This window comes from Microbacterium sp. 22195, assembly GCF_052056515.1.
In the GTDB taxonomy this organism is placed as follows: domain Bacteria; phylum Actinomycetota; class Actinomycetes; order Actinomycetales; family Microbacteriaceae; genus Microbacterium.
Window position 1 is genome coordinate 1 of the sequence record NZ_JBQEPE010000003.1, and the last position, 424,881, is coordinate 424,881.

Sequence of the window (424,881 nt, forward strand, 5' to 3'; positions counted from 1 at the left end):
CCTGCTAGAACTTGCCTAGTTCGTTTCGGTGTTGCGACGACCCCTTGAAACCGCCTCATCTGTACGTAGGGGTCTCGGCGCGAACTGGGGGTCTCGGCGACGGGGTGGGAGGTGCGTGGCGGACTCAGGATGCGAGGGCAGGCGCGATGTTCTCGTTCCAGACGTCCACGCCCAGCTTGCCGATCAGCAGCACGACGACGGCCAGGAACACGACGCGGATGAATGTAGAGCCGCGCGCGATCGCCATCCGCGAGCCGAGGTAGCTTCCGCCGACGTTCGCCGCCGCGAGGATCGCGCCGAACAGCCACAGCACGGCGCCGTGCGGGATGAACAGCAGCAGCGCACCGAGGTTGGTGGCGAAGTTCACGATCTTCGCCTTGGCACTGGACTGCAGGAAGTCGTAGCCCATCAGCGCCACGAGCGTGATCACCAGGAACGTGCCGGTGCCCGGCCCGATCAGCCCGTCGTAGAACCCGATCAGGAGTCCCGTTGCGCCGGCGGCGATGTGATGCCGATGCCCCGGGAAGCGCAGACTCGTCGCCGCGCCCATCTCGGGCCGGAATGCCGTGAAGATCGCCACCGCCAGCAGGGCGACGACGATGATCGGCTTGAAGGCGGATGCCGGGAGCACGATCGCCACGGCTGCTCCGCCGAACGATCCGGCGAGCGCGATCAGCGCCATCGGCACCGCCGTGCGCAGGTCGGGTTTCGCCCGGCGGTAGTAGGTGACAGCGCTGGTGGTGGTGCCCGCGAGGCTCGCGAGCTTGTTGGTCGCCAGCGCCTGCACCGGCAGGATGCCCGGGATCAGCAGCAGTGCCGGCAGCTGCAGCAGACCGCCGCCGCCGACCACCGCGTCGATCCATCCGGCACCGAACGCCGCGATGACGACGAGCACGAGCATGCCCCAGGTCAGCTGTTCGAGTCCGAGGAGCGCTCCGATGTCCATCAGGATTCAGGATGCCAGATGCCGCACGCGTCCGAGGCGCGGCACGACCGCGCTGCGGGGTGAGCGGCTTCGACCTCACCCCACAGCGCTGTTCCTCAGGCGCAGTCGCAGACCATCGCGAGCGACTGCATGTGGTTCGCGCCGGTGGGCGTCGTGCAGGTGGCACTCGCCGACGACAGCACCTTCAGGCAGTTGCTGGGCGCGGTCGCCGTGTCGTTCCAGGAACCCGCCGCCAGGTAGTTGAAGAGCGCCTTGGCCGCGAGGTACCTGGGGCTCGGCGGCATCCCGACGGCCACCGTGTCGTAGTAGTCCGCGAAGGGCCAGTTGTCCGCGATGTAGGTGAGGTCGGTGTAGCTCCAGATGGCGTACTGCGTGGCCTCGATGACGTCGTTCAACGTCAGCCCCTGGCCGGTCTGGCCAGCCGCTGCCACGACCGCTTCCATCGAGATGCTCGGGTAGCTGTGCCGCATGACCCATTCCACCTTGGCTTGCACCTGTGCGGCGGTGAGAGTGGCGCTGGTGCCGTTGTACGACGTCGTGACCCCGTTGCTGAAGTTGTTGCTTCCGAGGAAGGATCCCACCGCGCCGATGTACCCGACCTTGCCGTTGGGTCCCTTGACGTTGTGCTCGATGCAGTACGCGAAGCAGGTGGCGGTCCCGAGGTTTCCAGTGTCGGTCGGGTTCGTGTAGACGGCATGCAGCGGAGCGCCGGTGGTGCCGGGGCCCGTCACGATCCAGGTGCCCTGCACGAACACCGGAATGGTGGTGCTCACCAGCGTCGCTCCGGACCCGACGGACGCCACGACCACGTAGGTCCCGGGCTTGGACGGACCGACCACGCCGGTGATGGTCGCCGCGCCGCTGGCGTCGGTGATGAAGGTCTTCGGGTTGCTCGCCCCGCCTGCCCACGAGAGCCCGCTCGGCAGCGTCACCGACACGAGTGCTCCTGCTGTGGCGGATCCGTTGGTCGTCACGGAGACCGTGAAGTCGCCGACCGCCGAGCACACGCCCGACGGGACCGGCGACGTTCCGGAGATCCCCTCTCCGGATGCGGATGCCATCGGCACCGCCATCGCCGCCGCGATGACCGGCACCGACCAAGCAGCACCCTTGACGATGGTGCGCCGCGGCACGCCGCCCTTCGCCCCAACCCCAGTGTTCAACTGTTCCATCTTCGAAATCTCCCCAGTGATCGAGCAGAGCGCATTCGCGGCCCTCCCCAGATGAGTGTCGTCACCATGCGAGAAGTGACGCGACAGCGCAAAAGTCCCCAGCGCTGACAAAGCTACGCACGGCTGCAACTTCGCCCCAAGGGGCCCGCCCCCATCGTGGGTCACGCGTTCCGCCGCATGATTCAGCGGATTCGCCGACGAACCCGCTGAGACGCAGCCGCCTCTCGCGCTGCTGCCGCTGACCCCCGTCGCAGGTCGGATTCGCTCACCCGCATAACCATCGGCGCTGTCGACGATCGCGACGGACTCCGCGACGGGAAGGCCCCGATGACAGACTGATCCCATGCTCGACGCCCTCGCCCTGCCGCATCCACTGTCCTTCCGCACCGGCGACGCCGTGCTGCGCCGTGCGACCGAGGCGGATGCCGACGCGATCATCGCCCTGCTCGCGGATGATCCGGTCAGCGCGGCACGAGGCGATCAGGCCAAGCCGGAGGATCGCGGGCTCTACACCGACGGGCTGCGCGCGATCCTGGCCAGCCCCGAGAACGACCTCCTGGTCGCGGAGATCGACGGCAGCATCGTCGGCACGTTCCAGCTCACCCTCATCCCCGGCATGGCACGACGGGGTGCGCTGCGTCTGCTGGTGGAGGCGGTGCGGGTGCGCAGCGATCTGCGCTCTGCGGGACTGGGCTCGGCCCTGATGCGCTGGGTGACGGATGCTGCGGCGCCGGCGCTTGATGCGGCCCTCGTGCAGCTGACCTCGGATGCCGCCCGAGTCAACGCGCATCGCTTCTACGAGCGCCTCGGCTTCGTCGGCTCGCACCGGGGCTTCAAATACGCAGTCGCGTCACCGTCGACACCGGGTGCCACCTCCCGATAACCTCCCGTTAACCGGCGTCCCCCTGCGGGGTAACCGGGGACGCGTAGCGTCCAGCCGTCCCGAACCGGCTTCGCCGGAACTCCGAGAGGAAAACATGGCAATCATCACCCGCCGCACGCGCCTGGGCGCCGGCATCGCACTGGCCGCCACCGCGGCACTGCTGCTCACCTCCTGCTCCGGCGGCAGCACGCCGGGCGGCTCCGACGGCGGCGACGCCCCCAAGTCCGCGACCGCGACGTCCGTGAAGGACTTCGGCTCGTTCGCAGACCTCGAGGCCGCCGCCAAGAAGGAGGGTCAGCTGAACGTCATCGCGCTCCCGCACGACTGGGCGAACTACGGCGCGATCCTGGACGCCTTCAAGAAGAAGTACCCTGAGATCACCATCAACGAGCAGTCGCCCGATGTGTCCAGCGCCGACGAGATCACCGCGGCGAAGACCAACAAGGGCCTCGACACCGCGCCCGACGTCTTCGACCTGGGCCTCGCGGTCGCACTGTCCAGCACCGACGTGTTCGCGCCCTACAAGGTGCAGACCTGGGACGACATCCCCGCAGAGCTGAAGGAGCCCACTGGTCTGTTCGTCGGCGACTACGGCGGGTACATGTCGATCGGCTACGACTCCTCGAAGTTCCCCGAGCCCAAGAGCCTCGATGATCTGAAGGGCGCCGACTTCAAGGGCTCCGTCGCGATCAACGGAGACCCGACCCAGGCCGGTGCCGCCTTCGCGGCGATCGGCCTCGCCACGGTGCAGTCCGACGGCACGCTGGACGACTTCCAGCCCGGCATCGACTACTTCGCCGAGCTGCAGAAGGCCGGCAACTTCCTCAAGGTCGACCCGACGCCCGCGACGGTCGCCAGCGGGGAGACCCCGGTCGTGTTCGACTGGGACTACCTGAACACCGCCTACTCCAAGGACGTCAAGGGCTGGAAGGTGACGGTGCTTCCCGGCACCGGCTACGCCGGCTACTACAACCAGGCCATCAACAAGGACGCCACGCACCCGGCTGCCGCACGCCTGTGGCAGGAGTTCCTGTACAGCGACGAGGGCCAGAACCTGTACCTCGCCGGTGGTGCCCGTCCCGCACGCATGGAGGCCATGACCAAGGCCGGCACCATCGACGAGAAGCTCGCCTCCGCGCTGCCGAAGGCACCCGAGAAGACCGTCGTCCCGACCGAGAAGCAGAGCACCGACGCGGGCACGCTGCTCGGCGAGAAGTGGGCGGCGGCGATCCAGTGACGACCGCCGTCACCCCGGGGGGGGATGCCACGGCATCCGCCCCCGTCCCCGTCGGGACCGCGCGCGGTGCGGGGTCCCGACGCTCCACGTCATGGGCATGGCTCGGCCTGACCCCGTTCGCGGCCTATGTGCTGCTGTTCCTGGCCCTGCCGACCGTGCTCGCGCTCGCCTCGGGGCTGTTCACGAAGACCGGCGCCTTCACCTGGAACAACCTCTCCGCGCTCGGCGACCCGGCCGTGCTCAGCACCTTCGCGAGCTCGACCTGGGTGTCGCTGCTCACCGCGATCGTGGGCGCGGTCGTGGGGGCACTGGTCTGCTACGCGCTGCTGGGCATGAACCCCGAGGGCGCGGTGCGCCAGTCGGTGGATGCCGCCGCGGGCGTTCTCGCGCAGTTCGGAGGCGTCATGCTCGCCTTCGCGTTCATCGCGACCATCGGCGTGCAGGGGATCATCACCACGCTGCTGAAGGACTCCTTCGGGGTGAACATCTTCGCCGGCGGAACCTGGATCTACGAGGTGCCCGGCCTGCTGCTGCCCTACATCTACTTCCAGGTCCCGCTGATGGTGATCACGTTCATGCCCGCCCTCGCCGCGCTGAAGCCGCAGTGGGCCGAGGCCAACGCCACCCTCGGCGGCACGCGCGGCAGCTTCTGGCTGCACATCGGCTTCCCGGTGCTCGCGCCGTCCTTCTTGGCCAGCCTGCTGCTGCTGTTCGCCAACGCCTTCTCGTCGTACGCCACGGCGGCCGCGCTGATCAGCCAGGGCTCGCAGATCGTGCCACTGCAGATCCGCGCGGCACTGACCAGCGAGACCGTGCTCGGCCGCGAGAACCTGGCCGGCGCCCTTGCGCTCGGCATGATCATCGTCGTCGGAGTCGTGATGGCCCTGTACTCCCTCATCCAGCGCCGGGCTGCGAGGTGGCAGGCATGAACTCGCTCGCCCCGTCCCGTCTGACCCGCTGGATCATCGGCATCCTGGTCGGCGCCTTCTTCGCCATCCCGCTGATCTCGACGTTCCTCTACACCCTGCACGATCCCAAGGGCGGGATGTCACTGGTCAACTGGCACAAGCTGATCGACCCCGCGTTCGCGAGCGCCCTGCAGCCGATCTGGACGGGCCTGGGGAACTCGCTCGTGCTGGCCGTCGTCACGGTGCTCATCGTGCTGGTGCTGGTGGCTCCGACCATGATCCTGGTGCACCTGCGGTTCCCGAGGCTGCGCCCGGTGTTCGAGTTCCTCGCCCTGCTGCCCATCTCGATCCCGGCGATCGTGCTGGTCGTCGGCCTGTCGCCGATCTACCTGCAGATCGCCCGGACGCTGGGCACCGGCACCTGGACGCTGGCCTTCGCGTACGGCATCACGGTGCTGCCCTTCGCATACCGCGCGATCCAGGCGTCCATCGACGCGGCCGATCTGCGCACGCTCTCCGAGGCCGCCCGCACGCTCGGCGCCGGCTGGCCCACGGTCGTGATCAAGGTGCTCGCCCCCAACCTGCGTCAGGGTCTGCTCGCCGCATCACTGATCTCAGTGGCCGTTGTGCTGGGCGAGTTCACCATCGCCTCGCTGCTGAACCGTCAGGTCTTCCAGACCGCGATGGTCGTCGTCCGCAACCAGGACCCCTACCTGCCCGCCATCTTCACGCTGCTGGCGCTGCTGCTCGTCTTCGTCCTGCTGCTCATCATCGGCCGCGCCGCGCGCGGCCACCGAAAGGCCCGCTCATGACCGCTCCGCTCCCCCGCACCCAGGACAACGCGCTGCTCGCCGACGCCGGCGAGGGCACCGCCGTGCAGCTGCAGGGCATCGTCAAGAGTTACAGCGGCAACACGGTGCTGCACGGCGTGGACCTCGACATCGCCCCCGGCGAGTTCGTCTCGCTGCTCGGTCCCTCCGGCTGCGGCAAGACCACGCTGCTGCGGGTGCTCGCCGGTCTCGAGGGCTCGGACTCCGGCGCCGTGATGCTGGGCGGCAAGGACGTCTCGCGGATTCCCACCAACAAGCGCGACATCGGCATGGTGTTCCAGTCGTACTCCCTGTTCCCGCACCTGCGGGTCGTCGAGAACACCGCCTTCGGGCTGCGTCGTCGCGGGGTCGGCAAGGCGGATGCCGCCAAGCGCGCCCTCGACGCGCTGGCGCTGGTCGGGCTCGAGGAGCACGCCGACAAGTTCCCGCACCAGCTCTCCGGCGGCCAGCAGCAGCGCGTGGCGCTCGCCCGCGCCCTGGTCACCGAGCCGAAGGTGCTGCTGCTGGACGAGCCGCTGTCGGCGCTGGACGCCAAGGTGCGCGTGCAGCTGCGCGACGAGATCCGCCGCATCCAGCTGCGCCTCGGCATCACCACGGTCTTCGTCACGCACGATCAGGAGGAGGCACTTGCCGTCTCCGACCGCATCGCGGTGATGAGCGCCGGACGGATCGAGCAGATCGGCTCGCCCGAGGAGCTCTACGGCGCTCCCGCCACGGCATCCGTCGCCGCCTTCGTGGGGCTCTCCAGCGTGGTCGGCGGCACCGCCGACGGGGCGAACGTCGAGGTCTGGGGACAGACGCTCCCGTTGCAGACCCCGGCCACGGGGCCGGTCGACGTGTACCTCCGTCCGGAGAACGTCGTGTTCGCCGAGGGAGCGGATGCCTCGGTGCGCGGCACCGTGGAGGAGTCGACGTTCCTGGGCAGCATGCGCCGCACGGTGGTGCGCACCGAGGCCGGCGAGCGGGTCACCGTGCAGCACTCCCCCGGGATCCGTCCGTCCTTCGGCGACGCGGTGGGCATCGCGCTGCTGGCCGAGCCGGTCGCCGCGCGTCCACGGGCCTGACCCGCACCGCGAGCCACCACGCTGATCGCAGTGCTCCCCGTGGTGGCTCGGCGCTTGCGTGGTGGCTCGCTCAGCCGACCTGCGCCTACGCGCGCAGCGTTCTGGCGAGGGCGACGTACTCCGCCGTGGTGACGTGCGGCAGGTACGCCCGGCCCAGCGCCATCCCGATCGCGGGCAGCTGAGCAGGATCCGGATAGGCCATGTGCAGCGCATGGCGATCGGGGTGGAACTTGGCCTTGAAGCTCAGCAGCGACCGGAACCCGTACGCGGGCTCCAGCACGCCACCCAGCCAGGTCAGCAGCCCGAGCATGGCCTGCGACTCCCCCTCTGCGGCATCCGGGTCCGCCGTCTGCGCGAGCGGCGCACCGGACAGGCTCATGAACGCCAGCCCGTCTGCCTTCATCCGCAGGGCGGCGGAGGCCAGCAGGAACTCCATGACGCCGGGCATGGAGCCGTCGGCACGTCTCATGAAGTCCAGCGTCCAGCCGATCAGCTCGCCGCCGTCGTGGACCGGAAGCCAGCTCGTCACGGCCTGCAGCTCGCCCTGCGGGCCGATGGCGATCATGAGCGAGGTCTCGGGGTCCTTCAGCTCGTCGATCCCGCCGAGCGTGAAACCCATCTCGGGCAGCGCCTTCTCCGCGATCCACTGCTCGCTCAGGGCATCCAGCTGCGCCGACATCCCCGGTGTCAGGTCGACCCATCGGGTCCATTCCGCATGCAGGCCGTCGCGGTCCGCCCGCCGGTACGGCTGGCGCACCTTCGCCCAGGCCTTGCCGTCGAGCGAGAAGCGGTCCAGCGGGACGACGGTCTCCTCCGCGACGGGCATATGCCGCCAGCCCAGCGACCGTGCGGTCTGCAGGGTGCGGTCGTGCACGCTGTACAGCACGGGCGACCAGCCCTGCCTGTCGCAGAAGTCCGCGAAGCCGCGCACCACGGCATCCGGATCCGCCCCGACCGGGTCGCCGACGCTGATGGCGAACCCCGACACCAGCCGGTACGCGATCCCGCCGCGTCCGTCCGGAGTGATCCAGTGCCCGTTGCCGTCCCAGGTGCCGAGGAACCCCAGGGTGCCGCTGTGCACACGCAGCAGCGCCCGGTAGTTCTCGTCGTCGACGTTCCCCGCACCGGCGGCCGGCGCACGCAGCAGGCGCAGCATCGCCGCCGTGAACACGCCCCAGAACAACGGGCCGATCACCTGCCGAGCGACGTTGCCGACCCCGCCGATCCGCTCCGCGATGTGCGCGTGGGTGAAGCCTGCCGGCAGGAACCGGCGCAGTGCGTCGAGGGCGGCGACGCCCAGATCGACATCGGACGAGACGAGCAGCACGATGTCGGCGATGCCGAGCACACCGGCGGCCAGCAGCGCGACCACGGCGAGCCGGATGCCGGCCCCGTGCTCTGCGCGCACGGCGAAGCGCCGGCGCGTGACGATCAGCAGCGCGCAGACGGCCAGGGGGACGAGGATCGCGACGACGGCGAAGCCGGGGAACGCGCGGTCGATCGCTGTGAGCTCGGCGGGATGCCGCAGATCGTCGCTGCCGATGCTGACCGCGGTCAGCGCTGCGAGCACGAGGTTCACCGCCAAGGCGAGCAGCAGCGCGGCTCGGCGCCCGGCGCGCAGTCCGACCGCGGCCACGACGGTCAGGACCAGGGGGATCAGGCTCATCAGCAGCGGGCCGAAGCCCCCGACCAGTCCCACCGTGCAGCGGTCGGTGAGATCGTCGCCGCAGCGAGCCAGCAGCGCGTCGACTCCGGCGCCGCGCAGGCCCTGCACGAGCGGGGACAGCGGACCGATCCCGCGCCCGGTGAGCAGCACGACGAGCGGTCCTATGCCGGTGACCGCGACGATCGCCGCGACCAGGGTGCGCACCTCGCCGTACGAGCTGCGGTGCCACGGCGTGCGCGTCCGCCCGCGCGCGAGTGCGGCGCCGAGCACGAGTCCGACGGTCGCCGCGCACAGTCGGTACACGCTGTCCACATCGCCGCTGTACAGCGTGAACATGATCAGCGCCGAGAAGCCGAGAAGCCGGATGCGGCGCCGCCACAACACCGGAGCGAGTGCACTCGCCACCATGGTCGCGCCCACGACGCCGACCGCGGGGTCGAGCACCGGCCCGGATATGCGAGCCCAGGCCGCGCCCTCCGCGGTGGAGAGCGCCTGCACGCCGGCACCCGCCAGCATCCCGAGCACGCCGGTCACGACGAACGCGACTGCGCTGCGCAGCGAGCCCAGAAGCCGCTCCGCATATCCCAGGCCGATGATCGCGAGCGCCAGCGTCAGCACCAGCTCGATCACCGAGTCCGGCACGAGCAGGGCGGTCAGGGGCGTCCACCATCGTCCTTCCGCGAGTCCCGCAGGGCTCACCGAGAGACGGAACGGGTGAGCGCCCCGCAGCGTGCCGAATGCCAGCCCCGTCAGCACGATGAGCACGGAGAATCCAGCCGTCACGGGATGAGCGCGCAGCGCGTTGAACGCTCTGCCCCTCATGTGCGTCGCGCTGGGTGCATCACCCTGAGCGCTCCATCGCCCGCTCACGGTGCGAGTCCCCAGACCGGCGCCAGCACCCGCAGCGTCTCGTCCAGGCCGACCGACAGCGCCGGCCCCACGTGACCTGCACCCGCGATGGAGGAGAACGTCGTGGTGAAGCCGGCGGCCCGGGCCAGGTCGGCGGCATGCCGCGCGGGCGGGCCGTAGATATGGTCGACCGCGCCGGCCGTGAACACCGCCACCCGCCCCTGATACGCGCCGGGATGCGCCGCCAGCACGTTCTCGGGCTTGTTGGCGTCGAAGGCGGCCCTGCTGCCGCCGAAGACCTTGCTCAGCACCGGCGCGGGTCGCTCCCAGCCGGGCCACTCCTCGCCGGACTGGCTCGCGAGCGATCCCCAGATCTCCGGATGCTGCGCGCCGTACAGGAACGAGCACGCGCCGCCGTTGGAGTACCCGCTGATCGTCCAGTCAGCCGGGGCTGCGGGGACGCGCAGGTGGGTGCGGATCCACTCCGGGATGTCGACGTTGAAGTACGTGTTCACACCGCCGAAGGCCTTCGAGTCCGCGCATCCGGGGTTCTGCCGGGACGAGCCGAGCTGATCGGCGACGATCACGATCGGGCCGAGGCCGTCGTGCTTCGCGGCGAACGCATCGACCGCGGTCTGGATCGCGGTCGGGGTGGGGCTGCCCGGCAGGCCCATCATCTGCACCATGACCGGAAGAACAGGAGGGTCGGAGACCAGCGCCGCCGGCGGAAGGTAGATCGCGGCGTCGCGCGGCACGAAACCGGCGGTCGACGGGATGCGCGAGGCACCGGAGAGCTGCCGCACCTCGCCGTGCGCGGGCATGCCTGCCGGTGCGTGCCAGGTGGTGTACAGCGGCGCGTCAGCGGCGGTGTGCACGGGCTTCGGGAGCTCGCCCACGGGCTGGAGCGTGGAGATCTCCAGCAGGTCGCCCAGGTTGCGGTCCAGCCCGAATGCGGCGTTGATGCCGATCGTGCCCGAGAGCAGCGAGGCGACGATTGTCAGGACCGCGACGATCTTGCGCGGCGCCCTGGAGTCCCAGAGGCTGACGATGCCGAGGCCGACGGACGCGAAGCATCCGGCGGCCCACCACTTGACCGGGTCCGGCAGCGGAGTGCCGAAGGCGTCGATCGCATCGAGCGTCCAGCTGAGCGCGAGTCCGAGAAGACCGCCGATGACCGCGGCCAGCAGCGCCCGCAGCGCCCGTCGTCCTGTGTAACGGCGCACGAGCAGCACGACGATGAGCGCCGCGGTGATCCCCCACAGCACCCACGGGGCGGGGCCGGCGATGATGTCCAGACCGAGCAGCCAGGCGAGCATCCGCCTCCCCCGTTCCGCACGGTCGGATGCCGTGCTCGCCAATGCTAGATCCGAGCGGCTTCGCGTCGCCCTTGAGACGTCTATGCGCGAGCCGTGGATCCGATCGCGCGGCGGATTCCCTCTTCCCGGCCGTGTCCAGATCGGGCTAGCTTTGTGCCGGGGCGACGACGCCCTTACCCGTAGGGAGAGGAAATCTCATGGCAGGCAAGTTCGAGCTCTACCAGGACAAGGGCGGCGACTGGCGGTTCCGCCTGAAGGCCGGCAACGGCGAGGTCATCGCGACCGGGCAGGGCTACGCGTCGAAGTCCGGCGCCCTCAACGGCATCGACTCGGTGCGCCGCAACGCCGACTCCGAGGTCGTCGAAGTCGAGAACTGACGCCCACAGACGCGAAGAGGCCCCCGACCGCGACCGGTCGGGGGCCTCTTCCGTTCAGCCGATGAGACCGTCCTCGGACGCGAGGCGCGCCAGGTCGAGTTTCGTGCTCGCAGGCCGCCCGAGGGACGCATACTTCTGCTTGATCCGTGCCAGGTACTTCCTCGCCGTGTCTGGACGGACCCCGATCTGCTCGGCGACCGCCGCGATGGGGCTGCCGTCGGCGTACAGCGCCAGGACCTTCGCCTCCTGCGGGGACAGCACGGGAGCATCCTCGGATCGGGAGATCGCCGCTCTCGCGGTGGCGCTCACGGCCGGTTCGCCGACGAGCGCCGCCGCGACGCACTCCAGGAATGCCTGCTCGGTGTCGGTCTTGGAGACGATGCCGTCCACTCCGGCATCCGCCACTCGCTGAGCCGCTCGGCGCGGCGACAGGCCCGATAAGAGCAGCACACGCATGCCGGCTTCCCGAAGCGCCCCGACAGCCGCGACGTCGCGGTCACCAGGCTGCACGGGAAGCAGGTCCACCACGAGCAGATGGGGCCAGTTCGACCTGTCCTGCCCGCGCATCCAAGTCATCAGGGCTGTGATCGAGTCGCTCGCGTGGACGACCTCAAGCCCACCCTGCCGTTCCAGCACCTCGACGGTGCGAGTTCTCTGCATCACGTGCGGTTCGACCACAGCGGCGCGCCGCAGCTTCCGAGAATGCGGTCTCGCATGCATCCCAGATCCCCTTCTTCTCTGATCCATCGGATCGATGTCCCCTCGCAGTCATCGATCCCCGGAGATGAGTGTCGAGATGCGCGGCTAAGTGACGCGGACGAGCGGAGATTCGTCATTACCTCGCCACTGACCCCTGAGAGAGGTCACCTGCCCACGCGGACGTCACTTCGCCGGAAACAGCCGCGCTGAGTTCGTATATCCTGCTCAGTGCGGCAGGCGATCTCCCCCGACGCCCCGTCATTCTCACCGACGGTGCTGCCGTCCGTGCATGGAAAGAGCCATCGTGGATGCTTCTTCTCACGACGATGCGCGCTTGATCGCGCCCATCCCGCAGGCCGACCTGACCGACGGCCAGTTGCTCGATCGGCTCCGCGCCGGTGACTCGAACGCCTACGAGGAGCTCTGGTTGCGCCACGTCGGCGCGGCGCGGCGCGCGGCCTCGCGGATCGCGCCGGCCGAACAGGACGACCTCGTCTCGGAGGCCTTTCTCGCCGTTTATCGACAGGTTCTCGTCGACGGGAAAGGTCCGCAAACGTCGTTCCGCGCCTACCTGTTCACCGTCATGCGCAATATCGCAGCACGCTGGTACCGCGAAGGACGACCGTTCCTGTCCGATCCCGAGGTCGACGCCACTGTCGAAGAGAACGGCTACGACCGGGTCGAGCGCGAGCACGACGACGCCCAGCTGCTCGACGCGTTCCGGGCGCTTCCGGCGCGCTGGCAGCGCGTGCTCTGGCTGTCCGAGGTCGAGGAGGCTGCCCGTCCCACGATCGCCGCCGAGTTCGGCATCGGCGCGAACGCGGTTTCGGCCCTTCAGCGACGAGCGCGCGGCGGGTTGCGCGAGCAGTGGCTGGCGCAGCAGCTTCCGAAGGCGCTGCGCGAGGATGCGCAGCATGTCGCGGCAGCGCTGCCGGCCAGGGTGGTGACGGGAAAGAGCCGCGATCCGCTGGTCGACAAGCATCTCGCCGTATGCGATCAGTGCCGCCGCGCGGAGACCGACCTCAGACTTGCCTACGGCAACGGACGCGGTGCAGCCGCATCGATCAGCGGTCTCGCGGCCCTGGGCGTGATCCTTCCGAGCGCGACAGCAGTCTGGGCCGCGCCGGCCAGCGTCAGCGTGGCGGCCGGAGTCGGTCTGACCGTGCTCGGCTCGGCCGCAGCCGCCGTCGGCGCGCTGATGATCGGCCTCGGCACGGGATTCATCCCGCTCCCCTTTTCGTTCCCGGGTGGCGCGCAGGCCATCGAGGCAGTGCTCCCCTCGCCGGTGGCGGCGGCACCGATCCAGATCCCGGTCCTCCCCTCGGCAGTGCCTGCACCGGGCCCCGTGCAGCCGACCCTGCCCGGGGTCTCCTTACCTGAAGAACCCGCTCCGATCGACTTCTGGGTGCCGAGCGGCCCCATCACCGGCCTGCCGACCCGGCCAGCCCCGACCCCCGCCGCACCCGGCAGCGTCCTCCCGCCCGCGGGAGGCGGAACCACCCCCGGAACCGGCACACCCCCGTCGGCTCCCGTAGTCACCACTTCAGCGCCGGCGTCGACGTACATGGCGCCGATCATGTCCGGCACCGCCCCGGCGGACTCGACCGTGGCCGTCCGCGTCGACGACGCGGTGTACACCGTGGCACCCGCGCCGGACGGGTCGTGGGCCTTCGACGCGCGGGCGCTATCCCTCCCGGCTGGCGACTACACGGCCGAGGTGTGGACGGTGCGGGCTGGCACATCCTCCCCTGCGGCGAGCCTGCCGTTCACCATCACGAGCGTCACCGTGTCCGGCTTCGAAGGCGATGTCCTGATGGATCTCGACTCGGCCAGCACCACCGGGCTGGTGTTCACGCTCACCGGTCCCGCTTCGGGCACTGCCTGCGTCTCATCCGATGTCGGGCAGACGGCCACACTGCCGTTGAGCGCCGACGGAACGGTCACGCGACGTATCCGATTCCTGACCACCGGTTTCTATGCCCTGAGCTTCTCAACCTGCGACGACGGATACACCGGACCCAGCACGGACGAGAGCAAGTGGGTCTCCACCGGGATCTTTGATCCCTGGGACGATGTCCCCTACTTCGAGCTCGACGAAGTCACCGACCCGGCGACAGGCTCCGAGCCGGCGCCGGTGACGGGAACGACGTCGGGGTCGACCCCGTCACCGGAGCCGACCCCGACGCCGTAGCATCGCGGATCTTCAGAGCACGCGCGACAGGAAGTCCTGCGTGCGAGGATGCTGCGGGTTGGCCAGCACCTCACGCGGGTCTCCCTGCTCGAGAATGTGCCCGCCGTCCATGAAGATCAGCCGGGAGCCGACCTCACGGGCGAAGCCCATCTCGTGCGTGACGACCATCATCGTCATGCCCTCGTCGGCGAGGCTGCGCATCACCTGGAGCACCTCGCCCACGAGCTCGGGGTCGAGCGCCGAGGTGGGCTCGTCGAAGAGCATCATGTCGGGGTTCATGCAGAGCGCACGGGCGATCGCCACGCGCTGCTGCTGACCGCCGGAGAGGTGGCTCGGGTAGGCATCCGCCTTCTCGGCGAGACCGACCCGCCCCAGCATCTCCCGCGCGATGCGCTCGGCCTCGGCCTTGCCGCGCTTCTTCACGCGTCGCTGGGCGATCGTGAGGTTGCCCAGCACCGTCATGTGCGGGAAGAGGTTGAAGCTCTGGAACACCATGCCGATGCGCTGACGCACCCGGTCGAGGTCGGTGTCCTCGTCGGTGACGTCGATCCCCTCGATGAGGATGTGGCCGCCGGTGGGCTGCTCGAGCAGGTTCACCGAGCGCAGCAGCGTCGACTTGCCCGATCCCGAGGGGCCGATGATGCAGACGACCTCGCCGGCGAGAACCGTCAGGTCGATGCCCTTGAGCACCTCGTTGTCGCCGTAGCTCTTGACCAGTCCCTGGATGTCGATCGCCGGGGCGTGGACATCGATCAGATCCGTGCTCATCTCTCCCTCGCCATCCGCCGCTCCAGCCACGCGGTGAAGCGCGTGAGCGGAATCGTCACGATCAGGTACAGCAGTGCCGCCATGATCAGGGGCGTGCCGTTCGCGTTCTGCGTGCTGGCGTCGCGTGCGAACGTCGTCAGCTCCTTCGACCAGATGAACGTGCCCGCCACGAACAGCAGCGAAGTGTCCTTCAGCAGCAGCACGAACTCGTTGGTCAGCGGCGGGATGATGATCCGGAAGCCCTGCGGGATCACGATCCAGAACGTCGTCGCCATGGGCGACATGCCCAGCGAGCGCGCCGCCTCGGTCTGCCCCTTCGGCACCGCCTGCAGGCCGGCGCGGATGGTCTCGGCCATGTAGGCCGCGGCGACCAGGATCAGACCGATCAGACCGAGCACCACGGGACCGCCCAGGTCCTTGCCCGGCACTCCGGCCGCGATCGGCAGGATGAACGCGATCGTGAAGATCGTGAGGATGGCCGGCAGTCCGCGGAACAGCTCCACGTACACCGTCGCGATCCACCGGAACGGGCCGATCACCGACATCTTCATCAGCGCCAGGATGACGCCGAGGATGAGGCCGGCGATGAACGCCACGGCGGTGAACCACAGGGTGTTCACCAGGCCGACCGTGATGATGCTGGGGAGCATCTTCAGCGCGACCTCGGGGTTGAGGAAGAGCGGCACCAGCCGCGCCCAGTTCGCGGTGAGGGCGACCCAGACCACGAGTGCGATCAGCACGGCGTAGACGATGTAGCGGTACAGCTTCTGCTTCTGCGAGCGCCTCAGCGCCATAGTCGGATTCCTTCCGATTCGGTCGGTCCGAGGGTCACTTCGCCGTGAAGTACTCGTCGTAGATCTTCTGGTAGTCGCCGCTGTCCTTCAGCTCCTTCAGAGCCTTGTTGACGGCCTCGAGGAGCGCGGTCTTCTTGCCCTTCTCGAAGGCGAAGCCGTACTGCTCGTCCGTGTTGTACGTCTCGACGATCTTGTAGCTCTTGTCGGCCTTCTCGTGCTCGAGGTTCACCGGCTGGTCCTGCAGGATGGCGTCCAGCTGTCCGGCCTGCATGGCCGGCCACAGGTCGCCGTCCGAGCCCATCTGCAGCAGCTCGGCGCCCTTCGCGTGCTCCTTGGCGTAGTTCTCGCCGGTGGTGCCCTGCTGCACGCCGACCGTCTTGCCCTTCAGGTCGTCGATGCTCTTGATGCCGGAGTCGGTCTTGACCAGCAGCGACTGCAGCGAGTCGTAGTACGGGTCGGAGAAGTCGAGGTTCTTCTTGCGGGCGTCGGTGATCGTCATCGCCGAGGCGCCGACGTCGCAGGTGCCGGCGGCCAGCGTGGTGCCGGACTGCAGGGCGTCGAAGCCGACGTCCTGGACGTTGAGCTTGAGGTCCAGCTTCTTGGCGACCGCGCCGAGCAGGTCGATGTCGAACCCGGTGTACCCGGTGCCGTTGTCACCGCCCTCGAACTCGAACGGCGGGTAGGGGATGTCCGAGCAGACCGACAGCGTGCCGGCCGTGACCAGTCCGTAGTCGGGGCCCGACGGCGCCTTGTCGCCTGCACCGCCACCGCCGGATCCCGGGTTGCTGGCGCAGCCGCTCAGCGCGATGACGGCGGCAGCCGCGATCGCGATGCCGGTGATGAGGGGACGACGGTTCATGGTCACTCCTGTGTGACGGGGCTTGCGCCCGAGGACGGGTATGGCATTCATCTTGACACGACCCCTACCGCATCGTGGAATGTTCGAACGCCACGGGGATCACGGTTGGGTTGCGACCGTGCGCATTTCTGCAAGGCAGTATGGTCAGATGTCGTCAACTCTGATGAGTTCTGCTGATCAGAACTCGAAGTCGACGGCGACCCGAGACGCGACGACGGACTTGATGTACGCACCGGCCTCCTTGTGCGCCGGATGCACCTGGTAGGCCTCCAGCGCGTCGAGCGATTCGACGTCGGCGACCAGGGTCACGTCCCAGTTGACATCCGGATGCGCGACGTTCGCGCCCGCGCTCACCGCGCGCAGCTCGGGGACGACTCCCATCAGCGCGTTCAGCCGCCGGGCGACCTCGGCCGCCTGCTCGCCGCGCAGCGCGGCATCCGGCTCGGCCAGCTTCCAGCTCACCACGTGACGGATCATCCGATCGCCTCCTCGAGTGCGTCCTTGAGGCGCTCCGGCGAGACGCGCCAGTGCGCGTGCAGCTCACCGTCGATCAGCACCACCGGGATCTTCTCCCACCAGCGCTCGTACAGCGCCGGGTCGTCGTTGATGGACCGCTCCACGATCTCGATCTGCTCGGCCGCAGCATCCGGAAGCTCCGCGACGACCGCGTCGACGACTTCGCTCGCGACCTCGCAGAGATGGCAGTCCGGCTTGCCGATCAGCGTGAGGGTCGTCACTGCTCGACCGGTCGCCCTTCGGCGATCCACGCCCCCGTGCCGCCTTCCACGTTGGTGGCGTCGTAGCCGCGGGCCTCGAGGGCCTGCACGGCCCGGGCCGAGCGGCCGCCGGCCTGGCAGATCACGTCGAACGCCTCGCCGGGAAGCTCCTCGAGGCGCTCTCCGAGCTCGGACAGAGGCAGGTTGACGGCGCCGGGCACGTGGCCGGCCGCGTACTCGTCGCGCTCCCGCACATCGATGAGGGGCACTCCCTCACGGGCGGCGAGCTGTGCGATGTCGATCGACTTCATGGCATCCATTATCGCCCGGAAAACACGAAGCGCCCGTCCGGAGACAGGCGCTCGGTGTCGTGCCGCTTACTTCTTGTTGCGGCGCTGGTGGCGAGTCTTGCGAAGCAGCTTGCGGTGCTTCTTCTTCGCCATGCGCTTGCGGCGCTTCTTGATGACTGAACCCACGGAAACCTCACTAAGTCAGGGGCTGGATGCCACGAAGGCGGGCACCCGGGTACGGGCACGGAAAATGCCTCGGACGATTCTAGCAAACGGTCGGCGTCAGCCCGAATCGCGCTCTGATCATCCTACGTCGGCGATGGGCCCGTCGTCGGCGATCGGCCGCTGCAGGGCCTCGGCGACAGCGGACTCCGGCACCCGGTAGCTGCGGCCGAAGCGGATCGCGGGCAGTTCGCCCGAGTGGACGAGCCGGTACACGGTCATCTTGGACACGCGCATGAGCCCGGCGACCTCGGCCACCGTCAGGAATCGAACGTCTTGGACATCGGGCATCCCCCGTACCCCTTTCTGCTGAAGCACAGCATATGGGGTACGTGCGACGGCTGTAAACAGCTGTGGCGGGTGTGATCAGTGGGACGACGACGGCGCGCCGTCACCGTTCCGTGCGCGCCGCGATCCTGGCAGCCGCATCGCGCCGGATCTGGCGCTCTTCCTTCCGTGCGACGCGCAGCGCCTTCTCCGCCTCCCGGACGCTCTTGGCCGCCGCACGGACGCGCTTGTCCGCGAGCAGTTCCGCACTGTCATCACGCAGCCACGGAGCGGCATCCGCATGCCGATCGCCGCGGTCGAGGCCGGCGATGTACCCCTCCACTCCCTCGAGGTAGCGTTCGAACGAGAACCGGAACGGATCGCCGTCCTCCAGGAACACTCCGGATTCGATGGCCACACGGAGGGCGGGGAACTCGGCTTCGGTGATCACGCGGTCGAAGAGCGCGGCCTCGCGAGCCGTGATCTCATCGGCCGACAGCCCGCTCGTGCGAGCCTGCTCGGTGTAGCCGGCGAGCACCGTGCCGTACCAGCGCGCCTGCCCTGTGCATGCGAGCGCGACGGCCAGACGCTCCGACGGACTCAGCGGCGTCTCACCGAGGGCGTCCAGCGCGGAGTCCAGCCACGCCGAGCTGTTGGGAGTGATCGGCGATCCCGTGATCGGCAGCGACAGCACCCACGGATGCCGCAGATAGATATGCACCTGGGCCTCGAAGTACGCGCGCAGCCGCGCCCGCCAGCCGTCCTGCTCGCGGACCTCCTCGGGCGGGAGGCCGATCGCCTGCTCCTCCATGAGCAGCAGCAGGTCGTCCTTCGCGCTGACGTAGCGGTACAGCGACATCGGCGTGAACCCGAGCTTCGCCGCCACCGCCGCCATCGACACCGCGCCGATGCCGTCCGCGTCGGCGAGCTCGACCGCGGCATCGACGATGCGCTCCACGCTCATCTCGCGCTTGGGTCCCCGCTGCGGATTCGCGGCGACCCCCCAGGCGAGGGCGATGCCGCGCGGCAGCTCTTCAGGTTCGAGGTCGGCCATACCCGCAATCCTATGGTTGTGTACGTCGTAAACGGTATGTTACGGTCATACACAGTTTCAGCCATACACAGAAAGGAAGCCGAGATGAACCCCGCCATCGACGTCCGCGGCCTGCGCGTCTCGTACGGCACGCACACCGTGCTCGACGGCCTCGATCTCGAGGTCGCCCCGGGCGAGGTGTTCGCCCTGCTCGGCCCCAATGGGGCCGGCAAGACCACGGCGATCTCCGTGCTCACCACGCTGCTCGCCGCGACGGCGGGCACCGTCCGCGTGGCCGGCCAAGACGTGGCATCCGCTGCCGTCGAGGTGCGCCGGCGCATCGCGCTCACCGGTCAGAGCGCGGCTGTCGACGACATGCTCACCGCGCAGGAGAACCTCGTCATGCTCGGACGGCTCTCCGGCCTGTCACCGCGCTCCGCGCGGATCAGGGCCGACGAGCTTCTCGCGCGCTTCTCACTGACTGACGCCGCGTCGAAGCGGGTGAAGACCTTCTCCGGCGGCATGCGCCGCCGCCTCGACCTGGCACTGAGCTTCGTCGTCGTCCCCCAGGTGCTCTTCCTGGACGAGCCCACCACCGGCGTCGATCCGCGCAGCCGGCTCGACCTCTGGGAGGTGATCCGCACCCTCGCGGACGCCGGCACCACCGTGTTCCTCACCACGCAATACCTCGAGGAGGCCGATCTGCTCGCCGACCGCATCGCCATCCTCGACGGCGGCCGGATCGTCGAGACCGGCACCCCGGCGGAGTTGAAGGCGCTCGTCGGCACCGACACCGTCGTGCTCCACGACCGCGACGGTGCGCAGCTCGGCGAGTTCCCGACCGACGGCAGTGTCGACGGACTCCGGAGAGTCCTCGATCAGCTCGGCGGCCCGGATGCCGCGGCCTCCGTCACGCTGCGCCGGCCGACTCTGGACGACGTGTTCCTCAGCCTCACCGGCGCGTCCCGCGACGACGCCCGCATCACCCAGGAGATCGCATGACCACCATGACCCCCTCCCCCGCCCTCTCCGCTCCGCGCCCCCGCATCCGCGGGTTCGCAGCCGAACGGGTCTTCGTGCGCCGCAGCCTGACGCAGTCCTTGCGCGACGGCGAGACGCTGAGCATGTCGATCATGCTGCCGGTCACCCTCATGCTGCTCTTCACCTTCGTGTTCGGCGGCGCGATGCAGACCGAAGGCGACTACGTCGACTACGTCGTCCCCGGCATCATCCTGCTCTGCGCCGGATTCGGAGCCGGGACGACGGCGACCTACGTCTCGCGCGACATGACGACCGGCATCATCGATCGCTTCCGTACCATGCCGCTGCGAGCCGGAGCCGTGCTGACCGGCCACGTGATCGCGAGTCTGGTGCGCAACCTCGTCGCCACCGCCGTCGTGATCGGCGTCGCACTGCTGCTGGGCTTCCACCCCACCGCGAATCTCGCGGAGTGGGCAGCGGCCGGGGCCGTGATCGCGCTGTACATCCTCGCGATCACCTATCTCTACGCGGCGATCGGCCTCGCCGCCGGCAGCCCGGAGGCGGCGAGCGGCTACGGCTTCATCCTCATGTTCCTGCCGTACCTCTCCAGTGCCTTCGTCCCGATCGACACGATGCCGTCCTGGCTGCAGTGGATCGCCACGTACCAGCCCGTCACGCCCGTCATCGAGACGATCCGCGGCCTGCTGATGGGCACCGACCTCGGCGCGCAGCCCCTGTGGGCGACCGGGTGGTGCGCGCTCATCATCGCGGCCGCGGCGCTCTGGGGCGCGTGGCTCTTCGGGCGGCGGCGGGCGCGCTAGCCGATCAGCTGCCGAGTCGCTTGAACGCGGACGCCACGACGTGCTTCGCCGACGCCGCGGCGCGACCCACCACCTCGGCTGCGTGCGCCGCGCCGTCCGGCAGTGGCGCGATCGGGAAGTCGATGTCGGGCGCCTGATCGCCGTAGGCGTCGACGAGGAACGGCACCAGCCAGTCGTCGACGGCCTCGAGAGGGGCGACGGACAGGCTGTAGAAGCGGCGCTGTCCATCCTCCCGGACCGTGACCAGGTCGGACTCGCGCAGCACCTTGAGGTGCTTGCTGACGGTGGGCTGGCTGACGCCGAGCTCGCTGACGATCTCGGTGACGCTCGTGCCGGCATCGCTGTCCGTGGAGCGGCTCAGCAGGAGCTGGAGGATGTCACGCCTCGTGCCGTCCGCGATCACGTCGAAGATGTCCGTCATGCCATCAGGGTAGTCGGCGCGGGCACGGAGTACCATGCGAGCCCACGGAGTACCATGTCGGAAGCCCGGCGAACGGCGTCGTGCGCGCAGCAGGAGGGGGCTCGATGTCGGGCATGATGACGGCATCCTCTCCGCGACGGTCCGTGGGGGATGCCGCGCGGATGGTGAAGCACCTCATCACCTCGTCGCCCTCGCGCTTCGCCATCGTGATCTTCGCGGCGCTGATCCTGCTGTTCACCGGTCTCCTCTCCCTGCCGATCTCCTCCGCCGACGGGCACGTCACTCCGCTCAGCGACGCGCTGTTCACCGCGGTCTCGACGATCTGCGTGACCGGCCTGACCACGGTCGACATGAGCACCTACTGGTCTCCCTTCGGCCAGGTCGTCATCTTCATCGGCGTGAACATCGGCGGCCTGGGCGTGCTGACCCTGGCGTCGCTGATGGGCATGGTGATCTCCAAGAGGCTGGGCCTGAGCGCCAAGCTCATGGCCGCCGGTGACACCAACCCGCTGCGAGCGCACGGAGGCCCGGTCAACGAGAGCCAGACCGTGCGCCTCGGCGAGGTCGGCCAACTGCTGACCACCGTCGCGCTCTCCGCCCTGATCATCGAAGTGGGCTTGGCGGTCCTGCTCTACCCGGCGATCGTGATGGCGGGCGTCGACCCCGTCTCCGCGCTGTGGGAGGCTCCCTACTTCGCCGCCATGTCGTTCACCAACACCGGCTTCGCACCGAACGCCGGCGGCGTGCTGGCGTTCAACGACGACTACCTGGTGCTGGTGCTGCTGATGGCGGGCGTGTTCCTGGGCAGCATCGGGTTCCCGGTCATCTACACGCTCGCCAAGCACACCTGGCACTTCAAGCGCTGGTCGCTGCACTCCAAGCTCACGCTCGTCACCACCGTGCTGCTGTTCTTCGCGGGGGCGGCGGTCTTCCTGCTTCTGGAGTACGACAACCCGCGCACCTTCGGATCGATGGATGCGGCCGACACCACCGTGCATGCGTTCTTCCTGTCCGCCATGACCCGCTCGGGCGGCTTCAACGCGATCGACATGTCGGATCTGAACGGCTCGTCGATGCTCGTGGCCTGCATGCTGATGTTCGTCGGCGGCGGATCGGCGTCGACGGCCGGCGGCATCAAGGTGACCACGCTCGCGGTGCTCGCGATCGCCGTGTGGTCGGAGGCGAAGGGCCGGCAGTCCGTCGAGGCCTTCGGACGGCGCATCCCCTCCGACGTGCAGCGGGTCGGTCTGTCGGTCGTGGCCTGGGGGGCGACGATCGTGGCGATCTCGACCGTCGCGATCACGCAGCTCACCAAGCTGCCGGTGATCGACGTGCTCTTCGACGTGATCTCCGCGTTCGGCACGGTCGGCCTCTCCTCCGGCGTCACCGAGGCTCTTCCGGACGCCGGCTCCTACATCCTCGCGGCGACCATCTTCATGGGGCGTGTTGGTACAGTGACTCTCGCCGCGGCGGTCGCCGCGACGTCCCGTTCGCAGCTCTACTCGCTGCCCGTGGAAAGGCCGATCGTTGGTTGAGATGGTTCGCGGCGACGCGCCGGTGCTCGTGATCGGACTCGGGCGCTTCGGCGCCGCCTGCGCCGGGGAGCTCGATCGCCTCGACCGCGAGGTGATGGCGATCGACGAGGACCTCGGCCTGGTGCAGAAGTGGTCCGAGCGCGTCACCCACACGGTGCAGGCGGATGCCCGCAACATCGACGCGCTCCGGCAGATCGGCGCGCAGGACTTCCAGGTCGCGGTCGTGGCCGTCGGCTCGCTGATCGAGGCATCCGTGCTGATCACCGCCAACCTCGTCGACCTGAAGGTGCCGCAGATCTGGGCGAAGGCCGTCTCCCAGTCGCACGGCAAGATCCTCGCGCGCGTCGGCGCCAACCACGTCATCTACCCCGAGCGCGAGGCCGGCGAGCGCGTCGCGCACCTGGTGAGCGGCCGGATGCTGGACTTCATCCGCTTCGACGACGACTTCGTGCTGGCCAAGATGTACCCGCCCAAGTTCATCCGCGGCGTCGGCCTGAACGAGTCCGGCGTGCGCACGAAGTACAAGGTGACCGTGGTCGGCGTGAAGAGCCCGGGCAAGCCGTTCCGGTACGCCGAGGCGAACACCGTGGTGACCAACCACGACCTCATCATCGTCTCGGGCACGAACAGCGACATCGAGCGGTTCGCCAGCCTCGACCGCTGAAACCTGAAAGGCTGTTCACATTCTGATCCGCACGGGTTAGAGTCATGCCAGCACGCGGCGCAGATGCCGCGTCACGGCACGAAGGAGCGGCGATGAGCGCCTCCGACAGCACCCTCTTCGACGGCATCGCCGCCCGCGTCGTCAGCACGCCGCGCCTCGCCACCCAGATCCTCGAGCGCGTCGGCGACGATGACTCCGCTCCCCCGCGTCGCACCGTGGTGCTCGTGCACGGCAACGTGTCCTCGGCTCTCTTCTGGCAGGAGATCATGCTGATGCTCCCCGCCGATCTGCGCGTGATCGCGGTCGACCTGCGCGGATTCGGCGGCAGCGGTTCGCAGCCCGTGGACGCCACCCGCGGCCTGCGCGACTACAGCGACGACATCGCCGAGCTGCTGTCCGAGCTCGGCATCGTCTCGGCGCACCTGGTGGGCTGGTCGATGGGCGGCGGCGTCGTCATGCAGTACGCGCTCGACCACCGCGTGGAGAGCCTCACGCTGCAGGCGCCGGTTTCGCCCTACGGCTTCGGCGGCACCCGCCGCGACGGCTCACGGCTGACCGACGACGACGCCGGATGCGGTGGCGGGGGCGCCAACCCCGACTTCGTGCAGCGCCTGCAGGACGACGACACCACCGCCGACGCGCAGACGTCGCCGCGCAGTGTGTTCCGTTCCAGCTACGTGTCGGCAGGGTACTCGTCACCGCATGAGGACATCTGGGTGGCATCCATGCTCAGTACCTCGACGGCGACGGGCAACTACCCCGGCGACGCGGTCGCGAGCGAGAACTGGCCCGGCTTCGCGGCGGGCGCGCATGGCGTGCTGAACACGATGGCTCCCCAGTACTTCAACACCTCCGGAATCGTCGACCTCGATGAGAAGCCGCCGGTGCTGTGGGTGCACGGCACGGCGGATGCCATCGTCTCCGACGCCTCGTTCTTCGACCTGAACCATCTCGGCGCGCTGGGGATCATCCCCGGGTGGCCCGGCGCCGACATCGCGCCGGCGCAGGAGATGGTCTCGCAGACCCGCGACGTGCTCGACGCATACGCGGCGGACGGCGGGCGGGTCACAGAGCTGAACTGGGAGGGCGTCGGCCACTCCCCCCACCTGGAGCGCCCGCAGGAGTTCTGCGCCGCTCTGGTGGCGCACATCGAGAGCGTCTGAGCGCAGCATCCGCTCGGCCTCGCCGTCGCGCAACTCCGCAGATCTGCACAACTCCGCACGCGGGGCGCTGATCTCTGCGGAGTTGCGCAGAACTGCGCGGCTGCGGCCGGATGCTCAGGCCCCGGCGGCGAGCTCCTTGGCGCGGGCGAGCGCGGCGGCGGTCGCCCGAGCGAACATGTCGTCGAGGTGCGCGTCCTGCATGACCGCGACGGCGCGCTCGGTGGTCCCCTTGGGGCTGGTCACGCGACGGCGCAGCTCGGCGGGGTCCTCTCCGGACGCCTCCAGCAGGGCCGCCGCGCCGATGAAGGTCTGCTCGGCCATGAGGCGGGCATCCGCCTCCGAGAACCCCATCCCGGATGCCGCCTTCGTCAGCTCCTCGATCAGGAGGAACACGTAGGCGGGCCCGGATCCCGAGACCGTCGAGAGCGGGTCGATCTGCGACTCGGGCACCTCGATCACCGCGCCGACCGTCTCGAACAGCGCCCGCACGAGGGCCATGTCCTCCGCGGTCGCGGAGGCTCCGGCGGCGATGCCGGTCACGGCACGACCGACCGTCGCCGGCGTGTTCGGCATCGAGCGGATGCTGTGCGCTCCTGCACCCAGGGCATCCGCGAACGTGTCCAGCGTCACGCCGGCCGCCAGGCTCACGACGATCGCGTCCTCGCGCAGCACCGGGGCGATCTCGCGCAGCAGGTCGGGCACCATCACCGGCTTCACGCCGATCAGCACGATGCGCGCGGCTGCAGCGGCCTCCCGGTTGCCGGCGGGGTTCTCAGCCAGCGAGATGCTCCTCACCCCGGAGAGTCCGGCCAGGGCATCCGCCTTCTCGCGGGTGCGGTTCGTCGCGACGATGCCGCCGTCGACCGGGACTCCCGAGGCCACGACCCCCTGCAGGATCGCACCTCCCATCGAGCCGGCACCGAGGAACGCGAGGGAGGGGAGCGAATCGACCATGCCGCCATCCTACGAGCCGGCGTCCTGCCGCCGGGCGTGTGCCCGGAACCGTCCTGCGCTCACGTCTTAGACTCGTGGCATGAGCGCATCCGGTGGCAGCAAGGCGATCATCGCGGCATTCCTGGCGAACATGGGCATCGCCCTCGCCAAGTTCATCGCCTGGGCGCTCTCCGGCTCGGCCTCGATGCTCGCCGAGGCGATCCACTCCGTCGCCGACTCCGGCAACCAGCTGCTGCTGATGCTCGGCGGACGCAAGGCGAAGAAGGACGCGGATCGCGATCACCCCTTCGGGTACGGCCGCGAGCGCTACGTCTCGGCGTTCGTCGTGTCGATCGTGCTCTTCTCGCTCGGCGGTCTGTTCGCCGTGTACGAGGGCGTGCAGAAGATCGTCCACCCGCACGAGCTCGACAAGGCCTGGTGGTGGCTGCCTCTCGCCGTGCTCGTGATCTCGATCGCGCTGGAGTCGTACTCGCTGCGCACCGCGATCAAGGAGAGCAACCAGGTGCGTGAGAAGGGCCAGTCCTGGATCTCCTTCGTGCGCCGCTCCAAGGCTCCGGAGCTGCCCGTCGTGCTGCTCGAGGACACCGGCGCGCTCACGGGTCTCACCTTCGCCCTGCTGGGCGTGGGGCTGACGCTGATCACCGGAAATCCCCTCTTCGACGCGCTCGGCACGCTGATGATCGGTCTGCTGCTGGTCGCAATCGCGCTGATCCTGGGCGTGGAGACCAAGAGCCTGCTGGTCGGCGAGGGTGCGAACCGTGCGGACTACGACCGCATCGTGGATGCCATCTCGCGCGGTCCTGAGGTGGAGAAGCTCATCCACATCAAGACGCTCTACCTGGGGCCCGACGAGCTGATGGTCGCGGCCAAGATCGCGCTGACCGCGGACAAGTCGGTCCGCGACGCGGCATCCGACATCGATGAGATCGAGCGGCGGATCCGTTCCGCAGTTCCTGCGGCGCGGGTGATCTACCTGGAGCCGGACGTCTACCGTCCCGCCCTCGACCCGGAGCCGCCGACGGACACGTTCGTGCTGAAGTCCTCCGACTGACGCGCGCGTGACGGGCGCCGCTGTGATCGACGAACTCCGCGCCGAGCTGGCGCGCACCGACCTGCCCCCGGTGACGGAGCAGAAGCTGCGCAAACTGCTGGCCGTGCTGGAGAAGGACTCGCAGGCGCGGCTGGAATCCCTCGCGATGGTCGACCCCGGCCCGCACGCGGTCGTCTCGTTCGGCGACATTGAGGCGGCCGATCTGGTGATCTTCGTGCTGCACGGAATCGACACCGATCTGGCCCATTTCCCGGAGTGGGCGGACGCCGCGCAGCGGCTGTGCGTCGATGTCATCCGCTCCTGCGTGGCGCGCGGCGAGCCGAGGAACGTGGCCGTCATCGCCTGGTTCGCCTGGGATTCCGGCACGCACGTCTCGGCGCTGGCGACCAAGCACGCCACGGTGGGCGCGGCGCGACTGGCGGTGGACATCGACCGCCTGGAGCACAGGAATCCCCACGCCCGGATCGCGCTGGCGACCTACTCGTACTCGTCGACGCTGCTGGGCGAGCTGTTCGCCATGAACATCGGCGAGGACGTGCACACCGCGTTCTCCATCGCCTCGGCCGGCGTGACGCACGCCGCCGGCGTCGCACTCGCGGAGGCCATCGCGCGAGGGGATCTGGTGCTCTACGCCACCGAGGGAGCGAACGACAGCATCGCCCCGCTGGGGCGTCTCGGACAGCATCCGGTCGATCCTCGCGACATCCCGGGGGCGATCGTCTACGAATGCGACGGAGGCGAGGCGCCGGCGATCGGCGGAGGCTTCACCGTCGGGACCGCCGTCGAGGGCCACGCGTCGCAGACCACGACCGACGAGCACGGCCGCCACATCGGGTACTACGACGAGCACGCGCAGGGGTATCTCACGATGGTCGCGCGGCTCGCGGATGCTGCGATCGGGGTCGGTGTCCGCTGACGACGTGAGCTTCGCGCGGGGCCCCGGCGTACGCTTCGCGCGGAGATGTGCGCCTCGCGCGGATGGATTCCCCGCATCCGTCCGCGGGAAGCGCACATTCCCGCTGGAACTGCCCGGAGGTCAGCGCCGGGACTCGAAGAAGTCGCGCAACTGGGCGGTCGCCTCCTCGGCGCGGATGCCGCCGATCACCTCGGCCCGATAGGGCAGGCGCCGATCGCGCAGCAGGTCGTACATGGAGCCCGCGGCACCGGCCTTGTCGTCCCAGGCTCCGAAGACCACCCGGCCGATGCGGGCCTGCAGGATCGCGCCCGCGCACATCACGCAGGGCTCGAGGGTGACGACGAGGGTGTGATCCTCGAGGTTCCATCCGCCATGCGCTTCGGCGGCGGCCCGTAGCGCGACGACCTCGGCATGCCCGGTGGGGTCGTGCGTGATCTCGCGGATGTTGCGGCCCTCGCCGATGATCGCCCCCGCGGGGTCGAGCACGACCGCACCCACCGGCACATCGCCGCCGACGCCGGCCTCGGCGGCCAGCGCGAGCGCGCGCGCCATCGGCTCGTCGTAGGCAGCGGTCATGGGGTCGAGCCTAGTGGGGATCCCGAAGCCCGTTCCGCGCCGAAGGCGGCGGCCCAGTAACCTGTAACCATGCGCGTTCATGTGGCCGATCACCCGCTCATCACCCACAAGCTCACGGTGCTGCGGGATGAGAGCACCCCCTCGCCGGTGTTCCGTCAGCTCACCGAGGAGCTGGTGACCCTGCTGGCGTACGAGGCCACCCGCGACGTGAAGGTCGCGCCGGTCGAGGTGAAGACCCCGGTGACGACCACCATGGGCGTCAAGATCGCCGAGCCGCGCCCGATCGTCGTGCCGATCCTGCGCGCGGGCCTCGGGATGCTCGAGGGCCTCGTCAAGCTCATCCCCACGGCCGAGGTCGGATTCCTCGGCATGGTGCGCGATGAGACCACCTTCGAGCCCACGACCTACGCCGAGCGGCTGCCCGCCGACCTCAGCGACCGGCAGTGCTTCGCCATCGACCCGATGCTCGCCACCGGCGGCTCCCTGGGCGCGGCGATCCAGTTCCTGTTCGACCGCGGGGCGAAGGACGTCACCGCGATCTGCCTGCTCGGCACCCCGGAGGGTGTCGCCGCGATCGAGAAGCTCGTGGGCGACCGCGACGTGACCCTCGTGCTGGGTGCCCTGGACGAGCGCCTCAACGAGAAGGGCTACATCGTGCCCGGCCTCGGCGACGCGGGCGACCGCCTGTACGGCACCGTCTGAGCCCGTCGCGCGCACTCGCCGATGACGCGGGTCAGACGTTCAGCACATAGGCGCGTTCGTCGCCGTAGTGCGTGAAGCCGGCCCGGGCCAGGATCGGCGCCGACGTCGATACGCGGCCCTTCACGATCGCCGTGGTCGCACCGAGTTCGGCACCGACCCGCAGTCGCTCCGCCAGCACAGCCCGGTAGGCGCCTCGTCCGCGCGCCTCCTGGAGCGTCGCAGCGCCCCACAGCCGCAGGAAGCCGTCGACGACGGTGCAGCCGCCGGTGCTGACCGCGGCTCCGCCCAGGCGGGCCAGCACCCGCACGCCCGTTCCGGACTCCAATCCCGCGGTGACCTCGGCGAGCTCGTCCTGCAGACCCGTCTCGTCGAGCGGATGCTGATCCCACACCGGCACGTTCACGGCATCCACCTCGCGCACCTGCTCGAGCGTCCGCACGACCTCCGCGGTGACGTCCGCCGGCACCTCGACTGTGAGACCGTCGATGGGCCTCGCGAACACCGCGACCGTGTCGACGTGCTCGGCTTCCCTGCGCTGCAGCTCCGCCTCGAGGTCCGGGCTGTCGGAGGCGTTGGTCCAGAACGTCAGCCTCGGCTCTCCCCAGGCCCGGGTGCGCTCGACGGCGTGCTCGAGCACACCAGCAGCATCCAGTTCCGACTGCACCATCGAGGCCTTCACGCCTCCGCCGAACCGCGCCGGGTAGCGGACCAGTTGCAGTTCGGACCTCTCGTGAGCGCCGTCGCGGGGGATCCAGACCCAGGCGGCCGAGGCCCGCATGATGTCGTCGAGGCTGTGCATGCTAGCAATCTAACATCTGGCGTCCGAGCGCTCAGTCGCGGTCGGCCCCGACCAGATGCGCGAAGGCGCTGAGTCGCGCGACGCCCTCGGGGGTCCAGGGCAGGTCGTCGAGCAGAGCCGGCGAGTGCACCAGGTAGGCGACGCTCTTGGCGCGGGAGATCGCGACGTTCAGGCGGTTCTGCAGCAGCAGGAACTCCGGCCCGCGCGGCGCGTCCCTGCCGCTGGACGCCGCCAGTGAGGTGATCGAGACGACCGCCTCCTTGCCCTGGAAGTTGTCCACCGTGCCGACGGCCACTCCCCCGAAGCCTGCGGCGGCGAGCTCGTCGTGGATGAGTTGCTTCTGCGCGTTGTAGGGCGCCACCACGATGATGTCCGACTGGTCGAGGGGCCGCTGCGCGGCATCCTCCATCCCGTCCACGTATCCGCGGCCGATGAGGTCGCGCACGATGCGGACCACCTCGGCCGCCTCCTCGGGCGACTGCGTCGCATTGCCGCGGTGCCGCACGGGGACGACGTGCAGTCCCGGCTCGACGCCCTCGACGATGCGCCCCTCGGCACCGGGAGCCGAAGCGAGGCGTCCCGCGTAGGACAGCGTCGAGACGGGGGCTGCGACCTCCGGATGCATGCGCCAGGACTCGGCGAGGAAGTACCCGTATGCCGGATCGATGACCGAATCGCCGTCCATCACCCAGCCCAGTGCCGACGTGTTCACCGGCTCGGGGTGCGTGCCCTGGCTCACCTGCGGCAGCTGCTGCGGATCTCCGAGCAGCAGCAGGCGCTTCGCGCCTGCGGCGACCGCGATCGTGGAGGCCAGCGAGAACTGTCCGGCCTCGTCGATCACCAGCAGGTCGAGCCCCTTGCGGTCGACGCGCCGCGTGTTGCTGAAGTCCCAGGCGGTGCCGCCGACCACGGCCCCGCCCTGGGCGTGCTCGGCGAGGAACGCGGCCATGCCGTCCTTGCGGATGACGGTGTAGGCCGCCGGGGCCTCCTCGTCCTTGGGCTTCTTCGCGACCTTCGACGCCGGAACCCCGTCCGCCACGACCCGCTCCAGCAGGTTCTCGACGATCGAGTGCGACTGCGCGACGACGCCGACGCGGTAGCCGTGCTCGTTCACCAGCCGGGCGATGACCTGAGAGCCGGTGTAGGTCTTGCCGGTGCCCGGCGGGCCCTGCACGGCGAGGTAGCTGTCATCCAGGTCGAGGACACCGCGCACGATCGCGTCGATGCGGTCGTCGCCGGCATCCGGCAGTCCCGCGCCCGACACGGTGCGCGGCGCGATCCTGCGCAGGATGTCGGTGGCCGCATCGGCGGGGAAGCCGGGTGCCGCGTGATGCACGCTCGCCGCCCAGTCCTCGATCGCACCCTGCTGGGTCGCCGCGTTCGGCGGAGCGGCAGGCGCGAGCGCGAGCGGCAGCTCGTCCCAGACTTGTCCGCCGACCGTGCGCTCGCGAACGACATAGCCGTCGTCGAGTACCTCGACGACCTCGACCTCGTGCGGCACGTGGATCACGCGCGACGGCGCCTGCGCCGAGAACGGCGTCGGCACGGCGTACAGCGCGAACGGACGCCCGCCGACGCCGATCGTGCTGCCGGGTGCTACCTCGCCGCGCAGTCTCAGCAGGCGCGTCTGCACACGCTGCCCCTCGGCGACGCCCCAGTCCTCGTCGACGCCGCTGGAGGATGCGTCGATGCGCAGCACGTCGCGGGTGGACTCCCAGATCGAGACGGGCTCGCGCAGCCGCTGGAAGTGCCCCTGCCAGAAGCTCTTGGCCTCGCGGGGGTGGTAGTCGATCGCCGCGGCGGCGACACGGAGCTCCGCCCCGCTGCGCCCCTCCCGCTCGGCGCGCATCGCCTCGGCCTGCAGAGCCAGGGACAGCGGCGCAGGCTCGTAGGCGCGGGTCTCCGGGTCGTCGGGCGGCGCGGGCAGCACGCCCTCCTGACGTGCGAGGCCGATCAGCCAGTCCCGCAGCCTTCTGGTCGACACGCAGTCGTAGCGGTTGTAGTCGGCGAGGTCGTCGAGGATGCCCTGCGCCTCGGCATCCTGTCCCGCCGCCGCCAGTGCCCGCGCCTGCACGTACTGGACGATCGAGTCGTCGCCCTTCTGCACGTCGCTGGTGCGCACCTCGGCGCCCATGTACAGCGGCTCGAGCTTCTTGATCGAGTAGGAGCGCGAGCCGATGCGCACCGAGCGGAGCACGATCGGGTACAGATCGACGAACACGCCTTCGCGCAGCAGCCGATCCACGTCCGCCTCGCCCACGCCGTGGCGCGCCGCCATGGCCGCGAGATGCGAGGTCTCGTAGGGCGCGTAGTGGTAGATGTGCAGGTCGGGGTGGGTCTGGCGACGCAGCTTCACGAACTCCAGGAAGTCGAGCAGCGCCTGCTTCTCGTCTGCGAAGGTGTGCGCCCACAGGGCCGAGTACTGCTCGTCGTTGTCGGTCCAGCCGAACAGGTAGTCGATGCCCCAGTGCGGCTTGTCGGCCGGCGAGGCGACCGGCTCGGTGTACAGCGGGTCGCCCTCGAAGTCGAAGAACAGGTCGCCGCGGCTCGGGCGCGGCATCATGCCGATCGCATTCGCCGAGACGAGCTCGAACGGCGGTGCCTCGCCGGGCTCGAGGGCGAGGCCGGCCTGCAGCCGGGCCTGGGCCCGCAGTGCGGTGAACGTGTCGGTGTTCATCCCGTCGGGAGCAGCGGATGCCGCGGCCAGGTCGTCGATGGTGAGGATGCTCGCCGCGCGGAAGCGCTGACGCTGCACGGGACGCATGCGGGCGACCATGAGCAGGTCGCGGTGCGCGATCACCTGCTCCTCGCAGGTCGCGCAGCGCCCGCAGGCGGTGAGCTGCAGGTCGCCGCGGTCGTCGCCCCAGGCGAGCGGAGCGCCGGTCGCCCCCGTGTCGATCGCGCGGTCGGCGATGATCGCCCTCAGCCGCGCGCGGCGCACGTGGAACAGGGGCAGCACGTCCTGGACGCGGTGGGTGCTCGTGGTCCCGTCGCCGAGGATCAGATCGACCTCATCGGAGCGCGGGATGCCGAGACGATCGAGCTGGTCGACATATGCCGCCAGCTGCATGAGCGCGGTGGCGCGAGCCGTGCGCGCGAGCTTGGAGTCCTGCACGCGCCAGCGCCCGTCGATCTCGTCGCGCTTGATGAAGTCGGCGAAGCCGACGAACTCGGGTGTCGAGAACGCGGCCTGGTAGACCACGGAAGCCTCGGAGCGCAGCGCGCGGACGGTGTCGGAGATCACGGCATCCATCGCCTCGACATCCGTCGATGACACCTTCGGCAGGGTGACCACTCCGGGACCGCCGTCGACCGACTCGCCGAGTCGATCGATGTACCGGCCGAGCACCTGCTCCTCGTGACGGTCGCCGAGCCTCGCGGCACGCTCGAGAGTGGCGTCCTCGGGCTCCCCCACCGCGGGAACGCGGCCGAGCTTGGCGTCGACGGCGCGCGCCCAGGCGAACTCGCATTCCGCCGCGAGCTTCAGGTCGCTCGCACTCCAGACGACGCGATTCTCCGCCGTGATGACCCGCACGATGTCCCTCTCCGTTGCCCCTCTTCGAGGTTATCGGCAGGGTCGGACATCGACCGACGGCCGGCCGCGCGGGCCTCTCGGGTTCGCCGGATCAGATGGTCACGCGGTCGACGTCACCGCCACCAGTCATCGCCCGGCGTCACCGGCAGGTGCCGCTTGTGCCGGGTGGCGAGGTACTTCGCCTCGATGAGCGACGACACCTCGGCGGGCACCTCTCGCCCCTCGAGGTAGTCGTCGATCTGCTCGTAGGTGAGGCCGAGCTCGTCCTCGTCCGGACGCCCGGGGACGCCGTCGAGCAGGTCGGCGGTGGGCACCTTCAGGTACAGCCGCTCCGGCGCCCCGAGGTGCTGCAGGATCGAGCGCCCCTGCCGCTTGCTCAGCCCCGAGAGCGGCAGGATGTCGGCCGCCCCGTCGCCGAACTTCGTGTAGAAGCCGGTCACCGCCTCGGCCGCGTGATCGGTGCCGATCACCAGCAGCCCGTCATGTCCGCCGAGCGCGTACTGCGTGACCATGCGCAGGCGGGCCTTGATGTTGCCGCGGTTGAAGTCGCTGATGCTCTCGCCGACGCCCTCCTCGAGGTCGCGCTCCAGTCCGTCCACGCCGTGCTCGATGTTGATCGTCAGCGAACGGTCGGCGGCGATGAAGTCGATCGCGGCCTCGGCATCCGCAGCATCCGCCTGCACCCGGTACGGAAGCCGCACGGCGACGAACGTCGCCTCGCCGCCGCCCGCCCGCACCCGTTCGACGGCGAGCTGCGCGAGCCGCCCGGCGAGCGTGGAGTCCTGGCCACCGGAGATGCCGAGCACGAAGCCCTTGGCTCTGGAGGCATGGAGGTAGTCCACGAGGAATGCGATCCTCGTCTCCGCCTCGGCGGCGGGGTCGATCTCGGGCTTCACGCCCAGGTCTTCGGCGATCTGCTGCTGCAGGGTCACGGGGCCTCCTTCGTCGGATTCCAGTCTCCCCCACTGCGAGAATGTATGCGTGAAACTTCTCGTCGCCGCCCTCGCCTCCGAACTGCAGGCCTTCCCTGCCGAGCTTCCCGGCTTCGACCGGCTCGTGACCGGGCCGGGCAAGCTGATGGCCGCCGTCGGACTGACCAGGGCGCTGGATGCGCACCTCACGGACCAGTACGAGGAGATCGTCGTGGTCGGCACGGCGGGCGCCGTGAGCGATGACGTCGAGTCCGGCATCTACGACGTCGCGGCCGCCATCCAGCACGACGTCCAGGACCTGGACGGCGTGCTCGGCCAGCACGTCTCCCTGCCGACGAGGGTGGAGACGGGGCGCGTGGGCGTGACCATCGCGACCGGCGACATCTTCGTCGACGACGCGGATGCCACAGCGCGCATCCGCTCGCTCGGCGGCGTGCTCGTCGACATGGAGACCTTCGCCCTCGTGTGGGTGGCGCAGCAGTTCGGCGTGCCCATCCGCGTGCTGCGGGTGGTCTCGGACCGCGCGCAGGACGGCGCGACGCAGGTGTGGGACGAGGTCGTGGCGGCCTGCAGCGCGCAGCTGTGGGCGCACGTGCAGCGCGAGTACGACGTCTGACGCCGGAGCGTCAGGCCCGAGGAGCGTCGATCACGCTCGGACCGTCGGGAAGCGCCCGGACGGTCAGCTGGGCGGGGATCTGCTCCTGCATGGCCTCGACATGACTGATCACGCCGACGGTGCGTCCGCCCTGACGCAGTTCGTCGAGGGTGCGCATCGCGGTCTCGAGGGTGTCGGAGTCGAGTGACCCGAAGCCCTCGTCGATGAACAGCGTGTCCAGGCGGATGCCGCCGGCGCGAGCCGTGACGACCTCGGCGAGTCCCAGCGCGAGGGCGAGCGAGGACAGGAACGTCTCACCGCCGGAGAGCGACTTGGCCGGCCGTGTCTGGCCGGTGAACGCGTCGAAGACGACGATGCCCAGACCGGATGCCGCGCCGCGCGCAGCCACGGCGTCGGAGTGCCGCAGCTCGTAACGACCGTCGGACATGTCCAGCAGCCGCAGATTGGCCGCGGCGACGATCTCCTCGAGCTCGGCCGCGAGCACGAACGTCTCGAGGTTCATCCTGCGCGTGTTGCCGGAGCGGCCGGCGAGTGTGTCGGCGAGGCCGCGGAGGATCTCGAAGTCGCGGGCATCCGCCGCACTGGCCGCATGCTCGGATGCCGCGGCGTCGACCGTCGCGGTGAGGCCGGCCTGCACACCGCGGGCACGGCTGTCCGCGTCGACCGCGCTCGTCCAGGACGTGCGCGCGGCGGCGGCCGCGTCCTGCGCGGGCTCGAGGTCGATGAGTTCCTCGGGCAGCATCCGCATCTCGAGATCGAGCAGCAGGGCGCGCTCCTTCTTCACCGCGACGGCGTGCTCGGTGACCCGGTCGTCGAGGGCGGCGATCTCCGCCGCGCCGAGCAGGGCCTGCTCCGCCTCGGTCGCATCGGCGAACATCGACGCCTCGAGTGCCTGATCTCTCTCGTGCCGGGCGAGATCCGCTCGCTCCGCGGCGTCGACATGCGCGTCGATCGCATCGGCCGCCGCGGTCGCTGCGGCGATCTGCCGTCGTGCCTCACCGATGCGCTCGGCGACGGTGGAGTGGTCACCGCGCGCGTCCGCGACGATGCGGTCGGCGTCTTCGATGCGCTGCTCGATCAGAGAGATCGCGGTCCGCGCGGTGTTGAGGTGCTCGGATGCCGCGGCGCGGCGCTCCTCGACGTCGGCGGCGTCCTGCTGCAGGGCGTCGAGCTGTGCGGTCAGCGTCTCTGCGAGCTCCGCCGCCGCGACCGCCGCCTGGTGCGCCGTGCGGGCGTGCTCGAGTTCTGCGGCCGCCTGCTCGGCGGTGCGTCCGCCCGCCCTCTCGGCGGCCGCGGCTCGCGCCGCCGTGACCTCCGAGAGCGCACGGGATGCCTCGCGCTCCGCCCCTGCCGCGACGTCGCGGAGGCGCTCGGCCGCCGCGACGTCCTCGGCCGTCACCGGGTCGGCGTGCTGTGCCGGCGCGGGATGCTCGACGGAACCGCACACGGCGCACGGTTCGCCCGGGACCAGCGCCTCGGCGAGCTCGCCGGCGTAGCCGTCCAGCCGTCGCCTGCGCAGCGCGGAGAGCTCCTGCTGGGCTCGGGCGTGCGCGTCGCTCGCCTCCGACTCCGCCCGAGCGGCCTCGGCGACATCGGCTGTGAGCCGCTCGAGCTCCAGGACGCCCATCGCCCGGGCCTCCGCTGCCGCAACCGTCTGCGCGGCGGATTCGACGAGGGCGCCCTGCGTGCGCGCCGCGTCCCGCTCGGTGGTCACCTTCGCGATGCGGTCGGGGAGGTTCTCGCGCTCGGCATCGATCGAGGTCAGGCCGGCGGAGAGCGCGCTCTCGGTCTCACGCGCCGCGCCGAGCTCCTTCGAGCGCGTGGGAGCCGATTGCTCGAGTTCAGCGGCATGCTGCCAGCCGCCGCTCTCGCGCGTGCGATCGGAGGCCCAGGAGCGGTAGTGGGCGGCGCGTCCCGCCTCTCCCTGCGGACGCTCGGCGAGTGCAGGCTCGTCCACCCACAAGTCAGTGGGCACGCCGGCGGCGGTGGCTGCGTCGACCGCATCCGTCTCGGCCCGCGCTGCCAGCTCGACCGCCGCCAGGGCGCGTGTCGCGGCGGTGATCAGCGCCCGCAGCCCGTCCGCAGCGCGGCCGCGGTCTCGCCGCTCGGCGGCATCCGCGATCTCCTCCGACTGCGCCTCGAGCGAGGCGAGCGCCGACCGGGCTCGATCGCGGTCGACCTGCCCCTGCCGCTGTTCCTTGAGGTCGGCGAGCGCGGCATCCGCAGCCGTCAGCGCCTTCTCGGCGGCGGCGCGCTCGGTGCCGAAGCGCTCCACCTGGTAGTCCGCTCGGGCGATCGCCCGGCGCAGCAGGTCGATGCGGGCATCCGTACCGTCGGGGTCGGCATCCGCGTCATCGCCCCACAGCTCGGCTTCGCTCACGAGCCGCTCGGCCTCGTCCAGACGCGCGTCGACCGTCGCCCGTCGACCCGCCAGCCCCTGCTCGGCCGCACGGCGCCGCTCGTCGAACCGCGTCTGGTAGTCGGAGAAGCGCTCGGTGCCGAACAGCCGCCGCAGCAGCGCCTGGCGCTCCTTGCTGTCGGCGAGCAGGAAGTCGGCGAACCGGTTCTGCGCGAGCAGGATCACCTGCAGGAACTGCTCCTGACTCAGCTGCAGGATCTCGTCGAGCTCGTGCGCCACGTCGACCACGCGCGCCGCCCTGCCGATCCACTCCCCGCCGACCAGCTGCTCCAGCAGTGCGGACGGCTGCTGGGTGGTCATGCCGCCGCCGCGCTTGGCCGGCCGCTCGTACGCCGGGGACCGGGTGACCCGGAAGCGCCCGGCGACCGTGCTGAACTCCACCACCACCTCGGTGGGATCGTCGGGCTCGGAGTGGTCGCTGCGCAGCCTCTTCTCCCCGCCGTCGTAGCGCGGAACGCCGCCGTAGAGGCCGAAGCACACGGCATCGAGGATCGACGACTTGCCCGCGCCCGTGCGCCCCGCGATCAGGAAGATCCCGTCATCTGCGAAGGCGTCGAACTCGACCACCTGGCGCGCACGGAACGGCCCGAAGCCCTCCACCTCCAGACGGTGCAGCTGCATCAGACGAGCGCCTCGGCGCGCACCCGATCGTCGAGCACCTCACGGATCAGCTCCGCCTCGCGCTCGGACGGGCCCTGCCCGGCCCGCACGTGCTCGAGGAACGCCTCGATCCGCTCCTCGTCGGTCACCGCGGTGCGCAGACGCTGCGAGTAGGAGCGGTCGTCGGCGGCGTCCGCCCCCTCGGGCTGGTGCTGCACCAGCGCGCAGAACGGGAGCCGCCCGCGCAGCCGGCGCATCGGCTCGTGCTGCGGCAGCGCGTCGGTGTAGATCGCGCAGACCCAGTCGTCGGCGTGCGCCGCGACGTTCTCGTCGGACAGGATCTCGTCGAGAGCGCCCGTGAGCGTCACGAGCGCACGCGGCACGGGCAGCGCCAGCCACTGCGTGCTCGCCAGCCCGTCGGCATCCAGCTCGACCAGCCAGGATCCGCGCTCCTTGTGCTGCTCGCCGAAGCTGTAGTGCAGCGGGGCTCCCGAGTAGCGCACCCGCTCGCTGAGCTGCTGTCGCCCGTGGATGTGACCGAGCGCCACGTAGTCGGGGCCGTCGAAGGACGCCAGCGGCACGACGTCGAGCCCTCCCTGGCGCACCTCGCGCTCCAGGCCCGCCGTCGGATCTACGCCGGCGGCGAAGCAGTGCGCGACCGCGACCGAGCGCCCGTCACCGGCCACGATGCCCTCGCGCACCAGCCCCATGGCGTGGTCCATCACCTGCGCCTGCGTGCGCAGCGCGGCATCCGGCCACAGCCCGCGCACGATCGCGGGCTCCAGGTACGGGATGCCGAAGAAGCGCACCGGCCCGTGCTCGTCGTGCACGGTGACGGGCGTCGCGATCGCCCGCGGGTCGGTGAGCACGTGGATGCCGTCGCGCAGCAGGCGGGAGTGGAAACCGAGACGCGCGGCCGAGTCGTGATTGCCGCTGGTCATGATCACGGTCGCGCCGGTCTCGTGCAGCGCCATCAGCGCGTCGTCGAGCAGCGTGTAGGCGGATGCCGCGGGCGTGGCCGAGTCGAATACATCGCCGGCGACGATCACCACGTCGACGTCGTTCTCGCGCACCTGCACGACCAGCGCGTCGAGCACGTCGGCCAGCGCCGCGAGCGTGGAGTGCCCGTGGAACGTGCGACCGATGTGCCAGTCGGAGGTGTGCAGGATTCGCATGCCTCCAACGTACGGACGGCCACCGACATCGCCCTTGAGGCGTGCCGTCGTTCGTCCCTTCGACCGGCTCAGGGGACCCGAGCAGGATCGCTCAGGAACCGGGAAGCGCGACCAGGTGCCCCTCGCCGACGTCGACGAGCGGGGGACGCACGGCATCCGGGTCGTCCCACTCCCGCGTCACGACGCGCCCTCGCCGCCGACCGCGCTGATGCGGGTCGGCGATCGGCACGGCCGCCAGCAGCTCCTGCGTGTACGGATGGCGGGCGTCCGCGAAGATCTGGTCGCGCGTGCCCTGCTCGACGATGCGGCCGCGGTACATGATCGCCACGCTCGTGCACATGTGCTCCACCACGCTCAGGTCGTGCGAGATGAACAGGAACGACGTGCGCTGCTGGTCGCGCAGGTCGGTCAGCAGGTTCACGATCTGCCCCTGCACAGACACGTCCAGCGCCGAGACCGGCTCATCCGCGACCACGAACTCGGGCCGCAGCGCCATGGCGCGGGCGATCACGATCCGCTGACGCTGCCCGCCGGAGAACTCGTGGGGGTAGCGGTCCATGGCATCCGCCTCCATGCCGCACTGCTCCAGCACCTCCGCGACCCGATCGCGCTCGTCGTTCCTGGACGCGAGACCGTGCGCGCGCATCGGCTCGCCGATCGCCGCCGCCACCGAGAGACGCGGGTTCAGCGCGCCGAACGGATCCTGGAAGATGTACTGCATCTTCGGGCGCAGGCGCCGCAGCTCGCGGGTGCGCAGGCCGAGGATCTCCTCGCCGCGGAATCGGACGGAGCCGCTGGTCGGCTCGTGCATCCGCAGCACCGACTGCCCGAAGGTGGTCTTGCCGCTGCCGGACTCCCCGACCAGGCCGAACATCTCGCCCTCGCGGATCCGCAGCGTCACGCCGTCGACGGCCTTCACGGTCTGCTTCGCGGCACCGTGGCCCTCGCCACGCGAGGTGAAGTGCTTCACGACGTCGGTGGCCTCGAGCACCACGGTCTGCTGCGCCACGGACTCCCCCACTGCAGCCGCCCCGCTCATGCCGTCACCCCCGCCGCCGCGATCCGGCGCACCTCGTCGGAGATGGTCGGCAGCCTGTCGAGCCGCTGGCCCGGCATCGGCCGCGCCTTCAGCAGCGCGTCGGTGTAGGGATGCTGAGGATCGTCGAAGAGCGAGAACACATCGCCGCGCTCCACCACGTGCCCGCCGTACATCACCAGCACGGAGTCGGCGACCTCGGCGATCACACCGAGGTCGTGGGTGATGAACAGCATGGCCATCCCGGTCTCGTCGCGCAGGTCGAGCAGCAGATCGATGATCTGCGCCTGGATCGTGACGTCGAGCGCCGTGGTGGGCTCGTCGGCGATCAGCAGGCGAGGGCGGCAGCACAGGGCCACCGCGATCATGGCGCGCTGCAGCATCCCGCCCGACATCTCGTGGGGGTAGGAGCGCATCACCCGCTCGGGGTTCGGCAGGCCGACGCGCCGCAGCCAGTCCACCGAGCGGTCGTAGGCGTCGGCCGGCTTCACGTCCTCGTGCGCGCGGATCGTCTCGATCAGCTGCTTGCCGATCGTGAACACCGGGTTCAGCGAGCGCATCGGCTCCTGGAAGATCATCCCGATCTCCGCACCGCGGACCCGCTGCAGCGCGGTGCCGCGCATCGTCAGCACGTCCTCGCCGTCCAGCAGCACGCGCCCCGAGACGATCTCGCCCGGGTCGTCGACGAGGTTCAGCAGCGACAGCGACGTGATGCTCTTGCCCGAGCCGGACTCGCCGACGATGCCGAGCACCTCCCCGGCGTGCACCTCGAACGACACGTCGTCGACCACCGTGCGATGCCCGCCCTCGACGGGGAAGCGCACGGTCAGCTCCTCCACGCGGACCAGTGCCTCTTCGCGGCCCAGGGCCTCTTCCGCGGTCACGGCGCTCACTTCCTCATCCTCGGGTCGAACACGTCCCTCAAGCGGTCGCCGAACACGTTGATCGCGGCGATCGTGATCAGCAGCGCGACGCCCGGCGGCACCCACAGCCACCAGTGCTGCTGGAAGTCGATGAGGTTGTTGGCGGCGCTGATCATGTTGCCCCACGAGGCGTTCGGGGGCACCACGCCGAGGCCGAGGAAGCTCAGTGCCGACTCCGACAGGATGCCGGATGCCGTGCTCAGCGTCGCGACCACGATCAGCAGCGGCATGACGTTCGGCAGCAGGTGGCGGAACTGGCGCGACGCCGCGCTGAGCCCCAGCACCTCGGCAGCCTTCATGTACGGCGCCTCGCGCAGCGACAGCACCTGCCCGCGGATCAGGCGGGCCAGCGACGGCCAGCCGATGGCGCTGAGCAGCAGCATCACGATGTAGATGCGCGAGGACGGGTCGACCTTCAGCTCGGACAGCACCGCGGCCATCACGATCAGCAGGGGCAGGCCGGGGATGGACATCAGCAGGTCGGCGACGCGCATGATGATGCTGTCGACGAGGCCGCCGTAGTAGCCGGCGATGATGCCGAGCACGGCCCCCAGCAGCAGCGAGAGCAGCATGGACGCGATGCCGATGGTCAGCGAGATGCGGCCCGCGAGCATGAGCCGGGTCAGCACGTCCCGCCCGTACTCGTCGGTGCCCAGCGGATGGTCCATGGTCGGGACGTGGTTCGCGATCGGCAGGTTCAGCTCGTCGCCGGTGTACCCGGTGAGAAGCGGGCCGACGAAGCTGAACAGCAGCATGAAGACCAGGGCCGCGAGGCTGATGCTCGCCGCGGGCATGCGGAGCAGACGCGCGAACGACTCGCCCCACAGCGAACGGCGTCTGCCGCCGCGGGCCGATCGGGCCCCGGCATCCGGATGCGGCTGTCCCGGCCCGATCTCCGGATCGACGGCCTGGCTGACGATGAGTTCTCCGCCGCCGCTCATGCTCTGCTCCCCGCTCGGACGAGCCGCACCCTGGGGTCGGCGACGGCGTACAGGATGTCTGCCAGGAAGCTCCCGAGCACGGTGAGCGCCGCGAGGAGCATGGTGATGGTCATCAGCACCGCGTAGTCGCGGGTCTGCACGGACTCCAGCTGGATGCGGCCGACACCCGGCCAGTTGAAGATCTGCTCGGTGATGATGGCGCCTGCGAACAGGCCCGGCAGTTCGAAGGCGAGCAGCGTGATCGCCGGCAGCAGGGCGTTGCGCAGCGCATGGGAGAACACCACCGAGCGCTCCTTGAGGCCCTTCGCCCTGGCGGTGCGGATGAAGTCGGCGCGCAGCACCTCCAGCATCCCGGTTCGGAAGTAGCGGGTCAGCGACCCTGCGCCCAGGAAGGTGAGGATCGCGACCGGCAGCACCATGTGCCGCATGACCTCCAGCACGCGAGCGGCACCCGTCGAGCTGCTCGCGGTGTCGAGCATCCCGCCCGTGGGGAGCCACTGCAGATCGAGAGCGAAGATCTTGATCATCAGCAGGCCGATGAAGAACGAGGGCACCGACAGGGACGCGAACAGGCCGACCGTGACGAGCTTGTCGAACCACGAGTACTGCCGCACGGAGGCGAGCACGCCCGAGACGATGGCGATCAGCCAGGTGAGCACGAACGCCGCGAAGGCCACGAGGAACGAGTTCCAGATCAGCGGGGCCAGCACGTCTGTGACGTCGCGGTTGTACACCAGCGAGTACCCGAACTGCCCGCGCAGCATGTTGCCCAGCCAGATGAAGTACTGCACGATCACCGGCTGGTCCAGCCCTGCGAGGGCGCGCAGCTCGGCCTTGCGCTCCGGCGTGAGGGTGCGGTTCGAGCTGTAGTAGTCGCCCGGCATGAGGGCGAACAGGAAGAAGACGAGCACGGAGACGCCGACGAGCAGCAGCACCATGACGGCGAGTCTCTTGAGGATGTAACGAGTCATAAAGGCGGGGCGATCAGATCATTCTTCCGGCGGGCATGCGACGACGGATGCTTCCGGGACGGGTCCACGGCCCGTCCCGGAAGCATCCTAGAGGCGTCCGCCTCAGTTCTTGATCTTCAGCTTCGCCAGCGCGAGCGCCGCTTCGCCGCTGCCGGTGACGTACTTGTCGCCGCCCTCGATGCGCGCGTTCCAGGCGGAGAGGGACTTGCGGTAGTCGATCAGGATGATCGGCGGATCCTGGCTGAGCTTCTGGTACAGCTCGGTGTAGGTCTTCTGCCGCTCCTTCTCGTCGAAGGACGAGATGCCCTTCTTGATGAGCTTGGTGACCTCGGCGTTCTGGTATCCGGACACGTTGATGTCCGGGTCGTCGGTGCCGAACTCGCTGACGGCGTCGTCGGGGTCGGACAGTCCGTCGGTGCGGAAGCCGGCCAGGTCGTAGTCGCCGTTGTACAGCCGGTCGAACGCCGTGTTGGAGTCGAGCACCTCCGGCACGAAGTCGATGCCGATCTTGGTGTACGTGCTCTCCGCGATCGGGATGATCGGGTCGTCGTCCTTGGTGGTGATGTAGCTCAGCTTGAGCTTCTGGCCGTCCTTCTCGCGGACGCCGTCGGAGCCCTTCTTCCAGCCCGCGTCGTCCAGAAGCTTCTCGGCCTTCTTCGGGTCGTACGCGTACTTGGTGACGCCCTCAGTGGTGAACGACCACTGGGTGGGGGCCGCGAACACGTCGGCGACCTGGCCGAGGCCCTTGTACTTGGCATCCACGATCTGCTGACGGTCGAGACCGTAGTACAGCGCCTGACGCACCTCGGTGGCGGCGAGCGCGGGCTTCTTGTTGTTCACCCAGATCGCGCCGATGTCGGGCACGACGCGGGCGCGGATGTTCGCGAACCCGAGGCCCTTCAGCTGCGTGAGCACGGCCGGGTCGCTGCCGAAGCCGCCGTGGTCGATGTCGCCGTTCTGGAAGTTCTGCAGCGCACTGTCGCTGGAGACGACCTTGAAGATCACGCGCGGGACCTCGGGCTTGCCGCCGTAGTAGTGCTCGTTCGCCTTGTAGCGGATCTCCTGGCCCTCGACGTACTCGTCGAGGGCGTAGGGGCCCGCGCCGAGGGGCTTGCCGTACAGCGCCTTGAGGTAGTCGAGCTGCCCCTTCTTGTAGTCCTTGCCGTAGTACGCCTTGGAGATCACCTGGCCGCCCAGGGTCTGCAGCGCCAGCGGGTTGGGCTTCTCGGTGGTGATCCGGATGGTCTGCGGGTCCTCCACCTCGATGCCCGAGAGCGACGTGGCGGAGCCGTTCTTGTACTCGTCCGTGCCCTTGATCACGATGTCGCTGAAGTCGGTGCCACCGGCGTACTGCGGGTCGTTCAGCAGCGTGAGGGTGAATGCGACGTCGTCGGCGGTGAGCGGCGAGCCGTCGCTGAAGGTCAGTCCCTTCCGCAGGTGGAAGGTGTAGGTGAGGTCGTCGTCGGAGACCTCCCACTTGTCGGCCAGGTCGGCGACGGGCTTGCCCGCGTCATCGACGACGACGAGCGAGGCGAAGATCGGCTGCACGGCGTTGCCGTCCCAGCCGTTGTCGTAGAAGCCGGGGAGGAACACGCCGCCGGGCTTGCTGATCGTGGTGACGAAGGCGTCGGTGCGGGCGTTGGCCGCGGCGGGGCTCTTGCTCGGATCGGTCGCCTTGTAGAACTCGTCCTTCATGGTGGCCAGGTCGACCTTCGCGTTCCCGGTGGTCGGCTCGGCTGTGGCGGCGCAGCCGCCCAGTGCGAGGATCCCCGCCACCAGCACCGCTGTGGCGGTGAGCGATCTCTTCGTCAGCGTCATGTGCTCTTCCTTTTCAAGCATCTTGTGAATGCGTTCCCCAGCGTCACGATTGCGTGCTCAGCGAGACTAACCCCGGCGGAGACCGACCGGGGCCGTCCCGTGACGGGGTGTTACGAGTCCGAGTCCAGAAATCGCGTGGCGGACGGATGCCGGGGAGCAAGCGCGACGGATGCCGCGGATCAGCGTCCGCGCAGCAGGAACGCCTTGTCCGGGTGCGCCTCGAACCAGTCGGACACGTACCAGCAGACGGGGTCGATCCTCCGGTCGCCGCGGGACTCGATGTCGGCCACGGCTCCCGCGACGATGTCGGCCGCGTAGCCGTTCCCGCGGAACGTCGGGATCGTGAACGCACGGGTCAGCGCGATCGTGCGGCCGTCGTCCCGGTAGTCGAGCACGCTCACGAGGGCGCCGTCGCGGGTGAGCGTGTAGCGCGCGGCATCCTGCTCGTTCTTCAGGTCGAATCGGGGGGCATGCGCGGGGTGGGTCACGCCCTCACGTTACGCCGTATGACGACGCCCGGAATGACCCGTTTTGACATAGAGGGACACGATGAGAAATAATCGGCCCCATGACCACCAACGCAAGCCCTTTGTCCGCCCAGGAGGCGAACAGGACTGCCGGGATGATGATGCCCGGTCGCGTTGGCATGTGTTGCCGAATGTGTTGCTAAGGCGCAACAAGACAGATTGACCTGTTTTCGTCCCTCCATCTGAGGGGCAGGTCTCTGAGCGCCCACCCGACGCGCTCATTCCCACCGGCTCATCCCGGTCATTCATGCAACGCATCCGGAGCCCGACAGCTCCCGCATCCCTCCAAGGACCATCATCATGTCGAACACCGCCCTCCTCGAGCGTCCCGTCACCGCCCCCGTCCGCGTGATCTCCGCTGCCGACGCCGCTGCAGACCTCCCCTCGATCCGCTCCCCGCGCGGCTTCGCCCTCTACGTCGGCATCGACGAGATCAAGGCGGCCGCCTCCGGTGTGAGCCTGCCCGTCCTCGTCGACGCGCTGCGCCGCACGCTGGCCGAGCTCGCCCCGAACGCCGAGACCCACGCCACGGTCGCCCTCGCTCCGCAGTCCGCCGGCGGTCGTGACCTCGACGTCGTGCGCCTCGCCCTGCACGAGCCCGGCGCCATCGCCCGCGCCAACGCCGCCGTCGAGGAGGAGAAGGACGAGGAGGCCGGCGTCGTCGTCGACATCTCCCGCAAGCGCGTGCTGCTCGACGGCGAGTCCGCTGCCTTCACCTACAAGGAGTTCGAGCTGCTGCAGTACCTGGTGCTGCGCGAGGGCCGCACGATCGAGCGCTCCGAGCTCGTCTCCGCCCTGTGGCAGGCGTCGACCGACGAGGACGCCCCCGGTGAGCGCACGATCGACGTGCACGTCCGCCGCCTGCGCGCCAAGCTCGGCCGTCACGAGGACATCGTCCGCACCGTCCGGGGCGTCGGCTACCGCTTCGACCGGCACGCCGACGTGAGCATCCGCTACGGCCACGGCACCCCCTCGCCCGACCGCTTCTGATCGGGTCGTTCCGCCGAGACCCCGGCTTTCCGCCGAGACCCCGGGATACCGGCGTCGGCACCACGGGGTCTGGACGACAATACGGGGTTTCGGCGATGTCAGGCGCCGCGCGTAGGGTTTCGGTATGACCCTGACGGATACCGCGCCGACCGCGCACGCGGTCCCGCGCGAATCCGTCCATCGGCCTCGCCATCCGCTGGATCTGATGGCGACGGTGGGGATGCTGCAGCGCGGCCGCAACGATCCGACCATGGTCGTCGAGGGCGGACGCATCTGGATGGCGTTCCGCACGGATGCCGGCGTCGCCACGCTCTGCCTCCGCGCCACGTCCGGTGGCGTGCACGCCACCGCCTGGGGCCCGGGCGCGGGCGAGGCGCTCGATCGAGTGCCCGCGCTGTGCGGTGCTGACGACGATCAGAGCGGATTCGACGTCTCCGGGCATCCGAGGCTCGCGGAGGTCGCGAGGCGCAATCCCGGCATCCGCCTGACCCGCACCGGCCGGGTCTTCGACGCGCTCACCTGCGCGATCATCGAGCAGAAGGTGACCGGCATGCAGGCGTTCGGCGCCTGGCGGCATCTGGTCAGCCGCAACGGCGAGCGCGCGCCCGGGCCCACGCCGCGACCCATGTTCGCGGCACCGCACTCCGAGGTGTGGCGGGCGATCCCCTCGTGGGAGTTCCATCGCGCAGGGCTCGAGCCGCCTCAGGCGCGCACGATCGCCCACGCGGCGATGCGCGGTCCGAGCATCGAGCGCGCCGTGCTCGCGGCATCCGACGGCGACGGGCGGGAGAGGGTGCTCACCAGCCTGCCCGGCATCGGACCGTGGACCTCCGCCGAGACCCGCATCCGCGCACTCGGCGACCCCGACGCCGTGAGCGTCGGGGACTTCCATCTCGCGCACGAGGTCGGGTTCGCGCTGACCGGCAGCCGGACCGATGACGACGGGATGCTGGAGCTGCTGGCCCCGTGGACGGGGCACCGGCAGCGCATCATCCGGCTGATCTTCGCCTCCGGCGTCCGCGAGCCGCGGCGTGGTGCGCGCCTCGCCCCCGAGGATCACCGGGACCGGTGACCCGGGGCCGTCACCGGTGGTACACGGCGAACTTCCCCCCAGGTCCGTCGACCACGGTCACGGGGGTGTGGAACACCGCGGTCAGCACCTCGTCGCGGATGATCTCCTCGGGAGTGCCGTGCACGGCGATCCGCCCGCTCTCCATGGCGACGATGTAGTCGCTGTACGCGGCCGCGAAGTTGATGTCGTGCAGCACGACCACGATCGTGCGTCCGAGCCGATCCGCGGCCCGGCGCAGCTGGCGCATCATCTGCACGGAGTGCTGCGCATCGAGGTTGTTCAGCGGCTCGTCCAGCAGGAGATACTCGGTGTCCTGCGCGAGCACCATCGCGACGTAGGCGCGCTGTCGCTGACCTCCCGAGAGCTGGTCGAGGAAGCGCTGCTCCAGGTCGGTGAGGTTCAGGAAGTCGATCGCCTCGGAGATCTTGTCCTCGTCGTGCTGGGTGAGCCGGCCGCCGCTGTACGGGTAGCGCCCGAATCCGACCAGCTGCCGCACCGTGAGCCGGGTGACGAAGTGGTTCTCCTGTCGCAGGATCGACACCGTCCTGGCGACTTGCTTCGACGGCATCCGGTGCACGTCCAGGCCGCCGATCTCCACCGTGCCCGAGTCCGGCGCCATCAGTCGGCCAATCATGGTGAGCACCGTCGACTTGCCCGCGCCGTTGGGTCCCACCAGGGCGATGATCCCGCCTGCGGGCAGATCGATCGAGATCGGGCCGATCTCGACGTCGCCGCTGTAGCGCTTGATGACGTTAGACAGACGGATCACAGGCGTCCCCTTCTCAGAACGACGATGAGGAAGACGAGCCCGCCGATGAGCTCGACGATGATGGTGACCGTGTCGACCATCGGCAGCACTTGCCTCATCAGGAAATAGGCGCCGCCGAGGATGACGAAGCCGAGCAACCAGGCCACCGGCAGGACATGGCGGTGGCTGTGGGTGTCGGTCACGGCGTAGGCGAGGGTCGCGACGAGGAAGCCGAGAAAGGTCATGGGCCCGACCAGCGACGTGCTCATCGCCATGAGCACGGTCACCAGGGTCAGGGTGAGCATGACCTGCCTCTTGTGGTTCACGCCCAGGTTGGTGCTGATGTCGCGGCCGAGCGCCACGGCGTCGAGGCGTCTCGACAGCAGCCAGATCCCACCCGCGGCTCCCACGCAGACCGGGATCACGAACCACAGGTACTCGGTGTTCGCGTTGCCGACGTTGCCGAACATGCGGGCGCGCAGCACATCGAACTCGTTCGGATCCAGCATCCGCTGCATGAACGCCGACAGCGCTCCGAGGCCGGTACCGATGATGATCCCCACCAGCAGCATGACGTGAAGGTTGCCAAGCCGCCCGGAGAACAGCCAGGAGTAGAGCAGCACCGCGAAGACCACCATCCCCGCGGCCTGGATCACGAACTGCGCGAACCCGTCGATCTCGGCCAGGCCGCTGATGCCGAAGAAGAACACGACCGCCGTCTGGATGAGGATGTACAGCGACTCGAACCCCATGATCGACGGGGAGAGGATGCGATTGCCGGTGACGGTCTGGAAGGACACGGTCGCGAAGGATTGGCACAGCGTCACGAGCGCGATCACGATGAGGGATTCGGATCGCATCCGCGAGACCCGCCACCACCGCTCCGTGAACGGGATCTGGCTGTTGCCCCAGGTCAGCACCAGCACGACCAGCGCGAGCGAGGCGACGATGAGGCCCGCGAGGATCAGCAGATAGCGGCGGCGATGCGCACGCCCGGAGAACGACCCGACACGACGGTCGGCCGAGGGAGCGGATGCTTCGAGAGGCGCCGCCGACGTGGCGGCGGGCGTGAACGAGACATCAGAGCGCAACGGTCCTCCTTGTGCGCAGCAGCAGCAGGATGAACACCACCGAGCCCACGGCCCCGAGGACCAGCGAGACCGGCACCTCGAAGGGCATGATCACCACGCGGCCGATCAGGTCGCAGATCGTGACGATCCAGATCCCGGTCAGGAACACCCAGGGGACGTTGGTGCGGAGATCGTCCCCGCGGATCATCGAGACGATGTTCGGCACGATCAGCCCCAGAAACGGAAGCGAACCGATCACGACCGTGACCACGCCCGTGACGATCGAGACGAGCCCGACGCCCAGCAGCACGACGCGTTCGTAGTTCAGTCCGGCGTTGGTGGCGACATCCTTGCCGAGCCCCGCGACCGTGAAGCGATCGGCGGCCAGCACGACGATGACCGCGACGACCGCCACGATCCACAACGGCTCGTAGCGGCCGGCTTCGATGCCGGTGAACCGGCCCGCGAACCACGCCCCGAGGGTCTGCAGCAGATCGAACTCCAGGGCGATGAAGGTGGAGACCGCGCTCACGACCGCACCGAACATGATGCCGACGATGGGCACGATGAGGGACGAGCGCAGCGTGACCCGGCGCAGGAAGAGGAAGAAGATCAGGGTTCCGGCGAAGGCGAACACGATCGCGACGATCATGCGCACCATGACCGAGGGCATCGGCAGCGCGATGTAGGTGAGCAGCAGCCCGAGACCCGCCCACTCGGTCGTGCCGACGGTGGTGGGCTCGACGAACCGGTTCTGAGTCAGGAGCTGCATGATCAGGCCCGCCAGCGCCATGCTCGCTCCCGCGAGCAGCAGTGAGACCGTGCGCGGGATGCGGGTGATCCAGGCGAACTCGTGGCCGCGTCCCGCGGTGTCGGTGATGTCGGCGACGCCGGTGAACACGGAGAGGGTCAGCATGCCCGCCGTCAGCACGATCGCGATCGTGAGCGGCATGCTCCTGATCACCCACGACCGACGTCGGTCATCGCGGGTGGTTCTTCGGGAGGCGAGCGCGTCCACGTGCGTCACGCGCGGTGTCGTCGCGCCGGGCGAAGCCATGAGGGGGTCCTTTGTCATAGGGCACGTGCATGGCCGCGATCCGGTGGAACGCGGCCATGCATGGCCGTGGAGCGTTATGCGGAGAACGCCTTCGTCAGGCTGTCGAGCACGGTGGTGTACGCCACGATGTCCTCGGTGAGGTAGAAGTCGTCGGGCATCACGTAGATGGCCTTGTTCTGCACCGCAGGGACGTTCGCGAGGGCGCTGGAGCTGTTGATGAGCTCGAGGGCCGGCGAGGACTCGCTGTCCGCGAAGGCGGCCTCGCGGTCGAGCACGAGGAAGAAGTCGGCGTCGGACTGGGCGATGGCCTCGATCGAGATGTCATCGCCCTTGTCGTTCGTCGACCCCTCACTCTGCAGTGCGGGAGTCAGGCCCACCAGGTCGAAGAAGATGCTCGACCCCCGTCCGTCCTTCGGGCTCGAGTAGCGGATCTCGTTGCCGCTGGTCACCAGGCCCATGACAGTCGTGTCGGGGTCGTACGCGTCCTTCGCTGCCGCGACGGCCGCGTGGAAGTCGTCGATCACCGCCTTCGCCTCGTCCTGCTTGCCGAACACCTCGCCCAGCAGCTCGACGCTGTCGACGAGGTACTCGTCGGTGCTGAGCTCGTCGTTGGTCATGTCGATGAAGGCGGCGTCGGGTGCTGCCTTCTTCATGTCCTCGGCGTGCCCGCCGTATCGGTAGCCGTTCACGATCAGGTCGGGGTCGGCCTCGACGACCTTCTCGAAGTCGGGCTCCGCGTGGGTGCCGAGATCGAGGATCGACTCATCCGCCTTGAGCGGGTTCTCCGGGCTCATCAGAGCGCGAGGCGCTGCGGACAGGTCGATGCCCCAATCCGCCACGAGCCGGAAGAGACGGTTGTCTGTGACGACGACACTGTCCGCGCTCTCGATCGTGACCTCGTTCCCCGCCATGTCCGTCACAGTCACCGGATACTGGGCCTTGGCCGCCGCGGCAGGCTTCTCCTTGGCTTCCTGTCCCGCCGGCGCGCTGCTGCAGCCGGCGAGTGCGAGGAGTGCGGCGGCGCCGAGGGCGACGACCGAGGTGATTCTGGGCACGGACATGGAGAGTCTCCTGTTCTGCTTCTGAGAGGTGCGCGACGGATGCGCGGATGCCGGAATTTAGGTAACCCTTACCCGGCTTCGAATTAGGTTAGCCTTACTTTATGACCGAAGTGAAATCCGCCTTCACGATCGAGCGCCGCGGCCTCGATCTGCGCTTCCGCGCCGTCGCCCTGACCGCCCGCGAGTGGCTCGCGCCGCACTACGTGCGGGTGCGCCTGAGCGGCCCGGAGCTGGAGGGGTTCGACTCCCCTGGCGCCGACGACCACATGCGTCTCTTCTTCTCCGACGGCCCCGTCCCGACCGAGCAGCTGCGTGCATCGCCCAGCCGCGAGTACACGCCGCTGGCCTGGGGCGATGACTGGCTCGACGTGGAGTTCGCCGTGCACGGCGACGAGGGCGTCGGCGCGCCGTGGGCGGCATCCGCTCCCCTCGGTTCGTTCGTCGGCGTCGGCGGTCCGCGCGGATCCGCCGTGATCACCGGCACGCCGGACTCGTGGCTGCTCGCCGGGGACGAGACGGCCATCCCCGCGATCCGCCGCTTCGCCGCAGCCATCCCCGACGGGACTCCGGCGCGCATCGTGATCGAGGTCGTGTCGGAGGCCGATCGGGTGGCCGTGGACGCTCCCGTCGAGGTGGAGTGGCTGCACCGCGGCGACGCTCCCGCCGGCTCCGCGCTGATCGCGTTCCTGGACGGGCTCGGGTCTGCGGATGCCGTGGGCGACGACCCGTTCTGCTTCATCGCTGCCGAGCAGTCGGTCGTGAAGCCCGGTCGCGCGCTGCTGGCGCGCTGGGACGTGGACCCGGCGCAGGCCGTGGTGAAGGGCTACTGGAAGCGCGGCGAGGCCGAGTACCACGCACCGCACTGACCGACGCGTCGGCCAGGATGGACGCATGGCTCTTCTGGATCACCTCGGCGTCTCCGTGCTCGACATCGAACAGGGCAGGCGGCAGTTCCACCCGGTGCTGACGGCGCTCGGCTACACGCTCGGCATCGAGGCGCCGAACGGCATCTCGTGGGACAACGGCGACGAGACCGAGATCATCATCTTCCCCATCCGGGACGAAGCGGATGCCGCGCCGCACCGCCACGGCGAGGCCGGCTGGCAGCACCTCGCGTTCTCCGTCGCGTCCCGCGAGGAGGTCGATCGTCTGCACGCGATCGCGATGGAGGCGGGGTGGACCGCGGTGCGCGAGCCGAAGCTCTATCCGCGGTTCAACGAGCGGTACTACGCCTCCTTCGTGGAGGACGCGAGCGGCATCCGCCTGGAGTTCGTGCACAACCCGCCGCGGGACGCCGCGGCGGGGTGAGAACCCCTTGCCGATGTCGGTGGCCGGTCGCAGACTGATCTGCGTCGGGCGGACGTGTCCGGCGTCCCCTCCGGAAGGCGAATCATGGCCACTCTGAACCCCTACCTCTCATTCCGCGACAACGCGCGCGAGGCGCTCGAGCACTATCACGGCGTGCTCGGCGGCGATCTCCAGATCTCCACGTTCGGATCGATGCCCGAGATGGGCTACGAGCCGAGCGAGAGCGAACTCGTCATGCACGGGGCGCTCACCACCGACGACGGCATGGTGCTGATGGCGTCCGACACCCCCTCGAGCATGGAGTACCAGCAGCCGCAGGGCGTCTCCGTGTCGGTGAGCGGGCAGGACGCTGATCGGCTCCGCGGTGTCTGGGACGGCCTGCTCGACGGCGGAACCGCCACCATCCCCCTGGCACCTGCGCCCTGGGGCGGGGAATTCGGCATGCTCGTCGACCGCTTCGGCATCGCCTGGATGGTCTCGATCGACGCGGCGCAGTAGCACTCAGTCCACGACGGCGGCGACGGCCTCGATCTCGACGAGCTGGTCGTCGTAGCCGAGCACCGTCACGCCCAGGAGCGTGCTCGGGACGTCGTGCGCCGCGAACGCGTCGCGCACGACATCCCATGCCGTGACCAGATCGCGCTGCCGGTTCGAGGCGACAAGCACCCGAGTGCTGATCACGTCGTTCAGCTCTGCGCCGGCGGCGGCGAGCGCTCCCTTCAGTGTCTCGATGCACTTCGCGGCCTGCCCCGAGTAGTCGCCGACGGCCGCCGTCGACCCGTCGTCGTTCAACGGACATGCACCGGCGAGGAAGATCAGACGCGCCTCCTTCGGAGCGGTGGCTGCGTAGGCGTACTGTGCGGCGTCGGACAGGGCGGATGCCCGGATGAGGGTCACGGCGGTCATGGCAACAGTCTGCCGTCCCCGCTCCCACGCGCGCGGATGTCGGAGGCATCCGGCACACTGTCGGGATGGCGACTTTCGATCACCTCGGCATCAGCGTCGACGACGTGCCCGCGGCATCCGCGCAGTTCAACCCGGTCTTCGAGGCTCTCGGATACACCCGCTCGTACGACGCGGACGAGCACGCGTACTGGCGACGCACCGACGAGCCCGAGATCCTGCTCTACAAGTCGCGCGAGCCTGGCCAGCACGTGCACGGCCGGGTCGGCTGGCAGCACCTCGCGTTCGCCGTCGAGTCCCGTGAGGAGGTCGAGCGCGTCCACACGATCGCCCTGGCCGCGGGTTGGACGGAGGTGCGGGCACCCAAGGAGTACCCGCGGTTCACCGATCGCTACTATGCGGGCTTCATCGAGGACGACAACGGCATCCGGCTCGAGATCATGCACAACCCTCCGCGCGACGCGGGCTGATCATCCCGCAAGGCTCCGCGCGAGGTCGAGGATGCCGTCGGGATACATCGGCAGCGTCTCGTCGCCGAGCTCGCCGAGCGGCCACCATCCGGCCGTCGAAGAGCCGTCGATGATGCGGCGCCGCTCGTCCAGTGGCATCCGCTCGAGCTCGTCGCTGCGGATCGAGAACACGTGCACCACCTCGTGACCAGGGCGACCCGCGAGCGTGAAGAGGTTCTCGGTCACCGCGAGCAGCTCGGCCGCCTGGATCTCGACGGCCAGCTCCTCCCGGAACTCCCGTCGAAGGGCCTCCTCGGCGCGTTCGCCGAAGTCGATGCCGCCTCCGATCGCACGCAGGAATCGCCCGTACCGGTCGGTCTCGGAGTACTCCTCGGCGAGCACGTGCCCGTCGCGCACGATCAGGCCGACGGCGATGTTGCGGATGCGCTCGGTCATCGGCTCAGCGTAGCGGCCGCTCCCGGCAGGTGCGCCGATCCGTTGACTTACGCACACCGCAGCTGCCCACCTCGCCGCGGATTCGCCCTTGACCTGCCGCGCGATCCTCCCCTATGGTTGCAAGGCTGCGCCGACCGGTGCAGCAGCCAGCCGAGGAGACGACGGAATGACCGCACTGCGCGCCCTTCCCACGGTCCTTGCCTTCGACCAGAAGCGCAACGACCGCGACGAGTCGTACCCTCCGGCGCGCGCCGTGTGACAGCATCCGCTGCTCGCATGCCCCGCACCGTCAGGTCCGGGGCATTTTTCATGAATCCTCCGTGACCTGTGACCGGCACATCACAGAAGGAAAGGAATCATGGAGAGGCTCTCCGCACGGCTGCTGTCGTGGGCGTCCCTGATCGACGAGAAGACGCTCGATCAGGCGCACACCACGGCACGCATGCCGTTCATCCACCCGCACCTGGCGCTCATGCCGGATGCGCACCTCGGCAAGGGGGCGACGGTCGGCTCGGTCATCCCGACGCTCGGCGCGATCATCCCCGCCGCCGTCGGTGTCGACATCGGCTGCGGCATGATCGCCGTCCGCACGCAGTTCACGGCATCCCAGTTCGCCCAGCGCGACCTCGGCCCGCTGCGGGAGGCGATCGAGCGCGCTATCCCTCTCTCGGCAGGCCGGTACAACCGCAAGGTCGTCGCCACCGCAGAGCCGAGGATCGCGGAGCTGGAGGGCCTCGCCGAGAAGAACGGCTTCGACCCGGCGTCGTACGCCGGCAGCTGGATGCTGCAGCTGGGCACCCTCGGGTCGGGCAACCACTTCATCGAGGTGTCGCTCGACGAGCTCGACAGGGTCTGGCTGTTCCTGCACTCCGGCTCGCGGGGCGTGGGCAACAGGATCGCGACGCACCACATCGCGATCGCGCAGCGGCTGGCGAAGCAGTGGTGGATCGACCTTCCCGACCCCGACCTGGCCTACCTGGTCGAGGGCACTCCCGAGTTCACCCGGTACATCCGGGAGCTGCGGTGGGCCCAGCACTTCGCCCTGCTGAACCGGGAGGAGATGATGGATCGGGTGATCCGGCAGGTGTCGGAGTTCGCCGGCACTGCGGTGGATGAGCAGGAGCGGATCAACTGCCATCACAACTTCACCGAGTCGGAGAAGCACTTCGGCAAGCAGGTGTGGGTGTCGCGGAAGGGCGCCATCCAGGCGGACGCAGGTCGGCCCGGGCTCATCCCCGGCTCGATGGGCACCGCCTCGTACGTGGTGGAGGGGCTGGGCAACCCGCTGTCGCTGAACTCCTCACCGCACGGCGCAGGCCGGGAGTACTCCCGGTCGGCGGCGCGGCGCACCTTCACGCACGACCAGCTGCGGACGGCGATGGCGGGCATCGAGTTCCGTGACACCGACGCCTTCATCGACGAGATCCCGCAGGCGTACAAGCCGATCGACACCGTGATGGCGGATGCATCCGACCTGGTGACGATCCGGCACACGCTGCGCCAGATCGTCAACGTGAAGGGCGACTGACCGGCATCAGCTCGGCACACCTCGCCGAGAGCACCACATCCCGTCGAGTGCACCACTTGTCCGCGTGGGCAGGTGGTGCACTCGGCGGCAACCGGTGCTCTCGGCGACGGGGGCGGGCGGGGGTCAGCGCGGACGCGGGTCAGATGGCGGGAACGTCCTCGACCGCGCGATCGGTGAACGCCTGCTTGGGGACGAAGGCCAGCAGCACGGCGGCGGCGAGCGCGGTCGCACCGCACACGATCCACACCGTCATGTAACCCGAGAACGATCCCGCCGTGCCCTCGGCGCCGCCGGCGACCACGCCGTTCAGCAGCGCGATGCCGAACACGCACGACGCGATCGCACCGCCCACGGTCTTCACCGAGTTGGTCAGGCCGGTCGCGACGCCCGTCTGGGTGGAGGGGGCAGCGGATGCCGCGGCGGCGGGCAGCGCCGCCACCAGCGCACCCGATCCGAGGCCGACGATCACCATGTTCGTGATCACCTGCAGATACGTGCCGTGGAACGGCAGGAAGAGCAGGAACCCGACGCCGACGAGCACCGAGGCGCCCATCAGCGTGAGCCGCGGCGCGGTCAGCCGCGCGATCAGCGGGAACAGCAGCGCCCCGGTGATCATCGCGATCAGGTAGATGCCGATGATCAGCGAGGTCGCGAATCCTGTCGTGCCGAGGCCGTAGCCGTTCACCTCCGGGTCGGTGCGGGCGAAGGTCGACAGCGGTGCCTGCGCGCCGAGCACGCTCACCCCGAACAGCCCGGCGGTGAGGAACACCGGACCGAGCGCGGGCGAGCGGAACATCCGCACATCGATCACCGGGTCGTCGTGGCGCAGCTCCCAGCGCACGAACGGGATCACCAGCAGGATGCCGATCACCACCACGCCCCACGACCAGAAGCTCGTGACGCCGCCCGGCAGACGCAGCAGGCTGAGCCCGCCGGTGAAAGCGATGAGCGCCAGCGAGATGAGGATGATGCCGACCGTGTCCAGCCGTCCGCCGGTGAGCTCAAGCGATTCCTTCACCCCGAACAGGATGACGAAGAAGCAGACGATGATCAGCAGCGCGGGGATGAGCAGCACCACCCACAGCGGCAGGATGTCGATCAGCGCGCCGCCGGCGAGCGCGCCGAGGATCGCGCCGGTCTCCAGGGCCGCGACGAGCATGCCCGCCGCCCGTGCCGTGATCACCGAGCGGCCCTCCATGGAGCGCGACCGCGACCAGATCAGCGCGATCTCCAGCGGCAGCCACACCACGTAGAACCCCATCAGCGCCCAGCCGATCAGGAAGACGACGAACGAGTCGGTGAACGGCAGCACCAGGGCCGCCGCCGCGGTGAGCGCGGTCGAGACCAGCAGCATCCGCTTGTGCCCGATCATGTCGCCGAGCTTCGCGAACGCCGGCACGACGAGCGCCGAGAGCATCAGCTGGGCGCCCTCGAGCCAGTTCACGTCCGCGTCGTGGATGCCGAGGTGCCGGGCGATGTCCGTGAGCATGGGCGTGTAGTAGCCCTGCAGCACGCCGCTGGTGAACTCGACGAAGGCGAGGAAGCCGACCACGGCGGCGAGTGCGCCGAGCGTCGCGCGGGCGGATGCGGTGCGCGTCATCGCGCCTCCTGTTCGGGCGGTCCAGCAGGATGCTCGTCATCCCGGTTCCTGAGCGGGGGCGGAGCGACGAGACGAAGGGCGGGTGAGATCACCCTAGCCGTTCGAGGAGCGCGCGATGGAACCGCTCACCGCGCTCCAGCGCCTCGATCTCGACGTACTCGTCGACCCCGTGGATGGCGGCGCGCTGCACGGATGACATCTCAAGCGGTGCGAACCGGTAGACCGCGGGAGCGAAGCGATGGAAGTGCCGGGAGTCGGTCGCCGCCATCATCACGTACGGCGTGGCCGGGATGCCGGGATGCGACACCGCCAGCGCATCGGCGAGCAGGTCCCACGGGGCGCCGTCGGTGGCGGACTCCGGAGAGGGATCGCTGCCGTCGAGCACCTCGATCGCCACCTGCGGATCGCGGATGCGGTCGCGCACCCGCAGCACGGTGCCGTCGACGGTCTCGCCGAGGGCGAGGCGCAGGTTGATCGTGGCGGATGCCTGCGAGGGGATGACGTTGGCCGCGGTCCCGCCGGACTGCATGGTCGCGGCGACCGTGGTGCGCACGAGCGCCGCGGGTTCGCCGCCCAGGCGCGCGAACAGCTGCGCCGTGATCATCGGCATCCGGCTGAGCGCCCTCAGCCCGAAGCCGGCCGCGCCCGGCGTGCGGGTGGCGAACTGCGCGAGCATCCGGCTGATCGCCTTCGGCGTGCGCGCCGGGAACATCGACGGGTCCAGGCGGTCGACGGCGCGGGCGATGCGCCGCACGGCCGTGAGGGTCGGCGGAGTGGAGGCGTGGCCGCCGTCGCCGCGGGTGGAGAGCCGCAGCGTGACGATGCCCTTCTCCCCCACGCCGATCATGGCCGCGCCGCCGGGCACGAACGGGAGCGGCGAGTCGACCACCGCACCGCCCTCGTCGACGACGAGCCACGGGGTGATCCCGCGCTCGCGGAACGCGTCCGAGATGGCGAGCGCGGCGGTGCCGAAGCTCTCCTCGTTGCCACCGAACGACAGATACACGTCCCGCGCCGGAGTGAAGCCGTCGGCCAGCAGGTTCTCGACCGCCTCGATCACGACGATCAGCGGGCCCTTGTCGTCCAGCGCCCCGCGACCGTACACGCGGCCGTCGGCGATGCTTCCCTCGAAGGGCGGATGCGTCCACGGGTCGGACTCGTCCACGGGCACGACGTCGTAGTGGGCCATCAGCACCACCGGATCGGATGCCGCGTCCCGGCCCTTCCAATGGAACAGCAGCCCGAGGTCGGTGTGCTTCTCGAGTGCGAGGTGCTCGTGCACGAGCGGGTACTGCTCGGCGATCAGCCGCTCGAAGGCCTGGAAGGGCTCGAGCCCGCGCTGCTCGAGCTCGGCCGAGACCGTGGGCAGCTGGATCATCCGGGACAGACGCTCGGCGATGCCGGGGCGGACGGTGCTCATCGGGCCAGCCTATTCGGACGTGCACGGACCCGAGAACGGTGCAGAATCATGCTCATGAAAATGCCCAAGGCGACGGATGCCGACAAACAGCGGTTCCGCGATGCTCTGCACGCGCTCACGGAGAGCGGGGTCGCCGACGTGAAGCCGATGTTCGGCCAGCTCGGCGCGTTCGTGAACGGGAACATGTTCGCGGGGCTGTTCGGCGCTGACATCGGCGTGAAGCTCGCCGCTGCGGATGCTGAGCAGCTCGCGGCCGCGGGGGCCGGGCCCTTCGGCCCGGCCGAGCGCCCGATGGGCGGCTATCTCAGCATCCCGGCCGGCGAGGACGCCGCCGGCTGGGTCGCGGGTGTGCACGCGCACGTCTCCGCCCTGCCGCCGAAGGCGCCGAAGAAGCGCTGAGCTCACCCTTTCTCCACGTCGAGAGCACGGCACCTCACCGAGTGCACGGGAACCTCACGCGAACAAGCCGTGCGTTCGGCGAAGTCCCGTTCTCTCGGCGGCAGCGGCCCTTCGATGCAGGGGCGCGACTCAGCCGGGCGCGGGGTCGTCTCCGACGGGCATGAGCACGTTCATCCGGAATCCCTCACCGGTGCGCTCGGCGTACACGTCTCCGCCGTGCGCGCGGGCCAGACCACGGGCGATCGCGAGTCCCAGCCCCGCCCCGGACGCGACGGGGTCGTTCGCGGTCGTGGGGCGGGCAGCGTCCTCACGCCAGCCGACCTCGAACATGCGATCCAGATCCGACGTCGCGACGCCCGAGCCGTGGTCAAGGATGCCGAGCACGAGGCGCTGCTCGTCCAGCTCCGTCGCCGTGACGAGGATCTCACTGTCGCGTGGTGCATGCCGGACCGCATTGGTGAGCAGGTTCACCACCACCCTGCCCAGCTGATGCGGGTCGGCCCACAGCACGTGACCGCCCACGCCCCGCTCCACGATCGTGACACCGCGCTGCTCCGCTGCCAGCCGCACATCCGCGACCGCGTCCGAGACGACGTCGAGCAGCTCCACCTGCTGCGTGCGCAGCCGGACCGCCCCCGAGGTGAGCTTCGAGAGCTCGAACAGGTCGTCGACCATACGGCTCATCGTGTCGATCTGCGCACGCACCTCGCCCGCGTAGCGCTCCGGCTGGGCGGAGGCGCCGTCCTCGATGGCCTCGGACAGCGCGCGCACGGCGGTGAGAGGTGTGCGCAGATCGTGCGAGATCCACGCGAAGAAGCGGCGGCGGGCGGAGTCCAGCTGCTCCAGCTCCTGCCGCGCGGCGTGCAGCCGCTCCGAGACATCGGCGAGCTCCGCGGAGAGATCGTCGAACTCGCGTAGCCCGTGCGGCTCCGCCGCGACCACGTCGCCCTCCCCCACCCGGCGCACGGCATCGCTGATCCGGACGAGTCGGGCGCGCGTCAGCCGCGCGACGAGCCAGGCCGCGAGCAGGCTGAACAGCAGCGACGTGCCGATCACCCACACCAGCACGCTGAGGTCGTGCGGTGAGATGTACATCTCAACCGAGATGAGCAGCACCGCGGCCGCCATCGACACCGCGGCGACGGAGGCGAGCACGAGCATCTGCACGAGCATCGAGCCGCCGCGGGCCCACCGCAGCAGGAGCAGGGCGACAGCGGCGACGACGACCGTGCATGCCAGGCCGGTGCCGGCGATCAGCAGCACGTCGACGACTCCGAGCGGGATCATCTCGGGCATCAGAGGTCCGTCGCCTTCGCCGAGAACCGGTAGCCCGCGCCCCACACGGTGTGCAGGTACCGGGGTTCACGCGGATCCTGCTCGATCTTCTCGCGCAGCCGCCGCACGTGCACGGTGACGGTGGAGGGCTCGCCGAAGCTCCAGCCCCAGACCTCGCGCAGGATCTCGTCCCGTGAGATCGTGCGATCCGGGTTGCGGACGAGGTGGACCAGCAGTTCGTACTCGCGCCCCGTCAGAGCGATCTCGGCGCCGCGCACGCGGGCCTTCCGCTTCGCCGCGTCGATCTCGAAGTCGCCCGCGGTGAACGCCGGCGGCGCGGGCGCGCGCATCGACCTGCGCAGCAGCGCATCCACGCGCAGCTCGAGCTCCCGCAGCGCGAAGGGCTTCGCGAGGTAGTCGTCGGCGCCCGCCTCGAACCCCTCGATCCGCTGCTCCACCTCTCCGAGGGCGGTCAGCATGATGATCGGGACATCGCTGCGCTCGCGGATCGCGCGGCACAGCTCATCTCCGCTGATGCCGGGCAGCATCCGGTCGACGATCACGAGGTCGGGCATCTCAGCGCCGATCGCCTCGCGCGCCGCGACCCCGTCGGCGAACGCGTCGAGGGTGTAGCCGCGAGCACGCAGGTAGTCGCCGACCGCGCCGCGGACGACCGGATCGTCCTCGACGACCACGACTCGGCTGCTGTCCATGCGCTCGACACTAACCGCGCGAAGGCCGGTCGGAGGCAGGTTCTTACGATTCTGAAAGCTCCCGCCGCCGGCATCCGCGCTCTCCCTACCGTCGAAGGCAGGCCGACGCGACCTCATCGGCAGAACCAGGAGACATCATGCGCAAGAACACCCTCACCGCCGCGATCCCCGTCGCCGTGATCGCCCTCGGGCTGACGCTCGCCGGCTGCAGCTCGACGCCGGGCGCCGAGACGCCGAGCAAGGCGCCGATGAGTCAGGACAGCGACTCCGGCTCGACGCCCATGGCCGCCCCCATGACGGGCTCTTTCGAGGGGCTGAACGGCAAGACCGTCGCGGGCATGGCGAGCGTCGAGGACGGCGAGCTCAAGCTCTCGGGCTTCTCATCGGATGAGGGCCCCGACCTGCACGTCTACCTCACGAGCGGCACCGACGAGGCCGCCGTCGGAGCGGGCAAGGAGATCGACGCGGTCGCGTTCGACAAGGAATCGCAGACGTTCATGCTCGCGGGGATCGACACCTCGATGTACTCGTACGTCGTGATCCACTGCGACAAGGCCAAGGCGGTGTTCGGCGCCGCGAAGCTCTCATGAACGCCCTGCCCGCCCTGACTGCGCCGCTGCTCGGCGGCGCGGTCAGGGTGGCTGTCGGCGTGCTGTGGGTTCTCGAGGGCGCGGAGAAGTACCGGGCGGGCTTCGGCGCGGCGGACATCCTGCTGGTGGCGGACGGCACCGCGTCGAATCCGCGCGCACCGTGGTGGTTCGCCCCCGTGCGCGCCACGATGCAGGCGCTCCCGGATGCCTTCGGCCTCGCCATCCCGGCACTCGAGGTGCTGCTCGGACTGGCCCTGATCGCCGGTGTGCTCACCCGGCTGGTCGCCCTCGGCTCCATCGCCACGCTGGCGCTCTACTGGGGGTCGGACCAGCTCATCGCCCAGTATCCGGTGATGGTGCTGCTCAGCGCGGTCGTGCTCGCCGTCCCGGACTCGGGCCGGTTCGGCGCAGCGTGGATCGTCGCGCGACTCAGCTCGGATCGGAACGGAGCGCCCCGGGACGGAGCGGACCGGCTCAGCGCAGGGCGTTCGCCGCGACGAAGGCGCGCAGCGCCTGCTCGTCGTCAGCCATCTCGGTGACGTGCTGCGGGGCGGCCAGCATCCGCTGCAGCTCCGGCGAGAACTCCAGCTCGACGCCGATCGCCTCGGTGATGGTCTCGGCGAACTTCTGCGGCTTGGCCGTCTCGAGCACCAGCATCGGCACGTCCGTCTCGACGTACTCCCGGGCGACCTTGACGCCGTCGGCGGTGTGCGGGTCGATGATCTCACCGGATGCCTCGTGCACCGAGCGGATCGTGGTGAGCCGATCGGCGTGGGTGGAGGTGCCGCTGACGATGCCGAACTCAGCCTCGAAGCGCGGCTGCTCGGCGGAGAGGTCGACGAATCCCTGCTCGTCGATCGCGCGGAAGAACTCGACGACGCGCTCCGGCTCCCGTCCGAGAAGCTCGAAGATGAAGCGCTCCAGGTTGGACGCCTTGGAGATGTCCATCGAGGGGCTGGAGGTGGCGTGGGTGTCGGCGGCCGACCGCGGCCGGTACACGCCGGTGCGGAAGAACTCGTCGAGCACGTTGTTCTCGTTGGCGGCCAGCACGAGCCTGCGGATCGGCACGCCCATGCCCTTGGCGAAGAACCCTGAGAGGATGTTGCCGAAGTTGCCGGACGGCACCGTGAAGGAGACCTCGAAGCCGGACCGGAACTCCGGCTCCACGGCATCCGTGACCCGCAGCCAGGCCCAGAAGTAGTAGACGACCTGCGCAGCGATGCGGCCCAGGTTGATCGAGTTGACCGCGCCGAGGTGCTGCGCGCGCTTGAACTCGAGGTCGCCCGCGAGCTTCTTGACCAGGTTCTGGCAGTCGTCGAACACGCCCTCGACGGCGATGTTGTGCACGTTCGCGTCGTCGAGGGAGTACATCTGCGCACGCTGGAACGAGCTCATCCGGCCCTGCGGCGAGAGCATGAACACGGAGACCCGGTGTTTGCCGCGCAGCGCGTGCTCGGCGGCCGAGCCAGTGTCGCCCGAGGTGGCGCCGACGATGTTCAGCACCCGGTCCTTGCGCTCCAGCACGTAGTCCAGCGCCTGGCCGAGGAACTGCATGGCCATGTCCTTGAACGCCAGCGTCGGCCCCTCGGACAGCCCGACCAGGGTGATGCCGTCGCCGATGGAGCGCAGCGGCACGACCGCGTCGGGGAAGTCGGCGTAGGCGGCGGCCGTCATCCGCGCGAGGTCCTCGCGCGGGATGTCGGTGGCGAACAGGCCGAGCACCTCCGCAGCCAGCTGCGGGTAGGTGAGGGCGCGCCAGCGCTCCAGAGTCTCGGCGTCGACCTGCGGCAGCCGCTCGGGAACGGCCAGGCCGCCGTCGGGAGCGAGTCCCTCGAGCAGCGTCTCGCTGAACGGCTGCGGCGTCATGCCGCCGCGGGTGGAGATGTACCGCAAGAGGACTCCTCGGGTCGATCGCTCGGTCCTCCATTGTCGCAGGGTGAGCGATGAGCAGGAGACGGATGACGGATGTCACACTTCCGCGCCGCCATCCGACATAGAGGGTGAAGGCGAACGAACGCCACGGAAGGAACATCATGACCAGGATCGACATGGCACGCACGAACAAGCTCGGCTACGCCGCGGTGCTCGGGATGGAGGCATACGCCAGCAAGTCGGTGGAGAGGCGGCTGTACGAGCTGATCAAGCTGCGGGCATCGATCCTGAACGGCTGCGGGTTCTGCGTCGACATGCACGCGACCGACGGCGCCAAGCGCGGCATCCCGCAGCGCACTCTGCACGCGGTCGGTGCCTGGCAGCACGCGAAGAACCTGTTCGAGCCGAAGGAGCTCGCCGCCCTCGCGCTGACCGACGCGATCACCAAGCTCGGGCCGGACACCGTGACCGACGAGATCTGGAACGCCGCCGCCGAGCACTTCGATGAGGGCGAACTCGGCGCCATCGTGATGGCGATCGCGACGATCAACGTGTGGAACCGCATCGCGATCGCGACTGAGATGCGGCCGCCGGTCGACGACAAGCATCCGATCGTCTGACGGGGTCGTAGCCTGATTCCATGACCACCGTCGCGACACCTGCCGCGCGCGCCTGGGAGGCGGAGCGCGGCAGGCTGATCGGCATCGCCTACCGGATGCTGGGCGACTTCGGCCACGCCGAGGACGTCGTCTCGGAGGTCGCGATCGAAGCGCTGCGGACGGAGCGCACGGATGCCGGCGGCGTGCGCTCCTGGCCGGCCTGGCTCACGACGACCTGCGTGCGCCGCTCCATCGACCGGGTGAGATCGCTGGCCGCCGTGCGCGAGGACTACACCGGCCACTGGCTGCCGGAACCCGTGGAGACCTCGCGCCTGCCGGAGGATGCCGTCGCCGATCGCGAGATGCTCTCGCTCGCCCTGCTCCATCTGGCCGAGCAGCTCGCGCCCGATGCGCGCGCCGCCGTCGTGCTGCACCGCGCCTACGGGATGCCGGCCACGGAGATCGCCGAGATCCTGGAGAAGTCCCCGGCGGCGGTGCGGCAGCTGATCTCGCGCGGCGAGCGCCGGCTGCGGCTCGACGAGGATGCGACACCGCCGCGTGCCGCCGACCCCCAGGCGCTGTCCGCCCTGGTCGATGCGGTGCAGGGCGGTGATCTCAGTGCTCTGCTCGGCCTGCTCACCGATGAGACGATCCTCTGGACCGATGGCGGGGGCGTCGTCTCCGCGACCCGCAACCCGATCTTCGGCGCCGAGAAGATCGCGCGCTTCTACCTCGGCGTGCAGGCGAAGGCCGCGGTGTTCGATCCGATCCGTCCGTTCGCCCTCGAGCCGATCGACGTCAACGGCGAGCCGGCGTTCGCGCTCAGGCACTCCGGCCGCACCGACGTGCTCTCGCTCGAATTCGATGAGCAGGGCCGCATCCGCGGCATCCGTCAGGTCTGCAATCCGCACAAGCTGACGCGGGCCCTGGCGCACACCGCCTGACGCACGTCAGTCCAGCAGATGCCGCAGGTACCGCTCGGGACCGCCGAGGAACGAGCGCCAGTGCCGGACGAGCTCCAGGTCCTCCCAGGCGGCCGGTCGCAGACCCCACTCACCGACCTCCAGGATCTGCGCACCCGGCAGTGCGGCGAGAACCGGTGAATGCGTCGCGCACAGGACCTGCCCGCCGTCGTCGGCGATGCGCTGCAGCACCGAGATCAGGGTGAGCGTCGACCCGAACGACAGAGCCGCCTCGGGCTCGTCGAGGCAGTAGAAGCCGGGCTCGTCGAACCGGGTGCCGAGGATCTCGAGAAACGACTCGCCGTGGCTCATCTCGTGGAACTGCGAGTCGTACGGCGAGGGGTTCTGCTCCAGGTACGTGTAGAAGGAGTGCATCGTCTCGGCGCGCAGGAAGAAGCCCCATCGGCTGGCGCCGACGCCACGCTGGATGCGCAGCCAGTCCGAGAGCGGCGACTCCGTCGGCCGGGTGCTGTGCCTGGCACCGCGCGATCCGCCCTCCGGCGACAGCCCGTAGGCCACCGCGACGCCTTCGACGATGGTCGACTTGCCGCTGCCGTTCTCACCGACGAGGAACGTGACGCCGGGTGCGAGCCGGATTCCCTCGCGCAGCAGCTGCGCGACCGCGGGGATGCTGGTCGGCCACTGCGCGGACGGCTGCGGCGCATCGTCGTTCGGCTCCACGGCGACGATCGGATGCTGCCGTCTGCGGGAGCTGCCCCGCCCGTACGCCCCGTTCTCCCAGTACCCCGTCATCCTGGACCTCAGAACAGCGCTGTCGGCAGCGCACCCTCGTGCTCGAGGAGCCAGCGCTTGGTGAGCAGACCCTCGCCGTCCCGTCCGCCTGAGTATCCGCCCAGGCCGTCGCTGGCGACCACCCGATGGCAGGGCACGATGAGCGGGATCGGGTTGGCCCCCATGATTGCGCCGATGCCGCGCGCCGGCACGTCGGTGCCGCTGCGGGCGGCGAGCTCGCCGTACGTGACCGTCTCGCCGTGCCCGACCGTCTCGTACAGCGCCATCAGCACCGCACGGGTCGCGTCGGTCTGCCTGCCGAGGTCGACGGGCAGGTCGAACTCCTGCAGCTCGCCCGCGAAGTACGCCGCCAGCTGCGCGAGCGCGCGGTGCACGAGTGCATCCGGCTCACCGGCATCCGCTCCGGTCCGACCGCGCGGCCAGGTCACCCGGGTGATCGCCGCACCGTCGCTCTCGACGGCCACGACGCCCACCGACGTCTCGATCGCGCCACGGAAGGTCATGCACCGAACCTACCCGCAGGCACGGACAGCCGCGGGGCGTTCAGCGCACGACGGCGTACAGCACTCCGACTCCCGCGATGATCAGCAGGATGAGCATGAGCAGCCACATCGGAGCGCCGCCCACCTCCCGCACGAACCACGGGGTCGAGTAGGCCTCCGCACGTCCCTCGCGATGTCGATTCCGTCGCCGGGCCGGACCCCTCTGCCGGCTCGATGTGCGCCCCCTGTAGTTCCCCATGCTGAGCAGTATCGCCCCCGCTCCGACCGCCCACAGGCGATCTGAGACGATGCGGCGCATTCTGAGACGGACATGGCGCATTCTGACACCGGGGAGCTGCGCCGCATGCGCTACAGCAGGTAGTGCAGCAGCAGCTCCTCCCCGGATCGCAGGACGGACGCCAGGCGGGCACCACGCGGTGCGACGGGGCCCCGTGCGATCCGTCCCGCATCGCCGGAGTCGACCGTCGGCGCGAGCGTGAGGTGCAGCGCGTCCACGGCTCCGGCCGCCAGCAGCTCGCCGAACAGGTGCGGACCGCCCTCGGAGTGGATGCGATGCAGCCCCCGTGCGGCGAGGTCCTCGCGCACGCGGATGAGGTCGGCGTCCGTCTCCCCCACGGTCACCACATCGGCGACGCCCGCCAGCGCGTCACGTCGATCGACGGGGGCGGATGCCACGGTGTAGACGATCGGGCGCACCGGAGCATCCGCGAACAGCGGGGACGCCGGGTCCAGGGACAGGCTGCGGCTGATCATGGCGAGCACCGGATGCGGCGGCATCCCGGCATCCGTGCGCCACGCGACCGACGCCTCGTCGACCCGCAGACCGCCGTATCCCTCGTCGCGCAGCGTACCCGCCCCGACCAGCACCACGTCGGCGCCCCGGCGCAGCAGATCGAACAGCCGGTGATCCGCGTCGTCGCCGAGCCCGCCGGAGAGTCCGTGCCTGGTCGCCGCACCGTCGATGCTGGAGATGAAGTTGACCCGCAACCAGGTGCGGTCAGCCGGGAACGCGGTGAGCGCGAGCAGCGCCGCATCGTCGAGATCGGTGGCGGGTGCGGGCCAGACAGCGTCGATCTCAGACATTGTGCGTCGGATGCGTGTTGTGCTCGAGCCGGACCGGCTGACGCCAGCCCAGGATGGCCTCGGTCATGCGCACGGCATCGACGGTCTGCGGGATGTCGTGCATGCGCACGATCCGCGCGCCCTTCAGGATGCAGGCGGTCATGGCGGCCAGTGATCCGGGCAGCCGCTCGCCCTGCGGCCGGTCGATCGACTCGCCGATGAAGTCCTTGTTCGACACGGCGACCAGCAGCGGCGCCTCGATCGAGGCGATCTCGTCCAGCCGGCGCGTGATCTCCAGGGTGTGCAGCGTGTTCTTGTCGAGATCGTGGCCCGGGTCGATGATCAGTCGCTCGCGAGGCACTCCCGCGGCCTCGGCCCGCGCCATCCGCTCGACCAGGAAGGAGCGCACCTCGCCGACCACGTCGTCGTAGTGGGCCGCGGGCTTCTCGGCGCGAGGCGGGCCGACGCTGTGCGTGATCACGACATGGGCCCGGCTGCGCGCGACGACGTCGGCCATGCGCGGATCCCCCAGGCCGCTGGTGTCGTTGATCACGGCCGCGCCGGCATCGACCGCCGCGGCAGCCACCTCGGCGTTGTTGGTGTCCACCGAGATCACCAGCTCCGGCCGGGCGGCCGTGATCGCGGCGACCACGGGCGCCACCCTGTCGATCTCCTCCGCCGTCGTCACCACCGGCCCGCGTCCGAACGGCACGCCGCCGATGTCGACCCAGTCCGCGCCCTGATCGCCGGCGCGCAGCGCGCTCTCCACGGCCCGGTCCAGCGCGAAGGTCGCGCCCTTGTCGTAGAAGGAGTCGGGAGTCCGGTTGATGACGGCCATCACCGCCACCTGACGCGAGAAGTCGAAGTCGCGGATGCCGATGCGGCGCAGCATCCGATCGCCGGCCGTGCCTGCTTCCGCTCCGGCGGCGGACGCCGCGCTGGCCGCCGTCATCGTGCCGTGCCGATGCTGTCCCGGACCGCGTCGGAGGCATCCCAGTCGTTGGCGTGCATGGCCGCGCGGACCGTGCCGTCCTTGACCCAGTAGGCGCGGAACGCGCCGCCGTTCGCGACGTCGGTGTCGCCCTCGATGTCGACGCGGTCGTACCCCTCGGGGCCGACGCTGCCGAAGTACTCCATGCCCAGATCGTACTGATCGGTGAAGAAGTACGGCAGGTGCGTGTACTGCTCCGAGGCCCCGGCCAGGTTGTGCGCGGCGATCTTGCCCTGCTCGATCGCCGTGTCCCAGTGCTCCACGCGGATGCGCCGACCGAGCACCGGATGCTGCTGCGAGGCGATGTCGCCGATGGCGTAGATGTCCGGGTCGGAGGTGCGCAGCGTCTCGTCGACCAGCACGCCGTGATCGACGTCGAGGCCCGCCTGTTCGGCGAGCTCGGTGTTGGGGATGGCTCCGATGCCGACCACGACCAGGTCGGCCGCCGCCAAGGCGGCCTCATCCACCGGCGTGCCCAGACGCAGATCCACGCCGTGAGCGCGGTGCAGGTCGGCGAAGAGCTGCGCGACCTCGGGGCCGAGGACGGCGACCAGCGGCAGGTCGGCGACCTCGTAGATCGTCACGTCGGCGCCCTTCTGGCGTGCGGCGGATGCCACCTCCAGGCCGATCCAGCCGGCACCGACGATGAGCACCTTCGCACCGGGCTTGAGAGCCTCGAGCAGGCGGGCGTTGTCCTCGACGGTGCGCAGGTAGACCGGATCGGACACCTTGTCCGCGACGGGGAAGTGCCGGGGCGAGGCGCCGGTGGCGAGCAGCAGCTTGTCGTAGGAGTGCTCGCTGCTCTCCCCGCCCGCGACCGGCTCGGCGCGCAGCGTGTGCGCCGCCGGGTCGATCGACACCACCTTCACACCGCGCTCGAGCTGAACGTGGTTGTCGGCGTACCAGGCGCTGTCGTGCACCTGCGCCTCCTCGACCTGCTTGCTGCCCAGCAGCACCTCCTTCGACAGCGGCGGACGCTCGTAGGGCAGGTGATCCTCGGCGGAGTAGATCACGACGTCGCCGTCGTAGCCCTTCTCGCGCAGTTCTGTTGCTGCGGTGGCGGCCGCGAGGCCTCCGCCGACGATCGCGATGGTCATCTTTCTTTCCTTCCCGATGGTGCTGTGTCTGCGTCGCGGATGCTGGCGATCAGCGCGCGCGGTCCGCGGCGAGGGCGAGGAACTCCGAGCGAGAGCGCGGGTCGTCGCGCAGCAGCCCCCGCAGAGCCGAGGTCGACGTCTTCGATCCGGTGGCGCGCGCGCCGCGCAGGGTCATGCAGGTGTGCGTCGCCTCGACGACCACGCCGATGCCGCGGGGCTGGAGCCGTGCGGCCAGGGCGTCGGCGATCTGCACGGTCAGCCGCTCCTGCGTCTGCGGCCGACGCGCGTAGTGATCGACCATCCGCGGGATCTTCGAGAGCCCGACCACGCGGTCGGCGGGCAGGTAGGCGACGTGCGCGACGCCGGTGAACGGCAGCAGATGGTGCTCGCAGATCGATCGCACCGGGATGTCGCGGATCAGCACGAGCTCGTCGTAGCCCTCGGAGTTCGCGAAGGTGGTGAAGTCGAAGGGCTCCGGTTGCAGCAGCTCCGCGTAGGCCTCGGCGAAGCGGCGCGGCGTGCGCGCCAGATCCAGGGCATCCGCGGCATCCGGATCGATGCCGAGCGCCTTCAGGAACAGCCGGCCCGCCTCCTCTGCGGCATCCAGGTCCACGGGCCGCGGCGCGGCCTCGATCCGGACCCGCTGCGGTGCATCCGTCCGCAGCTCCAGCGCATCATCGTCCTGCATCGCCGTCATCGTCATGGCCGACCTCCCGTGCCTCTCCTCCTCCATCAGACACCCGATCGACTTCTAAATGCAAGTCTTATCTTTTTTAGAATCGGGAGGGTCAGTGTTCCTCGACCAGTTCGATCCGCCTCTCCATCTCGGCGAGCTCCGAGCGCATCCGCGCGATCGAGGCCGGGGTGAACCGACGCACCTGCAGCGAGAGCACCACCTCGGCGTCGATCGGGTTGATGTCGAATTCCTCGCACAGTGCACGGTTGAGCGCTGCGTCATCGCCCTCGACCGACGCGCACACCTCGAGGACCCTGGACGCCTGCTCGGCGGCCATCAGCGTGATGCCGAGCAGCCACCGGCGGCCCTGCAGGTTCTGCTTCTCCGTCATGACGCCGACCCTAGCCGGAGAGGCGCGCGGCATCCAGGGCTGCGGCGCACGGTGTCCATGTACGGATGCCACCTGGCGGCGCGAGCACCGGCGGCATCGATCTGGTGCGCCGCGACGGCTGCGGCTTAGGGTGGTCCCTATGACGGCGAGGCGGGCGGCGGCATCCATTGCACTCACGATCGCGGCGGTGGCCGCTCTGACGGGATGCTCGGACCCGCAGCCCACCGCGGACGACTATCTCGCCACCCACGTCGAGTTCTGGACCATCGCCGCCCAGGTCGCCCAGGAGGACACGGGCCAGGCTCCCCGCGACGACATGGAGAGCGCTCTGAAGGCCCAGTGGGACGATCCCGACACCCGCGCCCGCTTGACGGCCATCTACGACGGCGTCTGCGAAGACCTGAAGGACGGCGGCGAGCCCGACTTCATCCTCGACCTCGTCGGCGAGTTGCAGAAGAACGTCAGCGCGGATGCCGCGAGGGCCGGCACCATGCAGCAGGTGGACGCGGTCGTGAAGCACCTCTGCCCCGGCCAGGCCGGTGCAGCCGATGCGATCCGCGACACAGTGCTGAAGGGCTGAGGGGCGCCGCGCGCACCGTTCCGCGCCCCTGGCGGCTGTCGCCGCCCCGCACCGGGCGCGCGATACGCTGACAGTCGCCCTCCGCCCGCGGCGCTGTCCCGCGCGGATGCCGATACCGAGGGCGAAGGACGGATGCCAGGATGACCGCGGAAGCCAGCCCCCGAATCGAGGCGACCCGACGGGCGGGCCGGGCGCGCGTGATCACGCTCGCCCGCATCAAGCTGCCGACCTGGAGCGGAGCCCTCTCTGAGCTCACCGCCGAGCTGCGCGAGGACGCCGGGCTCGGCGAGGGGGCGTTCCGCACCCTGTTCCCCACCGACCGCGACCTGCTGCGAGCCGTGGACGACGAGCTGCTCGAGGAGATCGCTCAGCGGGTCCGCGCGGCTGCGGAGAGCTTCGACCCCGCCCCGCACGCGGACGAGGAGCTTCCCCGCGCCCTCGCGGTGGCCCTGGCGGACGCCCGTCCTCTGGACTGGAGCTCGCTGAACATCCGCCTGCGGGTGCGGCTGCTCGCGGCGTCGACCGGCGCGCACAGCGAGGAGGTGCTCGCATCGGAGCGCGCGTTCCTCCCGACCATGCTCGAGGCGTTCGAACTGCTGCTCTCGCGCATCCACCACCGGTTCACGTGGTCACCGGCGCTCGGCGTGCGCGTCGTGATCCTCACCTATGAGCGCTCGTTCGAGTCGTGGATCATGTCGGGCCGCAACGAGCAGTCGTTCGCGGAGTCGTCGTACATCAAGCACACGCTGCCCGAGCTGCTCCTGGGCATGAGCGCGCCTACGCAGCAGGGCTGAACGCCGCGGTCAGAGCGCGGGTCGGAAGATCCTCATCGGCCGGATGCTGATGTCCTGCCACACCCCACCGAGGATGTACGGCTCGGCGTCGTACCAGGCGCGGAATGCCGCCTCGTCGGCGAAGGCGACGTGCATGGACGAGCCGATCATCCGCCCGCCGTCGTCCAGGATGGCACCACCGCTGAGCAGCTCACCCCGCTCGGCGAGCTTCTGCGCGCCGGCCAGGTGCTCGTCGCGCACGGCGAGACGACGATCGGGCGCGGCAGCGTCGGTGCCGTCCAGCGCGGTGATGAGGTATTCGACTGCTTCGCTCATGGGATCAGCGTAGGGCCGCGGCGAAGGTCAGGGCGCGACGCACACACGCACCAGGAAGTCGTCCACGTTGGGCAGATGCTCGCGCACGCTGCGCTCCGCAGCATCCGCGGCATCCGGATGCCCGGACTCGACCCGCACCACGGCGTCTCCCTGCAGTCGGTGGCCCACCCAGCGCAGGCGGAGGCGCTCGACGTCGATCAGGCCGTCGACGTGCTCCAGCGCGTGCTGCGCGCGGTCGACGAGCTCGGGCTCGACGCCGTCGAGCAGACGCCGGCCGACGCTGCGGACGGTGCCGATGAGCAGCACGAAGATCGCCGCCGAGATGATCAGGCCGATGATCGGGTCGGCCAGCGGGAAGCCGAGCAGCACGCCGATCCCGCCGATCACGACGGCCAGCGAGGTGAAGCCGTCCGTGCGGGCATGCACGCCGTCGGCGACGAGCGCCGCGGATCCGATGCGACGGCCGACGCGGATGCGGTAGATCGCGACCGCCTCGTTGCCGAGGAATCCGATGACCCCGGCAGCGATCACCCAGCCCAGGTTCGCCAGCGGCTGCGGGTGGATGATGCGCTCGATCGACTGCCAGGCCGCGACGATCGCAGACAGCGCCACCACGAACACGATGAACAGGCCGGCGAGGTCCTCGGCGCGCCCGAACCCGAAGGTGTAGCGGCGGGACGCCGCGCGGCGACCCAGCACGAAGGCGATCCAGAGCGGCACCGCCGTGAGCGCGTCGGAGAAGTTGTGGATCGTGTCGGCCAGCAGCGCGACCGAGCCGCTGAACGCGACGACGGCGCCCTGCAGCACCGTGGTGATCAGCAGCAGGATGAGGCTGACCTTCAGTGCACGGATGCCCGCGGCGTTCGCCTCCATGGCGTCGTCGATCGAGTCGGCCGCATCGTGGGTGTGCGGGACGAACAGCCCGTACAGGAAGCCCTTGAACCCGGTCGGATGCTCGTGGTGGTGCTCGCCGTGCGAGTGGGCGTGGGCGTGAGGTTCGTGGGCGTGGGCGTGAGGTTCGTGGGCGTGGGCGTGGTCGTGCTCGTGGTGCACGTGCTGCGCCGTCATTCGCCCGCTCGATCCTGGTGGTGGTGACGCGGGGTGCCGCCGAGCGTGTGCTCGGCCTGGAAGATCGCGGATGCCACGAGCTCCGACGCGTGCTCGTTCTCGAGCCGGTAGAACACGCGCTGCCCGTCCTGCCGGGTGGCGACGATGCGCGCCAGGCGCAGCTTGGCGAGGTGCTGTGACACCGCAGCCGGCGACTTGTCCACGATGTCGGCGAGGTGGTTGACCGAGAGCTCCTCGGCATCCTGCAGGGCGAGGATGATCCGCACGCGCGTGGCGTCGGCCAGCATCCCGAACACCTCGACGGCGAGCTCGACGAACGAGCTGTCCGGCGTGTATCCGCATTTCCGCTTATCTGCACTCATACGCAGATACTAATGCATTCGCTTCGTATCCCGACCGTTCACCGAGCGTCTCTTGCCTCGGACGGCGCGCAGTGCTTGCATCGAGGTTCATGACAGATGAAATGCATCGCCACCCCCACTCCGGCTCCGCCGAACCCCGCTGGTGCTCGTGCGCCGTCCCCTCGGACGTCGAGGAGCAGCGCCGTTCCGGGCTGAGTCGTCGTGGATTCCTCACCGGCGTCACTGCGGCCAGCGCGCTCGCGGCGGCCGGATGGGTGGCCCGTCCGGAACAGGCATCCGCCGCGCAGGGCGGAGTCGGCAAGTCCCTCACGATCACGATCATGGGCACCTCCGACATCCACTCGCACGCGGTCAACTGGGACTACTACAAGGACGCCGCGTACGCGGACAGCAAGGGGAACGCGGTCGGACTCGCCCGCGTCTCAAGCGTGGTGAAGCAGATCCGCGCCGACCGCGGCAGCGACCGCACGCTGCTGTTCGACGCCGGCGACACGATCCAGGGCACCCCGCTGGGCTTCTACTACGCGTCGGTCGAACCCATCACGAAGACCGGCGCCGTGCATCCGATGGCAGCGCAGATGAACGCGCTCGGCTACGACGCCGTCGCCCTCGGCAACCACGAGTTCAACTACGGTCTCGAGTTCCTGGACGCGTGGATCAAGCAGATGGACGCCCCCGTGCTGGGCGCCAACGCGGTGCGCGCCGGCACGAACATCCCCGCCTTCACGCCGTACACGATCAAGACGCTCCACCCGAAGGGCGCGAAGCCCGTGCGCGTCGGCGTGCTCGGCCTCACCAATCCCGGCATCGTGATCTGGGACAAGGCGAATGTCAGCGGCAAGGTCGAGGTGCTCGACATCGTCGCCACCGCAGCCCGCTGGGTTCCGATCATCCGCGCGCAGGGCGTGGACGTCGTCGTCGTCAGCGTGCACTCCGGCGACAGCGGCACCTCGTCGTACGGGGATGCGCTGCCCAACGAGAACGCCGCCGCCCTCGTGGCCGCGCAGGTGCCGGGGATCGACGCCATCCTGTTCGGGCATGCGCACAAGGACATCCCGCAGCGGTTCGTGACCGGCCCGGACGGCAGGCAGGTCGTGCTCAGCGAGCCGATGTGCTGGGGCCAGCGCCTGAGCGTGTTCGACCTGGAGCTGCAGCAGGTGAAGGGCCAGTGGCAGGTGGTCTCGAGCAAGGCGACCAACCTGAACACGAACACCGTCGAGGACGACCCGGCGATGGTCGCGCTGATCAAGGCGCAGCACGACGCCGTGGTCGCGTACGTCAACAAGCCCGTCGCCACGTCGACCGAGGAGCTGTCGGCGGCGGAGTCGTGCTGGAAGGACACCGCGATCCTCGACTACGTCAACAAGGTGCAGGTCGAGACCGTGACGAAGGCGATCCAGGGCACGCCCGAAGCCGCGCTTCCGGTGATCTCGATCGCGGCGCCGTTCAACCGCGAGGCGACGTTCCCCGCAGGCGAGGTGACGATCCGCGACGTCGCAGGCCTGTACATCTACGACAACACGCTGATGGCCTCGGTGCTCACCGGCGCGCAGATCAAGGACTACCTGGAGTACTCGGCGAAGTACTTCGCAACGGTCTCCCCGGATGCCCCGGTCGAGCCGGCGAGCTGGACGAACGCACTGAACACGCCGGACTACAACTACGACCAGTTCTCCGGTGTGACCTACGACGTAGACATCTCCCAGCCGCAGGGATCGCGGATCGTCAACCTGTCCTGGGAGGGCGCACCGATAGCGGCGGATGCGAAGTTCGTCGTGGCGATCAACAACTACCGTCAGTCCGGTGGCGGCGGGTTCCCGCACGTCACCACCGCGCCGGTGGTCTACAACGCGCAGGTCGCGATCCGCGAGGCGATCGTGCAGTACGCCTCGGATGCCGGAGTCATCGACCCGAAGGACTTCCACGTCGTGAACTGGAAGCTCGTCCGGGGCGGAGTGCCGGTCTTCAGCTGATCGGTCGCCCGCCGCAATTCCGGAGATCCGGTGAAGGAACGCCCTCCGTCTGGCCCTCGGCGGGGCGTGGCGGAAGCGTTTCTCCGGAGTTGTGGCGGGCGTGATGTCGGGGCCCTCCCCGTCTCCGATCAGTCTGCGGCAGGTGGTGCGTAAGCGGCCGACGCATCCAGTCCTCGGCGCACCAGTTCAGCCTTCGCCCGGTCGAGGCCGCCGTGCTCGAGGCCCGCCAGCTCGGAGCGACCGGCCCACACGACGCGCCCTCGACGGCGCACAGTCACCTCGAGCGTGCCGGCGAGATGCTCGAGTGCGCCCGCCGTGTTGCGCTCCTGGGAGGGCAGCGGCACGGGAAGGATGTGGGATGCTGCGCGCGGCGCCGCGCCGGCGACGTCGATCGTCCACCCGAAGCCCCGGCCGTGCAGCATCCATCGTTCATCGTCGACGACCGCATGCACCGGGCTGATCCCCGGATTTCCGAGGCGGATGACGCGACCTCCGGGCAGCCGGACGACCAGGCCGTCACCTCGGTGCGGATGGGCCCGGAGTGCACCTGCCCGCCGGCGAACGCCACGCACGCATCGCGCTCTTCGAAGCCCTGGGCCTGTCCCCACCACCAGGAATCGGGGAACCCCTCCCGGCCCCAGTTCTTCTCGGCGTAGATCTGGGCGTCGTGCAGCTCCCAGGTCTCGTCGCCCACCGTCGCGGTGCCGTTTACGCGCCCGCCGAGCAGCCAGGGGTGCCAGTACTGATTCAGCGCGGGCACCGACTGGAACAGGCTTGACCCACCGAACGCGCGATGCGGCCAGGGCAGCGGATCGTCGATCGTCACATCCAGCCGCGCATCAGGGCCGAGGTCCACGCGCAACCGCCGATCGTCACCGTGGAAGGCGTCGCCGGCATGCGCGCCGATGCCGACGTGATCAGCGGATGCCGTGGGATGCGCGTCGACACACAGGAATCCGCCCGGGTGCGCGGCGAAGCCGAGGGCCGCCCAGGGCCCGTACGGACCGCGGTTGACGCCGTTCAGGGCGATGATCACCCGGCCGGTCGCCGGCTCGGTGATACGCCAGAAGTAGCCCTCCATCGCGACACCGGGATGTGCGGGCAGCGGGCTCTGGAACGGCAGATCCGCTCCGGTCGATCGGTACCACGTGCGCAGGCCCATGAAAAGGTAGACGGCTCCTACCGATGTGAAGCAGGACACGACCCGCTGCCGAACTGGACGGTTCGGCCGAGAATTCAAGGACGTCCACCGCACCACCATGCGACATTGCATGCACGTACGATGAACATCCTGCCGAACAGGAACCCGGCCCTGCGTCCCCAACCCCAGAAAGGTCGAGCTCCTGTCCGGAGTGTACGCGTTCTTCGAGCGATTACCTAAGGCCGAAGCCCCAATGATCCCGTGCGTGCCTGTGTTTCTCATCGTGACATACGGCGCGCCTCTGCGGTGGGGGTGCGACGAACTGCCACAGGGCTCGTGGCCATGATGATCGACCTGAATCGGCATCGTGACCACCAGCTCGCTCCGACACGCGGAGTGAGTCTGAGTCTGTGAGCTCACACATGTTGGAGGCGTACCGTCCGGTTATGAACGCACAATTGAAGAACGCGGGGCAGAGCTCCGAACTGCTGGGTCTGAGATCGGTCCTGATCGGCTCGCTGCCCGCGACGCTGATGACGGATGATGCTCCGGACCGCTACACCGTGGAAGCGGTGTTCACGCGCAAGACCGATCGCGACGAGGTCGCCGCGATCCAGGGCAACGAGACCCGCGCGCATCTGTCCGCGCGGGGGTACCCGACCGTCGAACTGCATGTCGCGGATCGTCGCCTGGAGATCGCGAACACCAATCTGGAGGAACTCCGTGACGGACTGGCAACCGTCATCGCTGACCTCCTTGCCGAGGTCAGCGCCTCTCTGCAGGCCGAGCGTGGGGCCGCCGCAGATCGTTTTCAAGACGCTTCCGATCGCGAGCAGGCTCGCGCGGCGGCCGTCGCGACTCTCGCTGATTCGGTGGCCTTCACTCGCCGGTCGAATGTCGACGTCTCAGACGACGACGCTCGCATCGAAGACTGGGTAGAAGAAGGCGGCGCCGTCCGCGCGTGATCGCCGGGATGCCCGCCATGCGTCGCTCGACGGCTGTTCCTCGACGATCAGACGTCGGGCGACGGCACGCGGCGGTGGTCCTGAACCCTGTGAGTGCATCCACTGACCAGCTTCGCGACGTCGTCGCCGCACACGAGAACGACCTTGGCTGGGGCGCGACCCGTTGGTACGAGACCAGGAGAGAAGACGCTGGACGGTCGGCGGCAGAGCGCGCCCTCGCGAATGATCCGGATGTCGTCATCGTCGCCGGCGGCGACGGCACGGTTCGCGCCGTCGCAGAGGTGATGCAGGGAACAGGAATCGCGGTCGCAATCGTGCCTTCGGGCACCGGGAACCTCCTGGCTCGGGAGGTGGGTCTACCACTCGATGACCTGCCGACGTGTGTGTCGAGGGCGTTCTCCGGCACTGTACGTGAGGTCGACGTGGGTGTCGTCGACATCGATGATGAGTCCGGCGGTAGGCGCAGGCGCACATTCATGGTGATGGCGGGCATCGGTCTGGATGCGGAGATGGCCGAGAACACGAGCGCGGCGACGAAGGCGCGCCTCGGCTGGTTCGCCTACGTCAGCCCCATCGCGCGGTCCGTCATCGCGAACAGACTCTTCCACCTCGACTACCGGGTCGACCAAGGACCTCTGAGGTCGACCCGTGCGCACACGGTCATCGTCGGAAACTGCGGCACCCTCACCGGGAACATGCTCCTCATTCCGGGTGCGGTCATCGATGACGGGCAGCTGGATGTCGTGATGATGCGTCCGGAGAGGCGCTTCGGGTGGGCACGGATCGGAACGAGACTCGCATTCCAGGGCATCGCACGACGTTGGAGGTTCAGCAGGGTGCTGCTGAAACAGGCTCCGGACCTTCACTCGCTGGTGTACGTTCAGGGGCGTCGATTCGACGCCCGATTCGACTGCCCGCATATCGTCGAACTCGATGGTGACAGCTTCGGCCATGCCGTCCGGGTACGAGTCGGAGTCCACCCCCGCGCGCTCTTGCTGCGGTGTGCAACAGCCTGAGCGCGCCCACCGCGCCGTCCATGCGCGGGAGGGTCGTGTCGGCCCCGGATGCTAGGTCCTGGACAGGTGGAGCTCGCTCTCGCGAGGACGCGATGCGCACAAGCAACGGCCCATCTCCCCCTTGGCGAGATGGATGTCTCCTGACGAATTCGCCGAGTTCGCCAGCCCCGCGAGGTACTGCCGGCTCAGCTCTGGCACTTCGAAGTCTTCGAACACAAACCTCAGCGGGACAGCCGGGTGCAGCCAGATCGAGCTGCGCCCGGGCGGCTCATCGTCGTGATGCGACCAAGACACGGTGAAGCTCTCCCCGCGGCGCAGCTTGGTCGTGACCACGACTTGCAAGTGGGCGAGGGCACGGTCCTTGATGTGAACGGGGAACCCGGACGCGCCGTAGTACATCGTCCCCATGATCGTGATCACCTCGTCCGCGGAACAGGGTGAAGGGCACGGTAGCCCGGCACGCTGAACGCGAAGCCGGAGCAGACAGTCATATCAGCGCGAGCTTCTCACCCGCCGCACTCTGTCCGTCGCCCGGTGCGAGCAGGTGGCTGAGGTCTATCTGCTGCGTCGCGGGGAGCTGCAGATCTGCGGGGCTGATGGTCACAGGGCGGAACACACCGGATTGAAGAGGTTGCAGGGCGTCCATCGGGTCCTCCTGGATCAGCGCTGGTGAACGCTGCCGGGGACTGGAGCAACACCGCCAATGTACGCTCGCGCTGAGCGGCGCGTCAAGACTTGCTCACGACGGGCGAACGGGCCGGGTAGTGTGAGTGGACGCGTGATGGACGCTGCGCGTGCAGTCGGCACGCGGCCTGCGTACCGGCTCCCCTCGAGAGCAATGGCGAGCGGTTTGATGACAGACGCGTTCCATGCGGGGAGCGGCTCTCCTCTGACAGGTACCCCCGAGTGGGAGTGGGGCGACGACCTCTGTGCGCCCTTCGTCGATCTGCTGCCGGTGTCCGGCGCGTCGATCTCCGTGCTCCGCCGCGACGGAGACGCCACGACGGTGTGTGCGAGCGATCCTCTTGCGCGACGTCTCGACGCGATGCAGTTCGCACTCGGAGAAGGCCCGCGGTGGGTCGTGGCTCGCACCGGAAGGCCGTCCATCAGCGCGGACGTCGAGCAGGAGAGCCACCCTGACTGGCCTGTCTTCGGTGCCGGCCTCGCGACGCTCAGTGTCGGAGCACTGTTCGCCTTCCCGATCCTGGTCGGGCCGGTGCTGCTGGGAGTGATCGACCTGTACCGGCGGACGCCGGGGTCGCTCGATCGCGACGCGACCGCTCAGGTGCTCTCCCTAGCGAGAAAGGTCGCGGCCCCGGCGGTACGAGAGGCGATGCACGCTGCCGCCGAAGGAGAGAGACCGGAAGGGAAGCGGCACAGCCTCCGCCGCGAAGTGCACCAGGCCGTGGGGATGGTCTTCGTCCAACTCGACGTGACCACGACCGAGGCGCTCGCGCTCCTGCGCGCGTACGCGTTCTCGACGGGTCGTCCGCTCGAGGACGTCGCGATCGACGTCGTCGGACGGAAGCTCGACTTTCGTGATCTCCCCGGTTGATCCCGGCATAGCATGTCAGACAAGGAAGGGCCGCACATGACCAGCGCATCCAGAGAGGACCGCCTCAACGCCGCCTTCGTGATGGTCGCCGACACGCTCACCGATGACTATGACGTCGTGGAGCTGCTCCACACGCTCGTCAGCGAATGCACGGAGATCGTGAATGTGCAGGCGGGCGGGCTCATGCTCCTCGATGCCGACGGGGATCTGCAGGTCGTGGCCTCGACGGCCGAGAGCGCCGAACTCGTCGAGGTTCTGCAACTCGCTGCAGGGGTGGGCCCGTGTCTCGACTGCTTCGCCATGGGCGAGCAGGTCTCGGTGCCGGACGTCGCCGCTGCCGATCGGTGGCCCGCGTTCCGCGAAGAGTCGCTGCGGCGCGGCTTCCTCTCCGTGCACGCGATCCCCCTCCGGTTGCGCGGAGACACGATCGGGACGATGAATCTCTTCGGCACCTCGATCGGCGCCTTGAGCGACCGTGATGCGAGCGCGGCCCAGGCGCTCGCGGATGTCGCCACCATCAGCATCCTGCAGCAACGCATATCCGCGCACGCGCAACTCATCGCAGAACAGCTGCAGAGAGCTCTCGACAGCCGGGTCCTCATCGAGCAGGCCAAGGGGGCGGTCGCCCAGGTCAGCGGCACGTCCATGGACGAGTCCTTCACGCTGCTGCGACGCTACGCCCGTGACCGAAATCTCACGCTCCACGCCCTCGCTGAGGCGATCACCGACCGTTCCCTCCCGATCTCAGCCCTGACGACGTCTCACAGCGACGCGCACATTCGCTCTGCCCTGCCTTCCACGCGCAGAAAGGAGTAGCCTGAGATCAGATCCGCTCAAGACCCCGGCGCGACGCCGAGAGGAGCGGGATCATGACGGTCCAGACGACCAGTAGCAGGGCAGCGAGTCTCAGCCCTGTGCGGCAGTCAGGCAGCAGCGACTACACCGAACTGGCGCGGATGGTGAAATCCGCGGGGCTGATGCGCCGCAGGTACGGCTACTACTGGACGAAGCTGGTGTGCGTGCCCCTCGTGGTCGCCGCCTCGATCGTCCTGTTCGTCGTGATCGGGGACACTTGGTGGCAGATGTTCACGGGAGCGCTCTTCGCCGTCGTCTTCACGCAGATCGCGTTCCTCGGGCATGATGCCGCGCATCGCCAGATCTTCCGGTCGGGACGCTGGAACGACTGGGTCAGCCTGATCCTCGGCGATCTCTTCGTCGGGATGAGCTACGGATGGTGGCAGCACAAGCACACCCGGCACCACGCCAATCCCAACATGATCGGGGCCGACCCCGACATCGACCTGCCCGTCATCGCCTTCACCCCGGAGCAGGCTGCGAGGAACCGCTCGCCACTCGCGCGCTGGGTCATCTCCCACCAGGGCGTGTTCTTCTACCCCATCCTGCTGCTTGAAGGAATCTCGCTGCATGCATCGAGCCTGCACCGCGTGTTCCGCCGCGAACCGCTCGCACGCCGCCCCATCGAGATCGGCTTCCTGCTGATCCGCATGCTCGGATATCTCACGCTCGTCTTCCTCGTGCTCTCGCCGGACAAGGGCGCAGTGTTCCTCGCCGTGCAGCTTGGCGTGTTCGGGTTCTACATGGGCGTGTCCTTCGCCCCGAACCACAAGGGCATGCCGTTGGTCCCTCATGACCTCCGACTCGACTTCCTACGCCGTCAGGTGATGATGAGCCGGAACATCCGCGGCAACTGGTTCGTCGACGTCGCGATGGGCGGGCTGAACTATCAGATCGAGCATCATCTGTTCCCCTCGATGGCTCGACCGTACCTGAAGCGTGCCGCACCGATGATCGCCGCGTACTGCCGCGACCACAACGTCCCGTACGTCCAGACAGGCCTCTGGGTCTCGTACGGGATCGTCCTGCATTACATCAATCGGGTGGGCCTCGGCGAACACGATCCCTTCGCCTGCCCTCTCCTGGAAATGAGGCAGAGCATATGACCGTCATCATCCTTCTTGTGGTGATCTGGGCGATCGTCGCAGTCATCGGATTCGCATTCAAGGGGCTTCTGTGGCTCGCTGTCGTCGGCATCGTCCTCTTCGTCGGCACCCTCGCCTTCGGCATCACCCGTCGAGTGATCAACCGCAACCAGGGACCGTGACCGACGTTCCACGACAGGCACCTGGCACGGGACAAGAGCGTCGTTCTTATCCCGTCGCCAGGTCGGCCACGTCGCTCAGCACGGCATCGCGAGAGCGCCCGTACTTGGCGAGCACCTCTTCGGGGGAACTGATGAGGGCCTTCCAGAGCGCCCAGGCGGCTCCTCGCAACCATGCATCCTCGGGCAACTCCAGCCGGTCGTGCAGTCGATCACGTTCCTGGGAGCTGCAGCTCAGCCATGCGAAGGCCAGGTCGCAGGCGGGATCGCCGACGCACGTCTGCCCGAAGTCGATCAGAGCCGCCAACCGGCCACTGCCGTCGAACAGCATGTTGCCCGGCGCGACATCGCCGTGGACCCACACCGGCGGTCCGGTCCACACGGTCGTCACGGCCGCATCCCAGAGTGCCCGACATCTGTCGGCGAGGGTTCTGTCCAGGAGGGAGAGCCGGCCCGGTATCTCCTCGCCGACCGCGCTGATGTGACAGCCCCGATAAGCGGAGGCGCTCCCCGCCCATGGGCCTCTGGCCGTGTCGCAGGCCTGCAGCTGCCTCAGGGCGTCGCCCACGCCACCGATGGCGCCCCCTCGCTGGCGTGTGTCGACCTCGGTCAGCGTGTGTCCCTCGATCCACTCGCGGACGGACCAGGGTCGGTTGAATGCCGCCGAGGGTGCACCGGTCGCCACAACCCGGGGGATCGCGACGGGAAGATCAGCGCCGAGGGTGGACAGGGTCTGCTCCTCCCGGACCAGGCCGGCGATGTAGCCGTCAGCACTCGGGAGGCGGACAGCCATCCGGTCGCCCAGCCGGAAGGTGCGGTTGTCCCACCCCTGCGCTTCCACCGGGCGGATCGCCAGCTCTGACCACTGAGGGAACTGATCCGAGACGAGCGAGCGGACCAACGAAGAAGTGATCTCCTCGGGAACGGCAGCCATCGCGCCAGCCTAGTCGGCGACCGGCGAGCGCTCGGAGACCACCGCATCGATTTCCGTGACCAAACCGTTGCATTCGTTACCTCGCCGTTATACACTCATCGCACGGTGAATGTTTGCTGTGGCATGAACCGCATGTGATTGCAGGACACTCTTGGTGCAAGGGACAAGGGCCGGCCGGAAGCCTCTCCGACCGGCCCTTACTTGTGCGGCGAGCACGACGTCGGCGCGTGACACTACGCTGATCACATGACTGACCGCCAGCTCGCCCTGCAGGCCTGGGAGAGCCTGTTCCGGGCACAGCACGAGCTCTTCGGCGAGATGACCGAGGACTTCGACGGCGCACCGATCACCCAGGCCGAATACGACGTCCTGCTCACCGTGGTGCGCTCCTGCGAGATGACCGCACGCCTGCGCGACATCACCGCGAACTCGCTGATCAGCCAGCCCAGCGTCTCGCGGCTGATCGACCGGATGGTCTCACGCGAGCTGGTCACCAAGGCATCCGATCCGGAAGACGGCCGCGGCGCCGTCGTGACGGCGACGGATGCCGGCGCACGCGCCTTCCGCGCCCTCGCAGCCTCGCACGGCCGATCCATCGCGGAGCGGATGGCAAAGCTCGACGATGATGAGCTGAGCACCCTGCTCGCCCTGACCGAGAAGCTGCGCGGGCGGTAGCCCTTCGACAGGCTCAGGGACCCAGCCGGTACACCGCTCCCCGTCTTCTGGCAGGGTGGAGGCTGAATCACACCTTCTGAGGGGAAAGGGCACTTGTATGGAGATCGCCGGAATCATCGGCATCCTGGTCATCGTCGGCGCAGCCGTCGTGGCCGCGATCGTCATCGGACTCATCCTGCTGCTGTTCGCACGCAGCTGGATCAAGGTCGCGCGCGCCGACGAGGCGCTGGTGATCTCGGGCCGCAAGCAGAAGGTGCAGCGCGCTGTTCTCAACGCCGACGGCAGCACGAGCTCCGAGATGGCGGAGTCGCCCGTCACGGTCATCGTCAACGGCAAGTCGCTGGTCAACCCGATCACGCAGCGCCACGAGATCATCTCGCTGCGCTCCCGCCAGGTGCTGCTGAACGCCGAGGCTCAGTCGCTGGACAGCGTGACCCTCAACGTCGACGGCGTCGCGATCGTGAAGATCGGATCCGACCCCCTCTACGTGCGTCGTGCGGCCGAGCGCTTCGCCTCGCAGGACAAGGCCATCGAGCAGTTCACCACCGAGCAGCTCGAAGGCGCCCTGCGTGGCATCGTCGCCACCCTGTCCGTCGTGGAGCTGATGCGCGAGCGGAAGAAGTTCTCCGACCAGATCGCCGCTGACGTCTCCAGCGAGCTGGCCGACCAGGGACTGATCCTCGATTCCTTCCAGATCAAGGGCATCACCGACAAGGTCGGCTACATCCAGTCGCTGGGTGCGCCCGAGATCCAGGCGAAGCGCCAGGCTGCGGAGATCTCGCAGACCAACGCCGACCGTGCGATCAACCAGAAGAACATCGCCAACCAGGAAGCGAACCTGATCGAGCAGACCGCGCTCGACACCAACACCGCCAACGCCAACGCCGGCATCGGCCGCGCCCGCGCCGAGGCCGAGCAGGCCGAGCAGCTCGCCCGCGCCCAGGCCGAGCAGGCCGTTCTGCAGCAGCAGGCCGAGAACAAGCAGGCCCAGCTGGATGCCGATGTGAAGCGCGTCGCCGACGCCCAGCGGTACGAGGCGGAGACCCGGGCTCAGGCCGACCTGTTCACCCGCGAGAAGTCGGCCGAGGCGGCCGCCATCGAGCAGGTCAAGCAGGCCGAGGCCCGCACCCGGATCGCCGAGCAGCAGGCCCAGGCCGACAAGGCGCGCGCCGCAGGTGAGGCCGCCGCCGCCGAGGCGAAGGCGACCGGTGAGGCCAACGCGCTGCGCGCCCAGGCCGAGGCTGAGGCCGAGGCCCGCCGCCTGCGCGCCAACGCCGAGGCCGAGGCCATCCGCGCCGAGGGTGAGGCTCGCGCGGCCGCCGTCGAGGCCGAGGCCAAGGCCATCGCCTCGAACCAGGAGGCGTTCCTGTCGCAGCGCGTGCTCGAGGTGCTGCCGTCGATCATGGCGGAGTTCGCCAAGGGCTACGCCGCCATCGGCAACGTGTCCATCATCGGCGGCTCCGGCGAGGACGGCGCGTCCAGCGTCATCGGCGGCGACAACGCCAAGGCGATGCGCGCCGTGTTCGACAGCGTCAGCGCCGCCACCGGCCTCGACCTCGCGGCGATCATCCAAGGTCAGGCCGTCGGTCGCGGCATCGGCGCGGGCGTCGCCCAGGCCGCGGATGCCGCACCCGCAGCATCCGCGACGAAGACCGCCGCAGCGCCGAAGACCGCCGCGCCCAAGGCCGCCCCCGCGGCCGAGACCGCCGCGGAGTGATCCACATCTGAGATGGGGCCGTCCTCCGGGGCGGCCCCATCTTCGTGCGCGCACGTGTCCGGCATCCGCGACACACATCGGGGGCCGACACGCCAGATTTCGGACGTTTCCCGCGAGAACGTCCGAAATGTGGCGTGTCGGCCCCCAGAATGTACCGGGCACGACCGGGCCATCCGGATGCCTGCGAGGGCCGCTCCGTACACTCGAAGCATGACGATGCCGAGCCAGTTCCCGTACGCCGTCTTCTCGGGAGCTCTCGTCGATCGCGCGACCGGAGGCTGGAGTCCTGCGCAGGCGGTCGTCGGGCAGGGCATGGTGACACTGTGGGTCGCCACCCCCGCCGGCTGGGTGCAGCATTTCAGCGTGCCTGCGAGCGAGGTGGTCGTGAAGTCGGCCGCCCAGCGCATCACCCTGGTCGTGCGCGGCCAGAGCTACCCGATCCTCGCGGACCCGGCGGCGGTCGACCGCGCCGTCAGGCTCAACATCACCGGCCTCACGGGCAACATCACCGGCTCCCCCATCCTCGAGACGGCGAGCACCGCGGGACGACTTGCGAACCAGGCGGGCGCCGCGCAGGCGTTCAGCGCCGGCGGCGGCACGCAGTTCCTCGCGGCCTCCCGCGCGTCCGGCGCCCGCGTCTCACGCCTGGGCTACCCCGCGATCATGGCCATCGGCTGCGGCACCGCCCTGGTCATCGCTGTCGTCACGCTCGTCGTCGCCGCGATGGTCATCAACATGTAGCGCGGAGGCCGCGGCGCGGCAGGAGGCCCGCCCGCACGGCAGACTGGATGCATGCCCGCCTTCGATCTCGCCGCGATCGGTGCAGGGCTGTCATTCGCGGACGCGCTGCCGGCACTGTCCGAAGCACTCGACGCGAGCACTGCGGTCGTCGTGAGCGCCCCTCCCGGCACAGGCAAGACCACGCTGGTGCCGCCGCTGCTGGCCACCCGCACCACCGACCGCGTGATCGTCACCCAGCCCCGCCGGGTCGCGGCACGTGCCGCCGCCCGCCGGCTCGCGCAGCTGGACGGCTCCGACCTCGGCGACCGCATCGGCTTCACCGTGCGCGGCGAGCGCGCGGTGAGCCGCGACACGCGCGTCGAGTTCGTCACGGCGGGAGTGCTGCTGCGGCGGATGCTGGATCATCCGGGGCTCGACGGCGTGGACGCCGTGATCATCGACGAGGTGCACGAGCGGGCGCTGGAGACCGACCTGCTGATCGGTCTGCTCGGTGAGGCCCGCGAGCTGCGCGAGGACCTCGTGCTGATCGCCATGTCGGCCACGCTCGACGCGGCGCGGATCGCCTCCGTCCTCGGCACGGACGCCGCGCCCGCGCCGGTCGTCGACCATGAGGTGCCCGCGTTCCCGCTCACCGAGCGCTGGGCGCCGAGCCCGGCGCCGCGTCTGGACGAGCGCGGCGTGACGTGGGCGTTCCTGGATCATGTCGCCCGGACCGCGGCATCCGCTGCCCGCGACCTGACCCGCGAGGACCCCGCCGCCGACGTGCTCGTGTTCGCTCCGGGGGCCCGCGAGGTGTCCGAGATCGCCCGCCGCCTCCGCGATGCGGGCGGCGGCTTCGACGTGCGGGAGCTGCACGGGCAGATACCCGCAGCCGAGCAGGATGCCGTGATCCGCGGCCGTCGGCCCCAGGATCCGCCTCGCGTGATCGTGACGACCTCCCTCGCGGAGTCTTCGCTCACCGTGCCGGGTGTGCGCCGGGTCGTCGACAGCTGCCTGGCCCGGCATCCGGTGCGCGACAGTGCACGCGGCATGAGCGGACTGGTCACCTCGGCGGCATCGCGCTCGTCCTGCGTGCAGCGCGCCGGCCGCGCCACCCGCCAGGGTCCGGGAACCGTGATCCGCTGCGTGGACGAGCGCAGCTACGCCGCCGCGCCCGCGCGCCCGGTGCCCGAGATCGCCACCGCCGACCTCGCCGACGCCGCCCTGCTGCTGGCCTGCTGGGGCGCGCCGGGCGGCACCGGCCTGCGGCTGATCGACCCGCTCCCCGCGGACAGCCTCGCCGATGCGGTTCGCGTGCTGCACGGTCTCGGCGCGATCGACGACGACGGCCGGGCCACCGATGAGGGTCGGGCGCTGGCACGCATTCCGACCGATCCGCGTCTCGCCCGCGCCCTGCGCGACGGCGGACCGCTGGTCGGCGCGCGGCTCGCCGCCGAGGTCGTCGCGCTGCTGGGCGGGGACCTGCGACTGGCGGATGCCGATGTCGCGCACGCACTCGCGTCTCTGCGCGGCGGACGTGCGCCGGATGCTCGGCGCTGGAGTCGCGACGCCGAACGCCTCGAGCGTATGATCCCGGCGACGCCGGGCATCCGCTCCGGCCTGGACGGCGTGGGCCTGGTCATCGCGCTGGCGTTCCCGGAGCGGATCGCCCGCCGCATGGAGCGCTCGGCCGAGGGGGCGACGTTCCTGCTGGCATCCGGAACCCGGGCCGGTGTGCGCGGCCCGCTCGCGGATGCCGAGTGGCTGGCCGTCTCCGACGTCGCCCGCGCCTCCGGGCGCGCGGCTGCCGGCTCCGGTGCGGTCGTGCGCGCGGCCGCCGCGCTCTCGGAGGAGCAGATGGAGCACGCCGCGAGCCATCTGATGACCGACCGGGTCGAGGCCGAGTTCGCGGGCTCCCGGGTGCAGGCACGGCGCGAGCGCCGGGTCGGCGCGATCGTGCGCTCCTCGGTGCCGGTGCGCGCGTCGGCCGACGAGGGCAGGGATGCCGTGCGGCGCGCACTCCGCCGCGACGGGCTGGGGCTGTTCACCTGGCGGGATGCCGCGGACGAGCTGCGGCGACGCCTGGCGCTGCTGCACCGGGAGCTGGGTGCGCCGTGGCCCGACGTGTCGGATGCCGGTCTGCTCACGGCGATCGACACCTGGCTGGCACCCGAGCTCGATGCACTCGCGAGCGGGACTCCGGTGGACCGTCTGGACCTGGCATCCGCTCTGCGGCGTCTGCTTCCGTGGCCGGAGGCGGTGCGGTTCGACGAACTGGCGCCGGAGCGCCTCGAGGTGCCGAGCGGCTCACGCATCCGCGTCGCCTACCCGCCGCTGGACGACCCGACGGCGCGGCCGGTGGTCGCCGTGAAACTGCAGGAGTGCTTCGGCTGGGCTGAGACGCCGCGACTGGCCGACGGCCGCGTGCCGGTGCTGTTCCACCTGCTCTCCCCGGCAGGGCGTCCGCTCGCCGTCACCGACGATCTCGCCTCGTTCTGGTCGGGACCGTACGCGCAGGTGCGCGCTGAGATGCGCGGACGGTACCCCAAGCATCCGTGGCCCGAGGACCCCTGGGCGGCCGCTCCCACCCGGCACACGAAGAATCGCGCCGCGCGCGACTGAGCCCCGCTCCCGCCCGATCAGCGGACGCCGTCACGATCAGCGGATCGATCGGCCGCATCCGTCCGGGAATCGGGACTTCGTCCGCAGATCGGGCGACGGATGCTCCGCACGGGGCGCCTAAGGTGTGCGGCGGCGCAGCGTGAGCGGCGCCAGCACCAGGCATCCGACCGCGAACGCCGAGACGATCAGCAGGGGCGCGCCGACGTCCCACCCGGTGTCGCCCTTCGTGACGGCCTGGATGGCGTCGATCGCATGGCTGAGCGGCAGCCAGTCGGAGATCGCGTAGAGCACGTCGGGCATCTGGTCGCGCGGCATGAACAGCCCGCCGAGGATGATCTGCGGGAACACCAGCACCGGCATGAACTGCACGGCCTGGAACTCCGTCTGCGCGAACGCGCTGGCCAGCAGGCCGAGGGCGGTGCCCAGCACGGCATCCACCACCGCCACCGCACCCAGCTGCCAGAGCGGCCCGTCGACGGTCAGCCCGCACACGTACACGGCGAACGCGACCGTGATGACGGCCTGCAGGATCGCCATGAGCCCGAACGCGAGCGCATAGCCGAGGATGAAGTCGGCCTTGCCGAGCGGCGTGGTCATGAGCCGCTCGAGCGTGCCCGAGCGGCGCTCGCGCAGGGTGGTGATCGAGGTGATCAGGAACATCACGATGAACGGGAACAGTGCCAGGATCGCGCCGCCGAACTTGTCGAACACCCCCTCCTGATCGGCGAACAGCCAGGCGAACAGGCCGACCAGCAGGCTGGGCGCCACGAGCATGAGCGCGATCGAGCGCGGGTCGTGGCGCAGTTGCTGCAGCACCCGGCCGGCCGTGGCGAAGGTGCGCTTCATCGCTCCGCCTCCTGGCCGTGGTCCTTCTCGCGCTCCCTCTCGCGCTCACGCAGCGAGCGGCGGGTCTCGTGGCCGGTGTCGCGGCGGATCAGCGTGAGGAACGCCGCCTCGGCATCCATCTGCCCGGTGTCGGCGAGCAGCTGCTGCGGGGTGGTGTCGGCGATGATCCTGCCGTCTCGCATGAGCAGCAGCCGGTCGCAGCGCAGCGCCTCGTCCATCACGTGACTGGAGACGAGCATGGTGGTGCCGGCGTCGGCGATCTCGCGGAACAGCGTCCACAGCTCGGCACGCAGCACGGGATCCAGGCCCACCGTCGGCTCGTCGAGCACGACGAGCTCGGGTGTGCCGAGCAACGCCGCCCCGAGCGACACCCGGTTCAGCTGACCGCCGCTGAGCGCATCGACCGCCTGGTTCGCCTGGGAGGCGAGCCCCACCTGGGTCAGCACCCGGTCGACATCGTCCCGCGGCGCGCCGAGGACGGATGCGAAGTAGCGCAGGTTCTCGCGGACGGTGAGGTCGGTGTACACCGCGGAGCCCTGCGTGCCGTAGGAGACGCGCCGCCGCAGGCCGCGGGCTCCCGCGGCCTCGCCGAGCACGGTGACACTGCCGCCATGGGTGCGCTGCACGCCGACGATCGAGCGCATGAGCGTGGTCTTGCCGCATCCGGACGGCCCGAGCAGACCGATCACCTGCCCTCGCGGGATGCGCAGCGACAGCCCGTCGAACACGTCGTGGCGCCCGCGCCGCACCCGCAGCCCGTCGATCACCACCGCATCATCGCTCATGCGATGAATTATTCACCTCGCGTGCCCCGCGGGACAGGGCAGAACCTCGCAGATCTGCACGACTCCGCAGACCTGGGTCGGTTTCGTCCGCGTGCGTGCAGATCTGCGGTGTTGTGCGGACTGCCGCGTCAGCACTCGATGACGTTCACCGCGAGGCCGCCCTCGCTGGTCTCCTTGTACTTCGTCGACATGTCCAGGCCGGTCTGGCGCATGGTCTCGACCACGGCATCCAGCGACACGTAGTGCTCGCCGTCGCCGCGCAGGGCGAGGCGGGCGGCGGTGACGGCGGTGGATGCCGCGATCGCGTTGCGCTCGATGCACGGGATCTGCACGAGCCCGCCGATCGGGTCGCAGGTGAGGCCCAGGTGGTGCTCCATCGCGATCTCGGCCGCGTTCTCGATCTGCCGGTTCGTGCCGCCCATCACGGCGGTCAGGCCGCCTGCGGCCATGGCGCACGCCGATCCGACCTCGGCCTGGCAGCCGCCCTCGGCACCCGAGATCGAGGCGTTCGCCTTGAACAGGGAGCCCAGCGCGGTGGCGGTCAGCAGGAAGCGGCGGATGCCCCGGCGGCGGTTCGCCTCGGCGATGACGTCGGGGTCATCGATAGCGCCGACGGCGATCAGCGACGCCTCCGCGCCGAACCCGAGAAGCGCACTGCCGACGAGCTCGCCGTAGGGCGTGACCGCGTTGCCCACGCCGAGGCCCGAGTCGGCGAGGAAGCGCCACCAGTACATCGCGACGGCGGGGAGGATGCCCGCCGCCCCGTTGGTCGGCGCGGTCACGACGCGGCCTCCGGCGGCGTTCTCCTCGTTCACGGCGAGCGCGAAAGCACCGAGCCACTCCCCCGGCACCTGTGCGTGACCGTCGGATTCGACGGCCTCCAGCTGCTCGCGGATGTCGTTGGCACGGCGCTTGACCTTCAGGATGCCCGGAAGCGTGCCGCCGGTGTGCAGGCCGGCTTCGACGCAGGCGCGCATCGCGTCCCAGATCGCGTCGAGCCCGGCTGCGACCTCCTCCTCGCTGCGGACGGCGGTCTCGTTCAGTCGCGCGAGCTCGGCGATCGACAGCCCGTTCTCGTCGCACAGCGCGAGCAGCGACGCCGCGTCGTCATAGGGGAACGGCTGCACGGCGGCCGTGACGCGCGCCTCCTCGCCGTCACGGCGGATGAACCCGCCGCCGATCGAGTAGTAGATCTGCTCGGCGACGGTGCCGCCCTCGGCATCCAGCGCCCGCAGGGTCATCGCGTTCGGATGCCCGGGCAGTCGGGTGCGCGGAGTGAAGGCGACGTCGTCCTTCGAGAAGTCGATCGGATGCCGTCCGGCGAGGTTCAGCCGCTGTCCGTCCGGCCATCCCTGCCACGCGGCCCGCACGTCATCGGGGTCGCACGTCTCGGGGTGCAGACCCTGCAGCCCCGCGACCACGGCATCCGGGGTGCCGTGGCCGAGCCCGGTGGCGCCCAGCGAGCCGAACAGCTCGCAGGTGACGCGCGCCACGCGGTCGAGCGCGCAGTCCGCCTCCAGGCGCGCGGCGAAGTCCACTCCGGCGCGCATCGGGCCGACGGTATGGGAGCTCGAAGGCCCCACTCCGATGGAGAAGAGGTCGAAGGCCGAGACGTACGCAGTCACCCCTCCAGCCTAGGCCTGCGCGGGCCTGTCGAGGCCGCGCTTCCGGCAGGCGAGAGGGCGGCGCGATGACCGCCGACGAGAAGATTCCGGCGGATCGGTCACATCTTCGCCGCGCCGTTCGTCCCCTCTGTATGAACGAGAACACGAACAGCACCACGACCGTCGTCGAGCACAAGGCGCGCATGCCGCACCCCGCGTTCCTGCTGGAGGGAGGGATCGACGCGCTCACCGGAGTGAACCGCATCGCTCAGTCCTCGGGCCTGCCCGAGGATCTGCTGCAGCTGGTCTCGCTGCGCGCCAGCCAGCTCAACGGCTGCAGCTGGTGCGTGGTCGATCACACCACGCAGCTGCTGGACGGCGGCGCGGGCCCGCAGCGCGTGGCAGCCGTCGCCGCCTGGCGCGACGCACCGTACTTCACTGCGCGCGAGCGCGCCGCCCTCGCCTTCACCGAGGCACTGACCCGCCTGGCCGACCACCACGACCCGGTCTCGGACGAGCTGTGGGCCGAGATGCTCGACTGCTTCGACCGCCGGGAGATCTCCGGCCTGCTGTTCGAGATCGGCGCCATCAACGTCTGGAATCGCATCAATGCGGCGATCCGCCAGCCGGCCGGCGCGCGCTGACGATAGCTTGCCATGCGGAACGGAGCGCACATGCCGATGACCGAGCCCCACGAGATCTTCGAGACGCACCGCAGGTATCTGACCGCGGTCGCCTACCGGATGCTCGGCTCGCACGCCGACGCGGAGGATGCGGTGCAGGAGGCCTGGATCAGGGCCTCCGGCACCGCCGCCGAGGCGGATGACCCGAGGGCGTGGCTGACGAAGGCGGTGAGCCGCATCTGCCTGGATCAGCTGCGTGCGCGCGGTCGGCGTCAGGAGAACCCCCTCGATCTGCTTCCCGACGTCGAGCGCGCACCGGCCGACGCCGATCCGACGGTGCGCGCCGAGAGCGCCGACCGGGTCGGCTACGCGCTGATGCTGGTGCTCGATCAGCTGAGCCCCGACGAGCGTCTCGCCTATGTGCTGCACGACGTGTTCGGGCTCTCGTTCGACGAGGTCGCGCCCATCGTGGAGCGCACGCCGCCCGCCGCGCGCAAGCTGGCGAGCCGCGCTCGCGATCGGGTGCGCGGCGCCGCACCGCGGGATGCCGATCAGGCGACGACCCGCGCTCAGCGCCGCGCCGTGGTCGACGCCTTCCTCGCGGCCGCACGGGACGGTGACTTCGCGGGGCTGCTGGCCGTGCTGCACCCCGACGTCGAGTTCCACCTCGATCAGGGCGCCGACGGCATCCGGATCGTCCGCGGTGCGGAGAAGGTGGCGGCGTCCGCCGCCGCGTTCCACCGGTACGCCACGGACTACGACTTCGAGATCGTCGAGCTGGCCGACGGATTCGCCGTCGTCGCGATCGACGACGGCGTCCCGGTCTCGCTGCTGTCCTTCAGCTCGGAGGGCGACCGCATCACGGTGATGGAGACCCGCGAACTGCGCTGAGGGCTACTCCACGAGCTTGCCCGTGCTGTCGACCTCGCGCATGAGCTCGGCGATCTCGCCGGGAACGGGGGCGATCGGCTCCCGCGTCACACCGGTCGTCGGCGACCACACGAGGTTCACCTGAAGCGCCGGATCGGTCTCGGGGAAGTCGCTGCGGTTGTGGCATCCGCGGGTCTCCCGGCGCTCCAGCGCCGCCTCCAGGGTCGCGCGCGCGGCGATCGCGGATGCCTTCAGGTCGAAGGCGTGCGCGAGGTCCTGGAAGCCGGCGATGTCCGGGTGGATGCCGACATCCGCCATCCGCGCCTCGATCGCGTCGAGCTCCTCCAGCCCCTCACGCAGACCCTGCTCGTCGCGCACCACCCCGGCGTGCTCGGTCATGGTGTTGCGGATGGCGCGCTGCAGCGCTCGCACGTTCTCGGTGCCGTCGGAGGCGAGCAGGTCATCGATCTCGGCGCGCGCCCGAGCGACGGCATCCGTCGAGCGTCGCTGCGCGTCCAGTCCCAGCGCGTGTGCCATCGCAGCCTGCGCGACGATCCGCCCGTAGACGAGCAGCTCGATCAGCGAGTTGCCGCCGAGCCGGTTCGCGCCGTGCAGACCGCTCGCCGCTTCACCCACGGCGTACAGGCCGTCGACGTCGGTGCCGTGATCCTCGGGCCGCACCCACACGCCGCCCATCGAGTAGTGCGCGGTCGGCGCGATCTCGATCGGGTCGGCGGTGATGTCGAGCATCTGCAGCTCGAGCAGCGTCTGGTACACGCGCGGCAGCCGGGTCATGATCGTCTCGCGCGGCAGGTGCGAGACGTCGAGCCAGACGCCGCCGTTCTCGGTGCCGCGCCCCTGCTTGATCTCCGTGTACGCCGCGAGGGCGACGCGGTCGCGGGTGGACAGCTCCATCCGCTCCGGGTCGTACTTCGACATGAAGCGCTCGCCCACGCCGTTGCGCAGGATGCCCCCTTCACCGCGGGCCGCCTCGGAGACCAGCGTGCCGGCGGCGTTCTCGGGCTCGATGATCCCGGAGGGGTGGAACTGCACGAGCTCGGGGTCGCGGATCCGGGCGCCCGCGTCGACGGCGAGCCGGAACGAGTCGCCGGTGTTCTCGTCACGACGCGAGGACGTGCGCCGCCAGATGCGGGTGTGGCCTCCGGCGGCGAGGATCACGGCGTCGGCGTGGATGAGATACCGCGTGCCGTCGGCCTGGTCGAAGCCGTAGGCGCCGAACACGACGTTGTCGCGCACCAGGATGCGGGTGATGTACACGCCGTCGAGGATCGGCACGTCCAGCTCCTCGGCGCGGCGCACCAGCGTGCGCTGGATCTCGAGTCCGGTGTAGTCGCCGGCGAAGGCGGTGCGGCGGAACGTGTGCGCTCCGAAGAACCGCTGCGAGATGCGGCCGTCGTCCTCACGGGCGAAGCCCATGCCCCAGCGCTCGAGGTCGCGGATGCCGCGCTCGGCACCCCGCGTGACGATCTCGACGGTCTGCGGGTCTGCGAGCAGGTAGCTCTCCTTGATGGTGTCTGCGGCGTGCTGCTGCCAGCTGTCCTCGGCGTCCATGGTGCCGAGGGCTGCGTTGATGCCGCCGGCGGCGAGGGAGGTGTGGGCGTCCTGGCGGGGACGCTTGCCGACCGCCAGCACGTCGATGCCGTGTTCGGCGACCTCGATCGCCGCGCGCAAGCCGGATCCGCCGGTGCCGATGACCAGGACGGTGGTGGAGATCTGTCGTTCGCGAGCACTCATGTGATTCACGCTAGGCTCGTCGGTTCGATAACTCCAATGCATTGTTCAGCTGATTTCGATAGTCTGAGCGCATGAACCTGGAACAGCTGCGGGGCTTCGTGGAAGTGGCGCGCCTGGGACACTTCACCCGGGCATCCGAGGGACTGCACGTGGCCCAGCCGTCGCTGAGCAGGCAGATCTCCACCCTCGAGCACGAGCTCGGCGCGCTGCTGCTGCATCGCGCGCGCGGGCACATCTCGCTGACCCCGGCGGGTGAGGTGCTGCTGCCTCGCGCGCAACGGATCCTGGCCGAGGTGGGCGCGATCCGCGCCGAGATGGACGAGCTCGCCGGTCTCGGCCGAGGGCGGGTGCGCCTGGGCGCGCCGCCCACGCTCTGCGTGAGCCTGGTCGCCGAGGCCATCAGCACCTTCCACGACGCGCACCCCGGTGTGGACCTGCACCTCGCCGAAGCCGGGTCGCGGGCGCTCGTGGAGCAGCTCGCGATCGGCGAGCTCGACATCGCGCTGATCACGGCATCCGACCTGCGACCCGTTCCCGGCGTGACGCTGAGCCGGCTGCCGCTGCTGTCCGAGGAGCTGGTCGTGGTCACCTCGTCGGCGGATCCACTCGTCCCCGCCGGCGCCACGGTGGATCTCGCCACGCTCTCCCGCGTCCCGCTGATCGCGCTGGACCGCAGCTACGACCTGCGTGCGACGACGGATGCCGCCTTCCGCGCGGCCGGGCTCGCGCCGACCTCCGTGCTGGAAGGGCCGGAGATGGATGCCGTGCTGCGGTTCGTGGAGCGCGGGCTGGGCGTGGCCGTGGTGCCGGCGATGGTGCTGACGGACCGTCCGGCGCTGAGCTCTGCGCGGCTGTCGATGCCGCTGACGCGCACCGTGAGCCTGGCGCACCGCTCGGACGTCACGCCCGGCGTGGCCGTCGCGGCCATGCGGGACCTGATCGTGGCGACCGCCGTGCGGTTCGCCGAGCGCGACCCGGCGCTGAGCAGCATCCTCCCGGAGACAGAAGAAGCCCCCTCCTGAGGAGGGGGCTTCAGCACTGTCTCAACACAGTGTGCGCCTCGAGGGACTCGAACCCCCAACCTTCTGGTCTGTACCCTGACCACGGCGCGGCCGGCTTCTGGACGAATGACCGCTCACTCATCCTAGCTGAGCTGTGGCCGGAGCTTGAGGCGGTCGCGCTGTGAGCGTCGAGACGCCCGATTTCGTGGCGATGGTGAAGCGGATGCTGCGCGCCGCCGGCCGTCGGGTAGCTGCCGGTGACGAGTGGGAGCTCGCAGAGCTCGTGTCTCTGCGCGGCGACCTGGAGGACGCCATCCAGGCCGCCGTCGACGGGCTGCGCGAGCAGGGCCACTCGTGGGCGTACATCGCCGATGGGCTCGGGATCTCCCGACAGTCGGCGCATGAGCGCTACGGCCGGAAGGCAGCAGCATGAGCGCCGGGTCGTGGGATGCCATGCTGCGCTGGGAGCAGGCCGAGCGCGAGCGCGCGGCGGGGATCTCTTCGGTGGCGGGCCTTGCAGCGCTGCGCGCTGGGGCTCGCCAGGCCGGCCTGCTGCTCGGTCAGGCGCCGACGCCGGATCGCCCGGTCGGTAGCGAGTAGTCCGCAACGCGGGAGGATGGATGCGGGATGCCCCCGCATCCCGTGATCGTGACTCCGGGTCTATCCGGGGTCTGTTTTGTCGTGCCCGGAGGGGGATACATGTTGGATCAGAGTTGGCTTGAGGCGATCGCCGCCTATGACGCGGATCAGGTGAACGGCGGCAAGCCGAAGACGACGCGGCGGACGCGGCGGGAGCACCTGCAGCACCTCGCGCGCCGGGTCAAGGTCGGCCCGTGGGAGCTCACGGGCGAGCTCCTGAGCGAGTACGCATCTGCTCAGGAGTGGTCGCCCGAGACGCGGCGGGGTCGCCGGAACACCTTCGTGAGCTTCTACCGATGGGGCGTGCGCGCGGGGAAGGTTGCCGAGGTCGTGGCGGAGGCGCTGCCGAAGATCCCGGTTCACGCGGCCAGGGCGAGGCCGGCCCCCGATCGCGTCTACCGTGAGGCGATCATGCGCGCCGCGCCGCGTGAGGGTCTGATGCTGCGGCTTGCGGCTGAGGTCGGGATGCGTCGAGCCGAGGTCGCCCAGGTGCATCCGGCGCGGGACCTGCTGGAGGATCTGGTCGGGTGGTCGCTGGTCGTGCATGGGAAGGGCGGCCGGGAACGGATCGTGCCGCTGCCGGGGTCGCTGGCCCGGGCGCTGCTGGATCTCCCGCCCGGGTTCGCGTTCCCAGGTGCCGACGGCGGGCACCTGTCGCCCCGGTACGTCGGCCGGCTGCTGGCGGATCTGATGCCCGATGGGTGGACGATGCACACGCTGCGCCACCGGTTCGCGACCCGCCTGTATGCGCTGAAGACCGACCTCCTGATGGTGCAGGAGTCCTTGGGTCACGCCTCCCCGACGACGACGCGTCGATACGTCGAGACGGATCGCCGCCGGATGCGCACGGCGATCGAGGAACTGTCGCAGTCGGACGTTCGGTACGGCTAATCCCCGTGTCAGGCCCGACCTGACAGCGAATCGCCCCGCGCCTGATGGTGTGGGGCGATCGCTGTTCCCGGTTGTCACAGCGCCTTGTGGCGCGTTTCTCAGGGTCGGGGTTCTCCGGTCTTGTCGACGTAGAAGAGTGCCATCAGCAGCGGCACGATGACGGGTGTTGCGGTTGCCGGGATCCAGCCTGCGAAGACGGCGACGCCGAGGGTTGCGGCTGCGACACCGTAGGCCCAGCGCCGGAGCGCCGGCGTGAGGACGCGCTCACTGCGGGCACGTGCTGCGCGTAGCTGCGCACGGGTGGTGGGTTCGGTCACGGTGGGTGTCCTTTCAGTCGAACAGTCCGGCGGGTGGTGCCGGGGGTGGCGGGGGCGATCCCCGATAGATGTGGTCCACGAGCTGCCGATTCCAGTACCAGAGGCGCTGGTTGTCGGACTTCCATTTGGTCAGCTGTACGCCGAGGGTCACTCCGCCCGTGACCAGAGCGACGGTGACGACGCCGAGGAACGCGAGCAGAGGCACGACGATGACGGCATCGACCATCAGACGCCCAGCGCCTTCCGGGTACGAGGGCCGACGATCCCGTCGGCGGTCAGCCCGGATCGACGCTGAAACTCCTTGATTGCTGCGGTCGTCTTCGGGCCCTGGATGCCGTCGACGACGAGATGCGCCGCGTACAGCGGGTAGTTGGACTTGAGCTTCTGCTGGACCGCGCGGATGAGGCTGCTTCCCGTCGGCGCTGGAGCGGCGGGCGGGAATGCTTTCGCGTCGGTGAGCGGTCCCCAGATGCCGTCTGCGGTCAGGCCGTGGCTGGCCTGGTACGCCCGAACCTTGGCCGTCGTGTCAGGGCCGTAGATGCCGTCCTGGGTCGCACCGACGACGCGCTGGATCTCGGTCGTGGGCCGGCTGGTGCGGTTGCCGTCCGCCGATCCGTCCAGGCGCTCGGCGATGTACGCCAGCGGCTCGACGCTCTTGCCGTGGATGCGGATCTCCAGGTGGTTGCAGTTCCCGGTGGCGTTGCCGGTGCGTCCCATCACGGCGATCGGGGCGCCCTCGGCGACCTTCGTCCCTCGGCTGACCTTGTGGGAAGCGTTGTGCATGTAGATGCTCGTGACGCCCGATCCGTGGTCGATGACGATGGTGTTGCCGGCGGCTGAGTTCATCCATCCGGCAAAGGTGACGGTGCCGGCGGCCACGGCGTGGATGGTGCTGAATCCGGTCATGTCAGCGCCGGCGTGGAAGCTGGAAACTCCGCCCTTGCGTGGCCCGTAGGGGCTGGATACTTTCGGGCGGGTGGTGGTGCCGTTGGGGTAGAGCATTATGGGTTCTCCGTTCCGTTGGTTGAGATCTCTGCATTGCCGGTCGCGAGGTCGAACACGACGCGGCGGACGCGGCCGTCCTGCTGCGCCGTGCCGGGGAGCGTGACTCGGGAGTAGTACCCAGGCGATGCCTGGAATCCGCGGGTGATGGTGGCGGACTGGGTTCGGCCGCGCTGGCTGATGGCGGCGAGGATCGTCGCGGCTGCGCCCGGCCCGGGGTACGGGGTCGACCGCTTGATGACGATGACCTTGCCGTCGGTGCCGGCGGCGTCGAACATCGTCGATCGCGAGCCGGTCTCGTCGAACCACTCGTAAGCGACGACGACGCCGGTTCCCCAGTCGTCGCGGTCGCGGCTGATGACGTCGCGGCCGTCGACCGTGTTGCCGACGGATGTCGGCCCGTACGTGCCTGTGGCGTACGCCTCGACGAGATTGCCGAAGTCAGTCGCGCCGGGTTCCGCGAGCCGCCAGACGCGCTGCTCGTCGCACCAGAGGCGCAGGGCGGATGCTTCGAGGAACGGGCGCAGGAAGTCGAACAGGGAGTCGCCGGGCGCCCAATCGAACAGGTCCGGCGGTCGCTCCGGAGTCGCCGTGCGGGTGCTCGACGAGGCGTTAGCGGCGTCCTCCCACGCATAGATGTAGTTCGCCGTGCTCGGGGTGCTGCCGTCGAAGTAGTCGAGCAGCACCGGCCCGACGCTGATCATCGCGTCGTCGATATCCCAGGTGCGGCCTGATGCACTGTTGAAGATCGAGACGTAAGCGACCATGCTCGCGGCGTTCGCCGGCGCCGTTCCGGTGATGCTTCGACGTTCCCAGGCTGTGCCGACGCTGGTAGACGGAACGGTGACGTTCCGGAGTACCGCGCCCTGCGGGTCGAAGTAGCGGATCGAGATCGTCAGGGTTGACCCTGCCGCGGACGCGCGGACGTGGGCGGACACTGTGTGCATGTCCCCCGGCCTGACCGGCGTGCTGCCCGTCGCGGCGCCCGACAGGTAGACGGCGCCCGATACGCCGCTCTGCGTCGCACGCAGGAAGCCGGCCTTGCCGCCGACGCCGACGCCGCTGTTCCAGGCGATCGCTGTGCTTGCCGAGCCGGACAGCCAGTCAGTGATGCCGGTCGCCGCGCTGGGGTTCTTCAGCATGTTGGTGGCGTTCCACTGCGCCGTCATGTCGACGTCGGGGCCGGCGGGGTCGAGGACGGCGCCGATCTTGTCGAGAGCCCATCCGACGATGCCGCGGAGGCTCGTCTCATGGGCGCGTGCGCTGCGGTCGATCGTCGTCGCGAGGCGCTTCGTGTCGTGGAGCTTCGCTTCGTCCGATGCGGCCTCGATCGTGAGGGTCTGCTGGGCGTGGTCGACCGTGCGGTCGCGGATGCCGAGGTCGAACACGCGCGGCGGCAGGAACGACAGTGACTCGTCGGCGGCGGTCACGGTTACTCGCTGATCCTGGCGGGGGTCGATGAGCTCGCCGATGCCGGCCGACGTCAGCTGGACGGTCACGGATGCCGACACGTAGGGGCTGTAGTTCTCGTCGAGAGTGATGGTCCCGCCGGTCGCTCTCAGGATCTCGCCCTGGTCGCGGGTCTCCAGCACGGATGCGGACGCGTTCGCGGTGCCGATCCAGCGGGTACGCTCCAGGTCGCCGTCCGGGTTGGTGTCGCCGTCGATGTACTCGGAGAGGGCTGCGCCGGTCTCCTGCTGCACAGCGTCGACGTAGGTCACGAAGTTTGGCTCGCTCGCCGACCCGGCACAGCCGACTGAGACGATGACGCCGGTAGCGTCCGCGGGGATGGTGAACGTGCGGGATACACGATGGACTCCGGGCTCGTTGGGCGCTTGCGGACCGAACACCTGAGTGACCAGGGCGCCGGGGCCGCCGATGAAGACGAGCATCCGACGCTGCCGCGATGCCAGCGAGGTATCCAACTGGATATGCGCTGCGGGCGTGTAGATGTACGCCGAGACGGTATAGGTGCCGCCGGGGGCCATGCCGGCCGGGAACGCGGTCAGCGACCCGTATCGGATGTCACCTGCCACACGGTTGGTGCTCCCGGCTGTCACCTTCATCGAGCGCGCGCCGGTCTGCGCCCAGTCCGTCGAATGGACGCCGGATGCCGATCCGGAGAATGACCATGTGACGTTGCCGGCCTCGAACGATGGGTCAGGGCAACTGTTGCGGCGCTTCTCGATCCACGGCGAGCCGATGCCAGCGATCCGGAGAGTGGCGACGGGCGCAGCTGGGGTCTCGTAGGAAACAGTCATGACGGCTGAAGCTCCTGGTATTCGACCTCAACGATCCATCGAGTCCGGGTGGTTTCGTCGAGCGTGATCCGGCATCCGCCGTCGACCGTCATGTAGAGCATTTCGCGCCAAGATCCGGGGTTGTCGAGGTCGTACAGGCCGAAGATCGCTGCCGGGGCGTGCATGTTGAACGCGTCGACGGCGGTGCTCTCGGTGAGGTAGAACAGGCGCAGGGTGCCGCTGCGCGGGCGCGACTGCAGTGCGCTGATCGCGATGCCGCCGCCGATGACGTCCTGGACGATCGTGGGGCTCGTGCGCCGCATTTCCCATCCGAGGTAAAGGTCGGGGTATGTCGACGGGCCGCCGCCGGCGTCGAGTCGGCTGATTTGGATGCTCACGGGTAGGTCTCCGATCCGGGAGGCGATACGTAGCGGCCGTAGATCTTGATGGACCGGCCGTTGTGGTTCGCGATCCAGCGGTCATAGGCGGCGGTCGCGCTGCCGAGGTTCGCTTCGACGTTCACGCCGACGGTCTTCCCCTTGATGCCGTAGATCTTCTTCTCGATCGCGTCGACGTCCTGGGTTGCCTGCCCGGTCTCGGCGTCGATGTAGACCTGGTGTCCGTCGGGCAGGGTGATGATGCTGTCGCCGAACTCGTCGACTTTCTCCGTCGCGCCCTCGGTTGCGCGCGCGGTGTCGATCAGGATGCGGGAGAACGCATCGGCGCCCCTCTGCCCGCGGCTCAGTTCGCCGGTCAGCGCGTCGAGTGCAGCCCGGCCGGCGTTCGCTTCGCTCGTCGCGCCGACGAGCATGTCGGCCAGCGCTTCGCCGCCGTCTGCGAGCTTGACAGCTTCCTCGGATGCGGCCTTCTCCTTCTTGGCAAGTGAGTCGTTGGCTTCGGCGAGAGCGGATGCCGAGCCGGCCGCGGCGGAGACTGCGGTGTCGAACGACACTCCCCAGTTCTTCGCGTTGGTCTCGGCCTCCTTGAAGAGCTCCGGGTCGGTGATGATCGAGCGCACCTTCGCCATCTGCTGTTCGTAGCTGAGCACTCGGCCGCCGGCCTCGATGAACGCGTCGGCCCATTCCGCGGCGCGCCTCGCGGATTCCTCGGAGGCCTTGTTCGCGTCGTCGAAGCCGGCCATGACGAGGCCGATGCCGGCGGCTGCTGCGAGGCCGGCGACGGCGCCGGCGGGACCGAACCCGGCGAACGCGTTCGCGGCGACCTCCTGGAACGCGTCGACGATCGACTCGGCGGAGCCGTCGAATGATGCTGCGGCTTCCCGGGCGGTGCTGTTCGCTTCGTCCTTGAACTCTTCGACGCCGTCTTCGGCGTTCCTCATGCCGCGTTCGACGTCGCGGCCGGCGTCCTTGCCGGCGTCGCCGAGATCCTTTGCGCGGCGGGCGGCGTCGCGGAAGCTGTCTTCGAGCTTGTCGACGGATCGCTCGGCGTCGCGCCCGCCCTTCTTCGCTGCGTCGGCGACGTCGTCGAGGCTGTCGGCGACGTCATCGAGGGCGTCGTCGACGTCGTCGGTTCCCTTGAGGAACCCGCGGACGTTGGATAGGAAGTCGATCTTGATGGGCATCAGCCGACCACCTCGGCTGCGGGGATCTTGCCGAGCTCGTCGACGACGGTATGAACCCAGAGGGCGACGATCTTCGTGCCAACCTCGCTGGCGGCGTCGAATGCGACCATGCCGTCCTGCTGCCTTCCTCTGAACTGTCTGTTGATGGTGAGCGGCCGGCTGTACGAGCGGCCGGCGCGGGATCGCTGGGTGACTTCGACGCGCCGCGTGCGGGCACCGAACTCGGTGCCGGCCCATTCCCAGGCCGGCACCAGGCCCCCGCTGAGGGGCCGGCGGCTGGTCGCCGCGTGCATGGTCACGCCTCGATCTGTGGCGGTGGCGCGGGCGCCCGCGACGATGATGCGCCTCGTCATCTCGTCGCGGGCCCGGGCGTTCAATGCCTGCTGCCAGAGCGGCCGGAGGCGTGAGCGAGCTTCCTTGTTGATGCCCGAGCGGATCTGCCGCTGGGCGCCGTGCAGGGCGAGGATCGTAGCCTGTAGCTCACGCGAGTTCCGGACGTCGAGCATGGCGGCCTACGGCACGTTGGTCGCGGTGACGGCCTCGCTGCAGGGCAGCTGGAGTGTCACCTCGGGGATGCCGCCGGCGCGGTCGGTCTTCAGCGGCGGCTTGATGGTCGCCAGGGTGACCTTGACGGCGAACGTGCCGTCGTAGTGCGGCGCCCATGTGAGCTCCATCGACGTCCCGGCGGGTGCATCGTGGAACAGCCGCCACAGGCTGTCCGGGTTCTCGGTGTCCTGCTGCATCACGATGGTGACCTGCGGATCGCCGGGTGTGACGTCGGCAATCGTGTTGTTGTCGCCGCCCTTCCACACGGTGCCGGTGTAGTTGGGCGTGTACTCGATCGAGCTCGTCTCGCCCTGGTACTGGTCGGGGCCGATCGTTGCCTTCCAGCGCTTGGTTGCCTTCGCGGTCATGGTGTCTCCTCGGTGATGAGTGCGCCCTCGGCGCGGATGGTGAAGTCGTAGGCCGGCTTCTGCGGGTCGTATTGGTTGCGGTTCGCGGTGCCGTCCCAGTTGTGTTCGGGCAGCTTTTCGAGGATGCGGATCATCTGCTCGGTGGCGGCCTCGAGTCGGTCTTCGACTTCGTCTCGGTCGTCGCCTCGTGTCGCGTCGACGATCACCCAGACGTGGAGCTCGACGACGACGGGGATGCCGTGCTCGTCGGGTGAGGTTCGGCCGGCGGCGATGGTGATCTGCTCGATAACGATCGCGATTGGCTTGTCGGGGTTGTCGAGCGGACCGAGCTGCGCCGGGTACGGGGTGATCTCCCAATCGGCGGGCGCGTCGGCGACGATCAGGTCGCGGAGGTCGGTTCGTGCGCTCATGGTCAGCCGATCAGGGAGCCGACGCGGCCGGCGTCGCGGGTCGGGTCGTCGGCGTCGGGAGCCGGGATGATGAGCATCGACATGATCTTGAAGTCGAGCGGGGTGACCCGCACACGCTGGGTCTCGCCGCCGAGCTCGTCGCCGGCGGATGCCTGGGATGCCTGCTTGTTCGCAAGCGCCTGGTAGGCAACTCCCTGCGCGAAACTCTCCGTCGGCGCCTCGGTGGTGTCGAACGCCAGGCCCTTGATGCGGAGGCACTGCTCCTGCGCCGCGGCGAGTTGCTTCGCGCTGACGCTGATGCCGAGATCGCTCTTCGCCTTATCGGGTGTGTACCAGGCGGTCATGGTGTCCTTCGGGGGTTGTAGGTGGTGCACGCGCCCGGGGCGGGGCCGGCCGCCCCGGGCGCGTGCTGCTGGGTCAGTCCTCGTCGGACTCGTCGTCGGCCGGGGGCGTGGACGGGGCCGGCTTCTCGTCGACGATCTGGTCGAGGTATCCGGCGCGGCGCTCGTCGAGCCGCTTGATCGCTGCGACGATCAGCGCCTTCTCAGCGCCCTTCGCCTTCTTGGCGGTCAGGCCGAGGCGCTTCTTCTCGGCGTCGATCTGGCTGACCTTGACCTTGATGTAGCCGTTGTTGTTGCCCATGGCTGCTGCTCTCCTTACGGGGCCGGGGTGATGGTGGCCTTGACGACGGCGCGGGCGTCGTTGATGAACGTCCCGCCGTAGGTGAAGACGCCGATGTCGGCGCCGCCGTGCGCGACGTCCTCGGCGCTGACCTCGAAGAACGGGGTCTCGTAGACGTCCGCGGCCCGGCTGTCGAGGGCGAGGAATCCCTGCGCCGCCAGCTGGAAATCGACGTCGACGTCGAACACGTTCGCGAGCGACGTGTTGCCGTCGAGCTTGACGAACCCGGTCGCGTTCGCGATCCATGCGGGAAGGTCGCTGATCTTCAGGTTGGAGAAGTCGGTGAACGCGGTCTCGCCCATCCAGAACTGGGTCGGGACTGCGCCGATCTTCTTCAGCTGCAGGAACGATCGCGTGATCGCGTCGATCAGCGTTGCGGGTGCGGTGCCGCTCAGCGCGGTCGCGCCGGCGACGAGGTCGGCGGCGACGGCGTTGTCGGACACGGGACCGTGTCCGCGGCGCAGGATCGTCAGCAGCGAGGCGACGAGGGCGGGGCTTCCGAGATCGGTGTAGATCCGGTCGACCTTGTTCGCGAACGCCCAGCGCGACGGCGTCTCTTCGACCTTCTCCGTCTTCCACTCACCGGTGGGCACCTCGGCGAGGTTGCCGGCGTAGGCCTGCAGCACGGGTGTCGGGAGCGTCCACTTCCAGCCTTCGATCTTCGGGCCGGTCAGCGGCTTGGGGCCGCCGAGGGCGTCGACGTGCGGGCGACCCTCGGGGACCGCCTGCCAGACTTCGCCGATCTTCTCGGTCTGGAGGAAGGCTTCGCCGGCGTCGTCGGCGGGCACGACGTTGGTCAGCGCGTTGTTGATGCCGGCGACGACTTCCTGGATCGACGCGCGGGCCTGGATGCGCTCGGCCGCGTCGCGGGCGATGTTCATCAGCGAGGCCGGGCGCTCGGTGACGCGGGCGCCGGGCTGCGGGACGTTGCTGGGGCCGGCCGAGTACTCGGCGGGCACTGCCACTCCGGGCACGCCGGCGGCGGGGGCTGCCGCCTGCAGCGATCCGCCGAACGATGCGGCGGCGTCGCGGGCTGCGGCTGCGACCTCGGATGCCACGGGCGAGGCCATGGCGTCGAGGATGCGGATGCCGTCGTCGTGCTGGGCCTGGGTGATGGTGCCTGCTGCCAGTGCGGCGGCGAGCTGCTCACGGTTCATGCTGGTTTCCTTTCGGGGTGTCGCCATGGCGGCGATCAGGGTTGGTGCTGGGGCCGCGGCGCGGCCGGCGTGGGCGTAGATGGGAAGGTCGAAGCGTGCGGCGACGTCGAGCTCGTCGTCGGTCTGGTTGTCGTCGGCGCCTTCGAGGCGATCGGCGAGGCCGGCGGCGACGGCCTCGGCTGCCGAGTACCACGTCTCGGCCTTCATCACGGCGCGCCAGTCGGCGGCGCTGCCGCCGGCCTTCTCGGCGTACATGCCGGCGATGTTGTCGCTGATGCGGTCGAGGTCGTCGGCGACGACGCGGAGCTCGTCGGCGTTGCCGAGTGCGATGGTCCACGCGTCGTGGATCATGAGCTCGCTGTTCTCGCCCATGATGACCGTGTCGCCGGCGGCGGCGATGAAGCTGGCGGCGCTGGCGGCGAGCCCGTCGACGTGGACGACGATCGACGCGGAGGATCGTCGCAGTGCGTTGCGGATCGAGATCCCGTCGTACACGTCGCCGCCGGGGCTGTTGATGTAGACGTGGAGCTCGGCGACGTCGAGGGCGTCGATCTCGCGGACGACGTCAGCGGCGACGATGTCGCCCCAGAATCCGCCGACCACGCCGTACAGGTGCAGGCTGGCGGTGCCGCCGCCCTGCTCCAGGTTCCAGCGGGCAGGGTGCTGGGCGTTCGCCTCGATCAGTCGCAGGCGCGAGCGGAGGGCGTCGAAGTGCTTCATGCGGGGATCTCCTCGGTGCGCAGGGTCTGGCCTTCCTGGGCGTCGATCCAGGCCTGGTCGATGAACCCGCCGTCGATGCCGAGCTTGTAGGTCTCGAAGCGGGTCTTCATGTCGGGGCGGGTCAGGACTTCGGTGTCGAACTCGGTCGACCATCCGGCCGGCGTGCAGTCGTTCATCGACAGGCGCGACGCGATCGGGGTCGTGTACGTCGACAGGTACAGGTCGATCAGTTCCCACGCGCGGGATGCGCGGTTCTGGTAGTTCAGCGTCGAGCCTTCGAGCGCGACGTCTGCGGCCCATGCGGGGATGCCGACCTGTCGAGCGAGCTTGATATCCATCCGGTTCTGGGCGTCAAGGAGCAGCTGCTCCTTGTCGAGACCGAGGGTCTTGACGGTGATGTCCTTGTCGGAGAATGCCGCGCCGTACTTCGCGCGGGCTGCCTGCCAGCTGGCGAGCAGCTGGCGGATCTGGTAGTCCTCCAGCGCCTTGTTGCCGGCGTAGTGCAGGTCGACCGAGGGGACGGGGTTTTCCTCGGCGAGCGATGCGGCGCGGTCGAGGACGACGGCGCGGCGCAGGGTCTTCAGCCCGTCGTGCAGGAGGCCGCCATCGGGGGCGTCGAACTGGATCACGTCGCGGTCCTCGACAGGCTTGCCCCAGGCCTTGATGACCTTGCCGTCGTCGTCGAACTCGGCGTCCTTGCGGTCGAGCAGCTTGACGCCACCGAACGCCGGCCAGTCGAACGCGTCGCGGCGCTGGACGATCCACCATGTGCGCGGGTAGAAGTACAGGGCGTCCGCCGTCCAGATCAGGGTCTGCGCGAGCGGGCGGTCTTCCTCGGGCTGCTGCAGGTACCCCATCTGCATCGGGGCGAGCTTGCTGCCGGTCTTGTTGACGAGCGTCATGCGGCCGAGGTTCGTTGCGAGCACGCGTCGGCCCTTGGCGACGACGTCGAGGCCCATCGCCACACGTCGCGAGATCCGGATACCGGATGCGTCGGTGAGTCCGAACAGTGACTCCAGATCGGCGGGGATCAGGTGGCTGCTGTCGGCCCAGTCCTCGGGGCTCTTGATCGCGAGCGACAGCGCCGGCGCGACGGCCGAGAGCGCGCGGCTCAGGAGGTTTGGCTTCGACTGGTTCACGTTCTGAACTCTGGGGCGCAGTTCGAACAGACGCGAAACTCTTTTACGGTGTGTCGCGATTTCTATTCATTCGGGCGGCTTCGCGGGCTTGCACGAGAGCGGGATGCGCGATCCGTTCATGGCTTGCGCCTCTGGCCCATCCTTCGCGTGGGCTGTCGGCGAGGTCGACGGCGCCGCATTCGGTGCAGGTGACCACTGTGCTGTAGCGCGTGGAGTCAAGTTCGATCGTCACGGCGGTGTCCTCAGTAGCTCGTTACGGGTGTCCAGCTGGGGGCGTCGCGGTGGTCGTAGAGCCACAGCGCGACGGCCGATGCGATGGGGGCGGCGACGGGGCCGGCGGCATCCGACCGGCTGAATCGCGAGATCTCTCCGCTGCGCTTCATGACCAAGAACGCGACGCCGTTCGCGAGCGTCTTCGATCCGTCCTGCAGGAGCGTCTTCTCGTCGCGCGCCGCCGTGAGCCAGGTCTCGCAGGCGACGCCGAAGTCCTTCATGCCAAGGGTTGTGATCGCGTCGTCGCCGAGACGCAGGCGGAGCCGGTCATTCAGCCGGCGTGTCGGGCCGCCGTCGTCAGCGCCGAACGCGCCCGGCCCGTGGCCGTGGATGCTGACGAGTAGGTCTTCCATCCACTGAGTGCCGGGTGCGGCGTGCACGACACGGGTGCAGGCGGTGCCGTCGTCGTTGCGCCAGGTCGCGAGGATCGCGCCCATCTGGTTGTCGTGCGCGACTTCCCACGCGATCGCGACGTCGGCCCATGCGGCGCCGAGGGTCGGGTCGGCGAGGTCGTCCCAGTCGGGGATCAGCACCTCGCGCGACTCTGTCCAGCGGTTGCAGTACGCGCGGAGCCAGGTCGAGTGGTCGACCTGTTCCTCGGGCGGGGCGCTGCCGTCGACGAGCGCGAACAGATCGTCGACGTCCTGCGTGTAGCCGACGGCCGGATGGAACGCGGCGAATGCCTCGCGGTCGTACGGGTCGGCGCCCTCGGGGAGACTCGCCTCGAAGTAGGCGAACTTGGGATCGGTGCCGGGCTGCTCGACGCTGCGCCGGCCCCGCTCGACCTGCCGTTTCATGAACGTGCTCTCGGCCGTGCCGGCGGTCGACAGATACCAGATCTGACGCTTGCCGTATAGCGTGCGCTGCGCCGGCTCGATGCCGTCGGTGATGAGCCCCTTCGACTGGACGTCGTCGAGTGTCCAGATCTCATCGATGCCGACGAGTACCGGCGTCTTCCCGTGGATCTTCTCGGGCTTCGGGGGGAAAGCCCAGATCTCCGAACCGCGCGGCGTGACCATTCCTGTCTGCGCGGCGCTGCGCTTCCCGTCGAAGAATCGCGACAGCGGCGACGCCTCGACGCTTGAGATCAGGTTCTTGAGCAGCGTGCGGGCGTCGTCGCCGGTCTGCGCGGTGAAGTACACCTTGGACGCTGGAAACTCGACCGCGCGCTGGAGCTCGACCGGGCCGAACAGCGTTGTCTTGCCCGACTGCCTCGGCACGGTGACGAACACCTTCTCGTAGACGTAGTTGCCGAACGCGTCGACCTCGGTCGCGACGTCCCACACGTGCTGCTGCCAGGGCATCGGTTCCCATCCGAGCATCCGCGCGAGCTCGGCTATCTTCGCGCCCCGCGACTGCCGCGACGGGTCGCGCGGCGTCGCGTAGGTGAACCCTGACCACGTCACTGCTGCGCCGCCAGCCACGCCTCGAACGACGCGTAGTCGGCGTCGCCCTGCCGCTTCGCCGCGTCGAGTAGCGTGCGCATCTGCTCGTGCGCTTCCTGCAGCGCGCCGTTTCGGGCGTAGGCCTTCGTCGTCGGGTTGTCGGCGATGCCGGCCAGGGTCAGGATGCTCGCGCAGATCCCGGCGTGCTCATCGCCGATGACGCCGTCGGAGCGCAGGCGCTCGATCGCCTTCGTGTACGCCGCCGATACGTGCGAGCTCGACGCCGGCGGCTCCATGCCTGGGAGGTAGTCGGCGATCGTGCCGGCGTTCTCGGTCATCTTGGCTCGTTTCGTGTTTTTTGTGGGCTGATCGGGAAAGAAAAGACGGGGCTGCGCGTGGGTGTCCAGCGAACTCGCTCTTAAAGAACCGGGGTCACGTGAAGTGCTGGATGCCGGACTCGACGGGGATGCCGACCGGTCGAAGCGGCTTGTCCTGCCGCGAGTAGTTGCAGCGGCGGTGGCTGGGGCCGAGGTTGTCGATGTCGTAGACGGCGCCGCCCTTGGATCTCGGGATCACGTGGTCAGCGCTGTTCGATCCGGGTAGCCCGCAGTTGATGCACAGATCGCCGTAGGTCAGGATCGTGAGCTCGACATACTGCTGCGCCTTCCGGCCGCCCCACGTCTCGGCGGGGAGGTCCGGGTCGGCGTAGGTGCCGGGGCCGTGCGGGAGGTTCATCGCGTGCGCCTCCCCGCTCGTAGCTCGATGATGATCCACGCGATCGTGAGCAGCGCGGCGACCGGGAGTCCGATCTCGGGCGGGATGACGTCGGGGCTCATGGCACACTCCGGACGATCGGGTGAGCGCCGCAGTTGATGCAGGCGTGTGACTTCGAGCCGAGAGCGTGCTGGTACGGCGCGGTCCACGCTGCGGGGCACCGGTCGTCCGCCCAGCGCACGCCGGCCGAGTTGTCCACAGGGGCAGACCGTCTGCTCTGTGGTTGCGCTGGGTCTTTATATGTTCTTAAGTAAGTGTTCTTCTTGGTCGACGGGTTACCGTCGACGGCAACCCGTCCGCCGGTGGAGTTATCCACAGCACCAGATGACGGCTTCCCGTCGACGGTGGGAGCCGACTTATCCACAGCCTGCAGAGCACCGATCGGAAGCTCCGGGGCTCCCACGACGGGCAGCTGGAACGGGTCGCGCAGGTGGAACACGTAGCCGGACAGCCGGCCGCCCTGACCGCGCCTCTGCTGGCGGTGTAGGTAGCCGGCCTTCTCCAGTTCGGCTATCGCGCTGCGGACCGCCTCGCGGCCTTCCTTCCAGCTGGCGGCCTCGATCGCGCCCATGCTCACCTGGTAGCCGTCGTCCTGCGTCATCAGCCAGAGCAGGATGCCGCGAGCGACCCAGCTGAGGGTCTTGTCGCGCGCGTAGATGTTCGGGATCTGGGTAAAGTCCCGCTCCCATGCCATGCGCTCCCGGACGAGCGTGCCGGCCTGCGGCTCGGTCATACGTTCGCCCGCTCTCCGGACAGGTCCGGGTGCGCCTGGAGCAGGACGGCGATATCGTCGAGGTCGCCACCCGCGTGAAGCAGGTTCGCGATCGCTTCGGCGATGCGATGCCAGTCAGCCATTGCATGCCCCTTCGTTTCGGATGTGTAGCGAATTGACTACACATCCGAAAGGATGGGCGCGTTTGACGGTCGCGGCGTGGATTCATCGCGGCGTGTCGCGTTTTCTATTCGAGTTGGGCGCTATAGTTCATGCATGGCGAACATGACCGTACTGACAGACACGCTGGGCGAACGCCTGGCCGGTGCCCGTCGCCTCGCAGGCGTCGGGCAGGACGAGATGGGACTCTATGTCGGCGCGTCGCGGCCGACGGTCTCGAAGTGGGAGCGGAACATCACGGAGCCGACTGTCTCCCAGTTGATCCTCTGGGCCCGCAAAACGAATCAGCCCGTCGAGGCGATCCTCGACGGGCTGAATGTGGTGTGCGCCTCGAGGGACTCGAACCCCCAACCTTCTGATCCGTAGTCAGATGCTCTATCCATTGAGCTAGAGGCGCAGGGCCCAGCGAGCGGGCCAAGGAACAGCTTACACAACCATCAGAGCGAAGCGAAATCGGCCCGGTCAGTCATGCATCCCCCGCGTGTCGCGCCTCGCGACGGGCGCTGCGCTCGCTCCGTGCGAGTTCCTTCGCGGCTTCCTTCTCCGCCGCCTTCTCGGCGGCCTTCTCCCGTTTCCGGCGCGCGCGCTGCTCGGACGAGAGCGCCTGCAGGTCGACGAGCTTGAGCGCCTGCATGCGCGCATCCCGCATCCGCTCGTAATCCGGGTCCTGGTCGGGACGCATGGCCTCGACCCGCAGCCGGCGGTCGAGGTTGCCGCGCACGTCGCCCCAGGCCGCGACCCGCGCATCCTCGACGAGGGCGCGCAGCGCGTCGGGCTCCTCGGTCATCTTGCGCAGCCGGTCGGCGACGCCTGTGGACTGCCGCGCACGGCGGCGGAGGTTGCGCACGTCGCGGTCGCGGTAGTCGTGCGTGCCGTGGGGATCCGAGTGGCGGCCCTTGGCGCGCTTGCGCAGCGCGACGAGCCGCTCGGCCTCTTCGTCGGACTCCTTGGCCATGGCGAGCAGCGCCGTGCGCGCCACGTCCATGTAGTGGTCGATCTCGAAGACGCCGCCGCGAGCGATCGTGCCGACCAGGATCTGGTTCTTCACGGCCAGCTTCGCGGCCGCGGTGGCGATCGCGACGCCCTCGCCGATGGCATCCGCCGTACGTCCCACGAGCACCTCCCGAATCGAGCGTACCGGGCGCCGCCGACGTCGGGGAGACCCGATCCGATCGCGCCCGCGACCGCGCCGCCGCGCCGCGAGAGCGCCGGCGACGGGTCGCTGGATAGGCTGACCCCGTGACGAGAATGCGGGGGGCCGCGGGTACGGCGTCCGCAGCGGCGCGACGCTCGCTGCGGGGTGCTCTCGCGCCATCGACGGCGCCCGTCTGGATCGCGGCCGTCCTGCTGATCGCCCTCGCGATCGCCTTCCTCTCGCTGGGCGGGCTGCGAGCGGCATCCCGCGCTCCCGGCGCGGCCGCGGCGGACCAGGAGGTGCGCACCTCCCTCTACGCGATCACGGTGCACGACGCCGAGCTGGTGGACGAGGTCGAGGAGCACTACTGGAAGGCGAAGCCCGACGAGCAGATCCTCATCCTGTCCGTCCGCCTGGAGAACCTGACCGACCACCCGGTCAGCCTGATCGGCGCCGCCGACGGCGTCACCTCCCGGCTGATCGACTCGAGCAGCCCGCTGCTGAGTCTGTCCGATGTCACCGCGACCGATCCGGGTCGCGCCTGGCGCGACGACGGCAGCAGGGGCACGCCGGTGCTGCAGCCGGGCGTGCCCGCCGAGGTCGTCATCGGGTGGCCCGTCCCTCGCGGTTCCTTCGCCGACGGGGACGTGCGGCTGAACGTGCAGGAGGCCCGTGAGGTGGCCGGGCAGATCATCCTGTCGTCCTCGTCGATCACCTGGCGCCGCACCGCCCTGGTCGCGCGCATCACCGTGGGGCTGGCGTCGTGAACCGGGCGATGCCGTGGCTGATCGGCACCGGTCTCGTGCTCGTGGCGGGGCTCGTGAGCGGGATCACCCCACCGGAGGACTCGCTGACGGACGCGTTTCCCGTGCGCGGATCCGCGCACCAGGAGGTGACGACGCGGACGCTGGTCGCACGCGTCGTGCAGTCGTCCTTCGCCGAACGGCTGACCGACGAGCGCGACGAGTGGGATGCCGAGGGCAACTGGCTCGTGATCGAGGTCACGGCATCCGCCCGCCAGACCGAGCTGGACGCCGAGATCGGTCTCGCGTCCCTGCTGATCGACGGCCGCGTCTTCCACGCCAGTGAGCGCCCGCCCGAGTCGCTGCTGCGCTCACCGCTGCGGGTGGGCGTCGACACCACCGGCCAGATCGCCTTCGAGCTGCCCGAGAGCCTTCCGTCGGGTACGGCCCAGCTGCGCCTCTCAGCCGACTACTTCACGCCTTCGCTCGACGACGTGATCATGATCCCGATCGACCTGGATGCCGCGGAGCGCACCGCGACCGTGGAGCTGACGGCACCGAAGGTGGGAGCACCATGACGTGGTGGCGCAGGCAGCGCGTCGCTCTGGTCGCCCTGATCGCCGCGGTGTCCGCGCTGATCGGGGTGAGCGTCTGGCTCGACGTGCTGCCCGCTCAGGAAGCCGCTCCCCCGGCGCCACGCGTCGCCGAAGGCGCGGTCGACGTCGGCGGCAACCGGCTGGAGCTGGTCCGTGCGGTCCCCGACGAGTTCCCCGCGCCCGCCGGTGCGCACACCCTCAGCATCCGCCTGTCCGCCGACAGCGCGGAGGATGCCGAGCGCTGCGGCACGTTCACGCTCCGTGAGAAGGATGGCGAGCGTGTCTGGCTCACCGCGGGGTCCGCGGTGGACGTGCGGTACGGCGATGAGGAGAGCTCATGCCGGAAGGGGACCGATTCCTACCGTATCCTCTCCGTCTTCCTGCTGCCGAACGACGCCGAGGGGCCGTTCTGGCTCGACATCGCCGTCGGCGACGAGACCGTCCGATTCCCCGTCGGCGACTGACTCGCGCACGCCGATCCCCGCCTCGGGACGGCCGACCACCGCGTCGAACGCCGTCGCGACGATCGCCACGCGAATCGGCTCGGCGATCGCGGCGACCCCCACCGTCACCAGCGGCAGCCAGGCGCTCCAGAAGCCGGACTCGTGCCCGCCGATGACCTGCAGCACGCCCCGCGTGCCGGTGTGCTCGGCGAGAGCCCACAGCGCGTACGCCAGCGCGAACGCGCCGAACAGCAACGGCCCGCCCCGCCAGATCGCGGCCACCGCCGCCCACAGATCCTCGAACCGCTGCAGCAGGGTGCGCGCCAGCGAGCCCACCGCGCCGCGCAGCGCCTCGGTGCGCCGGGCCAGCACCGGCGGCAGCGCATCGAAGTCGGCACCGTAGATCACACCCGCGACCGCCAGCCACGCCGCGGGCACGATCGCGGCGGCGATGACGATCCCCACCAGCCAGAGCACGGCCTCCCACACGCTCGCCAGCGACGGGATCGCCGCAGCGACGCCGTCGCCGAAGTCCTGCAGCCACAGGGCCCCCGCCCGACCGGAGAACCACGCGCGCACGCCGGCGAGCCACTGGCCGACCAGGGTGAACAGCATGAACGTCCACAGCAGCTCCGCATACGCGGCCAGCGTCAGGGTCCACTCCGGCAGGCGCTCACGGAACCGGGCGTGCAGCGCGCGCACCAGCAGCGCCACCACGAGCACGGTCACCGGAAGAACGCCCACCGAGATCAGCCCGCCCCGGTCGACGATCGCCTCGCCGAGACCGAATCCCGTCTCTCGGAACGCGATGCTGCTGGCCAGCCGGAAGAACTCCTTCTGGTCGGCGTCGAGCATCCCCCACGCCGCATAGAAGATCGAGAACGGCAGGATCGCGACGAGGGTGGATCTCAGGAACGCGCGGATGCCGGCATCCGGCTCCCCGCTCTGCGCCACGTGCACGAGCGAGGGGCGCACCGTCAGGTACATGGCCACGTACGCGGCCAGGCGCGCGCCGACCGCGAGCGGAAGCAGGAGCAGGCCGCCGAGCGTGCTGTACCCGCCGACGAAGCCGGCCAGCTGCACGAGCAGCCGGTGCAGCACCTCGCCGCCCACGTACCAGGCGATCAGTGCGGGCCAGTGGCGCGCGAGGATCCTCGCGAAGGTGCGCAGCGCCGGGATCATGCCCCCACGGTATCGGCTGTGCGCGGGAAGCACGGCACCGTTCACGCCTGCGTCAGCCGTTCTCGTCGTGGCGGGCGCGCAGCCGCTGCTCGGCGGCGATCCTTCCCTCGTCGAGGTGGGCCGGGATCATCTCCTTGATGGCATCGACGTCGCGCTCGCGCATGACCCGGAGGATGTCGCGGTGCTGCACGGCCATCTCGGCGAGCTCGTCGTGCTGGCCGAACAGCCACCGCAGCCGGGTGACCAGCGATGCCGCCAGCTCGGTGAGCATCGCGTTGTCGGCCACTTCGACGGCGGCGATGTGGAACATCGCGGATGCCTGGCGCGAGGCGACCGCATCGCCGGCGAGCGCCGACGCCTCCTCGGCGTCGATGATCGACTCCAGCCGGGCGAGGGCGGCCTCGTCTGCCCGCTGCGTGGCCAGCACGAAGGCCAGGGTCTCCATGGCCGCGCGCACCTCGGCGAAGTCCTGCAGGTCCTGCACCGAGAACTCGCGCACGACCGCCCAGCTGCGGGGTCGCGCCACGACGATGCCGTCCGCGACCAGCGCCTTGATGGCCTCCCGCACCGGAAGCCGGGAGACCTGCAGCTCGGCGGCGATGTCGCGCTCGATCAGCCGCGAACCCGGCTCGCGCCGGCCCAGCATGATGTCGTCGCGGAGGGCATCCGCCACCCGTGACGACTCCAGCCCGGTGATCCTCTCCAGCGCCATGCCTGGATTCAACCACCCGGTGCGACTTGCGGCCAGTATTCCGGTGAAACCGGTGCCATTCTGGGTGCATGACGTCTCCTCGCACCCTGCTCGATGGTCTCGCCCGCCTCTACCCCGCATCCGACGGTCCGCTGCGCGGATCGGCTCTGCTGTGGGCGCACGGCGGCGGCTTCGTGCACGGGGATCTGGACATGCCCGAGGCGGATGCCGTGGCCCGCGCGTTCGCCGATCGCGGCGCCACGGTCGTCTCGGTCGACTACGCCCTCGTCGGCGACGACGGTTCGCGCACGTTCCCGGCCGGGTCGGACGACATCCTGACCGCGTGGGCGTGGCTCGTCGAGCACGCCTCCGAGTTCGGCGCCGAGAGGTTCTTCGTCGGGGGCACCAGCGCCGGCGGGAACCTGATCGCCGGGGCGGTGCTGCGACTGCTCGGGCACGCGCCGGGCACGGCATCGGCTCTGCCCCTGCCCACCGGTGTCTTCCTCGCGTACCCGACCCTGCTGGCCGTGCAGCCCGCGCCGGATGCCGAACTGCGGGCCGCGCTGGACGCGAACCCGGCCGCCGACGTGTTCACCCCTCCTGCGGTGCTCGCGATGTACGAGACCTACCTGGGCGGCGATGTCGCGCAGGCGCCGCTCACCGCCGTCCCCGGCCGGGCGACTCCCGCCGACGTGACCGGCTTCCCGCCCACGGTCATGGTCAACGGGCACGTCGACGAGCTGCGGGTGTCAGGTGAGCTGTTCGCACGAACGCTGGCGGATGCCGGTGTCGACATCGACGTGTCCTTCGAACCCGGCACCGCCCACGGGCATCTGAACCGCCCCGAGGAGCCCGGGTTCGGCAAGACGATCGAGCGCGTGGCGGGGTGGATGGCGCGGAGCTGAGCTCTGCGCCGGGCTACAGCTCGGCGGGCGGCTCCGGCTCGGCGTCCGCGACCTCGGGATGACGGGCGAGGTTGACGATCCCGGCGATCAGACCGCCCCAGACCGTGACCATCGCGACGATCATCATGACGACGGCGATCGGGGTCATGACCGGGCTCCTTCCGCGACGGCGTCCGGCACTCTGACGGTGCCCGTCTCCGCATCCGGCGCGTAGCTCTCCTCGACGAGGAACTCGTCGTAGTCCGGATCGTCCTTGGCGTGCGAGCGGTGACTCCACGGGAGCAGCGACAGCAGGATCGCCAGCACCACGAGGGCGATCACCATGCCCCAGCCGAAGATCGAGAGGAACCATCCCGGGTAGCCGCCGTAAGGGTCGGAGACCTTGGAGATGACCTCGCTCACGAACAGATAGCCGAGCACGATCGGCGCGAGCGCGCCGACCAGCAGCATCCAGAACCAGCCGACCCTGAAGCTCGAGCGGCGGTTGAGGTGGTCTCGCAGCGCCGGCAGCCGGTGCAGCAGCCACGCGACCACGATCACCGCGACCAGGGCGACGGCCATGATGCCGAAGGCGTTGACGAATGCGTCGGTGGTGTCGAGCACGGCCAGCGCCGTCGTCGTCGAGAACATCGCGATCGAGATCAGGGCGATCGGGATGGACACGATCAGCGTCGTGCGCACCCGGCCCCAGCCGAGCTTGTCCTGGAGAGCTGCGACGACCACCTCGAGCACCGAGATGAGCGAGGTGACGCCGGCGAACACCAGCGCGCCGAAGAACAGGACGCCGATGATCGATCCGCCCGCAGCGTTGGAGACGATGGTCGGGAAGGCGACGAACGCCAGGCCGATCCCCGCGGTCGCCGTGTGCGCGACGTCCGTCCCCTGCGCCTGCGCCATGAACCCGAGCGCCGCGAAGACGCCGATGCCGGCGAGGATCTCGAAGCCCGAGTTCGCGAAGGCGACGACCAGACCGGACCCGGTCAGGTCGGTCTTGCGCTTCAGGTACGAGGAGTAGGTGACCATGATGCCGAACGCCACCGAGAGCGAGAAGAAGATGTGCCCGTAGGCCGAGGCCCACACCGCCGGATCCGCGAGGGCCTCCCAGTTCGGGGTGAAGAACGCGTTCAGGCCGTCGACCGCGCCCGGCAGGAAGAGCGACTGCACCACGAGCGCCGCGAACATCACCGTCAGCAGCGGCATCAGCACGGTGTTCGCCCGCCCGATGCCGCGCTTGACGCCGAGGCCCATGATCACGATGACCACGATCCACACCGCGATCAGCGGGAGGCCGACCTGCGGCACGAACTGAGTGGAGACGCCGCCCTTGGAGACGTCGCCCATCTGCAGGAAGTCCTTGAAGAAGAAGTCGTTCTCGTTGCCCGCACCCCAGGTGATCTGCGCGGAGAACCAGGTGTACATCGCCGCCCAGGCGATGATCACCGCGTAGTAGGTCGCGATCACGACGCAGATCAGCACCTGCCACCACCCCAGCGGCTCGGCCGCGCGGTGCATGCGGCGGAACGCCAGCGGAGACGATCCGCGGAATCGGTGCCCGATCGCGTAGTCGAAGAACAGCAGCGGGATGCCCGCGGTCAGCAGCGCGCACAGGTACGGGATGAGGAAGGCGCCGCCGCCGCCCTCATAGGCGACGTAGGGGAACCGCCAGATGTTGCCGAGGCCGACCGCCGATCCGATGGCCGAGAGGATGAACACGTTGCGAGATCCGAAGGCCTCGCGCTTGGTGGACTGCGTCGTCGCGGCTGGCATGTGTCCGAGGGTACCCGAGGGGCAGCCACGGGCTCAGGGAGTTGACGGAAGCTTGAGGCTACCCCCTGCTGGAGTCCCGCACGACGAGCTCGGGCTGGAACCGCACACGGCGATCGTGGTCGGCGCCGTCGAGCTCCTTCAGCAGCAGCTCGACGCCGGTCCTGCCCAGCAGCCTGGCGGGCTGGCGCACCGAGCTCAGCGGCACGACCGTCGCTGAGGCGAAGTCGATGTCGTCGTAGCCGACCATCGCGATGTCCTCGGGCACGCGCACGCCCGAGGCGAAGCTGAACGCCTGCAGCAGGCCGACGGCGAGCAGGTCGTTGGCGGCGAACACGGCATCCGGGCGGTCCTGCTCCGCACGTGCGGCGAGCGCCTCCCCCGCTGCCCGCCCCTGCAGCACGGTCAGCGACGCCTGCTCGACGACCTCGAGCGTCGCTCCCGGAACCTCCGCGACAGCGGCCTGTGCGCCCTGCAGACGCTCGGCGACCTGGCGCACGGAGCGCGGCCCGCTCACGTAGGCGATCCGGCGTCGGCCCGCGTCGAGCAGATGCTTGACCGCGAGCCTCCCTCCCTCGACGTCGTCGACCGACACCGACGGGATCTCGCCCTCGTCGACCTCGTGGTCCACGAGCACGACCGGCATCCCGGCATCCGTGAAGCGACGCAGCGACGACAGGTCGTCGGATGCCGGCGTCAGCAGCACCCCGTTGACGCGCTGCTCCTGGAACAGTTCCAGGTGCGCCTCCTGCCGGACGTCGCTCTCGTCGCTGTTGCCCAGCAGCACGGTCATGCCGGCCTCGGCCGCCCGGTCCTCCGCGCCCCGAGCCACCTCGGCGAAGAAGGGGTTCCCGATGTCGGGGACCACCAGGCCGATGCTGCGACTGCGGCCGGCACGGAGCTGGCGGGCGGCGTCGTTGCGCACGAACCCGAGTTCCCGGATCGCCTTCTGCACACGCTCGGCGGTGCGCGCGGAGACGCGATCCGGCTGGTTCAGCACGTTGGAGACCGTGCCCACCGACACGCCGGCCGCGACCGCGACATCCTTCACGCCCACTGCCATGGTTCACCCTCCCGAATCACCCGCCGTCGACGGGTGCAGACCTACCTTCTCATCTCCCGCCGATGATGCCGCGACGACTCCCTCTGACGGGCGTCAGGCTCGTGCGAGCCGACGGAACGGACCGGCCGGCTACTGCAGGATGACGTCGGCCTCCGTGAAGAACTGCTCGACGGCGTCGTCCACCGACACCGAGCCGAGGCCGATCTCCTTGCCGAGATCCCAGAACTTCTGCTCCAGCGAACCGTAGCCGATGACCGGCACCGGCGGCGCCTCTCCGACCCGGTCCGAGACCGACTCGATGTAGTCGGCGACCTGCTTGTCGACGCCCTCCAGCGTCGTGCCGGCGAGCTTGCTCGACGATGCCGGGAACCCCAGCGTGGTGCCGAAGATCCTGCCGGCCTCCTTGCTGTTCACGATGTAGTCCAGGAACACAGCCGAGGCCTCGGGATGCTTGGTCTTGGCCGATATCGCGATCTGCAGGCCGCCCTGCTGGTACAGGTCCTTCGACCCGGCCTTGTAGGTCGGCGGCGCGATGATCGAGATCGACTTCGCCCCGGAGTCGGCGAGGTAACCGCCCAGGAAGTTGCTCCAGCTCATCTCGCTCGCCGTGAGCTGGGCGCCCATTCCGGACTTCGGGCTGATCTCCTCGAGCTTCTTCTGCGGCACGGTGACGCTGTCACGCAGCTTCGCCCCGCTGTTCCAGAACTCGCGCAGCTCGGCCTTGCTGAATCCGAGCTCGCCGTCCTCGGTGTAGAGGTTCTTGCCCTTGGCGCGCAGCGAGAGCTCGAAACCCTGGATGCGCTGGGTGTAGTCGGTGCCACCGTAGACAGCGCCGCCGGCGGCCTCGGTGAAGCCTGCCATCCAGTCGTCGAACTCCTCCGGGCTCGTCCCGCCCTCAGGAGCCTCCACGTCGTACTTCGCGATCAGGTCGTGATTCACGAAGTCCGCCCACATGCTGTAGCCGGTCGGCAGGGAGTACTGCGTGCCGTCGAGCCTGCCCGTGCCGAGCAGCGAGTCCTCGAAGGTGGAGAAGTCGATGTAGTCCTTCTCCTTCCCGAGGTCGAGCACGTATCCGGGCTCGGCGTACTGGCGCAGGTAGCTGTCCGAGAACTGGAACACGTCGGGCAGGCCGCCGCCGGCCGCCTCGGTCGCCCGCTTCTCCCAGTAGCTGGGGTAGTCGGTGAAGCTGACGTTCACCTTGATGTTCGGGTGCTCCTCGTTGAACGCCGCGACCAGGTCGTTGTAGCGGTTCGCGCGGTCGTCGTTCCCCCAGAACGCGAAGTTCAGGGTGACCTTCGCGTCAGGATCGAACGTCGCGGCCGGTTCGCCGGCGGCACAGCCGGACAGCAGCAGTGCACCAGCGGCGACGGCTGCGGCGCCGGCGGACAGCCGACGTCGGACGGAGGACGCAGTCATGTGAGAAGACCTTTCGTGAGTCGTATCGGAGAGAGAGAGTCAGCGCCCGCGACGACGCCGAGCGGGCACGGCCACGACCGCCAGGGCCGCGCAGCCGATCGCGGGGATGAACAGCGGCACCAGGGCCCATGTGACCACGCCGACGAACACGGCCGTCGCGGCCAGGTAGAGGGCGCCGGCGACATCCGCCCGCACCGCGTCGGGCACAGCACGCACGGCATCCGTCCACCGCAGGGACGGCGACCAGATCCCGGCGACGACCAGCACGCCCGTCGCGAGGATCGCGAGACCGGCCCAGCCCACCACGCCGACCACCTCGCCGCCGGGCAGGACGCCGGTCCGCGCGAGGATCACGTCCACGGTCAGCACGGCCGCGATCAGCGCGGCCGGCACGCCGACGACGAGCGAAGGCAGGATCCCGGCGCGCACGTCGGCCCAGAACAGCGCCGCACGGGAGTCCTCCGCGGCCGCGAAACGGCGCAGCTGGCGGACGCCCGCGGCGAGCGCGATCGGCAGCGTGACAACCGGCATAGCGACCAGCGTGATCAGCAGGCCGGTGGTGAGGGCCTCACCGAACAGGCCGAACTTCGCCGTCGCCCCCGGGTTGGGGCCCGGATCGAACCCCGCGCCGACCGGACCCGAGCCGGAGCGCGCCTCGCGCGCCACGGCCCTCGCCTCGCGTCGCCCTGCCGCGGTCATCGTCAGCCCTTCAGCCCCTGCGTGGCGACGCCGTCGACCAGGAACCGCTGGAAGACGATGAAGAACAGCAGGATCGGGATGAGGGCGACGAACGATGCGGTGACCGTGGCGCCGTAGTCCGCACCGCCGGAGGAGGCGTCGTTGTACAGACGCAGACCGATCGGGAGCGGGTAGTTCTCGGGGCTGGTCAGGTAGAGCAGCGGGCTGAGGAAGTCGTTCCACTCCCAGATGAACGCGAAGATCGCGCAGGTGATCAGCGCCGGCTTGATCAGCGGCAGGATGATCGACCAGAAGATGCGCAGGTGACCGGCGCCGTCGATGCGGGCGGCCTCGTCCATGTCGCGCGGCATCTGGCGGATGAACTGCACGATCAGGAACACGAAGAAGGCGCTCGTCGCGAGGAACTTCGGCAGGATCAGCGGGATGAAGGTGTCCACCCAGCCGAGCTTGTTGAAGATGATGTACTGCGGGATGATCACGACGTGGAACGGCAGCAGCAGCGTGCCGATCATCGCGGCGAAGAAGATCCCCAGCCCCTTGAACTGCACCCGGGCGAACGCGTAAGCGGCGAGCGCCGACGAGAGCACGGTGCCGACCACGGCGGAGACCGCGAGGATGAACGAGTTCAGGAAGAACCGCCACATCGGCACGCCCGCGATGCCCTCCATGACCTTGCCGTAGTTGTCCACGGTGGGCTGGTTCGGGAACAGGCCGGGGTTCGTGCCGAACTCGGCGTTCGGCTTGAAGGTGGCGAGGAACAGCCACAGCAGCGGGTAGAGGACGATGACGGTCAGGATGCTGAGGCCGATGAACCAGACGATGGTCTGGACGGTCCTGCGCTTGATCCGGCGCCGCGGCGCGGCCGCCGGGCGGGCGTCGCCGCCGATGGTGGTGGAGGTCATTTGTCGTCTCCTGCGTAGTGCACCCAGGACTTCTGCGTGCGGAAGAGGATGAATGCCAGCAGCGCGACCACGATCAGCAGCACCCAGGCCATGGCCGCGGCGTAGCCCATCTGCCCGTCGGAGAAGCCTCGCTTGTACAGGTAGACGGTGATGAAGTTGGTCATGCCCGCAGGGCCGCCCGACCCGTTGGAGATGATGTAGGCGGATGCGAACACCTGGAACGCGCCGATCAGGCCGAGCAGCAGGTTGAAGAACATGACCGGCGAGAGCATCGGGATGGTCACGGCGCGGAATCGACGCCAGGCGCCGGCGCCGTCCATCTCGGCCGCTTCGTACAGCTCCTTCGGGATCTGCTTGAGGCCTGCGAGGAAGATGACCATCGTCGAGCCGAAGGTCCACACGTGCAGCAGGATCATCATCGGCAGCACCATCGACGGGTTGCCGATCCATCCGCCCAGGTCGATGCCGAACACCTGCAGACCGGAGTCGACCGGACCGTCGGTGGCGAACATCGCCCGCCACACGATCGCGATCGAGACCGACGCGCCGATCAGGGACGGCGCGTAGAACGCCGACCGGAAGAACCCGGAGCCCTTGTCGCGGTAGTTCAGCAGCATCGCCGTCCCGAGCGCCGCCGCCAGCGTGATGGGGGTGCCCACGAACACGTAGATCAGCGTGATCTCGGAGGACTGCAGGAACACCGGGTCCTTCGTGAACAGCCGGATGTAGTTGTCCAGGCCGATCCACTTGGGCGGGGCGAAGATGTTGTACCGCGTGAACGACAGGTACAGCGAGTACACCATCGGCACGAGGGTGAGCCCCAGGAAACCGATCAGCCACGGAGTGAGGAAGGCGTAGCCCGCCGCGGTCTCACGGCGGACACGGGCGCGCTGGCCGGGGCGGACGGGGTCGACCTCGCGGCGGCTCCTGCGCAGCAGATGCGCACTGGAGCGATCTTCGGTGACGATGACCCTGGTCGCGGTGGTGCTCACGGGGTCCTCCTTCTGGGTTCGTGACGGACGGCGGCGGAGTGCGGCGGCGGGCCGGATGCTGGATCCGGCCCGCCGCCGGATCTCACTGGTTGAGGACGACGTCCATCTCGGCGAAGAACTGCTTCACGGCGTCGTCCACCGAGATGGTGCCGAAGTTGAGCTCGGTGCCCAGCACGCGGAACTTCTCCTCGAGGCTGCCGTAGCCGACGATCGGCACGGGCGGGGCGTCGCCGAGGCGGTCCTTGATGGAGGTCTCGTAGTCCTTGATCTGCTGGCTCAGCGGGTCGAGGTCGGCCGCGGCGAGCGCCGTGGACGATGCGGGCAGACCGCGGTTGGTGCCGAAGATCTTGCCGGACTCCGGCGAGTTGATCAGGAAGTCCACCAGGGTCGCGGCCGCCTCGGGGTGCTTGGTCTTGGCCGAGATGGCGTGCAGCATGGAGGGCTTCAGGTACAGATCCTTCGTGCCCTTCTTGGTGACCGGCGGGGCGACCAGGCTCAGCTCGGTGTAGTCCGCGCCGAGGTTCTTCAGGTAGCCGGCGCCGAAGTTGTCCCAGGTCAGCTCGCTGGCCGTCTTGGCGGAGTCGAACGCGCCGAGCGGGGTGAGCTCCTCGACCTTCTGCTGCGGGATGCCGACGCCCTTGCGGACCGCGGCGCCCTCGTTCCAGAACTTGGCGAGGCGCTTCTCGTCGAAGCCTGCGGTGCCGTCCTCGTTGAAGAGGTTCTTGCCCTCGGAGCGCAGCTGGATCTCGAAGTTCTGGATGCGTCCGGTGTAGTCGCTGCCGCCGTAGAACGCGCCGCCCGAGGCGTCGGTGACCGACTTCATCCAGTCGGCGTAGTCGCTCCAGCTGCCGCCCTCGAAGTCGGAGACCCCGGCGGTCTCGAGCAGCTTGGGGTTGGTGAACAGGCCCCAGGCGTTGGTGGACGTCGGGATCGCGTACGTCTTGTCGTCGACGACGCCGATCTTGAGGATGTTGTCGGCGAGCGGCTTCTTGTCGATGATGCCGCCGATGTACGGGTCCAGGTCCAGCAGCAGGCCGTTCTCGGAGTACTGCCGCAGGTACGAGTAGTCGAACTGCATGACGTCGGGGAGGCCACCGCCGGCGGCCTCGGTCTGACGCTTCTCCCAGAACTCGGGGAAGCCGAGGAAGGTCGAGTTGACCTTGATGTTCGGGTACTTCTTGTTGAACTCCGCGATCACCTGGTTGTACAGGTCGGCGCGGACGTCGTTGCCCCAGAAGGCGAGGTTGAGCGTGACCTTCTCCTTCGGGTCGAAGGTGGCCTTCGCCTTGGGGTCGGCCGCCTGCCCGGAGCAGCCGGCGAGCAGCAGCACGGCTGCTGTGGCGAGGGCGGTTCCGGCCGCCAGTCGCTTCTTGAACATCGTTGTCCTCTCTGTGGACGTCTTCGTCGGGTCGAGCCGGTGGACGTCCATGTCCATGTGGGTGCGGGTGCGCCTCCAGGGACTCTCGGAAAGCGCTTCCCTGCAAACTAACCAAAATTGAAACGTTTCGCAAGACCCAGACCGGAATCTGTTCTACAACGTTTCCCTTATGTGATCTTCATCGTGTCACGTCTCGCGCACGCGCGGCGCCGTCGCAGACCGGGGCGCGGAACAGCTCAGGCGGTCACCCCGGCCCCGCGCACCCGGAGCTCAACGCCTGCGCGCTCACTCCCGCAAGTCGATGACGGGGCTCGCGAAGCCCGCGCGGTGCGTCGGATGCGCCGCCAGGATCTCGGGCGTGATGACCGCACCGTCGGCGGCCGCCGAGGCGTAGATGGCGGCGACCAGTTCGAGCGAGCGCGCGGGTGCGTCCGCCGTGGGCGGCAGCGGAGAGCCTTCGAGCAGGGCATCGAACACGTCGCGGAGCAGCGGCGCGTGGTCGCTGCGCTCCTCCGCATCCGGGAACGCCCACGCCTCGGCCTCGGACTCGAAGCCGGGCGCCGGCGTGATGCGCCAGTTCTCGTGCCCGTGTCCGTAGAGGTGGTCGACGGTCACCGTCGCCTTCTGCGTGTCGATGCGGATCGAGCTGGTCTCGCGCGGCGAGATCGCACTGGTGATCACCTGCGCGACCACGCCCGCCTGGAACACGACGGTGGCCGTCGAGACGTCCTCGGTCTGGGTCTCGCGATCGAGCCGGAACAGCCTCCCCTGCACCGAGGACCAGTCGCCGAGCAGATGAGCGAGCAGGTCGAGCTGATGGATGCCGTGGCCGAGAGTCGTCCCGCCGCCCTCCGTCTCCCACCTGCCGCGCCACGGCACGGCGAAGTAGCCGGCGTCGCGGAACCACAGGGTCTGGCACACGGCGACCAGCGGCCGCCCGAGTGCGCCACTGCGCAGCAGCTCGCGGACGTGCGCGGCGGCGGTGCCGGTGCGCTGCTGGAAGACGACCGCGAGCTCCCTGCCTGCGGCGGCGGCCGCGGCGCGCATGTCGTCGAGCTCATCCAGAGACGGAGCCGGCGGCTTCTCGACGATCACGTGCGCGCCCGCGGCGAATGCGGCCAGCGCCTGCGCACGGTGCGGTGCGGGCGGGGTGCAGATCAGGACGACGTCCGGATGCTCAGCGGCGAGCATCTCGTCGTAGTCGCCGTACGACGCCGGGATCCCGTACTGCTCGGCGAACGCGGCGGCGCGGTCGGCGCCGATGTCGGCGACCGCGACGAGCTCGGCGCGCGGATGCGCGGCGACGGCCCTCGCGTGCAGGTTGGCGACAGCGCCGGTGCCGACGAGCACACAGCGCAGTGCGCCGGCGGGCGGAGTGTGGGACGACATCGATCCTCCTCGGATTGGGTTGATCATAACGTTTCAATACCGCTCGATGCAGTCCTCGGCTCGGCGGACGACGGGCTACAGGAGCCCGCGCAGCCGATCGGCGATGCGAGGGGCCTCGGCGGCCTCGGCATCCGCGACGCCGACCGCGTACCGGAAGGACACGCTCTCCCCCGCCGGCACCCGCACCTCCTCGCTGAAGAAGGGTGCGGGGTTGAGTGCGGCGAACTCCTCGGAGCGGGCGAACCACTGCGGCGGGTGATGCGGGTTGGTCCCCGCATCGAGCATCACGACGAGAGACGCGGCGTCGACCTCGTCGTGCCGCCCCTCGTAGCCCATCCACTCGTGACGCTGCCCGCGCAGCGCGCCGCCCGTCCCCGTCCCCTCCGCGGTGACGAGGAGTCCGTCGGTGAACGAGCGGGGCCCGCGCCAGAACAGGCCTCCGTATCCCGCGTTCTCGCGCCCCCGGGTGGTGGGTGAGCCGATGGCGACGGTCGCGCCGGTGGTGTTCGTCATCGTGGTCTCGAAGGTCAGCGCCCAGGCGATCTCGTCGAGCACCCGGACCGTGAGCGTCCGGCGCTCGGTGAACATGCGCTGCCCGCGCTCGGAGATCCACTCCAGATCGTGCGTGAAGGCGGCCACGTCGCGTTCGACGGCGGACGCGACCACGCCGACGTGCCGCTGCGTGCCGTCGTTCGACTGCTGCACGTAGCCCCGATCGCGCAGATAGGTCGGCCCGCCCCAGAAGTTCTCATCGCCGACGACCGGCAGCGACCAGGCGAGGCCCTTGTGCCAGACGTGGTCCCAGGGACGGAACAGGCTCACGACGCGTCCGGCGCGGGTGCGGATCGGATCGATGTACGGCTTGGGCGCCTCGAGCTGGGGCGTGTCGGGCACGTAGACGTACCTCAGCAGCTCGATCGCGCCGTCGGTCACGGTGAGCGCGGTGTCCGTGCGGGCGAGTGCGAGTGTCATGGGCGGGCCTCCCTCACGATGATCATGCCCTGTCATCCCGGGGTGACCGCCCGCTCTGCGCATCCGCCGCGGTCGGCAGCGGGATGGCTCCGGTGATCACCGGCGGCCGTCCGTTCTGCGCGCGGTGCAGCTGCACGTAGCGGCCGCCGAGCGCCATCAGCTCGTCGTGCGAGCCCTGCTCCACGATGCGCCCGTGCTCCAGGACGACGATGCGGTCGGCCTGGCGGACGGTGGAGAGCCGGTGGGCGACGATCAGGGTGGTCCGCCCGCGCATCAGCCGCTCGAGCGCCTCCTTCACCAGCGCCTCGGACTCCGGGTCGAGGGCGCTGGTGGCCTCGTCGAGCAGCAGGATGCGCGGGTCGCGCACCAGCGCCCGGGCGATCGCCAGCCGCTGACGCTGTCCTCCGGAGAGCCGGGCCCCGCGCTCTCCGACCACCGTGTCCCAGCCGTGCGGCTGCTCGCGCACGAACTCCCACGCATTGGCGTCCCGCAGCGCGCTCTCGACCTGCTCGGGTGTCGCATCCGGAAGCCCGTAGGTCACGTTGTCGAAGATCGAGCCCTCGAACAGCACCGACTCCTGCGGGACGACCGAGATCGAGTGGCGCACGGTGCGCACATCGAGCTCCTGCATGTCCTGGCCGTCGATCAGGATGCGGCCGCTGCTGGGGCGCACGAAGCCCAGCACGAGGTTGAGCAGCGTCGACTTGCCCGAGCCCGATGAGCCGACGAAGGCGACCGTGTCACCGGGGGCGATGCGCAGGTCGATAGCGTGCAGCGCATCGTCGTCGGCATCCGGATAGCGGTGCGTGGCGGCATCCAGCACGATCTCGCCGTCGACGCGGCCGACGACCCGCCGACCCGAGTTCTGCTCGACGTCGGGCTCCTGCAGCACCTCCGAGATCGAGCGCACCGACTCCAGGCCGCGGGCGCCGACGGGGATGAGCATGAGCAGCTGCGTGAGACCGCCCGTGAGCAGCGTGAAGTAGGTCGACAGCATCACCACCTCGCCCGGCGAGATCGGCAGGATGCCGGTGATCGCGAACACCGCCGCGAGCATGAGGCAGGCGACGCCGAGCAGCTGCATGGCGACCCACGAGATCGAGGCCACCCGGCCGTTCAGCAGGTCGAGGTCCAGACCGGCGCGTCGCACACCGTCGGCACCGTCGGCGACACGCGTGATGGCGGTCTGCTCCAGGCCATGCGCACGGGTGACGGGGATGAGGGATGCCATCTCGCCGACGCGTGCGGAGAGGATCTCGATCTCGCGGCGGAACTCCTCGTTGCGCAGCTGCGAGCGCTTGCGCATGCCGTAGCGGATGCCGATGGCGATCGGCACCGCCAGTGCGTACACCGGCAGGAACTGTGGCACGGCGATGGCCGTCATGGTCAGTGCGCCGAGCATGACCATGGTCGAGGAGAGCAGGGGATGGGTGACCTGCTGCAGCATGAGCTCGACGTTCTCGACGTCGCGGACCAGCTTGGTCTGCACGATCGAGGCGCTCACGCGCGTGTGGTAGCCGATGGAGAGGCTCTGCAGTCGCGCGGTGAGGGCGTTGCGCAGGTCGGCGCCGAGGTCGCGCACGACGGTCATGAAGCTGCGCGTGTAGATGAGGTGGTTCGGATAGTTCTGCACGAGCAGCAGAGCGGCCAGCGCGAACCACCAGAGCACGCCCGTCACGTCGCCGTGCGAGGCGACGATGTCGATGATCGCCGCGGTGATGACCGGCAGGAACCACACCGGGATCTCCTTGACGGCGAACGCCAGCACGGCGACGGCCAGGCGCCAGGGGCGCCGTGCGATGAGGCGGATGACGGAGCGGGTCGGATGCTGTCCGTCGATGAGCGCAGCCGGATCGGAAAGCGCTTTCTGGGGCATGCTCCCATCGTAGGACCGCCAGCATGCGGGGACAAGATCCGGGGACCACGGCACTGAAAGCTAGGCTCGTCCCGACGACAGGAGGACGGATGCCACGGGTGAAGATCACCGAGGTCGCCCGCGAGGCGGGCGTCTCGCTGTCGACCGTCTCCCGCGTGATGAACGGCAACCCGACCGTCGACCCCGCCCTGGCGGAGCGCGTGCGCGAGGTGGCGGAGCGCCTCGGCTACACCGCGAACCCGCTCGCGCGGAGCCTGGTGCTCGGACGCACGCAGACCGTGTCGGTCGTGGTCCCCGATCTCGCGAACCCGACGTTCCAGGCGATCCTCCGCGGTCTCAGCCACGCGGCGGCGAAGGACGGGTATCACGTGCTGATCTCGGACACCGAGGAGCAGGTGCACAAGGAGCGCGAGATCGCGTCGACCACCCGCCGTCGCACCGACGGCGTGATCCTGTGCGCGCCGCGCATGCCGCAGCAGGAGCTGTCCGCTCTGCTGCCGGGCATCGCACCGGCGGTCGTGATCAACCGCCCCCCGCTGGCCGAGGCGCCCACCGTCTCCGCCGACTACGGCATCGCCATCACCGAGCTCATCGACCACCTGCGCGGACTCGGACACACACGGATCGCATTCCTCTCCGGCGCGGTCGCCAGCGCATCGGGCGAGGCGCGACTGCGCGCGATCACCGCCGCCACCCGCGCGGATGCCGACCTGGAGATCGTCGAGATTCCGGCGGGGGTCGACTTCGACAGCGGTGCCGCCGCCGCGGACGCCGTGCTCGCCAGCGGGTCCACCGCCGTGCTCGCCTTCAACGACCTGGTGGCGATGGGACTGCTCTCGGCGGTCACCGGGCGGGGCGTCCGCGTGCCGGAGGACCTGTCCATCGCCGGCTTCGACGGCATCCCGTTCGCGGCCTACACGACGCCGCCCCTGACCACCGCTGCGGTGCCGGCCGCCGAGCTCGGACGCAGCGCCTGGGCGGCGATGCACGCGCTGCTGTCGGGCGAGGAGCCGCGTGCCGACGAGACCTTCGCACCCGCGGTCGTGGTCCGCGAGAGCACCGGTCCCGCACAGCGCTGACAGTTTCGGATGCGGCGGATCACGGCATCCGATCGGACAGCGGAAGTCCTGCGTGCTAATCTGAGAAAACGTTTCCCGAGATCGCTCGCCCAGCGACTCGACGGCCACAGTCTGGAGTGATGATGCCCCGTCTTCGCTACGCCCTCGCCGGCGCAGGCGCCCGCGCGCAGATGTACGTCGGCGCGATCGTCGGCGCACACCGCGAACGCGCAGAGCTGGTCGCGATCTGCGAGCCGAACCCGGTCCGTGCCGCGTTCCACGCCCGCACGGTGGTGGATGCCGGGGATCCGGCGCCGCGCATCGGCGCACCCGACGAGCTGGAGGCGCTGATCCGTGAGGAGCGGGTCGACCGGGTGATCATCTGCTCCCGCGACGACCTGCACGCCGAGCTGATCGTGCGCGCGCTCGAGGCCGGCGCGGACGTGGTCGTCGAGAAGCCCCTCACCATCGACGCCCCCAGCGCCGCACGCATCGAAGAGGCCGTGGAGCGCACCGGCCGCAACGTCGTGCTCACGTTCAACTACCGGTACTCGCCTCGCAACAGCGCGCTGCGGCAGGTGCTGCAGGACGGCGAGATCGGCGAGATCACCTCGATCGACTTCCACTGGATGCTCGACACGAACCACGGCGCGGACTACTTCCGCCGCTGGCACCGCGAGAAGGAGCACTCCGGCGGCCTGCTGGTGCACAAGGCCAGCCACCACTTCGACCTGGTCAACTGGTGGCTGCGCTCGCAGCCGACCCGGATCTTCGCCTCCGGCGGCCTGCGCTTCTACGGTGCGGAGAACGCCGCCGCGCGCGGCCTCGGCGAGCGCCCCTCCCGCGGCAGCCACGACGGCGGAGACCTGTTCGAACTGGACCTGCGCAAGGACCCGCAGCTGTCCGCCCTGTACCTGGACGCCGAGCAGCACGACGGCTACCTGCGCGACCGCGACGTGTTCGGCGAGGGGATCACGATCGAGGACAACCTCGCCCTGGTCGTGGACTACGCGTCGGGCGCGACGCTCTCGTACTCGCTCAACGCGCACTCCCCCTGGGAGGGCTACCGCGTGGCGGTGAACGGCACGCTCGGCCGCGCCGAGCTCGAGGTCGTGGAGCGGGGCGCCGTGCTCGCCGGCGACGGGCTGCATCCCGCGATCGACCCGAGCCTGTCCGGTGCCGACGGCGTCACGGGCCTGCGCCCCGAGGGCGAGCGCCTGATCGTGCAGAAGCACTGGCAGGAGGCGCGCGAGGTCCCGATCCTGAGCGGCACCGGCGGGCACGGCGGCGGCGACGCGCTGCTGCTGAGCGACGTGTTCGCGGGCCCGGGCGATGACCCGCTGTCCCGCCCGGCCGACTGGACCGACGGCATCCGCTCGATCGCCGTCGGCATCGCCGGCAACCGCTCGCTGGAGACCGGCCTGCCGGTGCGCGTCGAGGAGCTCGGCATCCGCCTGCTCGAGAAGCCCGCCCTGCGATGAGCCGCATCGTCGTCACCGGCGGCGCCGGGCGGCTCGGACGCAGCCTGGTCGCAGGACTCGCGGAGCGCGGCCACGACGTGCTCTCCCTGGACCATGCGGTGTCGGCGGCACCGCAGCTCGCCGATGCCGAGCAGCGAGCCGTCGACCTGACGGACGCGGATGCCACGGCATCCGCTCTGCGCGAGGCGAAGGCCGACGCCGTGATCCATCTCGCGGCGATCGCCGTGCCGTTCAGCGCGCCGGAGGACGTGATCCTGCGCACCAACGCCGCCCTGGCGATGAGCGTGCTCGGCGGCGCCGTGCAGGCCGGCATCGGCCGCGTGGTCGCAGCATCCAGCCCCACCGTGCTCGGCTACGGGGCGCCGGGCTGGCTGCCCGACCGCTTTCCGCTGGACGAGCGGACGGCGCCGGCACCGTCGAATGCGTATGCCCTCTCCAAGCACCTCGTCGAGCAGACCCTCGCCATGCTGCGGCGGCAGCGCGACGACATCCGCTTCGCCGCGTTCCGCCCCTGCTACGTGATCGCCCCGGAGGAGTGGGCCGGCGCCCCGACCCAGCAGGGCCACACGGTGCGGGAGCGTCTGGACGATCCCGCGCTCTCGGCCCCCGCACTGTTCAACTACGTCGATGCGCGCGACGTCGCGGCCTTCGCCGACGCGCTGCTGCAGGCGATGCCCGAGATCCCGAACGGCGAGACCTTCTTCGTCGGCGCCGACGACGCGCTGGCCCGAGAGCCGCTGGCCGAGCTGCTCCCCCGGTTCGTGCCGGGTTCGGACCAGCTCGCCGCCGTGCTCACGGGCACCGCTCCGGCGTTCTCCAACGCCAGGGCCCGCCGGCTGCTGGGCTGGCGCCCGGAGCGATCCTGGCGCACAGAACTCGAATCCGCAGACCACGCAGAGCCCTTGGGAGCATCGGCATGAACTTCGACGGCATCCTCTTCTTCCCCATCACCCCGTTCGGCGGGAACGGGGCGGTCGACCACGATCTGCTCGCGCAGCACATGGATCGCGGAGTCGCCGCGGGCGCCGGCGGTGTCTTCCCCGCCTGCGGGACGGGCGAGTACCACGCGCTCTCGGCGGGCGAGGCGGCATCCGTCGTGCGCACCGCGACCGCGACGGTCGCCGGTCGCGTCCCGGTGATCGCCGGCGCGGGCGGCACGCTCGGTCATGCCATCGAGGTGGCGACGGCCGCAGCGGATGCCGGGGCCGACGGCCTGCTCGTGCTGCCGCCGTACCTGGTCGGCGGCACGCAGGACGGGCTGATCTCGTACGTGGAGCAGATCGCCGCGGCATCCGATCTGCCGGTGATCGTCTACCACCGCGGTGCCGCGCAGTACTCGGTGGAGAGCATGCGCCGGCTCGCGCACAACCCGCGCGTGGTGGGCTTCAAGGACGGCACCGGCGATGTCGGCGCCGCACAGCTCATCGTGCGCGCGGTCGCCGAGGAGGGCCGCGAGGACTTCGCGTTCTTCAACGGCCTGCTCACGGCCGAGCTCACACAGGCCGCTTATCGCGGCATCGGCATCCCGCTGTACTCCTCCGCGGCCTTCGCGATGATCCCCGAGGTGGCGAACGCCTATTACCGCGCCTATGCCGAGGGCGACGAGGCGCGGCGTCTGGAGCTGCTCGACGGTTTCTACCGGCCGCTGGTCGCCCTGCGCGACGAGACCCCCGGATTCGGCGTCTCGCTGATCAAGGCCGGTCTTCGCCTGCAGGGTTTCGCGGTCGGCTCCGTCCGCGCCCCGCTGGTCGACCCGACCGCCGAGCAGGAGGCGCGCCTGGCGGCGATCCTCGAGGCCGGACGCGCCCTGCTGTGAGCACGATCTCGCGGCTGGACGCCCGCCTGCTGCGGGTGCCGCTCACGCGCCCGTGGGCTGCCGACGTCACCTCGGTCGGCGTGATCGCGACGCACGTCGTGCGCTCCGACGGAGCCGAGGGCTGGGGCTTCTCCTGGACGCCGCGGATCGGCGCCGAGGCGGTGCACGCGCTGATCGCGCACGACATCGCTGCTGCGGCGATCGGACGTTCCGCCGTGCCCGGCGAGGCCTGGCAAGGGCTCTGGGAGCATCTGCACGAGGCGGGCGGCGGAGGCGTGACCACGATCGCGCTCGCGGGCCTCGACCTGGCCCTGTGGGATGCCGAGGCGCGCGCGGCGTCCCTGCCCGTCTCCGGCCTGCTCGGCCGGCGGCGCGACTCCGTTCGCGCCTACGGCTCGGGTGTGAACCTGCACTACTCGCTGGACGAGCTGATCGCGCAGGTGCGGCGGTGGACGGATGCCGGGTTCGGCGCCGTCAAGATCAAGGTCGGCAGGCCCTCGCTGGACGAGGACATCGAGCGCGTGGCGGCCGTGCGCGAGGCGCTCGGCCCGGATCGCGAGCTGATGATCGACGCGAACCAGCGCTGGGACCTCGAGCGCGCGACCGTCTCGGTCGAGGCGCTCGCGCCGTTCCGGCTGTCCTGGATCGAGGAGCCGCTGCGCGCCGACGACCTCGCCGGCCACACCGAGCTGGCCCGCCGTCTGTCGGCATCCAGCCGCGTGCCGATCGCCCTGGGCGAGAACCTGCACAACGCGCATCGGTTCGGTGACTTCCTGCGCGCCGGCGCCGCGCAGATCGTGCAGCCGAACATCGTGCGCGTCGGCGGCATCACGCCGTTCCTGCGGATCGCGTCGCTCGCCGAGGAGCACGGCGCCGCCCTGCACCCGCACCTGCTGCCGGAGCTCTCGGGTCAGCTTGCGCTGACCCTCCCCGCCACCGTCGCGGAGCCCTGGGCCGAGGACGTGGAGGATGCCGGATTCGGCGATCTCGGCGCCCTCTCCGACCCCTCGCCGGTGGCGATCGCCGACGGGCGGCTGACCGAGGTGCCGCATTCGGGCCTCGGCATCCGGTTCCGGGACCGACTCTGACGTCTCCGTCGCCCGGGCCGCTGAGCGCCGCGCTTCCGCCGGCTCGTCCGAGGCCGACGTCATCGAGAACAGGACGTATGCCAGAGACAGGACGATCCTGCGCTAGATCGTCCTGTTCTGAGCGATCCTCCTGTTCTGGTGCGTCCACACTGGTCCCGGCCACGGACGTGCGAACCCGGCGGCGGTCTTCCACTCCGGGACTGTCGCTCAGAAAGCGCTTTCCGATACGCTGAGCGCATGACCTCCCGCTTCACGATCGGCGAGACCGACTTCCTGCTCGACGGCGCCCCGCACCGGATCATCTCCGGCGCCATGCACTACCCTCGCGTGCACCCCGACCTGTGGCGCGACCGCATCCGCAAAGCGCGCCTGATGGGGCTGAACGCGATCGAGACCTACGTCGCCTGGAACGCGCACGAGCCGGTCAAGGGCCAGTGGCGCGAGGACGGCGACGTCGACCTCGGGCGCTTCCTCGACATCATCGCCGAGGAGGGGATGCACGCGATCGTGCGACCCGGGCCCTACGTCTGCGCCGAATGGCACAACGGCGGCCTGCCGACGTGGCTGACCGCCGACCCTTCGTCTCGTTCCTCGCTCAGGGACCGGATGCGGCTGCGCAGCAGCGACCCGGCGTACCTCGCCGAGGTGACCGCGTATCTCGAGAAAGTCAACGCGATCGTCGCACCGCGCCAGATCGACCGCGGCGGCAGCGTGATCCTCGTGCAGATCGAGAACGAGTACGGCGCGTACGGCGCCGACAAGGACTACCTCGAGGCGCTGATCCGCACGACCCGCGACGGCGGGATCACCGTGCCGCTCACCCAGGTGGACCAGCCCATCCCGCACATGCTGCAGGGCGGCGCGCACCCCGAGCTGCACATGACGGGCTCCTTCGGCAGCCGGATCGACGAGCGCCTCGCCACCCTGCGGGAGTTCCAGCCCACCGGTCCGCTGATGTGCATGGAGTTCTGGTGCGGCTGGTTCGACCACTGGGGCGAGAAGCACCACACCACCGCCTTCGCCGACAGCGCCGCCGACCTCGACCGGCTGCTCGCCGCCGGCGCATCGGTGAACATCTACATGGTGCACGGCGGCACGAACTTCGGGCTGACCGCAGGCGCCAACGACTCCGGCCGCTACCTGCCGATGGTCACGAGCTACGACTACGACTCCCCCATCAGCGAGTCCGGCGACCTGACCGAGAAGTTCCACGCCTTCCGCGAGGTGATCGCGAAGCACGCCCCGGTGCCCGACCTGCCCGCCGTCGATCCGACCGAGGCGCCCACGCCGTCCGCCGCGTTCGAGTCGGTCGGCGATCCCCTCGGACTCGTCGCTGTCGATCGGGGCGCGGTCGCGACGCCGCCGACCATGGACGAGCTCGGCTCCGATGTCGTCCTGGTCGAGTACACGACGGATGCCGCAGGCGCCGGCGTGCTCGAGGCCGAGGTGCGCGACTACGCGTGGGTCGAGCGCGACGGCGCACCGGTCGGCCGGCTGCAGCGCGGTATCGGGGACCTGTCGCTGGCGCTGCCGGACGGACGCGCCCTGCGGATGCTGGTGGAGGAGACCGGCCGGGTCAACTACGACCAGAAGATCGGCGAGGCCAAGGGTCTGATCGGCCCGCCTCTGCTCGACGGGACTGCGCTGGGCGGACCGTGGCAGGTGCGCACCTTCGACGTTCCGGCGCTGGGCGCGGCGGTGTCGGATGTCGCTGACGCCACGCCCGTCGCGAGCGGACGCGTCGCGGGACCGGTGGGCCTGCGCGCCGGGTTCGAGCTCGACGAGCCCGCGGATCTCTTCCTCGACACCGCCGGCTGGGGCAAGGGCTACGCCTGGGTCAACGGCTTCTTCCTCGGCAGGTACTGGCGCCGCGGCCCGCAGCGCACGCTCTACGTGCCGGGTCCGGTCACGCGCGCCGGCCGCAACCAGGTGGTCGTCGTCGAGCTGGAGTCGATGACCGATGCCACCGCGCGCTTCCTGCCGCGCCCCGACCTCGGGCACGAGGTGGAGTGATGTCGTCGTACGCGGCAGCCTTCGACTGGGCGCGCCGGCATGTCGAGGCCGAGCGGCTCCCCACCGCCGTGCTCGGGATCGCCACCGCCGACGGCATCGTCGCGCTCGACGGGTTCGGAGCGCCGACGGATGCCGTCTACCCGCTGTTCTCCATCACGAAGGCGCTCCTCGGCATCACCGCCGCGCGGGCCGTCGAGCGCGGACTGCTCACACTCGAGACACCGCTGGCATCCGCCCTGCCGGACTTCGGGGCGAACCGCGACGACGTGGTGCGCCTGCGCCATCTCGTCAGTCACACGTCCGGCATCACCGAGCCGCCGCTCGACACCGGCGTCCCGCTGCGCACCGAGCTGCTCACCCGCGGCCGCGACTTCGCCGCCGGCACCGCCTCCCGGTACTCGACGCTCGCGTTCGAGGGCATCGCCGCACTCACCGAGCAGGCCACCGGCTCGACCTGGGACGACGACACCCGATGGTGGGCGGCGACCGTCGGGGCCGACGGCCTCACGCTCGACCACCGGGGTTCGATGGATGTGCCCGATGCGGCGGCCGGCGGACTCGACCTGGATCGCTTCCGCGCCACCCGCGCGCCGGGTGCAGGTCTGCTGGGGCGCGCCGAGGACCTGCTGCGGATCGGTTCTGAGCTGCTGCGTATCCATGCCGGCAGCACCGACGGCATCCTGGCGCCGGCGACGCTGGACATGATGCTGCGCCCGCTCACGGGCGACATCCCCCGCCTGGACCCGTATCCCGTCGAGCGCGGGCAGGACTGGGGCTTCACCTTCAACCTGCGCTCCCGCGCGCCCGGCCTGATCGACCGCGACGCGTACGGGCACGGCGGCTGGGCGGGCACGGAGTTCTGGGTGCACCCCGGCGCGGGGCTGTGCTGGGTGCTGCTGACGAACCGCGCGGTGCGCGAGGGCGTCGACGCCGACCAGCTCGACAACGCCGTGGTCTCCGGCCGATGATCCACGTCGTGCGGCACCGCGGCTGGCCGGCGGAGGCCTCTCCCAGCGCGCTGCCGGATCCCGCGGAGGCCGCCCTGGGGATCGCCGTCACCGACCGCGCCGTGCTGCGCGACGGCGTGCCATTCGTGCCGGTCTCGGGAGAGATCCACTTCAGCCGCCTCCCCCGCGAGCGCTGGGGCGAGCGGCTGCGGCAGATGCGCGCGAACGGGGTGACGCTGGCATCCGCCTACGTGCTGTGGCTGCACCACTCCCCTCGTCGCGGAGTCGCGCACTTCGACGGCGGGCTCGACGTCGCGGCGTTCATCGACGAGTGCGCCGCGGTCGGACTCGGCGTGGTGCTGCGGATCGGCCCCTGGGCGCACGGGGAGGCGCGCAACGGCGGCTTCCCCGACTGGGTGCAGGATGCCGAGGTCGAGCACCGCAGCGACGACCCGCGCTACCTGGAACTCGTGGCCGAGTGGTTCGCGCAGCTCGCCGCGCATCTGGACGGGCGCGTCCGCCCCGGCGGGCCGGTGCTGGCGATCCAGCTCGAGAACGAGCTCTACGACCGCCCGGAGCACCTCGTCACGCTCAAGCGCCTGGCGCGCGAAGCCGGGATGTCGGCACCCCTCTGGACCGCGACCGCCTGGGGCGGGGCGGACCTGCCCGCGGGCGAGGTCATGCCGCTGTTCGGCGGGTACGGCGACGGCTTCTGGGCCGATCCGGAGGATGACTGGGATCCGTCGTTCCGCGCGCACTACTTCCCCTCGCACGTCTGGGACGATCCCGGCGTGGGCGCCGACGTGCGGGCTGCGCAGGGCTTCGACGCGGCGGCTTCCGAGGCATCCGCCGACACGGCCGCGCTGCTGCGCGGCTTCCCACCCGCCACGTGCGAGCTCGGCGGCGGCATGGCCACCGCGTATCACCGGCGCCCGGTCCTCAGCGGCCGCGACGTGGCCGCTCTCGCGCACGGGAAGATCGGCAACGGGTCGGCCTGGCAGGGCTACTACATGTTCGTCGGCGGGCGGAATCCCGGCCCCGGCCTGCAGGAGACGCAGGCGACGGGCTACCCGAACGACATGGCCGAATGGAGCTACGACTTCCACGCCCCCATCGGCCAGTCCGGCGACCTGCACGGATCCGCCGCCCTGCTGCGTGCCCAGCACGCGTTCCTCTCGGCGTTCGGTCACCGTCTTGGCGGCATGACGTCGACCCTTCCGGAGGTGCGGGCCGAGAGCCTCGACGACACCGCCACGCTGCGCTGGGCGCTGCGGTCGGACGGCACCGAGGGGTTCTGCGTCATCACCCATCATCAGCCGCACATCCCCGTTCAGACGGTCCCGGGCGTGCAGCTGCAGGTCGAGCTCGACGACGAGACGCTGCTGCTCCCGAGCGCACCCGTGGACATCCCGGCCGGCACCATCGCACGTTGGCCGGTGGGACTGCGCGTCGGGGATGCACGGCTGCGGTGGGCCACGGCATCCGCGCTGACGATGCTGCGGGGCGGCATCCTCGTGCTGACCGCGGACCACGGCATTCCTGTCGAGGTCGCCGTCGCCGATGAGGAGCCGCGTGTCGTCGAACCCGGGCTTCACGAGGTCGGCGGACTCGCACTGCTCGTCCTCGCCGACGCCGCAGACGCCTGGGTGCTCGGCGACGAGCTGTGGATCTGCGACGGGCAGCTGCTGTGGGACGGCTCCCGCATCGAAGCGCGCGATGCCACCCGACTGCGCCGCTTCGACGCCGCCTCGCGCAGGTGGGCGGAGATTCCCGTCGGCCGCCCGCCGGAGGCCGTGCCGGTGGGCATCCGCACGGTCCGAGACGCCGGCGACGTCCCGGCCGACCACGGCTTCGGCGGTCCGCGGCACAGCGCGCCCGCGGCGGCGGCGTTCGACGCCCTCGCCGCGGTGTTCGCCCTGGAGCTGCCGGCGTGGGACGGCGATGCGCTGCTCGACATCGACTGGGCGGGCGACGTCGCACAGCTGCGCGTGGACGGCGCGACGGTCGACGATCGGTTCTGGGACGGCACGAGCTGGGCGGTCTCGCTGCGCGATATCGGCGCGGATGCGGGCGGCGCCCTCACCCTGCATGTGCTGCCGCTCTCGCAGCAGAGCACGGTCCACCTGCCGGAGTCCACCCGGCGGAGCAGAGCGGATGCCGCACAGGGCGTGGTCCGTTCGGTGCGACTGCGCACCCGGAGCTCATCCGTCATCGCCGGCTGAGTCGCGGAACGGGAGAACGAGAACCCGCCGCCGACGCGGTCCGTAACGCATCGGCGGCGGGAGTTCGACAGCTCGACGGGGCTGTTCGGCGCCGCGAGCCGTACCGACCGTAACGGATGGCTCCAACGTTGCACAACGGTTTCGCCCGATTCTTTGAAACGTGTCAGAAAACGCTTGCTCAATCTGTGGAACCCGTGCAAGGATCATCGGAAGCAGCTGGGAATGCGTTTTCCAGCTGCCCTCTCCGTGGCCGAGTCCGTACGCGCCCCGGTTCCTCCGACGCGCGCCGCAGTGCTGCGGCGAACGCCGGAACCCCTTTGTCAGAGACGCCCAAGGAGGAACCGTGGACCATTCCACACGTCCTGCACGACCGCTCTTCGCACGACGAACACACTGCACTCTCGCCGCGGCCACGGTCGCCGCCGTCATTGGCGCGGCACTCACCGCGACCCCGGCTGCGGCGACGCTCGCACCCGCGCAGGACGGCAGCTGGAGGTTCGACTTCGGCACCGCCACCAGCCCGGTCGCCGACGGCTACCAGCAGGTGCTCACCACCTCGCGGTACACCGCCGACGCGGGCTGGGGCGTGACCACGGCCGATGGCGTCAGCCTCTTCGACCGCAACCGCACGGGCAACCGCACACCCGCCGACCCGGTCGCCGAGGACTTCATCGCCGGCACAGACTGGGGCTTCCTGCTCGACGGCGTCCCGAAGGGCGAGTACGACGTCACGGTGTCGATCGGTGACGCCCTCGCGGGCACCTCCGGCACGAACGCCACCGTGTCCCTGGAGGGAGTCGCGCAGACGCGCATGACCACCGACAAGGCCGCCACCACCACCCAGACATTCCGCACCGCCGTAGAAGACGGGCAGCTGACCGTCGGCTTCACCGGCAGCGGACTCGGCGCCTACGTGAACGGGCTCGTCGTCACCCCGGTCGTCCCCGCGGTCCCCGCCGATCTCACCCTGGCGCGCGTCGCGTGGAACGCCGTCGACCTCAACTGGAGCGCCGCCGACGGGGCATCCGCGTACCGTGTGCTCCGCGCCCCCGTCACCGGAGACTCGGTCGGCGACTTCGAGCAGCTCGCCGAGACGGACAAGACCACCTTCACGGACTCGGATGTCGCCGAGGGCGACTCCTTCGCCTATGCCGTGCAGGCGGTGAACACCTACGGCGTCACCTCCGCACAGTCGCCGCAGGTGCGCAGCGGAGTGATCCCGGCGCTGGCCAAGCCCGCAACTCCCGCCGACCTGACCGTCTCGAAGGTCTCCAAGACCTCCGTCGCCCTCGGCTGGAGCGCCGCGGCGAACGCCGAGGAGTACGTCATCGAGCGCGCCGGTGCGGACGGGGCCTTCTCGGCCATCGCCACCACCGCGGCGGTCTCGTACGTCGACGAGGTCGACACGACGGCGTCCTGGTCCTACCGCGTCACCGCGCGCAACGCGGCCGGCTCGTCCGAGGCATCCGCCCCGGTCGTCTCGCCCGTCTACACCGCGCCTGCGCCACTGCCGTCGGGCGACCAGGTCGTGTTCGACTTCGGCCCCGGCGCCGTGGCCGAAGGCGCCCTCGGGGTCACGTCGACGACCGTGTACTCCGACGAGTGGGGCTACGGCTTCAGCACCGCCCCGACCGCGGATGCCCCGGACGTCGATCGCGGCGGAGACGACCTGCTGCGCGGCGACCACGTCCAGGCGCAGGGCGGGACGTTCGAGGTCAAGCTCGGCGCCGGCGACTACACCGTGAACCTCATCGCCGGCGATGCGACCGCCGCCAGCGAGATCTCGGTGACCGCGGAGGGCATGGCGAAGGTGCAGACCACCGCCAAGCCCGCGGGCGAATACCTCGAGATGGCGTTCCCGATCGCACTGGTCGACGGCGTGCTCTCGCTCAGGATCGACGGCTCGGCCGCCGCGCTCGACGCGGTCACCATCACCCGGCAGCAGGCGCGCCTCGCAGGCGCGCTGCCCACCGTGTACATCGCCGGCGACTCGACCGTGCAGACCTACGACGCCTCGGCGTACGCGCCTCAGGCGGGCTGGGGCCAGATGATCGACCGGTTCTTCGGCGACGGGGTCGCGTTCAGCAACCACGCGATCGGCGGCCGCAGCTCGAAGAACTTCATCACGCAGGGACGGCTCGACGACATCCTGCGCGGCATCCGCCCCGGCGACTACCTGTTCGTCCAGTTCGGGCATAACGACGCCACGCAGGGCGTCGACGACCGCTACGCATCGCCGGCCGACTACAAGGAGTACCTGCGCACCTATGTGCACGGCGCCCGCCAGCGCGGCGCCACGCCGGTGCTGGTGACCCCGGTGTCTCGCCGCAGCTTCAACGCCGAGACCGGCCTCGCCAACGTCAGCTTTCCCGAGTACGTCGACAAGATGAAGGAGCTGGCGGCCGAGGAGGGCGTCGAGCTCGTCGATCTGTCGGCATCCAGCCGCGCCTATCTGAACGAGATCGGTGCGGAGGCCGCGAAGTCGGTGTTCCTGTGGGTGGATCCGGGCATCTTCCCCAACCGGCCCTCGGGCACGCAGGACGACACGCACTTCCAGGAGTACGGCGCCATCCAGATGGCACGCCTGATCGCGCAGGACTACGCGAGCATCGACGATCCCCTCGCGGCGAAGGTCGAGGACATCGCTCCGCCGGCCGCAGTGCCGCCGGCACCCGAGCGGCTCGTCGCCGGGTCGGTGTCCAACGCGGGAGCGGTGCTGCAGTGGCAGCCGGCCCCGACCGCAGACATCTACCGGATCGAGCGCCAGGCGGTCGCCGACCCCGATCAGGTCTGGTCGCTGGTGACCACCACCACGCAGACCAGCGCCATCGTGCAGGGTCTCGCCGAGGGCACGGGCTACCGCTACCGCGTCTTCGCGGTGAACGGCCGCGGTACCTCGGATGCCTCGAACACGGTCACGTTCACCACGAAGCAGGCGAAGTGGAAGTTCGACTTCCAGCTCGCAGGCAACCCGCTCATGGCCGGATACACCGAGGTGAATCCGGATGACGCCTACAGCAAGGAGACCGGCTTCGGGTTCGCGACCGCGCTCCCCGCGACGGCCGGCCGCGACCGCGGCGACAGCGGCGGCGCGAACGACCTCCAGCGCGACTTCATCCTCCCCGGCGACTCCAGCGAGTTCGTGCTCGACGTGCCCAACGGCACCTACTCGGTGAAGACGTACTCGGGTGACTGGATCGGCTCCACGAAGACGAGCTTCGACATCGAGGGCAAGGCCTTCGGCGCCGGCAACGCGGGCAAGGGCTCGGTCAACGAGTCGGTGCGCGGACCGGTGCTGGTCACCGATGGACAGCTGAACGTCCGCGTCTACGGCGCCGCCGCAGGCACGCGCCTGAACGGCCTGGAGGTCACGCCGATCCTGCTCGGACCGGCAGGGCTCAAGGTCACCGACGTCAACGCCGACCCCGCCGCACCCGCCGTGCAGCTGGAGTGGACGAGCGAATCCGACCTGACCTGGAACGTCTACCGCACCTCGCAGTTCGAGAAGAAGGCGACGAAGGTCGGCGAGAGCACGACGGCGTCGTTCGCCGACACGACGGCGCGCATCGGCCTGGGCTACACCTACTACGTGACGGCGATCGACCAGACCGGACTGGAGTCGGTGCCCTCGGCATCCGTCCCGGTCTCGTTCGTCGACCCCGACGTCGCCGTTCCGACCGCGCCGACCGGCCTGGCCGTGGATCGACTCGAGAAGCGCGAGGTCGAGCTCTCCTGGGCGCAGCCGAGCACCGCGCTGTACGCGATGGTGTTCCGGTCCGAGGTCGACGGCGAGCGCGGTGAGCTGGTCGGCTTCTCCGCGACGAATCACTTCGTCGACAGCAGCGTCCTCACCACCATCCCGTACCACTACACGGTGGTCGCGGTGAACGCGGGCGGTGCGGGTGCGGCATCCGATCAGCTGACGACGGATGCGGCCACCGTGCTGCAGCGCCAGGCCGAGTACCTGGATCGCGCGCCGGTCGCGGTGAGCACCGCCGACGGCACGCTGGTGAGCTGGCGGATGCTGGGGACCGACCCCGACGCGATCGCCTTCCACGTCTACCGCGACGGCAAGCGCATCACCGACGAGCCGATCACGAGCTCGACGAACTACCTCGACGAGAAGGGCTCGGCGGACTCGCAGTACTTCGTCACGAGCGTGCTGGACGGACGCGAGGTCACCGTCACCAGGACGTTCGGCGTGCAGAAGGGCGACTACCTCTCCGTTCCGCTGGACCGACCTGCCGACACGTACTCGAAGGACGGCCAGCCGATCACGTACCGCGCGAACGACGCGAGCGTGGGCGACGTCGACGGCGACGGGCAGTACGAGCTGTTCGTGAAGTGGGACCCGTCCCGCTCCAAGGACAACTCGCAGTCCGGCTACACCGGCAACGTGTTCCTGGACGCCTACCGCCTCGACGGCACCCGGCTGTGGCGGGTCGATCTCGGAGCGAACATCCGCGCCGGCGCGCACTACACGCAGTTCCAGGTGTTCGACTACGACGGCAACGGCCGCGCCGAGGTGATCATGAAGACCGCCGACGGCACGATCGACGGCACGGGCCAGGTGATCGGCAACGCCAGCGCCGACTACCGCAACAGCTCCGGCTACGTGCTCACCGGACCGGAGTACCTGACGGTGTTCGACGGTGCGACGGGCAGGGCGATCGACACGGTCGACTACGTGCCGGCACGCGGCGACGTCGGCGCCTGGGGCGACACCTACGGCAACCGGGTCGACCGCTTCCTGGCGGCGACCGCCTACCTCGACGGCGAGCACCCGAGCGCGATCTTCAGCCGCGGCTACTACACCCGCGCGGTGATGGCGGCCTACGACTTCGACGGCTCCCAGCTCGTGCAGCGGTGGGTGCTCGACTCGAACGACCCCGGCAACGAGGGGTTCTACGGGATGGGCAACCACAACCTGTCGGTGGCCGACGTCAATGGCGATCAGAAGGACGAGATCGTGTACGGCTCGGCGACGGTGGACGACGACGGCACGCTGCTGTACTCGACGGGCCTCGGTCACGGCGATGCGCTGCACGTGTCGGACCTGATCCCCTCGCGACCGGGCCTGGAGGTGTTCGCCGCGCATGAGGAGATGCACGCGTCCGGCAACCGGGGCGCGACCATGCGCGATGCCCGCACGGGTGAGGTGCTCTGGTCGATCCCGGCCACGAAGGACACCGGCCGCGCGGCCGCCGCGGACATCGACCCGCGGTACGAGGGCGCCGAGGGCTGGGCCGTGGGCGGCGACGCCGCGTGGAACTCCCCGGTGGGCCAGCTGAAGTCGGCCTCGGGAGAGCTGATCTCCGAGAAGATCCCGGCGGCGAACTTCCTCGCGTGGTTCGACGGCGACCCGCTGCGCGAGATCGTCGACCACGACTTCGACACCGACACCCGCAACGGCGTGCCGACCGTGTCGAAATGGAACTGGGAGACCGAGCAGTCCGATGTGATCCTGAAGGCGGAGGGTGCCCGCACGAACAATGACACGAAGGGCAACCCGAGCCTGCAGGCCGACCTGTTCGGCGACTGGCGCGAGGAGATCGCGTGGCGGTCCGACGACTCCAGCGAACTGCGGATCTACTCCACGACGGATGCCACGGATCTGCGTCTGCGCACGCTGATGCACGACCCGGTGTACCGGTTGTCGGTCGCCTGGCAGAACACCGGCTACAACCAGCCGCCGCAGACCAGCTTCTTCCTCGGCGAGGGGATGACGGAGCCCGCGGCGCCGCGGATCGCGGTGACCGGTGACCACACCGGCGCGACCGACACCACCGCCCCCGTCCTGGCCGGACTCCCGGCCGACGGTGCGCTGCTGGCCAGCTCGGCGTCGTTCACGGTCGGGGTCACGGCCTCGGATCCGGAGTCGGGCGTGCGCAACCTCGACATCGCGTTCGACGGCGAGCCCGTCGCGCCGGGTCAGGTGCTCCCGCTCGACGGCCTGGTGGGCCCGCACACCCTCACGGTGAACGCGGTCAACCACGACGGCCTGGTCACCAGGGCATCCGTCTCGCTGCTGGTGTTCGACGACGAAGGGGCGAAGTCGGCTCCCGGCCGAGGCGCGCTCTCGACGGACTCCGGCTGGGACACCGGTCTGCACGACGGTGACTACACGGTGTCGATGAATCTGTGGAGCGGTGTCAACGGCGCGGTGTTCAAGCTCTACGAGAACGGCGAGCTGATCTCGACCAAGCTGCTGGACGCGAACTCGCCGAAGGCGCAGCTCACCACGGTGGCTGTGAGCGGCAAGCCGAACGGCATCTACGTCTACACCGGTGAGCTGATCAACGCGAAGGGCAGCACGGCGACCACGTCGGTCACCGTGAAGGTGACGGATGCCGCACCGGGCGTGCCCGTGGTGAGCCACGACAACAAGGACAAGGACGGGAACTACACCGTGTCCGCGGATCTGTGGTGGGGCACCAACGCCACCTCGTACCGGCTGTACGAGAACGGGAAGGTGATCGACGAGCAGAGCCTGGTCGCGGCTTCGCCGAACGCCCAGCACGTGAGCACGGCGATCACCGGACGCGCCTCCGGGACCTACCAGTACGTCGCCGAGTTCATCAACGCGGCCGGCACCACGAAGTCGAAGGCGGTGACCGTCACGGTGCGCTGAGGACGAGGCGAACACTCCGGGGTCGGATCGCTTGACAGGGCGATCCGACCCCGGATATGTTTACATGAAACGATTCAAGAGACATCGGACCATCACATCGATGTGAGAGGACGTCACCATGACCCGAGTCGGGTTCCAGCTGCAGGTGCGGCCCGAACTGCTCGACGAGTACCTCGCACGGCACTCCCCGGTATGGCCGGAGATGCTGGCCGAGATCGCCGCCGCGGGCCGCCGCGACTACTCGCTCTTCCTCGCGCCCGGAGGTGTGCTCTTCGGGTACTACGAGACCGACGACGATGCCGCCGCACAGGCCTATCTCGCAGCATCCGAGGTCGCCGCCCGCTGGGAGGCCGAGATGGCGCGGTTCTTCGTCGGCCTCGAAGGACGGCCCGACCAGGCCGCCACACCCCTCACCGAGGTCTTCCACCTCGAGACGCAGCTCGCCGCAGCAGAAAGCACCGAATCATGAGCATCCTCACCCCCGAGATCCTGTCCGAGCTCGAGAAGCAGGCGATCGAGCTCCCCTCCTGGGCGTTCGGCAACTCCGGCACCCGGTTCCGAGTGTTCGGCACCCCCGGCACGCCGCGCGACCCCTTCGAGAAGATCGCGGATGCCGCGCAGGTGCACGAGCACACCGCGCTGGCGCCCAGCGTGGCCCTGCACATCCCGTGGGACACCTGCGACTTCGGCGACCTGCGCAAGCACGCCGAAGACCTGGGCGTGACGCTCGGCACGGTCAACTCGAACACGTTCCAGGACGAGGACTACAAGTTCGGCGCGCTCACGCATGAGGATGCCGCGGTGCGCCGCAAGGCCATCGACCACCACCTCGCGTGCATCGACGTGATGGACGCCACCGGCAGCCGCGATCTCAAGATCTGGCTGGCCGAGGGCTCGAACTACCCGGGCCAGGCCGACATGCGCGGACGGCAGGACCGGCTGAACGAGTCGCTGCGCGAGATCTACGCCCGCCTCGGCGATGACCAGCGGCTGGTGCTGGAGTACAAGTTCTTCGAGCCGGCGTTCTACCACACCGATGTCCCCGACTGGGGGACGAGCTACGCGCAGGTGTCCACGCTGGGCGAGAAGGCGATGGTGTGCCTGGACACCGGGCACCACGCCCCCGGGACGAACATCGAGTTCATCGTGATGCAGCTGCTGCGCCTGGGCAAGCTCGGCTCGTTCGACTTCAACTCGCGCTTCTACGCCGACGACGACCTGATCGTCGGCGCCGCCGACCCGTTCCAGCTGTTCCGCATCCTGTTCGAGGTCGTCCGCGGCGGAGGTCTGAACAACCCCGACGTCGCGTTCATGCTCGACCAGTGCCACAACATCGAGGACAAGATCCCCGGACAGATTCGCTCGGTGCTGAACGTGCAGGAGATGACCGCGCGCGCACTGCTGGTCGACCGCGAGGCTCTCGCCGCGGCCCAGAGGGCGGGCGACGTGCTCGGCGCCAACGCCGTCTTCATGGATGCCTTCTACACCGACGTGCGTCCGGCGCTGGCCGAGTGGCGCGAATCGCGCGGGCTGCCCGCCGATCCGATGGCGGCGTTCGCGGCATCCGGCTATCTGGAGCGGATCGCGGCCGACCGGGTCGGCGGCGTGCAGGCGGGTTGGGGGGCCTGAGCATGAACACGCAGAAGCGAACGCTCACCGCATGGAAGGCCACGATCGCCGTGGCCATGTCCAACTACATCGAGGCCGGAGCGATCATCGCACTGGCCACCAGCCTCACGCTCTGGCAGGGCGAGTTCGGTTTCGACGACGGGGCCGTCGGCCTGGTCGCGGCGCTCAGCGCCAACGCTTTCGGCGCGGCGATCGGCGCGGCCATCGGAGGCCCGCTCTGCGACCGACTCGGGCGCAAGTTCATCTACACGTACGACCTGATCGTCTTCATGATCGGCGCACTGATGGTGACGTTCTCGCCGAACTTCGCCGTGCTGCTGATCGGCGTCGTCCTCATGGGCATCGCGGTCGGCGCGGGCGTGCCCGCCTCGTGGACCTACATCGCCGAGGAAGCGCCGAGCGAGCAGCGCGCGGCGCACGTCGGCACCGCGCAGCTGGCGTGGTCGATCGGGCCCGCCATCGGCTTCCTGCTGGCGGTCGTGCTCGGTCCGCTCGGCATCGTGGGCTCGCGGATCATCTTCTTCCACCTGTTCGTGATCGCGGCCGTCACCTGGTGGGTGCGCCGCGGCCTGCCCGAGTCCGCCCGGTGGAAGGCGCAGCGCGAGACCGCGCAGGAGCAGGGCGAGAAGGTGTCGCTGTTCTCCGGCATCCGCGGCCTGCTCTCGGATCGCCGCAACCTGGGCGCGCTGCTGTTCCTGCTCGGCGTGTACGGCCTGTGGAACACGGTGGCCGGTCAGGCCGGCATCTTCCAGCCGCGCGTCTACGACGCCGCGGGTCTGCACGACGCGACCCAGCAGAACCTGCTGCAGGTGCTGGTGTGGACGCTCACCGCAGCGGCGACCTACTTCGGCTTCATGCGCTTCGGCGACCGGGTCAGCCGCCGGTGGCTGTACTTCGGCGGCGCGCTGCTCGGCGTCATCGCCTGGGTCGTGCTCGTCTTCGCCCCTCCCGGACTCGCCTCGCTGCTGTTCTTCGCCATCGCTTGGGGCATCTCGGCCGGCATCGGCGCGCAGGCCTTCTACGGCCTGTGGACCGCGGAGCTGTTCGCCACGAAGTACCGCGCGAGCGCACAGGGGATGCTGTTCATGCTCGCCCGGGTCATGGTCGGCCTGCTGAGCCTCGTCTTCCCCGTGCTGCTCACCAGCTGGGGCCTCCCCCAGCTCGGCCTGCTGATCATCGGCCTGCTGGTCGCGGCACTGCTGATCGGCACCATCTGGGCTCCCCGAACCGAAGGCAAGTCTCTCGAGCAGATCGAACGCGAGCGCTACGGCGAGCGCGTCGACGCCGATCTCGTCTGACACAATCTCCGAATCTCCGAAGGACTCCTCCTCATGACGAACCCCACTGCCGCCGCCCTCATCGCCCGGTCGAACCGGCTCGGCGCCGACCCGAAGAACACCAACTACGCCGGCGGCAACACGTCCGCCAAGGGCACCGAGACCGACCCGGTCACAGGGCAGCCCGTCGAGCTGCTGTGGGTCAAGGGCTCCGGCGGCGACCTCGGCACGCTCACCGAGCAGGGGCTGGCCGTGCTGCGCCTGGATCGCATGCGCTCGCTGGTGAACGTCTACCCCGGAATCGACCGCGAGGACGAGATGGTCGCCGCCTTCGACTACTGCCTGCACGGCAAGGGCGGCGCAGCCCCGTCGATCGACACCGCGATGCACGGGCTCGTGGATGCCGCGCACGTCGACCACCTGCACCCCGACAGCGGCATCGCGATCGCGACCGCCGCCGACGGCCCGGAGCTGACCGCGAAGATCTTCGGCGACAAGGTCGTGTGGGTGCCGTGGCGCCGCCCCGGCTTCCAGCTCGGTCTCGACATCGCCGAGATCAAGAAGCAGAACCCGGATGCCGTGGGCTGCATCCTCGGCGGACACGGCATCACCGCCTGGGGCGACACCTCGGAGGAGTCCGAGAAGAACTCGCTGTGGATCATCGACACCGCCGCCGCGTACATCACGTCGAACGGCAAGGAGCAGCCCTTCGGCGGCATCCGCCCGGGCTTCGAGGCGCTGCCGGATGCGGAGCGCCGGACCCGCGCCGCGGCCCTCGCCGCGACCGTCCGCGGCATCGCCTCCACCGACAAGCCCATGGTCGGGCACTTCACGGACGCCGCCGTGGTCACCGACTTCCTGGCATCCGAGAAGGCACCCGCGCTGGCCGCCCTCGGCACCAGCTGCCCCGATCACTTCCTGCGCACCAAGGTCAAGCCGCTGATCCTCGACCTGCCGGCGACCGCGTCGGTCGACGAGCAGATCGCTCGCCTGCACGAGCTGCACGCCGAGTACCGCGCCGACTACCAGGCGTACTACGACGCGCACGCCACCCCTGAGTCCCCCGCGATCCGCGGTGCCGACCCGCTGATCGTGCTGATCCCGGGCGTGGGCATGTTCTCCTACGGGGCCAACAAGCAGACCGCACGCGTCGCCGGCGAGTTCTACGTCAACGCCATCAACGTCATGCGCGGTGCGGAGGCGCTCTCCACGTACTCCCCCATCTCGGATGCTGAGAAGTTCCGCATCGAGTACTGGGCGCTGGAAGAGGCGAAGCTGCAGCGCATGCCGAAGCCGAAGAGCCACCAGGGCCGCATCGCGTTCGTGACGGGCGCGGCATCCGGCATCGGCAAGGCGATCGCGACCCGTCTCGCCGCCGAGGGCGCGTGCGTGGTCGTCGCCGACCTCGACCTGGAGAAGGCGCAGGCCGCCGCAGCCGAGCTCGGTGGCACCGACGTCGCGATCGGCGTCGCGGCGAACGTCGCGGATGCGGATGCCGTGCAGGCCGCGCTCGACGAGGCCGTGCTGGCGTTCGGCGGCGTGGACCTGGTCGTCAACAACGCCGGCCTCTCGCTGTCGAAGCCGCTGCTGGAGACCACCGAGAAGGACTGGGACCTGCAGCATGACGTGATGGCGAAGGGCTCCTTCCTGGTGTCGAAGGCCGCCGCGAAGGTGCTGATCGAGCAGAAGCTCGGCGGCGACATCATCTACATCTCCTCGAAGAACTCCGTCTTCGCCGGCCCGAACAACATCGCCTACTCCGCGACCAAGGCGGACCAGGCGCACCAGGTGCGTCTGCTGGCGGTGGAGCTCGGCGAGCACGGTGTGCGCGTGAACGGCATCAATCCCGACGGCGTCGTGCGCGGCTCGGGCATCTTCGCCTCGGGCTGGGGCGCGAACCGTGCCGCGACCTACGGGGTGGCCGAGGAGGACCTGGGTCAGTTCTACGCCAACCGCACGATCCTCAAGCGCGAGGTCGTGCCCGAGAACGTCGCGGACGCCGTGTACGTGCTGACCGGCCCCGAGCTCTCCCGCACCACGGGCCTGCACATCCCCGTCGACTCCGGCGTCGCCGCGGCCTTCCTGCGATGAGCGCTACGCGTCGACAGCACGGGATCTCGCCGAACGCACGGGAGGTTCGCGTGAACGTCCGGTGCGCCCGACGAGATGTCGTGCTCTCGACGATCGGATGCCTGGGATGAGCGCCGCCAGCGCCTTCGCAGCGGTCGACCTCGGCGCCACGAGCGGCCGCGTGATGATCGGGCGCGTGCACGACGATCGCGTCGAGCTCGAGCCGGTCTCGCGCTTTCCGAACGGCCCGGTCGAGCGCGAGGACGGACTGCACTGGGACTTCGGCGCGCTCTTCGAGAACGTCGTCGAGGGGCTCGCCGAGGCGGTGCGCCGTGAGCCGGGCATCCGGAGCATCGGCATCGACTCGTGGGCAGTGGACTATGGTCTGCTGCGCGACGGAGAGCTGGTGGCGGAGCCGTTCCACTACCGTGATGCGCGCACCGGACGCGGCGTGGACGAGGTGCACGAGATCGTCCCGTTCGAGCAGCTGTACCGCCGCAACGGCCTGCAGTTCCTGCCGTTCAACACCCTGTACCAGTACCGGATCGACGGGCATCTCGCGCAGGCGGACGCCGCGCTGCTGATCCCCGACCTGATCGCCTTCCTGCTGACCGGCCGGCAGGTCGCGGAGCGCACGAACGCCTCCACGACCGGTCTGCTGGACGTGCACACCTCGGAGTGGGACCTCGAGCTCGCCGAGCGGCTCGGCATCCCGGTCGGCGTCCTTCCCGAGCTCGTCGATCCGGGAACCGTGATCGGCACGCTGCGGCCGGAGCTCGCACGCCGAGTCGGCGCGGAGCTGCCGGTGGTCGCGGTCGGATCGCACGACACGGCATCCGCTGTCGTCGCCGCTCCGCTGTCCTCACCGCATTCCGCGTACATCTCGTGCGGGACGTGGGGGCTGGTCGGGCTGGAGCTGGCCGAGCCGGTGGTGACGGATGCCGCTCGTGCGGCGAACTTCACCAACGAGCTCGGCGTGGACGGCCGCATCCGCTTCCTGCACAACGTCACCGGCCTCTGGCTGCTCAGCGAGACCGTGCGCGCATGGGAGGCGGAGGACGGCGCACCGATCGACCTGCCGTCGCTGCTGTCGCAGGCGGCGGATGCCGACGGCGAGACGCCCCTGTTCGACGCGAACGATCCGTCGCTCAGCGCGCCCGGCGACATGCCGGCACGCATCACGGCGCTGCTCGGACCGGCTGCGCCGACCTCGCGACCGGCCTTCGCCCGCAACATCGTGGAGTCGATCGCGGCGGCGTTCGCGGATGCCGTGCGAACGGCATCCGCTCTGTCCGGCCGCGAGATCGACAGCATCCACCTGGTCGGCGGCGGCTCGCTGAACCGACTGCTCTGCCAGGCGACGGCCGATCGCACCGGGCTTCCGGTGCTGGCCGGCCCCGTCGAAGCAACAGCGCTCGGGAACGTGCTGATCCAGGCGCGCGCCGCGCAGGATCCGCAGGCCTCTCTGGAACAGCTGCGCGACATCGTCGCGGCGAGCCAGAGCCCGCTCCGGTACGACCCGCGCTGACCTGGACACCGAGCCCGCACGGGCGCATGCTGAAGCGATGAGCGCATTCCAGACGACCCACGCCTTCAGCGGCTTCAGCGTCGACGATGTCGACGCCGCACGCACCTTCTACGGTGAGACGCTCGGACTCGAGGTCACGACCAATCCGATGGGCTTCCTCGACATCCGCCTGCCGCAGGGCGGCTCGATCCTCGTGTACGGCAAGCCGAATCACACGCCGGCGAGTTTCACGATCCTGAACTTCCCGGTCGAGGACGTCGAGGCCGCGGTCGACGAGCTGAACTCCCGCGGGGTCGTGACGAAGATCTACACCGATCCCGACTTCGGCACGGATGCCAAGGGCATCGCGCACGGCGGACCCGGGCGCGGCCCCGACATCGCCTGGTTCACCGACCCCGCGGGGAACGTGCTGTCCGTGCTCGCGATGGGGTGACCGCGCGATCGGGCGGGAGCGGATGCCGTACGCTCGCCTCAGGAGACCCTTCCGCCCGCAGAGGAGCCGCATGACGACCACGCGCGCTTCGCGATGAGCCGGCGCTCCAGCGGCATCCTGGCCGTCGCCGTCACCTCGGTATTGTGGGGCACCACGGGCACCGCCGCCACGTTCGCCCCGGCCGCGAGCCCGCTCGCGATCGGATCCGCCGCGCTCGGCATCGGCGGGCTGCTGCAGCTCGCCGTCGCCTGGCGCGCCGTGACCGACGGCCGCGCACGGCTGGCGCAGTACAGAGGCGTCATCCTCGCCGCCGGACTGGCCGTCGCGGTCTATCCGCTCGCGTTCTACGCGTCCATGCATCTGGCCGGTGTGGCGATCGGGTCGGTCGTGTCACTGGCGTCCGCTCCCCTGTTCTCCGGAGCGCTGGAGGCCGTCATCGACCGGCATCGTCCCGATGCACGGTGGGTCGTCGCGGTCGTGCTCGCGGTCAGCGGCGGGACCGCCCTGATCCTCTCGCACGAGGTCGGGAGCGGTTCGAACGTCGTCCTCGGCGTCGCGCTCGGTCTGGTGGCGGGCGCGACCTACGCACTGTACTCCTGGGCCGCGAGGCGGCTGATGGATGCCGGAATCGAGCGCGCGGCGGCGATGGGCGCCGTCTTCGGTCTCGGCGGACTGCTGCTGATGCCGGTGCTGTTCGTCACCGGTGCGCCGCTGATCGCGTCGCCGCAGGCCTTCGCGGTCGCGGCCTACATGGCTCTCGTGCCGATGTTCCTCGGCTACCTGCTGTTCGGCTTCGGGCTGGCCCGGATCCCGGCGAGCACGGCGACCACGGTGACGCTGCTGGAACCGGCCGTCGCGACGCTGCTCGCCGTGCTCGTCGTGGGCGAGCGGCTCTCGGCGGTCGGCTGGGCCGGGATGACCGCGATCGCCGCCTCACTGCTGGTGCTGAGCCTGCCCGCGCGGGCAGGCGGACCTGGCGACCGGTCCGCGCCGATGCCGTGAGCGAGGCGCTACGGCCATGCGGGGCATGCTCTCGTTCTCGGATGCCGCCGAGGCCTTCGGCGCCTCAGTCCGTCCCTGCGCCCGAAGCACCCAAGGCCCGCGGCGTCCGGTGCGCTCAGGCGCGCGCGTCGGTCTCGTCGGCGGCGATGCGGACGAGCATCTTGCCGGTGTTCGCGCCGCGCATCATGTCGAGGAACGCGTGCACGGTGTTCTCGATGCCGTCGACGATCGTCTCGTCGTAGGCGATCCTCCCCTCGGCGAACCACGCCGTCATCTTCTCCTGGAACTCGGAGGCGAGGCCGAGGTGCGCCGCGAGCGTGAAGCCCTTCAGCGTCAGGGCGCGGGTGATGATGTTGGCCAGGTTGTCGGGCCCCGGGGCGCGGTCGGTCGTGTTGTACCCGGCGATCGCCCCGCAGAGCGCGGCGCGGCCTCCGTCGTTGAACGCGTCGAGCGCCGCCTCCAGGTGGTCGCCTCCGACGTTGTCGAAGAACACGTCGATGCCGTCCGGTGCCGCCGCGGCGAGCTGGGATCGCACGTCGCCGTCCCGGTAGTTGAAGGCGGCGTCGTAACCGTACTTCTCGGTCAGGAGCGCGACCTTCTCGGGTGTGCCCGCGGAGCCGATGACCCGCCCGGCCCCGAGCAGCTTGGCGATCTGACCGACCGCCGTCCCCACCGCGCCCGCCGCTCCGGAGACGAACACGGTGTCCCCGGGCTTCAGGCCCGCGATCGCGGTGAGCCCGACATAGGCGGTCAGGCCGGTCATCCCGAGGATGTGCAGTCGCAGAGACGAAGGGAGCCCGGGAACGTCGGGCACGGCGCGGAACGTCGACGCGTCGGCCTGGACCACATCCGACCAGCCGTGCTGATGCAGGACCAGCGTGCCGACCGGGAGTTCGGGGGCCGCGGAGACGATGACCCGGCCGATCGCGCCTCCGGTGATCGTCTCACCCAGAGCGAACGGCGCGACATAGCTGCGGACGTCGTTCATGCGTCCCCGCATGTAGGGGTCGACCGAGACGAACTCGTTGCGCACCCGCACCTCGCCGGCGGAGGGGGCTTCGTAGACCACCGTCGCGGTCTGGAAGTCGTCGGGCGTCGGCCATCCGACCGGGCGCTTCGCGAGCTGGATCTGGGTGTTCAGAGCGGTGGACATGGAACTCCTTCGTGATGCTGCTGTCGGCCGGGTCAGAGCGTGACGCCGAGCGCGAGGATGATGACCGCGACCGCGGGGATGACGCCCTGCTTCAGCGCCGCACCCCGCTTGTCCGGCGAGGAGAGCAGGAGCACGATCGCAGCCGCGGCCATCGAGCCCGCCCCGACGAACACGAGCGTCGCGCCGACGGCGTGCGCGCCGACGGCGAAGAAGACGATGCCCGTGAAGACCGAGATCGCGAGGAACAGGTTGTAGAACCCCTGGTTGAAGGCCATGGACTTCGTCGCCAGAGCCTCCTCCTCCGTCACTCCGAACGTCGCGCGCACTCGCGGCGTGGTCCATATCAGCGACTCCATGACGAAGATGTAGACGTGCACGAGCGCCGCGAGACCGGCGAGTATCAGACCTGCGACCACCATGGTGACTCCTCCGTGAAGCGTTTCTGTAATGATCTGTCCAATATATACTGGACTGACCGTTACACAAAAAGGAGCGCTCATGGCACGCACACCGAGCTTCGACCGCGAAGCGGTGGTCCGTGCCGCCCGCACGCTGTTCTGGACGGTCGGCTATGAGAGCGCTTCGATCCCCGACCTCGAGGCCGCCACAGGCCTCAGCCGCTCCAGCATCTACAACGCGTTCGGCTCGAAGCGCGGCCTGTTCGACGCCGCTGTGCAGAGCTACCTCGACGAGGTCGTCCGCCCGCGACTGCGGCCCCTGTCCGGCGAGGTCGTCGATCCCGACGCGATCATCGCGTATCTGCAGGGCCTGCGCGACGCATTCGGCACTCTCGACTCGATGCCGGCATCGCACGGATGCCTCCTGGTGAACGCCGCCGGTGCCCCGATCGCGCACGACCAGAAGGTCGCCCAGGTGATCTCCGACTATCGTGCGGAACTCCGCGACGCCTTCGCCCGCGGGGTGCACGCGCACGCGCCCGACCTCGACGCAGCGGAGCGGGAACGACTGGTCACCGCGATCACGAGCAGCGTCGTCGCCGCCTTCGCCCTGGCTCGGATCGACCCGGCCGAGGCGGGGCGAGGTATCGGCTCAGCGATCGAACTCCTCGCCCGGGAGACGTGACAGCAAATGATCCCTCGACCGGACTTCGTCCGATCTCGGGATCTTTGGCGGAGACGGAGGGATCTGAGTCCCTCGCGGCCACTCCACGCGCCGCGCGTTGCAGAGATCGGCTTGCGTCCGGTGAGAAGGGCGGCGCGCGGAGCCTCCGGCCGCGTGGGGCCCTGTTGTTCGAAGTGCCACCCGCCTACGGCAAAAATCTGAGCCCCAGGACTGCGTCCCGGGGCTCAGATTCTTGGCGGAGACGGAGGGATTTGAACCCTCGGTCCCCTTGCGAGGACTCCACCTTAGCAGGGTGGTGCACTAGGCCTGACTATGCGACGTCTCCATGTGCTCGAACCGAATCGAGCACGTCATGCAATCATAACGGGTCGGACGGAGTGCGGCGAACCCGCCCACTGCATCGGGCGTGGCGGTCAGCGACCGCGCACGTTGCCGTTGGAGCAGGTCACCTGGGCAGCCGAGGTGCCCGTGATCGACGAGGGCAGCTCCACGACATCCGCCGGGGTCTCCGTCGGGGTGGGCGTGGCCGGCGGCGCAGTGGTGCCGGCGTCCGGCTCCTTCACGACCACACCGTCGTTCTTGGTGTTCTCGTGCGTGATCTGCAGCTGCTTGTTGGCCGTGATCGCGTCCCACAGGATCTTCGCGTTGCGCTTGTCGGGGATGACGCGGTCCGCGTCAGCCGGGTCGTAGATCGTGGGGTACTGCACGAAGACGATGTCCTCGAACGGCACGTCCTTGACGGCCAGTGCGATCTGCGCGATCGTCATCGGATTCGCGAGCGAGGTGGACGCCTCGAGGTTGTTCAGACCCACGTCGGCGAGCTTCAGCATGGTGCCGACATTGCCGAGCACCTGACCGCTGATGAGCTTGCGCACCAGGCTCGACATGTACTGCTGCTGATTGCCGATGCGTCCCAGGTCGCTCCCGTCGCCCACGCCGTGTCGCGTGCGGAGGAACTGCAGGGCCTGCAGGCCCTGGATCGTGTGGTCGCCCGCGGACATGTCCAGACCGGTGAAGCGGTCCTTGATCGGGTTGGCCAGGCAGACGTCGACGCCGCCGATGGCATCCGTGATCTCGATCACTCCGCCGAAGGTGACCTTCGCGGCGAACTCGATGTCCTCGCCCCCGACCAGGCTCGAGATGGTCTTGGCGACGCAGTTCAGACCGCCCTTGTCGCCACCGTGCTCATAGGCGACGTTGAGCTGCTGCTTGCTCATCGACGAGGAGGTCTTGCCGTTGGCATCCGTGCAGGCGGGGATCGGGATCATCAGGTCGCGCGGGAAGCTCACCACGGTCACGCGGCGCGGCGCGGCGGAGACGTGCACGAGCAGGTTCACGTCGTTCAGCGTGCCCTGGGCGTCCTTACCGGTGCAGCGCTTGCCGAAGAGGTAGGCGTACTTGGGCTCACAGGTGTCCACACCGGTGAGCAGCATGTCGAATCCGCCCTCGTAGGCCGAGATGTCCGGCGGGAGCTCCTTCTGGTTCTCCAGCTCGACGGCGTTGGCGCTGACGGTGTTCAGCAGCCCGCCCACGACGAACGTCCCCACGCCGAGCCCGCTGACCAGGACGACGGCCAGGGCGATGCCGAGCAGCTTCAGCAGCTGCCCGGTGGCGCCGGGGGTGCGCAGCTGACCATGACGAGCAACGGGGGTGCGCCGACTGCGGGACTCGCTCACTCAGTGCCTTTCGAACAGATGCGGAGGGTGTGGGATTCGAACCCACGGGACATCGCTGCCCACTGGTTTTCAAGACCAGCTCCATCGGCCACTCGGACAACCCTCCCGATCCCGGCTCGCGCCGGACGATCAGGCGTCGAGTCTATCGGTTCCGGGGGAAGAGCCGACGGTCGATGCCTTCGATTCTCCCGCGCCCACCTGGGGAACTACTGGGCGGGGTCCTCCACGGGATCCGACGGCGGCGTCAGCGACGTGCGGGAGGTGCGGATCCCCACGCGCCCCAGCATCGACGGCGAGGGCGCGGATGCGTCCAGCGCGGCGGCGAAGTCCTCGCCCGGGATGCGGAGCAGCCGGCACTCCGTTCGAGTGGTCACCGTCGCCGAGCGGACGGTGCGATCCAGAAGACCGATCTCACCGACGTATCCGGGTGCCTCGACGTCGGGGATCTCGGTGGTCGTGCCGTCGCCGCGCACGGCGCTGACCCCGAGCACGCCGTCCTCGAGGGCCCAGAACGCATCGGATGCGTCGCCCTGCCTGATGATCACGGTGCCCGCGGGCAGCGTCTGCTCCTCAGTACTCTCGGCGAGATGCTCGATGAGGCTGCGCGGCGCTCCGGCGAACAGGTCGAGCTGGTCGAGCGTGCGGGTGAGCGGCTCGAGACGCGCTGCCCGCGCCGCGACATCGGCATCCAGCCGGCGCAGCACCGGGAGGCCGAACAGACCCAGCAGCGGGAACCCCAGCCCGATCGCGCCGAACGCCACGGCCAGCCCGAAGGCCGAGTACAGCACGCTTCCCAGCACGGACGCCAGCACCGCGCTCGCCAGGATCAGCACGTCCAGGGTGCCCAGCACTCGCCCCAGCACGTCGCGCGGCAGGTCGCGCTGCAGGGTCGTGAACGCGAGGACGTCGACGATGACCATGCCGATGCCGGAGATCAGCTGCAGGACGGATGCCGCGAACGCGGAGCCCGCGAACACGCTCAGCCACAGCGGGACGCACTGCACGAAGATCGCCGATGTGATCAGCACGGCGATCCGCTTCGAGCCCGCGAGCTTCTGCGCCAGCCCCGCCACCACGACGCCGCCCAGGGCGTTCGCCGCGAGCAGCAGCGTGTATCCGGCGGAATCGCCGTGCAGGTGCTCCGAGAGCGCAGGCAGCAGCACGTTCGCGGAGTTGGCCGCCGCGGAGTCCAGGATCAGGAAGATCGTCAGCACCAGCGCCTTCTGGTGCTCCCCCAGTGCGCGCACGCCCGACACCCATTGGCTGAACGCCCCTCCCCCCGCCTCCGCACTGCCGCGGGAGCGCACACGGAGAGCGTTGTAGATCAGCGCCGCGACGACGAAGCTCGCCGCATTGACCAGCACGCCGTACACCGGTTCACCGAAGAGCAGCAGCAGGCCGCCGACGCCGGGGCCGATCACGACGATCACGCTCTCCAGCAGCGCGAACAGCGCGTTCGCGGCAACCAGGTCCGACTCCGGCACGACCTCGGGGATCAGCGCGCCCGAAGCGGGGCGCGTCGGCGTGCAGACCGCCGTGAGCACGGCGGCGCCTGCCAGCAGCATCCACAGCGGCGCATCCGTCCACACGATCACGGCGATGCCGACCGTCACGATCGACGCGATCCAGGCGCTGACCGCGAGCACCGTCCGCCGGTCGTAGCGATCCGCCAGCACGCCCGCGTACCCGCCGCACAGCACGCCGACCACCCAGCGCACGGTCACCAGCGCCGTGACCCAGCCTGCGGACTGGGTGCGGGTGAAGACGTAGGCGATCAGGACGACGTTGTACGACCAGGAGGCGCCGCCGTCCACGATGAACGCGATCGCGAGCAGACGCAGGTCGCGGTGCTTCAGCGCGGCGGTGAAACGCGGTCTCGCCTCGACATCCTCAGCGACCATGTCGGACCCCAGAGAGACGACCCGGCGCGGAGTCGGGTGGTGGCGTCCGTCGGGAAACAGCTGCGGACTACGCAGACTTTATGCGCACGCTCCCCCGTCGCGCATCCGTGGATCCACTGATGTCGGGGTCAGCGGGCTGCTCGGCTCAGAGCAGCGTGCGAAGCGCGATCGCGAGGCCGCCGTCGTCGACCACGGTGGTCTCCTCGCCGGCGGCGTCCCTCACCTCGTCCGGGGCCTGTCCCATCGCCACGGCGCGGCCCTCTCCGGTGAGCGCCCACGCGAACATGCCCAGGTCGTTGCGTCCGTCGCCGGCGACCAGCACCCGGTCGCGCGGGATGCCGAGCTCGGCGCGCACCCGCTCCAGCGCCGTGCTCTTGTCGACGCCCTGCGGTGCGATGTCGAGCCACGCCGTCCAGCCGATCGCGTAGGAGACCTCGTTGAGCCCCACCTCGGCGACCAGCTGGTGGAAATCGTCCTCGTCGTGCTCAGGTGAGACGACCACCACGCGGGACACCGGCTGCGAGACGAGCTCGTCGAAGTCGACCTGCCGTCCGCCGTCCAGGGTCCAATCGTCCAGCACAGCCGTGTACAGCCGCTGCCCGGACTCCAGCTCCACCATGTAGCGCGCCTCCGGCAGCCGGTCGCGCAGCAGCGCGAGCACGGGCGCGGGATCGAAGACCTCCACGTGCCAGCGCACCCACTCGTCGCCGACCCGGCGCATGATCACCGCACCGTTCGAGCACACCATGAACTCCGCGGTCAGGTCGAGCACCTCGACGTATCGCCGGGTGCCGCTCCAGCTGCGCCCGGTGGCGAGCATGACGTCGTAGCCGGCATCCCGGACCTCAGCGACGGCCTCGGGCACGCCGGGGCTGAGCGTCTCGTCCTGCAGCAGGATCGTGCCGTCGATGTCCAGCCCGACCAGGCCGCGCGAGGTCACTCCGCCGCCTGCGCCTCGGCGGATTCCGATTCGGGGTCGACCCAGCCGAGTGGGCGCAGCACCTCGATGCCGCCCAGGTACGGCCGCAGCACCTCGGGCACCGTCACCGACCCGTCGGCCTGCTGGTGCGTCTCCAGGATCGCGACGATCCAGCGCGTGGTGGCCAGCGTGCCGTTGAGGGTGGCGACGTTGCGCGTCTTGGCCTGGCTCGCGTCGTCCGACTCCGGCCGGTACCGCACGTCGAGACGGCGCGCCTGGTACGTCGTGCAGTTCGACGTGGAGGTCAGCTCGCGGAACGCGCCCTGGGTGGGCACCCACGCCTCGATGTCGAACTTGCGCGCGGCGCTGGAGCCCAGGTCGCCGGCGGCGACGTCGATCACCCGGTAGGCCAGGCCCAGCGCGGTGAGCATCTCCTCCTGCAGCGCGACGAGCCTGTCGTGCTCGGCCTCGGCGTCCTCGGGCGTCGTGTAGACGAACATCTCCAGCTTGTTGAACTGGTGCACGCGGATGATGCCGCGGGTGTCCTTGCCGTACGACCCGGCCTCGCTGCGGTAGCAGGTGGACCACCCGGCATAGCGGTGGGCGCCTGCGGACATGTCCAGGATCTCGTCCTTGTGGAAGCCCGCGAGCGGCACCTCGCTGGTGCCGACCAGGTACAGGTCCTCCTTGTCGAGGTGGTACACCTCGTCGGCGTGCTCGCCGAGGAACCCGGTGCCCTGCATGATCTCCGGCCGCACGAGCGTCGGGACGATCATGGGCGTGAAGCCGTTCTGCAGCGCCTTGTCGAGCGCGAGGTTCATCAGCGCGATCTCCAGGCGCGCGCCGATCCCCTTCAGGAAGTAGAAGCGGGATCCGGAGACCTTCACGCCGCGCTCCATGTCGATGGCGCCCAGCAGCTCGCCGATCTCCAGGTGGTCGCGGGGCTCGAAGTCGAAGGCCGGGACGTCGCCGACGCGGCGCAGCTCGACGAAGTCCTCCTCGCCGCCCGCGGGGACGCCGTCGATGATGACGTTCTCGATCTTCGCGAGAGCGGATGCCGCAGCATCCGCCGCCTCGTTCGACGCCTGCTGCGCGGCCTTGACCCGGTCGGCCAGGTCCTTGGCCTGCGCGACCAGTGCCGCCTTCTCTTCCTTGGGCGCCTTGGCGACCGTCTTGCCGAAGGCGTTCTGCTCGGCACGGAGCGACTCGAACGCGTTCAGCGCGTCGCGACGCGATCGGTCTGCCTCGATCGCGGCGTCGACGGTCTCGGGCGCGTTCCCGCGCGCGAGCTGTGAACGACGGACGAGCTCGGGCTCGTCGCGGAGGAGGGTGAGATCGATCATTGTGCAAGTCTACCGAGCGGCTCAGCCGCCCCTGAGCGGACGGAGCGACCTCGGATGCGGCCCCTGTGCGCCCGTGATCGTGTTGAGCCGTAGAGTTGCGACATGTCGGCATCCGGGAACGAGCGCACGCACGCGGCGCTCGTCCTCAACCCCGTCAAGGTCGACGCCAGGCGGCTGCGGTCGACGCTGACGGCACTGTCGAAGAAGCACGGCTGGGCCCCGCCGCGGTTCTACGAGACCAGCATCGACGACCCCGGCCGGATCATCACCCGCACCGCGCTCGACGAGGGCGCGGCCGCAGTGCTCGCCGCCGGCGGCGACGGCACGGTGCGCTCGGTGTCCGAGGCGATGGCGGGCACGGGCGTGCCGTTCGCGATCGTCCCGGGCGGCACGGGCAACCTCTTCGCGCGCAATCTCGGGCTGCCGCTGCTCGACCCCGAGAAGGTCATGGATGCCGTGTTCACCGGCTTCACGCATCCGGTGGACATCGGCTGGGCGTCGCTCACCCGCGAGGACGGCTCCGAGACCGAGCACGGATTCGTCGTGCTCGCGGGCATGGGCCTGGACGCCGACATGATCGCCAACACCCGCCCGGATCTGAAGAAGACCGTCGGCTGGATCGCCTACCTCGACGGTGCGGCGCGCTCGCTCCCGGGCGCGAAGCCCTTCCGCGTCGTGTATCAGCTCGACGACGGCCGCCTGCACTCCACGAAGGTGCACAGCATGCTGTTCGCCAACTGCGGCGCGCTGCCCGCGGGCATCGCGCTGATGCCGGATGCCTCGCTCGACGACGGCACGATGGACATCGCTGTCATCCAGCCCACCGGACCACTCGGATGGCTGGGCATCTGGCGGAAGGTGTGGTGGGACAACTCGGTGCTGCGCCGCTCGCGTGCCGGGCGCCGGGTGCTGGAACGCCGCGGGCGGAACTCCTCCATCCGCTACCTGCGCGGACGGACGGCCGACACCGCCATGGTCTCCCCCACCTCGATCGAGCTGGACGGCGACGAGCTGGGCACCGCCGTGCGGATGTCGTGCCGCATCGAGCAGGGCGGCCTCAGCATCGTGCTGCCGAAGGGACACGACGTCTCGAACTTCTGAGCCGGCGGCTCAGCCGATGACGGGGACCTCTCCGTCGAGGTGGTCGCCGGAGAGTGTCAGGGTGAAGGCGCGGTCGCCCTTCGGCTCCTGCGGGAGCTGGATCACGGTGACGCGAGGTGCCAGGTCCATGGTGCAGACGCGGTCGACGGTCGCGAAGGTCACGGTGGCACCCGCATCCGCCATCGTCACGTCCTGCACCACCGGCGGGCAGGACGACGAGCCGTACGTCATCAGCAGGATGCCCTGATCGTCGAACCAGCCGGCCGAGGGCTGCCCCATCCCAGGATCGGCCGGCGCAGCCGGGAGCCCGTCCAGGTCGGCATCCGCCTTCAGCTTCCCGTAGGTGACGTTCACCTCGACATCCTGCGTGACATCGACGCCGCTGGGGACGGGGAACGCGATCGCGCGAGGCCCGAAGTCGGCGGTGCAGGGCTTCCGGCCGTCGGCACGATCCGTCAGCGTGACCTCGAGGGTCTGTCCGTCCGCCTTCACATCGGCCTGCGCCGGCTGGCAGTCCCTCGAGGACGAGCCCCAGGTGACGATGCCGATCGACGCGCCCCCGGCGAGCCACGCCGCCTCGATGTCGTCGCCGCTGGGCTCCTTCGGCTGCGACGGAGCGGTTGCATCCGCCCCGCCCGTGCTGGTGGGCGCAGGCGATGCCGGGGTCGTCGTGCAGCCGGCAGCGAGAAGTGCCACGGCGGCGAGGGCGAGCGCGGACGGGATCAGGCGGAGTCGGGGGAGGCTCATACCTCCCAGTGTCGCCGGACGGACATCCGTCTCACAACCGCTCTATTGCAGCGCAGAGGTGAGACGCGCGAGGTTGTCGAGCACCGTGGATCGCAGCGGCTGCCTGTCCCACTCCTCCAGCGTCAGCTCGCGGCTGAGCGACCGGTACTCGTCCTCGACGACACGCACCTCGTCGACGAACTCCTCGCCGCGCACCAGCATGGACACCTCCATGTTCAGACCGAAGGAGCGCATGTCCATGTTGCTCGAGCCGATCACGGCGACCTGGTCGTCGATCGTGAGGCTCTTGGTGTGCAGGATGTACGGTTTCGGGTACATCCAGATGCGGATGCCGGCGCGCAGCAGCGCCTCGTAGTAGCTGCGCTGCGCGTGGTAGACGACGGCCTGGTCGCCCTCCTCCGAGACGAACAACTCCACCTGCACGCCGCGGTCGACGGCTGCCGTCACGGCCAGCAGCAGCGCCTCGTCGGGGACGAAGTACGGGCTCACGATCATGATCCGCTCCTTCGCCGCATACAGCAGCGCAAGGAACAGCCGCAGGTTGTTCTCCACCTCGAATCCAGGCCCGGACGGCACGATCTGGCAGCCCAGCTCGCCGGCGCCGTGCTCCACGCGCGTGAGCTCACCGGCATCCGGCACCCGGTCGGTCTCGGCGTAGTAGTCGGACAGGAACACGGCGTTCAGGCTGGCCACGACCGGGCCCTTCACCCGCACCATCAGGTCGACCCAGTGCAGCCCGCGCTTGATGTTCTTGGGCAGGTTGTACGAGGAGTCGGTGACGTTCTGCGAGCCCAGGAAGCCCACGGATCCGTCCACCACGAGGAGCTTGCGGTGATTGCGCAGATCGGGGCGCTGGATGCGGCCGCGCAGCGGCTGCACGGGCAGCATCAGGTGCCAGTCCGCGCCCATCGCGTCGAGGCGCTTCAGCGTCTCGCGGTACTTCGGCTTCCAGCGGTTGGCCCAGTAGTCCAGCAGCACGCGCACGGGGATGCCGCGGGCCGCGACCTCCTCCATGGCTCGGAAGAAGTTGTCCGTCGAGGCGTCGCTCTGCAGGATGTAGAACTCCACGTGCACGTAGTGCTCGGCCGCCCGCATCGCGTCGGCCATGTCGTCGAGGGACTGCTGGTACTCGCTGATCAGGTGCGCCTCATTGCCGCCGGACAGCGGCAGGGCGCCCAGGTGCTGGTTCATCGCGACGAGCGGCGGGAACCATTCCGGCGCGTTCGGGCGCAGCGAGCCGAAGTTCAGGTGGCTGGCGGCCTCGGCGATGTACTCGTTGACCTGCTCCTGCTTGCGGCGTCGCGCGCGCGGCAGCTTGGGGTTGCCGATGAGCAGGAAGAGCAGCACCCCCACGACCGGGATGAGGAAGATCGCCAGCAGCCAGGCCATGGCCGAGGTCGGACGCCGGTTGCGGGGCACGACGATGATCGACACGACGCGCACGGTGATGTCGATGACGAGATAGCCGAGCACGGCCCACCAGGGCCAGTTGTTGACGTCGAACACCGAGCCCCCCTCCGTCACGGCACTGATCACTCTGGATCAGAGTAGCCGCAGACGGGGACAGAAGCCGCGGATGCCGCGTTCAGCGGGGCGAGGCGGTCAGGATGCCTTGGGCGGGAGTCCGCGCGCGGCGCGCTCCTCGGCCTCGATCCGGGCGTGCACCTTGCGCTCGGTGCGATCGAATCGCAGGATGCCGCGGAGCACGATCACGAACACCGCGCTCACCGCGAGGGTCGGCAGAATGGCCCACCCCACTGCCATCCACATGTCGTCCACCCCTCCATCGTACGCGGAGTTCCTATCGATCTCCCCGGTCAGCCCGTTCTCCCTGCACAGCCCGTGATCGTGGATCAGTTCTGCACGGATGCCGAGGATCACGCGGATCCGGCCAGGACGAACGTGGGTGCGTGGCGGGCACACTCACCGCATGACCACGATCATCCATGCCACCGAACCCGCCGAGCTGCTCGGCATCGTCCCGGCGCTGGCCGGCTTCACACCGCGGTGCAGCGTCGTGCTTTTGCCGTTCCGCGGTACGCGCACGCACGGCGCACTGCGGGTCGACCTGCCCGCACCGGATGCCGACCCCGAGGCGTTCGCGGATGCCGCAGTGCATGCACTCCTGCAGGTCAGCGGCGTCGATGCCGCCGCGCTGGTGGTGTACACCGACGACCACCCGCTTCCGGTCCCCGACGGCGTGCTCCTGCCGCACCTCGTCCTCGCCGAGGCCCTGGGTGACGTGATCCTGGAGGCCGGCCTGCACCTGGTCGACGCGCTGTGCGTGACCCCGGACGGCTGGGGCGACTACCGGGAGGATGACCCCACGATCCGGCCGCTCGAGAGCATCCCGGTCGGTGACGGGATACCCGGCGTCGGCGACGTCAGCGGCGACCAGCTCGCGGGCGCCGAGCTGCCGGGCAGCGACCTCGCCGACCGAGAGCGGGTCGGTCGCGCCCTGGCCGAGCTGGAGGAGCTCCTGGATCGGCGACCGTCGACGTCGCCGGCGCGTGACGCGAACCCGATCGCGCTCATCACCGCCATGGAGGTCCTCGACGATCTGCCCGGGTTCGTGGAGGAGCTCATCGAACGCCCGGCCGACGACGACCCGTACGGCTGCGCGGCGCTGCTGTGGTGTCTGGCCCGGCCCGCGCTGCGAGACGCGGTCCTGGTGCAGTGGGCGACGGATCGGGAGTTCGGATGCCGCGCGCTGGAGGCCCAGATGGAGTTCTCCCGACAGCGCGGAGACATCCCCCGCACGATCGGCGAGGTGTTCCTGGGCCGGGGCGCACCGCCGGACCCTGATCGGCTCGGCTGCGCGCTGGAGCTGGTGCGCCTCGTCGCCGCACGGGCGCCCCGGCAGGCCAAGCCGGGCGCCTTGACGGCCGCCGCCTGGCTCGCCTGGGCGCTCGGCCGCTCGTCGCATGCCGGCGTCTACGTCGATGAGGCGCTCCGGATCGACCCAGGGCACAGCATGGCATCCCTCATCTCGACGATGCTGTCCGCAGCCGTGCTGCCCGAGTGGGTACTACGACGCCGGTGACCGAGCGCGGATCAGCGCCGACAGGAGCCCGTCGCCACGCCCTTCGTCGAGCTCTCGGCCTGCGCGATGACCGGCAGCAGCTCCGCGTTCGTCATCGCATAGCCGACGCCCTGCTTGACCTCGTCCTTGGCGAACACCATACCCGCGACCTGCCCGTCCTCGGTGAGCAGCGGGCCGCCCGAGTTGCCGGGCTCGACCTGCGCCTGCAGCGCGTAGATGCTGCGCTCATCGCTGCTGGTGCCGTCGATGCTCTGGATCGATGCGGTCGACGACGAGAGCACGCCTGCGGGGACGACCCGGAAGGGGCCTCCGAACGGGTAGCCCATCACCGCGCCTCCGGCACCCGGTGCCAGGGCGTCGGAGAGCCCGAGCGGCTTCGCTGTGACATCCGCCGCGACCACCGCGATGTCGTCGACCGGGTCGAAGTAGACGATGCGACCGTCGCGCGCCGGCTGTCCCGGCAGCTCGACGACCGGCGACGTCACGCCAGCGACCACATGCGCGTTCGTCATGATGCGGTCGGGCGCGATCACGAAACCGGATCCGGTGGAGATGACGCTGCACTGGCTGGCGACACCCGAGATCTTCGCGACCGAGGCCTGCGCGGCCTTCAGCCCCGGCGTCGACAGGTCGATGCCGCCCGGATCCGGTGGCGGAGCCGCGGGACTGGCCGAGCCGTGGACGGTCGGCAGCGGCACGCTGCCGAAGACGAGCGCCCGCAGGCGGGCCGCACCTTCCGCGAGCGGTGCCGGGGTGTACTGCTCGATCGTCCGCAGCACGGTCGACGAGGCGACGAGGGGCGACAGTCCGGGGATGCCGGCCGAGGCGATCGCCGAACCCGCCATCGTGATCGCGAGCGCCCCGGCGACCAGAGCGGCGACGCCGCCCAGCATCCGCTCGAGGAACTTCAACCGCAACCTGTCAGCCCCGCGGCGCAGCAGCGCCCCGATCGCGGACCCGATGCCCATGCCGACAGCCAGCAGCAGCACGGCCGCGGCGACGATGATGAACCCCTGCCACTCGCTCTCCGGCAGCGCTCGCGCGATCAGCGGCAGCACGAACGGCACGGCGAGCGCGCCCGCGACCAGCCCGCACAGCGCGCCGAGTATCGAGAACAGCCCGGCGCCGAACCCCGCCACCACGGCGGCGAGCAGCAGCACCGCGATGGCAAGATCGACGATCCCGAACATCACGGCCTCCTGCGGATCACTTCACCAGCGGGAAGAGGATGGTCTCGCGGATGCCGAGACCCGTGACGGCCATCAGCAGACGGTCGATGCCCATGCCCATGCCCCCGGACGGCGGCATGCCGTGCTCGAGCGCGCGCAGGAACTCCTCGTCGATCGGCATGGCCTCGACGTCGCCGCGGGCGGCGAGCTTGGCCTGCTCAGTGAACCGCTCGCGCTGGATCACCGGGTCGACCAGCTCGGAGTACCCTGTGGCCAGCTCGAACCCGCGGATGTACAGGTCCCACTTCTCCACGACGCCCGCGATCGAGCGGTGCTCCCGCACCAGCGGCGAGGTGTCGACGGGGAAGTCCATCACGAAGGTCGGGCGAACCAGGTCGCCCTTCACGAAGTGCTCCCACAGCTCCTCGACGAGCTTGCCGTGCGTGGCGTGCGGCGGGATGTCGACGCCGTTCTCGTTCGCGAAGGCGATCAGGTCCTCGACGGAGTCCTGCGGGGTGACCGTGCGGCCGGAGACCTCGGACAGCGAGTCGTACATCGAGATGCGGTCCCACTCGCCGCCCAGGTCGTACTCGGTGCCGTCGGCCCAGGTGACCGTGGTGGACCCGGCGACCGCGATGGCCGCGTTCTGCACCAGCTCCTGAGTCAGCTCGGCCATCTGGTTGTAGTCGCCGTAGGCCTGGTACGCCTCGAGCATCGCGAACTCCGGGGAGTGCGTCGAGTCGGCGCCCTCGTTGCGGAAGTTGCGGTTGATCTCGTAGACCCGCTCGATGCCGCCGACGACGGCGCGCTTGAGATACAGCTCCGGCGCGATGCGCAGGTACAGCTCGGTGTCGAACGCGTTGGAGTGCGTGACGAAGGGACGAGCGGATGCCCCGCCGTGCTGCACCTGCAGCATCGGCGTCTCCACCTCGAGGTAGTCATGGCTGGTGAATGTGGCGCGCAGGCTGGCGTTCACGGCGGCGCGGGCGCGCACGGTGGTGCGAGCCTGGTCGCGCACGATCAGGTCGAGGAAGCGGCTGCGCACGCGCGTCTCCTCGTTCAGCTCCGCATACACGTTGGGCAGCGGCAGGATCGCCTTCGACGCGATCGCCCAGTCATCGGCCATGATCGACAGCTCGCCGCGGCGGCTCGAGATCACCTCGCCGTGCACGAACACGTGGTCGCCCAGGTCGACGAGCTCCTTCCACTCCGCCAGCGACTCCTCGCCGACGTTCGCGAGGGACACCATCGCCTGGATGCGCGAGCCATCACCGGCCTGCAGGGTGGCGAAGCAGAGCTTTCCGGTGTTGCGGCTGAACACCACGCGTCCGGCCACGCCGACGATCTCACCGGTCTCGGCGCCGGGCTCCAGGTCGCCGTACTGCGCACGCAGCGCGGGGATGAGGTGCGTCACCGGCACCCCGACCGGGAACGCGCCGCCACCGGCATCCGCCCGGTTCGCGATCAGCTTGTCGCGCTTGGCGAGACGCACGGCCTTCTGCTCGAAGATGTCCTCTTCGAGCTCGGGCGAGGGGATCGGCGCAGACGCGTCAGTCATGGGTGGGGGCTCCTTGCAGAAAGTCCCCACAAGTCTACCGGCGAGCCGATGCCCTCCCTGAGACTCCGGCGGGGGCCGGGATAGCCTCGTGAGCATGCGACCCCACCTGCTCCGTCCACGGCCGCACGCCGCCCGGCGCATCCTTGCGATGCTCACCCTGGCCGTCGGGATGGTCGCCGCCGTGCTTCTCCCGGCATCCGCCGCCTCGGCCGACGTCGACGACTTCTCGTACTCCTCGTGGACCTCCGACTACCGGGTGTCCCTCGACGCCGACGGCCACGCGGTCGCCCATGTGACCGAGACCGTGGTGGCCGAGTTCCCCCAGACAGACCAGAACAAGGGCATCATCCGCGGCTATCCCGAGCGGTACGAGGGTGCCGGGCTCAGCCTGCGCATCCTGTCGGTCAAGGATGCCGACGGACGCGACGTGCCGTTCGAGACCGAGAGCGAGGACGGCATGCTCCTCGTGCTGACCGGGAACGACGACTACGTGCACGGCTCGACCACGTACGTCATCGAGTCGACGATGCGCGACTTCATGATCCACGGCACGAAGTCCGGCAACGACGAGCTCTACTGGAACCTGCTGCCGCTCAACAGCACGCAGGCCATCGGCCGGTTCCGCGCCACGATCACCTTCGCGCGGCCGCTGGCGGATGCGCTCACCGGCGACACCGCCTGCTACAGCGGCACGACCGGGCAGAAGGGCGCGTGCACGCTCGACGGCCCCGAACCCTCCGCCGGGGGCGCGAGCTTCACGGTGGAGTCCGGCGAGCGCGCCGCCGGCGACGGGGTGACGGTCGCGATCGGCTTCGAGGCGGGCACGGTCACCCAGCCCGAGGCGCGGATGCCCGATCCGGTCGCCGATTTCGGGCCCGCCGTCGTCGGACTCGCCGCGATCGCCACCGCGAGCGGCGCCTGGTTCTCGGCCGCGGCGCTCAAGCGGAGACGGCAGACGGCCACCGGCATCATCGTCGCCCAGTTCGACGTGCCCGCGGAACTGCCGCCGCTGGCCGCCGCGCCGCTGATCCCCGGGGCGCCGAACCCGATCCCCGCGCAGATGGTGCATCTGGCCGTGCAGGGCGTGCTGCGCCTGGAGGAGGAGCAGGATGCCAAGCGGCGTCCGTCGTTGCGGCTGATCGATCGTTCGCGCCCGTCGCAGCCGCTCGATCGGGCGGCCGTCGACTCCCTGTTCCCGGGCGAGGAGACCGTACGACGGATCCCGAAGTCCAGCACGAAGTTCGCCAAGCGCATGGAGAAGCTGGTGCAGAAGGGCCGCGCTGCGGCGAAGCAGAGCGGCTGGCTCACCGAGGAACGCAGTCGCGCCGCGATGGCGTTCGGCTGGGCATCCATCGCCCTGCTCATCGCGACCGCCGCGTTCCTGACGTGGTCGGCGGTGAAGGACCGCGAGATGCTCGGTCTGTCCATCGTCGCGCTCATCGCCGCGGGCGTCGTGGTGGCGATCAGCTCCCTGGTCGCCTTCAGCCGGCACACCGTGATGACGCACGAGGGCGCGCTGCGCCACGAGCACCTGATGGGCGTGAAGGAGTTCATCCGCGTGGCCGAGACCGACCGGCTCCGCATGCTGCAGTCCTACCGGGGCGCTGAGCGCCGCTCCGACGGCACGGTGGACGTGGTTCACCTGTACGAGAAGCTGCTCCCCTACGCCATGCTGCTCGGCGAGGAGAAGAGCTGGACGAAGGTGCTGGAGACCAGTTACTCCGCGTCCGGGACCGGCCCCGGGTGGGTCGACGTCGCCGCCGGCGTCTCGCTGCACTCGCACCTGGCGCACTACTCGACGTCGATGAGCTCCGCCGCGACCTACACCGCGTCCAGCTCGTCCGGCGGATCGACGGGCGGCGGCTTCTCCGGCGGCGGAGGCGGCGGCGGCTTCTCGGGCGGTCGCTGAGGTCAGAGAAGCGGCGGTTCCAGCGGGCCGGATGCCTCGCGCAGCGCCTGTTCGACCGTGGACGACACCAGCGCCGACAGGTATCCCCCGGGGTTCTCGACGCCGACGCCGCGCAGCAGCGAGGTCGCCTGCCCGACGATGGAGCGGGAGAACTCGGATGCCGTGGCGATGGCCTCCCCGTAGGAGGCGCGATCCTGCTCGGCGATGACGACCGGCTCGCAGCCCATCTCGACGGCGAGAGCCTGCGCGATCGGCAGCACCGGGGCGGGTGCGGTCACGGCGGCGAACGCCGCCTGCAGCTGGCGCAGGTCCATCGTCGTGCCGGTGAACGCGATCGCCGGGTGCACCGCCAGCGGGATGGCGCCGCGCTCGGCGGCCGGGCGCAGCACCTCGATCCCGTAGGACGGATCCGTGTGCAGCACGAGCTGCCCCATCTGCCACCCGCCCAGCTCGGCGATGCCCGCCACCAGCCCTGGGAGCTCATCGTGCGGCACCGCGATCACGACCAGCTCGCTGCGACGCACCACCTCCAGGGCGTCGAGCACGGGTGCCCCGGGCAGCACGGCCGCCGCCCGGTCGTCGTCCGAGCCGGAGGTGATGCCGGTGATCGCGTGCCCGGCGCCGGCGAGGGCCGCGCCCACCACGGGACCCACCTTGCCGGCGCCGATGATGCCGATGCCGAGCCGTCCGTCGCGGTTCATGCTCACTCCGGACGCGGTGCCGGTGGCACCGGAGGCGCGACGGGGAACTGCGCGTCGGCGGGCGGCGCGTAGGACGCGGGCGGGGCGTAGAACGCGGGCGGCGCGCTCGGCGGCATCGGCGCGTAGCCGCCGGCCGGAGCGCTGTACGGTGCGGCCTCCGCAGGTCCCGAAGACGCCGCACCTCCGGCATCCGCGGTGCCCGACGCGTTCCCGTGCGAGCCCCAGCGGTGCGAGTGATCGCGGGCGGCGGCGGCCGCGGCCGCGCGGCTCACGCCGTCGAGCAGCGCGATCGCGTCGTCGCGCTCCAGTCCCGAGAGCGTGCCCGAGATGGGGCCGGTGACGGAGTGCACCTGCCCGCCCGAGACGCCCTGAAGCCGGTCGAGCGGCCCCTGCGAGACCGACACGCCCTGCAGGCGTGCCAGCGGGAAGACTGCCAGCTTGCGCCAGAGCACACCGCGCCGCAGCAGCACGCCGAACTCGGTCACCGTGTAGCCGTGCCGCTTCCACGACAGCGGCCGGTGCCACCACGCGCGGGCCGGGATCGTCTTGTACGGGTCGCCCTCGACGGGGCCCAGGATGCCGTGCTCCCACACCAGCGGGATGTCGGACTGCGGGGCATCCGGAAGGATCAGCGCCAGCACGCGCTCGACGTCGGCGCGCTTGCCGACCGGCAGCACGATGTTGAACTGCTGCGCGTTGCCGTTCTGCTGCTGCGCTGCGCTCTTGCCGCTCATGCGGTTGATCTTGATCGCCCACCAGCCGAACGGGCGCCACAGCAGCGACTGCGTGACCTCGACGGCGAAGATGCGGCCGGGAGGGAGCGTCTCGGTGACCGTCGTCAGCAGACCGTAGGTGATGCGCACGCCGTCGGGGGTGGGCGCGATCGAGTACCGCAGCGACTTGGAGATCTGCGACCAGGTCACCGCGACGAACGCGAGCACCATGGGGATGCCGATCGCGAAGCCGGCGCCCAGTCCGATGAGTCCGATCTCGGCCTCGCCGTCGCGCACGGCGCCGATCAGGATCCCGATCATCGACACCGCGATGATCGCGCCGAAGAACACCAGCCACAGCAGGGAGTGCACCAGGTGCGCGCCGACCAGCCGGCCGGTGGGGATCTTGACCACGCTCTCGGGGGCGACGTCGGCGAGATCGACGCCCTGGATGAGCCCGTTCACGCCCGCGTTCATCGAGCCGACCAGCTGCGCGGTCACGCCGGCGGGCGCGGCGACGGCCCGGCCGTGCTCGCGAGCGGCGCGGGCACCGGATGCCAGACGCAGGATGTCCGCGCGGATCGACTCCGCGCGAGGGGTGGCGAGGTATTCGAGCTCGACGTTCGCGTCGTTTCCGGCGCCGACCACCTCGAGCTTGGCGAGCCCGATCACGCGCGCGGGGAACGGGCGGGTGAGATTCACACCCTGAACCCGGTCGAGCGGGGCGCGACGGTGCGAGCGGAACACGATGCCCTTCCGCACCTCGACGTGGTCGCCCGTGATGCGGAACTGGTGGAACCGCCAGAACATCCAGAACACCAGGACCAGCACGACCGCCAGCGCCAGCACGCCCAGCAGCACCACGAGGATGAGGTTGTTGTCCAGCACCCAGTCGACGGGGTCGCCGCCGTAATCCATGTACTGCGCCTCATCAGGCGCGAACAGGCTCACGAACCAGCCGATCAGGCGCTCGCGCAGGTTCGAGATCACGATGCCGGCCACGATGATCAGCACCAGCCCGCCCTTGAAGAGCGGGGTGAGCGGATGCATGCGGTGCCACTCGCCGTCGGCGAGCGACGAGGAGCCGCCCTCGGGCAGCACCGCCGCCGGTGTCTCCACCGGCGAGCCGGCGGGGTCGGGTCCCCAGGGTGCGGGCGTGCTCACAGGCCGGTCCTGCGCGTCTCGGCCACCTGGATGAGCGTGTCGCGCAGGGCCTCGGCGCCGTCCTGCGTCAGGCCGGGGATCTGCACGCCGGTGGTCGCGGCGGCCGTGACCATCTTCAGCTGCGAGATGCCGAACGCCCGGTCCAGCGGGCCCTGCGTGATGTCGACGAGCTGCATGCGTCCGTAGGGCACGGCGACCATCCGCTGCCACAGGATGCCGCGGCGGAACACCACGTCGTCCTCGCGCAGCATGTACCCCATCGCCCGGGCCTGGCGCGGCAGGATGATCAGCGTGATCAGCGTGACGACGAGCATGAGTCCGGCGGGGATCCACACCCAGACCTGCTCGAACGCCAGGTGGATGACGAGCGCCGCGACCACGATCAGCGCGATGAGGATCGCGTTCTGCACGTACTCCGAGACGACGTAGCGCGGGGAGATCTGATGCCAGGTTCCGTCCAGGGCGAGCGCGGCGGGGCTGCGCGGCGTGCGCAGCTGCTGATAGGTGCCCTGGTCCAGCACCGGCGGCGCGATCGGAGCCCCGGCGACGGGCTCGGCAGCCGAGGGGGCTGCGGGCGGAGCGGCGGGCGGCACCGGCGCCGTGGGCCCTTCGATCCCCACACCCCCCTCCGACCGCCGCTCCGCGTCGGCCGGAGCCTCGGGGGTGCGTGGGCCCGGCTCAGGAACCGGCGTCGAGAATTCGGGTGCCCGGGTCGGCTGCTCGAATCCGTGCGGATCACGGGGCGGGGTCGTCGGGCTCTCGGTCATCAGAATCCTTCGGCAGAGTGCAGAACTGTTCGGCGAGCAGCGCCGCCCCGCTCAGCACCAGCGCGCCGACGACCAGGGCGACCATCGCCACAGTCGACCCTACCGGCGCGGGCACCGGCCGTGTGGAGAGGTAGGCGAGGAGGCCCGCGCCGAAGCCGGCGAGGATCGCGCCCAGCAGACTCGACGCCTGCGCGAGCATGGACGCCCGCACCGCGCGGAAGGGATCGATGCGGACGCCGCTGCGCACACTGCGCCGCACCGGCCACGCCAGCAGCAGGCAGGTCGCGCCGAGGAGCACGAGCAGGACCGGCAGGAAGATCGTCGGCGTGAAGGTCGCGTTGCCCGTGATCGTCAGCACGTGATCGAAGCCGTAGCCCGCGGCGGCCGACAGCAGCCCGAGCACGATCAGCACGCCGGGGGAAGTGCGTCTCACCGCTCGTCCTTCAACCGGTGCACCAGCTCGTCCACGCGTCCTGCGCCCGGTAGCACGGCATCCGGGTCGAGGCTCAGCCACGGCTCCAGCACGAACAGCCGCTCCGCCGCCCGGGGATGCGGCACCTGAAGGTGCTCCTCGGAGCTGTGGAAGTCGCCGTACGCGATCAGGTCGAGGTCGAGTGTGCGGTCGCCCCAGCGCTCGAGACGCACCCGTCCCTGCTCCTCCTCGACGGCGTGCATCATGCCCAGCAGCACCTGCGGCGCCAGTCGCGTGGTCACGAGAGCCACCGCGTTGAGATAGCGCGGGGCATCCGGATCGGGCCCGTCGGGCTTGACGGCGATGCTCTCGATCGGCTCGGACATCACGACGTCGTCGACCAGCGGCAGACGACGCAGCCGCTCGGCCGCGGCGCGCAGCGTCTCACCCCGGTCGCCCTCGTTCGACCCGAGGGCGACGACGGCGATCTGCGGCTCGCGACCCGGGCGGGGGTCCGGCGGCTCGGGAAGGTGGGTCAGGCGCACGTCCATGCCGGTCACGCCCCCTGCATCCGGTGGATCGTGATCGCCACGTCTGCGAAGGTCTGCTCGATGGGCGCGTGCGGCTTGTGCACGGTGACGGTGACGGTCCTGACGCGCCCGTCCTCCAGCACCGCATCCGCGATCCGCTGCGCGAGGGTCTCGATCAGGTTCACGGGCTCGCCGGCGACGATCGCGGCGACCTTGTCGGCGAGCTCGCCGTAGTGCACGGTGTCGGCGACGTCGTCGGATGCCGCGGCATCCTTCAGCGGCAGGCCGAGCTTCAGGTCGATGGTGAACTCCTGGCCGTCACGACGCTCGAAGTCGAACACGCCGTGGTGGCCGAAAACCGTCAGACCGGTCAGCAGGATCTCGTCGAGGAAGTCCATCTCATGCTCCATCCCAGGCGCCGGCGATGGCCAGCGCGTCCCTCGTGGCGGCGACGTCGTGAACCCGCACAGCCCAGGCACCGGCCCGAGCGGCGAGCGCGCTGGTGACGGCGGTCGCCAGGTCGCGACGTCGTTCGCTGAGCGGATCGGGCCCCGACACGCGGTGCAGTGCGTCGGCCAACAGGCGCTTGCGCGAGGTTCCGACGAGCACCCGGTGGCCGAGCGCCGTGATCTCGTCGAGTCCGCGCAGCACCTCCCAGTTCTGCTCGGCGGTCTTCGCGAACCCGATGCCCGGATCGACGATGATGCGCGCCGGGGCGATGCCCGCGGCCATCGCCGCCTCGGTGCGCTCGCGCAACTCGCCGGCGACCTCGCGGGCCACGCGCACGTACTGGGCGTGCGCGTACATGTCCTCGCTCGGGCCGCGCCAATGGCCGATGGCGATGTCGGCGCCCAGATCGGCTACGGCGGCCAGCATCCGCTCGTCAGCGAGACCACCGGAGACGTCGTTCACGATACGGCTGCCCGCGCGCACGGCCGCGACGGCCGTGTCGGCGTTGAGCGTGTCGATGGAGGTCGGGATGCCCGCTTCGGTGAGCGCCTCGATGACGGGGAGCACCCGCGCGCGCTCGATCTGGGGGTCGACGCGCACCGCGCCGGGACGGGTCGACTCGCCGCCGACGTCGATGATCGCCGCGCCCTGGGCGTGCATGAGCCGTGCGCGCTCGATCGCAGCGGTCGGGTCGACATAACGTCCGCCGTCGCTGAAGGAGTCGGGCGTGGTGTTGAGGATGCCCCAGATGCCGGTCATGCGCGCGCCTCGTGCGACCCCGCGCCGGAGGCGCCGATGAGGGTGATCAGCTCCGTGCGGGCGACGGGATCGGTGAACTCGCCGCGCGCGGCGACCGTGACGGTCGAAGCGAACGGCTGCCGTCCCCCGCGCATCGTGACGCAGCCGTGCGTGGCGTCGAGCACCACGAGCACGCCGCGGGTGTCGAGGTGCTCGGCGATGGCATCCGCGATCTGCTCCCCCAGCCGCTCCTGCACCTGCGGGCGGGAGGCGAGGGTCTCGACGACCTTGACCAGCGCGCCCAGACCGACGACCTGCTCACCCGGCAGGTACGCGAGGTGCGCGACGCCCGCGAACGGCAGCAGATGGTGCTCGCAGACCGAGCGGAAGCGGATGTCGCGCAGCAGCACCGCACCGGAGGGCAGCGTGTCCGGGGCGGGACCCCGGGTCACGCTGATCGTGCGCGCGAGGTGCGCGGCAGGATCCTCGTCCACCCCCGCGAACAGCTCCGCGTACAGCTCCGCCATCCTGCTCGGGGTCTGCTTCAGCCCCGGGCGATCCGGGTCCTCGCCGATCGCCTCGAGCAGCTCACGGGTGAGCCGTTCGATCCGCTCCCTGTCGACAGCCACGTCAGGCCGTCGCCGGTCGCGCCTGTCCGCCGGCGGGCTTCGGGCCCGCCGTGCGCGTCGTGGTCGTCGGCGCCGGGGCGTCGGCCGCGATCTGCTCGCGCACGGGCACGGCGATCGGAGGGAGCGTCGAGACCGGGCGCTCGGTGCTGGAGAGCCACTGCGGGCGCTCGGGCAGCTTGCGCACGTCGGTGAAGATCTCGGCGATCCGGTGGTGGTCGAGGGTCTCCTCCTCGAGCAGCGCCAGGGCGAGGCGGTCCAGGATGTCGCGGTTGTCGCTGAGCACCTGGTAGGCCTCGTTGTGGGCCTGTTCGATGAGCGCGCGCACCTGCTCGTCTACGCGCTCCGCGATGGTCTCGGAGTACTCGCGGCCGCGACCCATGTCGCGACCCGCGAAGGGTTCACCGCCCTCGGAGCCGAGCTTGACCGGGCCGAGCTCGGCGGTCATGCCGTATTCGATGACCATCTTGCGGGCGATGCCCGTGGCCTTCTCGATGTCGTTGCTGGCGCCGGTGGTCGGATCGTGGAACACGAGCTCCTCGGCGACGCGTCCACCCATCGCGTAGGTGAGCTGGTCCTGCAGCTCATTGCGCGTGACGGAGTACTTGTCGTCGAGCGGGAGCACCATCGTGTAGCCGAGGGCCTTGCCGCGGGGCAGGATCGTGATCTTGGTGACCGGGTCCGTGTGGTTCATGGCCGCGGCAGCCAGGGCGTGCCCGCCCTCGTGGTACGCGGTGATGAGCTTCTCGCGGTCCTTCATCACGCGGGTGCGGCGCTGCGGGCCGGCGATCACGCGGTCGATGGCCTCGTCGAGGGCACGGTTGTCGATCAGCTGCGCGTTCGAGCGCGCGGTCAGAAGCGCGGCCTCGTTGAGCACGTTCGCGAGATCGGCGCCCGTGAAGCCCGGCGTCTTGCGCGCCACGACCTCGAGCTCCACCGACTTCGACAGCGGCTTGCCCTTGGCGTGCACCTCGAGGATCTTCTGGCGGCCCTTCAGGTCGGGGGCGTCCACGCCGATCTGCCGGTCGAAGCGGCCCGGGCGCAGAAGTGCGGGGTCGAGGATGTCGGGGCGGTTGGTGGCCGCGATCACGATCACGTTCGCGTTCGGGTCGAAGCCGTCCATCTCGACGAGCATCTGGTTCAGCGTCTGCTCGCGCTCGTCGTTGCCGCCGCCCAGGCCTGCGCCGCGGTGGCGGCCGACGGCGTCGATCTCGTCGATGAAGATGATCGCCGGAGCGTTCTCCTTGGCCTGGTTGAAGAGGTCGCGCACGCGGGACGCACCCACACCGACGAACATCTCGACGAAGTCGGAACCCGAGATCGAGTAGAACGGCGCGCCCGCCTCACCGGCGACGGCGCGGGCGAGCAGGGTCTTTCCGGTTCCGGGAGGGCCGTACAGCAGCACGCCCTTCGGGATGCGGGCGCCGATCGCCTGGAACTTGGCGGGGTCCTGCAGGAACTCCTTGATCTCGTGCAGCTCCTCGATGGCCTCGTCCGCACCGGCGACGTCGGCGAAGGTGACCGTCGGGGTCTCCTTGCTGACGAGCTTGGCCTTGGACTTGCCGAACTGCATGACCTTGCTGCCGCCGCCCTGCATGGACGACAGCAGCCACCAGAACAGCAGGCCCAGCAGCACGAGGGGAAGCAGAAGCGAGAGGAAGCCGTCGAACCAGGTGGCGCGCGGGACGACGTCGACCACGTCGGCGGCCTTGATGTCGGCGCCGTCGATGGCCTCGACCACCTGATCGGCGCGGGCCTCCACGTAGTAGAACTGCACGTTCTCGGAGCCCTGGAAGGGCTTGGAGAGAGTGAGGTCGACCCGCTGGTCGCCGTCGGTGTTGACGGCCTTCGTGACCGTCTTGCCGCCGAGCAGATCGAGGCCCTGCGTGACCGTGATCTGCGTCGGGGCCGACAGGTTCGAGATCAGCAGGAAACCGGCGAAGAGCAGCGCGCCGATCAGCACGATGTAGATCAGCGGGTTGCGGGAGACCTTCTTGACATCCATGATCCGTTCAGCGTACCGCCCGGGGCTTAGCGCACTGCTGTGCGTTCACCATCGGCGTACCGTGAATCGGCCATGCGACCTCTGGAGGCGCCGGATGCGGCACTTCGACGCGTTCAGGACCCAGCGGGCGCCTCAGCTGTAGACGTGCGGCGCCAGCACCGCGACGTCGCGCAGGTTGCGGTAGCGCTCCGCGTAGTCGAGTCCGTAGCCCACGACGAACTCGGTGGGGATGTCGAAGCCGACGTACTTGCAGTCGATCTCGACCTTGGCGGCCTCGGGCTTGCGCAGCAGCGCCAGCACCTCGATCGATTCCGCACCGCGCGACGCGAAGTTCTCCAGCAGCCAGCTCAGGGTCAGGCCGGAGTCGATGATGTCCTCCACGATCAGCACGTGCTTGCCATTCAGGTCGGTGTCCAGGTCCTTGCGGATCTGCACGACGCCGCTGGACTTGGTGCTCGCGCCGTAGCTCGACACGGCCATCCAGTCCATCGGGGCGTGGAACGGCAGCGCGCGGACGAAATCGGCCATCACCATCACGGCGCCCTTGAGCACGCCCACGAGCAGGATGTCCTTGCCCTCGTAGTCGATGGCCACACGGGCGGCGAGCTCGTCGAGCTTCGCATGGATCTGCTCCTCGGTGACGAGGATCTGGGCGAGGTCTTCAGAGATGTCCGCTGCGCGCATGGATCGATTTTAGGTCGTGCCTCCTGTGGACGAGGCAACCGCACTACTGTGAGCGGTGGAGCGGGCAGGCGCCCGCGGGGAAGGAAGACATGGACCTCGACGAGATCCTCAAGCAGGTGCCGATCGACGACATCGCCGAGAAGTTCGGCGTGAGCACGGATGTCGCCCGTCAGGCCGTTCAGGAGGGCAGTGCCGCCATCGTCGGCGGACTGGCGCAGAACGCCGCGACGCCGGCGGGCTCCTCCGCCATCGAGGACGCGCTGAACCGCCACGGCGGCTTCTCGGGCGCATCGAAGGTCGACGACGTGGATCAGGCCGACGGCGGCAAGATCCTCGGTCACGTGTTCGGCGACAAGCAGCAGGAGGTCACCGAGAGCCTGACGAAGTCGGAGAAGACCGCGGGCGGCATCGACTTCGGCAAGCTCCTGCCAATCCTCGCTCCGATCATCATGGGCCTGATCGCGAACGCGAAGGGCGGCTCCGGCGCGTCCGGCGGCAACGGCGGTGGCGGGCTCGGGAGCATCCTGGGCGGCCTGCTCGGCGGCGGTTCTTCATCGAGCTCAGAGCCCCAGGCAGGGGGCGGCGGTGGCCTCGGCGACATCCTCGGCGGCCTCGGAGGCCTGCTCGGCGGTGGCTCGTCCAGCGGCGCCCAGGGCGGCGGCAACGTGATCGGCGACATCCTCGGCGGCCTGTTCGGCAAGAAGTAGGGCTCATCACACCCGGCTCCTGAGCGAGCGCAGCGAGACGAAGGGCCAGCGAGGGAAGCGAGACGAAGTCCTCAATGCAGCGCCCTTCGTCTCGTCGCTTCGCTCCTCACTCAGGGGCCGGACACGCCTCAGCGCGCCGCGAAGACGATCCGTCCTCCGGCGCGCTTCGCCGTACATCCGGGCAGATCGATCGGTCCCTGCCCCGACCAGTCGGTCACGAGCCGGGCGACCTCGAGCGTCTGCACCCGGGTCAGCCCGACGCCGAACTCGCTGTCGACGACGAGCCGGATGATGCGGTTGCGCAGCGCCGCGGGGTTGGCCGCGAGAGCGGCGACGCTCACCGAGATGCCCGCCTCGGCGTGCTCGACGATGTCCTCGATGGTCTCGTGAATCATCTCGTCGAAGGCCTCGGCGTCCTCGCGCAGCTGCTCCGCGGTGCGGGCGAGCGCCTCGGCGATGCCGGGGCCGAGCTCGGTCTCGAGCACGGGCAGCACGCGTTCGCGCACCCGAACGCGGGCGAAGCGCGATTCGATGTTCTGCGGGTCGTCCCACGGCTCGAGTGCAGATGCCGCGCAGAACGCGCGTGTGGTCGCACGGCGCACCCCGAGCAGGGGCCGCGCCCACCGCGTTCCGTCGGCGTCCTCTCGCAGCGGGGCCATGCCCTGCAGACTGCCGGCCCCGGACCCGCGGGCGAGACCCAGCAGCACGGTCTCCGCCTGGTCGTCGAGGGTGTGCCCGAGCAGCACGGCCGACGCCTCGAGCTCCGCAGCGCACTGCCGCAGGGCGTCGTAGCGGGCCGCACGCGCGGCGGCCTCGGGGCCGTCCGGATGCTGCTGATCCACGGTCACGGTCAGCACCCGGGCATCCGCTCCGAGCTCCCGCGCCTGCTCGGCCGCGCGCTGGGCGACCGCATCCGATCCGGGCTGCAGACCGTGATCGACGATCGCGGCCGTGACCGGGATGCCGAGCGCCCGCGCCTCGAAGACGGTGGCCGCTGTGAGCGCGAGCGAGTCGGCGCCGCCGGAGAGCGCGACGGCGACGGGGCCGGCCTGCAGAGCGGCGAGGGTCGCGCGCACGGCGCGGCGGACTTCGGCGACGGCGGGATCGAGCGATGGCATTCCTCCACCGTACGGGGCCGCGGGACCGGGTCACAGATCCGGCACGATCCGCCCGCTCCGCCTGCGCTCGATCCGCGACCTTCGTTAGCCTGCCAGCATGAGCCGGGGGGATTCAGTCTTCGTCATCGCGCTGCTCGTCGCGGCCTTCCTCACGGGGTGCACGCCCACTCCGCCACCGGCGTCGCCGAAGCCGAGCCCGCACGCGAGCTCCTCCCCCACGCCCGCCGCCGATGCCATCCGCGCCGTGGACTTCGGATCGATGACTTTCACGTGGGACACGCTGGGCGTGCAGTATCCGGTGAAGCTCAGCGGCGGCAGGGCAGAGGTGGAGGACCCGTACTACAAGCAGACCGCGCTGTTCCAGCTCGGCGAGCCGACGTTCGCGGACGCGAACGGGGACGGCCTGATCGACGCCGCCGTGCCGCTGCAGTTCGAGTCCGGCAACGGGATCATGAACAACTGGTTCATCTGGCTGGCGCAGGCGGATGATCCGGAACAGCCGCAGCAGATCCCGTTCCCGATCGCGTCCGGCGCGCGCTGCGCCGACCGGGTCACCGGGGTCGAGGCGATCGCGGGCGGGTTCCGGGTGCACGAGGTGATGCGCAACTCGTTCGAGGCCACGGGACCGTGCGCGCAGTCCGGCACCATGGAACGCACACGCGACGTCGGTGCTGCGGGCGACGGCACGGGTGCCGGATCCTGGCCGGTCACCCTCGACGGGCAGGGCTTCGGCGGCTACTGCCCGGTGAAGGTGTACACCGAGGGCGACTTCGCGCAGGCAAAGGGCAGGGTTGGCCCCTCGGATGCCGCGCCGCAGACCTCGGCGACGGGTGAGAAGCTCTACACGCCCATCCAGCATTACCCGTTCCTCGAGCCGGACGGGTGGCATCTGACGGGCTTCCTCCCCGACCAGCAGACCGACGACTCCGTCGTCTGCGTCTGGGTGCCGAAGGGCTGACCCCCGGAAAGTTCCGCACGCCTCGCGAGTATCCTTGTGCGGGGCGGCCGCTGGGCTCCCCGCGAACTTCCGCCGCCGGCATCCGCTCGATCCCGGCATCCGAACCAAGGAGAAGCACATGGGCGCACACGACGCCGTCATCGAGATCCCGCGCGGCAGCCGCGTGAAGTACGAGGTCGACCACGAGACGGGTCGCGTGCACCTCGACCGCGTGCTGTACACGACGTTCGGATACCCGGCCGACTACGGCTACTTCGACAACACCCTCGGCGAGGACGGCGACCCGCTGGACGTGCTGGTGCTGCTCGACCACGCCATCTACCCGGGCGTCGTGGTGAACGTCCGGCCCGTCGCCGTGCTGAAGATGAGCGATGAGGCCGGTGGCGACGACAAGCTCGTGGCCGTGCTGTCGAAGGACCCGCGCTGGTCGCACATCCAGGACGTCGACGACCTGGCGGAGTACACCAAGAAGGAGATCGCGCACTTCTTCGAGCACTACAAGGACCTCGAGCCCAACAAGTGGGTCAAGGTCGACGAGTGGGGCAACGCCGCTGAGGCGCAGCGCATCCTCGACGAGGCGATCGCTCGCTTCGGCTCCGAGGGCCACTGACCTCGGGCCTGATACGACGAGACCCCCGGTTCGCGCCGGGGGTCTCGTCGTCTGCGTGGGGCGAGCGGATGCTCAGAGAGCGCCGCGTGCGGTCATGAACGGATACGGATCGACCCGCGAGCCGTTGACGTACACCTCGAAGTGCAGGTGGCATCCGAACGAGTTGCCCGTGTTGCCCGCGTAGCCGATGACCTGGCCGGCGTTGACGTACTGGCCGCGACGGACGGCGAACTGCGACTGGTGCCCGTAGCCGGTGCCGATGCCGCCGCCGTGGTTGATGCGGGTGTAGTTGCCGTATCCGCCGTTGTAGCCCGCGAAGTCGACGGTGCCGGAGTGCGCGGCGTAGATCGGGGCACCGCAGCCGTTGGCGATGTCGATGCCGCCGTGCTCGCGGGACGAGCAGTAGCCGGTCGTGCACTGGACGTTGCGGCGGCCGTAGTAGGAGGTGATGCGGCCACCGGAAGGTCGACGCCAGGCTCCGGACCCGGAGCCGCCACCGCCTCCACCACCCCCGCCACCGGGGTTGTTCTTGGCGGCCTCCTCGGCGGCCTTGCGCCGTGCCTCGGCCTCCGCGGCCTCGCGGGCCTTGCGGACGGCCTCGCCCTGCTGGTAGCCGGCGACCGTCGCGGTGGTGGTGTCCTTGAGGGCGACGAGCTGGGTCTGCAGGGTCTGCAGATTGTTCTGCTTCTCGTCGAGGGCGGCCTGGGCCGCGTCGGATGCCGCCTGCGCCTTGACCATCTTGTCTTCGGCGATCTTCTGAAGGCGGTCGCGCTCGTCGCGCGCGCTCTTGGCCTGGTCGCTCAGGTGCTGGGCGGAGTCACGGGCAGCGGCGGCCGTGTCGGCCACGGTGCGGTTGTACTCCAGCAGCTTGTCCATGCTGCCCAGACGCGAGAGCAGGTCGTCGGCGCCGTCGGAGGACTTGGAGAGGAAGAGCTCGAGGGCGGCTTGGTCGCCACCGGTGCGGTAGAGCTGCGTCGCCACCTGACCGGCCTTGCGCGAGCTCTCGTCGGCGATCTTCGCCTGCTCGTCGGCCTGCGTCTGCAGCGTGTCGGCGCGGTCAGCCGCCTCGAAGTAGGCCTGCTGCGCCGCGTAATACTCGTCACCGGCGACCCGGGCGGCCTGCTCTGCGGCGGCGGCCTGCTGGGTGAGAGTCTGGATCAGGCCCTCGATGCGGGTGATCTCGGCACCCTTGGCGGCCTCGTTCGCCTTGGCGCGCTGCACGTCATCCCAGCTGGGATAGCCGGGCTCCGCGAGTGCCGCGTTCGAACCGGCGGTGATGCCGAAAGCGGTGAGGGTGATGGCGCTCAGTGCGCCGACGGTGATGGCGCCACGGCGGGTCACCTTCGCGGACGGCCAGAAGGCTCGCCGCTCGGCGGGCGTGGGAGCACACCCGCATTCCTCGGATGCTGCAGCATCCGCCTTGACCTGCTCGTTCACTCGGCCCCTTCCGCCGGTTTCACAAGTGCCACACTAACAACATTCGTCACATCCGCAACAGAAGACGGGTGCGATGGATGCGGCTTCGGGACCGGTGATCCGGACTCCTGCGGGCACAGGAGACACTCCCATCGTCCTCCCGAAACGCCCGGGATGGAAGAAGACGCGCCCTCGATTTCGTTTTTGACCGAAGCTTCGCTTATGCTTGAGCGTCGGCAAGGGAAACCCCCAGGGTTCACCTGCGGCCCCATCGTTTAGCGGCCTAGGACGCCGCCCTTTCACGGCGGTAGCACGGGTTCGAATCCCGTTGGGGTCACTCTTCCGATACAATTGAAAAGTTATGGCCCTGTAGCGCAGTTGGTTAGCGTGCCGCCCTGTCACGGCGGAGGTCGCGGGTTCAAGTCCCGTCAGGGTCGCTCCTAGCGTTGAGCCTTCTTTCGAGGAGGCTCTTCGTCTAAGAAGCGGCAGATCATGATGTGCCGCTCGGCTCTGTAGCTCAGTTGGTAGAGCGTTCGACTGAAAATCGAAAGGTCACCGGATCGATGCCGGTCGGAGCCACTGGCCCTCTCCCTAGGCTTCTACTGGGGAGGGGGCTTTTTGCTCCCTGGTCAGGATAAGCCTGGTGCATCCGCCAGTGCTACCGACGCCAATAAGGTGCGACCGGGCACATTCAGACAACCGCACGTACGCGTCGCCGTTCCCTCACTCGACGCGCCGTGATGGGGTCTGCGGCGATCCCGTCCAGGGATCGTGCTGCACGCCCCAACAGGACGTAGTAGCGGGCTGGTGTTACCCCGAGCTCGGTACGGATGGTTTCTTCTTTGGTGCCGTTGTGGTGTGGGTGGGTGCGTTCGAAGTTGAGGAGGGCGGATGGGGTCATGTGTCTACTTTCCCGCCGACCACCGACATACGCTGTGTGGGTGGATGACTTCGCGCAGCCTCACTGCCCTGTGTGTGATGTTGTGATGCGCACTGAGCCTCACGCGTTCCTCTGCCCTCAGTGTTGGCATGTTGAGTTGATCCCGCGGGTGGAGGTGCCGCCAGGGTTCGATGGGCCGGACATCGATCAGCGTCGGTGACCGGGCGTATCGTCCTGCGCATGCCCGCACGAACCATCCACCCCGACACCCTCCTCAGCATCAAGGTCGGCTGCGTGATGACCCGCAACCAGTTCACGCAGAACCCTGCGCCTGTGATGGTGGAGTTGCGGTCCACAGCTGGCAACCGTCTCGACATTCTCGCCGCCGAGGTCGGCCGCTTCATCGGCTTCTACGACGACCAGTACACGCACACCCTTGTTGACGCTCTCCGCGCCGAGTTCACCGACCTTGATCTGCAACCACACATCGAACTTGGCCAGCGGCGGCGGAACACTGGAACGCACAGCACCCAGGGGTACGCCGCCCCGGGTTCCCGGAACTGATCGGTAGGCTCAGGACCATGCTCACTGGTCGTATCCGCCCCGTCGAAACCCGCATCCTCGAAGTCGACGGGAGCCACGACGAGATCGTCGCCGCACTGCACGCCGCGGCCGCCGACGGGTGGGAAGTCAACTCGATCACGACCCGACGCCTGGCCCGCTACGGCGAGACGACGACGGTCGAAGCTGCGGACATCGACGGCGTGCGCGCGAAGGTGCCGGACGGACACCAGCTGCTCAGCGTCACCGCTGACTGATCGTCTTGTAGTCCTTGCCGGAATCGATCCACCTGGTGTGCGCACGGAGCCCGTGGAAGACGCCCTGTCGGATGACGAGGTAGAGCAGCAGCAGCCCGATCACCGTCGCGAGGGCGATGATCGAGAGGTTGAGGATGAGCATCAGCAGAGCCTGATCAGCGAAGTCCATACCCGCGACCATAGCGACAACGACGAAACCGCCCCACCCTCCCGGAGGAGAGTGGGGCGGTTCTGCTTTCGGGTCAGACAGCTCAGGCAGGGGTGAACGATGCCTTCAGGAATCGGCCAGCGCCGGCCGCCGTACCAGCGAGGAGCCCGTGCTTCGTGGCGGTCGCGTTCTCGGTGATCGTCTGCGTGGTCAGGGTCGCGCCGTTCTTCTTCACGACGACCGTCGAGCCGGACAGTTCGACTCGGATGGTGTCGCCGATCGCGGGTGCACCCCCAGCGACGGTGATGACCTTCGTGGACACGCCCGCGACCCGCTTGTACAGGTGGATGCCGCCGCCCTGCCAGTTCACGAACAGCCGGTTGGAGTCATCGGCGTACCGGAACATGAGCCCGCCGTAGTCCTCGACGCCACCGATCTGCGCCTCGATGGCACCGTCAGCGGCGTTCGCCTCAGCGACCGCGTACAGCGACCCCGAGCCGGCGGCACAGTACGCGGCACCGCTACTGATGCCCCACGTCCCGGACGGCACCCAGGCCACACCGTTGTCGGTCGAGCCGAGCGTGGTCGCGGCGTTCGGGCGGTCGAAGCTGTCCGTCCACCCGTACGACTTCAGCTTGGGTAGTGCGGGGTTCGTGGACGAACCGGGAAGCCAGAAGATGCGGATCGGTGCACTCATGGGTGTGGTCCTTTCGGTGTGAGATGGTGTGGTCATGACGGTGCTTGTGGAGAGGGAGTCGCTCGCGTCGCGACGCATTGAGCTGCTCGATGACGATGGCGACGTGTGCATGGTCGCAACGGGTTTCGTCGCCGGCCGTGAGGATGCCCGGTTCTTGGTGTCGAATCGCCACGTGTTCACGGGGCGTAACGAGCGCAACGAGCTGCTCACCGATAACGCACGCATCCCGATTCAGATGCGTGTGACATTCGCCGCGTCAACGCTGAACCAGACGTATGAGGCGATCTTTCCGCTCTTTGATGACGACCGAGTCTCCACATGGCGTCAGCACCCGATCCATGGGAAGTACGTCGACGTTGCGGCCGCGCTGTTGCCGGAGTCGTTGAACCAACACATAGCCGATTTGCCGATCACGCTCGACGGGAAGGCCAGCATCGGCGACCAACGCCTGCTCCCCAAAGTCACCCCCGGACAGACTGTCTTCGCCATCGGATTCCCCTTCGGCGCGAATGGCGGCGACCGTCACGCAGGAATCTGGGTGGGTGCGACCGTTGCGACCGAGCCAGGGTTCAACCTTGATGGCAAGCCTCGATTCATGATCGACGGCGCCGTTCGTGAGGGCCTATCTGGCGCCCCTGTCTATGCCTTCTGGCCACCAAGCAGCACCGTCCCCATCAGCGATCCGAGCACGACAATGACCGCGGCGATGATGCAAGGTTCAACCTCCGCGATGATCGGCATTTACTCCGGACGACTCCGCCCGGACGCGCAGTTAGGGTTCGTGTGGAAGCTCCCCTACATCGAGGACATCCTGCGAGCCGGAACCCGCGTGAATCTCATGGACGACCTGCTCGGATAGGTAGCAGTCGCACGAATCGGGAACAGTCGTGAGTCCGGAGCGTGAGCGACGCATTGAAACCAGGTATGAGCATCCCGCCTCGTGGATTTCGTTCGCCCTCAGGATTGCCTCAACGCGATCGAGGCGCCGAACGAGTGCCTCGATGTCATCGCTGCGCATCAGATGAGTCCTCTCAGGATCATGCGCCGGTGGAAGTAGCGGGCCTGCAGCTGATGCCCGAGGACGTTCAGGTGCACGGATGTCGACGATGCGCGGAACGACGGCGGTACGGTGCCCGCGGCCTGCGCGGTCGTGTCCGCGCCAGTCGGAACGAATCCGGGCTGGAAGATCAGCGCGTCGGTCAGCGCCTGCGGTGATGCGAGGTACTGCCGCAGCGGACACCAGGCGTCCCCGAAGGTGATCCGCGCCCACGCCTCGAGCTCACGGATCGCGTCACCGATGACGGTGCCTGCACCTTCAGCGGGGCCACGGTCGAGCATCCCCCACACGACCAGGTGACCAGTGGCGTTGGTCGCGACGTCCTGATACCACGCCTTGATGTCGTCGACGGTGCGCCCGCTACCGAGCAGCGGTTCGTCGTTGACGCCCATGCCGAGGAACAGCACCCGTGAGGTCGGCACGTCCACGGACCGGAACTGCACCCGGCCGGTGGTGATCGCGCTGCCGGGCGTGGTGCGGGTGAACACCCGGTCCCCGGAGCCGTTGCGTCCGAGCGTGCCGGGCACGACCGTGCCGTTGTCCGCGATAGCGATCACCGGGACCGTGCGGTATGAGTCGGCCCGCCACGGGTCGATGTCGAGACCGATGATGTTGACCGTCCCGGAAGCCGGGATGTTGCCTCCGGTCGGTGTCCCGGTCGAGGTGACCGCGCCGAGATACCAGGTGATCTCATCGGAGCGGGCACCAGACTGACCCCGATTGGTGACGGTCTGCCCGGTCAGGGATGCCAGCAGGACCGTCCACCGCTGCGTGAGCGGGGAAGGCAGGTCGGTTCCCTCGGTGGTCGAGTCGCCCCATGCGACACCGAACGTTGTCGCCGTCTGCGCGCTGTCGCCGGGAACGACCTGCCCGTCCGTGAGCACCTTGGACACGATCGCCCCGTCGTCGCGATAGGCGAACACGGCCGCGACATCCGGCCCCGCGGTCAGGTCGGCGCGCTCTTCGACAGCCCACACGACGTGGCCACTGTCATAGAAGCGCGCGGCCTCCTGCTTCGACCCCTCGAATGCGAGCGACCCGACCTGCTGCGCGGTAGGCGTGTAGAACCCGGTCGTCTCGACACCGACCTCACGGCCGATGTTCAGATCCGCGACCGCATCGGAGACACCATCGACGAGCGCCTGTCGGATCGTGGGGTCGTCATTCAGCGCGATCGGGATCTGCGTGCTCACGCCATCCGCGATCGTGGCCGAAAGCTGAGCTGCTGTTGCCGACGTGCCGTCCGCGATGATGCTCGACATGAGCGCGTCGTCGATCGTCTTCGCGTTTCCGAGAGCAGTCGCCACATCGGCGACCGACTGCGGCATGTACTTCTCTGGGAGCTTGTCGTTCGCGTCCAGCCGGGGAAGCTTCACATCAGCCATCACGCCTCCAAGGAGATACGGACGGCCAAGCCGTCAGGGGTCATCATCTTGTTCGGCACGGTCAGCACAACCGTGCCCGGGTCTGCCGCCTCAGACGTAGGGGCAGACACGTGCAGGCCCAGCCCGGTGAGGTGCAGTGTCGCCGAGGTGTCATCAGCAGTCACCCGAACCTGCTGCACCTCACCAGCAGCCACCCTCAGCCCTCGACGCGAGCTCGCGCGGCCTGCAGTTCCGTGTTCTGCTCATCCGGGTCCAGATACGACAAGTCCGCGAGGATCTGATCGCGAGACGGGCCCGGTACGAGCTCCACGCGGGTCTGCGGCGCGCCCGAGTTCACCGCGGCCAGGCCCGCGACGGGTGCACCCGCATAAGCGGCTACCGCCAGTGCGACAGCCAGCGCGGTCGGGGTGCCCATGTTCGCTGCGGCGAAACCAACCTGGATCGCGCCGAGGACGAAGATGCCGACCACGTACCCGGCGTAGATCGCCTGACGGGCCTTCGCGGACGTGATGACCTTGCCGAGGTCGTTCGATGTGGGAGTGCTCATGATGCCACCTTTCAGCGTGGGAGGCCTTCCGGCCACGGAGGGAGGGGAATGTTGTGCGCGGCCATGTGGTCGCGCTGGATGCCGATGAACGCCCGGTAGCCGCGATTCTCGGCTTCGAGGGTGTCCAGTCGCGCATCGGTGCGTTCGCGGTAGCGGGCGAGCTCTTCCTGCAGCTGATCGATCAGCTGGTTCTGCGATGTCGACTCCACGGTTGCTGCAGCGACCTGCGCGTCACGCCGCGACCGGCGGTCAGCGACCCTGTGCCCGACGATCACACCGACCAGCAGGCCGACCGCGCCGATGATCGCGATGATGATGTCCTCGCTCACACCCACCCCCAAGACGGGGTGCACATGAGCATGAGCGCCGTGGCGCCGATGGCCAGGAGCACGCCGAGCCCGATCCACTCCCGCAGGGGGATCGGGTGTCGGCGTGCCTGCCCGTGCTGGATGTTCGAGCCACGCATCAGACCCCGAGCGCCTTCCGGGTGCGCGGACCGACGATGCCGTCAGCGGTGAGCCCGGAGCGCCGCTGGAACTCCTTGATCGCGGCGGTGGTCTTCGGCCCCTGGATACCGTCGACCAAGAGGTTCCCCGCGTACAGCGGGTAGTTGCTCTTCAGCTTCTGCTGCACGGCACGGATCAGCGCCGAGCCGGCCGGGGCGGGCTTCGCGGGCGGGAAAGCTGCGGCATCCGACCGTGGGCCCCAGATGCCGTCAGCAGTGAGGCCGTGCGCCTTCTGGAACGCCTTGACCGCGGCCAGAGTCTTCGGACCCCAGATGCCATCCACCGTGGCGCCGACAACGCGCTGCACGTCCTTGATAGATCGATTCACTGTGATGTGCCTAACCGTGCCAGCCGGTGCCGGCTGCCCGATCTGCCGACTACGGTCGAAGCACTCCCACACCGCCGCGGACGTGGCTCGCCCGATGATCTCGACGTGGATGTGCGGGCCGGTGACCCGCGCGCCAAGGTCGCCCACGTAGCCGAGGCGGGTGCCCTCGGAGACGCGCGTGCCGGGGCGCGGGCATCCCGTGTGGGAGCGCATGTGCGCGTAGCCGACGGTGAAGCCGTTGTCGTACTTGACGACTACCCAGCAGCCGCCGGCGAGGTTCTTCGACAGGCGCAGGACCGTGCCGGGGCCGGACGCGTAGAACGGCTTCCCGAGGTGCGAGGGTCCGCGCAGGAAGTCGATGCCGGTATGCCCCTTGTAGGTGTACGGGTCGGGTCCGGGCGCGGGGAGCCTACTCATCGTCACCACCGTTCCCTTCGGTCTCCTCGACGATCTCGACGTCGGTGAGGTCGTAGTCCTGATCGGTTTCGGGCGTGCTCATGACGCCCTCCTTTCATCTGGGTATGCGAAAGCCCCGCACGACGGCGGGGCTCGAGTTCTAGGGTCAGGACGCGACCGCGATGACGATCACGCGACGGTCCTGTTCGATGCACGCCACCCGCGCGCCAACCGGGATCGAAGAGACAACCGACTGCGGTGCCACATCCACCGGGTCGCCTGCGGGGTCAATGTCCCCATCGAGTTGCACAAGCAGCGGGGTTTCCTGCGAGACGGTCCCCCAACGGAACGTCGGCTTACGGTCAACCGCAGCCCACAACTTCGCGATCTGATCCCTAATCGGTTTCAGAAGATCCTTCATGCGACCTCCCGCCACTCAGCACTGATGTCCGTAAACGGGTCGAAGTTCATCGACATGCTCTGAACAGTTGCGAGACGCCGCCGCCCATCAGCAGGAGTAAACCCAACAAGTGCGTTCGGGTTCAGGTTCAACATCGCGTGCGTAACCTTCAACCGTGCAACCGGTGACATCAGATCGGCAAGCTTCCGGGCCGCGAGCTGATCCAGCACAGCCTGCGACTCCGCCTCCACCGTCTCCGCTTCCGGACCAATCCACCGGTTCCCGCGCGCCTGAAACGAGAACGGCGACAACGGGTCTTCGTTCTTCGCGGTCGCGATCAAACCCTCCGCGTCCTCATCCCCGCGAGTGACCATCGTCACCCGGTTCGGGACGTTCGAAAGGTTCTGCTCACGATCCCAAGCGGGGAAATGCAACGAGTCCTCACCGTGACGGAACTCGAACGCGACCGGCCGCAGGGCAGGGTCAACGTACGGTTCAACACGGAACTGACCCGACCCGTCACACCACAACGACCAGTACCCAACCGACTGCAACAGCTCGTTGATGATCTTCAACTTGCTGGTCCCTGCCGGTGCCGTGTACTCCGCCGTCCGCACCTTGCTTGACGGGGTGACCGAGATACGCGTCTCCCCCGTCGACTGCAGCAACCCCACAACAGCAGGGATCACAGCGTCACCAACAGCCATCGAGAACCTTGCATCCGTGGTGTCCTCAGCCGGGATGTTCATCTTCGTCAACAGCCCAACCTCAAACCCACGCCCGTACGCCGTGTTCTTCTCCACAGGGGAAGACAGCAGGTATGTCCCGACAGGCCAAGACGACGCCCCATCATGGAACGTCGCCTGCACCCGGTTCGACATCCAATCGATGCCCGCCCCCATGTCATCGAGGGTCAGCCGCCCCGACCCGCCAAGCGTCGACTGCGCGACAATTTCCGCCGACCCCCCGGTAACCCCATCAAGGTCACCGAGGGGCCGATCCTGCGAATCCAGCAGTGTGAATGACCAACTCAGCATCACTCACCGTCCGCTTCCGTGATCGTGAACGAGCACCCCCAGTACCCGTGCCAGGGCCGAAGTTCGTCCCCACCATCCGCGGTGGACTGCCGACGCAACGCAATGTCACCGATCGACCCGACAAGCACACGCCCATCAGGGTCACGGAACTGGAACAACGCTTCCTCCGACTGGGCGAGCTCGAGCAGTTCATCCGGCGTCGCAGTCGGTTCCGTGAAGGCCCGGTCCGTGACCATCGCCGCAACCTGCCACACCTTCGACGTCGCCGCTCCCGTGTACGCGACAGGGCGGGTCCTGCCCGCATACTCCTTCAGCACCCGGGCTCGACCGGCCGAAGCCTGCACGTCCGGGTTCATTGGCAGCCGGCACGTGGTCATGAACCCCGGCCCGCCCGACAGCCACAATGCCTCCGAGCGGGCGGGCACGATGATCTCCGTGACCGTCGCCGCACCTTCCGCTGTGAACCCGGTAGCCCGGTACACGATGTCCGCGTACGACGGGGACCGAGAGTCGATGAACGTCGCACCCGCAGGGCCATCCATCAGCGGCACCCACTGCGTTCCACTGAGACGCTCCACCGTCATCCGCACCGCAGCAGGCGGCAACGGGGCGACCACCTGCACGTCCGTGGTGTCAGGGACAGCGTCCCACAGCACCACACGCCCGCCCGTGGTGAGATCGTCGACCTCGATCGGGCCCTCAATGCCACCAGGTGCGACGGTGAGGGTGACGACGCCATTCTCCTCCGACCACTCGCCGAGGAAGATCGGCGGTGCGGGCGGATCGAACACGACCGTGAACGCCTGCTCGGCCCACAGCGACGTGACATCGCCCGTCGCGGCACGAGCCTTGACCTTGAAGTCTCCCTGATCGACCCGCTTCGTGAAGGTGTAACTTCCCGTCGCACCTGACCCAGAGCGCGTCTCGATGACCGTGCCCGCGGCGGTCTGCAGCTCGACCTCCCACGAGGACTGCGGGCGCCCTTCGGGTTGGAACCACGACCAGGTGATGGTCAGCGTGGATGCATCCCAGTCGGTGTCTGGCTGTGTGATCGCGACACCCGGTCGGGTGATCACCGTCACCACAGCCACAGCCGACCACGGCGAGAACGCCGGGTCGGTGCCCTTCGTGCGCACCTGCCACTCGACATCCCCGAGCGGGAGGGACACGTCACGGAAAGCCGCGGTCGTGCCCGTCAGGGTCGTCCACGATCCACCGACAGGACGCCACTGCAGCTCGTACTCAGACTGCGCAGACGAGTCCACCGGGTTGTGAGTCCAGGACAGGCGCACAGGCTCATCAGACGCCCGCACAGCCCCGTTCGGAGCCAGATTCACGGGCGCCGCAGGTGGAGCGATCAGCTGCACCGTGTTCGACGACGCCGACCAGGTGCCCTGCACCCCGCCAGGGGCGACGCCGCGCAGCTTGTACGTGTGCGGGACACCCGGGTCCGGTGCAACATGCGTCCACGGCAACGACACACCTGACGCGACGACCGTCGCGTCGTCCATCACATCGAAACCGGTCACGAACGGCGGGACCGTCGACGCCTTCACGACGATATCCATGCCCGACCGGGTCGCCGACACACCCGTGGGAGCGGCAGGCGACGTGTAGACCGTCGCCGTGCCCGACCATGCCGACTGACCCGCCGTCCAGACGCCCGCCACACGGTAGACGTACTTGTGCCCCGCCGATGTGGTCGTGTCCGAGAATGATGTGACGTTCCCACCAGGAGCGCCAACTTGCTGCCATGGCCCGTCGTCTGTCTGCCTCTGCACGACAACCGAGGTTGTGCCACCCGCACGCGACCACGACAAGTTCACCTGAGCGTCAGACACCCGGGTCGCCACCAAATCGTACGGGGTCTGCGGGATCGACGGCAGCGTCCAGATCTCCGTGTATTCCTCATCGATGCCGCCGTACTGCAACCTCATACGGATGGCAATGGTGATGTTGCCGTCCGGGTTATGAGGGACGTTGGTGTAGAACCATCCGTCATTCCACCCTGTTGACCCGATCGGCAAGAACGGGGACGCCGAATGACGCCCCATCTCGCCCACCCAGTCGATCGACAGGATCTGCGCGCCAGCACCGTTGAAGTAGCTGTCCTTGCCCTTAGAAGCCCGGACCGCACCCGCAAGTCGCGTGTAGTTCCCGGCGATGTTTGCCGAGTCGCGGATGACCTCAGCGCTGAAGGTCACATACGGCGAACTCTTCGAGACGGTGATCGTGACCACAGGAACCCCCTCCGGGTACGAGAAAGGGCGGAGTCCGAAGACCCCGCCCTTTCAGATGTCAACCTCAGCCGAACGGCAAATCAGAACGCACCGACTCCGCAGACGGGAACGCCTCAGAAACAACACCGCGGATCATGCCCGTCAGCCCGTTCCCGAGATCAAGCGTCCCCGAAATCCGCATCCCATCCAGCGACGGAGCGGCAACGTTCACCTGCGGCTGCTGGAACCCGAACTCACGGCCAGCACGCAACCACACCTGCTCAGATCGCGCCCTACGCCGAGGATCACCAGAGATGTATGCCTCGTCGTACTCCTCAGCAAACTTGTGAATGCCCCCGGGGGTGTATTTGTAGATCCCCGGCTCAAAACCGGAGTCTGCGAACGCCTTCTCCTTGTTGTGGAAGATGCCACCATTCGCAAGGCCGGGAGTCACCTGACGGCCCCCATAGCTAAACCCGCTACCGTCAGCCTTCACCTTCACGTGAATCTCGCGTCCGTTGTTCGACTTGATCCAGTAGTCGAGCTTGTTCTGCGCCTCCGCCGTCTTCGCGAGAATGTCGATCTCCTTCTTCGACGGCAGCTTGAACACCTGATCTGCCAGACGCTCCACGGCCTCACGGTTGTAGCCCGCCTTGACCGCAGAGTCGATGAAGGCCTGACGCTGAGCGGTGAGAGTTTCGATGTACTTCTGTGTGGACTCATCCGCCGACATCGTGGTCTGATCCTGCTCGTACTGAGCCTTCGCCGCATCCTGAGCAGCAGCAGCAAGATCAGCGAGTCCAGCAGCGTTCGCGGCACCCTTCTGCGTCGACTGATCCAGCGACGTCCCCGTCTGCTCCACCTGATCCTTCAGCCCCGCAAGAGCCTCCTGATACCGGGCATTTGCGGTGATCGCATCCTGCCCAATCCCATTCGCCTCATTGATCTGCTCAATCAGCTTCGAGATCTGGTCGGTCAGACGCTTCGCAGAATCGGCTTCCTCGAGGTACGCATCACCAGCGGTCTTCGCGACCTCAGCGCTTTCCTCGGTCTTGCCTCCAAGCTCACCCGAAGCAAGCTTGAGCAGGTTCGACTTGTCAGCCGTGATCTTGAGGCTGTTCGCCTGCTCGATCAGAGCATCGCGATACCCCGGCATGAACTGCACCAGGTTCCACAGTTGCTCTTCAGTGCCATCCGTCTCAGCGGCAAGCAAGTTGAACGCCCGCTGCGCAGCCGGAAGGTCGGAGCCGGCGAGTTCACCAAGCTGATCACCGATCTTCCGCAGCGCGTCCTCAGCAGCGAAGTTCGAGGAGTTGCCGATACGCTCCCACCAGTTCGTCGCCTGACGCGCCGCCGTGCGCAGAATCTCATCCAGGTCACCAAGATCACGACGCAGCGAGTTGAAGTTCTTCAGCTCCTCGCCCTTCATCGCGGTCTTCCAGATGTCAGCAGCATCCTTCGCCGTAACAAGGGAGTTCGTCATTTCACCAGCAGACGCCTGCGCATTGTCGAGACCGGCCTTAAGCAGCGTCACGGCAGTCGTAGCAGCAACCGTGGCAATAGCCCAAGGACCGCCTAGGAACGACGCGAATCGGCTAAGCCCCGCACGCGCGGTAGACGCCGTGATGTTCAACGTCTGCAGAGCGACCTTGAAGGAAGCGATCTTGGGGATTGCGACCAGCGCGGCCCCGCCAAGAAGAGCAACACCAGCCGTGACCAGACCGACCCACAGAACACCCTGCTTCATCGGCTCCGGGAGGGCGTTGAAGCCGTCGACAAGGCTCGTCAAACCCTGGAACAGGTCGCGCAGGGGCCCGTTGACGCCCTCACCCATCGAGATGAAAGCAGAGTCCAGGGCGCCACCGAACTGCTCAATATCACCCTTGAGGTTGTCGAGACGGGTCGCCGCAGTTTCAGACGCGTACCCCGAATCGTCAACAGCGGAGATCCACTTCCGCATCCCCTTTTCGCCCTCATCGAGCATCACCGCGGCGGCACGGTAAGCGTCCGTGCCAAAGATCGTTTTCAGGGTCGCAGACTGCTGCTCCGCAGACATGTCGCCCAGAGCGTTCTTCAGCTTTCCTGCGTACTCGGCAACACCGATGAACTTCCCCTGCTGGTCGAACGCCCGCAGGTTCAGCTCATCCATCAGAGTCGCCGCCTGCTCCGTCGTCGGATTCAGGGAAAGCAGCATCGTCTTCAGAGACGTTCCCGCATCCGATCCCAGCAGACCTTGTGCAGCGAACGCCGACAGCGATGCCGTGGTCTCCTCGATCGACAAGCCTGTCAGTGCTGCGGCCTGTCCGCCCTGCTTCAGCGCCATCGACAGGTCCGACACGTCGCCCATCGCCTTGCCTGCACCAGCCGCAAGCAGGTCTGCGACATGGGACATGTCCGAGCCCTCGAGCTTGAACGTCTTCAGCGCTGTCGCCGCGATACCTGCCGCATCAGCGACCCCAAGACCACCAGCCGCCGCAAGATCCAGAGCTCCGGAAAGACCCCCACCGAGGATGTCTTTCGCATCAACGCCGGCCTTAGCCATCTCTTCGATCGCATTGGCCGACTCTTGGGCGCTGAACACAGTCTTTGCGCCCGCGTCGATCGCCGCATCCCGAAGTTCCGAGATGTTGTCGCGCGCATCCTGACCTGTAGCGGCGACATTCGACATTGCCTGGTCGAAATCCGCGAACTTCGCCACCGCAACACCAACGCCAGCCGCCACAGCAGCGCCCATGACAAGCGATGCGCGACCAACCTCAGACATCGCCTGATGGGTCTGCGCCAGGCGGTCACCTTCATCAGCGGCCTTCTTCGTCGCATTCGACGCCCGCCGCATGTTCTCTTCGAAGTTCGCGATCTCCGCTTCGAGAACAACACGCGTGATCCGATCCGTCACGCGACCACCCCCTGGTAAGTCGGCACGGCCGGTACACTCGGCGGCATGCGAATCCTGTTGCCCGTCGTCTTCGTGCTCGTGTCCATCGCGACAATCGCGCTGACGTTCACCGCCATCGCGATGTTCGTGATGAGTCAGATCGGACCGGGCATGGCAGCACTCGTAGGCGCGGTTGTGTGCGGGCTAGTGACCCGTTCGGTGTGGAAGCAGCTCAACGCTCCGGCTTAGGAGCCTTCTTTCGCACGTGGAACGTGAGGTACTCGAGCATGTCCTCGCCGTACTTCTTCTTCAGCAGTTCCCGACCGTCGATATACGTCTTCATCGCGTAATCCGTCACAGGCTCCGACATCTCGAACTTGCCCATGTTCGCCCGGTCGGTGGCCTCAGACATGAGGATTCCGTGCTCACCACGCGGAGCATGATCCTGCTCCCACGAATGAAGCAACCATCCGCGGTCCAAGTCGGAGTACTCCGACTCCCGTACGGTCACAGCCTTGACCACACGTCCGTCATCGTCGTACTCGAAAGAGGTGACCTCGGCGGGCTCCCAACCAAGGAGCCGACGCACCGAGATGCCGGCTTCGCGGGCGAGTGCTACTTCTCGCCCGCTCGGGATTTTCCCAGTGCTCGAAGCGCCTGCAGGGCTTCATTCACGTTCAGGCCCCAAATCACCGTGCCGATGTTGTTGCGGTACGGAGAATCGAGGACGGAGAAAAACTCCGCCCAATCCGCCGCATCCTGCACCTGACCATCAAGAGTCACGTCCGGGTATGCGGCGGATACAGCGTTGATGTTGTAGCCGATCATGGCGTCGCCCTCAACACCGGGTCGGGGCGGGTTGCTTGCCACCAGGTCATCCCACACATCGGGGAGCACACGGTCAATACCAACCGTGACCTTCTCCCCACCACACACAACATCCACGGTCCACGTCTTCTTGACAGCCAGCTCTTCGCGCTGCTTTGCGATCAGCGCCTTCACATCAACCACGACAAACTCCTCACCATCCCTCACCAGAAGAAGAGAACCGGGGGCAGGGTGGTGAGGAACCCCACCCCCGGGGCATGTCAGGCTGCGACTACCGCAACCTCGTGCAGAACCTCGCCAGTGATAGACGGCGTGGTCGTCTTGTGCGCCTCCGTGTTCGCCGTCGCGGGAACCACGAACGACTTACCCGTGCGCACGGGAACCAGGTCGGTGATCTTGTCGCCCGCAGCGATCGTCCATCCGTTCTCGTAACCGAGGAAGTGAACGATGTACCCGGACGTGCCGCGAACACCGATCGTCGTCTCCGCATCGGTCGGCGTCTCTCGGTTGAACACGTACAGCAGCACCAGCGCATACTTCGTGGTGCCTTCAGCGTCCAGCTCCTGATCGAGCGTGTACCGCGAGATCGTGCGCCGGGTCTCGGTCGGCGTCAGGCTGTAACCAGTCGGGCCGAAAAGGTCATAAGTGATCGGTGTTCCGGCCGCGAGCTCCGCCACGGTCGGTGCGCTCGGATTGGCAATCGTGGGAACCCAGAGCACAGTGCCCATTCCCTCGTAGCCGAAACCCTCCGAAACTGTCTCCTTAGCCATTACTTCTCCTCCTCAGGGGTGAGCCCCGCGGAGGGGGCGATAGGTTCCTCACCGGTCTTGGATGCCGTACTCGACGGCTTGGCGCGCTTGGAACTGCGCGCAGTCGGCGCGGGATCAACCACAGCGCCAGGAATGTGAGAAGCCGGTCGCTGTTTCGCAACCGGCTTCTTGTTGATGACCTCGTAACGGTCAGGATGTCGCTCTACCTCCACGGCAGGGACATCAAACTCATGCTGTGCGGCACCAGGACGCGCACTACGTACACGGATGAACATCAAGCCCTCCTAGACCAGAACTCGAACGACAGGTCGAGATAATGAAGGTCAGTCGTCTGGTCATAGCGCCCCTTGCCTTCTTCAACACCGGGAACCAACTTGACCCGTTCGCATTTGCGGCCAGCAACCACGGGAACCTTCCCGATCACGCTCATGACGGCATCCGCGAACTTCATCAGGCCATCCGCGTCGACAGAAACAACACGCACGTCATACCGCCAACGCGACCGAGACTCAACATCCTGAGGTGCCGTATACCGGTTGTCGTCCAGCTCGTTCGGGCCATCCGGGTACAGAACCACGTAGTTGTCGCGCACCGGAGACCCGCCCGCGATCCGCACATTCGAATACACCCTGTTGGCAAGGATCGTCACCGCAAACAGAAGCGCCTTGAACGCGTTGTAATGCGCGCGCATCACGACCCCCTCAACGCTGCAGCAACACCGTCAGCAATGGCGGCTTCCATCCCCCGCACGAAATCGGGTTCCGCCTTCTCCAAGGCGTCCCGCCCCGCATGCTGAGGCTTCGATCTGACGCCACCGCCGCCGTCCTCAACGAGACCAAACGAACCGGCATCGCCAGGGGTCGGACCGATCTCTGCCTTGACGCTGTGGGCAAGCTCCTGAGTGTCATAAGTGACATCACGCGCGTACCCTGCAAGGCCGGTCCTGTTCGCCGCCGCACGCCAATCGTCACGGATGTGATGCGCCGTGACCTGCAGCGCCTTGCGCGCAAAACTCTTCGTCTCCTCAGGAACGGACGCGAGCTCTGCTGACAACTTCCGCACATCCGAGAAGTCAGTCATCACACCTCCGTCAGCGGGTACCTGTGTGCGGTCGTCTGTCCCGCCTGCGCATCACCCTGGATGTTGAACCGACGCCCAACCAGAACAGGATCAGCGGACGACCCCGCCACAAGAACCTCATCCCGATCAGACAGACGCGGCGAACCAAACGGGATCGACAAATACGGCTCCTGCACAGTCACCGGACCACCCGGACCCGTCACATTCGACACCTCACGCGACGCCCACCGGACACGCCCCACACCCGTGTACCGCTCCTCCACCAGGACACGAACCGGGGCGCCAGAATCATCCGTCTCATCCCGAAACAAGCCCACCGTGACGGCTTCTGTCATCCGGGACTCAGCCTCAGCACGCAACCCCGGAAGAGCAGCGGCGACATCCCACCCGAGACTCACGGCGTCCCACCCGTCTCGTAGATCGGGACACCAGCGATGTCCACACCGCACGAGCAGTACGTAGCACCGAAGTTCAACGAGCACCACGGAACATGCGCAGCGCCGATCGATGGCACCATGTCGATCGCAAACGCGCCATCGTCAGCCTCAACAAGCCCAAGAAGCGCCCACCACTCGTCAAGGATCGTCACTCGACCCTTACCTGATTGGTAGGTCCGGGAGGAAGAAGCATCATCGACGCTGATAGTCACCTGCGTGGCGTCGTCGGGCTTCTTGATCTGCGCGACTACCGCTTCGCGGATCACGTAGTCAAGCTTCGCCTCACCGATCGTCGCCGGGTCGATGTCCAGCTTCTCGGCCCGGATCTCAATCAGCATCGTGGCGTCATCGATCCAGAGCTTCCACTGCTGCTCCTGAATCGATCCAGGTTCGGGGGCGGCCACACCAAGTGCAGTAGCGATCTTCGCGGGAGTCACAGCCATGACCGCCCCCTTCCTGTCAGTCCGACGCGCTGCCGGTCTTCTTCGTGCGTGACTTCGGGGCCTCCACGGCCTCCCAGTCGCTGTCGGTCGTGAACGGGTGGCCACCGCGCACGACAACGACCACCTTCGTGTTCACGTTCCGCAAACGCATCAGCCCGCGACCTTGTCCACGATCAGCGCGAACGCGTCGAGGTCAGCGATGCCCCAGCCGTAGACAACCTCTGCGCGGAACGCGACCTGGTTGTTGCGCTTCAGGTCACCCTGCCCGTCCGGGTCGCCATACTTGATCAGCTCAAGGCCGATCGCGCGCTGGACACCCCAACGGAAGGCGCCGAAGTCGCCTACGATGCCGAGAATGCCTGACGGCGTGGCGACGACACCAGTTCCGCTGACCGTGCGGGAAACGGAGGCACGGTGGCCGTCAAGCTCCGAAGCCTCGAGCGAAAGCTTGAAGTTCGGGTAGAGCTTCTGCTCCGAGTTCGTGCCGCGCAGGGCCGAGAACTTCGCGGCGAAAGCCGGGTCGATAGCGATAGAACCGGGCGCGTAACCGTCAGCGAGCACCAGTGCATCTGCCGCATCCAGGTTCGCATACGGCTTGTCGGTGTTCACGCGCTCCACCTGGTTGGTGGCCGAAGCAAGCTTCTGCGTGATCGACGCTGCCACAGCACCCGTCTTCGGGTTGATGCCGTGAATGGCGCCATAGTCGAGCGCGCGAGAAAGCGCCGGCTGAATCTGCGCCAGGATCTCCGAAACCGCCTGCAGCTGGTGATCCTCATCGGCCCAGAGAACCTCTTCGGTCATGCGAACGGTCTTCTGGAACTTGTGAGGCTCAACCGTCTGGACGGTCTTCGTGATGTCGTTGGAGGACTTCTGCCCACCCTCCGACACCAGCTCAGCCTCACCCGAGTCGAACACCATCGCCTTACCGGTGCCGAACTTCTGCGGCTCAGACGGCGACAGAACAGCGAGCGTTGAACCCGCCGCAACCTTCCCGAGCCATGGGGTCATGATGTGATCGGGGAGTTCGAGATCCCCGGTTGCAAGTGCAGCCATGCTGCTACCTCCTAGTCAGTTTGCGCAGACGCGAACAGGGTGCGGGTGAAATCCCGCAGATCCTTATCCGTGCCCGCATCAGTCGTTGTGCCGCCCTCTTTGGGGGCCCGGTTGCCGTTCTTCTTCTGGTCGACAGCCCGTTCGGCCAGGCGCTTTGCCTGAGCCTCGAGAGCAGCCGCGTCGGAACCCGTCAGGAACAGGTCACGGTCCTCCGCAGAGATCCCGTACTTCAGAGCGATGTCGGATCGCAGCGTGCGGGCTTCCGCCTCTGCATGCTTGGCCTCGAGATCGGCAAGCTTCTGCTCAACCGTCTTCGCGCCCTCCGCCTTCGCTTTCAGCTCGGCATAGTCGCCAAACTTGTTCTTTGCCTGCTGAGCCAGACGCTCGGTAATGAGCTGATCCAGTTCGGCCTGCGTGAACGTCTTCCCCTCGGCGGGCTTCGTCTCGCCACCCTCGCCGGGGTTCGGCGCGGGATTGGGAGTTCCTTCGGTCATCGGTTCCATCCGTTTCTGTGCCGTCGCACGTCAGAACCCCGAAACTGTCGGGTACAGCCCGTCGAAACGGGAAGTCATTCCGGGAAGTTCCCTGCGAGGTAGTCACGCAAGAACGCCTGCTCCTTGGGCGTGCGACGACGCTTCGAGGCCATGTACTGGGTTGTGTCGGCCTCCGGCCCCATGGCGCCACCCTTGAACACGGGAGCCGCCGTGCACAGACAGTCGTCATGAGACGCGAACCTCGCCGTCTCCTCGCGGTACACCGCCCCACGGGCGGCGAGCATCCTGCAGAACCCGCACGACTTCGCCCCGCGGGTTATCCGCATCCACCCCACACAGGCCGGGTCACGCTTCCGGTTCGTGAGGATCGTGTCCCGATACGGGCGCGCCATCTCAGAACGCATCACCTGCGCGAGACGGGCCGCCGCCAGCTCGTCATCATCCACCGACAACGGCTCAGACGCCCACGCCACACCCCGACGAATCTTCACGGTCCGGTCAAGGACAACGGAACCCGCCGCAAACCGCCCCTCAGCCCCGACGCGCATGTCGTCGTACAGGTCGACCGCCAGCGCAGCCGACCCCTCCGAGTAGAACGCCACCACATCCGGCACCGTGTCCAACAGCTGCAGCCGACGGGACTCCCAACGCCCCGAAGAACGGCGCAGCATCCACCGCACCGTGTCCTCAGAGTCGTCAGCGAGTACCGCCAGTTGCCGTTTCGACTCCAACGCGGTCACCATCAGATGCCCCCTCGCCGAGTCGCGCCGCGATCAACGCCTGCGCGGACTGCCTACCCACGTTCTGGCGATGCTCCTGCAACGCCAGATCAATGTCCTGCTGAGACCAACCCAGCCGGCGCATCGCAACCGTCGTCTCCTTCACCCACTCCGGCAGAGACGCGATCTCCTTCGCGCCCGCATCCGCCTGAGCAGCACGAGACAGGTACACCGGGGAACGCCACTCAGTCGTGATCGACGACCACGACTTCGGGACCTCCGACTCGCCGTTCTGGATCGCCAACGCCGTCTGCACACGTCGGCGGATCGGAACAGACCAGTCATCCGTAGCGCCCTCAGCCTCAGCGATCAGATCCTCACGCGACGCGTTGTACGAGTCCGCCGACGTCGGGTTCGCCATATCCGTCAACGCGAACGCCGAATCGGGAAGGTCATACTCACGTGCGGTGAGCTTCGCCATCGCGTTCAAATCCGCAAGGTGCGGCTCCGGGGACTGTGCGGGGATGTGCTTCACATCCGCACGTCCACCCTCGATCGGTGCACCCTCGTCATCCACCGCGTCAGGAATGCCCAGCGCACGGCCTAGAGCGATCTGCCAAGACGCCTTATACGACCCGTCCGCTTTCTTGAAGATCTTGTCCGACGCTCCAAGAAGGATCAGCTGCGGGAGCGTGTACACGTCCATGTGGCCCTCAAGACGCACCAGCTCCCGCAGAGCGGCGAACTGGTGGGAGATTGCCGCACGCGTGATCCGAGACCGCCCCATCCGCTTCGACGTGCGCGGCTTGTACACCAGCGGATCAGCCGGCACATGCCACGGATGCTCCTGCCGGTCGACCTCCCACTTGCCGCCCTCGAGGTCGGCGTTGATCGTCAACCCGTCGAGGTACAGCACGAACCCGGTGATCCTGTCCCGTTCGCGGGAAGTCACCGACAGCAGGTTGTCCAGCCGTCGCTTGCGGTTGTTCCACTCGCCAGTCGCATTCAGCGCGTCCTTCGCGTGGATCAGGGCCGCGGGCTCGTCATCCTCGCCCTTCGTCGTGATCAGGTACGACACACCATGGATGAGAGAATCCGTCCGTGCCTGGGCGAGCTCCGACTGCAGGAAGTTCGCATCCGAGAACTCCCGCATCCCCAGAGCATCCAGGTCGCCGTCGGCCCAGACCATCCGCTCAAGATTGCATCGACGCGCCAGACCATCGACGCCCTTCGCGGCCCACCCCAGAGCAAGCCCCAGACGGTAATACTGCGGCGGAATCACAGAGCCGACCTGACGGATCGCCTGCTTCCCGTCATACAGGTCAGAACGCTTCCGGTTATGCGGCTGCTTTTCCTTCAACTGCTTCGCCAGGAAGTTCAGCGTCACCAGCTCGTCATCATCCAGCCCAGGGATGCGGAGACTCACATCAGCCATGCCGACCCCCTTCACAGCACCACAGCGGTACGTTCACCCACCACACGGCGCGACGGTCGCACCACGTCATCCTTCATCGCCCCCCACAGGGCAAGCGTCGACGAAACCACCGGAGTGATATCCGCCTCAGGGTCTTTCCGGTTCCACGCCCACGCGCCCGCCAGGGGCCGCTTACGCGCCACCGACAACGCCACGTTCAGTTGCGTCTGATCCGTGTGCCGAAGCTTCGGCGTCGCTTCCATTACGCCATCGAAAAACCATCCGCACGCGATCGCCATATCCCGGCCCTCCGCCGCAGCAAGAGTGACCAGAACCTTCCGATCAGTGCCAGCCAGGTAGTGTTTGCCGTTCTTCGTCTCCACCAGACCAGACATCTCATCGACAACCACTGCGTGTAGCCGGTTCCGCTCAGCACGGGACTTCACCCACGGGCCCACCCAGTCGATGCCGCGCTTCTGCTCATCAAGCTCCACATGCCACAGACCATCGGCACGCTTGCCAGCCAGCGACACAGACGCCACAGAACGATCCGGGGCAACATCAATCGCAAACGTGATCCGCTCCACAGCCATCGACGCCGGGTCAGACACCCTGCCCCACGACACCGAATCAATGACCTCAGGCGTCCCCGCAGCATCCCAGATACCGAGCGCTTCACGCAGCCACGACTCCTCAGAGGGAAGGTTCTTTCGCAGCCGGAGCATCGAGCGCTCCGGAGTGCGATGCGGGTACGACGGATTCGCTTTCCGCCACTGGTCCCGGTCGTCCGGGTCAGCATCGTCGTCTGCCGAACACTCGATGAACACCGAATCCTCGGACTCGCCGGCCAGCGCCTCAGCGCGACGTTGCATGAACGCTTCTCCGGGATCAACCGGACGCGGCGGCGTGCCCATGAAGAACAGCAGCGCACCAGCCGGGAACCGCGACTGGTTCGTCGCCGCAACCATGTCCTCAAGCGCCTTCTCGGTGAGGATCTGCGCCTCATCGAACACCTCAATGTCGACTTCCTCGAAGCCTCGGCCAAAGCCACCCTCACGGGCGCCGAACATAATCACAGACCCGTTATGAAAGTGGATCTCCTGCTCACCGTTCGTCGCACGGATCGACCGCACGTAAGGGGCAACAGTCTTGCGAGTAGCAAACCCACGCAATGACGCAAACGTCTTCGACGATGTTCGCGTGCGGTGCGCAGTCCAGAGCACGGTTAGTCCCGGGAAAAGGGTGCACAAGGCGAAGATGATCCGCGACACGAAATACGTCTTGGCAACCTGCCGAGGAATCGACAGGGTGACACCGCCGACCGTAGCCGCGTAGTCGCCGTTCGCGCGCTTTGCGAGCACCAGCTTTCCGGCGCCCACCTGCCACTCATCGAACTCGTCACCGAACTCGCGAATCCGGGCGTACACCTTCGGGAACCCCGTGGACACAATCCCTGACGGCGCGATCACATGCCGCGCAACCTCAGAAAGCTTCCGAGTGTCCCTAAATGGCTTCGACGTCGAACTCTTCGTCCTCGATGTTCGCGGCATCAGACGCCTCCTCAGACTCCTGCCGCTGCAACGCCTCAATCTCCCGAGAGATCTCAATCTGACGGCGAGACAGAGAAGCAAGATCACGCGCCAACGTGTTCGGGTCATCCAGCGCCCTCGCGATCCGCCGACGCAACGATCGAAGCTCCTCAAGGCGATCATCGGCCTCGGCGGCCTCAAGGATCGTCATCGGCTTCTTCGGCGCAGGGGCCTCGTCAGGAGCCACTGCCCGAAGAACGGGCTTTCGAATGTTCCCCATGAGCACCTCCTCGGTCGGTGTGGAAAAACGGCGGGGAGGGATGACGGCAAGCCCCGGAGACCCGGCAGGGGTTGGCTCAGAGGGGCACTCCCCCCTGGTGTTCGAAGCGATCTTCGAGTGTGCTACGTCACTGATCCGGATCGTTTGACGATCGGCGCAACCAGTCGTGCCCGTTTCTGTGAGTTGCAGCGCCAGTGTGCTGGCTTGGCGTTGCTGGTGTCGTGCCGTCCGCCTTTGTCGAGGGGGATGTCGTGGTCGGCTACGTATGCTTCGGGGTTTGGTTTGCGTGTTCCGGGGATGAAGTAGGGCAGTTCGTAGTCGATGGGTTGTCCGCAGATGTGGCAGTTGCCGCCGATGCGCTTGACGTGACGGCGCATGCGGTCTTGCATGGCTGTGTTGCGGCGTACCATCGCGCCCTTCCGTGTCCGCCTAGACGAGTGTGAAGGTGTGTCCGCTGGGGTAGCTGTCTCCCCATGCGGTGCCACCATCCACGGTCACCAGGTCGACGTTGACCTGGTTGCCGTCGGGGGTGGTGTTGAGGACGCGGGATGCGCCTTGTTCGGATTGGATGATGTCGCCGCGGGCGAGTTGGGTGGCGGTCTTCGTGGTCATCGTGGCCTCCCCCTAGTTGTTTCGGGTGAATCCGATGCGGGCTTCCATGCCGTCCCATTCGGGTCGGGCTGCGTTCTCGATGTATGCGCCCGTGCTGATGTGGTTGTCGCCTTCTGGTTCGGTGCGGTCTGGGCAGTGGTGTTGGTGCCGCCATGAAAGTACTTGGCGGGTGCTGCCACGGACCCATGCACCGCAGGAGCAGCCTTCACGCATCGGGTCGTCTCCGGTTCTTCATGTGCCGCCAGTACCTGTCGGTGAGTGGCCCGCCGATGATGTTCTCGATGGTGATGGTTTCGAACAGGAGGAGGGTGAAGAACAGGGCGAGGTAGGCGATGGGTTTCTCGAGGCTGGTGAGGGGTCTCATTGGTGGCCTTCGAGTTTGCATCGTCCGCAGAAGAGGCGTTCGAGTCCGAGGGTGACGCCGTGTTCGTCGAGCCTGTAGATGCGTGTCCATCGGAGTGCTGTGTATCCGCAGATGGGGCAGTCTCCGGGGATGGGTTCGACGCGGGCGTGGAGTGTGACGGTGAGTGGGTTAGTCATCGTCTTCGCCTACGTGGAAGTCGTCGGGTGACGGCAGGAGGAAGTCGCCGTCACCCTCAAGGTGTGCCGTGTGGTTCATGACACAACCTCGTAGATCAGGGCGCCCGCTGCGGTGAGGGCATCCTGGTTGGTGTTCTTGTGGTGGCCGCACATTGCGAGGGTGCGGCCGGATGGGAGTGCGACGATCCACAGGGCGCGGGCCGCTGTGCACTGGTCGCAGGCTATGAACGATTCCCCATACACGATCCCGTTCCTTTCACAGAACAGTCAGCGACTGCAGGTCGAACCCGTCTTCGGTGATGTCGAATACCAGCAGCCCGGCATCTGAGTCACCGCCGCCGACGTTGCGGAACCATGACGACCCGTTGTCGGTTGTGCACGCCTGCAACCACCACTTCTGTCTCCCTGTGGCCGGGTTGCGGCCGGATGGGATGACGGTGAGGTGGTGATAGTGACCAGACAGGAGAATGTCAGCTGTTGCGGTTGGCATTCCGCCGTGCTGCTGCTTCTGCCACCAGCCGATCGCCTGACCGGGAGAGAACTGATTCCCGTGCACAACACCCAAGCCGGTGCCGAGAGCATCGAACACTACCGACTCGTTGTACATGTCAGGGATCGTCCAGTGCGCATCGATGCCAGCGGCGCGTGCCAGCTTCTCGACTTGTTTGTGAATGAACAGTCCCAGGTCGTCACCGGGACGACCAAGGTTCTGTTTCCCGTTCCGCCACGCGGTGTGGTTCGAGGTGACCGCGACAACATCGACGCGCCCGTGGGCTTGCAGCACGTCAATGAACCTGTACAGCTCGGTGCCGGCGAGATCCATCTGCTGTGCAAGTGACAGGTCGTTTGTGAAGAGCGGGTTGCCGCCCGATTCGAACCCTTCGAACAGGTCACCAACCTCAGCAAGAACGGTCGCTTGCGGTTTGCGCGCCTGCAGGTGGTTGGCGAGTCGTTCCCGCATGCCTTCGAGCCGGTCGATGAGTTCTGGTGTCCCACCGCGGTGGTCAACCTTCCCGGCCTGCACATCCGACAGCGCGACAACAGTTACCCGCTGTGCGGGTGTCGTGCGGGTTTTGGCGCGCGGCTTGCGTCGAGCTGCCGCATACAGAGCTGGCAAGTCGATCGCGTCTTCGTCCTCGCCGATGCGCTCGGTCTGGAAGAAGAACGAGTAGGTGTCTTCCTTGCCGTGGTGGGTTTTCGTCCACTGGCTGATGCGTCCGACGATGCGGAACACGTCCGGGTTGAACCCGGCGAGCTCAAGCAGCTGTCGTTCGTCGGAGATGACGGTGCGGACGGGTCCGGTTGCGCCTTCACCCTTGCCGGTCGCGGTGTCGAACTCTGCCCGCTGACGGTACTGTTTCGGCACCGGGGTGTTCGCGATTTCGGTTGCACCAATTCGGTCTGCGATGCTCATCTCTGGGCTCGCTTGCGTCTCCACGCGCCGAATGTGGTGTCGGCGATCTTCGGTGCCCCCTCAGCTTCGAGGACACGTTGCAGGTCGATGTGACGCCACTGTGGGTCGAGGATCGCGGCCTCAACAGCCTTACGGTCCTTATCGCTCAGCTTCTCAACCCACAGGTCAAGGACGCTTTGCGTGCCCTTCGTTGCGGGTGGTGTTGCGAGTCGATTTGCAAGCGACACGATGCCGCCCCTTTCGAGATTTGACGGAACAAACTATTAGGTGCATGCCGGATAGTTCGCGAATATCAGTCGTCGGCGACTTCGACGACGGTCATTGTCGCCTCCTGAGCCTGTCTCGTTTGGTCTGGCACTTCTTGCATCGCCAGTAGTTTCCGCGGCGGTAGGTGTTTTCTTCGGTCAGTTCGTGCCCCCACTTGCAGTGGGTGCGCTCTACTACTGGCGCGAACAGCCGTGCGTACTCTGCGTCAGCCAGATCTTGAGTGACGGTGGCACCGGACATTTTGGCCTTGGCTTGCGCATGTGCACACGCCTTGCACCGTCTCTGGTTCCCCCAGATTGATAGGTTCTCCCTGGTCATCGGGTGCCCTCTGCGGCAATGCGTGGCGTATGCCGTGCCGTGCTTATACCGGTCTTGCGAATTCGCGTAGGCCGTGTCCCACCTCAGGTTGCTCGCATGGTTGTTACCGGGATTGCCGTCGTTGTGACACCCCATAAGCCCTGGCTCGCGAGGTCCGACGAATGCGTCGAGAACAAGCTGATGCACCTTGTGGGTGACCTGAATGCCACGCGCTCCGCGCGAGAGCGTGACCTGCATGTGCCCGGTCTTGGGGTGCGGCTGTTGGGCCATGATCGCTCCGCGCCGGCGGCGTCCGATCCCATCAAGTCGGTCTATGGATCGAACTCGGCCATGAGTGCTTACTTCGTAGGCCTCTTCATAGCCCCGAATGGGCTTCCATACTTCTGTGTCTTCCATGTTGTGGTCTCCCATGTCGGTGGGTATAGAAAACGCCCACCGCGCGGGAGCTAACCGCCGTGGGCACTCACCCCCGACAGGGTGAGCGGTCTATCAGTTGTTGAAGTCGTCCTCGTCGTTGAGCGGCGAGCAGCACATAGAGGCGGCGATCGCGTACCGGAATGCCGTGCCGCAGTCGTCGCACACATAGGGCAGGGTTTCGTCGGGGTGCTCGGTGATGTCGGTCGACATGCTGGGTCTCCGCTCTGAGACGTGGGTCGAAGGGGGAAGTAGTACCCGACCGTCAGCAGTCCCGCGTGTGCCCTATGGTGTTTGCGGCGGTTGCGGTCGGGAAGAGGTGCCAGGCGGGCATACGGGCCCCTTATCGGCGGGTTGCTACTCTGCGCTTGCCTGGTCTTCTGCGAGGGGTGCACCTGTTCCGCCCGAACGGGCCAGACCTCGCATTGTCCCCGGTGCACGATTCGAACGTGCGGCGCCCTCTCGGGCCACGGATTTTGAATCCGCTGCGTCTACCAGTTCCGCCAACCGGGGCTGCTCGCCTCACCATTACGCGGCTCGAGCGTGTGACCGACTGTAAGCCTGTGGCTAGGGCCGGTGTTTGTTGGGTTGCGCACGTTGGGGTCGTGCGCTTAGGTGCCGCACGTCACTGCGGCATCCTCGACCGGTTTTCCAGGGACCGCATGATCAACCTGACATGTCCGGGAGGCATAAGAAAACCCCGGGCTACTTGGCCTGGGGCTTCGATTTCGGACGCACTTGTCCGAGGCAGTTCCGATGATAGCACACCGAACTACATTCGTGTAGTTCGATACTCGCGCTTGTCGTTCTCGTCCTTCCGCCCATCCTCATAGCCTCGCCAGTACTCACGGTCGGGGAGACTCTTCGCGACCTCTGACATCTCGGCGGCGAACTTCTCAAGTGCTGCCGCCATCGCGCTGCTGTAAGCGGCGGCAAGACGACCAATGAGACCGAACCTCTCTGTGGTTTCTTTCATGATGCCTCCTTCTCGTCGAGTTCGTCGCGGAGTTCTTCCATCGCTTCCACCCCGGACCACACATTCTGGCATGCGCGGCACAGCACCTTCGCGCCCCGCCAGAACCTGTCGTCGTTGGAACGGTACGTCATCACCAGCGGGTTGCGGATCAGGTCGCCCGCATCGTTCGTGAACTCGCCCTGACCACACACGGGGCAGGCGGCGGTGATCTCGAGCGTCTTCGGTGGGTTCACCATCATCCGGATCTGTCCCGCCCATGATCGCAGCTGCGCCAGGTAGAACGTCTCTGGATTCGTGGACGCCGGTCGTGCCACATACCAGGACCGCAAATCCACCACGGGGTCACGAGTCACAGGGGCGCCGGCCATCCTGCACCAGTCACCAATCGTGGATGTGATGACCGCCGCCTGATACAACGCGTCACCGTCGAGGACATTCCGGGTCCATGGTGAACCACCGGCACCTGACCCGGATCTGATCGACGAAGACACAGCATCCTGAAGTTGCACCAGGAGGGGGTCTTCGGTCGCCCACGTATGCCCGTCGTCGGTTTCCACCCTCACCGGTTTCGGCAACGTGAGCTCGTCAACAACTTCCTGCAAGTCGGTCACTTGCTTTCTCCGTTCTCGTCTACGGGGAGCCAAACCTCGGCCTGTTCGGCCAGACGTTCAGTACGCTCCCGCGCCGCATCCCACGTCACGCGTGCCCCACACCGGCACGTCGTGCATGGCGGTGCAGTGTGGGGCAGCCGGCATGGGCGACGTTCTCCCTGTTCGGCTTCCCACTCGGCGCGCTTCTGTGCATCGTGGGCGGCCAGCCAGCGGTCGAACTCGCCCCATGCTGACGAGCCACGCCGTCTATCCCCGGATGCCGCCCAGTACTGTTCACGCACTTCCTCGGTCGTCGGCGTGTAGTCGGTCATCACGCCCCCTCTCTGGGGACAACCTTGTAGGTCCTCCCCTTCTGCATCTGTCGGCCGTGCTTCGCCGCTTTCTCGGCCTCAGCCTCGGTGCGGAAGTGGTGATGGAACACGCCACCATCGCGGTAGCGCTCGATGACTGTCCACGGCAGAAGGGACATCGGTCGCTCCACCACGCGGGCTTCGGTTGGCCTGTAGCCGTCAGCCACGGTCTTCCTCCTCGGTCAGTTCAGCCCTGGTCTCAGGTGTTGCCCAGTGGTGCTCGTGCGAGCGGTACGCGTAGAGGTTGATCCCGACCAGCGGAATATCGATCTCGCCCTTGCTTGTGTTGCTGAAGACACCGTGTGTGAACGCCCGCAGCGTACCCTCGACGTGATTGCCGGTCGTGCTCACGAACGTGATCCTCTTGCCGAGGTCGGCTCGGTTCAAGGTCGAGAGCGCGCGCTTACGAGTCATCGGCTCTCTCCTGTCTCGTTGAACGCGGCACGCAGAGCGACCTTCCATGCCTGACGGGTGACGCCCATCCGCCGAGGTGTCAGGAAGCCGTCATCAGGTCCGAATGTGAACTCGTGGAACGCCTTCTGTGCTGCGTCTGCCTGCGCGTCGGTCGGTTCTCCCTGGAACCCGCCAAGCTCCTCCTCGTGACGGATCGGGCGGTTGGGTGCTTCATCCAGGGCGCGGGTGAGGATGCGCGTTTCCACGCATGTCAGGTCGCTCCGGTAGCACTCATGTGCGTGCCCCAGGGCGTCCTCGATCGCATCCCGGTAGCGGTCGCGCTCAGCTAGCAGGTTGTCGTGGGCCAGACGGTCGGCCTTGTCCCACTCCTGACGATGCTGATGCTCGGCTTCGAGGGCGTCGGCCAGGCGGGTCAGTAGATCCGCGTCCTGCGCCCACGCCGTGAATGGTGCTTCTTCGCGCGCCTCCGCGATGAGGGCGGGGATGTCCTGCGTCATGATGCTCCTTCCTGGTCGTAGGTGGCGAGAATGGCGTTCAAGCCGAGGTACTGCTTGTACGACACCGTTGGCGCTTGGTCTGACATCCACCAGCCGCGCACCTTCTCGATGCACTCGCGTGCTCGGCGGAGTTCAGCGATGAGGGCGAGCACGGTGGGCGGGTCGAACGCGGCGATGTGGAGCATCGTCGGCGTGGATGTGCGAACGACTGGGGCCACCCCGAGGATCTCGTACGCACCCCGCTCCCGCCGCGACGGGATCGCAAGCCACGGCCCCGGTGTTGCTGCTCGTGCGACCGCTTCGAGTTCGTCCAGGTTGATCGTCATGACTGCTCCTAAAACGGGGTGTCGTCGCCGAAGCTGCCCGGGGTGCTCCACGCGTCGCTCTGCGCGCCTCCCGGAGTGCTCCATGGCTCATCGGACGTGGACTGTGCGTTAGGCGTTCCTGAGCGACCCTGGGACCGATCCGAAGGACGCGGAATGACACCGAGAGTCGCGAACTTCAGATCCGTTTCAACCGCGATCGAACCATCCTGCTTCTGATACGCACGCGGCACCGGCTGACCCGTGATCGTCACAAGGTCACGCTTCGCAACCCCCGCCACGATCACATCCGCCTGCTCATCCCAGAACGACGCCGTGAACCATGCCGTTTCACCCGCGTCCTCCCACTGGTTCGTCTGCTTGTTGAACTTGCGGGGCGTGTGCGGGACGGTGACCTTCACGACCCGGTGCCCGTTCACATCCCGAACCTCGAGCTCATTCGCCACGAAACCCTCAACTGTGGTGGTTGCCTTGCTCACGACGTCTCCTTGTTCTTCCGCTGTCCGCGGTCTCTGTTCGCCTGCAGCCCAACCTTGTGTCGGGCCGTCTTGATGTAGTTGATGGTTTCGCCCGTCTTCTCGGCGATCTCCCTGTCCGTGAACCCCTGACGCGCCAACGCCACCACTGCCGCGGACCGGGACAGCCTTGGGCGCTCAAGGCCCCGCACTGCTTCCACGAGAAGATCAGCGATGCTGATGCCACGGTTGTCTGCTTCGGACGCGAGACGACCCCACACCCGCAACGGAACCTCGATCTTTGCCGTCTGACTCACCGCGGCACCTCCCCAACCCGTCGCGCGTGCACACGCATCCCGATCTGCTGCTCGTAGACAGCGACTTCCCGGTCGACCGCAACCTGATCACCGGACTGGTAGGCGGCCGTCATCGCCGCCATGTTCAACGGGGCCGACGCGAACTGTCCCGGTCTCGGAAGTTCACGGAACGCGGGAGGCTGCGACGAACCACGCGCCCGTTTCACGCCGGCCCGGATGTGGTTCGGCATCAGCCAGTCGTCCGAGTTGCGGTAGTGCTCACGGGCCGCTTCGGTCGCTTCGATCAGGTCGATGTCGGACAGGTCATCCGCCCACACCGTGGCGACCTCGATGTCGACTGTTCGCCCGTCACGAGCTGAGGCCAGGGCCAATAGCTGGAATGCTTCCTGCGTGTTCATCTGCACCTCCAAAGATGCGCCGATACTCTGCGGCGTTCTGCGCCGCCTTCGACTGTTTGCGTGGCTGCGCCGGGGCAGCGCCTTGTCTCTGCTGGTTGAACTCGGCGGCCTTGCGCAGCCAGTTCGTGAAACCCGTGTTCCAGTTCTTCAACCGGCGTTGAGTCTGCTCTGCTCTCGCCCGGAACTTCTGGTACTCGTGCTGCACGTTGAGGTGCAGTGAGTTCGCCTTGTCGATGTGACCTTGGTTTGGTCGCCAATCGTCCGGTATGAGGTCGCCGCGGTCGTCGGATTCATCCGGCGACAAAGAGTTCTCTATCTCGTTAGAGATAGAGGGTCGGGTCGGGTCGGGTCGGGTCGGGTCGGGGGCGGCGTTACCGTCTTCGTCATGCGACGCGTTAGTAACGCCGTTACCAGTCCTCTCTCGCCAAGCGTTTACGCGATTTCTTGTGGCCTCACGCTTACTCTCAACTTGTGCTTTGGAGGGCTGATACTCGTGCCACGAGTGAAAGACGAACGCGTCACCATCGATCGACCAGAGGCCCACGGAGATAAGTTCGTCGGCTGACCGGCGTCTCGCGCGGAACATTCGGAGCATCGAAACAGGCACTCGGCCGTCTGTGAGATGCCCCGCCGACCATGATCCAGCACGCAACCAAAGGGCAGTTGCGCCATCGCTCAGGTCTGCAGTCTTTGGGTGCGACCAGAAGTGGTCATCAACTTTGAACCAGGGAATGCGGATCACCTCCGTTGAATAGAAGAGCGGCTGCCGATTCCGACAGCCGCTCAAGGTTTCCTTCATCGTCGGGGAGAACCCACACGCCCCGATACAGGACCGGTTGCAGTTCCGACCTGTACCCGCGGCCGATCGCCAACCCCTCACGCTCACCGTCGCGATGCGCGCGACCATGACAACCGCTCGTGTTCCCGAACCCGCACAAGTGAATGAGGTTGTGCACATCATGAGACCCGCCACGGCTTAGGTACTGCCGATGGTGGATGTCCTTCGCGGGACGGTCACCACACGACTCACACACACCGCCTGATCGCCGTTCGACGATGCGACGGTTCTTCGCTGGGATCTTCTTCGGTTGCTTCACCGGTCTCTGCCCGATCATGACGCTCTCCTCAGTCGTCGTCTGGCTGTGGGTGTTAAACCGCCCCAGATGCCGTCTGGTTCGTTCGTGTCCAACGCGTGTTGCAGGCACAGGTCACGGACAGGGCAGGACTGGCAGACGCGTCGCGCTTTATCCGCACACCGCGAATCACCCGGCTCAGGGAACCAGAATTCGCCGCCTACCTGCGCGCACAGGGCGTCTGCCATCCACGGGGCCGGGGTGGTGAGCGTGAATATCATCACGACGCCACCAGTCCCAGTTCGATGAGTCGTGCGAACATCTCGGCGCTCATGGTCACGTACTGTTCCGCGGGGTCGGTGGTGCCGCGTTTCTTGTGCATGACGACACCGATCACGGCATCGTCGTTGCCCCGCTCAACCTCGGCTTCGCGCAGCCAGGCGGGAAGACTCATGGTCGCGGTGTTCTTGCATTCGATGACCACCCGCCCACCAGGAACACGCACACCACCAATGTCGCCGCGGTCCTTGGCGCCGGTTTTCACGCGCCGGTCGATGCGGTCGTCGTTGAGCCTGTGGGCGAGCCAGTCGGCCTGTCTGCGTTCGAAGTCGGCGCCGGCTTTCTTCGCTGATGCACGTGTTCGTGTCATCGGTTCCTCCTACAGATGTGAAGAGGACCGCACCCAAACATGGGGTGCGGTCCTCGAAAGGGTGTGGCTGCTACTTCAGTCCGATGCGTTCCATGACTGTCGGGTACTCAGTGGCCGGGTCAAGCCACCGCAACGCACCCTCGGCGCCCTCGAAGTACGCCTTGTACGTGAGTGCTTCGATGATCAGTTCCGCTAACGGGCGCATGTGAGCATTCGGCTGCCATTCGTCTTCCCACTCTCGGATGACGTGAGCGATCGTCTGCTCGGGTGTCTTCTCGTCGTGCGGCTCACGATCTGCGATGTCAATCACGACAGTTCTGCCTTCCGTTTGTTGGTTGCGGCGACCACATCGGGATGCTTCTGCACACCCTTCACTCCCGCCACATCCCACACGGCCTTCAACCCGGGAAGTGAATCGGCGTTCGCGATCTCAGCGAGCACATCCACCACCGCCGACTCATCAAAGGCAGGTGTTGCGATGACCCCGATGGTCACCTCGAGGTACTTCCCGCGGGTGATCGTGTGCGCCGTCTGAATTGGTTTCTCGATGTGCGACAGTGCGCTGACCCGGATGCCGCCGACGGGTTTCCCCGCCCAGAGCACGGTCGGCTCGTTGTAGAGCTCCATCTGTCGTCCGATCCACGCCTTCGCTTCAGTACCCCAAGCTTTCGCAAGGTCACGACGCACCGTCTTGGAGGGCTTGAACGGTCGGTCTTTGCCGTACTTGTCGGTGATGATGTGCACTGGCTGATCCGCGGGGCCAGCCTTCACGTCGACCACTGTCACGATGACGGGTTCGATCAGGTCAGAGGCATTCACCTGGTCCGACTTCGCCAGGATCGTTTCTGAAACGTCCATTCTCTACGCCTCCACCGCATCAAGTCGGCTGTCAGACACCCATCGGATGATCAGTTCTTCGTCATCGAATGTGACCGTGAAAGTGTTATCACGCTCACTTCCTGGAACGAGCGATCCACGGGCGCACGCGATTGCCTTCTCGAGCTCCGCTACGTTCGTTGGCCACTCGAGCGCCACTTCCTGAAACACCTGTGTGCGCGTGCGGCGGCTGTATGCAGCCATCAGATCTTGATCTCCTCTTCATCACCCTCAAACACGACCCATGTGGGGGCGGTGAGGGTTGCGGCGCCGTACCCGGGCCACGTGTTCGTCTCGACGCACTTCCGGTACGTTTCGCGGGCGTTGAATGCTTTCCCTGCGGCGACATCCATCCACATCGGATCGAGCTCGTACACGGCGACAAGATGTGGTGGTGCGGCCTCCACCACAACGAACTTGAATGACCGCAGTTGGTCGCCTGTCTCGGCGTAGTGAACGTCCGAATACCATGCGGATTGGATGTGGTAGCCGTACGATCCGACGGAACGGTTGAACCCGCGCGGTGACGCATCACGGGTGGATTTCAGGTCGCCCGCGTCGATCCCGTCGTATAGGTCGAACCGGGCGCGACATGGCACACCCTGCACGTCCTGGATGATGGACACTTCCCGACCCTGGATGCGTTCGAGTATCTGTCTCGCATCAGCGTCGGCGAGTACCGCTTCGGCCATCCGGTCGACCCGGTGTGCGTCTTTCTCCGTGATGGGGATGAGCCCTTTGGCCCGCTGCTCCTGCTCCCACTCGACCGTTGTCGCTTTCGTTGAGATGTTCCCGGTCGGGGTGAGGTGTTCGGGCGGGTAAGTGATGATGCTGGCACCAACACCGAGGATCTTCGCGTGTGCAGCGGACCCCAGATCGAACACTGCCTTGGGTGGTTGCGGGTGTTCCTGCCAGTACTTGAATCGTGCCGGCGAGTCGAGAATGAGACGAGCTCCGGTGCTGCTGAGCTCACTCCGAGAGTGATAGGTTCTCTCGGGCATGTCCGTGTAGATCGTCATTTGTTCTCCTCCTCAGGGGTGAGCCCCGCGATGCCTTCGGACTCGTAGATCCAGACGTCGCGAGCGTTGATGTAAAGCTCCCTGCCTTCGCCGCGGATGATGATGACGTAGTTCCGTTTCGACATCGCTTCGATGTGCACGGACATGTCATGGAGGAGGATCTCGTCGAGACGAACCTTCCCGTACGTGTTGTCGAAGGTGATCCGCTCACCGGGACGCGGTTCGATCCGGTGTTCTTCGTACTCGTCAGCCCATTTGCGTTCGTTCATCGCTCGCTCCCGTCCGTGCGGTTGGGGACGGTGAGCGCCGACAGGAGACCGGCCACTTGCTCGGGCGGGACTCCAGTTCCGAAGAGCGGGCACGACGCGGGCGGGCCTTCCCAGTCGCCGGGCTCGGTACTCCCCTGCGCAGCCGCGTTGCACTCGAAGCAGACCACGGCGTCAAACGTCGGGCACTCGTCCTCGTGCTCGCAGTCCTCCACCGCGCATCCGCTCTCGGCAAGCATCGGCATCGTGATCGGGGTGTGCGTGCTCATCGTGTCTCCTCACTCCGGTTCGGGCGGTCTGTCATCACGAGCTGCGCGCGCCCCTGGTCGTCGCAGACATCCCCGATGAACGTCGCTTCCTCGTCCACGGCGAACAGGTATCGTCCGTTCACCAGGCCAACCGTCGTGAATGGCGCATGCCCTCCCGGATGGAACATCGACACCGCGTAAGGCGGGTCGCCCACGTCGCCCATCAGGGCTTCGGCATCGTCTATGAATGCCCATGCCCGTTTCACTGGATCGCCCCACGTCGCGGGACCACCGGGAAGCCCAACAGATAGAGCCTCCGCCAGCATCCAGGTCTTCTCGTCGTGCCAGCACTCGTCCGCCATGTTGCTGTCCCGGCATCCCGGGCAGACGTACTCGCTCATCGCTCACTCCCGTCCGGGCGGACCGGAGTCCGGTCGTGCTCGCATGTGCAGTGGTTCGGCTCCGTGCACCCGGTGACCATGTGGCACCATTCCTCATGATGGATCGGGCGATCTGGGACAGCGCACGATGCGCAGATCGAGTCGCCGTCTTCGTCGATCCCAACGGCAGGGCGACGCACGCAGTACGAGCACACAACACCCTCGACGGTTTCGGCGTAGTGCGCTCGCACCTCCGCTTGCGTTGTCACGCCCAGCACCTCGGCGCGCAACTCGTCCAGGATCTCCATCGTGCGAGTCGTGAAGCAATCGCGGCGCACTAGGCGGTCCATCGCGAGGTCCACACCGCGCAGGATCGGGTTCGTCGCGACAGGCTCGGACTCGCCACGGAACAGATCAGTCATCTCGCTCCTGTTCTTGTTCATGCGGTTGCTTCCATCCGGTCGACGGTGGCGGCATCAATGGCCGCGTTGAGTGCTTGACGCCACATGGTCTGCGGGTAGATGTGGAGAACATGGGTGCCCGCGTACACGAACCATGACCCCAGGGATGACTGGTGGACCCGGTATCGCATCACGGCTCCTTCCGATAGCAGGTAGGCGACTTGTCTCGGTGGTGGGTGATCCAAATGGACGCACCGAGGGGTCGCGTCCACCATGATCGCGACCCGCATGTACCGCACGTGTACCGGCACCACAGCCGCCCGAACACGCGACGGTGTTTGGCTCGGATGGGCTTCTTAGCTGTCCAGCGGGCCATCAGTAATCCCCCTGTCTGACACGTGCGTCGTGTAGGCGTTTCTCGGCCCGTGCGACACCTTCCCGGTACACGGCTTGTGCGATCTGGTTCCCGAACAGGTCGGCACGTGCGAGTGCGTCTTGTTCGATCTGCAGACGCTTCTCCAACTGCTCAATCGACTGCATTTCGTCCTCCTATCCGAAGCAGGCTCTACAGCTGCAATGTGTTCGTGTCCCGCCGTTGTGGCATTTGCGGGATGGTTCGTGTGCTGGTGCGCCCGGGATCTTGCAGGTCGGGCATGGCGGGTTCAGGGATGTCACGTACTCGTCGGGGGTCATGCCCTTCTCCCACGCCGTACGCGCGGATGTCGGGTCCAACTCGCCACCGTTGATGTGTTCCGCGCCGACCAACCACCGGTCGAACGGGATCATGGCAGCGCCCATGTCAGATACCCCCAAAGTTGAACGCCTGCTGCGACAGGCGCTTCACGATCAGTTCGCAGTACTTCTCCTCGAGCTCCACGCCGACAGCGCGTCGGCCCGCGAGCTTCGCCGCGACCAGCGTTGAACCCGAGCCTGCGAACGGGTCAGCTATCAGCCCGTCCGTCATCTCGATCAACGCCTGCATGACCGGGACCGGCTTCGCGTGTGGGTGACCGTTCAGATAGCTGTGCATCCCAACGTCGGTAGTGAGCACCGACGACCTCTCCGCAGGGCGCTTCGGCCATGCGCCAGTAAGGAATACGAGTTCGGTGTCGTTGCGGAATCCGGTCGTACTCCCGACCACTCCGGCGTCGACGGGCTTGCGCCACACGAGCGTCTGCTTGACGCCCTTCGGCGCCGGGGCGCGCCATGACCCGAACACAGCGGCCGGGCGGTCCCCCCACATCTCGAGTACCTCATCGCGTGCGCCCGTGTCCTGGTCGTTCTGGATTCCGTCGTGCGCCTTCGACTTCGCAGCCTTATTGCGGCCTTTCTTCCATCCAATGCCGTAGGGCGGGTCGGTGACGAAGCACCTGGGCTCGCGTCCAACCGCGCACCGCTCTGCAGTCGCCGTGGTGCAGCTCTACGTACTCGTCTTCGTAGTACAGGCTCATGCCGTGTCCTTCCGCCAGTAGTCCGAGATGTCCATGTGGGCCTGTCTGGCGTTGTCGGCAAGGTTGAGCAGCTGTGCCCCGTCTCTCCTACCGACCGCGATCAGAACCCCCACATGCTTCTTCAGCTCGGACACGCGACGGTGGATGCTGTAGAACGCGACCACAGGCCAGTCCCAACGTTCCCGGTTCTGGAAATACCTGCGTTCCAGTTCGGCGGGGGTCTGCGGGCCGTGCTGATCGAGCATGTCCACCAGCACGTGCATCACCTTCTCGGACGCGTTACCGGACAGGTTGATCACCGCAAGCTTCGACTCGTCCGGGTCATCCGTGTGAGTCAAGTGGAGAGGATTGAACGCGGTCATGTCAGTTCTCCTTGTCGGTGGCGTCTCGGACCGTGGACTGGTACTGCAAGCGCATGAGCACCCGCGCGGCGTGCTGTTGGTGTTCCTGCGACGCTGGGCAGATCGTGCCGTCCCAGCCGAAGATGATGAAGTTGATCCACTGGCGGATCGCGTAGATGTTGTGCGGGTCTTCACGTCCGCGGAACGCCAGGAGGATCGGGTTCGTCGGGTTGCGCTGCGGGCGGATGCTGAACTGGGTCATGAGTAGTCCTTTTCGTGTGGTTCGTTCCACCCGCGCGGGCGGTAAACAAGACGGGTTTCGAGTACTGCGATGCGGTCCTCGAGGAAAGCGAGCCGGCGTGCGAGAACGTTCACCGGGTGACGTGGCGGGAGGCGACTGCAGAGAGCCGTGAAGATCGGCGGGTGCGTGATCATCTGACCGACCTGCCCCGTTTGCGCATCTTCTGCGCCTCCCAATCGAAGGGGAGCGCTTCAGCTCGAGCAGCGATTACCGTTTCGTTCGCTTCCTCGGCCGTATCGAAGATCCCGAGATAGTGCTCAACGCCATTGAGCCCAAAGCGAGCCGTCCACCGGCCATCGACATGTCGGTAGACGCCTCGGTAAGGGTTCTTTCCGCCGCGGCGCGCCGCGAGGCCCCTGTGTTGACTGTTCTGAGCGCTTGTCACGAGCCGGAGATGCTCAGGTCTGACGCACGCGCGGTTCCGGCAGAGGTGGTCGACCTGTAAACCCGCCGGTATGGGTCCATGGTGAATCTCGTAGGAGAAACGATGGGCTCGGACTACGCGTCCATAGACGCCGAGGTTGCCGTAGCCATCGGGAGAAACGCAGGCCGTCCAGATCCAGCAGTCGCCGCGTTTGTCGACCTTCTCCCAGAAACGCTCTCTTGGATCTCGAGCTCTCATGCCGTCCTCCCTTGAAAGATGAAAGAGGCCCGGGACGCCCCTAGTCCCGGGCCATGCCGCTGCAACTCCCCAGTGAGCGGCAGATAGCGATATCCCCCGATACCGCTGTGCCCCCGGCGCGATTCGCACGCGCGCATCCCTAACCTCACGGCACGGGGGCTTGCCCCTTCACGCGGGCCGCGTCCAGAAGTCTGGGTCATTATCCGGAGTGATCTCATTCCCCGCCGCGTCAGGCGGGAACTCGGCCACCATCTGCTCGAACGACTCGAGGACCGCGACATCCGGATAGTTGCGTGCCACCATGCGCGCCTTGAACTCCGTCATCGTGTCCGGAATGTGCATGGCGATGATTCGGGCCTTCATACACCGGAACCCTCGCGAACCGATGACCGTCTCCCCGTAACCCTCGATGACCGCGTTCACCCTGTCGGGGTCGTGGTAGTCGTTGGACCCGTCGTAGTACGCGTAGAAACCGTGATTGCAACTGTTCATCGCATGCGGCTTCGTGGGTTCAGGCTCGGGTTCACGGATCGGCGTCGCATACCCTCCCTGCGAGAGGTTCAACACGGCGCGGTACGTGATCTGGTAGATGTCCCGTTCGTTCCGCTTGCACTCCGCCTGGTTCTCTCCCGGCATCCACACCTGCGGGAACGTCACACCCCGCAGGCGCCCCAGCTTGTCCACGTTGAATGCGCGGACACCCCGCACCACACCAACAGCGAACCCGACCTCCTGAAGTGCCGGGTCGATCATCTGATCAATGCCAGAGAACTCATCGATGCTCATGCGGGCACCGGTTCCTGCTCCGGGACCGTCCGCGGGGCCGGGATTTCCAACGGCTCCAGCTCGATGTGCTTCCGTTCCTCCCCGATGTCCCCCGCCCTGGGCGAGATGATCGGACGGGGAAGCCGTCGGGATCGGGCCAAGATACGTGTTGACATTTCTGCTCCTCCACCATGGGTTCATTTCGTTACCTCCTGTGCCCTGCTCGGCCGCGAACCGACGCCACCAGCAGTGGGGCAGGGCTTTCTCACGTCCGTTCCTAACCAGTCGCAACCAGGCACCTACCCGGCTCGTGATCGTGTAGCAGCAGGCACCGCGAATGCGATGGTGAATGCCCGCCCCCGTAGCTCCGTGAGACTTCTTTCCTTCGACCCACCCGGCTACGTTCCTGAGAGGCCTGCGCTCGCCTGCGCTACGGTCCATTCGTTCTCGTGCACCACACGTCACCCGTCCACCCCACAAGAGGGCTTCTCGCATCCGTGCAGCCCCCATCTGGGGGTGTCCCCCGACCGTTGGCGTGGTCGACGGCATATCTTCACCGGTTAGTGATATTCGATTGGCCCGGATCATGTTCTGCCGCAAGGGGATAGCCCGGGATTCAGTTGAAGCGACCCGTTTCCAGGTACGCCGAGTAGCGCTACCCACAAGCGATGCAGGTAGAGCCGGATCGTTTGACGGGGATCAGCCGGTCGGACGGTCCCTCAGATCCAGGACCGAAACGTCATCCGCGAACTCCTCCACAACCGGAGCCCGGTCAAGCCATGACGCGAACCAGACAGCCGGCGTCAGAACCACCACCGCCAAGAACACGAATCCGAAAGCCGAGAGGATCACGCTGCACGCTCAGGCTTCTCATCAGGGAGGCTGTCGAACCACCGCATGAGCTCCGTGAACTTCACCAGCGGTTTCGTTCCGTAGTACTTCACGGCCAGATCGTTGTTCTTGATCGCCTTCTGCACCGAGTCGACAGACAGGCGAACCTCTTCCGCCGCCTCAGCCACAGTCAGCACGCTCGGCCCTCTGCCGTCAGTCTTCTTCTCCGCGCTCACGCGGCCACCTCCACGAATCGAGTTACGGGTACACGCAGAAAGCCGCCGACACGCACCAGCTCGCCGAGAAGGAAGGGAGCACGCCCTTCGAGGCGTTCTTCCAACTCGGCGGTGGTGATGTCGGCGGCTTGTGCGACGCTGTGAACGTCAGAGCCTGCCTCGCGGATCGCGAGGTCAACTCTTCTCGCAATACCGATTTCGGTGCGCTTCCTGTCCATATCGATAGGCTACACGCCGATGACGCGAGGTGCAAGCCGTTATGGAAAGTTTTCCTGTCGATCCAGACAGGAGAAGAATCTAGACTGATAGGCATGTCGCCCACGCAGCCCCTCATCAGCCGTGTCGCCGCAGACGTACTCACTGGGTACTACAAGCGCAAGCGCCTCACGCAAGAAGAACTCGCTACCGCCGCAGACATCCCGCTGCCGACCCTGCAGAAGAAACTCAAAGGGAACGCGCCCATCACTGCCACAGACCTGGTGATGCTGTCGCGCGCAATCGGTATCGACCCGGCCAAGGTCATCACAGAGATTGTCGAAGAGGCCGAGGCTGAGGAGCGGCGCGTGTCGGAGGGTGTCGCTAGCCTCGACGCACACCGCAAGAAGAAGACCCCAGCTGACATGACGGAAGATGAGATGGAGAGTGAGCGCAGTGCAGCGAACACTGATCCTGAAATCGGATTCGACGAACCCGACACCCCTTAGAGGCCGCGCGTACGACCCGTGGGCGCACGCCGACAACCTCGGCATTGAGGTTGTCGTGCGGCGCCTGCGAACCGCGCACGGTCGATGGTTCCCCGAGTACAACCAGATCCTCATCAGCGACCGTCTCCGGGCCGGCGAACAGCGGCTCGTGCTCGCTCATGAGCTCGGGCACGGCGTCCTCCAACACCTTGACGACCGTCCGAAATACGAAAATCAGGCCGACCGGTTCGCCGCGAGGAATCTGATTTCCCCGGACGAACTGGCCGACCTGTATGAGTGGTGCCCGGACGAGCAGCGGATCGTCGCAGAGCTTGGTGTCACTACGCGCCTATTTCGTGCGTACGTCCTGGATCAAGTGGCCTAGAAGCCTCACCGATCGTCGCCATCGCGATGCGCTTCCGCTCAAGGTTCGTCCCGCTCTTGTAGGCGCGCGACATGGAACGCGACGAGTGCCCCACCAGTTCGATGATGAGGTCTTCGGGGACACCGCTCAGATAGAGCATGTCCACTGCAGTGTGCCGCAGGTCATGAAGCCGGATGTTTCGGCCCGGGAAGATTCCCTCGACGAACGTGTTCCATGCTTTCGTATCCCGGTCGGGGTCGCGCGGTCGTCCATCCTCTGTGAACACGAGCCCCCACGGGTTCTCGGGCTCCTGCTCGAGATGTTCCATCAGATACGTGCGCAGGTCTCCGACCAGGGGGATGATGCGCCATCCTGCACGCGACTTGGGGCGCGTCCAATAGAGACCGCCGCGGATGTGGCGGAACTCGAAGTTCGCGGGCGCAATAGGATTGCCGTCGTCATCGCGGCGCAGCCGCTGCAACTGCCACGACAGATCTAGAACATCCCCCACACGGTCGCGCTCAAGCCCGATCACCTCTCCACGCCGCGCGCCCGTGATGACACTGACGATCCACCTGACCCCGCCTGGCTGCGTGCGCGCGTAAGCAATGAACTGGCGCACTTCGTCGGCGCTGAGGACATCTAGGTTCGTGACGTTCCTGAGTGGCGCTTCGACGAGCTTCGCCGGGTTGCGGAAGATACGACCTTCACGGACGGCGACTTCGAACGACGCCGACATGATCCGGTGCGCGTTGAGGGCGTAGGTGGATGACCCGTTGACGCTCTCTGCGGATGCATGCACGCGACGAACGGCCGATGCCGTGATCTTGTCGAGCTTCGTGCCAGCGCCAAGGCCGGGGACGATGTGCTGCGTGACTACCGACTTGTACCCATTGAATGTCCCAGGTCGGACCCGCTTCGCGACTACCTGTCCCAGCCAGTAGTTGAACCATTGCTCGACGGTGAGAACCTTCGTCGGAAGGTCGCCGCGCTGTTCGAGTTCTTGCCGCGCCTTGTTGTACTTGGCAAGGAGTTCCGTCTTCGACTTGGAGCGGATGAACTTGCGGCGACGGTTCTTCCCATCGTGGGACGGCAGCTCGATGACTGCCGTCCACAGCCCCCGCTTGTCCTGGAAGATCGCCCCTTCGCCTTTGCCCCTCACTGGGCGCGCCTATCAAGCTTGCGCGTGAGAGACTGCACCATGCGGTTCCGACTCACGCGAGACCGTCCTTTCCGACCCACTGCGCGTACGCCTCCCGGAACTCGATAAGGTCTTCGGCGTGCCGGATCTCGCGAAGACGATTCGCTCGGGGGCTACGGTCCGCCAGGAAGGTGGGGTTGTTTGCGATCTGGTCGGCCACGTCGACAGCAGTGGCGAGCATGATCGCTGCCTTCACGAACGCCTGGTAGTCCTGTTCGGTTCCCATATCGACTCCTCTCGTCAGGCGGGCAAGCTGCCCGCCTGAGTCTTCTTCTTCCGTGTGCTGACCACATCTGTTGATTGGTCACTCCAACGTGAGTCGGTCTTCTACGGATGTTCCGCTGACGGATCATCACTGCTCCTTCCGGCCAAGGAAAGTGGGTGCAACCGTGAGGTGCATCCTTAGTCATCGGTCGGTAGCGGTTGCTACCTGTCGATATCGACAGCATATACACACGATACGCCCGATTTCAAGTCGCTCTCGACAGGATCGTGAAACTGAAAATCGAAAGGTCACCGGATCGATGCCGGTCGGAGCCACAAGGCTGATCATTACAATCAGCCCAGAAACCCTCGCGTAGCTTCTACATCGCGAGGGTTTTGCTTTGCCCTGGCGCGGAAGGGCTCTGCGGTGCTCACCTCTGGTGCCCTGACTGGTCTTAACGACTCCGCAGCATCCAGCCGTTGAGCGAGCACAGCGAAACGAAACGCGCCGCTCACGAGGCCTGTGCGGGTTTTGTGCCGGTGGCCGTTAGAGAGTCCCGCGGAGCGTCGGGGCTCGGTCGATGACTGTGATGGTCTCGATCTTGCGGTGCCCAAACCACGGCTTCACTCGCTTGCGCCAGGCGAAACAATAGCGGGATGGGCCGACACCGAGAAGGCGGCGTCGAGCCCCAGCCGGTCGGCTCACTCGTCTCCGACACCCGGGCGTCACGCCGGTGAGCGTCGGGGAAGACCTGCCGTACCAACGCGGCGATGGATCCGTTCGTCTCTGAGCGAAACCCTATTGTGGGCGGGAAAGTCGGTGCCTTCTGCCATGCTGAGCGCGAGGGGTATACGTAGCAGCGAGGGGAAAGTCGTGAGCGAGGTCAGCGGGGAGTTCGTGCGTGCGTTGAGCGCGTTCAAGCAGCCGACGCTTTCGCTGCTGAGCCAGCGGCACGCGCCTGTGATCGTCGCGATCCTTGGCAGTTGCTTCTCACGAGAGGTGCGCCAGATCCCCGCGGCGCGGTTGCACGTGAACGTGCAGGACATGCTCGCGGAGGTCGCCGGCTCGGGTCTCGCAACCACAGCCGTCGCCGGCGCGGATGCCGCGGAGGCGCCTACGGGAACCGGGCGCGAGGTGTGCCTGCGGTGGATGGCCAAGCAGTGGCTCATCCGCTCGACCACCGCCGACGGGGATGACGTCTACTCACTGACCTCTCATGCCCAGCAGGCGCTCGACTTCATCACGACGATCCGTCAGGAGCGCACGGGGCTCAGCGAGCACCGGATCGCGAACATTGTCGCCACCGCCAGGCGCATTAACCGAGAGTCCAACCCGGATGCACAATCGCGCATCGCCATTCTCGACGCGGAGATCACCCAGCTCACCGTGGAGCGCGACCGACTCATGGCCGGCGGTGAGGTGACGCCCATGAGCGAGGACCGCCTCGTGGAGGGCTTCGACGAGCTGCTGTCGCTGGTGGCGCAGCTGCCGAGCGACTTCAAGCGCGTGGAGGAGGCGTTCCGCAGCGTGCGCGCCGAGATACTCGATGACTTCCGGGCAGAGCGTCGGGTGCCTGGCGAGGTCATCGATCGCTACCTGCAGCGCATCGACACCCTGATCACGGCGACACCGGAGGGTCGCGCCTTCGATGGCGCGTTCGCTCTGCTGCGCAACGACGACCTGCTCAGCCAGCTCCGCAGCGACATCACCACGCTCATCGATCATGGCGAGGACCTCCTGATCGATCGTGACCGCGACGACCTGAGGGGCATCGTGCCGCTGATGAGGAAAGGTCTGGACTCCGTGCTCGAGCAGCGAAGCCGGATCACCGACGTTCTTCGCACGTACATCACCACCCACGATGCCTCGAAGGACCGTGAACTCGACCGGGTGCTGCGTTCACTCGAGCAGGCGACGGCGGCATGGCTCGCGGTCGCAGGCCCCAATGAGAAGGTCGATGTGGTCGTGCTGCCAGGACACCTCGACATCACGCACCTCAAGGAGCGGTACTTTGACCCCTCAGACGAGGCGGCACTCCCCGACCTCCACGACAGCGACTGTGATGAGCGCCCAGAGGGCCTGTCACTGGAGAAGCTGCGCACCTACGGCGGACCGCGGATGGCGGAACTGGACGCGGCGCTGGCGGAGATGCGGATACCGCTTGAGGGATGGAGCCTCGGCCAGCTGTTCGCCGATCTTCCCGACGAGCTGCGCCGTCCGGTGGACGCCCTGGGTCTGCTGCATCTCGCGATCAACCGCGAGGGCCTGGTGCGCGCTGCCGAGACCGAGCAGTACACGACCATCCGCCCGGATGGGTCGACTCGGAGGTTCGACGTTCCCGTGCTCGCGCCGGGGCGCGCTGCTGAGGAGGAGCCGCTGTGAGCATCATCGGGCAGGTGGGGGAAGTCCCCGAAGACGGCTGGGACGACGCGGAGCCGTTCGAGCCGGAGGACGACGCAGAGTCGTCGACGGTGGCGGAGTTCGACGGCGATGCCGGCGGCTTGTCTCCCGAAGAGCGACGAGCGCTGGTCGTGCTTCTGAAGAATCCGTTCATCACCTCGGAGAGCCATCCGCGGGAGTGGAAGGCTGTGATCGCCTCAGGTGCGGCGATCGGGCAGCGTCTCAACGACCTCTACCTGTCCCTGGAGGTGAACCACGATCGGGAGGTCGCCTACAAGCGCCCGGTGACATCGGAGACCGGATCACGGGTTTTTCCCACGCTGCTATACAACGCCACCTGGCAGCGGGAGGAGACAGCGCTACTGGTCTATCTGCGCGTGCGGGAGCGCAACGAACGAGCCCGCGGCGAGGTCCGTGTGCGGGTGAGCCGCTCCGAGATGCTCGAGCACCTTCGCGAGAACCGTCCGGAATCCGCGACTAACCAGGCCTCGGACGACAAGCGCGCCGGGCGCGCGATCGACACGATCAAGAGCACGGGGCTCCTGACGAAGACCGACGAGGACGGCGTGTACGGGATCTCGCCGGCCATCGAGCCCATGATGCCGATTCCCACCCTCAACAACCTGCTCGCGTGGCTGACTGAGCGCATGTCGGCCGAAGAGGAGATGTCATGACCCTGGTCAGCCAGATCACATCGATGCTCGACCCCGCGGACTCCGCAGAGCCGCGGTGGCGGGCGCACACGCTGCAGGTGGTGAACTGGGGAGGATTCCACGGACCCGCGCGCGTGCAGTTCGCTCCCGACGTCACCGTCATCAGCGGCCAATCAGGAGCCGGTAAGAGCACTCTGCTGGATGCCTACATCGCCTTGATGATGCCGCCGAACGTGCCGTTCAACGGCGCCTCCAATGACTCGGGTGGCGGTCGGGCGCGCTCGGCTGAGCAGCGGAACCTGCTCAGCTACCTGCGTGGAAAGCTCGATGACACCCTCGACGACGGAGAGGTAGTCGACCGCGTGATGCGCGGCAACGATGAGCCGACTTGGGGTGCGGTGGCGATGACGTTCATCTCCGCCGCAGGTGAGATGTTCACCGCGATGAGGGCGTACTTCGCTCCGGCGCGAGCCGCCCGCCCGGGCGATCTGGTGATCCGTCCGATGACGTTCCCGGGTGAGTTCGATTTGCGGGAGCTGCAGCAGTTCGCCCAGGTCGGTGAGGCGCACTTCCCGTCCCGGCAGATGAAGGCGCAGTGGCCGGGGCTGCAGCAGTACGAAACCTACTCCTCGTTCATCCAGACGCTGTACGTCAGGCTCGGCATCGGACTCGGCGGCGACGGCGCGAAGGCGCTCCGTCTGCTCGCACGCATCCAGGCCAGCGAAGACATCTCCACCGTGGACCGGCTCTACAAGGAGCTCGTCATCGAGACCCCGGACTCCTACGCGAAGGCGGACGCGGCGATCGAGCACTTCGACAAGCTCGAGGACGTCTATCAGGAGATGCTCACCGCCCAGGCTCGCGCAGAGCTGCTCGAGCCTGTCATCCAGGCGCACGCAGAGCTTGTCGCCGCGCAGGAGCAGATCGACAACGACGACGAGCTGGGATCGATCGACTCGAACGCAACGCCCGCGGGGCTGTGGCGGCTGCGGCTGCAGTCCCAGGTCCTGGAGCGAGCCGTGACGGCGAACCGGAACGACGCGCGCGCACTCCGCGAGGAGCTGCTTAGGCACACGGAGAACGAGAATGCCGTCGGACGGCAGCTCGAGGAGACCCGCAAGGCGCACAGCGAGGCCGGCGGCGATCTGCTCGTGCAGCTGGACACGCAGATCCGTGAGGCAACCAGCTCCATCCGTATCCGCGAGGAGCGCCGGGCAACCCTCGTGAAAGCGACCACGGCGCTCGGGGCCGATCTGACCACGCATGAGTCGTTTGGGCACGCGCAACAGGAGAGCCGGGCTCTGCTCGACGATTTCGCAGCCGCGGAGATGCGCGTGAAGAACCAGCGTGACGACCTCATCGTCGGTCGTGGACCGCTGATCCAGCGTCGCGATGAGATCACCCGGGAACTCGGTTCGTTCGAGAACCGCTCGGGCCGGGTCGACGAGTATCTCCATGAGATGCGTGAACAGGCTGCACGCGCCTCGGGGATTGATGTCGCGGATCTTCCGTTCGTCGCCGAGTTGCTCGACGTGCTTCCGGACGAGGAACAGTGGCGAACCTCGATCGAGGTGTCGCTGTTCAGCGGTGCACGGCTGATGCTCGTGCCCTATGAGCACTTCGAGCACTTCTCTCGTGCGATCAACCCACTGAAGCTGCACGGACGGCTGAACTTCAAGGCCGTGCGGCGCACCACTCAGCAGAAGCAGCTCATACTCGAGCCTGACCGCATCGCGGGCAAGCTCCAGTTCAAGGAGTCGCCGTACCAGAGCTGGGTCACCGACTACGTCGCCGATCCGTCGCGGAACGCTCTGTGCGTGGAGAACCCGGAGCAGCTGGGCGGTGACGACCTGCGCATCACCCGCGAGGGGCAGAGCAGGCGGGGTTCAAGCGGCAGCCACGGCCGCCAGTCGCGCCGGAACGTGATCGGGTTCGACAACGCGGATCTTCGAGCAGAGCTCGAGCGCGACCTTGAGCAACTGCAGAGCCAGATCGAGACGATCAACGCCGACGCGGATCGTCTAGATCGTGAGCGCACGACCCTCGCCTCGAAGAAGGAGGCGGCATCGCGGATCGCTGACCAGGTGTGGACGGACATCGACGTCGCCAGCGCGGTCGAGGCGAAGAGCGCGCTCGAGCGGCGCCGGGATGAGATCCGCGACAACAACGACGTGCTCGCCGAACTGGACCGGCAGATCACCGAGCTTGCCGAGCAGCATGAGAGCCTCAAGCGCGAGGGATATCTGCGCAGCCAGCAGATCAGCGAGCTCGATAAGGCCCACAGCAAGTTCGTGGACCAGGAGGATCAGGTCAACCCGGTCATCGCCCAGCTCGACGCAGACGGCGTGACGATCCGCGACGAGCTCGCTTCCGACCTGGATCGGATGTGGGCGGCGATGCTCGGTGACGAGCCGGATGTACCGGCCTCGTTCGCTCGGACGCTCAACGTAGTGCGTCGGGAACTCGGCGCCCGGGCGGAGCATGCCCGCGAGCAGGTATCGCGGCTGAGGACGCAGATCGAGGGGGCCTTCAAGAGGTACCAGTCCTCCTGGAACGATGCGAACCTCGGCGTGAGCATCGACTTCTTCGATGACTACGCGGCCATCTACGAGCAGATCGTGCGCTCCGGGTTGCGTGAGCGTCGTGAGGAGTGGCGCAACCGCGTGCTGGCATGGAGCGGCGAGCACCTTCAGCAACTGTTCGGCTCGTTGAACTCCGCGATCGAGGAGATCGAGGACCGGCTGGATCCGATCAACCAGATCCTGCGCGACCTGCCCTTCGGGGCGACGGAGGATAGACTCTACATCGACATGCGCCGGCTCAAGCCTGAGCACGTCACGAATTTCCGAACTGATCTACGCAGACATGCGTCGATGGCCACCGCTCACCTCGATGAAGAGGAGCTGGAGAAGCGCTTCAAGGACCTGCAGCGCTTCATCGCGCAGATCCGTCGCAAGGATGACGTGCGCCTTCCGCGCGAGATGGCGGTGCTGGTGGACCGTGACAGGCTCCTCGACGTGCGCCGGCACGTGGAGATCAGCGCCCAGCGCCTGGGCGAGGATGGCAAGCCGCTGAGCATCTACAAGTCCCTGCAGGGCAAGAGCGGCGGGGAGATGCAGGAGCTCATCGCGTTCATCGTCGGAAGTGCCTTGCGATTCCAGCTGGGCGACCAAAAGCGCTCTCACCCCCGGTTCGCCCCGGTCTTCCTCGATGAGGGTTTCATCAAGGCTGACGGCCAGTTCACCTCGCGCGCGGTTCAGGCCTGGCAGGGCCTCGGGTTCCAGCTGATCATCGGCGCACCGATCGATAAGGCGCCGGCGCTCGAGCCGCATGCCGACGTCGTGGTGGAAATCGCGAAGGTGCTCAGCACAGGTCGTTCGTACGTTCTGGAGATGCGCGCGACGGATGCCGCGCGAGGAGGAGGCGCGTGAAGACACCCGCTGATCTTGTCCGCCTCATCGAGCGCCGTATGGAGCGCACGTGGGCCGAAGAGATCACGGGCGAAGGCGGTGCGCCCATGTGGCCGCATCGGTTCCCTCTGTCGTCAGGGTCGTCGAGTGCACTGAGCGAGGACTTCGCCAGCGTCGTCGAGCAGGTGTCGAGGTGGCGCGGGTGGGCCTCCGATCAGGATGCGGTACTGGACGAGCGAACTCGGCGGATCGGTGGCATCTCGCACTCGATCCCGTCGCACTTCGTGGTGCGCTCGATCGAGGACGCGGCGAGACTCCTGAGCGGAGAGTGGCAGGTACGCCTCCAGCGCGGGATCGCCCGGAACCAAGCGCTTGGAGAGCGATTCCCGACGTTCACGAAGCGAGGGTGGCTGCTGCGCCTCGTCGACGGGTTCGACGATGTGGACTTCGCGCTGCTCCTTCGCGCCGGCGCCTGGTTCAGAGAGAACTCCGCGGCAGGGCTCACACCCCGCCAGGTGCCCCTGGAAGGCTTCCACGCCAAGTGGCTGAACACTCGTCAGCACCTGGTCGCGGCGCTCTCCGGGCGAGACAGCCTGGAGCTGGCCCCGAACCATCCGTCAAGGATCCACTTCACGTACCTCGACCCCGGATATCTGGGCCGCGGCGGCCGCCGCCATGACAGCGCCACGATCGGCGACCAGTTCGCACCGGCCTACTCACCGCAGGTGGTGATCATCTCCGAGAACAAGGACACCGCGGTGAACTTCCCCGCGCTGCCCGGCGCCATCAGCGTGGAGGGCGTGGGCAAGGGCGGTACGACGATTGCAGCCTTCGATTGGATCACCGAGGCACCCGCAGTCGTCTACTGGGGGGACATGGATGCCGACGGGCTCGAGATACTCGACGGATTCCGTGCTGCTGGGGTTCCCGCTCGCTCAATCCTCATGGACCGTGAGTCATTCGCTCGCTGGGAGAGGTTCGGCACGAACGTCGACCAGGGTGGACGAGCACTTCAGTCCCGCACCCCGCGGGCGGTTGAGCACCTGACCGACGATGAGCGGGCGCTCTACCTCGACCTCGCAGACGCCGGCTGGTCACGGGTGCGGCGTATCGAGCAGGAGCGTATCCCATTGGACGTCGCACACGCACTGGTGGCCGCTCATGTAAGCATCTAGCGCCCCGGCAGCCGCCGCGGCGAGGCCTATCAACGCGCCATCGCGGCGCGACAGACGGCGATTCCCGCCGCGCCGCGCAGGGCGCGGCGTTCCCGCTTGGATGCCTCTTGCCCCGGTTCAGATGCGCGCCTATTGCACGTTCTTCCGCCGAGGCGCGGCGGCACACCGAGGCCCGATCCGCTCCACCTTTCTCTGTCGGTTGCATTTCCGGGTTCTCCGCCGGCCGCGCGGAGTCCCTAAGGCCGGTGAATCGGATGGGAGGGGCTCTACCTCTCGGCGGGCACCAGCGTCTGCCGCTGGGAGCCGAGTCCGTCGATGCCGATCTCGACGACATCCCCGGCACGCAGGTAGGGGAACCGACCCGATAGAGCAACGCCCTGCGGTGTGCCGGTGTTGATGAGGTCTCCCGGCTCAAGCACGAGGTACTGCGACAGGTGATGCACGATGTGCGCAACGGTGAAGATCATGTCGGCGGTGTTGGAGTCCTGCCGCGGTTCACCGTTGACTGTGGACCACAGGCGCAGGTTCTGCGGGTCGACCTCTTCGGCGGGAACGAGCGCCGGCCCGAGCGGGTTGAACGTCTCTGCATTCTTGCCCTTCGACCATTGACCGCCCGACTGCTCGACCTGGAACGCGCGCTCCGAGACGTCGTGCGAGACGACGTAGCCTGCGACGTGCGCGAGCGCGTCCTCAGGACTGGCGAGGTAGCGGGCACGGGTGCCGATGACCACCCCCAGCTCGACCTCCCAGTCGACCTTCTCGGCTCCCGGCGGAATGAGAACGTCGTCGTACGGACCGACGACGGTGTTCGGGTGCTTGTGGAAGAGGATCGGCACCGATGGCGGAGCGTCACCGGATTCGGCCGCATGGGCGGCATAGTTCTGACCGATGCAGAGCACCGCCTGCGGGCGGGCGATGGGCGCGCCGACGCGCAGCAGCTCGGCGCCATCGAACGAGGGCAGCTCGCCCGCGTCCAGCGCTGCGCGGGTTCGAGCGATGCCGCCGCCCGCGAGGAAGGCGCCGTCGATGTCGCCGGTGAGGCCGTCGAGGCGCAGGACGCGGCCCTCATGGCGGACCGCAGGGGTCTCGGTGCCGGGGTCGCCGAGGCGGAGGAATTCCATGTGTCGTGCTCCAGATCAGTGTGTGTAGGGACGGTGCTTCTGAATGGCATCCGAGAGTTCGACTCCGAAGCCGGGCGTCTCGGGAACCTTCAGTCGGCCGTTCACAGGAACGGGCTCACCAGTCAGCATCGGGGAGAACATCGGCACCACCTCCTCGGCGGTGGGGTGCATCATCAGGAACTCCGCGAACGGGCTGTTCGTGCGCGTTACGACGAAGTGATACGAGTACACCGACGAGCCGTGCGGCACGACCATCGTCCCGTGCGCGTCGGCAAGTGCCGAGATCTTGATGAGCTCGGTGATGCCGCCGCACCAGCCGACGTCGGGCTGGATGAGGTCGACGCCGGTCTCGAGCAGCTGGCGGAAGCCCCAGCGCGTGGCCTCGTGCTCGCCGGTGGTGATGAGCATCGACGAGGGTGCACGCTTGCGCAGCTCGGCGTATCCCCAGTAGTCGTCGGGGATGAGGGCTTCTTCGAGCCACTTCAGACCGTGGTCGGATGCCGCGTGTGCGAGCCGGGTCGCGTAGTCGACGTCAAGCGACATCCAGCAGTCGTACATGAGCCAGAAGTCGTCTCCGACCCTCTCGCGCATGTCGGCGAGCAGTTCGATGTTCCTGCGAAGACCCTCCTCCCCTTCAGCAGGACCGTGGTGCAGGGGCATCTTGCCCCCGATGAAGCCGAGTGCCTGCGCCCTGTCGGGGCGGGCGCCTGTGGCGTAGAACTGCAGTTCGTCGCGGACCGGGCCGCCGAGCAGCTCGAACACGGGGACCTGGCGGATGCGTCCGAGCAGGTCGTACAGGGCGAGGTCTACGCCGCTGATGGCGTTGAGCACGACGCCGCGTCGGCCGTAGTACAGCGTGGACTTGTACATCTGGTCCCAGATGCGTTCGATGTCCGTGACCGCGCGCCCTTCGAGGAACCGTGCGAGATGCTTCTCGACGATGAACGCGCCTATCTCGCCGGCGGTGGTGACCGAGAACCCGACGGTGCCGTCGCTGGCCTCGATCTCCACGACGAGGGTGCCGAGGACGTTGATGCCGAAGCTCTGACGTGACTGGCGGTACTCGGGGTAGACGCTCATGGGTGTCGCGATGTGGTCGTCGATCCAGTGCCCGGCGTTCTGGTCGTGGTAGTCGGCTCCGCCACCGCGCACGGTGTAGGCGCGGACTTCGCGGATGGTAGGGGTGCCTGTCATCGGGTCTCTCCGTCTCGGTCGAACCGGACAAGCACCTTGCCCGGGGTGCCGTCGCCGGCGGCAAGTCCGGCGAAGGCGTTGTCTGCGTCGGCGACGTCGATCTCGCGGCTGACCAGCACACGATAGACGTCGGGGTCGCCGGCGATGGTGTGCGCCGCGTGGATGAAGTCGTCCGACCCGTAGGTGAAGCTGCCGATGAGGGAGCGCTCCTCGGTGCTGATGAGGAAGGCGTCGAGAGACACCTGTGGCGCGCCCATGCCGACCAGGCAGACGGGAGCACCGAGCACCGTGCTGGTCAGCGCGTCTTGCAGCGTGGGGGTGATGCCGACAGCATCCACCGCAGCGTCGGCGAGCCCGCCGCGCTCTCCGAGCTGTTCTGCGATGGGACCGTCGACGGGGTCAATGACCTCGGCGCCGAGCTTCTGCACGAGCTCGCGCCGGGCGGCATCCATCTCACTGACGAGGATGGTTCCCGCCCCGGCATCGCGCAGCGCGATGACGACGGACTGTCCGATGGGACCACCGCCGATGACCAGCACTCGTCTGAGGCTGTCGGCGGGCAGCTTCCTCACAGCGTGAACGGCGACGGCAAGAGGCTCGATGAGCGCGCCGAGCTCAATGGGCAGCGAATCAGGGAGCGGAACAACGTTCCGCGCAGGGACCACCACGTAGTCGGCGAAGGCCGCCGGGATCTCCGCCGCCACACCGATGACGTATTTGCGTGGGTGGTGCTGCTCGCGGCCGGCGTACTCGGCCGCGTCGTCGGCCGGAACGACGACCGGGTTGAACGTCACCGGGGTGCCCTCGACGAGTCCCTCCACGTCGGCGCCCACCGCCGCGACTGTGCCGCTGGACTCGTGGCCCATCACCTGCCCGGGGTGACGGCGTCCGTTCTCGCCCGTGTAGCCGTGCACGTCGGATCCGCAGATCCCGGTCGCGGACACTCGGATGAGAACTTCGTCGGGCCCCGGATGAGGCGTAGGGGTGTCACGGACGTCGAGGCGTCCGATCTCGCTGAGGACGAGCTCGCGCATGAGTAGGTCTCCTTGATCTTGCCGACCGGGGGTCAGCGCTGGTGGGTGGGCGCGGACACTGCCAGTCCGATGCCGTCGGTCTCCCGCACTGCGGGGCTGACGACTCGGCTGAGTGCGATGAGAGCGGCTCCCAGCAGGGCGATGACGGCGAGCACGATGAGTCCGGCACTGTCGCCGAACGTCGCGTCGGCCCAGTTCTTCAGAATCGGGGCGAGGAATCCACCGAGGCTGCCGAGCGAGTTGATCAGCGCGATGCCGCTCGCGGCGGCCGCGCCGAGCAGGAACGACGTCGGAAGGGTCCAGAACACCGGCTGCACCGAGATGAATCCGGCGGCCCCGATGCTGAGGGCGGCGAGAGCGACGATCGGGTCCTGGATCACGGCGGAGAGCACAATCCCCACACCGGCTGCTGCGAGAGCGAGGGTGGCGATGAGCCGCCGCTGGCCTGTGCTGTCGGCGAGGCGGGACAGCACGAACGTCACGATCAACGCGAACGTCCACGGCACAGCGGTGAGCAGTCCGACTTCGAGACCGACGGGCTGCCCGACGATGGTCGCGATCTGGGTCGGCAGGTAGAACGTGACGCCGTAGACACTCATCTGGATGGTGAGGTAGATGGCGGCGAAGTAGAGCACCACGGGGTTGCCCAGAGCGCGCAGGGCACCGCGCGGGGAGTGATTCTCCTTGGCGGTGTTCTCGTCGTCCAGCGCGCTCAGCAGCGCCTCGCGCTCGTGTGCGTCGAGCCACTTCGCATCCTTCGGGCCGTTGTCGAGGTAGAAGAATGCCACGATGCCCACGAGGACGGTGAGGATTCCGGTGACCAGGAACATCAGCTGCCATCCGTGGATCGCGACCTTGTCATCGAGGTCCAGGAGCATGCCGGACAGCGGCCCGCCGAAGATGAACGCCAGCGGTGCGCCGAAGTAGAACAGGCCGTTCACCCGAGCCCGGTACTTCAGCGGAATCCAGTACGTCAGGAACAGGATGACCCCGGGGAAGAAGCCGGCTTCGGTGATGCCGAGCAGCACGCGCAGGATGTAGAAGGTCCACTCGTTCGTGGCGAAGATCATCAACGAGGAGACGATGCCCCAGGAGATCATGATGCGGGCGAGCCAGATCTTCGCGCCGACTCGGCGCATGAGCAGATTCGACGGGATCTCGAAGATGGCGTAGCCGACGAAGAAGATGCCAGCGCCGAGTGCGTATGCGGCGTCAGAGATTCCGGTGTCGGCCTGCCAAGCGACCTTGGCGAAGCCGAGGTTGGCGCGGTCGAGGAACGCCAGGATGTACATGAGGAGCAGGATCGGGATCAGCCGGAGCGTGACCTTGCGGACGATGGCGGCGAGTTCCGGCCGCGTGGAGGACTGAGAGGACATCGGGACATCTCCATTGACGAGGGGTATTCATGGCGTTCACGTATATGAACTTGGTGTCTCAGACCTGAACGCGCGATAGTGTGACACAACACTCCTGTTCACACAACACAGCGCGGAGGTGAGGGTGACCGAGATGGAACCGGGGGCGGTCAAGTCCGCCGGCCGGGCGCTCGAGATCATCGAGCACCTTGCCGCGGTCGAGGCGCAGACTTTCCCCCAGCTGTTGAAGGCCCTGGAACTGCCGCGGTCGAGTGCTCACGGACTGTTGCGCACGCTCGTGGCTGCGGGGTGGGTCGAACTGGATCCGGCGACGAAGCGATACACGCTCGGGCTCAAGGCCTGGCAGATCGGGCAGCGCTACGACGGACATCGACTTCTCCTCCACGCCGGGCCGTCTCTCATGGCGAAGCTCACTGACGAGACAGGCGAGACTGTGCAGATGGCCAGGCTCGACGGCGTGGAGAACGTCTACATCGCGATCAGCCCCTCACCGAATCCGATGCGGCTGGCCTCAAACGTGGGCATGCGCCTGCACGCCCACGCCACAGGAATCGGAAAGGCGCTACTGAGCACGCTCGATGATGACGATGTCCTGCGGCGACTTCACCAGGTCGCCATCCCGCGGCTCACGGCCCGAACGCTCACGCAGCCGGACGAGATCCTGTCCGCGATTCGCAGAGGACGAGATCTCGGCTTCTTCGTCGACGACGAGGAGTTCATCGACGGATGCCGCTGTGTCGCCATCCCGATCACGACGACGGAGGAGACGGGCGTCGCCGCAGCGATGAGCATCACGATGCCGACCAGCCGCACCGATGACCTGTGGCCGTACTCGATGGTCGAGCCCCTGCGCAGAACCGTCCGGCACCTACGGGCGGACATGGCACTCGAACTCGCGTGATCCACTCCAGCGGCAGGGCTGGTGCAACACCGAAGCAGACGCTCCGCTTGTACCCGAGGCCGCTTTCCGCCTGACCTACGCGGCCTTGCTCGCGCTGAGCAGGAACGGCGAGGCGCAGGATGCCTACGCGAGCGCGTCCGCGGTCTCCCGCAGGGTGGACCCCGTCGACGCAGGTTCCGGCGTGAGGTACAGCCCGCCCGGCGAGTTCGCGGTGAAGGCGAGGGCATCCACCCACGCACGGTTCACGCTCGGCTGACGACTGCCGTAGTACTTGAACACGAGAGCGCTGTTCGCATGCATCCAGACGGTGGTCCGACCGCCGCCGACGCTGACGTCCTCCCGCCAGGAGAACGGGAACGGCTCGCTGCGTCGAAGCTTGGCGGTGATCACGAGCTGCATGTGCAGCAGCGCGCGATCCTCGATCTCCACCTTCTGCGCACCCTCGTAGATGAACTTGCCCATGACGGTCCCTCTGATTATGTCTCCACGAAACCCGTTGCCAAGAGGCACGGCCCGGGGACCGTCATGTGGGGATATCCCCACCCTCGCACACTTCGCGCCGCAATGCCCCCCCGATCTCGCGCCGCGAGGAGACCGGGCGCGAAACGAGACTCCCGCCCCGGCATGAGACACCTGAGTGCGGGTCTCATGCCAGGACGGAAGTCTCAGCGGCCGAACGGAGAGCCTCAGGCCTCCGGACGGTTGGCGCGCAGCACCTCCAGGCGCGCACGGTACTCGGTCTCGTCGACGTCGCCCCTGGCGAACCGGTCGGCGAGGATCTGCTCGGCGCTGCGGCTCTGCGCACCGCGCATCCAAGGAGCCCCTCCGCCGGGAGCCGCCTGCCAGGGCCCACCCCAGTAGCGCCGGCGGCGCACGATGAGGGTGATGAGCAGGGCCACGATGATGAGGAACATCACCGGGCCGATGAAGAAGAACGGCCAGAACGGGGCGACGCCCCATCCGGCGTGTGCGGCGACGGCCGCGGTTGCTGCGAGCATGATGCCCTTCCTTTCATCGGCCGTGTCTCGACCGATGACTCCAGCGTCGTCCGATCGCTCGCCGGGCGAATCCGCCCCGGGGAGTGACTCCGGATGCTCCCGCGGGAGTACCCGCAGCAGCAGGCGCTACCGCCAGCCGGGCGCGACCAGGCCGGTCTCGTACGCGATCACGACCAGGTGCACCCGGTCGCGGGCCTGCAGCTTGGACAGGATGCGGGAGACGTGCGTCTTCGCCGTCAGCGGGCTGAGGAAGAGCTCTACGGCGATCTCGTCGTTGCTGAGCCCGAGGCCCACCAGCCGCAGCACCTCGCGCTCGCGCTCGGTGAGAACGTCCAGCTGCGCGGCATCCGGAGCCTCCCGCAGCCCGACCGCCAACCGGTCCAGCAGGCGCCGGGTCACCCCTGGAGAGAGCAACGCGTCGCCCTCGGCGACCGCCCGCACCGCCCGCACCAGGTCGGCGGGCTCGGTGTCCTTCACGAGGAACCCGGCTGCACCGGCGCGCACGGCGCGGGCGACGTACTCGTCCAGTTCGAAGGTCGTCACGATCACCACGTGCACGTCCTGCAGCGCCGGGTCCTCGGCGATCTGCTCGGTGGCCCACAGGCCGTCGCCGTCGGGCATCCGGATGTCCATCAGCACCACGTCGACGGGCGTCACCCGGATGCGCTCGAGCAGCTCCCGGCCTGCGGCAGCCTCCGCGACGACCTCGATGTCGTCCTCGGCGTCCAGCAGCGCGCGGAATCCAGCGCGCACGAGCAGCTGGTCGTCGGCCAGGGCGACGCGGATCATGATGTCCTCCCCCACGGCAGCTCGGCGACGACCTCGGCGCCGCCGCCGGGTCGGTCGGAGAAGCGGATGCCACCGCCCAGCAGCTCCGCGCGCTCACGCATCCCGAGCACGCCGCCATGGCCGGCGGCCGCCGGATCCACGCCGCCGAACCCGGCGCCGTCGTCGCTGATCGTGACGATCAGCTGCCCATCGAGCCGCTCCAGCACGACCCGCGCATGCGCGGCATCCGCATGCCGGACGACGTTGGTGAGCGCCTCCTGCACGATCCGGTAGGCGGCGAACTGCGCGGCGCGGCCCGGCTCCTGCCCGTCGAGGCGATCGTCGAGCGCGACCTCCAGGCCGGATCCGGTGACACCCGCGATCAGTCGCGGCAGCTCGGCGAGCTCGGCCTGCGGCACCAGGGGCACCTCGCCCTCGCGCAGCACGCCGAGCACTCCGCGCACCTCCTCGAGCGCGAGCTTGGACGTGTCCTTCACGTTCTGCAGCGCGGCGCGCGCCTGCTCCGGATCGCGATCGAACAGGTGCAGCCCCACACCTGCCTGCACGTTCATCTGCGACAGGGCGTGACCCAGCACGTCGTGCAGCTCCCGGGCGATGCGAATCCGCTCCTGCTCCTCGGCGCTGCGACGGCGGTGCTGGATCTCGGCGCGCATCGCCGCGCGCCTCGCGCCTCGCGAGCGCAGCCCGGTGCCGATCGCGAAGCACACGGCGAGTCCGACCGTCGCCGCGACGACCACGCCCGGGAACCAGGTTCGGTCGATCAGCGTGCCGATCAGGATGGCGGATGCCCAGCCGACGCCGACCGAGATCGCCGCCCACACGATCGCGCCGCGGGCGACCGCGCCGATCACCGCGAACGCCAGTGCGATGTACGGCGGACCGCCGATCGGGGTGGTGAGCACGTCGAGCAGCGCGAACCCCGCCACCGCCGCGACCGTCGGGCCGGGAAGCCGGCGCAGCGCCAGGAGCGCCAGCGGTCCAGCGACCGCGAGCGCGATGTGCAGCACGACCGGCCAGTGCGGGACGTGCGGCGCCGTGCGCACCGTGATCCACACCGCCGCCGGCACCTGGATCAGCAGGCTCAGCACCACCGGCGCGACCAGGCGCAGGCGCCGTCCGACCCGCGCGGGAGGGCCCCAGCCCGCGCCGTCCAGGGGATCGGCGCCCTGGTCGGCGAAGCGCTGCAGATCCGGCATCCTCCGATGCTAGTTCTCGCGCCCCGCGCGCGGCATCCGCTCGTGGTCGTCCCCGCTCGTACTCCCGGAGGAGTACGTCAGCACTCCCCCGCCGCGTGCCACACTGGGCGGATGACGGATGACCCGCGCCAGACGCGACGCCTGCCCGAGACGCTCGACGAATTCCAGCAGGCCGAGGGGCATCCCGACTTCCGGGTGGACGTGGAGCGCATCCGCTTCTCGCCGTACTACTCGCGGCTCTCGGCCGTGACGCAGGTGATCTCGCAGGCCGGCGCCGGCCTCGCGGTGCACAACCGCCTGACGCACTCCATCAAGGTCGCGGCCGTCGCCCGCGCGATCGCGACCCACCTCTCCACGCGCACCGACAACCGCGGCCGGATCGTCGGGGAGCTCGGCGGCGCGCATCCGGTCGTCGTGCAGGCGGCCTCGGCGGCGCACGACCTCGGGCATCCGCCGTTCGGGCACCTCGGCGAGCAGACCCTCGACCGCCTCGCACGCACGCGATTCGGGTTGCAGGAGGGCTTCGAGGGGAACGCGCAGACCTACCGCATCCTCACCCGCCTGGACGAGCACGACCGTCCCGGCGTCGGCCTCAACCTCACCGCGGCGGTGCGCGCCGCCGTGCTGAAGTACCCCTGGCGGCGCGGCGAGGGCGGCGCACGACGGGGCGGCGCGAGCAAGTTCAACTTCTACGCGATCGACGAGCAGGATGCCCGCGGAGCCCTGTCGGCGTACCCGCTGATCGAGCCGGGGCAGCAGACCGTCGAGTGCTCGATCATGGACATCTCCGACGACATCGCCTACTCGCTGCACGACCTCGACGACTTCTACCGTGCGGGTCTGCTGAACCCCGCGACGTTGTCGGCCGAGTTCCGCACCTGGCACCGCGAGCTCGCGACCCTGCGCGCCTCCGACGTCGCTGCGCTGGCCGCCGACTCCCGCATGCCCGGTTCCTCGCTGGAGCTGCTCTGGCGGCGGCTCAAGGAGAAGGACGCCTGGATCGCCGACCCCGACGCCTTCAGCGAGGCGGTCGCGAAGGTCAAGACCGAGGTCATCGACGGGCTCGTCGCCGAGCCGTTCGACGGCTCCCTGGCGAGCGAGCGCACCCTCGCGAGGTTCACCAGCGGGTGGATCGCGCGCCTGCAGTCCTCGGTGGAGGTGCACCGGCATCCGCACATCCGCTGCGGCCACGTCTCCCTGAACCGGCAGGCCTGGCACGAGGTCGCGGTGCTGAAGTTCCTGCATGAGCGGTTCATCCTGGAGCGCCCCGACCTCACCGTCTACCAGCGCGGTCAGGCCAGCGTGCTGGAGCGCCTGGTCGACGGCTTCACCGCCTGGCTCGACGATCCGCGCGACGCCCGTCGCGCCCCGCGCCGGCTGATCGACCTGGTCGAGCTCTCCACCGACGACTACCGCCGGTTGCGGAAGGACGCCCCGGAACTGGTCGAGTCGCGCACGGATGCCGATCTCGACGCGCTCGCGCGGGGCCGCGGCATCATCGACTACGCCGCCTCGCTCACGGACGCACAGGCGATCTCGCTGGATGCGCTGCTCGCCGGCCGCACCGAGCGGCTGTGGGACGCCGGGCAGGGACTGTAGCCCGGGATCGTTCCTCATCCCGGAACTTCGGCCCGGTGGGTGCGCACGCGTGCGAGAGTGGAGGACACGTCCCTGAGGAGGCCTGCATGCGCGCCGTCGTCTATCACCGTTTCAGCCAGGATCTCGACACCCTCGAAGTGCGTGATGTCCCCGAGCCGAAGCTGTCCCCGGCATCCGTGATCATCGAGGTGCGCGCCGCGGGCGTGAACCCCGTGGACTGGAAGCTCATGGCCGGCGGGCTGGACGCTCTGATGCCCACGCAGTTCCCCGTCATCCCCGGTTGGGATGTCGCCGGCGTGGTCGTGGCCGTGGGGCTCGACACCCCCGAGTTCCAGGTCGGTGACGAGGTGATGGCGTATGCGCGCACCGACACGGTCGGCGGCGGGACCTTCGCCGAGCGCGTCGACGTGCCCGTGCGGGCCGTCGCGCACAAGCCCGCGGCCCTCAGCTGGGAGCAGGCAGGAGCCCTCCCGCTCGCCGGCGGCACCGCGCTGCGTGCGGTGGACGCGCTGGGCGAGCTGCACGCGCGCACCGTGCTGATCCACGGCGGCTCCGGCGGTGTCGGCAGCTTCGCCGTGCAGATCGCGCACGCCCGCGGCGCGCGGGTGATCGCCACGGCATCCGAAGCCAACCACGACTACCTGCGCAGCCTCGGCGCGCACCCCGTCACCTACGGCGAGGGGCTCGCGGAGCGGGTGCTCGCCCTGAACGGCGGGCCCGTCGACGCGGTCGCCGACTTCGCCGGCGGGATGCTGGACGTCACCCTCGCCGTGCTGGCCGACGACGGCGTGCACGTGTCGATCGCCGACCCTTCCGTCACCCAGCACGGCGGCCGGAACATCTGGGTGCGCCCGGACGGCGAGCAGACGGCGCGACTCGCGGCCATGGCGGCGGAGGGCGTGCTGAAGGTGGAGATCGCGAAGACCTTCCCGCTCGAGGGGGTCGCGGATGCCTTCCGCGCCAGCCAGACGCACCACGTGCGCGGAAAGCTGGTCATCGTTCCCTGACCGCGGCGTCCGGTCCGGCCACCAGACGCCTCTGATCGCCGTCAATCCCCGCTCGTTCACAGCATCGGTGGCGCACACTGAGCAGAGTCGGGGGACCAGACGCTCAGGAGGATGCGATGTCGGACGATTTCATGCTGCACCAGGTCTCCCCCGATGACTGGATGATCATCGACATGCGCTTCCCCGCCGGCGACCCGCAACACCTCGTGGCCTGCATCATCGAGGAGGACGGGCACGTGGAGGTCCGCTGGTTCCGGCACGTCACGCTCCCCTCGCGATTCCGCAGCCGCACCGATGCGCTGGACGCGCTCGTCACCGCCGAGGAGCCCGAGCCCGAGCCCGAAGCAGTGCTCGCGGCGCCGGCGCCCGCCTGACTCGCAAAAGGCGCGCCCCGGCTCCCGGAACGCGCACCGGACACGGTGAACGGCCGGGCCATGACGACCCGGCCGTCGGTTCCGGTCAGAACACCTCGTCGCCGCCGGGCTCACGCACCGACCGACGCGAGACGTTGCCTCCGTCGACGGTTCCGTCCGTGCGCGTGACGACGTCCGTGCGCCGACGACGTGCCATCAGCACGATGCCGACGAGGAACGCGACGACACCCGCGCCCATCAGGATGTAGCCGATCATGTGGAGATCCGCCCACGGGACCTGCACGTTCAACGCGAAGGCGAGGATCGCTCCGATCACGAACAGGACGATTCCGGTTCCGATGGTCATGACGGTTCCCTTCGTTCAGGTGGCGTCGGGTCGTCGCCACGGGAACCACGGTGACCGAGTCCGCCCGCGTTCTGAAGGGGGTTGACAACCCCGCCCCAGGTGCGGGCGGCCGATCACCCTCCGATCAGGCCATCACGCGATCTGCGCGCGGATCGTCCTGCGGGCCAGCAGCGCGTACAGCCCGACCGACACGATCAGCCCCACGGGGACGGACAGGTCCACCCCGCCCAGCGCGGCGCCCAGCGGGCCGACCCACACCGTGGTGGACAGGAACAGCGCAGTGGCGACGCCCCCGACGACCACGGCCACGACCCCGGCCATGCCGAAGCCGCCGCGGTACCAGAACGGGGCGCCCGGCCGCTCGTCGAACAGCTCGAGACCGTCGTAGCGGTTGCGGCGCAGCACGATGTCGGCCACGTAGACGCCCATGGTGGGCACCGAGATGATCAGCAGGAACTGCAGCATGAGGTTGACGGCGCTGATCAGGTCGGATGCCAGCACCAGCACGATCGTGAACGCGCAGCCGAGCGCGCCGATCAGGATCGCGGACGGGATGCGGCGGATCGGCACGCCGATCGACTGCAGCGCCATGCTCGCCGTGTAGGTCGTCATGCCGTTCAGCGAGATGCAGTTCACCAGCACGCCGAGCACGAACAGCGGCGCGAGCCAGGCCGGCAGGCTCTCGAGCAGCGAGTACTCGATGCCGTTCGCGAGGCTCTCCGGCCCGACCGTGCCGCCCAGCACGACGCCGAAGGCGGTGATCAGCACCGCCGGGAACAGCTGTCCCAGCGCTGTCGCGCCGATGATGCCGGATGCCTTCGTGTCACGCGGCAGGTAGCGGGCCATGTCGGCGCTGTTGCTGAACGACAGCGGCGACGACGCCATCAGGGCGAACGCGATCGTGATGCTCACCCACAGCGGCAGCCCTTCGAGCGGCGCGGGCTGCGTGAAACCCCAGTCCAGCGTCGGCGCGATGAAGCCGATCACGAGCGCGAAGATCACGAACAGTCCGATCGAGATCGCCATGTAGGCCTTCAGGATCAGTGCGTGGCCGTACACGGCGACGATCACGGTGATCGCCGAGACCACCACGGCGACCAGGATCGGTGCCAGGACCGGATCGGGGAAGCCCCAGCGCTTGAGCAGCTCGCCGCCGATGAACGAGGCGGCCACCCAGTTCAGCGCGAGGAACACCCCGGAGATGAACCAGCCGTAGAACGCGATGACGATCTTGTTGCCGTGGATGCCGTAGATCGCACGCTGGACCACGGAACCGGAGGTGCCGGCCGCGGGACCCGAGATCGCGACGATGCCGGGCAGGACCGCGAGCACGCTGGAGACCAGGACGACCAGCAGCGCCTGCCAGATCTCCAGCCCCAGCACGAGCGTCATCGACGCTCCGACGGTGATGTTCAGCACGCTGACGCCGGGCGCCGACCAGACGAAGAACAGGTCCCGCGCGCGGCCGTGGCGCTCGGAATCGTCGATGATCTCGATGCCGCGGGTCTCGGGGGTGTTCGCCGCGTCGACGAACTCGGTTCCCGCGGGGTGCGCCTCGGCGGCGAGGGGGGCGGGAACAGCGGATGCTTCGGACATTGCGGTCCTTCCAGGACGGTCGCCTCCTGCGTCGCTGCAGGGGCGTATGGGTTTCGGGGGCGTTCGGATTCAGTGGGGGCGGGTCACGGTCGCCGGTAGGCGGCCTCGCCGTGCACCAGGGTGAGGAGCACGGCGCCGGTGAGCAGGTCTTCTGTGGGGGCGGACAGCGGATCGATGTCGAGCACGGCGACGTTCGCGTGGAAGCCTGGCGCGATCCGCCCGTAGGCGTCGTCGATCGCGCCGACGTAGGCCGCGCCGGAGGTCGCGGCGGCGAGCGCCTGCGCGGCGCTGAACGCCCGCTCCGGGTGGTACGGGGCCAGCGTGCTGTCGATGGACGATCGCCCTGACATCGCGATGAACAGGTTGTGCAGCGCCTCATGGGGTGCGGTGGGGGCATCGGTGCCCAGCGCGACGGGGACGTCGACGTCCCGGAACCAGTTCCACGGGAAGCCGTCTTCGGCGCGCTGATCGCCCAGCACCGCCATCCAGTTGTCCAGGATGGCGGGGTCGCAGTGCACGGGCTGCATCGACGCGGCGATGCCGTGCTCCCGCATCCGCTCGACCGTCTCGGGAGCGACGGACTCCAGGTGCTCGATGCGCGGCCGTCGTCCGGTGCCGACACCGTTCGCCTGCTCGCAGGCCTCGACGAGATCCACGGCGAGCGCACTCGCGGCATCGCCGATCGCGTGCATCGCGAGCTGCAGGCCGGCGCGGTCGGCGGCGATCGCGACCGGCGTCGCGGCCTCGCGGCTCCAGATCGGGTCGGCGTTCGACCCGTCCGCATAGGGGCGCACCATGGCGGCGGTGCAGGCGTCGATCACGCCGTCGAGGATGAACTTCACGCCGACGACCTTCAGCCACGGGGTTCCGGTCGCCGCCAGCTCGTCGCGCAGCTGCACGGCGCGATCCACCTGTGCGAGGTCGGCCGCCGGGTCGCCGGTGGAGCTCAGCCACCAGTGCGCGGTCACGGGGAACGGCAGCCGCCCGTCGCGGTCGAGCCGGCGCCGCAGCGCCGCGATCGACTGCTCGGTCATGCCCATGTCGGCGGCGCCGGTGACGCCGGCCGCCAGGTAGGCGTCGAACGCGAGGTCGAGGTGCCCGTCGACCTCCTCCTCGGTGCGGATGCCGTCGAGATAGTCGGCGAGCAGATCCATGGCCGCGGTCTCGAGCAGGAAGCCGGTGGCGTCGCCGTTCTCGTCGCGCACGACCTCGCCGCCGATCGGGTCGGCGGTGTCGCGATCGATGCCCGCCGCCCGCAGCGCGGCGGTGTTCACCCAGGTGCTGTGCAGATCGTTCGCGTCGAGGAACACCGGGATGTCGTCGATCACGGCGTCGATCATCGCGGCGGTCGGCTGCGTGACACCGTCGGGCAGCGCGTCGAACAGCCAGCTGACGCCCTCGATGATCTCGGCATCCGGATTCGCCTCGCGCGCCTCCCGCAGCCGCTGCTGGATCTGCTCGACCGAGGTGCAGTCGCGCAGCTGCACCTTGCCCTGCGCGTGGCCGAACATCGCCAGGTGCGCATGCGCCTCGATCACTCCGGGCATCGCGAACGCCCCGCCCAGGTCGACGACCGCGGCGTCCGGGCCCGCCGCAGCCCGCACGTCGTCGTCCGTGCCCACGGCGAGGATGCGGTCGCCGCGCACAGCGAAGGCCGAGTGCAGCGGGGCATCCGCCAGACCGTCGAAGACGACGGCGTTCACGTAGACGGTGGTGTTCTCGGTCATGGCGGATCCTCCTCGATCAGACGGTGAGTTCTCAGACGGTGAGTTCGATGTGCGGCCGGGTGGTGTTCTCGGCGGGGGTGCCGTCGAGGACGTCGGCGCGGCGCGCCGCAGGGTCGAGCACGACGGTCGCGAGGCTCGCCCAGCGCTGCCCCATCGGCAGGCCGAGGTCGGGCACGCAGGTCACGGGCGGTTCCCCGTCGCGGGTGACGAGAGCGGCACGCAGCTGCTCGGCATCGGCGGGTGCCGGGCCCCCGGCCAGACGATCCCGGAGGAAGTCCCAGCGCTCACCGGAGTCGGGCTGGTACAGCCAGGTCTTCTCCTCGGCCGCCGGCTCGGCGGTGAGGAAGTGGTTCGTGCGCAGCCAGGTTCCCTCGGTGACCGCGGGGGCCTCGAACACGCCCTCCGGGCTGATGTCGAGCAGCACGGCCTCACCGTCCGCGTCGAACAGCGCGAAGGAACCGGAGCTCGTCACGGGCGCCGTGCGCACCAGCTCGACGGCGTGCGCGACGCTGGTCGCCTCCTCCAGCACGAGCGCCGCGAGCACGTGCATCGGGATGCCCTCCGGCCGGTCGGACCGGTGCCCGAGGATGTTGAAGTGCAGGGCGACACCGGCGCTGTTCACGCCGATCTTGCCGAGGATGCCGCATTCGGTCAGCCCTGCGTAGTCGTGGGCGCCGCCGCGGGAGACGACGGTGTGCCAGTAGGGCGCGATCTCCATGTGCCAGTCCCAGGTCTGCACACCGAGGGCGTGCGCACGCCCCTGATCATCACGGACGGAGCGCACGATGGTCGAGCACTCCCCCGGCGGAACGGCGACGCTGCGGGACAGGATCTCGGTGCGCCCGTTCAGCGCGGCGACGCGCCACAGCTCGGCATCCGCCCCGGACGCGATGCCCTCGATCTGCGTGCGCAGCGCCGGACGGTGGGCGCCGATCGCGTCGAGCAGCCGCTCGGCGTCGTCGCGCACGGTGCGCTCGTCGATGCCGCCGAGACGGAACAGCCGGTCGTAGGCGTCGATCGTGCCGGGCAGCGTGTCGCGCAGCTGCCGGCCCCTGTCGGCGCCGCGCTCGAACGGGTCCGTGGCGTCGACGACGATCTGCAGCCGCCGGTCGGGGCGCGGGAACGGCGAAGTCATGAGAGTTCCTCTCCGGGAAGGGCGGGCGTGCGCGGCGGCGACGTGCGGCGTGCGCCGGTCGCCTCGAAGGCGGCGGCGAGGCGGAGCAGTACGGTGTCGTCCCATCCTCGACCGGCGAAAGTGAGCCCGACCGGCATCCCGATGTCGGCCATCGTGCCCATCGGCACGGTGACCGTCGGCACGCCCAGGTGCCGGATCGCGAGATTGCCGTTCGCGACCCAGACCCCGTTGCGCCAGCCGGCGTCGGCTGATGCCGGGTTCACGTCCATGTCGGCGGGCCCGACGTCGGCGACGGCGGGGAACACCACGGCGTCGAGGCGGAGGCCGTCCATCCACTCCTCGAGGTCGATCCGCCGGGTCTCCTCGAGCCCGTGCACACCCTCCTCGAGGTGCGGGATGTCGGTGAACGTCGTGTGCGGCCTGTCGCGCACGAACCGCGGGTACTCGGCGATGTCGTCGTCGAAGCCGGTGTAGCGATCGGGCAGGGCGCCCTCGGGCTGCGGGAAGATCCGGGCCCCGTCGACCAGCTCGAGGCGGTCGAGTGCGGGGTCGCCGTTCGCCCGCAGGAAGTCGTCCCACGCCCAGGCGGAGAGGTCCTCGATCTCCGAGCGCAGGAACCGATCGCTGATCAGGCCGCGGGTCTTGAGCGTGGGCGCGCCCGCTCGATCGCCCTCGTAGTTCGTCACCAGCGGGAAGTCGACCTCGACCACCTCTGCGCCCGCGGCCTGGAGGTCGCGACGGGCCCGCTCCCACAGGTCGATGACGGATGCCCTTGTCTCGATGCGGCTGCCGGTCGGGCCGCCGATCGTGGTGCCGGTCCCGGCATCCGGGTCGGCGTTGATGTACATCCGCGGCACGCCGAAGCGACGCCCGGCGAGGGTGCGGTGCGCCTCGTCCGCGTCGGACGGCGCCAGCGCGACGTACGACGGCGGCCGCACCGCGGATGCCGCAGGGATCGTCACCCACGGCTGCCCGCGCCAGAAGTCACCGCGCGGATCGGCGTCGTCGGCCACCACGATGTCGAGCACCTCGAACAGATCGGCGATCGTGCGGGTGTGCGGAACGACGACATCCATCGTGGGGACCAGCGGCCAGTTGCCGCGCACCGAGATCACGCCGCGCGAGGGTGTGTAGGCGCACAGCGCGTTGTTCGATGCGGGAGCGCGACCGCTGGACCAGGTCTCCTCGCCGAGGCCGAAGGCGCAGAAGCTGGCCGCGGTCGCCGTGCCCGAGCCGTTCGACGAGCCCGAGCCGAACGCGCTGGTCAGCCAGTCGGCGCTGTAGGGGCTCTCCGCGCGGCCGTACACGCCGCGCTGCATGCCGCCGTTGGCCATCGGCGGCATGTTCGTGAGACCGAGGCAGATCGCGCCTGCCGCGCGCAGCCGCTCGATCGTGAACGCGTCGCGCTGGGCGACGAGGTCGGCGAACGCCGGGGACCCGGATGCCGCGGTGAGACCCGCCACCAGATAGCTGTCCTTGGCCGTGTACGGGATGCCGTCCAGCGGCCCGCGCGTCTCTCCGGCGGCGCGGCGGGCGTCCGACGCGGCCGCCTCGGCTCGCGCGGCGGGGTTGCGCACGACGACCGCGTTCAGCGCGGTCTCGGTACCCGGCGCGTCGAAGGCGTCGATGCGAGCGAGGTAGGCGTCGACGAGCGCGACAGCAGTGGTGCTGCCGTCCTCGAGCGCGGCGCGGAGGTCGGCGATGGATGCCTCGACGACGTCGATCATGCGACACCCCCGGCCGACGGCAGCAGGGGCTGCTGCTGGGTGATGCAGTGGATGCCGCCGCCCCGCGCGAAGATCGGGCGGGCGTCGACGGTCACGACGCGTCGGCCCGGATACGCGTCCTCGAGGATGCTCCGCGCCCTGGCATCCGCCTCGGGCTCGCCGAACCCGCACGCGATGACGCCGCCGTTGACCACGAGATGGTTCACGTAGCTGTAGTCGACGAACTCGCCGTCGATGCGCAGCGTGGCGGGCGCGGGCAGGTCGACGATCTCGAACGAGCGGCCCGCGGCATCCGTCTGCTCGGCGAGGTGCTCGCGCAGTTCACGGGTCACGGCATGGTCGGGATGTCCGGCATCCTGCTGGGCGTGCAGCAGCATCCGTCCGGGTGAGGGAATGGTCGCGACGATGTCGACATGCCCGTTGGTGCCGAACTCCTCGTAGTCGGCGGTGAGCCCGCGCGGCAGCCAGACGACCTTCTGCGCGCCGATCGTGCGGGCGAGCTCGGCCTCGACACGGGCCCTGTCGGCGAGCGGGTTGCGACGGGGGTCGAGCTGCACGGTGTCGGTGGCCAGCACGGTGCCCTCGCCGTCGACGTGGATGCCGCCGCCCTCGTTCACCAGCAGGCTCGAGACCACCTCGGCGCCGACCTGGCCGGCGACGATCCGCGCGTGCTGGGCCGCCTTCTGCCATTCCGCCCAGGCCGGTGCGCCCCAGCCGTTGAAGATCCAGTCCACGGCGCCGAGCACGCCGGGTCGCTCGTCGTCGACGACGAAGGTGGGGCCGGAGTCGCGCAGCCAGTACTCGTCCACGGGGGCCTCGACGATGTCGACCGCCGTGCCGAGCATGCGGCGAGCGCGGTCGGTCTCGGTCGGGTCGACGAGCAGGGTGACGGGTTCGAACTCGGCGACGGCGAGCGCGGTGTCGGCCCACGCCCGGTAGCCGCTCTCCCGGTGCTCATCCCCCGTGCCCAGCGTGGTGCCGGCGCGAGGGAAGGCCATCCAGGTGCGCTCGTGCGGGTCGCCCTCGTGCGGCATCCGCCATCCCATGCTGTCCTCCTCGACGTATTGATCAGACGATCAATAACTGCAGACGACAGTAATAGGCCTTCGGCGTCATGTCAACAGCCGAACGCATCCGCGACGCCGCGAGGCGCCGCCGGAACACCCCGCAGCACGCGCGGGGTCAGCGGGCGCTGTGCTCCTTGCGCACCGGCGGACGCAGCACCAGCACCACCACGATCGCGACCAGGATCACCGCAGTGAGGGTGACGGGCACGGGAAGCACCGCGTCGAGCAGCACCAGCACCGCGCCGAGCGGCACCACCGTGTTCACCACGCGGTCCGCGTTGTCACGGATCGCCACGATCCAGATCCCGAGCAGGAACACCGCGATCGGCACGCTGGTCGTGAAGGAGGCGGGGACGAAGCCCAGCTCGGTGTGTCCGGTGAGCTCGTCGATCTGCACCTCCACGCCGGCCGAGAAGGCCGCCGCGGCGGCGAACACGAAGTAGTGCGCGTAGCCGTAGGTGAGCGAGCTGCGCAGCGTGGAGATCGCGTGGTGGTGGGGCGGCCAGAAGTAGATCCACCACATCGCCGCGGCCGAGATCAGGGTCACCGCCGCGATCCAGATCAGCGGGCCGATGGACTCGACCTCCTCCCGCGCGCCGATGATCGCGGTGGCCGATGCCAGCAGGCTCTCGCCCAGCACGATCAGGGTGAACAGGCTGTACCGCTCGGTGATGTGGTGCGGATGCCAGGGCGTCGATCCCTGCCGCTCGGCGATGATCGGCACGGAGATCTCGGCGAGCATGAGCACGATGAACACCGGCAGCTGAATGCTGTCCGGGATGAAGAGGAAGCCCACCCACAGCACCTGCACGGCGCCGATGCCTATGGCGTAGGCGCGGGCGGTGCGACGGAGCGCAGGATTCGTGCGGGATGCCCGCAGCCACTGCACGATCATGGCCACGCGCATCACCACGTACGCGGCGACGACGATCGTGAAGTCGGGCTCGTGCGCGTCGAAGACCGGTGCGATGCCGGCCGCGAGCACGAGCACCCCGGCCATCTGCACGATCGTGACCACGCGGTACAGCCAGTCATCGACGTCGAACGACGTCGCGAACCAGGTGAAGTTCATCCACGCCCACCAGATCGCGAAGAAGATCATCAGGTAGGACGCGATCCCGGTCGCCGCATGGCCTTCGGACAACGCGTGATGCAGCTGACTGGAGGCGGTGCTCACCGAGATCACGAAGACGAGGTCGAAGAACAGCTCGAGCGAGCTCGCGACGCGGTGCGGCTCGTGCGGGTCACGCGGCAGCATCCGCCCCAGTCGGAATCTGGCCCCAGTCGCGTAGTCGCTCACCGGCCCAGGATAATGCGATCGGGCGCGCGCGCCGCACGCCGGGGGTCAGAGCTCGCCCGGCCGCATGGCCTCCGCGTCGATGGCCTTCAGCACGCGGATGCCCGCGGTGTCGACGGGCGGCTCCTCCACGGCATCCGCCCGGCGTCTCCGCGGCGCGTAGACGACCAGCGCATGGAACAGAAACCGCGCGAAGAACGCCACGACGAGCGAGATGGCGGTGGCGACCACGGCCGAGATGTGCCAGGACTCCACCATCAGCGCCATCACGGGGATGCGCAGCGCCGCCTCGATGCCGTTGAACGACGCGGATGCCGCGAAGCGCACCCACAGCCGGGAGGCGTCCGCGCGCTCGTCGCGGAAGACGAACAGCTCCTGCAGCACGAAGTTGCCGGCGATCGTCACGACCGCGCCGATCACCGCCGCGAGCACGTAGTCCATGCCGAGGTGCGTGAGCGCCCACATGATGCCGACGTTCGCGACCGCGCCGACGCCGCCGATCATCGCGAACAGGCCCATCTTGCCGAACCGCAGCCGGGCCAGGTGCGCAAGGAACATGGCGCCCTGCCGCAGGCTCGCCTTCGAAGTGCCGTGGCGGCGCGCGCCGAACTCCATCGGCACCTCGGCGATCCGCAGCGGCCCCGCCGAGCCCCCGCGCACGAGGATCTCCAGCAGGATCTTGAAGCCCTCCGGGCGCAGCGTGCCGACGTCGAGCCGCGAGCGGTCGACGAGGAAGAAGCCCGTCATCGGATCGGTGCTGCGCCACAGCCGGCGCAGGAACATCGCCTTGGTCACGGCGGTCGCGGCCTTCGAGACGCCCAGGCGCATCGTGGTGCCGAGTCCCGCGGTGTCGCCTCCGCCGATGTAGCGCGAGGCGGCGACGACATCGGCATCCCCGGTTCCGAATCGAGCAAGCAGGGCGGGCAGGAGCTCGGGCGGATGCTGCAGATCACCGTCCATCACGATGCAGACGTCGTGCGCGGCCTCGGACAGCCCCCGCACCACGGCGCCGCCGAGCCCGCCGGTGTTGTGCTCGCGGTGGATGCCGCGGACCGGAATCGGAGCGGATGCCGCCACGCGCACGATCTCGTCCATGGTGCCGTCGGAGCTGTCGTCGACGAAGAGGATGTCGGCGTCGAACCCCTCCAGCGCGGCGGCGGTGCGCGCGACGAGCTCGGCCACGTTGTCGCGTTCGTTGTACGTCGGGACGATCACTGTGACGGCTGTGACCGTGACGGAGGCGCTCATCGGCAGACCTCCCCGGAGTGATGCGACGCGGCTTCAATCGTGCCATCTTTCGCTGTGCGGCGAGTCCGTGCCGGCAACTCCCCGTCCTGGCGGCACGTCAGAGAGCCGGGCCGGGATTCCGCGGGCGGGTAAGGTGGCACGGGCCGGAAACACGCACGATGCCGAAGACGCCCAGACGAAGAGGACTCCATGACTCTGCTCAGACACCCTGCGAACTGGTGGCGCGAGAATCGCCTGCCGCTACTGGCGAGCCTCACCACGCTGCTCATCCTGCTGTTCACGGTGGGCGGCGCGGTCGGCATCGCGAACGCCGCGACCAAGCCCGCCTCCGCCGATGACGGCGTCAAGGGCAAGACCTTCACGATCGCGACGGACACCACCTGGGCGCCGTTCGAGTTCCAGCGCGACGGCGAGCTGCGCGGCATCGACATCGACCTGATCAAGGCCGTCGCCGAGGACCAGGGCTTCGACGTCAAGGTCGACGTGCTCGGCTTCGACGGCGCACTCGCCGCGGTGACGGCCGGTCAGGCGGATGCCGTGATGGCGGGCATGTCCATCACCAAGGAGCGCCAGAAGACCTTCGACTTCTCGAACCCCTACTTCGACTCCGGCATCCAGATGGCGGTGGGCAAGAACGACGCCACCATCAAGGGCTACGAGGACCTCAAGGGCAAGACCGTCTCCGCGAAGACCGGCACCGAGGGGTACACCTTCGCCGAGAACCTGGGCAAGCAGTACGGCTTCACCGTCACCGGGTTCCAGGATGCCGCCGATGCCTACAACGACGTCACCACCGGCAACTCCGCCGCCGTGTTCGACGACTACCCGATCCTGGCCTACGGCATCGCCACCGGCAACGTCGACCTGAAGACGGTCACGCCCCAGGAGAAGGCTTCCAGCTACGGCATGGGCGTCAAGAAGGGTGCGAACGAAGCGCTCCGCAAGGCGTTCAACGAGGGCCTGAAGAACCTGATCGCCGACGGCACGTACCAGAAGATCCTCGACGACTACCTCGGCGAGAACGCCCCGAAGGCGGCGGCGATCGGCGAGGGCAAGGCCGCACTCGGCAACGACAAGCTCGACCCGGGCAAGCCGGGCGAGCTGCCGAAGAACCCGGGCTTCGCGACCGACACCGCGCAGACCCACGGCGAGTTCACCATCGCCACCGACACCACCTTCGCCCCGTTCATCTACCAGCTGGACGGCAAGAACGTCGGCATCGACATGGACCTGATCCGCGCGATCGCCGCGAACCAGGGTTTCAAGGTCGACATCAAGCCGCTGGGCTTCGACGCCGCCCTCGCCGCCGTCTCCGCGGGCCAGGCCGACGGCGTGATCGCCGGCATGAGCATCACCGACGAGCGCAAGCTAGCGTTCGACTTCTCGAACCCGTACTTCCAGTCGGGCGTGCAGATGGCGGTCGCCAAGGACAGCGACATCACCTCGTACAAGGACCTCAAGGACAAGAAGGTCGCGGTCAAGACGGGCACCGTCGGCTACGACTTCGCCAAGGAGCTCGGCAAGAAGATCGGCTTCAAGGTCAATGCCTTCCAGGACTCCGCCGACATGTACAACGACGTCGCCACGGGGAACTCGGCGGCGACGTTCGAGGACGCGCCGGTGCTGCAGTTCGGCATCGCCTCCGGCAATGTGCCGCTGAAGATCGTCACCGATCCCGAGCCGGGAGCGGACTACGGCTTCGCCGTACTCAAGGGCAAGAACGCCGAACTGCTGAAGATGTTCAACGAGGGTCTGCAGAACGCCAAGGACACCGGCGTCTACCAGCAGATCGTGGACCGCTACCTCGCGATCGACGACGAGGGCGCGACGTCGGACAACTCCTTCCTGGCGCTGCTGAAGACGTCGATCGGCCCGCTGTCGCAGGGTCTGCTGCTCACGCTACTGGCCACGGCGCTGTCGATCCTGTTCGCCATGGTGCTGGGCATCCTGTTCGGCATCCTGAAGCTGTCGACGAACCCGTTCCTGCGCTTCCTCGCCAGCGCCTACGTCAACATCTTCCGCGGCACCCCGGTGCTGGTGCAGGCGTTCTTCTTCTACTTCGGCGTGCCGGCCGTGACCGGCCAGCCGCTGGACGCTCTCACCGCCGGTGTGATCACGCTGTCGCTGAACGCGGGTGCGTACATCACCGAGATCGTCCGAGGCGGCGTGCAGTCGGTCGACCCCGGCCAGATGGAGGCCTCGCGCTCGCTGGGCCTCGGCTGGGGCGCGTCGATGCGCCGCGTGGTGATGCCGCAGGCGTTCAAGATCATGACGCCCAACCTCATCAACCAGTTCATCATCACGCTGAAGGACACCTCGCTGCTCTCCGTGCTGGGCTTCGCCGAGCTGACGTACCAGGGCCGCATCGTGATCGCGTCCACGTTCCGCTCGTTCGAGATCTGGATCATCGTCGGTGCGATGTACTTCATCGTGATCTGGCTGCTGACCGTTCTCTCGAACTGGGTCGACCGGAAGTTCAACAAGTAGGGGATGACCATGACGAACAACGAGCAGACGTTCACACGTCCTGTCACCACCGCTTCGGGCAACCCGATCGAGGTCCGCGAGCTGCACAAGTCCTTCGGGAAGAACGAGGTGCTCACCGGCATCGACCTGACCGTCGCCAACGGCGAGGTCGTCGCGGTGATCGGCCCCTCGGGTTCGGGCAAGTCCACGCTGCTGCGCTGCCTGAACCGGCTGGAGGAGGTCACCAGCGGCGAGGTGCTGATCCTCGGCGAGAACATCGCCACCGCGAAGGGGAAGAGCCTGGACGCCGTGCGTCAGCGCGTGGGCATGGTGTTCCAGCACTTCAACCTGTTCCCGCACATGACCGCGCTCGAGAACGTGGCGCTGGCACCCGTCGAGCTGAAGATGCTGAGCAAGGCGGAGGCGCGCAAGCGCGGCATCGAGCTGCTCACCCGTGTGGGGCTGGCCGAGAAGGCGGATGCCCGGCCGGCGTCCCTCTCCGGCGGCCAGAAGCAGCGCGTGGCCATCGCCCGCGCGCTGGCGATGAGCCCGGGCATCATGCTGTTCGACGAGGCCACCAGCGCCCTGGACCCCGAGATGGTCGGCGAGGTGCTGCAGGTGATCCGCGACCTCGCGGCATCCGGCATGACGATGGTGCTGGTCACGCACGAGATGGGCTTCGCCCGCGAGGTCGCCGACCGCGTCGTGTTCATGGCCGACGGCAAGGTCGTCGAGTCCGGCCCGCCGGCCGAGATCTTCGACAGCCCCAAGGAGCCCCGCACGCAGGACTTCCTGTCCAAGGTGCTCTGAGGCGTCTCGGGGCGGATGCCGGGCCGACCCTCGGCATCCGCCCCGGCCTTACCCTGGATGTATGACCACTCCCTCATCCGAGACCATCACCATGTTCGGCGCCGCCTGGTGCGGCGACTGCCGTCGCACCAAGAAGCAGCTCGACGAGCTCGGCATCGAGTACACGTACATCGACCTCGTCGCCGACCCGGCCGCCGCCGATGTGGCCAAGGAGATCTCGGGCCGCACGAACATCCCCGTGGTCGTCTACCCCGACGCCAGCCACCACGTCGAGCCGTCGAACGCCGACGTCGAGGCCAAGCTGCGCGAGCTCTCGCTGATCTGACGCGCGCATCCGAGGGTGGAACCCGGTCCCACGAACTCATAGGCTGGGTTCCATCCCGAAGGAGACGACGATGACTCAGGATGCGGCCGTGACCACGGCGACGAAGGATGCCGCCCGCCAAGGCGCAGCATCCGGTTCCCCCGAACTCGACGACGCCACCCGCGCGGCGCTCGACGCCGACATCGCCCTGCTGCAGCAGGGCTCCCGCACCTGGTCGAGCGTCACCGTCGCGCAGCGCGTGACGCTGCTGCGAGCGCTGCGCACGAGCGTGGCCGCCACGATCGAGGACTGGGCGGACACGGCCGCCGACTCCAAGGGGCTGCGCCCCGGGCATCCGCTGCGCGGCGAGGAGTGGCTGAGCGGGCCGTACTCGGTGCTGGGCGCGATCGACGCCTACGCCGACACCCTCACCAAGCTCTCCGAGGGTCGCAGCGCGCTGGACGGCGTGCGCATCGGTCGCGCACCGGGCGGACGCACGAAGGTCGACGCGTTCCCGCTCACGGGCATCGACCGCTTCCTGCTTTCGGGCTTCACCGGTGAGGTGTGGCTCCAGCCCGGCATCACGCCGAACACCGCCCGTGAGTCCGCGGGTCTCGCGCAGCTGACGCCCTCGGCGTCCGGCGGCGTGGGGCTGGTGCTCGGAGCAGGCAACATCACCTCCATCCCCGTGCTCGACGTGATGTACGAGCTGCTCGCGCACAACCGGGTCGCGCTGCTCAAGGTCAACCCCACGCAGGATGCCCTGGTCCCCGTGTACGAGCGGGCTCTCGCCCCGCTGATCGAGCCCGGCTTCCTGCGCATCGTGCGCGGCGGCCCCGCTGTGGGCGCCTACCTCACGGGGCACCGCGACCTGGTGCACGTGCACATCACCGGTTCGGCCGCGACGTTCGATGCGATCGTCTGGGGCTCGGGCGCCACGGGCAAGCGCCGGCGGCGGGAGAACCGGCCTCAGCTGAAGAAGCCGATCACCGCCGAGCTCGGCGGCGTCTCGCCCATCATCGTCGTCCCCGGAGAGTGGACCGACGCCGACCTCGCCTACCAGGCCGAGCACGTCGCCACGATGCGGCTGCAGAACTGCGGGCACAACTGCATCGCCGGGCAGGTCGTGATCATGTCGTCCGACTGGCCGCAGGCCGAGCAGTTCCGCGCCGCCCTGCGCCGCGCCTACGCCGGCGCCCCCGAGCGCCCGATCTGGTACCCCGGCTCCCCCGTGCGCATGCAGCAGGCGAGCGACGACTACCCCGACGCCCTCGTGCTGGCCGACCGCCTGCTGGTCGAGATCGGCGACGGGCAGGACGCCACGGCGCTGGAGAACACCGAGTACTTCGCGCCCGTGCTGGGCGTGGTGGAGCTGCCTGGTACCGGGCAGCGGTTCCTGGACGCCGCGGTCGAGCACGCGAACGAGAAGCTGCAGGGCACGCTCGGCGGCAACCTGATCATCGACCCTGCGACGGAGAAGGCGCTCGGCACCGGCTTCGAGCGGGCGATCGCGGAGCTGCGCTACGGCTCCATCGCGATCAACGGCTGGACGGCGTTCGGGTTCATCACCCCGACCCTGACCTGGGGCGCATACCCCGGCAACACCCTCGACGACGTGGGCAGCGGCATCGGCGTGGTGCACAACGCGCTGCTGCTCGACGGCGTGGAGCGCTCGATCGTGCGCGGCCCGTTCCGGCCGTTCCCGCGGTCGCTCCCGGTCCTGAACGGCGGTGGCCGGTTCACCATCCTGCCGACCCCGCCGTGGTTCGTCTCCGCCCGCACGGCCGCGCAGGTGAGCGAGGGCCTCACGCGCTTCCGCGCCCGCGGCGGCGTGCTCGGCCTCGTGAAGACGCTGCTCCAGGCGCTGCGCGCCTGATCAGCATCCTCGCCCCTGGCGCCCCCTGACCCTCGCCGAGACCCCGACTTGTCGACGACAGCACGAGGTCTCAGCGGGAGTGAGTCAGTCGTTGAGCGCGGCGAACCGGTCGGTCGCGGCGCGCAGCGCTGCGGCGATGCCCGGCTCGGATGCCGAGTGCCCGGCGTCGTCGACGATCACCAGCTCGGCCTCGGGCCACGCCGTGTGCAGATCCCAGGCGGTCATCATGGGCGTGCACACGTCATATCGTCCCTGCACGATCACCGCGGGGATGTCGCGGATGACGCCGACGTTGTCGATCAGCTGACCCTCCTCGAGCCAGCCGCCGTTGACGAAGTAGTGGTTCTCGATGCGCGCGAACGCGGTGGCGTGCGCGGCATCCGTCGCCTCGTCGACGTGCTCGGGGTCCGGGCGCAGGGTGACGGTCGACGCCTCCCACTTGGTCCAGGCAACCGCGGCCGGCACATGCACCTCCGGGTCGGCGTCGAACAGACGGCGGTGGTACGCCTCCATCATCCGAGTGCGCTCGACCGGCGGGATGACCGCCTCGTAGTCGGCCCACAGGTCGGGGAAGAGCGCTGCCGCGCCGCCCTCGTAGAACCACTCCAGCTCGTGCCGGCGCAGCGTGAAGATGCCGCGCAGCACCAGCTCGGTCACGGCCTCGGGGTGCGACTGCGCATACGCGAGCGCGAGGGTGCTCCCCCACGATCCGCCGAACACCTGCCACTTCTGGATGCCGAGGTTCTTGCGCAGCAGCTCGATGTCGGCCACCAGGTGCCAGGTCGTGTTGTAGCGCAGATCGGCGTCCGGCTCACTGGCGTGCGGCGTGCTGAGACCGCATCCGCGCTGGTCGAACAGCACGATCCGGTACACCTCCGGATCGAAGAAGCGCCGCTGCCAGGGCGAGGTGCCGCCACCGGGACCGCCGTGCAGGAAGACGACGGGCTTGCCGTCGGGATTCCCGCTCTGCTCCCAGTGGATGCGGTTGCCGTCGCCGACCAGCAGGTCGCCGGTCTCGTACGGTTCGATAGGCGGATACAGTCCGTCAAGTTCCATGATTCACTCCCCCGAGTGCCCGTGGCTCGGGCCTCTTCACCGTATCCCGAATCCGGTATACCGCGTGGGAGAACCGCCTGTGATTACAGCTTGTCGCCGGGGACCTGGAAGGTGTCGCAGACGCTGAGGCCGTTCTTGTAGCCGTTGGCGAACCAGTATTGGCGCTGCTTACTGGTGCCGTGCGTGAAGCTCTCGGGGTTCACGAAGCCGGACTGCTCCTGGATGTGGTCGTCGCCCACGGTGTACGCGGCGTTCACGGCGTCGTTCAGCTGCGCGTCGGTGTACGGCTGAAGGTAGTTCTGGCCGTTGGAGTCCTTCTGCGTGACGGCGTCCTTCAGCCAGGCGCCCGCGTAGCAGTCGGCCTGCAGCTCGGTGCGCACCCCGTTGCTCGTGGGGCCGGTGCCGTTGTCAGGGTACTTCTGCATCACCCCGGTGATGTTCTGGATGTGGTGGCCCCACTCGTGACCGACGATGTACAGCTGGGCCAGAGATCCCGCAGACGCTCCGAACTGCTGGCGCATGAGCTGGAAGAAGGTCGGGTCGAGGTAGACGCCCTGCTCGGGCGGGCAGTAGAAGGGACCGACGGCGTTGGATGCCGTGCCGCACTGCGTCTGGGTCTGACCGTCCACGATCGTCAGCGAGGGCTTCACGTAGCCGTCGACGTGCTTGCTCCAGTAGTCGTCGAGCAGCACCTGCGCGCCGGCCATGCGGCACGCGTCGTTCGTGTTCGCGTCCTGGCCTGTGTCGCACTCGGTGAGGGTGTTCTCGCCGGTCGCCGCGGGCTGGTCGCCACCGCCGGGCACGCCGCCGACGAGGCCGGTCAGGTCCGGGCCGCCGAGCAGGGCGACCACGAGTGCGACGATGCCGAGCACGCCCACGCCGCCGCCTGCGGCGATCGCGGTGTTGCGTCCGCGGCGTCGGGTGGTGTTGCCCGAGATGTCGGCGTCCGGATTGAAGGTCATGGAGAAAAGGTACCCCGAGCGGGCCCCTTTCACCCGCTCGAGGCCGGATGCGGGAAGCGTAGGCTCGGCGTCATGGCGACGACGATCACGATCACGGGAGCCGGCGGACAGATAGGCTACGCGCTGCTGTTCCGCATCGCGGCGGGAGACATGCTCGGGGCGGGCGAATCGGTGCGGCTGCGGCTGCTGGAGATCCCGCAGGGCCTCAAGGCCGCCGAGGGTGCTGCTCTCGAGCTGCAGGACGGTGCGTTCCCGCTGCTGGAGCACGTGGAGGTCACCGACGACCCCGCCGTCGCGTTCGACGGCGCGAACCACGCCCTGCTCGTCGGAGCGCGGCCGCGCGGTCCCGGTATGGAGCGCAGTGACCTGCTCGCGGCGAACGCCGGCATCTTCGGACCGCAGGGCGCCGCGATCGCCGCGCACGCGGCATCCGACGTCCGTGTGACCGTCGTCGGCAACCCGGCCAACACCAATGCGCTGATCGCCGCGTCGTCCGCCGACGGGCTGCCCGCCGAGCGCTTCACCGCCCTCACCCGGCTGGACGAGAATCGCGCCAGGGCGCAGCTCGCGCAGACCCTCGACGTCCCCGTCGCCGGCATCCGCCGTGTCCCGATCTGGGGCAACCACTCCGCCACGCAGTTCCCCGACGTCTCGCACGCGACCGTCGACGGCCGGCCGGTCGCGGATGCACTGGCCGCGCGCGTCGGCGACACGACGGCCTGGCAGGAGCAGACCTTCATCCCCCGCGTCGCCAAGCGGGGTGCCGAGATCATCGAGGTGCGCGGATCGTCGTCGGTGGCGTCCGCGGCGAGTGCTGCGATCGATCACGTGCGCGACTGGGTGCACGGCACGGACGACTGGACGAGTGCGGGCGTCGTCTCGCACGGCGAGTACGGCGTACCCGAGGGCCTGATCTGCTCGTTCCCCGTGCAGTCGGTCGACGGAGGCTGGCGGATCGTCGAGGGCCTGGAGCTGGATGCCTGGGCGCGCGCCCGCGTGGACGCCTCCGTCGCGGAGCTGATCGAGGAGCGCGACGCGGTCCGCGCACTGGGGCTGCTCTGACCCCGTACCCCTTCACCGGGGCGCATGTCGGCGGACTCGGGCAGAATGGGAGCGCAGAATGGGAGCGGAGGTGCGTTCATGAGTGACGTGACGAATGCGAAGGGCACGGGCTCGATGGAGCAGGGCCTGGAGGCCGCCCTCACGAGCCCGCTGCACCTGCCGCACGCCGCGGCGACGTGCCCGCAGTGCCTGGCGAACGAGAAGCACGACTGGTGGTCGGCGCGCCCCGAGGGCACCCGACTGGTCGGGCTGGTGGTGGCACGCGACGGGATGCCGTCGGTGACCCAGCAGCGTGAGGATCTGACGCGCTTCGGCGTGCCGATCGAGGGCTTCCGGCATCCGGCACCCGAGATCCTGGAGAGCTGGGGCGACCGGCTGGCCCGTCTGATCGAGACCCTGCGCGCGGGCGATGTGCTGGTCGTCGCCAATGTGCACGCGCTCGGCCGCGACCGCGACGAGGAGTCGCGCACGGTGGCGGAGCTGCGTCAGCGCGGCATCATGGTCAAGGTGCTGGGCCACCACGCCCGGCATCTCGCCGACGCCGAAAACTGAGCTCCCGCGCACGACGCCGGGCGCACGCCGCCCGCTTCGCGCACGACGAGAAACCGGCTGCCATCCCCGAGGGGATGACAGCCGGTTCAGAACGCCAGACGCGTCAGTGACGGAAGGTCACCAGCGGTTGGTGTTGCGGTTCTCGTTGGCCTGGCCGTCGGCCGAGTCCTGCGAGACCTGACGACCGATGTCGTTCAGGAGCGCCTTCATCTCGGTCAGTGCAGCGTTCCACTGCGCCTTGGCCTGGACGTACGCCTCGGACGCCGAACCGGTCCAGTCGGCCTGGAGCGGCTTGAGCGCGTTCTCCATGTCGTTGAGCTTGTTCTCGATCTGGTTCGCGCTGCCGACCAGGTCTGCACCTGCTGCGTCGACGGCGCCGAACTGCATCTTGTAGCCGTTACCACCCATGTTGTTCTTCCCTCCGGGTCTCAGCCGAGACGGCCCATGAACTTGTTCTGCGACTGCGCAGAAGCGTCGTCGGTCTGCGTGTATGCCGACTGGGAGTCGCGCAGGTTCTGCTCGAATCCGTCGAGAGCGTTCGTGATGCGGCGGGACTTCTCCTGCCACGCCTGGAACGTCTGCTGGAACGCCGCGGCGCCGGAGCCGGCCCACGATGCACCGATGCCCGAGAGCTTGTTCTGAATCGAGTTCAGCTCCCCCACGATCTCGGCCTTCGACTGGTTGACGATCTGGGCGCCCCGCTGAAGAGCACCATCCGCTGCAGAGACTTCTCCGCCCACGGTCACCTCCTGGTCCTGAGGGCTGTGTCAGCCCCGATTGCTTCAGCCCCGGAGGGGCCGTGTCCCCGATGTCCGGCGACTAATAACACCTTATGGTCCCCGCTGGGGGATGCCTATGGGTAGCACTGCCCACGCAGATCTGCCCATCGGCATCCGCTCACAGCTGGGACGGCGGCGCGTACGCCAGCTGCATGATCTGCAGCCCGCGCTCGCGCGTGATCACCTTGGCGCGGCCGGCGACCGCGGGCGAAGCCTTGACGTTTCCGATCAGCGGTCCCTCGTCCGGGCTTCCGGAGAGCATGATGCCGGGCGAGGCCAGATCGCGCAGCGTCTGCATGACCGGCTCGAACGTGGCGCGCGACGCACCGCCCGATCGGCGCACCAGCGTGAGATGCAGACCGACGTCGGTCGCCTGCGCGAGCAGGGGCTGCAGGGCGGCGATCGGGTTGCCGGACTGAGTGTTGACCAGATCGTAGTCGTCCACGAGCACGTACACCTCGGCACCCGTCCACCACGAGCGGTCGCGCAGCTGCTGCGGCGTGACGTCGGGGCCGGGAAGGCGGCTGCGCAGGTACTCGGTGAGCCCCGCGAGCTCCTCGGTGGCCTGCTGCGCGGTCGTGTAGTACCCGGCGAGGTAGTCCTCGGGGATCTCGGACAGCAGCGCACGGCGGTAGTCGACGACGAAGAACTGCGCGTCCTTCGGGCTCGCGGTGCGAATGACCTCGCGGGCGAAGGTGCGCAGGAAGCTCGACTTGCCGGACTGGCTGTCGCCGAACAGGTACAGGTGCGGGTTGCGGCGGGTGTCGAACGCCGTGGGCGCCAGCTCCGCCTCGTCGACGCCGAGCAGCACCTGGTTCTGCAGCGGCGTGCCGGCCGCGAGCTGCTGCAGCTGCGAAAGCTCGAGCATCTCGGGCAGCAGACGCAGCTTGGGGCCCTGCGGGCCCTTCCAGGCCGCGTTCACGCGATCGATCAGGTCCTCCACGCCCTCGCTGAGGGTGTCCGGGTCGCCGGAGCCGTCGACGCGCGGCAGCGCCGTGAGCATGTGGTGCTTGGACGGCGCGAGACCGCGACCGGGGCGGCCCAGCGGAACGTTCGCGGCCACCTTGCGGTCGATCTCGGAGTCGCTGGTGTCGCCGAGGCGCAGCTCGAGCTTGGAGCCGAACGTGTCCCGGATCGCGGTGCGGAAGTCCATCCAGCGCGTGGTGGTCACGATCAGGTGCACACCGAACGTGAGCGCCCTTCCGGCGAGCGACTGGATCTCGAACTCCATCTCGTCGAACTCGGCGCGGATGGTCGGCCAGCCGTCGATGATCAGGAACACGTCGCCGTAGCCGTCATCCGCCCTTCCCTGCGCGCGCAGGCGCCGGTACGTCTCGATCGAGTCGATCGCGTTGGCGGTGAAGTAGCGCTCGCGGGCGTTGACGATGCCCACGACCTCCTGGAACATGCGTCGCAGCACGTCGGGCTGGTTGCGGCCCGCGACGCCGGCGACGTGCGCCATCTTCGAGAACGGCACGAACGTGCCGCCGCCGAAGTCCATCACGTAGAACTGCACCTCCTGGGGAGTGTGCGTCAGGGCGATGCCGGTCAGCACGCTGCGGGCGAGCGTGCTCTTGCCGCTGCGCGCACCGCCGACGATGGCGAGGTGTCCGCCGGCTCCGACCAGGCTCATGGTCAGGCTGTCGCGGCGCTGCTCGAGCGGACGGTCGACGATGCCGAGCGGGATCGTCAGCGGGCCGGCCTGACGCCAGCGCGGCGAGATCAGGCCGAGCTGCGGGTCCTCGACCAGATCGCCGAGCATCTCGTCGAAGGTCGCCGGCACGTCCAGGGGCGGCAGCCACACCTGGTGCGCGGGCACGCTGCGGCCCTTCATCAGCGAGACGGCGATGTCGAAGGTCACGCGCTTCTCGGGAGCCTCGGCTCCGCCCACCTCGGGCACGGCCTCGGGCTCCTCCACCGTCTCCTGCACGATCACGGGCGCCGCGGTGAAGGCTCGCGCCTCGATCGCGCGGACCGGCTGCTCGAGCTCGGCGGCCTCGGGCGCGGCGCCCGGGCGCCGGCGGCGCGTCTTCGGCGGCGCGGAGACGTAGGCGGCACGGAACTGCGTCAGCGTCTCGGCATCCGACTTCAGGATGCCGTGACCACCGCCGCCGGGCAAGGTGAACGCGTCCGGGACGCCGATGACGGCACGCGAGTCCGCGCCGGAGAACGTCTTGAGGCCGATCCGGTACGACAGGTGCGAGTCCAGCCCGCGCAGCTTGCCCTCCTCCAGCCGCTGGGTGGAAAGCAGCAGGTGCACCTGCAGCGAACGGCCCAGACGTCCGATCGCGACGAAGAGTTCGGTGAAGTCGGGCTTGGCCGACAGCAGCTCGGAGAACTCGTCGGCGACGATCAGCAGCGCGGGCAGCGGCTTCAGGTCGGTGCGTCCGCCCTTGCGCGCGGTCTCGTAGTCGGTGACGTTGGCGAAGTTGCCGGCGTCACGCAGCAGCTCCTGACGGCGCGTCATCTCACCCTGGATCGCGTCCTGCATGCGATCGACCAGCGTGAGGTCGTCGCCGAGGTTGGTGATGACGGCCGAGACGTGCGGCATGTCGGCCATGCCCGCGAACGTCGCGCCACCCTTGAAGTCGATGAGCACGAAGTTCAGCGCCTCGGAGGAGTGGGTCAGCGCGAGCGAGAGCACCAGCGTGCGCAGCACCTCGGACTTTCCGGATCCGGTCGCACCGATGAGCATGCCGTGCGGGCCCATGCCCTGCTGGGCGGACTCCTTGATGTCCAGGATCATGGGCTGACCAGTCGCCGTCAGGCCGATCGGAACGCGCAGCCGGTCGCGCGCCGAGCGCGGCTTCCAGGCCTCCTCTGGATCGAAGTCGCGCACGTCGGGCAGACCGAGCAGGTCAGTCAGCTCGGCGGAGATGGTGCGCGCGCCGCCGCCTGCGGCATCCTCGTCCTGCGCGGACTCGCCGAGTCCGGTCAGGCGGCGGGCGACGGCCTCGGCCGACGCGATGCCGAGGAAGTCGGGCGTGGCCTGCACCGCCCCGTAGCCGCGACGGGCGACGGTGAGCTGCGAGCCGTTCTCGCCTTCGATGATCAGGCGGATGGTGAGCGGATCGGTGAGCTCGGCCCAGTCGCGCGCGATGTCGATGACGGTCACGCCGTCGACGCCGCCCTCCTCGGCGAGCGGATGCCCGGGCGGCAGCTCGACGCCGTCGGTCACGATGACGAGGTGCGGGAGCACGGTGCCGCCGCGCCCGCTCGCGATGCCGCGGGAGCGGATGTCCACGACCAGGGGCTCGATCTCGTGCCAGGACGAGCCGATCCGGCGGGCGCCGCCCACGGCATCCGTCCTGCTGTCGGACTGGGCGTGCGGGAGCCACTTCGCCCACTCCCAGTAGGGCAGGTCGGTGCCCGCCGCGATGACCGCGATCTGCAGGTCCTCCGGGGCGGCGAAGGTCGCCAGGTGCGCGACGATCGCGCGTGCCAGGCCGCGTCCGCGGACCGTGTCGCCGACGATCTCGAGCCGGCCGCAGGTGCCGAGGTCGAGTCCGAAGGGCAGGTCGGGGACCTGGTCGTGCGTGAGCACGAAGCGATGCGCGGCGGAGGCGCTGACCGGGTCGAGCTGCGCGAGTGCGGGGATCGGCGCCTCGTCAAGGGTCATGGCGAGGGGCTGCGTGGCGGTGCCGATGCGGGCGACGAGGAACTCCGGGCTGCCCGTGGTGTGCTCCCAGACGCGCGAGCCCTCCTCCACGATGAACGGCAGCGTGTCGGGTGCCGGCAGCATCCACTCCTCGTACCGCCGCTGACGGGTGGCGACCTCGCGCACGGCGTCCCGGGTCTCGGCGAGGTAGGCGAGGTACTCGCGACGGGTGTTCTCCACGTTGGTGGAGTGCTGCGACTTCTGCCGCCACATCTGGCCGCCGACCATGGACAGCGCCATGAACAGGAACATGCCGCCCATGATGTAGGTGCGCGTGGCGTCGCCGCCCTGGGTGAGGGAGAGGACCGCGACGGACCCCAGGCTGCCGACCATCGGCAGGGCCATCATCAGGGTGTTCGAGGCGCCTTCCGGTTTGGGCAGCTCCGGAGCCTGCTGCAGAGTGAGTTGGCCGCCGGCCGGCGGTTTCGGCGCACGGCGGATGCTGGTGGTGCTCACGACTGGCCCTCCTCAAGTCGCCTACTATCATGTCAGGGATGCCGACATGAACCGGTGTCGCACGGAGGAACGTCGAGGGGCGGGGGATGTCAGCGAAGACGGTTCGCCTCACCGTGGCCGACGCGCACAGCCGTCATGACCTGGTGGTCCCGGCCGATTCCACGGTCGCCGAGCTGCTCACGGTCGGCGGCGTCGATCTGCAGCGCTATGTCGGAACCACCACCTCCGGTGCGGCCATCGAGCTCGACAGCGAGGTGTCGGCCACCCCCGGCGACGGCGGCGTGATCTGGCTGCTCGACCGCACCGCTGCGGCGGAGACCGGCAGGGCGGCGCGGTCCGCCAAAGAGGCCTCTCCCGCCGCGCGCTCGCGCCAGCACTGGACGCTGCTGGCGCTGCTCCTCGCCATCGCCCTGGCGATGGTCGCCTGCACCGTCATCTCCCCGGGCCCCGTGACGATCTCGGTCTCCGCCGCCGTGCTTCTCGCCGGTGCACTGGTCATGCTCGGACAGCCCGTGCACGGCCGGAACACCTATGTCGCCTACTTCGCCCCCACGCTGGCTGCGGCCGCCGGCGCCCTCGCGCTCGCGTCGTTCGCCGACGCCGGCGCGATGATGGCGGCCGGTGCCGTCGCGGGCGCCACCGTCGCGTGCGCCCGGCACGCTCTCACCCGCGCCCACGGCCGGATGTCGGCGGGCAGCACGGCGGTCATCGCTGTGATCTGGTCGGTGCTCGCCGTGGTCAACGCCGCCGCCTTCATCGCCGGCATCCCCGCGGCCGTGATCGCCGCGGTGCAGGTCGCCGCGGCGGCGCCGCTCTTCCACTACATGCGCGGATCCGCACTCGAGGTGGCTGCGGACGACCTGATCGACACGCCCTTCGTGATCCGCGACGCACAGGGCATCCGCGCTCGCCCGCCGGCCGAACCCTCGCCCGTGCATGCCGAGGGGGCAGCCGGGCAGTACCGGCTGGCACGCTGGCGGTCGGAGGCGGGCATCGTGATGGCCTGCGCGCTCGCGCTGCTGTCGAGCCTGTACGCGGTGCCCTCATTCGCGAACGGGTCGATCGAGGGCTGGTGCGTGCTGGGCGGCACGCTGGGCATCGGCTGCTACTTCCTCCTGACCTCGCGCAAGCTGCGCGACGGCCTGTCGCGCGGTGCGGCCCTCGCCACGGGCACCGTGCTGGCCGTGCTCGCGACGGCGACCCTGGTCACGGCGCTGCAGTTCAGCGCGCTGCTGGTCGCGGTCATCCTCGTCCTGGCGGGAACGATCGTCGGATGCCTGACCGTCCCGCTCTCGGCGGACTGGCGCTCCCTCGGCTGGTCGCGCACCGGCGACATCCTGGAGGGCCTGACGCTGGCCCTCGGGCCCGCCGCACTGCTGTACGGCTCCGGCATCGCCGGACAGATCCTGGAGGTCTTCTCATGACCTACGCCCCTCCGATGGCGCCCCCGTCGCGCGGGGGCGCGGTTGCGCCCGGCGCCCAGACGGCTGTGCGGGTGCAGGCGACGGCGGGTCAGCGCGCCGGCGCGTACCTGATCGACGTCGCGATCGTCGCGATCGTCGCCGTGCTGGTCTGGCTGGTGAGCGGGTCGCTGGTGCTCACCGCGGTCGTCGTGGTCGAGCTCTGGGCGATCGGCTGGATCTGGGAGGGGCACACCGGCGGGACGCCGGGGAACCTGATCTGCGGCATCCGCACCGTGCGTCGCGATTCCGAGGTCACCCTCGGCGCGAGCAGGCTGTTCCCGCGCAGCCTGGTGATGGGCGTTGCCCACATCGTCCCGATCCTGCTGCCGGTGGGACTCGCCGCCTCGGGCGCGCTCGACGGCATGGCCGGCGCACGGATGATCGACGTGCGCAAGGCGCGCCTGGCTCCGGCAGGAACGGGCCGCACTCCCAACCTCGAAGCACGCGTCATCGGAGCCGGTGGGCCGGGGGTCATCGGCTCGGAACGCGCTCTCATCACGAACACCCCGCTCGCGCGCACGCCCGCCTCGCAGGCGCCGGGCGCGGCGACGACGGGCGTCGCAGCCGCGGCATCCGCTCCCGTCGCGCCGCCGCAGCCGCAGGTGCCCGATGCGGGCACCGTGCCGGTGTTCGAACTGTCGGACGGCACGGTGATCCGCGCGACCGGCCTGGGCTTCATCGGACGGGCGCCCCGCGCACCCGAGTCGATCCCGGATGCCATCCTCGTGCGCGTTCCGGACGGGGCCCGTTCGCTCTCGCGCACGCATGCCGCCTTCGGCATCGAGGACGGCGACCTGTGGGTGCAGGACCTCGGCTCCGCGAACGGCGCCTCGGTACGCCACCTCGGCGGCGGCGTGACCGACCTCGCATCGCAGACGCCGTACTTCCTGGTGCCCGGGGATGTCCTCGTGCTCGGCGGTGACGCCGAGCTGGCCTTCCGCCGCGTCGTGGACCGTTCCGCGCCGCCGGCGCCGCGACCGCAGCCCACGCCCGCGCCCGCGCAGGTCCCGCCCGCCGCATCCGCCCTCCCCACGCCGGCTCCGGCCGCTCCCGTCGAGGCTCCCTCGGTCGAGGAGGCGGCGGCGGAGACCGTCATGGCGGCTCCCGCTCCGCAGGTCGCCGAACCCGCCGTTCCCGCAGCACCCGCGGTCGCCATCGTCGCCCTGCAGTTCCAGGACGGCACCACCGTGCCGATCCGCGGCATCGGCTACATCGGCCGGGCGCCCAGCCTCCCCGCCGGCGAACGTCCGGATGCCGTGCTCGTCGCGGTGCCGGACGGCGACCGCTCGGTGTCGCGCACGCACGGCCGCTTCGGCATCGTGAACGGCCAGACCTGGTTCGAGGACCTGGGCTCGGGGAACGGCTCCACGCTCCGCACGGGCGACGGCCGGTCGGGCCCGATGACCCCGCACCAGCGCTTCGGTCTCGTGCCGGGCATGGTGCTGCAGCTGGGCGACTGCATCATCCGCATCGTCGAGGGCTGAGGTCTCTCAGGGCGGTCACTCGGTCGCGACGACCATCATCCTCCTCGCCCTCGGTGAGCGGGTGGTCTCCGTCGCCACCCGTCTCCGGACCGCACGACAGGCCGCCGGAGAGGCGCTCGAAGCGCTCTCCCCCAGGTCGAGACACCCCCGCCGGGACGGCAGGCGCTGTCGCTCATGGTCCACCCAGACGAAAGCCGCCCACCCGCGCGATGCGGATGGGCGGCTCTTTCGTCTATGCGGGGCTCACCAGCCGAGCTCTTCCCGCCCGTCGGACGTCGAGCTGCCTGCGGAACCCGCGGCACCGAGATCCGGCTCGGCACCGTCCTCTTCAGCGTCGACGGAGAACGCGAACAGGTCCTGGCCACGACGACGCTTGCGCTTGTCGCCCTTGCCGCCGCCTGCGGCGCCACCACCGGCCATCATGCCGCCGCGTCCGCCGGCGCCGGACTGAGCGACCACGCCGCTGGCTCCGGCACCACCAGGACCACCCGCAGCACCGGCTGCGGTGCTCATGCTGTTGAGACCACCCATCGCACCGACGCCACCGGCACGCAGGCCGCCGGCCAGAGCCGCACCGCCGACACCCGCGCCTCCGACCAGACCGCCGACACCACCGGGAGTCGGTCCGCCCACGCCGCCCGTCAGGGGGCCGCCGGGGCTGACGACTCGCGGGCCGCCCGGACCACCGGGGCCACCGGGAACCGTCCCGTCGCCACCGCCGTCGATGTTCGGCGGGTCGTTGGGGTCGTACGGCGGGTCGTACGGGGGACGGTGCGGGGGATCCACGACGTAGTGCGGCGGACGCGGGTCTACCACGTACTGCGGCGGACGCGGGTTGTCCGTGCCACCGGTTCCACCGGGGCCGATGTACTGACCGCCGCCTGAGCCGCTTCCCGAGCCCGTGCCGTCGGTGCCACCGCCCACACCGCCGTAGTTCGAGGAGCCGTCTCCGGTGCCGTCACCGCTCCCCGGGTCCTCCGGCGGAGGCTTGGGCGGGTCGTAGTCGGACTCCGGCATGCCGTCGATGATCTCCTGGAGCCGCTTGTCCAGCGCGGCCGCCATCTTGCGGGCTGCCTCCTCCTGTTCAGCCTCTGCCTGGTCCGCGTAGTACTGCTTCGCCTCGGCCGGCGTCATCGTGACCCCTGGAGAGACCTGAACAGGGCTCTCCGTCTGAGTCGCCATGTCCAGAGTGCTCTGCTGCTCGGCGGTCAGACCGGTCGAGGGGAGTCCCTTCACCGCGGATGCCGTGTCCTGGAGCGCCTGATGCGCCTGCGCGATCGACTTGTTGAGCGCGGCCTGGTAGTCGGTGAACTTCTCCAGCTTGTCGCGGATGCCGAGAAGCCCGGACTTGATCGTGTCCCCCAGCTTCCCTTCGAAGCCGTCAGTCTGAGCGGCCTTGCGCATGTTGACCGACGCGGAGTCGACCGAGCCGCCCATCACCGTCCGCTGAGTGTCCTGGACGGCCCGGAAAGCCGCGGCCACGATGCTCTCCCGATTGCTCTCCAGCCGGCCGAGCCGTTCGACGTTCTCTCCCATGTCTCATCTCCCCCAGTCAGATCGGCATCGGCTTGTAGTGGCCGATCGTGCCGACCACGCTCACCAGTTGCGCCGAGAAGGCATCCTTCGACTGCTCATCGAGGAGCTTGGTCTCCTTGATGGCCTTGTCGAGGTTGACCGCCGCCTCATCCACTTCCTTGCGGATGTCCTTCAGCCACTTCACACTGGCGTTGTACTTGCTCGTCAGCACCTCCGCGAGTGCGACGGACTTGCCATCCGCCGTCCACACCAGACTCGTCTGGCCTTCGCGGAGGCTCTCCGACGTCGCCTCGCACTTGTCCAGCAGATCTTTGCATTCAGCGATCAGCTTCAACTGGCTGTTCGCCATGGACTCATCGAGCTGCATGATCATGTTCATCGCGATTCCCCTCCGGTCAAGCTCCACAAGATCGTAACGCGCGGGCCGTCAGGTATCCATGGGGAGCACTGCCCACTCAGATGGATGACACGCCGACGGTCAGGATGATCGCGTCATCCGTACACGCACTGAGTTCCGGCATCGATCAGGACCGACTCGAAGGCATCCGCCTCGTCCCCGGCCGTCTCCTCGGTGATGACCTCGCCCGCCGCGACGTGGCTCAGAAGCGCGTCGGAGAGATCCGAATCGTACAGGTGCTGTCCGATGCAGGCGGAGGCCTCGGGCGTCGTGAACTCCTCGAATCCCGGTTCGCCCTGCAGGCCGATGACCAGGCCCTTGCCGATCGCGTCGGCTGACGGGCGGCCGTCGCTGTCGCCGGTCGCGGGCGGCTCGGAGGGCTCGCCGGCCGGGGTCGAGGATGGTGCCGTCGGCAGATCCGGAACGGGGATGTTCGCGATGGCGGTCGCAATGGTGATCGTCAGCACGATCACGCCGATGATCCCTCCGACGATCGACAACGCGATGCCGACGATCGAGGGCCACTTCACCGTGCCGCGCTTGAACACCGCGATCAGCGACACGACGAACGCCGCCAGCAGCACGAACGCTGCGATGCCGAAGGTCACGAAGTTCGGGATGCACGCAAGGACCGTGCCCAGCACGGCCAGTCCGAGCCCGATGAAGCCGAGAGTCGACCCCTGCTTCGGAGCAGCAGGCGCTGCGGCAGCATACCCAGGTGCGGCCGGAGCCGCATACGCGCCGGAACTCGCCGCAGGAGCCGTCGTCGAGTCGGGGCCCGGTGCAGAGGGTGAGGAGTCACCGGAGGGAACGTCGTCACCCGCGGGTGCGTAGTTCTCCGTCCACTGCGAACCGTCCCACCAGCGCTGCCGCCCGGAACCGTCGTCATACCAACCCGCCGGAGTGCTCATCCACATCCTCCTCGTCGAAACCGTCCGCGCGCCTCAGACGCACAGCCCCCATGACGCGAACGCGTCCCTACGTGTATACCAGGCGAACCCTGGGCAATCCGGCCCGCATTCGACGCTCAACCGTTGAGAGGGTCGCACTCGGACGTGGCGTCCAATCCGATCTGGATGGCGTGCTCCCGCACCGTGCCCGTCGTGCTGTCCAGGCCCTGAGCGAGGTCGAGCAGAACGTCGTCGGGCAGATCGGAGTCATAGAAGTACCCACCGACGCACGTGAAGAACTCAGGGTCGTCGTCGAACTGGTGGTCGCCGCCCGCGTTGAGCATCACCTTGTAGCCCTTGCCGATGGCTTCGGGCGAGGGGCGTCCCGTGCTGTCGCCGGTGGCGGGCGGGTCGGACGGCTGTTCGCTGAAGGTGGACGTCGGGAACGGCGAGGACGCGGCGTCGATGATCGCCGTCGTCAGCGTGAAGATCACCACAGCCGTGAACACGATCGCCCCCACGATCCCGCCGATGATCGACAGGCAGATTCCCACGATCGACGGCCACTTCGCGGTGTTCTTCCGGAACACCGCGACGAGCGAGACGATGAACGCGGCGATCAGCACGAGCGCGCCGAGCACGAAGGTGATCAGCAGCGGGGTGCACGCCAGCGCCGTGCCGAGCACGGCAAGCCCCAGGCCGACGAAGCCCAGCGTCGGCGGCTGCCGAGGCGCGACCGGTGTCAGCGCCGGAGCATATCCCGGCGCCGCGTACTGAGGCACCACGTGCTGCGCTGAGACATATGGCGTCGACGGCGTCGCCATCGGCGATGCACCGCCCGTTCCGGCATCCGCGCCCGGTGCGTACTGATCGGTCCACTGAGAGCCGTCCCACCAGCGCTGTCGTCCGGAGCCGTCGTCGTACCACCCGGCCGGAGTGCTCATCCGTGTCCTCCTCGTCGCGCTGGATGCGCGATCCGCCTGCGGGCGGAACGCGCCCGTCGTGTCTACCGGGATGCCGGCGTCAGAGCGTCGCTCCGACGGCATCCTGAGCCACGAACGCGTCGAGCAGCTCGAGGTCCTCGGCCGTGACGATCCGTGCGCCGACCGCGTGCTCGACGATCCGCGAGCGTGCGGAGGCGAGCAGCTCGCCCTGCGCGTTCCGCTCCAGACCCTGGATGCCCATCCGCGCGAACTTGCTGCACAGCGTGCCGACCCGGCGCTCCAGCTTCTCGAGCGGCCAGCCCAGGCGCACGGCGACCTGCTCCATCGACGGCAGCTGCACGGCGCCCTCGGCATCCGGACGCAGCATCGGCTCGGCGAGCGCCGTGAGCAGGATCCGCTGCACGGGCGAGAGCATCTCTGTGACCCCGTCGACGCCCGTGCCGGGGTTCCACGACGTGGAGACCTGGTAATACGGAGCCTCCGCCGCGAGCGACAGCTCGTAGGTCGTCTCACCGGCGGTGAACATCACCGTCGTCGCACCGAAGACCAGCGGCATCGCGGCGCCCGGCGCGAGCCACGCCTGTGCCAGTCCGTCTGCCGAGGCGACCGACGCGGTCAGTCCAGACCCGGCGTTCGTGAGCCACCACATGCCGTCGCGCTGCGCGATCTCGAGGAATCGCCGGTGCACGTACGGGTTGTCGTCGATCGACAGGTCCGTACCGCGCCCGATCACGAACGTGGCGCCTGCGGGGATGCGCTCGCGGCGTCCGCCGAAATCGAGCAACAGGGCGCCGCCCTGTGCCGTCTCGGCGCCCCCCGGCTGCGAGAGATCCGTCATGCTCACGCCGCCGTGTGACGCGGCCAGGCCCCACCGGGGAATGCGCTCGTCGACGCCAGGGCGTTCGTGACGTTCACCACGAACGAGGACGTGGCCTGGCTGGCCGACGTGATGGCGCTGATGGCATCCACCAGGAAGGTGATGAACAGGCCGACGGCACCCACGATCGTCACGATCGCGGCCGGCGCCGTCACGACACCCGCAAGCTCGGCGGCGGTCGCGATCACGCCGACGACCAGAGAGCCGACAGCACCGAGGAAACCGATCCAGAAGTTCTCGATCGCGCCGGCGAAGCTGTCGAGCTGGGTGTTGATCATCTGGCACTTCGAGAGCACGTCGTCCGCGGCGGGCTTCTGCTGGTCGACGCGGAGCCGGTAGGCGTTGTAGGCCTTCCCCTCCCAGTTGCCGGTGGTCGGGAGAGCGGTCGGCAGCAGGGTGGCGGTGCACTGCTGCGCCGGCGTGCCCACGCTCTGCACCCAGTCCAGCCCCGTGCTGCGCAGCGTGGACGGGCTTCCGACGTAGGCGAAGACCTGCGCGGCCTTGTCGATGGCCTCGTTCACCTTGGCGAACATCTTGTCGAGCCAGGCGTTGATCCGCTCCATGATCCCGTCGGGAAGCACCAGGTCGAGCAGACCGGAGATCCCGCCGTTGATGATGTCGACGACCGTGTCGATGAAGCCGGTGAAACGGTCGAAGTCCGACTTCGACTTCTCCGCGTTCTGCGCGGTCGTGTCATTGCCGTCGGCGTGCCTGCGGCTCGAGGAGCGGCCACCGCTTCCAGTGTTGCGAGTCATGTCAGACCTTCTTCCTGCTTGTGCTGTTCACGTTCAGTTGCCCAGACGGCTCGACCAGGCCGGAGCCGCCGGGTCAGCCGGCAGCGGGCGGGACTCGGCATCGATCGAGGCCGAGAGGCGCGACTCGTCGGATCCAGGGCGGAAGTCCGGTCGCGAGTCGCCGACCAGATCGTCCACTCCGGGGCGCACGTCGGGGAGAGGCTCACCCACGATGCGGTTGTCAGGGGCGGGCACGGGCTCGGGGCCGCCATCGATGTTGCCGCCGGGCGTGGTCGAACCGTCCGTGCCGGTCGAACCGTCCGTGCCGGTCGAACCGTCCGTGCCGGTCGAACCATCGGTGCCGGTCGAGCCGTCCGTGCCGGTCGAACCATCGGTGCCGGTCGAACCATCGGTGCCGGTCGAACCATCGGTGCCGGTCGAACCATCCGTGCCCGTCGAACCATCCGTGCCCGTCGAGCCGTCCGTGCCGGTCGAACCGTCCGTGCCGCCGTCGGTGTTCGGCGGGGTGTCGCCGCCGTCCGATCCGACTTCGGCCACCGGCTGGTCGACAGCATGGTCGGCGATGCCCTGGCCCGAGGCCTCATGGTGCAGCTCGGCTGCCTGGTCGCGGAGGTCCGCGGCCTTGTCGCGCAGCTCTGCGGCGTCCTCACGGGCATCCGCAACCTCGTCGGCAGCGGCGTCGCGCGAGTCCTCGAGCTTCTCGATCTGCTCGCGGATCTCGGCGGCGTCGGCGCGCTGCGCGGCTGCGTCTGCACGCAGCGCGGCAGAGTCCGTGCGGCTCTGCAGAGCACCCGCCGGGTCACCGGCGGCATCCTGCTGCTGCGCCTTCAGGTCGAGCTCGGTCGCCTGCCGCTCGAGGTTCGTCGCGCTCTGGTCGAGGTCCTTGGCCTTGGCCTCGAGCGCGTCGATCTGCTTGTCGAGGGCGTCGACCTGCTCCTGCGCCTTGTCGGCGTGCTGGTCGGCCTGGTCGGCCTGCTTGTCCAGCGCGTCGGCACGGGCGTCCAGCTGATCGGCCTTGGCATCGGCCTCGGCGCGCGCCTGGTCGTCTGCGGAGAGGTCGCCGTCCAGCGAGCCGTCCACGCGCGGGTCGTCGACGGAGCCACCGCCGCCGAGGCTGCCACCGGCACCGCCGCCGCCGCCACCGCCGCCACCGCCGCCACCGCCACCGCCGCCGCCGCCGCCGCCGCCGGAATTGTTGTTGTTGCTGCTGGAGCTGCCGGGATCGTTCTTCTTCTGCTCTTCCTCGGACTTCTGGACGGTCTTGTCATAGTCGTCAGCCGTCAGACGAAGCGAGTCGGCGAAACCCTTGTGCGCCTCAGGAGCGCTGTGCAGCAGCTGCGCCATCGTCACCTGGAAGTCCGCGTACGCCTGGGCCGCATCGACGCCGAAGAACGTGAACGCCGACGCATCGATCGTCAGACCGTCGGCCGCGCCGGCGATGGTGCCGTAGCTGCTCGCCGCTTCGTCCCACAGACCGGCGTCCTTGCGCAGGTACGACGTCTCGACGTCGACCTTTCCCTCCGCGCCGAACGACGATGCTGCCGGCTGCGGCGAGGGCTCAGGAAGCGCGGACTCCCCCTCGATCACCGGCAGCTTGTCCGGCAGGTCGTCGGTCAGGTCCGAGATGCCGAGATCCGGGCCTCCGAAGAGGTGGGACCCAGCGCTCACGATCTCGTCGATCGGGGTGGCGGCGTCGACGACGTTGCCCAGCGCGCCGATGAGGTCGCCCTCCATGACGTTCTTGCCGGCATCGATGATCTCGTCGACCGGGGAGACCGCGTCGACGACGTCACCTACAAAATCTCCAAATCCCATTGCTCTGCTCCTTGTCTCAGCGGATGCTGCCCATGCGGCGCAGCATTTCCTGAGGATCCCGGGTCATCTCCATCAGCCTCTGAACGGCCGGGAAGCCTTCGTACGTGTTCTGGCGGTCCTGAGCCGACATCGTCATCACATTGTTCATGGCTCGGACGATCTCGCGCTCGATCACCCCGTCATTGGTGTTGCGCACCCAGCGCTCATCGAGAGTGATCCCGGTGATGGTCGTTCCGCGGCGCGAGACCGTGACCGTCTTCGCGGAGTTGACCGCGTCCCGGACCTGGCTGCCCCTCTGGTTCACCTTTTCGAGGTAGGCCTCGCGCTGGTCCCTCGCCTCGTCGATCGCATCGAGGATCTCGCTGCGCGCCTCCGCCGCCGAGCTCGTCGTGGGGTCGCCGAGCTGGAACTGCGGCGCGGGGATCGTGACAGGGGTGTCGTCCTCGTCCTGCTCCTCGAAGCCACCCATCAGCTGATCGAATCGCTTGCCGAGCGCGGTCTGGTAGCACAGGCTCACCACTGCGCCGAGTCCCGCTTCGCCGATCGTGTCGCGCCAGTCCTCGTCGAGGACGAGAGCCTCGACCGCACCGTTCTTGGCGAGGGTCAGCTTCACGGCCTTCCGATCATCCTCGACCGTCACCGGGGTCATCTGCTCCGCCGCGGTCGCAACCGACCTGAGCTCGCGCTGCAGCTCTGCTGCGGTCTCACGCAGCTCCGCCATCAGGCGACCGGCATCCGCCATGTCCATGCTCACGTGGGACTCCCTACTGTCGTGGACCGTTGAAGCAATCCTACGAAGAGGCGTCCGAGCGCCATAGGGGGAGGACTCCCCATGCAGCGCTGCCCATCGGGCTCAGTCGCTGCCGCGACGCGAGCGGGCTCGAGCGAGCAGCAGCAGGATCACGGAGATCGTCGCCCCGGCCCCGAATCCCCAGCCCACGATCGCGCGGGCGGGGTCCAGCGGGTCGGCCACCGGATCGATGTCGACGACCCGGGTCGGCGCCGGAGAGGGCGTGGGCGCGCCGTGCACAGGCGAGGGCGGGCCGGGCAGCATCCCGTCGTCGGCGAGCGCCAGTGCCGCGGCGGGGCGGACCTCTCCCCACCCGACAGTGTCGCTGCGCTCACCGGGCGACACGCGCATGGCCGACTGGGTGAGGCGGAACGCCCACTGGTCGGGCGACTCGTTCGGGAAGCGTGCGGCGACCAGGGCGGCCGCGCCGGCGACGACCGCCGTCGCGTAGCTGGACGAGGCGGAGTCGGCGTTGAGCACGCAGTCCCCGCCGGAGATGTAGGCGGTCGGCATCGACTGCCCGGGCGCCGCGATGTCGACGTGCGGGCCCGCGAACGAGGAGTCCGCGTTCCAGGTGCCGTCCTTCATCACTGCGGCGACAGCGAGGGCGCCGGGGAGCTCGCCGGGGTAGAAGTTGGTGGGATCCGGCCGGTTCGAGTCGGCGGTCTTGCGGTTGCCTGCGCTCGCGATCACCAGCGAGCCCAGCGAATGCGCGTAGTCCACGGCGCTGCGGTAGACGTCGGCGGATCCGCTGTCGGACAGCGACACATTGATGATCTTGGCGCCGTGCTCGGCCGCCCACCGGATGCCGGAGGAGACGGATGCCGCCGACGGCACCACCAGGTCTCGCGAGGACCCGCCCGGTTCGGGAGCGGATTCGAACGCCCGGACGGGCATGATCTTCGCCTCGGGCGCGATGCCCACCACGCCGGAGCCGTCGATCTGCCTGGCGGCGATCAGCCCGGCCACGGCTGTGCCGTGCGCGGCGACATCGGTCGTGGAGGGCACCGAACCGTCGCCGAAGCTGGTGAAGCCCGGCACCAGGGCGCCCTGCAGGTGCGCGTTCCCCGCGTCGACGCCGGAGTCGACCACGGCGACGGTCACGCCGCTGCCGCGACTGAGCGCCCAGGCCTCGTCCAGGCCGAGCCGCTTGACGAGGTAACTGGGAGTGGGGGTGAACAGCCGCTGGCCCGGAGTGCACTGCTGATCCGCGTCGACGACGGGCGCCGCGGGAGTCGGCGTCGCGGCCTGCGCTCCGGCGGGGAGACCCAGGCCGAGCACCGCCAGCACGCCGACGGCAGCGGCAGCACTGCGCAGCGCGCGCCCGCGCATCACTTCGCCTGCCCCGGCGCCGTCCTCTGCGCGATCGCCTGACTCAGGGTCGGGCCCTGCTCGAGCAGCTGCGTCCAGGCGGCCGGCACGGTCACTGCCTGCGTGGTCTTGTATCCCAGCAACTGCAGGTCCGTGGCGGTCTCGACCGGGAAGAACACGCCCGACTCGGAGACGAAGCCGTAGGTGGACCCCTGGCCCGTTCCGCGTGCGCTCACCGCCACGCCGGCACCCGGCTTGACCTTGGTGCCCGGCTCCAGGTCGCGCGGGCTGTTCGTCACCGAGACGACCGGGCCCTCCGAGCTCGACTGCATCTGCAGGCACACGTCGGACGAGTTCTCGGGCTTGACGGGCTCGCGCTTGGGCCAGTCGCCGGGGAGCGCGTCGGAGTTCACGTCGCGGAGGTTCGTCGCCTCGGCGACCGTCATCGACACCGGCTTGATGCCGACGTACGCGGTGAGGAGCTGGCGCGCGAACGGGGTGGCGGGCACGAGCCTTCCCTTGCCGTCCACGATGTACTCGCCGACGACCTTGCCATCGGCCTGCGTCTGCACGGCCTGGCCGACGACCAGACCAGCGGTGCCCGTCTCGGCCTTCAGCTCGCCGCCGAGGTGCACCGCCAGCGGTGTTCCGGGCGTGACCAGGTTGAGCCACAGCGCCGACACCGTCGGAACCGCCTGCACGTCGTCGATGCCGAGGAAGACGCTCGCGACGACCGCCACGTTCTCCTTGTCGACCTTGTACCGCCGATCGCCCTGCACGAACCAGTAGCCGCCGTCGTCGTCCTTCACGAGCGCGGCCTGATTCGCCGCGCCCGGCCGATCGCCGAGCAGGCGGGTCGAGATCTCCAGCGGGGCGTCGGAGGCCACGCAGCTGAGCCAGGCGCCGGTGTACTGCCGATCCGGGGCGGGCAGGTAGTCGGGGGCGTCCTCGATGCCCACCGGCATGGGGTCGCGCTTGATGTCGTCGAGCTTGCTCGCGGGCACTGAGGTGATCTTCGTCGTGCCGCTCAGCAGGCGGGCGCTGGCCAGGTTCCTGACCGGGTACAGCGTCTCGCCGATGGCGACGTAGCGCGATCCCTCGCCCTGCACGACGATGATCGCGCCCTTGCTCCAGTCCTTCGGCAGGCTGCCGGTGAACGTGCCGATCAGCAGGGAGACGATGATCGTCAGGATGCCGAGGGCGATGCTGACGACCACGCCGCGCAGCGGCTTGCCCGGGGGCAGTTCACGTCCGCCAGGCGCTCCGCTGGTGAAGGCGGTCTGGAGTCGTCGGCGGTTGAAGGCCTGGGCCTGGAGCAGCTCGGTCTTGGATGCCATGGATCAGAACCAGCCTCCGGCGATGATGGCCAGGGGGAGCAGCAGGGCGATCGTCGCCCACTCGGCGAAGTCGGCGAAGCGGGTCAGGCCGAGCCGCACCTTCGAGCTGAGCAGCACGATCACGATGACGCAGACGGCCGCGACGGCCAGCGCGATGACCAGGCCGCCGATCCAGCCGGGGTGGGAGATGACGGCCGCGACGATCACGAGGGCCACGCCGAGCAGCACACCCGCGACCACGATCACGATGTCGAAGCGGGAGTACACCTGCCTGGTGCCCAGGAACATGCCGGCGTAGGTCACCGCGCACAGCAGCAGACCCCAGAACCCGGATGCGACGACGGGGACGGTCGCGACCAGCACGATCAGGCAGAGCGCGATGCGCAGCGACACCTGGTAGCGGTGGGCACGGACGTAGAGCTTCGCGACCTGCTCCGGCGAGATGTGCGCAGGGGCGTCGTAGACCTCGGAGTCGTCGCGCGCCGAGACGACGCGCAGCGGCACGGAGGCCAGCGCCATCCACGGGGCGCCGAGCCCCGCGATGCCGGCGACCGCCATCGCAGCGGCCAGGGTCGCGGGGACGGGCGCGCCGAGCCAGGTGATGACGGCGCCGATCACGAGGAACACGACGCCGAGGGCGACCGGGATGAGACCGTACTCGCGGCGGCTCTTCAGCGCCAGCATGGTGACGACGCCGAAGACCAGCATCGCGGCGCTGCCGACGACGATCGGCAGCCCCCAGCCGGGGCCGCCCGGCAGCGCGGTGTATCCCGCGACGCCGGCGAACAGCGAGGAGACGAGCGCGAGGGACATGGACGCCTGGGTGGGCGCGCCGGTGCGGTCCATCACGAGCGCGCAGATCATGAGCACGACCGCGGCCGCTCCCGCGCCGGCGGCGGTGATGATCGAGCGCGAGTCGACCCAGGCCCACACCGCCGGGACGAGGCCCAGCAGCAGCAGCACGGATGCCACCACGGTCGCCGTGGTCACGGAGTTCTGCACCGACCAGGCAGGCGCGTTCTCCTCCACGACGTCGGCGACGGCCTCGACCAGGTCGTCATAGCGCTTGGGCACTGCGGCGCTCGCGCCCTGCTCGAGCACGAGGAAGTCGCCGTCGTGCACGGTCTGCGCGGTGAGCGTGCGGTCGGGATCCAGCGCGGAGCCGTCGGCCCTGACGAGACGGAACCCCGCGGATGCCGACATACTGTCCAGCATCCGCAGACGTCGCGTCAGCGACGGGAGCACCTCCGCGACCGGGACGCCGCCGGGCACGCCCACGTCGATGCGCTCGGACTCCCACTGCACCGAGAGGCGCACGAGCTGCGACTGCGCGACAGCCGTCGTCTGGGGCGACATGAATCCCTGCTTTCGTTGAACCGCGCGTTTCACACTATCGCGCGCTCGATCTGCTCCTTGTGGCGTCCGGCCGACCGGGGCGTCGGACTAGGCGTCGACGTCGTCGTCGGGGACGAGAACCGGGGCGTCCAGCAGCGCCAGATCGTCCCTGGTGACCAGCCGGCTCGACACCGCGTGCTCGACCAGGCGCGCACGGCGGTTGGTCGCGAGCTTGCCCTGCCCGCCGCGCATGCCCTGGACGCCGATGCGGTCGAACTTGTCGCAGACGTTGTCGAGCTTGCGGTTGAAGCGCGTGCTCGTCCACCCCAGTCGTTCCGCGGCCTTCGCGGAGCTGGGGATCTCGCTCGTACCGGTTCCCTCGCGGCGCAGCACCGGCTCCGCCAGCGCCAGGATCAGCAGCTTCTGGCTCTCGGTCAGCGGCACGTGCCCGATCGTCGACTGGCCGCCGTCGGCCGCCTCGCGGGGCGCGATGCGGAACGCCGGGCCCTTCGCGTGGATCGTGAACTCGTACGTGGTCGGACCGGCGGTGAACACCACCGTGGTCTGCTCGAAGACGATCGGCAGTCGCGCACCGGGGGCGAGCCAGGCGTTGACTCCTCCCGAGGAGTCCGTCACCGTCGCGGTGAGCCGCGCTCCGACGTTGGACAGCCACCACAGCCCGTCGGTGTTCGAGATCTCCAGGAAGTTCCTGTGCAGGAAGAGGTTGTCGTCGAGTTCGAGGTCGCCCTGCCTGCCGACGTGGAACGGCTCGTCGGGATCGAGCGCGAAGTACTCCCCCGCGTACTCCACCGTGATGTCCATCAGCCCACGCACCCCCTGACCGGATCGGGCGAGGAACGCCCGTCAGCCCTCTTGATCAGCACCTCGACGCAGGTCGCCCCGGTACGTGCTCCGTCCAGGGTGACGCTGGTCTTCTCCGTCGTCTGCAGAGTACCCGGCCCGTCCAGGGTGTACTCGTACCAGATGTACGAGTCGCCCTTCTCGGGGTCCGGGTTGGTCCAGGTGAACGTCACGACACCGGCATCGCTGGTGCCCTTCAGATCGGCGACGTTCGGCACGAGGCCCGCGATGGGGTCCTTCGGCTGCGGCGGCCCCGCAGTGGTCTTGTCCGGCGTGGGCGTCAGCCCCCCGGCCAGTGTGCTGGCGAAGACGATGCCCAGCACCACGGCGACGACGCCGACGACCGCGATGAGCCAGCCCCACCACGGCATGCCGCCGCGGCGGCGTCCGGTCTCGAAGAGATCGTCGGATGCCGAGGCGCCCGGCCGCACGGCATCCGCCTGGGTCGCCCGCGCAGCGGCCGGAGCGTGCGGTGCGACCACCTTGGGTCCGCCGCGCAGCACCGTGGCGTCGTCGTCATCGGCATCGGCGGCCGCGGGCGCGGCGGCTCCGCGACGCTGCGTGCGCATCTGCGTCTCTTCCAGCGCATCCGCCGACGGACGGTCGAAGCGGGGCACGTCGGGCGTGCTCGGCTGCTTCCGCACGGTGGTCGCGGAGGGGCGCGTGGCCGACTGCGTGTCCGGGTTGATCGAACGGACCTCGCGGACGCGCGTCAGGCCGTCGTCGTCGTCCTCCAGCTCCTCGTGCGAGGGGTGCTCGTCGACGATGTCGATCGGCGTCACGGAGTGCGCGAGCTCGATCTGCACCTTCTGCAGCGCACGGGCGAACGCCACCGCACTCGGGTAGCGGTCCTCGGGCCGCTTGGCCATCGCCCGCGCCAGCACCGCCTGCAGGCTGTCGGGCACGTCGGCGCGATCCACCTTCGGAACGGCCATGCGCTCGATGCGCTCGATCAGATCGGCGCTGGAGTTGCGCTCGCCCTTGCGCTCGAACGGCGAACGACCGGAGAGCAGCGTGAACACCGTCGCCCCCAGCGCGTACACGTCGGTGCGCACGCCGGTGGTCGGGTTCTCGGCGAAGGACTCCGGCGGCGACCACGGGATCGACATGCCCGCTGCCTCGCTGTCGGCGGCGGTGGTCGACGCGATACCGAAGTCGGTGAGGGCCGGCCGGTTGTAGACCGTGACGAGGATGTTCGCGGGCTTGATGTCGCGGTGCAGCACGCCCGCGCGGTGCGCGGTCTCGACGGCGCCGCTGACCTGCACGCCGACGCGCAGCGCCTCGGCCACCGAGAACGGCTCCTTGCGGGTCCGCACCTGCAGGTTCGGCTTGGGGCAGTACTCCATCACGATGTACGGGCGACCGTCGGCGGCGACGCCGGCCTGGTAGATCGTGACGATGGCGGGATGCGTCGACAGCATCGCCATCACGTTCGCCTCGTTGGTGAACTCCTCCGCGGCGCCGGCGCTCAGCCGGTCGGCCAGCAGCACCTTGACCGCGACCTCTCGCTTGGGCAGCTGCTGCTCGTAGAGGAACACGTCGGCGAACCCGCCGGTGCCGAGCGGCCGGAGGTACTCGAACCCCTGCAGCTCGGGAGGCGGAGAGGGAGCGCGCGTCATCGCAGCTCCTCGACGGTGACGGTCACGCCGTCGCCCACATCGATGACGTCGCCGTGCAGCACCAGGGTCTGCTCGCCCGGATGCAGGCGCACCGGGTCGGCGCCGGGACGCAGCAGAGTGGAGCCGTTGGTCGTGTGCAGGTCGATGACCACGACCGAGTCGCCCTCGGGGCGCACCTCGAGGTGGTTGCGGGAGATGTCGGACTCCGGGCTGTCGACCGCGATCAGGTGCGGCATGGTGCTGCCACTGGTGCGGGTGGAGCGCGGCTTGCGCCCGATGATCACCGTGCGGTCGAGATCGACGACCTGCCCGGTGGAGAGCCGGATGCGGGCGCCGGATGCCGCGACGGGCGCGTTCTCGAAGACCGGGATGGCCTCGGTCGGGGCGTCGGGCGCGGAGGTCGCGGCCTCGGCGCGCAGGCGCCTGGCCTCCGCCAGCGAGATCGTCGCACCGTCGTGGTCGCCGATGTCACCCGCCGGGTCGGTCTGCGGCACTGCCCCGGGGAGCGGGGGTGCCGGCGGGATCGGCGTGACGAAGCCCGCCATGGTCTCGGCCACGTGCGGCGAGTCCTCGTCCGCCGCGGGAGGGGCGATCGTGGCGGCCACGTCGGGCGTGATCGTCGCGCCCAGGTCGGGCGTGATCGTCGCGCCCAGGTCGGGCTCCTCGGCGGGCGCGGCCTGCTCCGGTGCGGCATCGGCCGCGGCGCGCGCCAGCAGCATCTGGTCCGGGGTGATCGTCTCCGACACCGCTGCGCCGTCGAGGGACGCGGAGGGCTCGGGCTCGGATGCCGGCTCCTCGGCGGATCCGGGTTCGGCGATCTGTGCGGCTTCGGGCGACGCCTCCTCCGACGCCGCGTCCTCGGACGGGACGTCGGATGCGTCCTCCGGCTCGACGATGTCAGCCGTCTGCTCGTCCGCCGGCTCGGCGTCGGCAGCCGTATCCTCCTCGAGCTCGACCGCAGGCTCGTCCTCGGCGTCCTCGGCGTCCTCGAGCGGCTCTGCGTCGGCCTCGGGGGCGTCGTCCGCCTGCTCGCCGCCGCCGACGACGAGGGCGGCCTCAGCATCCTCCTCCGGGACCTCCTCGGGCTCGGGAGCCGTGAACGGCTCCCCCACCCGGACCCCCGACGTGAGCACCACGCCGGAGCGGATCGGGTACTCCACGGCATCCGCAGCATCCCCGATGCGGATCTCGAACCGCGGCTCACCCGCGATGTAGCGCTCGCTCCACGTGGTGATGTCCTCGCCGGAGAAGCCCTCGTCGAGACCGGTGCTCACGGTCACCGCGCCGCGCACGGCGAAGCGCGTGCCGCCGGGGCCGATCAGGGCGACGGCGAACGAGCCGAGGCCCGTGATGGCGCCGCCGGAGAGCACGTCGATGACCTCGGTCAGTGCGGGCACGCCCCTGCGCAGCATCTCGGACAGCGCCACGACCTTGTCGGCGCTCGCGTCGGCGGGCAGCGCGGCGATGCCCGCATCCTCCACGACGACCTGCCACTCACCCGGACGATAGATCACGTCGTTCATCGCATTCCTCCATCCGCCGCCGCGCGCGGACGCGTGTCGGCAAGGTCCTCGTCCTCATCGGCCTGCACGTGGATGCCCCGCACCGACGCGACCGTCAGCGCGTCGACGATCACGACCGTGACGTTGTCGCGGCCGCCGGCTCGCACCGCATCCGCCGTGAGGATCTCCGCGGCACGCTGCGGGTCGCGCTCGCTGCCCAGCACCTCGGCGATGCGCTCGTCGGACACCTCTGTGGTCAGCCCGTCGGAGCAGACCAGCATCCGGTCGCCGCGCTCAGCGGGGAAGAGCCAGTAGTCGGCGTCACCGACGCTGCCCGCGCCGATCGCACGCGTGATGATGTTGCGCCGCGGGTCGGTGTTGGCCTGCTCCGGGGTGATCTCGCCCTCTTCGATCAGCTCCTGCACGTACGAGTGGTCGACGGTGATCTGCTCGAGCTCGCCGTTCGAGAACTGGTACGTGCGGGAGTCGCCGATGTTCAGCACCAGCCAGTAGCCGAGTCCGTCCACCGTGGCGACGGCCACGCCGCTGAGCGTCGTGCCCGCGCCCGCGGAGCCGTGCTGGCCGATGGCGCCGACCGCCTCCCGAGCGGATGCCAGGGTGTCGCGCACCTGCGCGATCGAAAGCGCGTCCTGGCCGACCAGGGCCGAGAAGTGCTCGATGACGGTGGCACTGGCCACCTCGCCGGCGTCGTGCCCGCCCATGCCGTCGGCGACGATGAACAGCGGCGCGTTCGCCAGGTGGGAGTCCTCGTTGAGCTTGCGGCGGGCCCCCACGTCGGTGGAGCGTCCGCTCGCCGTCAGGATCGGCGCGGTCACACGTAACCTCCGATGGTGACGATGCGGTCGCCGATCTCGAGCGCGTCGCCCAGACGCACGGGAACGCGAGTGCCAGGGGGGCACGCGATGCGCACGCCCTCGCGCACGATCACGGTCCCGTTGGTCGACTGGCGGTCCATCACCCAGCCGCCGCGGGCGTCCGCCCCGGCCTCGAAGTGCGTCTTGGACAGCGAACGGGTCTCATCGCGGACGGCGACGTTGACCGCACCGTCGCGCTCCTCGGGGTTGCGGCCGAACACAGTGCGCCCGGAGACGGTCGCACGCTGCCCGTCGTCCCAGGTGAACACGAGGCGGTGACCGGGGACGCTGATGCGGGTGGACTCGATGTCGTCCTCATCGGGGTCGGTCACGAGCGGTGCGGACGGGGTCGGTGCGGCCATCGGCGCGACCGGGTTCTCCGCCGTGACGGGGACAGCGGCCGTAGCATCCTGCGGTGCGGATGCCAGCTCGGCAGGCGCCGGCGCGACGGGAGGCACGGAGCCCAGGCGCGCGGCCACGGTCTCGATCGGCGTCGGACCGGTCTCGGCCGGCACGGGAGCCGGGGCCGGGAACGCGGGCGCGTCCGCCGGCGCGGCAGGGGCAGCCGGTGCCGCCGGAGCGACCGGAGCCGCGGGGGCCGGGAAGGCGGCCGGCTCGGCGACCGGCGTCACCGGCTCGACGGGAGCGGGCGCCGCGGCGGGACGCACGGGCTCCTGGGTCACGCCGGGCACGAAGGAGATCAGCGGGTCGTCGGGCAGATCGCGGTGGATCGGCGGTGTGCTGGGAGCCGCATGCCGGGCCGGCGGCGACAGCACGGTGTGCTCGGCGAACTCGTCGTCCTCGGGCTGCTGCGGATCCTGCGCCGGAACGGCGGCCGGCGCTGCGGGGGCGGCGCCGGGCGCCGCCGGAGGCGCGAACGCACCTGCGGGCGAGGGCTGCGCGAATCCCGGCATCGCGGTCTGCGGCGCCTGCGGCGCCTGCGGCGCGGCGAACCCCGGCATCCCGACCGGCGCGGCCGGAGCCGCGCCCTCGGGTGCCTGCCCGGGCAGGAACGGCAGCGCTCCACCGTCGTGCTGGTGCACCGGTGCTGCCTGCGCGCGCGTGCTGTCCATGAGCATGACGGCGCCGCCGACCTTGTCGTGCCAGCCCTGGAATCGGCCCGAGCCGTCGAAGAGCACCGTGAAGTACCCGACGACGATCGACGCGGCCAGGCCCCAGATGACGTTGCGCAGCAGCGCCCGGCCGAAGCCCAGGGGCGACCCGTCGGTGGCCTTCGCCAGCCGCAGCCCCTGCGCGCGCATGCCGATGGATCCGCGTCCGGCCTGCAGGAAGGTGTAGACCAGCACCCACGCCAGGCCGAGGACGCTGAACAGCGGAGCGGCGATCAGCAGGGAGGTGAGCAGATCCCGCGTGCTCATGACGACGACGATCAGGATGATCGTCGGGACGACCACGCTGATCGCGAAGCCGATGGCGGCGTCGATGATGTAGGCGATGGCCCGCCGCTTGATCGGCGCGACCTCGTCGAGGGGAAGCATCGTCATGAGGTCTCGCTCTCGGATCGCGTGGTCTTGCTGTCGATGTTGCCAGGTTCACGACGCACGCGCGCGGCCGCCGCATCCTTGAGCTCCTGCAGCCGGGCTGCGACACGGCCGCCGCCGGTGAGCGAGCGCAGGCTGAGCCGCGCCTTGGTGCGCTTCCAGAATCCAGCCTCCTGGCCGAGTCCGCCGACCAGCGCGTCGACCTCCGCCCAGAAGGCGTCGACCTCCTCCTGGCTGGGGTCGTCCGGTCCGAACACCTGATCGTCGGCACGGTCGGCCAGTGCGGTCGCCGCGGGGAGGGCGAGGGCGGCCGACACGGTCGCCGCCTCCTCCACCCGGGTCCCGCCCGGCGCGAGACGCGCGCCGTAGTCGATCGCACGGTCGGTGAGCTCGTCCCAGCCGCCGCTGATGCGGTCGGCCGTGCGCTCGGCGTTGCGGCGCGCACGACGGCGGGACGCCTTCCACGCGCCGATCACGATGAACGGGGAGCTGAGGATCAGCAGCACCAGCAGCGAGACGCCGCCGATGGCGAGGATCGCGCCGATGATCGCGAGGATGTTCGGGGTGTCGTCCTCGGGCTGACGGTCGTCCGGCACCGTCGGGGGCAGGTCGACCGGCTCCTGCGGCGGGGGCGGCGGCTGCAGCACCTGCGGCTTCGGGTCGACGCGCGGCTTGGTGTTCTGGTCCTGCGGGACCTGGTCCTCCGGCGGCGTCGGGTCGAACGGCAGCCAGCCGTAGCCGGCGAAGTTGACCTCGACCCAGGCGTGCACGTCGTCGCCCGTGACCTTGAAGACGTTGCCGGTCTTGCTGTCCTTCTTCGGGTAGTACCCCATCACCACACGGGCGGGGATGCCGATCTCGCGCGCCATCAGCGCCATCGTGACCGCATACTGCTCGTCGTCGCCGACCATCTGGGTGCCGCCGATGAGCGTCGTGATGCGCTCGGCGCCGTGCCCGGCCCGGGAGAGGTGCGCCTGCGCGCCCAGACCGTGGCTGAAGAAGCCCTTCTTCGACAGATAGGTCTCGAGGGCGCGCACTTGCGCGATCGGCGTCTTCGCGTCGGTGACCGTCTCGGCGGCGAGGGTGCTGAGCTCCTCGGGCACGTTGTGCAGCTCGGGCAGCCGCATCTTCACGATGGGGGTGTCGCCGAGCTCCTCGTCGGTGGGGATCTTCGGGAACACCGCGTCGACCCTGTAGGTGTCGCCCTTGCGCAGGCCGGCGGTGACGACCGTGGTCCCCGTGGCGCTGTTGTGATAGCCGCTGCGGCGCAGCTCGTCCGCACGGGCGCCGTCGAAGGCGACCAGGTCCTCGGTCGCGGTGCCAGGCACCCACACGCCGCTGTAGTCGCCGATGTCGAAGCGCAGCGAGGCCTGCTTGCCCTCGACCCCTGCCGCCATGTTGGAGCGCAGCGGCGTGAACGCGCTGGAGGTGCCGGGGCCGCCGTCGGTGACGTTGTAGACCACGCCGTCCCAGTCGTCCATCGCCGCCAGGCGCACACGTGCGCCCTCCGGCAGGCCGGTGACCGTGAAGAGGGTCTTGTCCACCTGATCACGGACGTTCTTGCGGAACGCCTGCAGCGGGCTCGGATAGTCGCGGATGTTGAACGGCGGGACGATCGCGTCGCGGAACACGTGGCGCGGCTCCGCGGGCTGTGCGACCGCGCCCAGTCCGGCGCCGGCGATGCCTGCGACCGCCAGCACGGCGACCCCGCCGAGCAGCCGGCGGGTGCGCATGTGCGAGGCGCGGGTCGGGTCGACCTCGGAGACGTCGACGGCGCTGTTCTGGGGCGCCCACCAGACGCGCAGCGACATCCACACGGCCGTCACCGCGGCGAAGATCACGCCCTGCACCAGCGGGAAGGCGGGGTCGGGCACGCCGAGCGCGATGACCAGGATGAGGGCGGATGCCGCGGGGATCAGCGCCCACCACACCTGGCGCAGCCGGAGGGCCAGCGAGGCGGTCGTCACCGTCGCCACCAGGGCCACGATGAACGGGACGACGAGGTGGCCGTCCGCCGCCGACACCGGGGCCACCGTCGTGAGCAGCTGCTTCCACGAGGTCACGGCGCCGAGGGCGAGGCTCTTCAGCGTCTCGATCGTCGGCACGAACCCGGCCAGGGCCGTGTGCGGCAGCGCGAGTGCACCGCCGAAGAGGAAGTAGGCGGCGATCGTGAGCCCGGCGATGATCAGGATGCCCCAGCGGCGCCACATGCACACCGCCGCGATGGCCAGCCCCAGCAGCATCCCGCCGAGAGCCGCACCGAGGAAGGACGGGCCGGCGAAGCTCGGCCAGAAGCCGAGCAGCGCCACCGCCATGAGCACGGCGGTCGCGGAGAGGTCGAGGATCCAGCGCCGCAGCGGCAGCGGGGCACCCTTCGAGGTCGATGCGGAGGTCATGCGAGCACCTTCTGGAGAGCGAGGGGGAGCTGGTCGAGCGCTCCGATCGTGACGACGTCGGCGTCGGCGATGCGGCGGAGCGCCGGCTGCTCGACGCCGCCCTGCACGACCACGGCGATCACGCGCGCGCCGAACGGCATCCGCGAGCAGGCGAGCCGCAGGTCCTCGCTGGAGACGGCGGAGCCGCACACCAGGGCGACGACGCTGGCGGATGCCGTGGTCGCCGCCAGCACGCCGGCGAGCTCGGGCACGCCGCCGTCGCGGGGACGCGAGTGCTCCACCATGGACAGCGAGTCGAGCAGCTGCTTGCCTGTGCCGGCGGGCAGCTCGCGCCCCTGCACGCGCACGTCGACCTTCTGCGAGTCGCGCAGCGCGCGCAGGCCGATGGATCCGGCGACGGAGATGGCGAGCTCGAAGTCCTCGTCGCTGCGGTAGTCCCGGGGCGAGCGCGTCAGGCCGATCACGAAGTGCGAGCGGCGGGTCTCCTCGAACTGGCGCACCATCATCGTGCCGGTGCGGGCCGTCGAGCGCCAGTGCACGTGACGCAGGTCATCGCCGGGCTGGTACTCCAGCAGTGCGTGGAAGGACACGTCGTCGCGCGACAGGTCCGCCGCGGGCAGGCCCTCCAGATCGCGCAGGAAGCCGAGGGACTGGCCGCCGAACAGCGTGGTCTTCGGGTGCACGTACAGGTCGACCGGGTCGTCGCGACGGTGAGCGCGCTCGAACAGTCCCAGCGGGTCGCCGCGCACGACGCTCACAGGGCCCACCTTGACGACGCCACGGCGCTGCGTGGGGATGGCGAACAGCTCCTCGGCCTCCTGGCCGGGAGCCAGACGGCCGATCGAGAACTCGCCGCGGCCGGCGCCGACCGGCAGCACCACCCGCGAGGGCAGGATCGCGCGCGATCCGCGGTTGAGCAGGGTCAGCGCGCCGACCGCGCGCTCCCCCACCACCACGCGCGTGCGCGCGAGGTCGAGGGAGACGTCGTACTCGGTGCGGCCGATCAGGAACAGCGCGCAGATGACGGCGACCGCGGCCAGCACGAGACCGGTGACCACGACCTCCTGCCAGCCGAGCAGCTGGCCGGTGACCCACGCCGCGACCGCGAGACCCATCACCGTCCAGCCGAGAGGGCGGATGACGGCCGCGATGCGCCGCAGGCGGTCGAGGACGCGCGCGCCGATGACCGCGACGATGTCGCGCCATCCGGCCTCGCGGTCCGCCGCCCGGGGTGCCGCGATCGCATCCGCCGCCATCAGGCGTTCGTCCGCGCCTGGGGTGCCGCGACGGTGTCGAGGACCCGTGCGATGACGGTGTCGGCGGTGGTGCCGGCGAACTCCGCCTCCGCGTCGAGCATGAGACGGTGCTGCCACACGGGGCGGGCGAGAGCCTTGATGTCGTCCGGCAGCACGTAGTGCCGGCCGTGCGCGGCAGCCCAGACCTTGGCGATGCGGATCATGGCGATCGCACCGCGCACCGAGACGCCGAGCTTGATGGCGCTGTCGCCGCGCGTCGCCTCGGCGAGCTCGGCGGCGTACCGCAGCACGGCGGGCTCGACGTGCACGGTGGCGGCCAGGTCGGCCATGTCGGCGACGGCGCTGGTGGTGATCACCGCGGCCAGCCCCGCGGCGGGGTTGCGCTGCGCGGCACCGGCGAGGATGCTCTCGGTGACCGCCAGGCTCGGGTACCCGATCGAGGTCTTGATGAGGAAGCGGTCCAGCTGCGCCTCGGGGAGCTTGTAGGTTCCGGCCTGCTCGACCGGGTTCTGGGTTGCGATCACCAGGAACGGACGTCCAGCCTCGTGCGTCACGCCGTCGACGGTGACGCGCGACTCCTCCATGACCTCCAGCAGCGCCGACTGGGTCTTCGGCGAGGCGCGGTTGATCTCGTCCGCGAGCACGATCGACGCGAAGATCGGGCCCTTGTGGAACTCGAACTTGTGGTTCTGCTGGTCGTAGATGGTCACACCCGTCACGTCGGACGGCAGCAGGTCGGGGGTGAACTGGATGCGGGAGCTGGTGCCCTGCACGGTGGCGGCCAGCGCCTTGGCGAGGCTGGTCTTGCCGGTGCCCGGCGCGTCCTCGAGCAGCACGTGGCCCTCGGCGAGCATGGCCGAGAGCACCAGGCTCACGACCTCGGGCTTGCCCTGCAGCGCCTTGTCGATGTTCTCCACCAGGCGGGTGAAGGTGCTCTGGAACCAGGCGGCCTGTTCGGGGGTCATTGTCATGTCGATGTCTCTTCTTCTCGAGTGGTGGGAAGTCTGAATCTGGGGAGGGGCGCGGCTCGGCTAACCGAATGTGGCGCTGATGCTGCTGGGATCTCCGCCGTGGATCAGAAGCGTCTTGGCGGTGGAGAAGCCGTTGTAGCAGTCGATCACCACGCTCCCGCCGGACGGGATCTTCACGGGGTAGCCGGCGTTGGTGCCGAACGTCTTTCCGCCAGCCTGGCATTCGATGTTGTAGCTGCCGGCCTTGAAGGCGCTGGTGGTCGTGACCTTGAACTTGTGACACGTGCCGCCGCCGACGACAGAGCATCCGGCCACCTCGGGCCCGGGTCCGAGCGTCGCCTTGACGGGCTGCTGGCTTGTCGTGGCCTCGTACACCGGCGACAGCGCCTCACCGCCTTCGGAGGCGACTGCCTTGACCCGGATCTTGTGCGTCTGCTCGTAGCCGTTGCCGACTGTGCGGCTGCCGCTGGTGGCGACCTTCTCCCAGCCGTTGCCGTCCACGTTGATGTACGTAGTGATGGGCCGCCCGTTGTAGGAGCCGTTGGCGTTCCAGGTGAGCAGGATGGCCTTGTCTCCCGACTTGGATGCCGATCCGGTCGGAGCGAAGGGCGCGCCGAAGGGAGTCACCTGGTTGGACGGGGCAGAGGCGTTCCCGGGCTGCGACTGCTGACCGCCGACCACGGAGTACGCCCGCACCTGCACGGTGTACGCTGTGCCGTTGTTCGCCGGGATGGCGCTGACACCGTCCCAGTTGGTCCACGCACCGCCGGTGATCAGGTACTGGTACCGGATCTCACCACGATTCGCACCGTTGAGCGCGGAGTCCGGCATGTCGAATACCACCAGGATCGCCCGGTCGCCCGGACGCGCCGACACGTTCGTCGGTGCGCCCGGCTTGCCGAATGCCCGCTGCGGTGCGGACTGCGGGCCCGGGGCGCTCGTGCCGGCCTTGTTCGTCGCCTTCACCGCATAGGTGTAGTCGGACGAGTTCGTCGGGACGGTCACTGTCTTCGACGTCGCCGTGCCCGCGGACAGCGTCTGGTAGAGCGCACCACCCCGGTAGACGAGCAGGTCGTAGTTCTTGATCGCGTCACCGTTCGGGTCCGCCGCGGTCCACTTGACGGTCATCTGCGCCTCGGTGCCGACGGACGGCGCGCTGACGACGCTCGGCGCCGGAACGGTGCCGGGCACGCCAGCCGGCGTCTCGCCGAGCGACCAGATGCTGTAGCTGGAGGGGTCGGGCGCCTGGTTGTGCGCCTGCACCCGAACCTGATAGTTCGTACCGTTCTCCAGACCGTCCCACGTCAGCGACGTGACATTGCCGACCTTCCGCTCCGATGAGCCGCTCAACGGCGCGGGTGAGATCTGCAGCGTGTAGGAGTCGACCGGCGAGCCGTTCGACTGCGGAGGCGTCCACGACACCTTCAGCGACTTGTCACCGAACGCCAGCTTCGGCGGCTGAGGGGTCTCGGGGCGCACATCGGGGCGTGCGGGCTCGGACACCGGGGAGGCCGGCCCGTCGCCGACGCGGTTGTGCGCGGTGACCTTGAACGTGTACTCGACGTTGTTGACCAGCCCGTCCAGCGTGCAGGTGGTGGTCTGGCAGGTCTTCGTGTATGGACGGCCGCCGACGGAGGTCACGGTGTAGTGGTCGATCTCGGCGCCGTTGTTCGACGGGGCAGACCAGTTCAGCACCACGGTGCGGTCCTCGACCGTCGTCACGCGCGGCACACCCGGAGCATCCGGCACACCCTGCACCGTCACCGTGATGCGACCGTCGACCTCACGATCGGGGTCCTTCGTCGCATCCTGGATGCGGTAGCGCACCACCAGGACGCCGACGAACCTCGCGCCGGAGGTGATCTCCACCTGATCCCCGACCACGCGCGCGGTGCCGTCGCCGCTCTCACGCTCGGCCGAGAGCAGCTTCAGGGGCGTTCCCTCGTCGGCGAACGGGTTGATGTCGTTGGTCAGGACCGGGATCTTGTAGGTCTTGCCCTGATCGGCCTCGTCGATGGTGTCGGGGCTCGCGACGGCGAGGCTGCGCGTGGATGCCGTGACGTTCACGGCGACGTTGCCCTCGACGGGCTCGGTCGTGCCGTCGGTGATGCTCAGCGACACCATCGCGTTCGTGCCCTTGGGGGTGCTGGAGGAGGCGTCGACGAGGAGCCGGGTGCCCTCCAGTCGGGCGTTGATGCCCTCGCCGGGCTGCTTCGAGATCCGGTACTGGATCTTCCCGGCATCCGCCTTGTCCGGGTCGGTGGTCAGCGCGGCGAGGTCCAGGGACGTCGCCTTCTCCCCCGGTGCGACGTCGACCTGACCGTTGACGAACACGGGCGGCTGGTTCTCCGGGGGCAGCACGGTGATCGGGATCGACAGCGTGCTGCGGCGGCCCTTCGGGTCCTCCAGCGTCTTGCCGTCGGTGACCTCGAAGTTCAGCGCGTCGTCGCCGAAGAAGCCCTTCTTCGACGTGTACACGAGCGTGGTCTCGTCCTTGATCAGGTTGTCGCCGTTGGCGTGCGCGGCGCTGACCTTGGATGCCTCGGTCAGGCGCACCGCGCCGCCTCCGGCGACCGCGACGTAGTCGGAGAGCTTGAGCTGCTTGGTCTCGCCGCTCTTGACCTCGACCGGCTTGGTCGAGCGCAGCGCCGGGCCCAGCTCGTCGAGCGCGGGGACGAAGATGAACGCCGAAGCGGTCTGCTCGTCCTGGTCGGTGATCGTGTACCGGATCAGCTGACGCTGGTCGGTCACGGTCACCCGGGCCTTGCGGGCGTCGACGAGCTTCGCACCGGCGTCGACGGTAACCTTGAGCCCGTCGACCGTGCCGTCGGGGTCCTCGTCATTGGCGAGGATGTCGATGTCGGCTGTGAGGGAGTCCTTCAGGTCCTCCACGCGCAGTCGGTCGTCCCGGGCGATCGGGGGGATCAGCGGAACATCCTTGTCGACCGTCACGAGGATGGGGGCGGTCGCCTCAGCGCCCTTCGCGTCGCGGATCGTGTACTCCAGCGACGCCTCCATCTCCTTGTCTGGCACCTTCACGACCACGCGGTCGCCGGACGCCTTCGCGGTCATGCCGGAGTCCTTGGGGACTTCGATGCCGTCCTTGACCAGGCGGATCTCGTCGCCCTCGGGGTCGGAGTCGTTGGCGAGCACCGGGACCGCCACGGAGCGTCCGGGACGCACGACCACGGCGTCCTTCACTGCGTACGGGGACTGGTTGGTCGCCTCGGGAGGAGCGATGCCGATGCGGATCGTCGCGGTGCCCTCGGCGCCGAGGCGGTCGCGCACCCGGTAGACGACGGTGTCGACGCCCGTCGAGCCCTGGAACGCGTCGTACTGCAGGAAGTTGCCGCCGGTCTCGGTGATCCGTCCCTTGACGGGCGCGACGTCCTGACCGAGCAGCTCGACCGAATCGCCGTCGGCGTCGATCCCGTCGAGCGGGATCGGAATGCGGATGCTGGTGCCGGCCAGAGCCCGCGCGGTGAGATCGTGCGGGTGCGGGGGCGCGTTGACGTCGGCGTCCTTCGCCAGCACCTGGATGGTGATGTGACCGCCGGCCTTCTGCCCCATGGCGTCGACGGCCTCGTAGGTGAGGTAGACCGTGCCGGGCTGGTTCGCCGCGCGGAAGCGCACGGTGTCCTGCGAGACGAACGCCTCGCCGTCCTTCGGGTCGACCAGCGGCTCGATCAGCTTCGGCGCGACGTGCATCACCTCGCCGTTCGGATGCACGTCGTTCTCGAGCACGGGGATGGTCACGACGTCGCCCACGCGGACGACGGCCTCGTCGTCGTGCGTGACCGGAGCCGCGATCTTGGAGGGGGCCGGGATCGGGATCACCGTGACGTCGCCCTGCGCGGACTTGGAGCCGTTCGAGATCGTGTACGTGATCTTCACCGGCTCGTCGAGCGCGCCCTGGTCGCCGATGCGCAGCGTCTCGTGGTTCAGCACCGAGACGTCGATGCCGCTGTGCGGCGGCACCGTGACCGACTGCACCACCAGCACTCCGCCGGCCGGGTCGGAGTCGTTCGCGAGCACGCCGACCAGCGCCTCGCTGCCCTTGGGCAGCAGCGCGACGTCGCGCACCGCGACGGGTGGCAGCTCGGACTCCTGCTTGTCGAGCACGTCGATGCGCACGATGCCCTTGGCATCCGCCTGGGCCGCCGACACCTGGTACTGCACGTAGTAGACGCCCGGCGCGGGCGCCTCGAACGTGAACTGCTTCTTCGGGTAGTCCGGCACGATCGTCACGCCGCTGAGCGGCTCGACGCGCGTCAGACGCAGTTCATCGCGGGCGGTGCTGGTGTCGTTCGCGGTGGGAGAGACCGTCGCGGTCTCCCCGACACGGGTGACGACGTGGTCGGCGTTCGTCACGGGCACCGTGCCGCCGGCCGGCTTCACGTCGAGCTGGATCGTGCCGTTCGCGGTCTCGCCGAGGGCGTCCGCCACCACGATCGAGACCTCTTTGCGGCCCTGCAGGCTGCCCACGGCGCGGTACGTGATCTGGCCGTCGGTGGTGAACTCGACCTCGTCGCCGGGCGCCGCCACGACCTGCTGCAGGTAGACGTCGTCGCCCTCGGGGTCGATCCAATCCGGGAGCACGTTGTACGACAGGGTGCCGCCCGCCTCGACCGACAGCTTGGTCTTGCGCTTGGGCTTCGGGGCGCTGTTGGTGTCCCAGTCGTACACGGTCGCGGTGACCGTGGCCGTATCGGTGCCGTTCTCACGGCCGTCGTCCACCTGGTACGTGAACGACGCCGTGCCGCTGGCGTCCTTCGGGGCCATGATCTGCAGGGCGCCGCCGTTCAGGATCGGCTGCACCTCGCCGATGGACGGCTGGGCACCGGCGAGCGTCGCGACGAGCACGTCGCCGTCCGAGTCGTTGTCGTTGTCGAGCACCGGCAGCATGGTGGTGCCGCCCGGGCGCACGCCGAGCTTGTCGTCCTCCGCCACCGGGGGCGTGTTCTCGGGCTTGCGCTCCGGAAGAGAGGTCTCGACGGTCTCCTCGGTGGACTCGTCCTGGTCCTCCGCCTCGCCCTCGGGCGGGGTCAGGATGCTCCAGTCGTCGACGCGCTGCAGGCTGTCATCCGCCAGCCAGGCCTCGCCGCCGATCACGTCGTTGAGCACGATCACGTCGCGGTTCACGCGGAACATCAGGCGCGAGCTGCGCTCGCCACCGGGGATCTTGGCCGAGACGTCGTCCTGCTTGCCCGCGCAGTCGCGGAGGAAGCGCGCCGAGCCGCCCCAGGCACCGTAGGTGCAGCCCTGCAGGAACACCGGTGCGGCGGGCAGCCCTGACCCGCCGGCCTTGAGGACGTCGGGCTCGCCGCCGTTCAGCGGCACCCGGATCAGTCCCGTCGGCGTCGCGACCGCGACGGCGTCGGTCGCGACGGATGCCTGCTGCAGCACGGCATCCTTCGCATCGTCGATCCGGGCATGCACCCCGCCGGGCGCCGCGACGATGCCGTCGGAGGGGTTGAGCACCACGGGCACGTCGCCGACGGCGGTGATCGTGGGCTCGGATGCGTCCTTGACGCCGTCCAGAGCGGAGGTCTTCGGTTCCAGCGGCGAGCCCTGGGCGTCGACGGGAATCGTGATGATCTCGCCGTCCTCCGAGGACACGGCGAACACGGTGCCGTCCTGGCCGACGGTGACATCGGCGTCCTTGCCGAGCTTCACCACTGGATCGGTCGCCTTCACGTCGAACCCCGCGACGTCGGCGGCGCCGAGCACCCACAGCGCACCGGACTTGCGATCCAGCACGGCCGCGGTGTGGTCGCCGAGCGCGACCTTCGCGTCGCCGGGGATCGTGGTGCTGTCGGTCAGCGAGACGTTGGCGGTGTCGATCGCGGTCAGCGTGGAGTTGCCGTGGTCGACCACGAGCACGGTCTGACTCTGCTGCAGGATGTCGTAGTTCTCGCTGCTCGTGCGCAGACCGCCGTCGAGCACCGTGGACTCGTGGTTGAAGTGCCCCACGAGCAGAGCCGAGGACTTGGTCAGCCAGACACCCGCGTCGTTGAGGTCGACCTTGGCGGTGGGGAGCCCGTCATAGGCGAGGGCCATGCCGGTGAGCACCACGCTGCCGACGACGACGCCGGCCGTCGCAGCGAGCGCCTTCGGACGCGCGCGCACCCACGACAGCAGTCTCATTCCGTTGTCTCCCCCCGGGATCGGCCCGTGTCATTGTAACCGGCATACCGGCCCCGCCCCACTGCCGGAGCATGGGCAGGACTACCCGTGCATCCGGGCGCACACCCGCGGGTGTCGTCGAACCGCGTCGCGTCGGGCCCGGCTATTTGGCCCAGTACCGCTTCTCGGTGTCGACGCTGTCGCCCCAGCCCACGACATCGACCCACACGTTGACGTTGTCGCTGCCCTGCCAGCAGTCCAGAGAGGGGCTGCTTCCGGTGCCGTTCATGGTCACCGGGTGAGCGTAGTTCCCGACCTGTCCGCCGTCCTTCATGCACTTGACGGTGACGCTGCCGAGGTTGGCGTTCTCCCAGTTGACCTTGAACTTGTAGCAGCCGTTCACGCAGCCGCTGACGTAGTCGCCCTTAGTGACCCAGATCTTGGGCGAGGGCGGCGCACTCGTGGTGGCGCTGTACGTCGGCGAGAGCGACTCGCCGCCGGGGCTGGCGACGGCCTTGACCCGGATGCTGTGCGTCTGGTTGTAGCCGTTGCCGACGATCTTGCTGCCGGTGGTGGCGACCTTCTGCCAGCCGCCGCCGTCCACGCTGATGTACGTGGTGACGGGGTAGCCGTTGTCGGAGCCGCCGGCGTTCCAGGTGAGCTTGATCTGCTGATCGCCGGACTTGGACGCCGAGCCGGTCGGCGCGTGCGGAGTGCCGTACGGCCGCACGGTGTTGGATGCGGCGGACGCCGCCCCGGGCTGGGACTGCTGACCGCCGACCACCGAGTACGCGCGCAGCTTGACGGTGTAGTCGGTTCCGTTGCTGGCCGGGATCGTGCTGCTGCCGTTCCAGTTCGTCCATGCCCCGCCCGAGAGCAGGTACTGGTACCGGATCTCCTCGCGCTTGGCGCCATTGAGCGCCGAGTCGGACATCGTGTACGTCACCGTGATCTTCTGATCGCCCGGCGTCGCCTTCACGTTCGTCGGGGCGCCGGGGGATCCGAACGCACGCTGCGGAGTGGACTGCGGGCTCGCGGCGCTCGTGCCGGCCTTGTTCGTCGCCTTCACCGCATAGGTGTAGTCGGACGAGTTCGTCGGGACGGAGACCGTCTTCGACGTCGCGGTGCCCACCGCAAGGGTCTGGAACAGCGAGCCGCCGCGGTAGATCAGCAGATCGTAGTTCTTGACGGCATCGCCGTTCGGCTTGGCGTCGCTCCAGCGCACGGTCATCTGCGCCTCGCTGCCCACCGACGGGGCGCTGCTCACGGTGGGGGCGGCGACCGTGCCCGGGACGCCGGCGGGCGTCTCACCCAGGGACCAGACGCTGTAGTCGGAGGGGTCGGGCGCCTGGTTGTGCGCCTGCACCCGCACCTGATAGTTCGTGCCGTTCTCGAGACCGTCCCAGGTCAGCGACGTGACGTTGCCGACCTTGCGCTCCGAAGAACCGCTCAACGGCGCGGGCGAGATCTGCAGCGTGTACGCATCCACCGGCGAACCGTTCGACTGCGGAGGCGTCCACGACACCTTCAACGACTTGTCCCCGAACACCAGCTTCGGCGGCAGCGGGGTCTCCGGGCGCACATCCGGCCGCGCGGGCTCGGATGCCGGAGATGCGGGGCCGTCGCCCACCCGGTTGTGCGCGGTCACCTGGAACGTGTACTCGACGTTGTTCGTCAGCCCGTCCAGGGTGCACGTCGTCGAGGTGCACGTCTTGGTGTAGGAGCGCCCGCCCACCGAGGTCACCGTGTAGTGATCGATCTCGGCGCCGTTGTTCGACGGCGCCGACCAGTTCAGCACCACCGTGCGGTCCTCGACCGTCGTCACGCGCGGCACACCGGGTGCATCCGGTACACCCTGCACCGTCACCGTGATGCGGCCGTCGACCTCACGATCCGGGTCCTTCGTCGCATCCTGGATCCGGTAGCGCACCACCATCACGCCCACGAAGTCCGACGCCGGCGTGACCTCGACACGGTCGCCCACGACCCTCGCATCGCCGTTGCCGCTCTCGCGGTCCGCGGAGAGGACCTTCAGGGGCTTCCCGTCGGCCTCGAACGGGTTGATGTCGTTCTGCAGCACCGGGACCGTGATCGTCTTGCCCTGATCCGCCTCGTCGACGTTGTCGGGACCGGCGACTGCGAGCGGCCGAGTGGATGCCGTCACCGTGACCGTCACGCTGCCTTCGACAGCCTCCGTGGTGCCGTCCGTGATGCTCAGCCCGACGGTCGCGGTCGTGCCCTTGGGTGTGGTCGCCGACGCGTCGACCAGGAGCTTGCTCCCGTCCAGACGCGCGTTCAGGCCGTCACCGGGGCGGTCGGTGATGCTGTAGCGGATCTTCCCCGCATCGCCCTTGTCCGGATCGCTGGTCAGCGCGGCGAGATCGATGGACGTCGCATCCTCGCCCGGTGCGACGTCGATCTGTCCGTTCACGAACACCGGCGGCTGGTTGTCGGGCGGCAGCACCGTGATCGGGATCGACAGCGTGCTCTTGCGACCCTCGGGGTCCTCGACGGTCTTCCCGTCGGTCACCTCGAAGCTCAGCGAGTCCTTGCCGAAGTAGCCCTTCTCGGACGTGTAGACCAGGGTGGTCTCGTCCTTGATCAGGGTGTCCCCGTTGCCGTGACCGGCGCTGACCTTCGACGCCTCCGTGAGACGCACGTTCCCGCCGCCGGCGACGGTGACGTAGTCGGCGAGCTCGAGCTCCTTCGTCTCGCCGCTCTTCACCTCGACCGGCTTGGTCGAGCGCAGCGCCGGACGCAGCTCGCTGAGTGCGGGGACGAAGATGAACGCCGAAGCGGTCTGCTCGTCCTGGTCCGTGATCGTGTACCGGATCAGCTGACGCTGGTCGGTCACGCTCACGCGGACCTTGCGGTCGCCGACCGGTTTCGCACCGCCGTCGACGGCCACCTTCAGTCCCTCGACCGTGCCGTCCGGATCCTCATCGTTGGCGAGGATGTCGATGTCGGCGGAGAGGGAGTCCTCGAGGTCCTCGACGCGCAGGCGGTCGTCGCGTGCGACCGGCGTCATGAGCGGGACGTCCTTGTCGACGGTGACGAGGATCGGAGCATCCGCCTCGGCGCCCTTGGAGTCGCGGATCGTGTACTGCAGCGATGCATCGAGCTCACGGTCGGGGACCTTGACGACGACGCGGTCGCCGGACGCCCTCGCCGTGATCCCGGAGTCCTTCGGGGTCTCGATGCCGTCCTTGACCAGGCGGATCTCATCGCCCTCGGGATCGGAGTCGTTCGCCAGCACCGGGACCGCCACCGAGCGGCCGGGGCGCACCACCACGGTGTCCTTCACCGCGAACGGCGCCTGGTTGGTCGCCTCGGCCGGGGCGATGCCGACCCGGATCGTCGCCGTGCCCTCGCCTCCCAGGCGGTCGCGCACGCGGTAGACGATGGTGTCGACGCCCGCGGAGCCCTTGAAGGCCTCGTACTCCAGGAAGTCGCCGCCGGTCTCTGTGATCCGACCCTTGGTAGGGGCGATGTCCTGGCCCAGCAGCTCGACGGAGTCGCCGTCAACGTCGATCCCGTCGAGCGGGACCGGGATGCGGATGCTGGTGCCGGCCAGGACGCGCGCGGTCAGATCGCGCGGACGCGGCGGTGCGTTGACCTCTCCGTCGACGGGGAGCACCTGAACGGTGACGTGACCGCCGGCCTTCTGCCCCATCGAGTCGACGGCCTCGTAGGTGAGGTAGACCGTGCCGGGCTGCTTGCCTGCGCGGAAGCGCACGGTGTCCTGGGACACGAACGCCTCGCCGTCCTTCGGGTCCACCAGCGGCTCGACGAGGTCGGGCGCGACGTGCATCACGTCGCCGTTGGGGTGCACGTCGTTGGCGAGCACGGGGATGGTCACGACGTCGCCGACGCGGACGACGGCCTCGTCATCGTGCGTGACCGGCGGCGTGATCTTGGACGGGGCGGGGATCGGCACGACCGTCACGTCGCCCTCTGCGGACTTCGACCCGTTGGAGATGCGGTACGTGATCTTGACCGGTTCGTCGAGAGCACCCTGATCGGTGATGCGCAGGGTCTCGTGATTCAGCACCGACACTGCGACGCCGCCGTGCGGAGGCACGGAGACCGACTGTACCACCAGCACGCCGCCTGCGGGGTCGGAGTCGTTCGCGAGCACGCCGACCAGCGCCTCCTTGCCCGTCGGCAGCAGGGCGACATCGCGCACCGCCACCGGGGGCAGCTCCGATTCCTGCTTGTCGAGCACATCGACGCGCACGATGCCCTTGGCATCCGCCTGGCCCGCCGACGCCTGGTACTGCACGTAGTAGACGCCAGGGGCGTTCGACTTGAAGGCGAACTGCTTCTTCGGGTAGTCCGGCAGGATGGTCACGCCGTCGAGCGGCTCGACGCGGGTGAGCCGCAGCTCGTCGCGGCCGGAGCTGGAGTCGTTGGCCAGCGGCGCCACCGTCGCGGTCTCACCCACCCGGGTCACGATGTGATCGGCGTTGGTGACCGGGGCGGTCGTACCGGCGGGCTTCACGTCGAGGATGATCGTGCCGGTGGCGGCCTCGCCCAGGGCGTCCGCGACAGCGACCTCGATCTCCTTGCGGCCCTGCAGGCTGCCGACGGCCCGGTAGGTCATCTGGCCGTCGGTGGTGAACTCGACCTCGTCACCGTCGGCCGCGACGACGCTCTTCAGGTAGAGGTCGTCGCCCTCGGGGTCGATCCAGTCCTGCAGCACGTTGTACGACAGCGTTCCGCCCGACTCGACGGAGGTCTTGGGCTTGCGCTTCTGCTTGGGCGCGGTGTTGGTGTCCCAGTCGTACACGGTCGCGGTGACCGTGGCCGTGTCGGTGCCGCCTTCGCGGCCGTCATCCACCTGGTAGGTGAACGCCGCGGTTCCGGACGCGTCTTCGGGGGCCATGATCTGCAGGGCGGCACCGTTCAGGATCGGCTGCACCTCGCCGACGGAGGGCTGGGCACCCGCCAGTGTCGCGACGAGCACGTCGCCGTCCGAGTCGTTGTCGTTGTCGAGCACCGGCAGCAGCGTCGTGCCTCCGGGGCGCACGCCGAGCCTGTCGTCCTCGGCCACCGGAGGCGTGTTCTCCTCCTTGCGCTCGGGGAGCGAGGTCTCGACGGTCTCCTGCGTGGACTCGTCGGTGTCCTCGGTCTCGCCCTCGGGCGGGGTCAGGATGCTCCAGTCGTCGACGCGCTGCAGGCTCTCGTCGGCCAGCCACGCCTCGCCGCCGATCACGTCGTTGAGCACGATCACGTCGCGGTTGACCCGGAACATCAGGCGCGAGCTGCTCTCCGCGCCGGGGATCTTCGCGGTGACGTCGTCGCGCTCCCCCGCGCAGTCGCGCACGAAGCGGGCCGAGCCGCCCCAGGCGCCGTAGGTGCAGCCCTCGAGGAAGACCGGCGCGGCGGGCGTACCCGTGCCGCCCGCCTTCACCGTCGTGGCCTCGCCGCCGTGCAGAGGCACGCGGACCAGACCGGCGGAGGTCGCGACGGCCACGGCATCCGTGGCGGCGGATGCCTGCTGAAGCACGGCATCCTTCGCATCCTCGAGCTCGGCGCGCACGCCGGCGGCCAGGACGGTCCCGTCCGAGGGGTTCAGCACGACCGGCACATCGCCGACGGCGGTGATGGAGGGCTCGGAGGCGCCCTTGACGCCGTCCAGGGCGGAGGTCTTCGGGTCGAGCGCGGCGCCCTGATCGTCGACGGGGACGGTGACGATGTCGCCGTCCTTCGGGGACACCGCGAACACCGTGCCGTCGTGCGCGACGGTGACGTCGGCGTTCGCGCCGAGCTTGGCGATCGGGTCCGCACCCTTGATGTCGAAGCCGGCGATCTCGCTCGCGCCGAGCACCCACAGCGACCCGGACGCACGATCCAGCACGGCGGCGGTGCGGTCGCCGAGCGCGACCTTCGCGTCGCCCGGGATCGTCGCGCTGTCGGTGAGGGAGACGTTGGCGGGATCGACCGCGGTCAGCGTGGAGTTGCCGTGATCGACGACCAGCACGGTCGGGCCGTTCTGGAGGATGTCGTAGTCCTCGCTGCTCGTGCGCAGACCGCCGTCGAGCACGGTGGACTCGTGATTGAAGTGGCCGACGAGCAGCTTCGAGGACTTGGTCAGCCAGACGCCCGCGTCGTTGAGCTCGACCTTGGCCGTGGGGAGGCCGTCATAGGCGAGGGCCATGCCCGTGAGCACCACGCTGCCTGCGAGCACGCCGGCCGTGGCGGCAAGGGTCTTCGGACGCGCACGCACCCACGTCATCAGTCTCATACCGGTAGCTCTCCCTCGGCGCGCCTTCCAGCGCCCGTGTCAGCCTACGTGCCGCACGGCACACAGGTGGATGGGGAGTACTACCCGTGCCCGCGGCCACCGCCGCGGGCCGTCATTGCCAGTTCGTCGGCGCGGCGAGTCCCCAGCCCTCGATGTAGAGCTGGATGTTGTAGTCGCCACCGGAGTTGCCGCCCGTCCAGCACGTCGCCTGCACCCGGCCGTTGGCCGGGACGTACTGCGTGCTGTACGACGAGCTGAACGCGGATCCGTTCGCGTAGCAGGTGACGCGATAGTTCCCCGCGGGGAAGTTCGCGGTGTCGGCGGCGACGTAGTAGCAGGTGTCCTGGGCGCAGCTGTAGCCGTTCAGCCAGCCGTGATCGACCGCCAGGGTTCCTCGCACGGTCTGCGCGGACGGCTGAGGCGGCGCGTTGGTCGTGGCCGAGTACACCGGGGACAGCGCCTCACCGCCCGGGTTGGCGACCGCCCGCACCCGGATGCTGTGCGTCTGGCTGTAGCCGTTGCCGACGTCACGGCTGCCCTGGGTGGCGACCTGCTGCCACCCGCCGCCGTCGACGCTGATGTAGGTGGTCACGGGCCGTCCGTTGTCCGAGCCGCTCGCGTTCCAGGTGAGCCGGACCGCCTGGCCGAGATTCGTCGCACTGCCGGTCGGCGCGTGGGGCGTCCCGTACGGCGTCACCTGATTCGAGGGGGCGGACTCCTTACCGGCCTGCGATTGCTGTCCGCCGACGACAGAGTACGCCCGCAGCCTGACCGTATAGGGCGTGCCGTTGGCCGCCGCGATCGCGCTCGTGCCGTTCCAGTTCGTCCAGGTACCGCCGTTCAGCGAGTACTGATATCTGATCTCGCCGTCCTTGGCCCCGTTGAAGTCGGGCTTGGTGAAGGTGACGGTGATCTGCCGGTCCCCTTCCTTCGCGACGACGTTCGTCGGCGCGCCCGGCGTGCCGAACGCCCGCTGCGGGGTGGACTGCGGGCTCAGCGCGCCCGTGCCGGCCTTGTTCGTCGCCTTCACCGCATAGGTGTAGTCGGACGAGTTCGTGGGAACCGAGACCGTCTTCGACGTCGCGGTGCCCACCGCCAGGGTCTGGAACAGCGAACCGCCGCGGTAGATCAGCAGATCGTAGTTCTTGACCGCGTCACCGTTCGGGTCGGCGTCGCCCCAGCGCACCGTCATCTGCGCCTCGCTGCCCACCGAGGGCGCACTGCTCACCGTCGGAGCCGCGACCGCACCGGGCTTCCCGGCGGGGATCTCGGGCTGCGAGTAGACGCTGAAGTCGGACGGATCCGGTGCCTGGTTGTGCGCCTGCACCCGAACCTGGTAGCTGGTGCCGTTCTCCAGACCGTCCCAGACGATGCTGTTCCCGGTCACGCCGGTCTTCTCGGATGCTCCGCGCAGCGGCGCCGGGGAGATCTGCAGCGTGTAGGAGTCGACCGGCGAGCCGTTGGACTGCGGGGTGGTCCAGGACACCTTCACCGACTGGTCGCCGAACACGAGCGTCGGCGGCAGCGGGCGCTCGGGCCGCACGTCGGGGCGCGCGGGCTCGGACACCGGAGACTCCGGCCCGTCGCCGACGCGGTTGTGCGCGGTGACCTTGAACGTGTACTCGACGTTGTTGACCAGCCCGTCCAGGGTGCACGTCGTCGACTCGCAGGTCTTCGTGTAGGGACGGCCGCTGACGGAGGTGACCGTGTAGTGGTCGATCTCGGCGCCGTTGTTCGAGGGCGCCGACCAGTTCAGCACCACCGTGCGGTCCTCGACGGTGGTCACCCGCGGCACACCCGGAGCATCCGGCACGCCCTGCACCGTCATGGTGATGCGGCCGTCGACCTCGCGATCGGGGTCCTTGGTCGCATCCTGGATGCGGTAGCGCACCACCATCACGCCGACGAACTTCTTGCCTGGGGTCACCTCGACCTGGTCGCCCACGACAGTCGCTCCGCCGTCGCCGCTCTCCACCGTGGCGGAGAGCACCTTGAGTGGAGTGCCCTCGTCGGCGAACGGGTTGATGTCGTTCTCCAGAACGGGGATCCTGTACGACTTGCCCTGATCGGCCTCGTCGACCGTGTCGGGGCTCGCCACCGGAAGGCTGCGGGTCGATGCGATCACGCGCACCGCGACCGTCCCCTCGATCGGCTCGGTCGTGCCGTCGGTGATGCTCAGCCGGACGGAGGTGCTGGTGCCCTTCGGCGTCGACGTCCCGGCCTCGACGAGCAGTCTCTTGCCGTCGAGTCGTGCGGAGACGCCCTCACCGGGGTCGCCCGTGATGCGGTACTGGATCCTGTCAGCATCCGCCTTGTCGGGATCCGTCGTGAGGGCGGCGAGATCCAGGGGCGTCGCCTTCTCGCCCGGTGCGACGTCCACCTGACCGTTCACGAACACCGGCGGCTGGTTCTCGGGCGGCAGCACCGTGATCGGGATGGACAGCGTGCTCTTGCGACCGGCGGGGTCTTCGACGGTCTTGCCATCGGTGACCTCGAAGCTCACCGCGTCGTCGCCGAAGTAGCCCTTCTTCGAGGTGTAGACCAGCGTGGTCTCGTCCTTGATGAGCGAGTCGCCGTTGCCGTGGCCGGCGCTGATCTTCGACGCCTCGGTCAGGCGCACCGCGCCGCCGCCCGCGACCATCACGTACTCGGAGAGCTTGAGCTCCTTGGTCTCGCCGCTCTTCACCTCGACCGGTTTGGTCGAGCGCAGCACGGGGCGCAGCTCGCTGATCGAGGGGACGAAGATGAACGCGGATGCCGTCAGGCCGTCCTGATCGGTGACCGTGTAGCGCACCAGCTGGCGCTTGTCGGTGACCGTCACGCGCACCTTGCGGTCGCCCAGCAGTCGCCCGCCGTCCTCGACGGCGACCTTCAGCCCCTCGACCGTGCCGTCCGGATCCTCGTCGTTGCCGAGGATGTCGACGTCGGTGGTGAGGGAGTCCTTCAGGTCCTCCACCCGGACGCGGTCGTCGCGGGCGATCGGGGTCATCAGGGGGACGTTCTTGTCGACCTTCACCAGGATCGGAGCGGTCGCCTCGGCTCCCCTCGCGTCGCGGATCGTGTACTGCAGCGACGCCTCGAGCTCGTGGTCGGGCACCTTCACGACCACCCGGTCGCCGGATGCCTTGGCGGTGATGCCGCTGTCCGCCGGCACCTGGATGCCGTCCTTCACGAGGCGGATCTCGTCGCCGTCCGGATCGGAGTCGTTGGCGAGCGCGGGGACGGCGACGGAACGGCCGGGGCGCACGATGACGGCATCCTTCACCGCGTACGGCGACTGGTTCGTCGACTCCGGCGGCGCGACTCCGACGCGGATCGTGGCCGTGCCCTCGGCGCCGAGACGGTCGCGCACGCGGTAGGTGAAGGTGTCCACTCCCGTCGCGTCGGCGAAGGCCTGGTACTCCAGGAAGTTGCTGCCGGTCTCGGTGATCCGTCCCTTGACGGGCGCGACGTCCTGACCGAGCAGCTCGACCGAATCGCCATCGGCGTCGATCCCGTCGAGCGGGATCGGGATGCGGATGCTCCCGCCGGACAGCGCGCGTGCGGTCAGATCGCGCGGCCGCGGAGCGGCGTTGGCCTGTTCGTCCACGGGGAGGATCTGAATGGTGATGTGTCCGCCGGCCTTCTGATTCATCGAATCGACGGCCTCGTAGGTGAGGTACACCGTGCGGGGCTCGCCGCCCGCCCGGAAGCGCACCGAGTCCTGCGAGACGAACGCCTCGCCGTCCTTCGGGTCGACCAGCGGCTCGATCAGGTCCGGTGCGACGTGCAGCACGTCGCCGTTCGGGTGCACGTCGTTGTCCAGCACCGGGATCGTGACCACGTCGCCGACGCGGACCACGGCCTCGTCATCGTGCGTGACCGGGGCGGCGAGCTTGGTGGGTGCCGGGATCGGGATCACGGTGACGTCGCCCTGCGCCGACTTGGAGCCGTTCGAGATCGTGTACCGGATCTTCACGGGCTGGTCGAGGGCGCCCTGGTCGCCGATGCGCAGGGTGCTGTGGTTCAGGACGGAGACGTCGATGCCGCTGTGCGGCGGCACCGTGACGGACTGCACGACCAGCACGCCGCCGGCGGGATCGGAGTCGTTCGCGAGCACATCGACGAGCGCCTCCTTGCCCTTGGGCAGCAGTGCGACGTCGCGCACCGCGACCGGCGGCAGCTCGGACGCCTTCTCGTCCAGAACGTCGACGCGCACGATGCCCTTGGCATCCGCCTGCCCGGCCGAGACCAGGTACTGCACGTAGTAGACGCCGGGAGCGGATGCCTTGAACCCGAACTGCTTCTTCGGATAGTCGGGCACGATCTGCACGCCGTCCAGCGGCTCGACGCGGGTGAGCCGCAGCTCGTCACGGCCCGTGCTCGTGTCGTTGGCGGTCGGGGACACCGTGGCGGTCTCGCCGACACGGGTCACCACGTGATCGGCGTTGGTCACCGGGACGGTCGTCCCGGCAGGCTTGACGTCCAGCGTGATCTTTCCCGTGGCGGTCTCGCCCAGGGCATCCGCCACCACGACCTCGATCTCCTTGCGGCCCTGCAGGCTGCCCACCGCGCGGTAGGTCATCTGGCCGTCGGTGGTGAAGTCCACCTCGTCACCCGGGGCCGGGGTCACGTTCAGCAGGTACAGATCGTCGCCCTCGGGGTCGATCCAGTCGGCGAGCACGCCGTACGAGAGCGTGCCGCCCGACTCGACGGACAGCTTGGCCTTGCGCTTGGGCTTGGGCGCCGTGTTGACGTCCCAGGGGTAGACCGTGACGGTGGCGTTCGCGGTGTCGGTGCCGGACGGGCGCCCGTCGTCGACCTTGTAGCGGAACGTCGCCGAGCCCTTCGCGTCGTCGGGCACAAGGATCTGCAGCGCCGCACCGTTGAGGATCGGCTGCACCTCGCCGACCTGGGGCTGCGCGTCGTCCAGCGTGGCGACCAGCACATCGCCGTCGGGGTCGTTGTCGTTGTCCAGCACCGGCAGCAGCGTGGTGCCGCCGGGACGTGCGCCCAGATCGGGGTCGTCCTCGGCCACCGGGGGCGTGTTCTCGGGCTTGCGCTCGGGCAGCGAGGTCTCCACCGTCTCCTCGGTGGTCTTCTCCTCGTCCTCGGCGTCGCCCTCGGGCGGGGTCAGGATGCTCCAGTCGTCGACCTTCTGCAGGCTGTCGTCCGCGAGCCAGGCCTCTCCGCCCACGACGTCGTTGAGCACGATCACGTCGCGGTTCACGCGGAAGGTCAGGTGCGTGCTCTGCTCCGCGCCCGGGATGTCGGCGGCCACGTCGTCCGCGTCTCCCGCGCAGTCGCGCAGGAAGCGGCCCGAACCGCCCCAGGCTCCGTAGGTGCAGCCCTGCAGGAACACCGGAGCAGCGGGGATCCCCGTGCCGCCGGCTCTCCGCACGACGGGCTTCGCCCCGTCCAGCGGGATCTCGATCAGCGTCTGCGCAGTTGCCAGGGCGACGGCGTCCGCCTGCGCCGACGCCTGCTGCAGCACGGCATCCTTCAGCGATCCGGCCCCGAGGTCGGCGAGCTCGACCCGGACGCCGCCGGGCGCGGTCACCACGCCCTCCGCGGCGTCGAGAACCACCGGCGTCGATCCGACCGCCGTGATCGAAGGGCGCGGCGAGGCGCCGATCTCGCCGACGGATGCAGTGCTCGAAGCCAGCGGGTCGCCCTGCCGGTCGACGGGGATCGTCACGATCTCGCCGCGCTCGACCGACAGGCCGAACACCGTGCCGTCCTGCGCGACGGCGACATCGGCGTCCTTGCCGAGCTCCGCGAGCGGCTTGGTGCCCTTCACGTCGAAGCCCGACACGGATGAGGCGCCCACCACCCAGAGGTCGCCCGACTTGCGGTCCAGCACCGCGGCCGTGCGCGAGCCCAGCGCGACCTTCGCGTCGGAGGGGATCGCGGCGCTGTCGGTGAGTGCGACATTGGCCGGGTCGATCGCCGTGAGCGTGGAGTTGCCCTGGTCGGCGACCAGCACCGTCGCACCGGCCTGCAGGATGTCGTAGTTCTCGCCGCTGGTGCGCAGGCCCCCGTCGAGCACCGTCGACTCGTGGTTGAAGTGCCCGACCAGCAGGCTCGAGGTCTTGGTCAGCCAGACGCCCGCGTCGTTCAGATCGACCTTCGTGGTCGGCTGCCCGTCATATGCGAGCGCCATGCCGGTCAGCACCACGGTGCCGGCCAGCACGCCCGCAGTCGCCGCAAGCGTCTTCGGACGCGCGCGCACCCATGACAGCACTCTCATCCCGTGGCTCCCCCCTGATGTGCCGGGGCAATCCTAACCGGAGAAGCCGACGCGCAGCGACGGCGGCTGCGACCGGGGTCAGCGGGCGGAGGCCCGCCAGCATCCGTCGACGTGGTCGTCGACCATCCCGGCGGACTGCATGAGCGCGTACATGGTCGTGGGGCCCACGAACCGGAAGCCGCGCTTCCTCAGCGCCTTGCTGAGCGCGGTCGACTCGGCCGTGACAGCGGGCACGTCGTCGAAGGTGCGCGGACGGGCCGAAGCCGCGGGCGCGAACGACCACATCAGAGCATCCAGCTCGCCGTCGGCCATCTCCCGCACGAGTGCGGCATTGGAGATCGTCGCGAGGATCTTGGCACGGTTGCGGATGATCCCGGCATCCGCCATCAGCCGCTCCACGTCGTCCTCGCCGAACTCTGCGACCAGTGCGGGATCGAAGCCGGCGAACACCTCGCGGAAGCGCGGGCGCTTGCGCAGGATCGTGATCCAGCTGAGGCCCGCCTGGAACCCTTCCAGCGACATCTTCTCGAACAGCGCGCGGTCGCCGTGCAGCGGGGTGCCCCACTCCTCGTCGTGGTACCGCCGGTACTCGGCGTCGTCACCGACCCACGCGCACCGGCCGCGGCCGTCCGGGCCGGACAGCACGGATGCCATGCGTCAGGCGTTCCAGGGGAACGGGCGCTCGCGGTCGAGCTCGGCGTCGTGGCCGACGGAGGCGAGCTCCTGGCCAGCGGCGCGGATGCACAACCAGCGCATCGGCGAGGAGCTGTCGGGCAGGGCGCGCAGCGCGTGCATGACCCCGGGAGCCACGCGCACCGCGGTGCCTGCCTCGAGCGGGAGCACCTCGTCGCCCAGGGCGAACTCGCCGCGGCCGTCGACGACGATGTAGATCTCCTCGATCTTCGCGTGCGCGTGCCAGAACGGAGACTCGCCGCCGGGAGCCGTGGTGTTCACCGAGACGCCTGCGAACTCCGTGCCGATCTCCTTGTCCAGGAACTGCTTGCCCTTCTCGCCGCCCCAGGATGCGAGTTCACCGATCTGCGTCACGTTGCTCATGCGTTCAGGCTATCGCGGGGGTCGGACGGCCAGGCATCCGCGATCCTGCTCGCCCAGCGTGCGCTTCGCGCGGGAATGTGCCACTCGTGCGGACGAATTCACAGCATTCATCCGCGGCAAGCGCACATTCCCGCGGGAGGTGCACACGGATGCCCGCGGCTCAGGCCTGCTTCTGCTTGGCCTGCTTGCGCAGCTCCTTCTCCGAGATCGGCGCCTCGCCGGAGGCGGCGAGCGCGGCGTAGTGCGCGCGCGCCTCGTCCTGGCGCTGCTGCTCGATGCCGCTCGCGATGGGGGCGCGCACGTGCTCGGGCTCGAAACCGAAGGCGCCGACCAGTTCGAGGGCGTGCGGACGCAGGCGGTGGCACAGCCGGCCGATGTAGCTCGAGACCGCGGCCGCGCGCTGCGTGGACAGGCGGCCGTTGATCAGGTGCCAGGCGAGGTGCTTCTCGATCAGCGTCAGGCCGAACAGGTCGCGCAGCCAGGTCATGACCTGCTTGGTGTCCTCGTCCTCGATCGCGTTGACCGCGTCGGTGAACGCCTCCCACTGCAGCAGCTCGCCGTGCGCACGGGCGGCTTCGATGAGCTCGGCCTGGTTCTGGTTGAACAGCTTCTCGCCCAGGACCTTGTCCTTGCCCGCCGGGCGAAGCCGGCCGGCGATGTCGGCGACCATCTGCTGCACGCGCTCGGTGAGCAGCTCGTGCTGCTGCTCGGCGCGCAGGCCGTTCTCCACCGAGCGGGCTGTGGATCCCAGGTCGGCGACGGCCTGGCCGAGGGCGCGCAGCCCCGCACCGTGGAACACCCGGTCGGCGGTCTGCCCGACCGCGTACTTGGCCAGGGCCGCAGCATCCTTGCCCTTGAACTGCCTGGCGTAGTCGGTGAGCAGGCGCTTGCCGACCAGCTGCAGCAGGATGTTGTTGTCGCCCTCGAATGTGGCGTAGATGTCCAGGTCGGCGCGCAGCCCGACCAGGCGGTTCTCGAACATGAAGCCCGCACCGCCGCAGGCCTCGCGGGCCTCCTGCAGGGTGTCCAGAGCGTGCCAGGTCGAGAGCGGCTTGAGCGCGGCGGCTAGGGTCTCGAGGTCCTCGCGGTCTTCGGGGGTGTCGGTGCGCCCCGAGAAGACGCCGTCGAACTTCTGCAGGAACTCGTCGTGCGCGAAGATCTGCGCGTACGTGGTCGCCAGTCGCGGCAGCAGTCGGCGCTGGTGCTTGCCGTAGTCCATCAGCACCGTCTCCTGCCCGTTCGCTCCGTCGAACTGGCGGCGCTGGGTCGCGTAGGTGATCGCGATGTGCAGGCCGAGAGCGGATGCCCAGGACGAGGCGCCGTCGAGTGAGACCCGTCCCTGCACCAGGGTGCCGAGCATGGTGAAGAAGCGGCGGCCGGGGCTGTCGATGGGGCTGGTGTAGGTGCCGTCGGGGGCGACGTCGCCGTACTTGTTCAGCAGGTTGGTGCGCGGCACGCGCACGTGGTCGAAGCTGAGCCGGCCGTTGTCGATGCCGTTCAGCCCGCCCTTGAGCCCGTCGTCCTCGCGGCCGATGCCGGGGAGGTCGTTGCCGTCCTCGCCGCGCAGGGGCACGTAGAAGCAGTGCACGCCGTGGTTCACGCCGTTCGTGATCAGCTGGGCGAACACGGTCGCCGCGATGCCGTGCAGGGCGGCGTTGCCGAGGTACTCCTTGGTCGCCGCACGGAACGGCGTGTTGATCACGAACTCCTCGGTGTCGGGGTCGTAGGTCGCGGTGGTGCCGACGGCCGCGACGTCGGAGCCGTGCCCGATCTCGGTCATGGCGAACGCGCCCGGGATGGACAGGTCCATGATGCCGGGGAGCCACCGCCGGTGGTGCTCCTCGGTCCCCAGCTGCAGCACCGCACCACCGAACAGACCCCACTGCACGCCCGACTTGATCTGCAGGCTCGGGTCGGCAGCCACCAGCTCCTCGAAGCCGGCGATGTTGGCGCCGTTGTCCTCCTCGCCGCCGAACTCCTTGGGGAAGGCCCGGTGCACGGCGTTGTTCTCCACCAGCAGGTGCAGCTGCGTGAGCACGCGCTCGCGGTGCTCGTCCTTGCCCAGGCTGTCGTCGCGCCAGAACGCCGGGTCCTTGATCAGCTCGCGCGCCTCGCGGCGCGTGTGCGCCCACGTGCCCATGAGCAGCTCGTTCACGCGCGCGACATCGATGCCGGCTTCGGGGGCGGATGCGGCGGTGGGGCGGACGGCGGCGTCGACCATGGCGATTCCTCTCGAGAGGGAGCAGGGATGCCTCAATGGTAGGTCTGCGACAACTTCCGGGGAACTCGCCTGTGGATGTTCACCAAGCGGGCCGCGCCCCGGTCTCCGTCCGCGTTGTCGTCACCCCACAGCACCCGCTCCGGGCTCGCCGGCGATCAGCCGAGCTGGTCCTCGGCGTCCACATCCTTGCCCGTGGGGTCCCAGCGGATCACGAGCAGGGAGATCAGGCCGGCGAGAGGCGCGAGCGCGACGATCCAGAACACACCGGTGGACAGTGCTGCGGCGAGCACGGGGAAGAACACGAGCGACACGATCGAGAAGACGCGCTTGACCGCCTCGTTGAAGCCGACGCCGACCCCGCGCAGGCGCGTGGGGTAGGACAGGGTCGCGTAGCTCATCAGGTTGGCGCCCGGCCCGCCGGCCTGCGCGAAGACGAACGCCGCCAGCATCGCGATCGAGATGATCACGAGCGCGCCGGTCGGGATGCCGACGAAAGCGAGGGTCAGCAGGGACGCCGCCTGGATCGCGAAGCCGATGATGGTCATCCGGCGTGCCCCGACCCGGTTGATCAGGCCGACGCCGAGCAGACCGCCCGCGGCGCCGAAGCCGAGGTTGATGACGAGCGCGGACAGGATGGTCACGAGCGGACCCTGCTGGAACAGCATCGCGATGATCAGCGGCGTGCCATAGGCGACGGCGTTGTAGCCGAAGGTGGAGAACACCGAGACGCACAGTGCCGCGATCGTGCGCAGGCGGTAGCGGGCGGCGAACAGCTCGCCGTACTGACGCCAGTGACCGGTGCGCGCCTTCGTGGTGCGCGCGGTGTCGGCATCCGGCGCCAGCTCGACGTCGAGACCGTGGTGCGAGCGCATCACGTCGACGGCGCCGCGCAGGTCGCCCTGATCGGCGAGCCACTGCGGCGACTCGGCCATGTACCTGCGCCGGACGAGCAGAACGATGATGGCAGGGACCGCACCGAACCCGACGACGACGCGCCACAGGATGCCGTGCTGCGCCACCGGGAGCAGCAGGAAGACCGCGAGCACGAGCAGGTAGCCGAAGCCCGTGGCGATGTACCACGCGGGCGACCAGGCGTTCACGCGCTGGGACCGGCTGCCCGAGCCCCTCAGCTTCGAGAACTCGGCGAGGAAGGCCATGGCGACCGGAAGGTCGAGACCCACGCCGATGCCCATCACGAACCGGAAGAGGATGAGCACCCACTCGTTCGGGGCGAGGGCGCAGCCGATGGCCGCGACGACGAAGAACGCCATGTCGGCCATGAACAGCTTGTACCGCCCGAAGCGGTCGACCAGCATCCCGCCGAAGATCGCGCCGACGACGGAGCCGACCATGATCGCGGCGTTGACGAACCCGGTCATCAGCGGGTCGAGGCCGAACTCCTCCTTGACGGCCGTGATGCCGAAGGCCAGCGACGAGAAGTCGTAGGCGTCCATGAAGATGCCGCCGAGGGCCAGCACGATGATCGCCTTGGTCCGCGCACCCTGCGAACCCTTCTCGGCGAGCAGGGCGTGCACATCGCGTGCGGTGCGGATCACCGTGGGCGCGGCGGTCTTCTGATCGAGGCTCATGGACCTCAACGCTAGGACGGGGCGCCGCCTCATGACGTCATCGGAGGTCACGCAGCGTCATGAAACTCGACGCGAATTACAGTGGAGGCATGGCTGCGAGGTACCGGACGGAAGCGAGCAACGGCGTCGACGGGCGGAGCCGGGTGCCGGACGGGCTGGACGTCGCGGTCGCCTCACCCCTGAAGGCGGATGCCGATCCCGCAGCCACGAATCCTGAGCAGCTGCTCGCCCTGGCCTGGGCGACCTGCCTGAACGGCACCGCCCAGGTGCTGGTGCGGGAGCAGCGCCGCACCAACGTCCGCGTCGAGGTCGAACTGCATCCGGTCGCGCCCGGGCCCGGATACGCCTTCCACGTCGACGCGTTCCTGTCGGCCGAGGGTATGACGGATGCCGAGGCTCAGGACCTGCTCGAGCGCGCGCATGCACGCTGCCCGGTCTCGAAGCTGATCGGCGGCGCCGCGACCGTGCACGTGCACACGGAGGCCTTCGCCGCGGCGTGAGTCGCACGGTGCGGGCGCGCGGGCCCGCTTCGCATCCGCGGACCATCGCGAGAGAAGGAGAACGCCGACCTGGGGCATCCGAGACCGGCATCCTCCTCCGCTCCGGCGTCAGTGCGCCGCGATCACCTCGAGCACGGCCTGACCGTAGGCGTCGCGCTTCTTCTCGCCGATGCCGCTGATGCCGCTGAGCGCGTCGACGGATGCCGGCCGGTGCTCGGCGAGGGCGCGCAGGGTGGCGTCGCCGAACACGATGTACGCGGGCACGCCCTGCTCGCGCGCGGTGGCGGCGCGCCAGGTGCGCAGTGCCTCGAAGAGCGGCTGGTCCTCGGCATCCAGGGCATCCGCGGCGCTGGTCTTGCGGGCGCGGGACGCGGTCACGCGTCCGATCGTGTCCTTGCGCAGGGGCACCGGGGTCTCGCCGCGCAGCACTCCCCCGGCGGCGTCGCCCGGCGCGAGCGTGCCGTACTCGCCCTGCGCGACGAGGATGCCGCGGGCCAGCAGCTGCCGCACGACGCTGCGCCAGTCCTGGTCGGACAGGTCGGCGCCGATGCCGTAGGTGGCGATCTGCTCATGGCGCATCTTGCGGATGCGGTCGTTCGAGGAACCGCGCAGGATGTCGATCAGATGGCCTGCGCCGAACGCCTGGTTGCGCTCGCGCTTGAGCCGCACGATCGTGGACAGCAGCTTCTGCGCCGGCACGAGACCGTCGAACGTGTCGGGCTTCTCCAGGCAGGTGTCGCAGTTGCCGCACGGATCGCTCTCTTGACCGAAGTACCGCAGCAGGTTCTGCCGCCGGCAGGCCACGGTCTCGCAGAGGGCGAGCATGGCATCCAGATGCTGCCCCATCCGCATCTTGAAGGTGCGGTCGCCCGGGCTCTGGTCGATGAGGCGGCGCTGCTGCACGACATCCCCCAGGCCGTAGGCCATCCATGCGACCGAGGGCTCGCCGTCGCGGCCAGCACGACCGGTCTCCTGGTAGTACCCCTCCACGGACTTGGGCAGGTCGATGTGCGCGACGAAGCGCACGTCGGGCTTGTCGATGCCCATGCCGAACGCGATCGTGGCCACCATGATCACGCCGTCTTCGCGCAGGAACCGCGACTGGTTCGCCGCGCGCACCTCGGGCGGCAGACCGGCGTGGTACGGCAGGGCGTCGAAGCCGCGGGATGCCAGGTACTCGGCGGTCTGCTCCACCGACTTGCGGCTCAGCGCGTAGACGATGCCGGAGGCGGACTCGGGCTGCGAGCGGATGAACTCCACCAGCTGCTTGCGCGGGTCGACCTTCGGAACGATCCGGTACTGGATGTTGGGCCGGTCGAAGCTGGCGACGAAGTGCGCGGCGCCGTCCAGGTGCAGCCGCTCGGTGAGCTCCTGGTGCGTGGCCTTCGTGGCGGTGGCGGTGAGCGCCATCCGCGGGACGCCGGGGAAGCGCTCGGCCAGATCGCCCAGCGCCAGGTAGTCGGGCCGGAAGTCGTGACCCCACTGCGACACGCAGTGCGCCTCGTCGATCGCGATCACGCTGAGCGTGCCGCGCTGCAGCAGCTGCGTGGTCTGGGCGGACGACAGGCGCTCCGGTGCGACGTAGATGAGGTCGAGTTCGCCGGCGATGTACGCCCGCTCCACCTCGCGGCGCTCGTCGATCGCCTGGGTGGAGTTCAGGTAGGCCGCGCGCACGCCGTTGGCGCGCAGCGCGTCGACCTGGTCGTGCATCAGGGCGATCAGAGGGCTGATGACCAGGCCCGTCCCCTCCCGCACCAGCGCGGGCACCTGGTAGGTGATGGACTTGCCGCCGCCCGTGGGCATCAGCACGACGGCGTCGCCGCCGCCGATGACCTGCTCGACGATCGCCGCCTGATCGCCGCGGAAAGCGTCGTAGCCGAACACCGTCCGCAGCGCCTCGAGCGCCGTCCCGAAACGGGAGGGCGCGGCCTGGGCCGCAGTGGGGGCGGATGCCCTGCCCGACCCGCTCGACGGGCTCAGGGACGCGTCTGCCGGGGATCCCCAGTCCAGCGGCGGCTCCCAGCCGTCCTCCGGCGGGACCCAGTCCATCTCCTCCGGCTCACCCCACGGCTCATCCGGGTACGGGATGTCGTCGTACGGGTCGGATGGCGTCGGCATCCATCCAGCGTAACGACCGCCGCCGACCTCGGTTCCGGCTCTCCACAGCATCCGACCCTGCCGGCGGGGTGCGCGTAGGTTGGACGGAACCGAAGGAGGAGCAATGCCCGACATCACCGTCAGCCGCAACGACGACGCCTCGCGTTATGAGATCCGCCTCGACAGCACCCTCGCCGGATACGCCGAGTTCGACCGGCGTCCGGGCGAGTTCCGGTTCATCCACACCGAGATCGACCACGCCTTCCAGGGCCGGGGTCTCGGCAAGCAGCTCGCCGCGGAGGCGCTGGCGGATGCCGCGGCGACCGGCGACGCCATCGCCCCGTACTGCCCGTTCATCGCGGGCTATCTGGCGAAGCATCCGCTCGATGGAGTCGAGATCCGCCTGCCCAACCAGGGCTGAGCTCCACCGACCTGCCGCACCGCTCCGCGCATGCAAGCGGGGCCGGTCCCGAAGGACCGGCCCCGCCGCGTGTGCCGGACTACTTCGCGTCGACGGTCACGATGGTGCGCACGTCGGAGTCGCCGTACTGCACGACGCCGAGGTACTTCCCGGCCGCCAGGCCGCTCCACGACAGGTCGTACGAGACGTCCTCGCCGCGGGTGACTGTGAGCGGGTTCGGAGTCGCGGTGAACGCTCCCTGCCCCGCGCCCGGAGCCACGTTCGCGTAGGTCATGTCCCACGTCATCGGGTTCGGTGCGGAGTAGATGTTCGCCACGACCAGGTAGGTGCCAGCGGTGGGCGCCGGGATCGTCACCTGCTCATCGGCGGATGCCGTCGCCGACTGCCACTTCTGGTAGTAGCGCAGGTCGGTGGGCGAGACCACCCGGTAGACCGTGAGGTCGAGGTCGCTGCCCGCGTCGTCCGACGAGTCCAGGTCGAAGCGGCTCAGCGTCGTGCCCTCGGGCACATCGACGATCCAGCTGACGTCCTTGTTCTCGTCGCCGGACTTGCCATCGCCGGAGTGGCCGTCGACGGGGTTGTCCGGGTCGGTGAGCAGCTGCAGCGGTGCCAGGCCGTTGACGTTCAGCGCCATCGTCCCGTTCACGCCGGAGGTGATCTTCACGGATGCCGAGCCGTCGACGCCCGTGCCGGAGACCTCGGCCGGTGCTGCGGCGGTGACCGGGAAGACGGCCAGCGGCGAGCGCACGTCGCCGGACTGCCCCTTCCAGGTCAGCGAGCCCGTCGCCCACTTCTCCACCGGAGCGGAGGAGTTGTCGAACGTCACCGTGAAGCTCTTCGACTCGCCCGCCTTGGCGAAGCTGAGCACCGAGGGCTCGACCGTGACGTTCACGCCCGGGATGGACGCGACGGCCGTGTACATGCCCGGTGCGGTCGCGGTGACTGTGCGGGTGACCGTCTGCTCACTGGCGAGCGTGCCGATGGCGATCGACGCCACGTTCAGGTCGCTCGCGTCGATGGGCTTCACATCGTCGAAGGTGCCAGGCAGGACGCCCTCGATGTACTCGGCCCAGTCCTGCACGCCGTTCAGGTACAGCAGGCCCGGCTGCAGGTACCGCTTCGCGTCGACCTGACCGGCGCCCTGCGCGAACACGTCGGTGTTGCGCGAGCCATCGGCGTTCACCGTGTCGTAGGCGGTGGTCATCAGCGCCGACTTGATCTCGGCCGGCGACGCGTCGGGGTGCTCGCCGAGGTACAGCGCGGCGAGACCGGCGACGTGCGGCGACGCCATCGAGGTTCCGGAGAGGATGTTGAAGGTCGGCTTCTCCTTCTGGCGGTTGTTCGTCGCGGCGAGGATGGCGACGCCGGGTGCCGCGACATCGGGCTTGATGATGTCGGAGCCGGCTGCCTTCATCGGGCCGCGGCTCGAGAAGCCGGCGATCTGCGGCACCGGGGTGGTGATCCCGGTGGTGTTCTCGCCGATCAGCGTGATGGGCAGGTCGGTGCCGCTCTGCACGTACGCCAGCACGGCCGCGCGGTTCGCGGCGGCCAGGTGCACGGTCGGGACCGAGTGGAAGTCGTTGTCGAGCGAGTCGGCACCGCCGGGTACGTTCACCAGGACCATGCCGATGCCGCCGGCGGCCTTGACGACCTCGGACTTCTCGGCGCGCGCATTGCTGCCGCGATCGCAGATCACGATGTGGTCCTTGACCATGGCGGCGTCGAGCGTGCCGGGCAGGCACAGGTTCGCGTCGGTGCCCGCCGCGGCATCACCGGCGTAGATCGACGGGCCGGTGACCTCGGATCCGAACGGAACGCTCACGGATGCTCCGGCCTTCTCGAAGCCGGGGAACTTCACCGTGCCCTCCCACGTCGGGATGGTGGATGCCGCGACCGTGGTGTACCAGGGCGAGGCGTGGTCGGCCGTGACCGGGTCCGGGCCGTCGTTTCCGGCGCTGACCGAGACGAAGATGCCCGCGGCCGCCGCGTTGAAGAACGCGATGTCGTCCGGCTCGAGGATGCCGGTCGCGGCCCCTCCGCCGATCGAGTAGTTGATCACGTCGACGCCGTCGGTCACGGCCGCGTTGATCGCCGACACCAGGTCGCTGAGAGCGCAGATGTCGTCGGTGGTGACCGCCGGGTCGGGACCCTCGTAGCAGGCCTTGTACATGGCGACCTTGGCGGCCGGCGCGACACCGGAGACGGTGCCGAAGTCGACACCCGACACCGAGGCCTTCACCCCGAAGTCGCCCGCAGCCGTGCTGGAGGTGTGCGAGCCGTGCCCGGCGCCGTCGCGCGGGGACAGCAGGTCGTACTGGAAGTCGAAGCCGGCTGCCTTGGCGCCGGCGGAGAAGTACTGCCCGCCGACGAGCTTGGTCGAGTAGTCGTGCTTGTCCCACTCCTGGCCGCTGATGATCGGGCTCTTGAACGTGTTGCCGTCGGCCTTGTCGAAGTACACGTACTTGCCGTCGGTGTACGGCTGCCCCTTCGACTTCGGGCTGTTCCCGTTCTTCAGCTTGGCGCCCGCGAACGACGGGTTCTCAGGAGCGATGCCGGTGTCGACGACACCGACCACGATGCCCTCGCCCGCGGTGCCGACTCCGCCGGTCTTCTCCCAGACGCCGCCCTTGCCCGTGGCGTCGTCGCCGAGGCCGAGGAAGTCGGTGGAGGTCTGCGCCTGCGGGTGGCGCACCTCATCGGCGTAGACGCCGAGCACGTCCTTCGATGCGCGCAGCTTGTCGACCTGCGCGCCGGTGAGCTGTGCGGAGAAGCCGTTCGCGACGACCTGGTAGTCGGCGTCCGGCGTCACTCCCTGCTCCGCGGCGAGCTTGCGCTGCTCGTTCTTCAGGTGCGCGATGTACTTCTGCGAGTTCGCGGAGTGCGCGTCGAGCTTCTCGCCCTTGGCGGGCTTGGTGGCCTTGAATCCGCTGGTGCCGCCGTCATAGCTGGCCAGCGGGTCGCCCTTCATCAGCACGATGTAGTGCCCGGGGGTTCCGTCGACGGGAGTGGGAGTGGTCACCCCCTCGGCTGCGAGACCGGAAGTGGCTGTGGATCCGATGAACAACGCGGCCAGGGATACGGCCGCCGTCACTCTGAGGGGTGTTCGTCTCATGAGTCGCTCCTGTGTGTCCGGATGCGGCTGCTCTGCGGCATCCGCGTCTCAACGTAACCCGGCATCCCGACATCCCACCAGTGACTTACGGCCAGGCGTCGAACTCCCGACGCGCCCGGCCTCGCGCGGATCGCGTAGCCTGGATCGGTGCCCCCCGCCGCCAGCCTGAGCACGCGCACACTGCTCGTCTGCGCGGCCATCGGCGTCGCCACCGGCATCCTCGGCGGGATCGCGGGTGTGATCACCCTCGGCGTCCTCGCCGTGACCCCGTATCTGTACGGACTGGTGCTCGGCGTGCACGTGCTGCCCGGCATCATCGCGCAGGAGGTGCTGCGCCGGCCGCTGGTCGCCCTGATCACGCACGTGATCGCCGCGCTGATCTCGAGCGCCTTCAACCCCGCCTGGGCGATGCGGTTCATCGGCACGGCACTGCTGTTCGGCGCGATCCAGGAGGGCGTCGCCGCCCTCACCCGATACCGCGCCTGGGGACGCTGGCGCTTCTTCGTGTCGGCCGTGATCATCGGCGCGATCGTGGCGGTCGTGGTCGGGTTCGTCGTGGACCTCGGCCGCTTCGATCTGTGGGTGCAGGTGGTGTATCTGACGATCTCGGTCCTCGGTCCGGTCGCATGGACGGCCGTGGGCATCGCCGTGGGGAACGCGCTGCGCAGAGCGGGCATCGCGCCGAAGCGCTGAGACGGCGGATGCCGCGGGCGGCCCGACCCAGGTAAGGGTAGGCTAAGTTCACAGCATCCGCCGCCGACAGAGGACCCGACGTGCGATCATCCGCGCCCCTGCTCCGTGTGCGCGACCTCAGCGTCACGCACGCCGACGCGGCGCACCCCTCCCCGCAGCAGGTGTCGTTCGACCTGCATGCGGGCGAGGTCGTCATCCTGATGGGGCCGAGCGGATCCGGCAAGTCCACGCTCACACTCGCCCTGAACGGGCTCATCCCGCAGTCGGTCGAGGCCGAGATCACCGGCACCGTCGAGGTCGGCGGACGCGACACCCGCACGACTCCGGTCGCGCAGCTCAGCACCGACATCTCGATGGTGTTCCAGGACCCCGACTCGCAGCTCGTCACCGGCACGGTGCTCGACGAGGTCGCGTTCGCTCTCGAGAACCTGCTGCTGCCGGCATCCGAGGTGCTCGAGCGCGCCGAGGACGCACTGCGCCGCGTGGGCCTCTGGCACCGCCGCGGCTGGAACCCCGACCTGCTCTCCGGCGGCGGCCGGCAGCGGCTCGCGATCGCCTGCGCACTCGCGATGCGGTCGCGGGTGATCGTGCTCGACGAGCCCACGGCCAATCTGGACCCGCAGGGCGTGGCCGACGTCTACGCCGCGCTCGCCGCACTGACGACGGATGGCAGGGAGCTCGCGATCGTGCTCGTGGAGCACAACCTCGATGCCGCCCTGCGGTTCGCGACGCGCGTCATCGTGCTGGACGGCGAGGGGCGGATGCTGTGGGACGGGCCGGCGCACGAGGTGCTGGGCGAGCACGCCGCGGAGCTGGAGGAGCTGGGCGTGTGGGGGCTTCCGCGCCCGGCGTCTTCGACCGGCGGGATCGGTGACGGCTCACCGCTCGACGATGGCGCGGGCGGGGAACCGGATGCTGAGATCGCCATCTCCGTGCGGGGACTGGCGGTCGAGAAGAAGGGGAGGACCATCCTCGACGTTCCCTCGCTCGACGTCGTCGCGGGGTCCTTCACGGCCATCGTCGGGGCGAACGGCGCGGGGAAGACGACGCTGCTGCAGGCGCTCGGCGGGGTCGTGGCGCCGCCGCGCGGGACGGTCATGATCGGGGAGCTGGACGCCGGACGGGCCTCGCCCCGAGCGCTGAGCTCGCACGTCGGATTCGTGTTCCAGAACCCCGAGCACCAGTTCATCGCGCATTCCGTGCGGGAGGAGCTGGCCCACGGACTGCGGCTGCAGCGCGTGGCTCCGGCGGAGATCGACGCGCGCGTCGACGAGATGCTCGATCGGTTCGGCCTGCGGTACAGGGCGGATGAGCATCCGTTCCTGCTCTCCGGCGGCGAGAAGCGCCGTCTCTCGGTCGGCACCGCGCTCATCACCCGCCCGCGCGTGATCGCCCTCGACGAACCCACCTTCGGGCAGGACCGGTCCCGAGCGCTCGAGCTGCTGAGCCTGCTGCAGGATCTGCAGCGCTCGGGCACGACGATCGTGGTCGTCACGCACGACCTCGACCTCGTGGCCGCCTATGCGACCCACGCCGTCCTGCTGGATGCGGGGGCTCTGGTCGCCGCCGGGCCCACCGCCGAGGTGCTCGCGAGTCTCAGAAGCGGCGGGTCAGCGGATGCCGAACCCGCAGCCTCTGCGACACCGCCCGGCACCCTGTCCCAGAAGACCCCGGTGCCGGGGCATCCGACCCGCCACGACGGGGACACGGGCGTCCGGCTTCGCGGACCTTCGAGTGTGCCGCACTCCCCCGCGACCGAGCCGACGCCGACCGACCCGTACGCCGCGGCACCCACATCCGCCCGGTTCTGGCTGCACCATCTCAACCCGCTGGCGAAGATCGCCGCCGTGCTGCCGGCGATGGCCCTGCTCGTGGCGACCCGCGATCTGCTCACGCCGGCGGTCTTCCTGGTGCTGTCGTACGTCCTCGTGCTGACCGGAGCGCGGCTCACCCGGCGCGCGACCGCGCTGCTGCTGCTCGGGATGCCGATCGGCATCGCCGTGCTCACCGTCGGCTTCGGCGTATGGGTCGCCCCGAGCCAGGTCGCGGGCACCGGCGCCGTGCTCACGATCGGCGCATGGACGCTGCACGAGGGCGCGCTGATCATCGGGCTCGCGACGGCGCTGCGCCTGGGCGCGATCCTCGCGCTCGCCCTGATCGGCGGTCTCACCACGAGCGGCCCCGACCTGGTGCGCGCCGCGGTGCAGCAGCTGAGGGTGCCGTACCGGATCGGGTACACGGCGCTGGCCGCGTACCGGTTCGTGCCGCGCTTCGGTTACGAGCTGTCGGTGATCCGCGCCGCCCACCGCGTGCGAGGGCATGGCGGAGGCCGGGGACCGGTCGCCCGCCTGGTGCGCGGCTGGGGGTACGTCGTGCCGCTACTGGCATCCGGCATCCGTCACGCCGAGCGCGTCGCACTGTCGATGGATGCCCGCGCCTTCGGCGCCCACTCCACCCGCACCGAGCGGCACCTCGTCCCGTGGCGCACACGCGACACGGTCTTCGCCGGCGCCGTGGTCCTGGCATCCGCCGTCGTCTTCGCCGCCACCTTCCCCTGGCAGCTCCCCTGATCGAACGAACTGAGGTCACGCATGTCCGCCGGCAAGATCGTCAAGCCCGCATCAGCGGAGCTCATCCACCTGACCGTGCTGCGCACGCAGCGACTCACCAGCGGGTGGATGCGGGTGACGCTGGGCGGCGGTGAGATCGAGCGCTTCACGCCGATGGGCTACGACCAGTGGTTCCGGCTGTTCCTGCCGCTGGGCGGCGAGGAGGGGCTGGAGCGCGTGCCGGCGAAGGCCAACGGCCTGCTCGGGTACCTGAAGTTCCTGCGCATCCCCGACGGCGTGCGGCCGGTGATGCGCAACTACAGCGTGCGGTCGTACCGCCCGGCGAGTGCCGATGCAGGCGCCGAGATCGACGTGGACTTCGTGCTGCACGGGTCGGCGGCCGACGGCACCGCAGGGCCCGCATCGCGCTGGGCGGAGACCTGCCGCGCCGGCGAGCACGTCCTCGTGATCGACGAGGGACTGACGTTCAACCCCGCACGCGGGGAGGATCACGTCGTCCTGGTGGGCGACGAGACGGCCCTGCCCGCGATCGCGGGCATCTGCTCCTCACTGCCGGCGACGGCCGTCGGGACCGTGATCCTCGAGGTCGCGACCGCGGAGGACGCGCTGGAGTTCCCGCATCCGGCGGGCATCGAGGTGCGGACGGTCGTGCGCACGGATGCCGAGGCGCCCGGGGTACGCGCGCTGTCCGCACTGCGTGAGCTGACGCTGCCGTCCATGCCGTTCCATGCATACATCGCGGGCGAGCAGTCCCTGGCCTCCGGTGCCAGGCGGTACCTCGTCGCCGAGCGCGGCGTGGACAAGGACCACGTGAGCTTCACCGGCTACTGGAAGCGCGGCACCTCGTCACCCGCATCCCGCGCCTCCCGCGAGGCGGCCGCGCGGCCGGCGGTCTGACGCCGCCCTCGGATGCGGGCTCTCCCGGACACGGTGGGTCGGAACCGGCGCTCGCCGCATCCGAGCCCGGAACCGCCGCGGCGCTGGGTCCCCGGCCGTGAACGACGGAGGGCTCAGAGGCCCGCCCGCGAGCGAGGCCTCTGAGCCCTCTGAGGATTCGTCAGCGCTTGCCGGCGATCTGACGGCCGACGAGGTCGCGCATGATCTCGTTGGTGCCGCCGTAGATGCGGTGCACGCGGGCGTCGGTGAACGCCTTCGCGATCGGGTACTCCATGATGTAGCCGTAGCCGCCGTGCAGCTGCACGCCCATGTCGAGCACCTCCCACTCGCGCTCCGTGGCCCAGAACTTCACCTTGGCGGCGTCCTCGGCGCTGAGCTTGCTGTCCTTGTAGGCCAGCAGCGCGCGGTCGACGTACGCCCACATCACCTCGGTGGTGGTGACCATGTCGGCCAGGCGGAAGCGGGTGTTCTGGAAGTCGGCGATGCGCTCGCCGAAGGCCTCGCGGTCCTTGGTGTACGCGATGGTCCAGTTGGTCGCGGCCTCGGCGGCCGCAGCGGCTGCGACACCGATCGAGAGGCGCTCGAGCGGCAGGTTCATCATCAGCTGGATGAAGCCCTGGCCCTCCTTGCCGCTGATCAGGTTCTCGTCGGGCACGAAGACGTCGGTGAAGCTGAGCTCCGCCGTGTCCCAGCCGTGGAAGCCCATCTTGCTGAGCTTCTTGCCCTGGTCGAAGCCCTCCATGCCCTTCTCCACGATCAGCAGGCTGAACGCGTCGGGGCGGTTGCCCTCGCCGGTCTTGACGAAGGTGACCACGATGTCGGCGGTCGTGCCGGAGGAGATGAACGTCTTGGCGCCGTTGAGGATGTAGCCGCCGTCGACCTTCTTGGCATTGGTCTTGATGCCGCGCAGGTCGGAGCCGGCACCCGGGTCGGTCATGGCGAGCGCGCCGAGCACCTCGCCGGTGGCCATGCGGGGCAGCCACTTCTCCTTCTGCTCCTGGGTGCCCATGTGCACCAGGTACGGCACGGCCAGGTCGTCCTGGATGCCGAAGGCACCGGCCAGCGAGCCTGCACCGGCGGCGATGACCTCCTCCATGACGATCGTGCGGAAGCGGTAGTCCTGCAGCATGCCGGCGCCGCCGAACTCCTCGGGCACCGAAAGGCCGATCAGCCCCGCCTCACCGGCGGCGAGCATGGTGGCGCGGTCGATCTCACCGGCGGCCTCCCACTTCTCGATGTTCTCGTTCGTGGCGTACCGCTTGACGAAGTCCTTGACCAGGTCGCGGAAGGCCTCGTGATCCTCTTCGTAGATGTCGCGTTCCATGACGTCCTCCTGAAAGTCGTGCGCGTCTTCGCACCGGCGAGTCTACGACGCGAGGAGGTCCGGACACAGCGGATTGTGGGAATGCGTCTCACAATCCGTGGCACTGCGTACCGGGTTTGTGGGATGCCGTCAGTGGGCGATTCCGGATGCCGTCAGTGCGCGTAATCGGGGGCAGCGGGGAGCCCGAAGAACTCCTCCAGCGTGTGGAAGCCGCCATCGTGGTATGCCTTCGCCAGCTCCACGCCGATGAAGCGCAGATGCCACGGCTCGGGCATGTAGCCGGTGGTCGTCGTGGCGCCCTTCTCGTAGCGGACAATGAACCCGTACTCCCAGGCGTGCTGCACGATCCAGTCGCTCTGCGCGGTCGAGCCGAACGCGCCGAGCGACCCGCAGCCACCCGAGCAGGCGACGACGTCGACGGCAAGGCCGCTCTGGTGCTCGCTGTGACCAGGGCGCGCGGATCCGGCATCCGCCCCCGCGACGCCCTCCGAGCGCACGAAGCGGGAGTACGTGACCTGCTGCAGGCCGTAGGAGCGGTAGGCGTTGTTGACGCCGATGACGCCGGCCCCTCCGGCCGTCAGGGCGGCGCTCATCCGGTCGAGGGCGTCCGCGACCTCGGGGCGCATGCTCACCGATCCGGACGTGGCGCGCAGGCTCGACGCCCGTACGGATGCGGGCGCGAAGTCCACCGGGGCCAGCGGGCGGAGCTTGTTGACCACGACCCAGTCATGAGCGGGATCGGAGAGCGAGATGCACGGGGCATTGCCTGCCGTGACCGCGGCGCGGAACTGCTCGCCGCCGCCGAAGGCGCGCACAGCTGCGGCATCGTCGTGCGCGGCGAGCGCGGACGCCACAGCAGCGTCCGCGCACGGGTTCGCGACGTGAGCCTCGGCCAGCTTCACGTCGGGGAGCGCCATGACCGCGGCAGGCGCCGGCAGCTCCGCCGCGGCGGGAGCATCCGATCCACCGCCGCCGGCCAGCGTCGCCAGCGACGCGATCGCGGTGAACAGCACGCCGATGGGCACGGCGACCCGCACGGCGAGCGGCGCACGCGACGCATGCCGGGAATGCGTGGCGCTCATCGCTCCATTGTGACGCATGGCCCTGACCGTTTCACGAGCCCGGCGCACGCCACCCCGGAGCCCGCCTGCGCCCAGCGCATAGGATCCAGCCATGGCCCAGACATCGCAGAGCCCCGAGCCCCCGTACATCCGCACCCCAGGCGGAGCGGCGACGCTGCTCGTGTCCGCCCTGCTCCTGATGCTGGTGGGCGGATTCCTCACCCTGGCGCAGTCCGAGCTCATGGCGCGACCGGAGCCCAAGGACTTCGCGATCTTCCAGACCTGGCTGGGAACCACCCTGTTCCAGATCGGTCTCGCTTTCCTGGTCGCGGGACTGGTGATCGTCGGGGTGCGCGCGATGCTGCAGCAGCAGACCGAGGCGCTGCTGGCACGCCGCCGCGAATAATAGATCTGTTCGAATATCGCTTGCCATCTCATCGTCCTTTTGTTCTAATGGTGAGATGCGGTGGCAAGGTCAGACGATCGACGATGCGGATCCCGCGGCGCTGCCCGGACTGGAGAACCGCAACGGGATCGTGCAGTCGGTGTCCACGCCGGAGTTCGCGGGCATGACGTTCCACGAGGTGCTGGCCAAGTCGGCGCTGAACGCGGTTCCTGGACCGTCGCGGATGCCGTTCAACTGGACGATCAACCCCTACCGCGGATGCAGCCATGCATGCTCTTATTGCTTCGCTCGCGGGACGCACCAGTATCTCGACCTGGACGCGGGGCGCGACTTCGATTCGCAGATCGTCGTGAAGACGAACATCGTCGACGTGCTCCAGCGCGAGCTGCGTCGCGGATCCTGGCAGCACGAGACCGTCGCGCTGGGCACCAACACCGATCCTTACCAGCGGGCGGAGGGGCGATACCGGCTGATGCCGGGGATCATCCAGGCACTGGCGGACTCAGGCACGCCGATGTCGATCCTCACCAAGGGCACGCTGGTCCGCCGCGACATCCCCCTGCTGATGGAGGCCGCGAAGCGCGTGCCGATCGACATCCAGATGTCCATCGCGATGTACGACGACGCGCTGCAGCACTCGATCGAACCCGGCACACCGACCACGCAGGCCCGGCTCGACACCGTGCGCGCCCTGACGGATGCCGGATTCCGGGTAGGGGTCTTCCTGATGCCCGTCCTGCCGCACATCACGGACTCGGTAGGAGCGATCGACGAGGCGCTGTCGCGGATCGCGGATGCCGGCGCCGACCACGCCGTGTACGGTGCGCTGCACCTGCGCGCCGGCGTCAAGCCCTGGTTCTTCGAATGGCTGCAGCGCGAGCGTCCCGACCTGGTCGCCTCCTACCGGGGCCTGTACCCGGGTGCGGCGGCCGAGGCCCCGAAGGGCTACCGCCAGTGGCTGGCCAAGCGGATGCGTCCGCTGATCCGCACCCACGGCCTGCACACGCAGTCGGAGGAGGACCACGATCGGATGCGGGGGATCATGCGTGAGCGGATGCGCCCGGCCCCGGTATCCGCTCCCCCGGCGCCGAAGGCGGAGATGCTGTTCTGAGCGCGGTCAGTCCCGCTTGACCAGCGGCTCGGTCAGGAAGACCAGGAGCAGCAGCGCGAGCGGGCCGAAGATCATCCCGAGCACGAACCAGCCGAGCTTCGTCCGGCCCTGAACGCCCGCCAGCCCGCTCGTCACCAGGGCGATGCAGAACCACACCGTGCCGCCCGCCGTCGCCCAAGAGCCCCATTCCATGCGCCCAGCCTACGGGCCGCTGCTCACTCGCCCCGGACGCGGTCGCGCACGCCGATCCACAACGGATCGCCCTCCGCAAGACCCGACGTGATGCGCATGATGCCGCCGACGATCCCGCACATGCAGAGGGCGGAGATCACGCCGATCGACACCATCGCCGCCGTCAGCAGCGGCATCCGCGCCGCATCGGTGAAGAACACCGAGGACAGCCCGAAGATCGCCACGAGGAAGAGCAGCGCACTCGCCGTCGTCCTCGTCAGGATGCGGGGCTCGTACTGCACGGTCCGCGGCGCGAACCAGAACGGAGCTCGACGGGAGCGCTGCCCGGTGCGGAAGGGCAGCCGCAGCCACCAGGCGGCCGCGATTGTGAGGCGACGCCCCGTCCGCCAGAGCCGATGCAGCACGAGAAGGCAGACGACCGAGATGCTCAGAGCCGCGACTCCGATCGCGAGAACCGCGACCCGTCCGGCTCCCACCGATACGTCGCTCGCCGCGTCGAGCATCGCGAGCCCGAACAGCGTTCCGAGCACCGCTCCGAGATACGCGAGCGCGCCCCATCCCAGCCGGCTCCAGCGCTCGTAGTCCTCGCGAAGTGCGCGTGCCGCAGCATCCGCCTGCCCGATCTCGCCCGAGCCGTCCTCGGCCGCGCGGATCAGCGGGAGGGATGCGGGGCGGATCAGCGGCATCCGTCCAGACTAGGGCGCAGTCTCATCGCTTCCGCCGCCACAACTCCGGAGATCCGACGCGGAAACGCCCCCGCGGAGCCGTTGTCGGGCTCCACGGGGGCGTTCCTCCGGAGTTGTGGCGCGTCAGGCGGTCAGCTCTGCGGCGCTCGGCACGCGACCGGTGATCTCGTCGATCAGGTCGTCACCCGGTGCGACCTGCTCGAACGGCGCGTCGATCTCGGCGCGGTCCAGCAGGTCCTCCATGCGGCGACGGCGGTGCCGGGTGATCAGCGTGACGACGCGGCCGGAGCGGCCGGCACGGCCCGTGCGGCCCGAGCGGTGCAGGTACGTCTTGTACTCGTCGGGCGCGTCCGCCTGCACGACCAGGTCGATGTCGTCGACGTGGATGCCACGCGCGGCGACGTCCGTGGCGACGAGCACCTGCACCTTGCCCGCGGTGAGCTTCTGCAGGTTGCGCGTGCGCTTGGCCTGGTTCAGGTCACCGTGAAGGGCGACGGACGCGATGCCGGCATCCTCGAACTGCTCGCTGAGCATCTCGGCGTAGGCACGGGTGCGGGCGAAGACCAGCGTCTGCCCGTCGCGGTCTACGAGCGAGGTGAGCACCTCGGCCTTGTCGCGGTGCTCGATCACCAGCACGCGGTGCTCGATGGTGCCCGAGTTCTGATCCTCGCCGGCGACCTCATAGACGGCAGGGTCGACCAGGAACTCGTCGACGATCGCGGCGACCTCGCGGTCGAGCGTCGCCGAGAACAGCAGCTTCTGGCTGGTCGCGCCGTCCTCGAGTGCGGTGCCCGTCTTGCGCAGGATGCGCTGCACGGGCTCGGCGAAGCCGAGCTCCGCCATGTGGTCGGCCTCGTCGAGCACCGCGATGCGGATCTCGGAGAGGTCGAGCTTGCGCTGCTCGATGAGGTCCTCGATGCGGCCGGGGGTGCCGATGATGATGTCGACGCCCTTGTTGAGCGCGCCGACCTGGCGCGCCTGAGGCACTCCGCCGTAGATCTGCGTGGTGAACAGACCGACGCTGCGGGCGATCGGCTGCACCGTGCGGTCGATCTGCAGGGCCAGCTCGCGCGTCGGCGCCAGGATGATGGCGCGCGGCTTGCGGCCGATCTCGCGCCGCTTGCCCTTCTGCGACAGCAGGATGCTCTCCACCAGCGGCGCACCGAAGGCGATCGTCTTGCCGGAGCCGGTGCGGCCGCGACCGAGCACATCGCGTCCCTCGAGGATGGCCGGGATCGTGGCCGCCTGGATCGGGAACGGCTTCTCGGCGCCCATGTTCTTCAGGACCTCGACGATGTTCGAGCCCATGCCCAGGTCGGCGAAGGTCGCATCGGCGACCTCTGTGGCCTGCACGGCCTCGGCCTCGAGCCGCTCGTGCACGACGTCGACGTGCTCCTCGTGAGCCTTGACCGTCGCGGTGCGGTTCCAGTCGCTGCGGCTCGGACGGTCGTCGCGGTTCTGTCGGATCGGCCGGGCGTCGCGGTCGTTGCGGTCGAAGCGCGGGCGGTCGTCACGGCGGTCGCTGCGCTCGAAACGCGGACGGTCGGCGCGATCCTGACGCGGCCTGTCGTCGCGGTCGAAGCGCGGACGCTCGGTGCGGTCGAAGCCGCGTGCGCCACGGTTGTCACGACGGTCGAAACCGCCGCGCGCGCCACCGCGGTCGTTGCGGTCGAAACCGCCGCGCGCGCCACCACGGTCATCACGACGGTCGAAACCGCCGCGCGCGCCACGGTCGTCATTGCGGTCGAAGCCGCCCCGTGCGCCACCACGGTCATCGCGGCGGTCGAAGCCACGCGAACCCCGGTCCTCACGATCGTGACGCGGGCGCTCGCTGCGGTCGAAACCGCCGCGCGCTGCGCCTCGGTCGTCGCGACGCTCGAAACCGCGCCCACCACGGTCATCGCGACGCTCGAAACCGCGGCCGCCACGATCGTCACGACGCTCGAAGTCACGCGAACCCCGGTCGTCACGCTCGAAGCGCGGGCGCTCGTCACGACGCTCGAACCCACGGCCACCGCGGTCATCGCGCGAGGGACGCTCGTCACGGCGGAAGCCACCGGAGCGGTCATCGCGACGGGGACGGTCGTCGAAGCGGCGACCGCCGAAGCCGCGGTCATCGCGATCGTTGCGGTGGTGCGGCGCCTCACGGCGACCGGACTCGGCACGGTTCCGGATGGAGCGCGCCTCGTCGCGGCCCGCGCGCTCGGCATCCGACCAGCGGCGCTTGGGCGCCGCTGCGCCGGCCTCGGCCTCGCGGTAGCCGCGGTGCTTGGGGCTGATGCTGCCCGGGCGGCGATCCGCGCGCGCGTCGGATGAGAAGGAGCGGCGCTCACCGGCATCCGACCGCCGGTCGTCATCACGGGTCGGACGGCCACCGGCGTGACGGTCGTGGAACGCCGTCTTCTTCGCGTAGCGCGGCTCGAAGTTGCGGGACGGGCGTCCGCCCTTGGGCTTGCCGTTCTTAGGCATGATTTCCTCACTGTCTCTGACACGAGAACAGCGTCCGCTCCCGTGCGCACAGAGATCAGCGCACGGCGGACATACCCGGGCATCCGTCGGCCGGGGCCATTCATGTGATGGTTGATGAACCATCGGCCCCTGGGCTCACAATGAGAGCAGGTTCACCCTCGCAAAACGCTCCGCACGAGGCGGGTGCCCGAAGCCGACTGTTCGAGTGTACCGGACCACCCTGGGAGAAGCCCTGGGTCGTACGATGGCGGGATGGCCTCCCCCACCGGCATCCAGATCCACCTCAGCCGCGGCGACGTGACGGCTCAGATCGCGCAGGTCGGCGCCTCGCTGCGCCACCTCACCGTGGGCGGTGTCGACATCGTGCCGCCCTACCCGGAGGACATCGCGACACCCGGCGCATCGGGAGTCGTGCTCGCCCCGTGGCCGAACCGCGTCCGCGACGGGATCTGGCAGGACGGCGACACCACACGCGCGCTGGCCATCACCGAGCCGAAGTTCCACAACGCCAGCCACGGACTGCTGCGCTTCACCGCCTACGAGATCGCGAGGCGCTCGGAGGACGCGGTGACGCTCGCCGCGGCGATCGTGCCGCAGACCGGCTACCCGTACCTGATCGACACGACCGTGCGCTACGCGCTGACGGATGCCGGCATCGACGTCACGCACACGCTGATGAACCGCTCGGCCGCCCCGGCGCCGGTCGCGCTCGGCACTCACCCGTACCTGACGATCGGCGGCACCGACCCGCGCACGCTGATGCTGCGGATCCCCGCGGAGACCTATTTCGAGACCGATGAGCGGATGCTGCCGGTCGGCGAATCCCCGGTCGCCTCCGGCACCGATCTGCGCGAGGGGCAGCGGCTCGGCGACGCGCAGCTGGACACCGGGTTCGCGAACCTGCACCGGGATGCCGACGGCTTCGCGCGCACGACGCTGACCGCTCCCGACGGCCGCACTGTCACCCTGCAGCAGGGGCCCGGCTTCGGCTACGTGCAGGCGTACACCTCCACCGGATACCCGGACCACTCGCTGGTCGTCGCCGTGGAGCCGATGACGGCACCCGCCGACGCGTTCAACTCCGGGCGCGGACTGCGCCACCTGGGGCAGGACGAGTCCTGGACGCTCGAGTGGGGCATCCGCTTCTCCGGCTGAGCGCGCGCGTCAGCAAGCCGGAACAGAAGTGCGTCCGCCGCGTCAGTGTGGATCAGAAGTGCACCGCGGAAGCATGATTCCGCTGCGTTTGTGATCCACGCTGAGTGACGGTCGCAGTCAGTCGACCGGGTTCGCGGAGGGCAGCGCCTGCGAGCGCAGCTCGCGTCGGGTCGGGTGGTGCGCCGCGGGGTCGGCTGCGGCCTGCGCGACGACGGATGCCGCCGCTGCGGCGGCCGAGGCGGCAGCAGCAGCGGCGGATGCCGCGGCAGCCGCCGCGAGCATGGGGTCGGCGGAGCGGACGGGCTCGTAGGGCTGCACTGCAGGGGAGTCTGTGAACTGCAGGCGTGCGATCGTGCCGGAGTCCACCGCCGCGGGCGGCGCACCATCGGCCTGCCCACCCGGGGCATCCGGCGTCGAATCGGATGCCGCGAGTCCCGCCCCCGCGAGAGCACCCGCACCGGCCGCGAACGACCGCGCACCGGCACCGGACCCGGCGGCCACGGAACCGGCACCACCGCCGTGCGCCTCGCCCGCGAGATGCGCCTCGACGTCGCTGCGGTGCATGATCTCGGGCGCGATGGGCCTGCGCGGGCCCTCAGGTCCGGCAGGACCGGAGCCTCCCGGACCAGATCCGTCCGGTCCGGAGGCTCCGCCGCCCCGAGCGGCCCGCCGTGCGGCACGCCGCTCCTTCGCGCCCTCGACCAGGTTGTAGAGCGTCGGAAGCACGATCAGCGTCAGCACCGTCGACGACACCAGGCCGCCGATGACCACGATGGCGAGCGGCTGGGAGATGAACCCGCCGTGTCCGGTGATGCCGAGGGCCATCGGCGTGAGCGCGAAGATCGTGGCGAGCGCCGTCATCAGGATCGGCCGCAGACGCTTCTCGCCGCCGGCCATCACGGCATCCGCGGTCGTGAGGCCCTTCTCGCGGTACTGGTTGACCAGGTCGACGAGCACGATCGCGTTCGTGACTACGATGCCGATCAGCATCAGCACGCCGATCAGCGAGGCGACGCCCAGCGGCACGCCCGTGGCGATCTGCAGCAGGATCGCGCCGGTCGCCGCGAACGGCACCGACACGAGCAGCAGCAGCGGCTGGCGCAGCGACTTGAAGGTCGCGACCATCACCACGTAGACGATCAGGATCGCGGCGAGCATCGCCAGGCCCAGCTGCGAGAACGAGTCGGCCTGCTGCTGCGCGACGCCGCCGATCTCGGCGCGGGCGCCCTCGGGCAGCTTCACGTGATCGAGCGAGGCGGTCACCGAGCGCGTGGCGACGGCCAGGTCGTCCGAGGCCGGCGGCACCGTGATCGTGGCGGTGCGACGCCCCTTCTCGGTGGTGATCGCGGTGGGCCCGTTGCTCTGCTCGACCTGGGCGATGTCCGAGAGCTTCACGATGCCGGTCGGAGTCGGGATGGCCAGGTCCTTCAGCGCCTCCTCCGACGTCGGCGGTTCGGGTGCGACGAGGTACACGGTCAGGCCGGTGCCGTCGACCTCCACCGTGCCGAGCTGCTCCGGGCGCATCGTGTTCGACACGATCGAGCCCACCGCGACCTCGGAGAGTCCATGCTCGGCGGCCTTCGCGCGGTCGACGACCACCGCGATGTACGGCAGCGACGCCGCCAGGTTGTCGGTGACCTCGCCGACGCCGTCGCGGCCCTCGAGGTCCTTCGTCAGGGCATCCGTCGCCTCCTGCAGCGCATCGGCCGTGGGGGCGGTGACGCTGATCGTGATGTCGCTGGAGCCGAAGCCGCCCGACGACGCCCCGACCTTGACGTCACCGGCGTCCTTCAGCTCGTCGATCCTCTTCTGCACCGTGGCGCGCAGCTTCTCCTGGTCGACCGAGTCGCTGGTCTGGATGGAGTAGGTGATGCCCGCACCGCCGGAGAAGGCGTCGCGCAGCGCCGAGCCGCTGGAGCCGATCGACGCCTGCACGTGCGTGATGCCGTCGACGTCCTCCAGCACCTTCTCGACCTTCTTCGCGGCATCCGACTTCGCCTGCAGGCTGGCGGTGCCGCCGATGTCCTGGGTGACGGTCATGGTGTTCTGCCCGGAGTCGCTGAGGAAGTTGATCTTCATCAGCGGCGCCGCGGCCAGCGTGCCGGCGAGCACCAGCACGGCGATGATCACCGTGGTCGCGGAGTGCTTCAGCGTCCAGCCCAGGATCGGCCGGTACGCGCGCTGCAGGCGGGTGGGCGGAGCATCCGGATGCTCCGGGTCGATCGGCGCTCCGTCCGCGGAGAGAAGGGGCTTGCCGGGCTTGAGGAACCAGTACGCCAGCACCGGCACGATGGTCAGCGCGACCAGCAGGGAGGCGATCATCGCGATCGTCACAGTCATCGCGAAGGGACGGAACAGCTCGCCGACCATGTCGCCGACGAACACGATGGGCAGGAAGACCGCCACCGTCGTGATGGTGGAGGCGGTGATGGCCGCAGCCACCTCGCGCACCGCCAGCCGGATCGCATCACCCTTGTCGGCTCCCTGCACGTAGTGGCGCTTGATGTTCTCGATCACCACGATCGAGTCGTCGACCACGCGCCCGATCGCGATGGTGAGCGCGCCGAGCGTCAGCACGTTGAGCGAGTAGCCGAACGCCTGCAGCCCGATGAAGGTGATCAGCACGCTGGTCGGGATCGAGATCGCCGTGACCAGCGTGGAGCGGATCGAGAGCAGGAAGATCAGGATGACGATCACCGCGAACGCGAGGCCGAGCATGCCCTCGGTGGCGAGCGTCTCGATGGACTGCTCGATGAACGGCGCCTGATCGAAAACGACCGTGAACTTCGAGTCGGGGAAGGTCTTCTTCAGCTCGTCGAGCTTGCTCAGCACGCCCTTGGAGACGTCGACGGTGTTGGCGGAGGGGAGCTTGGTGACGGCGATCGACAGCGCGTCCTTGCCGTCCACGCGGGAGATCGAGGTGACCGGATCGGTGGTCTGCTCGACGGTCGCGACGTCGCCGATGGTCAGCGGAGTCCCCACCAGCGGCAGGGATGCCAGCTCGCTCGCGCTCGTGATCTTCGACCCGGTCTGCACGGTGAGCGTCTCGTCGCCCTCGGTGATGTCGCCACCGGGCAGCAGCACGCCGTTCTGCTGCAGCGCCTGACTGATCGCCTGCGTGCTCTGACGCGCCTCGGCCAGCTTGGCCGCGTCGGGCGTGATCGTGATGCGCTGCCCGACGCCGCCGACGATCTGTGCGGCGTTGACGCCCTTGACGTCCTCGAGGTCCGGGATGACGGTGGTCTGCAGGTCGTTCTGCGCGGCCTCGGCGTCGCTGAAGCCGGTGACGGCGATCTGGATCACCGGGAAGTCGTCGATCGAGACGCTGAGCACCTGCGGAGCGACATCCTTCGGCAGCTGCTGGCCGATGCGATTGATCGCCTGCTGCATCTTCTGCTCGGCGGTCGCCAGGTTGGTGCCGTAGGTGAAGGTCGCCTGCACGATCGAGGCGTTGGTGGTGCTCGTCGCGGTCGTCGACTCGAGCCCCGGCACGCCCTGGATGGCATCCTCGATCGGCGTGGAGACGTCGTTCTCGACGACCTCGGGCGAAGCGCCCGGGTAGGTGGTCATGACCATCAGCGCCGGCAGCTCGAGCGAGGGGATGAGCTCCTGCTTGAGATTGGTCAGCGCCAGTCCGCCGAACACGGCGGAGACGATCGTGATCAGGGCGATGAGCGCGCGGTTGCGCAGGCTGAGGACGGAGAGATTCGACACGATGCTCGTTTCAGTCGCTCACGGACGAAGGACGGATGCTCTCGCCAAGGATGGCGGCGAGTGCGGATTCGATGAAGGCGCCGCTGAGCGGCTCGTCGTTGATGCGGGAGTGCCAGAGCACCCCGTCGATGAAGATGGCAGCCGCGGTCGCGCGCTCGAGACCGTAGTCGCCGGTGAGGAACCCCGCCATCTGCGCCGACCAGCGCCGGGCGAGCTCGCGCAGCTGAGGGTCGTTGACCGCGGCGGTGACCACGGCGCGGTCGGCCTCCATGGCCCGGGCGTCGGCGAGGCCCTGCACGATGAGCTCGGCGATGACGGCGGGAGTGGCGCCGCGCTCAGTGAGCACGGACCGGATGCCCTGCATCCTGGAGTCCACATCCGCCACGAGGTGGCGCAGCGCCTCCGACCGCAGCTCGTCGAGCGTGGCGAAGTACTGCGTGGTCGCGCCGAGCGGCACGCCCGCGCGCGCGGCGATCATGCGGTGGGTGAGGGCGCCGACGCCGACCTCGACGATCAGCTCGGCCGCAGCCGCGACGATCTCGCGGCGGCGGGTCTCCGGATCGCGCCTGCGGCGCGTGACAGCATCCGACATCCCGACCCCCTCATGTACATCTGTACATTATCGGCCCTTGGAGCCGGCTGAGAGCGGGCCGGAGCGCGATGTCAGGGCCGGTCAGAGGGCATGGCCGAGCGAGAGCCCGAGGGCCGCGGCGGCGAGGCCGGCCAGCAGCATTCCCCCGGCGTAGAGGGCGGATGCCCGGCGCTCCCCGTCGCGCCACAGCGCGACCGTGTCGATCATCGCGGTGCTGAACGTGGTGTAGCCGCCGAGGAAGCCGGTGCCGAGCACGAAAGCGGCGCCGGGCAGCATCCCGACCACCAGGCCGAGCGCGAGCGAGCCGCTGATATTGATCACCATCACGCCCCACGGGAAGCGGGTGCCGGTCAGCCGTGCGATGCCGAGATCGACGAGGTAGCGTGTCGCGGCCCCGAGTCCGCCGCACGCGGCGGCCAGCAGGAACACCAGCGGGCTCATGATGCCGCCCGCTTCCGCCCCAGCACCAGCCCGAGGGCGGCGGCCGCGATGCCCCCGACCAGACTCACGGCCACGTAGCCGATCAGGAGCAGCGGCGACACCGATCCCAACTGCACGCTGTCGACCATGAATGAGCTGTACGTCGTGAAGCCGCCGAGCACGCCTGTGCCCAGAAGAACCCGCAGATCGCCGGCGGGCAGCCGGGCCGTCAGGACGCCCAGCGCCAGGGCGCCCACGATGTTCGCGGCCAGCACGCTGAGCGCGGCATCCGGGATGAGCATTCCGAGACCCATGCGCGCGGCAGTGCCCACCATCCCGCCGAGCGCCACCAGTGCCGCGCGCCGGAGGACGGTGGCGATGGGCATCGGGGAGGTCACCGTCCAACTCTAGCCACGGCCGCCTCCTCCTCGACCGACCCGCTTACGCCGGACGGACGGCTGGCACTGTCCTGTCGCCATTGGCCAAAAGTTCAGTAATCGGTTTCTAGAAACGAGTTACCGTTGACAGGCTCAGAATCTCTCGGATACGTTCGCCGAACAGTAAGCGATTTCTATCGCCTGCACCCAGCACTCCGCTTCGAAGACGAACAGGAAGGCATGACCATGAGAGACCATCGCACCGCCCGCCGCAGCATCCGCTGGCGACGCCTCACCCCGGCACTGGCCATCGGAGCGATCAGTGCGGTCGCACTGGCGGGTGCGGCCCGCGCGGACACCGCTCCGCCTCCCCCGCAGTACATCGCAGCGGGGACGACCACGATGAAGGGCGGTCTCACCAGCGACATCGCGGGCTCCGCCTTCGTCGGCAAGGACGGCCGCTTCCACTGGACCAACGCTCTCACCGCGTACAGCACGAACCGGGGCAGTGCCTGGGCGCGCACCTTCACGAACGACGACATGAGTGCCGTCTCGGCGGGCATGGGCACCACCACCGAGCGGCTGCAGGCGCCCGCGTACTACGGAGACCCCGGCACGATCTGCTATCAGCTCGACAAGCACCCCGTCTTCCCGATCCCCTCACCGCAGCAGGACGATCACTGCGACGTGATCGGCGTGTGGGTCGACCCGCAGGGCGTCTGGCATGCGCTGCTGAACGACGAGTACCAGTTCGACCCGTGGCAGACCAAGGGTGCGAACGCGACGATCGACGAGAAGATCTCGACCGGCCACCACAACAACCGCATCCTGCTCGCCACGTCGGCCGACGAGGGCGCGACCTGGCAGTACGCGGGTCCCGCGCTCACCTCGGCCTGGGACGATGACCAGGTCATCGACGAGAAGGCATCGCCCGGGCAGTCGTACCCGTTCGGCAACTCCGGCTGCCGCCTGTTCATCGACTACTCCACCGGCTACTTCTACATCACGTACAACGTGAAGATCTACAAGAAGCCGGCCTCCTCGACCCTGGCCAGCTGGACCGAGATGGCCCGCGCGCCGATCAGCGGCGGCATGGCCAGCGGCACGTGGCAGAAATGGCACAACGGCTCGTGGTCGCAGCCGGGCATCGGCGGGATCGACGGCAACGTCAACTCCATCGGCGGGCTCGACGTCTTCTACGACCCCACCACCGACCTGATCGCCTGGCAGGGATCGGGGGCGAACGCGGGCGCCTCGTACGAGGCCGCGAAGGTCGCTGCGGACCACCTCATCCGGTTCTCGGATGCCTCGGGCAACGACTACACGGCCAACACGCTGGCGCACACGATCGTGAACGACGCGACCGGGCAGTCCGCGCCCGATCGCACCGTGACGTACCACGACGCCGTCACAGGGCAGGACATGACCCTCAAGGCCGTGGACGACAGGTACGAGGGCGGCGTCAAGGTCGTCACCGGCGGCATCTACGTGACGCAGACCGACCCGGCCACCGGCGTCTCGCAGACCGTGGACCTCATCACGAACAGCGCCTATTACGAGGACCCGGACACCGGCCATCTGTACCTGCCTGCGCAGAACAACGAATCGGCCATCTCGTACAACGCGTTCTCCGGCCTGTACCGGATCGTCGGCTACGACGGCAACGTCTACGAGACCGCCGATCTGGGAGACCCGAACTCGTGGAAGGCCGTCGGACTCATGCCCGCCGGATCGAACGGCGGCTACCTCACCTCGCTCGACAACGGCAGCCTGACCAACCAGAACGTCACCGGCCGCTCCTTCCTGACCATCTCCGACCTGACCGCCAAGGTCGTGGACATCGCGCCGGCGCCGGGCGCCCGTGGCGCCTCGGTGAGCACCGAGTACACCCCGCGGGACACGGCGGGGAGCGCGGTCGCCGAGGGCTCCTCCTATGTGCTGCGCGTGGGGCAGCGGGCCGTGGTCACGGATCGCGGTCCCGGTATGGACGGCGGCCAGGGCGCGGCGACCAAGGCGACCGCCTGGAGGCTCGAGCCCGTCGCCGACCAGAGCGCGAAGGGCGAGAACAGCGGCTTCTACCGTCTCGTCGACGCGACGACCGGCAAGGTCCTGCGGGTGTCGGGCACCGGCGCCGCGGCGCCGCGCGCCTTCGGCGCCGTGGTCACGGCGGGTGACCGGCAGGCGGATGCCGTGCCCCTGACCTCGACGAGCCTGGGCACCCCCGGCGGCAGCGACCAGTGGTACCTGCAGCGCGTCGCCGTGAACGGCACCTCGCTGGACGGCTCGACGACGTACCGGCTGGTCAACCGCAACAGCGGGCTGGCCCTGCAGTACGTGGATGACCGCATGCGGCTCGAGCAGCAGAAGCCCGGAGACGCGTCCCAGTACGTGACGCTGACGCCGTCCGCCGGCTGAGCAGTCTGATCCGTCGCGGCGCACGCGCGGAGGTGCGGCGTCCTGCACAGCGGGGCGCCGCACTTCTGCGCGTTACGTAGACTCGGGGGACGACTGAGCCGCTCCGCCCGAGGGAGCGGAAGCCGCCAGGAGGACGACGCCCGCGTGCTGACGAGACGGATCTTCGGATGGCTGCGTCTGCTCGCCGCAGCCGTGTGCATCGTGTCCCTCACGCATCGGATGCTGTGGGGCATGGGCTCGCAGACCCTCGCCAGCGACAACTTCTTCGCGTACCTGACGATCCAGTCGAACGTGGCGTTCGCCGCGGTGACGATCCTCGCGGGCGTCATCGCGCTGCGACGCGCGGAGGATCCGGTGTGGCTCACGTCCGCCAGGGCACTGGTGCTGAGCTGGACGGTGACGGCCGGCCTGGCGTTCTCGATCATCGTGTGGCAGGCGGGCGTGCGTGGCATCCCGATCACGGTTCCCTGGTCGGATGTGGTGCTGCACTACCTGCTGCCGGCATGCGCGGTGATCGCGTGGCTGATCGGGCCCGGCCGGCACGCCGCCTCGTGGCGGGTGGTGCCGTTCGTGCTGGCCTACCCGGTGGTCTGGGGCGTGTTCACGATCGTGCGCGGCCGGATCATCGGCTGGTACCCGTACTACTTCCTCGACCCGCGGCAGGTGTCGGGTCTTCCGGAGATGTCCGTGTCGTGCCTCGCCGCGCTGGCGATCTTCGCTCTCGTGGCGGCCGCGCTCGTGCTGCTCAGCCACGTGCGCGTACGGCTGCCCCCGTGGGGCGTGATCAGCTCGCGTCCGCCGGAGTGGGCGCGAAGAAGACGAGTGCCGCTCTGGCGGCGACCTGGGCGTCGCGGTCGCTGAGCGCCGCGAAGCGCGCGGCATCCGCTCCGCCGACGAGCCCCACGAGCACCGGCTCGCCGGTGGCCGGCATGAGGTTGATCCAGGTGCGGATCAGGCCGTCGCCGCCGACGACGTGCCAGATCGTCTGCTCGGCATCCCAGAACGGCTCCTCGAACCGCATCCACGCCGTCTCCACGAAACCGGATGCCAGGGACGCGATCGCTCCGCGATGCGGCTTCGGCAGCGCGGGGGCGAACTCGATGCCCTGTCGCTGCAGCACACCCAGAGGCGCGGTGACGATGACGCGGTCGAACGACAGCGCCTCGCCCGTGCCCAGCCGCAGGCTCACTCCGCTGTCGTCGTAGGCGACGCGCACGACGGGCGAGGCCAGCGTGACCTGCTGATCCTCGAGATGCTTGTCGAAGAATGATCCGAGGTCCTCGGCCATGCCGGTGAGCGTGTCCGGTGCGAACGCCGGCGGGTACCAGCTCGAAGCCTTCTCGGGGTCCGCCCCCGTGGTGGCGGAGAGCCAGGCGAGGGATGCCGCGAGCGCGGGGTCCTCGAGGTCGGCGCCGTTCTGGGTGAGGGCCTCGGCGAGGGGGATGTCCGCCGGCAGGTCGCCGGCCTTGGCGGCGGCCTGCGCGATCGGGTCGCCGGAGACGGTGTCGGCGGCCCCGTCCTTCGACCAGCCGGTGGCCGTCTCGAAGGTGAGCTGCTGCTCGCCGAGGGTGGTGATCCGATCGTGCAGCGCGGCCAGCTGCTCGTCGGAGATGAGCCAGCCGCCCAGCTGCGCGGGCACCGGCCAGTCCTTCGCCTTCTGGCTGAGGATGCGGCCGCCGGAGCGGTCGCGCGCCTCGAACACGGTGACATCGTGGTTGGCATCCGCCAGCATCCGCGCCGCCACCACGCCCGCGGCGCCGGCGCCGATCACGGCGACGCGCTCCTTGGGACCCGCCGCGACGATCAGGGCGAGCGCGGCCGCGCGGCCGGAGTCCACCGCACCGAGGACCGTGCCGGGGTTGTCGGTGTCGAGGGCCTCGCCGGCGAAGAACAGCCGGTCGCCGATGGGCTCCGCGAGCGTCGCGCGCTGCTGCGGGTCGGTGCCGGACGGCAGGTAGCTGATCGCGCCGTACGAGTACGGGTCCTTCGACCAGGAGCTGCGGACGAACGCGGCCGGAGCGGGCACCTGGGAGGGCGCGGTCGGCCGGGGCGCGGGCGTGGACCGGGTCGGCGTGGGCCTGGTGGGCTCGGGCGTGCACGCGGCGAGCAGTACCGCGACGGCACCGGTCCCGGCGCCGAGCAGCAGCGTGCGGCGAGTGATGCTCATCGTCAGGCCAGACTACCCGCGCGCGTCGAGGGGATGCCATGCGGCGACCCGCGAGGGCGGCCGTACGCTGGAGCGGTGTCCGGCTCCGTGATCTCCTCCGCCCACTCGTCGCACGTTCTCATCATGGGATGGGACGGTGTGCGCGACGACGTCGTGCGCAGCGCGCGCACCCCGCATCTGGACGCGCTGTCCGCGCGCGGCTTCCTCTCGACCGTGCGCGTGCACGCCGCGAATCCGACGATCTCCGGGCCGGTGTGGTCGACCATGGCCACGGGCGTGTACAGCGACCAGCACGGCGTGCACGACAACGACTTCACCGGGAACGCCTTCGACCGGCATCCCGACGTCCTCTTCCGCATCCGCGCCGGTCTGCCCGGTGCGACGACGTTCGCGGCGGGCGCGTGGGCGCCGCTGGTGACCACGGGAAGCGGCGGACCGCTCTTCGCCGGCGGCGGGTACCGGCCGGAGCTGCCCGCAGGAGCGGAGGACGGGCCGCTCGAGCTCGTCGCGCTGATGGACGAGGCCGTGGTGTCACGGACCGCCCGCGAACTGCTGCACCGCGATCACGCGGCGGTGTTCGCCTATGCGGTGCTGCCGGACATCGTCGGCCACACCGAGGGCGTGACGGACCGGTATTGCCGGGCCGTGGAGACGTGCGATGAGCAGCTCGGCGTGCTGCTCGCGACGATCGATGCACGCGCGAACCGCGAGCACGAGGACTGGACCGTCATCGTGCTCACCGATCACGGGCACCTCGACGCTGGCCACCACGGCGGCGACAGCGAGGAGGAGCGGCTGGCATGGATCGCGGCGGCAGGCCCTGACGTGCCGTCGGGCGAGCCCGTCGTGGACCACGCCGACGTGCTCCCGCACGTGCTGCGCGCGCTCGGTCTGCCTGCGGATTCCGTGCTGCCGGGCGTCCCGTTCGGCGGTCGCAGCCGGTAGACTGGGAAATCGCTTACCAATGCCGAACGAGGACCCGATGACGACCTCTCTCTGGACCGACCGCGCACTCCCGACCGGCCGTCAGCCGATCCCGCTGCGGTTCGGCACGCAGGTCTCCCGCCGTGACGACGAGGCCATGCGCCGCTTCCGCCGGTACGGCCTGGGCCAGTTCATCCACTTCGGGCTGTACTCGATCCTCGGCGGCGAGTACCAGGGCGTGAGCGCGGCCGGCGGGTCGGCCGCCCCGGAGTGGATCCGCGCGTGGAGCGGACCGACAGCACCGGAGGGCTGGCAGGGGATCTACGACCGGCTCAACGAGAGCTTCGACCCGACCGGCCTGGACGCCCGGGCCTGGGCGCGACAGGCGAAGAGGATGGGCGCGCGCTACGTCATTTTCACGACCAAGCATCACGACGGCTTCGCGCTGTGGCCCTCCGCGCACTCCGATTACACGGTGCGCGAATCGCCGTGCGGGCGGGACCTGGTCGGCGAGGTCGTCGACGCGTACACGGCCGAGGGCATCGACGTCTTCCTGTACTTCTCGGTGCTCGACTGGCATCACCCGGGCTACCTCCGCACGGTGCCGGCGACCGATGCGGAGCGCGCCGGCTGGCACGACTTCCTGCAGTACACGCGCGCCCAGCTGCTCGAGCTGCTGGACCGCTACCCCGCCGCGCGCGGCCTCTGGTTCGACGGCACCTGGGACGCGTCCTGGATCGCCTCCCACGAGTTCACCCACGCGCTCGAGGCAGAGCTGCGCGCGCGGCGCCCCGGACTGATCATCGGCTCGCGATTCCGCAGCGACGAGCACGGCGCCCGGCACTTCGACTCCAACGGCACCCTGCTGGGGGACTACGAGCAGGGCTGGGAGCGCAAGCTGCCGGCGAGCTTCGAGATGCTCGGCGGGAACGACTGGGACTGCGTGATGACCATCGGCCCGAACGCCTGGGGCTGGCTGCGCGACACCGACGGCCAGTACCAGAAGACCGCGGACGACGTCATCGACCTGCTGATGCGCTGCCGCTCGATGAACGGGAACCTGGTCGTGAACTTCGGCCCCGACGGCCACGGCCGCATGACGGCGCACGAGGACGAGATCGCCGAGCAGCTGGGCGCGTGGGTCCGCGCGAACGCGGATGCCGTGTACGACGCCCGCCACGTCGACCTGGATCGCACCGGTGCCGGATGGCTGACCGGGGACGACGAACGGCTGTTCGTCACGGTCGTGAACCGTCCCGTCACGGGCATCCTGCGGCTGCGGTTCCCGGCCGGCGCCGAGCGGATGCCGGTCTCGGCGCGCCTGCTCGACTCCGGACGCGACCTCGCGGTGCGCCTGACCGACATCGGCTTCGACCTGGACGATGCCCTGTACGCCGACGTGACGATCCCGGCGGACTTCCAGCCCGGACACGCGTTCGTGATCGAGCTGCGCCGGGGCGAGACATCCGCTTCCGCCGGGGACCGCATCGACGCCTGGATGTAGCGCGCCCCCTGCGCCCGGACGACCCTCTCAGCTGCGACGGCCGCCCGGCCTGCCGGGCTGACCGTCCCACTCCACGACGGTGCGCAGGTCGAACTCGGAGCGGATGCCGTCGGCGGCCCACTCCACGGTCACGATCGTGCCGTCCACCGCGACCCGCAGGCCGGCCGGGATCCCGTCCCGTTCGTCGTCGGCGCGCAGCAGCTGGTGGACAGCGACGTGCACGGTCTCGTCCTCGCCGCGCGCAGCGGTGAGGTATGGGATCGCGGAGTGCTCGCCCATCGCGTTCGTGCCGCGGTGCGTCACGACGCCCGCGTCGTCCCATCCGTGCACGCCGGTCAGCATCACGCGGTGCGCGCCGTCGGCGACCGATGCGTGCACGCGATCGGAGGCGACGTCCTGCTCGAGCGGATCGGATGCGGCGAGCGCGAAGGCGCCCTCGCGGATGCGGTCGTGCTCCTTCGGCGCGATCACCAGGTGCGCGCGCACCTCGGTGCCGCGGTTCACGACGGATGCCGTGACGATCGCCGCTCCGACCAGCAGCCGTCCGTCGATCTGCGGATAGTGCACCGACGCGCTGAGCGCGCCGTCCTGCGTCCGCCCGCGCAGCTTGGCGCGGCGACTCGGGCGGCCCTGGTCGTCGAACAGGCACACGTGCCCGTCGACCGCCTCGAGCCAGCCGTCCCCCACCTCGGGCGCGGTGTGCGTGGAGTAGGCGAACGAGCCGTAGTGCGGGTCGTCGGGGTCACGGATGCCGTGGTCCTGAACAGGCAGCTCGGCGTGGTCGGAGCCGTGGTTGACGAGGATCACCGGCGCATCGCCGCCCGCGGTGCTGAGCGTGATCCCGGTGCCGTCGAGGGAGCAGGTGGAGGCCGGATGCTCCGCCGGCTCCGCAGCATCCGTCCACACCCGGTGCCCGGCGTCCAGCGACAGCCCGAGGAAGCCGATCCCTGCCAGGTACGGCGACCCGAATCCGCTGTAGTCCTGCAGCGACGCGGGCAGGTACTCGTCGTACCAGCCCAGCCGCAGCTGGCCGTCCGCACCGACGCCGTGCCGCACGAACCCGTCCAGCACCGAGGTCGCGACCTGCCTGGTGCGCGCCGGTGTCAGGGGGCTGACGCCCGAGATCTCGGCGCACCACAGTGGCGCGAGCGCGGCCGTGCGATAGGTGAGCGAACGCCCGAAGTGCACCAGCGCCCCGTCGGAGGCGACGAACGACGGCATCCGCTCGACGAACTGCGCGAGCCGCTCCAGGTGGCGCTGACCCTCGTGGGTCTGCGTGCGGTCGGTCATCCGATACCAGGCCCACAGGTAGGGGTGGATGGCCCACGCGTTGTAGTAGTCCACCGCGTGCGACGGCCCGTCGGTGTACCAGCCGTCGCCGAGGTACCATCCCTCCACCCGGGCGACGTTGCGCTCGCCGTGCAGGCCGCGGGCGTCGCCGCCGCGGTGCCGGATGAACGCCTCGGCCATCGCCGGGAAGAGCTGCCAGTTGTTCTGCCACACCTCGCGCAGCGCGTGATGTCGCAGCCAGGCCAGCACCTGGCTCTGCTGGCGGCCGTCGAGCCGCGACCAGAACCGGTCGCCTGCGATGTACAGCCCGAACGCCAGGTTGGCGCCCTCGACGATGGAGTTGGTGATCCCGGTCAGCGGGGTGCGGCAGGTCACCCCGCGCGGCCAGGCCGACGGATGCCCCGGATCGGTGCCGTCCACGATGGCCCGGGCGTAGAAGTCGATCAGGGCGTCCGCCTCGGCGTCGCCGGCGGGTGAGCCCGCGATGCGGGCGGAGGCGAGCAGGAAGCTGCGCCCGATGGTCTCCATCGACTCGCGGCGCTCCCCGTCGCCGGTCACGCGCCCCGGGAGCACGACCCCGGCCGGGTCGTCCGCGCCGTGCTCGCGCACCGCGCGGAGCCAGCGATCGGCGGTCTCCGTCCAGAGCAGACGGTCGGAGGCGCCCCGGCCGGGATCGTGCTCGGCGGTCACGCCTTCAGCGCCTTCTCGTACTCCTTGCGGATCGCGTCGCCGCCGGCGCTCTTCCACGCCTTGATCGCGGCCTTGACGTCATCGAGGGTCTTGCGGCCGGAGATGTAGTCCTGCGTCGCGTCGCTGACGGGCTGCCTGATCGTGTTGCCCTTGGACGCATCGGTCGGGCTGAACAGCGTGGCGGCCGGGTCGGCGACTCCGAGCGGGATCATCGCGGCGTACGCTTCGTGCGTCTTCCTGATCACGTCGTCGTGGCCCGGCAGGTACAGCGCGGGCGCCGGCGCGGTGAGGTACCTCCACGGCACGGTCGTGTCGGCGAGCGCGTTCGCGGTGGGGACCGGGTTGCCATTGGGGTCGCGCGTGTAGTCGGCGCCCTCGACGCCGTAGTTGATCAGGAGGTACTCCTCCGTGCCGAACGGGGCCGCCAGCAGGTTGGCGATGCCGAGGAGCTTCTTGACCGACGCGTCGTCGTTCTTCTTGATCATGGTGGTCGCGAAGACGATGTTGTCGAGGTTGGCCTGCGGCTTGCCGCCGCCTGCGGCGAACGGCAGGAAGGGCGCGGAGTCCGGCACGGTCACAGCGTAGCCGTCGGCCTTGAAGTACCCGGGGAGCCCGTCGTAGATCTGCGCGACCTGTCCGTTGGTGAAGGCGTTCACCATCTGCGACTTGGTCCAGCCGTCGCTGCCGGGCATGATGTAGCCGGCCTTCGCCGCCTTCGCCACGAAGGAGATCGCCTCGAGGTACTCGTCGGTCTCGATCTGGAAGGTCATCTTCCCCTTCTCCTCGCGCCACTGGTTCGGCACACCGAACAGCTGGAAGAAGGTGGCCAGACCGTAGGACGTGGAGCCGAACGCCCAGCGGTTCGCCTTGGCGTCGGTGAGCTCCTTCATGATCGAGAGGTACTCGTCGGCATCTTTGATCTTGCTGGTGTCGGTCACCCCGACCTCCGCGTAGCGCTTGGCGTTGTAGAAGCCGAGGCCCGCGGCACCGCCGCGCGGGATCGGCAGCGCGTAGATCTTGCCGTCGCGCACCGTCTGCTCCCAGTACAGCGACGGGATCGCAGCGAGGTTCGGGTAGTCCTTGACCGCGTCGCCGGAGAGGAACTTCGTCAGGTCCTGGCACTTGGCCTGCAGGAATCCGATGATGTCCGGGATGGACGCGCCGTCGTCCAGGATCATGTCCGGGATGTCGTTGCCGGCGAGCGTGGTGTTGATCTTGGTCGCGAAGTCGTCGGCGGAGACGGCGGTGATGTCGAGCTTGCCGCCGAGGCGCTTCTCGATCTCCTGCCAGGCCGGGTTCTTGTCGCGGCCGTTCGGCGGCGGGCCGAAGATGTTCGTGATGGCCGAGAACGTCTCGCCCTTCAGAGGCGGGGTCTTCACGCTGCGCACCGGGTTCTTCGGGTAGTTGAAGAACGCGGACGGCACGCCTTCGGCGGTGCCCTTGAGGTCCGGGGTCAACCCCTCGGATGCCAGGAACGTCGGCATCTTCACGGAGCCGGCACCGGACGCCTTCAGTTCGGTCTTCGTGCCGCAGCCTGCGAGGGAGCCGACGGCGGCGACGCTGAGCGCGCCGAACCCGACGTACTTCAGGAACGTCCGCCTGTCGGTGGCGGTCTCTCTGATTGACATTTCCGATCCTCTCTGAGGGAAATCAGGCCGGTGGCCTCGGGTGTTGTTCGGCTGGGGTCAGCCCTTGACGGCGCCGGTGAGGACGCCCTTGGTGAAGTACTTCTGCAGGAAGGGGTACACGCACAGGATCGGCACCAGGCTGATCACGACGACGGCCATCTGGATGGCCTGGCTGGGAGCGGCGATCTCGGCGCCGGTGTTGGCGTCGATGGAGGAGCCGAGCAGCACGTACTGCCGCAGCACCATGGCCAGCGGCCACTTGTCGCTGTCGACGTAGAGCATGGCGTTGAAGAACATGTTCCAGTAGCCGACGGCGTAGAACAGGCCGATCACGGCGATCACCGCCTTCGACAGCGGGAGCATCACGTTCCACAGGATGCGGATGTCGCCCGCGCCGTCCAGCCGCGCCGCCTCGACGAGCTCGGAGGGGACGTTCATGAAGAACGAGCGGATGATGATCAGGTTGAACGCCGACAGCGCGGTGGGCAGGATGAGCGCCGCATAGGTGCCCAGCAGGCCGAGCTCCTTGACGACGAGGAACGTGGGGATGATGCCGGGCGAGAACAGCATGGTCAGCAGCGCGGTCATCAGGAAGAAGTTGCCGCCCATGATCCGCCGTGACAGTCCGTAGGCCATCATCACCGTGAGGGCGACCGAGAGCGCGGTGCCGACGAGCGTGATGCCGATGCTGCGGAACAGCGCCTCGGTGACGATGCCGCCGGAGAGGATCGTCCGATAAGCCTCGAGCGTGGGATGCATGGGGATCAGCACGAAGCCGTTGTTGGCGGCGATCTCCTGCTGCGTGGACAGGCTCGTGCCGATCACGACGAGGAAGGGGTAGATCACCGCCACGCACACCAGCAGCAGGACGAGCCCCTTCAGCCCCTGCATCGCGAAGCTGGGCTTCTCCATCCACACCGGGCGGGTGCGAGCCCGGTAGTCGCGGGCCCTCTGCTTGCCGAGACGGACCACCGTCGTGCTGTCAGTGCTCACGGGAGTACACCCCATCCTGTCCGAACATGTGGGCGACCTTGTTGGCGCCGAGCACCAGGAACAGCCCGACGATGCCCTTCACGAGACCCACCGCCGCGGATGTGCCCCACTGCCCGTCGACGATGCCGTGGAAGTACACGTAGGTGTCCAGCACCTCTCCCGCCTGCGCGCCGACATTGTTCCGCTGCAGGATGATCTGCTCGAACCCGACGGACAGCGCCGTGCCGAGGTTGAGGATCAGCAGCAGGATGACGATGGGCATGATGCCGGGGATCGTCACCGCCCACGTCCGCCGCCACGGGCCGGCGCCGTCGATGGCCGCCGCCTCGTAGAGGCTGTCGTCGATGCTGGCCAGCGCGGCGAGGAACATGATCGTGCCCCATCCCGCGTCCTTCCAGATGGTCTGGACGGTGACCAGCAGCGGGAAGGTCGCGGGGTCGGTCATCGGGCTGATCCGCCCCATCCCGAGGGAGTCGAGGAAGTTCGGGATGAGGCCGGTGGGCCCGAGGATCTGCGTGAAAAGCGAGACGATGATCACCCAGCCCAGGAAGTGCGGCAGGTAGATCACGCTCTGCACGAACTTCTTGAGCTTGGGCGACATGATGCTGTTCAGCAGCAGCGCCAGCGCGATCGGCACGGGGAAGAACAGCACGAGCTGCATGACCATGATCACGAGCGTGTTGCGCAGCGCGTACCAGAACGCCGGGTCGGAGAACGCGGTGGCGAAGTTGTCCAGGCCGACCCAAACGCTGTCGATGAAGCCGAGGTAGGGCTGGTAGTCCTCGAAGGCGATGATGTTGCCGGGAATCGGAAGCCAGTGGAAGACCACGAAGTACAGGAATCCGGGCATCACCAGCAGGAGCATCACGCGGTCGCGCCGGAAGCGGGAGGCGAAGCTCAGTCGCGTGCGCCCCTTGCGATCGAGCCGACGCGCCTGGCCCGTGGCCGGGCGCGCCGGCTCGGCCGCGGCGGCCTTCGGCCTGCTCGTGACGGGTGTCGAGACCACCGCATCCTCCGAACGTCGTTGTGGATGAATCGTCGCCTTAGTAAGCGATTGCTATCGCAAGGTAGCTCGTCGCTGTTCGCGTTGTCAACGCCATCGGCGATATTTGCGGACATCCGCGGCGTTTTGCGGGCATTGCTGGCGTACCGGGCGATAACCGTGATAGAAATCGCTTACTGTCTGTTTCCATCGTTTCCGGAGATGTTCATGAGCTGGCACCCCCGCGTCGCGTTCGCGATGAACCGCGACGACCACCTGGCGGCGTTCCCCGCGCCGCTTCTCGAGCGCCTGGGCTCGGTCGCCGACGTGATCACTCCCCTGCCGATGGAGGAGTTCGACTCCGCCGCGTCCCTCCGAGTCCTCGCGGAGACCGAGGTGCTCATCACCGGCTGGGGCGCCCCGCATTTCGGGCTGGCGACCCTGGAGCACGCTCCGCGTCTGCGGGCGATCGTGCACGCGGCGGGGACCGTGCGCACCTTCCTCGACCCCGCCGTGTACGACCGGGGCATCCGCGTGAGCACCTGCGCCAGTGCGAACGCCATCCCCGTGGCCGAGTTCACGCTCGCGAGCATCGTGTTCGGACTCAAGCGCGCCTCCCGCTTCGCCGAGCGCCTCAGCCGCACCAAGGCGGTGCGCGACACCGCGGGATTCCCGCCGATCGGCACGAACGGCGTCACCGTCGGACTGATCGGGGCATCGCGCGTGGGGCGGGAGACGCTGCGGATGCTGCGCACCCTCGACGTCCGCATCCTGCTGCACGACCCCTACATCTCCCCCGCCGCCGCCGAGGACCTCGGAGTCGAGCTGGTCGGGCTGGACGAGCTGTGCCGGCGCAGCGATGCGGTGAGCGTGCACGCGCCCCTCACCGCGCAGACCGTCGGCATGATCGGCGCGCACGAGCTGTCGCTGATGCGCGACGGCACGGTGCTCGTGAACACGGCGCGCGGCGCGATCATCGACACCGCGGCGCTCACCGCAGAGCTGGTCACCGGCCGGTTGGACGCGTACCTCGACGTCGTGCACCCTGAGCCGCTGCCCGCCGATTCGCCGCTGTACGGGCTGCCGAACGTCGTCATCACCCCGCACATCGCGGGCGCTCTCGGCAACGAGATCGTGCGGCTCGGCGAGCTCGCCGTCGACGAGGTCGCCCGCTTCGCGGCGAGTGATACCTTCGACCATGAAGTGCGGTCCGCCGACCTGGCGATCACCGCATGACGGACAACGGGATGAGGCGCCGTGTCTTCGACATCTGAGCAGACTCGCGTCCGGGGGCTTCGTCGGCCGGCCACCATCAGCGACGTCGCCGCCGCCGCGCAGGTCTCCACCGCGACCGTCTCGCGCGTGCTGAACGGCAACTACCCCGTCGCCGCCGCCACCCGCGAGCGCGTGATGCGCGCCGTGTCGAAGCTCGGCTACGCCGCGAACGCGAACGCGCGTGCACTGACGCAGTCCGACACCAAGACGATCGGGATCATCGTCCCCGAGCTCGTCGACCCCTTCTTCGGCTACATGGTGCGCGGGCTGGAGCGCGCCACCCAGGAGTCCGGGCGTCTCGCGATCATCGCGACCACGTCGTTCCGCCCCGGAGCAGAGATCGCTCTGATCGACCGGATGCGCGAGCGCCGCGTCGACGCTGTGATCGTCGTCAGCGGCGGCAGCAGCGACCCCGCGTACCGGCGCCAGCTGGCGCAGCGCGCCGACGCCCTCGCGGCCATGGGGAGCAGGCTCGTGCTGTGCGCGCATCCGGTGCTGGACCTGCCGTCAGCGGCACGCTCCGTCGCGTACGACACCGAGGGCGGCGCCTTCTCCGTCACGGAGCATCTGATCGCGAACGGGCATCGGCGCATCGCGATGGTCGGCGGCGAGAGCCACCTCCCGACCATCGGCCTGCGCCGCGACGGCTACCTGCGCGCTCTCGCGTCGCGGGGGATCGACATCGACGAGGATCTGATCCGCATCGAGGGATTCGGTCGCGACGTCGGCTACGCCAGCACGCGCGCGCTGATGGAGGAGCATCCGGACGTCACGGCGATCTTCGCCGTCAACGACACCATCGCCTCGGGCGTGTACGACGCGCTGGGCGACGCCGGTCTCCGCATCCCCGCGGATGTGTCCGTGGTCGCCTACGACGACACCCCGCTCGCCGCGAACCTGTCGCCCAAGCTCACGACGGTGCACGTGCCGCTGGAGCAGCTCGGCCAGGAGGCGCTGCGCGCCGCTATCGACGAGCCGGATGCGTTCTCCCGGACGCCCGAGCAGGGCCTCACACTCGGCACCTACCTCGTGCACCGCGACTCCGTCGCCATGCCGCCGCGCTGAGCCGGGGTGCCGGTCCGGGTCCGGTTCTCAGGGAGAAGCGGACGGGAGGAGCCCCGGCCCGGGAATCTCCTCCCGAGCGCGAGAACTCCTCCCGAATGTGCGGCCAGCTGCGACGACGTGGGGCGACTCAGAGGTTCGCCTCCGCGTAGACGCGCAGGGCGTCGCGGACGAACTCGGCGCCGGCGGAGCCGCCGTCGCTCGTCGCGTAGTTCGCGCCGAAGCGCGGGTCGGCGACGTACATCTCGCCGAGTCCGATCACGTAGCCCTTCACGTCGCCACCCGGGGCGGCGGCCGGCGTGCCGGGGACGCCGGTGAGCCACTCCACGTGGCGGCGGGCGATGTCCTGCGCCTCGGCGGACGCCGGGTCGATGCCGCTCTCCGCGGCGGCGATCCAGTCGCGGCCCAGGTCCGCGACGCGCTGCTTCCAGGCCGCACGGTCGTCGTCGGAGAGGCCGCGCCACCAGCGGTCGCCGTCGGCGTACGCCTTGCGGCCCCAGCGCTCCTCGACCTCCTCCTTGTACTGCGTGTGGTCGAAGCCGTCGAACATGTTCTCGGCCATGAGGTTCTTCCCTTCTGTCAATGCGGTGATGGTCGATTCGACGGACGCGATCTGCCGCCCGATCCGCTGCTGCTCCTGCCGGAGCAGCTCGAGATGGCTCTGCAGAGCGGATGCCTCGGCCGCCTGGGCCGCTGAGCCTGCCGAAGCGTCGATCACCTCGGCGATCTGCGGCAGCCCGAGCCCGAGCTCGCGCAGCAGCAGGATGCGCTGCAGGCGCACGAGCGCGGCCTCGTCGTAGTGCCGGTATCCGTTGGCAGCGATGCGCGAGGGGGCGAGCAGTCCGATGTCGTCGTAGTGACGCAGCGTTCTGCTCGTCGTCCCCGCCAGGCGGGCGATCTCCTGGATGGACCAGTCCATGGCATCCGCTCCTCTCGTTCGTCGATAAGACAACGGTAGAAGTTGACGTTGCGTCAAGGTCAAGCGCGCCGTTCCTGGATCTTCGCTGAACCCCTTGACTAACTCGAGATATATCGTGTTACTCTCTCCATACGCGATATATCTCGATATCGCCTCAACCAGGAAGAGAACGACAATGACCGAGAAGTGGCTCATCGCCCCCGGCGAGGAACGCGTCATCGACATCGCCTCCGCGTCCCGGCTCAAGGTCGGACTCGTCGGCGGGCAGGTCGACGTGATCGCACACGACGAACCCGGCATCCGCATCGAGGTGCACGGCGTCACCATCAAGGACCTGCGCGTCGAGTCCGACGGCACCCAGATCGAGATCGACCACCCGCAGATCGGATGGGACAACTTCCTCGAGGTGTTCCGCAACTTCGGCGCCGGCGGACCCAAGGCCGAGATCAGCGTCGCCGTGCCGCGTGCGATCGCACTCACGCTCGGCGTGGTCAGCGCAGGCGCGCTGGTGTCCGGCATCCGCAACGACGTCAAGCTCAACACGGTCTCCGGCGACATCATCGCCGATGACGTGACCGGCGACCTCTCGGCGAACTCCGTCTCCGGCGATGTGCAGCTGCGGGCCCTGACCGGCTCCGTGGTCGCGAACAGCGTCTCGGGCGACGTCGCCGTGACCGGTTCGCTGCGCAAGGCCGTCGTCGACACCGTGTCCGGCTCCGTGCTCATCGATGCGATCGGCGACGTGAACACCCTGAACGTCAACACCGTCTCGGGCGGGGTGACCGTGCGCCTGGACGAGACCCTGCCGGCGAACTACGCCCTGCGCAGCATGAGCGGCAAGCTCATGGTCGACGGCATCCAGCGCTCCAGCGGCGGACCGAGCAACTACACCGGCCAGATGGGCGAGCTCGCCGGCAGCTTCGTCGACGTGCGCGCGAACACCGTCTCGGGCGGCATCACGGTGCTGCGCCAGGCGCGTCCGACCGTCGCCGACGACCCGGAATGGGAGGAGTGATGGCACCGGCAGTCTTCTCGCACGGCGACCTGCGGCTGTACCTGCTGTCCCTGCTGAACGAGGCGCCGCAGCACGGCTACGGCATCATCCAGGCGCTGACCGACCGCACCGGCGGCACCTACACGCCCAGCGCCGGCACGATCTACCCCCGTCTGGCGAAGCTGGAGGAGGAGGGCCTGGTCACCAAGACCGTCGAGGGCCGCACCACCATCTACGCCATCACGGATGCCGGCCGCGCCGAGCTCGAATCGCGCTCGGCCGACCTGGAGGGCATCGAGGAGGGACTCTCCGACTCGGTGCGCCTGATCGCCAGCGAGGTGCGGCAGAGCGTGAAGGAGGCGATGCGCAGCCTGCGCGCCGACCTCGCCACCGCAGCTCAGGAGGAGCGTCGCGCCGCCAAGAAGCAACCCCGTGCGGAAGGACTCGGCGACGAGCGCGTCACGAGCCGCGAGAACCTGCAGCGGGCGGATGCCGCCATCAACGCGTTCCGTGCGCAGGTGCGCACCGACCTGCGCACGCACGTGGCCCGCGGCGGGCTGCTGGAGGCATCCGTCGTGACCGGCCTCGAGCGCGCTCTCGACGACGCAGCGCACGAGATCACCCGGGCCCTGGCGGCCGCGCGCCCCTAGGCCTTCCGCTCTGCGACGGCCGTGTTCAGGTCGCGATGGATGGCGCCCGGATCGATTCCGGGCGGCATCCATCGCGACCGGGGCGCGTTTCCCGGGGCCGTCCGCGCTCCGGGTCGCAGTTCGCCCCCGGCACCGCCGGTGGCATCCGCCCAGGTCGCGTTTCGTCCCGCCATCCGGACGGGAGAACGGGACGAACCGCGACCCGAAGGCCCGATCGGATGCCACAGCGGGACCGAATGCGACCTGGAGGCGTCCGCAGGTCAAGTCGTTCCGGGCCGGCTGGACAGGCCGGTCAGGCGGGCTGGTCGGCCACGGCGAGAGCCGCGGATGCCACGGCATCCGCCTCCGCGCGGCGCTGAGTGCGCGTGATCGCGAGGCCGACCCCGAGCTGCACCGCTGCGGCGAGCGCGAGCACGACCAGCACCGGGCCCCAGTCGCCGCCGAGGCCGTGCCACGCCCCGGCGCCGAGCGGCCCGAAGGTCGCGAGCGCGTAGCCGACGCCCTGCGCGACGCCGGACACCCGCGCCGAGTCGGCGGCGCCGCTGCCCGCGCGGGCGATCAGGGCGAGGATCAGCGGGAAGGCCGCCATGCCGATGCCGAGCAGCACAGCCCACGCCTCGGGCGCGACCGCCGGGGCGAGCAGCAGTCCGAGCGCACCCGCGATGGTCGTGAGGGAGACCGCGACGACGCCGATCCGCACGCCGGTCAGGGTGTGCGAGATGCTCACGGCCGCGATGCCCGCCGGGATGCTGGCCATCATCACGACGCCGAGCAGCACGCCTGCGCGAGCGGGAGGGATGCCGATGCCGACCGTGATCGCGGGCAGCCACCCCATGATGATGTAGCTCGTGATCGCCTGCAGGGCGAAGAAGCCCGTCAGCGCCCAGGTGCCGGACGGAAGCGGTCGACGGTCGGTCGACGCCGGAGCGGAGAGCACCGCGTCGACGCCCGCCCCGCGGGAGGCCAGCATCCACACGACCAGGGCGAGCAGCGCAGGGAGGACCCAGGTGCCGAGCCCCAGTGCGGAGGAGCCGAGGGCGTGTGCGACCGGCACGGCTGCGGCGGCGCCGAGCGCGGCAGCGAGCGACATCACGGTCGTGTAGGAGGTGGTGACCGCACGCAGGCGGGTGCCGCTCACGGCGCGGACCAGCGGGGGCAGCAGCACGTTGACGACCGCGATGCCCGCGGTGGCCAGCGCGGTTCCGGCCACGATCGCGACGGGGCTCGGGATGGTGCGCACCAGCATGCCCGCCACCAGGGCGACCATCGACCACGAGACGGCGGCGCGTGCGCCGATGCGGCGCCCGACCCAGGGCGTGAACACGCCGGCGATCGCGAACATCGCGGTCGGCAGCGCGGGCACGAGCACAGCGGCCTGCGGCGTGAGCGCCTCGTCTCCGATGAGCAGGCTAAGCAGCGCGCTGGCGGTGGTCACGGCCAGGCGCAGGTTCACGGCGAGCAGCAGCAGGGCGATCAGCATCCGGCCGAACACCGGACGGGAGCGGAACATCATTCAATACATCCAAACATCCAATGTCTGAGCATTGTAACTCAACTAGACTGAGCACGTGAGCCTGCAGCCCATCCCCCGCTCCTCGCTGAGCGACCACGTCGTCGAGCGACTGCGCGAGGAGATCACGGCAGGCCGCTGGCCCGTCGGCGAGCGCATCCCCGCCGAGCCCGAGCTGATGGCGGCCCTCGGCGTCGCCCGCGGCACCCTGCGCGAGGCGCTGCGCGCCCTGCAGTACAGCGGCATGCTCGAGATCCGCCGCGGCGACGGCACCTTCGTGCGTGCCCGCAGCGAGCTCCCCGGCGCGATCGCCCGCGCGGGTTCCGACGTCGCGCATTTCGCCGAGGCTCGCGCCGCCCTCGAGCCGGCTCTCGCGCGGCTGGCCGCCGAGCGCGCGACCCCCGAGGCGATCGAGCGCATCGCCGAGGCGCTGGAGCGCCGCTCCCGCACCGATGGCGAGGAATGGCTGGACGCCGATGTCGCGGTGCACGAAGCGGTCGCCGCGGCATCCGGGAATCCGATCCTGTTCGAGGTCTACACCGCACTGCTTCCGCAATTGCGCGAGTACGTGCGTCGCGACGCGCAGCGCGACGGCTCGGCCCGGCGCGACCCGCGCGGGCACGAGGAGCTGCTGGACGCGATCAGACGCGGAGACGCGGATGCCGCTGCCGCCAGCGCGCGCGGAAACCTCGAGCGTGCCGCGGAGGGCGACGCGCTCGACTGACCGGCGCACCCACCGCTACTCCGCGGCATGGATCAGAACTGCATCCCACAGCCCGACCATCCCTCAGCGTCGATCAATACTGCACCGCAGGACGAGCTCGCAGAGGCGCTTTTGATCCAGCCCGGTTGCGGCGGATGCGTTATCGATCCACGCTGAGCGCGTAGAGCAGAGGCTCACTCGTCCCAGACGTCCTTCTGATCGTCGGGGACGGACTCGGTCTGCGGCACGACGAGCACCGAGCGGTGCTGACGGTGCGCCAGGCGAGCCGCGACCGAGCCGGTGAAGAACTCGCGGATGGACTCCCCGATGCCGCGCTTGCGCGTGCCGATCACGATCAGCTGCGCGTCGAGCGTGTTCGCCAGCTGCTTGATCGCCAGAGCAGGATCGCCGATGAGCTGCCTCGTGGTCCAGGTGATGTCCTCCTTGTCGAGGGCTTCGGCGGCCATCTTCTGCACGTCCTCGAATTCCGCGGCTCCCGCATCGAGGTTGAGGTCGATGGGCGCGGAGTGCACGTAGCCGTCCGGATCCTCGTAGGTGACGAAGCGCGTGACGTCGACATGGACGACCACGAGGGGCGACTCGAGCAGCTTCGCGTAGCGGAGCGCCTCCGCGAGCACGTGCGGCGGCTGACCGGGCTGGATGCCGACGATGACGGCCTTCTGCAGCGCGGCGTTCTGAGCGGCTTCGTCGGATGCTGTGGGCGTGGAATCTGTCATGATGATCGTTCCCCTCACCGGCCGCAGGACGGCCTCAGGCTCTGGCGTGCGTGCTATCCTGAATGCTACTCTTACCGGCCTCGAGCCGGTGCCGTGAATACCATCGGGCGTCGCACAGCCCGCTGCTGAACTCGTAAAAGGGGGTCTCGCGCATGGGCCGTGGCCGTCAGAAGGCGAAGCACACCAAGATCGCTCGCGAACTCAAGTCGTACAGTCCGAACGTGAACTTCTCCGCACTGGAGAACGAGCTCGGGCACCCCTCCTCCGAGGAGGACCAGTACGTCGACAAGTGGGCCGACCAGTACGAAGACGAGGACGAGGACGAGCTGGAACGGGCCTGATCCCCTCCCTCGCACGACCAGACACCCTGGCGACCGGCGCCCGCCGAGTCGACCAGGGTTTCGTCGTACCCGTCAGCCGATGACACAATGGCCGGATGCCCCGCGTCGCAGCCCTGTACCGTCATCCGATCAAGGGGTTCACGCCCGAACAGTGCGCTGAACTGACCATCCAGCCCGACGGCCGCGTCGCCGGTGACCGGGTGCTGGCCTTCCGCTTCGCAGATGCCGCGGAACCGGAGCAGCGCGACGGCCTGGACTACTGGCCGAAGTCGAAGGGCCTGGCGCTGGAGTCGTTCCCCTCGCTGGCCACCCTGCGCGTGGCTTTCGACCACGAGGCGCAGCGCGTGCGGATCACGCACGACGACGCCCTGCTGGTCGACGTGGTCCTGGACGACGAGGGTCGCGCGGAGCTGGTCGAGATCGTGACCGCGTTCGTGCTCGACTCCCCGGAGTGGAAGCTGCTGCAGCGCGAGGGCCGCCTGCCGCTGGCGCTCGTCGGCGACGGCGAGCGCTCCCGGTTCCAGGACAGGGCACGCGGTTTCGTCTCCGTGCACAGCGAGGCGAGCATCGACGCGCTGAGCACCGCGCTGGGTCAGACGGTGGATGACCGCCGGTTCCGCTCGAACGTCGTCGTCGAGGGGGCGGATGCCTGGGATGAACTGGCGTGGGCCGGCGAGGTGCGCATCGGGGATCTGCGTTTCACCGCGGAGGGACCGATCGTGCGATGCCTGGCGACGCACGCGAACCCCGACACCGGCATCCGGGATGCCAAGGTGCTGACGACCCTGACCCGCGGGGTCGGGCTGCCCGAGCCGACGCTCGGCCGCCTGCTGCTCCTGGACGGCGTGACCGGCTCGATCGACGACACCGGCGGCGCCGGCGGCGTGATCCGCGTCGGCGACGAGGTGACGATCGGCTGAGCGGGGCCTGAGAGCATCAGGGCGCCGAGCGCTTGCGGCCCAGGATGCCACGGAACCAGCCGGACGTGCTGACGGCGTCGGCCACCGTGCCGCCCGCCAGATAGCCCGCTGTGGCACCCATCACCGTCGCGTAGCAGTCGTCGCAGAGCACGCGGGTGGCGGTGCGCCTGCCTTCGCCGCGGAAGCGCTTCCCGCACTGCTCGCAGACCGTCCTCATGCGAGTCAGTGTCGCATACGCCCCGGGTGCGCGTCACCACGCCCCGTGGCGGCGCTCCCATTCGTCCTCGACCGTGCGGCGGCGACCGGCGATCATTCCGGCGGGGATGCTCGCGACGAGCATGGCGCCGACGACCAGCAGCGGGATCGTCCAGCCGCCGGTCGCGTCGTGCAGCACGCCGACGAGGACAGGGAAGATCGCGGCGAGCACGTAGCCGACGCTCTGCACGAAGCTCGAGAGCAGCACGGCGCTCTCCGGCGTGCGGGAGCGGATGCTGATCAGCACCAGCGCCAGCGGGAACAGCAGCCCGACCAGGCCGAACAGCACCGTCCAGAGCCACAGCAGTCCCGGCAGCGGCGCGAGCAGCAGACCGAGGATGCCGATCATGCCGCCGATCGCGCCGACCAGGAACAGCGGCCGGGTGGCATGGAACCGCACCACGAGCACGGGGATGAGCAGTGACGAGGGCAGGCCCACGAACGCGAACAGCGACAGCAGAAGACCCGCCGTCGACGCGCTGACGTGCGCGACCTCGACCATGATCACCGGGAGCCAGGCGAAGGCCACGTACGCCATGATCGACGACGTCCCGAAAGTGAGCGCGAGCGCCCACACCAGCGGGATGCGCGCGAGACGGGCGAACAGGCGACGGCTGCTGGGCGAGGTCGCGATCGGTCCGGTCGCGGCGAAGTCGGGGCCCTCGGGCACGTCCTCCGCGATGGCCGGGCGCGTCACACCGGGAACGGCGGGATCGGTCGCGCGTCTCATCAGCATGATGAGCCAGGGGATCACTCCCGCGGCGGCGAACACGGCCCACATGGCCAGCGAGAAGCGCCAGCCCACGGCATCCGCCACCGGCACGGCGACCAGCGGCGGCACGAACGTCGAGCACGCCATCGCCGTCGTGTACAGCGTCATCATCAGGCCGATGCGGTCGGGGAAGTACTTCTTCACCAGCGGCGGCATGAGGATGTTTCCCATCCCGACACCCGCGAAGATCACCGCCGTCGCGAGCACCAGACCGACCGACTCCCCGACCAGACCGCGCAGGATCAGCCCCGCGGTCATGGCGCACAGTGCGATCACCGTGAGCCGTTCGATGCCGAGCCGCCGCTCGAGGAGCGGTGTGATCAGGCCGAACACCGCGAAGCACACCGGCGGCAGCGTGCCGATGAGCCCGAGCACCGCCGAGGACAGCGGGAAGTCCGCGGAGATCTCATGGATCACCGGAGACAGGGATGCCACCGCCGAACGCAGCGAGAAGGCGCACAGCAGGATGCCGAGCACCGCGAGCGCGCGCCCCTGCCAGAGCGGCCGTGCGCCCGACGTGGTCACGACGACTGCGACTTCTCGACCCACTCCAGGTACTCGGGGGTCACGGTTCCGGTGACGTAGCGTCCGTCGAAGCAGCTCATGTCGAGGTCGGTCAGGTCGGTGCCCTCGATGATCGCGGACTTGAGGTCCTCGACCTCCTGGTACACGATGCGATCGCAGCCGAGCTCCTCCGCGATCTCGGGGATCGTCCGGCCGTGCGCGACCAGCTCGGCGCGGGAGGGCATGTTGATGCCGTACACGTGCGGGTGGCGCACGGGCGGGGCCGCCGAGGCGAAGATGACCGACTTGGCGCCCGCGTCGCGCGCCATCTGGATGATCTGGGTGCTGGTGGTGCCGCGCACGATCGAGTCGTCGATCAGCAGCACGTTCTTGCCCTGGAACTCCGCCGACATCGCGTTCAGCTTCTGCCGCACGCTCTTCTTGCGCACCGCCTGGCCGGGCATGATGAACGTGCGCCCCACGTAGCGGTTCTTGTAGAAGCCCTCGCGGTACTCCTTGCCGAGTTTGCGGGCGACCTCCATGGCCGAGGGGCGCGAGGAGTCCGGGATCGGCATGACGACGTCGATCTCGTCCAGCGGCACGTGCTTGGCGATGGTGTCAGCCAGCCGCTCGCCCATGCGCAGCCGCGACTCGTACACCGAGACGCCGTTCATGATCGAGTCGGGGCGGGCGAGGTACACGTACTCGAACGCGCACGGGATCAGCTGCGGGTTCTCGGCGCACTGCCGGGTGAACAGCTCGCCCTCGTTGGTGATGAACACGGCCTCGCCCGGCTCGACCTCGCGCACCACCTCGTAGTCGGCGTTCTCGAGCACGAGCGACTCGCTGGCGACGACCCACTCGTCCTCGGTCGCGCCTTCTCGGCCGGCCCGGCGGCCCAGGATCAGGGGACGGATGCCGAACGGGTCGCGGAAGGCGAGCAGGCCGTACCCGGCGATGATCGAGATCACGGCGTAGGCGCCCTCGATGCGCTGATGCGTGCGGGCGACCGCCTCGAAGATGCGCTCCGGATCGAGGTCGACAGCGGAGGTGGTGGCCTGCAGCTCGTGCGCGAGCACGTTCAGCAGCAGCTCGGTGTCGCTGGAGGAGTTCAGGTGACGGCGGTCGCGCTGCGCCATGTCGGCGGTCAGCTCACGCGTGTTCGTGAGGTTGCCGTTGTGGATCAGCACGATGCCGTAGGGGGCGTTCACGTAGAAGGGCTGCATCTCCTCCTCGCTGGAGGCGGTGCCCTTCGTGGCGTAGCGCACGTGACCCAGGCCGATGTTCCCGAGCAGCGAGCGCATGTCGCGGGTGCGGAACGCCTCGCGCACCATGCCCTCGGCCTTCGCCATGTGCATGACGCCGTTCGGCTCCGCCGTGGCGATGCCGGTGGCATCCTGCCCGCGATGCTGCAGCAGCAGCAGCGCGTCGTAGATGTCCTGATTGACGGGGCCGCCTGCGACCATTCCGACGATGCCGCACATGGGGTGTTACTTCGTTCCGTTCGCGTAGGCGCCGACCAGGCGCACAGCTCCACCATCGACGCCCTTGGCGCCCTCTTCGAACTCGCCTGCCGGCCGCGCGCCGGTGTGCACCGTCGCGACCTGCCAGGCGGGGATGCCCTGCGCCTCGATCGCGGCGATGGCAGCATCCTTCTGCTCCGCCGCGACGACGGCCAGGAAGCCGATGCCGAGGTTCCACGTGCCCTCGGTGTCGGTGATCGGGGTGCCGGCGATGTCGGCCAGCACGCGGAACACCGGGCTCGGCGACCAGGTCGACCGATCGACCTCGGACCAGCTGCCCTGGGGCAGCACGCGGGCGAGGTTGGCGGCGATGCCGCCGCCGGTCACGTGGCTCAGCGAGTGGATGGCACCGGCGGGCAGCTCCTCGATGAGCTTCAGCAGCGGCGTCGTGTACAGGCGGGTCGGCTCGAGCAGCGCCTCGCCCCAGGTCGTGCCGAGGTCGGCGGCGTTGTCGCCGTAGCCGATCCCCGCGTTCGCGACGATGTGCCGCACGAGCGAGTAGCCGTTGGAGTGCAGGCCACTGGATGCCAGCGCGATCACCGCGTCGCCGTCCTGCACGCGGTCGGCGCCGAGCACAGCATCCGCCTCGACGACACCGGTGGCCGCGCCCGCGACGTCGTAGTCGCGCGGGCCGAGCAGACCGGGGTGCTCGGCGGTCTCGCCGCCCACGAGCGCCGTGCCGGTGGCGGAGCACGCCTCGGCGATGCCGCGCACGATGTCGGCGATGCGCTCGGGGACGACCTTGCCGCAGGCGATGTAGTCGGTCATGAACAGCGGCTTCGCGCCCACCACGACGATGTCGTCGACGACCATGCCAACCAGGTCCTGCCCGATCGTGTCGTGCTTGTCGATCGCCTGTGCGATGGCGACCTTCGTGCCCACGCCGTCGGTGCTGGATGCCAGCAGCGGACGCGTGTAGCCGAGCAGGGCGCTGGCATCGAACATGCCGGCGAATCCGCCGACTCCGCCGAGCACCTCGGGCCCGTGCGTCGCGCGCACGGAGGCCTTCATGAGTTCGACTGCGAGATCACCGGCGGCAGTGTCGACGCCGGCCTGAGCATAGGGATTGGTGGGGGAGGCTGCCACCCGTACAGCCTACCGGGCCGGGCGCGTCACGAAGGTCGCCGATGCACCCGCCGGATGCCGTCGCGACGGATGCCGATCCGCCGGACGTGCTAGAGTATGTGGTTGCGCAAGTTTTCGCCGACTCTCACCCGGCGCAGCGCACGCCCCGGCCAGGGCACCCTCAAGGCTGGACCGCACCGATGCGATCCCCTCCCCGGCCATTGCGGAGGCGGCAGCGTGCCGCCCGCACACGAATCAAGAATCATGAGCAGTATCCACACTTCCGCGCGCTCCGGCGCGCCCCAATCTCCGACCGAACAGATCACCGACCTCTCCTGGCGACAGGCCGACGAGGACGTCTTCGTCGCGACCAACCGCGGCGAGTACGCGGGCTTCGTGACCGTCGAGCAGAACGTGCACGTGGTGCACGATAGCCACAGCCGCCGCATCGGCAGCTACCCCACCCTCGCCGCCGCCCGTCAGGCCCTGGTGGACGCCACGCGTCCCCCGTCCCGTCGTCGCGAGCGGCTGCGCCGCCGCATCCTCGAGCGCAGGCGCTGAGCGCCCCGCGCCCTCCGCGCCGTGGAGGGGGGGAGCCCCCTTCTCAGAATGGGGGTCCGCACCTGTTGGAGGGATGGGCCCCCGGCACGATCCCGACATGCGGAGACCCTCGAAGAGTCGGCGCGCGGCGGCGCCCGGCCCCATACGATGGGGCCATGAGCGACAAGCCGCAGTGGCTGATCCGCGAGGACGCCGGCACCTCGGTGCTGGTCGCCCTCGCGCTGCGCCAGCTGCTCGGCATCCGCGCGCCAGAGGATCTTCCCGCCCTGCGCGGACTCGAGGTGCGCCGGCCCGATGCCACCGATGTCGACGATGCGCTCGAGGCGCAGTGGCGCGAGTACTGGGACATGACCGTCGAACCGCGCGCACACCGCTCCGAGGTGCCCCTGGAGCTGGTCGACGGCTTCGACACCCTCGTGGCGCTGCCCACCACCGGTGCGGAGGATCTGCGCGACGCGATCGTGCCGCACGCCGCGACGGCTCTGCGCTATGCGCAGGATGCGCACAACCGCTACGTCGACTCGGTCAGCTCCTCGGGCGGCGCCTACCGCGCGTACGCCAGCGCGATCGCCGAGTTCGAGCGGGAGATCGGTCGGCGCGCGCATTCCTTCGAACTGAATGTGCAGGTGCTGCCGTTCAGTCAGCGGGGGATCTGGTGGATCGGCGCCCTGAGCGTCGCCGTGACCGACGGCCTGCGACGCGACGTCGTCGCCTTCGACGCGGCCATGCGGCCCGTGATCGCGGAACTCGCCTGAGCGGCGCCTATGGTTCGGCTGGCGGAAGCCTATGCAGTCGCCGGATACCGGCATATCTCCCCGGTGGAGGCGGTTTCATTGTCGCGAACACTCCTCCACGACAGGACACTGCCATGAAGAAGCGCACCCGCATCACTCTGATCACCGCCGGCATCGCGGTCGTCGCGATCGGCGCCGCCGCATTCGCCGGCCCGATGATCTACCGCGACTATCTGGTCGCCCCCGCCGAATCGGCACCGACGCTCGCCCCCGCGTCGCCCACCGAAGCGGGCGCGACCATCGCCCCGGAGGATCTGCAGGGGGAATGGAGCGTGGGCGAGGGCTCCTTCGCCGGCTACCGCGTGGACGAGGTGCTGAACGGCACCGACGTCACGGTCACGGGACGGACAGAGAAGGTGTCCGGATCGCTGACCGTGTCCGACTCCTCGCTGACGGCTGCGCGCATCGAGGTCGACGTCGCGTCGATCGCCACCGACTCCGGCAGCCGTGACAGCTACTTCCGCAACACCGCGATGCGCGCCGGGCAGTTCCCCACCGCGACGTTCGAGCTGACCGAGCCCGTGGTCGCCGACGGCATCCCCCAGCCCGGCGTCGCGCAGAAGGTGAGCGCGAAGGGCGAGCTGACGCTCGCGGGCGTGACGCGTGCTGTGACGGTGGAGCTGGATGCCGTGCTGCACGGAGCCGCCGGACAGGTGGCGGGCAGCATCCCGATCACGTTCTCCGACTTCGGCGTGGAGGCGCCGAACCTCGGGTTCGTGAAGGTCGAGGATGCTGGCGCGGTGGAGTTCTCGCTGCAGCTCGTGCGGAGCTGACCGGCTTCTCCTGCTGCCGGGCTCAGTTCTCGGGGTCGGTGATGCGCTCGTGCTCGACCCGCACGATGCGCTCGTGCTTGCGCGCCATCCGCTCCAGGATCAGCGCGACGAGCCCGCCGACGGCGATGCCGATCGGGACGGTCCACAGCAGTGCGAAGCCGAACACCTGCCCTGGCGGGTAGACGATGTCGAGCACTTCGGACTTCTCGTAGCTGCCGACGGCGGTGAGGATGCCGGCGACGATCACGCCGAGAACGGCGCCCAGGCCCAGGAACACGCCGAAGCGCGGGACCGGGCGGATGCGGGCCTCGGTCGTCTCGTGCTCTGCGCTCTGCGACATGCCTCCATTGTCCCACGCTCCGCATATGCGTGGCCCCCGGGCCCCGTTCAGCGGCAGCGACGCCCGGCTGGCGAGCACGTCAGGTGCGCAGCGGGAGCAGGTCGGAGAGATCGGCGCGGACGCCGGATGCCGAGACGCGGCCTGCGGCCACGGCATCCGCCCAGGTCTGCGTGCCCGTGGCGACCGCGACCCAGGTCGCGGCATCCATCTCCACGACGTTCGGCGGGGTTCCGCGGGTGTGCCGCGGGCCCTGCACGACCTGCACGGCGCCGAACGGCGGGACGCGCACCTCGACGCTGTTGCCCGGCGCCTTCTCGTCGAGCAGCTGGAGGAGGTAGCGCACGGCCGTCGCGGTCACCGGGCGCGCGGTGTCGCCGGCCTCGACCGCGGCGAGCGCGGCGCGGCCGTCAGCGATCTCGATCCTGCGGGCGGGCATGGCTCCAGGCTACGCGCTCCACAACTCCGGAGATCCGGCTCGTCCGCGAGCCGGAACCCCGTGATCCGGATGTTCGGCACGCGCTTTTCCGGAGCAGTGTCCGGCGCTTCCTCGGCACCGCGGGCATAGGGTCGATAGGGATGAGCGAGACAGCCGAGAACACCGAGACTCTGCGCGGTGCGCGCGCGGAACTGCTCACGGCGGCGGACCGTGCGGGCGAGTGGACGCCGCGCTTCCCGATGACCGTGAGCGATCCGCATCCGGCATCCGTGCTGATCCTGTTCGGGCGGCTGGACAGCATCCCCGCCCGAGCCGACGACCTGACCGTCGCGGCCGACCTCGACGTGCTGCTGCAGCGGAGGGCGGCGACGCTGTCGTCGCATCCCGGCCAGGTGTCGTTCCCCGGCGGCGGCCGTGACGCCGAGGACGCGGATGCCGTGGCGACCGCCCTGCGCGAGGCGCGCGAGGAGACGGGACTCGACCCGGACGGGGTCGAGGTGCTCGCCGCGCTCCCGGAGATCCCGCTCGCGGTCAGCAACTTCATCGTGACGCCCGTGCTCGGCTGGTGGCGCGAGCCGTCGCGGGTGGCCGCCGTGGACCACGCCGAGACCGTCGAGGTGTTCCGCGTGCCGGTGGCGCAGCTGCTGGACCCGGCGAACCGGTACACGTCGACGCTGACCCGCGACGGGATGACCTACAAGGGTCCGGCCTTCGACATCGACGGCACGATCGTGTGGGGGTTCACAGCCGGCATCCTGAACGCACTGTTCGACGCGACCGGCTGGGCTCTCCCCTGGGACCCGGCCGTCGAGCGGCCGGTCACCGTCTGAACCCTCCGCGGGCTGAGCCCGCCGCGCAGGTCGCAGTACGTCCCGCTTTCCCGCGACCTTTCCAGGACGAATCGCGACCCGGAGCGACGGGAGGATGTCGATCCAGGACGAATCGCGACCTGGAGCGACGGGAGGATGTCGATCCAGGACGAATCGCGACCTGGAGCCGCCGGCGCGCGAGCGCAGGCATCGACGGTAACCCGGCATCACCCCGCCGGTAGGCTTGCGGGCATGAAGATCCTGGTCCTCGGTTCCGGTGCGCGAGAGCACGCGATCATCCTCTCCCTGCGGTCGGAGGAGACCGAGCACGAGATCTTCGCGGCGCCCGGCAACGCCGGAATCGCGCAGGATGCCACGATCGTCGACCTCGACATGTTCGACGGCGCCGCCGTCGCCGCGTTCGCGAACGAGCGCGGCGTCGACCTGGTGGTCGTCGGCCCGGAGGCCCCGCTGGTCGCGGGCGTCGCGGATGTGGTGCGCGAGCGCGGCATCCCGGTGTTCGGCCCCGGGAGGGCCGCTGCGCAGCTGGAGGGTTCGAAGGCGTTCGCGAAGCGGATCATGGATGCCGCGGGCGTGCCGACCGGACGCGCCGTGCGCGCGGCATCCGTCGCCGAGGTCGAGGCCGCGTTCGACGAGCTCGGCGCACCTCACGTCGTCAAGGCCGACGGGCTCGCGGCGGGCAAGGGCGTGATCGTCACGACCGACCGCGCTGAGGCCCTCGCGCACGCCGAGCACTATCTGCCCTCCGGCCCCGTGCTGGTCGAGGAGTTCCTCACCGGGCCCGAGGTCTCGCTGTTCTTCCTCAGCGACGGCGACACGGTGCGCCCCCTGACCCCCGCACAGGACTTCAAGCGCGCGCTGGACGGCGACGGCGGCCCGAACACCGGCGGCATGGGCGCGTACACGCCGCTGCCGTGGCTGGCCGAGCAGTTCGGCAGCGTCGACGCGTTCGTCGACGAGGTCACGGAGACCGTCGCTCTGCCCATGATCCGTCAGCTCGACTCCGAGGGCACGCCGTTCATCGGCCTGCTCTACGCGGGCCTCATCCTCACCCCCGCGGGCGTGCGCGTGATCGAGTTCAATGCGCGCTTCGGCGACCCCGAGACCCAGGTCGTGCTCCCCCGGCTGCGCACCCCCCTGTCGCGGCTGCTGCTGGCGTCGGCATCCGGCACCCTCGAGGACGAGCCGCGACCCGAGTTCTCCGACGATGTCGCCATCACCGTCGTGCTCGCCAGCGAGGGCTACCCCGAGGCGCCGCAGACGGGACGCATGATCGAGGGCCTCGCCGAGGCGGCATCCGTCGACGGCGTCTCGATCGTGCACGCCGCCACGGGTGCGCCGGACGCACCCGGCGGCTCGCTCATCGCCACCGGTGGTCGTGTGCTGAACGTCGTCGCCACCGGCGCCGACTTCTCGGATGCCAGGGCGCGCGCGTACGAGGCGATCGGCCGCATCCGCCTCGACGGCGCCCACTACCGCCACGACATCGCCGCGCGCGTCGCGCAGTGATCAGCTGAGGGCTTGACATCGGCCACTTTCTTCAAGAAAGTAGCCGCATGGCCCTCCGCTCCGACTGGTCGACTGCGACCTGTCCCATCGCCCACTCCGCCGACGTGCTCGCTGACCCCTGGGTGCTGTTGATCCTGCGCGAGCTCTTCTCGGGTCGCTCCGGCTTCGACGAGTTGCGCGCGGCGACGGGTGCCGCCGATTCCGTGCTCGCGCGCCGGCTCAAGCAGATGATCGCCAGCGGCTTGATCACAAAAGCCGAGGGGTACTCGCTCACGGATGCCGGCTGCCGGACCTTGCCGATCCTGCACGCCTACGCACGCTTCACCGAGGCCGTCGATCCCGGCGATCGGTGGGGATTGACGGTTACCTGCGGGCGGTGCGGCGCGACCGCCGAGTCCGCCGACTGGTGCCCCGCCTGCAACGCCCCGCTGGACGCCGAGAGCACCCGGTGGGCCCGCCGCAGCATGGGTGACGCCCCGTTCCCGCTGATCAGGGCGAAGGCATGACCGGGACGCAGGCGCACGAAGACGCCGCGCCCGCAGCGCGCGAGACCGGCCGCCGCCGCATCCACCCCGCGTGGATCGTCGCGCTGGTCGCTCTGGTCGCTCTGATCGGCGCGGCCGGTTTCCGCGCCGCACCCGGCGTGCTGATGATGCCACTGCATGAAGAGTTCGGCTGGTCGATGGCTGAGATCTCGCTCGCCGTCACGATCAACCTCCTGCTCTACGGGCTGGTGGCACCGTTCGCGGCGGCTCTGATGCAGCGCTTCGGCATCCGTCTGGTCACCGTGATCGCCCTGATCACCATCAGCGCCGGATCCGCGCTGACCGTCTTCGTGGACTCGCCCTGGCAGCTGATGCTCACCTGGGGAATGCTGATCGGCGCCGGCACCGGCTCGATGGCGCTGGTCTTCGCGGCAACCATCACGGATGCCTGGTTCATGCGCCGGCGCGGGCTCGTCTCCGGCATTCTCACGGCGGGCAGCGCCACCGGGCAGCTGATCTTCCTGCCGGCGATGGCCTTCGCCGCCGAGGCTCACGGGTGGCGGATCGCGTCGCTCATCGTAGCCGCCGGAGCATTCGCCGTGGCGCCGTTGGTGCTGATCTTCCTGCGTGATCGACCGAGTGACATCGGCGCCGCCCGCTATGGCGAGCCCGCTGACGCCACCCCGGCACCGCGGCCGACCGGAGGTGCCGCCCGGCTGGCCCTCACGGCGCTGCGCGACGCAGCCCGCACCCGCACCTTCTGGGCGCTGGCAGGCGGGTTCGCCATCTGCGGAGCCACCACGAACGGTCTGGTCGGAACGCATTTCATCCCGAGCGCGCACGATCACGGGATGCCGCAGACGACGGCAGCCGGCCTGCTCGCCGTCGTCGGCATCTTCGACATCGTCGGCACCGTGTTCTCGGGCTGGCTCACCGACCGCGTCAACCCCCGCATCCTGCTGGGTGTCTATTACGCCCTGCGCGGTGTCGGACTGGCGTTCCTCCCGACGCTTCTCTCGGCCGAGGTGCAGCCGAGCATCGTCGTCTTCATCGTGATCTACGGACTCGACTGGGTCGCGACCGTGCCGCCCACGATCGCGCTGTGCCGCGAGGCCTTCGGCGAGCGGGGGCCGCTTGTCTTCGGCTGGGTGTTCGCCGCCCACCAGGTGGGCGCAGCGATCGCGGCCACTCTGGCGGGCGTCGTGCGCGACCAGACCGGTCACTACACCGTCGCATGGCTGTCGGCGGCCGGACTGTGCGTGGTGGCCGCGGTCGTCAGCATCAGCATCCGTCGTTCAGTCCGCACCGCGGACAGGGCGCGAGCCGCGCGCTAGAGGGCGATCCAGTACTGCCGGACGAGCTTGCCGTCCGGGTTCTCGACCTTCCCGGTCAGCACGCCGCCGGCACCCTCGATCGTGCGGTAGGAGCCGGCGTTGTCGTCATCGCAGGTGAGCATCACGCGCTCGTAGCCCTGCGCACGGGCACGGTCGACGACGAGATTCAGCGCGGCGCGGGCGATGCCCTCGCGACGCCGGGAGGGGCGCACCGAGTAGCCGATGTGACCGCCGTAGCCGCTCAGCCAGTCGTTGAGTTCGCGACGGAACGCGATGAAACCGACCACCTCGCCGTCGTCGGTGATCCAGAAGTAGTCGCAGGGCACGTGTCCTTCGGGCAACTCGGCATCCGCTCTGCCGTACAACTCCGCCTTCGCGATGAACTCCTCGCACGCGGAGCGATCAGGGAGCACACCGAGATGGAGTCCCGCTCCGTCGATGTGCACGCCGCCGAACTCGGCGACGGTCGCAGACCAGGAGTCGAAGAGGTCCAGGGACGGGGAGGCGAGCGCGATCGTCATCCGCCCATCCCATCACAGCATCGCGCCCTCGGAGGACCGGCGCTCAGCCCCTCCGCACGTAGTACCAGTTCGCCAGGAACCAGCACGCGGTCAGCGCAAGGAACAGCACGATGCTCGACCAGCGCGAGATCGGGTCGGCGCGGATGATCACGTGCAGGATCAGCTGGCCGGCGCCGAGCACCATTGCGACCACGCCGACGGCGGCGAGTCCCTTCACGGCCGCGGCACGGTCCCTCTCGTCCGCGTACTCCAGGGCGTTCACGCGCTCGAGATCGCCCGAGCTGCCGCGCCGGGCGAAGATCGCACCGAGTCCGCCTCCGATGCCGCCGAGCAGCAGCGCCGTTCCGGTGATCGACTGCCCGAGCACGAAGCAGACGAGCGATCCGACCGTCATCACTGCGACCAGCACCGTGTTGACGGGCGACATGGGCCAGTTCGGGCGGCGCGCGCTCTCGGCGCTCTCGCCGGCGTCATCCATCGACATCGAAGACCTCCTCCACGGTCGATCCGAAATGCCGCGCCAGGTGCACGGCGAGCGTGAGCGAAGGGTCGTAGCGGCCGGTCTCGATCGCGTTGATCGTCTGGCGCGAGACGCCCACCGCGGTCGCGAGGGCCTGCTGGGAGATCCCCTGCTCCGTCCTGAGCTCCTTGACCCTGCTGCGCACGTCCTCCACCGTAGGGCCACGCACCCAGGATGTAAAGCTCACTTGACATGAGACGAAAATGTAAAGCATGCTTGTCATGTCAAACACGCTTTACACATCCGGAGGCAACCGTGCACGAGGCACTCGTCGATTTCATCCAGTCCCTTCCCGTCTGGCTGCAGTGGTTGGGCGGAATGGCCGCGGCCGCGATTCCGTTCGTCGAATCGCATTTCGGCACCCTGATCGGCGTCATCGCCGGCGTCCCGCTGCCGATCGCGATGCTGGCCGCCATCGCCGGGAACGCGGTCTCGATGCTCGCCTTCGTGTTCGCGGCCTCTGCGGCGCGGCGGAAGGTTCTGGCGCGCCGCACCCCTGCAGAGGCCGCGCCGGAACCGACTGCCCGCCGTCAGCGGGTCAAGCGGATGCTGGATCGCTTCGGCGTCCCCGGCGTCAGCCTGCTCGGACCGATGGTCGTGCCGAATCAGTTCACGTCGAGCATCCTCGTCTCCCTCGGGGCGAACCGCACGGTGGTGATCGTCTGGACGAGCATCTCGATCGTCCTGTGGTCGATCATCTTCGCCCTGCTCGGGCAGCTCGGCCTCGCCGTGCTGAGCTGAGCACCGCTCCCCGCGTGCGCACACGACGAGGGCCGCCCTGGCATGAAGCCGGGCGGCCCTCGTTTCGTGCGGGATCAGCGCAGTTCGTCGGCGCTCTTCCCCTTGTAGCGGCCGATGAAGAGGGCCGCGATGAGCGCGATGACCATCACGCTGACCGGCAGCAGCATCGACTGCGACATGCCGGCTGCGAAGCCGTCGGCCACCGCCTCGGGCATCTTGCCACCGCCGCCGAGCCCGGCAGGAGCCTGGTCGAGTCCGGGAAGGTTCGCCTCGAGCCGCGCCTGCATGAACGCGGCGATGGCCGAGGAACCGACCACGGACCCGATCGTGCGGGTGGTGTTGTAGATGCCTGCACCGGCGCCCGCCTGACGCGGCGGCAGGTTGCGAGTCGCTTCGGTGGCCAGCGGCCCCCACATGCCCGCGTTGCCGATGCCCAGCAGGGCGGAGGGCAGCAGGAACATCCAGGTCGGGGTGTCCATGTTCATCAGCGAGGAGTTCCACAGCACCCCGCCGGCCACGCACAGCAGGCCGGGGATCAGGATGAAGCGCGGGTCGACCTTGTCGAGCAGCGAGCCGGCGAGCGGCGCGAGCGCACCCGAGATGACCGCCATCGGGATCATCAGCAGCGCGGCCTCGGTCGGGGTCAGGCCGCGCGCCAGCTGCAGGAAGAACATGAACGGCAGCGACATGCTCGTCACGGTGAATCCGACCGCGGCGATGCCGAGGTTGGACGCCGAGAAGTTGCGGTCGCGGAACAGCCCGAGCGGTACGAGCGCCTCGCTCTTCGTCTTCCACTGCTGCAGCACGAACACGATGAGCAGCAGGACGCCGGCGACGATCATCCCCCACACGGTGATGGGCCCGGTGATGACGCCCCAGTCGTACTTCTGCCCCTCCTGCAGCCCGAAGACGATCAGGAACAGGGCCGCCGCGCTGAGCACGACGCCGATGTAGTCGAAGCGGTGCGGATGCGTCTGCAGCTTGGGCACGAACACCCAGGCCAGCACGAAGCCGATGATGCCGACGGGCACGTTGATGTAGAAGATCCACTCCCAGCCGAACGCGTCCACCAGCAGGCCGCCCAGCAGCGGCCCGACCAGCGTGGCGACGCCCGCGGTCGCGCCCCACAGGCCCATCGCGGCGCCGCGGCGCTCCGGCGGGAAGGTGCGGGTGATCACGGCCATGGTCTGCGGCGTCATGAACGCGGCGCCGAGTCCCTGCACGGCGCGGAAGGCCACCAGCATGCCCAGCGAGGTCGACAGCCCGCACGCGAGCGACGAGAGCGTGAAGATCACCAGACCGATCAGGTAGATGTTCTTCGGCCCGAACCGGTCGCCGAGGCGTCCGGTGATCAGCAGCGGAACCGCGTAGGCCAGCAGGTAGGCGCTGGTGACCCACACGACGTTGTCGAGGTTGTTGGTGTCGGGGTCGAGCGCGGCCTTGATGGCCGGGTTCGCGACCGAGACGATCGTCGTGTCGACGAGGATCATGAAGAAGCCGATGACCAGCGCCCAGAGGGCGGGCCAGGGGCTGCGCGGCTTGTGGCCGTGCGCGTAGGTGCCGGTCGACGGCCCGCTGGTCGCGGATGCCGGAGACGGCGTGGGATCTGTCATGGGCGTGATGCCTTTCGCTGTGCGGTGCTGCCCGCGGTGAATGTCTTCGAGGTTCGGATGCCGGGGGTCATGCCGGGTCGGGATCGGATGCCGCGACGCCGGGCGCCCGCGCGAGGCGGTCGCCCACCCAGGCGAACCCGGGGTCGGCAAGGCGCTCGAGCAGCCCGGCGCTCCAGCTGAGCTCGCCGCTCAGCATCGCCACGTGCCGGTCCACCTCGATGAGGAACTGCTCGGAGACGCCGCGGGTGCGGGCCAGCTCGAGCTTCTCGCGCAGCTCATCCCGCTCCTCGCGGAGCGCCTCGTGCCGCGCGCCGAGGAGCTCGACGACCTCGGTCCGCGGCAGGTTGTGGGCCTCGGCGAGCGCGACGCGGAACTCCGCGGCGCGATCGGCGTTCCCGAGTCCCCTGCGCACCCAGTCGGTGAGCACGGGGAGCGCTGCAGGCTGGAGCGTGTAGGTGGTGCGCTCCGGACGGTTGCCGTCGCGATCGACGCCCGCCTCGGCGATGAGCCCGTCCCGTTCGAGCCGGGAGACCGTGTGATAGAAGGTGCCGTTACTGACGCGCACCATGCGATCGTCCCGCCGCTTGCGCAGGAGTCGCATCATCTCGTACGGATGCATGTCGCCCTCGTTGAGCAGCGCGAGCACGATCGCGCCCAGCGGCGTCAGCTTCACGGCATCCGACATTTATCCCACCCCGACTAGTCCATATGGACTATATCATCTTCTCGCCTGCGGACCGAGGACGGATCAGTGCAGAGCTGTCGCGAGCTGCGCATCCGTCAGCGCGCGATCCGCGTAGACCAGCCGAAGGACTCCGGGGTCCGGATTCCCTGCGTCCGGCGCGCGGTGCACGAGCGCCAGTCCGACCTTCTCGGCGACGGCCGCCGATGCGCGGTTGTGCTCGACGAGGTACGCGATGACCGGCGTCTCCGGCCGCAGGGCGCGTGCCGCGTCCAGCGCCGCGCGCGACAGCTCCGTCGCGTAGCCGCGACCGTGGTGGTCGGCGGACATGCGGTAGCCGAGGTTCCAGACCGCGGCGTCGGCCTGCTCCCCTCCCGCGCCGATCAGCGAGCACCCGCCGCTGCCGATGACCTCGTCGGTGCCGTGCAGGCGAACGATCCAGGAGGCCAGCCCCACGGCGTCCCACCCCGCCCGCCATCGCGCGACCATGCTCTCGCTCGTCGAGCGCTCGGCGTGACGCAGGCTCGGATAGTGCTGCCAGACCCGCGGATCGGAGTAGATCCGGTGGATCGGGTCGACATCGGCATCCGTCGGCGGTCGCAGGGTCAGTCGGTCGGTGCGCGTCTCGTCCATCGGCTCGACAGTACGCGCGGCCTCCGACATCGCGGATGCCACAATGGACGGGTGAGCGAAGCACTGAGCATCCCCGGCTGGCGGCACATCTACTCCGGCAAGGTCCGCGACCTGTACGCCTCGGAGGATCCGGCCGACACGCGGCTGCTGGTCGTGGCGTCCGACCGGGTGAGCGCCTTCGACTTCGTGCTCTCCCCCGGCATCCCGAAGAAGGGCGAGCTGCTCACGTCGCTGAGCACCTGGTGGTTCCAGCAGCTGGCGGACGTGCCGAACCACATCGCCGAGGGCGAGATCCCGGATGCCGTGGCCGGCCGCGCCATGCTGGCGATGGCGCTCGAGATGCTGCCGATCGAGTGCGTCGTGCGCGGGTACATCACCGGCTCCGGCTGGGCCGAGTACGTGCGCAGCGGCACCGTCTGCGGCATCCCGCTGCCCGCCGGCCTGAAGAACGGCGACCGGCTGCCCGAGCCGCTGTTCACCCCCGCCTACAAGGCGCCGATGGGCGAGCACGACGAGAACATCACCTTCGAGAGGGTCGTCGAGCTCGTGGGTGCGGAGCGCGCAGCCGAGCTGCGCGACACCTCCATCGCGCTGTACACGCGCGCCGCCGCGATCGCCGAGGAGAAGGGCCTGATCCTCGCCGACACCAAGTTCGAGTTCGGAACGGATGCCGACGGCACCCTGCGCCTCGCCGACGAAGTGCTCACCAGCGACTCCTCCCGCTACTGGGACGCCTCATCGTGGCAGAACGGCGCGACGCCGGACGAGCGGATGGCCAGCTTCGACAAGCAGATCGTGCGCGACTGGCTGGCCGCGAACTGGGACAAGCAGGGTGAGCCGCCCGCGCTGCCCGAGGAGATCGTCGAGCGCACCGCCGCCCGGTACCGCGAGCTCATCGAGCGCCTGGCCGGCTGACGCGCCACGGCTGGGCATCGGCCGCGCCGGGCATCCGCACCGCCGGGCATCCGCCACCGGCACCTCGCCGTTCCACTCCGGGGGTCGACACGCCACATTCCGGACGAATCCGCTGGAAGCGTCCGAAATCTGGCGTGTCGGCCCCCGATACGTGCGTGGGATGCCCGCGGAATCCGGCCCTCGGCAAGGGACACCCCCGCGATAGGGTTTCCTCGGCCCTGATCCGGACCCGCCGCCCTACTCCTGAGGAGCACCCATGCCGCTGTGGAAGATCCACGGTGACGGTCGCACCGTCGCGCCCGACGCCGTCGTCCGCCCCGAAGAGCGCCTGAACTGGCCCGCCACCATCGCGATCGGCGTGCAGCACGTCATCGCCATGTTCGGCGCCACGTTCCTGGTGCCGATCCTCACGCACTTCCCGGTGCCGACCACGCTGCTGTTCAGCGGTGTGGGCACGATCCTGTTCCTGCTGGTCACCCGAAACAGGCTCCCCAGCTACCTCGGCTCGTCGTTCGCGTTCATCGCGCCGGTGACGGCAGCGACCGCCGCCAACGCGACGGGCGCCAGCGACGGGATCGGCTCGGCTCTCGCCGGCATCGTCGCCGTCGGCATCCTGCTGGCGATCATCGGCGTGGTCGTGCACACTGCGGGCGTGAAGTGGGTCGACCGCTTCCTGCCGCCGGTGCTGGCGGGCACCATCGTCGCGCTGATCGGGTTCAACCTTGCCGGCGCCGCGCACGGCAACTTCGCGCAGGCTCCGATCACCGCAACCTTCACCCTGGCCGTCACGATCCTGTTCGCCGTGGTGTTCCGCGGATTCCTGGGTCGCATCTCGATCTTCCTCGGCGTGATCGCGGGGTACATCTTCGCGGGCATCCGCGGAGAGCTCGACTTCAGCAAGGTGGACAAGGCCGCCTGGGTAGGACTTCCCACCTTCCACCTGCCGGACTTCGTCAGCCCCGGCACCTGGGCGGTGATGGCGATGTTCCTGCCGGTGGTGCTGGTGCTGATCGCCGAGAACGTCGGTCACGTGCGCGGCGTCGCGACAATGGTCGAGGACCCGAAGATCAACGAGAACACCGGCAAGGCGCTGATCGCCGACGGCATCTCGACCACGCTCGCGGGCTTCTTCGGCGGATCGGGGACCACAACCTACGGCGAGAACATCGGCGTCATGGCGTCCACGCGCGTGTACTCCACCGCGGCGTACTGGGTCGCCGGCATCACCGCCATCCTGCTGAGCATGTCGCCGAAGTTCGGCGAGGTGATCAACTCCGTACCCGCCGGCGTGCTGGGCGGCATCACGACCGCGCTGTACGGACTGATCGGCGTGATCGGCATCAAGATCTGGGTCGACAACAAGGTCGACTTCTCGCGCCCCGTGAACCAGTACACCGCGGCCGTGGCCCTGATCATGGCCGTCGGAGGCTTCCAGATCACGGGCGACAACGGCTTCGTACTGGGCGGCATCGTGATCGCCACGGTCACGGCCATCATCATCTACCACGGCGGCAACGCCATCGCACGGCTGCGCCGGACCGGCGCCGACGACCCGAAGCCCCTCGCGGCCGTGGGTGCGCTCGGCGGCGACCCCGAGTCCTGAGTCCGGCCTGAAGGGCCTCGGATGCTGCGCACAGCGGCATCCGAGGCCCTTCGGCGTCTCCGGCACCCGGCGCGCCGCTCGGTCAGGACCCCGCCGTGGGTCGTGTCCCAGTACCGGCGGGTGCGAGTGCAGCAGACCCACCGCTTCTGCGACGCGCGTGCCGTCGTGTTCCAGAAGGTGCGGGTCCCGGCATCCGGAACCCGCCTTCAATGGGACACGCGCGCCGGCAGGTCCCACGGGGTGTCGTCACGGCACCCAGAGCGCCGTCACTCCGAGAGCAGCCCTCCCACCGGCTCGCCGAGCCCGTATTGCAGATGCACCCAGCGCCGCGCCGCGTCGATCGGGAAGGATCCGTCCGAGGCCGCAAAGCGCCCGGCGATGCCCTCCAGGAGGGTGCGCAGCATGCCCTCCTCCAGCGCGGGATCCGCCGCGCCTCGCTCGGCGAAGATCGAACGGACGGCCTGCTCGGCGAACTGCACGGCGTCGCTGTGCCGCTGCTCCGACTCGGCGACGATGCGCCGCGTCGAGGGCTGGTGCGCGAGCGAGAGCATGACGCGCTGCAGCGAGCGGTGCGCGACGGCGGCGATGAGCGCGGCGTCGATCACGCCGCGCAGTCGCGCGTCGGCATCCGTCTCACCGGGCGCTCCCCGGCCGTGCGCGAGCCCGATCAGCGTCTCGTACCAGCGGTCGGCGACGGCGCCGACGAGCTGATCCTTGCCGCCGAAATGGTAGTTGACCAGGCCCTGGGCGACGCCCGCACCCCGGGTGATCTCGGCGATCGTCGTCTCGTGCACGCCCTGCTCGGCGAAAAGCTCGATCGCGGACCGCAGGATGCCCTCGCGCGTGCGCTCGCGGGCGAGGCGATTCTGCTCCTCGGACCGGGCCACGCCGCTCACCTCCCGCGACCCGACGCGCAGGACTTCCGCGATCGGGGCCGTGCCCTCTACAGTACTCATTGAATGGTCGTTCAATCTATGGATCGGCCACCTGCATTCGACCGGAGAACCCATGCATCCTTCAGCACGCGTCAACCTCAACGACCTCGGCTCGATCCTCGAGTGGCTCATCGGCCAGTGGTGGGTGTGGGCCATCGTCGGCGTGGTCGTGCTCTTCTTCGTGGTGGTGTGGCTGCTGCCCGACGCGAAGGTCGTCCCCTCCGCGGACTTCTCGACCACCGACACCGAGGCGAACGAAATCGCGCTGGGCTACATGCAGATCAGCAACCTGCCCTCGGGACCGTGGAACGACCCCACTGCCCCCGGCATCGGCGACCGCGAGAAGAAGCAGCTCGCCGATCAGTGGGGCCTGCACTCCCGCCAGGAGTGGCTCGACAACATCGAGCGGCTCACGACGGTGCGCCGCCGCCGCGACCCGTGGGTGATCTCCCTGCAGCTGCGGGCCGACCTCGCCGCGCAGCTCGGCAGGGTCCCGAAGACGAAGGAGTGGACCACCGCCATCGTCGAGGCGGGCGGCAACAAGCGCGATGCGCGCACGTTCGTGGCTGCCATCGAGCACATCGAAGCGCAGGTGCGCAAGCTCGCGGGCAAGGACATCGTCCCCGCTGACGCGTTCGTCAAGACCCTCGACGGCTACGCGCTCGGCCAGGCCGTCGCCCTCACGACCTGGGGCGTCGCGCTCGGGTTCGGCGACGTCGCCGAGGCCCGTCAGATCATCCACCGCATCAACGTCGAGGGCCGCCCCGCGTTCGATTCCTGGGTCGACTTCGGCCTCAGCTACATCGCCGGCCGCGTCATGCACTGGAGCGACGGCAACATCGGCGACAAGACCTTCGACAAGCTCGGCGACAACTGGTCCGACCTCAAGGCGGCCTGCACCGAGAAGCGGAACGGCCCCTGGGCCACGCTCTCGTGGAAGCTCTGAACCAGCCCCTGCAGGTCGAGCTCGGCCCGCTGCGGGAGCGGATGGGCATCGGAGATCTGCTGCGGTACGAGCGGCTCGCGGGCATCCCCCTCCACCGCCGCTTCTTCGTCGCGCTGACGGGGGTGCTGCTGCTGGCCATCGCCATGCTCGTGGCGCTCGTGTGGCTGGACGGCACCGGCATCCTCGCCCGCGTACCCCTCCTGGGAGTCTTCCCGGTCGGCTACGCGGTTCTCGCCGCGGTGGGGTTCGTCTGGTACGCGGTCGATCTGACCCGTCGCGCACGGCTGGCGCTGTTCGCGTGGGTGAACGACTGGGCCTACGCGGACGCGCTGGAGGGCACCCGGCGCCCGGGCTCGGCTTTCGCCCGCACCCTGCGCAGCCGCGAGCGGGGCGTGGTCGCCAGCGACGACGAGCGCCTGCCGTTCGAGCTGGGACGGAACTTCTCGATCGGCACGCGGGACTCGGGCGCCACCGTGCAGCGGCCATTCGCGTTCGTCGAACTGCCGCTGCCGGTGAAGGTGCCGCACATCGTGCTGAAGAACCGGCGCCGCAGCATCATCCCGACGTTCGGGCTCGGTCGGGGCGGGGCCCGGATGGAGCTGGAGGGCGAGTTCGCGAAGCACTTCCTGCTGCTGGTGCCGGAGGGGTATCAGCAGGATGCCCTGTACATCTTCACGCCCGATCTGATGGCCCGCGTCATCGACCTCGGCGCCGGTGCGGAGATCGAGCTCGTCGAGGACCGCCTGTACGTCTATCTGCCCGGCGGTACACGCTTCGACCGGCCCGCGACCATGGAGGCGACGCTGCGGCTCGCGGAGGAGTTCCAGCGCCGCTTCGCCGCGAGGACGGAGCTGTACCGCGACGATCAGGCGGGCGATCTCGCCGCGCGTGCGGGCGTGGCGATCGGCCTGCGCGGCCAGCGCCTGGCCGGAAGCGGCATCTCCCTGATGGCCGTCGCGGCGACGGCCGGGGTGCTGCTGCTCTCGGCCGGAGTGACGGCGTTCTCGCTGTTCGGCGGAGACCTGCTGCGGGCGTGGGGCGCCGGCTGACGGGCATCCGCTCCCGCCGCCGCCGGGACGTGTCCCAGAAGTGGTCGGTGAGGCGCCCGCCGTCCCGCCCCTTCTGAGACATGGCCGGGGGCCGGTCCCAGAAGCCGCGGGTCACGGCGGGCGGGACTCGCCGCTTGTGGGACACGCTGCGGCGGATGCCGCCTCCTGGCCTCAGCGCCGGATGATGCGCTGCTCGATCGCGGCGGCCACGGCGCCGGCACGGGTGTCGACGTAGAGCTTGCTGTAGATGTGCGAGAGGTGCGACTTGACCGTCGCCTCGGACACGAACAGCGCCTTCGCCATCTCGCGGTTCCCGAGGCCGTCGGCGAGCAGCTCGAGCACCTCGACCTCGCGCTCGGTGAGCCGCGGTTCCGGCGATGACGCGCGGCGCATGAGCACTCCGGCCACGGAGGGCGCGAGCGCCGGCTCCCCCTTGGCGACCGCCTGGATGCCGGCGAACAGCTGCTCCGGCGGTGCGTCCTTGAGCAGGTACCCGGCCGCGCCGGCATCCAGCGCCCGCAGGATGTCGGACTCGCTGTCGTAGGTGGTCAGCACGAGAACGGCGGGAGGGTCCGGCAGCGCGCGCAGGCTCGCGGTGGCCTCGATGCCGCCGGGCCCGTCCCCCAGGCTGAGGTCCATCAGCACGACATCCGGATGCTCCGCCTCCACCACCTGCACGGCGTCGGCAGCGTTCGAGGCCTCACCCACCACCTGCAGGTCATCGCGGGATTCGAGCAGCGCGCGCACGCCGGCGCGCACCACGGGATGGTCGTCGACGAGCACCAGTCGCAGGGTCATGGCTCGGTCCTCTCAGAAGCGGATGCCGTGGGGAACACGGCCGAGAGCGTCGTGCCCTCGCCGTGTGCGCTCTCGATCTCGAGCTGCCCGCCGACCGCGGCGATGCGCTCGGCGATGCCGTCGAGCCCATGGCCTCGTCCCTGGGCACGACGCTGCGCGGCGGCCTGCTGCCTGGCGGCCGGCCGCGCGTCGAAACCGACCCCGTCGTCGCGGATGTCCAGGCGCAGCTCACCGGGCTGGGCGGTCAGGCTGACGACGGCCCGGGTGGCCCTGGCGTGCTCCGCGACGTTGGCGAGCGCGCCGCGGACGGTGCGGATGATCGCGGATGCCACCGGCAGCGGCACGTCCTCGATCTCGCCGTGGCTGCGGAACTCCGCGCGGAGGCCGTGCTTCGCGGCATCCGACACCACCCGCTGCACGGCGGCGGGCAGGGATCCGGCGGTGCCCTCCAGCTCGCCGGGAGCCAGATCGCGCACGACCCGGCGCACCTCGTCGAGCCCCGCGCGAGCGGAGTCGGCGGCGGTGCGCACCTGCTCGCGGGCGGCATCAGGGCGCCGATCCCAGCTCTGCTGGGCGGCTTGGAGCAGCAGGTTGATGCTGGAGAGGTTCTGACCGACGGAGTCGTGGATCTCGCGGCTCAGGCGGGCGCGCTCGGCGAGACCTCCGGCGCGGTGCTGGGCGGCGGCGAGCTCGGCCTGGGTCTCGGTGAGCTCGTCGACCAGCCGCTGACGGGCGGTGGCCTCGCGGTCGAGCGCACGGTAGGCGACGATCGTGGCGAACGCGATGCCGACGGGCCCGGCGACGATGGTCGGGTCGAACTCGGGCGTGATGCGGGCCTCGGCGGCGATCACGACGGCCGTCATCGCGGCGGTCACGGCGGATGCCGGCCAGAACGGCAGGATCTGCAGCACCTGGAACGCCAGCGGCACCGCGCACCATGCGAACGAGGGGGCGATCAGGGTGAGCACGACCCACAGGGCCGTGACGACGAGCGTCCAGGCGGCGGGCCAGGCTCCGCGGCGGGGGACGATGCTCTGCATCAGCGCGACCGCACCGAGCACGGCGGCGCCGGCCAGGATGATCCAGGTTGTGTGGTCGACGCTGTGCCTGATCACGTATCGCACGGCGCAGACCACCAGCAGCGCCAGCAGCACGACGAGCAGGGCGCGTCCGAAGCGCACCGGCGCGAGGATGCCGCGCGCGCCGGTGTCGGCCTGCGCGATCCCGCCCGTCTCCGTGCCCATGGCGCAAGCCTACGGATCGGCGGCGTCGACGGTCATCATCCGATCGGCTGGAATCCAGCCGCGGACCCGATCGGATGCTCGATGTCAACCCGTCGCCGCCGCGGCCGGACCGCCGGTAGCGTCGGCGCATGGACGATGTGCAGCAGCTGAGCGATCTCGCGCGGGCCCGCGGTCTGCGGATCGCCGTCGCGGAATCACTGACCTCGGGAACCCTCGCCGGCACGATCGGCGACGGCCATCAGGCGAGCGAGTGGTTCGCGGGCGCCGTCGTCGCGTACATGGTGGCGGCCAAGGAGCGCGTGCTCGGTCTGGTGCCGGGAACGGATCCGTGCTCAGCGGCCTGCGCCGAGCAGCTCGCCCGCGGGGCGCGTGACCTGTTCGACGTCGACATCGCGGTGTCGACGACGGGTGTCGGCGGACCGGACCCCGAGGGCGGCCACCCCGCCGGGACGGTGTTCCTCGGCTGGGCGACGCGCACCTCCGCCGGCCACCGCCGGCTGGACATCGACGGGGATCCGGACCAGGTGCTCGCGGCGACCGTCGACGCGGCCGTGCGGATGCTGATGTTCCACGCCGCCGAGCTCTGAGCCGTCGCCCGGGCGACGGCTGCCGCGGGCCGGCGGACGAGGAACTCTGGCCGAGGTCCGCTCGGATGGAAACCACCCGGTAACCGGGCCTCCCACCAGCGAAAACCATCCATCCCCACAGCACCCGGATGGAAACCGCCGGGTACCGGGCACCCCCACCAGCGAAAACCATCCGACGCCAGGGGGCCGGACGCCCGGCTCAGCCGATGCGGCCGATCACGGCATCCGCGGCGATCATGTCGCCCACCGACGCCGCGTGCGCGAGAGTGCCGGCGCGGTGCGCGGGCACCGGCGTCTCCATCTTCATGGCGTCCAGGACGGCGACCGTGTCGCCCTCGGCGACCGTCGCGCCTTCCTCCACGAGCCAGCGCACGAGCGTGCCCGGCACGGGTGCGTGCAGCTCGGCCGGATCGACGGCATCCGTCCCTGTCGAGGGAGCGGGCGCGGCGGCGGCGAACCCGGCCAGCAGAGCCGTCGGCAGTCCGAGCATCACCCGGCGCCCGTCGATCTCGACCGGGAAGCGCTGCAGACCGGCATCCGCGACAGGCGCCGGACGCAGCTGCGGCTCGAGGCGCGGGAGCAGTGCGGCCTCGATCCACTGCGTGTGCACGGCGAAGCCGTCGGTCGCGAACTCGGCCTGCTCGACGGCGAGGCGGTCGAAGCCGATCACGGTCGCGGGCCCCTCGACCTCCAGCTCGCGCAGCGCCCGGCGAGCGCGCACGAGGGCCGCCTCGCGGGTGTCGGCGTGCACGATGAGCTTGGCGATCATGGAGTCGAAGGCCGGCTGCACGGCATCCCCGGCCTCGATGCCGCTGTCCCAGCGCACGCCGGGGCCGCCGGGGACCCGCAGACCGGTCACGACGCCCGGGCTGGGCAGGAACCCACGGCCCGGGTCCTCGGCGTTGATGCGGAACTCGAACGCGTGGCCGTGCGGCTCAGGTGTTCCGTCCAAGGAGAGCCCCTCGCCGAACGCGATGCGGAACTGCTCGCGCACCAGGTCGACGCCCGTGACCTCCTCCGTGACCGGATGCTCCACCTGAAGCCGCGTGTTCACCTCGAGGAACGAGATCGTGCCGTCAGCGGCGAGCAGGAACTCCACGGTGCCGGCGCTGCGGTAGTCGACCTCGGCGCAGATGCGTCGGGCGGCCTCGTGGATGCGCTCGCGCTGCTCCACGCTCAGACCGGGCGCGGGGGCCTCCTCGATGAGCTTCTGGTTGCGCCGCTGCATGGAGCAGTCGCGGTCGCCGACGGCGATCACGCCGCCCCGGCCGTCGCCGAGCACCTGCACCTCGATGTGGCGCGGGCTCTCCAGGAACCGCTCCACGAAGCACTCGCCCCGACCGAAGGCGACGATCGCCTCACGGGTGGCGGCATCGAACGCCTCGGCCACCTCGGCGAGTTCGCGCACGACCTTGATGCCGCGGCCGCCACCGCCATATGCAGCCTTGATCGCGATGGGCACGCCGTGCTCCTCGGCGAAGGCCACGGCCTCGGCGGGGCCCGACAGCGGCTGATCCGTGCCGGCAGCGAGGGGCGCTCCGACGCGCTGCGCGATGCGGCGCGCGGTCATCTTGTCGCCGAGCGCCTCGATGCTCGCGGGCGCCGGTCCGATCCAGATCAGGCCGGCGTCCTCGACTGCGCGGGCGAACGCGGCGCTCTCGGACAGGAACCCGTAACCCGGGTGCACGGCGTCCGCTCCGCTGCGGCGCGCGGCATCCACCAGGGCCTCGATCGAGAGGTACGTGTCGGCGGCGGTCGCCCCGCCGAGCCCCACGGCCTCGTCCGCCAGGCGCACGTGCAGTGCGTCGGCGTCCTGGTCGGCGTACACGGCGACCGAGACGTACCCGGCCTCGGCGCAGGCGCGCACCACGCGCACGGCGATCTCGCCGCGGTTGGCGATCAGGATCTTGGTCATGACGGGCTCTTCTCGGTGGGGACTGCTTCGGAGAACGGAGACGAGTGCGGTGTGTCGTCGTCGGATGCTGCGCGACTCGCCGTCTCCGACGGAGAACGTCTCTGTTCTGCGGCGTCGACGACGCGGAAGCGGATGCGGGCGCCCGGTGGCAGCTGACCGGCGAGATCCAGGCAGCGGTCGGTGAGCGCGCCGATGATCGGGTAGCCGCCGGTGAGCGGGTGGTCCGGCAGGAACAGGACGGGCTGGCCGTCCGGCGGCACCTGGATGGCGCCGTTGACCGCGCCCTCGCTGGGCAGCTCCCCGGCGACCGAGCGCTCCAGCGGCGTCTCGCCGTGAAGGCGGATGCCGACGCGGTCGGAGCGCGGCGTGACCGTCCAGTCCTGGCCGGTGAGCGTCTCGATCGCGGCGGGTGTGAACCAGTCGTCGCGCGGGCCGAGGGTGATGTCGAGCTCGACGAGGTCGCCGGCTGCGGGCAGCGCGCGCGGCAGCGGATGCGGATCGGCCGCGAGGTGCCCCGCATCCCCGATGTCGAGCACGTCGCCCGCGGAGAGCGGTGCCGGCCCGAGCCCGGCGAGGGTGTCGGATGCCGTGCTGCCGAGCGCGTGCGGGGAGAGAAGGCCGCCGCGCACCGCGATCACGTATCGCAGACCGTGCGCGGGGTGGCCGAGCGCGAGCTCGTCGCCGTCGACCGTCGCGAAGGGGGCGCCGTGCGCGATCGTGCGCGTGGCTCCCGCGGCATCCGTCAGGGTCAGCTCGCCGATCGCCCCCGCGACCGCCGCGACCCCGTCGCCGTGGAACCGCAGCACGCATCCGCCGACGCTCTCCAGCACGGCGGCTTCCGGCCGGTTCCCGACCGCGCGGTTGGCGTCGCGCAGCGCGGTGCGGTCGGCGACGCCGGACGCCGAGACGCCGAGCGCGGCGTGCCCGAACCGCCCCAGGTCCTGAACGAGCAGCTGCAGCGAGGGCCGGACGACCTCGATGCTTCTCTCCCGCCCCTCAGCATCAGTATCCGCACCCGTGTCAGCGACCGCACGCTCCGCTGCGAGCGCAGTCGCCGGGCCACCCGACCCGCCGACAGCGGCGTCACGCACCCGTTCGAACCTCACCAGCGTCCCCGGCGAGAGCAGCGCGGGCGGGTCGCGGTCGATGTCCCACATCACGGCATCCGTGCGGCCGATCAGCTGCCAGCCGCCCGGGCTCTCACGCGGGTACACGCCGGTGAAGTGCCCGGCGAGGGCCACGGACCCCGCCGGCACGCGGGTGCGCGGGGAGGAGCGGCGCGGCACGTCGAACAGCGGATCGGTGCTGACCGTGTACCCGAATCCCGGCGCGAATCCCGAGAACGCGACCTGCCACTCGGCGGAGAGGTGCCGGTTCACGACCTCCTCCGCGGAGACGCCGAGCAGCGTCGCGACCTCGTCGAGGTCCTCGCCGTCGTACCGCACCGGGATGGTCACCTCGCGAGTGTGCGGCACGTGCTCGGCGTCCACCTCGGTCGACTCCAGCACCGCGGCCAGGTCGCCGGCCGAGACCCTCAGCGGGTCGAAGCGCACCAGCACGGTGCGCGCGCCCGGGATGCGCTCGACGACGCCGGGCACTCCATCCCACGCGAGGTTGAGCCGCATGGCCTCGTCGAGGTCGGCGGCCTCCACGAGCAGGGCGCGATCGGATGCGGTGAGGATGCGCATCAGACGACGTATTCCGCGTCGGGCACGTCGGTGATGAACATGTAGCCGGGAGCATGCGTCACGGCGAACGGCGGCTTGGATGCCATGATCGCGGCCTGCGGAGTGACCCCGCAGGCCCAGAAGACGGGAATCTCGCCCTCGCGCACCTCGGGGGCGTCGCCGAAGTCGGGGCTGCCCAGGTCGAGGATGCCGAGGGAGGCCGGGTCCCCGATGTGCACGGGGGCTCCGTGGACGGCGGGGGTCCGCCCGGAGATCTGCACGGCGTCCGCCACCCTGCCCGCGGGGATGGGCCGCATGGAGACGACCATCTCGCCGCGCAGGCGGCCCGCCGGAGTGCAGTCCACATTCGTACGGTACATCGGCACGTTGCGGCCCAGCTCCTGATGCCGGATCGGGATGCCGGCCTCGGCCAGCCCGGTCTCGAACGTGAAGCTGCACCCGATCAGGAACGCGACGAGGTCGGGATGCTCTGCCCATGCCGCGCTCGCGTCGGAGACCTCCTCGGTCAGCTCGCCGTCGCGCCAGATGCGGTACCGGCCGATGTCGGTGCGGATGTCGCTTCCGGGCGCGAGCGCCGATTCGATGCTCCCCTGCTCGATGACCTCGAGCACGGGGCAGGGCTTCGGGTTGCGCTGCGCGTACAGCAGCGTCTCGAAGGCCCAGTCGGCGGGCACCGCGATCAGGTTCGCCTGGGTGAGACCCGCCGCCACCCCGCTGGTGGGCTCGGCGAGACCCTCGCGGTACGCGCGACGGGCGGCGCGTGCGGCGGTGAGCTGCTCGAGGGTGGCGGCGACGGTCATCTCAGGCTCCCCGGCCCGCGAACGGAGCGATCGTGATGCCTGCCTCCTGCAGCATCCGCCGGGTCTCGGTCGCCATCGCGATGGCGCCGGCGCTGTCGCCGTGCACGCAGATCGACTGCGCGTCGACGCGCACGTCCGTGCCGTCGATCGCGCGGATCACGCCGGTCTCAGCGAACCGCACCATGCGCTCCGCGACCGCGGTCGCGTCGTGCAGCACGGCGCCCTCCTGGGTGCGCGAGACGAGCTGTCCATCCGGCTGGTAGGCGCGGTCGGCGAAGGCCTCGGCCGCGACGGCGAGCCCGGCGCGAGACGCGACCTCGAGGACCACGCCACCTGCCAGGCCCAGCAGCACCAGGCTCGGATCGATCGCCTTGATCGCTGCGACGACGTCGGCCGCCTGCCGCTCATCACGCGCGATCGTGTTGTACAGCGCGCCGTGCGGCTTGACGTACGCGACCCTCCCGCCGGCCGCCTTCGCGAGGCCCTCCAGCGCGCCCAGCTGATACTCGACGTGGGCCTGCAGCGTGGCTGAGTCGATCTCGACGTTCGTGCGCCCGAAGTTCTCGTAGTCGCGATACCCCGGGTGGGCGCCGATCACCACGCCGTTGCGCACAGCCGCGTCGAGCGTCGACCGGATGCCCTCGGGGCTGCCGGCGTGGAACCCGCACGCCACGTTCGCGCTGGTGACGATCTCGAGCATGGCCGCGTCGTCGCCGACGATGCGGTCGGGGGTGTTCTCGCCCAGGTCGGAGTTCAGATCGATGGATGCCATGTCGGCCCCTTCCGTTGAGTGATGAGTGCGCGGCTCAGGCCCCGACGCCCAGGAAGGCGAAGATCGGGCCGATCGAGACGGCGCCCATGTACCAGGTCAGCAGCGTGACCAGCGTGCCGGCGATCAGGAGCCACAGCGGGTACTTGCGCGCCCCCAGCAGGTCGCGGCGGAACCAGCCGATGTACATGAACACGGTCAGTCCGATCGGCAGGATCAGGCCGTTGAAGCCGCCGACGAACACGAGGATCGCCGCCGGCGCGGTGCCGATGAGCAGGTAGATGATCCAGGACACGACGATGAACGCGACTGTGGCCCACTGCAGCGACCAGCCGCCCAGGAACCGCTTGTTGAACGTGGAGAGGAAGGTGGCCGAGGTGTAGGCGGCACCGATCACCGAGCTGAGCGCCGCGGCCCAGAAGATGGCGCCGAAGATGCGCAGGCCCGCGTCGCCGAGCACGGCGCCGAACGCCTGACCGGCGGGGTTGGCGGCCTGGCTGGACAGGTCGAGGGTGACGCCCGAGGCGACGACGCCGAGGATCGCGAGGAACAGCACGTACCGCATGATGCCGGTGACGAAGACGCCGTTGGCGGCCGCGCGCATCACCGGGCCGGCGTGCTCGGGGCCGGTGTGGCCGGATGCCAGGTAGCGGTGCGCACCGGAGTAGGTGATGTAGCCGCCGACGGTGCCGCCGACGATCGTGGTGATGGTGGCGAAGTTGATGCTGTCGGGGACGATCGTCTGTCGGAGCGCGTCGCCGATGGGCGGGCCGGAGACGATGGCGACGATCACCGTCATCACGATCATGCCGACGCCGAGGACGATGAGCACGACGTCCATCACCGGGCCGGCCTTCTTGATCAGGAAGATGATGATCGCGAGCGCTCCGGTGATCAGGCCGCCGATCTTCGGATCGACGCCCAGCAGGGCGTTCAGGCCCAGCCCGCCACCGGCGATGTTGCCGATGTTGAACGCCAGCCCGCCGATGATGACGAGCACGGCGATGACGTGACCGGAGAACGGGATGGCGCTGTTGGCGAGCTCGCCGGCGCGCTTGCCGGACGAGGTGATCATGCGCCAGATGTTCAGCTGCACGCAGATGTCGATGATCACCGAGAGCAGGATGGCGAAGGCGAACGCCGATCCCATCTGCGCGGTGAACGTGGCGGTCTGGGTGATGAACCCGGGGCCGATGGCGGAGGTCGCCATGAGGAAGATGGCGCCGATGACGGCGCTGCGGCCCACGCGCTTCTTCGCGGCGGCCAGGCGTGCTTCATCCTCGGCGGAGAGGGCAGGAGGTGTCTGCTCGGACATGAGGGGAGGTCCCATCGTCGTTGGTGGGTGTCGGATGACACCGAGTGTAGAACATATCAGTCCGGATTGTTGAACAATCTTTCATGACGCGCACCCTCCCCCTACCCTGGTGCTATGCCCACGCACACCCCGCTCGTCGACGTCCTGCGCGAGAGGATCATCGACGGCGACTTCGCCCCGGGTTCGCGCCTGTCCGAATCGACCCTGGCCGAGCAGCTGGAGGTGTCGCGCAACACGCTGCGCGAGGCGTTCCGCGTGCTCGCCGAGCAGGGCCTGATCGAGCATGTGCCCCATCGCGGCGTCTCGGTGGCATCCCCCACCATCGCCGACGTGATCGACATCTACCGCGCCCGCCGCGTGATCGAATGCACCGCGCTGCGGCACTCCGAGCCGGAGCATCCGGCGGTCCGCCTGATGAAGGAGTCGCTGGCGGATGCCGAGGAGCACCTTCCGGCCGAGGACTGGCGCCGCGTGGGCAGCGCCAACATGGCCTTCCACGATGCGATCGTCGCCCTGGCCGACAGCCCCCGGCTGGCCCGCACCTACCGCGACGTCGCCGCCGAGCTGCGCCTGGTGTTCCTCGAGATCGACGACCCGCGAGCCCTGCACGAGCCCTTCGTGCGCAAGAACCGCGCGGTGCTGGAGACCCTGCTCGAGAGGGGCCCCGCGGCGGCGGCCGATGAGCTCGAGCGCTACCTGATGGCATCCGAGCGCACGGTGCTCGGCGCCTTCACCCGCATGGGCAAGGCCTGATCCGCCTTCCTCCATTCGCTGAACAATCATTGCTTTCTTGTTCAACAATCTCTACCGTGTCGAGGAACAACGTTTCTTCAACGCGGAAGGATGATCATGCGCCCCTCCCCAGCTCGCGCCCCGCGCAGTTCGGCGACATGGAAGTTCAGACGACGCACGACCGGCAGCGCCCTCCTGGTGCTCGCGGTCGGCTCCACACTCGCCCTCGCGGGCGCATCGGCGGCCACGGCCTCCCCCGCCGATGACACCGGCCCCCGTTCAGTTACGGCACTGATCCCCGCCACGCCTGAGGTCAGCGCGACGATCGCCGCCTTCGGTCCCCGCGGATGCACGGACGCCGCGCTCCCGATCACGGTCGAGGAGTCGCGCCTCGCAGCGGTGCTCCCGGATGCTGCGGACCCGGCCCGGCCCGCGAACCGGACCTTCGCCCGCACCATGGTCGAGGGGGCCGGTCTCGGCGACTGGACGACGTCGTTCGCAGGCAGGCTCTGCGACCAGAAGACCCTCGCCAAGGCCACCGAGACTGTGAAGCGACTCGGCACGCACCTGTGGCGGGACGCCGTGAAGCGCGCCCAGTCGGCCGGCCCGGTCGACGGCGTGCTCCCGGCCGGCGACGACCGACCGCTGTACTGGACGCGCATCGAGGCGATGTCGGTGCTGCACCAGTGGAAGGCGGGCTTCGCCATGACCGCCGAGCAGCGCGCAGAGCTGGTCGAGGCGTTCGACAGGGCCTCACGCGGCATGGACGACATCTCGTTCCCCGCCGGCAACGTCAAACGCGTCCTGATCAGCGGCTTCGACCCGTACACCCTCGATGGCGGCAAGACCGGCTCCGCGCCCGGCACCGTGGGCAACAACATCCGCCACGGCAACCCGTCCGGGGCGACGGCCCTGTCCATCGACGGCACGACGACGACCGAGGCCGACGGCACGGTCATCTTCTACGAGGCCTACACGCTGCCCGTGAGCTACCCCGAGTTCGAGCGGGGCTACCTCGAGGACACCGTCGGGCCGTTCATGCGCCCCGGCAAGCGCCAGCTCGACGCGTCGATCACGGTGAGCCAGGCCGGCGGCTCGCAGTTCAACCTCGAGCAGTGGAACGGGCGATACCACGGCCCCACGCTCGGCAACGATCGCTACACCCCGTGCACGACGATCGGGGGCGTGCCGGAGCTCGCAGTGGACAACATCGGCTGCAACACGCAGGTCGTCGACCGCTGGGGCGGAGGGGACACCTTGACCGATCCGCCGCAGTGGACCTCTGCGACCCTGCCCATCGAGCAGATGATCGCGGCGCGCACCGGCTCCGACATCCCGCGCCCTCCAGGGGACACCTGGCCGGACGAGTCCGTCGCGTTCGGCGCGGTGTGGAACACGAACTACTCCTACTTCGCCGACTGCTCCTCGCCCGTGGTCACGAGCGTGAACCAGCGCGAGGTCGCGTATCCGCCGTCGGTCGCCCCCACGCCGCCGCCTGCCGACTCCTGCGCGCGCAGCGGCGCCGGCGGTTCGTATCTGTCGAACGAGTCGGCGTATCGCAACACGCTGCTGCGCGACCGGATGGGACTGACCATTCCGGCCGGGCACATCCACACACCGGACATGCAGCATTTCGAGTCGGACTTCGGAGTGAGCGATGCCACGTTCGACGCGTGGCGCAGCGCGATCGCGGGGCAGGCCCGCGAGCTGATCCAGGTGGTCGGCGAGAACAGCTGAGCACCGCAGGCCGCTGAGCGTCGAGCAGCGCCGGGAGCGGGACGGGCGTCATACCCGTCCCCTTCCGGCGCTCCTCACGTTCCGCACCGACCCTCCGCCAGAGGGAACTGCGCGGTGCCGGTCTCATGACGAACGGACAGCCGATGCATGACAAATGGATAGCTTCGGCCTGACGAAAAGGCAGGTCGAGGCGCCCTTAAGGTGCCCATCCGCCAGATGTCCGCCGCCCATTCTCCAGTTGCTTGACAGGGTCCAAAAACGGTCGTTACGTTGAGCGGGCTTCGGAGTCGGACCGTGACGCAAGGACGCTCACCGGCCGGATCCGAGGTCCGTTCGCCGACCAGGCGTGCGGAATCGCTCAGTTCACAAGGAGCATTCCATGCGAATCAAGAGAACGATCGCGCTGGCCGCCACCGCGGCCGCCGCACTCAGCCTCGGCGCGGCAATCCCCGCCGCCGCGGCGACGCCCACCGTCGATTCCGGCATCCCGAGCTATCAGGAGTTCGCCGCATCGACCTACCGCGACATCGACGGCGGCTACGTCGTCAACGGCGACGAGCTGGTCTCGGGTCAGGGGGAGCTGCGCACCTTCTACAACCGGCTCGTCGGGTCGGACTCGCTGACCGACGGCCTGATCGTCAACACCGTCAACGGCGTCGACGACAAGTGGTCGGCGGCGCAGGTCGGCAACCTGACCTACTGCGTGAGCACCAAGTTCGGCGCGCGCCACGACGACATCGTCGCGGCGATGCAGAGCGGCGCGGCCCTGTGGGAGTCCGCCTCGTCCGCGATCGACTTCGTGTACGTCAGCAGCGCCGACGGCAACTGCACCACACGCAACAAGTCGGTGCTGTTCTCGGTCGAGCCGGTCCAGACGTCCCAGTACATCGCTCGCGCGTTCTTCCCCAGCACGCCGGATCGTCAGATGAACGTCCTCGTCGACGACTCGATCTGGTCGTCGGGCTCCTGGACGCCGACGAACATCCTCGGCCACGAGCTCGGACACACGCTGGGCTTCCGCCACGAGCACACGCGCCCCGAGTCGGGCACGTGCTTCGAGGACAACAACTGGCGTCCGCTCACGCCCTACGACTCCTCGTCGATCATGCACTACCCGCAGTGCAACGGCACCTCGGATGACCTGTCGATGACGAGCACCGACCGCGCGGGCGTGGTCGCTCTCTACGGGAACTGACGCTCCACGTCGTTCCACCCGGGCCCGGTCGTTCGCGACCGGGCCCGGGTCGCGTTCGGGGCCGCCTGAGGCTCAGACCGCGGGCGCCGAGCCGCGCACGACCAGTTCGGTCGGAAGGATCGTCAGCGGTGCGGGGCGGCGCCCGGCGAGCACGTCGATGATCATGCCTGCGAGCATCTCGCCCTGATGGAACATCGGCTGGCGCACGCTGGTCAGATCGGATGCCGCGGCCAGGGCCGAGTCGTCGAAGCCGATCACCGCCACGTCCTCCGGCACGCGCAGCCCCGCCGAGCGCAGCACGCCGATCGCGCCGCGGGCCATCAGATCGCTGGCGATGAAGATCGCATCCGGCCGCTCGGCCTGCTCGAGAAGCCGTGCCGCGGCGTCCGCCCCGCCCTGCTCGCTGAAGTCGCCGTCGACCTCGCCGGCGGGCTCGAGTCCGGCATCCGCCAGCGCGGCGAGGAAGCCGTCGCGCCGGTCGATGCTGACCGACATGGTCATGGTGCCCGTGATCGTCGCGATGCGACGGCGTCCGAGCGCGATCAGATGGGCGACCGCATCACGGGCCGCGGCCACGTTGTCGACGTCGATGATGATGTCGCTCTCCTGCGCGTTCGACCGGCGGCCGCCGAACACCACGGGCACGGCGTCTGCGATGCTCCCGACGAACGAGTCGCTGGTGTGGTGCGACACGATGATCGCGGCGTCCACGCCGCCGTTGCGCACGAAGCGCACCATCTTGCCGCCCGGGTCGTCACTGGCGATGAGGAGGTTGAGGATGTAGTCCGAATCCGCCAGGCGAGCACTGATCCCGGCGACGACGGATGCCAGGAACGGGTCGCCGAAGAAGCGCGTGGTGTCCTCGGGGACCACCAGCCCGATCGCGTACGTCTGCCGGCTGGCCAGGGAGCGTGCGGCGCGGTTGGGCGCGTAGTTCAGCTGGGCGATGGCCGTCTGCACGGCGGCGAGCGCCTCGGGGCTGACCGCCGTGGAGCCGTTCACGACTCGGGACACGGTCGAGCGCGAGACGCCGGCGAGCGCGGCGACCTCTTCGATCGTGGAGCGGGGCATCATCGTCTCGTTTCGCCCTTCGTCTCGCTTCGCTCGCTCAGGAACCGGTTCCTGGACTCGCGCAGCCAGACGAAGGAGGGTCAGATCGCCCGGGCGGCGATGATGCGAGCGTACTCCCGTCCGCTCTCCTTGACGGTGCGCCGCTGGGTCTCGTAGTCGACGCGCACGATGCCGAAGCGCTTGGCGTACCCCCAGGCCCACTCGTAGTTGTCCATCAGCGACCAGTAGAAGTAGCCGCGCACGTCGACGCCCTGTTCGATGGCGTCCAGCGTCGCCGCGACGTGGGCCCGAAGGAACGCGACGCGATCGGCATCCGCCACCTCGCCGTCGCTCTCGACCACGTCGTCGTAGGCGACGCCGTTCTCGGTGACGTACAGCGGCACGGCGCCGGAGTACTCGTCGGCGACGCGACGGAGCAGACGGGTGAGGCCCTCGGGCTGCACCTCCCAGCCCATGTCGGTGCGCGGCAAGCCGCGCTCGACCCAGTGGATGTCCTCGTGCGACGGGAACGGCGAGGCGGTCTCCCGCTGCTGGCCCGGCGTCTCGTGCGGGTCGCCCTCGCCGCCCGGCTGCGGATGCCCGGACAGCAGTTCGCCGTGGTAGTAGTTGATGCCCAGCGCGTCCAGCGGCGTGGAGATGACGGCGAGATCGCCGTCGTGCACGGCATCCTGCCAGTCGGAGATCGCGGCGGGGTCGACCGCCCGGATGTCGCGGACGATGTCGCCCGGGTACTCGCCCAGGAACAGCGGATCGAGGAACCAGCGGTTGAACTGCCCGTCGATGCGGCGCGCGGCGGCGATGTCGAGCGGATCGTCGGCGTCGGCAGGGTCGGCGACGGTGAGGTTGAGCGTGATCCCGAGATCGAGGTCGGCGTCGCGCGCGCGCAGCGCCTGCACCGCCTGGCCGTGTGCGAGCAGCAGATGGTGCGAGGCGAGCAGGCCGTCGCGGATGCTCGTGCGACCGGGCGCGTGCACGCCGGCCGTGTACGAGAGGAACGACGAGCACCACGGCTCGTTCATGGTGGTCCAGTGCTGCACGCGGTCGCCCAGGGCATCGTGCACGCTGAGCACGTACTCGGTGAAGCGATCCGCGATGTCGCGGTCGGTCCAGCCGCCCTGCTCCTCGAGCGCCTGCGGCATGTCCCAGTGGTGCAGGGTCAGCCACGGCACGATGCCGGCGCCGAGCAGCTCGTCGACGAGCCGGCTGTAGAAGTCGAGGCCCTTCGCATTGACCGGGCCGCCGTCCGGCCGCACGCGCGACCACGACGTGGAGAACCGGTAGGTCTGCAGGCCGAGCTCCTTCATGAGCGCCACGTCGTCGCGGTAGCGGTGGTAGTGGTCGCAGGCGATGTCGCCGTTGTCGGCGTTCACGACCGCGCCGGGCACGCGGGCGAACGCGTCCCAGATGGACGCTGTGCGTCCGTCCTCGAAGGCCGCGCCCTCGATCTGATAGGCGGCTGTCGCGGCGCCGAACAGGAAGTCGTCGGGGAAGGATCGGGTCATCCTCTTATGATGCCACGACTGGCTGGGAGCGCTCCCATGCATGTCCCTCCGAGGTCGGTCCGGTACCCTTGGCTGGTGAATCCCGAACTGGCGCGCGCCGAGTCCCTGATCCGTTCGATCCCGGACTACCCGCAGCCCGGAATCCTGTTCCGCGACATCACCCCCCTGCTGGCCGACGCCCGTGCGCTGCACGCCACGACCGAGGCGCTCGTCGAGCCGTTCGCCGGCTCCTTCGACGTGGTCGCCGGTGTCGAGGCGCGCGGGTTCATCCTCGCCGGCGCCGCCGCGATCACTGCGGGCGTCGGCTTCGTGCCGATCCGCAAGGCCGGCAAGCTTCCGCAGCCCGCCGCGGCCGTCGACTACGCCCTCGAGTACGGCACCGCCACGATCGAGATGCACGACGACCTCCCGGCCGGCACCCGGATCCTGCTGATCGACGACGTGCTGGCCACCGGCGGCACGCTCGCCGCCGGCCGCAAGGTGATCGAGAGCCTCGGCTACACGGTGGCCGGCATCAGCGTGCTGTTCGAGATCGAAGGACTCGGCGGGCGCGAGGTGATCGGCGACCTGCACACGGTCTTCCGCTCCTCCTGACGGACGCGTCAGTCGCGCGCCGCGGGCGGCCGCGCGATGTCGGCGGGCGCTCGGCCCGCCTCGATCGCGGAGCGGACGGATGCCGCGGCGTGCGCCAGGCTGCTCACTGCGACCAGCTGCCGCGCGCGGGCGTTGACGGCCAGCAGCATCCGCCTGGCCACCTCATCGGCCGACCCCTCGGGCCCGAGGGCCGCGACGTTGCGGCCGGCCAGCGGTTCCAGCGCATCCGCGTACTCCATCAGCTCCTCGACGTCGTAGTCGAGACCGACCTCGGATGCCTGTGCGAGCGCGAAGGTGAGGCCGCGCTCGGCCGCCCCGGGATAGCCGCGCCAGTCGCGGCGACGCATCAGCTCGTAGGTGCGCTCCCGGAAGTCGGCGTACGCCGGGTCGTCGGCGATGCCCTCCGGGACGCCGAGCGCGAAGGCCTGACAGGCGTTCATCACGTCCAGCGTGAGCACCCCCGGGGTGTCGATGAGGTTGGTCAGCGAGCGGATCGAGGTGATCGACGCCCCGTACACGTCGCGCAGCACGAGGATGAGCCGGGCCCGATCGACATGCCGCTGCTCGTACACCGCCGTGGTGGCGTTCTTGAGTCGCCCCGGGGGCATGATCCCCACCCGGATCCAGTGCTTGATCGTGGTGGTGCTGACACCGCTGCTCGCCGCGAGCCTGCTGAGCTTCACGTCCATCCCCTCCCCCCTGCCCGCGCCTTGGAGAGTGGGGTGCAGATGCGCTCTCCACGATGCGCAGGCCGTGCGAAGACTCTAGCCTGCTGGGGAAGGGACTGCTCTCGATTGGGGGGTCACTCGTGAGCTGAATGAGGACTGGGGAAACCTCGACTGCGGCCCGGGCGGAAACACTGAGGGGTGCGAAACCGCCCGGGCCCTCCTACCGCCCGTCGAACTCGGCATCCGTCTCCCCCGGGGCGGGAGGCCGGTCGGCGGGCGGTAGACTCTTTCCTGTTCCCGCCCGCGCGTTCCTGGCACTTCGACTCGTCGCTGCGCTCCTCGCTCAGCAACCGGGATCGTGCGCTCGCGCTTCGCGCGATCGCCTAGAATCATGGGTATGCCCACCATCGTCGTCGACGTCATGCCCAAGGCCGAACTGCTCGACCCGCAGGGGAAGGCCGTCTCCGGCGCCTTCGCCCGGCTGGGAGTCGAGGGCTTCAGCCAGGTCCGCATCGGCAAGCGCTTCGAGCTCACCGTCGACGGTGAGGTCACCGACGAGCTGCTCGCCGAGGCCCGCCGCGTGGCCGAGGACGTACTGTCCAACTCCGTGATCGAGGACGTCGTGGGCGTCGAGGTCGCACAGTGACCGCACGCATCGGGGTCATCACCTTCCCCGGTTCGCTCGACGACCGCGACGCGCAGCGCGCGGTGCGCATCGCCGGCGCCCAGCCCGTCGCCCTCTGGCACGGCTCGCACGACCTCGAGGGCGTGGACGCACTCGTCCTGCCCGGCGGCTTCAGCTACGGCGACTACCTGCGCTCCGGCGCGATCGCCGCGCTCTCGCCGATCATGGCCGAGGTCAAGGATGCCGCCGCGAAGGGCATGCCGATCCTGGGCATCTGCAACGGCTTCCAGATGCTCGTCGAGGCGCACCTGCTGCCTGGCGGCCTGATCCGCAACGACCACCAGCACTTCGTGCGCCGCGACCAGAAGCTCACCGTCGAGAACGCCACGACCGCATGGACCAGCGAGTTCACGCAGGGCCAGGAGATCGTCATCCCGCTGAAGAACGGCGAGGGCGGCTACATCGCCGCGGATGACACGCTCGACCGCCTCGAGGGCGAGGGCCTGGTGGCGTTCCGCTACGCGGGCGTGAACCCGAACGGCTCGCTGCGCGACATCGCCGGCCTCACGAACGAGCGCGGCAACGTGGTCGGCCTCATGCCGCACCCCGAGCACGCCACCGAGCCCGGCTTCGGTCCCGACACCGCGGATGCCATGCGCTCCGGCGTCGACGGCCTGGGCTTCTTCACCAGCGCGATCGCCGCCGTGGCCGCCGTCGCGGCGTAACGCTCGCAGACACGTCGAGGCGGATGCCGGGTCCTGCCCGGCATCCGCCTTCTCCGTCTGCGGGGCCTGGTGAGCTCCCGGTACGCGGACACGCCCCCCGCCTGTCCCAGAAGGTGCGGGTCCTGGGCATCCGCACCCGCGGGTTCTGGACATCGTTCCGCGGATGTCCCAGCAACGGCGTGTCCGGCACGCCCGCATCCGCACCTTCTGAGACACGGCCGTCGGCCTGTCCCAGAAGCGGTGACGCGGTCAGATGCCGGCGGGCGGCCAGACGCCGATGATGATCGCCATCACGACCACGGTGACGAGCTCGTGGGCGATGTTCAGCGTAGTCAGCCGGGTCGAGCGACCCTCGAAGGCGTCGTGCGTGATGAAGCGCGCCGCCGTGAATCCCGCCCACAGCGTGACCGCCGTGACGAGCGACGCCCAGAAGTACGAGCCGGTGTAGAAGTTCTGGGCGATGGTGGCCGCGCCGGCCAGCACCCACGCGGTGATGAAGCTCACGATCACCGTCGTGATCATCGGCCACAGCGGCCCGCGCGACGGCTTGTCCAGGTCGACGTGCGCGAGCGCCGCCCAGCGCGTGCCCATCACGCCTCGCGCGTACCAGGTCGCGCCCACGATCATGCTCGACACCGTGGCGATCAGCACAGCCCAGTAGTTGATCTCGGGAACCGTCATCGGAGCCTCCTCGCTCTGCCGCTCAGCGTACTCCGAGGTCAGCCTCTCCCGGGCATGGTCCCCGGATAGGGAACGTCCGGTCGCAGCTGCTGCAGGGCGGCGATCTCGTCTGCCGAGAGCTCGCCTCGTCGAGCGCGCCGAGCGACGCTCAGGATCTTCAGGTCGTTCACCGCCGCCCCGGGGTTCGCCGGGTGCCCATCGGTGCGGGATGCGTGCTGCTGCATCACCGCCCACGCGTAGACAGCCCGCTGCTCACCGGTCATGCTGGCGAACGAGCGGATCAGGTTGATCAGCAGCACCAGCATCCCGATGCCGATGAGCATCAGCATCACGCCGCCACCGCGCTCCGGTTCCTCGCCGCTGCGGCTCAGGAACTCGGGCGAGGCGAACAGGAGGATCCCGCCGGCGCCGAAGCAGATGATGGTCATCAGGGCGGCGGCGCCGATCTGCACAGCCCAGTAGCCGCCCGCCCGATAGTGACGACGCTTCTGCTCGGATGATTCAGGCACAGCGTAAATCGTAGATCGAGGGGGCGGCCGCAGCGGTCAGGCGATGCCGCCGCCGTCCACGACGAGCGCGGAGCCGGTCACGTACGACGCGTCGTCGCTGGCGAGCCACACCACGGCCGCGGCGATCTCGCTGGGCTGGCCCATCCGGTTCAGCGGACGCTCGGCGGCCTCGGCGAGGAAGCCCGCCTGATCCTGGCCGAGCTGCTTGGCCTCGTCGCGCAGCATCCCGGTGTCGACATCGCCGGGGTTGACCGAGTTGACGCGGATGCCGTCGGGACCGTGGTCGATCGCCAGCGCGCGGGTCATGTTCACGACCGCGCCCTTGGAGGCGCAGTACGAGATCGCCTGACCGCCGCCCTTGAGTCCCCACCCGGAGCCCGTGTTCACGATCGAGCCGCCGCCGTTCGCCTTCATGACCGGCACGACGTGCTTGCACATCAGGAAGATGGCGCGCACGTTCACGCCGAACACCCGGTCCCACTCCTCGACCGTGGTCTCGACGGCGGTGGTGCGGCGGATGATGCCCGCGTTGTTGAAGACCACGTCGATGCCGTCGAACGTCTCATTCGCGGTTGCGACCACGCGGATGATGTCGTCCTCGCTGGAGACGTCGGCGCCGATCGCGATGGCGTTGCCGCCCGCGGCGCGGATCTCCTCGGCCACGGCCTCGGCGGCCTCGGCGTTCAGGTCGACGACGGCGACCGAGGCGCCCTCCGCCGCGAAGGCGAGGGAGGTGGCGCGGCCGATGCCGCCCGCGCCGCCGGTGACGATGGCCTTCTTGTTCTCGAGACGCATGATGGGTCCTTCCAGGGAGTCGGGTTGTGGTTCAGAGGGCGAGGTCGGGCGCGGCGACAGCGTACAGGCTGCTCGTGCCGGGCCCGGTGACGATTCGGATGTGCCCGGCCAGGCGGGCGTCGAGCTCGGGATCGCCGGTCTCGACGATCAGCGGCCGGCCGTGCAGGTCGATGAGCTTCTGCTCGGGGGCGACGACGATCAGCGGGTCGTCGCCGAGGGCGCGGATGACGGATGCCGAGAGCTGCTGGTTGCCGCGTCCGAGCAGGAACCCCTGCCCGCCGATCACGGTGACCACGGCCTGCGCGGGCCCCTGTGCGACCTCGGCGAGCAGCTGCTCCTCGCTGGCTGAGGACAGCACCTGCCGCCCGTCGAGCACGACGTCCACTCCCAGCGGGGACTTGCGGATGCCGAGCTGCCGGGCGACCTCGGCCGTCGTGCTGCCGGGGCCGAGCAGATAGCGGGTGCCCGGCAGCATCCGCTTCACGACGCCGCGTGCGGCGGCGGCGACGGCGACGGCCTCGGATGCGGGAGTCGCAGCCTTGCGCGACTGTGTGCGTCCGACACGGAACGGCACGCTCAGCGTTCCGTAGAGCACGGGTTCCACGCGGGCGTGCCGCATGGCCTGCTCGTCGACGTCGAGCACCTCCTGCTCGGCCGTCGGCAGCGCGCCGTCGACCCACTCGGCGGCGAGCGCGCCCGCCGCACGCGGGCTGACTGCGAACACCGGGGAGTACATCTTCACGCCGGAGGGGATGCCGAGCACGGCCGGCCGGCGGCCAGAACTCCGGAGATCCTCGCTGGAACCGGCGTCCGGGGGCATCTGAGGACCGGAATCCGGATGCTTCTCCGGAGTGGTGGCGGCCAGGTCGGCGAGTCCCGCCGCGGCATCCCGCAGCGTGCCGTCTCCGCCGGCTACCAGGATCAGCGTCGCGCCGGCCGCGGCGAGCGCGGCGACGGCCGCGGAGGTGTCGGATGCCTGCGTCAGACCGCTCCCGAGAACAGGAAGATCGTCGAGAACAGGACGATCCGCACTGGATTCTCCTGTCCTCGGCAATCCTCCTGTTTCCGGCAGCCGCGAGCCGCCGCCCGCCGCGTACACGACCCACGGCTCGAGGCCGGCGGCGCGCACGGCATCCGCTCCCATCGCCCCAGCCGCGGTGGCGACGACCAGCGACGGATGCCGGGAAGCCAGCACTCGCAGTGCCACGGTCGCCCGCTCCTGCGCACGCGAACGCGCGCCGCGCGAAGCCGCGAGGCGCTGCACGTCCGCGCCGTCGGAGCCGGCCAGGCCCGCGGGCCCGCCGACTCCGGCGACAGGGTTGACGACCAGTCCGATCACGGCGCTCAGGCCACCGTCGACATGGCGGGCTCCCGCACGGCATCCGCACGCACCACGCCGAAGTACTTGCGATGGTACGCGCGCCAGGTGATGGCCCAGCGCTCCGGGTCGTCGAGATCGTCGTGGTGGGTGTGGTGCACCGTCTGGTTGTGCGGCGCGGTGCGCACCAGCTCGGGGTTCTCGCGCGCCTCCTGCGCCACCTGGGCGAGGGCGGCGACGTACTCGTCGAGCTCGGCCTTGGAGTAGCACTCCGTCGGCTCCAGGGTGAACGGCTGCGGCACGATGTACGGGTGGTGGCTGGTCCAGTAATGGAAGCCGTAGTCCGCCATGCGGATGCCGATCTCCTCGGACGAGATGCCGGTCTCCTCGAACAGCTCCTGCCACGAGTAGCGCACCTGCTCGATGCGGCGGCGGCCGACGGCGTACGGAGCGGATGCCCCGGGGATCTCCAGCACCCGCTTCAGCAGGTAGTTGTTGTTCAGCACCGCGATCTGCGAGGCCGCCAGCATGCCCTCCGCACCCAGCGACATGATCCAGGCGTAGGCGCGCACCACGTGCAGGATCACGCCGTGCGCAGGAGCCACATGCCCGATGGACTGCTCGCCCGGCTCGCGGACGACGAACCGGCCCTCGACCTGCTCGACCCGCGGCCCGGGCAGGAAGGGGGCGAGCGCCGCGCTGACCGCATTGGCGGCCGCACCGGGTCCGCCGCAGCCGTGCGGGGCGGAGAAGGTCTTGTGCAGGTTGAACTGGCACACGTCGAATCCGGCGTCCCGAGCCCGCGTGATGCCCAGGATGCCCGCGGCGTTGGCCTGGTCGTAGGAGGCCAGCGCGCCGACCTCGTGCGCGGCATCCACCCATTCCTTGATGGCCGGGTTGTAGATGCCGGTGTCCTCGGGATTGGTGACCATGATGGCCGCGGTGCGCTCGGACAGCGCGGCCTTCAGCGCCCCCAGGTCGGGGTAGCCGTCGGCATCCGGGTAGACCGTGACGACCTTGTACCCGGCGACCTTCGCCGCCGCCGCGTTGGACGGGTGGCTGAAGATCGTGGTGATGACCTCGTCGCGCTGCTCGCCCTCGCCGCGGGACTCGTGGTACGCGCGGATCATGGCGATGTTCGTCCAGATGCCCGCCGAGCCGCCCGGCGAGGCCAGCGAGACGGCGTCCATGCCGGAGATCTCGGCCATCAGCTTCTCGAGCCGCCAGATCATCTCCAGCGCGCCCTGCGTGTCGGCGGGATCCTGGGCGGGGTGGATCGCGCGCAGCTGCGGCACCTCGATGAGCTGGTCGTTGATCTTCGGCGAGTACTTGATCGTGCAGGTGCCCTGCCCGATGTCGACGTTCAGGTCGGAGCCGAGGTTCTCCTGCGAGAGTCGCAGGTAGTGCTTGAGCACGCGCATCTGCGCGATCTCGGGGAGTGCCGGCGGCTGCGGACGACGCATGCCCTCGGGCAGGTCGGCGACCACGTCGCCCACCGCTTCGCGGACGGCGGGCTCCACCGGGGTGATCGCGATGCCGCGCTCGCCCGGAGTGGACAGCTCGAAGACGATGGGCTCGTCCCAGCTGGCCTGCTGGAAGCGGCGCGGGCTGGTCTTGGGTGCGATGGGGAGGCTCATGCGACCTGCTCCTTGCGGGTGTCGGATGCCGGCGAGGCGACGCCCGCGAGTGCGTCGGCGAGCCGGTCGATGTCGGATGCGGAGGTGACGTCGGTCACGCAGACGAGCAGGGTGCGCTCGTCGACGACGACGCCGGGCTCGATGCCCTGACGGCGCAGCGCGGCGACTGCGTCGCCCGCCGAGATCCCGTCGAGATGGATGGTGAACTCCCGCAGGTGCAGGGCGTCGTCGCCCAGGCGGATGCCGGGGATCGACTCCAGACGCTGCTGGGCGTACCTGGTGCGGGCGAGCAGCAGCTCGCCGTGCTCGCGCATGCCCTCGGGGCCCATCAGGGACAGGTACACGCCGGCGGCGATCCCCCACAGCGCTGCGGCGGTGCCGACCCACTCCTTGCCGTCCTCGCGATGCGCGAACGACGTGCGGTCGTAGGCGACGTCGCCGAAGCCGTACTCGCCGGGGACGTCGGTGGACTCCAGCCCGAACAGCCGCGACGGCATCTCCATGACGAACCGCGGGTCGTCGTGCACGGCGATGAACCCGGCGTGCGCTCCACCGAACCACTGGTGCAGGCCCAGCGACTGGATGTCGCCGGTGACGATGTCCGCGCCGTGCAGAGCGGGCGGGGTGAGCACGCCGTATCCGACGGGGTCGGTGCCGACCACGACGACCGCACCGGCCGCATGGGCGGCCTCGGAGATCTCGCGCAGGCGGGTCTCGACGGCGCCGGTGAAGCTCGGCGTCTCGATCCACACGGCGGCGACGTCGTCGCCCAGCGCGGCGGCGAGCGCCTCGAGGTCGGCGACGCCGCCGGTCGTGGCCACCGTCTCGACCTCGAGGTTCGCACGGACGTAGTCGACGACCTTGGACAGCTTCTCCGGCAGCACGTCGCTGAGGGCGAGCACGCGGCGGCGGCCGGTCATGCGGCCGGCCATGGCGAGCCCCGTCGCCGTGGCCTGATAGCCGTCGTAGGTGGGGACGTTCACGACGTCCATCGCCAGCAGCTCGGCCATGAGCGACTGGTACTCGAACAGCGCCTGGAAGCGACCGTGGTCCTCGTAGGGCTCGCCCGCGTAGGCGGTGAGGAACTCGCTGCGGCGGATGACCTCGTCGACGACGGCGGGCACGTAGTGGTTGTAGGTGCCGGCCCCGAGGAAGCTGAGCCGCTCCTCGGTGCTGCGGTTGGCGGCGAGGATGCCTTTCACGTGGCGCGCGAGGTCCTGCTCGGCCGGCAGCGGCGCGGGGACGTCGAGCAGCCGGCGCAGGCGCAGGTCCTCGGGGACGTCTGCGTAGAAGTCCTCGACGGATTCCGCGCCGACGGCGTCGAGCATGGCCTGCTTCACGGCCGGCGCCGTGTTGGGAATGTACGGGTGGACGAATGCTTCGGTCACGACATCCTTCATTCGGTGGGGTCGGTGGGGTCGGTCAGGGAGAGGAACGGGATCGCCTCCGCGTGCGGGGACGCGATCACCGCGGCGCCGTAGGCGCCGAGCTCGACGACGCCCGAGGCATCCGCCCCGCTGAGCAGGTCGGTACCGCTGAGCAGGTCGGTGCCTCTGGGCAGGTCGGTGCCGGATGCCGGCAGCTGGAACGCGAGGGGCGTTGCGCCGTGGTTGAGCAGGAACGTGTAGTCGGTGCTGCCGTCGGTGCGGGTGACCGCCTCGGCGTCGACGTTCACGACGTCCCGGGCGGGCAGGTCCGAGGTGCGCAGGATGTCGCGGAAGACCGGCAGCATCCCGTCGTGCGTGAGCATCGCGCTGACGTACCAGGCCGACCCCGCGCCGACCGCGCGCCGGGTGACGGCGGCGCGACCGGAGAGCACGCCGGAGGCGTAGCATCCGCGCACCTCGACGTCGGCGTCCGCGTCGATCCACTCCGACCAGCTGGGCACGTCGAGGGTGTCCTCACCGTAGGCGATGCGCTCCAGGATGCCGTCGGAGATCGGCCACTGCTCGTCGACCTCGATGCCGAGAAGGTCGCGCAGCGGACCGGGGGCGCCGCCGTCGTGCACCTTCTCGGTGGCGTCCACCACGCCCGAGAACGGGCCGACCACCAGGTGGCCGCCGTTCTCGACGAAGGCGCGCAGCGCCTCGGCCTGCGCCTCGTCGGCGATGTAGAGGTTGGGGACGACGACCACGTCGTAGCTGTCGAACGGTCCGGTGGCGCGCACCGCGTCGACCGGATGCCCGAGCGTGTACAGCGCACGATGCCAGGAGCGAGCCTGCTGGGCCCACTGCAGACGCTGGGACGGCAGCGACTCGATCGCACTCGATCCCCACCAGGAGTCCCAGTCCACGACCAGCGCGACGCGCGAGCGCACGCGGGTGCCGCGCACGGGCTCCAGCAGACGCAGCTCGTTGCCGAGCGCCTTGGTCTCCTGGTAGCTGCGCGAGCGCTCGCCCCGGTGGCCGAGCATCGAGGAGTGGAACTTCTCCTGGCCGTACTTGGCCTGGCGCCACTGGAAGAACATCACGCCGTCCGAGCCATGCGCGACGGTCTGCAGGCTCTCCACGCGGATCTTCCCCGGGGCCTTCGGCACGTTGATGTCGCGCCAGCTGGTGGCGCTCGCCGACGACTCCAGCAGCAGCCAGGGGCGACCGCCCTTGAGCGAGCGCATCAGACCGTAGTTGAGCGCGGCACCCACGTGGGAGGCGGGGTCGGCGGGCTCCGGGTAGGCGTCGTCGGTGACGACGTCTTCGCGCTCGGCGAAGTCCCAGTAGTCCAGGTCGCGGAACATACTCATGAAGTTGGTCGTCACGGCGATGTCGGGGGTGACCTCGCGCAGCACGTCGATCTCGACCTGGAAGAGCTCGAGCATGGCATCCGACGAGAACCGCTCGAAGTCCAGCAGCTGCGTCGGATTGATCGGGCCCGGCGCCTTCCGCGGGGTCTCGATGTGCTCCCACGACGTGTAGCGCTGACCCCAGACGTTGACGCCCCACGCCTCGTTGAGTCCGTCGAGGTCGCCGTAGCGGTCCTGCAGCCAGCGGCGGAAGTGGCGGGCGGACTCCGGGCACCAGCAGCGGGAGACATGGTCGCCGTACTCGTTGGAGATGTGCCACATGGCAAGACCGGGGTGCTCCCCGTAGCGCTCGGCCATCGCACGGGTCATGCGCGCGACGTTCTCGCGCCAGATCGGCGAGGACGGGCAGTAGGTCTGCCGCGAACCGAACTCGAGCCGATGGCCCTCGGAGTCGGACGGGCCCATCTCGGGGTGCGCGCGCAGCAGCCACGAGGGCGGCGTCGCGGTCGCGGTCGCGAGATCGATGCGGATGCCGGCCTCGTGCAGCAGGTCGATGATGCGGTCGAGCCAGCCCCAGTCGTACACGCCGGGCTCGGGCTCGAGCTGAGGCCAGCTGAAGATCGGCAGGCTCACCATCGTGACCCCGGCCTCCTTCATGAGGCGGATGTCCTCGTGCCAGGTCTCCTCCGACCACTGGTCGGGGTTGTAGTCGCCGCCATAGGCGAGAGCATCGATCCGGGCCTCCCGGATGCGCTCGTCGTCGCGGTGCTGGGTCACGAGGACTCCTCTCTGAGATGCTTCGCCAGAATCGCTGTTCAATGTATTCTGTATACAGCAAGCGTATGCCGAACTATGGATCCGGTCAAGCTCTAAGCTGACGCAGGGGAAGGGGCCACAACATGGCGATCGAGCGCAAGAATCTCCGCTCACAGGTACGCGAGGAGCTCCTCGCGCGAATGCGCACCGGCCTGGTCAGCCCGGGCGAGAGCATCAACGAGGTGCAGCTGGCCGGAGAGCTCGGAGTGAGCCGCACGCCCCTGCGCGAAGCGCTGATCGCCCTGGAGTCCGAGGGCCAGATCACCAGTGAGAACGGCAAGGGCTTCCGCTTCGTGCCGCTCAGCGCCGGCGAGTTCGAGGACCTCGCACCCGTCATGGCGACCCTCGAGAGCCTCGCCCTCGAGCTCTCCCCCGTCGACGAACTGCGCCGCGTCGGCGCCCAGCTGGTCGAGCTCGCCGAGGCGTTCACGGACGAGCACGTCGAGCACCGTCTGGTGATGACCAAGGACGACGAGTGGCACGCGCTGATGCTCTCGGTGTGCCCTAACAAGCGCCTGCTCGACGTGATCGAGAGCGTGCGCGGATCCTTCCACCGCTATGAGGCCCTGCTCGTCGACGACGACGTGAAGGTCGACCGCGTGGCGGCGGAGCACCTGGAGATCGCCCGCGCCCTCGCCGACGGCGATGTGCAGTCCGCCGTCGAGGCCCTCAAGGCCAACTGGATGCACGGCATGCGCCGCATCCTGGACACGTCGTCCAGCGCCTACTTCTCCGCCTGAGGCGGGATGACGCAGGGGGCGGATGCCGCGGCATCCGCCCCCTGCTCAGTTCTCAGCCCTTGACCGCGCCGCCGAGCAGACCGGCGACGAACTGCTTCTGGAACACCAGGAACAGCACGAGCAGCGGCAGCGTGGCCAGCAGTGAGCCCAGCATCAGACCCGAGTAGTCCACCCGGCTCAGGCCGATCATGGTGTTCAGCGCCACCGGGATCGTGTACCTGTCCTCGGTGTTCAGCATGAGCAGCGGCCAGATGAACGAGTTCCACTGGCTGATGAACGTGTAGATGATCAGCGCCGCGATCTGCGGGCGCGCCACCGGCAGCACGATCCGGTAGAAGGTGCGCAGCTCGGATGCCCCGTCGATCCGCGCCGCCTCGATGAGGGTGGTCGGGAAGTCGAGGAACCCCTGGCGCATCAGGAAGATGCCGAAGGCGTTCGCCAGGAACGGCACGATCAGCGCCTGGTACGAGTCGATCCAGCCGACGCTCGCCATCATCTGGAACAGCGGCACCAGCAGCACCTGCATCGGGATCATCATGGTGACGAGGATCACGCCCAGCAGCACGCCGCGGCCGCGGAAGCGGTACGTGGCGAGGCCGTAGCCGCACATCACGCTGACGATCGTGCTGAAGAGCGTGTAGATCACGGCCACCAGCACGCTGTTGAGCATCACCTGGCCGAAGCCGATGCTCTCCTGCAGACGACCCAGATTCTGCCAGAACTCGCCGCCGGGCAGCAGCGGGAGCGGCGTGACGAACAGGTCGGAGGTCTTGTGCGTGGAGGCGATGACCATCCACAGGAACGGCATCAGCGCGAGCACGCCCGCTCCGACCAGCAGCAGGTAGACGGGCCCGCGCAGGATCGCCTTCCTCGCGAGCGACTCGCCGCTGCGCGCGGACGCACCGGTGCGCGGAGCCCGGCCGGTGGTGATCAGCTGCGTGCTCACGGCTTCTCCCTCATGATGCGGAACTGCACGACGGCGATGATCGCGGTGAGGATGACGAGCATCCAGGCGATCGCGCTGGCGTAGCCGAAGTCGAACTGCTGGAACCCGATCTTGTACAGGTACAGCACCGGGGTGAGCGTGGCGTTGTTGGGACCGCCGCCGGTCAGGATGAAGTTCTCGTCGAACAGCTGGAGCGCCCCGATGGTGGACGTCACGCTCGTGAAGATCAGCACCGGCCTCAGCTGCGGCACGACCACGTGCCAGAACGTCTGCCAGCGGCCGGCGCCGTCGATCCGGGCGGCCTCGTACAGCTCCTGCGGAATGGCCTGCAGCCCCGCCAGGATGATGACCATGTTGTAGCCCGTCCAGCGCCAGGTGATCGAGGCGATCACGGCCACACGCGCCCAGAACTCGTTGTTGAGCCAGTCGATGGGCGCAACTCCGAACACGGCGAGCGCCTGGTTGAGCAGACCGCCGTCGGTGGTCATGATCACGCGGAACACCACGGAGTAGGCCACGAGAGTGGTGATCGCCGGCAGGAAGGTGATCAGGCGGAAGCCGGAGCGGAAGCGCAGCCACGCCTGGTTGAGCAGATACGCCAGCCCGACCGCGAGCGCGATCATGATCGGGACCTGCACCACCAGGATCAGCAGGGCGTTGCCCAGGCTCTTCAGGATGAGCGGGTCGCGCAGCATCCGCGCGTACTGGTCGAAGCCGACGAACGTCGAGACGCCCCCGGAGGTCTTGAAGAAGCTCTGCAGCAGCGAGACGGCGAGCGGGTACGCGAAGAAGATCAGCAGCAGCGCCGCCGCCGGCAGCGCGAACCACATGCCGGGGCGCTGCATACGGGCGGCGAAGCGCCGCCCGGATCGTTGAGCGGTCGTCGCTGGCGTCCCGGATGCTGCGGGCGTGCGCGCTGCGTCGGATGCCGCGGCATCCGTGGCACCGGCATCCGCCCCGGCGACGGGGCCGCGACGACGTGCGCCGCGGCCCCGGGTCGTCCTGTCGAGGGACATGTCAGCCGGCGATCTTCCGACCGGTCGAGTTCGCGATCTGCTTCGCCGCGTCGTCGAGCGCCTTCTTGGGGTCCTCGCCGTTCAGCACGGCTGCCGCGACCGCGTTCGAGACCGCATCGGCGGCGACCGACTGGTCGGACGTGAACGTGATCGAGGGGATCTTCGGCGTCAGCTCGGCGAAGGTCTGGAACACCTTCTGGCCGCTGAAGTAGTCACTCGGCTGCTGGAAGTAGTCGGACTCCAGCGCCGGGAGGTACGCCGGGAACAGGCCCTCGTCCTTCATCATGCTCGCCTGGTTGTCGGTGTTCGCGAGCACGAACGCCATGAAGTCGGCCGCGAGCTGCGGGTTCTTCGCCTGCGCGGGGATCGCCAGGCCGGAACCGCCGTTGTTGGAGGTGGGGGCGCCGCCGTCGGCGAAGGCGGGCAGGTCGCGCACGGCGTACTTCCCGGACAGTTCGGGCGCCTCGCCCTCGAGCGTGCCGATCCACCAGACCGCCTCGGGGGTGACGGCGGAATCGCCGTCCTTGGCGCTGGTGACGCTCGCGTCCCAGCCCTTGGCGTTCTTGATCAGGCCCTTCTGCTGCATGGTCTGCAGCAGCGCGAGGGTCTGCACGGCCGCAGGGGTGCTGACGGCGATGTCGCCGTTCTCGTCGAACAGCCCCTGGCCCTGCTGCTGCAGCATCATCGAGAACGGACCGCCCGAGGACAGGTCGGCGGTGAGCAGCGTGTGGCCGGTCTTCGCCTTGATGGCCTCGCCGGCGACGACGAGGTCGTCCCAGGTCTTCACGGATGCGGGGTCGATGCCGGCGGCCTCGAAGTAGTCGGTGCGATAGAACAGTCCGACGGTGCCCGAGTCCCACGGCGCCATGCGCAGCCTGCCGTCCTTGTCGGTGCCCGTGTCCCACTTGAACGGGTCGAAGTCGGCCTTCTCGTCGCCGAGCACCGGGGTGAGGTCGGTGAAGCCCTGGGGGAACTGCGTGATGTAGCTCTGGTTCTTGTCGGTCTCGAGCGTGATGACGTCGGGCAGACCTGTGCCGGCCTGGAGCCCGACCGAGATCTTGTCGTAGGCGTTGTCGTAGCCGATGTCGACGACGTTGATCTTCGTGCCCTTGTGGTCCTTCTCGTAGTCCGCACCGAGCCGCTTGAGCGCGGTGGCCGCGACGTCCCACGACCAGATGGTGATCTCGCCGGTGGCGGCCGCGTCCTTCTTCAGGTCGCCGCCTCCGCCGGCAGGCGCCCCACCGCCGAACGCGCAGCCGGAAAGGGCCAGCGCAGCCGTCGCCGTGACGGCGGCAGCCCACATACCGCGTCGCTTCATCATGACCTCCTCGTCACACACCACTAATTGGATATTGAATACAGTACACGGATGGTGACGATAACACCAGGATGAGAACCTGAGCTGGACGAGCACAGAAAGGGGCCGACACGCCAGATGTCGGACGGTTTCGCGGGAAACGTCCGTGATCTGGCGTGTCGGCCCCCGGAGTGGAACCGGACCGCGCGTCGGGTCAGCTGAGCGCGACGGCGAGGTCGATGAACAGCGCCGCCGACCAGCCGAAGGCGGTGGTCGCGCGCTCGGCCTTCATGCCGGTGCGCGGGTTGTAGTACTCGTGCGGGCCGCCACCGTGCACGACGAGGCGCACGGTCTGCTCGCGCAGTTCGCGGGCCCGTTCCGGATACCCGGACGTCTCGAGGCCCTCGGCCACCAGCGCGCTGGTGTTGATCCAGATCGGACCGCGCCACATGCGCTCCGGCGAGAAGTCGGGATCGGATGCCGCCACCGTCGGCAGTCCCCATTCCAGCGCGTACCGGGCGGGATCGTCGACGGCGGCGCGCAGCGCGTCGCGGATGCCGTCGGGCAGCGTGCCGGTGCGCAGCGGCATGAGCCCCACGACCGTGTCGGAGCGGATCTGCTCCCCCGCCCCGCGGGCGAGGAAGCGTCCGGCCTCGGCATCCCACATCTGGTCCAGCAGCCCCTGCGTGCGCTCGGCGCGGGCCAGGAACCGGTCGGTCGCGGCATCCGGCTCGTACCTGTCCAGCAGGCCCGCGATCTCGCGGTCCTGGCACACGAGGTACGCGCCGAGATCGGGGGCGGCCGTGGGGATCGGGCCGTCGAAGATCGGACTGTCGTCCAGACCGGAGGAGTACGGATGCCCGTACTCCGGCATCCCGTCGCCGTCCAGATCGGAACCGGCGAACCACCAGTCCTGGGAGCGGATCACGCGCTGCAGCTGCTCGCGGGCCCACTCCGGGGAGTCCTCGGCCTCGAGCACCTTGCGCAGCGCCCAGGCCGCCAGCGGCGGCTTGGTCAGCGGGACCGGCTTGGAGGGGTCGGCGATCTGCGAGCCGGCCCGCCTCAGGTTGGCCCGGTCGCTCTCGGGCAGATCGTCGCTGGTGGCCAGGATCCCCTGCTCGTGCACCACGTCGGGCAGCTGCCCGTCGGGGCTCAGGAAGCGGAACGCGATCTCGAGCTGCTCACGGGCGAGCTCCGGGTCGCCGTGTCGCAGCCCGACGGCGATGAAGTAGGCGTCCCACTGCCACAGGCCCACGTAGCCGATCTTCGACGGCACGACCGCACGGGCATCGCCCAGCGAGGGGAGCTCGACGATGTTCGCGCCGAGCACCCACCAGCAGAAGGCCGCCATCTGCTGCAGGTCGTCGCGCACCCGCGGGCAGTTCTCGAACCAGTCCGCCCACTCCCGTTCGCAGGCGGCGAGCGCTGCCGGGTGATCGCCGGTCTCGACCGCGACGGAGCGGTCGAGTGCCACGCGGATGCGGATTCCCGCACCGGTGAGCGGATGCTGCTCCTCCCGGCCATCGGGATGCGTCAGCGTGACGCGCACACCGTCGACGCCGGCGAGGCTCAGCGCACCGGGGCCGTCGAAGGCGAGCGTGGCCGAGGCGTCCACGGGCTCAGCGGCCCACTCCCTCTGCGTTCCTGAGCCCGTCGAAGGGCCGAACGCGATGCGGTGCGGAAGCACATCGGCCACCGGGAGCGCCTGCCCCGCGGCATCCGTCACGACGACCGCATCCAGCACCCGGCAGGCACTGAGCCGCTTCTCGTACTCGGAGGTGTGCACGCGCACGCCCTCGCCGTCCTCCGCCCGGAACACCAGCACGCGGGACCGCGGCAGGGTGAACGGCGCGGTCACCAGGTCGAGGTGGCGCCCGGCGAGAGCGGCGAGCCCGGCAGCATCCGTCAGGGCATCCGCCATCAACGACCTCCCAGACCCGACGCGGCCATGCTGTTGAGGATCTTGCGCTGCCCGATCACGAACACGATCAGCATCGGCACCGTGGCGATCGCGGATGCCGCCATCACCAGCCCGTAGTTGATCGAGCCGTGCTGGCTCTCGAACGAGGTGAGCAGCAGCGGCACCGTGAACAGGTCGGGCGAGTTCAGCAGCACGAGCGGGAACAGGAAGGCGTTCCACACGCCCAGCGAGGTGATGATCGCGAGCGCCGCAAGGCCGGGGCGCAGGTTGGGCAGCACCACGCTGAAGAAGATGCGCAGACGGCCGGCGCCGTCGACGAGCGCGGCCTCCTCGAGCTCCTTCGGCAGCGACAGCACGAACTGGCGCATGAGGAACACCGCGAAGGGGTTCGCGATCATCCCGGGCACGATCAGCGCCAGGTGGGAGTCGACCCAGCCCAGGTTGGACATGAGCAGGTAGAACGGGATCAGCGTCACCTGGGCGGGGATCATCTGCGTCGCGAGGAACACGATGAACAGCACCTTGCTGCCCTTGAACCTGATGCGCGCGAACGCGTAGCCCGCCATCGACGCCGTGATGAGCGTGCCGACCACGACGAGCAGCGTGATGTAGGCGCTGTTCAGGTACGCCTGCCCGAAGGGCACGGCCTCCCAGGCATCCGTGTAGTTCTTGACCGTCCAGGGGTTGGGCAGGAACTCGAGCGGATTCTGCAGCAGCTGCGGCAGCGTCTTCAGCGAGGTCAGCAGCATCCAGATGAACGGGAAGACCATCGAGATGCCCGCGAGGATCAGCAGGACGTGCAGCACGACGGCCCCGGCGCGGCGGCGGCCGGCGCCACCGGGGCGACGCGGCTTCGATCCGGGCGCGACGATGGCGATCGTCGAGTCGGTCGCGGGTGCGCGGCCTCCGTCGGTCAGGCGGGGAGTGGCGGTGGCGCTCATGCGGGGTCGTCCTCGTAGTGCACGAACTTCTTCTGGGCGGCGAACTGGATCGCCGTGATGATGAGCGTCAGGACCAGCAGGATGATGCTCGCGGCGCTCGACGGACCGAACTCGAAGCGCCCGAAGCCGAGGTCGTAGATGTGATAGACGATCGTGCGGGTGGCGTTGTCGGGTCCGCCGCCGGAGACCAGCACGTAGACGATGTCGAACGTCTGCAGCGACGAGATGAACGCGATCACCGACGAGAAGAACACGATCGGGGACAGCAGGGGGAGGCGGATGCTGACCAGCAGGCGCACCGCGCCGGCGCCGTCGATGCGCGCGGCCTCGATCACCGAGGGCGAGATGTTCTGCAGGCCGGCGAGGAAGATCACCACGTTCAGGCCGAGCGACGACCAGATCGTCACGATGCAGACGGCCAGCAGCGCGAGCCGCGGGTCCTGGAGCCAGTTCGGCGGATCGATGTGGAAGATCTTCGCGATGGTGGTGGAGAGCACCCCGTCCACGCGGAACATCTGCTGCCAGATCATCGCGATGGCGACGGTGGCGGTGACCACCGGCGAGAAGAACAGCACCAGGTAGAGGGCGCGGGTCTTCAGCCGCTCCAGGGCGACGGCGACGACCACTGCCAGACCGAGGCCGATCGGCACGGTGATCAGGGCGATCAGCAGCGTGTTCAGGATCGAGCGTCCCAGCAGCGGGTCCTGCAGCTGGTCGACGAAGTTGTCGAAGCCGACCCAGCTCAGCTCACCGAGGCCGTCCCAGCTCGCGAACGCCAGCACCAGACTTGCGGCGAACGGCAGCACGACGAACAGTCCCATGCCGATGAGCTGCGGGCCGACGAAGACGTAGCCCCACATCCGGTCGCGGCGGCGCCAGGCCGCCTCCTTGCGCAATGGCGGAAGGGCGGATGCCGCAGGGGTGGCCTGCGGCATCCGCTCCGCCTCAGTGAGCTGAGTCATGCTACTTCTTCGCCGACCGATCCTCGACCAGCTTCGCGACGGCGTCGAGGCTGTGCTGCGCGTCGGTCTTGCCCTCGTAGAGCTTCTGGAACTCCTCGCTGATCGCGACGGGCAGGCCCGGGATCTGCGCCTCGGCGGGGTAGTCCTCGAAGCCGATGTCGCGCATGTCGAGGAAGGTCTGCGCGTGAGCGGGGTAGTCGTCCTCGAGCACGACCTCGTCGGCTCCCTTGATCGACGGCACGGCGTTTCCGCCGCCCTTCAGGCGGAAGATCTGGCCCTCGGCCGAGAGGAACTCCGTCCAGAAGGTGAAGGCCGCGTCCTTGACCTTGGTCTTGCCGTTGATGGCGAGGAAGCTGGTGGCGACGCCGGTGGGTGCGGCCTTGCCGTCGGGCGTGGGCCAGCGGACGATGTCGTAGGAGTCCTGCACGCCTGCGGACTTCACACTGCCGATCGTGTAGCGGCCCTGCACGAAGAAGCCCGCCTTATGCGTGACGAAGACGCTGTCGGCGCCGGCGCCGTCGGGCAGGGTGTCGGCGACGACGAAGGTGCCGTCCTGGAACAGGCCGCCCAGCTGCTTCATGGCCGCGACGGTGTCGGCGTCCTTGTTGCCGACGAACTCACCGCTGTCGCTGTACGGCGACGCGACGCCCTGCGACGAGAGCCAGCTCCAGTGCGTCGCCCAATAGTTCCAGAACATCGAGCCGGTGAGCTTCTTCTCGTGCAGCTTCGCGTTCATCTCGAGGTACTTGTCGGTGGTCCACTCGCCGTTCTCCGCGAGCGTGGCCGGGTCCTCGGTGATGCCGGCGGTCTTCAGCGCCTCCTTGTCGTACCAGAGCACGTCGGGGTTGGAGTCGTTGGGGGCGGCGTAGATCTCGCCGTCGTTCTCGGCGGCGCCGAACAGGCCGGGGAAGAAGTCGTCGACCTTGGTCTTGCTGTCCTTGGACTCCATCAGCGACTTCAGCGGCATCAGCCGCTTGGATGCCACGAACTGGCCGATCATGTCGTCACCGACGTAGAAGACGTCGGGGGCCGTGTTGCTGGTCAGCTGCGCGAGCAGCTTGGAGTGGTAGTCGCCGTACCCCGCGACGGGCTGGAACTTGACCTTGATGTCGGGATGCCGCTTCATGAAGTCCGCGTTGAACTCCTTGTAGCGGGTGAGCTCGTCGGCGCTGCCCCAGGTCGACCACACCACCGTGGAGTTGCCCGCGGAGTCGACGCCGCCGCCCCCGCCGCCTCCACCGCTGCATGCGGCGAGGCCCAGAGTCAGCGCGGCAACCGCAATGCCGGCGAGGTACTTCCGTTTCGTCGAGCGGGACATGCCGCCACCTCTTTCATCCTTGGAAGAGCCGGGATCCCGGCAGATTCGATCGTTTAGTATTCTGTATACAGAACACAGAAAAGTCAAGGGGCGTGACCATAACGAGACCGTCCCGCGGTGCCGGGTCTATCGTCGAACCATGCCGCTTCTCGTCACCGTGCCCAACGAACGTCTTGCCACGAACATCGGGGAGGTGCCGGCCGGCGTCGACCTTCGGGTCTGGGACATGCGGTCTCCGGCCCCGGCGGATCGTCTCGACATCGTCGTCCCACCGTACATGGGCTCGACCGGCTCGCTGGAAGCGCTCGAGGGCCTCAGCGTGGGGCTCGTGCAGAGCCAGTCGATCGGCTACGACGGGGTCGATGAGATCCTGCCGGCCGGCATCCCGTTCGCGAATGCGGCGAGTGTGCACGAGACGGCGACCGCCGAGCTCGCCGTGGGACTGATGATCGCCGCTCAGCGCCGGTTCCCGCGCTTCGCGGCCGCGCAGCAGCGCGGTGAGTGGGCACCGGTCTTCGCCGACAGCCTGGCCGACCGACGTGTGCTGCTGGTCGGCTTCGGCGGGGTTGGAAAGGCCATCGCCCGGCGCCTGGCGCCCTTCGAGGTGACGATCACCGCGCTGGCGCGCAGCGCCCGCACCGAGCAGGTCGAGGGGCTCGGCGACATCGCCGTGCACGGCATCGACGAGCTGCCGGCGCTGCTCCCGGATGCCGAGATCGTCGTGCTGAGCCTGCCGGGGAACGCGGAGACGCACCACCTGTTCGACGCGGCCATGATCGCGCGGATGGCGCCGGACGCGCTGCTGGTGAACGTCGGGCGCGGGCCACTGGTCGACACGGATGCCCTGCTCCAGGCCCTGCAGGAGGGAAGGATCCGTGCGGCCTCGGACGTCTTCGAGCAGGAGCCGTTGCCGGAGGGGCATCCGCTCTGGACGGCGCCGAATCTGATCATCTCGCCTCACAACGGAGGTGCGGCCACCGCGATGAACCCGCGGATGGCGCGTCTCGTGCGCACCCAGATCGAGCGGATGCTGGCGGGCGAACCCCCGCTGAACGTCGTCCTGCCGGCGCGTTGAGACGGCGGGGAGTGGGGCTGCGAAGCAGTCCCTCTCCCCGGCGGCTCGACGCCGGCGGGATGCGCGTTAACGCAAAAGAGCCACCCAGCGATGGGTGGCTCTTTCACAGAAGAAGTCCGGCGGTGTCCTACTCTCCCACAGGGTCCCCCCTGCAGTACCATCGGC

General features: G+C 69.1%; 417 protein-coding genes, 7 tRNA genes and 1 pseudogene. 139 read left to right on the plus strand and 286 right to left on the minus strand.

The features are described from left to right. Positions 1-124: 124 nt before the first annotated feature. Together ACTJJ4_RS10505 and ACTJJ4_RS10510 are read right to left on the minus strand one after the other, a co-directional pair. Complete coding sequence (locus ACTJJ4_RS10505) at positions 125-946, minus strand: sulfite exporter TauE/SafE family protein (RefSeq protein ID WP_440943264.1); 822 nt, start codon at positions 944-946, stop codon at positions 125-127. Positions 947-1,041: 95 nt separating this feature from the next. Then, positions 1,042-2,109 carry a thioester domain-containing protein gene (locus ACTJJ4_RS10510; RefSeq protein WP_440943265.1) on the minus strand — a complete coding sequence of 356 codons (1,068 nt, stop codon included), beginning with the start codon at positions 2,107-2,109 and terminating at the stop codon, positions 1,042-1,044. A gap of 352 nt (positions 2,110-2,461) precedes the next feature. Here ACTJJ4_RS10510 and ACTJJ4_RS10515 point away from each other — a divergent pair, with 352 nt between their 5' ends. The 5 genes from ACTJJ4_RS10515 (at position 2,462) to ACTJJ4_RS10535 (ending at position 7,040) form a co-directional block, all read left to right on the plus strand. Beyond that, complete coding sequence (locus ACTJJ4_RS10515; protein WP_440943266.1) at positions 2,462-3,001, plus strand: GNAT family N-acetyltransferase; 540 nt, start codon at positions 2,462-2,464, stop codon at positions 2,999-3,001. Between the two features lie 94 nt (positions 3,002-3,095). Further along, positions 3,096-4,238, plus strand: a complete 1,143-nt coding sequence (locus ACTJJ4_RS10520) for an ABC transporter substrate-binding protein (protein ID WP_440943267.1) — start codon at positions 3,096-3,098, stop codon at positions 4,236-4,238. Continuing rightward, entirely contained in the window at positions 4,235-5,167 is a 933-nt protein-coding gene (locus ACTJJ4_RS10525; protein ID WP_440943268.1) for an ABC transporter permease, read from the plus strand. Before ACTJJ4_RS10520 ends, ACTJJ4_RS10525 begins: the two co-directional genes overlap by 4 nt. Then, positions 5,164-5,958 carry an ABC transporter permease gene (locus tag ACTJJ4_RS10530; RefSeq protein ID WP_440943269.1) on the plus strand — a complete coding sequence of 265 codons (795 nt, stop codon included), beginning with the start codon at positions 5,164-5,166 and terminating at the stop codon, positions 5,956-5,958. The genes ACTJJ4_RS10525 and ACTJJ4_RS10530 overlap by 4 nt, the downstream gene beginning before the upstream one ends. Then, positions 5,955-7,040, plus strand: coding sequence for an ABC transporter ATP-binding protein (locus tag ACTJJ4_RS10535; protein WP_440943270.1), 1,086 nt, complete (start codon positions 5,955-5,957; stop codon positions 7,038-7,040). The genes ACTJJ4_RS10530 and ACTJJ4_RS10535 overlap by 4 nt, the downstream gene beginning before the upstream one ends. Positions 7,041-7,125: 85 nt before the next feature. Here the strand turns inward: ACTJJ4_RS10535 and ACTJJ4_RS10540 are convergent, their stop codons facing one another. Then, entirely contained in the window at positions 7,126-9,528 is a 2,403-nt protein-coding gene (locus tag ACTJJ4_RS10540) for a phosphatidylglycerol lysyltransferase domain-containing protein (protein WP_440943271.1), read from the minus strand. 44 nt (positions 9,529-9,572) lie between these two features. Continuing rightward, on the minus strand, positions 9,573-10,913 hold the full coding sequence (locus ACTJJ4_RS10545) for an alpha/beta hydrolase (RefSeq protein WP_440943272.1): 1,341 nt from the start codon (positions 10,911-10,913) through the stop codon (positions 9,573-9,575). A gap of 155 nt (positions 10,914-11,068) precedes the next feature. On the opposite strand from ACTJJ4_RS10545, the gene ACTJJ4_RS10550 reads away from it, so the two are divergent. Further along, positions 11,069-11,248, plus strand: coding sequence for a YegP family protein (locus tag ACTJJ4_RS10550; RefSeq protein WP_440943273.1), 180 nt, complete (start codon positions 11,069-11,071; stop codon positions 11,246-11,248). Positions 11,249-11,302: 54 nt separating this feature from the next. On the opposite strand, the gene ACTJJ4_RS10555 is transcribed toward ACTJJ4_RS10550, so the two are convergent. Continuing rightward, a complete protein-coding gene (locus tag ACTJJ4_RS10555; RefSeq protein WP_440943274.1) occupies positions 11,303-11,908 on the minus strand; it encodes a hypothetical protein in 606 nt (201 codons plus the stop codon). Between the two features lie 373 nt (positions 11,909-12,281). Between ACTJJ4_RS10555 and ACTJJ4_RS10560 the strand changes: the two genes are divergently transcribed. Next, complete coding sequence (locus tag ACTJJ4_RS10560) at positions 12,282-14,138, plus strand: sigma-70 family RNA polymerase sigma factor (protein WP_440943275.1); 1,857 nt, start codon at positions 12,282-12,284, stop codon at positions 14,136-14,138. A 12-nt stretch (positions 14,139-14,150) separates the two neighbouring features. Here ACTJJ4_RS10560 and ACTJJ4_RS10565 read toward each other — a convergent pair whose 3' ends face one another. The 9 genes from ACTJJ4_RS10565 to ACTJJ4_RS10605 form a co-directional block, all read right to left on the minus strand. After that, on the minus strand, positions 14,151-14,906 hold the full coding sequence (locus tag ACTJJ4_RS10565) for an amino acid ABC transporter ATP-binding protein (protein ID WP_440943276.1): 756 nt from the start codon (positions 14,904-14,906) through the stop codon (positions 14,151-14,153). Beyond that, positions 14,903-15,700 carry an amino acid ABC transporter permease gene (locus ACTJJ4_RS10570; protein WP_440943277.1) on the minus strand — a complete coding sequence of 266 codons (798 nt, stop codon included), beginning with the start codon at positions 15,698-15,700 and terminating at the stop codon, positions 14,903-14,905. Before ACTJJ4_RS10570 ends, ACTJJ4_RS10565 begins: the two co-directional genes overlap by 4 nt. 34 nt (positions 15,701-15,734) lie before the next feature. Then, the gene (locus ACTJJ4_RS10575; protein ID WP_440943278.1) at positions 15,735-16,559 is read right to left on the minus strand and encodes a basic amino acid ABC transporter substrate-binding protein; all 825 of its coding nucleotides are present in this window, start codon (positions 16,557-16,559) and stop codon (positions 15,735-15,737) included. A gap of 177 nt (positions 16,560-16,736) precedes the next feature. Then, complete coding sequence (locus ACTJJ4_RS10580; RefSeq protein WP_440943279.1) at positions 16,737-17,036, minus strand: Dabb family protein; 300 nt, start codon at positions 17,034-17,036, stop codon at positions 16,737-16,739. After that, entirely contained in the window at positions 17,033-17,296 is a 264-nt protein-coding gene (locus ACTJJ4_RS10585; protein WP_440943280.1) for a glutaredoxin family protein, read from the minus strand. Before ACTJJ4_RS10585 ends, ACTJJ4_RS10580 begins: the two co-directional genes overlap by 4 nt. Further along, entirely contained in the window at positions 17,293-17,586 is a 294-nt protein-coding gene (locus ACTJJ4_RS10590) for a rhodanese-like domain-containing protein (protein ID WP_285635101.1), read from the minus strand. Before ACTJJ4_RS10590 ends, ACTJJ4_RS10585 begins: the two co-directional genes overlap by 4 nt. A 66-nt stretch (positions 17,587-17,652) precedes the next feature. Further along, the gene (locus tag ACTJJ4_RS10595) at positions 17,653-17,751 is read right to left on the minus strand and encodes a 30S ribosomal protein bS22 (protein WP_003792170.1); all 99 of its coding nucleotides are present in this window, start codon (positions 17,749-17,751) and stop codon (positions 17,653-17,655) included. Between the two features lie 117 nt (positions 17,752-17,868). Then, positions 17,869-18,078 (minus strand): helix-turn-helix domain-containing protein, encoded by a 210-nt coding sequence (locus ACTJJ4_RS10600; protein ID WP_440943281.1) that lies wholly within the window; start codon positions 18,076-18,078, stop codon positions 17,869-17,871. 100 nt (positions 18,079-18,178) lie between these two features. Next, entirely contained in the window at positions 18,179-19,108 is a 930-nt protein-coding gene (locus tag ACTJJ4_RS10605) for a TetR family transcriptional regulator (RefSeq protein ID WP_440943282.1), read from the minus strand. 84 nt (positions 19,109-19,192) lie between these two features. On the opposite strand from ACTJJ4_RS10605, the gene ACTJJ4_RS10610 reads away from it, so the two are divergent. Together ACTJJ4_RS10610 and ACTJJ4_RS10615 are read left to right on the plus strand one after the other, a co-directional pair. Next, the gene (locus tag ACTJJ4_RS10610; RefSeq protein WP_440943283.1) at positions 19,193-20,089 is read left to right on the plus strand and encodes an ATP-binding cassette domain-containing protein; all 897 of its coding nucleotides are present in this window, start codon (positions 19,193-19,195) and stop codon (positions 20,087-20,089) included. Then, complete coding sequence (locus ACTJJ4_RS10615) at positions 20,086-20,889, plus strand: ABC transporter permease (protein WP_440943284.1); 804 nt, start codon at positions 20,086-20,088, stop codon at positions 20,887-20,889. Before ACTJJ4_RS10610 ends, ACTJJ4_RS10615 begins: the two co-directional genes overlap by 4 nt. Before the next feature lie 4 nt (positions 20,890-20,893). Here the strand turns inward: ACTJJ4_RS10615 and ACTJJ4_RS10620 are convergent, their stop codons facing one another. After that, complete coding sequence (locus ACTJJ4_RS10620) at positions 20,894-21,310, minus strand: ArsR/SmtB family transcription factor (protein ID WP_292699487.1); 417 nt, start codon at positions 21,308-21,310, stop codon at positions 20,894-20,896. A 113-nt stretch (positions 21,311-21,423) separates the two neighbouring features. Here ACTJJ4_RS10620 and ACTJJ4_RS10625 point away from each other — a divergent pair, with 113 nt between their 5' ends. From ACTJJ4_RS10625 to ACTJJ4_RS10635, 3 genes are all read left to right on the plus strand, one after another. After that, the gene (locus ACTJJ4_RS10625; protein WP_440943643.1) at positions 21,424-22,845 is read left to right on the plus strand and encodes a TrkH family potassium uptake protein; all 1,422 of its coding nucleotides are present in this window, start codon (positions 21,424-21,426) and stop codon (positions 22,843-22,845) included. Position 22,846: 1 nt separating this feature from the next. Next, the gene (locus ACTJJ4_RS10630) at positions 22,847-23,509 is read left to right on the plus strand and encodes a potassium channel family protein (RefSeq protein WP_425561590.1); all 663 of its coding nucleotides are present in this window, start codon (positions 22,847-22,849) and stop codon (positions 23,507-23,509) included. A 92-nt stretch (positions 23,510-23,601) separates the two neighbouring features. Further along, on the plus strand, positions 23,602-24,672 hold the full coding sequence (locus tag ACTJJ4_RS10635) for an alpha/beta hydrolase (protein WP_440943285.1): 1,071 nt from the start codon (positions 23,602-23,604) through the stop codon (positions 24,670-24,672). A 114-nt stretch (positions 24,673-24,786) separates the two neighbouring features. Here the strand turns inward: ACTJJ4_RS10635 and proC are convergent, their stop codons facing one another. After that, a complete protein-coding gene (proC, locus tag ACTJJ4_RS10640) occupies positions 24,787-25,626 on the minus strand; it encodes a pyrroline-5-carboxylate reductase (RefSeq protein ID WP_440943286.1) in 840 nt (279 codons plus the stop codon). A 79-nt stretch (positions 25,627-25,705) separates the two neighbouring features. Here proC and ACTJJ4_RS10645 point away from each other — a divergent pair, with 79 nt between their 5' ends. Both ACTJJ4_RS10645 and ACTJJ4_RS10650 read left to right on the plus strand, forming a co-directional pair. Continuing rightward, positions 25,706-26,677 carry a cation diffusion facilitator family transporter gene (locus ACTJJ4_RS10645; protein WP_440943287.1) on the plus strand — a complete coding sequence of 324 codons (972 nt, stop codon included), beginning with the start codon at positions 25,706-25,708 and terminating at the stop codon, positions 26,675-26,677. 22 nt (positions 26,678-26,699) lie between these two features. Further along, entirely contained in the window at positions 26,700-27,593 is an 894-nt protein-coding gene (locus ACTJJ4_RS10650) for an alpha/beta hydrolase (protein WP_440943288.1), read from the plus strand. A gap of 120 nt (positions 27,594-27,713) precedes the next feature. Here the strand turns inward: ACTJJ4_RS10650 and ACTJJ4_RS10655 are convergent, their stop codons facing one another. After that, positions 27,714-28,169, minus strand: a complete 456-nt coding sequence (locus ACTJJ4_RS10655) for a nucleoside deaminase (protein WP_440943289.1) — start codon at positions 28,167-28,169, stop codon at positions 27,714-27,716. 69 nt (positions 28,170-28,238) lie between these two features. On the opposite strand from ACTJJ4_RS10655, the gene upp reads away from it, so the two are divergent. Beyond that, on the plus strand, positions 28,239-28,871 hold the full coding sequence (gene upp, locus ACTJJ4_RS10660; RefSeq protein WP_440943290.1) for a uracil phosphoribosyltransferase: 633 nt from the start codon (positions 28,239-28,241) through the stop codon (positions 28,869-28,871). A gap of 31 nt (positions 28,872-28,902) precedes the next feature. Here the strand turns inward: upp and ACTJJ4_RS10665 are convergent, their stop codons facing one another. The 3 genes from ACTJJ4_RS10665 to nadE form a co-directional block, all read right to left on the minus strand. Further along, on the minus strand, positions 28,903-29,670 hold the full coding sequence (locus ACTJJ4_RS10665; RefSeq protein WP_440943291.1) for a hypothetical protein: 768 nt from the start codon (positions 29,668-29,670) through the stop codon (positions 28,903-28,905). A 31-nt stretch (positions 29,671-29,701) separates the two neighbouring features. Then, positions 29,702-33,205 carry a TM0106 family RecB-like putative nuclease gene (locus ACTJJ4_RS10670; protein ID WP_440943292.1) on the minus strand — a complete coding sequence of 1,168 codons (3,504 nt, stop codon included), beginning with the start codon at positions 33,203-33,205 and terminating at the stop codon, positions 29,702-29,704. A 113-nt stretch (positions 33,206-33,318) separates the two neighbouring features. After that, positions 33,319-34,137: an ammonia-dependent NAD(+) synthetase gene (gene nadE, locus ACTJJ4_RS10675; protein ID WP_440943293.1), complete on the minus strand. Its 819-nt coding sequence runs from the start codon at positions 34,135-34,137 to the stop codon at positions 33,319-33,321. A 49-nt stretch (positions 34,138-34,186) separates the two neighbouring features. Between nadE and ACTJJ4_RS10680 the strand changes: the two genes are divergently transcribed. Then, positions 34,187-34,753 (plus strand): phosphorylase family protein, encoded by a 567-nt coding sequence (locus ACTJJ4_RS10680; protein WP_440943294.1) that lies wholly within the window; start codon positions 34,187-34,189, stop codon positions 34,751-34,753. 10 nt (positions 34,754-34,763) lie between these two features. On the opposite strand, the gene ACTJJ4_RS10685 is transcribed toward ACTJJ4_RS10680, so the two are convergent. From ACTJJ4_RS10685 to ACTJJ4_RS10720, 8 genes are all read right to left on the minus strand, one after another. Next, positions 34,764-37,793 carry an AAA family ATPase gene (locus ACTJJ4_RS10685; RefSeq protein WP_440943295.1) on the minus strand — a complete coding sequence of 1,010 codons (3,030 nt, stop codon included), beginning with the start codon at positions 37,791-37,793 and terminating at the stop codon, positions 34,764-34,766. Beyond that, entirely contained in the window at positions 37,793-38,947 is a 1,155-nt protein-coding gene (locus tag ACTJJ4_RS10690; RefSeq protein ID WP_440943296.1) for an exonuclease SbcCD subunit D, read from the minus strand. The genes ACTJJ4_RS10685 and ACTJJ4_RS10690 overlap by 1 nt, the downstream gene beginning before the upstream one ends. Positions 38,948-39,038: 91 nt before the next feature. Then, positions 39,039-39,986 carry an ATP-binding cassette domain-containing protein gene (locus ACTJJ4_RS10695; protein ID WP_440943297.1) on the minus strand — a complete coding sequence of 316 codons (948 nt, stop codon included), beginning with the start codon at positions 39,984-39,986 and terminating at the stop codon, positions 39,039-39,041. Beyond that, on the minus strand, positions 39,983-40,876 hold the full coding sequence (locus tag ACTJJ4_RS10700; RefSeq protein WP_440943298.1) for an ABC transporter ATP-binding protein: 894 nt from the start codon (positions 40,874-40,876) through the stop codon (positions 39,983-39,985). The genes ACTJJ4_RS10695 and ACTJJ4_RS10700 overlap by 4 nt, the downstream gene beginning before the upstream one ends. Continuing rightward, on the minus strand, positions 40,873-41,847 hold the full coding sequence (locus tag ACTJJ4_RS10705; protein WP_440943299.1) for an ABC transporter permease: 975 nt from the start codon (positions 41,845-41,847) through the stop codon (positions 40,873-40,875). The genes ACTJJ4_RS10700 and ACTJJ4_RS10705 overlap by 4 nt, the downstream gene beginning before the upstream one ends. Then, positions 41,844-42,818, minus strand: coding sequence for an ABC transporter permease (locus tag ACTJJ4_RS10710; RefSeq protein ID WP_440943300.1), 975 nt, complete (start codon positions 42,816-42,818; stop codon positions 41,844-41,846). Before ACTJJ4_RS10710 ends, ACTJJ4_RS10705 begins: the two co-directional genes overlap by 4 nt. Positions 42,819-42,920: 102 nt before the next feature. Continuing rightward, complete coding sequence (locus ACTJJ4_RS10715; RefSeq protein WP_440943301.1) at positions 42,921-44,636, minus strand: ABC transporter substrate-binding protein; 1,716 nt, start codon at positions 44,634-44,636, stop codon at positions 42,921-42,923. Between the two features lie 179 nt (positions 44,637-44,815). Further along, positions 44,816-45,124, minus strand: a complete 309-nt coding sequence (locus ACTJJ4_RS10720) for a GNAT family N-acetyltransferase (protein WP_440943302.1) — start codon at positions 45,122-45,124, stop codon at positions 44,816-44,818. A 339-nt stretch (positions 45,125-45,463) separates the two neighbouring features. Here ACTJJ4_RS10720 and ACTJJ4_RS10725 point away from each other — a divergent pair, with 339 nt between their 5' ends. Then, a complete protein-coding gene (locus ACTJJ4_RS10725; protein WP_285635137.1) occupies positions 45,464-46,153 on the plus strand; it encodes a winged helix-turn-helix domain-containing protein in 690 nt (229 codons plus the stop codon). A 124-nt stretch (positions 46,154-46,277) separates the two neighbouring features. Beyond that, a complete protein-coding gene (locus tag ACTJJ4_RS10730) occupies positions 46,278-47,225 on the plus strand; it encodes a DNA-3-methyladenine glycosylase family protein (protein ID WP_440943303.1) in 948 nt (315 codons plus the stop codon). A gap of 10 nt (positions 47,226-47,235) precedes the next feature. On the opposite strand, the gene ACTJJ4_RS10735 is transcribed toward ACTJJ4_RS10730, so the two are convergent. The 4 genes from ACTJJ4_RS10735 to ACTJJ4_RS10750 all read right to left on the minus strand — a co-directional run bounded on the left by ACTJJ4_RS10735 (position 47,236) and on the right by ACTJJ4_RS10750 (position 51,161). Next, on the minus strand, positions 47,236-47,994 hold the full coding sequence (locus tag ACTJJ4_RS10735) for an iron ABC transporter ATP-binding protein (RefSeq protein WP_440943304.1): 759 nt from the start codon (positions 47,992-47,994) through the stop codon (positions 47,236-47,238). Further along, positions 47,991-49,064 (minus strand): iron chelate uptake ABC transporter family permease subunit, encoded by a 1,074-nt coding sequence (locus tag ACTJJ4_RS10740; RefSeq protein ID WP_440943305.1) that lies wholly within the window; start codon positions 49,062-49,064, stop codon positions 47,991-47,993. Before ACTJJ4_RS10740 ends, ACTJJ4_RS10735 begins: the two co-directional genes overlap by 4 nt. Further along, entirely contained in the window at positions 49,054-49,995 is a 942-nt protein-coding gene (locus tag ACTJJ4_RS10745) for an ABC transporter permease (RefSeq protein ID WP_440943644.1), read from the minus strand. The genes ACTJJ4_RS10740 and ACTJJ4_RS10745 overlap by 11 nt, the downstream gene beginning before the upstream one ends. 179 nt (positions 49,996-50,174) lie before the next feature. Next, complete coding sequence (locus ACTJJ4_RS10750; RefSeq protein WP_440943306.1) at positions 50,175-51,161, minus strand: ABC transporter substrate-binding protein; 987 nt, start codon at positions 51,159-51,161, stop codon at positions 50,175-50,177. Between the two features lie 101 nt (positions 51,162-51,262). Here ACTJJ4_RS10750 and ACTJJ4_RS10755 point away from each other — a divergent pair, with 101 nt between their 5' ends. From ACTJJ4_RS10755 to ACTJJ4_RS10765, 3 genes are all read left to right on the plus strand, one after another. Continuing rightward, entirely contained in the window at positions 51,263-52,027 is a 765-nt protein-coding gene (locus tag ACTJJ4_RS10755; protein WP_440943307.1) for a siderophore-interacting protein, read from the plus strand. A gap of 25 nt (positions 52,028-52,052) precedes the next feature. Next, positions 52,053-52,469: a VOC family protein gene (locus ACTJJ4_RS10760; RefSeq protein ID WP_440943308.1), complete on the plus strand. Its 417-nt coding sequence runs from the start codon at positions 52,053-52,055 to the stop codon at positions 52,467-52,469. A gap of 84 nt (positions 52,470-52,553) precedes the next feature. Then, positions 52,554-52,967: a VOC family protein gene (locus ACTJJ4_RS10765; RefSeq protein WP_440943309.1), complete on the plus strand. Its 414-nt coding sequence runs from the start codon at positions 52,554-52,556 to the stop codon at positions 52,965-52,967. Between the two features lie 3 nt (positions 52,968-52,970). Here the strand turns inward: ACTJJ4_RS10765 and ACTJJ4_RS10770 are convergent, their stop codons facing one another. Then, positions 52,971-53,375 (minus strand): Rid family hydrolase, encoded by a 405-nt coding sequence (locus ACTJJ4_RS10770; RefSeq protein ID WP_440943310.1) that lies wholly within the window; start codon positions 53,373-53,375, stop codon positions 52,971-52,973. A gap of 65 nt (positions 53,376-53,440) precedes the next feature. Here ACTJJ4_RS10770 and ACTJJ4_RS10775 point away from each other — a divergent pair, with 65 nt between their 5' ends. Then, the gene (locus ACTJJ4_RS10775) at positions 53,441-53,842 is read left to right on the plus strand and encodes a VOC family protein (RefSeq protein ID WP_440943311.1); all 402 of its coding nucleotides are present in this window, start codon (positions 53,441-53,443) and stop codon (positions 53,840-53,842) included. Here the strand turns inward: ACTJJ4_RS10775 and ACTJJ4_RS10780 are convergent, their stop codons facing one another. Beyond that, positions 53,843-54,277 carry an NUDIX hydrolase gene (locus tag ACTJJ4_RS10780; protein ID WP_440943312.1) on the minus strand — a complete coding sequence of 145 codons (435 nt, stop codon included), beginning with the start codon at positions 54,275-54,277 and terminating at the stop codon, positions 53,843-53,845. A gap of 358 nt (positions 54,278-54,635) precedes the next feature. Between ACTJJ4_RS10780 and ACTJJ4_RS10785 the strand changes: the two genes are divergently transcribed. Continuing rightward, positions 54,636-55,805, plus strand: a complete 1,170-nt coding sequence (locus tag ACTJJ4_RS10785) for an RtcB family protein (RefSeq protein ID WP_440943313.1) — start codon at positions 54,636-54,638, stop codon at positions 55,803-55,805. A gap of 139 nt (positions 55,806-55,944) precedes the next feature. Here ACTJJ4_RS10785 and ACTJJ4_RS10790 read toward each other — a convergent pair whose 3' ends face one another. After that, positions 55,945-57,405 (minus strand): MFS transporter, encoded by a 1,461-nt coding sequence (locus ACTJJ4_RS10790; RefSeq protein ID WP_440943314.1) that lies wholly within the window; start codon positions 57,403-57,405, stop codon positions 55,945-55,947. Positions 57,406-57,493: 88 nt separating this feature from the next. After that, positions 57,494-58,825 (minus strand): M20/M25/M40 family metallo-hydrolase, encoded by a 1,332-nt coding sequence (locus ACTJJ4_RS10795; RefSeq protein WP_440943315.1) that lies wholly within the window; start codon positions 58,823-58,825, stop codon positions 57,494-57,496. A 54-nt stretch (positions 58,826-58,879) separates the two neighbouring features. On the opposite strand from ACTJJ4_RS10795, the gene ACTJJ4_RS10800 reads away from it, so the two are divergent. Continuing rightward, complete coding sequence (locus ACTJJ4_RS10800; RefSeq protein ID WP_440943316.1) at positions 58,880-59,224, plus strand: TfoX/Sxy family protein; 345 nt, start codon at positions 58,880-58,882, stop codon at positions 59,222-59,224. A gap of 129 nt (positions 59,225-59,353) precedes the next feature. On the opposite strand, the gene ACTJJ4_RS10805 is transcribed toward ACTJJ4_RS10800, so the two are convergent. Together ACTJJ4_RS10805 and ACTJJ4_RS10810 are read right to left on the minus strand one after the other, a co-directional pair. Continuing rightward, on the minus strand, positions 59,354-60,520 hold the full coding sequence (locus ACTJJ4_RS10805; protein ID WP_440943317.1) for a sensor histidine kinase: 1,167 nt from the start codon (positions 60,518-60,520) through the stop codon (positions 59,354-59,356). Beyond that, complete coding sequence (locus tag ACTJJ4_RS10810) at positions 60,520-61,212, minus strand: response regulator transcription factor (protein WP_440943318.1); 693 nt, start codon at positions 61,210-61,212, stop codon at positions 60,520-60,522. The genes ACTJJ4_RS10805 and ACTJJ4_RS10810 overlap by 1 nt, the downstream gene beginning before the upstream one ends. A 137-nt stretch (positions 61,213-61,349) precedes the next feature. Between ACTJJ4_RS10810 and ACTJJ4_RS10815 the strand changes: the two genes are divergently transcribed. Then, the gene (locus ACTJJ4_RS10815) at positions 61,350-61,802 is read left to right on the plus strand and encodes a DM13 domain-containing protein (protein ID WP_440943319.1); all 453 of its coding nucleotides are present in this window, start codon (positions 61,350-61,352) and stop codon (positions 61,800-61,802) included. Next, on the plus strand, positions 61,799-62,341 hold the full coding sequence (locus ACTJJ4_RS10820; protein WP_440943320.1) for a DoxX family membrane protein: 543 nt from the start codon (positions 61,799-61,801) through the stop codon (positions 62,339-62,341). The genes ACTJJ4_RS10815 and ACTJJ4_RS10820 overlap by 4 nt, the downstream gene beginning before the upstream one ends. On the opposite strand, the gene thrC is transcribed toward ACTJJ4_RS10820, so the two are convergent. Then, positions 62,277-63,695 (minus strand): threonine synthase, encoded by a 1,419-nt coding sequence (thrC, locus tag ACTJJ4_RS10825; RefSeq protein ID WP_440943321.1) that lies wholly within the window; start codon positions 63,693-63,695, stop codon positions 62,277-62,279. The genes ACTJJ4_RS10820 and thrC overlap by 65 nt on opposite strands. 155 nt (positions 63,696-63,850) lie before the next feature. Between thrC and ACTJJ4_RS10830 the strand changes: the two genes are divergently transcribed. Both ACTJJ4_RS10830 and ACTJJ4_RS10835 read left to right on the plus strand, forming a co-directional pair. Then, a complete protein-coding gene (locus tag ACTJJ4_RS10830) occupies positions 63,851-64,294 on the plus strand; it encodes a carboxymuconolactone decarboxylase family protein (RefSeq protein WP_440943322.1) in 444 nt (147 codons plus the stop codon). Between the two features lie 20 nt (positions 64,295-64,314). Next, positions 64,315-65,217, plus strand: a complete 903-nt coding sequence (locus ACTJJ4_RS10835) for a sigma-70 family RNA polymerase sigma factor (RefSeq protein ID WP_440943323.1) — start codon at positions 64,315-64,317, stop codon at positions 65,215-65,217. A 6-nt stretch (positions 65,218-65,223) separates the two neighbouring features. Here ACTJJ4_RS10835 and ACTJJ4_RS10840 read toward each other — a convergent pair whose 3' ends face one another. From ACTJJ4_RS10840 to ACTJJ4_RS10875, 8 genes are all read right to left on the minus strand, one after another. After that, positions 65,224-65,988, minus strand: a complete 765-nt coding sequence (locus tag ACTJJ4_RS10840; protein ID WP_440943324.1) for an AAA family ATPase — start codon at positions 65,986-65,988, stop codon at positions 65,224-65,226. Between the two features lie 8 nt (positions 65,989-65,996). After that, complete coding sequence (locus tag ACTJJ4_RS10845) at positions 65,997-66,491, minus strand: methylated-DNA--[protein]-cysteine S-methyltransferase (protein WP_440943325.1); 495 nt, start codon at positions 66,489-66,491, stop codon at positions 65,997-65,999. A 40-nt stretch (positions 66,492-66,531) separates the two neighbouring features. After that, positions 66,532-66,729, minus strand: coding sequence for a hypothetical protein (locus ACTJJ4_RS10850; RefSeq protein ID WP_440943326.1), 198 nt, complete (start codon positions 66,727-66,729; stop codon positions 66,532-66,534). Positions 66,730-66,839: 110 nt separating this feature from the next. Then, complete coding sequence (locus ACTJJ4_RS10855) at positions 66,840-67,574, minus strand: pyrimidine reductase family protein (RefSeq protein WP_440943327.1); 735 nt, start codon at positions 67,572-67,574, stop codon at positions 66,840-66,842. After that, positions 67,567-68,445: a dihydropteroate synthase gene (gene folP, locus ACTJJ4_RS10860; RefSeq protein ID WP_440943645.1), complete on the minus strand. Its 879-nt coding sequence runs from the start codon at positions 68,443-68,445 to the stop codon at positions 67,567-67,569. The genes ACTJJ4_RS10855 and folP (ACTJJ4_RS10860) overlap by 8 nt, the downstream gene beginning before the upstream one ends. Positions 68,446-68,501: 56 nt before the next feature. Beyond that, positions 68,502-69,641: an NAD(P)/FAD-dependent oxidoreductase gene (locus ACTJJ4_RS10865; protein ID WP_440943328.1), complete on the minus strand. Its 1,140-nt coding sequence runs from the start codon at positions 69,639-69,641 to the stop codon at positions 68,502-68,504. A gap of 49 nt (positions 69,642-69,690) precedes the next feature. Further along, entirely contained in the window at positions 69,691-70,338 is a 648-nt protein-coding gene (gene folE / locus ACTJJ4_RS10870) for a GTP cyclohydrolase I FolE (RefSeq protein WP_440943646.1), read from the minus strand. A 91-nt stretch (positions 70,339-70,429) separates the two neighbouring features. Then, positions 70,430-70,708: a hypothetical protein gene (locus ACTJJ4_RS10875; protein ID WP_292699321.1), complete on the minus strand. Its 279-nt coding sequence runs from the start codon at positions 70,706-70,708 to the stop codon at positions 70,430-70,432. 139 nt (positions 70,709-70,847) lie between these two features. On the opposite strand from ACTJJ4_RS10875, the gene ACTJJ4_RS10880 reads away from it, so the two are divergent. Then, positions 70,848-71,288 carry a hypothetical protein gene (locus tag ACTJJ4_RS10880; protein WP_440943329.1) on the plus strand — a complete coding sequence of 147 codons (441 nt, stop codon included), beginning with the start codon at positions 70,848-70,850 and terminating at the stop codon, positions 71,286-71,288. 140 nt (positions 71,289-71,428) lie between these two features. Beyond that, entirely contained in the window at positions 71,429-72,082 is a 654-nt protein-coding gene (locus ACTJJ4_RS10885; RefSeq protein ID WP_440943330.1) for a hypothetical protein, read from the plus strand. A 9-nt stretch (positions 72,083-72,091) separates the two neighbouring features. Here ACTJJ4_RS10885 and ACTJJ4_RS10890 read toward each other — a convergent pair whose 3' ends face one another. Genes ACTJJ4_RS10890 through ACTJJ4_RS10900 form a run of 3 tightly spaced genes read right to left on the minus strand, consistent with a single transcriptional unit; the run spans position 72,092 to position 73,827 of the window. Further along, on the minus strand, positions 72,092-72,397 hold the full coding sequence (locus ACTJJ4_RS10890) for a YciI family protein (protein WP_440943331.1): 306 nt from the start codon (positions 72,395-72,397) through the stop codon (positions 72,092-72,094). A gap of 27 nt (positions 72,398-72,424) precedes the next feature. Then, entirely contained in the window at positions 72,425-73,465 is a 1,041-nt protein-coding gene (locus ACTJJ4_RS10895; protein ID WP_440943332.1) for a cation diffusion facilitator family transporter, read from the minus strand. Then, positions 73,462-73,827 (minus strand): ArsR/SmtB family transcription factor, encoded by a 366-nt coding sequence (locus ACTJJ4_RS10900; protein WP_440943333.1) that lies wholly within the window; start codon positions 73,825-73,827, stop codon positions 73,462-73,464. Before ACTJJ4_RS10900 ends, ACTJJ4_RS10895 begins: the two co-directional genes overlap by 4 nt. A 101-nt stretch (positions 73,828-73,928) precedes the next feature. Between ACTJJ4_RS10900 and ACTJJ4_RS10905 the strand changes: the two genes are divergently transcribed. Further along, complete coding sequence (locus tag ACTJJ4_RS10905) at positions 73,929-75,800, plus strand: bifunctional metallophosphatase/5'-nucleotidase (RefSeq protein WP_440943334.1); 1,872 nt, start codon at positions 73,929-73,931, stop codon at positions 75,798-75,800. A 274-nt stretch (positions 75,801-76,074) separates the two neighbouring features. On the opposite strand, the gene ACTJJ4_RS10910 is transcribed toward ACTJJ4_RS10905, so the two are convergent. After that, on the minus strand, positions 76,075-77,061 hold the full coding sequence (locus ACTJJ4_RS10910) for a tocopherol cyclase family protein (RefSeq protein ID WP_440943335.1): 987 nt from the start codon (positions 77,059-77,061) through the stop codon (positions 76,075-76,077). A gap of 326 nt (positions 77,062-77,387) precedes the next feature. On the opposite strand from ACTJJ4_RS10910, the gene ACTJJ4_RS10915 reads away from it, so the two are divergent. Next, positions 77,388-77,906 (plus strand): hypothetical protein, encoded by a 519-nt coding sequence (locus ACTJJ4_RS10915; RefSeq protein WP_440943336.1) that lies wholly within the window; start codon positions 77,388-77,390, stop codon positions 77,904-77,906. 74 nt (positions 77,907-77,980) lie between these two features. Beyond that, entirely contained in the window at positions 77,981-78,922 is a 942-nt protein-coding gene (locus ACTJJ4_RS10920; protein WP_440943337.1) for a diacylglycerol/lipid kinase family protein, read from the plus strand. A gap of 51 nt (positions 78,923-78,973) precedes the next feature. On the opposite strand, the gene ACTJJ4_RS10925 is transcribed toward ACTJJ4_RS10920, so the two are convergent. Together ACTJJ4_RS10925 and ACTJJ4_RS10930 are read right to left on the minus strand one after the other, a co-directional pair. After that, positions 78,974-79,330, minus strand: coding sequence for a DUF7882 family protein (locus ACTJJ4_RS10925; protein WP_440943647.1), 357 nt, complete (start codon positions 79,328-79,330; stop codon positions 78,974-78,976). Positions 79,331-79,409: 79 nt separating this feature from the next. Continuing rightward, positions 79,410-79,568, minus strand: coding sequence for a hypothetical protein (locus ACTJJ4_RS10930; protein ID WP_440943338.1), 159 nt, complete (start codon positions 79,566-79,568; stop codon positions 79,410-79,412). Between the two features lie 57 nt (positions 79,569-79,625). Between ACTJJ4_RS10930 and ACTJJ4_RS10935 the strand changes: the two genes are divergently transcribed. From ACTJJ4_RS10935 to ACTJJ4_RS10950, 4 genes are read left to right on the plus strand one after another with little or no spacing between them, the layout of a single operon-like run. Then, on the plus strand, positions 79,626-80,477 hold the full coding sequence (locus tag ACTJJ4_RS10935) for a GAF and ANTAR domain-containing protein (protein ID WP_440943339.1): 852 nt from the start codon (positions 79,626-79,628) through the stop codon (positions 80,475-80,477). Positions 80,478-80,513: 36 nt separating this feature from the next. Then, complete coding sequence (locus tag ACTJJ4_RS10940; protein WP_440943340.1) at positions 80,514-81,293, plus strand: GAF and ANTAR domain-containing protein; 780 nt, start codon at positions 80,514-80,516, stop codon at positions 81,291-81,293. A gap of 53 nt (positions 81,294-81,346) precedes the next feature. Continuing rightward, entirely contained in the window at positions 81,347-82,438 is a 1,092-nt protein-coding gene (locus ACTJJ4_RS10945) for a fatty acid desaturase family protein (protein ID WP_440943341.1), read from the plus strand. Next, positions 82,435-82,599: a hypothetical protein gene (locus ACTJJ4_RS10950; protein WP_440943342.1), complete on the plus strand. Its 165-nt coding sequence runs from the start codon at positions 82,435-82,437 to the stop codon at positions 82,597-82,599. Before ACTJJ4_RS10945 ends, ACTJJ4_RS10950 begins: the two co-directional genes overlap by 4 nt. 46 nt (positions 82,600-82,645) lie before the next feature. On the opposite strand, the gene ACTJJ4_RS10955 is transcribed toward ACTJJ4_RS10950, so the two are convergent. Next, the gene (locus tag ACTJJ4_RS10955; protein ID WP_440943343.1) at positions 82,646-83,530 is read right to left on the minus strand and encodes an aminoglycoside phosphotransferase family protein; all 885 of its coding nucleotides are present in this window, start codon (positions 83,528-83,530) and stop codon (positions 82,646-82,648) included. A 246-nt stretch (positions 83,531-83,776) separates the two neighbouring features. Here ACTJJ4_RS10955 and ACTJJ4_RS10960 point away from each other — a divergent pair, with 246 nt between their 5' ends. From ACTJJ4_RS10960 to hrpB, 4 genes are all read left to right on the plus strand, one after another. Further along, positions 83,777-84,205: a MarR family winged helix-turn-helix transcriptional regulator gene (locus ACTJJ4_RS10960; RefSeq protein ID WP_292699299.1), complete on the plus strand. Its 429-nt coding sequence runs from the start codon at positions 83,777-83,779 to the stop codon at positions 84,203-84,205. A 97-nt stretch (positions 84,206-84,302) separates the two neighbouring features. Then, positions 84,303-85,922, plus strand: coding sequence for an SPFH domain-containing protein (locus ACTJJ4_RS10965; RefSeq protein WP_440943344.1), 1,620 nt, complete (start codon positions 84,303-84,305; stop codon positions 85,920-85,922). Positions 85,923-86,132: 210 nt separating this feature from the next. After that, complete coding sequence (locus tag ACTJJ4_RS10970; RefSeq protein WP_440943345.1) at positions 86,133-86,663, plus strand: hypothetical protein; 531 nt, start codon at positions 86,133-86,135, stop codon at positions 86,661-86,663. Positions 86,664-86,714: 51 nt separating this feature from the next. Next, positions 86,715-89,264 carry an ATP-dependent helicase HrpB gene (hrpB, locus tag ACTJJ4_RS10975; RefSeq protein ID WP_440943346.1) on the plus strand — a complete coding sequence of 850 codons (2,550 nt, stop codon included), beginning with the start codon at positions 86,715-86,717 and terminating at the stop codon, positions 89,262-89,264. A gap of 117 nt (positions 89,265-89,381) precedes the next feature. Here hrpB and ACTJJ4_RS10980 read toward each other — a convergent pair whose 3' ends face one another. From ACTJJ4_RS10980 to ACTJJ4_RS10990, 3 genes are all read right to left on the minus strand, one after another. Beyond that, entirely contained in the window at positions 89,382-90,110 is a 729-nt protein-coding gene (locus ACTJJ4_RS10980; RefSeq protein ID WP_440943347.1) for an ABC transporter permease, read from the minus strand. Then, positions 90,107-90,895, minus strand: coding sequence for an ABC transporter ATP-binding protein (locus ACTJJ4_RS10985; protein ID WP_440943348.1), 789 nt, complete (start codon positions 90,893-90,895; stop codon positions 90,107-90,109). The genes ACTJJ4_RS10980 and ACTJJ4_RS10985 overlap by 4 nt, the downstream gene beginning before the upstream one ends. Positions 90,896-91,023: 128 nt before the next feature. Next, the gene (locus tag ACTJJ4_RS10990) at positions 91,024-92,520 is read right to left on the minus strand and encodes an L-serine ammonia-lyase, iron-sulfur-dependent, subunit alpha (RefSeq protein WP_440943349.1); all 1,497 of its coding nucleotides are present in this window, start codon (positions 92,518-92,520) and stop codon (positions 91,024-91,026) included. 131 nt (positions 92,521-92,651) lie between these two features. Between ACTJJ4_RS10990 and ACTJJ4_RS10995 the strand changes: the two genes are divergently transcribed. Beyond that, entirely contained in the window at positions 92,652-93,143 is a 492-nt protein-coding gene (locus ACTJJ4_RS10995) for a carboxymuconolactone decarboxylase family protein (protein ID WP_440943350.1), read from the plus strand. A 30-nt stretch (positions 93,144-93,173) separates the two neighbouring features. Further along, positions 93,174-94,013, plus strand: a complete 840-nt coding sequence (locus ACTJJ4_RS11000) for a sigma-70 family RNA polymerase sigma factor (RefSeq protein WP_440943351.1) — start codon at positions 93,174-93,176, stop codon at positions 94,011-94,013. Positions 94,014-94,016: 3 nt separating this feature from the next. Here the strand turns inward: ACTJJ4_RS11000 and ACTJJ4_RS11005 are convergent, their stop codons facing one another. Beyond that, positions 94,017-95,747, minus strand: coding sequence for an L-aspartate oxidase (locus tag ACTJJ4_RS11005; protein WP_440943352.1), 1,731 nt, complete (start codon positions 95,745-95,747; stop codon positions 94,017-94,019). Between the two features lie 71 nt (positions 95,748-95,818). Between ACTJJ4_RS11005 and ACTJJ4_RS11010 the strand changes: the two genes are divergently transcribed. The 4 genes from ACTJJ4_RS11010 (at position 95,819) to ACTJJ4_RS11025 (ending at position 98,278) form a co-directional block, all read left to right on the plus strand. Continuing rightward, positions 95,819-96,769 (plus strand): LysR family transcriptional regulator, encoded by a 951-nt coding sequence (locus ACTJJ4_RS11010; protein ID WP_440943353.1) that lies wholly within the window; start codon positions 95,819-95,821, stop codon positions 96,767-96,769. Positions 96,770-96,929: 160 nt separating this feature from the next. After that, positions 96,930-97,181, plus strand: a complete 252-nt coding sequence (locus ACTJJ4_RS11015; protein ID WP_440943354.1) for a hypothetical protein — start codon at positions 96,930-96,932, stop codon at positions 97,179-97,181. Continuing rightward, positions 97,178-97,348 carry a hypothetical protein gene (locus ACTJJ4_RS11020; RefSeq protein WP_440943355.1) on the plus strand — a complete coding sequence of 57 codons (171 nt, stop codon included), beginning with the start codon at positions 97,178-97,180 and terminating at the stop codon, positions 97,346-97,348. Before ACTJJ4_RS11015 ends, ACTJJ4_RS11020 begins: the two co-directional genes overlap by 4 nt. Positions 97,349-97,447: 99 nt before the next feature. After that, positions 97,448-98,278, plus strand: a complete 831-nt coding sequence (locus ACTJJ4_RS11025) for a tyrosine-type recombinase/integrase (RefSeq protein WP_440943356.1) — start codon at positions 97,448-97,450, stop codon at positions 98,276-98,278. A 98-nt stretch (positions 98,279-98,376) separates the two neighbouring features. Here the strand turns inward: ACTJJ4_RS11025 and ACTJJ4_RS11030 are convergent, their stop codons facing one another. From ACTJJ4_RS11030 to ACTJJ4_RS11120, 19 genes and pseudogenes are all read right to left on the minus strand, one after another. After that, entirely contained in the window at positions 98,377-98,595 is a 219-nt protein-coding gene (locus ACTJJ4_RS11030) for a hypothetical protein (RefSeq protein ID WP_440943357.1), read from the minus strand. A gap of 13 nt (positions 98,596-98,608) precedes the next feature. Continuing rightward, entirely contained in the window at positions 98,609-98,821 is a 213-nt protein-coding gene (locus ACTJJ4_RS11035; protein WP_440943358.1) for a hypothetical protein, read from the minus strand. Beyond that, on the minus strand, positions 98,821-99,273 hold the full coding sequence (locus tag ACTJJ4_RS11040) for a peptidoglycan-binding domain-containing protein (RefSeq protein ID WP_440943648.1): 453 nt from the start codon (positions 99,271-99,273) through the stop codon (positions 98,821-98,823). The genes ACTJJ4_RS11035 and ACTJJ4_RS11040 overlap by 1 nt, the downstream gene beginning before the upstream one ends. Further along, positions 99,250-99,597: pseudogene (locus tag ACTJJ4_RS11045) on the minus strand (M23 family metallopeptidase); the annotation flags it as partial. The gene ACTJJ4_RS11040 and the pseudogene ACTJJ4_RS11045, both read right to left, overlap by 24 nt. Continuing rightward, the gene (locus tag ACTJJ4_RS11050; RefSeq protein ID WP_440943359.1) at positions 99,597-101,858 is read right to left on the minus strand and encodes a hypothetical protein; all 2,262 of its coding nucleotides are present in this window, start codon (positions 101,856-101,858) and stop codon (positions 99,597-99,599) included. The pseudogene ACTJJ4_RS11045 and the gene ACTJJ4_RS11050, both read right to left, overlap by 1 nt. Beyond that, the gene (locus ACTJJ4_RS11055) at positions 101,855-102,160 is read right to left on the minus strand and encodes a hypothetical protein (protein ID WP_440943360.1); all 306 of its coding nucleotides are present in this window, start codon (positions 102,158-102,160) and stop codon (positions 101,855-101,857) included. The genes ACTJJ4_RS11050 and ACTJJ4_RS11055 overlap by 4 nt, the downstream gene beginning before the upstream one ends. A gap of 71 nt (positions 102,161-102,231) precedes the next feature. Continuing rightward, positions 102,232-103,419 carry a hypothetical protein gene (locus tag ACTJJ4_RS11060; RefSeq protein ID WP_440943361.1) on the minus strand — a complete coding sequence of 396 codons (1,188 nt, stop codon included), beginning with the start codon at positions 103,417-103,419 and terminating at the stop codon, positions 102,232-102,234. Then, positions 103,419-103,925, minus strand: coding sequence for a hypothetical protein (locus ACTJJ4_RS11065; protein ID WP_440943362.1), 507 nt, complete (start codon positions 103,923-103,925; stop codon positions 103,419-103,421). Before ACTJJ4_RS11065 ends, ACTJJ4_RS11060 begins: the two co-directional genes overlap by 1 nt. Positions 103,926-103,931: 6 nt before the next feature. Beyond that, positions 103,932-104,333, minus strand: a complete 402-nt coding sequence (locus tag ACTJJ4_RS11070) for a hypothetical protein (RefSeq protein ID WP_440943363.1) — start codon at positions 104,331-104,333, stop codon at positions 103,932-103,934. Further along, a complete protein-coding gene (locus ACTJJ4_RS11075) occupies positions 104,330-104,743 on the minus strand; it encodes a hypothetical protein (RefSeq protein ID WP_440943364.1) in 414 nt (137 codons plus the stop codon). Before ACTJJ4_RS11075 ends, ACTJJ4_RS11070 begins: the two co-directional genes overlap by 4 nt. 2 nt (positions 104,744-104,745) lie before the next feature. Continuing rightward, a complete protein-coding gene (locus ACTJJ4_RS11080; protein WP_440943365.1) occupies positions 104,746-105,087 on the minus strand; it encodes a hypothetical protein in 342 nt (113 codons plus the stop codon). 73 nt (positions 105,088-105,160) lie between these two features. Further along, positions 105,161-105,385 (minus strand): hypothetical protein, encoded by a 225-nt coding sequence (locus tag ACTJJ4_RS11085; RefSeq protein WP_440943366.1) that lies wholly within the window; start codon positions 105,383-105,385, stop codon positions 105,161-105,163. 14 nt (positions 105,386-105,399) lie between these two features. Beyond that, positions 105,400-107,301, minus strand: coding sequence for a head maturation protease, ClpP-related (locus tag ACTJJ4_RS11090; protein ID WP_440943367.1), 1,902 nt, complete (start codon positions 107,299-107,301; stop codon positions 105,400-105,402). Further along, the gene (locus ACTJJ4_RS11095; RefSeq protein ID WP_440943368.1) at positions 107,298-108,440 is read right to left on the minus strand and encodes a hypothetical protein; all 1,143 of its coding nucleotides are present in this window, start codon (positions 108,438-108,440) and stop codon (positions 107,298-107,300) included. Before ACTJJ4_RS11095 ends, ACTJJ4_RS11090 begins: the two co-directional genes overlap by 4 nt. Before the next feature lie 242 nt (positions 108,441-108,682). Further along, complete coding sequence (locus ACTJJ4_RS11100) at positions 108,683-110,119, minus strand: terminase large subunit domain-containing protein (RefSeq protein ID WP_440943369.1); 1,437 nt, start codon at positions 110,117-110,119, stop codon at positions 108,683-108,685. Further along, on the minus strand, positions 110,116-110,436 hold the full coding sequence (locus ACTJJ4_RS11105; protein ID WP_440943370.1) for a hypothetical protein: 321 nt from the start codon (positions 110,434-110,436) through the stop codon (positions 110,116-110,118). Before ACTJJ4_RS11105 ends, ACTJJ4_RS11100 begins: the two co-directional genes overlap by 4 nt. 94 nt (positions 110,437-110,530) lie before the next feature. Beyond that, on the minus strand, positions 110,531-110,833 hold the full coding sequence (locus ACTJJ4_RS11110; RefSeq protein WP_440943371.1) for an HNH endonuclease: 303 nt from the start codon (positions 110,831-110,833) through the stop codon (positions 110,531-110,533). A 97-nt stretch (positions 110,834-110,930) separates the two neighbouring features. Beyond that, positions 110,931-111,605, minus strand: a complete 675-nt coding sequence (locus ACTJJ4_RS11115; RefSeq protein WP_440943372.1) for a hypothetical protein — start codon at positions 111,603-111,605, stop codon at positions 110,931-110,933. After that, on the minus strand, positions 111,602-111,727 hold the full coding sequence (locus tag ACTJJ4_RS11120) for a hypothetical protein (protein WP_440943373.1): 126 nt from the start codon (positions 111,725-111,727) through the stop codon (positions 111,602-111,604). Before ACTJJ4_RS11120 ends, ACTJJ4_RS11115 begins: the two co-directional genes overlap by 4 nt. A 142-nt stretch (positions 111,728-111,869) precedes the next feature. Here ACTJJ4_RS11120 and ACTJJ4_RS11125 point away from each other — a divergent pair, with 142 nt between their 5' ends. Then, positions 111,870-112,130, plus strand: coding sequence for a helix-turn-helix domain-containing protein (locus ACTJJ4_RS11125; protein WP_440943649.1), 261 nt, complete (start codon positions 111,870-111,872; stop codon positions 112,128-112,130). Here ACTJJ4_RS11125 and ACTJJ4_RS11130 read toward each other — a convergent pair. Both ACTJJ4_RS11130 and ACTJJ4_RS11135 read right to left on the minus strand, forming a co-directional pair. Beyond that, a tRNA-Arg gene (locus ACTJJ4_RS11130) sits at positions 112,089-112,161 on the minus strand. The genes ACTJJ4_RS11125 and ACTJJ4_RS11130 overlap by 42 nt on opposite strands. A gap of 69 nt (positions 112,162-112,230) precedes the next feature. Further along, entirely contained in the window at positions 112,231-112,884 is a 654-nt protein-coding gene (locus tag ACTJJ4_RS11135; protein WP_440943374.1) for an asparagine synthase, read from the minus strand. Between the two features lie 119 nt (positions 112,885-113,003). Between ACTJJ4_RS11135 and ACTJJ4_RS11140 the strand changes: the two genes are divergently transcribed. Both ACTJJ4_RS11140 and ACTJJ4_RS11145 read left to right on the plus strand, forming a co-directional pair. Further along, positions 113,004-113,666, plus strand: a complete 663-nt coding sequence (locus tag ACTJJ4_RS11140) for a hypothetical protein (protein ID WP_440943375.1) — start codon at positions 113,004-113,006, stop codon at positions 113,664-113,666. After that, the gene (locus tag ACTJJ4_RS11145; protein WP_440943376.1) at positions 113,663-114,220 is read left to right on the plus strand and encodes a hypothetical protein; all 558 of its coding nucleotides are present in this window, start codon (positions 113,663-113,665) and stop codon (positions 114,218-114,220) included. The genes ACTJJ4_RS11140 and ACTJJ4_RS11145 overlap by 4 nt, the downstream gene beginning before the upstream one ends. A 353-nt stretch (positions 114,221-114,573) precedes the next feature. Here ACTJJ4_RS11145 and ACTJJ4_RS11150 read toward each other — a convergent pair whose 3' ends face one another. Beyond that, positions 114,574-115,863, minus strand: a complete 1,290-nt coding sequence (locus ACTJJ4_RS11150) for a hypothetical protein (RefSeq protein ID WP_440943377.1) — start codon at positions 115,861-115,863, stop codon at positions 114,574-114,576. 52 nt (positions 115,864-115,915) lie between these two features. Beyond that, the gene (locus tag ACTJJ4_RS11155) at positions 115,916-116,575 is read right to left on the minus strand and encodes a GntR family transcriptional regulator (RefSeq protein WP_440943378.1); all 660 of its coding nucleotides are present in this window, start codon (positions 116,573-116,575) and stop codon (positions 115,916-115,918) included. 68 nt (positions 116,576-116,643) lie between these two features. Between ACTJJ4_RS11155 and ACTJJ4_RS11160 the strand changes: the two genes are divergently transcribed. After that, complete coding sequence (locus ACTJJ4_RS11160; protein WP_440943379.1) at positions 116,644-117,459, plus strand: alpha/beta hydrolase fold domain-containing protein; 816 nt, start codon at positions 116,644-116,646, stop codon at positions 117,457-117,459. Positions 117,460-117,472: 13 nt separating this feature from the next. Here the strand turns inward: ACTJJ4_RS11160 and ACTJJ4_RS11165 are convergent, their stop codons facing one another. The 11 genes from ACTJJ4_RS11165 to ACTJJ4_RS11215 all read right to left on the minus strand — a co-directional run bounded on the left by ACTJJ4_RS11165 (position 117,473) and on the right by ACTJJ4_RS11215 (position 129,910). Further along, entirely contained in the window at positions 117,473-117,607 is a 135-nt protein-coding gene (locus tag ACTJJ4_RS11165) for a methionine/alanine import family NSS transporter small subunit (protein ID WP_292698671.1), read from the minus strand. After that, positions 117,604-119,226: a sodium-dependent transporter gene (locus ACTJJ4_RS11170; RefSeq protein WP_440943380.1), complete on the minus strand. Its 1,623-nt coding sequence runs from the start codon at positions 119,224-119,226 to the stop codon at positions 117,604-117,606. The genes ACTJJ4_RS11165 and ACTJJ4_RS11170 overlap by 4 nt, the downstream gene beginning before the upstream one ends. A gap of 58 nt (positions 119,227-119,284) precedes the next feature. After that, positions 119,285-120,286 carry a LacI family DNA-binding transcriptional regulator gene (locus ACTJJ4_RS11175; protein WP_440943381.1) on the minus strand — a complete coding sequence of 334 codons (1,002 nt, stop codon included), beginning with the start codon at positions 120,284-120,286 and terminating at the stop codon, positions 119,285-119,287. 129 nt (positions 120,287-120,415) lie between these two features. Next, a complete protein-coding gene (locus tag ACTJJ4_RS11180; RefSeq protein ID WP_440943382.1) occupies positions 120,416-121,702 on the minus strand; it encodes an ABC transporter substrate-binding protein in 1,287 nt (428 codons plus the stop codon). A 39-nt stretch (positions 121,703-121,741) separates the two neighbouring features. Continuing rightward, positions 121,742-122,401 (minus strand): hypothetical protein, encoded by a 660-nt coding sequence (locus tag ACTJJ4_RS11185; protein WP_440943383.1) that lies wholly within the window; start codon positions 122,399-122,401, stop codon positions 121,742-121,744. 2 nt (positions 122,402-122,403) lie between these two features. After that, on the minus strand, positions 122,404-123,303 hold the full coding sequence (locus ACTJJ4_RS11190; protein ID WP_440943384.1) for a carbohydrate ABC transporter permease: 900 nt from the start codon (positions 123,301-123,303) through the stop codon (positions 122,404-122,406). Continuing rightward, positions 123,300-124,295, minus strand: a complete 996-nt coding sequence (locus tag ACTJJ4_RS11195) for a carbohydrate ABC transporter permease (protein ID WP_440943385.1) — start codon at positions 124,293-124,295, stop codon at positions 123,300-123,302. Before ACTJJ4_RS11195 ends, ACTJJ4_RS11190 begins: the two co-directional genes overlap by 4 nt. Before the next feature lie 82 nt (positions 124,296-124,377). Then, positions 124,378-125,673 (minus strand): ABC transporter substrate-binding protein, encoded by a 1,296-nt coding sequence (locus ACTJJ4_RS11200; RefSeq protein ID WP_440943386.1) that lies wholly within the window; start codon positions 125,671-125,673, stop codon positions 124,378-124,380. 285 nt (positions 125,674-125,958) lie between these two features. Further along, positions 125,959-127,062: a Gfo/Idh/MocA family protein gene (locus tag ACTJJ4_RS11205; protein WP_440943387.1), complete on the minus strand. Its 1,104-nt coding sequence runs from the start codon at positions 127,060-127,062 to the stop codon at positions 125,959-125,961. A gap of 75 nt (positions 127,063-127,137) precedes the next feature. After that, complete coding sequence (locus ACTJJ4_RS11210; protein WP_440943388.1) at positions 127,138-128,034, minus strand: PmoA family protein; 897 nt, start codon at positions 128,032-128,034, stop codon at positions 127,138-127,140. 22 nt (positions 128,035-128,056) lie between these two features. After that, complete coding sequence (locus ACTJJ4_RS11215; protein WP_440943389.1) at positions 128,057-129,910, minus strand: ABC transporter ATP-binding protein; 1,854 nt, start codon at positions 129,908-129,910, stop codon at positions 128,057-128,059. Between the two features lie 89 nt (positions 129,911-129,999). On the opposite strand from ACTJJ4_RS11215, the gene ACTJJ4_RS11220 reads away from it, so the two are divergent. The 16 genes from ACTJJ4_RS11220 (at position 130,000) to ACTJJ4_RS11295 (ending at position 155,105) form a co-directional block, all read left to right on the plus strand. Further along, entirely contained in the window at positions 130,000-130,989 is a 990-nt protein-coding gene (locus ACTJJ4_RS11220) for a LacI family DNA-binding transcriptional regulator (protein WP_440943390.1), read from the plus strand. 122 nt (positions 130,990-131,111) lie between these two features. Continuing rightward, positions 131,112-132,449 (plus strand): Gfo/Idh/MocA family protein, encoded by a 1,338-nt coding sequence (locus ACTJJ4_RS11225; protein ID WP_440943650.1) that lies wholly within the window; start codon positions 131,112-131,114, stop codon positions 132,447-132,449. Continuing rightward, complete coding sequence (locus ACTJJ4_RS11230; protein ID WP_440943391.1) at positions 132,446-133,369, plus strand: NAD-dependent epimerase/dehydratase family protein; 924 nt, start codon at positions 132,446-132,448, stop codon at positions 133,367-133,369. The genes ACTJJ4_RS11225 and ACTJJ4_RS11230 overlap by 4 nt, the downstream gene beginning before the upstream one ends. Further along, positions 133,366-134,265: a 5-dehydro-4-deoxyglucarate dehydratase gene (locus tag ACTJJ4_RS11235; RefSeq protein ID WP_440943392.1), complete on the plus strand. Its 900-nt coding sequence runs from the start codon at positions 133,366-133,368 to the stop codon at positions 134,263-134,265. Before ACTJJ4_RS11230 ends, ACTJJ4_RS11235 begins: the two co-directional genes overlap by 4 nt. Then, complete coding sequence (locus ACTJJ4_RS11240) at positions 134,262-135,353, plus strand: mandelate racemase/muconate lactonizing enzyme family protein (RefSeq protein ID WP_440943393.1); 1,092 nt, start codon at positions 134,262-134,264, stop codon at positions 135,351-135,353. The genes ACTJJ4_RS11235 and ACTJJ4_RS11240 overlap by 4 nt, the downstream gene beginning before the upstream one ends. A gap of 237 nt (positions 135,354-135,590) precedes the next feature. Continuing rightward, positions 135,591-137,366, plus strand: coding sequence for a beta-galactosidase (locus tag ACTJJ4_RS11245; RefSeq protein ID WP_440943394.1), 1,776 nt, complete (start codon positions 135,591-135,593; stop codon positions 137,364-137,366). Then, positions 137,366-138,334, plus strand: a complete 969-nt coding sequence (locus tag ACTJJ4_RS11250) for a serine hydrolase domain-containing protein (protein WP_440943395.1) — start codon at positions 137,366-137,368, stop codon at positions 138,332-138,334. The genes ACTJJ4_RS11245 and ACTJJ4_RS11250 overlap by 1 nt, the downstream gene beginning before the upstream one ends. Continuing rightward, positions 138,331-140,535 (plus strand): beta-galactosidase, encoded by a 2,205-nt coding sequence (locus tag ACTJJ4_RS11255; protein WP_440943396.1) that lies wholly within the window; start codon positions 138,331-138,333, stop codon positions 140,533-140,535. Before ACTJJ4_RS11250 ends, ACTJJ4_RS11255 begins: the two co-directional genes overlap by 4 nt. A gap of 343 nt (positions 140,536-140,878) precedes the next feature. Beyond that, positions 140,879-147,166, plus strand: a complete 6,288-nt coding sequence (locus tag ACTJJ4_RS11260) for a fibronectin type III domain-containing protein (protein WP_440943397.1) — start codon at positions 140,879-140,881, stop codon at positions 147,164-147,166. A 118-nt stretch (positions 147,167-147,284) separates the two neighbouring features. Next, positions 147,285-147,635: an L-rhamnose mutarotase gene (locus ACTJJ4_RS11265; protein WP_285635372.1), complete on the plus strand. Its 351-nt coding sequence runs from the start codon at positions 147,285-147,287 to the stop codon at positions 147,633-147,635. Beyond that, complete coding sequence (rhaI, locus tag ACTJJ4_RS11270) at positions 147,632-148,795, plus strand: L-rhamnose isomerase (protein ID WP_440943398.1); 1,164 nt, start codon at positions 147,632-147,634, stop codon at positions 148,793-148,795. Before ACTJJ4_RS11265 ends, rhaI begins: the two co-directional genes overlap by 4 nt. A gap of 2 nt (positions 148,796-148,797) precedes the next feature. Further along, complete coding sequence (locus ACTJJ4_RS11275) at positions 148,798-150,093, plus strand: MFS transporter (protein WP_440943399.1); 1,296 nt, start codon at positions 148,798-148,800, stop codon at positions 150,091-150,093. Between the two features lie 33 nt (positions 150,094-150,126). After that, complete coding sequence (locus ACTJJ4_RS11280; protein ID WP_440943400.1) at positions 150,127-152,163, plus strand: bifunctional aldolase/short-chain dehydrogenase; 2,037 nt, start codon at positions 150,127-150,129, stop codon at positions 152,161-152,163. Positions 152,164-152,269: 106 nt separating this feature from the next. Beyond that, a complete protein-coding gene (locus ACTJJ4_RS11285) occupies positions 152,270-153,670 on the plus strand; it encodes a rhamnulokinase (protein ID WP_440943401.1) in 1,401 nt (466 codons plus the stop codon). A gap of 37 nt (positions 153,671-153,707) precedes the next feature. After that, on the plus strand, positions 153,708-154,103 hold the full coding sequence (locus ACTJJ4_RS11290) for a VOC family protein (RefSeq protein WP_440943402.1): 396 nt from the start codon (positions 153,708-153,710) through the stop codon (positions 154,101-154,103). A gap of 93 nt (positions 154,104-154,196) precedes the next feature. Further along, positions 154,197-155,105 carry a DMT family transporter gene (locus tag ACTJJ4_RS11295; RefSeq protein WP_440943403.1) on the plus strand — a complete coding sequence of 303 codons (909 nt, stop codon included), beginning with the start codon at positions 154,197-154,199 and terminating at the stop codon, positions 155,103-155,105. Positions 155,106-155,220: 115 nt separating this feature from the next. Here ACTJJ4_RS11295 and ACTJJ4_RS11300 read toward each other — a convergent pair whose 3' ends face one another. Both ACTJJ4_RS11300 and ACTJJ4_RS11305 read right to left on the minus strand, forming a co-directional pair. Then, positions 155,221-156,258, minus strand: a complete 1,038-nt coding sequence (locus ACTJJ4_RS11300; protein ID WP_440943404.1) for an NADP-dependent oxidoreductase — start codon at positions 156,256-156,258, stop codon at positions 155,221-155,223. Positions 156,259-156,290: 32 nt separating this feature from the next. Beyond that, positions 156,291-156,677 (minus strand): DUF1304 domain-containing protein, encoded by a 387-nt coding sequence (locus tag ACTJJ4_RS11305; RefSeq protein WP_440943405.1) that lies wholly within the window; start codon positions 156,675-156,677, stop codon positions 156,291-156,293. A gap of 79 nt (positions 156,678-156,756) precedes the next feature. On the opposite strand from ACTJJ4_RS11305, the gene ACTJJ4_RS11310 reads away from it, so the two are divergent. Beyond that, positions 156,757-157,341 carry a TetR/AcrR family transcriptional regulator gene (locus tag ACTJJ4_RS11310; protein ID WP_440943406.1) on the plus strand — a complete coding sequence of 195 codons (585 nt, stop codon included), beginning with the start codon at positions 156,757-156,759 and terminating at the stop codon, positions 157,339-157,341. Between the two features lie 233 nt (positions 157,342-157,574). On the opposite strand, the gene ACTJJ4_RS11315 is transcribed toward ACTJJ4_RS11310, so the two are convergent. The 6 genes from ACTJJ4_RS11315 to serS form a co-directional block, all read right to left on the minus strand. Continuing rightward, positions 157,575-157,666, minus strand: a tRNA-Ser gene (locus ACTJJ4_RS11315). 88 nt (positions 157,667-157,754) lie between these two features. Then, complete coding sequence (locus tag ACTJJ4_RS11320) at positions 157,755-159,017, minus strand: LCP family protein (RefSeq protein WP_440943407.1); 1,263 nt, start codon at positions 159,015-159,017, stop codon at positions 157,755-157,757. Positions 159,018-159,038: 21 nt separating this feature from the next. Beyond that, positions 159,039-159,123 (minus strand) — tRNA-Ser (locus ACTJJ4_RS11325). A 100-nt stretch (positions 159,124-159,223) separates the two neighbouring features. After that, positions 159,224-160,918 (minus strand): MFS transporter, encoded by a 1,695-nt coding sequence (locus tag ACTJJ4_RS11330; protein ID WP_440943408.1) that lies wholly within the window; start codon positions 160,916-160,918, stop codon positions 159,224-159,226. Between the two features lie 145 nt (positions 160,919-161,063). After that, positions 161,064-161,858, minus strand: a complete 795-nt coding sequence (locus ACTJJ4_RS11335) for an HAD family hydrolase (RefSeq protein ID WP_440943409.1) — start codon at positions 161,856-161,858, stop codon at positions 161,064-161,066. Continuing rightward, complete coding sequence (serS, locus tag ACTJJ4_RS11340) at positions 161,855-163,180, minus strand: serine--tRNA ligase (protein ID WP_440943410.1); 1,326 nt, start codon at positions 163,178-163,180, stop codon at positions 161,855-161,857. Before serS ends, ACTJJ4_RS11335 begins: the two co-directional genes overlap by 4 nt. Before the next feature lie 102 nt (positions 163,181-163,282). Here serS and ACTJJ4_RS11345 point away from each other — a divergent pair, with 102 nt between their 5' ends. Beyond that, a complete protein-coding gene (locus ACTJJ4_RS11345) occupies positions 163,283-164,281 on the plus strand; it encodes a diacylglycerol/lipid kinase family protein (protein ID WP_440943411.1) in 999 nt (332 codons plus the stop codon). 9 nt (positions 164,282-164,290) lie between these two features. Here ACTJJ4_RS11345 and ACTJJ4_RS11350 read toward each other — a convergent pair whose 3' ends face one another. From ACTJJ4_RS11350 to ACTJJ4_RS11360, 3 genes are all read right to left on the minus strand, one after another. Next, the gene (locus tag ACTJJ4_RS11350) at positions 164,291-165,028 is read right to left on the minus strand and encodes a hypothetical protein (protein ID WP_440943412.1); all 738 of its coding nucleotides are present in this window, start codon (positions 165,026-165,028) and stop codon (positions 164,291-164,293) included. Positions 165,029-165,070: 42 nt separating this feature from the next. After that, positions 165,071-166,534, minus strand: a complete 1,464-nt coding sequence (cls, locus tag ACTJJ4_RS11355) for a cardiolipin synthase (RefSeq protein WP_440943651.1) — start codon at positions 166,532-166,534, stop codon at positions 165,071-165,073. A 96-nt stretch (positions 166,535-166,630) separates the two neighbouring features. Next, positions 166,631-166,807 (minus strand): hypothetical protein, encoded by a 177-nt coding sequence (locus ACTJJ4_RS11360; RefSeq protein WP_440943657.1) that lies wholly within the window; start codon positions 166,805-166,807, stop codon positions 166,631-166,633. A 151-nt stretch (positions 166,808-166,958) separates the two neighbouring features. On the opposite strand from ACTJJ4_RS11360, the gene ACTJJ4_RS11365 reads away from it, so the two are divergent. Further along, positions 166,959-168,071 (plus strand): DUF4192 family protein, encoded by a 1,113-nt coding sequence (locus tag ACTJJ4_RS11365; protein ID WP_440943413.1) that lies wholly within the window; start codon positions 166,959-166,961, stop codon positions 168,069-168,071. An 11-nt stretch (positions 168,072-168,082) separates the two neighbouring features. Here ACTJJ4_RS11365 and ACTJJ4_RS11370 read toward each other — a convergent pair whose 3' ends face one another. Together ACTJJ4_RS11370 and lysS are read right to left on the minus strand one after the other, a co-directional pair. Beyond that, complete coding sequence (locus ACTJJ4_RS11370; RefSeq protein ID WP_440943414.1) at positions 168,083-169,261, minus strand: MarP family serine protease; 1,179 nt, start codon at positions 169,259-169,261, stop codon at positions 168,083-168,085. A 16-nt stretch (positions 169,262-169,277) separates the two neighbouring features. Further along, complete coding sequence (gene lysS, locus ACTJJ4_RS11375; protein ID WP_440943415.1) at positions 169,278-170,798, minus strand: lysine--tRNA ligase; 1,521 nt, start codon at positions 170,796-170,798, stop codon at positions 169,278-169,280. A gap of 94 nt (positions 170,799-170,892) precedes the next feature. Between lysS and ACTJJ4_RS11380 the strand changes: the two genes are divergently transcribed. After that, positions 170,893-172,707: a DUF2207 domain-containing protein gene (locus ACTJJ4_RS11380; RefSeq protein ID WP_440943416.1), complete on the plus strand. Its 1,815-nt coding sequence runs from the start codon at positions 170,893-170,895 to the stop codon at positions 172,705-172,707. A gap of 2 nt (positions 172,708-172,709) precedes the next feature. Here ACTJJ4_RS11380 and ACTJJ4_RS11385 read toward each other — a convergent pair whose 3' ends face one another. The 10 genes from ACTJJ4_RS11385 to hpt all read right to left on the minus strand — a co-directional run bounded on the left by ACTJJ4_RS11385 (position 172,710) and on the right by hpt (position 181,497). Next, positions 172,710-173,408, minus strand: coding sequence for a DUF2520 domain-containing protein (locus ACTJJ4_RS11385; RefSeq protein WP_440943417.1), 699 nt, complete (start codon positions 173,406-173,408; stop codon positions 172,710-172,712). A gap of 2 nt (positions 173,409-173,410) precedes the next feature. Further along, on the minus strand, positions 173,411-175,285 hold the full coding sequence (locus tag ACTJJ4_RS11390; protein WP_440943418.1) for a PH domain-containing protein: 1,875 nt from the start codon (positions 175,283-175,285) through the stop codon (positions 173,411-173,413). Beyond that, positions 175,282-175,899, minus strand: a complete 618-nt coding sequence (locus tag ACTJJ4_RS11395) for a PH domain-containing protein (RefSeq protein WP_440943652.1) — start codon at positions 175,897-175,899, stop codon at positions 175,282-175,284. Before ACTJJ4_RS11395 ends, ACTJJ4_RS11390 begins: the two co-directional genes overlap by 4 nt. 121 nt (positions 175,900-176,020) lie before the next feature. Continuing rightward, complete coding sequence (locus tag ACTJJ4_RS11400) at positions 176,021-176,485, minus strand: DUF3180 domain-containing protein (protein ID WP_440943419.1); 465 nt, start codon at positions 176,483-176,485, stop codon at positions 176,021-176,023. After that, positions 176,482-177,015 carry a 2-amino-4-hydroxy-6-hydroxymethyldihydropteridine diphosphokinase gene (gene folK, locus ACTJJ4_RS11405; protein ID WP_440943653.1) on the minus strand — a complete coding sequence of 178 codons (534 nt, stop codon included), beginning with the start codon at positions 177,013-177,015 and terminating at the stop codon, positions 176,482-176,484. The genes ACTJJ4_RS11400 and folK overlap by 4 nt, the downstream gene beginning before the upstream one ends. A 5-nt stretch (positions 177,016-177,020) precedes the next feature. Beyond that, positions 177,021-177,392 (minus strand): dihydroneopterin aldolase, encoded by a 372-nt coding sequence (gene folB, locus ACTJJ4_RS11410; RefSeq protein WP_440943420.1) that lies wholly within the window; start codon positions 177,390-177,392, stop codon positions 177,021-177,023. Position 177,393: 1 nt separating this feature from the next. Next, positions 177,394-178,203, minus strand: coding sequence for a dihydropteroate synthase (folP, locus tag ACTJJ4_RS11415; protein ID WP_440943421.1), 810 nt, complete (start codon positions 178,201-178,203; stop codon positions 177,394-177,396). Next, a complete protein-coding gene (gene folE, locus ACTJJ4_RS11420; protein ID WP_292697524.1) occupies positions 178,200-178,811 on the minus strand; it encodes a GTP cyclohydrolase I in 612 nt (203 codons plus the stop codon). Before folE (ACTJJ4_RS11420) ends, folP (ACTJJ4_RS11415) begins: the two co-directional genes overlap by 4 nt. Before the next feature lies 1 nt (position 178,812). Further along, positions 178,813-180,813, minus strand: coding sequence for an ATP-dependent zinc metalloprotease FtsH (gene ftsH / locus ACTJJ4_RS11425; RefSeq protein WP_440943422.1), 2,001 nt, complete (start codon positions 180,811-180,813; stop codon positions 178,813-178,815). Positions 180,814-180,945: 132 nt separating this feature from the next. Continuing rightward, complete coding sequence (gene hpt, locus ACTJJ4_RS11430) at positions 180,946-181,497, minus strand: hypoxanthine phosphoribosyltransferase (protein WP_440943423.1); 552 nt, start codon at positions 181,495-181,497, stop codon at positions 180,946-180,948. An 89-nt stretch (positions 181,498-181,586) separates the two neighbouring features. Here hpt and ACTJJ4_RS11435 point away from each other — a divergent pair, with 89 nt between their 5' ends. Next, positions 181,587-182,204, plus strand: a complete 618-nt coding sequence (locus ACTJJ4_RS11435; RefSeq protein ID WP_440943424.1) for a DUF937 domain-containing protein — start codon at positions 181,587-181,589, stop codon at positions 182,202-182,204. 128 nt (positions 182,205-182,332) lie between these two features. Here ACTJJ4_RS11435 and tilS read toward each other — a convergent pair whose 3' ends face one another. Next, complete coding sequence (gene tilS / locus ACTJJ4_RS11440; RefSeq protein ID WP_440943425.1) at positions 182,333-183,322, minus strand: tRNA lysidine(34) synthetase TilS; 990 nt, start codon at positions 183,320-183,322, stop codon at positions 182,333-182,335. A 97-nt stretch (positions 183,323-183,419) separates the two neighbouring features. On the opposite strand from tilS, the gene ACTJJ4_RS11445 reads away from it, so the two are divergent. Beyond that, positions 183,420-184,280, plus strand: coding sequence for a hypothetical protein (locus ACTJJ4_RS11445; RefSeq protein ID WP_440943426.1), 861 nt, complete (start codon positions 183,420-183,422; stop codon positions 184,278-184,280). A gap of 118 nt (positions 184,281-184,398) precedes the next feature. Beyond that, positions 184,399-184,890: an inorganic diphosphatase gene (ppa, locus tag ACTJJ4_RS11450; protein WP_440943427.1), complete on the plus strand. Its 492-nt coding sequence runs from the start codon at positions 184,399-184,401 to the stop codon at positions 184,888-184,890. 72 nt (positions 184,891-184,962) lie between these two features. Here the strand turns inward: ppa and ACTJJ4_RS11455 are convergent, their stop codons facing one another. Further along, positions 184,963-186,327, minus strand: coding sequence for a M23 family metallopeptidase (locus tag ACTJJ4_RS11455; protein WP_440943428.1), 1,365 nt, complete (start codon positions 186,325-186,327; stop codon positions 184,963-184,965). A 243-nt stretch (positions 186,328-186,570) separates the two neighbouring features. Between ACTJJ4_RS11455 and ACTJJ4_RS11460 the strand changes: the two genes are divergently transcribed. The 3 genes from ACTJJ4_RS11460 (at position 186,571) to ACTJJ4_RS11470 (ending at position 186,885) form a co-directional block, all read left to right on the plus strand. Then, a tRNA-Glu gene (locus ACTJJ4_RS11460) sits at positions 186,571-186,643 on the plus strand. A gap of 26 nt (positions 186,644-186,669) precedes the next feature. Beyond that, positions 186,670-186,743, plus strand: a tRNA-Asp gene (locus ACTJJ4_RS11465). Positions 186,744-186,812: 69 nt separating this feature from the next. Further along, positions 186,813-186,885 (plus strand) — tRNA-Phe (locus ACTJJ4_RS11470). Between the two features lie 112 nt (positions 186,886-186,997). Here the strand turns inward: ACTJJ4_RS11470 and ACTJJ4_RS11475 are convergent. Continuing rightward, positions 186,998-187,207, minus strand: coding sequence for a DUF3263 domain-containing protein (locus tag ACTJJ4_RS11475; protein ID WP_440943429.1), 210 nt, complete (start codon positions 187,205-187,207; stop codon positions 186,998-187,000). A 219-nt stretch (positions 187,208-187,426) separates the two neighbouring features. On the opposite strand from ACTJJ4_RS11475, the gene ACTJJ4_RS11480 reads away from it, so the two are divergent. Together ACTJJ4_RS11480 and ACTJJ4_RS11485 are read left to right on the plus strand one after the other, a co-directional pair. Continuing rightward, positions 187,427-187,750, plus strand: a complete 324-nt coding sequence (locus ACTJJ4_RS11480) for a hypothetical protein (protein ID WP_440943430.1) — start codon at positions 187,427-187,429, stop codon at positions 187,748-187,750. A 17-nt stretch (positions 187,751-187,767) separates the two neighbouring features. Beyond that, on the plus strand, positions 187,768-188,004 hold the full coding sequence (locus ACTJJ4_RS11485; protein WP_440943431.1) for a hypothetical protein: 237 nt from the start codon (positions 187,768-187,770) through the stop codon (positions 188,002-188,004). Here ACTJJ4_RS11485 and ACTJJ4_RS11490 read toward each other — a convergent pair. Then, on the minus strand, positions 187,991-188,173 hold the full coding sequence (locus tag ACTJJ4_RS11490; RefSeq protein ID WP_440943432.1) for a hypothetical protein: 183 nt from the start codon (positions 188,171-188,173) through the stop codon (positions 187,991-187,993). The genes ACTJJ4_RS11485 and ACTJJ4_RS11490 overlap by 14 nt on opposite strands. A gap of 82 nt (positions 188,174-188,255) precedes the next feature. Next, positions 188,256-188,849, minus strand: a complete 594-nt coding sequence (locus tag ACTJJ4_RS11495; RefSeq protein ID WP_440943433.1) for a hypothetical protein — start codon at positions 188,847-188,849, stop codon at positions 188,256-188,258. A gap of 34 nt (positions 188,850-188,883) precedes the next feature. On the opposite strand from ACTJJ4_RS11495, the gene ACTJJ4_RS11500 reads away from it, so the two are divergent. Beyond that, positions 188,884-189,708: a hypothetical protein gene (locus ACTJJ4_RS11500; RefSeq protein WP_440943434.1), complete on the plus strand. Its 825-nt coding sequence runs from the start codon at positions 188,884-188,886 to the stop codon at positions 189,706-189,708. Positions 189,709-189,866: 158 nt separating this feature from the next. Here the strand turns inward: ACTJJ4_RS11500 and ACTJJ4_RS11505 are convergent, their stop codons facing one another. The 9 genes from ACTJJ4_RS11505 to ACTJJ4_RS11545 form a co-directional block, all read right to left on the minus strand. Continuing rightward, the gene (locus tag ACTJJ4_RS11505) at positions 189,867-191,291 is read right to left on the minus strand and encodes a hypothetical protein (protein ID WP_440943435.1); all 1,425 of its coding nucleotides are present in this window, start codon (positions 191,289-191,291) and stop codon (positions 189,867-189,869) included. Between the two features lie 196 nt (positions 191,292-191,487). Continuing rightward, positions 191,488-191,838 (minus strand): hypothetical protein, encoded by a 351-nt coding sequence (locus tag ACTJJ4_RS11510; RefSeq protein WP_440943436.1) that lies wholly within the window; start codon positions 191,836-191,838, stop codon positions 191,488-191,490. Between the two features lie 11 nt (positions 191,839-191,849). Beyond that, complete coding sequence (locus tag ACTJJ4_RS11515; RefSeq protein WP_440943437.1) at positions 191,850-192,167, minus strand: hypothetical protein; 318 nt, start codon at positions 192,165-192,167, stop codon at positions 191,850-191,852. Then, positions 192,164-192,304: a hypothetical protein gene (locus ACTJJ4_RS11520; protein WP_440943438.1), complete on the minus strand. Its 141-nt coding sequence runs from the start codon at positions 192,302-192,304 to the stop codon at positions 192,164-192,166. Before ACTJJ4_RS11520 ends, ACTJJ4_RS11515 begins: the two co-directional genes overlap by 4 nt. Next, complete coding sequence (locus ACTJJ4_RS11525; protein ID WP_440943439.1) at positions 192,304-193,089, minus strand: peptidoglycan-binding protein; 786 nt, start codon at positions 193,087-193,089, stop codon at positions 192,304-192,306. The genes ACTJJ4_RS11520 and ACTJJ4_RS11525 overlap by 1 nt, the downstream gene beginning before the upstream one ends. Positions 193,090-193,234: 145 nt before the next feature. Beyond that, entirely contained in the window at positions 193,235-193,489 is a 255-nt protein-coding gene (locus tag ACTJJ4_RS11530) for a hypothetical protein (protein ID WP_440943440.1), read from the minus strand. Beyond that, complete coding sequence (locus tag ACTJJ4_RS11535) at positions 193,486-194,505, minus strand: hypothetical protein (RefSeq protein ID WP_440943441.1); 1,020 nt, start codon at positions 194,503-194,505, stop codon at positions 193,486-193,488. Before ACTJJ4_RS11535 ends, ACTJJ4_RS11530 begins: the two co-directional genes overlap by 4 nt. Beyond that, positions 194,505-196,745 (minus strand): hypothetical protein, encoded by a 2,241-nt coding sequence (locus tag ACTJJ4_RS11540; protein ID WP_440943442.1) that lies wholly within the window; start codon positions 196,743-196,745, stop codon positions 194,505-194,507. The genes ACTJJ4_RS11535 and ACTJJ4_RS11540 overlap by 1 nt, the downstream gene beginning before the upstream one ends. A 64-nt stretch (positions 196,746-196,809) precedes the next feature. Next, positions 196,810-199,620, minus strand: a complete 2,811-nt coding sequence (locus ACTJJ4_RS11545) for a phage tail tape measure protein (RefSeq protein WP_440943443.1) — start codon at positions 199,618-199,620, stop codon at positions 196,810-196,812. 45 nt (positions 199,621-199,665) lie between these two features. On the opposite strand from ACTJJ4_RS11545, the gene ACTJJ4_RS11550 reads away from it, so the two are divergent. After that, positions 199,666-199,848, plus strand: coding sequence for a hypothetical protein (locus ACTJJ4_RS11550; RefSeq protein ID WP_440943444.1), 183 nt, complete (start codon positions 199,666-199,668; stop codon positions 199,846-199,848). Here the strand turns inward: ACTJJ4_RS11550 and ACTJJ4_RS11555 are convergent. The 52 genes from ACTJJ4_RS11555 to ACTJJ4_RS11810 form a co-directional block, all read right to left on the minus strand. Next, positions 199,832-200,011, minus strand: a complete 180-nt coding sequence (locus ACTJJ4_RS11555; RefSeq protein WP_440943445.1) for a hypothetical protein — start codon at positions 200,009-200,011, stop codon at positions 199,832-199,834. The genes ACTJJ4_RS11550 and ACTJJ4_RS11555 overlap by 17 nt on opposite strands. Positions 200,012-200,214: 203 nt before the next feature. After that, the gene (locus ACTJJ4_RS11560; protein ID WP_440943446.1) at positions 200,215-200,610 is read right to left on the minus strand and encodes a hypothetical protein; all 396 of its coding nucleotides are present in this window, start codon (positions 200,608-200,610) and stop codon (positions 200,215-200,217) included. Positions 200,611-200,687: 77 nt separating this feature from the next. Further along, positions 200,688-201,197: a hypothetical protein gene (locus tag ACTJJ4_RS11565; RefSeq protein WP_440943447.1), complete on the minus strand. Its 510-nt coding sequence runs from the start codon at positions 201,195-201,197 to the stop codon at positions 200,688-200,690. Between the two features lie 274 nt (positions 201,198-201,471). Beyond that, positions 201,472-201,888 carry a hypothetical protein gene (locus tag ACTJJ4_RS11570; RefSeq protein WP_440943448.1) on the minus strand — a complete coding sequence of 139 codons (417 nt, stop codon included), beginning with the start codon at positions 201,886-201,888 and terminating at the stop codon, positions 201,472-201,474. Beyond that, a complete protein-coding gene (locus ACTJJ4_RS11575) occupies positions 201,888-202,277 on the minus strand; it encodes a hypothetical protein (protein WP_440943449.1) in 390 nt (129 codons plus the stop codon). The genes ACTJJ4_RS11570 and ACTJJ4_RS11575 overlap by 1 nt, the downstream gene beginning before the upstream one ends. Next, complete coding sequence (locus ACTJJ4_RS11580; protein ID WP_440943450.1) at positions 202,277-202,762, minus strand: DUF6093 family protein; 486 nt, start codon at positions 202,760-202,762, stop codon at positions 202,277-202,279. Before ACTJJ4_RS11580 ends, ACTJJ4_RS11575 begins: the two co-directional genes overlap by 1 nt. Next, on the minus strand, positions 202,672-203,157 hold the full coding sequence (locus tag ACTJJ4_RS11585) for a hypothetical protein (protein ID WP_440943658.1): 486 nt from the start codon (positions 203,155-203,157) through the stop codon (positions 202,672-202,674). The genes ACTJJ4_RS11580 and ACTJJ4_RS11585 overlap by 91 nt, the downstream gene beginning before the upstream one ends. A gap of 16 nt (positions 203,158-203,173) precedes the next feature. Then, complete coding sequence (locus ACTJJ4_RS11590) at positions 203,174-203,308, minus strand: hypothetical protein (protein WP_440943451.1); 135 nt, start codon at positions 203,306-203,308, stop codon at positions 203,174-203,176. After that, on the minus strand, positions 203,308-204,210 hold the full coding sequence (locus ACTJJ4_RS11595) for a phage major capsid family protein (RefSeq protein ID WP_440943452.1): 903 nt from the start codon (positions 204,208-204,210) through the stop codon (positions 203,308-203,310). The genes ACTJJ4_RS11590 and ACTJJ4_RS11595 overlap by 1 nt, the downstream gene beginning before the upstream one ends. An 11-nt stretch (positions 204,211-204,221) precedes the next feature. Continuing rightward, positions 204,222-204,704: a hypothetical protein gene (locus tag ACTJJ4_RS11600; RefSeq protein WP_440943453.1), complete on the minus strand. Its 483-nt coding sequence runs from the start codon at positions 204,702-204,704 to the stop codon at positions 204,222-204,224. Positions 204,705-204,778: 74 nt separating this feature from the next. Then, positions 204,779-205,447 carry a VG15 protein gene (locus ACTJJ4_RS11605; protein WP_440943454.1) on the minus strand — a complete coding sequence of 223 codons (669 nt, stop codon included), beginning with the start codon at positions 205,445-205,447 and terminating at the stop codon, positions 204,779-204,781. Next, positions 205,401-206,858, minus strand: coding sequence for a phage portal protein (locus ACTJJ4_RS11610; protein ID WP_440943455.1), 1,458 nt, complete (start codon positions 206,856-206,858; stop codon positions 205,401-205,403). The genes ACTJJ4_RS11605 and ACTJJ4_RS11610 overlap by 47 nt, the downstream gene beginning before the upstream one ends. Positions 206,859-206,869: 11 nt before the next feature. Further along, a complete protein-coding gene (locus tag ACTJJ4_RS11615; RefSeq protein WP_440943456.1) occupies positions 206,870-208,306 on the minus strand; it encodes a hypothetical protein in 1,437 nt (478 codons plus the stop codon). Between the two features lie 34 nt (positions 208,307-208,340). Further along, positions 208,341-208,646, minus strand: a complete 306-nt coding sequence (locus tag ACTJJ4_RS11620) for a hypothetical protein (RefSeq protein WP_440943457.1) — start codon at positions 208,644-208,646, stop codon at positions 208,341-208,343. Positions 208,647-208,768: 122 nt separating this feature from the next. Further along, positions 208,769-209,056 carry an HNH endonuclease gene (locus ACTJJ4_RS11625; protein WP_440943458.1) on the minus strand — a complete coding sequence of 96 codons (288 nt, stop codon included), beginning with the start codon at positions 209,054-209,056 and terminating at the stop codon, positions 208,769-208,771. A gap of 19 nt (positions 209,057-209,075) precedes the next feature. Further along, positions 209,076-209,258, minus strand: coding sequence for a hypothetical protein (locus ACTJJ4_RS11630; RefSeq protein ID WP_440943459.1), 183 nt, complete (start codon positions 209,256-209,258; stop codon positions 209,076-209,078). Positions 209,259-209,463: 205 nt separating this feature from the next. Continuing rightward, positions 209,464-209,622, minus strand: a complete 159-nt coding sequence (locus ACTJJ4_RS11635; protein ID WP_440943460.1) for a hypothetical protein — start codon at positions 209,620-209,622, stop codon at positions 209,464-209,466. A 251-nt stretch (positions 209,623-209,873) separates the two neighbouring features. After that, a complete protein-coding gene (locus ACTJJ4_RS11640) occupies positions 209,874-210,041 on the minus strand; it encodes a DUF7455 domain-containing protein (RefSeq protein WP_440943461.1) in 168 nt (55 codons plus the stop codon). A 13-nt stretch (positions 210,042-210,054) separates the two neighbouring features. After that, positions 210,055-211,212: a hypothetical protein gene (locus tag ACTJJ4_RS11645; protein WP_440943462.1), complete on the minus strand. Its 1,158-nt coding sequence runs from the start codon at positions 211,210-211,212 to the stop codon at positions 210,055-210,057. 318 nt (positions 211,213-211,530) lie between these two features. After that, a complete protein-coding gene (locus tag ACTJJ4_RS11650; RefSeq protein ID WP_440943463.1) occupies positions 211,531-212,208 on the minus strand; it encodes an NUMOD4 domain-containing protein in 678 nt (225 codons plus the stop codon). A gap of 78 nt (positions 212,209-212,286) precedes the next feature. Continuing rightward, positions 212,287-212,424, minus strand: coding sequence for a hypothetical protein (locus tag ACTJJ4_RS11655; RefSeq protein WP_440943464.1), 138 nt, complete (start codon positions 212,422-212,424; stop codon positions 212,287-212,289). Between the two features lie 215 nt (positions 212,425-212,639). Continuing rightward, a tRNA-Leu gene (locus tag ACTJJ4_RS11660) sits at positions 212,640-212,724 on the minus strand. Positions 212,725-212,983: 259 nt separating this feature from the next. After that, complete coding sequence (locus ACTJJ4_RS11665) at positions 212,984-213,187, minus strand: hypothetical protein (protein WP_440943465.1); 204 nt, start codon at positions 213,185-213,187, stop codon at positions 212,984-212,986. Continuing rightward, entirely contained in the window at positions 213,184-213,798 is a 615-nt protein-coding gene (locus ACTJJ4_RS11670) for a DUF7341 domain-containing protein (protein ID WP_440943466.1), read from the minus strand. The genes ACTJJ4_RS11665 and ACTJJ4_RS11670 overlap by 4 nt, the downstream gene beginning before the upstream one ends. Further along, entirely contained in the window at positions 213,795-214,109 is a 315-nt protein-coding gene (locus ACTJJ4_RS11675) for a hypothetical protein (protein ID WP_440943467.1), read from the minus strand. The genes ACTJJ4_RS11670 and ACTJJ4_RS11675 overlap by 4 nt, the downstream gene beginning before the upstream one ends. Beyond that, complete coding sequence (locus ACTJJ4_RS11680) at positions 214,109-214,315, minus strand: hypothetical protein (RefSeq protein ID WP_440943468.1); 207 nt, start codon at positions 214,313-214,315, stop codon at positions 214,109-214,111. Before ACTJJ4_RS11680 ends, ACTJJ4_RS11675 begins: the two co-directional genes overlap by 1 nt. Beyond that, positions 214,308-214,562 (minus strand): hypothetical protein, encoded by a 255-nt coding sequence (locus ACTJJ4_RS11685; protein WP_440943469.1) that lies wholly within the window; start codon positions 214,560-214,562, stop codon positions 214,308-214,310. Before ACTJJ4_RS11685 ends, ACTJJ4_RS11680 begins: the two co-directional genes overlap by 8 nt. Beyond that, positions 214,559-215,059, minus strand: coding sequence for a hypothetical protein (locus tag ACTJJ4_RS11690; protein WP_440943470.1), 501 nt, complete (start codon positions 215,057-215,059; stop codon positions 214,559-214,561). The genes ACTJJ4_RS11685 and ACTJJ4_RS11690 overlap by 4 nt, the downstream gene beginning before the upstream one ends. Further along, on the minus strand, positions 215,056-215,385 hold the full coding sequence (locus tag ACTJJ4_RS11695; RefSeq protein WP_440943471.1) for a hypothetical protein: 330 nt from the start codon (positions 215,383-215,385) through the stop codon (positions 215,056-215,058). Before ACTJJ4_RS11695 ends, ACTJJ4_RS11690 begins: the two co-directional genes overlap by 4 nt. Before the next feature lie 8 nt (positions 215,386-215,393). Then, positions 215,394-215,861 carry a single-stranded DNA-binding protein gene (locus ACTJJ4_RS11700; protein ID WP_440943472.1) on the minus strand — a complete coding sequence of 156 codons (468 nt, stop codon included), beginning with the start codon at positions 215,859-215,861 and terminating at the stop codon, positions 215,394-215,396. Next, positions 215,858-216,154, minus strand: coding sequence for a hypothetical protein (locus ACTJJ4_RS11705; protein ID WP_440943473.1), 297 nt, complete (start codon positions 216,152-216,154; stop codon positions 215,858-215,860). Before ACTJJ4_RS11705 ends, ACTJJ4_RS11700 begins: the two co-directional genes overlap by 4 nt. Beyond that, entirely contained in the window at positions 216,151-216,552 is a 402-nt protein-coding gene (locus ACTJJ4_RS11710; protein WP_440943474.1) for a hypothetical protein, read from the minus strand. The genes ACTJJ4_RS11705 and ACTJJ4_RS11710 overlap by 4 nt, the downstream gene beginning before the upstream one ends. Next, positions 216,503-217,294, minus strand: a complete 792-nt coding sequence (locus ACTJJ4_RS11715; RefSeq protein WP_440943475.1) for a hypothetical protein — start codon at positions 217,292-217,294, stop codon at positions 216,503-216,505. The genes ACTJJ4_RS11710 and ACTJJ4_RS11715 overlap by 50 nt, the downstream gene beginning before the upstream one ends. Then, positions 217,266-217,667, minus strand: coding sequence for an HNH endonuclease (locus ACTJJ4_RS11720; protein ID WP_440943476.1), 402 nt, complete (start codon positions 217,665-217,667; stop codon positions 217,266-217,268). Before ACTJJ4_RS11720 ends, ACTJJ4_RS11715 begins: the two co-directional genes overlap by 29 nt. Then, positions 217,664-217,906, minus strand: coding sequence for a WhiB family transcriptional regulator (locus ACTJJ4_RS11725; RefSeq protein ID WP_440943477.1), 243 nt, complete (start codon positions 217,904-217,906; stop codon positions 217,664-217,666). Before ACTJJ4_RS11725 ends, ACTJJ4_RS11720 begins: the two co-directional genes overlap by 4 nt. Beyond that, positions 217,906-218,274 carry a hypothetical protein gene (locus ACTJJ4_RS11730; RefSeq protein ID WP_440943478.1) on the minus strand — a complete coding sequence of 123 codons (369 nt, stop codon included), beginning with the start codon at positions 218,272-218,274 and terminating at the stop codon, positions 217,906-217,908. Before ACTJJ4_RS11730 ends, ACTJJ4_RS11725 begins: the two co-directional genes overlap by 1 nt. A gap of 70 nt (positions 218,275-218,344) precedes the next feature. Beyond that, on the minus strand, positions 218,345-218,584 hold the full coding sequence (locus tag ACTJJ4_RS11735) for a hypothetical protein (protein WP_440943479.1): 240 nt from the start codon (positions 218,582-218,584) through the stop codon (positions 218,345-218,347). After that, positions 218,581-219,132: a hypothetical protein gene (locus tag ACTJJ4_RS11740; protein WP_440943480.1), complete on the minus strand. Its 552-nt coding sequence runs from the start codon at positions 219,130-219,132 to the stop codon at positions 218,581-218,583. The genes ACTJJ4_RS11735 and ACTJJ4_RS11740 overlap by 4 nt, the downstream gene beginning before the upstream one ends. Before the next feature lie 3 nt (positions 219,133-219,135). Then, the gene (locus ACTJJ4_RS11745; RefSeq protein ID WP_440943481.1) at positions 219,136-219,354 is read right to left on the minus strand and encodes a hypothetical protein; all 219 of its coding nucleotides are present in this window, start codon (positions 219,352-219,354) and stop codon (positions 219,136-219,138) included. Then, on the minus strand, positions 219,354-220,169 hold the full coding sequence (locus ACTJJ4_RS11750) for a PD-(D/E)XK nuclease-like domain-containing protein (RefSeq protein ID WP_440943482.1): 816 nt from the start codon (positions 220,167-220,169) through the stop codon (positions 219,354-219,356). The genes ACTJJ4_RS11745 and ACTJJ4_RS11750 overlap by 1 nt, the downstream gene beginning before the upstream one ends. After that, a complete protein-coding gene (locus ACTJJ4_RS11755; protein WP_440943483.1) occupies positions 220,166-220,438 on the minus strand; it encodes a hypothetical protein in 273 nt (90 codons plus the stop codon). Before ACTJJ4_RS11755 ends, ACTJJ4_RS11750 begins: the two co-directional genes overlap by 4 nt. Beyond that, on the minus strand, positions 220,435-220,704 hold the full coding sequence (locus ACTJJ4_RS11760; RefSeq protein WP_440943484.1) for a hypothetical protein: 270 nt from the start codon (positions 220,702-220,704) through the stop codon (positions 220,435-220,437). The genes ACTJJ4_RS11755 and ACTJJ4_RS11760 overlap by 4 nt, the downstream gene beginning before the upstream one ends. Beyond that, positions 220,701-221,084, minus strand: coding sequence for a hypothetical protein (locus ACTJJ4_RS11765; protein ID WP_440943485.1), 384 nt, complete (start codon positions 221,082-221,084; stop codon positions 220,701-220,703). The genes ACTJJ4_RS11760 and ACTJJ4_RS11765 overlap by 4 nt, the downstream gene beginning before the upstream one ends. Next, positions 221,081-221,485, minus strand: a complete 405-nt coding sequence (locus tag ACTJJ4_RS11770) for a hypothetical protein (protein WP_440943486.1) — start codon at positions 221,483-221,485, stop codon at positions 221,081-221,083. Before ACTJJ4_RS11770 ends, ACTJJ4_RS11765 begins: the two co-directional genes overlap by 4 nt. A 354-nt stretch (positions 221,486-221,839) precedes the next feature. Next, positions 221,840-222,004, minus strand: coding sequence for a hypothetical protein (locus tag ACTJJ4_RS11775; RefSeq protein ID WP_440943487.1), 165 nt, complete (start codon positions 222,002-222,004; stop codon positions 221,840-221,842). Between the two features lie 259 nt (positions 222,005-222,263). After that, complete coding sequence (locus tag ACTJJ4_RS11780; protein ID WP_440943488.1) at positions 222,264-222,707, minus strand: DNA methyltransferase; 444 nt, start codon at positions 222,705-222,707, stop codon at positions 222,264-222,266. A gap of 204 nt (positions 222,708-222,911) precedes the next feature. Continuing rightward, positions 222,912-223,277, minus strand: a complete 366-nt coding sequence (locus ACTJJ4_RS11785) for a hypothetical protein (protein WP_440943489.1) — start codon at positions 223,275-223,277, stop codon at positions 222,912-222,914. Position 223,278: 1 nt separating this feature from the next. Next, positions 223,279-223,518: a hypothetical protein gene (locus tag ACTJJ4_RS11790; RefSeq protein WP_440943490.1), complete on the minus strand. Its 240-nt coding sequence runs from the start codon at positions 223,516-223,518 to the stop codon at positions 223,279-223,281. A gap of 169 nt (positions 223,519-223,687) precedes the next feature. Continuing rightward, a complete protein-coding gene (locus ACTJJ4_RS11795) occupies positions 223,688-224,179 on the minus strand; it encodes an HNH endonuclease (RefSeq protein ID WP_440943491.1) in 492 nt (163 codons plus the stop codon). Between the two features lie 168 nt (positions 224,180-224,347). Continuing rightward, the gene (locus ACTJJ4_RS11800; protein WP_440943492.1) at positions 224,348-224,965 is read right to left on the minus strand and encodes a hypothetical protein; all 618 of its coding nucleotides are present in this window, start codon (positions 224,963-224,965) and stop codon (positions 224,348-224,350) included. 827 nt (positions 224,966-225,792) lie between these two features. Further along, positions 225,793-226,011, minus strand: a complete 219-nt coding sequence (locus ACTJJ4_RS11805) for a helix-turn-helix domain-containing protein (protein ID WP_440943493.1) — start codon at positions 226,009-226,011, stop codon at positions 225,793-225,795. Continuing rightward, positions 226,008-226,229: a hypothetical protein gene (locus tag ACTJJ4_RS11810; protein WP_440943494.1), complete on the minus strand. Its 222-nt coding sequence runs from the start codon at positions 226,227-226,229 to the stop codon at positions 226,008-226,010. Before ACTJJ4_RS11810 ends, ACTJJ4_RS11805 begins: the two co-directional genes overlap by 4 nt. Positions 226,230-226,322: 93 nt before the next feature. Here ACTJJ4_RS11810 and ACTJJ4_RS11815 point away from each other — a divergent pair, with 93 nt between their 5' ends. Then, on the plus strand, positions 226,323-226,715 hold the full coding sequence (locus ACTJJ4_RS11815; RefSeq protein WP_440943495.1) for a helix-turn-helix domain-containing protein: 393 nt from the start codon (positions 226,323-226,325) through the stop codon (positions 226,713-226,715). Further along, positions 226,654-227,079, plus strand: coding sequence for an ImmA/IrrE family metallo-endopeptidase (locus ACTJJ4_RS11820; protein ID WP_440943496.1), 426 nt, complete (start codon positions 226,654-226,656; stop codon positions 227,077-227,079). Before ACTJJ4_RS11815 ends, ACTJJ4_RS11820 begins: the two co-directional genes overlap by 62 nt. Here ACTJJ4_RS11820 and ACTJJ4_RS11825 read toward each other — a convergent pair. Together ACTJJ4_RS11825 and ACTJJ4_RS11830 are read right to left on the minus strand one after the other, a co-directional pair. Beyond that, the gene (locus ACTJJ4_RS11825; protein ID WP_440943497.1) at positions 227,036-228,220 is read right to left on the minus strand and encodes a site-specific integrase; all 1,185 of its coding nucleotides are present in this window, start codon (positions 228,218-228,220) and stop codon (positions 227,036-227,038) included. The two genes, ACTJJ4_RS11820 and ACTJJ4_RS11825, sit on opposite strands and share 44 nt — an antisense overlap. A 52-nt stretch (positions 228,221-228,272) precedes the next feature. Continuing rightward, positions 228,273-228,485: a hypothetical protein gene (locus ACTJJ4_RS11830; protein ID WP_440943498.1), complete on the minus strand. Its 213-nt coding sequence runs from the start codon at positions 228,483-228,485 to the stop codon at positions 228,273-228,275. Between the two features lie 852 nt (positions 228,486-229,337). Between ACTJJ4_RS11830 and ACTJJ4_RS11835 the strand changes: the two genes are divergently transcribed. The 4 genes from ACTJJ4_RS11835 to ACTJJ4_RS11850 are packed head-to-tail and all read left to right on the plus strand — an operon-like array spanning position 229,338 to position 236,102. Then, on the plus strand, positions 229,338-230,846 hold the full coding sequence (locus ACTJJ4_RS11835) for a DUF3375 family protein (protein ID WP_440943499.1): 1,509 nt from the start codon (positions 229,338-229,340) through the stop codon (positions 230,844-230,846). Then, on the plus strand, positions 230,843-231,538 hold the full coding sequence (locus ACTJJ4_RS11840) for a DUF4194 domain-containing protein (RefSeq protein WP_440943500.1): 696 nt from the start codon (positions 230,843-230,845) through the stop codon (positions 231,536-231,538). The genes ACTJJ4_RS11835 and ACTJJ4_RS11840 overlap by 4 nt, the downstream gene beginning before the upstream one ends. Continuing rightward, complete coding sequence (locus tag ACTJJ4_RS11845) at positions 231,535-234,948, plus strand: ATP-binding protein (protein ID WP_440943501.1); 3,414 nt, start codon at positions 231,535-231,537, stop codon at positions 234,946-234,948. The genes ACTJJ4_RS11840 and ACTJJ4_RS11845 overlap by 4 nt, the downstream gene beginning before the upstream one ends. Positions 234,949-234,986: 38 nt before the next feature. Continuing rightward, positions 234,987-236,102, plus strand: a complete 1,116-nt coding sequence (locus tag ACTJJ4_RS11850) for a Wadjet anti-phage system protein JetD domain-containing protein (protein WP_440943654.1) — start codon at positions 234,987-234,989, stop codon at positions 236,100-236,102. Between the two features lie 266 nt (positions 236,103-236,368). On the opposite strand, the gene ACTJJ4_RS11855 is transcribed toward ACTJJ4_RS11850, so the two are convergent. Genes ACTJJ4_RS11855 through ACTJJ4_RS11870 form a run of 4 tightly spaced genes read right to left on the minus strand, consistent with a single transcriptional unit; the run spans position 236,369 to position 240,827 of the window. Next, complete coding sequence (locus tag ACTJJ4_RS11855) at positions 236,369-237,223, minus strand: fumarylacetoacetate hydrolase family protein (RefSeq protein WP_440943502.1); 855 nt, start codon at positions 237,221-237,223, stop codon at positions 236,369-236,371. A 15-nt stretch (positions 237,224-237,238) separates the two neighbouring features. Then, positions 237,239-238,417, minus strand: coding sequence for an L-rhamnonate dehydratase (gene rhmD, locus ACTJJ4_RS11860; RefSeq protein WP_440943503.1), 1,179 nt, complete (start codon positions 238,415-238,417; stop codon positions 237,239-237,241). Next, positions 238,414-239,451, minus strand: coding sequence for a zinc-dependent alcohol dehydrogenase (locus ACTJJ4_RS11865; RefSeq protein WP_440943504.1), 1,038 nt, complete (start codon positions 239,449-239,451; stop codon positions 238,414-238,416). The genes rhmD and ACTJJ4_RS11865 overlap by 4 nt, the downstream gene beginning before the upstream one ends. Before the next feature lie 32 nt (positions 239,452-239,483). Then, positions 239,484-240,827, minus strand: coding sequence for an MFS transporter (locus ACTJJ4_RS11870; protein ID WP_440943505.1), 1,344 nt, complete (start codon positions 240,825-240,827; stop codon positions 239,484-239,486). A gap of 133 nt (positions 240,828-240,960) precedes the next feature. Between ACTJJ4_RS11870 and ACTJJ4_RS11875 the strand changes: the two genes are divergently transcribed. Next, on the plus strand, positions 240,961-241,728 hold the full coding sequence (locus ACTJJ4_RS11875) for an IclR family transcriptional regulator (protein WP_440943655.1): 768 nt from the start codon (positions 240,961-240,963) through the stop codon (positions 241,726-241,728). Positions 241,729-241,851: 123 nt separating this feature from the next. Here the strand turns inward: ACTJJ4_RS11875 and ACTJJ4_RS11880 are convergent, their stop codons facing one another. From ACTJJ4_RS11880 to ACTJJ4_RS11895, 4 genes are all read right to left on the minus strand, one after another. Further along, positions 241,852-242,190 (minus strand): DUF7882 family protein, encoded by a 339-nt coding sequence (locus tag ACTJJ4_RS11880; protein ID WP_440943506.1) that lies wholly within the window; start codon positions 242,188-242,190, stop codon positions 241,852-241,854. A 224-nt stretch (positions 242,191-242,414) separates the two neighbouring features. After that, a complete protein-coding gene (locus ACTJJ4_RS11885) occupies positions 242,415-242,726 on the minus strand; it encodes an SHOCT domain-containing protein (protein WP_292699612.1) in 312 nt (103 codons plus the stop codon). 126 nt (positions 242,727-242,852) lie between these two features. Further along, entirely contained in the window at positions 242,853-243,515 is a 663-nt protein-coding gene (locus ACTJJ4_RS11890) for a response regulator transcription factor (RefSeq protein ID WP_440943507.1), read from the minus strand. After that, on the minus strand, positions 243,512-244,711 hold the full coding sequence (locus ACTJJ4_RS11895; RefSeq protein ID WP_440943508.1) for a sensor histidine kinase: 1,200 nt from the start codon (positions 244,709-244,711) through the stop codon (positions 243,512-243,514). The genes ACTJJ4_RS11890 and ACTJJ4_RS11895 overlap by 4 nt, the downstream gene beginning before the upstream one ends. A 111-nt stretch (positions 244,712-244,822) precedes the next feature. On the opposite strand from ACTJJ4_RS11895, the gene ACTJJ4_RS11900 reads away from it, so the two are divergent. The 3 genes from ACTJJ4_RS11900 (at position 244,823) to ACTJJ4_RS11910 (ending at position 247,691) form a co-directional block, all read left to right on the plus strand. After that, positions 244,823-246,310, plus strand: coding sequence for a deoxyguanosinetriphosphate triphosphohydrolase family protein (locus tag ACTJJ4_RS11900; RefSeq protein WP_440943509.1), 1,488 nt, complete (start codon positions 244,823-244,825; stop codon positions 246,308-246,310). Between the two features lie 86 nt (positions 246,311-246,396). After that, positions 246,397-247,317 carry an NADP-dependent oxidoreductase gene (locus ACTJJ4_RS11905; RefSeq protein ID WP_440943510.1) on the plus strand — a complete coding sequence of 307 codons (921 nt, stop codon included), beginning with the start codon at positions 246,397-246,399 and terminating at the stop codon, positions 247,315-247,317. A 116-nt stretch (positions 247,318-247,433) separates the two neighbouring features. Next, the gene (locus ACTJJ4_RS11910) at positions 247,434-247,691 is read left to right on the plus strand and encodes a hypothetical protein (protein ID WP_440943511.1); all 258 of its coding nucleotides are present in this window, start codon (positions 247,434-247,436) and stop codon (positions 247,689-247,691) included. 85 nt (positions 247,692-247,776) lie between these two features. Here ACTJJ4_RS11910 and ACTJJ4_RS11915 read toward each other — a convergent pair whose 3' ends face one another. The 8 genes from ACTJJ4_RS11915 to ACTJJ4_RS11950 all read right to left on the minus strand — a co-directional run bounded on the left by ACTJJ4_RS11915 (position 247,777) and on the right by ACTJJ4_RS11950 (position 257,834). Beyond that, complete coding sequence (locus ACTJJ4_RS11915) at positions 247,777-248,037, minus strand: DUF6458 family protein (RefSeq protein ID WP_292699631.1); 261 nt, start codon at positions 248,035-248,037, stop codon at positions 247,777-247,779. Positions 248,038-248,169: 132 nt separating this feature from the next. Next, on the minus strand, positions 248,170-249,633 hold the full coding sequence (locus ACTJJ4_RS11920) for a purine-cytosine permease family protein (RefSeq protein ID WP_440943512.1): 1,464 nt from the start codon (positions 249,631-249,633) through the stop codon (positions 248,170-248,172). 83 nt (positions 249,634-249,716) lie between these two features. After that, positions 249,717-251,360: an amidohydrolase gene (locus tag ACTJJ4_RS11925; protein WP_440943513.1), complete on the minus strand. Its 1,644-nt coding sequence runs from the start codon at positions 251,358-251,360 to the stop codon at positions 249,717-249,719. A gap of 31 nt (positions 251,361-251,391) precedes the next feature. Further along, entirely contained in the window at positions 251,392-252,495 is a 1,104-nt protein-coding gene (locus tag ACTJJ4_RS11930; protein ID WP_440943514.1) for a C45 family autoproteolytic acyltransferase/hydolase, read from the minus strand. Continuing rightward, positions 252,492-254,222: an amidase gene (locus ACTJJ4_RS11935; RefSeq protein ID WP_440943515.1), complete on the minus strand. Its 1,731-nt coding sequence runs from the start codon at positions 254,220-254,222 to the stop codon at positions 252,492-252,494. The genes ACTJJ4_RS11930 and ACTJJ4_RS11935 overlap by 4 nt, the downstream gene beginning before the upstream one ends. Continuing rightward, positions 254,219-255,268 (minus strand): agmatine deiminase family protein, encoded by a 1,050-nt coding sequence (locus ACTJJ4_RS11940; RefSeq protein WP_440943516.1) that lies wholly within the window; start codon positions 255,266-255,268, stop codon positions 254,219-254,221. The genes ACTJJ4_RS11935 and ACTJJ4_RS11940 overlap by 4 nt, the downstream gene beginning before the upstream one ends. A 136-nt stretch (positions 255,269-255,404) precedes the next feature. Further along, positions 255,405-256,547, minus strand: a complete 1,143-nt coding sequence (locus ACTJJ4_RS11945; RefSeq protein ID WP_440943656.1) for a low temperature requirement protein A — start codon at positions 256,545-256,547, stop codon at positions 255,405-255,407. Positions 256,548-256,634: 87 nt separating this feature from the next. Continuing rightward, entirely contained in the window at positions 256,635-257,834 is a 1,200-nt protein-coding gene (locus ACTJJ4_RS11950) for a glycosyltransferase (RefSeq protein WP_440943517.1), read from the minus strand. Between the two features lie 189 nt (positions 257,835-258,023). On the opposite strand from ACTJJ4_RS11950, the gene ACTJJ4_RS11955 reads away from it, so the two are divergent. From ACTJJ4_RS11955 to ACTJJ4_RS11970, 4 genes are all read left to right on the plus strand, one after another. Then, on the plus strand, positions 258,024-260,321 hold the full coding sequence (locus tag ACTJJ4_RS11955) for an ABC transporter substrate-binding protein/permease (protein ID WP_440943518.1): 2,298 nt from the start codon (positions 258,024-258,026) through the stop codon (positions 260,319-260,321). A 9-nt stretch (positions 260,322-260,330) separates the two neighbouring features. Then, a complete protein-coding gene (locus tag ACTJJ4_RS11960; protein ID WP_440943519.1) occupies positions 260,331-261,110 on the plus strand; it encodes an amino acid ABC transporter ATP-binding protein in 780 nt (259 codons plus the stop codon). A gap of 61 nt (positions 261,111-261,171) precedes the next feature. Then, a complete protein-coding gene (locus ACTJJ4_RS11965; protein WP_440943520.1) occupies positions 261,172-261,435 on the plus strand; it encodes a glutaredoxin family protein in 264 nt (87 codons plus the stop codon). A 70-nt stretch (positions 261,436-261,505) separates the two neighbouring features. Further along, positions 261,506-263,290, plus strand: coding sequence for an aldehyde dehydrogenase family protein (locus ACTJJ4_RS11970; protein ID WP_440943521.1), 1,785 nt, complete (start codon positions 261,506-261,508; stop codon positions 263,288-263,290). 84 nt (positions 263,291-263,374) lie between these two features. Here the strand turns inward: ACTJJ4_RS11970 and pip are convergent, their stop codons facing one another. Further along, positions 263,375-264,346, minus strand: coding sequence for a prolyl aminopeptidase (gene pip, locus ACTJJ4_RS11975; protein ID WP_440943522.1), 972 nt, complete (start codon positions 264,344-264,346; stop codon positions 263,375-263,377). 83 nt (positions 264,347-264,429) lie between these two features. Further along, complete coding sequence (gene ypfJ / locus ACTJJ4_RS11980) at positions 264,430-265,308, minus strand: KPN_02809 family neutral zinc metallopeptidase (protein ID WP_440943523.1); 879 nt, start codon at positions 265,306-265,308, stop codon at positions 264,430-264,432. Positions 265,309-265,380: 72 nt separating this feature from the next. Here ypfJ and ACTJJ4_RS11985 point away from each other — a divergent pair, with 72 nt between their 5' ends. Both ACTJJ4_RS11985 and ACTJJ4_RS11990 read left to right on the plus strand, forming a co-directional pair. Next, positions 265,381-266,370 (plus strand): malate dehydrogenase, encoded by a 990-nt coding sequence (locus ACTJJ4_RS11985; protein WP_440943524.1) that lies wholly within the window; start codon positions 265,381-265,383, stop codon positions 266,368-266,370. A 78-nt stretch (positions 266,371-266,448) separates the two neighbouring features. Continuing rightward, complete coding sequence (locus tag ACTJJ4_RS11990; protein WP_440943525.1) at positions 266,449-266,922, plus strand: recombinase family protein; 474 nt, start codon at positions 266,449-266,451, stop codon at positions 266,920-266,922. A 117-nt stretch (positions 266,923-267,039) separates the two neighbouring features. Here ACTJJ4_RS11990 and ACTJJ4_RS11995 read toward each other — a convergent pair whose 3' ends face one another. The 3 genes from ACTJJ4_RS11995 to eccCa form a co-directional block, all read right to left on the minus strand. Continuing rightward, the gene (locus ACTJJ4_RS11995) at positions 267,040-267,330 is read right to left on the minus strand and encodes a WXG100 family type VII secretion target (protein WP_285635560.1); all 291 of its coding nucleotides are present in this window, start codon (positions 267,328-267,330) and stop codon (positions 267,040-267,042) included. 20 nt (positions 267,331-267,350) lie between these two features. Next, complete coding sequence (locus ACTJJ4_RS12000) at positions 267,351-267,662, minus strand: WXG100 family type VII secretion target (RefSeq protein WP_292699680.1); 312 nt, start codon at positions 267,660-267,662, stop codon at positions 267,351-267,353. A 157-nt stretch (positions 267,663-267,819) separates the two neighbouring features. Next, positions 267,820-271,815 (minus strand): type VII secretion protein EccCa, encoded by a 3,996-nt coding sequence (eccCa, locus tag ACTJJ4_RS12005; RefSeq protein ID WP_440943526.1) that lies wholly within the window; start codon positions 271,813-271,815, stop codon positions 267,820-267,822. An 86-nt stretch (positions 271,816-271,901) separates the two neighbouring features. Here eccCa and ACTJJ4_RS12010 point away from each other — a divergent pair, with 86 nt between their 5' ends. Further along, positions 271,902-273,239, plus strand: coding sequence for a hypothetical protein (locus tag ACTJJ4_RS12010; protein ID WP_440943527.1), 1,338 nt, complete (start codon positions 271,902-271,904; stop codon positions 273,237-273,239). Next, positions 273,236-274,762: an FHA domain-containing protein gene (locus ACTJJ4_RS12015; RefSeq protein ID WP_440943528.1), complete on the plus strand. Its 1,527-nt coding sequence runs from the start codon at positions 273,236-273,238 to the stop codon at positions 274,760-274,762. The genes ACTJJ4_RS12010 and ACTJJ4_RS12015 overlap by 4 nt, the downstream gene beginning before the upstream one ends. Positions 274,763-275,005: 243 nt before the next feature. On the opposite strand, the gene ACTJJ4_RS12020 is transcribed toward ACTJJ4_RS12015, so the two are convergent. From ACTJJ4_RS12020 to ACTJJ4_RS12145, 26 genes are all read right to left on the minus strand, one after another. Beyond that, positions 275,006-276,298: a hypothetical protein gene (locus ACTJJ4_RS12020; RefSeq protein WP_440943529.1), complete on the minus strand. Its 1,293-nt coding sequence runs from the start codon at positions 276,296-276,298 to the stop codon at positions 275,006-275,008. Positions 276,299-276,314: 16 nt separating this feature from the next. Continuing rightward, positions 276,315-276,677: a hypothetical protein gene (locus ACTJJ4_RS12025; protein WP_440943530.1), complete on the minus strand. Its 363-nt coding sequence runs from the start codon at positions 276,675-276,677 to the stop codon at positions 276,315-276,317. Between the two features lie 113 nt (positions 276,678-276,790). Then, complete coding sequence (locus ACTJJ4_RS12030; protein ID WP_440943531.1) at positions 276,791-277,606, minus strand: DUF2510 domain-containing protein; 816 nt, start codon at positions 277,604-277,606, stop codon at positions 276,791-276,793. A gap of 116 nt (positions 277,607-277,722) precedes the next feature. Beyond that, complete coding sequence (locus ACTJJ4_RS12035) at positions 277,723-278,529, minus strand: DUF2510 domain-containing protein (protein ID WP_440943532.1); 807 nt, start codon at positions 278,527-278,529, stop codon at positions 277,723-277,725. Positions 278,530-278,608: 79 nt separating this feature from the next. After that, positions 278,609-279,367, minus strand: coding sequence for a hypothetical protein (locus ACTJJ4_RS12040; protein ID WP_440943533.1), 759 nt, complete (start codon positions 279,365-279,367; stop codon positions 278,609-278,611). Positions 279,368-279,369: 2 nt separating this feature from the next. Further along, a complete protein-coding gene (locus tag ACTJJ4_RS12045; RefSeq protein ID WP_440943534.1) occupies positions 279,370-280,161 on the minus strand; it encodes a hypothetical protein in 792 nt (263 codons plus the stop codon). Positions 280,162-280,194: 33 nt separating this feature from the next. Further along, positions 280,195-281,976, minus strand: a complete 1,782-nt coding sequence (locus tag ACTJJ4_RS12050) for a hypothetical protein (protein ID WP_440943535.1) — start codon at positions 281,974-281,976, stop codon at positions 280,195-280,197. Positions 281,977-281,992: 16 nt separating this feature from the next. Next, positions 281,993-282,730 carry a hypothetical protein gene (locus tag ACTJJ4_RS12055; protein WP_292699715.1) on the minus strand — a complete coding sequence of 246 codons (738 nt, stop codon included), beginning with the start codon at positions 282,728-282,730 and terminating at the stop codon, positions 281,993-281,995. 99 nt (positions 282,731-282,829) lie between these two features. After that, positions 282,830-284,098, minus strand: coding sequence for a S8 family serine peptidase (locus tag ACTJJ4_RS12060; RefSeq protein ID WP_440943536.1), 1,269 nt, complete (start codon positions 284,096-284,098; stop codon positions 282,830-282,832). Next, positions 284,098-285,414 carry a type VII secretion protein EccB gene (eccB, locus tag ACTJJ4_RS12065; protein ID WP_440943537.1) on the minus strand — a complete coding sequence of 439 codons (1,317 nt, stop codon included), beginning with the start codon at positions 285,412-285,414 and terminating at the stop codon, positions 284,098-284,100. Before eccB ends, ACTJJ4_RS12060 begins: the two co-directional genes overlap by 1 nt. 3 nt (positions 285,415-285,417) lie before the next feature. Continuing rightward, a complete protein-coding gene (gene eccD / locus ACTJJ4_RS12070; protein WP_440943538.1) occupies positions 285,418-286,770 on the minus strand; it encodes a type VII secretion integral membrane protein EccD in 1,353 nt (450 codons plus the stop codon). An 87-nt stretch (positions 286,771-286,857) separates the two neighbouring features. Beyond that, positions 286,858-287,571 carry a hypothetical protein gene (locus tag ACTJJ4_RS12075; protein ID WP_440943539.1) on the minus strand — a complete coding sequence of 238 codons (714 nt, stop codon included), beginning with the start codon at positions 287,569-287,571 and terminating at the stop codon, positions 286,858-286,860. Further along, entirely contained in the window at positions 287,571-289,229 is a 1,659-nt protein-coding gene (locus tag ACTJJ4_RS12080; RefSeq protein WP_440943540.1) for a serine/threonine-protein kinase, read from the minus strand. Before ACTJJ4_RS12080 ends, ACTJJ4_RS12075 begins: the two co-directional genes overlap by 1 nt. Next, the gene (locus tag ACTJJ4_RS12085; protein ID WP_440943541.1) at positions 289,226-290,752 is read right to left on the minus strand and encodes an FHA domain-containing protein; all 1,527 of its coding nucleotides are present in this window, start codon (positions 290,750-290,752) and stop codon (positions 289,226-289,228) included. The genes ACTJJ4_RS12080 and ACTJJ4_RS12085 overlap by 4 nt, the downstream gene beginning before the upstream one ends. Beyond that, positions 290,749-291,567 carry a PP2C family protein-serine/threonine phosphatase gene (locus ACTJJ4_RS12090; RefSeq protein WP_292699737.1) on the minus strand — a complete coding sequence of 273 codons (819 nt, stop codon included), beginning with the start codon at positions 291,565-291,567 and terminating at the stop codon, positions 290,749-290,751. Before ACTJJ4_RS12090 ends, ACTJJ4_RS12085 begins: the two co-directional genes overlap by 4 nt. Further along, positions 291,564-293,111: an RDD family protein gene (locus ACTJJ4_RS12095; RefSeq protein WP_440943542.1), complete on the minus strand. Its 1,548-nt coding sequence runs from the start codon at positions 293,109-293,111 to the stop codon at positions 291,564-291,566. Before ACTJJ4_RS12095 ends, ACTJJ4_RS12090 begins: the two co-directional genes overlap by 4 nt. After that, positions 293,108-295,504, minus strand: coding sequence for a transglutaminaseTgpA domain-containing protein (locus tag ACTJJ4_RS12100; RefSeq protein ID WP_440943543.1), 2,397 nt, complete (start codon positions 295,502-295,504; stop codon positions 293,108-293,110). The genes ACTJJ4_RS12095 and ACTJJ4_RS12100 overlap by 4 nt, the downstream gene beginning before the upstream one ends. After that, positions 295,501-296,760, minus strand: a complete 1,260-nt coding sequence (locus ACTJJ4_RS12105; protein WP_440943544.1) for a DUF58 domain-containing protein — start codon at positions 296,758-296,760, stop codon at positions 295,501-295,503. Before ACTJJ4_RS12105 ends, ACTJJ4_RS12100 begins: the two co-directional genes overlap by 4 nt. Then, positions 296,760-297,731, minus strand: coding sequence for an AAA family ATPase (locus tag ACTJJ4_RS12110; protein WP_440943545.1), 972 nt, complete (start codon positions 297,729-297,731; stop codon positions 296,760-296,762). The genes ACTJJ4_RS12105 and ACTJJ4_RS12110 overlap by 1 nt, the downstream gene beginning before the upstream one ends. A 60-nt stretch (positions 297,732-297,791) precedes the next feature. Next, complete coding sequence (locus tag ACTJJ4_RS12115) at positions 297,792-303,878, minus strand: Ig-like domain-containing protein (protein WP_440943546.1); 6,087 nt, start codon at positions 303,876-303,878, stop codon at positions 297,792-297,794. Between the two features lie 142 nt (positions 303,879-304,020). Continuing rightward, the gene (locus ACTJJ4_RS12120; protein WP_440943547.1) at positions 304,021-310,095 is read right to left on the minus strand and encodes an Ig-like domain-containing protein; all 6,075 of its coding nucleotides are present in this window, start codon (positions 310,093-310,095) and stop codon (positions 304,021-304,023) included. A gap of 121 nt (positions 310,096-310,216) precedes the next feature. Further along, on the minus strand, positions 310,217-316,333 hold the full coding sequence (locus tag ACTJJ4_RS12125) for an Ig-like domain-containing protein (RefSeq protein ID WP_440943548.1): 6,117 nt from the start codon (positions 316,331-316,333) through the stop codon (positions 310,217-310,219). Positions 316,334-316,411: 78 nt separating this feature from the next. Further along, a complete protein-coding gene (locus ACTJJ4_RS12130; RefSeq protein WP_440943549.1) occupies positions 316,412-316,987 on the minus strand; it encodes a DNA-3-methyladenine glycosylase I in 576 nt (191 codons plus the stop codon). A 3-nt stretch (positions 316,988-316,990) separates the two neighbouring features. Beyond that, on the minus strand, positions 316,991-317,389 hold the full coding sequence (locus ACTJJ4_RS12135; protein WP_440943550.1) for a cupin domain-containing protein: 399 nt from the start codon (positions 317,387-317,389) through the stop codon (positions 316,991-316,993). Between the two features lie 160 nt (positions 317,390-317,549). Beyond that, positions 317,550-319,610, minus strand: coding sequence for an acyl-CoA dehydrogenase family protein (locus ACTJJ4_RS12140; protein ID WP_440943551.1), 2,061 nt, complete (start codon positions 319,608-319,610; stop codon positions 317,550-317,552). Between the two features lie 155 nt (positions 319,611-319,765). Then, entirely contained in the window at positions 319,766-321,199 is a 1,434-nt protein-coding gene (locus ACTJJ4_RS12145; RefSeq protein ID WP_440943552.1) for an MFS transporter, read from the minus strand. 89 nt (positions 321,200-321,288) lie between these two features. Here ACTJJ4_RS12145 and ACTJJ4_RS12150 point away from each other — a divergent pair, with 89 nt between their 5' ends. Further along, entirely contained in the window at positions 321,289-321,699 is a 411-nt protein-coding gene (locus ACTJJ4_RS12150; protein ID WP_440943553.1) for an OsmC family protein, read from the plus strand. Between the two features lie 108 nt (positions 321,700-321,807). Here ACTJJ4_RS12150 and recQ read toward each other — a convergent pair whose 3' ends face one another. Continuing rightward, positions 321,808-323,817 carry a DNA helicase RecQ gene (recQ, locus tag ACTJJ4_RS12155; protein WP_440943554.1) on the minus strand — a complete coding sequence of 670 codons (2,010 nt, stop codon included), beginning with the start codon at positions 323,815-323,817 and terminating at the stop codon, positions 321,808-321,810. A 103-nt stretch (positions 323,818-323,920) separates the two neighbouring features. Here recQ and ACTJJ4_RS12160 point away from each other — a divergent pair, with 103 nt between their 5' ends. Then, positions 323,921-324,217 carry a GNAT family N-acetyltransferase gene (locus ACTJJ4_RS12160; RefSeq protein WP_440943555.1) on the plus strand — a complete coding sequence of 99 codons (297 nt, stop codon included), beginning with the start codon at positions 323,921-323,923 and terminating at the stop codon, positions 324,215-324,217. 79 nt (positions 324,218-324,296) lie between these two features. Here the strand turns inward: ACTJJ4_RS12160 and ACTJJ4_RS12165 are convergent, their stop codons facing one another. After that, the gene (locus tag ACTJJ4_RS12165) at positions 324,297-327,236 is read right to left on the minus strand and encodes a S8 family serine peptidase (protein ID WP_440943556.1); all 2,940 of its coding nucleotides are present in this window, start codon (positions 327,234-327,236) and stop codon (positions 324,297-324,299) included. A gap of 240 nt (positions 327,237-327,476) precedes the next feature. On the opposite strand from ACTJJ4_RS12165, the gene ACTJJ4_RS12170 reads away from it, so the two are divergent. From ACTJJ4_RS12170 to ACTJJ4_RS12180, 3 genes are all read left to right on the plus strand, one after another. After that, entirely contained in the window at positions 327,477-328,022 is a 546-nt protein-coding gene (locus ACTJJ4_RS12170; protein WP_440943557.1) for an ECF transporter S component, read from the plus strand. Between the two features lie 80 nt (positions 328,023-328,102). Next, positions 328,103-330,592, plus strand: a complete 2,490-nt coding sequence (locus ACTJJ4_RS12175) for an ATP-binding cassette domain-containing protein (RefSeq protein ID WP_440943558.1) — start codon at positions 328,103-328,105, stop codon at positions 330,590-330,592. A gap of 21 nt (positions 330,593-330,613) precedes the next feature. After that, on the plus strand, positions 330,614-331,489 hold the full coding sequence (locus ACTJJ4_RS12180) for a siderophore-interacting protein (RefSeq protein ID WP_440943559.1): 876 nt from the start codon (positions 330,614-330,616) through the stop codon (positions 331,487-331,489). 160 nt (positions 331,490-331,649) lie between these two features. Here the strand turns inward: ACTJJ4_RS12180 and ACTJJ4_RS12185 are convergent, their stop codons facing one another. Beyond that, positions 331,650-332,813, minus strand: coding sequence for an acyl-CoA dehydrogenase family protein (locus ACTJJ4_RS12185; protein WP_292699796.1), 1,164 nt, complete (start codon positions 332,811-332,813; stop codon positions 331,650-331,652). Positions 332,814-332,965: 152 nt separating this feature from the next. Continuing rightward, positions 332,966-333,895, minus strand: a complete 930-nt coding sequence (locus tag ACTJJ4_RS12190) for a M15 family metallopeptidase (RefSeq protein ID WP_440943560.1) — start codon at positions 333,893-333,895, stop codon at positions 332,966-332,968. A 91-nt stretch (positions 333,896-333,986) separates the two neighbouring features. Here ACTJJ4_RS12190 and ACTJJ4_RS12195 point away from each other — a divergent pair, with 91 nt between their 5' ends. Together ACTJJ4_RS12195 and ACTJJ4_RS12200 are read left to right on the plus strand one after the other, a co-directional pair. Continuing rightward, the gene (locus tag ACTJJ4_RS12195) at positions 333,987-334,280 is read left to right on the plus strand and encodes a hypothetical protein (RefSeq protein WP_440943561.1); all 294 of its coding nucleotides are present in this window, start codon (positions 333,987-333,989) and stop codon (positions 334,278-334,280) included. Between the two features lie 55 nt (positions 334,281-334,335). Continuing rightward, positions 334,336-335,391 (plus strand): Rv2578c family radical SAM protein, encoded by a 1,056-nt coding sequence (locus ACTJJ4_RS12200; RefSeq protein ID WP_440943562.1) that lies wholly within the window; start codon positions 334,336-334,338, stop codon positions 335,389-335,391. A gap of 6 nt (positions 335,392-335,397) precedes the next feature. On the opposite strand, the gene ACTJJ4_RS12205 is transcribed toward ACTJJ4_RS12200, so the two are convergent. The 3 genes from ACTJJ4_RS12205 to ACTJJ4_RS12215 all read right to left on the minus strand — a co-directional run bounded on the left by ACTJJ4_RS12205 (position 335,398) and on the right by ACTJJ4_RS12215 (position 338,738). After that, complete coding sequence (locus tag ACTJJ4_RS12205) at positions 335,398-335,583, minus strand: hypothetical protein (protein ID WP_440943563.1); 186 nt, start codon at positions 335,581-335,583, stop codon at positions 335,398-335,400. Between the two features lie 23 nt (positions 335,584-335,606). Further along, the gene (locus tag ACTJJ4_RS12210) at positions 335,607-336,269 is read right to left on the minus strand and encodes a hypothetical protein (protein WP_440943564.1); all 663 of its coding nucleotides are present in this window, start codon (positions 336,267-336,269) and stop codon (positions 335,607-335,609) included. 123 nt (positions 336,270-336,392) lie between these two features. Continuing rightward, on the minus strand, positions 336,393-338,738 hold the full coding sequence (locus ACTJJ4_RS12215; RefSeq protein ID WP_440943565.1) for a DEAD/DEAH box helicase: 2,346 nt from the start codon (positions 338,736-338,738) through the stop codon (positions 336,393-336,395). A 252-nt stretch (positions 338,739-338,990) separates the two neighbouring features. Here ACTJJ4_RS12215 and ACTJJ4_RS12220 point away from each other — a divergent pair, with 252 nt between their 5' ends. Further along, positions 338,991-339,893 carry an aldose 1-epimerase family protein gene (locus ACTJJ4_RS12220; RefSeq protein ID WP_440943566.1) on the plus strand — a complete coding sequence of 301 codons (903 nt, stop codon included), beginning with the start codon at positions 338,991-338,993 and terminating at the stop codon, positions 339,891-339,893. Between the two features lie 117 nt (positions 339,894-340,010). Here ACTJJ4_RS12220 and ACTJJ4_RS12225 read toward each other — a convergent pair whose 3' ends face one another. From ACTJJ4_RS12225 to ACTJJ4_RS12240, 4 genes are all read right to left on the minus strand, one after another. Next, positions 340,011-343,607, minus strand: a complete 3,597-nt coding sequence (locus tag ACTJJ4_RS12225) for an efflux RND transporter permease subunit (RefSeq protein ID WP_440943567.1) — start codon at positions 343,605-343,607, stop codon at positions 340,011-340,013. A gap of 10 nt (positions 343,608-343,617) precedes the next feature. After that, the gene (locus tag ACTJJ4_RS12230) at positions 343,618-344,199 is read right to left on the minus strand and encodes a TetR/AcrR family transcriptional regulator (RefSeq protein WP_440943568.1); all 582 of its coding nucleotides are present in this window, start codon (positions 344,197-344,199) and stop codon (positions 343,618-343,620) included. An 81-nt stretch (positions 344,200-344,280) separates the two neighbouring features. After that, the gene (locus ACTJJ4_RS12235; RefSeq protein ID WP_440943569.1) at positions 344,281-344,640 is read right to left on the minus strand and encodes a fluoride efflux transporter FluC; all 360 of its coding nucleotides are present in this window, start codon (positions 344,638-344,640) and stop codon (positions 344,281-344,283) included. Next, positions 344,637-345,017 carry a fluoride efflux transporter FluC gene (locus ACTJJ4_RS12240; RefSeq protein ID WP_440943570.1) on the minus strand — a complete coding sequence of 127 codons (381 nt, stop codon included), beginning with the start codon at positions 345,015-345,017 and terminating at the stop codon, positions 344,637-344,639. The genes ACTJJ4_RS12235 and ACTJJ4_RS12240 overlap by 4 nt, the downstream gene beginning before the upstream one ends. A 225-nt stretch (positions 345,018-345,242) precedes the next feature. Between ACTJJ4_RS12240 and ACTJJ4_RS12245 the strand changes: the two genes are divergently transcribed. Further along, positions 345,243-347,411: an RICIN domain-containing protein gene (locus ACTJJ4_RS12245; RefSeq protein WP_440943571.1), complete on the plus strand. Its 2,169-nt coding sequence runs from the start codon at positions 345,243-345,245 to the stop codon at positions 347,409-347,411. Positions 347,412-347,555: 144 nt separating this feature from the next. Then, complete coding sequence (locus ACTJJ4_RS12250; RefSeq protein ID WP_440943572.1) at positions 347,556-348,272, plus strand: Pr6Pr family membrane protein; 717 nt, start codon at positions 347,556-347,558, stop codon at positions 348,270-348,272. Here ACTJJ4_RS12250 and ACTJJ4_RS12255 read toward each other — a convergent pair. Continuing rightward, positions 348,196-349,578: an FAD-dependent oxidoreductase gene (locus tag ACTJJ4_RS12255; protein WP_440943573.1), complete on the minus strand. Its 1,383-nt coding sequence runs from the start codon at positions 349,576-349,578 to the stop codon at positions 348,196-348,198. The genes ACTJJ4_RS12250 and ACTJJ4_RS12255 overlap by 77 nt on opposite strands. A gap of 75 nt (positions 349,579-349,653) precedes the next feature. Here ACTJJ4_RS12255 and ACTJJ4_RS12260 point away from each other — a divergent pair, with 75 nt between their 5' ends. Together ACTJJ4_RS12260 and ACTJJ4_RS12265 are read left to right on the plus strand one after the other, a co-directional pair. After that, positions 349,654-350,523: an alkaline phosphatase family protein gene (locus ACTJJ4_RS12260; RefSeq protein WP_440943574.1), complete on the plus strand. Its 870-nt coding sequence runs from the start codon at positions 349,654-349,656 to the stop codon at positions 350,521-350,523. 37 nt (positions 350,524-350,560) lie between these two features. Next, positions 350,561-352,006, plus strand: coding sequence for an alpha-L-fucosidase (locus ACTJJ4_RS12265; protein WP_440943575.1), 1,446 nt, complete (start codon positions 350,561-350,563; stop codon positions 352,004-352,006). 27 nt (positions 352,007-352,033) lie between these two features. Here ACTJJ4_RS12265 and ACTJJ4_RS12270 read toward each other — a convergent pair whose 3' ends face one another. Genes ACTJJ4_RS12270 through ACTJJ4_RS12285 form a run of 4 tightly spaced genes read right to left on the minus strand, consistent with a single transcriptional unit; the run spans position 352,034 to position 357,613 of the window. After that, positions 352,034-353,986, minus strand: a complete 1,953-nt coding sequence (locus tag ACTJJ4_RS12270; RefSeq protein WP_440943576.1) for a DUF2264 domain-containing protein — start codon at positions 353,984-353,986, stop codon at positions 352,034-352,036. Continuing rightward, positions 353,983-355,614 carry an extracellular solute-binding protein gene (locus ACTJJ4_RS12275; RefSeq protein ID WP_440943577.1) on the minus strand — a complete coding sequence of 544 codons (1,632 nt, stop codon included), beginning with the start codon at positions 355,612-355,614 and terminating at the stop codon, positions 353,983-353,985. The genes ACTJJ4_RS12270 and ACTJJ4_RS12275 overlap by 4 nt, the downstream gene beginning before the upstream one ends. Positions 355,615-355,671: 57 nt before the next feature. After that, entirely contained in the window at positions 355,672-356,607 is a 936-nt protein-coding gene (locus ACTJJ4_RS12280; protein WP_440943578.1) for a carbohydrate ABC transporter permease, read from the minus strand. After that, entirely contained in the window at positions 356,597-357,613 is a 1,017-nt protein-coding gene (locus tag ACTJJ4_RS12285; RefSeq protein WP_440943579.1) for an ABC transporter permease, read from the minus strand. Before ACTJJ4_RS12285 ends, ACTJJ4_RS12280 begins: the two co-directional genes overlap by 11 nt. 204 nt (positions 357,614-357,817) lie before the next feature. Between ACTJJ4_RS12285 and ACTJJ4_RS12290 the strand changes: the two genes are divergently transcribed. Together ACTJJ4_RS12290 and ACTJJ4_RS12295 are read left to right on the plus strand one after the other, a co-directional pair. Further along, complete coding sequence (locus tag ACTJJ4_RS12290) at positions 357,818-358,825, plus strand: hydroxyacid dehydrogenase (protein ID WP_440943580.1); 1,008 nt, start codon at positions 357,818-357,820, stop codon at positions 358,823-358,825. A gap of 21 nt (positions 358,826-358,846) precedes the next feature. After that, on the plus strand, positions 358,847-359,929 hold the full coding sequence (locus ACTJJ4_RS12295) for a LacI family DNA-binding transcriptional regulator (RefSeq protein WP_440943581.1): 1,083 nt from the start codon (positions 358,847-358,849) through the stop codon (positions 359,927-359,929). A 127-nt stretch (positions 359,930-360,056) separates the two neighbouring features. Here the strand turns inward: ACTJJ4_RS12295 and ACTJJ4_RS12300 are convergent, their stop codons facing one another. Next, complete coding sequence (locus ACTJJ4_RS12300; protein ID WP_440943582.1) at positions 360,057-360,845, minus strand: MerR family transcriptional regulator; 789 nt, start codon at positions 360,843-360,845, stop codon at positions 360,057-360,059. A gap of 175 nt (positions 360,846-361,020) precedes the next feature. Between ACTJJ4_RS12300 and ACTJJ4_RS12305 the strand changes: the two genes are divergently transcribed. Further along, positions 361,021-361,860, plus strand: coding sequence for a DUF4097 family beta strand repeat-containing protein (locus tag ACTJJ4_RS12305; protein ID WP_440943583.1), 840 nt, complete (start codon positions 361,021-361,023; stop codon positions 361,858-361,860). After that, positions 361,860-362,489 (plus strand): PadR family transcriptional regulator, encoded by a 630-nt coding sequence (locus tag ACTJJ4_RS12310; RefSeq protein ID WP_440943584.1) that lies wholly within the window; start codon positions 361,860-361,862, stop codon positions 362,487-362,489. The genes ACTJJ4_RS12305 and ACTJJ4_RS12310 overlap by 1 nt, the downstream gene beginning before the upstream one ends. A gap of 292 nt (positions 362,490-362,781) precedes the next feature. Here the strand turns inward: ACTJJ4_RS12310 and ACTJJ4_RS12315 are convergent, their stop codons facing one another. Then, positions 362,782-364,002, minus strand: a complete 1,221-nt coding sequence (locus tag ACTJJ4_RS12315) for a hypothetical protein (RefSeq protein WP_440943585.1) — start codon at positions 364,000-364,002, stop codon at positions 362,782-362,784. Positions 364,003-364,057: 55 nt separating this feature from the next. Between ACTJJ4_RS12315 and ACTJJ4_RS12320 the strand changes: the two genes are divergently transcribed. Next, entirely contained in the window at positions 364,058-364,723 is a 666-nt protein-coding gene (locus tag ACTJJ4_RS12320; RefSeq protein ID WP_440943586.1) for a FadR/GntR family transcriptional regulator, read from the plus strand. A gap of 173 nt (positions 364,724-364,896) precedes the next feature. Here ACTJJ4_RS12320 and ACTJJ4_RS12325 read toward each other — a convergent pair whose 3' ends face one another. Further along, entirely contained in the window at positions 364,897-365,439 is a 543-nt protein-coding gene (locus ACTJJ4_RS12325; RefSeq protein WP_440943587.1) for a universal stress protein, read from the minus strand. A gap of 152 nt (positions 365,440-365,591) precedes the next feature. Here ACTJJ4_RS12325 and ACTJJ4_RS12330 point away from each other — a divergent pair, with 152 nt between their 5' ends. Together ACTJJ4_RS12330 and ACTJJ4_RS12335 are read left to right on the plus strand one after the other, a co-directional pair. After that, positions 365,592-365,780, plus strand: a complete 189-nt coding sequence (locus ACTJJ4_RS12330; RefSeq protein ID WP_285629825.1) for a DUF3073 domain-containing protein — start codon at positions 365,592-365,594, stop codon at positions 365,778-365,780. A gap of 95 nt (positions 365,781-365,875) precedes the next feature. Beyond that, positions 365,876-366,700, plus strand: coding sequence for an MOSC domain-containing protein (locus ACTJJ4_RS12335; RefSeq protein ID WP_440943588.1), 825 nt, complete (start codon positions 365,876-365,878; stop codon positions 366,698-366,700). A gap of 16 nt (positions 366,701-366,716) precedes the next feature. Here ACTJJ4_RS12335 and ACTJJ4_RS12340 read toward each other — a convergent pair whose 3' ends face one another. From ACTJJ4_RS12340 to purM, 4 genes are read right to left on the minus strand one after another with little or no spacing between them, the layout of a single operon-like run. Then, positions 366,717-366,917 (minus strand): hypothetical protein, encoded by a 201-nt coding sequence (locus tag ACTJJ4_RS12340; RefSeq protein ID WP_440943589.1) that lies wholly within the window; start codon positions 366,915-366,917, stop codon positions 366,717-366,719. 33 nt (positions 366,918-366,950) lie between these two features. Next, the gene (locus ACTJJ4_RS12345) at positions 366,951-368,252 is read right to left on the minus strand and encodes an MFS transporter (RefSeq protein WP_440943590.1); all 1,302 of its coding nucleotides are present in this window, start codon (positions 368,250-368,252) and stop codon (positions 366,951-366,953) included. Next, entirely contained in the window at positions 368,249-369,715 is a 1,467-nt protein-coding gene (gene purF, locus ACTJJ4_RS12350; protein WP_440943591.1) for an amidophosphoribosyltransferase, read from the minus strand. Before purF ends, ACTJJ4_RS12345 begins: the two co-directional genes overlap by 4 nt. A 6-nt stretch (positions 369,716-369,721) precedes the next feature. Beyond that, positions 369,722-370,840: a phosphoribosylformylglycinamidine cyclo-ligase gene (gene purM, locus ACTJJ4_RS12355; protein WP_285629818.1), complete on the minus strand. Its 1,119-nt coding sequence runs from the start codon at positions 370,838-370,840 to the stop codon at positions 369,722-369,724. Between the two features lie 243 nt (positions 370,841-371,083). Here purM and ACTJJ4_RS12360 point away from each other — a divergent pair, with 243 nt between their 5' ends. The 3 genes from ACTJJ4_RS12360 (at position 371,084) to ACTJJ4_RS12370 (ending at position 372,947) form a co-directional block, all read left to right on the plus strand. Beyond that, positions 371,084-371,380, plus strand: a complete 297-nt coding sequence (locus ACTJJ4_RS12360; RefSeq protein ID WP_440943592.1) for a hypothetical protein — start codon at positions 371,084-371,086, stop codon at positions 371,378-371,380. A gap of 155 nt (positions 371,381-371,535) precedes the next feature. Next, positions 371,536-372,135 carry a zinc-binding alcohol dehydrogenase gene (locus ACTJJ4_RS12365; protein WP_440943593.1) on the plus strand — a complete coding sequence of 200 codons (600 nt, stop codon included), beginning with the start codon at positions 371,536-371,538 and terminating at the stop codon, positions 372,133-372,135. Between the two features lie 113 nt (positions 372,136-372,248). Continuing rightward, complete coding sequence (locus tag ACTJJ4_RS12370; protein ID WP_440943594.1) at positions 372,249-372,947, plus strand: YceI family protein; 699 nt, start codon at positions 372,249-372,251, stop codon at positions 372,945-372,947. Between the two features lie 22 nt (positions 372,948-372,969). Here the strand turns inward: ACTJJ4_RS12370 and ACTJJ4_RS12375 are convergent, their stop codons facing one another. Then, entirely contained in the window at positions 372,970-373,287 is a 318-nt protein-coding gene (locus ACTJJ4_RS12375) for a potassium transporter Trk (protein WP_440943595.1), read from the minus strand. Between the two features lie 79 nt (positions 373,288-373,366). Beyond that, positions 373,367-373,723, minus strand: a complete 357-nt coding sequence (locus tag ACTJJ4_RS12380) for a sterol carrier family protein (RefSeq protein ID WP_440943596.1) — start codon at positions 373,721-373,723, stop codon at positions 373,367-373,369. Between the two features lie 140 nt (positions 373,724-373,863). On the opposite strand from ACTJJ4_RS12380, the gene ACTJJ4_RS12385 reads away from it, so the two are divergent. The 4 genes from ACTJJ4_RS12385 (at position 373,864) to ACTJJ4_RS12400 (ending at position 377,881) form a co-directional block, all read left to right on the plus strand. After that, positions 373,864-374,553, plus strand: a complete 690-nt coding sequence (locus ACTJJ4_RS12385; protein ID WP_440943597.1) for an NUDIX hydrolase — start codon at positions 373,864-373,866, stop codon at positions 374,551-374,553. Positions 374,554-374,784: 231 nt separating this feature from the next. Further along, a complete protein-coding gene (gene purD / locus ACTJJ4_RS12390; protein ID WP_440943598.1) occupies positions 374,785-376,062 on the plus strand; it encodes a phosphoribosylamine--glycine ligase in 1,278 nt (425 codons plus the stop codon). A gap of 47 nt (positions 376,063-376,109) precedes the next feature. After that, positions 376,110-376,568 (plus strand): winged helix-turn-helix transcriptional regulator, encoded by a 459-nt coding sequence (locus tag ACTJJ4_RS12395; RefSeq protein ID WP_440943599.1) that lies wholly within the window; start codon positions 376,110-376,112, stop codon positions 376,566-376,568. After that, positions 376,565-377,881: an MFS transporter gene (locus tag ACTJJ4_RS12400; protein ID WP_440943600.1), complete on the plus strand. Its 1,317-nt coding sequence runs from the start codon at positions 376,565-376,567 to the stop codon at positions 377,879-377,881. Before ACTJJ4_RS12395 ends, ACTJJ4_RS12400 begins: the two co-directional genes overlap by 4 nt. On the opposite strand, the gene ACTJJ4_RS12405 is transcribed toward ACTJJ4_RS12400, so the two are convergent. The 3 genes from ACTJJ4_RS12405 to ACTJJ4_RS12415 are packed head-to-tail and all read right to left on the minus strand — an operon-like array spanning position 377,878 to position 379,067. Continuing rightward, on the minus strand, positions 377,878-378,402 hold the full coding sequence (locus ACTJJ4_RS12405; RefSeq protein ID WP_440943601.1) for a GNAT family N-acetyltransferase: 525 nt from the start codon (positions 378,400-378,402) through the stop codon (positions 377,878-377,880). The two genes, ACTJJ4_RS12400 and ACTJJ4_RS12405, sit on opposite strands and share 4 nt — an antisense overlap. Before the next feature lie 43 nt (positions 378,403-378,445). Next, the gene (locus ACTJJ4_RS12410) at positions 378,446-378,886 is read right to left on the minus strand and encodes a hypothetical protein (protein WP_440943602.1); all 441 of its coding nucleotides are present in this window, start codon (positions 378,884-378,886) and stop codon (positions 378,446-378,448) included. Further along, the gene (locus ACTJJ4_RS12415) at positions 378,873-379,067 is read right to left on the minus strand and encodes a helix-turn-helix transcriptional regulator (protein WP_292699901.1); all 195 of its coding nucleotides are present in this window, start codon (positions 379,065-379,067) and stop codon (positions 378,873-378,875) included. Before ACTJJ4_RS12415 ends, ACTJJ4_RS12410 begins: the two co-directional genes overlap by 14 nt. Positions 379,068-379,177: 110 nt before the next feature. On the opposite strand from ACTJJ4_RS12415, the gene ACTJJ4_RS12420 reads away from it, so the two are divergent. Continuing rightward, positions 379,178-379,663: a hypothetical protein gene (locus tag ACTJJ4_RS12420; protein WP_440943603.1), complete on the plus strand. Its 486-nt coding sequence runs from the start codon at positions 379,178-379,180 to the stop codon at positions 379,661-379,663. 74 nt (positions 379,664-379,737) lie between these two features. Here the strand turns inward: ACTJJ4_RS12420 and ACTJJ4_RS12425 are convergent, their stop codons facing one another. The 3 genes from ACTJJ4_RS12425 to ACTJJ4_RS12435 all read right to left on the minus strand — a co-directional run bounded on the left by ACTJJ4_RS12425 (position 379,738) and on the right by ACTJJ4_RS12435 (position 382,591). Then, positions 379,738-381,276, minus strand: coding sequence for a DHA2 family efflux MFS transporter permease subunit (locus ACTJJ4_RS12425; protein ID WP_440943604.1), 1,539 nt, complete (start codon positions 381,274-381,276; stop codon positions 379,738-379,740). 67 nt (positions 381,277-381,343) lie between these two features. Further along, on the minus strand, positions 381,344-381,961 hold the full coding sequence (locus tag ACTJJ4_RS12430) for a PadR family transcriptional regulator (RefSeq protein WP_440943605.1): 618 nt from the start codon (positions 381,959-381,961) through the stop codon (positions 381,344-381,346). 63 nt (positions 381,962-382,024) lie between these two features. Beyond that, on the minus strand, positions 382,025-382,591 hold the full coding sequence (locus ACTJJ4_RS12435; protein WP_440943606.1) for a GNAT family N-acetyltransferase: 567 nt from the start codon (positions 382,589-382,591) through the stop codon (positions 382,025-382,027). 51 nt (positions 382,592-382,642) lie between these two features. On the opposite strand from ACTJJ4_RS12435, the gene ACTJJ4_RS12440 reads away from it, so the two are divergent. Together ACTJJ4_RS12440 and ACTJJ4_RS12445 are read left to right on the plus strand one after the other, a co-directional pair. Next, on the plus strand, positions 382,643-383,506 hold the full coding sequence (locus ACTJJ4_RS12440) for a phosphoribosylaminoimidazolesuccinocarboxamide synthase (protein ID WP_440943607.1): 864 nt from the start codon (positions 382,643-382,645) through the stop codon (positions 383,504-383,506). Between the two features lie 256 nt (positions 383,507-383,762). Then, positions 383,763-385,109, plus strand: a complete 1,347-nt coding sequence (locus ACTJJ4_RS12445; protein WP_440943608.1) for a uracil-xanthine permease family protein — start codon at positions 383,763-383,765, stop codon at positions 385,107-385,109. 266 nt (positions 385,110-385,375) lie between these two features. Here ACTJJ4_RS12445 and ACTJJ4_RS12450 read toward each other — a convergent pair whose 3' ends face one another. Continuing rightward, positions 385,376-386,065, minus strand: a complete 690-nt coding sequence (locus ACTJJ4_RS12450) for a TetR/AcrR family transcriptional regulator (protein WP_440943609.1) — start codon at positions 386,063-386,065, stop codon at positions 385,376-385,378. A gap of 52 nt (positions 386,066-386,117) precedes the next feature. Here ACTJJ4_RS12450 and ACTJJ4_RS12455 point away from each other — a divergent pair, with 52 nt between their 5' ends. Then, the gene (locus ACTJJ4_RS12455) at positions 386,118-386,990 is read left to right on the plus strand and encodes a DUF1266 domain-containing protein (RefSeq protein ID WP_440943610.1); all 873 of its coding nucleotides are present in this window, start codon (positions 386,118-386,120) and stop codon (positions 386,988-386,990) included. Beyond that, the gene (locus ACTJJ4_RS12460; protein ID WP_440943611.1) at positions 386,978-388,039 is read left to right on the plus strand and encodes a hypothetical protein; all 1,062 of its coding nucleotides are present in this window, start codon (positions 386,978-386,980) and stop codon (positions 388,037-388,039) included. Before ACTJJ4_RS12455 ends, ACTJJ4_RS12460 begins: the two co-directional genes overlap by 13 nt. 171 nt (positions 388,040-388,210) lie before the next feature. Here ACTJJ4_RS12460 and ACTJJ4_RS12465 read toward each other — a convergent pair whose 3' ends face one another. Beyond that, the gene (locus ACTJJ4_RS12465; protein WP_440943612.1) at positions 388,211-388,837 is read right to left on the minus strand and encodes a response regulator; all 627 of its coding nucleotides are present in this window, start codon (positions 388,835-388,837) and stop codon (positions 388,211-388,213) included. Continuing rightward, positions 388,834-390,081 (minus strand): sensor histidine kinase, encoded by a 1,248-nt coding sequence (locus ACTJJ4_RS12470; protein WP_440943613.1) that lies wholly within the window; start codon positions 390,079-390,081, stop codon positions 388,834-388,836. The genes ACTJJ4_RS12465 and ACTJJ4_RS12470 overlap by 4 nt, the downstream gene beginning before the upstream one ends. A gap of 128 nt (positions 390,082-390,209) precedes the next feature. Here ACTJJ4_RS12470 and ACTJJ4_RS12475 point away from each other — a divergent pair, with 128 nt between their 5' ends. Next, positions 390,210-390,668: a CinA family protein gene (locus ACTJJ4_RS12475; protein ID WP_440943614.1), complete on the plus strand. Its 459-nt coding sequence runs from the start codon at positions 390,210-390,212 to the stop codon at positions 390,666-390,668. 199 nt (positions 390,669-390,867) lie between these two features. Here the strand turns inward: ACTJJ4_RS12475 and ACTJJ4_RS12480 are convergent, their stop codons facing one another. The 5 genes from ACTJJ4_RS12480 to ACTJJ4_RS12500 are packed head-to-tail and all read right to left on the minus strand — an operon-like array spanning position 390,868 to position 397,155. Continuing rightward, positions 390,868-392,583 carry an acetyl/propionyl/methylcrotonyl-CoA carboxylase subunit alpha gene (locus ACTJJ4_RS12480; RefSeq protein ID WP_440943615.1) on the minus strand — a complete coding sequence of 572 codons (1,716 nt, stop codon included), beginning with the start codon at positions 392,581-392,583 and terminating at the stop codon, positions 390,868-390,870. Then, positions 392,580-394,271 (minus strand): carboxyltransferase domain-containing protein, encoded by a 1,692-nt coding sequence (locus ACTJJ4_RS12485; RefSeq protein WP_440943616.1) that lies wholly within the window; start codon positions 394,269-394,271, stop codon positions 392,580-392,582. Before ACTJJ4_RS12485 ends, ACTJJ4_RS12480 begins: the two co-directional genes overlap by 4 nt. Continuing rightward, positions 394,271-395,071 (minus strand): putative hydro-lyase, encoded by an 801-nt coding sequence (locus ACTJJ4_RS12490; RefSeq protein ID WP_440943617.1) that lies wholly within the window; start codon positions 395,069-395,071, stop codon positions 394,271-394,273. The genes ACTJJ4_RS12485 and ACTJJ4_RS12490 overlap by 1 nt, the downstream gene beginning before the upstream one ends. 1 nt (position 395,072) lies before the next feature. After that, on the minus strand, positions 395,073-395,843 hold the full coding sequence (locus ACTJJ4_RS12495) for a LamB/YcsF family protein (protein WP_440943618.1): 771 nt from the start codon (positions 395,841-395,843) through the stop codon (positions 395,073-395,075). Between the two features lie 34 nt (positions 395,844-395,877). Continuing rightward, complete coding sequence (locus tag ACTJJ4_RS12500; protein WP_440943619.1) at positions 395,878-397,155, minus strand: NRAMP family divalent metal transporter; 1,278 nt, start codon at positions 397,153-397,155, stop codon at positions 395,878-395,880. A gap of 114 nt (positions 397,156-397,269) precedes the next feature. On the opposite strand from ACTJJ4_RS12500, the gene ACTJJ4_RS12505 reads away from it, so the two are divergent. The 3 genes from ACTJJ4_RS12505 to ACTJJ4_RS12515 all read left to right on the plus strand — a co-directional run bounded on the left by ACTJJ4_RS12505 (position 397,270) and on the right by ACTJJ4_RS12515 (position 400,819). Beyond that, positions 397,270-397,908, plus strand: a complete 639-nt coding sequence (locus tag ACTJJ4_RS12505) for a GntR family transcriptional regulator (RefSeq protein ID WP_440943620.1) — start codon at positions 397,270-397,272, stop codon at positions 397,906-397,908. A gap of 96 nt (positions 397,909-398,004) precedes the next feature. Continuing rightward, positions 398,005-399,624 carry a hypothetical protein gene (locus ACTJJ4_RS12510; protein WP_440943621.1) on the plus strand — a complete coding sequence of 540 codons (1,620 nt, stop codon included), beginning with the start codon at positions 398,005-398,007 and terminating at the stop codon, positions 399,622-399,624. A 379-nt stretch (positions 399,625-400,003) separates the two neighbouring features. Next, positions 400,004-400,819, plus strand: coding sequence for a peptidase M16 (locus ACTJJ4_RS12515; RefSeq protein ID WP_440943622.1), 816 nt, complete (start codon positions 400,004-400,006; stop codon positions 400,817-400,819). Between the two features lie 72 nt (positions 400,820-400,891). Here ACTJJ4_RS12515 and ACTJJ4_RS12520 read toward each other — a convergent pair whose 3' ends face one another. Beyond that, entirely contained in the window at positions 400,892-401,893 is a 1,002-nt protein-coding gene (locus ACTJJ4_RS12520) for a LacI family DNA-binding transcriptional regulator (RefSeq protein ID WP_440943623.1), read from the minus strand. A 77-nt stretch (positions 401,894-401,970) separates the two neighbouring features. Further along, positions 401,971-403,392 carry a GH1 family beta-glucosidase gene (locus ACTJJ4_RS12525; RefSeq protein ID WP_440943624.1) on the minus strand — a complete coding sequence of 474 codons (1,422 nt, stop codon included), beginning with the start codon at positions 403,390-403,392 and terminating at the stop codon, positions 401,971-401,973. Positions 403,393-403,428: 36 nt separating this feature from the next. Here ACTJJ4_RS12525 and ACTJJ4_RS12530 point away from each other — a divergent pair, with 36 nt between their 5' ends. After that, the gene (locus tag ACTJJ4_RS12530) at positions 403,429-403,986 is read left to right on the plus strand and encodes an adenine phosphoribosyltransferase (protein WP_440943625.1); all 558 of its coding nucleotides are present in this window, start codon (positions 403,429-403,431) and stop codon (positions 403,984-403,986) included. Positions 403,987-403,994: 8 nt separating this feature from the next. Here ACTJJ4_RS12530 and ACTJJ4_RS12535 read toward each other — a convergent pair whose 3' ends face one another. Next, a complete protein-coding gene (locus tag ACTJJ4_RS12535) occupies positions 403,995-404,669 on the minus strand; it encodes a MerR family transcriptional regulator (RefSeq protein ID WP_440943626.1) in 675 nt (224 codons plus the stop codon). A 382-nt stretch (positions 404,670-405,051) separates the two neighbouring features. Between ACTJJ4_RS12535 and purS the strand changes: the two genes are divergently transcribed. Both purS and purQ read left to right on the plus strand, forming a co-directional pair. Further along, positions 405,052-405,300, plus strand: coding sequence for a phosphoribosylformylglycinamidine synthase subunit PurS (purS, locus tag ACTJJ4_RS12540; protein ID WP_285629749.1), 249 nt, complete (start codon positions 405,052-405,054; stop codon positions 405,298-405,300). Further along, on the plus strand, positions 405,297-406,004 hold the full coding sequence (gene purQ, locus ACTJJ4_RS12545) for a phosphoribosylformylglycinamidine synthase subunit PurQ (protein WP_440943627.1): 708 nt from the start codon (positions 405,297-405,299) through the stop codon (positions 406,002-406,004). The genes purS and purQ overlap by 4 nt, the downstream gene beginning before the upstream one ends. Positions 406,005-406,253: 249 nt before the next feature. Here purQ and ACTJJ4_RS12550 read toward each other — a convergent pair whose 3' ends face one another. From ACTJJ4_RS12550 to ACTJJ4_RS12580, 7 genes are read right to left on the minus strand one after another with little or no spacing between them, the layout of a single operon-like run. Next, positions 406,254-406,685, minus strand: coding sequence for a DUF1761 domain-containing protein (locus ACTJJ4_RS12550; RefSeq protein ID WP_440943628.1), 432 nt, complete (start codon positions 406,683-406,685; stop codon positions 406,254-406,256). Positions 406,686-406,723: 38 nt separating this feature from the next. Continuing rightward, positions 406,724-407,194 carry a hypothetical protein gene (locus ACTJJ4_RS12555; RefSeq protein ID WP_440943629.1) on the minus strand — a complete coding sequence of 157 codons (471 nt, stop codon included), beginning with the start codon at positions 407,192-407,194 and terminating at the stop codon, positions 406,724-406,726. Between the two features lie 36 nt (positions 407,195-407,230). Continuing rightward, positions 407,231-407,989, minus strand: a complete 759-nt coding sequence (locus ACTJJ4_RS12560; protein ID WP_440943630.1) for an SDR family NAD(P)-dependent oxidoreductase — start codon at positions 407,987-407,989, stop codon at positions 407,231-407,233. 31 nt (positions 407,990-408,020) lie between these two features. Continuing rightward, the gene (locus tag ACTJJ4_RS12565; protein WP_440943631.1) at positions 408,021-409,328 is read right to left on the minus strand and encodes an ATP-NAD kinase family protein; all 1,308 of its coding nucleotides are present in this window, start codon (positions 409,326-409,328) and stop codon (positions 408,021-408,023) included. Between the two features lie 5 nt (positions 409,329-409,333). Then, positions 409,334-410,944, minus strand: a complete 1,611-nt coding sequence (gene gcvPB, locus ACTJJ4_RS12570; RefSeq protein WP_440943632.1) for an aminomethyl-transferring glycine dehydrogenase subunit GcvPB — start codon at positions 410,942-410,944, stop codon at positions 409,334-409,336. Further along, positions 410,941-412,332 (minus strand): aminomethyl-transferring glycine dehydrogenase subunit GcvPA, encoded by a 1,392-nt coding sequence (gcvPA, locus tag ACTJJ4_RS12575; protein ID WP_440943633.1) that lies wholly within the window; start codon positions 412,330-412,332, stop codon positions 410,941-410,943. Before gcvPA ends, gcvPB begins: the two co-directional genes overlap by 4 nt. An 8-nt stretch (positions 412,333-412,340) precedes the next feature. Next, a complete protein-coding gene (locus ACTJJ4_RS12580; protein ID WP_440943634.1) occupies positions 412,341-414,461 on the minus strand; it encodes a beta-galactosidase in 2,121 nt (706 codons plus the stop codon). A 122-nt stretch (positions 414,462-414,583) separates the two neighbouring features. On the opposite strand from ACTJJ4_RS12580, the gene ACTJJ4_RS12585 reads away from it, so the two are divergent. Beyond that, positions 414,584-415,240: a GntR family transcriptional regulator gene (locus ACTJJ4_RS12585; protein WP_440943635.1), complete on the plus strand. Its 657-nt coding sequence runs from the start codon at positions 414,584-414,586 to the stop codon at positions 415,238-415,240. 52 nt (positions 415,241-415,292) lie between these two features. Here the strand turns inward: ACTJJ4_RS12585 and ACTJJ4_RS12590 are convergent, their stop codons facing one another. The 7 genes from ACTJJ4_RS12590 to ACTJJ4_RS12620 all read right to left on the minus strand — a co-directional run bounded on the left by ACTJJ4_RS12590 (position 415,293) and on the right by ACTJJ4_RS12620 (position 423,641). Further along, the gene (locus tag ACTJJ4_RS12590) at positions 415,293-416,186 is read right to left on the minus strand and encodes a carbohydrate ABC transporter permease (RefSeq protein WP_440943636.1); all 894 of its coding nucleotides are present in this window, start codon (positions 416,184-416,186) and stop codon (positions 415,293-415,295) included. After that, positions 416,183-417,202 carry a carbohydrate ABC transporter permease gene (locus ACTJJ4_RS12595; RefSeq protein WP_440943637.1) on the minus strand — a complete coding sequence of 340 codons (1,020 nt, stop codon included), beginning with the start codon at positions 417,200-417,202 and terminating at the stop codon, positions 416,183-416,185. Before ACTJJ4_RS12595 ends, ACTJJ4_RS12590 begins: the two co-directional genes overlap by 4 nt. A 1-nt stretch (position 417,203) precedes the next feature. After that, positions 417,204-418,523, minus strand: a complete 1,320-nt coding sequence (locus ACTJJ4_RS12600) for an ABC transporter substrate-binding protein (protein WP_440943638.1) — start codon at positions 418,521-418,523, stop codon at positions 417,204-417,206. Positions 418,524-418,713: 190 nt separating this feature from the next. Next, positions 418,714-420,420 carry an amylo-alpha-1,6-glucosidase gene (locus ACTJJ4_RS12605; protein WP_440943639.1) on the minus strand — a complete coding sequence of 569 codons (1,707 nt, stop codon included), beginning with the start codon at positions 420,418-420,420 and terminating at the stop codon, positions 418,714-418,716. After that, a complete protein-coding gene (locus ACTJJ4_RS12610; RefSeq protein WP_440943640.1) occupies positions 420,420-421,361 on the minus strand; it encodes a carbohydrate ABC transporter permease in 942 nt (313 codons plus the stop codon). The genes ACTJJ4_RS12605 and ACTJJ4_RS12610 overlap by 1 nt, the downstream gene beginning before the upstream one ends. Continuing rightward, positions 421,358-422,323, minus strand: a complete 966-nt coding sequence (locus ACTJJ4_RS12615; RefSeq protein ID WP_285629717.1) for a carbohydrate ABC transporter permease — start codon at positions 422,321-422,323, stop codon at positions 421,358-421,360. Before ACTJJ4_RS12615 ends, ACTJJ4_RS12610 begins: the two co-directional genes overlap by 4 nt. Before the next feature lies 1 nt (position 422,324). After that, on the minus strand, positions 422,325-423,641 hold the full coding sequence (locus ACTJJ4_RS12620) for an ABC transporter substrate-binding protein (RefSeq protein ID WP_440943641.1): 1,317 nt from the start codon (positions 423,639-423,641) through the stop codon (positions 422,325-422,327). Between the two features lie 139 nt (positions 423,642-423,780). Here ACTJJ4_RS12620 and ACTJJ4_RS12625 point away from each other — a divergent pair, with 139 nt between their 5' ends. Then, complete coding sequence (locus ACTJJ4_RS12625) at positions 423,781-424,716, plus strand: 2-hydroxyacid dehydrogenase (RefSeq protein ID WP_440943642.1); 936 nt, start codon at positions 423,781-423,783, stop codon at positions 424,714-424,716. The last annotated feature ends 165 nt before the right edge of the window (positions 424,717-424,881 follow it).

Bases quoted from the DNA above. Each gene is read 5' to 3' on its own strand.
- ACTJJ4_RS11175 (WP_440943381.1), bottom strand. From the start codon at position 120,286: ATGGCAGTGGGCGTGAAGGATGTCGCGGTCGCGGCCGGCGTGTCGGTG.
- ACTJJ4_RS12340 (WP_440943589.1), bottom strand. From the start codon at position 366,917: ATGAGGACGGTCTGCGAGCAGTGCGGGAAGCGCTTCCGCGGCGAAGGC.
- ACTJJ4_RS12195 (WP_440943561.1), top strand. From the start codon at position 333,987: ATGGCCCAGACATCGCAGAGCCCCGAGCCCCCGTACATCCGCACCCCA.
- ACTJJ4_RS11190 (WP_440943384.1), bottom strand. From the start codon at position 123,303: ATGACCTCCACCACCATCGGCGGCGACGCCCGCCCGGCGGCCGCGCCG.
- ACTJJ4_RS11080 (WP_440943365.1), bottom strand. From the start codon at position 105,087: ATGACCGCCTGGTACACACCCGATAAGGCGAAGAGCGATCTCGGCATC.
- ACTJJ4_RS11610 (WP_440943455.1), bottom strand. From the start codon at position 206,858: ATGGCTGATGTGAGTCTCCGCATCCCTGGGCTGGATGATGACGAGCTG.
- ACTJJ4_RS11075 (WP_440943364.1), bottom strand. From the start codon at position 104,743: ATGAGCGCACGAACCGACCTCCGCGACCTGATCGTCGCCGACGCGCCC.
- ACTJJ4_RS10840 (WP_440943324.1), bottom strand. From the start codon at position 65,988: ATGACGGGGTACTGGGAGAACGGGGCGTACGGGCGGGGCAGCTCCCGC.
- ACTJJ4_RS10725 (WP_285635137.1), top strand. From the start codon at position 45,464: ATGTCGAACACCGCCCTCCTCGAGCGTCCCGTCACCGCCCCCGTCCGC.
- ACTJJ4_RS11605 (WP_440943454.1), bottom strand. From the start codon at position 205,447: ATGGTGACCGCGTTGGAGTCGAAACGGCAACTGGCGGTACTCGCTGAC.
- ACTJJ4_RS11690 (WP_440943470.1), bottom strand. From the start codon at position 215,059: ATGACGCAGGACATCCCCGCCCTCATCGCGGAGGCGCGCGAAGAAGCA.
- ACTJJ4_RS10530 (WP_440943269.1), top strand. From the start codon at position 5,164: ATGAACTCGCTCGCCCCGTCCCGTCTGACCCGCTGGATCATCGGCATC.
- ACTJJ4_RS11055 (WP_440943360.1), bottom strand. From the start codon at position 102,160: ATGCGGCGCACGAGCCCCACGATCGTCCAGGACGTCATCGGCGGCGGC.
- ACTJJ4_RS12325 (WP_440943587.1), bottom strand. From the start codon at position 365,439: ATGACAGATTCCACGCCCACAGCATCCGACGAAGCCGCTCAGAACGCC.
- ACTJJ4_RS12300 (WP_440943582.1), bottom strand. From the start codon at position 360,845: ATGGACTGGTCCATCCAGGAGATCGCCCGCCTGGCGGGGACGACGAGC.
- lysS (WP_440943415.1), bottom strand. From the start codon at position 170,798: ATGACTGACGCGTCTGCGCCGATCCCCTCGCCCGAGCTCGAAGAGGAC.
- pip (WP_440943522.1), bottom strand. From the start codon at position 264,346: ATGGAACTTGACGGACTGTATCCGCCTATCGAACCGTACGAGACCGGC.
- ACTJJ4_RS11990 (WP_440943525.1), top strand. From the start codon at position 266,449: ATGAGTGACGTGACGAATGCGAAGGGCACGGGCTCGATGGAGCAGGGC.
- ACTJJ4_RS12365 (WP_440943593.1), top strand. From the start codon at position 371,536: ATGAGCGACAAGCCGCAGTGGCTGATCCGCGAGGACGCCGGCACCTCG.
- ACTJJ4_RS12020 (WP_440943529.1), bottom strand. From the start codon at position 276,298: ATGGGAGAGAACGTCGAACGGCTCGGCCGGCTGGAGAGCAATCGGGAG.
- ACTJJ4_RS12180 (WP_440943559.1), top strand. From the start codon at position 330,614: ATGTCCGCCGGCAAGATCGTCAAGCCCGCATCAGCGGAGCTCATCCAC.
- ACTJJ4_RS10815 (WP_440943319.1), top strand. From the start codon at position 61,350: ATGCGCAAGAACACCCTCACCGCCGCGATCCCCGTCGCCGTGATCGCC.
- ACTJJ4_RS11265 (WP_285635372.1), top strand. From the start codon at position 147,285: ATGACCCGAGTCGGGTTCCAGCTGCAGGTGCGGCCCGAACTGCTCGAC.
- ACTJJ4_RS10750 (WP_440943306.1), bottom strand. From the start codon at position 51,161: ATGTCCGTGCCCAGAATCACCTCGGTCGTCGCCCTCGGCGCCGCCGCA.
- ACTJJ4_RS10965 (WP_440943344.1), top strand. From the start codon at position 84,303: ATGGAGATCGCCGGAATCATCGGCATCCTGGTCATCGTCGGCGCAGCC.
- ACTJJ4_RS10635 (WP_440943285.1), top strand. From the start codon at position 23,602: ATGAGCGCCTCCGACAGCACCCTCTTCGACGGCATCGCCGCCCGCGTC.
- ACTJJ4_RS11930 (WP_440943514.1), bottom strand. From the start codon at position 252,495: ATGACTTCGCCGTTCCCGCGCCCCGACCGGCGGCTGCAGATCGTCGTC.
- ppa (WP_440943427.1), top strand. From the start codon at position 184,399: ATGGGCGCACACGACGCCGTCATCGAGATCCCGCGCGGCAGCCGCGTG.
- eccB (WP_440943537.1), bottom strand. From the start codon at position 285,414: ATGGCATCCAAGACCGAGCTGCTCCAGGCCCAGGCCTTCAACCGCCGA.
- ACTJJ4_RS10850 (WP_440943326.1), bottom strand. From the start codon at position 66,729: ATGGGGAACTACAGGGGGCGCACATCGAGCCGGCAGAGGGGTCCGGCC.
- ACTJJ4_RS10945 (WP_440943341.1), top strand. From the start codon at position 81,347: ATGACGGTCCAGACGACCAGTAGCAGGGCAGCGAGTCTCAGCCCTGTG.
- hrpB (WP_440943346.1), top strand. From the start codon at position 86,715: ATGCCCGCCTTCGATCTCGCCGCGATCGGTGCAGGGCTGTCATTCGCG.
- ACTJJ4_RS10955 (WP_440943343.1), bottom strand. From the start codon at position 83,530: ATGGCTGCCGTTCCCGAGGAGATCACTTCTTCGTTGGTCCGCTCGCTC.
- recQ (WP_440943554.1), bottom strand. From the start codon at position 323,817: ATGCCGACGCCATCCGACCCGTACGACGACATCCCGTACCCGGATGAG.
- ACTJJ4_RS12275 (WP_440943577.1), bottom strand. From the start codon at position 355,614: ATGTCAATCAGAGAGACCGCCACCGACAGGCGGACGTTCCTGAAGTAC.
- ACTJJ4_RS12610 (WP_440943640.1), bottom strand. From the start codon at position 421,361: ATGAGCGCCACCGCCACTCCCCGCCTGACCGACGGAGGCCGCGCACCC.
- ACTJJ4_RS12490 (WP_440943617.1), bottom strand. From the start codon at position 395,071: ATGACCGTCGCCGCCACCCTCGAGCAGCTCACCGCCGCACGCGCCGCC.
- ACTJJ4_RS11210 (WP_440943388.1), bottom strand. From the start codon at position 128,034: ATGACACTCGCACTCGCCCGCACGGACACCGCGCTCACCGTGACCGAC.
- ACTJJ4_RS12470 (WP_440943613.1), bottom strand. From the start codon at position 390,081: ATGGGCACGGAGACGGGCGGGATCGCGCAGGCCGACACCGGCGCGCGC.
- ACTJJ4_RS10600 (WP_440943281.1), bottom strand. From the start codon at position 18,078: ATGCCCGATGTCCAAGACGTTCGATTCCTGACGGTGGCCGAGGTCGCC.
- hpt (WP_440943423.1), bottom strand. From the start codon at position 181,497: ATGCGCGCAGCGGACATCTCTGAAGACCTCGCCCAGATCCTCGTCACC.
- ACTJJ4_RS12485 (WP_440943616.1), bottom strand. From the start codon at position 394,271: ATGCGCATCCTCACCGCATCCGATCGCGCCCTGCTCGTGGAGGCCGCC.
- ACTJJ4_RS10755 (WP_440943307.1), top strand. From the start codon at position 51,263: ATGACCGAAGTGAAATCCGCCTTCACGATCGAGCGCCGCGGCCTCGAT.
- ACTJJ4_RS12620 (WP_440943641.1), bottom strand. From the start codon at position 423,641: ATGTCCCGCTCGACGAAACGGAAGTACCTCGCCGGCATTGCGGTTGCC.
- ACTJJ4_RS10830 (WP_440943322.1), top strand. From the start codon at position 63,851: ATGGCACGCACGAACAAGCTCGGCTACGCCGCGGTGCTCGGGATGGAG.
- ACTJJ4_RS12525 (WP_440943624.1), bottom strand. From the start codon at position 403,392: ATGACCCGATCCTTCCCCGACGACTTCCTGTTCGGCGCCGCGACAGCC.
- ACTJJ4_RS12585 (WP_440943635.1), top strand. From the start codon at position 414,584: ATGGCGATCGAGCGCAAGAATCTCCGCTCACAGGTACGCGAGGAGCTC.
- ACTJJ4_RS11810 (WP_440943494.1), bottom strand. From the start codon at position 226,229: ATGGACAGGAAGCGCACCGAAATCGGTATTGCGAGAAGAGTTGACCTC.
- ACTJJ4_RS11120 (WP_440943373.1), bottom strand. From the start codon at position 111,727: ATGGCTGACTGGCATCGCATCGCCGAAGCGATCGCGAACCTGCTTCAC.
- ACTJJ4_RS12430 (WP_440943605.1), bottom strand. From the start codon at position 381,961: ATGTCGGATGCCGTGAAGCTGACGCCGCTGGGCGCGATCGTGCTCGCG.
- ACTJJ4_RS11740 (WP_440943480.1), bottom strand. From the start codon at position 219,132: ATGGACGTTTCAGAAACGATCCTGGCGAAGTCGGACCAGGTGAATGCC.
- ACTJJ4_RS11125 (WP_440943649.1), top strand. From the start codon at position 111,870: ATGACCGTACTGACAGACACGCTGGGCGAACGCCTGGCCGGTGCCCGT.
- ACTJJ4_RS11115 (WP_440943372.1), bottom strand. From the start codon at position 111,605: ATGACCGAGCCGCAGGCCGGCACGCTCGTCCGGGAGCGCATGGCATGG.
- ACTJJ4_RS12105 (WP_440943544.1), bottom strand. From the start codon at position 296,760: ATGGCGGCGGATGCGATCGCGGCACCCCGGGCGGCGGACCGCGAGGCC.
- ACTJJ4_RS11905 (WP_440943510.1), top strand. From the start codon at position 246,397: ATGCGCGCCGTCGTCTATCACCGTTTCAGCCAGGATCTCGACACCCTC.
- ACTJJ4_RS11005 (WP_440943352.1), bottom strand. From the start codon at position 95,747: ATGAGTGCTCGCGAACGACAGATCTCCACCACCGTCCTGGTCATCGGC.
- ACTJJ4_RS11520 (WP_440943438.1), bottom strand. From the start codon at position 192,304: ATGCGTGGCTCGAACATCCAGCACGGGCAGGCACGCCGACACCCGATC.
- ACTJJ4_RS11305 (WP_440943405.1), bottom strand. From the start codon at position 156,677: ATGGTGGTCGCAGGTCTGATACTCGCCGGTCTCGCGGCGCTCGTGCAC.
- ACTJJ4_RS11945 (WP_440943656.1), bottom strand. From the start codon at position 256,547: ATGCTGCCGCGTGACCCGCACGAGCCGCACCGCGTCGCGAGCTCGCTC.
- ACTJJ4_RS11850 (WP_440943654.1), top strand. From the start codon at position 234,987: ATGGAGCGCACGTGGGCCGAAGAGATCACGGGCGAAGGCGGTGCGCCC.
- ACTJJ4_RS11165 (WP_292698671.1), bottom strand. From the start codon at position 117,607: ATGACCCCGATCGCCGTCGTCATGATGATCGTCGCGATGGTCACGGTC.
- ACTJJ4_RS11010 (WP_440943353.1), top strand. From the start codon at position 95,819: ATGAACCTGGAACAGCTGCGGGGCTTCGTGGAAGTGGCGCGCCTGGGA.
- ACTJJ4_RS10665 (WP_440943291.1), bottom strand. From the start codon at position 29,670: ATGCACAGCCTCGACGACATCATGCGGGCCTCGGCCGCCTGGGTCTGG.
- ACTJJ4_RS12030 (WP_440943531.1), bottom strand. From the start codon at position 277,606: ATGAGCACTCCGGCGGGTTGGTATGACGACGGTTCCGGGCGGCAGCGC.
- ACTJJ4_RS12140 (WP_440943551.1), bottom strand. From the start codon at position 319,610: ATGGTCGACGCCGCCGTCCGCCCCACCGCCGCATCCGCCCCCGAAGCC.
- ACTJJ4_RS12095 (WP_440943542.1), bottom strand. From the start codon at position 293,111: ATGACGATGCTTCCCCTCGACGAGGTCGCGCCGATCAAGCGGCGGGCC.
- ACTJJ4_RS12560 (WP_440943630.1), bottom strand. From the start codon at position 407,989: ATGCGTCTCGAGAACAAGAAGGCCATCGTCACCGGCGGCGCGGGCGGC.
- ACTJJ4_RS11535 (WP_440943441.1), bottom strand. From the start codon at position 194,505: ATGCTGAGTTGGTCATTCACACTGCTGGATTCGCAGGATCGGCCCCTC.
- ACTJJ4_RS12135 (WP_440943550.1), bottom strand. From the start codon at position 317,389: ATGAGCAACGTGACGCAGATCGGTGAACTCGCATCCTGGGGCGGCGAG.
- folP (WP_440943421.1), bottom strand. From the start codon at position 178,203: ATGACCGGCATCTGGGGCATCCTCAACACCACGCCCGACTCCTTCAGC.
- ACTJJ4_RS11815 (WP_440943495.1), top strand. From the start codon at position 226,323: ATGTCGCCCACGCAGCCCCTCATCAGCCGTGTCGCCGCAGACGTACTC.
- ACTJJ4_RS12625 (WP_440943642.1), top strand. From the start codon at position 423,781: ATGCCGCTTCTCGTCACCGTGCCCAACGAACGTCTTGCCACGAACATC.
- ACTJJ4_RS11920 (WP_440943512.1), bottom strand. From the start codon at position 249,633: ATGTCCGAAGCATCCGCTGTTCCCGCCCCCCTCGCCGCCGAGGCGCAC.
- ACTJJ4_RS11655 (WP_440943464.1), bottom strand. From the start codon at position 212,424: ATGTCGACCGACATCACCGAGCACCCCGACGAAACCCTGCCCTATGTG.
- ACTJJ4_RS11205 (WP_440943387.1), bottom strand. From the start codon at position 127,062: ATGTCGTCCCACACTCCGCCCGCCGGCGCACTGCGCTGTGTGCTCGTC.
- ACTJJ4_RS10630 (WP_425561590.1), top strand. From the start codon at position 22,847: ATGGTTCGCGGCGACGCGCCGGTGCTCGTGATCGGACTCGGGCGCTTC.
- ACTJJ4_RS11875 (WP_440943655.1), top strand. From the start codon at position 240,961: ATGGAACCGGGGGCGGTCAAGTCCGCCGGCCGGGCGCTCGAGATCATC.
- ACTJJ4_RS11505 (WP_440943435.1), bottom strand. From the start codon at position 191,291: ATGGCTGATGTGAAGCTTCCCCGGCTGGACGCGAACGACAAGCTCCCA.
- ACTJJ4_RS10685 (WP_440943295.1), bottom strand. From the start codon at position 37,793: ATGCAGCTGCACCGTCTGGAGGTGGAGGGCTTCGGGCCGTTCCGTGCG.
- ACTJJ4_RS12200 (WP_440943562.1), top strand. From the start codon at position 334,336: ATGCGGTGGCAAGGTCAGACGATCGACGATGCGGATCCCGCGGCGCTG.
- ACTJJ4_RS10515 (WP_440943266.1), top strand. From the start codon at position 2,462: ATGCTCGACGCCCTCGCCCTGCCGCATCCACTGTCCTTCCGCACCGGC.
- ACTJJ4_RS10875 (WP_292699321.1), bottom strand. From the start codon at position 70,708: ATGACGGAGAAGCAGAACCTGCAGGGCCGCCGGTGGCTGCTCGGCATC.
- ACTJJ4_RS11795 (WP_440943491.1), bottom strand. From the start codon at position 224,179: ATGAGAGCTCGAGATCCAAGAGAGCGTTTCTGGGAGAAGGTCGACAAA.
- ACTJJ4_RS12480 (WP_440943615.1), bottom strand. From the start codon at position 392,583: ATGACCAAGATCCTGATCGCCAACCGCGGCGAGATCGCCGTGCGCGTG.
- ACTJJ4_RS11940 (WP_440943516.1), bottom strand. From the start codon at position 255,268: ATGGGATGGCGGATGCCGCACGAGGGCGACCCGCACGAGCGCACCTGG.
- ACTJJ4_RS10865 (WP_440943328.1), bottom strand. From the start codon at position 69,641: ATGACCATCGCGATCGTCGGCGGAGGCCTCGCGGCCGCCACCGCAGCA.
- ACTJJ4_RS11155 (WP_440943378.1), bottom strand. From the start codon at position 116,575: ATGGCGCTGGAGAGGATCACCGGGCTGGAGTCGTCACGGGTGGCGGAT.
- ACTJJ4_RS11775 (WP_440943487.1), bottom strand. From the start codon at position 222,004: ATGCAGTCGATTGAGCAGTTGGAGAAGCGTCTGCAGATCGAACAAGAC.
- ACTJJ4_RS12315 (WP_440943585.1), bottom strand. From the start codon at position 364,002: ATGATGTTCCGCTCCCGTCCGGTGTTCGGCCGGATGCTGATCGCCCTG.
- eccD (WP_440943538.1), bottom strand. From the start codon at position 286,770: ATGTCGCCCCAGACGACGGCTGTCGCGCAGTCGCAGCTCGTGCGCCTC.
- ACTJJ4_RS10880 (WP_440943329.1), top strand. From the start codon at position 70,848: ATGACGGCGAGGCGGGCGGCGGCATCCATTGCACTCACGATCGCGGCG.
- ACTJJ4_RS10535 (WP_440943270.1), top strand. From the start codon at position 5,955: ATGACCGCTCCGCTCCCCCGCACCCAGGACAACGCGCTGCTCGCCGAC.
- ACTJJ4_RS11445 (WP_440943426.1), top strand. From the start codon at position 183,420: ATGAGCCGGGGGGATTCAGTCTTCGTCATCGCGCTGCTCGTCGCGGCC.
- ACTJJ4_RS10775 (WP_440943311.1), top strand. From the start codon at position 53,441: ATGGCGACTTTCGATCACCTCGGCATCAGCGTCGACGACGTGCCCGCG.
- ACTJJ4_RS11215 (WP_440943389.1), bottom strand. From the start codon at position 129,910: ATGCCCCAGAAAGCGCTTTCCGATCCGGCTGCGCTCATCGACGGACAG.
- ACTJJ4_RS11570 (WP_440943448.1), bottom strand. From the start codon at position 201,888: ATGCGCGCGCATTACAACGCGTTCAAGGCGCTTCTGTTTGCGGTGACG.
- ACTJJ4_RS11435 (WP_440943424.1), top strand. From the start codon at position 181,587: ATGGACCTCGACGAGATCCTCAAGCAGGTGCCGATCGACGACATCGCC.
- ACTJJ4_RS11625 (WP_440943458.1), bottom strand. From the start codon at position 209,056: ATGGTACGCCGCAACACAGCCATGCAAGACCGCATGCGCCGTCACGTC.
- ACTJJ4_RS11890 (WP_440943507.1), bottom strand. From the start codon at position 243,515: ATGATCCGCGTCGCCCTGGCCGACGACCAGCTGCTCGTGCGCGCTGGA.
- ftsH (WP_440943422.1), bottom strand. From the start codon at position 180,813: ATGGATGTCAAGAAGGTCTCCCGCAACCCGCTGATCTACATCGTGCTG.
- ACTJJ4_RS10845 (WP_440943325.1), bottom strand. From the start codon at position 66,491: ATGACCTTCCGTGGCGCGATCGAGACGTCGGTGGGCGTCGTGGCCGTC.
- ACTJJ4_RS12185 (WP_292699796.1), bottom strand. From the start codon at position 332,813: ATGGAACGCGACATCTACGAAGAGGATCACGAGGCCTTCCGCGACCTG.
- ACTJJ4_RS10565 (WP_440943276.1), bottom strand. From the start codon at position 14,906: ATGAGCACGGATCTGATCGATGTCCACGCCCCGGCGATCGACATCCAG.
- ACTJJ4_RS12125 (WP_440943548.1), bottom strand. From the start codon at position 316,333: ATGAGAGTGCTGTCATGGGTGCGCGCGCGTCCGAAGACGCTTGCGGCG.
- ACTJJ4_RS11685 (WP_440943469.1), bottom strand. From the start codon at position 214,562: ATGACTCGTAAGCGCGCGCTCTCGACCTTGAACCGAGCCGACCTCGGC.
- ACTJJ4_RS10995 (WP_440943350.1), top strand. From the start codon at position 92,652: ATGAACGAGAACACGAACAGCACCACGACCGTCGTCGAGCACAAGGCG.
- ACTJJ4_RS10575 (WP_440943278.1), bottom strand. From the start codon at position 16,559: ATGAACCGTCGTCCCCTCATCACCGGCATCGCGATCGCGGCTGCCGCC.
- ACTJJ4_RS10985 (WP_440943348.1), bottom strand. From the start codon at position 90,895: ATGAGCGATGATGCGGTGGTGATCGACGGGCTGCGGGTGCGGCGCGGG.
- ACTJJ4_RS10730 (WP_440943303.1), top strand. From the start codon at position 46,278: ATGACCCTGACGGATACCGCGCCGACCGCGCACGCGGTCCCGCGCGAA.
- ACTJJ4_RS11295 (WP_440943403.1), top strand. From the start codon at position 154,197: ATGAGCCGGCGCTCCAGCGGCATCCTGGCCGTCGCCGTCACCTCGGTA.
- ACTJJ4_RS11105 (WP_440943370.1), bottom strand. From the start codon at position 110,436: ATGACCGAGAACGCCGGCACGATCGCCGACTACCTCCCAGGCATGGAG.
- ACTJJ4_RS11110 (WP_440943371.1), bottom strand. From the start codon at position 110,833: ATGAACCTCCCGCACGGCCCCGGCACCTACGCCGACCCGGACCTCCCC.
- ACTJJ4_RS12370 (WP_440943594.1), top strand. From the start codon at position 372,249: ATGAAGAAGCGCACCCGCATCACTCTGATCACCGCCGGCATCGCGGTC.
- ACTJJ4_RS12515 (WP_440943622.1), top strand. From the start codon at position 400,004: ATGCGAATCAAGAGAACGATCGCGCTGGCCGCCACCGCGGCCGCCGCA.
- ACTJJ4_RS12450 (WP_440943609.1), bottom strand. From the start codon at position 386,065: ATGAGTACTGTAGAGGGCACGGCCCCGATCGCGGAAGTCCTGCGCGTC.
- ACTJJ4_RS11995 (WP_285635560.1), bottom strand. From the start codon at position 267,330: ATGGGTGGTAACGGCTACAAGATGCAGTTCGGCGCCGTCGACGCAGCA.
- ACTJJ4_RS11800 (WP_440943492.1), bottom strand. From the start codon at position 224,965: ATGAGCATCGATGAGTTCTCTGGCATTGATCAGATGATCGACCCGGCA.
- ACTJJ4_RS10910 (WP_440943335.1), bottom strand. From the start codon at position 77,061: ATGGTGGTGCGGTGGACGTCCTTGAATTCTCGGCCGAACCGTCCAGTT.
- proC (WP_440943286.1), bottom strand. From the start codon at position 25,626: ATGGTCGATTCGCTCCCCTCCCTCGCGTTCCTCGGTGCCGGCTCGATG.
- ACTJJ4_RS10930 (WP_440943338.1), bottom strand. From the start codon at position 79,568: ATGGACGCCCTGCAACCTCTTCAATCCGGTGTGTTCCGCCCTGTGACC.
- ACTJJ4_RS11345 (WP_440943411.1), top strand. From the start codon at position 163,283: ATGTCGGCATCCGGGAACGAGCGCACGCACGCGGCGCTCGTCCTCAAC.
- ACTJJ4_RS10885 (WP_440943330.1), top strand. From the start codon at position 71,429: ATGACCGCGGAAGCCAGCCCCCGAATCGAGGCGACCCGACGGGCGGGC.
- ACTJJ4_RS11170 (WP_440943380.1), bottom strand. From the start codon at position 119,226: ATGCCAGCCGCGACGACGCAGTCCACCAAGCGCGAGGCCTTCGGATCT.
- ACTJJ4_RS11225 (WP_440943650.1), top strand. From the start codon at position 131,112: ATGCCCCGTCTTCGCTACGCCCTCGCCGGCGCAGGCGCCCGCGCGCAG.
- ACTJJ4_RS11365 (WP_440943413.1), top strand. From the start codon at position 166,959: ATGACCACGATCATCCATGCCACCGAACCCGCCGAGCTGCTCGGCATC.
- ACTJJ4_RS11090 (WP_440943367.1), bottom strand. From the start codon at position 107,301: ATGAAGCACTTCGACGCCCTCCGCTCGCGCCTGCGACTGATCGAGGCG.
- ACTJJ4_RS11970 (WP_440943521.1), top strand. From the start codon at position 261,506: ATGACTCAGGATGCGGCCGTGACCACGGCGACGAAGGATGCCGCCCGC.
- ACTJJ4_RS11885 (WP_292699612.1), bottom strand. From the start codon at position 242,726: ATGCTCGCAGCAACCGCGGCCGTCGCCGCACACGCCGGATGGGGCGTC.
- ACTJJ4_RS11910 (WP_440943511.1), top strand. From the start codon at position 247,434: ATGTCGGACGATTTCATGCTGCACCAGGTCTCCCCCGATGACTGGATG.
- ACTJJ4_RS11485 (WP_440943431.1), top strand. From the start codon at position 187,768: ATGCTCACTGGTCGTATCCGCCCCGTCGAAACCCGCATCCTCGAAGTC.
- ACTJJ4_RS10940 (WP_440943340.1), top strand. From the start codon at position 80,514: ATGACCAGCGCATCCAGAGAGGACCGCCTCAACGCCGCCTTCGTGATG.
- ACTJJ4_RS11035 (WP_440943358.1), bottom strand. From the start codon at position 98,821: ATGGTCGATGCCGTCATCGTCGTGCCTCTGCTCGCGTTCCTCGGCGTC.
- ACTJJ4_RS11555 (WP_440943445.1), bottom strand. From the start codon at position 200,011: ATGTCTGAGGCCACCGACCGGGCGAACATGGGCAAGTTCGAGATGTCG.
- ACTJJ4_RS12375 (WP_440943595.1), bottom strand. From the start codon at position 373,287: ATGTCGCAGAGCGCAGAGCACGAGACGACCGAGGCCCGCATCCGCCCG.
- ACTJJ4_RS12395 (WP_440943599.1), top strand. From the start codon at position 376,110: ATGGCCCTCCGCTCCGACTGGTCGACTGCGACCTGTCCCATCGCCCAC.
- ACTJJ4_RS12380 (WP_440943596.1), bottom strand. From the start codon at position 373,723: ATGCCCGCCCGCAGGATCGAGATCGCTGACGGCCGCGCCGCGCTCGCC.
- purF (WP_440943591.1), bottom strand. From the start codon at position 369,715: ATGTGCGGCATCGTCGGAATGGTCGCAGGCGGCCCCGTCAATCAGGAC.
- ACTJJ4_RS11530 (WP_440943440.1), bottom strand. From the start codon at position 193,489: ATGAAGGATCTTCTGAAACCGATTAGGGATCAGATCGCGAAGTTGTGG.
- ACTJJ4_RS11150 (WP_440943377.1), bottom strand. From the start codon at position 115,863: ATGATCCCGGCGCTGCGCACCTTCGCGAGGATCCTCGCGCGCCACTGG.
- ACTJJ4_RS11880 (WP_440943506.1), bottom strand. From the start codon at position 242,190: ATGGGCAAGTTCATCTACGAGGGTGCGCAGAAGGTGGAGATCGAGGAT.
- ACTJJ4_RS10615 (WP_440943284.1), top strand. From the start codon at position 20,086: ATGACCACCATGACCCCCTCCCCCGCCCTCTCCGCTCCGCGCCCCCGC.
- tilS (WP_440943425.1), bottom strand. From the start codon at position 183,322: ATGCCATCGCTCGATCCCGCCGTCGCCGAAGTCCGCCGCGCCGTGCGC.
- ACTJJ4_RS12120 (WP_440943547.1), bottom strand. From the start codon at position 310,095: ATGACGTGGGTGCGTGCGCGTCCGAAGACCCTTGCCGCCACGGCCGGC.
- ACTJJ4_RS10935 (WP_440943339.1), top strand. From the start codon at position 79,626: ATGTACGCTCGCGCTGAGCGGCGCGTCAAGACTTGCTCACGACGGGCG.
- folK (WP_440943653.1), bottom strand. From the start codon at position 177,015: ATGGACGTGCGCCTGACCCACCTTCCCGAGCCGCCGGACCCCCGCCCG.
- serS (WP_440943410.1), bottom strand. From the start codon at position 163,180: ATGATCGATCTCACCCTCCTCCGCGACGAGCCCGAGCTCGTCCGTCGT.
- ACTJJ4_RS10610 (WP_440943283.1), top strand. From the start codon at position 19,193: ATGAACCCCGCCATCGACGTCCGCGGCCTGCGCGTCTCGTACGGCACG.
- ACTJJ4_RS11490 (WP_440943432.1), bottom strand. From the start codon at position 188,173: ATGGACTTCGCTGATCAGGCTCTGCTGATGCTCATCCTCAACCTCTCG.
- ACTJJ4_RS11830 (WP_440943498.1), bottom strand. From the start codon at position 228,485: ATGGGAACCGAACAGGACTACCAGGCGTTCGTGAAGGCAGCGATCATG.
- ACTJJ4_RS12010 (WP_440943527.1), top strand. From the start codon at position 271,902: ATGTCAGCGAAGACGGTTCGCCTCACCGTGGCCGACGCGCACAGCCGT.
- ACTJJ4_RS11275 (WP_440943399.1), top strand. From the start codon at position 148,798: ATGAACACGCAGAAGCGAACGCTCACCGCATGGAAGGCCACGATCGCC.
- ACTJJ4_RS11200 (WP_440943386.1), bottom strand. From the start codon at position 125,673: ATGTTCAAGAAGCGACTGGCGGCCGGAACCGCCCTCGCCACAGCAGCC.
- ACTJJ4_RS12245 (WP_440943571.1), top strand. From the start codon at position 345,243: ATGAGAGACCATCGCACCGCCCGCCGCAGCATCCGCTGGCGACGCCTC.
- ACTJJ4_RS10805 (WP_440943317.1), bottom strand. From the start codon at position 60,520: ATGCCCGAGATGATCCCGCTCGGAGTCGTCGACGTGCTGCTGATCGCC.
- ACTJJ4_RS10950 (WP_440943342.1), top strand. From the start codon at position 82,435: ATGACCGTCATCATCCTTCTTGTGGTGATCTGGGCGATCGTCGCAGTC.
- ACTJJ4_RS11900 (WP_440943509.1), top strand. From the start codon at position 244,823: ATGACGGATGACCCGCGCCAGACGCGACGCCTGCCCGAGACGCTCGAC.
- upp (WP_440943290.1), top strand. From the start codon at position 28,239: ATGCGCGTTCATGTGGCCGATCACCCGCTCATCACCCACAAGCTCACG.
- ACTJJ4_RS12475 (WP_440943614.1), top strand. From the start codon at position 390,210: ATGGACGATGTGCAGCAGCTGAGCGATCTCGCGCGGGCCCGCGGTCTG.
- ACTJJ4_RS11510 (WP_440943436.1), bottom strand. From the start codon at position 191,838: ATGAGCACTCCCACATCGAACGACCTCGGCAAGGTCATCACGTCCGCG.
- ACTJJ4_RS12220 (WP_440943566.1), top strand. From the start codon at position 338,991: ATGGCCTCCCCCACCGGCATCCAGATCCACCTCAGCCGCGGCGACGTG.
- ACTJJ4_RS12085 (WP_440943541.1), bottom strand. From the start codon at position 290,752: ATGAACGACGTGATCTATCGTCCGGGTGAGTGGCAGGTCGTCGTGGAG.
- ACTJJ4_RS10590 (WP_285635101.1), bottom strand. From the start codon at position 17,586: ATGAAGTCGATCGACATCGCACAGCTCGCCGCCCGTGAGGGAGTGCCC.
- ACTJJ4_RS12455 (WP_440943610.1), top strand. From the start codon at position 386,118: ATGCATCCTTCAGCACGCGTCAACCTCAACGACCTCGGCTCGATCCTC.
- ACTJJ4_RS10780 (WP_440943312.1), bottom strand. From the start codon at position 54,277: ATGACCGAGCGCATCCGCAACATCGCCGTCGGCCTGATCGTGCGCGAC.
- ACTJJ4_RS10890 (WP_440943331.1), bottom strand. From the start codon at position 72,397: ATGAGCGAAGCAGTCGAATACCTCATCACCGCGCTGGACGGCACCGAC.
- ACTJJ4_RS10570 (WP_440943277.1), bottom strand. From the start codon at position 15,700: ATGGCGCTGAGGCGCTCGCAGAAGCAGAAGCTGTACCGCTACATCGTC.
- ACTJJ4_RS10745 (WP_440943644.1), bottom strand. From the start codon at position 49,995: ATGCCGCTCACGATCGCGATCGTGCTGACGGCGGGCATGCTGACCCTC.
- rhmD (WP_440943503.1), bottom strand. From the start codon at position 238,417: ATGACAGGCACCCCTACCATCCGCGAAGTCCGCGCCTACACCGTGCGC.
- ACTJJ4_RS10540 (WP_440943271.1), bottom strand. From the start codon at position 9,528: ATGAGGGGCAGAGCGTTCAACGCGCTGCGCGCTCATCCCGTGACGGCT.
- ACTJJ4_RS11590 (WP_440943451.1), bottom strand. From the start codon at position 203,308: ATGCGTTTGCGGAACGTGAACACGAAGGTGGTCGTTGTCGTGCGCGGT.
- ACTJJ4_RS11745 (WP_440943481.1), bottom strand. From the start codon at position 219,354: ATGGCTGCATACAGCCGCCGCACGCGCACACAGGTGTTTCAGGAAGTG.
- ACTJJ4_RS11185 (WP_440943383.1), bottom strand. From the start codon at position 122,401: ATGACCGCGGCAGGGCGACGCGAGGCGAGGGCCGTGGCGCGCGAGGCG.
- ACTJJ4_RS11730 (WP_440943478.1), bottom strand. From the start codon at position 218,274: ATGACACGAACACGTGCATCAGCGAAGAAAGCCGGCGCCGACTTCGAA.
- ACTJJ4_RS12210 (WP_440943564.1), bottom strand. From the start codon at position 336,269: ATGCCGCTGATCCGCCCCGCATCCCTCCCGCTGATCCGCGCGGCCGAG.
- ACTJJ4_RS10760 (WP_440943308.1), top strand. From the start codon at position 52,053: ATGGCTCTTCTGGATCACCTCGGCGTCTCCGTGCTCGACATCGAACAG.
- ACTJJ4_RS11965 (WP_440943520.1), top strand. From the start codon at position 261,172: ATGACCACTCCCTCATCCGAGACCATCACCATGTTCGGCGCCGCCTGG.
- ACTJJ4_RS10785 (WP_440943313.1), top strand. From the start codon at position 54,636: ATGGAGAGGCTCTCCGCACGGCTGCTGTCGTGGGCGTCCCTGATCGAC.
- ACTJJ4_RS12190 (WP_440943560.1), bottom strand. From the start codon at position 333,895: ATGAGCGCCACGCATTCCCGGCATGCGTCGCGTGCGCCGCTCGCCGTG.
- ACTJJ4_RS10835 (WP_440943323.1), top strand. From the start codon at position 64,315: ATGACCACCGTCGCGACACCTGCCGCGCGCGCCTGGGAGGCGGAGCGC.
- ACTJJ4_RS11495 (WP_440943433.1), bottom strand. From the start codon at position 188,849: ATGAGTGCACCGATCCGCATCTTCTGGCTTCCCGGTTCGTCCACGAAC.
- ACTJJ4_RS10855 (WP_440943327.1), bottom strand. From the start codon at position 67,574: ATGTCTGAGATCGACGCTGTCTGGCCCGCACCCGCCACCGATCTCGAC.
- ACTJJ4_RS11675 (WP_440943467.1), bottom strand. From the start codon at position 214,109: ATGACCGACTACACGCCGACGACCGAGGAAGTGCGTGAACAGTACTGG.
- ACTJJ4_RS12500 (WP_440943619.1), bottom strand. From the start codon at position 397,155: ATGTCCGAGCAGACACCTCCTGCCCTCTCCGCCGAGGATGAAGCACGC.
- ACTJJ4_RS12510 (WP_440943621.1), top strand. From the start codon at position 398,005: ATGCGCCCCTCCCCAGCTCGCGCCCCGCGCAGTTCGGCGACATGGAAG.
- ACTJJ4_RS11915 (WP_292699631.1), bottom strand. From the start codon at position 248,037: ATGACCATCGGAACCGGAATCGTCCTGTTCGTGATCGGAGCGATCCTC.
- ACTJJ4_RS12265 (WP_440943575.1), top strand. From the start codon at position 350,561: ATGACGACCTCTCTCTGGACCGACCGCGCACTCCCGACCGGCCGTCAG.
- ACTJJ4_RS11620 (WP_440943457.1), bottom strand. From the start codon at position 208,646: ATGGGGAACATTCGAAAGCCCGTTCTTCGGGCAGTGGCTCCTGACGAG.
- ACTJJ4_RS10710 (WP_440943300.1), bottom strand. From the start codon at position 42,818: ATGACTCGTTACATCCTCAAGAGACTCGCCGTCATGGTGCTGCTGCTC.
- ACTJJ4_RS11310 (WP_440943406.1), top strand. From the start codon at position 156,757: ATGGCACGCACACCGAGCTTCGACCGCGAAGCGGTGGTCCGTGCCGCC.
- ACTJJ4_RS10645 (WP_440943287.1), top strand. From the start codon at position 25,706: ATGAGCGCATCCGGTGGCAGCAAGGCGATCATCGCGGCATTCCTGGCG.
- ACTJJ4_RS12080 (WP_440943540.1), bottom strand. From the start codon at position 289,229: ATGACGCGCGCTCCCTCTCCGCCTCCCGAGCTGCAGGGGTTCGAGTAC.
- purD (WP_440943598.1), top strand. From the start codon at position 374,785: ATGAAGATCCTGGTCCTCGGTTCCGGTGCGCGAGAGCACGCGATCATC.
- ACTJJ4_RS10505 (WP_440943264.1), bottom strand. From the start codon at position 946: ATGGACATCGGAGCGCTCCTCGGACTCGAACAGCTGACCTGGGGCATG.
- ACTJJ4_RS12400 (WP_440943600.1), top strand. From the start codon at position 376,565: ATGACCGGGACGCAGGCGCACGAAGACGCCGCGCCCGCAGCGCGCGAG.
- ACTJJ4_RS10915 (WP_440943336.1), top strand. From the start codon at position 77,388: ATGAACGCACAATTGAAGAACGCGGGGCAGAGCTCCGAACTGCTGGGT.
- ACTJJ4_RS12215 (WP_440943565.1), bottom strand. From the start codon at position 338,738: ATGCCTAAGAACGGCAAGCCCAAGGGCGGACGCCCGTCCCGCAACTTC.
- ACTJJ4_RS10580 (WP_440943279.1), bottom strand. From the start codon at position 17,036: ATGATCCGTCACGTGGTGAGCTGGAAGCTGGCCGAGCCGGATGCCGCG.
- ACTJJ4_RS11020 (WP_440943355.1), top strand. From the start codon at position 97,178: ATGAGCGCCGGGTCGTGGGATGCCATGCTGCGCTGGGAGCAGGCCGAG.
- ACTJJ4_RS12360 (WP_440943592.1), top strand. From the start codon at position 371,084: ATGAGCAGTATCCACACTTCCGCGCGCTCCGGCGCGCCCCAATCTCCG.
- ACTJJ4_RS10690 (WP_440943296.1), bottom strand. From the start codon at position 38,947: ATGCGAATCCTGCACACCTCCGACTGGCACATCGGTCGCACGTTCCAC.
- ACTJJ4_RS12050 (WP_440943535.1), bottom strand. From the start codon at position 281,976: ATGGGATTTGGAGATTTTGTAGGTGACGTCGTCGACGCGGTCTCCCCG.
- ACTJJ4_RS12615 (WP_285629717.1), bottom strand. From the start codon at position 422,323: ATGACTCAGCTCACTGAGGCGGAGCGGATGCCGCAGGCCACCCCTGCG.
- ACTJJ4_RS12045 (WP_440943534.1), bottom strand. From the start codon at position 280,161: ATGACTCGCAACACTGGAAGCGGTGGCCGCTCCTCGAGCCGCAGGCAC.
- ACTJJ4_RS10895 (WP_440943332.1), bottom strand. From the start codon at position 73,465: ATGACGGCGCAGCACGTGCACCACGAGCACGACCACGCCCACGCCCAC.
- ACTJJ4_RS12160 (WP_440943555.1), top strand. From the start codon at position 323,921: ATGCCCGACATCACCGTCAGCCGCAACGACGACGCCTCGCGTTATGAG.
- ACTJJ4_RS12015 (WP_440943528.1), top strand. From the start codon at position 273,236: ATGACCTACGCCCCTCCGATGGCGCCCCCGTCGCGCGGGGGCGCGGTT.
- ACTJJ4_RS11180 (WP_440943382.1), bottom strand. From the start codon at position 121,702: ATGACTGCGTCCTCCGTCCGACGTCGGCTGTCCGCCGGCGCCGCAGCC.
- ACTJJ4_RS11925 (WP_440943513.1), bottom strand. From the start codon at position 251,360: ATGACCGAGAACACCACCGTCTACGTGAACGCCGTCGTCTTCGACGGT.
- ypfJ (WP_440943523.1), bottom strand. From the start codon at position 265,308: ATGACCTTCAATCCGGACGCCGACATCTCGGGCAACACCACCCGACGC.
- ACTJJ4_RS11285 (WP_440943401.1), top strand. From the start codon at position 152,270: ATGAGCGCCGCCAGCGCCTTCGCAGCGGTCGACCTCGGCGCCACGAGC.
- ACTJJ4_RS11025 (WP_440943356.1), top strand. From the start codon at position 97,448: ATGTTGGATCAGAGTTGGCTTGAGGCGATCGCCGCCTATGACGCGGAT.
- ACTJJ4_RS11665 (WP_440943465.1), bottom strand. From the start codon at position 213,187: ATGAAAGAAACCACAGAGAGGTTCGGTCTCATTGGTCGTCTTGCCGCC.
- ACTJJ4_RS12505 (WP_440943620.1), top strand. From the start codon at position 397,270: ATGCCCACGCACACCCCGCTCGTCGACGTCCTGCGCGAGAGGATCATC.
- ACTJJ4_RS12495 (WP_440943618.1), bottom strand. From the start codon at position 395,843: ATGGCATCCATCGATCTGAACTCCGACCTGGGCGAGAACACCCCCGAC.
- ACTJJ4_RS10715 (WP_440943301.1), bottom strand. From the start codon at position 44,636: ATGACGCTGACGAAGAGATCGCTCACCGCCACAGCGGTGCTGGTGGCG.
- ACTJJ4_RS12110 (WP_440943545.1), bottom strand. From the start codon at position 297,731: ATGACAATGACCCCCGAACAGGCCGCCTGGTTCCAGAGCACCTTCACC.
- ACTJJ4_RS11750 (WP_440943482.1), bottom strand. From the start codon at position 220,169: ATGACGATCTACACGGACATGCCCGAGAGAACCTATCACTCTCGGAGT.
- ACTJJ4_RS12025 (WP_440943530.1), bottom strand. From the start codon at position 276,677: ATGAACATGATCATGCAGCTCGATGAGTCCATGGCGAACAGCCAGTTG.
- ACTJJ4_RS11565 (WP_440943447.1), bottom strand. From the start codon at position 201,197: ATGGCTAAGGAGACAGTTTCGGAGGGTTTCGGCTACGAGGGAATGGGC.
- ACTJJ4_RS11300 (WP_440943404.1), bottom strand. From the start codon at position 156,258: ATGTCCACCGCTCTGAACACCCAGATCCAGCTCGCGAAGCGCCCGGTC.
- ACTJJ4_RS10790 (WP_440943314.1), bottom strand. From the start codon at position 57,405: ATGACGCGCACCGCATCCGCCCGCGCGACGCTCGGCGCACTCGCCGCC.
- ACTJJ4_RS11250 (WP_440943395.1), top strand. From the start codon at position 137,366: ATGTCGTCGTACGCGGCAGCCTTCGACTGGGCGCGCCGGCATGTCGAG.
- ACTJJ4_RS12040 (WP_440943533.1), bottom strand. From the start codon at position 279,367: ATGACGGATCTCTCGCAGCCGGGGGGCGCCGAGACGGCACAGGGCGGC.
- ACTJJ4_RS12130 (WP_440943549.1), bottom strand. From the start codon at position 316,987: ATGGCATCCGTGCTGTCCGGCCCGGACGGCCGCGGCCGGTGCGCGTGG.
- ACTJJ4_RS11630 (WP_440943459.1), bottom strand. From the start codon at position 209,258: ATGACCACGAAGACCGCCACCCAACTCGCCCGCGGCGACATCATCCAA.
- ACTJJ4_RS12465 (WP_440943612.1), bottom strand. From the start codon at position 388,837: ATGACCCTGCGACTGGTGCTCGTCGACGACCATCCCGTGGTGCGCGCC.
- ACTJJ4_RS12230 (WP_440943568.1), bottom strand. From the start codon at position 344,199: ATGTCGGATGCTGTCACGCGCCGCAGGCGCGATCCGGAGACCCGCCGC.
- ACTJJ4_RS10820 (WP_440943320.1), top strand. From the start codon at position 61,799: ATGAACGCCCTGCCCGCCCTGACTGCGCCGCTGCTCGGCGGCGCGGTC.
- ACTJJ4_RS11845 (WP_440943501.1), top strand. From the start codon at position 231,535: ATGACCCTGGTCAGCCAGATCACATCGATGCTCGACCCCGCGGACTCC.
- ACTJJ4_RS12255 (WP_440943573.1), bottom strand. From the start codon at position 349,578: ATGAGCATCACTCGCCGCACGCTGCTGCTCGGCGCCGGGACCGGTGCC.
- ACTJJ4_RS11780 (WP_440943488.1), bottom strand. From the start codon at position 222,707: ATGTGGGGGGACCGCCCGGCCGCTGTGTTCGGGTCATGGCGCGCCCCG.
- ACTJJ4_RS11000 (WP_440943351.1), top strand. From the start codon at position 93,174: ATGCCGATGACCGAGCCCCACGAGATCTTCGAGACGCACCGCAGGTAT.
- ACTJJ4_RS12035 (WP_440943532.1), bottom strand. From the start codon at position 278,529: ATGAGCACTCCGGCCGGGTGGTACGACGACGGCTCCGGACGACAGCGC.
- ACTJJ4_RS10770 (WP_440943310.1), bottom strand. From the start codon at position 53,375: ATGACCGCCGTGACCCTCATCCGGGCATCCGCCCTGTCCGACGCCGCA.
- ACTJJ4_RS11060 (WP_440943361.1), bottom strand. From the start codon at position 103,419: ATGCCCATCAAGATCGACTTCCTATCCAACGTCCGCGGGTTCCTCAAG.
- ACTJJ4_RS10765 (WP_440943309.1), top strand. From the start codon at position 52,554: ATGGCCACTCTGAACCCCTACCTCTCATTCCGCGACAACGCGCGCGAG.
- ACTJJ4_RS10800 (WP_440943316.1), top strand. From the start codon at position 58,880: ATGAAAATGCCCAAGGCGACGGATGCCGACAAACAGCGGTTCCGCGAT.
- ACTJJ4_RS11785 (WP_440943489.1), bottom strand. From the start codon at position 223,277: ATGACCGCGTTCAATCCTCTCCACTTGACTCACACGGATGACCCGGAC.
- ACTJJ4_RS12385 (WP_440943597.1), top strand. From the start codon at position 373,864: ATGAGCGAGACAGCCGAGAACACCGAGACTCTGCGCGGTGCGCGCGCG.
- purS (WP_285629749.1), top strand. From the start codon at position 405,052: ATGCCCACCATCGTCGTCGACGTCATGCCCAAGGCCGAACTGCTCGAC.
- ACTJJ4_RS11720 (WP_440943476.1), bottom strand. From the start codon at position 217,667: ATGATCGGGCAGAGACCGGTGAAGCAACCGAAGAAGATCCCAGCGAAG.
- ACTJJ4_RS10625 (WP_440943643.1), top strand. From the start codon at position 21,424: ATGATGACGGCATCCTCTCCGCGACGGTCCGTGGGGGATGCCGCGCGG.
- ACTJJ4_RS11865 (WP_440943504.1), bottom strand. From the start codon at position 239,451: ATGCGCGAGCTCGTCCTCAGCGAGATCGGACGCCTCGACGTCCGTGAC.
- ACTJJ4_RS12445 (WP_440943608.1), top strand. From the start codon at position 383,763: ATGCCGCTGTGGAAGATCCACGGTGACGGTCGCACCGTCGCGCCCGAC.
- ACTJJ4_RS12530 (WP_440943625.1), top strand. From the start codon at position 403,429: ATGCATGTCCCTCCGAGGTCGGTCCGGTACCCTTGGCTGGTGAATCCC.
- ACTJJ4_RS12330 (WP_285629825.1), top strand. From the start codon at position 365,592: ATGGGCCGTGGCCGTCAGAAGGCGAAGCACACCAAGATCGCTCGCGAA.
- ACTJJ4_RS12235 (WP_440943569.1), bottom strand. From the start codon at position 344,640: ATGAGCCCGCTGGTGTTCCTGCTGGCCGCCGCGTGCGGCGGACTCGGG.
- folP (WP_440943645.1), bottom strand. From the start codon at position 68,445: ATGCTGCGCCGCATCGGCATCCGCGACTTCGACTTCTCGCGTCAGGTG.
- ACTJJ4_RS11255 (WP_440943396.1), top strand. From the start codon at position 138,331: ATGATCCACGTCGTGCGGCACCGCGGCTGGCCGGCGGAGGCCTCTCCC.
- ACTJJ4_RS11550 (WP_440943444.1), top strand. From the start codon at position 199,666: ATGCGAATCCTGTTGCCCGTCGTCTTCGTGCTCGTGTCCATCGCGACA.
- ACTJJ4_RS11870 (WP_440943505.1), bottom strand. From the start codon at position 240,827: ATGTCCTCTCAGTCCTCCACGCGGCCGGAACTCGCCGCCATCGTCCGC.
- ACTJJ4_RS11085 (WP_440943366.1), bottom strand. From the start codon at position 105,385: ATGGGCAACAACAACGGCTACATCAAGGTCAAGGTCAGCCAGATCGAC.
- folE (WP_440943646.1), bottom strand. From the start codon at position 70,338: ATGACGGCGATGCAGGACGATGATGCGCTGGAGCTGCGGACGGATGCA.
- ACTJJ4_RS10810 (WP_440943318.1), bottom strand. From the start codon at position 61,212: ATGGACAGCAGCCGAGTCGTGGTCGTCGAGGACGATCCGGTCGTCCGC.
- ACTJJ4_RS12600 (WP_440943638.1), bottom strand. From the start codon at position 418,523: ATGATGAAGCGACGCGGTATGTGGGCTGCCGCCGTCACGGCGACGGCT.
- ACTJJ4_RS12595 (WP_440943637.1), bottom strand. From the start codon at position 417,202: ATGTCCCTCGACAGGACGACCCGGGGCCGCGGCGCACGTCGTCGCGGC.
- ACTJJ4_RS11955 (WP_440943518.1), top strand. From the start codon at position 258,024: ATGACTCTGCTCAGACACCCTGCGAACTGGTGGCGCGAGAATCGCCTG.
- ACTJJ4_RS11635 (WP_440943460.1), bottom strand. From the start codon at position 209,622: ATGAGACCCCTCACCAGCCTCGAGAAACCCATCGCCTACCTCGCCCTG.
- ACTJJ4_RS11600 (WP_440943453.1), bottom strand. From the start codon at position 204,704: ATGACCGAAGGAACTCCCAATCCCGCGCCGAACCCCGGCGAGGGTGGC.
- ACTJJ4_RS11070 (WP_440943363.1), bottom strand. From the start codon at position 104,333: ATGACCGCGAAGGCAACCAAGCGCTGGAAGGCAACGATCGGCCCCGAC.
- ACTJJ4_RS10620 (WP_292699487.1), bottom strand. From the start codon at position 21,310: ATGACGGACATCTTCGACGTGATCGCGGACGGCACGAGGCGTGACATC.
- folB (WP_440943420.1), bottom strand. From the start codon at position 177,392: ATGGACTTCCTCGACGAGATCCTGCTGACCGGTCTGACGGTTTTCGGC.
- ACTJJ4_RS12145 (WP_440943552.1), bottom strand. From the start codon at position 321,199: ATGAGCCTCGATCAGAAGACCGCCGCGCCCACGGTGATCCGCACCGCA.
- ACTJJ4_RS10960 (WP_292699299.1), top strand. From the start codon at position 83,777: ATGACTGACCGCCAGCTCGCCCTGCAGGCCTGGGAGAGCCTGTTCCGG.
- ACTJJ4_RS11575 (WP_440943449.1), bottom strand. From the start codon at position 202,277: ATGACTGACTTCTCGGATGTGCGGAAGTTGTCAGCAGAGCTCGCGTCC.
- ACTJJ4_RS11725 (WP_440943477.1), bottom strand. From the start codon at position 217,906: ATGATATTCACGCTCACCACCCCGGCCCCGTGGATGGCAGACGCCCTG.
- ACTJJ4_RS11475 (WP_440943429.1), bottom strand. From the start codon at position 187,207: ATGACCCCATCCGCCCTCCTCAACTTCGAACGCACCCACCCACACCAC.
- ACTJJ4_RS10655 (WP_440943289.1), bottom strand. From the start codon at position 28,169: ATGACCGCTGCCTACGACGAGCCGATGGCGCGCGCGCTCGCGCTGGCC.
- ACTJJ4_RS12425 (WP_440943604.1), bottom strand. From the start codon at position 381,276: ATGACAGATCCCACGCCGTCTCCGGCATCCGCGACCAGCGGGCCGTCG.
- ACTJJ4_RS11585 (WP_440943658.1), bottom strand. From the start codon at position 203,157: ATGGCTGTGACTCCCGCGAAGATCGCTACTGCACTTGGTGTGGCCGCC.
- ACTJJ4_RS10970 (WP_440943345.1), top strand. From the start codon at position 86,133: ATGACGATGCCGAGCCAGTTCCCGTACGCCGTCTTCTCGGGAGCTCTC.
- ACTJJ4_RS12115 (WP_440943546.1), bottom strand. From the start codon at position 303,878: ATGAGACTGCTGTCGTGGGTGCGCGCGCGTCCGAAGGCGCTCGCTGCG.
- ACTJJ4_RS11770 (WP_440943486.1), bottom strand. From the start codon at position 221,485: ATGACTGATCTGTTCCGTGGCGAGTCCGAGCCTGTCGCGACGAACCCG.
- ACTJJ4_RS11235 (WP_440943392.1), top strand. From the start codon at position 133,366: ATGAACTTCGACGGCATCCTCTTCTTCCCCATCACCCCGTTCGGCGGG.
- ACTJJ4_RS11160 (WP_440943379.1), top strand. From the start codon at position 116,644: ATGACGTCTCCTCGCACCCTGCTCGATGGTCTCGCCCGCCTCTACCCC.
- ACTJJ4_RS12405 (WP_440943601.1), bottom strand. From the start codon at position 378,402: ATGACGATCGCGCTCGCCTCCCCGTCCCTGGACCTCTTCGACTCCTGG.
- ACTJJ4_RS10555 (WP_440943274.1), bottom strand. From the start codon at position 11,908: ATGCAGAGAACTCGCACCGTCGAGGTGCTGGAACGGCAGGGTGGGCTT.
- ACTJJ4_RS11370 (WP_440943414.1), bottom strand. From the start codon at position 169,261: ATGTTCGGGATCGTCGATCTTGCCATCGCGGTGCTGCTGCTCGCCGCC.
- ACTJJ4_RS11935 (WP_440943515.1), bottom strand. From the start codon at position 254,222: ATGATCGACGTCGTCGAGGCATCCATCGCCGACCTCCGCGCCGCGCTC.
- ACTJJ4_RS12205 (WP_440943563.1), bottom strand. From the start codon at position 335,583: ATGGAATGGGGCTCTTGGGCGACGGCGGGCGGCACGGTGTGGTTCTGC.
- ACTJJ4_RS10905 (WP_440943334.1), top strand. From the start codon at position 73,929: ATGCATCGCCACCCCCACTCCGGCTCCGCCGAACCCCGCTGGTGCTCG.
- ACTJJ4_RS11950 (WP_440943517.1), bottom strand. From the start codon at position 257,834: ATGAGCGCCTCCGTCACGGTCACAGCCGTCACAGTGATCGTCCCGACG.
- ACTJJ4_RS12060 (WP_440943536.1), bottom strand. From the start codon at position 284,098: ATGCGCGGGCGCGCGCTGCGCAGTGCTGCCGCTGCCGTCGGCGTGCTG.
- ACTJJ4_RS11710 (WP_440943474.1), bottom strand. From the start codon at position 216,552: ATGAACACGCAGGAAGCATTCCAGCTATTGGCCCTGGCCTCAGCTCGT.
- ACTJJ4_RS10550 (WP_440943273.1), top strand. From the start codon at position 11,069: ATGGCAGGCAAGTTCGAGCTCTACCAGGACAAGGGCGGCGACTGGCGG.
- ACTJJ4_RS12075 (WP_440943539.1), bottom strand. From the start codon at position 287,571: ATGGACATCACGGTGGAGTACGCGGGGGAGTACTTCGCGCTCGATCCC.
- ACTJJ4_RS11500 (WP_440943434.1), top strand. From the start codon at position 188,884: ATGACGGTGCTTGTGGAGAGGGAGTCGCTCGCGTCGCGACGCATTGAG.
- ACTJJ4_RS11350 (WP_440943412.1), bottom strand. From the start codon at position 165,028: ATGAGCCTCCCCCGACTCCGCCTGATCCCGTCCGCGCTCGCCCTCGCC.
- ACTJJ4_RS11765 (WP_440943485.1), bottom strand. From the start codon at position 221,084: ATGAGCGAGTACGTCTGCCCGGGATGCCGGGACAGCAACATGGCGGAC.
- ACTJJ4_RS11230 (WP_440943391.1), top strand. From the start codon at position 132,446: ATGAGCCGCATCGTCGTCACCGGCGGCGCCGGGCGGCTCGGACGCAGC.
- ACTJJ4_RS11290 (WP_440943402.1), top strand. From the start codon at position 153,708: ATGAGCGCATTCCAGACGACCCACGCCTTCAGCGGCTTCAGCGTCGAC.
- ACTJJ4_RS11330 (WP_440943408.1), bottom strand. From the start codon at position 160,918: ATGGTCGCTGAGGATGTCGAGGCGAGACCGCGTTTCACCGCCGCGCTG.
- ACTJJ4_RS12305 (WP_440943583.1), top strand. From the start codon at position 361,021: ATGACCGAGAAGTGGCTCATCGCCCCCGGCGAGGAACGCGTCATCGAC.
- ACTJJ4_RS10795 (WP_440943315.1), bottom strand. From the start codon at position 58,825: ATGAGCACCGTCCGCCCCGGCATCGCCGAGCGTCTGTCCCGGATGATC.
- ACTJJ4_RS11760 (WP_440943484.1), bottom strand. From the start codon at position 220,704: ATGAGCACGCACACCCCGATCACGATGCCGATGCTTGCCGAGAGCGGA.
- ACTJJ4_RS12435 (WP_440943606.1), bottom strand. From the start codon at position 382,591: ATGGACGAGACGCGCACCGACCGACTGACCCTGCGACCGCCGACGGAT.
- ACTJJ4_RS11280 (WP_440943400.1), top strand. From the start codon at position 150,127: ATGACGAACCCCACTGCCGCCGCCCTCATCGCCCGGTCGAACCGGCTC.
- ACTJJ4_RS12310 (WP_440943584.1), top strand. From the start codon at position 361,860: ATGGCACCGGCAGTCTTCTCGCACGGCGACCTGCGGCTGTACCTGCTG.
- ACTJJ4_RS11645 (WP_440943462.1), bottom strand. From the start codon at position 211,212: ATGAGCATCGCAGACCGAATTGGTGCAACCGAAATCGCGAACACCCCG.
- ACTJJ4_RS11380 (WP_440943416.1), top strand. From the start codon at position 170,893: ATGCGACCCCACCTGCTCCGTCCACGGCCGCACGCCGCCCGGCGCATC.
- ACTJJ4_RS10925 (WP_440943647.1), bottom strand. From the start codon at position 79,330: ATGGGGACGATGTACTACGGCGCGTCCGGGTTCCCCGTTCACATCAAG.
- ACTJJ4_RS11050 (WP_440943359.1), bottom strand. From the start codon at position 101,858: ATGACTGTTTCCTACGAGACCCCAGCTGCGCCCGTCGCCACTCTCCGG.
- ACTJJ4_RS11385 (WP_440943417.1), bottom strand. From the start codon at position 173,408: ATGAACCGCGACGGACGGCTCGGCATCGGCATCATCGGCGCCGGCAAG.
- ACTJJ4_RS11960 (WP_440943519.1), top strand. From the start codon at position 260,331: ATGACGAACAACGAGCAGACGTTCACACGTCCTGTCACCACCGCTTCG.
- ACTJJ4_RS12150 (WP_440943553.1), top strand. From the start codon at position 321,289: ATGGCTGCGAGGTACCGGACGGAAGCGAGCAACGGCGTCGACGGGCGG.
- ACTJJ4_RS10520 (WP_440943267.1), top strand. From the start codon at position 3,096: ATGGCAATCATCACCCGCCGCACGCGCCTGGGCGCCGGCATCGCACTG.
- ACTJJ4_RS10980 (WP_440943347.1), bottom strand. From the start codon at position 90,110: ATGAAGCGCACCTTCGCCACGGCCGGCCGGGTGCTGCAGCAACTGCGC.
- ACTJJ4_RS10695 (WP_440943297.1), bottom strand. From the start codon at position 39,986: ATGAGCGGGGCGGCTGCAGTGGGGGAGTCCGTGGCGCAGCAGACCGTG.
- ACTJJ4_RS12100 (WP_440943543.1), bottom strand. From the start codon at position 295,504: ATGACCTCCGCATCGACCTCGAAGGGTGCCCCGCTGCCGCTGCGGCGC.
- ACTJJ4_RS12335 (WP_440943588.1), top strand. From the start codon at position 365,876: ATGCCCCGCGTCGCAGCCCTGTACCGTCATCCGATCAAGGGGTTCACG.
- ACTJJ4_RS11895 (WP_440943508.1), bottom strand. From the start codon at position 244,711: ATGCCGGATCTGCAGCGCTTCGCCGACCAGGGCGCCGATCCCCTGGAC.
- ACTJJ4_RS11480 (WP_440943430.1), top strand. From the start codon at position 187,427: ATGCCCGCACGAACCATCCACCCCGACACCCTCCTCAGCATCAAGGTC.
- ACTJJ4_RS12605 (WP_440943639.1), bottom strand. From the start codon at position 420,420: ATGGCGGATGCCCTGACGGATGCTGCCGGGCTCGCCGCTCTCGCCGGG.
- ACTJJ4_RS10705 (WP_440943299.1), bottom strand. From the start codon at position 41,847: ATGAGCGGCGGCGGAGAACTCATCGTCAGCCAGGCCGTCGATCCGGAG.
- ACTJJ4_RS11220 (WP_440943390.1), top strand. From the start codon at position 130,000: ATGCCACGGGTGAAGATCACCGAGGTCGCCCGCGAGGCGGGCGTCTCG.
- ACTJJ4_RS12520 (WP_440943623.1), bottom strand. From the start codon at position 401,893: ATGATGCCCCGCTCCACGATCGAAGAGGTCGCCGCGCTCGCCGGCGTC.
- ACTJJ4_RS11790 (WP_440943490.1), bottom strand. From the start codon at position 223,518: ATGACCCAGTTCAGCATCCGCCCGCAGCGCAACCCGACGAACCCGATC.
- ACTJJ4_RS12290 (WP_440943580.1), top strand. From the start codon at position 357,818: ATGAGCTGGCACCCCCGCGTCGCGTTCGCGATGAACCGCGACGACCAC.
- ACTJJ4_RS11650 (WP_440943463.1), bottom strand. From the start codon at position 212,208: ATGGGAGACCACAACATGGAAGACACAGAAGTATGGAAGCCCATTCGG.
- ACTJJ4_RS11245 (WP_440943394.1), top strand. From the start codon at position 135,591: ATGACCTCCCGCTTCACGATCGGCGAGACCGACTTCCTGCTCGACGGC.
- ACTJJ4_RS11985 (WP_440943524.1), top strand. From the start codon at position 265,381: ATGGCGACGACGATCACGATCACGGGAGCCGGCGGACAGATAGGCTAC.
- ACTJJ4_RS10605 (WP_440943282.1), bottom strand. From the start codon at position 19,108: ATGGCCGACCTCGAACCTGAAGAGCTGCCGCGCGGCATCGCCCTCGCC.
- ACTJJ4_RS12550 (WP_440943628.1), bottom strand. From the start codon at position 406,685: ATGACGGTTCCCGAGATCAACTACTGGGCTGTGCTGATCGCCACGGTG.
- gcvPB (WP_440943632.1), bottom strand. From the start codon at position 410,944: ATGAGCCTCCCCATCGCACCCAAGACCAGCCCGCGCCGCTTCCAGCAG.
- ACTJJ4_RS11525 (WP_440943439.1), bottom strand. From the start codon at position 193,089: ATGAGTAGGCTCCCCGCGCCCGGACCCGACCCGTACACCTACAAGGGG.
- ACTJJ4_RS11755 (WP_440943483.1), bottom strand. From the start codon at position 220,438: ATGAACGAACGCAAATGGGCTGACGAGTACGAAGAACACCGGATCGAA.
- ACTJJ4_RS11595 (WP_440943452.1), bottom strand. From the start codon at position 204,210: ATGGCTGCACTTGCAACCGGGGATCTCGAACTCCCCGATCACATCATG.
- ACTJJ4_RS11695 (WP_440943471.1), bottom strand. From the start codon at position 215,385: ATGACGATCAACCTGGACGAACTCGAAGCGGTCGCACGAGCAGCAACA.
- ACTJJ4_RS11065 (WP_440943362.1), bottom strand. From the start codon at position 103,925: ATGCTCGACGTCCGGAACTCGCGTGAGCTACAGGCTACGATCCTCGCC.
- ACTJJ4_RS11855 (WP_440943502.1), bottom strand. From the start codon at position 237,223: ATGGAATTCCTCCGCCTCGGCGACCCCGGCACCGAGACCCCTGCGGTC.
- rhaI (WP_440943398.1), top strand. From the start codon at position 147,632: ATGAGCATCCTCACCCCCGAGATCCTGTCCGAGCTCGAGAAGCAGGCG.
- ACTJJ4_RS12410 (WP_440943602.1), bottom strand. From the start codon at position 378,886: ATGTCGATGGATGACGCCGGCGAGAGCGCCGAGAGCGCGCGCCGCCCG.
- ACTJJ4_RS10900 (WP_440943333.1), bottom strand. From the start codon at position 73,827: ATGAGTGCAGATAAGCGGAAATGCGGATACACGCCGGACAGCTCGTTC.